This window comes from Arthrospiribacter ruber (assembly GCF_019343195.1).
GTDB classification, from domain to species: domain Bacteria; phylum Bacteroidota; class Bacteroidia; order Cytophagales; family Cyclobacteriaceae; genus Arthrospiribacter; species Arthrospiribacter ruber.
In genome coordinates this window covers 403698-788135 of sequence record NZ_RPHB01000001.1, presented here as the reverse complement: position 1 = coordinate 788135, position 384438 = coordinate 403698, and the positions used below count along the sequence as shown (strand labels likewise).

The window sequence follows — 384438 nt, the reverse complement described above, 5'->3', positions numbered from 1 at the left end:
TCATCAGAAGCATCGGCAGTGATGCTGATGGTCTGACCGGCTTCAATTTCAGTACCGGCTGCCGGAGCAGTGATGCTTACCAATGGAAGTATATTTTCAGGAGTTTCAAAAACGGTTACAGATACCGTTTCAGAATTTGCAGAAGCGCCTTCATTGTCCGTGGCAACTGCTCTGATGTAAAAGGTTCCTGCTTCGTCTGCTGTCCAGCTGATGCTGTAAGGTGCTTGGGTTACAGAACCTATTGAAGTTCCGTTAACAAAGAACTCCACTTTTACCACTTCTCCGTCCTCATCAGAAGCATCGGCAGTGATGCTGATGGTCTGACCGGCTTCAATTTCAGTACCGGCTGCCGGAGCAGTGATGCTTACCAATGGAAGTATATTTTCAGGAGTTTCAAAAACGGTTACAGATACCGTTTCAGAATTTGCAGAAGCGCCTTCATTGTCCGTGGCAACTGCTCTGATGTCAAAGGTTCCTGCTTCGTCTGCTGTCCAGCTGATGCTGTAAGGTGCTTGGGTTGCAGAACCTATTGAAGTTCCGTTAACAAAGAACTCGACTTTTACCACTTCCCCATCTTCATCAGAAGCATCGGCAGTGATGCTGATGGTCTGACCGGCTTCGATCTCAGTTCCTGTTGAAGGAGCTGTGATGGATACTGTAGGAAGGATATTTTCAGGAGTTTCAAAAACAGTTACGGTAACGGTTTGAGAGCTGGCAGATGCACCATCATTGTCCGTTGCAACCGCTCTGATCTCAAAGGTTCCTGCCTCATCAGCAGTCCAGTTGATGCTGTACGGTGCTTCGTTTGAAATACCTATGGAGCTTCCGTTAACAAAGAACTCCACTTTTACCACTTCCCCGTCTTCGTCAGAAGCATCGGCAGTTATGGTAAGGGTGTAACCTGCTTCTATCTCAGTTCCCTGAGCCGGAGCTGTGATGGATACTGTCGGAAGGATGTTTTCAGGAGTTTCAAAAACAGTAACAGTAACAGTTTCAGAGTTGGCAGATGCACCCTCATTGTCTGTGGCAACCGCTCTGATCTCAAAGGTTCCTGCCTCATCAGCAGCCCAGTTGATGCTGTATGGTGCTTCGTTTGAAATACCTATGGAGCTGCCGGTAACAAAGAACTCCACTTTTACCACTTCTCCATCTTCATCAGAAGCATCGGCAGTGATGCTGATGGTCTGACCGGCTTCGATCTCAGTTCCCTGAGCCGGAGCTGTGATGGATACTGTAGGAAGGATATTTTCAGGAGTTTCAAAAACAGTTACGGTAACGGTTTGAGAGTTGGCAGATGCACCATCATTATCCGTTGCAACCGCTCTGATCTCAAAGGTTCCTGTCTTGTCAGCAGTCCAGTTGATGCTGTATGGTGCTTCGTTTGAAGTACCTATGGAGCTGCCGTTAACAAAGAACTCCACTTTTACCACTTCCCCGTCTTCGTCAGAAGCATCGGCAGTGATGCTGATGGTCTCTCCGGCTTCAATTTCAGTACCGGCTGCCGGAGCAGTGATGCTTACCAATGGAAGTATATTTTCAGGAGTTTCAAAAACGGTTACAGATACCGTTTCAGAATTTGCAGAAGCGCCTTCATTGTCCGTGGCAACTGCTCTGATGTCAAAGGTTCCTGCTTCGTCTGCTGTCCAGCTGATGCTGTAAGGTGCTTGGGTTGCAGAACCTATTGAAGTTCCGTTAACAAAGAACTCGACTTTTACCACTTCCCCATCTTCATCAGAAGCATCGGCAGTGATGCTGATGGTCTGACCGGCTTCGATCTCAGTTCCCTGAGCCGGAGCTGTGATGGATACTGTAGGAAGGATATTTTCAGGAGTTTCAAAAACAGTTACGGTAACGGTTTGAGAGTTGGCAGATGCACCATCATTGTCCGTTGCAACCGCTCTGATCTCAAAGGCTCCTGCCTCATCAGCAGTCCAGTTGATGCTGTACGGAGCTTCTGTTTTGATGCCAATTGAGTTACCGTTAACAAAGAACTCCACTTTAACCACTTCCCCGTCTTCGTCAGAAGCATCGGCAATGATGGTAAGGGTGTTACCAGCTTCTATCTCAGTTCCTAAAACAGGAGCGGTGATGGATACTGTCGGAAGGATGTTTTCAGGAGTTTCAAAAACAGTTACGGTAAGAGTTTCTGATTTGGCAGATGCACCCTCATTGTCTGTGGCAACCGCTCTGATCTCAAAGGTCCCTGCCTCATCAGCAGTCCAGTTGATGCTGTACGGAGCTTCTGTTTTGATGCCAATTGAGTTACCGTTAACAAAGAACTCCACTTTTACCACTTCCCCGTCTTCGTCAGAAGCATCGGCAGTGATGGAAAGGGTGTTACCTACTTCTATCTCAGTTCCTGAAACAGGAACTGTGATGGATACTGTAGGAAGGATGTTGTCCGGAATGACAGTAATGCTTACAGGAGTTGAAGTGCTAACTCCGCCTCTGTTGTCCCTGGCAACTGCAGTAAGTTCAAATGTACCGGAAGCCGTAGTGTTCCAGTTGGCACTGTAAGGAGCTGACGTGGATGTTCCCAAAAGACTTCCGTTTACATAGAAATCAACTTTGGTGATGCTTCCGTCTGAATCCGTAGCTTCAGCTGTAATGCTCACTGATTCACCTATTCCATATTCGGATCCTGCTGAAGGAGCAGTGATGCTAACTGTTGGAAGAATATTGTCCGCTATTACGGTCACGCTTACAGGGGCCGAAGTACTGGCTCCGCCTCTGTTGTCCGTGGCAACTGCAGTAAGTTCAAATGTACCGGAAGCCGTAGTGTTCCAGTTGGCACTGTAAGGAGCTGACGTGGATGTTCCCAAAAGACTTCCGTTTACATAGAAATCAACTTTGGTGATGCTTCCGTCTGAATCCGTAGCTTCAGCTGTAATGCTCACTGATTCACCTATTTCATATTCGGATCCTGCTGAAGGAGCAGTGATGCTAACTGTTGGAAGGATGTTTTCTGAAAGAATTTCCAGATGCAATCTTTCTGTTTCAACAATTGCTCCACTTGCCGTATTTCCAACTAATTTAAGATCATAAATACCTCCTTTTTCAAAATCCCAATTGAACTTATTATTTTTTGCATCCAGACTTTTTACGACAATACCATTTATTAAGAAATCTAAATATAATATTTCAGTTCCATTATTATTTATAAGAAACTCAATTTCAAGTATAAATTTATTATTGAAAACTTGATTATTCTGAGGTTGGACAAATTCAATTGTTGGCTTTTCTTCTGCCAAAAAAACACCTATAATATTTAGATTATTGGATGGCATTGTGAATTCATAGGTCGATTTTTGACTAACATTCTGCCCATTTATTTCCCAATGGCTAAAAATATATCCAGGAAATGCGTCTGCTACTAACTGAACAGTACTATTTTTTTCAACTTCAATCTCCGTGGGGCTTGAGAGTAAAATACTTTCTGATAAAAATGAAACTTCAAGATTTCTATTTAATTCTTCCCCACCTATCACATAATTGATGTCATTTTGATAGTTATTAGTAAAAGCATCCCAAGCGGTTGACTCCTCTGCTTCCTCAGAAAGATTTATAATCCTAGGATCGGACAAAACGAAATTAACTTCCAATCCTAAGGCTAGAAAGATCATGGCAACGCTTATAATTATGTTGCTTTTAATAAAACCTATCATACTCTTGATCTTTTACCTTTCGACACTTGAATTATGAACTTCAAATGCATTTTTTCATTTTTCATAAATTGAAATATAATTTTATGCAATTGATTATTATTATTGTGTTATTCTGAAAAAACATCTATTTAATGAAACAAACAGAATTTTTTTTTAAAAAGCAAAACCAAAAAAACTAATATTATCTGTAAATTTTGAATTAAAAACAATGAATGATATTTTGAAATAAACCATTTGTATTTCAGATCTAACTATCCGTTTTTCAACACATTTCCGGAATCCAAAACCAATAAATAAAAATTTAAATTTTTCTTCTCTGTTCGGAAATTAAATAGTTGCCAAAACATTTCGATTAAAATTTTATAAGAGTTTCCGGATTCTTACACCTTAAACTTTAAGAGCCAAAACCCTCAAATTTACATTTAACAGTAAATTGGGATTTTAGAGGATGGGATGAATTTTCTTGTAAAGGGAAGCCAGCGCAGGCCTTGAGCGTGGTTAGAGCCCCCCTCAAAACCCCTCCCCAAAAGTCAAATAAAACAACAGTCCCTCTCCGGGTGAATGGGCCACATCAAACCTCAGGTTCAGCTTTTCTTTTTTTGAAAGCTGATAGCGAAGACCTGTACCGTAGGTCAGCTTGGTGTTTCCAATATCGAATGGATTGGAAGGAGAAAAAATATTGCCCAGACCACTGAATCCTACCAAGCCCCAACGGGGTTTGAATTTCCATCGGTACTCTCCTTGCACCAGCGCCATATTTCTGTCGCGAAACTTTCCCTCAAACAAACCCCTCATCAATCTATTCCCTCCCAGTAGGGGCATCCCAAAAAATGGAACTTCACCACTCAGAAGCTCTGCATAGGCTTGGTAAACAAACACAGAGTTTTCCTTTATTGGCAAAACCTGCCTAAAATCTCCTATCCAACGCATATAACTATAATCTGACCCGGCCCAGGGCCTGAATATTTGCAAACTGCTTTCTGCAAACATACCACTTGTAGGGTACAGTTGACTGTCCCTGGAATCATAATAGAGCATCGGACCTATCCCTCCTATCCTACCTCCCATACTTCCAGGTATATTGTTTCCATCCAACAGTCCTCCTTCCTCTACTTCTTGGATTTGAAAATTATCATACCAATACCTTACGCCGACATAAAAATCCCCCTTTATCAGCCTCAGGTAGTCAAAACGCAATCTGGGAAGTCTAGAATTGAACACTTCACGGTCTGACTCCGAAACACCTGGCCCAATACCATAAAAGAAAAACACATAGTCATACCAGCCCAACTCTCCTGCAAATAGGTGCTTATTCTGCTCTGTGAAGATCCGCCAGCTCGTGTAACTTAAAAACTGATTGAATAAAGTATATGCACCTCCCAAAGCAACCTGGCTCTCAAATGTCTCTTCCTCTGCCCCCAGCCTAAAATTAGCAACCGCACCTGCTCCAAATGCCCAAGAAGTTTCCGGGGTGTAGTATATCAATGGCAAGACCGCTATAGTCGTTTGCTTTTCCTCTTTGCCAGGTTTATCCAAGGGTTCATTTTGGGCAAAAGAGGAACCTGAAAAAATAAGGATCAAAGTAAATACTGAATAAAATTTCTTCACATTTGAATTACGCATTAAAATATAATCTGGATCAAGACCTATACCTTGGCTCTATCCATACCAATGAAGCTGCAACTAAAATCAAAATAAACCATAACCAAGCTGGGACTTCATTTTTACTTAAAAGCTTATCTTCTCCCTGCCTGTAGGCCTCTCGTCTTTCTTTGAGAAATTCCCATAAAACCATGCGATCGTTTATTGAACTGAAATCCTCTGGCTCCTCCACATAAATGGTCAAACTTTCTGATAGATCTATCCAACCACTTTCCAAAGGAAGAAAATTGGAAAAATAGCTTTCACCTTCCAGAGGATCATTCTCCCAACTCAAAATAATCCTTTCATTTTCAATATTTTGTGGGACCTCTGAAACATTGGAATGGATAAGTTTTGACTTAATCCCCTTAAAAATAGGGGATTTTAGCCTAAATGAATGCTTTGTTTTATTTGCTAATTTCTCTATAACCGGCTCCCAGGCTTTGGCATAAGCCAGACTATCTCCTGATAGGACAAGTGAAAAAGTATCTCCCAACAAACTGACACCAAGGGTATAATCACCCATCCGCTCAAAAGCAGCCACTGAATACCCCAAAGTGTCCTGATTGTTTTTTACTTGGAAATTATAAGGATGGGCTGTTGTACCGTCTTCCCTTTCCAAATATTGCGCTGCGACTTTATTGATAGCAAACTCACTTCCAAACCTCCTATTAAACTCCAAAATATCCCTTTCTGGATTTTCAACATTAACAAGGAGCAAAGCTTCATAATCTGTACCTAATTCACTAAAGTTGGTATTTTTAATTTGAGATGGATCAATGATCAAAATCCCCTTTTCACCTGACTCCTCTCCTATCACAATACTGGAACCAACTGATACCTGAGTGCTCAAACTTACCTGTTCACCTCTTTTCATGAGGTATTCAGATAAAAATCTGCTCTCTGGATTTGGGAAGCCAACCTTCAATTCAAAACTCTTCTGTCTGGGCGCTGTTACAAAATACCGGATTGTACCGAGTTTGATTTCATCCAAATAAAGATCCATCTCATTTTTCCCTAAAATCAAAGCCGGAAAACCCAACTCAAAATCCCTGCCTTCAAAAGACATATCTGCCCAAACTTCTCCCGCAAACTTAACCTGTAATTTACCCTCAGCTTCAGACCTCAGTTTACCTTTCATCTTTTGACGCTGCCCATAACTCAAGATTCCTTCCCAATTCAAATCTTCTAAAATTTGTCCTTCAACAGATGAGGGAGTCCATTCCAGATTTACCATTGGCAAAGACAGTAAGGTTTCCTTTTCATAGTCCTCTCCGAAAATGTGGATTTTGGAAAATCCTTCTGCACTTTCTCCTTCCTGGAGGATTTTGTCCACCTGCAACTCTTTTGAAAAATCTGTAAAGTCTGCTTTATTTTGGTTTGCAGAGATCAATAAAGCTGATCGCTTTGGAAGTTCCCTTTCCCATGTGGGATTCAAAATGTATAAGGTAACCAAGCTGCAGAAAATCAAAAAAAGAAAGACTTTAAGGTAGCTTCGCGCTACTTTCTTGTAAAAAACCGATATAACCTGGAAAACAGCAATAAAGAATATGGCTCCCAAAACCGCTATCAACCAGTAACCTGAAAGAATTGGTTCAAATTGTATCATCTGTAATTCTCCCAAAATGATTTTGCTAAACGCTCATTTCCTCCACGGGTCGAAGCACTTCTCCTTTCCAAATTTACCAGTGATTGGAGTTTTTTCCTCAGTTCTGATTTATCAGCATCCGTAAGATTCTCCTGTCTGAGCTTTTGCAAAAGTAGCAAAGTACTCCAGTCCTCCATCTTAGTGTGGGCCAGTCTCAAGGTCCAAAGCTGTCCAAATTGATCCAAAAGCTGCTTATCAATCTCTGTTAGTGCTTCCTGATTAAACATTCCAAGAATTCTACCGGCCATGACCGCCATTTCGTTTGGAGTTATAGCGATCGCTTTACTTAAAATGACATCAACTCCATCTGTATTTCCGGTCATTCTTTTTTCTGCCTCCTTGATGGGGACAGGTTCGAATCCTGATTTTTTGACATAGGTTCTGGACTTTTGCTGAACAGACTTCAAATATTCCAATGCTTTATGTTGGTAAGGCAAGGCTTTTTCAGGCTCAAATAAGCGCAAATGAAGTTCTGACTGCCACATCTGTTCCAAAGCCATTTTCAAAATACTCCTTGTGGACTGTTCGTACAATGTATTCATTTCCTCAGAATCATGGTTGTGCAGGTATTCTTCCAAAAGACCGGCAAGCTCATCATCTTCATCGTGATCATGGTCGTGATGATCATGATCATGCCCCCCAAGTTCATCCAATTGCTGCTTGAGTATTTCCTGGTTTTTATCATGATTTTCACGGTAATTCTCTAAAGCTGCATACCTAAATTTGCTCAGAGATGGAGCACCCTCATTTTCTCCTTCGTGATCATGATTATGGATAAAACTCTCCAAAATACTCTTACCCTCTGCTGAGTTGAGGCTTCCTCCAGGAGCATTGGATTCAAATTCTTCTCCCAAATATTGGCCATATCGCATACGAAGCAACTTTTGCTCGTAGCCCAGCTCATTGGATTGTCCATCAAATTCTCTTTGAGTCAAATTCCTTTTTTCCTCCAACAGCTTCTCCGTGTCAATGATAATTTGCCTCTGACTTCTGAAATAATCCGGAAGTACATGAATGGCCATGGCTTCCAATTGAGAATCGTTGAGCCCTGTAGAATCTACAAATTGGATAAAATAAGTGTCGGATTTGCTGATATTAGGTTCCGGTCTTTTGTTGTCTATGGCCAGCCAATAATAGTAAAGCTCATCACCGGGCTGAAAATCCATAGATTCCAGATCCAGGGTATGTTGCAATGTCTCTTCCTTAAAATCACGCTTTGGCAGCTCTATCCTGTTTTCCCTGAACTTTACATTTTCTCCTGTCCCCCTGGCTAAGGTCGCTACGATGTAAACCTGCCTTACTTTAAAATCATCGGAGATTGAGGCAGATAAATTTCTTGTCTGAGGGTCCTTATGAAAATGATATACATAGAGGTCCTTCTCCTCAGGAATAATCAATGGAGCCCTGTCACGGATCATTTCCAATCTGTAATAATCCGACTCAAAAAGTAATGTGTCTTTCCCAAATGCCTGAACCGCATAGATACCAGAAGCTTCTAGTCTATCTTTTAGATAAAATTCTTCTTCGTTTTTTTCAAAAGGTACCTGCAACCCTGATGCTTCTACCAATTGTACTTTCTCCACTGATTCGGAATTGAAGCCTAAACTCCACTCCAATAAAGATCCTTCAATGGCTTTGATATCCAACTCTTCTTGGGAGGAGGTGGCCAATCCTGTGTAAGCAGGCGGTGTGATCTTTATGGTATTTTGAGAAAAACGGACTTCCATTCCTTCAATGGTTTTGTAAGATGCTTGACCTGATTTTTTTATTTCTTTGCTTGGCGCAGAAGAATCTATTACAATGAGGTTACTCATTCCGAAAATACCGGAGCTTACTACCAAAAACAAAAGTGCCGGAAGCAGATTCCTCCCTAGTAAAAGTGGCGTTGAGGTGTACCTGAATTGGGATTTCAATCGCTCTAGCTGCAATTTTTCCGCTAAATTCAATTCCTCCTTTTCCAAAATATCCAAACTGAATTCCAGCTCAGGAAACCGGCGGTGAAGGTAATTTTTAGCTTTATTCCTGTCTCTTTGAAACATCCCTGAATACCAGGCAAAAACAATTAAAGTCAAACCTGAAATTGCGACACACAAAAGGACATTGACCTTAAATGAAAGCAAAAAGAAAAACACACCACCGCTTACCAGCCAGGCTTTCAAGAAAGCATTTGCCTGCTGCTGCAAAACGGTTAGTGATATTAATTTTTCCAATTTTTTCATAATCCAGACCTATTGGCGAGAATTCTCTCACTTACCAGTACCAACAGAAATAGTATCCACAAAATTTCTTCGGTATTGGCTTTTATCGATTTATCCTCTTTTTCATTTTTTGGCTTCAGAATGAATTTTCTCTCAATTTCAGTTTTCCCCAACCGAATGGACTCCCCTTTTACATCAAAAAAATCCAACATGCATCTTAATATTTCTGTAGGCAACTCTTCCAGGGAATTCAGACTTCTGGAATGAATGGGCATTAAGCCATACACATTGGGGTATTGACTATTTTTTCTTTCATCGGAAAAATCAAGAACCATAAAGTTAAAGTCTTCTGGGATTTGACCATCTGTAATCAGAATGTCTCCTTCTGACTCCCTATCAAATTCAAAATTCAATTCATAAACATTCTCGATTGCTTGAAATGCCGCTTCAATTTTTCTTTTTCCCTTAATATCTTCTACCTGATTGTGCACAACAAAACTACCTTTTACCCTTTTCCCGAAATCTCCGGATCCCCGATATTCATTTATCTCAAGCAATTGGCTGGTTCTGTCAACCGTTAGAACCTGATTATTTCGGATCTGAAATGAGTTCTTAAAAGGAAAATCACTGGAAAATTCTGAAAGAAATATCTCGGGAGAAGAGGAAATCAGGTAATTTTTAAAATCAAAGCTGCTCTCAAAGCCTGAAAGATAAATTTTAAAGTTGTATTTATCTTGATCTAATCGGTTGAGTGCGGTCTGCAAATGCATGATTTCAGAAGGTCTTGGGGTCTGTAGATCCTTTTCTTCTAAAGCTTCCAATTGCTGATTCAACCAAAAAACCGGCTCCTGATTTTCTATAGCTTGAGCCAGCTCAAACTTAAATTCCGAAAGCAAATCAGCATTGGGTTCTACCAAGTGCACAACTTTTTTTTCTTCCTCCTTATCCAAAAATCTTAAAAAAAGCTGCGCCATCAAAAGGGTCAGCAACAGCAGCATGAACATTCTAAGCGCCATCAAAAGCCAATGCTCAAGCCTGATATGTCGTATAGGCTTGTTATCATTCTCCTCCAAAAAACGAAATGCTGCCCAATAAACTTTATCCCCCTTCCTTCCATTCCACAGATGTATCAGCAGAGGCACAGATAGTGCCAGCAAACCCCACAACATATATGGTGAAAGAAACTGCATCAGTTCAATGTATTTTGGCTAAGTACTCGGTTCAACAGTTCTGCTATTGGCTCCTCCTGCATATTGACCCGAATGAGATCCACTTTAGGCAGGCTTAGTGCCTGATCCAGGTTATCTAAATAAACCGCCATCTTTTGATTGTAGGTCTTCACCAGTTCCCCGGCATCTGCATGGATGGACTCCCCTGATTCAAGATCTACAAACCTTCTATTTCCTTTCATGTCCATTCTCATTTCCTGAGACCCCAATATTTGAAAAAGCCAGATGTGTTTTTTGGGGTGCACCATGGAATTCACAATATCCGTCCATTCTGAACCTGACTGCAAAAAATCCGATGCCATGATCACCAATTCACGTTCTCTTGATTTCAGCGCAGGAAAAGCCTCTTTTCTTAATGGCCATGCCCCATGAGCTTTGGCAGATTCAAGGTGGTAGAGAATCAGCTGAAACCCCTTATTTCCTGCCGAAGTTATCTGCTCAACCTTTCCGTCCTTCAAAAAGTAAAGTGAAAGCGTATCTCCCTGCTTAAAAGCCAGATGCGCAATAGATGCCAACAAAATTTTTGCATAGGAAATTCTACTGATTTGATCCTCCTCATAATTCATTGAACCTGAAAGGTCCAGGATCAATTTGACATGGAGGTTACTCTCTACGGGTGATTCTTTGATCAGGTATTTACCGGAACGTGCAAAAAGCTTCCAATCAAGACGCTTGAGGTCATCCCCTAATTCATAATGTCTGTATTGTTCAAATACTGCCCCATAACCTACCCTTTTCCCAAAGTGGGTTCCCTGAATCAGTTTCTCGCTGATAACTTTAGCTGCCAGATGCAAATCTTTTAGCTTGACGATTTCGAGATGTTCTTCCTTACTTCCCAATTTGAGCAGCACTTAGAATTTCTGCAATCACTTTATCGGAATCTATGCCTTCTGCCTCGGCCCTGAAATGCAAAGCCAACCTATGTCTAAGCACTGGATAAACCAAGCTTTCCACATCTTCAGGCAAAACAGAAAACCTCCCATGAAGAAGCGCCCTAGCTTTGGCGCACAATATCAAGGACTGTCCAGCTCTGGGGCCGGCACCCCAGTCAATGTATTTCTTGACTGCTTCTACCTGGGATTCATCAGGCCTGCTCTGCCGGACCAGCTTATTGATCCCGGAAAGTAGATTCCGATCAATGTGAACTTGCCTTGTAAGTTCTTGTAGCTTCAATATCTCCCCTGAATCAAAAACAGTTTCAACCTTTTCTTCTATTACCCCTGTTGTTTTCTCCAATACTTGAAGTTCTTCCTGCTCCGAAGGATAACCAAGCTTGATATACAGTAAAAACCTGTCCATCTGAGCTTCCGGTAAAGGATAAGTACCTGATTGTTCTATTGGATTTTGAGTAGCAATGATCAAAAAGGGTTTTGGCAAGGGATAGTTTTTACCGGCATAAGTGACCATTTTCTCCTGCATAGCCTCCAAAAGTGCCGCCTGAGTCTTGGGTGGTGTTCTGTTGATTTCATCAGCAAGCACCATATTCGAAAATAGCGGTCCCTTGTTGAATTGGAAAAAACGCTTTCCTGTACTGTGGTCTTCTTCCAGAACTTCCGTACCTAAAATATCCCCTGGCATCAAGTCGGGGGTAAATTGAATGCGCTTAAACTGAAGGTCCATAGCCTGTGACAATGTTTTGACCAAGAGGGTTTTTGCCAAACCCGGAACACCCTCCAAAAGACAATGCCCAGCTGCCAATAAAGTGATCAAAACTTCCTCCACAGTTCCCTCCTGCCCCACTATCACTTTGGCTATTTCCTTTTTGAGCAAAGGAAGACGGTTTAGCAATTTTTCGTAAGCTTTAGTATCTGTATTTTCCAAAATAAAATCATGTTAATGCATAAACGATAATGTTTACCCCAAACTTGGTATTGTCTTCCCTCAAAAACCTTTTGTTTCTGAAGTCATAATCCCATTCACAACCATAGTCCTTATTGCTATATAACACTCCGATCCTTCCATTGACTATTATGGCTTTAAGGTAATCGTGTACAAGGTCATCCCCCCACCCGTTGAGTTCAAATGATGTCGTGGGCGGACCTTCTTCGAATTTGAAGAAACAATTGTAGATTTCATGGTCATTGGGTATTTTTTGCAGTGCATCCTCTCCGAATATCTTTCCTATTTCCTCTTCAAATGATTTGGCAAACAATCCATCAATGTCATGATTGCAATCATCTGCAAAAAGAAACCCTCCGTTTTGGATATAGGTTTTGAGATTCTTACGCTCAGCTTCGGAAAATGCCACCAACCTATGACCGCTAATGTAGCAGAACGGTGACTTGAATATTTCTTTGCTACCTACTTCTACTATCCTTTCCTTTTCATCTATGGGGATGGTAGTGTACTCTACCAAGGAGTTGAGGAGATTGGTCGGCATACGGTGATCCGTATCCCAATTTCCTGAGTTGTACTTGAGTCTGGTAAAGAAAAAAGGCTGCATGCAAACATAAACAAGCCCCAGAAAGGGATAATTCCGGGGTTTGGTAGTCAATGGAAATAATTTATACTGCGTCTGATAGACTGGTAAAGGTAAAATCTCTGATTTTCATAGGCGGGATAAGGTTACCTCCTGCCCGCTGTGGTGTTCCCATGGCTTCGATGTTGTTCAGCATAATGACTGGACTTTCATTGAACCTGAAGTTTTTGACAGGAAACTTGATCTGTCCATCTTCAATATAGAAAGTACCGTCTCTGGTAAGTCCTGTGTAAAGAAGTGTCTGAGGATCTACAGCCCTGATGTACCAAAATCTCGTCACAAGCACCCCACGCTGGGTTTTCCGGATCATATCTGCCAGAGATTCATTTCCCCCTTCGAAAATTATTCCTGTAGGCCTTCCAACTGGATCTACCCCTTTTTGATCTGCCCAATACCTGGAGTAATACATATTTTTGACTGCTCCATTTTCTACCCAAGTGGTTTTTGTGCTTGGCAGCCCTTCATTGTTCCACGGTCGTCCCGGCAAGTCTGGGTGCATTGGATCTGAGTAGATGTTCACCCTTTCATCAAAGAGCTTCTCACCTAAGCGGGTACCACCACCTCTTTTGCTGAGAAAACTTCTACCCTCATCTGCACTTCTTGCATCCATATTGAAGGCCAAAAGTCTCAGGAGATCGTTGGCGGCAGTTGGCTCCAGAATTACGGTATACTTTCCAGGTTCAATTGCCTGTGCATTGACAGAAGCCTGGGCTTTTTGGGCAGAGATTTCTGTAACGGTCTTTGCATTAAGCAATCCAATATCATTGTAATCACGAATGGCATATCCTGAACCTGTACCATCTGCTGTCCTTACAGTGACTGAAAAATCCACTGAAGAGCTCTGGTTATAACCAAACATCCCTTTACTGTTTCCCATTGCAGAAAATCCTGCAAAATCTTCCAGGTAACCAGCTGCTGTGAGGTTTCCGGAATTCGATACCTCAATGCTGTCCATGGCTGCTTTGGCCCTGTAGCTTGGATCTATGTCAGCTGTTTTTTGAGAAAAATTCTTGGTTTCCGGGTAATCTTGCGGTCCGAGCATAGGCATATATTCGGGGTTTTCCGGGGCCAACCTGGCTATTTCTTCAGATTTTTCTACTATTCTCTTCAGTGCTGCCTCATCCAGTTCATTCCCTGTTGCTACACCTGACTTTTTCCCATAGACAGAATTTACCGCTACCGTTATGGTATTGGATTCCCCACTGGTATTGACGGTATTTCTTGCATACCGGATATTACCTGTGCGCCCTCCGCTGATGCTTACTTCAGTCTCATCTGCTTTTGCATAGGACAGTACTTTATCTATTATTTGTTTTGCTTCTTCTTTTGATAACATTGCCATTTCTTTTGCTTTTAAATGGTTAAATCTGTCTTCCGGTGTTGATTACATTGACCCCATTGAATCTGGTGGTAGAGCTGCCGTGGGATACGGCCGATACCTGCGAAGGCTGACCTTTACCGTCAAAGAAAGTCCCAAACAATTTGTAGTCGTCTTTGTCACAGATCTGAACACAGGAATTCCAAAACTCTTGGGTATTGGACTGGTAAGCTACATCTTCCAACATTCCTACAATCTCACCATCCTTGATCTCATAAAAGAGCTGACCTCCAAATTGGAAATTATACCTCTGTTGATCTATGGAGTATGATCCTCTTCCAACGATGTAAATACCCTTATCTACTCCCTTTATCATTTCCTGCACACTCAGCTTATCTTTTCCAGGCTTGAGCGAAACATTAGGCATTCTCTGGAACTGAACTGAATCCCAGGAATCTGCATAGCAACAACCATGAGATTCTGCCTCATTTATGATATTGGCCTGATCTCTTATCGCCTGATAATTGACCAATACGCCATCTCTAATCAAATCCCACTCCTTACATTTCACACCTTCATCATCATAAGCTGTCAATCCAAGAGAATTGGCCTGGGTCTTATCTGCTACAATATTGACCAAATCACTGCCATACTTAAAATCGCCAGCTTTCCATTTGTCCAACGTTGCAAAACTTGTCCCTGCATAATTGGCCTCGTATCCGAGTACCCTGTCCAGCTCCAAAGGATGGCCCACTGACTCATGAATGGTCAGGCCAAGATGGTCGGGATCCAAAACCAAGTCATACTTGCCCGGAGTGACGGACTTTGCGGTAAGTTTTTCTTTGGCATGCTTGGCTGCCGCAACTGCGTCCTCTACCATGTCATAAGAATTTCTATAGCTGATCAGTCCTGCAGGTCCTTCAATTTTTTCGGAGGCCAGGCCATCAAGATATTCATAGCCCATTCCCATCGGTGCGCTCAGAGCCTGCCTACTTCTGAACTTACCTTCAGACTGATTGACGGCTGTTACATTAAAGGTCGGCCAGATTCTGTGGATATTCTGATCTATGTAAGAACCATCAGAAGACGCAAAATACTTCTGCTCGTTGACCATAAATAGATTAGAGTTGACAAAAGTGGCCCCATTTTCCATTGCCGCTGCATTGACACTCAACAAAAGATCAATTTTTTCTGCTACGGGGATTTCAAATGGATTTTTCGATATTGGGGTCTCCCAACTGACTTCCCCTGCTCCTTGGACCGGAGCCAAGACCACAGGTTCCTTTTGCATGATGGAGTTTGCCTTGGCTATGGCTACTGCTGTCTCAGCACATTTTTTGATCCCGTCAGGACTAACATCATTGGTAGCTGAAAAGCCCCAGGTACCCTCTTCAATTACGCGGATTCCCACCCCAAAACTCTCGGTGTTGGCGATATTCTGCACGTTCTTTTCCCTGGTAAATAAAAATTGATTCAGATACCTACCGATCCTCACATCTGTGTAAGTGGCACCTTGGGATTTAGCCGCATTCAAAGCAATGTCGGCAAGTGCTTTTTTCTCAGCATTTTCCAATCCGGGATTCAAAAGCTGCGCAGCTGATACCGGATTTCCTGTGAGTAGAAATCCCGGTGTCATGAGTGCTCCCATTCCCAAACCGGACAAATGGATAAAGTCTCTTCTTTTCAATGTTCCTCCTTTGTTAAGGTTCTCAGAAATATATAATCAGGGAAAGTATTTTATTCTGATCAACATTCCAATTTCCTTTACAAGGTTGGTAATATTTTGTGATTCCCGAAAATGGAAAGCTTACAATCAGCTTTTGACTCTTTCCGGATCATTCCGCTTCAAGCAAACAATCATTTCTGTTCCCTGTCCGGGAAAACTTCGGATCAATAGATATCCGCCATTGTATACCAAAAGTTGTTTGACCAATAGCAATCCAAGACCTGTACCTTTTTCATCTTCTGTCCCTGTACTGGACTTAGCCATTGAAAATTCATTCTCCAATTTTTTCCTTTTTTCATCATCAAGCCCTTCTCCATTATCTCTAATATGGATTTTCGCCATCCCGGACTCCTCACTATAAAACAAAACAATTTCTCCGCTTTTGGGGGAGAATTTGATCGCATTGCCCAGAATATTTTGTAAAATTATCTTCAGGTTATTCTTATCTACAAATGCAAGGAAACGTGAACCCGTAGGTAAAACATGATTTACTGATAAGCCTTTCTTTTTTAGCTGCAGATCAAACTGCCCCAGGATTTCTTCAAAAATTACCGGAATTTCCACCATCTCAGGCTTGGGATCAAAGCCTTCCAATTGGGTCCTTGCCCATTGTAAGAGATTTTCCAATAAGTAGTCAGTTTTGTCCAGCTGACTTTCCAACAGGTTCAAAGCTTCCTGCCTCTCACTTTCCTCAAATGCTCCTCTTTTATCTAAAATCACAAAACTTTTTAGATTGCCCAGTGGTGAGCGGAGATCATGGGAAAGAATAGAAAACAGTTTGTTTTTGGCCTCATTGATCTGATTAAGAGATTCGTTCTGAGCTGCAATCATCTCCCGCTTTTCCTCCAGTTCCACATTTAGCATTTTAAGCTTGACATTGAATCTTTCTCTCAATTTCAAGTTTCTTCTATATATCAGGACCAGAACCAACAACAAGCCTATCATGGCTACCAAACCGAGAATAAACCTTTGCTTAAGCTGTGATCTTTGCCTGATCAGTTCATTTGTCTGGGTAAGTTCTTTGTTTTGGGCCTCCACTACCTGCAATTGGAGAAAATTGATTTCCCTTTCCTTTTCTTTATTGAAGAGACTATCAGCTATCAGTTTGTTGAATCTGGCTATCTCCAAAGCTTTTGGGAAATTACCCAATTTTTCCAAAGCTTCTGACCAAATCGCTAAAGCCCTTTCCTGGTCCCAAAGTGCCTTCATTGTCTCAGCTATATGATATGCCTTTTCCGCAAAATCAACTGATCTGGAAGCTGAGCCTGTTTTCAACTCCAACTCTGCCAAACCCGAATACAAAAACGTCCTTTCCCAATTGCTAATATCACCTTCTCGTTCCAGAAGGATTTGGTATTGATCTTTGGCGGTTTCATAATCCCCCTTGTCAAAATAAACTTTTGCCCTTCTGTTCTTGGCCATGTCTTCAATGGCCTGATTTCCTACCTTTTCTGCCAATTCAATGGATTGATCCAACCAAGCCAATGATGTATCAAACTGACTGAGTTGTGAATATGCCAAACCTATATTGAACATGAGGGTGGGCTGAAATTCTATACTACTGTGCTTTTTGAAAATTTGAAGTGATTGCTTCCAAGTCTCAATGGCCTGATTGTATTTATGCTGGCCTAAAAACACCAATCCCCGACCGTTGAGAATTCTTGCCTTTTCCAAAGATAGATCCAGCTTTTCCGCCAATTCAAAGGCTTCATCATATGAAAATTGTGCATTTACATAATCTCCATTGACATAATACACCCCTCCTTTCAAATACAGCACTTCTATTTTCGCCTCCATATTCCCCTCCTGCTCCACTATACTGTCCATATAAGTCAAATAGTAAAATGCTGAGTCCAGGTCGTCGTATCTGTATTTTTGTACTTTTGACTTGAAATTTTCAAAGGAAGATTGATCAAAAGTGCTTTCGGAACCTTGATATAAAAGGAATAAGAGGACTATGAATGAAAACATCGGTGCTTTAATGGGTAATTAGACGCTAATGATAAATATTAAACTCCTTCGAAAAAACTACCAATCAACCTTTCGGTTCTTTTTCTTTTCAGACTGGATTTTTTTTGATTTCAAACGCTTTTCTTTGACCGCTTTGCTGGGTCTTGTGGCTTTTCGGATTTTCTTCTGGCGAAAAGCTTCCTTCAAAAAATCGTAAAATCTTCTCTTGGCAATCTCTTTATTTTTCAATTGAGACCTTTTTTCATCTACTTGGATCACCAACTCCCCCTCATTGGTGATTTTATGGGCAAGTTTATTGGCAATTATTTCCTTTTCTTCTTGAGTAAGAAGCGTAGAATCGTTTACTGAAAACCTCAATGTAACTTTGGAATTGACTTTGTTTACATTTTGACCACCTGGACCGGAACTTCGGCTTGCCTGAAAATCCAATTCTGTATCCAAAAATGCGGATTTTATTTTTTCTCTAATATGCATTGTGCCCATTCATGACCATTGTAAAAACGAAGCTATACAAATGAGACGTCATTCCCAATTGTGAATTCATTTTTGGATTTGATTTATGGATTTTGACTAAATTCGCTAAACGGATTGAAAATGAAAATTAGAAGCATAGGTTTGGATGAACTTCATCTGGTAAGAGATGTAGCGCTGGACGTTTGGCCCAAAACTTTTGCAGACGTGCTGACCCCTTCACAGATAGATTTTATGATGGACTGGATGTACAGTATGGAGGCCTTACAATCGCAGATCCAGGCAAGAAATCACAAATTTCTATTGGCAGAGGAAAATCAAAAAGCCATAGGATACTGCTCTTATGAGGTCAACTGCAAAGACAACAAAACAAAGATCCACAAAATCTACTTTTTGCAGGAAACTCAAGGAAAAGGATATGGCAAAAAAATGATAGAAGAGGTCAAAGAAATGGCACTCAAAAATCAGCAATCACATATTTACCTGAATGTGAACCGGTTCAACAGCAAAGCAATAGCTTTTTACCTTAGGTTAGGCTTCTACCAGGCACGGGCAGAGCTTATTGACATTGGAAATGGGTTTGTGATGGATGATTATGTAATGGAAATGCCTATTTCAAACCTTCAGGGAGGTAATTCCTCAGAGGCTGTTCTCCCATCAGGTGCTCAATAAAATAATCCCATCGCTTTTTGGTAAAATAATCTCCATAGGGTCTCCCGAAATTGTGATCACGGCTGGGCCATATGAAAAAATCGAAATCCTTGCCTGCCTTGATCAGCTCCTCGGCAAATTTGTAGGATGCAGAAGGGTTTACATTCTCATCCATGGCACCATGTGCAATCAAAAGTCTGCCCTCTAGCTTAGCGGCGTTGCTCACATTGGACTGATCATGGTAAAAGTCACCTACTGGATAGCCCATAAACATTTCCGGCCACCAGGCTTTTTCCATCCTATGGTCATGATCTGCTGCTGAGCTTACCCCTACTTTATAAAAATCAGGGTGAAGCAGCATAGCTCTAGCTGCATCGTATCCTCCGGCAGAATGTCCATAAATCCCGACTTTTTCCAAATCAATAAACGTGGTATTCTCTGCAAGTTGCTTAATGGCCAATACATGATCCGAGGTGCCGTCTCCGAGATTTTTATAGGAATGGTTCTGAAATGCCTTTCCCCTTCCGGCAGTTCCCAGACCGTCTACCATCACTACCACAAACCCCAACTCCGCCATTTGCTGGGGATGGTTAAATAGAGCAGATTTGAAAGTTTTTGGAGTTACTGCGGTATGGGGTCCAGTGTAGGTGTAGTCTATGACCGGGTATTTTTTGCCAGGGTCAATATCACTTGGGACAAAATAAAGCCCGTATATCTCTGTCTTCCCATCTTTGGCTGTGGCGGAGAAGGAGTCCGGAAACTTATATCCCCTGTTAAGCAAATTGGAAACGTCTGCTCTTGATACTTCCTTAATGAGATCCCCATCATTTGTAGAGCGTAAGGCAGATACTGTTGGAGCGTCAGGCCTTGAGTAGTTGTCCAAAAAGCTTTTGAAATCAGGTGCCAGATCAATTTCATGAAAGGCATTTTCCGGAGTAAGTAACTTCACTCCGGTTCCGTCCAACTTTACAGCATAGAGATGATTGTAATAAGGATTTCGGCCCTGTTCTTTTCCAGAAGCTTCGAAAAAGACCAATTGTTTTTTTTCATCCACACCAGAGATTTTATTGACCACAAATTCTCCATTGGTGAGCTGTCTGATCAATCTTCCTGTACTGTTATAATGGTACAGGTGGTTCCACCCTGATTTTTCGGAAGAAATGATAAAATCACCATTTTGAAACTGATGAAACAAAACATCTCTATTCACAAAAGTCTCCTCCTCATCTGTAAACAAATCTCTCAATGAGCCATCCAAACTGACTTCCAGAAAATGTAACTTCTTAAAACCCCTTTCCAAATAAATCCCACGGAGCTGCTGACTGTCCTTTTGCCACCTTAGGTTCACCGACATAAAATTAGGTCTCTTAAGGGAATTCAGAAGTTGCTCACTTTTTTCTTCTACATCAAAAATCACCGGAATCAGCTGCACCACTGTGGAATCCCCAGGCGAAGCCCTATAATAACCGTACAAATCAGGCCTGAATTTATCCTCTTGGCTGAAATCCAGCAGGAACATTTTTTCTGCCAGACGGAGGTCCACCACATGTGTAAAGATCTTTTTGGAATCCGGAGACCATGATACAAAAAACCTTTCCGGTCTGGGACCATTTTCTCCTTTGATCAAATCACTCCACCCATAACCCGAAGCATATTCAAAACCTTGCTTTCCCGCAAAGCTCAACTGCCTTTGTTCGCCAGTGATGAGGTCCTCCACATAGACGTTATGATTTTTTTGGTAGGCCCGCCATTGCCCATCCGGAGATAAGCCCTGAACGTTCTGCTTCCTATCACTTTGCTCAAATGAAAGATTCCCCTCTTCTAAATCATATATCCAATCCCTGTTCCTCCACGTAAATCCAATCTTTTTCCCTTCATGCCACCTTATTCGATCAAATGGCAAATCAGCAGGATCAACATCCTCTCCTGATTGCTCTGAAAGTAAATCTGCCATCCTCCTGTGGTCAAACAAAGGTGTGGTCTTTGCATCTTGGACATCAGTCAGATAAAATCTCTTTCCTTCAGCTGTCTGGGCCACATGCCAAAACTTGCTTCCCTTTTCGACCCAATTGGGTTTGACTTCCAAGTGAAAAACTTCCTTTTCCAGGTTATTGGTCAGGTAATAAGCCGCCTTCTCATACTTTTCCTTAGGAAACTGGGCATAAGTTTCCTGGACAAAAAACATACAAATCAATATGGCAGATAGGTATTTCATAATAGGTAGAGGGTAAGTTTTGCCAATAAATATCACAAAAATCTGATTCAATTTCTCCCACACTTTTATAAGCGGAATGATACAATATATCAATCTTAAAAATATTAGCCAATCCTCACCTACTTTCAGAGTACATAACAATCTTGTAAAAATTCTGGCTACAAAAAAAGAGCGAAACCGCCCCTTTACTATACTTTAAATCTAAATTTCAAGTACTTGATTTTCTCTCCTTTATCACTGAATATTTTTTCATAGCGGGTCTTGATCCCATGATGCTCATCTTTTAGCTCAGAAGTATAAAAATCATGGGTGGAAAAAATTAAATCCACGTCTTCACGTTGACCTAATACCTCAAGCGTAAAATCAAAAAGACCGGTATTATCAGTTTTAAAATGAACCGTTCCTCCTTCACTTATCATCGGCTTATACATATCCAGAAATCTGGACGAGGTAAGTCTTCTTTTCTCATCTCCATCCCTTGGGAATGGATCCGGAAATGTGATCCAAAGCTCAGAGATTTCCCCCTGATCAAAAAACTTATCTAACATTTGTATCTGTGTGCGCAAAAAAGCCACATTTTCCAGACCTTCCTCTGTAGCAATGCTGCTTCCTTTCCAGATACGTGAACCTTTGATGTCCACACCGATAAAATTCCTTTCTGGATATTGTCTTGCCAATCCAACAGTGAATTCTCCCCTTCCACAAGCCAGTTCTACTGTAAGGGGTCTGTCATTATCAAATTGCAGGCTGTTCCACTGGCCTTTGACCTTTTCAAAAATCTCTTTTCCTTCCTGGACTACGTTTCGGTTTTCTTCGTTTTCCTTAAACCTTTGCAGCTTCTTTCTGCCCATAATCAGAGTTCCTTTATTTCAGCGACCACAAAGGTACTCCCTCCGATGAAAATCAAATCATTTGGCCCTGCATTTTTCTTGGCCATTTCAATGGCAGCATTCACATCTTTGACCACTGCTCCGCTTAAGCCATGTTGGGTTGCCAGACTGCATAATTTATCTGCTTCCATGGCTCTAGGAATTTTGGCTTCGCAAAAAAAGTACGTTGCTTCCTTTGGTAGGAGGTTCAAGACTTGGTTGACGTCCTTGTCATTTACCATCCCTAGCACTACAAAAAGCCGGTCATGTGGAGTTTGCTGAATTTGCTCTATCAGCATTTTGATCCCGTCCTTGTTATGACCTGTATCGCAGATGATTTTGGGATTTTCGGATAGTATTTGCCAACGGCCCTTTAGACCTGTCAGTTTGCTGATCTGAAATAAACCCTTTGTCACATGGGACTGAGATATGCCAAATCCGGAGTCATTTAAAACATCAAGAGTTTTAAGAATACCCGGTAGGTTAAGCCTCTGGTAATTGCCCAACAAATCTATTTGTAAGGAATAAGACAATGCTCCTTTCCTGATCGTAAAAGTAGAGGAGTCTTCACTTTTGACCGGAACGACTTCATATTCATCTTCCGCAAAATAGAGGGGAGCTTCAAGCTCCTGGGCCTTTTGCAAAAAAACATGCTGTACTTCTGCCTGCTTTTGGCTGATGACTACAGGCGTATTTCTTTTGATAATTCCCGCCTTTTCACCTGCAATCTCCGGCAATGTATTGCCCAAATATTGCATGTGATCCCAGCCTATATTGGTAATGACAGTAACTTTGGGACTTAACACATTGGTACTGTCCAGCCTACCTCCCATTCCTACTTCTACCACTGCAATATCTACTTTGCAATCAGCAAAATACCAAAAAGCCATCCCAACCGTCATTTCAAAAAAACTAGGGAGAAGCTCATCCAATAAAGATTTATTCTCTGCGACGAAACTTACTACAGCATCTTCAGGAATATCTTCACCATTGACTTTTATTCTTTCGGTGAATGATTTCAGATGTGGTGAGGTATAAAGCCCAACCTTATAGCCGGCCTCCATCAAAACCGCTGCAATAGCGTGGGAAGTACTTCCTTTTCCATTAGTACCCGCCACATGTACAGAAGGAAAAGCATTTTCGGGATTACCTAAATGTGCACAAAGCTTCAGGGTATTGCTGAGGTCTTTTTTGAAAGCAGAAGCTCCCACCCTCTGAAACATAGGCAAAGCATTGAACAGGTAGTCCAACGTTTCTTTGTAGGTCATTTAATCTACTTTGATAATAAAGGTGATTTTTCCCTGAGAATAATCCGCAGTGGCCGCTCCAGCCTGTCTCTTAAAATTGATCTGGTTCACAACTGTCCTGTAATATGCCAAAACTTCATTTGACACATTATATTCCAAAGGAACTGCCTGCACTATTCTTCCATTGTCATCTACCGTAATTCTAAAAACTATTCTCCCGTTTCTGGTTGACACCCTGTCACTGATATTGGGTCTGGAAGCAAAGTCCCAACCTGCCAGTTCAAGGTTGTATCCTGATGCAGGACCGGGATTTCCCTCTCCTGAACCAGAGCCCATAATTGCCCTGCCATCAACGGTACCCTGAGGTTTGCCTTCATCTCCCCTTTGATCGGAAGATCCTTGGGCAGAACCCTGCGCAGGCTGATTGCCTGAGCCTGATGTTCCTCCAGCACCAAAAATAGCCCTTTGATCAATTTTAGGCTTTTCCTCTGCCTTTGTAGTAGTTTTCTCTGCTTCAGAAGTAGCAGGTTGCGTCACAGGTGTCGTCTCTCTCTTAGCTGGACTGGGTTCCTTGGGAGCAGGTTTTGGTTGCTCAGCACCCTTTACCGGACTTGGGGTTTTGGAAAGTGCTTCGACTGAAGGCTTTGCCGGAGCAGTTTGAGGCTTTGCAGCTTCGGTTTTTGGTTGGGTGACGGGCACAGAAGATTCTGTCGGCCGTGGAGCTTGCTCTCCGGGAGCCGGTGCTTCTGTATTTTGTGTCTGGGTTTCCGAAGGGGGGGCGGTGGTCTGCACGTTTCCACTTCCCAGATCAGAAAATCCCAAATTGAGCTCCATACCATATTTGGGGAGCGGAGGAATCTGCTCTTTCCATACTACAATAAAAAAAACCGCCAACAACACCAAGACATTGACTATCAAGGTGATGATTGCTGCTTTTCTTTTATTGGCTGCTTCTTGGCTGTCTGTTTCCCAGATATGCATTATTTGTATGGTTTTGTCGCTATAGTGACATTGGCCTCAAGACCTGCTGCTATTCCTCCGATTTCCACAAGATGTTCTACTGGAACTTCCTTATCGATATGGAGGACTACCTGACCTTTTTTGTTCTGAAGTAAGGAGGTCAATTCAGTTTTGACCTGCTCTCTTGGAATTATCTTATCATTGACAGAAAACTTAAGGTCCTTAGTTACTGTAACGGTAATTTCCTGCATAACGATATCAGATGATTCACTTGAAGGAAGATTGACAGGCAAACCTGAAGGAGTGATAAATGAAGATGTCAACATGAAAAATATCAACAACAGAAAGATAATATCTGTCATAGAAGACATGCTGAATGCTGCATCTACCTTATGTTTTGATTGTAAACCCATGTTTATTTTTCCTGAAGTAAATCTATGAATTCGATGGAAGAATATTCCATACTATGAACAAGCTTGGATACTTGTGTAACGAGGTAATTGTAACCTAAGTATGCGATGATCCCTACGACAAGGCCTGTAGCAGTGGTAATCATGGCTTCATAGATACCTGTTGAAAGCAGCTTGGGGCTGACCATTCCTTCTTCTTGAGCCACCCCGATAAAAGCCCTGATCATACCGGCTACTGTTCCTAAGAAACCGATCATTGGAGCAGCTCCGGCCACAGTTGCGAGGATACCCAGGTTTTTTTCCAGTTTGTAGATTTCTATTTTACCTACATTCTCGATAGACACTTCAATATTTTTCAAAGGGCTTCCGATCCTTTCCAGTCCTTTTCCGATCATATTTACCACAGGTGTATCTTCCTGTTGGCACAACATCTTGGCCTGCTCAATTTTTCCGGCCTGCACAAGGATCTTTACCTGATCCATCAGGTTTTTGGGAGATTTTGAAGCCTTTCGCAGTGTGATTACTTTTTCTACAAAAATGAAAATCGCCAGTACAAACAAAATGTACAAGGGGATCATCATGTAGCCACCTTTGATCATAAGGTCCATCAAACCTATGCTCTCAGGAGCTTTGTCCATTACAGAAAGGGTGTCGGCCATCATTTGGCCGTCAGTGCTGATTTGTGTGATTATCATATTAGTATTTCAAAATCCAGATTGAGTCGTCAAATTCTTTTTTCGCTTCATCCAAAGCTTGTGATGCGCTGCTGAAAGTGCCAAAACTTCCAATGGACAAGCGGTAATTTCTAGTGTCGCCATGTGGCATAAGTAGGTACAGGTTTTTTCCTTTCTGTAATAGTTTTTCAGCTTCTTCCCTCGCCAAACTCTCGTTGGGCATGCTTCCCACAATAATATGGTATACGGGCCTTTCCGCTGGAGCTTGGACTGTTTCAATGGTACCGGTAGCGTTACTTCTTTCGGGGCTAATATTTGGATTAGGGATGTCTTCCTGGGGCTCAGCTTCTACTTCAATTTCATCTTGGTCTGATTCCATTTCCATAGCCTGAGGTTCCTCCGTATTTTCTTCTTCTACAGCAACAGGCAGATCACTTACTGCCACTGTATTCGATTGGCTGACCTTTTGTTCAGCTGTAGGTTGATAATACAAGAAATATGCCATGACTCCCAAAATCACCACTATCAACAGCACCAAAGAAAATAATACTGGAGATTGTCTTTTTGCTTTCCTGCTGGTGTTGATGGTTGGCTTTATAAGTCCTTTATCTACAGATATATGGCTTGATTTTTCATCCTCTTTGGTAACTGGCGCTACAGTCTCCTTTTCTTGGGAAGATGCTTGGGGTTCAACTAAGGGAGTGACTTCCACAAATGGGAAGCCATAGTCCTTGTCCTCAGGACCTTGATTTTTATCTTTTTCGTGAGACGACATAGTTCCGGATTTTCATTCAACCTACGAAGCTAAAAGAAATGAAGCAAAAGGCAAACCATAGAAAATACAGGGCGGTCAAATTCTTTATCAATAGCCAAATTTATAGGTAAGTCCAACTATTCCCTGAATCCCCCTTACCGGATAATTCAAAAACCTTTGATTGGTTCTGTTCAGAAGATTGTTCCCGATTGCAAAAACAGAGAACTGATCATTGATCTTATAGTCAGCTTTAAGCTGTAAATCTATGATGGCAGGTAAGGTTTCTGTCCTAAACTCCCCTGATTCCAGCTCTGGCAATGGCCTCACCGGATCATGTATGCCTGCTACTATTCCGCCCATCAAGTTGGCATTAAACTGAAGCAACCATCTCTCGTCGAGTATAAAATTATTGTTGATACTCAATTCCCATTCAGGCCTTTGGAAGGCAGCTTCCAGTGTGGAAGTGTTGTAAAAATAGTAATTGGCCTTACCAATAAGTCTGTACCAGCCTTCATAATTCCAGCTGACTTTGGCACTGTAATTCAGCAGGCGGGTATCATCATCATAGAACAAATTGAAACGGGTAGTGTCAAGCTGGGAATTGGCAAAGAAGTGCATATTAGTGAACCTACCATAAGAAATCCCCGCTTCATAAGTAAGCTCATCATTCAAGGTTCCTTTTACACCTGCCTTGGCATTGAAATTCTGAATGGTATTAAATAGGTCGGTGCTCGGTCCCAAGAAAGGGTTTTCCATCACAAAGTCCTGGTAAGTTTGCCTGTGAATGTCTCCTTCGAAACCTGCATAAATCCCAAATTCGTCCTGAATAAAATATTCTCCCAAAATCTGAGGAAACACCTTGAAATCGGATTCTTTGTTGGGTGTGACATCATTTTCAAAAATAATATTGGCCCCAGCCCTGACTTTTAGGTTCTCATTCTGATATCCCACAAAAGGATTTACTTTGAAATAATTCCGGTTGATATTGGAATAGAATACATCTTTGGGCTGCGTGAGTGAGAGGTCAAGATCAATTCCGGTCTGAATGGCATTATCAAACCAGTAACCTGACTTTATTTTCAACATAAAATCTGTTTCAGCAGCTTCATAATTGTCATTAAATGCCCTTAATCCAAGATTGACATCGTAGTTGAATCCTTCCATTTTCTCAATATCCTGAATCCCGGCATTAATTTTAAAAGTGTTCAGGACATTTTGATTGGGAATAAAATTTTCCAAAAGAGGGTTTTCAGGATCATACCCATAAAAGTTAAATTTATGGCGGTAATAATCCACTCCTCCATATACCTGAAAGAAATCCCTGAAAAGGGTACCGTTCACACCTACATCAGTAAAGTTCTCACCGGAATTCCTACCTTCTACAGGACCGGTATAGAAGCCTTCATGCTTTAATTTGACTCCAAAGTTGTAATCTCCCTCTTCCCAATTGTTGTACCTTCCCTCAAACAATGGTGAGATGTAGTTCCCAAAACCCAGTCTTGCAAAACCAGGATAAAGGTCTTCCCTTTTTCTTGGCCATTGCTTTTGAGCTGCCTCAGGTTCAATGACCTCAGGAGCCAATGACAGAAAGTATGGGTTGACCAGGTAATTGAAATTCCCATCGCTTTGAGGCACGGGCAATACTGGAGTTCTTTCAAATCTCCTCGTTTGCTGTGGCAAAGTCAGTACCCTGTCTTTTCTGATGACAAACTCCTGATCTCTGACCTCACCTGCTTGTTGGGCCATAGATGGCATAGCAATGGTGCAAAGCATCACCCCTGCCCAAAGTTTCACTGTCTTGTATTTTCCGGCAAAATTCATGAGAGGAATGATTATTTGATTTTATCTGATTTTTCTTTGGCAAGCTTAACTACTTCTTCATTATTGGAATTGGCAATAATGGACTCCAAGGTAGCCTTGGCCTGAAAGTCTTCTCCAAGCTGAATGTAGTTTTCAGCCAGGAGTACGAATACCCTCCCGTACCAGTACCCGTATCCTGAAAATGGTCCTGAAAGGTCAAAGATGGTTTCGTTCGACTTTTCGTACTGCCCCGCTTTGTTTTGCAATTCAGCCATAAGGAACAAAGCCTCAGCTCCATGTACAGTAGTGTACTGATTCACCAAATCTTTGAAAATCTGCTCAGCCTCGCTGGTATTTCCTTTTCTCAGCCTAGACTTTCCTTTTACTAGCAATGCCGCTGGAACTGCATCCACCGTCACATTGCCTAAGCTAACTACCCTGTCCGCATAATGAGCAGCCGAATCATAAGTTTCGGTTTCGAAATGCGCGGTCATAAGCCCCCTCAATGCTTCATACTCCTCTATTTGATTTCTGGCATTTTTGGAAGCTTCCCTGAGGAATGGCAATGCCCTTCCATAATTTTTGTTTTCCATCTCAATGGCAGCAATTCTCTGCACTGCCCTTATTCTTTGATTGGAATCACGCTCTCTTTCTATTCGGTAGAAATTTTCCAAAGCCTGATCTTTTCTACCTGCCCTGTAGTGGGATTCTGCTACAAAGAAAATAGCTTCAGACCTGTTGGATGCCTGAGGGTAGTTTCTCATGTAATTTTCAAATGCCTGGATCGCCTGCTGCCAGTTGTTATCAAAATACAGTGCCTTGGCTGCTTCAAACTCCAGATTTTGGAGACTTTTATTGTCAGGGTTGGCCCCTCTGTACCTAGTGAGGTATTGGGAAAATTCCGCAGACCTGCCTTCGATTGCCAAAGCCTCCTGAAGACCCACAAGTGCTGCTTCAGCATTGGTGGAGTTGGGATGATTTTCCAGGATCTTTTTGTAATCATCAATAGTCGCCCCGTAATTCTGCATAGAAAAGTTAGCTACGGCCCTGCCTTCCAGAGCAAAAGGTACAAATGGGCTATTAGGTCTGGAGCTGATCAGCCTGCCGAATCCATCTCTGGCATCGGCATACCTCATTTCTTCCATATTGATCTGCGATTTTTGGAAAATGGCATCCTCCAAATGCAGGCTGTTAGGGTAATTATTGATGAGCATATTCATCTGCTGAATCGCCTCATCATTTCTATTCTGAAAATTGAATACTACCCCACTCCTATAATAAGCATAATCAATGTAATCGTTATTCTCCCTGATGGCTCTTTGAAAAGTGTTTTGGGATTCAGAGAATTTCTTCTGCACATAGTATACATCCCCTAATCGGATCAAGGCTTCATCATAATTTTCAGGATCTGTGCTGCCCTGCTTTCTATCCACATAGTTTCTGAACTGTGTTTCAGCTTTGGCATATTGCTCTGTATTGAAATAAGCATAGCCGAGCCCATAGTAAGACTTGATCAGGAAAGGGTCATTGGCATTGGGTCTTTGTGCCTGAAGTGCTTCATAGGCCCTTATGGCTGCAGGAAGGTCTCCTTTTGCAGAAAGTGACTCCCCTTTCCAGAAATAGGCCTGAACGACAAGACTTTTGTCCACAGGAGTGGCAATCGACCTATCAAAATAAGAGGCAGCCATATCGTGCCTGTTGTCCCGGTAATATACAATACCTTGATAAAAAGTGATTTTCTGGTATGCTTCACGGATCCGCTGGGATTTGTTGGGCATTTTTTCAATATGCTCAATGGCCCTAAGGTAATTATTCGTATTGATCAGCGCATCGGTCAAGAGTGTTTCCGCTTCACGGGCATGCTTTCCGTTTGGATAAGTATCAAGGTAATTGTCCAATGCGGCTACTGCATCCTGAAAGCTTCCTTTTTCCAAATTGACCTTGGCAAAATTGATCAGGGCATCTTCACTGATGGAAGGATTGGCTGTGCTCTTATAGGCTGCAGAAAAGCTATTGGAAGCAAACTGTGGATTATTGAGCTTGACATAAGCATGGCCCAGATAATAAGAGGAAACCTGCCCGATTTCATCATTTTGACCGGCGGACACCTTGAAGTAATCTGTTGCCCTTTGGAAATTGTTTATTTCGAATTGGGAAATTCCTGCCTTGTAAATCTGAGACCTGTTTAGGTCTCCTTTTCTGGCATTGACGAAAGCATCGTAGTTTTCTGCTGCCTTCTGAAAGTTCCTTTTTTCAAAATAGGCTTCAGCCAGGTAGAGGTGAATTTCTTCCCTTCTGTCCAGGTTTTTCCTGTTTTGAAGTACATTTTCGGCATAAGCGATCAATTCATCGTACTTCGCTTGCCTGTAATAAATGCCTGCCAGCATGTAAGGTACTCGCGTGGAATAAAACTGTGATTTGTCTGCCGCAGAGAAATCCCTAGAGGCCTGTTCATAATTGGCCTGGGTCATGGCAATAAAACCGGCATAGTAAAAGCCATCTGCAGAATACTCTCCACTTTGTCCCTTTACCTGATTGAAATATTGCAAAGCTCTCGGGTAATCCCCCAACTGAAAAAAAGCATAGCCGGTCTTAAAAATTACTTCAGACCTTTGGACATCAGACACCTTTTCTGTTTTCACTTTCTGGAAAGCGGTGATGGCTTCCCGGTAGTTTCTGTTATCAAAAAAGAAATTCCCCAGCAAATGTGCGGCTTCATTGGTTTTGGGATGGTTTTGATGGTCTCTGATAAATGCATAAACCAGATCCGTACTTCCGGGATTGTCTATCCTGATGGATGAAATGGCGTGGTAATACTGCGAAAGGAGAGCTACTTCAGACTCTTCCACAGTATATTTCATTTCCTCAAATTCGTATTTGGAGGCACTGAAAAGGTGTTTATCAAAAAGTTCGAAATGATCATCCAGTTTCCTGAATTCACTGGTTTGATATAAGCTAGATTGGGCATAGATCTGCTGTCCCATGCCCAGCATCAATAGCAGAACAAGACTTTTCTTCATAGTGAGGCACAATTATCAGTGCATGATTTTAAATATCATTTCCCGCAAAATTTCAGCATTTTCCATATCTCCGGAATCTACTCCTTTGGATCTCAAATCTGCTTCACGGATATGGGAAAAGCAATCAATAACCTTGCCTAATTGATAATTTTTGGCAGCCACCCGGTATTCTTTTAGGAAGAAGGGATGCACACCTGCTTTTTTCGCCAGTTCCGATTCGGGCAACTTCCCATTGTAATGGATAAGGGCCAATTTATGAAAGTAACTAAACAATAAAGCTATGATCGGAATCAGGGGGTGATTTTTTGGGTTTTGGGAAAAATAATGAATGATTTTATTGGCCTTCACCACATCCTTAAAGCCTATGGCTTTGGTCAGTTCAAAAGTGTTGTATTCCTTATTTATCCCAATAAATCGCTGGATATGCTCTTTTGTGATCTTTGTTTTTTCATTGAAATTGATAAACATTTTACCAAGTTCATTGCTGATCACTTCCAGGTTGTTGCCAATACTATCAGCCAAAAAAGTAGCCGTCTGCGCATCAATCATGTGACCTTGATCCTGCACATACACTTCAACCCATTTACTCAGATCCCAGTCTTTTACCTTTTCACTGGTGACCAACACAGCCTTTTTGTCCAATTCCTTTACCAAAGGTTTTCTTCCGTCCAGCTTCTTGTACTTATGGGCTATTACGAGAATGGTACTTGGAAGGGGGTTTTGCAGGTATTGAATAAACATGTTATCAATATCCTCCTTTCCCAAACCATAGATGTTTTGGGCCTCTTTGACAATGACCACTTGCCTGTCGGCCATCATGGGAAATCTCCTCGCATTGCTGAGAATATCCGTCATGCTGACATCTTTTCCGTACATGACTACCTGATTAAAACCCTTTTCATGTTCGGGGATGGCATTTTTTTCAATAAAATCACTGATCTGATCTATAAAAAAGGGCTCCTCACCCTGCAAAAAATAAACAGGTGCGTATTTTCCCGCTTTCAAATCCTTTAATACTACTTCCGGCTTACTTGGCATAACTCAGTTTTCAGGTCAAAGATATAAAGAAAAGCATTTTTCAAAAGCCCTCTTGAATACCTTTGGGATTTAATTTTAAACTTTCTGCTGCTTAACTTTGTATTTTATTACAACCAACAAATTCTACCGTGAGCAATTTTGAAAAGTCCGTTCAGCAGTTCAAAGAAGGAAAATTCCAAGAAGCCCTGGACTCCATCAATAAGAGTATCGAAGAAAACCCCTCTAATTTCGAGTTTTATTTCTTCAGAGCCAGGGTGCAGACCCGTCTGGGTAAGCTTGCTGCTTCCCTGAGCGACTTTGACTACCTGATCGAGCAAGATCCCTTCAACCCAACCTATATCAGTGACCGCGCTGTAGTCCTCCATTTACTCAAAAGAGATGATGAAGCCATGGGAGAATTTGATCGAGCCATCAATCTGGAGCCCTCTAACCCTTACAGGTATTCCAGCAGGGCCTATTTCAAAGACAGGATCGGTGACCTTCAAGGTGCCATAGAAGATTATGAAAAGGCAATAGAACTGGATCCCGAAGATGCTGTGGCTTACAACAATAAGGGCTTGGTAGAAGAGAAATTGGGGTATCAATCAAAGTCCAAAAAAAGCTTCGAAAAAGCAGATGATCTGGTAGGATACAAACCTAAGGACACAAATGGCCTTCCTCCCATTGGGAAAATGCCCCCTTCAAACAATCCCAATAAGTCAAATGAACCTGAAATCAGCATGGAGCCTATGTCGCCTGATGAAGTCCCCAGAAAAATGACTTTGAGTGGCTACCTGAAAACACTTAAAAAAGTATTTACAGATAAAACCACTCAAAGAGAATTTTTAGATTTCATTTCTAATGGATTCAAAAAGAATAATGGATGATTCCATTGGGTGTTAAGCTCTTTTTAAAACCAATAAGGGTTTATTGATGAAGTAAGACATCTTTTTAGACAGGTTGTTGGTAAAAACATTCTCAAACCAGGATTTCTTTTTACTCAATGTGACCAGAATATCCCCTTTCGCAGTAATCAGGTAATTCTCAAGCCCAAGGCCTGGTTCGTCCCTATATGATTTAAGTACATAATTCACCTTTTCGTACTTGATAAAGGGACTAAGTTCCTCCACCATGGTTTTATGAAGTGATTTGTCTATGGAAGTCTCTTTTGAAGACACATGCACTACGTCTATTTCACTATCGAAAAACCCTGCCAATTCCACAATTTTTTGTACAGCTACTTTATCTTCCTCTAGGTAATCGGTAGCATAGACAAACTTTCTTGGTGGTTTAAAATAAACTTTCCGTGGAATTACAAACACATCAACACTTGATCTGGTAACGATTTTACTCGCTTTAGTGCCTATATAGTTGTTTTTAAACTCATTGACACCCTCGGTTCCCATCACTATCAGGTCGGCATTGTTGTCATTGGCAAAATCTACCACTGTACTTACAATTTTTCCCTCTTTGATGTGGGATTGGCAGGAAATAAGTCCTTTGGACAGGCTTTCCTCTATTACGGTCTGCACCAGACTCTCAAGTTTTTTCTGGATAAAGGCATACTGATCGCCCCCATGACCGTCTGCTGCAGCTAGCTTCTGATAATCATCCTTGTCCGGAACATGAATAAGTATCAGGTCTGCCCTATATTTTTCACCCAACCTTGCTGCGTATTCCACAGCATTCAATGAGCATTCTGAAAAATCTACCGGGCAGACGATTTTAAAATTTTCTTTCATCGTCTTTAGTATCCTCTCTTTCTGTTTATTTGATTAATGAATGGTTGACATTTTTTAATTCGGTGGTAATTCTCAATAATCTGTGGGGCCGCGGCCGCCGGGTTGGTGACACTGGCGATGTGAGGCGTAATCGTGATTTCCTCTCTTTCCCAAAAAGGGTGTTCTACCGGTAAAGGCTCTTTTTGGAAAACATCTAACAGTGCACCTGAAATATAGCCCTCATCCAGCGCTTTTAATAGGTCCTCTTCTACTAAATGCCTTCCTCGGGCCACATTGATCAGGTAAGTTCCCTTTTGACATTTTTTGAAAAAATCAAGGTTCAAAACCCCCTCAGTTTTTTCTGTCAAAGGCAACATACATACCAATATATTTATTTTAGATAGAAATTTATGTATTTCATCTCCAAAAAAATATTCAAAGCTCAAATTTTCTTTTGGGGAGTTGCCAAAACCCACAACCTCAAACCTCAATTGCATCAATTTTTCAGCAATATCTCCTCCTAACTCTCCTACTCCGAGTATACCTACTCTTACAGGGATTTCGGGATTTGACATATCCCAAACTTTCCTTTGCTGATCATTTTGGTAGCGTTTGATTTGCCTGTGAAAATTAAGCACACCCATCACTACATAATTGGTCATTGACTGGGTGAGTTTGTCATCTATGATTCTGGTAATGGGCAAGTCTTCGGGAATACTTTCATCAGCCAAAATGTGATCTACACCAGCGCCCATTGAGCAGACGAGTTTCAAGTTTGGAAAATCATCCAGGATCCCCTTGGGATGGTTCCATAAAGTCACTGCCTGCACTTCTTCTGGATGGGTAATATCAGGATACACCTGCACCTTAAGACTTGGATCTAACTTTTTAAAGTTTTCAATCCAAACGGTCACATTTTTTCCCGGTGAAATTATGGCCAAACTCATCTGTAATTCTAATATTTCAAATAAAAATGCCTGCTGCGCGTCCTTTAGGAACAACAATTGTTATTTTCGCAAAAAGCACTTTCAAATGTCAGTTTATAATGGGTATAATTACTTAGCAATTATAGCAAAGTTAGCATATGAACTAAGAATCGCAAGAAATTAACTATCAGCCTAATCAAATTTTATATAAACTATTCCAATATATGAACATCAAAACAAGAATTCTGACCCTTTTATTGACTGTGCTTTGCCTGACAGTAGCAGAAGCCCAGCAAATCCAAATGCCACAAGCAAGTCCATCCGCTCAAATCAGCCAAAAAGTAGGACTCACTGATGTTACTGTAGAATATAGCAGGCCCAGTATGCGGGGAAGAAAAATTTTCGGTGAGTTGGTTCCATTCGGAGATGTATGGAGAACAGGTGCCAATGCCGCCACCACCATTACATTTTCCACAGATGTGAAGCTAGAAGGCAATGACCTTCCGGCAGGTACTTATGCGCTCTACTCTATTCCGCGCAAAGATGATTGGACCATCATTGTATCTTCCAATACCAAGCTCTGGGGAGCTGTAGGATATACTGACGAAGATGATGTCATGAGATTTAGGGTAAAGCCAGGTAAAACCGGACAAAGGTATGAAACCATGGAAATCAACTTCGTAGACATCACTGACACTGGTGCTTCTCTGGCCATCAAATGGGAAAACACAAGAGTGAAATTCAGAATTGAAACGGAAGTAGATGGAATTGTAATGGATCAGATAAAAGACCTGGTCATAGATCAGCAACCCACCAATCCCGGCCTCTACTATCAGGCTGCCAATTATTACTTTACCAACAAAAAAGACATGGATCAGGCATACGAATGGATAGTCAAATCCGAAGAAGATGATCCAAAATATTGGACCATGCACCTGAAGGCAAAAATTGAACTTGAATTGGGCAAGAAAAAAGAAGCTATAGAATCTGCAAAAAAATCCATGGACATGGCAAAAGAAGCCAAGAATCCTGATTATGTAGGTTTGAACGAGCGCTTGATCAAATCAATTAGGTAATTTCCGCTCACTAAAAGACAATAAAAAGTGGCCACCAACTGGTCACTTTTTTTGTTTTGGAGAAAAAGCTGGGTAAAATTTTAAATTTTGAAATATTGCTATTTGTATGCACAATCGATTGCAGATTGAGAACCTATTTATTTGAAAAGTATTTTATTCAATAAACAGAATATTTTTTTAATAATATTATAATTTTGAACAGCCATTAACAAAAACTTTACAACAGTAATGCCCAGTAACAAAAAATTCATCATTGATTTTGACAGTACTTTTACCCAAGTAGAAGCACTTGATGTCCTAGGAGAAATAAGCTTGGAAAAAGATCCGAAAAAAACAGAGAAGCTCAAAGCCATCAAAGACATCACAGATCAGGGAATGGAAGGAAGTTTGAACTTTAGGGAAAGTCTGGAAAAAAGGCTGGAAATTCTCGAAGCCACACAACCCCAGATCTCCACCTTAGTTGAAGCTTTGAAAACGAAGGTATCCAAGTCCTTTCAGCGTAATAAAAAGTTTTTTGAAGAAAATGCGGAGGACATCATCATCATTTCCAATGGTTTCAAGGATTTTATCACCCCCATAGTAGGTGAATATGGAATCAAGGCGGAAAATGTTTTTGCCAACGAGTTTGTCTACGATGAAAATGGAAAAATTGTGGATTTCAATAGAGAAAATATCCTTTCCAAGAATGGAGGCAAGCCGGAAACCATCAAAAATCTTAACTTAGAAGGCGATATTTATGTGATCGGTGACGGATATACTGATTATGAAATCAAAGCATCCGGTTTGGCCAATAAGTTTTATGCCTTTACTGAAAACGTGGAGCGACCAAAAGTCACCTCAAAAGCAGACCATATCGCACCGAGTCTTGATGAAATTCTTTATGTCAACAAAATGAACAAAAAATTCTCCTACCCAAAAAGCCGCATCAATGTACTTCTGCTAGAAAATGTCCATCCTATAGGGATCGAATTGATGAAGCAGGAAGGTTACAATGTAGAAATTATCGCCTCTGCTCTATCTGAAGAGGAATTGGCTGAAAAAATCAAAAAAGTCTCCATTCTAGGAATAAGATCCAAAACCAATGTAACCAAGAAAGTACTTGAAAACGCGAATCGTCTGATTTCAATTGGAGCTTTTTGCATAGGAACCAATCAGATTGATCTGGATACTTGTACAGAAAAAGGTATTGCAGTATTCAATGCCCCTTTCAGCAATACCAGATCTGTAGTGGAAATGGCCATTGCAGAGATCATATTTCTGATGAGGAATTTCCATGACAAAAGTCTTGGCATGCACAAGGGCATTTGGGACAAATCTGCAAGCGGAAGTTTTGAGATCCGTGGTAAAAAACTGGGCATCATCGGGTATGGAAACATAGGTGCTCAACTTTCAGTCTTGGCTGAAAGCATGGGACTGGATGTCTATTACTATGATGTCATTGAAAAACTGGCCTTAGGCAATGCGACTAAAGTAGAATCTTTGGAGGAATTGCTACAGAACGTAGATGTGCTTACCCTTCACGTGGATGGGAGAAAAGAAAATCATAACCTCATTGACGCAGATAAAATCAAGTTGATGAAAAAGGGTAGCTACCTGCTCAACCTGAGCCGTGGACATGTGGTCGACATTCCTGCTTTAAAGGCAGCTTTGGACAGCGGGCATTTAGCCGGTGCTGCCATAGATGTTTTCCCTGAAGAACCCAAGAACAATGAAGAACCATTTGTATCTGAACTGATCGGCTGTAAAAATGTAGTGCTGACCCCACATATAGGAGGCTCCACTTCTGAAGCTCAGGTCAACATTGCCAGATTTGTTCCTGGCAAGATCATGGAATACATCAATACCGGAAACACTTACAACTCTGTCAACTTCCCTAACATCCAACTTCCATTCCTTCAGGATGCGCACAGGTTGATACATATTCACCAAAATGAACCGGGAATTCTGGCCAAAATCAATAAAGTATTGGCAGATTTTGAAATCAACATTGTAGGTCAATACCTCAAAACAAATGAAAAAATCGGTTATGTGATTACTGACATAGACAAAGCCTATTCCCCTGAAGTCATAGATGCCATGAAGCAAATCCCTGGCACAATCAGGTTTAGGGTTCTATATTGATTACTAAATTAGATATCATTTTTTTTAATCAACTACTCCAAAAACAAAGGTTCAAGTCATATGGCTTGAACCTTTCGTTTTTATAAGTTTCCGGATCCATGCACTTTGAACCTTTAAAGCCAAACCCTCTTATTGACTATTAACAGTAAATTGGAATTTTGGAGGGTGGGACGAATTTCGACCGGGCCAGCGCGGGCCTTGAGCGCGGATAGAGCCTGTCCCGATTTTTTTCGGGAATTCGAAATTCTTGATTTTTTGGCTACTTTTTCATCAAAGCCTGTCCCGAAAATCGGGAGAAAAAGTAGCTTCATAATCAAATTTCGATTAAAATTTAGCAAAAAGAACTGGTTCAAACAATCAATGGCTTCGTGCAATGAGGCAGATACTCATATTGGAATAATACATTTAAACCCTTTCCAACACCACGGCATAGCCCTGCCCTACCCCAATACACATGGTTGCCAAGGCATATTTCTTATTCAATCTCTGCAATGATTTGGCAGCAGTCAATGTAATCCTGGTTCCGGACATACCCAATGGATGGCCTAGCGCAATCGCTCCCCCATTAATATTCACCCTTGGATCATTATCGGATAATCCCAATGCTCTTGTACAAGCCAAACTTTGAGCGGCAAAAGCTTCATTCAACTCTATCACATCCATATCTTCTAGGGTCAAGCCGGCTTTCTCCAAGGCTTTCTTAGTAGCAGGAACTGGTCCAATGCCCATGATTCTAGGCTCCACTCCCACTACTGCAGAACTCACAATTTTAGCCAAAGGCTTTAGACCATATTCCTTGACAATCTTCTCAGACACAATCAAGGTAGCTGCGGCTCCATCATTTAAGCCCGAAGCATTGCCGGCAGTCACGGTTCCGTCTTTTTTAAAAACAGCCCTGAGCTTGTTCAATGCCTCCAGAGTAGTCTGAGGCTTGATGAATTCATCCTGATCAAAAACTATAGGTTCGGATTTTCTCTGGGGAATAGTAACTGGCATAATTTCCTCCGCCAAGATTCCTTTTAGTTGTGCTTCAGCAGCTTTCATTTGAGAATGGTAGGCAAACAAATCCTGATCTGCTCTATTGATCTGATACTGATCCACGAGGTTTTCAGCTGTGATTCCCATGGGATCTGTGCCATACATTTCCTCCATCTTGGGATTGACAAAGCGCCAGCCGAAGCTGGAGTCTTCCATTTTAGCATCATTGCCAAAAGCCCTGCTTGCTTTGGAGATCACCAAAGGTCCACGGGTCATCTGCTCTACTCCACCCGCAATGAAAATATTCCCATCTCCTGCTGCAATAGCCCTAGCGGCATGAATGATGGAAGACATACCCGAGGCACAAAGTCTATTGATCGTTTCTCCCGGCACAGTCACTGGAAGTCCAGCCAGAAGTGCGGACATTCTAGCTACATTTCTATTGTCCTCTCCTGCCTGATTGTGGCAGCCCAAAATCACATCATCAATTTGATAAGTAGGAATAACAGGGTTTCTTTTGACCAATTCGCTGATAACCATGGCTGCAAGATCATCAGCCCTTACAGCAGATAATCCCCCACCAAAATTCCCGATTGGCGTCCTAATGCCATCTATAATATATGCATTGTAGTTCATAAGGTATATAATTCTATGGTTATAATGGTATTAATAGAAAATGGATTTAACGTGTAATATTTTGATATGAACCTCTGGAAAGAAACTGGCAATCTATTTATACCTGGTTTTTTTATGATTCAGACATTAATGGATATTCAATCCGCCACAAGCGGATAAGATACTTTTGGATATTGATCCAGTATTAATGTTGAATATATTTTCAATCCATTATCAAAATTGAAAGTGTGGTATCATTTTTTTCATATTAGAGAGCTATAATAAAATCTTCGAGGTCAAAAAAAGACCTTAAAGGTTGTGTCTCGCTTTTCGCCCCTCTTTTCCAGTTTCTTATGTCTTGAATCTTAAATCTTATATCTACAATCTTAAATCTACAATCTACAATCTACAATCCAACTTCAAACTCAGCCTCAGTATTTTCCTTCACCTCTTCTAGGCTCACTCCCGGCATCAATTCCCTTAGGGTCAATTTCCCTTCGATAAATTCAAACACAGCCAACTCTGTAATCACCATATCCACCGAAGCCTTAGCTGTCAAAGGCAAGTTACAGGATTTCACGATTTTAGACCCTTTGGGTGAGGTATGGTTCATCGTCACGATCAACTTCCTTGCACCAGAAGCCAAGTCCATGGCCCCACCAACTCCTAATAGCGGTCTACCGGGTACAGCCCAGTTGGCCAAGTTTCCTGCTTCATCCACTTCCAAGCCTCCCATCACGGCTACGTCCACATGCTTACCTCTGATCATGCCAAAAGAAGCAGCAGAATCAAAGTATGATGAACCGGGCAAAGCCGTTACCGGGATCTTTCCAGCATTGACAGGGTAATCCATGGCTCCCCCTTCCTTAGGAGATGGACCAATTCCCAACATGCCATTTTCTGAATGCATGATGATACCATCCTCAGGACTGATCAAATTGGCAATTAAGGTAGGTATTCCTATCCCTAGATTGACCACATCACCTTTATGTAATTCTTGCAAGGCTCTTTTGGCAATCAGCATCCGGTCAGCAGGAATATCTTCCGAACTGCCCACTTTTGCTGAAGAACCTAAATCCTCTTCTGTTAATTTCACTTCTACCAAATAATCCACAAAGCAGCTTGGGGTATGGATAAAATTGGGATCAAGCGCTCCAACAGGTACAATTTCTTCCACTTCTGCAATGACTATCTTAGCTGCTGTGGCCATGGCAGGATTGAAGTTCTGCTCAGTCAGGCGGTATTGTAGGTTCCCGGCAGTGTCTGCTTTCCAAGCACGGATAAAGGCTACATCTCCTTTGATTCCCTTTACAAAAACCTGCTTCACCCCATCAATTTCTTTCATCTCTTTTCCTTCTGCAATCACAGTTCCTTCGGAAGTCGGAGTATAAAAACCACCAATTCCAGCCCCACCGGCCCTGATGGCCTCAGCCAATGAACCTTGAGGAATCAATTCAAATTCTACTCTGCCCTCTTGCGCAGCTTTGACTGCCTCTGGGTTGGAAGTAAAGAACGAACCGATCATCTTTTTGATCTGCCCATTTCTCAACAGCCTTCCCCCTCCTATTCCAGGTTCACCGACATTATTTCCAATAAAGGTCAGGTCTTTGGTTGCCGTCTCTGCCAATGCATGCATCAAGTGAACCGGATTTCCGGTCATCCCAAATCCACCTTGCAGTAAAATATCTCCATCCTTGACCAGTTCAGCGGCTTCTTGGAGAGAAATGATAGGAACTTGTTTCATTATTTCGGGTATTAAAATTCAAATTGATGTAATAATATTAAATGTATATACACGTAAACAACTCATTAAATCTATATGTTCAGTTTCTAATGGATTTTTATTAAATTATATGAGTATCCGGATCCTTGCACGTTAAACCTTAAGAGCCAAACTGCCAACTTTACTTTTAACCGTAAATTTGGGTATTGGAGGGTGGGATGAATTTCGACCGGGCCAGCGCAGGCCTTGAGCGTGGATAGGATTCGAAATTCTTGATTTTTTGGCTACTTTTTCATCAAGGAAAAAGTAGCTTCATAATCAAATTTTGATTAAAATTTAGCAGAAAGAAATGGTTCAAAACAATCTATGGCTATGTGCAATGAAGCGTATACTCACATTAAATTATATGTATAACCGCAATTTGACCAGTAACCAATTTATTATGGGTATTGAATCAACCAGATACTTATAGATACCTGCCTGCCGCAGGCAAGTTGGATCCGCCTTGGCGGACAACTTACTTATTGATAACTTGTACCGGTTTATCGGGATTGGCTTGAAATCATACGTTTATTCTATTTTGAAGATTTTATTGGTAAGAAAGCAGATAATCATATTAAATTATGCCTAAAGCAGGTGTTTCAAATATTTATCTCTTTGTTCATTACTAGACGGAGAGATATTTTCAAAGCTTAAAATAGAAATCGAACAAATGACACTTAAAAAATTCAAAGCCAGAAAAGGTAAACTTTTCATCTCCCTTTCAGGAATTTTATTGGGCTTGTTGATCTATTCATTTTTCTCAGACAAATTTTCAATTGTCTTTGCTTTTTCAATGCTCATTGTATTAGCCCACCTTGTTCACCTTTACTTGACAACTTCCTATGCTCTTGACTCCACAAAGTTTTACTACAGATCAGGATTTATCAATGGGGAAATTCCTTTTAGGGAAATTAAATCACTTGAACCGAACATAAATAAATGGACCGGATTGAAACCCGCATTGGCTTCTAAAGGCATTCTTATCCGATACAATAAATTTGATGAAATTTATATTGCACCTAAAAACAATCAGGAATTTATAAATTCAATCCTTAGTCTAAATCCTTCAATAAAAGTATTGAAAGCCGAGTAAACATCTTATTGTAAGGCTTTATAAAAAACTGCATGAAGGACTGGGAAAAAATCCTTTATTTTGTTTCCCAACACTGAATATCTCATCCATGAAAGTCATTGCCATAGGCAGGAATTACGCTGAACACATAGAGGAACTCAAAAATGAAAGACCTACAGAACCTGTGGTTTTCCTCAAACCGGACACCGCTGTTTTAAAGAACAATGCTCCTTTTTTCCATCCTGATTTTTCACAAAATATCCATTATGAGGTGGAGTTGGTTTTAAAAGTCTCCAAGGAAGGTAAGTATATTCAAAAGGAATTTGCACACAGGTATTTTGAAGAAATCGGAATAGGAATAGATTTTACTGCGCGCGACCTTCAGGAAAAGTGCAAATCCAAAGGTTTGCCTTGGGAAATCGCCAAAGCCTTCAATGGCTCTGCGCCTATCGGTGGTTTTTTGCCCCTTGCACAATTTTCCCAACTAGATGACATCAATTTTCACCTGAATATCAACGGTGAATCCAGGCAAAAAGGAAATACTTCCATGATGCTATTTGACTTTGCGGATATCATCGCATACGTATCCCGATTTTTCACGTTAAAAAAAGGAGATCTCATCTTTACTGGAACGCCTGCCGGAGTCAGTAAAATCAATGTAGGCGACCGCCTGGAAGCATTTATAGAAGACCAAAAGTTGCTCGATTTTGAAGTTAAATAAATTCCCCCTTCTTTTCTTCTTTTTGCTCTCCTTTAGTGTCTTGGGCCAAGACTATCTTTTTCCTGTAAAACCCGGCCAAAGGGCCTTGCTCGCCGGAAATTTCTCTGAAATCCGCCCCAATCATTTTCACTCAGGAATCGATGTGAAAATCGGCGGTGTAGATGGAGAGCCCATTCTGTCCATCACAGACGGGTACGTTTACCGCATGAAGGTTTCTTCCTATGGTTATGGAAACGTACTTTATATCCGTCACAATGATGGGCAATCTTCTGTTTATGCCCATTTAAGAAACTTCTCCCCGAAGATCATGAACTTCATGAGAGAAAAAATGTATGCCGAAAAGAAAAATGACCTTGAAGTTTTTTTGGAACCACAGGAACTGCCCGTGAAAAAGGGAGAAATCATCGGTAACGGCGGAAACACGGGGAGTTCGGGTGGACCGCACCTGCACTTTGAAATCAGAGATACACTGGACCATGCTATTGATCCTTTTCGGTATCATTTCAAAGAAATCGTAGACAACACCCCTCCTATTGTCTATAGAATAGCTCTGACTCCATTGGATTACCTTTCTCGAGTAGATGGCGAATTTTCCAGAAAAGAATTTACACCTCTGATAGAAGGGGGCAGGTACATTATTCCACAAACTGTCAAAATCAGCGGAAGAGTCGGACTGGAAGTCTATGCAATTGATAAAATGGATGGTGTGGGAAATACTTTTGGAATACCCATTTTCGAACTCACCGAAAATGACAGCCCTCTTTTTAGAATCAACGTAGACCACATTGACTTTTATAAAAGCAGATTTCTCCTGAGTCATACCCATCAGAATCGCTTTACCAGAGTTTACCACCATCCGAACAATCAGATGCAGCTCTATTCTCCTGAGGAAAGAGGCTCAGGAGCATTGACAGCCGACCCAGGAGTGCAGAAGAAAGTTGAATTGGCACTGAAAGACTATTTTGGAAATACGCGCTTTGTGGGATTGGATATTGAAGGGGCAGATGGTGCTTTTGATCAAATAGAAAACAGAAAGATCAGTGCCAGTCCAACTGTGGTCAGCTATCACAGGGAGGTCATGAAAATCGAGGTCGGACAGTCCGAATGGGGGGAAATGGCTGAGGTAAAAGTAAATGGGCATATCATGGAATTAATGCCCTCTTATATATCAAATGGAAAGCGGGTTTATTTGTGGGATATGAATTATGGTGTTCCTGAAGAGATCAATCTTTGTACAGAAACCATTTTTCCAGAGGTTCAATATAAAATTCCTTTCAAAGAAGAGCTGGCTTATTACCATGAACAGGCCGATTTAATTTTTGAAGAAAACACTTTATTGGATGATCTTTTCCTGCGCATAAATAAAAGCGGTCAAGGAAAAAACACCACTCTCAAAATCAATTCGCCCCAGGAATATCTGCAAAGTAACATGGAAGTCCTTTTTAAGGATACTGGGTTTGAAGGGGACAAAAGCCGCGCACATGTGTACCATCAGTCTCCGAATGGATGGAAAAGCTTTGTTGGTGGCACATGGGAATCAGAGGATATCCGTTTCAAAACCAGAAATTTTGGTACTTTTGTCATAGATGAGGATAAAGTAGCCCCGGTAATACGGCCGGTAAAAGTCAATGCCGATGAACTTCGCTTTATCATCAGGGATGACAAATCAGGAATCAGGGATTTTGAGGCTTTGGTGAACGGAAATTGGATCCTGATGCGCTATGAGCACAAGCAAAATGTCATTTGGTCCGAAAAGTTGGACAAACAACCTTTCAAAGGAGAGGTTTTATTAAAAGTACGGGATATGGCCGGCAATGAAGCCAGCTACTCCACGACTTTAAATTAATCATAACCTTAAAACGAAAACATTATGTCAGTAGAAGTAGGAAAAGCAGCACCGAATTTTGAAGCAAAAGATCAAGATGGAAATACCATCAAACTGTCTGACTTCAAAGGAAAAAAAGTAGTGCTTTATTTTTATCCAAAAGACAATACGCCTGGATGTACAGCCCAAGCTTGTAACCTGAGAGACAATTATGAAGCTTTGCAAAAAGCAGGATATGTGGTCTTGGGTGTAAGTTCTGATTCAGAAAAATCCCACAAAAAATTTATAGAAAAGCAAGAATTGCCTTTCACCTTGATCGCTGATGAAGACAAAACAGTCCATGAAGCTTATGGTACCTGGGTAGAAAAATCCATGTATGGAAGGAAATATATGGGAACAGCCCGTACTACTTTTATCATAGACGAAGAGGGCAAGGTTGAAGAAATCATAGACAAAGTCAAAACAAAAGAACACACCAATCAAATACTCAAATAATTCCAATACAATGGAAAAACACTCAATCGATCATCTCGAAGGAATCTGTTCCCAGGTCAGAAGGGACTGTCTTCGCATGGTACATGCCGTGCAGTCAGGCCACCCGGGGGCTGCCCTTGGCATGTGCGAATATGTTGTCGCACTCTTTTTCAATGAAATGGAGCATGACTCCGACTTCAAAATGGACGGAAAAGGCGAAGACCTTTTCTTTCTTTCCAACGGACACGTGTCTGCACTCTGGTACAGTGTGTTGGCCAGATCAGGCTACTTCGGTGTTCCCGAGCTGGGCACCTTCCGTAAAATCAATTCCAGGCTTCAGGGCCATCCGGCCACAGAAGAAGGACTTCCCGGAATCAGGATTGCCTCGGGTTCTCTTGGACAGGGACTTTCTGTAGGAATCGGTGCGGCACAGACCAAAAAACTCAACCAGGATGACAAGCTTGTCTATGTGATGATGGGTGACGGTGAGCAGCAGGAAGGGCAGGTATGGGAAGCTGCCATGTATGCGGCCCACCACAAGGTGGACAACCTGATCGCTGCCATTGACCTGAACAGACAGCAGATCGACGGCCCTACCGAAAAGGTCATGGACCTGATAGACCTCGGAGCCAAGTGGGAAGCCTTTGGCTGGCAGATCGTCAATATCGAAAAAGGAAACGACATGGCTTCCGTACTGGAAGGCCTGGCCAAGGCGAAGTCCCTGACCGGACAGGGCAAGCCCGTGATGATCCTGCTCCACACAGAAATGGGCTACGGGGTGGACTTTATGGTCGGCACGCACAAATGGCACGGCGTGGCACCGAATGACGAACAGCTTGAAAATGCCCTGGGACAATTGGAAGAAACATTAGGAGACTACTGAAATGGAAAAGACACTTGACTTAAAATACACCTATACCGAAAAGAAGGACACACGCTCCGGCTTCGGTGACGGACTGCTGGAAGCAGGAAGAAACAACCCCAATGTGGTAGGCCTCTGTGCCGACCTGATAGGTTCACTGAAAATGGGGGCCTTTCAGAAGGAATTTCCCGAGAGGTTTTTCCAGGTAGGTATCGCGGAAGCCAACATGATAGGACTTGCCGCCGGTATGACCATAGGGGGCAAAATCCCTTTCACGGGCACCTTTGCCAATTTCTCCACAGGCAGGGTCTATGACCAGATCAGACAGTCTGTGGCCTATTCGGACAAGAATGTGAAAATCTGCGCCTCCCATGCCGGCCTCACGCTGGGTGAGGACGGTGCTACGCACCAGATCCTGGAAGACCTGGGCATGATGAGAATGCTGCCGCACATGACAGTGATCAATCCCTGTGACTACAATCAGACCAAGGCCGCGACACTGGCATTGGTGGACCATGTAGGTCCTGCCTACCTCAGGTTTGGCAGACCAAGCTGGCCTATATTCACCCCTGCAGACCAGAAGTTTGAGATCGGCAAGGCATGGAAAATGATAGAGGGCAAGGACGTGACCATCTTCGCCACAGGCCACCTGGTATGGGAAGCAGTGGTAGCGGAAGCCATGTTGAGAGAGGAAGGTATCTCTGCCGAGGTAATCAACATCCACACCATCAAGCCTCTGGATACGGAAGCTATATTGGATTCTGTAGCCAAGACAGGCTGCGCGGTATCTGCCGAAGAGCATCAGCTCAACGGAGGTTTGGGGGACAGCATCGCCCAGACACTGATCAGGAACCATCCTGCTCCGCTGGAGTATGTGGGGGTCAACGATTCCTTTGGAGAATCAGGTACGCCGACACAGCTCCTGGAAAAATATGGACTGAATGCCGAGAATATTGTGAAGGCCGCCAAAAAAGCATTGGCCAGAAAATAATATTGAGATTAATAACTTAAAAAAACCGTGTTGAATTGAATTTCAGCACGGTTTTTTTTATTTGGAAATTTTATAACCTTCTCTTTCGGAAAATAAATTTCCAGGATTTAACTCCCTCTCTGATGACTATCAAAAGGATAAACCCCAATATTATTACGAGTCCAACCATCAATATAAGGTATAAGAAAGTCGCTATCATAAAATATTTGTTGAAAATAAGTAGGGCTTGCTGAAAAAGTCTCAGGTATGCCAGATTCAAAGCGGGCGAATGAAGATGTATGCTTATACTTCGAGTGAGCCCAATGAAGAAGATGGTATGCCTGAGACTAGCCTTAAAATTTTGAAATTTTAAGGAGCACGGAAATCAAGCTATAACATTAAATAAACATGCACCTGCTTAAAAAAAAATACCTGACAAACGGGGTATTCATCAAAATTTAAAGAATTTATTCTTCAGTTGGCGTTTTTCAGCACGCCCTAAGTAAAAGTTAAAATGTCTTTACCAATATCTGAATTCAAACATTTTATAACAACTAAAAAGAGATTAATCGTAAAGTATTTCTAACTCCAAGATGTAATTCCGTTATGCATTTCCTATTTTAGAAAAGTAAACCATTTGATTACCTAACACTTTTGAAAATGAAAATATTTTGGCCTTTTCTACTGATTCTAGGTATTGTCGTCATTGATCCAGAAGGTTGTGAGCATGCTGATTCCCAAACATCAGATGAATCTTCCGAACAGCTTGCTGAAGCAGAGACAAGTCCTAAAAGCTTAACAAATGAGGAGGAATTAGGAGAGAGCTCCCTCTTAAGAACGATGGACACGCAAAACAGTCCCCAGCAAATGGTAGGAGTGTACTATATGCCATCTTGGAACACTTCTTCTGATCCTAATTTTGACCGGGACAGCTTTTGGTCCTGTATCACAGGAAGAGAAGATTGTGCCAGCTTGCAGAATACGGCCATTTGGGGTCCAAGGGGCAGAATCTACAACAGGCAATATCCTTACGAAGGTCCTTATCTGGACAGGAAGCCTATCTCTGCCCTCAAGGGTTTTTATAAAAGAGACGATCCGGCAGTCATCAAAAAGCAACTGGAATATATGAAAAGCTATGGCATTGATTTTTTTGCCTATGATTGGTTTTTTGGCAGACACTATTACTATCACCTGTATTTTGGGCCACAGGCAAAGATTTACTATCCAGAAGGGTGGAAAATTGATCCCAATAGAGATGGAAGGGTGGCTGTTCCCGGATTGGAAGAATGGAATGATCAGTTGGAAGTACTTTTGAGAGAAAATGCCAAGCTTCCTGCTGATAAGCAAATGAAATGGGCCATCAATTGGTGCGATGATTCTGATGAACGCTGGAGAGCCTGGCTGGACATTGGCTCGCCTGAAAGTATGGCTGCAGGGCGAAACTACAGAGGAGAAAAGCCTGATAAGGCACTTTATCTACAAGTGCATGACAAAATCACCCAGCTTTGGATTGACAAGTATTTCAAAAGAAAAGATTATCTGAGGTCAGAGGATGGAAGGCCGATTGTCTACTTCTATTTTCCTCAGGACACGGAATCTAGGGCTTCATTTTATGGAATCACCATGAAGGAACTATTGGACAGGTCTAAGGATTTGGCCAGAAAAAATGGGTTGTCCGGCATAAAATTCATAGCCGTAGCCTCAGGAGCCATGATGCCAAATGAAAGACAATATGGTATGCCTACCAAATGGGTTCCCAACAATAGACAGGAACCATGGCGGGGAGGCAGGTATACCGATAGGCTTTTGTTTCAGGATTATGTCCCAAGATTGAAAGGAATGGGCTTTGAAGGCCTGACGGGATACGTTTACCACAACCATTACCGTCAGGACAACAAAAGTTATGCGGATATGAGAAAAACTTACAAAGGCCATTGGCAAGAATGGAGTGAATTGTTTAAAAACGACCCAGCCTTTGAATATCAGGTTCCTGTAGCTATGGGTTGGGATATGAGACCGGCAGGTGGTACATGGCCGCAACAAACTGGCTTTCCCAGCGAGCCTATCAAAGACAGGGTTCACAGCACCAAATCAACTTTCAAAGCTAAACTGGAAGATGCCAAAAAACAGTCTGAAAAATATAAATCCAGCAACGGGAACACCATCATGATCTGTTGCTGGAATGAATATTTGGAAGGAAACTACATCGAACCTACAGAAGGACATGGGTTTGATTATTTGGAAGCCATCAAAGAGGTCTTCACAGACAGAAGAACAGGATTTATACCTTCTCCCCCAGCTTCAACTGCCAATTCCACGAGTCCCTGAGCGAATCCTCCAGGCTGTATTGGGCTTTCCAGCCCAGTACAGTGTTGATTTTGGAAGTATCTGCCCAAACCTTTACAACATCACCTGGCCTTCTAGGTCCTATAATGTAGTTTAGCGATTTACCGGATACCTTTTCAAAAGTATGGACCACTTCAAGAACTGTATTGCCATTTCCAGTTCCTACATTGAAGATATCGTAGAAATCATCCTTTTGCCTAGAAAGGTATTCCAAAGATTTGACATGAGCATCTGCAAGATCCATCACATGGATATAATCCCTTACACAGCTTCCGTCTGCTGTATCATAATCATCCCCAAATACAGTTAACTTCTCTCTGATACCTGCTGCAGTTTGGGTAATAAAAGGAACCAAATTATTAGGAGTTCCCAAAGGCAATTCTCCCAAAGCTGAACTTGGATGTGCTCCAACAGGGTTGAAATACCTCAGGGAGATAATCCGTACCCCCGCCTTACTTTTTACATAATCATGAAGTATGTCTTCACAGATTTTTTTGGTATTTCCATAAGGGCTTTCAGCCTCTTTACGGGGCGTAGATTCTGTAACAGGCAAAACATCAGGTTGACCATAAACCGTACAGGAAGAAGAAAAGACAAGATCTTTGACCCCATATTTTGCCATACATTCTAATATCACCAAAAGTGAGTCAATATTATTTTTATAATAGTTCAATGGAACCTGTGTGCTCTCTCCTACTGCTTTGTATGCAGCAAAATGAATAACACCTTCAAGCTGGTTTTCCTTGAAAATTTGCTCTACAGCTGATTTATCATTACAATCTTCTTCGTAGCATTTAATCTTTTTAGCCAGTATCTGTTCAAGGCCTGAAAGAGTTGATTTTTCTGAATTCGAAAAATTATCTATGATGATAGGTTCAAAACCTGCATTCACCAATTCTACTGCTGTGTGAGAGCCTATGTAGCCTGCTCCTCCTGTAATTAAAATTTTCTTCATGACTTAGTTTAAATAATCCCCAAAACACAATATTAATAGGATAATCTGAAGAAGGGAAGTCTGCTCCATAAATTATCTATTCAATAGTTTTTTTTCTATTTTAAAAAAAACACCGGTTTTTAGAATATTTTAATTTATTTCGTAGCAGAATAAAAATAAGCCTTTTTATGAAAAGAATTTTAGTAACAGGAGGTGGCGGATTTTTGGGTAGCCATCTTGCTGATAGATTAATCGCTGAAGGAAATGAAGTACTCTGTATGGACAACTTTTTTACCGGAAGTAGAATGAATATCCACCATTTGCTGGACAACAAAAACTTTGAATTAATCAGGCATGATGTTACTTTTCCAACTTATGTCGAAGTGGATGAAATCTATAATTTAGCTTGTCCTGCCAGTCCCGTCCATTATCAATTTGATCCGGTACAGACTACCAAGACTTCGGTAATCGGGGCGATCAATATGCTCGGCTTGGCAAAAAGACTAAAGATCAAAATACTTCAAGCATCTACTTCTGAAGTTTATGGGGATCCGGAAATCCATCCACAACCAGAAAGCTACAGGGGAAACGTAAACCCTATAGGACCAAGAGCATGCTATGACGAGGGAAAGCGCTGTGCCGAAACTTTGTTCTTTGATTACCATAGACAACACAATGTCAAAATCAAGGTGATGAGGATTTTCAACACTTATGGCCCAAGAATGAATCAAAATGACGGAAGGGTGGTCAGTAATTTCATAGTGCAAGCTCTTAAGGGGCAAGACATCACCATTTATGGAGATGGAAAGCAAACCCGAAGTTTTTGCTATGTTGATGACTTGATCGATGGGATGTATAGGTTGATGAATAGCCGTGATGGCTTTACAGGACCAGTCAATATCGGCAACCCTGGAGAGTTCACTATGCTTGAGCTTGCAGAAAAAATCATAGACCTCACTGGCAGTAAAAGTAAATTGGTATTCAGACCACTTCCACAGGATGACCCCTTGCAGCGGAAACCGATCATTGACATGGCACAAAAAGAATTGGGATGGGAACCTAAAGTTCCTTTGAGCGAGGGCTTGAAAAAAACTATTGCTTACTTCGAGAAAGTGATTTGATTGAGGTCCTGAATTAGCCGTCGTAAATCGTAATTCGTAACCGGATTGAAGAACTAAAAGTTGTTGAGGGTTAAAGGTTAAGCTGTTAGGACGAATTTTAACAATTAACCTTTAACACTTAACTTACTGATTCTTTTACTAATCGATGAACTTGAAAAAGCGTCGTAAATCTTATTTGGTAATTCAAAAATCAATACCAAATTCACCTTATCAGTGTAAAGACTCCTGCTTTTTTCTCTGTTCTTGCTGTTCCATCGATAGTATAGCTGTATTCAATCATATAGGAATATACACCCATCGGGGCCTCCTGCCCTTTGATTGTACCATCCCAGCCTTCATTCCCTACGTAGACCAATTCTCCCCATTTGCTGTAAATCATTAAGGTGAAAGCCACCTCACAATTGCTCACACCTTCAAATATGCTTTCCTTTTGGGTATCAAAGCCCGTCGGCATTCTCAGTTGCGGAGCATCTTCGGTTACACTGCCAGTAAAGCTTTGCTCGCAATCATTAGAATCTGTCACCCTAAGTGTGTACTCTCCTGGGCCCAATTGACTCAACCTTGGGCCCACACTTCCATCAAATTCCCAGAAATAGGCATAAGGCCCAACTCCTCCTTTACTGATAGCCAAAATCGACCCACTGATACTGCCCGGGCAGGCTACATTTTCAAGAATAAACTCTGTCTCCATTGTTTCAGGAGCCCCAACTTCAAATTCCAGCGGAAGCACACAGCCTCCTGCATCAATTACCTCGATGGCGTAATTCCCTTTAGCCAAATTAAAAACCTGTATGCTGCTACCTACTACCAATACACTCTCACCTAAAACAGTGTAGGGAGCTACTCCTCCTAGAACCTCAAAACTCAGCGAGCCATCCTCTGAATCAAAACATCTTGCAGGCTCAATATTCATCTCCCCTGATAATTGAAGGGCAGGAGCTTCACTGATCTCTATGTTCTCAAAAAACAATTCACATCCCCCGGCATCCTTCACAATAACTGAATATACGCCAGGCTGCAAATTTTCAGCTTTGGGCCCTTTTAGGTTATTATCGTGTGTCCAAATGAATTCATAATTCCCAGAACCGCCAGATGTGCGCATTTCTATACTTCCGGCATTGGCTCCGGCACAAACCAATTCAGTAAAATCAGCCACTTCTGCCTGAAGCGGTGTATTTACATTGACCACCAATCTTTCTGACTCGCCTCCGCAAGAGGCATTGGCTCCACTGTATTCTTCGTACCAAATTTGACCGGTACTTCCGGGACCAGGCCAAAGCACTTCAATTTCATAAGCATCTGATTGAGAAAGAATTTCACCTCCTTCAATAAACCATTGATAAACCCTTCCAGGAATAAGATCTGCTACTGAATAGAATTGAGAAACACCTTCATCATAACAAATCTCAGCTATTCCTTTAGGCTTTCTTGGTATTATGGAATCATTGATAAAAACCGCTATTTCCTGTGCTATTCCCTGACAGCCTTCTTCTGTAAGTGGAGTGGCAATCACCTTGGCTTCAGGATCAAAATCTCCCCATAAAACTTTAACGGAATAAGCATCTTCTTCCAGAATCTGTCCTCCCACAACCTCCCACAATACTGAAGATGAATTTTCCGGATTCTCAAAGAAGTAGGTGACTTCATCAATATTTGGACATACATTTTCAGGACCTTCCAGGCTACCTTTAGATTCAACCACGGTTACTTCAAATTCCGCTTCTTCCATTTCATCACAGGACCTGTCACCGGTCATTGCAGAAATCTTGATTTTATAGACCCCTGGCTCATCAAAAAGATGCTCTACTGTTTTTCCTTCCTTGATATCCTCTTCATTTTCAAACTTCCATTCAAAAATCACGAACTTTGAATCCCGTGGATTTACTGTCCATGAGGCCTGTTCACCCAAACAGGCAACTTTATCGCCCACCACATCAAAGTCATAGGCCACCTCGGTCTCAAAGTTGAGGTTATTGATGCTGGCTCCGGCCGAGTAACCGTAAGATTCTATGAATCCCGATCCATAAACATAGCCTATCAGACCGTCTTCATTGCTGAGTGAATGGCTTCCTTCACTCACTTCTACCCTTGCATAAGAATAGGCAGCATTTCCTGGAACAGGTTGAAAAGAAGCTCCAATGTTCTGTCCGTCTAAAATGGTTTTGTCTTTGCTCTCTGTCTTTGTAAGGATATTGACAAAATGATTCACAATCCCGACCACCTGTACTGCAGAAAATACCGTACTTTTGATCAATTGGTTGTTAGGACTTAAAGTGATCATAGTAGGATCACCGTTGCTTGCATTTTGTCCGGATTGAATATTGCAAAAATAGCTTTTGGCAAAAGTAGTGACCGCGATAGGCTTATCTGCTGTGATATTGGCCAGCTCCTCCCGTCCAAAAGAAAAGGATACATGCCTACCCGCATTGATGACTGCCCTTTGTTGTCCATTGACAAATACCCGGGTATTATTTTCGGCAGCAAGTACTTTAACCATTTCTCCCGAAGTCCTTCCAGCAAAAGGGATATGTACATATTCCTTCCCCCATGAAAATATTGGATAGGTCTGTTGGAACAAATGATCTCCAGTAGACCCATCACATTCCTGGGCTACTGAAGTCATCTTGTTCCCACCAAAAACAGCCACATTTTTGCAATCATCACCTGTACTGTTAACTACCCTTACCCTTGAGCCTGTCAGGTCCCCTACTGCTTTCACCTGATAGCTTTCACCTTTGCTTAATTCAACCGAAATTGTAGAACCGGGAGGAATTGGAATAGGATCATTGGATTGGGCAGAGAGGCTAATTTCAACCTGCGTATTGTCCTCCACCGCGACTACCAAAAGCGTGCTCTCATAATTTACATTTGACCCAGGGTCAACTCCGGGATTGAAATTCTCATGATGGGCAGTCACATAATAATCTTTTCCCAATGAAGGAAGCGGTAAGATTACCGTACCATCCGCACTTCTAGCTCTGAAATTGAAGGCATGTACAGAAATATTACCGCTGGACATGATATAGATCCCTTTATTCTCAATCCTGCGGGAAGTCCTATGGATCATATCGAGTCCATCTTCAGGAAATGCATATACAAATTGATCACCTGCTTTGACAGAAAAAGGTATGGAATTGCTTTCATACTGAATCACTCCGGTGGCATCTTCTTCTGCGGATATGATAATGGAAGCTTGGTCCAACCTCAACACTGGAGTAGTGGTGCGGTTGTTTTCCATAAAACCTAAAAAAAATTCCCTGCCAATAGTCGTTGACTGACCGAAAGTCAAATTTTTACTCGCCAGCAATATTGCCAGAAATACCAAAAACCCTTTTACCCTTCCTAAATTAAACCACATCTTATTCAGCTACTGTCATTTAGCAGAGCATAATTTATCAAATATTATTAAATCACTGATAAATAAAATCATCAATAGTTCAATTACTTGTTTAAAAGAATTGTTTTTGATAACCAAAAGCTTTTCGAAATAAACAAATGCTGTGCTTTGTTAAAAAAATACCCCAACTTTTCAAGAGGAGAAGTCCTTTCTCCAAGATCACCTTATCAGAGTAAAAACCCCTCTGTGTTCATCAGTCTTTTGGACACCTTCCAAAAAATAAGTGTATTGAACAACATAGGAATATGAACCGGGTCCTGCATCTGAATTTCCTATTTTCCCATTCCATCCTTCTTCTCCTGAATATACCAACTGTCCCCACCTATTGAATATAGAAAGCCGAAATGAAGTGTCACAGTTAGAAACTCCGGCGTAAAGCCCTTGGTCAGGTCTATAACCAGTTGGCATCCTTACCTGCGGTCCTTCTTCGGGCATGATGCCTGTACCTAGGCTGATGCACCCCCTACTATCTGTCACTTTCACTTCGAATTCGCCAGAAGGAACTCCTTCCAAGACTGCATCGGTCGAGTTGTCAAACTCCCAAAAATAACTTACTGGTCCAAACCTTACATCAGGTAGGGCAATCAGCTCTCCATTGGCTTCTCCTGGACAGGTAGGTTTTTGAATCCTAACATCAAATGTCTCCGGTTGGGTAACCTCTACACCGAAGTTTACTTCTAGCTGACAATCATTGGCATCTAATACCAGAATTGAATGATCCCCTGGAGCAAGATCGAAGACCCTTATGTGATCATCCTCTACCAGCACATTTGACAGTTGATCCACCCTATACGGTAAAACTCCTCCTATCAAATGGACAATAGCCTCCCCATCTTCTAACCCAAAGCAACTGGGAGCAAACATATCAATCCTATCCACTTCCAACATTTCCGGTTGACTGACAGAAATGTCATCCAATACCCTTTCGCAACCAAATGAATCCAATATTGTGACTGAATAAATTCCAGCCGGTAAATCTTCTGCAACACTGGAATTGAGTGAGGGATCATGAGACCACCTGTATTCAAACGGAGCTTCGCCTCCTGATATGGTGAGGGAAACTTTCCCGGATTGGTCATCAAAACAGTCTACATTTATAATTTCCTCAATTTCAACAATAAAGGAACCTGCTACCTCAACTACCAATGTTTCGGAAACCCCAAAACAATCAGGATTTAGGTTGGATGTCGCTGTATAGCTCAATTCACCTTGGGTATTTTCTTGGTTCCACCTGACCCGAACGGTAGCTTCATTATCAGACCCAACTATTTCTCCATTTACTACTTCCCAAGAATAAGCTCTTGAATCACTGGGATTTGGAACTGAATAAGTAAAAATTGAATCTTGGTCAAAGCAGATTTTCTGCTCTCCTTCAATATCATCTGCAATTATTACTTCCGAAATAGTCACTGGAAACCGGATTTCTTCTCCCGGACAACCTTCTTCTGTATAAGGTATAGCTATCAAAACAGCATTGGGATTGGTAACACCCCATGCCACTTTTGCCCTATTTCCGTTTGTGCTAACTTCCAAGACTTCCCCTCCTTCTGCGATCCATTCCACTTTGCTATATGGCAAATCAGAGAAGAAACCATAGTTTAACTCTTCCACATCCGGGCATACAGAGCTCAATCCTGCTATTTCGCCCTCTGTCTCCAATACTGTTACTTCAAATATAATTTCTTCCTGCAAATCACATCTAAATTCACTGATAGAGGCAACTACCTTGACTTCATAGATCCCCGCTTCTTTGTAAATATGCTCTACGGACTTACCTACTTGAGCGTCTGAGCCATCGCCAAACTCCCAGACGAAGTAAGTAAAAACATCATTTTCAGGATATATCTCCCATAAACCGGATTGATTGAGACAGGCAACACGCTCACCTTCAACTTCAAAATCATATTCAGGCTCAATTTCAAAATTAAGATTATCCAGACTGGCCCCTGTCACGTATCCATAGGATTCTATTTCTCCAAATCCGTAGACGTATGCAATAAATCCACCTGGGTTGGATAAACTATGTACACCTTGATTGATCGGTAATCTGGTAAATGAGAATTGAGGGTTTTCCGGAACCGGCTGAAAACTATTTCCGATCAACTGCCCATCAAGCAAGGTCTGATCGGAATCATCTGATTTTACAATAATATTAACATAATGCCTGTTGATAGAGGGCAGTTGGATGGCATTAAAAGTTATGGAACTGAGCAATTGTTCATTGGGGCTGTAAGTGACCATAAAGGGATCTCCATCAAGATAAAAAGCCTCTGCAGGATTGTTGCACTCCTGACTTTTGGAAAAGGAGGTCACGCCTGAAGGTTTGCTCGTCTGAATACTGGCTGTAAAATCAGAAGGAAAATCAAAAGTCAAAAACTGTCCTGCATTTATGGAACCTGAATTTTCTCCATTGATAAATACAGTGGTATTATTTTCAGAAGCCAATACTTTGACCAGTTCACCGGATGACCTTCCTTCAAAAGAGACATGAATGTATTCACTTCCCCAGGTGGTAGTTGGGTACATTTGTTGGTACAAATGATCATTAGCCGCTCCACAATTCCCAACGCTGGTCCACTTGTTACCTCCAAAAACTGCTAGATTCTTGCAATCGTCTACCGTATCACCCACTACCCTTACCCTTGATCCAGTCAAATCCGCTTTTGCTTTCAACTGATAAGATTGACCGGCATTCAACTGTATTGTAAAGGGGACTCCTGCAGCATTTCCGGTCAAGGTATTAACACTTGGTGTGATTTCTATCCGAGTATCTTCCTCTACAGCTACCACCAACAAGGTGCTTTCATCATTGAAATTGGCATTGTAGCTTACGTTGGCAGTCATCTGTTCATAGTGAGAAGTAACATAATAATCTTTACCAAGTGCCGAAATCGGCAGAATTACCGTTCCATCAGCAGACCTTCTTCTCTCATTGAAAGCGTGTACAGCCACATTGCCATCGGACTTGATGTATACTCCTTTGTTCTCTATTACTCCGGCCAAGCGATGAAGGATATCAAAGTCTTCGATCCGGTATACAAACTGTTGACCAGGATTAAGGTTGAAATCAATGGTATTGGTCCCGTATTGTAAAAATCCTGAAGCTTGTTCACTTGCAGTAATAATGACAATCCCATAGTCTAGAGCAGTATTTTCAGGGGTGTTTCCTTCTACCCTGAAATTGTCCATATACCCAAACCAAAACTCCTTTCCTACAGTACTCATCTGCGCTTCAACATGCCCTGATTTGTACATCAGAACAGAAACCAATAAAATAAACTTAAGGATAAGCTGTGTGCGCATTATATTTTTGTAAAGAGCAATCAATATATCAATCTAAATTTTAAAATGTTTGATTAAAAGGGATTTAATTGCCTTTTTAGTCCTATTAATTATTTACCGTTATTTTAGATCATAAATTGGATTTAGATACTGGCAAAAATCAACACAAGAAAATGGGAAAAAGGTATTGTCTCACATTGGATTTGAAAAATGATCCGGAACTGATTGAGGCCTATGAAAAACATCACCAATCGGTCTGGCCGGAAATTCTTAAAAGTCTAGAGGAAAGTGGAATTGAAAGCATGGAAATCTACAGATGGGAAAATAGGCTTTTTATGATTATGGAAACTGTGGACGGATTTTCTTTTGAGCTGAAAAATGAAATGGACCTTAAAAACGCCAAAGTTCAGGAATGGGAAGAACTGATGTGGAAGTACCAAAATGCCCTACCGGGAGCTTTGCCAGGAGAAAAATGGAAGTTGATGGATTCAATTTTCGAATTTAGAAAATAAATTTATATGACTGATTTTCAATACTTTATTACATTTTAAATAAAAATCAATTTATTTTAAAAAGGAAAGAATTAACTTTAGGTTAATTGAGTTTGCATTATAATTGTTAAAATCCGATAGACCAAAATATCTTAGCCGTGCCTTACAAAGAAAAAGAAATAGAAAAGAAATATTACTCTATAGGAGAAGTTGCCAGCATTTTTAAAGTTGCCCCGTCACTCATCAGGTACTGGGAAGGTGAGTTTGATATCATCAAGCCCAAAAAAGACAAGAAGGGCAACAGGAGATTTACCAAAGATGACATTGAAAAAATCAGGTACATCTATCAGCTGGTAAAAATTAAAGGGTATACCCTCCAGGGTGCTCAAGAGGTTTTGAAAGGCAATCAGGAAAAGGTCTTTGACAAAGCAGCCATGGTGGACAGATTGCATCAAATCAAACGTTTTTTAATAGAAATCAGAGATACCATGCATGTCAACAGTGATCAATGAGGACATACAGTATGAGCTTGCCCTGAATTTTATTCCCAAAATAGGGCCTTTGGTTTTCAGGAACATACTGGCCTATACCGGGTCAGCACGGGCTTTTTTTGAAATGCCCGTAGGAAAGGCTCTTAAAATACCCCGCGTCAACAAAGGCCTTTTGGAATTGCGCAAAAGCAAAGATGTCTTTTTGAAAAATGCCGAAGAGATTATCAACAATTGCCAAAAAAAGGGAATTACCATATTGAGTTTTTCCCACCCTTCTTTTCCTTCCAGGCTAAAACTGACAGACGATTGCCCCATGGTACTTTTCACCAAAGGAAACCTGAATCTCAATACCGAAAGGACCATAGGCATAGTAGGCACCCGCAATGCTACAGAATATGGCCGGAATGTCACAAAAAAGATAGTAGAAGACCTTGCTCCTTACAGCCCTACCATTTTAAGTGGTTTGGCTTATGGAGTAGATATAGAGGCCCATAGGTCCGCTCTTATGTCCAAGCTGCCTACAGTAGCTGTATTGGGTTCATCGGTAGATCAGATCTATCCCTCTGTGCACAAAAACACTTCAATAGAAATGCTGGAATCGGGAGGGCTGATCAGTGAGTACCCACCGGGGACTGTCATGCATCCTTCTAATTTTCCTAAAAGAAACAGGATAATTGCAGGCTTGTCTGATGCGCTGATAGTAGTAGAAGCAGCGCAAAAAGGCGGGGCCTTGATCACTGCTGAAATAGCCTACAGTTATAATAAAGAAGTGTTCGCTGTACCGGGAAACTTACAGGCTACATACAGCGAAGGCTGCAACCTTCTGATCAAGCAAATGAAGGCTTCGATTTACACCGGGCCAAAAGATCTGGAAGAGGTTTTGTCCTGGAGCAAAGAAGGTGGGGTTACAAACAGTAACATGGCCAAAAAACTAGACCTGAATTCTTTTGAAGGAGATGACAGAAAAGTGTTGGAAATCTTGCAGGAGAAGAAAGAGCTGGAGATTGACAGCTTGGCATTACTGTCAGAAATCCCAATTTCTACTTTAGCTTCAAAGCTTTTAAACTTTGAATTTGAAGGACTTATCAAATCACTCCCTGGAAAAAAATACAAACTTTTAGGGTAATTTAGAAAGGAGTTTCCGAAGGATCAGAATTGTTTGGGTATGATGCCTTTTCCGGAATAGTCTATTACCTCATCAAGTTCATAGTCTTTGCCTTTTCCCCATTCGAGAAGCTCCTCGATAGTATAGACTTCTGTAGTATCAAGATCTTTGACCTTGAAATTGGTTCCTGAAAGTCTAGCTAAAATTTCAAGCCTCCTTCTTTCTCCATTATTCTGAAAATCATACACCCTACCAACTCTCAGGTTATCCAATGCAATGGCCATTACTTCATTAATTTTTCTATTCTTTTAATCGGACCGGGACAAAATTGTTTGTGACAGGCGAGACAATTTTCTACCAAAGCTTTGTATCCTTTTATCACTTCCTCTTCACTCTCACTCTTTTCTAGCTCTTCCAACTGGTATAGATAGGACTCACCCATGAGCGCAAATGTCTCATTCTGGACTTCGGGTTTTGTTGGAGTAGCTGTAAGAAGGTTTCTGTGCTTTTCTACGTAACCTATTATATCCTCATGATTAGAGGTAGCTAAAAGGATTTCCTCCATGTCATCATACATCTCCCTCATCAAGAGTGCCAAAGGCGCATCTTCATTGGGATGTAAAATTGCCTGCTGTTCTTGATCGGTAGAAGATTTCTTGCATGAAAATAACAATAGACCGACGATTAAGGAGGCCAAGTTAAAAGAAAACAGTCTAAGCATCTTCTTTGATAATCACCCCAACTGCCTCAAAGGCATATTCATTTTTAGGTTCTGTGATGGCTTCTATTTCCTCTTTGGATTTCCCGGCATCTTCTGCGTAGTGTCTCAGGGTTTCTACATCCGTCACCTTTTTACTGGCCACACCTTCAATTATCACCGGGTAGCCATGTGAGTTTTTAGGAACAAAAAAACCATAATCTTTGAAAGTCACCCTCATGGTTTCCCCATTGGGAAGGTCCATGGTCATCCAGCATCCCTTATGTACACAGACTTCCTTGATTTCACCTCTTACTTTACCATGAAACTCCTCTCCTTCTTCTAGAGATGCTACCAAATTACTTAAGGGAGTTACTTCATCTTCAGTAATTACTGCGCCAAATACACCAATGGGCGTATCTGTCACCAATTCTTCATGTTGACCACTTTCTTCAGAGGAATTATTGGAATTACAGGAAGTGCCTAAAATGGCCAGTGAAGCGATAACAAAAAAGGTCTTTTTCATAGTGATTTTTTTTTCAAAGCTATACCAAGTTCAGTAAAGATACAACTTCATTCCGTTTTGGATCAACGGAGTTTTTCTGCAAATACCTCTCTGAATTTTTCCAATTTAGGCCTGATCACCACCTGACAGTAGGGCTGCATGCCATTGTCTTTATAGTAATTTTGGTGATAATCTTCTGCGACATAAAAATTGGTGAAAGGCGTAATTTCGGTAACTATCGGCTTGTTGAAAGCTTTTGAATCATCAAGTTTCTTCTTGAAATAAGTTGCCTCTTCCTTTTGTTTATCAGAGTGATAAAATACGGCAGAACGGTATTGAGGACCTACATCCGCACCTTGCCTATTGAGGGTAGTCGGATCATGGGTGGACCAAAAAATCTCTAATATATCCTGAAAACTGATCACATTGGGATCGTAAAAAAACTGTATCACCTCTGCATGACCGGTAGTTCCTGAAGTGACCTGTCTATAACTAGGCTTGGAGATATGTCCTCCGCTGTATCCTGACTTTACTTCTGTGACACCCTTTAGGTCCTGGTATATGGCTTCTATACACCAAAAACAACCTGAACCTAAGGTAGCAACTTCTTTTCCTTCCGGTACTTTGACTTGGGTTTTGGGTAATTCCTGCATACTGCTCAGATTTTTATTTGATGACTGCCCACATGCTATTGTGGACAATACGGTTAGACTTAGAAATAAAGCAACTATTTTCATTCTGTTTTTCTTTAGTCAACAATCCAATGAAGAAAGGGTTTATCGAACTTCAGAAATTCTTACAGGTCCTTTTGGATCATTTTCGGGATCAATTTTTTCTTCCTTTTGGGTAACTGTAATCAACCCTTCCCTGTACATCTGCATCATTTCTTCTCTGATATCAGACATGAAGTGCCTCCATGCCATAGGGTACAACCACCTTACCACTTCTGAAGGACAAAAAGACTTCCCTTTCCTCATCCTTATCATTTCCAGAATAGAAAGTCGGAGTATATTGGGTTCAATATAATTTTTAGGAGCAATCAATTGCAAACCATCACAAATGCAGGAGGAAAATTTTTCAAGGTGAAATGGGTTTGAATGTCTTTAAAATAGTTCTTGAACTGATATTTTAACAGGTAGGAATAGCAGATCTGTATAAATTTACCATCAAGGGCAAGGTTATCCCTGCTTTTTTCACAAATCTCCTTTCTGGTTGGTTTGTCAATAAGACTGAACGGCAAGGAAGAAAGTATAAGCTCTGCTTTTTCCCCATTCAAATATTTATCAATGTTGGCCGCAGAATCGTTGATTATCTGAATATTTGTCTGTGGATACATTTTCTCCATTTCCTTGCAGAAATATTCGTTTACTTCAAAAACAAGCAGAATGGCATCTTTCTCCATCTTATCTACTATCCCCGCTGTAATGCTACCATCCCCACCCCCAAGTTCAACAATGGTTTTTACCCCTTTAAAATCTGCATAAGAAAGCATTTTGTCCACCAATGGTTTTGAACTGAAAGTAATCGCCCCGGTGGTGGATATATTGGTATACAACTCCTTTAATAAAGTACCTTTATTTCGCATATTGATTGTTTAATTGTGCAATATAAGTATTTTCGAAAAAGATTTACCTGTCGAAAAAATAAAGGAAATCAAATATAGAACGCATGAAAAAATGCTCACAAATCTTTTGTGTTTCAATTCATGAAAAACGATTTTCATATCCAAATGAAGTTTAATCCAAGGATCAATCAATAACTTGACACAGTTCAAGTTGACCATCCCACTTCATTTTCACCCCAATCTTAGCCTACATTCTGAATAGCTTATGTCCCAACACAGTCCCTTAGGTTCTAATTTATTGGAAACAATCAGAACCGGTTTTGTGAAATTCTGGAAACTCGGTTTATCATTTATCATTCTGATTGTATTATTGAGATTGGTAGAGGTATTTATTGTATTCAATATCCATGACCTGAACCGGAATCAGACCTACATCTTTTTTCAGGGACTTGTGTATGACTTAGGTTGGGCTTTTTACATTCTGGGATTACTGTTCATTTTTCATTTACTCATTCATCTTTATTTACCACGCTTTGCAAATGTTTTTGTGCAATGCTGCCTGACGCTGTTAATTTTGCTTCAGGCAGGTCTCTTTTTCTATTTCACGAAAATGTTGCTTCCCTTGGGACAAGATTTGTATGCCTATTCTTTTGATGACATTGTGTCTACTGTAAAAGCTTCGGGAGAATTGAATCTTTTTAATATTGGACTGATTATCATTGGATTACCCCTTGCTTATGTGATCACAGGATTTGGAAAATGGTTGCCTGTTACTTATAAATTGTCCAAAATTTTTGCTGTCACCTGCTACGCATATATTCTGTTGTACTTTGTAATAGGCTATGACCAAAGAAAGTATCCTAGTGAATTGGACAATTTCCTCTTGGTAAACAAATCTTACTATTTCTACACGCAATCTTACGACTATTTTACCACCCAAAATTATCTCTATTTTGATTTCTTTTTGGCCGAAAAAGGAAGTGAACAATTATTGGTTCAAAAAGAATTTATAGACTCCAATTATCCATTTCTACATACCAATGATTACCCTGATGTGTTGGGACCGTTTTTTGAAGACTTCGATGAGCAGCCTGACATTGTTTTTGTGATCATTGAAGGTATGGGTAAAGCCTATTCAGGAGAAGATGCTTATCTGGGCAGCTTTACACCCTTTTTGGATAGCTTAAGTGAACACAGCTTATATTGGAAAAACGGCATGTCTACTACAGGTCGGACATTTGGGGTTTTGACTGGGATTTTCGGATCATTGCCTTACGGTAGAAATGGATTTATGGAATTGGCCCCTAACCTGCCCAGCCATTTCACATTCTTGTCACTGATGAAACAGAACGGGTATTTTACCAATTATCATATCGGTGCAGATAAAAACTTTGACAATGTGGGCACTTTCCTCAGCTATCAAAAAGTAGACAGAATTTTGGACTTAAGTTCATTCGATGAGGACTTTGAAGAAACCCCTTCAAGATCCGGTTTTTCTTGGGGATATCCTGACAAGGCTATGTTTGAAAATGGCATGAGGAAACTACCCCGTAATTTGAGCCAGCCTCAAGTAAGCATCTTTCAGACCCAGACTTCTCATGATCCTTTTATCATACCCAATGAACAGAAATATTTTGACATGCTTGGGAAGCATCTTTCCCAAAATCTTAAAATCCCTGTCAATCAGGTTGAAAACTACATGAAATACAGGAGCATGTATGCCAGCTTGTTATATGTCGATGAAGCAGTAAAGGAGTTTTTTGAGGAATACAAATCTATGCCTAATTACGAAAACACCATTTTTATCCTGACCGGCGATCATAGACTACCTGAAGTCCCTATGTCCTCCACCATCGACAGATTTCACGTCCCTATTATAATCTATTCCCCTAAGCTCAAAGAACCCAGAAGGTTTCATGGTGTAAGCACACACTTTGAAATCACTCCAACACTTCTTTCCTTCCTATCCAATCGGTATGAAATGGAACTTCCCACACTTGTTCATTGGAAAGGCTATGTCATGGATACTTCGGCTACTTTCCAATCCAAAGTTTCCAATCCACTGATGCGAAACAAAAACCAACTCATAGACTATATTTCAGAAGAATATGTGCTTTCGGATGATCAATTGTATAAGCTTTCGGACAACATGAACCTGGACCCTATCTATGACAATGCTATAAAGGATAAAATCAAAGCCGAATTTGAAAACTACAAAAACTCCAACCGCTTTGCTACTGAAAACGACCAGATAATCACAGATAGCCTAAAAGTATACCTGCCTTAAGTATTGGAATTTGGTTATTAGGGAATGGATACTAGGGGGAGTGAGTGGGGAAGTGAAAAATAAATTTTCAACTGTCCACGGTCCTCTGTGATTAACGGTCACTCCAATTTCTTATGGGCTTCGTAAGTTAATGGTACCTTTTCTTACCTCTTGTGTCTTGAGTCTTTTAATAGACCACATTGGCTTTCCATTACATCAGTTTCATACGCCCCTACTTTGTACTTTAATCCCATTTCTAGAATTCCCCGAATAAGAAAATAGCTTCACCACTTACCCCAAGCAACATCATTCTCCTGTCTTCTTCACCTGTTTATTGGCATCAGAAAGTATGGTTTTGAACAGGGGGTAATAATAATTCCAAAAAAAGCTACTTGGCTGAGAGTAATCCTCTGCATGTAAAAACAACCTGTATAGCCTGGCTAAAGCATAAAATCTATGAGAGGTACTGGATAATTTCATGTCTGCGAAATCACCGCTGAAGTAATAAAACCTGCCATTATCACCGATATTCTTGCTGACTGCTGCAGGAAAAAACCTTGGTAAGCCCATGTCTCTAAGCTTGTTGATACCGGATTCAGTGGGCGCTATATCGTAATAAGAAATTACCTCAAATTCTCTACTGACCAAGACCACATCTATCCAATAGGGGTATTTCACAATTTCTGGAATTCCGTACCTTTTTTGGTTTTTTATATCAGACATGATACTTGGTACCCCCTTTCCTATATCTAATCCGTCTTCAAGAATCTCTATTCTTCCCCGTTCATGCAAAAACACCATTCCGGAACCTGTAAACTCCCATTGTCCTGCGTGCTGCTTGACGTAACTATCAATCATCCATCTGGGTAATTCATCATTGATGAGTGTATCCAGTTCATCAAAATACCTGGTAATCCAGCCTGTCCACTTGACCCCGACCAATTCCTCCATCTGTAACCTTATGTCCAAAGGAGTGGGGCTTGCCATAGTATTAAATTCTGCTATCACATACTTTTCACTTTCCAAAGCAGCCTTCATCACCTCCAAATCACCCTCATCCATCCCTCCATAGATTTTTTGAGACCTGAAGTCACTCAACTCTTTATCTTCAAAATCATTTTCGTAAACTCCATAGGTATCTGCAAAATATACGATACTGCTTTTTTTGATCAGATCATTTCTTTCTCCTTCGTTAAGGGTAGAAAAATCCCTTACCCTGCTTTCTTCTTTGGTTGGCCCGGGAAAAAATCCAAAATAATCTTTCTCCACATCATAAGCAGAACCATCATGCTTGACGTATTTGAGGTGGTTCAATGTCCAGTGAATCCCCTGATGTTCTTGGGCTGAAGAATGTGGCACTGTTTTATCCAAAACAGTGACCTGAAGAGGTGCACTGGGCATAAAGTACCAAATCAAAAAGCTGGTAAGTGGTACAATTCCAAATATCAAAACAAAAACAGTGACTGACTTGATCAGCAACAATGTTTCCTGTGGAATACCTTTTTTATTTTCCTTCGACATCAAAATCTAAATTCTGTACCTATAGAAATATTAAGGTTGTTTCGGAAGTTGGTAGAGGAAATTTCATCCCTGGAATAGCCAACAAAGCCAAAGCCCATCCACCTATCCGTCCAAAGGTGCTGGTATCCCAACCTGAATCTGTATGAATTCAGCAATTGACTCTGAAAATCACGGTTTTCTTCATCCGGGGAAACGCCTGTTGAAAATTGTGCACTGAAAAAATCCTCAGGACCTTTGAAGTAATATCTGGTTTGAAGGTTTCCAGATGTAGAAGACCCATCCTGTCCAGGGATGTAGTTCAACCTGAGATTGAACCACCAATTGCTGACATATTTCCCCAAAGAACCTGTGTAAATGTGAGTGTTTTCACTAAACATCAATAGCCTATACCCTCCTTCCACTTCCCATGCATTTTTAAGGTTCCAGAATACAGAAGCACCAAATCTGAAACTTGGGAAAAAGAAAGCATTTGAAGCACCTACATTGAGGTAACCGTAAGAATTTTTACCAAGTGACGGGAATGCATCTATCTCATACTGGGTTCCGGTACCATCAAACCTTTCCGAATGGGTAATCCTGCCGATGATAGACCCAGTAAGGTTAGTTCTGGTTCTTCCATACACAGAATAAGTATGCCAAGGTGACAAAGCTCCCTGAAAATCATCGTAGTCATAAGTAGCTCCTATGGCATTGATTCTGGTAAAACGCTGCACTTGCCTGATGTAATTGAGCAGTCCATCAATTTTTGCTCCTTTATTAAAAAGCTCATTGGCCAAGGCCAAAGCTTCCTTGTATTGCTCAGTATAATATAGTTGCCTGGATTTGCGGTATTTCAAATTATTGGAAGTCGGCCCTACATTCTCTAAGCCCAAGTCAATGATTTCCTTGGCTTTTTCATAATCTTCAGCATAAAAGAGATTATCTATATAAGCCAAGTATGCATCTTCATATTGAGGAGAGATTTTAATGGCCTGGTCCAGATAGTACGATGCGGAATCGTACTTCCCATCCCAAGAGAAAGACCTACCGATCAAAATATGGAAGTCACTGTAATTGGGATACCTTTCCAATACCTGTTTTGCCAATTTCCTCCCTTCCCCTCTTTTCCCATCCAGAATCAATTTACGCGCTTCCTGAAACTTAGCGTCAGGGTCATAATTATCTTGAGCCATTGACACATTGGCAAAGCCTGCCATCAAAAAGATAATAATTAGAATAAGTCTGATCATTACATGCTAATTTTGAGAAACACTAACATCCTGTTTTTCCACCGCTTTTTTGAAACCCGTCCGGATCATAACTCCCCAGCCACCTTTTCCTTTTAAAAAATCCCAGTGTCCCTTCAGTCCCCACCATACTACCTTGGGATGGATCAAAAAAGGTTCAATCAATATTACTTTTAGTAAACTTCTCAGGTCTTTTTTATTTTTATAATTGTTGTATGCCAACTGCTCATATAGGATGCTGAACGATGAGATAAGCACCGAAAAAAAGTATATCAGGACAAACAAGGCCACCAAATAAATCGCAGAAAAATCCCCTGTTATAATCATGGCTAGGGTATAAAGTACGCCTATGGTTTCCATAATGGGAGCCGATTTTTCGTATATGCTCCAGAATGGATAAGAAATCATACCCAAAACACCATATTTTGGGTTATAGCCAATTTTTTTATGCAACTGAAGGGTCTCAATGGTCCCACGCATCCACCTGTTTCTTTGCCGTGAGAGGATTTCTTCGGATTCTGGAACCTCTGTCCAACAAAGTGGGTCTGGCACAAAACCAACCTTATATGGTTTTTTCTCTTCCTCCATGTACCTTCTCATTCTCACAATCAGCTCCATGTCCTCTCCTACTGTCTGGGGAAAATACCCTCCCACCTTAAGAACGACTTCTCTGTTAAAGAATCCGAATGCTCCCGAAATCAGCATCAATCCATTGAGCCTGGTCCAGGCCATCCGGCCCATCAAAAATGACCTGAAATATTCGATTACCTGAAACTTGCCCAATAAGGTATCTGGCACCCGATAATCAGTCACAGTACCGTCTTTTACTTCACAATTATTGGCTACTCCGATTACTCCGCCCACTGCGATCACTTTTCTATTAGTCTCTTCCATAAATGGTCTGGCCATTCTTGTAAGAGAGTCTGAAGAAAGAATACAATCTACGTCAATGCATGCAATGATTTCCATTGTAGAGACATTGATACCCGCATTGAGGGCATCCGCTTTACCGCCATTTTCCTTATCCACAAAAGTGAGTTTTGCAAAGGACCTGTTCCTTGACTTATAAATGGCCCTTACCGCCTTGGTGTCGATACTGGGATTATAAGCAAAATCCGTTTTAACCAAGTCAAAACTTTCAATCATCTTTTCCACAGAATCGTCCTTAGAGCCGTCATTGACAATGATTACTTCAAATTTGGAGTAATGAAGGGTCATCAAACTTTTGGCATTTTGAACAATATTCAAGCCTTCATTGTAGGCCGGAGCAATAATGGAAATACTGGGAGAAACAGGACTTGTCACCACATCTAGATAATCGGCAAATTTATTTTTCCTCAAGTGATCGCGCATTTCCAAGGCGGAAAGCACCGTAATAATAAGGTATGAGAGGATTATGAAAAAACTGTAAAGCAAAAACAGTATCCCCAAAACCTCAATGATAATATCGAACAGCAAACTATACATTGGCTAATACGGGATCTTTGAGGTGCAAATTGATTTTATTTTCTACTTCATCCTCTGATTCTGAAAAATAAGCTTCGAATATAGAAGGGTCAAGTTTATATATAGCCCTCATTGCTGCCTTTTTGGCCTCAAAATCAGAGGTTAATTTACAAAATTCAAATAAAGCAGTGGTAGAAATCTTTTCTCCAAGATTTTCTATAAGCTTGATAGACTCCAATACCAAAGTTTGATTGTCAGATTTGAGCACAGCATATACCCTTTCCAGACTATCAATAAATCCAAACAAATTGAAGCAACGGATCATTTCAATTTTTTCAGCCTCAGAAGCTATTTCAAACATCCCTAAAAGTTTTTCAAGTTGATCTATCAATCCTAAGTAACGGATCAGCTTGATCCCAAAAACCCGCACGCTCTGGTTTTTTGATTCGAGCAGATGCCCTATATTTCTTTTATCTTTTGTATAGCGGATGATCCGATAATAAATCATCTGCTGCCACCTGGAAAGCGGGTACTCCTGATCGGCAAGTACATTCAGGTCAGTATCATTGGAAATATTCAACAGGGTAGCCACAGCATTGGACCTGATGTAAAAGTTCTGATGATTGACAAATTTCATCACTTTCCCCTCTGCCTCCACTACATCCATCTCATTGATTTCCACTATTCCTGTCGTGATAATGTCCCATCTTTTTGCTTCCAATTTTTGAAGTGTATGCTTATCCAGTTCCAGTTTTCTATATATCAGTTTAAGCTTTTGTTTGAATTCACCTTTCATGTTTTTATTCAAACTGATGATTTCCTGAATCATTACATCTTTAAAAAGTGGTTTGTGCATCAGATTCTTAGGAAGCTTTTCAACTATCCCGTATTTATCCATCTGCTGAATTTCCTCCAATGAATGCTCAAAAAGAAAGTTTGAAAGCGGTTCATAGCACAAATCTTTAAACCTCCTTACCAAAACATCTCTGTTCCTTTTTTTGGTTTTGATTACAAAAATCACAACCACCAGGATTATCGCAGCCAGCACAAAAAAGGAAAGAAAGGTGATCAAAATGATCATCCTGATATCTGTCAGCACCTGTATCTTCAGCTTATAATAAGGCTTAAATGGTATTTTATTACCCAAGACTACCAACTCCCCTATTCTTTCCTCCGCTTCTTCTTCAGCTTCAAGAATGTAAAGCTCATTTCTCACTAAGTTGTCAAAATATGCCTGTAACCCATCTCTATCGATTTTTTCATCAAAAAGCAGTGATTGAATCTCACCTTCCAGCTCAAAAGTATTTTGTACAGTATCTTTTATTGCCAATGCATCCAAATAAAAATTCAGGGTATCAGAAGTCCATATATTTCCTCTTCCAGATTTGGAAAGTGCATATCCTGAAAGATCTGACTGAGAAGGAATAGTAACCGTATATAAGAATCGAACACCAGGTAATTCCCTACCTTTAAGCATCACTTCTTCAATAGGAATAGAATTAAATTCAACAATTTCGTCTTCCTGCGCAGACAAACTTGTCATAAAAAATAAAAGCAAAGACTTGACCAATACCCATTTGGCACAATACTTTGCTTTAAAATACAATGTGAAATTTAAATTCAATTATTTATCAATCTTTGAACTCTTATGGCCAGCTCATTTGGATTGAAAGGCTTGGGTACAAAATCTGACGCTCCTAAATTAAATGCTTCCATTACTGTACTCTCCTCTTCTCCCAAAGAGCTAAGAACAATAATAGGAACATTTGGATTAACTTTCTTGGAATAGTTGATAATTTCTATTCCATTTTTAAAAGGAATCATGACGTCTGTGATGATCAGATCCGGATTTGAATTGTCAATAGCATCCATTCCTTTTAATCCATCCTCTACAGTAGTGACATTGTAACCGTCCTTATTCAACCTAAATCGGACTAAGCTTGAGATCAACTTATCGTCCTCAATAATAAGCACATTTTTCATGATAGATCGATTTATGGGTGATAACCGAACGAAAGATAATTATTAAAAAATCAAAAAAAAATGCGTTTATCCGCTTAAATTATTTTAATAATCGCTCAAAAAAATACAAAATACTTAAAATGCATTACGAATATTTTAATTTGCCGTTCTTAACCTTTTTAGGTAAACTAAAAAAAATAACTTTTTTGAAAAAAAAATCTTTCGCTAGTTTACAAATCTTAAAATACATTAAAACCACCGCTAAGTATGAATTTATTGTCAAAGTTCAGGATGCAGTTGGGTGTTACTGTTTTATTGGTTTCACTTCATTTTTCTACCACGATTGCTCAAAGTGATCCTACCGGAGAAAGAAGGGTGACCGGTACATACGCCATCAAAAACGCAACGATTACCACCTCACCGGGAACAACAGTCACAAATGCTACCATTCTTATTAAAGATGGACTTATCCAGGCTGTAGGTAGCAATGTTCCTATTCCTAAGGAAGCTCAGGTAATCAATGCCGACTCCTTGTATATCTATCCAGGGTTTATTGACGGAGCTTCTACGGCCGGAGTAAGCAAGCCTGCCGAAGTAGACCGCCCATCGGACTTCAACCCCTCAAATCCTCCTGATGAAGTTGCAGGAATCACTCCATGGAGGACTGTTTTGGATTATTATGACGGTAAAAACTCACAGGTCGCCGATTGGAGAAAAGTCGGATTTACCATAGCTCAAGTAGTACCGGAAGGCGGAATGCTGCCTGGAAAGGCTGCTGTGGTCGTTTTGGGAAGTGCTTCCTCCACCAATGTCATTGCCCAAAACACTGCTTTGATGGCCAAATTCAGAGGAATGGGCCGCGGAATGTACCCTGGCACACAGCTGGGAGTGATGGCCAAATTCCGCGATTTATATAAAAATGCCTCTTATTCGGCCGAGCACGGAAGGTTGTTTGCTTCTACTGCAGGACTGCAACGTCCTGAGATCAACAAAACCTACGAAGCATTTTATGCTGTGCTGGACAAAAATATCCCTGTACTTTTTGAAGTATCGAATGATTTGGAGATAAGAAGAGCTCTGAAATTACAAAAAGAAAATGGTTTCAATATCGTCCTTGCAGGTGTAAATGAAGTAGATGCAGTCATTGAAGACATCAAAGCAGCCAATGCTAAAGTATTGCTCAGCTTCAAGCTTCCTGATGACAAAGTCACCAAATCCAAAGTAGAAGACAAATCAGAGGAAATCCAGAACAGGACCAAAAGAGTCATAGAGGCTTATGAGCTTGCTCTAAAGCAGGCGGCATTATTGGAAGAAGCCAACATTCCTTTTGCCTTTGGGAGTATGGGGGCCCGAAGTGCAGACCTTCATAAAAATCTTAAAATCATGGTGGAAAATGGCCTAAGTGAAAAAACAGCCTTGGCAGCATTGACCACCAATGCCGCCAATATTTTAGGTATCCAAAAATTTGCCGGTACATTGGAAAAAGGAAAACTGGCCAATATGGTGATTATGACTGATCCGATTTTCAGCGAAAGCGCCCAGATCAAGCACGTGGTGGCAGATGGGTACATCTTCGATTATGATGTCAGCAAAAAGAAAAGCAATGGAAATGAAGAAGCGTCTGTGGAAATTGAAGGATCTTGGGAATATGTATCCGATACTCCCGCAGGCAGCTCTGGTGGTACCATGGATATTAAAAAGGAAGGAGATGGCTATAAGGGCACCATTACCTATGACAACCCAGCTGGAGGAGGAAAGGCAAGCTCCGAAATGAAAGACATTAATATTTCAGGAAACTACATGACCTTTTCTTTTGGTGTTTCCGCTGGTGGAATGTCCTTAGATGTAACCGTGAGTGGAGACATTCAGGGAGATGAATTTTCAGGAAACATGAGTTTGGCAGACTTTGGTAGCTTCCCGCTCAATGCCACTAAAACTCCCAAGCAAAGATAAACTTGAATAAGCTTATGAAAAAGACAACAATATTCTTCACAGGACTTTTGACTTTGCTTTGCTTTATGGCAGAAGCACAGGAAAAAGGTTCAGTATTGATAAAAAATGCCACGGTACTTACTGTGACCAATGGCACTTTGGAGAACACCGACATATTGGTGGAAAACGGAATCATCAAAAGAATTGGGACCGGTCTGAGTGCCGGAAATATCCCTACCATAGATGCTAATGGCAAATTTGTCATGCCGGGGATCATTGACGCCCATTCACATGTAGCCTTGGATGCAGTCAATGAAGCTACTGCTCCGATTACTTCAGAAGTAAAAATGGCTGACGTGGTAAATCCCTATGATATTGGACTCTACAGGGCTCTGGCCGGAGGGGTGACCATTTCCCACGCCATGCATGGATCTGCAAATGCCATTGGCGGAGAAAACATCACGTTAAAACATCGATACGGTTCTGGTAATCCAGAAGACCTGTACATGAAAGAAGCTCCAAGAACTATAAAATTTGCTCTAGGGGAAAATCCAACTCGGGTACATGGACGAGGAAATGGCATTCAGCCTAGGAGCAGGATGGGCGTGGAAGCAGTCATCAGAAACGGTTTCAATGAAGCCATCCAATATAAAAAAGCCTGGAAAGAATATGAAGACGCCAAAAAAGTAAAAGGTGCCACACCTATTCCTCCAAAGTACGACACACGGCTTCAAACACTCGCTGATATCCTGGATGGTAAGGTAATCATACACTGCCACTCTTATAGAGCAGATGAAATCTACGCCCTGATCAATACCTGCAGGGATTTCGGAATTACCAACATTGTTTTTTCACACGTAAATGAAGGCTTCAAAGTAGCCCCTGAACTTGCAGAATACACCATGGGAGCTTCGGTTTTTGCAGACTGGTGGGCTTACAAATTCGAAGTATATTACTCCACTGCTTATAATGCCGCTATCCTAACTGAAAATGGTGTAATCACATCAATTAACTCTGACTCTGGAGAATTGATCCGTCACCTTTATCATGAAGCTGGCAAAGCACAACGCTACGGCGAACTGGATGATGATCAGACTTTGGCTTTGATTACAATCAACCCTGCCAAGCAGTTGGGGATCGCAGACAAAGTAGGTTCAATAGAGGAAGGCAAGCAGGCTGACTTGGTCATATTTAATGAACACCCACTTTCAGTTTATGCCATTCCTCAGATGACCTTTGTAGATGGAGTCAAGTATTTTGACATCAACGAAGACAATGACGATATGAGATTAAAAGTAAGTGCGGCCGAAACCGTGGAGCCCATTTTCCTGAAGGAACATGACCACAGGTGCATGCATGGCGTTGACTTTTTCTTCACCAATTTTGGAAGAAACTTGTTTGACCATTCCCATTAATCACTGAAAAAGAAGGTAAAAAATGAAAAAAATATATAATCTGGCTCTACTCCTGACAACCCTGATGCTCTCCGTTTCGGTTGAGGCACAGTTTGATGGGGAATTCATAAAGCCAAGAAACGGCAGATTTTTATTACAGAATGCAACCATTGTCACCGTAACCAACGGAACAATAGAAAATGGCAGTGTTTTGATAGAAAATGGCAAAATTACATCGGTGGGGACCAATGTACCCGCAGGAGATGCAGAAGTAATTGATTGCAGTGGACACTATATTTATCCAGGCATGTTTGATGGAGGTAGCAGGCTGGGCCTTGTGGAGGTAAATTCACTTCCAGAAACCCAGGATTTTGCAGAAATCGGACAGGTCACTCCCAACATGCAGGCATTGGTAGCGGTCAATCCAAACTCGATAGCCATACCTGTGACCCGTGTATCAGGTGTGACTACCACCTTGGCTGTTCCTTCAGGAGGGCTTTTCCCCGGTACAGCAGCCCTAATCAACCTCAACGGCTATACTCCCGATCAGATGTATGCTGGCTTTAAAGGTGTGGTGCTCAATTTCCCATCTTCTGCAAGAAGAAGTACCTGGGACAGGAGAAGTGATGAGGACATCAAAAAGGAAGCGGAAACCGCCCAAAAGACCCTAAATGAAATCTGGGGAAGGGCAGAAAATTACCAAAAGCTGAAATCAGATGGAGCCGAGCTTCAGTTTTATCCTGAAATGGATCAGCTGGCAAAAGTTATAGCTGGAGAATTACCCCTTCTGGTAGAAGTCAATGCTGCTTCCGATATAGAAAATGCCATAGAATGGATAAAATCCAAAAATGTAAAAGCCATCCTCACTGGTGTGGCAGAAGGTTGGAGAGTAGCTGAAAAAATTGCTGCTGCTGAATTTCCCGTGATTGTAGGACCTATGCTTTCCATTCCTACAAGACAGTCTGACAGGTTTGATGCTGCTTACACCAATCCGGGAAAAATGGCCAAAGCAGGTGTAAAAGTAGTCATCAGATCCAATGATGCGGAAAACACCCGAAATCTCCCTTTCAATGCAGGGTTTGCGGCAGCTTATGGCATGGGAAAAGAAGAAGCACTGAAAGCTGTTACGATCTACGCTGCAGAAGTATTTGGAGTAGCTGACCGTATGGGCAGCATAGAAGAAGGAAAAGATGCTACCTTGTTGGTATCTACAGGTGATCCCTTTGAAACCAAAACCCAAATCCGACATGTCTTCATTGATGGATACAGGGTCCCGATGAGTAATAGACACATCAAGCTGTATCAGGAATTTTTGGAAAGGTCACCAGGCTTGGAAAAAAATTGATGATAAGCATAAAACCACAGTTCTAAGAGCTGTGGTTTTTTTATCTCTTCTGCCTTTTCAATCAAAGTGATTTTTCAATAGAGCATTTTTTATTTGCTTTGATTTTCGCCTAGGACTTTTACCAAAACAAGCCTTACTTTGTAATAAATGGATGTTACAATATAAAGATAAACCCATTATTCAAAGACTGTTCATATGATTAGAAGTAAAAAGAAGCACTATCAGTATTCAAGTTTATTTTATTCATTTTCGGCAATTTGCTTTTTCCTTTTGTTCCTCGGTGCCTGTACTGAAAACAAAACAGAAGATGAGGTATCTTCCATCATTCAGGAAATAAAAGAGGCTTACGCTCCAGATAAAAGAGTTGCTATCTGGGATATTCAGGCAGAAGGGAATCAGATTACCGGAGAGACCGATCAGCCGGAGGCATTGGAGGAACTGAAAAATAGTTTGAATGAAATAAAATACTCTGGAAAGATTTCTGTCAAAATGCTTCCTGAATCTGATCTTGGTGAAGAAACCCAAGCTGTAGTCACGATTTCGGTAGCAAATATCAGAAGTGCTCCGAAGCATTCAGCAGAACTGGCTACTCAGGCATTGATGGGTACTCCTGTCAAGGTTCTGAAAAAAGAGGGAGGCTGGTATCTCATCCAGACACCTGATGGCTACATCAGCTGGGTAGATGCAGCAGGAATAGCCATTAAGAACAAAACTGCTTTTGCAGATTGGCAGCAAAGCAAAAAAATCATTTTTACGGAACTGAATGGTTTTGTATTCGCAGCACAGGAAAAACAATCCTGGATCAGCGATTTAGTGGCGGGTAATATCCTTGAAGTGTTGGAAGAAAGTAAAGGCATGTACCGAGTAATGACTCCCGATGGCAGGGAAGGCTGGATTCCGAGTACCCAAGCAATGGATTTTGAAGATTGGAAAAACAGCAGGGATTTGAATGCGGACAACCTGATCAATACTGCTAAATCAATGATGGGCAGCCCATACCTTTGGGGTGGTACTTCCATCAAAGGAATAGATTGCAGTGGATTTACCAAAACGGTATTTTTTCTCAATGGCCAAGTGATTCCACGAGATGCCTCGCAGCAGATTCATGAAGGTGATCTGGTGGACGACAATCAAGACTGGTCCAAGCTGGAGGTTGGTGACCTATTGTTCTTTGGTGAAAAAGCCACTGCTGACAGGAAAGAAAGGATTATCCATGTAGGGATGTGGATTGGTAACAATTCTTTTATACATTCACGGGGGTTGGTAAGGATCAGCAGTTTTGACCCTGAAAGCCCGGACTACGATGAATATGAACTGAACCGCTACCTAAGAACAAAAAGGGTAATCGGTAAAGATAATCCCAATATCACCAGTGTAGAAAATACCTTGAAGTTTCCAACATTATAAATCACAACCATGATCGTATCAACCACACCACAACTGGAAGGCTACAAAATCACCTCTTATCTCGGAGTGGTTTCCGGAGAAACCATAATAGGCGCCAATGTATTTAAGGACTTTTTTGCCAGCATTACCGACATTGTCGGAGGCAGAGCCGGTGCTTATGAAAGGGTTTTGAGAGAAGCCAAAGCCACAGCTATGGCTGAAATGGAAATGCAGGCCAGGAGCTTCGGCGCAAATGCCGTAGTGGGCATAGACTTAGATTATGAAACCATTCGTGACGGGATGCTCATGGTCACTGCTGCAGGCACGGCTGTAAAAATCGAAAAGATTTAAATTTCAAAAACCCATTGCTTTCAATGGACAATATCCTAGCAAACATCTATTCATGTAAAGATTAAAAAAAGGTGTAAAGGTTGCCAAATGAGGCTTCCAATACACCTTTTATTTTTGATTGAAATCTTAATTCAATGTCGTTTAGATAAGACTACAAGTTGAATTTAAACTTTTCCAAAGTTGGGTTAAAAGTAAAAACGAACATTGTTTACAAATCTGAACTTTGGAAAAGTTACCCTAAACTAAGCGACATTAAATCTTAATTTACAATTTCAATTTTTCCGGAATTCACTTCACCTCTAATGGTGAAAGAAGAACCATTATTGATATTGAGGGTTCCTGAGGAAACACTTTCCCCTACCCTTGCAGACCCACTTCCTGTAGTAATATTGAAGTTGAATAGAGAAAGATTGCTTGGAGTCTGAATGTACATAGTACCTGAGGAAGCTTTTAAAGATGTTTCTGCACTCAGGCCCGTAGAAGTAGCAAACAATTTCCCGGAGGATAATTCTACTCTTCCCAAAGATCTGATTTCAGACATTTCTATGTTTCCTGAAGAAATACCCGCTTTCACTGTTCCGTTTACGGCCGTAATTTTCATTTGACCGCTCGCTCCCTGCGCAGTTACATTACCATCAACCCTATTGATTTCCATTTTTCCAGAAGCCACTTCTACAGAAACCTTCCCCGTCAAATCTTCCGCAAGGATACTTCCTGAAGCCACTTCCAGCTCGATTTCAGAGGAGTTGATATTTTTTGCGATGATTTTACCTGATCCCGCTTCCAGGTCGGTCTTCTGCCCTGTCACATTGCTCACCTCAATAGTCCCTGAGCCTGACTCCAGATCAAGGCTAATGTTTCTTGGCCCGGTAAGAATGATGCTGCCTTCTGACTTTAGGCTTCTGATTCCTCCTTTTGAATTCACCTCAATTTTCAGTTTATTTCCTTCCACCAAGTATTTTACTTCATTTCTCCTTTTGGAATTGGACCTTACATTAGCGCTTAGGCTTACTTGCGATTGTCCGGAAGTACCTACATAACTTACATCAAGAAATTCAGCATCCACTTCTATACTAGTGATATCTGAAAACTCTTCCTGGATTTCCACAACGGTATCCAGATCAGAATCAGTGCAGGAAAATTGCAGTGCTGAAAAAAGCGTCAAGACTACCCATAAACTTTTTGTCGACTTCATTGCAAGAAATGACCTTCCTGAGGTCATTTGCTTTTGTGTTGGTTGTATTTTCATGTGTTGGTTTAAATATGAAATCGCCATAGCGAAAGGAATGCCAAATTCTTTCAAAAATCAGGCTTGATGAAAAATATTTTAAGACCTATTTTTCAGGATATCAAATTCATAGATAATTTCATGACTGTAGATATCTCCGGGATCAAGTCTTGGAGAAGGAAAGTCGGGGACATTGGGAGAATTTGGAAAAAACTGAGGTTCCAGGCAAAATCCAAAGTGCTTGGTGTAGGTCACCCCATCTGTAGTTTGCTTACCATCCAGAAAATTCCCAGTGTAAAATTGCACACCGGGTTTATTGGAGTATACTGTCATCAACCTGCCTGTGCCTTTATGAAATACTTCCGCCATCTTACGAAGCTGACTATCATGAGTTTTTGAAACCACAAAATTTTGGTCGTAACCTGCTCCTGTATCAGCTATATCTTTTCCTATCTTTTTGTAGTCGGTAAAGTCATATGGAGTGCCTTTTACGGATTTGATCTCTCCAGTTGGAATCAAGCCCTCACCTACTGGTGTATAGTGTTCTGCAAACATCTTGACTTCGTGATCCAAAACATCCTCAGTCATATTACTTAGGTTAAAATAACCATGATGAGTCAGGTTGACTATAGTACTCTGATCCGTTTCGGCTTTCATAGAGATTCTTAACCTGTTGTCTTTTTCCAGAATAAAATCTACGGTTGTTACCAGATTACCTGGATATCCCTCTTCCCCATCCTCACTTACGTACCGCATTCTAACCCCGATCTCATTTTCCAATCCATCGATCACTTCACTGCTCCAAAATTGCCTGTTAAATCCCTTCGCACCTCCATGAAGATGGTTTTCTCCATTATTGGTTGTCAATTGATATTCTTTCCCGCCAAGCTTAAATCTGCCCTTGGCAATCCTATTGGCATATCTACCCGCCAAAGCCCCAAAAAAATACCTGTCCTCATAAAAATCTTCTACAGCATTATAAGTCAGCATAACGTTCCCAATATTCCCTTCTGCATCTGGCACGGAAATTTTGGTCAGCGTTGCTCCAAAATCTGTGAGCTCTACCTCCATTCCTTTGCTGTTTTTCAATACATAAGTCATCGCTTCATTTTCACCCATTTGTACCTTTTTGACATGGATATCGAAAGAGATATTTTCCATATCCTTATTCTCATGCTTTGATTGACAGGCTATTATGAATAGGAGAAGGAAAAAGGGTAAAAATGGGGTTGGCTTCTTCATTTTGGGTGTAATTTTTTAGGTAAAATACAACTAAATTATCGGAAAGGCTCCCATTTTTAGGAACAAACACACATTCAGATTTCCAGTGGCTTCATTTTTGGCCTAGCGGTTTCAAAAATTAACCAACTTATGAAAAAAATACTCTTATTTTCTATCGCAGCAGCCACTTTGACTGTATCCTGTGTTTCTAAAAAGAAATACACTGAGCTGCAAAATGATTTGTTTAAAACGGAGGCTACTTTGGCTGAGACAAGGAGTGAAAAAGAAGCAGTAGAAGCTGAGAAAAAAATCCTTGAGGACAAGGTAGGGAGAATTGAGGCTAGGGTAGCTGAATACAATGCCAGAATTAATTCCCTAAAAGATGAGAACGATTCTAAGTTTGACCTTTCAGGTAAGGCTCCAATGTCCAACAACACAAGGGAAAAACTTAAGGCAACTTTGGCTAACGTAGACCCTGAAAAACTTGCCAATGCAAGAACCATGGAAGACTCTGTAAACCTGGCTGTTTCTCACAATCTCAAAAAGTCGATCTCAGATGGCTCTTTGGAGCAGGAAGACGACATTCAGATTGACATTGACAAAACTGTGGTAATGATTACGGTTTCTGATAGGTTGCTTTTTAATACCGGAAGCTACAGGGTCAACCAAAATGCGGATGGTCTTCTTGGAAGACTTGCAGAACTCATCAACGCAGAGCCATCTGTAGAAGTAATGATAGAAGGACACACAGACCCAAGAAGCATCAATACAGGTGTACTTCAGGACAACTGGGACCTGAGTGTCAAAAGAGCAACATCCATTGTGAGGATGCTTCAAAACAAATATGACGTAGCACCTGAAAAATTGATTGCTGCGGGAAGATCCAGCTATATTCCGGTAGTAGACAATGACAGCCCTGAAAACATGGCCAAAAACAGAAGAACCAGAATTGTTATTATACCGGATTTGGATAAGTTTTTTGCCATGATCGAATAAATATTCGGTTTTGCTGATTGATTTTTTAATACTTAAATGCCTCTCCCTACTCTCAGGAGAGGCATTTTTTTTACCTGCTTCCCCTAGGACTTTCCGAAACGTAATCTTCAAAGGGATAAGACCTTGGCAATACATCCACACCGGTAGTAACTTTCACCGGTGCTTCCCCAGGGTAAGTGATTTCTACAAAAAAAGCTGTATAGCCATTTTCAGGTGCTATCATTTCCACCTCATATTTCCCACTTTCATTCAGGATAATTTCCGAAGAAGTCCATTTAGGGCCAAACCTGTCGATCATAAAATTCCTTTCATTGGGATTAGTTGCCTGCCAAAGCTTAATTGAGGCAGGCTTTTGGTTAGGATCAGTATTGACAATTATCTTATCTCCCTCTATTTTCCAGTCGTATTTGGGTCTTGGAGTTTCATGGAGAATGGAAGCATAAAAAGATATCAGGTTAGGTAAAGCATCGGACTTTGATAAGTCATGGCCATGGTTGGGCACATATTGAATATGCTTTTCACCTTTGAGGTCGTCCCAGTAAAATTTCCAGCTATCAGGCTGAAAAAACTCATCTCCCGCGGCATTGATAATAAGCTTGGGAATATCTTTATACTCCTCCAAAAAAGAATACGGTTCCACAATCTCGTTGAGTCTTTTGTATTCCTCGCTTCCCTGCCATTCCATAATTTCTTCACGGACATAATCGCCCACAGCTGGTGCCCAATAGCCGTAATTTTTCCAATGATGTTTAAATGATTCCTCCACATTTAGTAAGTCAATTACTACAGGTGCCATAGCCACTACCCTATCATCTACCGCAGCAATGGTCCAAGTTGTCCAGCCTCTTTTTGAAGCACCTGCAACCATATAATTTTCAACATCCTTATCATATTCAGAAGAGGCCACACCAGTGACTACATCCATGGCAAGCTTAACAGCTCTGGTCATGGGCAATCTGGCAAGCCAAATGGCATCTTCATCCTTTGCCCCACCTTCCAAAAATTTTCTCCATCCGTAAGCAATGATAGCATCTTCGTACCTTTCTCCAAAAGTATCGTTGGCAAAGACCAAAGGCTGAAAGGGAACATTATGCACTGTCGCCACTACGGAGTTGGTTTTCATTGCCGCTTCCAGAATCAACTGATCCGGTTTTTCAGGCATTTTGGTGTTTTGACTGCCACCACCTATCCACATCATTCCAGTAGTATGTGGCGTATCTTTTGGGATCACCATGGAAACCCAATGCCACCATTCAGTCTTATCTACTATATCCGGGCTCAACCAATTTTGGGACACCATTTTCACTACCGCAAAATCATATTCCCCTTCATCAGAAGTATGGACAAGTTCATAGCTGAAATCGGGATCATCCGCCAAAACATATTCCCAAAGTGGATGTGTAGATGCCTCAATATTGTCCTCTACTTCAATTTCAACCTGTGGCCCACAAGACCACAATAAGGTCAAAAGCAACAAGTATCCAAAAGCTTGGTAATCCTTGAATCTCTTTATCATAGCAAATTGGTTAATTTAAGATTTTAAAATAATCATTATTAAGGAATTAGATTCGTTTTTGATCACAATTCGTGGAATTTTTCTAAAAGAAAAAGGGCGGTAAAAAACCGCCCCATTTACTGTAGAATTAAACCAAACTTATTTATATAACTGATTGAACAACAACTTAAAAGTGTTGTGGGCCTGAGCCCTGAATGTAATTTCAGGTCCAAAGGCATATAATTTACCTTTCCCTATTGGTGCTTCAAAGGCGACAACTCCATTTCTGAGATAAGACTCACCCCAAGCCCAACCGGACACCAAAGGTGATTCTGTACCAAACCAAGCCAAAGGCTTTACTCCGTTCATCATGGCATCAGGGGCCAGGTTAAAAACAGGAGAATTGTTAAAGACCATGTTTGCGCTTTCTCCCATACCCCAATTTGCTGAATGCTCTGCCGCTAAAGTGGCTTTAAGGATACTGCCCGGAATATAATATTTATCTCCTCCAAGTGGCCTTTCTCTACCATCTGGCATTTTTTCTACCAAGGCATTGCTTACCGGAAGCCCCAAATCAAATGCAAGGGATGTACTCGCTCCAACAGCGACTACATTGCCACCGGCTTCCATAAACATTTTAAGCGCTGGAACTGATTTTTCTTTGGTTAAGCTGCCAAGCAATTTATGGTACTCTTGAGGAATATCTTCTTCTTTAGGCATTCCACCCCAGCTCCTTACGGTACCTGGTGCTCCAGGCCCAATAAATAATATCACATCATACTTCGCATTGAGGTTTCCTGCATCTATATCTTTGGGATAAATCACCTGGAATGGAAACTTATATTGCTCCAGCATCCATCTCACCCATCCTGAAGGCATAGATCCACCATAATGATCAAAAAGAGCTACTCGAGCCGGCTTAATGCTTACTGTTGATGAGGGTTTTGAAGAAGCTTTCATCTTTACACCAAAGTCTTTTGCAACTTTTTCCAGGGTCGATTTATTTCCTGAAACGAAAAAGCTTCCTGCTGGAAAACCGGCTGTTTCGGATGTGGTTCTTGACACACTCGCTCCGGCTTTCAGTAACTCATTCACCGCAATAAAGGAGTTGTTGCCACGTACATCTATCAATACCCCTGATCCGCTAGGAACAGTTTCAGGGGTGAAATCAAGCACTTGTCCGTAAGGCAAAGCTTCGAATGGTCCGTCAAAATCATCCAATATCCTGTCAAACTCTACCCCCATCTGGAAAGCTAAAGTCCAACCTGCAGCATCATAAGGCCTTTTTGGAGGGCCACCCGGAAATTCAAAGTCGTTGGGGTGGTCCTGAGGCTCAAACATATCCAAAAGATGAGGCCTGAAAGCCTGGGCTGATTTGAATACCAAAGAACCTTTAGGATAATTTTTTCCATTTACCGTAAAGTTTTCAGACGCTCTATGCACTTGAATACCTGATTTTATCAGGGCATTGGCAAACCTTATGGCAGTCTGAAAATCTGCCTGATCAGCAGATACAATAAAGCCTCTTGGATCTCTGAGTTCAGGATCTTCAAATACCTTTTCGAAATATTCAACTGGTAAACCACTTCTAAAACCATAAAATGCCATTTCGGGATCATCTGATCCTTTGTTTTCCTTTGCCTCGTCAAAAGCCCTTTGAACAGCAGCAGACCTTTTGGGGTACTTAGTCCAATGATCTTTGTTTCCCCGATCAATACTGTTTTTGCCCATTTGGTAGATATTAAGCAAAAGTGCATCGGAATTTCTACTGGCAAAATCCAAAACGGCCCAGTTCATCGAAACCGAATAATCTATGGATTGCTTGAAATGCCATTTTTGCGGTTCTATGGGATAAGGGGTAGCATGTGTAGGAATCAACCTTTCCGGCACCAAAGGAATCTCAGAAGGTGTAGGTCCTCCAGTAGTCTCTGTAAGGATACCTATCATATTGTGGAAATAAGGAGTGGTCCTTAGCCCGCCGTTCCACCAAGAGGAAAAAACAGAACCACCAAGCCTTGTATAGCCTGGCTTTCCTTCGAGGTTCAACCTATTGATCATGGCAGCTCCTACCCCATCCAGACTGGTCATGATCAAAGGATCAAAAACATGGTTGAAGGGATCTCTGTAAGGAGGTCCGGCCACCACTGTCCCTGCCGGTGAAGTCTGGTGATGGTTGAAAATGATCTGAGGCAACCATTCTACATATTGCTGAAGGGAAATGTTGGTTGATTCATCCATGTTGTTCATGAAAAAATCCCTGTTATTGTCATGTCCCACATACTTATGATACATGTAAGGAGTTCTCATGTCTCTTTTGGTCACGTCCTCCCGGCTCATGTACCAATCTGTGACAATCTCTTGTCCGTCCGGATTGGTCTGCACCATAAGGATAATAAGGTCATCCAAAAATCTGAGGATTTCCGGATCTTCACTGCTTGCAAGTGCATACAAAGTAGGGATCAATTGATGAGAGGCTACCGTTTCGGTAGAGTGCAGACCACCATCTATCCATACAACTGCTTTTCCTTCGGCAGCCAAAGACTTTGCCTCTTCGGGAGAAACTTCTGCCCTCCCCAGTTTTTGGGAAATTTCTTTGTATTTGTCTAGGTTCTTATGATTTTCGGGAGATGTAATGATCATCATAGGCATTTTTCTGCCCTCAGCAGTAGGACCTATTTCTACAAATTTGACCCTTTCAGAACTTTCGGCAACTTTTCGGAAGTAATCATCCGTGGCAGTATACGTAGCCAATTGGTAATCATCTCCTATATCAAATCCAAAATGCTCTTTGGGAGTAGGGATTTTTTGGGCCTTTGCATTTGCTGATAAGAAAAAGCATACAAGTACCCATAAGAAGTAAAGTTTTCTCATGTGAATTAAATTTATGTTTTCTAAAATACACCCATGACAGTTACCAAACAAAATTCTCCTTGCAATCGGAAAGAATTCAGTTTGATTGGTAAGAATCTTCAATACACCCAAATCCCCTTCCACCAGAAAAATAAATAAGGTATATTTCAATAGGCGTTGAACACCTATGCCTACTTTCTGTTTTAATTCAGTATTTTAATCTTCAATCCTATGCACAAATTATTTATCTCCATGAGCCTGATAATTACAGGCATATTGACCTTGTGGCTAAGCAGGTCAGAAAAAGCTGAAAAAAGTGATGATATTACCATTTGCCATACTGGGCCCTCAGAGATGATGGCATTTTTGGATGATCCGGAATTTGTGGCATTTCATCCGTCACCTATCTCTTTTGATTTTGAAGGATTAGGTGAAATGGTCAGTTTTCCGGCTAAAGACGGAAAAGATGCTCAAGGCTACCTGATCAGGGCTAAGGAGCCAAGTGATCAATGGCTCTTTGTCTATCAAGAATGGTGGGGGCTCAATGACAATATCAAAGAAGAATCGGACCGTTTCTACAATGATCTTGCGGGCAGGGTCAATGTCCTGGCACTGGACATGTATGACGGAAAAGTCACCTCCAATCCCCAGGAGGCCGGTGGATTTATGAGGTCAACTGAAGAAAGCAGGTTGGAAAATATAGTGATGGCAGGAAGGGACTTTGCAGGATCTGATGCAAAAATTGCGAATGTAGGATGGTGCTTTGGGGGAGCATGGTCCTTGAAATCCGCTCTTTTATTGGGAGAACAAAACATAGGTTCAATCATTTACTATGGCATGCCGGTAAGAGAAGTAGAAAGACTAAAAAAACTGAATTCTGATGTCTTGGGGCTTTTTGCTACAGAGCAAAACATCTCCAAGGAAGTAATCGAGGAGTTCGCATCAGCCATGGAGGAAGCAGGAAAGGATTTGGAATATAAGATCTTCGATGCTGTTCATGGATTTGCCAACCCTTCTAACCCCAGACATGATGAGGAAGCTACCAAAGAAGCATATCTTATGGCGCTGTCTTATCTTCAGGGAAAATTTCAGTAGGAAGCTATAATCATAAGATACCGAGTTGGTGTTGACGGTTTAAAACTTCACCTTATTGCCTAAAACCAAAAAGAGTTGGGAAAATGTGACAAAGCCGCATTTCCCAACTCCTTTATATATCTGATAGGAAGCTCTTATTTGAACTTACCTATTTAAACTGAGCTTATTGTCTAAAGTATTAAACCTTGATCAAAAACCGAACACAACTATATTATTAATCCTCCATATTGGTTTCACCCAAAGCCATATTTTCAACTCTGATGTTTTCCCCTACCTCAATTAAAGGAGCAGCACCCCAAGTGGCATAAGCATATCCATCACCGTCAGCAAATAATATGTTGTCAATGGATAGGTTCCCATTTCTCACAAATACTGCGGCCCTGGATGCGCCTGAAGTGAGAGCTGAAGAACCAGTCTCCCTGAGTTCAGCGTGACTGATAGCGTTGTTTCCTGAGGAGGTAATATAGATGCCCCTCCATTTTCTTGCTCCTTCGTCAATGGCACGGATTATCACAGGATCATCCTCACTACCTTCTACACGTAGCGTTCCATTGGCAACCCTAATGTCGCTATTGTTATTCATATGAATTTCTGCTCCTGCCTCTATAACCAAAACTCCATCTACTGCTATACTTCCCGCCTGATAAGGCACATTTAATTTTTGCCAAGCTTGATCTCCAGATGGAACAGTTCCTTGCTTAAGCTGGGAATCTATGTAATTCAATTCATTTCCGGAATAATCAGAGCCTCCATCTAAGAAATGGAAATTTGCAGCAGTAGCAAAAACAGCTCTCTCATTGTCCTTATAATCATTGTTAAGATGGGTGATATCCAAACCTGATCTACTTGTCACGATTCCAATTTCCAACGCTGCATTTCTCGAATTGCTAAGTCTGCAATCTTCCATATGAAGGCTACCATTATTTGCAAAAGTGATCATACCCCTGTCATTATTTCTGTTTCTTCCACCGTCACTTAAATGGACATGGATCATTTTATTGTTGGAACTTCCCGAAGCCCATCGGATCGAAGACCAGAAGCCTTTCGTATTTTCTGCCCCATATACCAAGATCGGTTCTTCTTCAGTCCCTTCCATATTCAAAAAGCTGTTGGCTTCGACATTGAATCCTGAACCTTCTGTCATTTCTATCTCTACTCCAGGCAAAACGGTGATTTGGGATTCACGGAAGGACACCACGTTCATCACCCTGTAATCTGGCATTCCCTCTGGCGTGGTACGACCTAGAGTAAGGTTCTCTCCGTTAATTACTCCTCTTAGTTCAACAATCTCTGCATCCACCAAAACCCTGATGGTAGCCGATTGACTTTCAAATTCAGTAGTAGCAGTAAGCCTAAACACAAATTCACCCACTTCCATAGGGGTAAATTTTGCAATTGGACTGTTGGATTCATCCAGTACACTTGGGGCAAACTGTGATCCTGGAAAACTGACCGGTTCCCAGCTATAACTGATTGGGGCACCTGTGGCATCCGAGGTCATCGAGCCATCCAGATCCACCTCTGTACCAAAAGAGGTTTCGAAGTCATTGGCGACTACAACCGAAAGGCTGTCAGGCCTGCTTTCTTCCTCATCTTGACAAGATAGAAACATGAATGATACCAAGAAAACAAGCAAAAAACTTAAGCAATTTTTAAAAGATTTCATCTTTTTGAGATTTGGTTGTACAATTAAATTATCTTCTAATGTCACTAAATCATTAAAAGAAAAAAACAGCAAACGAGTTTAAAACCTTATTGAATGAGTAATTGTCCCTTGCCGGTTAGGGAGGGATTAGGAATTACGATTGAAGATTGACGATTGACGATTTTTGTCCGACTGGTCATCCTGGCGGGAAGAAAAAAGTGAATAGTTATCAGTGAAAATAGTTAAGGGTTAAAGGTAAAACGTTAACCGATTTTTTACGGGCAAGAGAGAGCTGTTAGTGAAGACACTAACAGGGCCGCGGAAATCCTATTACACTCTTGCCTGAAAACCTTATTGAATGAGTAATTGTCCCTTGCCGATTAGGGAGGGATTAGGAATTACGATTGAAGATTGAAGATTGACGATTCCCGTCCGACCGAGTCATCCGGGCGGGGTCGGGCAGAATATGGTGTGTTGAGCAGATTTTTGATATTAGACGTTTTTGAATTTCGAATTTCGAACATAGAAAATTGAATAATGAAGTAAGGTTAGCCTTTAAGAAAATACACATTTTAATTGTTTGCATTCTTTCCTATTTTCCGGGATTAAAAGGAAAACCTCAACACACAACACATGTCCTACCTTGATAAAATCACTTCCCCTACCCTTTTGCTAAACGAGCAGATATGCAGAAAAAACATTGAATCCATGGCTGCAAAGGCCCAAAATCAAGGAAAAGAACTGGTTCCCCATTTCAAAACAGCACAATCACAGCTGATCGGTGACTGGTGCAAAGAATATGGAATACGTCAGCTTACCGTTTCTTCCATCAAAATGGCAGCTTACTTCTGCAACAAAGGTTGGAACAACATACATATCGCCTTTCCATTCAATCCGCTCGAAAGCAGCCAACTCAACACCTTGGCCAAGTCTCAGCGCATCTCCGTACAGCTGATCAATGAAAATGTCACTCAAAAGCTTGCCGACACCCTCGAACATGAAGTTGGTTTTTTTATCGAAATAGATGCCGGCTATGGAAGAACAGGTGTTGAGGTTTCAGATTTTGGTTTGATAGAAGCGATTTTACTTACTGCCAAGAAAACTGATAATCTGAAATTTCAAGGATTTTATCTTCATCCAGGCCACACCTATTATACAGCTGACAAACAGCAGATCTATAAGGAAAGTATAGCTGCCCTGAGCATGCTTAAAAATAAATACAGCACAGAATACCCTGAATTAAAAACCCGGGTAGGTGATACGCCTGGATGTGCAGTAGTAGAGGATTTTGGAGATGTAGACCAGATTGGACCCGGTAATTTTGTATTCTATGACATGATGCAAGTACAGCTGGGCTCATGTCAAAAAGAGGACGTAGCAGTAGCTTTGGCAGTACCAGTGGTAGATATCAAAAAAGAACGTAAGGAAATCCTGGTGCACGGTGGAGGGGTTCACTTGGCCAAAGATGTACTGATGGAACCAAATGGAGAGAAAAATTTCGGAGAAGTGGTACTGTTAAACGATCAGGGTTGGACCATTCCATCATCCCGTTCATTTCTGAAAAGCATATCTCAGGAACACGGGATTGTCAAGGCCTCAGATGAACTGCTGAATACCATCAAAGTCGGTGACTTAATTGGCATACTTCCCATCCACAGCTGTATGACAGCTGACTGCATGAAGAGCTATCTCAAACTGGACGGAGAATGGGCCGACCATGTGGAAGGGGCATGAGCAGCTATAGTTTGGATAAATCTATAATGGAGCTTTTCAGCACCTTTAACATTTCATCTCTAAGTTGCCCGAATATCTTCCTGATCCTACATGTTTCTTCATCTTTACATTCGTTGCAGGATTCGTAAAAATTCTCCGATACGCATGGAATTAAGGCTATAGGGCCATCAATCACTCTCATGAGTTCTGCCACGGAAATATTGGCAGGATCTTTACCTAAAGAATATCCTCCCTCAGCTCCACGAAGGCTTTTGACTATCTGATGTGACTTCAGGTCTCTTAGGATATTTTCGAGAAATTTGTACGGAATATTTTCAGCTTGGGAAATAGCCTTGGCTGAAATCGGAACTTGATTTTGGTTTTCGTATAGAAAAAGAATTGTCTTGATGGCGTATTTGGCTCTTTTGGAAAGCATATCTGTATTTTAGAATGTCCAAAATACAAAATATGTATTCATCGATATGGATTTTTATTCCAAATATTGATTTTTTTAAAGCTAAGAAAAAGCTTTGATGGCAGGTCAACCTGTAAACTAGTTTTTATTATTACTTTCCAAAACAAATTTCATGGTAATTCCAAACGTCCTTGGATCTCCAAGCACGCCAGCATAATGTCCGGCATTGCCCGCACCTGGCAGGAGCAATTCAAAGTAATCCGTATCAGTCAAGTTTCTGGACCATAAAAAGAATGAGAAACCCTTTGGCGCCCTGAATCCTGTTCTCGCATTCAATAAGGCATAAGCGTCAATATTTAGATATTGGGATGGAGATGGGCTGCTCGAAAATTCAGATCTAAAGAAAAGTTCTGATCCAACAAAGAACTTGCCTTCAATTCCAAATAACTTGGCATCTGTAGACCATTCACCTCCAAAAGAACCCGCCCACTTGGACACCCCCGGGAGTCTTCCTCCGGAAATATCCTTAAAACTTTCCCCTCCTACCTCCTCCAAAGGCACAGGAGCATTGGTGAATTTTATGTATTTCGCGTCGGTCAATGCTATGGACCCAAAAGTATTGAAGTTCTTATTGTTTCGGTATGTCCAATCCAACTCCATTCCTCTTACCCTTACCTGCTCTGCATTTGCCAAATATCCCCGATTGACCGAAAGATCCGGAGTCTGCACCAAAGCCTGGAAATTGGTAATGTCAGAATTGTGTATCACCATGTTCAATGTGGACCTATTGGTAGGGTTGGTTTTTACCCCCGCTTCATAATGAAGAACAAATTCCGGTTCTATCCTTGCCAGTTCCAACATGGTTCTTCCATTTTCCCTTGGCAATCCTCCCAAATTGATTCCTACTGGCTTGAAGCTGGATGAAAATGTAGCAAAGCTATTGATCTTACGGCTTGGCCTGTAAGCTAAAGTAATTTGTCCCGAAAAATTGGATTCATCTACAAATGCCTCAAACTCTTGGTCATTGTAAACAGAACTTTGTAAAGCTAAAAGATCAGGATCAGAAGTTTGGAGACCTCCATACGTCTTTCTATTAAAATATACCTGCTTCTCATCATAATTCCACCTGAATCCTTGTAATAAGTTAAATTGATCGTTGATTTTCCAATCTAACTGTCCGAAAATGGCTCCACTAAAGGAAACCATGCTATTGGTAGTCCTAATGCCATATCCCTCCAATAAGCCCGGAGTTTGCCACAAGGGGCTTTGATTGTTTTGAACAAATCTCCATTGGTGGATACCTGACTCCTCTGTATGAAAAGGAGTGGAACTCAAATCTTGCCATAGGCCAAAACCTCCGACAAGAACTGATAAGTGATTTGAAATCTCACCTGCGTATCGCACTTCTTGAGACCATTGATCGTGTCTAGAAGGTGCCTGAGAAAGGCTTAAAGCCTGTAGTCCTGTAAAATCCCGGTCATTGGACGGATCCCAGTTCCAATACCTCCAAGCCGAGGTCGAAGTCAATGTACCACCCAAGATATCTGCTTCCACATTGACCGATACGCCACCCAAATCATTTCCTGATCTCCAAGGCGTATCATGGTCGATGATTCGATCAAAAGGATTGGTACTTGGTAGGGAATAATTGAGGTCACTGATGATTTGACTGAATTGCCTGAATGGTGCTCTTCTGGTCTCTACCACACCGGCTATTACCTGGGCATAACCATCCGGCCTTTGCCTGGTAAAATCACCTGCCACTAAAACCTCCACCTTTTCGGATGGCACATAGAGCAATTGTCCCCTTAAGCCAAGGTTATTTAAATCATTGGTGTGCTTCTGAGTAGTAACGTTATAGAGCAATCCGTCTCTTTTGGTTCCTGAAAAAGACAATCTTGCTGCCAGCTTTTGAGAAATTGGACCTGTAACCGAGCCTCGGGTCTGTACAAAGCCAAAATTGCCAAAACTTGATTCAACAGTAGCATCAGGTTGAAATCTAGGTCTTCGTGTGGTAATGTTAAAGGCCCCAGCTGTAGTGTTTTTCCCAAATAGGGTTCCTTGTGGACCGCGCAATACTTCAATTTGATCTACATCTATAAAGTCAAGTGCTGTCACAGCTGGTCTGGCATAGTAAACACCATCTACATAAAACCCTACACCCGGATCAATCCCATCATTGGTCAGTCCGAAGGTGGAACCTAATCCCCTGATGTTTAAAGTTGTATTTCTTGGGTTGGAAGAATAGAGTTGTACGGTAGGTACCAACTCCTTTAATCTATTGACATTAAAGGCCTGTGTTTCCTCCAATAAATCTCCACTGACTACCGAAACTGGAATAGGCACCTGTTGGATTTCTTCTTGCCTCCTTCTTGAAGTGACAATTACTTCCCCCAACATGTTATCTTCTTCCAAAATAATTTTCAAGTCCAAAGAGGGAGCATCCAAAAAGAAAGATTGTGGTTGGAATCCCACATAACTGACCTCCAATTTCAAAGGAAAACCATCAAGGGACTTCATAACAAATTTTCCTTCCTTATCAGAAAGAACAAACTGATTTTGCTTCCGAGCAATAATAGTTGCTCCTTCTAGGGCTAAGCCATTTGAATCCACTACATTTCCGGCAACATCTTGCTGACCGTAAGTAAAACCTGACCACATAAAAAAGACCATCACTGCAACCAATCTGTAACTATATATCATATATATCCTATTGTTAAAGTATGAATTTTTTTTCTCAAAATTAAATCAAAATTTTTATATTCCTATATACCCTATCTTTTTTATAGGATTTAAAAATTTTAAAAAATCAAAACGTCCAATTATTCATCTTTGAAGTGAATTAAAAGTGTAGAAATATTCCATCATGTGTAGAAACATTCTACATATAAAATCATATCAAACCATATTTTACACCTTATAATCACACTGATACCATATTATTTATTAAGGGCATAGACTTGGTTAAAATAAAATTTCATAACCAAAAGTTGTCTCCATGAAAATCCTACAAATCCTTAAGTATATCCTTATATCCTTTTTTATGGTGGTAATTATGTCACTTCCATCCTATGGTCAAGGCACCACCACTTCAGGCCTCACCGGGCTTATCACAGATGATTTAGGAGATCCCCTACCAGGCGCAACTATCCAAGCTGTACATACGCCCTCGGGTACAAATTATACGACTGTTTCCCAAGCAAATGGTAGGTACACCATTCCTAATATGCGTACAGGAGGCCCTTACAGGGTGGAGGTTTCTTTCATTGGATTTGAAACCAAAATCATCAACAACATCAATCTAAGGTTGGGCCAAAGGTTTGTTTTGGACCTTGAACTCAACGATGATGATTTCGATCTGGAAACTGTAGAAGTTTCAGCATTTAGGGACAATTTGCTGAATGATGAAAGAACAGGTGCTGCTACTACCATCAATAGAGAAGCATTGATGACAATGCCTACTTTAAGCAGAAGCGTACAGGACTTCACCCGACTTACTCCGCAATCAAATGGTGAGTCCTTTGCTGGGCAAGACCCAAAATCCATTAACTTTTCCTTGGATGGGAGTATTTTCAACAATGCCTTTGGACTGACAGGATCTATTCCAGGTGCACCTACCAACTCCACCCCCATTTCACTGGATGCTATTGAAGAGATACAAGTAAATATTGCCCCCTATGATGTCACCCAAGGTGGATTTACAGGAGCAGGAATAAATGCCATTACCCGATCAGGAGACAATGAATTCCGCGGATCAGCTTTTATCAATAACAGGAACGACCGAATGGTAGGAACAAATGCCAGAGGAACTGAGGTAGTTACCGAAAATTTCAATGTTCAGCAATACGGGTTTAGACTGGGAGGACCAATCATCAAAGACAAGTTGTTCTTTTTTGTCTCAGGCGAGTCCGAAAGAAGGTCTGATCCCAACTCACCTTTTATCGCAGATGCACCGGGAAGATCAGGAGCCAATGTAACACGGGTATTGCAATCAGACATGGAGGATGTGAGAAACCTCCTGATCAACAATTACGGCTATGATCCCGGCCTTTACGAAGATTACAACCTTCCTACAGTATCAGATAAATTCCTGATCAAACTTGATTACAACATAAATGAACACCATCATTTAAGTGCCAGGTTCAATACACTGATTTCTTCAAGAGAAAGGCCTGTGGCAAGAACTTCCCTTGGATTTGGTGGAAGAAACCAAAACTTATTTTCCCTTAATTTCCAAAATTCAAACTACCTCCTTAATGACAACATCTACTCCGGCATAATTGAATTGAACTCATCCTTCGGCAATAGATTTTCCAATGAACTCAGGTTTGGCCTGACTTCTAACAGGAATTTCAGATCATGGGAAGGCGGAGATTTCCCTATGGTGGATATTTTGGAAGGTGGCAGAAACTATATCTCTTTCGGGACAGACTTACTTTCACCCAACAGAGCGCTGGATTCGGATGTCTGGCAATTTCAAAACAATTTTTCTGCTTATCTGAACAACCATACCCTGACAGCAGGAGTCAACTTCGAATATTTCAATTTCAACTATACTTTTACCCCAACATTTTTCGGACATTATGTCTATAATTCATTGGATGATTTTTACCGTGATGTAGCAGGTGAAGAGGTCGAGTTAAGAAGGTTCCAAAGACAGTTTTCCGCCTTACCTGACGGCAGTGTTCCTACAGCAAATACACAGGCTTACATTGCCAGTGCATACATCCAAGATGAAATCAATGTCACCAACAGACTTAAAGTAACCTTAGGTGTCAGACTTGATGTTCCATTCTATGGGCAAACGGCAAGGTTCAATCCCGAAGCAGCTGAGCTGGACTTTAGGCGACCGGACGGGGAGCAGATAAGCATCAGAACCGATCGTTTGCCGTCTCCACAATACATGTGGAGCCCAAGAATGGGCTTCAATTGGGATGTGAAAGGAGATAGGACTTTTCAGGTAAGAGGCGGTACAGGTCTATTTTCCGGTAGGCCTATTTACATCAATATTTCCAATATGGTCAACACCAACGGAGTGCTTCAGGGACAGATCAGAGAAGACAATACAAGTAATTTCCCCTTCAGCCCTGACCCTAATGCTTACATTCCACAAAATGGCGGCACTCCGGACACCTACGACCTGGCCTATATTGACCAAAACTTTAGAAATCCACAAGTTTGGAGAAGCAATATAGGTATAGACAAAGAGCTTTTTGGCGGTATTGTAGGTACATTTGAAGGTATCTACACGGCCCAGGTTTCTGACTTATTGTTTTATGATTCCAATCTAATGCCCGCTACAAGAAATCTTGCAGGACCCGACAACAGGCCGCTTTATGGGTTTTCGGATGAGGCCAATAGAAGGAATCCTAATATTACTAATGCGGTAGTCCTTGACAATACCTCACAAGGATATGCTTACAGCTTGACTTTTCAGCTTCAGAAAAACTTCGACAACGGGCTCCATGCCATGGCTGCATACAACTATGGGGTTTCCAAAAACATGGTGGACGGCAATACACAACATTACTTATCCTATGAAAACATTCATGCTGTAAGAGGAAGTAATTTCCCGGAATTGGGCTTTTCTTTGGATGACCAAAGGCATAGAATCATCAGTTCGATAGGGTACCGTAAAGAGTACGCTAAAAATATGGCGACCTCAGTTTCTCTTTTTTATGAACTGAGAAATCAAGGTGTAGAATCCTATGTATACAATACCGACATTAACGGAGACCTAATTGTCGGTAACGACCTTCTTTTTGTGCCTACAGAAGCCCAGCTTCAGGAGATGGCCTTTGCTCCATTGACTGTCAATGGAACTACATTTTCGGCAAGTCAGCAAAGGGAAATATTCAATGACTTCATCAATCAGGATCCCCATTTGAGTACCCGAAGAGGTAATTACGCCATTAGGAACGGAGTTCAATTTCCAGTAGTGGGAAGGCTTGATTTTTCAGTGGTACAGGATTTCTTTATCCAAGTAGGTGGAAAGAGAAACAGTCTACAACTACGTGCTGATATCTTTAATTTCACCAATATGCTCAACAACAACTGGGGGGTGGGCCAGATCATCACCAATGAATCCCCAATTGGTATAGTGGATATAGATCCGGTATCCAATGTGCCTACTTATCAACTCAATCCAGCCCGTGGTGAATTGCCGACAAGAAGTTTTGTAAGAACCGCTAATATCGGAGATGTCTGGCAAATGCAGTTGGGTGTGAGGTATACGTTTAATTGAAAATTGGAGGTTGATTTAGTTAAAAGTTAGTAGTTAAAAAATTAAAAGTAGGTTTGGGGTGAGTGGAGACATTGCCCCCCCTTGCACCGCGGGAATTTTGAGTTTGAGTTTTTAACTCAAAATATCTCGTTGCTCACATTTCTTTGTATCTACTAAAGATTTTTGAGCCGTCCCTAGAGACAGGAACGGCGGCGAAACACATTGTCCTGCGCTTGCACCGCGGGGATATCTCTTCTCGTCTTCGCCGTTGTGAGCGGGGTTGAAACCCGAGGCTTTTAACATTTGACCCCTTTGGGGTCTCAGACATTCCTAATTAAACCCAAAAAACAACCACTGATAAACACAAATAAAAAAGTGCATGGTAAACTTACCTCCCGGAGGGAAAGGTTAAAAGTTGGGTGGATTGTGGGTTTGGGGGATTCTCTCCACATTTTTTGCTCGGTAAATCGTAAATAATTCTTCATCACCTTTTTCTATTGTATTTCTACTTCATATCTAAAAACTATAATTGTACCTTCTTTTATTTCTGCTCAGGATATCCATAAACAGGTAAAACATAGGCCCTTGGGAAAGGTCAACCTGCCTGTTATTTCCTCTAGTATTGAACTGCACGATATAGCCCAATTCCAGTCTGGTCCATTCCCAAAACCTGTAGCCCACACCAATATAATTTCTGTTTTGGGAAAAAAAGTTAGTTCCGTAGTCCCTTCCAAACTCGACGTGCATTTCAGAATATTGGGAGATATACCAGGTATTGTTGGTATAAAAGTAATCTGTGTTCAGGGGGATTCTGGTTCTCAACCTATACCTGACCCTCCAATTATGGTTTGGCCTTCCTTCTCCATCAATGTCTCTCCACCTGGACTCAAACCTCAACCTGTGGGTAAAGTTGTACCTGCCATAATACACATAATTATTGATCTGAAGGGTAGTCCTCATTTCCCTTTCAAAGGGCCTGTCCAAATCAGATTCCTGTGGATATCTAGGAGCGGAGTAGAAAATACCCATGGGGTTTAAACTTACTCTGGTCAGTTTAGTAAACTGATAGGCGATCCAAGGCCTGATACTCAGCCTCAATGGTGCATCCCAAATGTCCCCTGCTCCCAGTTGACTCTGTCTTCTATATACTACATCTGCCTCCCATGCCCACTTGGTGGTGTCATTGAAAAAATCGGAAATGTAGTACTTGGTATACATGATCCTATTGTCCAAAAACTCAAGATCATCCTCCTGTGCAAATGTATGCGCAACACCTATAAAGAAGGATAAAAAGGTCAAAATTAAAATTTTCTTCATATAGGTTTGAAATCTACAGGTTCAATAATCTTTCAATTCGGTTTGGAATATTTTCCCTTCGCAGGGCACGGTCAAGCCTGACCACTTCTTCGCTATCGCTTCGTTTTGCCAACTCTTTGAGTCTGTCTTCCAATTTCCTGAATTTCTCCAAATTGGACTGAAGGCTCTTGCAGCTAGAGGACTCGAAAAGGTTTTCAGCATAACTTTGAAATAGAGGTCCGGTTCCTTTGCCGTAAATATTCGGTAATATTTTGGTTTCTATATCTCTCTCGAAAAATGGATTAGGAGAGAATCTGGTAAATGTTTTATCAAGTCGCTCAGGCATTTCTTCAATGTACAATATCTCATCATGCTGATCGATAAGATATTGTAGCATACAGGTCAGTTCCTCACCTTTGGCTACTTTTTCTTCATAATCTTCTGCATCTAAATATTCATCCTGCAACCTCACAAGGGTATTGTTGTGGATTACCCGATAAACCCTGTAGTCCAGCGGCATTTCTTCAAATGTTCTGTCGGCTGGAATTTCCTGAAGAAAGGAATACAGCGCATCTGCCCTTGTTTTCAATTGTACAATATCACTATCAAGGCTATCTATGGTAGCCTGCTCATCAAATATTCTGATTTCCATAAATGAAAAATCAAGTAACTCATTTGTCCGCTCCCTAAGGACTTCTGTAACTTCTGCAATCTGACTGATAAGGTCAAAACCTGAATCAACATAAACGCCTAGGTCATATTCCGCCTCTTCTTCTTTTCCATTCTCTTCATAGGTAAAAGTGCTTGGCTGATTCAGTCCTGTCAGACCATTGGGATAAAAATTAGGTCTATATAAAAAATCAAAGAAACCGTCTTCCATTTGTTCAATGACCTCAAGCATATCCTGCACCCTTTTTCTGGAATGGTCTATAAACCCAAAAACGTAAGGAAGGCTATCAATTCTATCTCTGTTGAGTATAAACTGAGGATTGGAAAGGAAGTCATTAAACTCCTCCAACATGATATTCAGTCGTGGCTGCACATCCCTAATGATATCTTCTTCTTCCTCAGGATAGACAAATTTGAACCTTCTAGTTAGGTTAAATTGGGGTTCATCTCTTTCGTTCACTAAGCCTGTAGCAAATCTCTTGTATCTATTCAATATGATATTAATCTTTTCATTCCCTTCCTCTTGCTCAGTGAGTTTTTCATCCCCTAGATTGTAACCATTTTGAAAACCTATTCCAAAACCTTCTTCACTAATTGTGAAATTGATATCTTCAATTCTACCATCAGCATCTTCAAGTTGGCTTTGAACATCCTTATAAAAAATTTCGGCTTCCAACTTTCCTTCTGTTTCATTGAATTTAGAAAGCTTTAATAAAAACCCATCTTTAAAAGTCCTAACTTCTTTTATTTCATCACCATCTCTGACAAATCTAATCGTCAACTCTCCTTCTAAAAATCCTTCTTCATTTAGAGTCCCTCTTACAAAATTCCGGTCTTTTGGATCATCAAACGAAAAATTACCTATAGCTGTCCCCTCTTTAAAGTTTATGGTCCCACCAGTTGTTTCCTGACTTTTTCTATTACTGGTAATAATAATATTTTCAATTTTCCATGCTCCTTCTGGCTTTCCTTGCTTATAATTCAATCTTGCTGTTCTTTCTATTCCATCCAAGTTGTTTTCTAAAACTACTGTCCTGCCGTCTCGGATTTTTAGGAGCTCTACCTCTAGTTCAAAAAGCTTGTATTCCCAAACACCCTCAAACCTGTTGTTTGAATATTTACCATCAATTTCAAGCTGTGTGAGTTCATTACTTAGTAATTGGTTGTAAAGTTCAGATGTAAAAGCATACGATCCACTCTTCACCAAGCTACTATCTTCATCAATGAAATATTGGAACTTCTCCCTACCTAAAAACTCTTCAAAATATACTGTATCTCTTTCCATTGTGTGCACTTTCTGCGCTATACTATTGGTACAGACGACACACAGAAAAAGAAATATCCAAATCTTTCTATTCATACTATTGTCTATAATTTCGGAACAGGAAATAACCAAGTTCCAAATTGAACGAACTCATTGCACCTTGATCAAGTCTATCTATTTTGCTTATCCCAACAAAGGATCTTAACCGGAAATATATATTATTCCGTTCACCACTCAATCCAAATGTCATTCCTGTATCAAATCTATTGAACCTTTGCGGATCATATTCGAATCTATCTTGATTAAATAGCAGATAATCTTCACTTTGGGTAGTAGAGAGTCTATAGCTAAATTGGGTTCCAAGGAAAAAACGCCAATCTATTGTAATAAACTCAGGAAGACTAAAGGAGGCATAAAGTGGAAAATCCAAATAATTATTTTTAAAGAGGATACTTTGACTACCATGCCTGAAATTTCTTTGCGCAAACTGAACACCATAGTCAATGAATGAAACCTGGCCCAGAGGAAAATACCCTTCCAAGCCAATCTGAAACCCACCTGCAGGATTTAATTCTCTGTAATGATTTGACCAATAAACATTACTTGTATTTAGCCCGCCGGTAATCATCACGTCATATAAGAAAAAAGGAATATTGCTGAGGAAAAAATCAGAATCAATTGGTTCCTCTGTTTCATCTTCTTCTTCAGATTCTTCCTCTATTTCCTGAGCAAGACCAGAATGTGAGATTAGAAATACAAAAAGACATAAAAACAATAAAACCCGTTGTATATTTTTTGGCATATAATTATTTGAACTTATTATGAAGAGCTAAAAAGTAAATTCAGGGAATCTACCATGAGCAACGGCTTGAAACCTAAACAATGATTATGCCTAAAATAGGTAGATTTTAATTAAAATTAAAAAAATTAAGTCCAATGGCACTTTGTCAATTCACAAAATACAAAATTGAAATTTTGAATATTAAATCATTTCTTTGAATTGGCTGGTACCTGATCTCAGGATTGATGCCAATTTCGTCACTAAGCTTGAAAACACCTCCTCCACCAAGATTGACAGAATTAGTTCTTAAGACACCTATAGGATTGAACTCAAATACTCTGGTATAATGCCCATAGCCTAAAGTAGCATACCATTGAGATTCTTTTTCAGTAAGGTAATACCTGGCATTAAGGTCAAAGCCTCTTGCGGCACCTGTTGCAGGGGTATAGAAAGTAACTGATGGAACAATCGAAATGTAGTTTATTGGAAAGTACTCCCCTGTAAAATTCATCCCAAAAAAACCCTTATCCACTGCCATTTCATATCCATGTTTGACTCTTATTTGTTCCTTATATTGCCCATAAGAAACAGAAGAGATAAGAAAAAAGACAAAAACGAGTATTACTTTATTCATATTCAAATTCAAAAGGATTGATTAAAAGGCAAAATCCCTAGTTAATGGCACTCTTCTTTCTCTAAAGTCAATGGTATACATGACATTTAGCCTGATGATATGCCTGTTTCTATAGGTTCCTGGTGTAATTGTCGGCCCGTAAGTCCACATGTGACCTCCGAAAAACATGTAGTTGTTATAGGTATAACCGATAGCTGTATAAACCCTGTTTTCTTCAAAGGGATTCCAAGTTTCTCTATTGGATTGAAAGAAAAACTCATTGGAAGGGGCAATAAAAAATGTTTTATTTTCCATCCTGGGCTTATTGATAGGTATATAACCAGTGATCTTATACCTCCACCTGTCTCTGTATTGGTACTCTGAACCTATATTATTTCCTCTCTGAAACCTGTGCTCAAATCTAAACTGATGCAAAACTTTGACCGGGCCAATACTCTGGGTCATCAGCCACTGATGCCAAAAACGGCTATCGAATACAGAATCAAAAAACTCCGGATTTCCTCTGTCTGGTGAAAACTGCCAAACCAGTGTCGGTCCAAAAGTCACCTCAAAATTATCTGTAAACAGGTAAGTAAATCCAAACCTATTATACAACTGACTCATTCTGCCTACGAAATCCCAATTATTGTTGACACTGTTTCTTCTTCTATAATGGTTTTCCTGATACCAAAACCACTTATCCGACATTCTCAACTTAAGGTAAAGCCCATTCCAGTTTTCAGTTGTTGCGGGCAAATTGATTTTTTCAGTCGGAACTACTACGGGAGCGGGAGTCTGCCCTTGTGCTTTGGAAGTCACAGTATAACAAGTGGTTAACAAGAATACTATAAGCCAAATATTAATTCTTTTAAAATCCATTTTTATCCTATACTTATAACTCCAACAAAGACTCTATTCTACTGACATCCATTCTCCTATTGATTCTGTTTTCCAATCTTCTCGTTTCAGCGTCTCTTAGCTCTCTCATCCTAGATATCAATACCTCCAATTTGTCAATCCAAATCTTTATTTCAGTGTAATCAGTTTCCGCCTTTAAGGATTTGAAATAATGATCAAACAAAATTTCAGCAGCCTCATAAAGCCTAGGCTTTGCCCTTTGATCATATCGAGAATAGGTAAATGGGTTGAATATTTCTTCTTGATACAATTTATCCAATCCTTCTACTTTACTATAAAGTTCTACAAGTCTAGGGTGTTGGGCTTCCAAATCTTCCAATAGATCCAATAGAGTTCTTGCCTTTTCCTTTTTGTCTGCAAATCTGTTAAGCTTACTGTATTCTTCAAGTCTGGCCTCATAGTCTTTGACCAGTATATTTTGATGAACGGCCAATACCAGGGATGCCTCTTTACTATTGAGACCCTCTGTATTTAGATAAACTTCATCCAAAATGATTTTCCTGTCCTGAATCTGATTTTCTATAGACCTGAGGTCTTCATCTCTTTCAATTTGTGATAACGAAGCATCAACATAGTTTTTCACATATAAAAGTGACGCTGCCAATTGCTCTAAATAATCCACCAAGCCAGTATAAAAACCCGTTTCAAAAGCTGAAAGATCGAATTCCAATTCTCTGACAATTGTTTCATCGCCATATTCATATTCGATTTGTTCTGTTTCTTTGATAAAACTTAAGCCCTCATTTTTTAGATATTCAACATCCAAATATTGGATTTGCTTGGTTTTAAACAATTCGATCAACTCTTCAAATTCTTCCAATCTTTGAGCTTTGTGATCAAAATATGCATTTGCGTAAGCCAAACTATCAGACCTTTGCCTATTGATCCTTAAGCTATTTCTATTGGAATAATCTCTTACTACCCTCTTGATTCTATCAAATTCAGCAGGGATCGCTTCTATCATTCTTTGCTGGGCCCTGCTCAATTCAAATACGAATCTTTGGGTATGTATTGGGTACTCAATAAGTTCTCCATCTGAAGACACGAATGATTCGTCATACCTCATTACATTAGTTAAAAATTCTGATATAAAAGCATTGGCAGCAGCTTGCTTTTGATATTGAGGTGAATCTGTTAAAAAACCGTCAATAAAATCTATCCCTGACTTTTCATCTGCAATCCTGAAGTCAACCTTTTCACCACTATTCAGCCTATTGAGTTTATTGATTGTTTGAAAAAACACCAACTCTTCGATAATCTCCCCAGATTCTAAGTTACTTCTTACCAAACCCAGCAAAAACCCCTTTTCGTAATTCCTTACTTCACTGATCAGTTTACCCTCATGTTCATAAACAAAAGTCCACTCTCCGTTCATAATTCCTCCGGGCAACAGTTCCCCTCTGATGAAATTTGAACGGTTATTCACAAAGGTCCTATATTGGAACCGGCCTTTTAGATCGCCTCCCTCAAAAATCAAGTCGTCTACTATTGATTTTTTCCGCAATTCTTCTTCCACAAATTCATTCTCTTCAAAGACCCATTTACCTTCAGGTAAACCATTTAAGTAATTAGCCTTTAATAAAATCTGCTGGCTGTTGATGTCATAATCAAGTTTGAAATCCTTGACATCTTCTAAAAGTACATTATGCTTTTCTTCCAGATAATTCCAGGTTCCGGTTTTCTGGTCCATTTCATAGGAACCAAATATTTCCGTCCTGTAAAAAATCGTCTTGTCTTCGACATCCCGCTCCTTACGGTTGAATTGAAACTCTCCTTGTTTGATTACCTGATCACCCTCACCTCGGATGAATTCAAAATCACCTTTACCTTCAATCCCATTAAACACATATTCACCTGAATATCTCTCTTGCCCCAGTATTGAATTTGAAATCAATATTGCAGCAATAAGCAACAAGTTATTTCTCATAAAAATTAAATAGGTTTCATTTTCCCAAGAGATTTTTCACTACTCCTAGTTTAATTGTTTGTGATTTAAATAAACCACAGCTTCAAATTTGGCACAAAAAAAATAAACGCCCAATAACATTAAGAGTTTTTAACGCAAAATTGAAATTTACCAATACCAAAAAACAATATGATTCAAAAAAATATCCAAATAGAAACAAAAACAATTTAATTTTTATCAAATTGAACCCAAAGCTTTACGAACCCATTGTTTCCCAGTTCAGATTCGGTACTGATGGCACCATTTTTTACTTCAATTATATACACTTTTATTTTTTCCAGGTTGTTCTCTTTAGCGTATGACTTTAATTTATTTTCCGCCTCTAGCAAGATTAATTCCCAATTATCTATCTGATTTTTACCGTTTTCACAAAAAAAATGAAAATCCTCAATATTTTCCGGATGCTTATCCAAATAAATGACCTGAACCTCGCTGATCATAAAGTAAAGAGGCAATAGCAGAGAGAAAAAAATGAACAATATATCAGGAAATTGAATCTTCATTCTGTTAAGTTATAAAAAAAGGAAGTCACATAGTTGTAACTTCCTCCATTATTTTCAGTACCCCAAAGTCTTCAGCATGCTGTCTGAGCTTTGTTCAGGAGCAAAAAGCCAATGCTTGATGCTGCCATCCGTGTCCCTGTCGATGATGACATGTTTGGGTGCGGGTATCAGGCAATGCTGAATACCTCCGTATCCTCCCAAAGATTCCTGATATGCTCCTGTATGGAAAAACCCAAGGTATTGCTTTTTCCCCTCCCCTTTTGGCAGGTAAATATTGAACTGATGCGCTTCAGAATTGTAGTAATCCATGCTGTCACAGGTCAGTCCACCAAGGTTGATGTTATGGTATTCCTCATCCCAATTGTTGACCGCCAGCATGATATATTTTTGATTAAGGCCCCAGCTGTCAGGCAATTGGGTGATAAAGCTGCCGTCTATCATGTACCACAGTTCTTTGTCATTCTGCAATTTTTCCTCAAGTACAGAGTACATCACAGCACCGCTTTCCCCTACTGTGTAGCTGCCAAATTCCGTGAAAATATTGGGTTCATCCGTATGGTTTTTGGCACACATCCACTTGATGTTTTTGACGATCTGCTCCGCCATATACTGGTAGTCGTAATCAAAAAACACATTGGTTTTGATCGGCCAGCCACCACCAATATCCATGGTATCAAGTGAAGGTGCGATTTTTTTCAAGTCCACATATTTTTGGATAAAACGGGTCAGCTCAGACCAGTAATAGGCAGTATCTCTAATGCCTGAATTGATGAAAAAATGCAGCATTTTAAGGCTCACATTCGGATTGTCTTTGATTTTCTCCTCATACAGCTTGATGATGTCATTGTACCTGACACCTAGTCTTGAGGTATAAAATCCGAATTTTGGTTCTTCATCTGCGGCAATCCTGATTCCAACCTGAAAAGGAACCTTCACGTGCTCTAGGTAATAATCGATCTCACTAAGATTGTCCAGGACAGGGATACAATTTACAAAACCATCATTGAGCAGCTCTGTAATATACTGCTTGTACAGTTGCCTTTTGAACCCATTACAGACAATATAGGTCTCTTTGGTAATTTTGCCTTTTTCAAAAAGGCTCCTGACCAAAGGTATATCAAAGGTAGAAGATGTCTCTATGTGAATGTCGTTTTTCAGCGCTTCATCCAGCACAAAGCTGAAATGGGAAGACTTGGTACAATAGCAGTAAGTATAGTTGCCTTTGTAATTGTGCTGTTGGATCGCATTGCCAAAATAGGTCTTGGCGTTTTGTATATTTTCCGAAATCTTCGGCAGATAAGTGAGCTTTAGCGGGGTACCGTAGGTTTCAATGATTTCCATGAGGTTGACCCCATTGAAATGCAACTGATTGTGTTCTACATGAAACTCTTTGGTGGGGAAATCAAAAGTCTGCTGAATGAGATCTATGTATTTATTCATTGTTGGTTAAGGTTAAAAGCGTAAAACCAACTACAAAATTTGCCCATAATATTGGGAATTCAAATGAAAAAGGGGAAAAACCTGAAAATCAAGTTGGGCTTTTTGTTTGTTTTTTTCAATTATTTTATTTCTCGCAAAGCTTGTTTCGATCGGGAGAAGGATCTCCTTCCCTTAATAGTGGGAGATTCTTCACTGCGTTACCATTGACATCAATCGGGGCGACTCGTCACTCTGAGTTATTAAAATTTAGCATTTACAGAAAGGGAATGACATCTGCAGACCCGTCATTCTGAGATTTTAACATTTAGGGAATGTTCAGAAAGGGTAATGACAAAATTACGCGTCATGCTGAGCGGAGCTTGCGGAGTCGAAGCATCTCCCACATGGTAGGAGATTCTTCACTGCGTTCAGAATGACGATCACTCCATATCTGTCAATGGTAGTGAGGAACAAGCGAAGAATCTCCTGCACTCAAGTCAAAGAGACCCTTCGTTTCACTCAGGGTGACGTGCCGCCCCCAATGTATGTCAATGGTAATCGGAGCTTGCGGAGATGAAAGCCTGTCCCGCAGCATTGCGGGAGATCTCTTCTCTTTAAAAGTTGGAGATTCTTCACTGCGTTCAGAATGACGATCCCTCCATATCTGTCATTGGTAGTTATTAACATTTGAAAAAATATCCTGGAAAAAACTGTGGAGCATGTGGATTTTTTCCACCATTTGATAATTGCCAATAACAAAGCTTTTTAGGCGACATCCCAATAGAAATTCCACACAGTGTGGAAAAATACCCCAAACATATTCGAATACATGGACATTGTACTTCAGAGGAAGGATGATTTTAGGCATGAATTTTTCTTAAAGTCGGATATCAATGTCACATATACATTCATTTTAGACATCGGAAGAAGATGGAGAGACATCTGCAACCATTCCGAAGTTTGAGGGTTGAGTAATAGAATATGAATTGATAAAAACTGATACAGAGAGATTTCCTTTTTTAAATTATGATACAATTGATTTTAGTGCTCCTGGGTGCATTTGTGGTATTTATACTGAGTACGCTGACAGGAGGCGGAGCAAGTTTGCTCCTGATGCCCTTAGTGGCAGTAGTGGTGGGTGTAAAAGCAGTAGCACCTGTAATGGCCATCAGTATAGGCATGAGCAGCACCTCCAAAGTCTTCTTTTTTTGGAGGTTTATAGATTGGAAATTGTTTGTTTGGCTGTTTCCTTCCACTATCGTAGGCTCTATTATAGGTGCAAGGATGTTTGCCGCACTGTCCTCTGATTTTCTTCAGATCCTGATCGGACTGTTGCTTCTTTCTACAATATTTCAGTGGAATAAGAAAGAAACAAAAACGGGATTTAAAGTCAAGGCCTGGCATTTTGCCCCTATGGGCCTTGTGGTTTCGTTCCTGTCCGGTCTGATCGGAGGCGTGGGACCATTGATGAATTCTGCCTATCTCAACTATGGCATCAGCAAGGAATCCCTACTCGGCACAAGGTCAGCAAATGCCATTATTCTACATATCACCAAAATCATCAGCTATGCCTACTATGGCTATGTCACAGGGGAAGTGCTGAAGTTTGGTATATTGATTGGTATATCCTCCATGATTGCGGTCTACTTCGGTAAGCTCATCCTTGCCAAAATTTCAGAACTTTTTTTCAGAAAAATTGTAGTGGCCAGTATGGTAGCATCGGGAGTCTTGATGCTATGGAAAAACAAAGATTACATTGAAGAAATGATTGCAGCTATATAAAATAAAGACAATGAAATTATCTATTTCACAAAACGTACACCTGGTAGAACCCGGGGATTTTGAACCTACTGACCATTGGTATCCCAGGGTGCTCAATTCCAACATTCATCCCTTGGTGGCCTACTTTCTGAACCTTTCGCATGATCAGATGACAGAAAGGTATCAAAGGCTCAATCCTATGGCCGATAAGGAAGCTCTGATGAAAATCTTAAAATATCAGCCCACTTACTTCAGATGGGCAGGCACTGACCTCATGCATGTCACCAATCATGAAGGAAATAGGAAGCTGACCGTCATAGAAACCAACTCCTGCCCTTCCGGCCAGAAATCCATGCCTTTATTGGATCTCAACGTGGAGCAGGGAGGTTATAAAAGATTGATCGAAAAGACTTTTAAGCCAATGGTAGAGCAGCATCCCGAAAAAGGAGCTTTGGCTGTAATCTACGATAAAAATCCTATGGAAAATATAGGTTATGCAGCAACCATTGCAGATGTATTTGGAGAAAATGTATTCTTGGCAAAGTTTGACAAAACGGACCAAAACCCTCCTGTGAAATTTGAAGAGGGAAAAATGTTTGTCAAAAACGAAAAGGAAAAGTGGGAAGAGGTCCGCGCCGCATTCAGGTATGTGACCCAAGAGCCTTGGAACAGACTACCGAAAAATTCCAGAACACTCCTTCTCAATCCCATTGAAGCCTGTCTTTCAGGTGGGAGAAACAAAGAGGTGGCAAGCGGTGCCTATGATGTGTTCAATGAAGAGTTTAAGGACAAGGGCATAAGTATTTTTACCCCCAAAACTTTCACTAAAGTGCCTTTCGAGGAGTTAAGGAAATACTACGATATTTTGGGCGGTAGTATGGTCATCAAAGTTCCTGATTCCAATGCCGGACAGGGAGTTTACACCATTGTCAATGAGGAAGAATTGGATTTTGCCTTATCCCAGATATCCAAAGACGACCTGTACCTGGTACAGCAGTTGATTCACAGCAATTACTTAGAAGGACTGGACACCAGCAAAGCTTGGTATCATGTTGGGACTATTCCTGATTCCAAAGGAAGAAGTTATGCATTTGACCTAAGGCTGATGATGCATGCCACTGATGAAGGGATCAGGCCATTGGCTGTGTATTCGAGAAGGTCAGGATTTCCCTTGAACGAACCATTGCCTGAAGGAAAAAACTCTTGGGAGGTTTATGGCACCAACCTGTCCATCAAAGGTGAAGATGGCTGGACCTATGCAGATGAAAGGTTGATGTTGTTTGACATCAGGAATTTCGGTTTACTTGGATTAGGAGTAGACGAACTTATCAAAGGTTTTGTACAGAGCGCAATGGCTGTATATGCCATTGATCAAAATGCCATTCGAACTTTTGGCGAGAAGAAAGCGAATGTTTAATTTCCCAAATCTAGAAAAGTTATGGACACTAATAAAATATTGATAGTAGAAGACGATGTGGTTTTTTGCAAGCTTCTGACCAGGTTTTTGACAAAAAACAACTTTGAAGTCTTGGATGCCCAAGCTGGAAAATCAGCCTTAAACCTGATAGAAAACAACAGTTTCGGAATAGCTATTCTGGACTATCGCTTACCGGATATGAACGGAATAGATATCCTGAAAAAAATCAAATCTCAAGGAAGTACTACAAAAGTGGTATTGATGACCCGATACGGTGACGAAGGAATTGCCAACAAGGCTGTAGAGGAAGGTGCAGATGCTTTTGTATCCAAGCCTATCAATCCCACCGAATTGCTGGAAGTGATCAGAGGGCTTTAAAAAAGACAGGTCAATACTTGTCTGTTTTTTTGTTTCCTTTTTCCACAACTGTGGAATTTTTCTACAACCCGTAGAGTTGAAGAGGGCTTAAAAATGGTATTCTACGCCTATTTTCATTTGGCACAAGAGATGTTTATGTATAGCTGAATGAAAAGGGTACTTATCATATCATTTCTTTTGATTAATATTCTTCTGATAGGATATCAGGTGTACTATAGTGCTGCGGTAAAACCGCACTGCCACCAAGAGGAAAAGGTTGAAAAATCCCTTGCCCAAGACTTGGAGAAAACCTTTTACACACCTTAAAGGAATGGAAGATGCTTAGTTTACCTGCACATTCTTCCCAAAATCGAAAAAAATAAATAGGTTTCATTATAGATAAGGTACCGGAGACGTCTTCGGTACTTTATTTTTTTGTTATTTGGTAAAAAAATATCCACATGTCCAAAATACTTTTAATAGAAGATGACCTTTCATACGCGAGAATTATCCAGAGATTTTTGGAAAAAAATGGCTTTGAGGTCAAAACATGTGAAAAAGTAAAATCCGCCATTACCTTGCTAAAAACATCCTGGCCAAAACTGGTCATAACAGATTACAGACTACCGGATGGAAATGGAATGGAAATCTTGGAATTTGTCAAAAAATATCAGCCGGAGACTGCCGTAATCCTGATCACCAATTATTCCGATATCCGCATTGCTGTAAAAGCCATGAAAATGGGGGCAAGCGAATATATCACCAAACCCATTGATCCTGATGAACTGCTTGAGACGGTGAAAGAGGCGTTCGAAAGTCCTGTTCAACCTTCCCAAGTGATGGTCAGTACACCGTCCCTGCCTTTGGAGTACATACAAGGAAGCAGTAATATGGCGCAGCAGCTCGAGGAACACATAGAACTTGTAGCCCCGACTGACCTTTCTGTCATGATATTGGGGGAAACAGGCACAGGAAAGGAGTTTGTAGCAAAAAGAATCCATCAGAAATCAAAAAGAAATGAGCAGCCCTTCGTCGCCATAGATTGTGGTGCACTGAGCAATGAATTGGCAGCAAGCGAACTTTTCGGCCACATAAAAGGCTCATTTACCGGAGCCCTTGAAGACAAAGTAGGACACTTTGAGTATGCAAATGGTGGGACCTTGTTTTTGGATGAAGTTGGCAACTTGGACTATGAGGTGCAGCTCAAACTGCTGAGGGCCATTCAGGAGCGGTCAATAAGAAAAATCGGTAGCAACCAGGAAATCCCTGTAGACATAAGGATCATAGCCGCGACAAACGAACAACTTAAAGCAGGTGAATTGGGCAGCACATTCAGAGAAGACTTGTTCCATAGACTGAACGAGTTTTCACTTCAGATACTGCCTCTAAGAGATAGAAAAGAAGACTTGGAAGCATTTGTAAAGCATTTCATACAGAGCAGCAATACCAGACTTGGTAGGGAAATTACCGATTTGGATGAAGAAGTCATGGATGTTTTCCGTTCCTACTCTTGGCCGGGCAATCTCAGAGAACTCAAGAATATAGTCCGAAGGGCTGTTCTTCTTGCCAAAGGAAGCGTCATCACAACAGACTTGCTTCCCAAGGAACTGACATCAAATGCTGGCTCATCGGAGATGAATATAACTGGTACTTTTAAAGAAAGTATGGTAATGAGGGAAAAAGAGAATATTCTGAAAGCTTTGGAATTTTGTAAAAATAACAAGAGTCAAGCTGCCAAAATGCTTGGCATGGACAGAAAAACACTTTATAACAAATTGGATAAATATGGACTGACCTAGGCTTTCTGAGACAGGTCAAAATCCTTTTCCAACACCTCTAGACTGACTTTGATTTCTTTGGCCAGCATACCCAGATTTTCTTTTACCCCTTCTGTTTTACCATCTTTGATACTTACTTCTATCTCTTTGGCCAGTTCTCCAGCTTTCATTTTGATCTGACGAAGGCGGCTGGAAAGCTGATGGGTGATTTCTCTGATGGAAGAGAAGTCTTCTTCCTTTTTGGCTATCTCTAATTTTTGCAGGTCTGTTTTGGTGGTATCCACGATATCACCCAAGACCTCAATAAGCATTTCCTCATCCCCCATGCAGAATTTTTCGAGGTCTGTGAGGTCATAAGAGGTCTTATTTTCCTGATGAAAATCGTGCTGATCTGCCGTTTCCAATGCCATTTTCACAGGTTCCAAGTCCAATTGCTCTGCTACCCTTTTGATAAAATGATCCTCTTTGAAAGGCTTGAGAATGATCCCGTTAAACCCTACATTGGTAAGCTTGCTCTTTTCGTCCGCAAAGACATTGGCCGTGATGGCAAGAATAGGTAAATTTTGATACCTGGGATTTTCTCTCAGCATAGATAGTACTTCTATTCCGGATACTTCCGGCATCTGAATATCCAGGATGGCAAGGTCAAAGTCATGGTCATACATGAAATCTTTACTGAAATATAAGCCACCCGGATAGCTTTCTACCTGTGCCCCTTTGGTTTCCAATAGCAACCTGATCAGCTTTATCCCTATCTGATCATCGTCGACCACAAGGATTTTTATGCCGCTCAGGTCATAATCATGCAGTTCATTTTCCATATTTTCCACTTCCCGGGGGCTTGTGGTCTCCAGAGGAAGCACAACTTCTATGCATGTACCCTTCTTTTCTTCACTTTCCACTTTAATTTCACCAGCCTGCAAATCGACCAGCCTTTTGATAATGGTCAATCCAAGACCAGTGCCTCCAAACTGACGTGTAATCGAAGTATCTCCTTGGTCAAATTCACGGAAAATGTTCTTTTTCACATTATCTGTCATTCCCATACCTGTATCCTCTACTTTTAATAGGAGCATTTGGTCTTCTGTATAGTGTACGGTCACGGTAATCCCACCTTCTTTAGTGAATTTGATCGCGTTGGAAAGAAGGTTATTCAATATCTGATTGATTCTCAGTGCATCTCCCAAAAGCCATTTGTTTTCCGGCAGCTTGATGTCCCAATTGAAATACAGCTCCTTTTCCTCAGCTTTGAAGGAAAAGAAACTTTTTATGGATAAGAACAGACTCATTGGGTCAAAGGGATTTTTTTCTATGGTCAGTTTTCCTGCTTCCAGTTTTGAAAAATCCAGAATATCATTCACGATACCTATTAATGTTTCTGAAGCAAACCCTATCATTTGCACAAACTCCTTTTGCTGTTCATTGAGTGGCGATTTTTGAATGGCCTGTTGATATCCTTGTATGGCATGAAGGGGATTACGGATTTCGTGGCTCATGTTGGCCAAAAAGTCCTGCTTGGCCTTAGCAAGGTTTTCTGAGTGGATTTTGGCTTCTTCCAGCTGTCTCCTGTATTTATTGGCTTTATTCACCTCATTCAATATACTGTATATAAAACCTACAGAACCCAAAATACCGATAAAAACCAATACGGAAAGGATGATGGAGACCGTATAGGTAAGGCCATAGGCGGATTGGTTCTTATCTCTATACGCAATCAGCAACTCTCTCTGCATATTGGAAATCAAGCCTTGTACCTCCGAAAAAACTTCCTTGTTTTTTTCGATCAGTTTATTTTCCAAAAAGACAAATTCCTGCTGTAACCTCTGCTCATCAGCGAACATTTCCGTCATAAACGAGCGAAGGGCCTCCAGGGCATTTTCAGCATTTTGAATTGCTTCAGGGTCGCTTGATTCCTCTTCCTGCACTTCATCAAGGTCTTTGACGATACCTAGGAGTTCTTCTTCGTAACTTTTTGCCGTTTCTTCCTTTTCCTTCAGCGTACGGGCAGGAGGATCTATGCGCGAAAGTTCAGACAAAAAATCCCTTTTCCTTACCCTACCTAAAAACCTCATCTCAGTCTGCTCCTGTTGACGCTTGATACTTCTTTCAATGTTTTTGAGGGCCTCTTCACTGAATGTCCTGCTGGTAAGGTTATACCTAACTTCTTCCAAACCGGCATGTACTACCATCAGTTCTGAGATATTCATACTGATTTTGTCAAAACTTTCCAGCTCCACGCTATCCGTTGAGTTGGCCCTGAACCATTCCAGCCTTTGTTTGATTCTTTCTGTGGTCTCCTCCAAGACCGAATCCTTGTCAGCTGTTCTTTCGGTTTTGGAAACATCCAGGAGATAGATGTCTGCTAAAAGTCCATTTAATTGACGGAGCTTTTCATTTGGTTCTGAAAGGTTTTCTACTGTATTGAGTAAGTTTCTAATGCTGAAAAAAGTAATAGCTGATACTGACACCACTAGAAAAGAGGCGAGCACAAAACCCAAAACAACTTTACTACGGAGCTTGATTTTATTTCCTGACTTCATGGATTCATTAGATTTGCTGAAAAATACCTATCCATATCTTTTTCAGAATGGCTTTCAGCAAATTACAAAACAATTATCGTTCCTGTAATTGTTTAAGTAAGGAGAATAAAATTAGACATGTATGTCCGAAATTAGACCAGTAGCCAATTTAAAGCTGGTTTAAATAAACCCGACACTAATTGACGCCAGTTATTCTTTGAAATTAGATCCGCCACGACAAGTTACTAGTCTTACTTTGTCAGGTAAGAACAAGAAAAAACCTGCCAGGTTTCTTTCTGAAATGATAAAAAATAAATCTGTTTTGGCCTCTAAACCTGGCAGGTTTGACCTAATCTGCTACTTTGACAAAGCAGAACTAATATTTAAAAAACTGAATTAAATCAAGCCATCAACTCCTTATACAAAAATTTCTCTTCAGCTTTTTTCAGCTTTTCTACTTCAATCACACGCTTGAGAACCTTTTTAAACCTCTTTTCATTGGCCAACACTTCAAAAATACCTTTCAAATATGCCAGAACTTTTGGCTCATGGTGTTGGTAAAATTTCAGGTTGAACCTGTCCAACTCTTTTTCATAATCCAAAACAAGCACTTCCGGTTGACCCAATGCAAGAAGTCCCTGAAGTATGCTTTTCACTTCTCTAAAGTCATCTGTCAAATTAAGGTAATAGACCTGAAAATTTTTATTTGCTTCAGGAAAATTGGGGAAATTAAAGTTTGTTTTTTCCAATACTCCTAAAACTCCCTTCTCTTCCAGCAGCATCTCCACACTTAAATATGTTGTGCCAATTGGGGAATTTTTACTCACTTCCTTGAAAGTGAAATCAGATTGGTAAGAAGCAGAAGATTGAAGACCGGAAACTGACATGAGCATTTGATTTAATAGTAATAACGTTTCAAATGTAAAAGGGATAAATCAATTTTCCTAATTACCCTATAATTTTTATAGGGTAATAATAAAAAATAATTGCCCCCACCTTGAAAACGGCCTTAGCGGAAATTTGTAGTGACCTTGGGCTGTGGTATAAATTTTACCGATATTTGCCACCTGATTAAATCAAGCTATTGGAAAAGATGGAGGAGCAAAGACATTACATATTGATGGATTACATAGAAAAGTGGGTAGAAACCATGCTGTTGGAATCAGGGGTAAGTCATGAAACTGAGATCTATCTCAGGCTTTTGATACTTTTATTTGGCACCTTGTTTCTGGCAGGTCTTGTTTACCTGATTACCAAAAAAATCGTTATCCATTACATATATAAAGCATTCCGAAAATCACCTATTTCCTGGGATGATGTATTGGCAGACCAACAGGTATTCAACCACGTGGCCCATTTGTTACCTGCAATATTGATCAGGGAATTGACCCAAAGTATTTTCAGGGATTTTGACTACTGGAGCCCAATAGTTATCAAAATCACAGATGCCTACCTTGCCATAGTTACCTTACTTTTGGTGTTGGCCTTTTTGAAGGTGATTGAGTTTGGTTTTTCCAAAAAGGAAGCCTTTCAGGACAAACCACTCACCAGTTATTTCCAGCTTATAAGGATCATCCTGTATATTGCCACAGCCATTATGGTGCTTTCCATCCTTATGGGACGCTCCCCTATTTATTTCCTGAGCGCATTTGGTGCCATGACAGCCATTCTTATGTTAGTATTCAAGGACACCATATTGGGTCTGGTAGCGAGTGTGCAAATGTCCGCCAATGACATGGTAAGGGTCGGCGATTGGGTCGAGATGCCCAATTTCAATGCAGACGGAGATGTGGTTGCCATGAACCTCAATACAGTCAAAGTCCAAAACTGGGACAAGACCATCACTACCATTCCTACTTATTATTTCATTACCAACAGTTTCAAAAACTGGAGAGGCATGGTAGAAAGTGGTGGACGCAGGATTAAAAGATCCATTTTCATCAATAGTCAGACGGTAAAATTTGTAGATCCTGAAAAAAGAGAGTTTTTCAAAAGATTCCATCTATTATCTGAATTTATAGAAAAAAGACAGAAAGAAATAGAGGAATACAACCTGTCCAAAAAACTGGATCAGGACATCCTGATCAATGGCCGTAGAATGACCAATATTGGGGTTTTTAGATACTATTTGGAAGCTTACCTTCGCCATCACCCCCATATCCGGCAGGACATGACCATTATGGTGCGTCAGATGCCTGTAGGTGATGATGGCATTCCTATGGAAATTTATTGCTTTACCGACACTACAAAATGGGGCGAATATGAAGCCATACAGTCTGATATTTTTGACCACATTTTGGCTTCTGTTAAATTCTTCGACCTTGAAGTTTTCCAAGAACCTACCGGAAATGATTTTATCAGGGCTGCGGAAAAGTTCAGAGAAATGCCCCAATCTAAAAAAAGCTTGGAGATTAAAAATCATGATAATTGAATCAATACCGTTTAGCTAAGACTACAAGCTATTTCAACAAATGGAGCATCCAAAAACTTTGAGATTCAAAGCAACACCTGGTCAGAGTTTTCCGATAGGTCCTACACTCAGCAGCACAGGGGTAAATTTTTGTATTTTCTCAAAAAATGCCACTCTGGTAGAGCTGTTGATCTTTGAACATACCAATGACGTATTTCCTTCGGAGGTTTTTCCTCTGGATCCACAAAAAAACAAGACCTACCACTATTGGCATATCTTCCTGGAAGGGGCCCATGAAGGACTTATCTACGGATACCGCATCCATGGACCTTATGAACCGCACCTTGGACACAGGTTTGATGCTTCCAAAGTCATTTTGGATCCTTACGCAAAGGCAGTTGTTTTTCCCAAAAAATTCTTTCGAAAACCCCTGTCCAAGCTGGGCGAAGGTGGATTGCCCTTCTTAAAAAATGTGGTTACAGATCTTTCCAATTATGATTGGGAGGATGACAAGCATCCAAGAACTCCATTTTCAAGGACAGTCATCTATGAACTTCATGTGGGCGGATTTACCAAAGACCCATCCTCGGGGGTTTCAGAGAACAAAAGAGGCACTTTTCTGGGATTGATTGAAAAAATACCTTATCTCAAAGAACTTGGCATTACCGCCGTAGAACTTTTACCTGTTTTTCAGTTTGACAAACAAGATGCTCCTGAAGGACTAACTAACCACTGGGGCTACAGTCCAATTTCTTTTTTTGCTCCACACCAGAGCTACAGTACCCAGCCCAATTCCCTTGCCGTACTGGATGAGTTTCGGGACATGGTCAAGGCCCTACACCGGGCCAATATTGAAGTCATCTTAGATGTAGTCTACAACCATACCGGTGAAAACAAGGAAGATGGTCCTACTTACAGCTTTAGAGGTATAGACAACAGCATTTATTATCTTTTGGAGAAAGAGGATAAATCGAAGTATAAGAACTATTCAGGAACAGGAAATACACTAAACGCCAACCAGTCAATTGTCAGAAGGCTGATCCTTTCCAGTCTTCATTTTTGGGTTAGGGACATGCATGTAGACGGGTTCAGGTTTGATCTGGCCTCCATCCTTTCAAGAGATGAGAACGGCAAACCACTGGAAAACCCTCCCATTCTTTGGGATATTGAGTCAGACCCCATCTTGGCAGGCACCAAGCTGATCGCTGAGGCTTGGGATGCTGCAGGTCTTTATCAGGTGGGTAATTTCACAGGGGATTCCTGGAAGGAATGGAATGGAAAATTCAGGGACGATGTCCGGAGTTTCCTTAGGGGTGACGAAGGAAAAGTAAGCAGTTTTGTGACCAGAATCATTGGAAGTCCTGACCTCTATGCTGCCAAAAATAGGGAAGCTGAGCAAAGTATCAACTTCATTACCTGTCATGATGGATTTACCATGCAGGATTTGGTGTCCTACAACAAAAAACACAATTTAGCCAACAAAGAGGGCAACAGAGACGGGCACAATGACAACCTGAGCTGGAACTTTGGTACAGAGGGTCCCTCGGAGGATCCTTTTATCCTGAATTTACGGAAAAGGCAGGTGAAAAATTTCCATGCTATAAACATCCTCTCATTGGGAGCACCCATGCTCCTGATGGGTGACGAATTGGGACATAGTCAAAATGGCAACAACAATGCTTATTGTCAGGACAATGAACTTACCTGGATCAATTGGAACCTGCTGGAAAAAAACAAGGAACTTTTTCGATTCGTAAAAATCCTGATCCAGAAAAAACTCAAAAGAGAGAATGCACAACCAGGTTTCAATCTGAATTTACCGGAATTTCTGACACAAGCTATGATCACTTGGCATGGAGTAAGACTTGATCAGCCAGATTGGTCCAAAAAATCCCATAGCATTGCAATGACCATTACCTCCATAAGCCGTAAGGTTGCCATGCACTATATGATCAATGCGTATACACATGCCTTGGATTTTGAACTGCCCAAGCATATTGATGGAAAGGAAATCACGTGGAAAAGATGGCTTGACACTTCTTTACCTAGCCCGGAAGACATCTGTCTTTGGGCAGATGCGCCACCTATTTCTGAAGATTCGTATCATTTGCACGAGCACAGCATCGCCATTTTGATCTGTGCTATTCGCTAAGTCTCAAAACAAACCCGACTGAAGCAGTTTAAGTGCCTTTTCCAATTCATTATCCTCCTTGGCAAAGCAAAACCTGAGTATTTTGTGGTCCCTTTTGTCATGGTAAAATACAGACGTCGGGATACAGGCCACTCCTACTTCCTTGGCCATCCTGACTGCAAGATCATAATCTGATTCATCAGAAAGGTGCCCATAGGATGCACATTGGAAAAAACTTCCTTCAGCTGGTGTAAATTTCAATCCTGTACTTTCCAGTCCTTTACAGAAAAGGTCTCTTTTTTCCTCGTAAAAAAACCTGAGATAAAGGTATCTCGAAGGATCTTCCATGTAATCTGCCAAGGCATACTGAATGGGTGTCACTGTACTGAAAGTCAAAAACTGGTGGATTTTTCGGAACTCTGCACTCAACTTTTTCGGGGCCAGACAGAACCCGATCTTCCATCCTGTTATGTGGAAGGTTTTCCCGAATGATCCGCAGGCAAATGTTATTTTCCTCAATTCAGGATGGGTAAAAAGGGGGATGTGTGCTTTCCCTTCAAAAACTATATGTTCGTATACATCATCCGATACGATATAAATCTCTCTGCCCCTAACCAGATCTGCAAGCGTATCAATATCATTTTGGGTCCATACATAGCCTCCGGGATTATGTGGGGTATTGACCATGATCAGGCGCGTTTTGGGAGTAATGGCTTTTTCGACTTTTTCCCAATCCACAGAAAAATCAGGGATATTCAAGGCCACATACACCGGAACACCGCCATTGAGCCTGACAGCAGGTTCATAGCTGTCATATGCAGGTTCCAGCAAAATCACCTCATCTCCTGGTCGTACTACAGCTGTGATGGCCGCGTATAAAGCTTCAGTGGCACCCGACACAATGGTCACTTCTTCTTCCTGATCATAATCCACATCATATACAGAGAGGGTTTTCTTGGCCAATCTATTTCTCAGAGCGGGCACACCACTCATAGGGGCATACTGATTGTAGCCTTCATTCATATACTTGGTAACGAGATCCTGCAAGTATGGATAGCAATCAAACCCCGGATACCCCTGTGAGAGGTTGATGGCTTTATGATCAGCAGCCAACTTAGACATCACTGTAAAAATAGTCGTACCGACCTGAGGTAATTTGGACTTTATCATTTTGGTAATTGTGGATGATTTTTTTCTCAAACTAACCAATTTCTTCAAAATGAAAAATAAAATATAATCATTTATTCTTCCTTCATTATTCTACTATCAAAAAGATAAAGAATGGCACCAAATGCAACTACACCTAGACCAAATAGGCTTTCCATTGGTCTTTCATACAGCACAAAACCCATGACCCACAGGCTAAATACAATGTATATGTATTGAAGGATGGGTTTAAAGGGAGTTTGAAATCCAACAATAGACCTAACTTTAAGGGAAGCTGCTATGGTAAGGGTACCCATAAGTTGCAAAACCAAGCCTGTATAGACCAATACTGATTCAAATGACCCTGTCAGCACTAAGAGTAAGCTGATGGAAGCATTGAACCAAATTGCACGGACAGGAATCCCTTTTTTATTTTCCTTGGCCAAAGGTTGCCATAGTCTGTAGTCCTGGGCCATGGCCTGGGTAATACGTGGACCTACCCAAGTATATCCACTGATGGTAGCCAACAACTGTATACCGATAAACAAACTTACCCAAAATACGCCGCTTTGTCCAAAGAGATTTCCAAAAGCTACGGTAGCCACATCTACCTGACCTTGGAGATCTTCCAGCCTGGCATGCTTCAGGAAAACCAGCTGCAACAATACATACAAGACCATTACCAAAAGACTGGCACTCACCAATGCCTTGGGAAGGCTTTTGGAAGGTTCTTTGATTTCTCCGATAATATAAGCGGCAGAGTTCCAACCGGTATATGCAAAAAACACATAAACCAGTGAAACGGCAAATCCCGGTTTCAATAAATCCCCCGACCATCCGGATGTAAAATCCAATGCATTGGCATCCAATGTTGGTTGATGTACAAAACCAAGAACGATCAGAGCACCTACAAAAAGCAACTTGATGGCAGTGAGGACATTCTGTACCCTACCGGACTGTTTGAGGGTATAGGAATGAAAAAAGCTGATCAGTAAAATCACGGCAATTCCCATCCCAAAGCTTGCATTTGGTCCTATTATAGGTTGCCAATAAGCTGCCATGGCCATAGCTGCTATTGCGATTGGGGCAGAAAAGCCTACTCCCAGAGATATCCAGGCATAAATGTATCCTACGCTTGGGTGGATGATTTGGGATAAAAACACATAATCCCCACCTGATCTCTTGAAGTGGGTACCCAGTTCGGCATACACAAAAGCACCGATCAGTGCCATACCCCCGCCGAGAATCCACAAGGATAAAATTGTCCATGTATTGGTATTGGAAAACAATTGAAACCCCAAACTGGTAAAAACCCCAGTTCCAACCATATTGGCTACAACAAGGGCAGCGGCTGTTTTCCAGCCGATCCGATCTTTATCAAGGACAGACATCCATGAAAAATAAGTGATCTTTTTGAAATTTTTAAAAACTGCCTCTGATATTGTTTCTAAGTACACATATTTATTTTATGTATATCCGCAATTAGACGACCTGGCAAAGAAGATAATGTTTTAGGGATTTATTATTTACCAGCCTTGAATTTCATTCCCTTGGTTCTTCTTTGGCTTATGGCTACTTTTGCGCGGATTATTTTATTTTACAGAGAGCGCATATAAACCCAATAATACTACAATGAGAAACATCAAACTGGTCGAAGTGAGGTCTGAAATAGCTGCCGGCACACGTGGAGCCAGCCTGGGCATAGATGCCTTAAAAATTGCCAGTCTGGACAAAACCTCAGACTTTTTCACAAAATTTGACCCTATCAATGTGCCCGATGCCAATAATTTTCTTTGGAGAGGAAACAAACATCCTCATGCCAAGTACATTGATGGAGTGTACCAAGTGCTAAAAAATGTCTACAACACCATAGAGTCCCTGAGAATGGAGAAAATTTTCCCGATAGTCCTGGCAGGAGATCATTCCACTGCAGCTGGGACGATTATGGGAATCAAGGCTGCCCATCCCGAAAAAAGACTTGGCGTCATTTGGATAGATGCCCATGCGGATCTCCACACTCCCTTCACCACTCCATCTGGAAATATGCACGGAATGCCATTGGCCATGTGCATTCAGACCGACAACCTCGATTGCCAGGTCAATGAACCTATGGAGGAAACCCTGCAATATTGGGAAAAAATCAAGAAAATAGGTGGAGATGCCCCAAAGATAAATGCAGAGGACATCGTCTTTATAACAGTAAGAGATACTGAGGAACCGGAAGATTACCTCATTCAAAAATACGGCATCAAAAACTTCCCTACTTCTGAGGTAAGACAAAAAGGTGTGGCCCAAATTGCCAGAGAGGCTTTGGAAAGGTTGAAAAGCTGCGATCAGATCTATATTTCTTTTGATGTGGACAGCCTGGATTCTTCCATTTCTGTGGGCACGGGAACTCCCGTTCCGGATGGATTGTCAGTAGAAGAGGCTTTACAGCTCAATGCCGAATTGATCAAGGACAAAAGGGTCTGCTGTTGGGAAATCGTAGAAGTCAACCCAACCTTGGACTCTGAAAACCTAATGGCAGAAAATGCCTTTGACATATTGGAAGCAACCACACAATCTCTCGTCGAAAATTTCTAAGAAAAACATATTAAACCAAACATGGAACTTCAGGAAAAGATCATCATTACCCTAAAAGAAGCATTCAAATCACTTTTTGATCATGACCTCACTGTCGAAGACCTGTCCCTCCAGCCTACTAGAAAAGAGTTTGAGGGCACTTTCACCTTTGTGGTTTTTCCATTTCTGCGGGTGACCAAACTCAACCCGGAAGCATCCGGTAACAAGCTTGGGGAATACCTGGTAGAGCATTGTGATGAAGTCATCGCTTTCAATGTGGTCAAGGGATTTTTGAACATCTCTGTAAGTGAATCTTCATGGATGTCCGTTTTCCAAAACATCTACGCCAATCCCAACCCTGCTTTACTTCCCTCCAATGGCAAGAAAGTGATGGTGGAGTACAGCAGCCCCAACACCAACAAGCCGCTGCATTTAGGACATTTGAGGAATAATTTTCTGGGATTTGCTGTGTCCCAAATCCTTGAAGCCAACGGCTATGAGGTGATCAAAGCCAATTTGGTCAATGACCGCGGAATTCACATCTGCAAGTCTATGGTGGCCTATAAGCACTTTGGCAATGAAGAAACTCCGGAATCCAGTGGCTTGAAAGGAGATCACTTGGCAGGGAAATATTATGTCATTTTTGACAAAGAATACAAGAAGCAAATCAACGAACTGAAGTCTCAGGGACAAACAGAGGAAGAAGCAAAGAAGAATGCTCCACTGATGATGGAAGCTCAGGAAATGCTCAGGCTATGGGAAGCGGGAGAACCCAAGACGGTTGGACTCTGGAAAAAAATGAACAACTGGGTGTACGAGGGATTTGAGCAGACCTACAAGAAAATGGGGGTCAGCTTTGATAAATTCTACTATGAATCAGACACCTACCTTTTGGGCAAAGACATCGTAGAAGAAGGCCTGAAAAAAGGTGTGTTTTTCAAAAAGGAAAACGGATCGGTATGGGTAGACCTTACAGATGAAGGCTTGGACGAGAAACTTGTTCTGAGAGCAGATGGCACTTCTGTTTACATCACCCAGGACCTTGGAACGGCGGATTTGAAATACAATGATTTCAGTATTGATAAATCCGTGTATGTGGTCGGGAATGAGCAGGATTATCATTTTGATGTGCTTTTCAAAATCATGCGAAAGCTGGGCAGACCCTATGGAGATGGTCTGCACCATCTTTCTTATGGGATGGTGGACCTCCCTACCGGAAAAATGAAATCCAGGGAAGGAACCGTGGTGGATGCCGATGACCTGATTCAGGAAATGATAGATACTGCCGAAAGCCACACCAAGGAACTTGGAAAAATAGACGGCTTCAGCGAAGATGAGGCCAATTCCCTTTATGAAACCCTAGGTTTGGGTGCCCTGAAGTATTTCTTGCTTAAAGTAGACCCTAAGAAAAGAATGCTTTTCAATCCCCAGGAATCAATAGAATTCCAAGGTAACACCGGGCCTTTTATCCAATACTCCCATGCAAGAATCGCCTCTATTTTGAGAAAAGCCAATCAGGTGGGCATTGATTACAGAACGGATGGATTTGATGGATTGACCAAGCTAGAGCCTACAGAAAGAGACCTGATTGTATTGCTGAATGACTTTGGAAAAAAACTCAGGCTGGCTGCTGAGGACTATTCTCCGGCTATCATCGCCCAGTACCTGTTTGATTTGGCCAAAGAATACAACAGGTTTTATGCAGAACTTTCTATCTTCAACGAAGCTGATACCAAAGTCCAGTCATTTAGAATTGCACTTTCTGCCCAGACAGCAAAAACAATCAAGGCAGGCATGAAGTTACTTGGAATAAATGTCCCAGACAGAATGTAATTTACTATGAAAAACATCTATTCAATCCTTATCCTTCTTGTATTGGCCTGCACATCCAGTGCCATCAAAGAAAATCCCCTATCCCCAAATGAAGAAATTATGGAAAAATCTATCTATGACTTCAAGATCAATGATATTGATGGAAAAGAAGTTGACTTCTCCCAGTTCAAGGGCAAGAAGCTACTTTTGGTCAATGTGGCTTCCAAATGCGGCTACACCCCTCAATACGCCGACCTTCAAAAACTTCATGAATTACATGGGGACAAAGTGACCATCATAGGTTTTCCTGCCAATAATTTTGGCGGTCAGGAACCCGGAAGCAATGATGAAATCAAGCAGTTCTGTTCAGAAAATTATGGTGTCACCTTCAAAATGATGGACAAGGTTTCTGTCAAAGGAGTGGATAAGCACCCTCTTTACAGGTGGCTTTCCGACAAAGACCTCAATGGCTGGAATGACAAAGAACCAAGTTGGAATTTCTGTAAGTACCTGATTGATGAAGAGGGTAAACTGGTGAAGTTTTTCCCATCTTCCGTAAATCCGGTTTCTGAAGAAATCACCTCTTTGATTGCAGCTTAAGTTACATTCATTTCCCATTTATGACCTGTTTTCTTTATTGGAAACAGGTCTTTTTATTAGTTTTACAGAAAAAACAGTGGACATTTCCCTTACCAGCAAAAAACAAGCTTGGCTTCATGCCATCAGACTGCGAACTTTACCTTTGGCCTTATCCAGTATTTTGATGGGGTCATTTTTAGCAGCATATCATGGCCAGTTTATCTGGGAAGTATTCCTATTGGCATCCCTCACAACGATCTTCCTGCAAGTACTTTCCAATCTGGCCAATGACTATGGGGACAGCGTACACGGTGCAGACAGTCTGGACAGAAAAGGACCAATCAGGGCTGTGCAGTCTGGGGTGATTTCCCTGAATGAAATGAAACAGGCCATGATTATTTTGGGTGTTTTGTCCTTTCTTTCCGGGCTGAGCTTGTTGTATATTTCACTTGGGGACTGGAAATTGTTCTTTTTGTTTCTTGGTCTGGGTTTGCTGGCCATATATGCTGCTGTCACGTATACCTCAGGCAGCAAGCCTTATGGCTATATCGGTCTTGGGGATATCTCGGTCTTTATTTTTTTTGGTCTCTTGGGAGTAGCCGGCACTTATTTCCTTCATACGCTCAGTTTCGATCTGATCATATTGCTGCCAGCTATTGCGCTGGGTTGCTTTAGCACAGCTGTTTTGAATATCAATAATATCAGGGACATTGACTCTGATATTTTGGCCGGCAAGAGGTCTATTCCTGTTCGTATCGGGAGAAAAGCTGCTGTTTCTTACAACTGGGCTTTGATACTGTTGGGCAATCTTTTACTTCCAGTATTTACTTTCTATACCAGTCAATGGACGGTGATGCTTGCATGGCTGGTATTGCCTTTTATGCTTTATATTGGAATGGGTATTCAGCGGAAAAAAGAAGCTGCGGAGCTGGATCCTTTTTTGAAAAAAATGGCCATTTCCACCTTAATATGGGTTCTTCTGTTTGGTTTGGGTTTGGTAATCGCTTAAAGCACAATGGAAAGCGCCGAGGCCTTCTCGATGGTTTCTTATTTCCCCTAAGTTTTGCTGATATCGCAGGAATTACCCTAACCCTTGAGGTATTTCAATCCTCGAGGGTTTTTTCATGTGCCAGCAAATAGCCTCAGTATTGTTTCATGCCACGAGCGCAACGACTCCGCAACGGACGGCAACGAAAACTGATTTGGTTCAAGACTTAATCTTGGACCCTTTTAGTGTCTTTCCGGCCCCTGTTAGTGTCTTCACTAACAGCTTTCTCTTTCCCATCAATTTCGCTTAACGCTTAACACTTAACCCTTAACTCCTTTTCACTAATAACTATTCACTCTTCACTTTTACCTCCCGCAGATCACGCTGATATCGCAGATTTTTGGATAATATCTAGGAATAATATCTATGAATATCTACCAGTATCCATCAATATCCCAATCCCTTGACTTAGAAACCAAGCATTCAACTTAGTCAAACCAATATTTCAATTTATCCCGAATCGTTTCACTCTCGGGATCTCCGCTTCACTTCGATTTCAATTAAACATCACCCCAAATCAATTAAACAGTTAATCAATTCCACAATTAACCAATTCCAAATTTAAACAATCCCCTCCGTATTCGCCTCTTCTCATCCACGGCCCACCATCCTCTTTCCCGTATCCACTTATCCCTCGGCCGTGCAATGGCCTTTGATTTACGATGACTATGGGTTGCGGCGCAAAACGGTTTGAGAAAATTAATGGTTGATTACGCGCCTTACCCATGGCTACCAACAGGCAGCCCCCTTGGGGCTATTAATTCATCCTTCCTCCATCATCCTTCATCCTTTTCATTTTACCCTCAACAACCTACCCTCATCAGTTAATCAATTACACAATTAAACCTTTTCCCTTTCCCGGGTTCCCCGTTTCTTTACGATTTCGCATACCTCTTTTTTCCTAAAAAAATCAAAGCTGACGCAGCTAAAAAAACAATGATGTAGATGTAATAAACCAATTCGCTCTGCATCAGACCAAAATGCTGAAAATACCTTTGGGCTATCCAACTATCAGTATTTTGAAGAATATATTGATCTAAATCCTCGACATTGATTTTAAACCAAAATTTCGAAAGCAACAAACTCAATAAAGAGAGAACCCATATATCCTTATTGACCAAAGAATACCTTCGTAGTCCTTTTAGCACCAGTAAGACCATAAAGGGTATTGCTTGAACCCACCAATAAGCATCTGCATAAAAAACCAATATCATTATCAGAATAAAAACCACCATAAAGCCCAAACCTAGTTTCCCCGCTTCTCTGCAAATCCTGGAAAAAAATACAAGAATAATAGGTATCAATATTCCATAAAAAGCAAATTGACTGATCAAAAACATTAGTGGTCTTTCAGCCCCTTGTACCGCAATCCCTTTGAGGAAGTCCACTATTCCAAATTCCGACTTCCCTACAGATAGCAGGGAAATAATCAGAAAATAAACAGCTACACTTGTCGCAAGGTAAGCAAGTCTCTCTGGCTTCATCCGCTTTTGCAATAGCTGGAATGATTTAATCCATGAAACCCCTGATGCATTAAGGCCGAAATAAACCATAGATGCCAAAGTTAAAAGCCCCAAACCAAACCAAATTACGCCATGCTCCGTCCCTGTAAAATAAACACCTATCAAAGTCAGTACACAGCACAGGACTGTGGGAATAAGGTAAATGCCCAACAAGGAATTTTCATTTTCCCTGAATACGATTTTGTCACTGGGTAAGAATATCAAAACCATTCCTATTGGGAACAAGGTAGGCCAGACAAAGCCTCCGATCAGAGATACCAAAAACAATTTGGTTTTTTCGTAACGAATGAAATAATTGGCTTGCCCGATTCCCAGGACCAATGCAAAAAGACCTGGATGAAATGCTTCATACCAAGATATTTTTAGGACAAGGAAATTCCCAAACAACAAAACAAAACCCAGAATCTCCATGCTGACAGAAGACCTGAGCTTTTTGGTGAGCTTGAAATACCAATAACAACCTAGCAGCAAAATGAGAAAATTAAAAATCAATATCCCATGTAAGAGACTTTCAGGGTCCATGTCAAAATCAAAAATGACAAAAATGGAATTGACCAAAGCATAGGGCAGAATCCGGTGTATGACAAAAGCATCGTATCCTTCATCATCAAACTGATCGGTAAAACCCTCTGCAACAATCCGTAGAGGAACTCCTTCCAAGCCTGCACCTTCATTGATGGGGACTTTTTCACCTTGAATCTGAAACACAACTACTGCCAATAGAATGGCAATGAGTAAAAACCTGATCATGGACAAAAAACACTTAAAAGGGTGATTGATTTGCAGGGCTCAATTTAGGACAAAGTAGTTTAAAAAAAAGCAGCTTCTGTTTTTTCACCTCAAAAGTTTCGTAATTCACACGAATAATTCACCATTTGTAAGTTATCCTGTACATTTCATTCTAATACTCTATTACTTCAAAACAAAAAACAATGACCAAAACCTATTTTAACCTATTCTTCCTTTTGGTGCTCTGCTTCAGTGCAAAAGCCCAGACCGACACCATCGAGGTATACTCCAAGGCCATGGATAAAACTCTTAAAGCAGCTGTGGTGCGCCCTGCGGGTTATAATGCAAAGGGAAAGGCCTTGCCCAGCATTTATGTGCTTCACGGAGGTTCGGGAGCTTTTTCAGATTGGCATGACAAAGTGACCAAGCCTGGACTCCTTCAAAACTTGGCCGACCAATATGAGGTTCTTATAGTCACTCCCGGTGTAGGGCCCTCTTCCTACTATTGGGACAGCCCCAATCAGGATTCTGTAAGGTATGAGACATATATTTCACAGGAACTTATCCCCTATGTAGACCAGACTTACAATACCATCAAAAACCGGGAAGGCCGGGCCATAACAGGATTATCCATGGGAGGACACGGCTCCATGCTTATTTCTTCCAAGCATCCTGAGCTTTTTATTGCTGCAGGAAGCATGAGCGGCGTGATGAATATAGATGTGAGTCTTTGGAAGGTTGATGAAAATTTTGCCAATACTATCCTTCAAAGAACTTTAGCGTCTATTGGAGACTTCAGGAGAGAGGCACCTTTTTCTGAATTCACCGCTGTAGGACTTACTGACAGAATGAAGGACAATGGCATCGCTATTCTTATAGATTGTGGAGTGGATGATTTTCTGATTGCTACCAATAGGCAGATCCATCAGATTTTACTTGACAAAAACGTCGATCACGAATACACCGAAAGACCCGGGGCCCACACCTGGGAATATTGGACAGAAGCATTGCCTGCACATTTTCTTTTTATAAACAGAGAGTTTGATAAGAGACTGGGAAGAAACCAAAATTGATTTTAACTCTAGGAAGCTAAGTATATATTTGTCTGCTAATAAGCTAAATGTCAAATGAAGTTTCCACTTGCTGAACATAAATATTTCATGCTCTTTATGGTACAAGTCTTACTGAGCATGAAATTATATGGGCAAAATCCCCCGATCATAATCCATTCTGATATTGACAGGTTTTGGGTAGCCTATGACCAGCTGAAGGATTCCAACAACTACCAAGATTCTGTTTTCAGCATACAAACCCATTACATTGACAAAGCTTCGCCTGGTTTGCGTGAGTTTATCAAAGCCCGTGACATTTCAGCAGAATCCTTGATCAATAGGATCAAAACAGCCCCAAATTACTGGGAAACTGTACGGCCAAATACATATTTGGTAAAAAACTATCAAAAGGAAATTGCATCACAGCTGGACCTTTTTCGTTCGGAACTCAAATCCTTCAGAGACCCCATGATTTGCTTTGCCATAGGGCAACTTTCAACTGGTGGTACTGTTAAAGGCAGATGGCTTTTGATAGGTACGGAAATGGTGACTTCGGACAGCTTGACTGACAAGTCTCAACTAACTGACTGGCATAAAAATGTATTGCCCAAAGAGCCAAAAATACTGGAATTTACGGCCCACGAGCTGGTCCATACCCAGCAGAGATTTGGCTTGGGGTATATCATTGGATATTTTAGAAACAGGCTTTTGACCATGACCATCACCGAAGGCGCTGCTGATTTCGTGTCATATACCATTACCGGACTCAATATCAATGAAGATATCTATCCCTATGGATATGAAAATGAGGAAGCCCTATGGAAGGAATTTTCAGAAGAAATGTATGGAAATGCATATTTAAAATGGCTTTATGGAGGGGATTCCAATAAAGATAGGCCTGCGGACTTAGGTTACTTTATAGGTTTTAGAATCTGCGAGGCATACTACAATCAGGCGAAAAACAAGAAGAGAGCGCTCAATAAAATTGTCAAAACCAATAATTATCGCAGGTTATTGAGAAAAAGTGGTTATGCAGAGAAATTTGATTGAAGTACAAAATAAGCTTCAAGCCCTGCTCTTTAAAGCAGGGCTATATTCAATATTTATTTCACTTAAATTCCAGCTTTACTGAACCTCCGGCACTGGCCATAGCCACTGGAATTCCTCCACCATTAAGTTTACCCCTTACCGTATTAGATGAGATTTCCCCCTCGAAATTTTCCAATTTTATTCTTGAAGAAGTCCCGCTCAGGTTAAGGTCCATTCCTTCGCCTTTGGGCAATACAGCTGTTATTCCTCCACCGCTTGTCTTTAAGTTAACTTCTCCTTCTAAGCTCACCAGATTGGCGCGGATACTTCCTCCTGATGTATTGGCCGTCAAGCTACCTGCTATATCCTCCAGTGTAAGGCTTCCACCTGACGAACTGACTTTAAGGCTCCCTACCAAATCAGAGACTTTTATCGAACCTCCACTAGAGGCAATGTCCAAATTCCCTACAAAGCTGGACACAGAAAAACTCCCACCAGAACTCTTGGCATCAAAACCTCCGGCACAATCTATCACCTGAATGCTTCCCCCGCTACTGGCCAAAGAATGATTCCCATCCAATCCCACAAGGGAAATGCTTCCTCCAGCAGATTTTAATTTTGCAGATGTCCTTTCAGGCACGAAGAGTTCAAATCTGAAATTCAGATTGTTCCGTCCTGAACTCCAGCCTATCCTGCTTCTTGTTTTCATCTCTACGAAAATCAGATCACCATTTTGACCAATGTTAAAATCTATGTCTTCCAGTAAAGCCGCAATATCAGATTGGAATGGATCTACTGGCTTTCCATTTCTCGTCACAAATACATCGACCTGAACCTGATCATACTCCCATGATTCTACCTGAATACTTGCCCCTGCAGTGGTCATGTCTATTTGAGCATCACCAGAGACATCAAACAATTCAGAAATGTAAGGATCATTATTGATGGGACTTTTGGCCATGACTACCATTGGCAAGGCCATAAAATAAGCGAGAAAGATATAAACAGCGTGTTTCATAGTTTTTGAATTGATGTGTGTCTACAAAGTATACGAGTTTTATGCCAGTTGAAAAAAAGGCCTCACAATGCTCAAAATGCGCGATAACTCAATAGCAACTGCTACATACTGTACGTTTTTTGTTCGTATTCGAACAAATCAGATAAAAAACAATCCTCCGTCTTCCAATACCTCCTTATATCTCTTTTGATCAAATTTATACAAATAGGGTGATTTATGCGCTACACCTTTTTTGACTTCTTTGAGGCGGATCACAATTCCGGTTTTTAGGATCTTTTTCTGAAAATTCCTTGGGTCAATTTTTTTATCCAAAATTGCCTCGTACATGCGCTGCATATCCGGCATGGTAAATTTTTCCGGCAAGAGATTAAGTCCTATTGGCTGAAAACTCAATTCTAGCCGAAGTGCCTTTAAGCCTTTGTTCAGAATGTCATTATGATCAAAAAGTAATTCAGGAACATCTATGAGGTCATACCACTCGCATTTATCTGTAAACTTGTCAGGATTGGGGAACACCTTTTCATAATCTACCAAGGCATAATAGCCTATAGACACTACTCTTTCCTGAAAAACCTCCTCATCCAACATGTGGGACAATTTCTTCTGTAAAGCCAGATTATCGTACCTTTTGACCTTTCCGAAAGTATGAAACTGTCTCAAAAATATCTTATCCAGTCCAGTACGCTCTTTAAGAACCCTTACTGCGGCATCATCTACGGATTCATCTTGTTTGACAAAGCCGCCTGGCAAGCTATACTCTTCCAACCCTTTCCATTTCAGAAGCAGCACTTTCAATGTACTGTCGTGAAATCCAAAAATAACACAATCCAAACTTAACTGGGGGATGACATCTAAACTATCATCTGCTCCGCTTTTTTTATTTTTTTCCGACATTTCCTGAAATTGAGGCTCTAATTAAAAGCAGAATATTTAAAATTACTAATCAAAACAAAAATACACCATTCAAAAATTAAGATCATTGCCACTTTGGTGAATGGATATATTTGTAATACAACATGACCAACCTTTAAGAATATATGATCAAACATCTATTATCCTCATGTACACTTGGTATTTTGCTCAGTACCACTTCTTTTGCTCAAAGTATAGATGGTTTTGCAAAGTCAAGTGAAGACAAGCAAAAATCAGTAGAAACCAAATTCAAGGAATCTGTAGACTTTGGCAGGTTCAAAACCCACCTAGAAGCCATCACTTCTGATCCACACCCGGCAGGAAGTACTGCAAATGATAAGGTAAAAGATTACATGGCTGAATCCATGAAGAAAGCAGGTTGGGATGTGAAAATCTACCCTTATGACGTGTATCTTACCATTGGCCAGGGTGAATCTGCCGTAGAATTAGTGACACCTATAAGACAGCCCCTCAACCAACAAGAATACGTATTGCCTGACAACCCCTACTCTTTGCATCCGGATCTGAAAAAAGGCTGGAATGCATTTTCCGGAAGTGGTGATGTGACCGCAGAAGTTGTTTATGTCAACTATGGCACCAAAGCAGATTTTGAGAAACTCAAAAAAGAGGGGATTGATGTAAAAGGTAAAATCGCCATTGCCAGGTATGGCGCCAACTTCCGTGGATATAAAGCCAAGTTTGCTGAAGAGTATGGAGCTGCCGGCTTGATAATCTATACAGACCCCGGAGATGCCGGATACATGAAAGGCCTGGTTTATCCTGATGGCCTCTATTACAATGAAAGTTCAATACAAAGAGGGTCCTTGCTCACCGCTCCATGGACCGGAGATGCGCTGACACCTTTTGAACCGGCATTACCCTTAGATGGTAAAACAAAAGTAAAAAGAATCACTCCAGAAGAAGCTGGACTCCACACCATTCCTGTAACGCCAATACCTTATGGATCTGCAAAAGAGATTTTTTCCAGGATGAAAGGAAAACCTGTATCAGGAGACTGGCAGGGTGGTCTGCCTTATACCTACAGGTATGATGGTGGAGAAGAACTTCTGGTCAGGTTGATGGTCGATCAAGAAAGGGGTTATGTCAGGGCAAACAATGTGATAGGCACGTTAAAAGGCGAAACCAATCCAGACGAATGGGTGATCTTAGGTTGTCATTTTGATGCTTGGTCATTTGGTTCCACAGATCCTAATTCAGGAACTGCCATGCTTTTGAGTATGGCAGAGACTTTGGGCAAAATGGCAGAGCAGGGCAATAAACCTGGAAGATCAATTATGATCGCACATTGGGATGCCGAGGAACATGGGGTAATAGGATCCACAGAATGGGTAGAGCAGTTAAGAGAGGAACTCGGAGCAAAAGCTGTGGCATATATCAACCTTGATGCAGCTGTGGCAGGACGGCACTTTGGAGGATCTGCCTCACCATCAATGAAAAAAATCATGATGGACGCAGCAAAAGAAGTAGCCTATCCGGACTCTTCCAAAACCGTTTATGAGGTTTGGGCTAGGGGCAATGAGGAGCCAAATATCGGAAATTTAGGAGGGGGATCAGACCACATTGCCTTCTATATGCATGTAGGTATACCTTCTATCAATGCTGGTGCGGGTGGACCTACCCTATACCATACCAACTATGACGATCTCTATTTCTATGAAAACTTCGCTGACCCAACATGGAAAATGGGCGGTACTGTAGAGCAGGTAATTGGAATCATGGCTTTGAGATTGGCAAATGCAGATCTAATCCCTTATCAGTTGAGCAGGTATGCCAAGGATTTGCAAACCCATTTTGAAAGTGCAGAAAAGCAGGTAAAAGGATTTGAAAAAGAATTTGCAGGTTTCACCAAATCAGTAAAAGCCATTGAAGAGCTAAAATCAGCATCTGAAAACCTCGAATCAAAAATTGAATCAGCTCTGGCATCCGGTGCACTTGATGCCAAAAAAGCCAGATCCATCAACAAGGATCTGATGACCTTGGAAAAAAGCTTTATCGATCCTAAAGGCATGTATTTTGGAGATTGGTACAGGTCTCTTTATGCCTCTACAGATCCTTTTAGCGGATATGCTTCTTGGGTACTTCCAGGGATACAATATGAAATCGAACTCAAATCAAGCGAAAAATTAGAAGAATGGGATGAGCGCTACTCAGCGGCCATTCAGGACCTTAAAAAGAAAATGGAAGCCCTTGCTTCAAAAATCTAAAAAAAAAAATGCCGGATTTTCATCCGGCTTTTTTTATTTGGCTAATGAGGATTAGATAATAGTGATTAGTGGATAGTGAATTGTAAATAGTAAGAAGTTAATAGTTAAAAATTAATGCCGTGTAGTGGATAGAGAGCTTTGCTGAATGTAGGCGGCAATCGACAGACCACCTAAGTATATGATTACTAAAGTTACTTATAACCCTTCTTTGTACATTGTACTTGGTACTTCGTACTTCAACAAGTCCACAGACCACCGAAGCCAATCGTTACTATAGTTCCTTACGCTATCTCAATTCTCACATCTCAAGCCTCATCTCTCTTTTCTCACATCTCCAGTCTCACTTATCTCTTTCCCCGAAACAGCTCATACTTCAACAGCCTGCAATCTATCGTACCATTATAAAATTCTATCCTTTGGGATGTTCTCAAGCCTATTTTTTTGGCCAATGGGAGATTGCCTGTAAACACAAAGCCCGTATAACCAGGGCATTTTTGTTTCATAAAATCACCCATTCTTTGATATGTCTCCGGCAACTCGTTTTCCTCCCCTAATCTTTCTCCATACTCAGGATTAAAAAACACAACACCTTCTTTTCCCTCAGGAATAGGAGTATCTGCAAAATCACATTGTTCAAATTCAATGATATCTGCTACTCCTGCTGTCTCAGCATTTTCCTTAGAATACAACACGGCCTGCATGCTGATATCAGAAGCGATGATTTTAAGGGAAGGATTTACAAAAACTTTTCTCTCCATTTTCGCTCGGATCTTCTGGTAAATCTCCTCATCATATCCAAGGATATGCATAAAGGCATAATGGTCCCTAAACCAACCCGGAAACCTATCTGTGGCAATCAGAGCCGCTTCAATGGCCAAAGTTCCTGAGCCACACATTGGGTTTATAAATGGACTACTCTTGTCCCATCCGCTGGCATAGATGGTAGCTGCCGCCAAAGCTTCCAGCATAGGCGCATCTCCGGGGATCTTTCTATAGCCATGTTTGGCCAATGTCTCACCAGAGGTATTGATATACAAGGTGGCCTGGGTATCCTTCCAAAACATCTGGAAAACTGCCCCTTGTAATTCAGATCCGGAATCCGGCCTAACACCTGAGGCTTCTCTAAAACGATCCACAATGGCATCCTTTATCCTAACATTCACAAATAAGGGATTGTCCACAGAAGGATTGTCAACCGTGGAAATCACAGAAAAGTAAGCGCTTTCATTGATATAGTCTTCCCATGGGATCGTCTTGACCCTTCTGTAAATATCATCCGCCTTATGTAAGTAAAATGATTTGATTTCATAAAGTACATGGCTGGCTATACGTAAATGAAGGTTGAGCGAGATACAATCATTGAGTGAAGCTTCCAGCTCAACAAATGTTCTTTCCACTGCCACAGGCATGAATCCAAGGTCCAAAATCTCCTTTTCCAAATAGGGAGCAAACCTGTCTTTACAGGTCACCACCACTTTTCCTTTTTTATCGAAATCAATCATAGGGCAAAACTACGCAATTGCCCCATAACCCCTTGCATCTATTTGAAAAATCACTCGGGTTCTATAAACACCGAAGTAGATAGAAAAGGACTTACCATAAAATAACCCAATGCTTCAGTATCTCCTCTGACTAACCTGATGTTTGAAGCCGGATTTTGAGGTGGTGGACTAAATAGTCCCCCATCATTAAATAATAATCCCACCAGTTGGTTGAGATAATTATAAGCATCCCGATTGAGCCTAAACAATTCCAACCTTACCCTATCATTGGCTCTGAAGGGAAAGCCACCTAACTCAAACCCTCTGTTTAGAATCGATGTTCCAAAAGTATCATCAAAAAGCAGGTAATCATTTCTATTGTTGAGTAAGGTATCGTTTCTTACCAGCCTGATCCTGTAGAAGTTATTATCTCTAAATGGAATATCTCCATATACTGTAATGTAATAGCCTTCTTCCCTGAATACCCTTGCATCTTTGAACTCGTACTTCACACTATCCAAAGTGGGCGGTGCCAACATCGTTCCCGTTGATTTGTATTCACTATCACCTACGATGACATTGAGTTCGTAGCTCTCCCCCACTCTTCCACCAAAATTGTTGATTGGTAGATAACGGCCAGATTGTGCAGAAAACCTAAAATCTATGGAAATCCCAGTATTGACATTGGTCACAGAAACTTGGGCGTCTTCCACGATCTCATTGGGCTCCTCATCATAATAGTCTTTTGAATAAGAGACTTTCACGAAATTGACTGCTCCATTATCCGTCCAAAATGCCTCTATTACCGGTTTCCTGTCAGTGGTCCTAAGGTCAATAAATACTTCTTCCTGACAGGAAAACAAGACTGTCGATATAATCAAAGCTATGTACAATCGGTATTTCATGATCAAAACTGAAAGTTATATGTCAAAGCAGGTAAAAAGGTGAAAAGGTATGTCATTACCACTCCAGGTCTGCGGCTGGATATTTCTTCTCCCATTCCCGGGTCAAAGTTGATCTGCTCATTGATGATATCAGTAAACTGATAGGCAAATGGATTTTTTCTGCCATACAGGTTATAAATACTGAAATTCCAGCTTCCTCTCCATTTTCTTCCTTTGTCTGCGTTTTTCCAGGTGACGCTGGCATCCATACGGTGATAATCCGGAAAGCGGTCTGCATTTCTTTGACTGCCATATAAGGGCAGTCTTTGATTGTCAATTTCATAAGAACCTATTGGGAAGGTTACTGCTTGTCCAGTAGTGTAAATAAATGTGAGACCGGCAGACCATCGTTTATCAAATTCATGATTGACCACCAAAGTAAGGTCATGAGGTCTGTCAAAGCGTGGATTGTACCATCTGTCATCACTGATACCTTCAATTCTTCGCCAGGTTCTCGAATAAGTATAACTCAACCATCCTGTAGTTTTACCTATGTTTTTCCTTGCCAAAAATTCAATTCCATAGGCATATCCATTGCCTGTGAGGAGCTCTGTTTCCACATTGTCGGTCAAAATCACACTTGCCCCTTGTCTTAGGTCGACCAGATTTTGAAAGTCTTTGTAATATCCTTCTAGGGAAATCTCCCAAGTGTCCCTATTCAGGTTTTTGAAAACCCCTATGGAAACTTGATCTGCTCTAATGGGAGGGATAAAAGCATCAGCAGGCACCCACCTGTCCAAAGGAAGTCCGGCTGAATTATTGGTCGCAACCTGAATGTACTGAAAGGTTCTATTGTACGCAGCTTTTATGGAAAGATTTTCTTGCATCAAATACCTAAAAGACACCCTGGGCTCCAATCCTTGATAAAACTTCATATTTTCCAATCCCGAAAAACTCAGTGTATCACTGATATTGGATTCCGGATTGGGAAAGGGATCTTCATAAATATATTGTACGCCCCTGCCTACTCTATTGTAAACACCCCACCTCAATCCCGCCTCTGCACGCAAACGGGAAGTAATGTCTGTGGTCGCTGAGAAAAACACATTGTTCTGCCAACCATTTCTTGGATTGGTCAAAATCGGCTCTATGGCCGAACCAGGGGCCGGTTCAAGGTTTATGGGAGCAAAATGATACAATTGGGAATGAAATCCCCAGTTGATCTGGGTTTTTTCATTGGGAAGGAAAGACCACTCAGCCCTTGCTCCGGTCTCTGATAGTACATTGTCCCAGTCAAACCCATTGTCTTCATCTACAAAATTCAACATGTACTTGTACCTGCTGTGGTATACATTGAGATCAAAAAAAGTATTGTCGTTGATGTTTCGGTTCCAGGTTGCCGAGCTGACCCAATTGTCCCATCCAAAACCAAATTGAGCAGAAAGTCCCAAAAAATCCGACCCATAATAGGAAGAAAAAGAAAGCTTGTCTCTGTCTCCGATCTTGAAAGTAAATTTCCCGCTAAGATCATAAAAGTATAGGCTGTTGCTGTTGAGATTTTCGTCAGGAGAAAGTCTGAGAAATACATCTGCATAGGTACGCCTTCCTGATATTACAAAAGATGATTTATCTGAAAACAAAGGGCCATCAACAGTCAAGCGTGAACTGATGGTACCGATACCTCCCTCCCCTTTGATTTTTTGATAATTTCCTTCTTTCAGTGATACGTCAATCACCGAAGATAGCCGGCCTCCCAAAGTCGCTGGAATAGCGCCTTTGTAGAACTCCACCCCTTCCAAGGCATCAGGATTGAACACAGAAAAGAAACCAAAAAAATGTGAAGGGTTGTAAATTGGAGCACCGTCCAATTGAACAAGGTTTTGATCGGCAGAGCCTCCCCTTACGAAAAGTCCAGTAGTGCCTTCACCTGCTGTCTGTACGCCGGGCAATAGCTGTAAACTTCTCAGCAAGTCCACTTCTCCGAATAATGCCGGAATATTCTTTATAGTCTGTATGGGCACTACTGATTTGCCCATGTCCAAACTTTGGACATTTTGATCAGGCCTTCTTTCTTGAATAATCACTTCTTCCAGGGAAAGCTCTTCCGGTCTAAGGAAAAATTTAACATCTTTTGCGATATCCTTTTCATTAATCTGGCGTATCGTCTCTGTGAACCCTACAAAGCTGATCACAAGCTTGGAGGGCAAGCCGATGGCTTTGATGGAGAAATTCCCATCAATATCCGTCACGACTCCCTGCTGCGGAGCTGATTCCCAATAAACATTCGCTCCTGGTAGGGGCTCATTGCTTTCAAATTCGTAAACTGTACCTTTAAGAAAAATGTCCTGTTGAGCCAATGTCGAAAAACTCTGTACAAAACACCCTATTAAAATTACCAACTGGTATAAAAAACGCATTACTTTCACTGTATTTTGATTACCTAACGGATTTATACCGTTGGCTGTTGAAAATTAGTCCAATAAATTCTTAATCCTTTTCTTTTCATCTTTATTTTATAATTTCAGGCCATGATTTGGGCATTTCCGGACTTCTCACTCCTTATTTGGTTGGCAATAATCTTCACATTGCTTTATGCCGGCTATTTATACAGGTTTTACAGAATTAACAAAAAATTACAGGTTAGTAAACACAGGTTGTTTTTCAAACTCCTGTTAAGGTCTACCTATTTCCTACTTTTCCTGATTGCTTTGGCAGGACCTTCTATTGGTACTTCCATGAAAGAAATCAAAGAAGAAGGACGCGATATTTTTATCGCTATAGACCTCTCCCACTCCATGAATGCGACGGATATTGGGCCGAGCAGATTGCAGCGGGTAAAATTTGAACTTAAAAACTTGGTAAAAAGGTTTGCAGGGGACAGAATCGGTTTGATCATTTTCAGCTCCGAAGCATTTATCCAATGCCCTTTGACCTTTGATCAAAATGTACTTCAATTGCATCTCGATGGGCTCAACACCTATCTTGTACCGGCACAGGGCACCGATATCAGCGCCCCTTTGGCCATGGCCCTGAGCAAATTCCAAGCAGAAGAAAACAATGAAAATAAGTCCCGTTCTGTTATTCTGATTTCAGATGGAGAGGATTTTGCAGACAATTTCAGAGGACTGACTTCAGATTTAAATGATGCTGGTATCCGTGTCTTTACCTTGGGTGTAGGAACGGATGAAGGCAGTACCATACCAAGAGGAAATGGTCTGATCATTGATCCAAAAACAAATCAACCTGCCATTACCCGGCTTGTACCCGATAACATGAAACTGATAGCTTCTCAGACGGAAGGCCAATATTTTGAACTTTCGGATGAAGTGCAGGAAATTCCTGAACTCATTCAGGCAATAGAACGTGTAGAAGGTACCGTCACCGGTTCTCGGATGGTCGAAGCATCAGCCAATAAATATTTCTACTTTCTATTGGCAGCCATGTGCCTGGCCATTTTGGATATGGTATTGCCATTTAGAACCATTAAATTGTGATCTCGTCCAGTATGATATCCATGACAAAATATATTTTATTCATATTACTCTTTATTCCTTCCTCCCTTACGGATATTGGGAAAAAAAACAAAGCCATAAAAGAAGCTTCAAGAAGTTATGCAGAAGCGGACTACGAAAAATCTGTAGAAAAACACCTTGAACTTAAGTCCACACACAAGGTAGATGGTCCTAATGCTACTTTTAACCTTGCCCTAAGCTACCACTACAATGGTGATCTTGAAGATGCCCAGCGCACCTATTCGGCTTTGGTCAGCAGTTCGGATAAAATGATAGCCTCCTTTGCCTCCAACCAAAGAGGGATCATACTTGCCAATGAAAACCAGTTTGAAGATGCTTTAGCAGCTTTTAAATATTCCTTGATCAAAGACCCTGGAAATGAAGCCGCTAGGTACAACTATGAGCTTCTGGCAAGATGGTTGGAAGAAAATCCCGACCAAAAAGACCAACAGGATCAACAGGACGAAGGTGAAGATGCTGACAACCAAGACCAGCAGGATCAACAAGATCAAGATAAGGATGGCGAATCCCAAGAAAACCGGGATGGTGAAGGTGATGAGCAAACCCAAGATGATGAAGCCTCTGAATCCCAGCAAAAAGAGGATAAAGAAGGCGAAAAATCCCAGGATGAAAGCGATTCTCAAGATCCATCAGAATTGGAATCCGATCTAAGTGAAAGAGAAAAACAAATGGAAAGAATGAGAGAACAACTTCAGGAGATGAACCTTACTCCGGAACAAGCTGCTCAAATTCTGGATGCCATGAATGCAGCTGAGTTGAGATATATCCAACAAAACAGGAAAAAACCTACCAAAAGACCCGAAAGAGGCTTGCCGGAGTGGTAAGAGAGAGTTAGTTGGTAGTGAGTAGTGAATAGTGAATAGTGAATAGTGAATAGTGAATAGTGAATAGTGAATAGTTATTGACGTATAGTGGATAAGGAGGCTAGTCGTATTTAGGTGGCAGTCGAAAAATCACCGAAGCTAGTGGTTACTATAGTTCCTAATGCTGTCTCACATCTCATATCTCTGGTCTCATGTCTCGCATCTCGCATCTCAAGTTAATTGTCTAATAAAAACCAAATATAAACCCAATGAAAGAAGTGTATATAGTATCCGCAGTAAGGACCCCTCTGGGGAGTTTTGGCGGAAGCCTTTCGGCTTTGACAGCAGTAGAACTTGGCAGTATTGCCATCAAGGGTGCCTTGGAAAAGGCAAATGTCAACCCCGACCAGGTGGATGAAGTATTGATGGGCAATGTGATTTCGGCCAACTTAGGACAAGCTCCTGCCAGGCAAGCAGCCGTGGGTGCCGGAATAGGCTACAATGTACCTTGCACTACTATCAATAAAGTATGTTCTTCAGGCATGAAAGCTGTAATGTTTGCAGCTCAGTCCATCATGACCGGTCAAAACGACCTCGTCGTAGCAGGAGGTATGGAAAGCATGTCTAATGTCCCCTATTATGTCCCAAAGGCCAGATTTGGCTATAAATATGGAAATGCTGAAATGGTAGATGGGCTTGTGAAGGATGGTCTTTTTGAAGTGTACTACAAATTCCCAATGGGAAATTGTGCTGAAAATACCGCAAAGGAAATGAACATCAGCCGGGAAGATCAGGACAAATACGCCATCCAATCTTATACAAGATCTGCCGAAGCTTGGAAAGCAGGTGCATTCAAAGATGAGGTCGTTCCTGTAGAAATCAAAGGAAGAAAAGGCGAAACCATCCTGATAGAAGAAGATGAGGAATTTAAAAATGTCAATTTTGAAAAGATTCCTAATCTTAGACCGGTATTTGACAAAGAGGGAACAGTAACAGCTGCCAATGCTTCCACCATGAATGATGGAGCCTCAGCCCTGATCCTTGCCAGCAAAGAAAAAGTACAGGAGCTGGGTCTTAAGCCCATTGCCAAAATCAAAGGTTTTGCAGATGCTGCACAAGACCCGATATGGTTTACCACAGCCCCGGCATTGGCCATACCAAAAGCCATCAAGAATGCTGGAATTACCGAGAATGACGTAGACTTCTATGAAATCAACGAAGCATTTTCTGCTGTTGCGATCGCCAATCAAAAGCAGCTCAATCTGGACAATGACAAATTGAATGTGTTTGGTGGTGCCGTTTCATTAGGACATCCCCTAGGTGCATCAGGAGCTAGAATTATCGCTACTTTGAGTTCTGTGCTACATCATAAAAAGGGGAAATATGGAGTGGCAGGCATATGCAATGGTGGCGGTGGTGCTTCGGCCATTGTTATTGAAAAAGTATAAAAAAGCCATTCTACTGAAATAGCAGAGAAAACTTACAGGTCAGGTTTGCAGCATCATGGCTGCAAACGTTCCTTAAGTCTCTTTAAAAGATATAGATCCCCGAACATTAAAATTATAAATGCACAATTTAAGCTATCCCAAATTCTTTAATTAATAAGCCAGCTATTAGATTAGACTTCATTCCCTACTACCTTTGATGAAAACGAGATTAAGCATTTTCTTATTTCTATCTTCTTACCTGACTGCCCAAAGTCAGGAATTGGTCAGGACTTTCTATGATGAAGAAAAGAGAATTCTCAGGGAAGTTTACTACAAAGTCAATGGTGTGGGTGAGGGAGAATACAAGCTTTACTATGAGGAAGGCGGACTTGCAGTGGCCGGTCAATTAAAAAACGACAAAAAAGAAGGCTTGTTCGTGGACTTTTTCCCCAATTCCAAAGATACCCTGAGGCTTATTCAATATGAAAACAACCTCAAGCAAGGGCCCTCAAAAAACTTCTACCAATCTGGAGCCATTTCACAGGAACTTAACTATGTCGATGACCAACTCGATGGAGAGGTCATCAGCTATTTTGAATCCGGAATAGTCCGGCAAAAGGCCAACTTCAAAAACAACAGGCCTGAGGGATGGACTTACGATTACAATCCTGAAGGAAATCTTTTGGAAAAAGGGTTCTATAAAGATGGGCTTCTGGAGGGTGTCAGGGAACAATTTTTCGAAGACGGGGAGCTAAGGGCCACCACAACCTACAAAAACGGGGAAATCCATGGAGAGCAGCTGAATTACTATCCTTCTGGGCAACTTAGATCCAAATTCAGCTACAAAAAAGGTTACCAGCATGGTCCTACCATCAGTTATTTTGAAGATGGTTCCATTGCCAGAAAAGGCAAATACAAAAAAGGAGATCCAGATGGCGAATTTGTAAGCTACCACGAAAACGGACAAGTAGCCGAAAAATCCAAATATAAGAAAGGGTATCCTGTGGGAGACATCATTTCCTATTTTCCTGATGGCAATATTCAGGAAATTGCTACTTATGACAGCTTTGGGGACATACAAAAGTTAAAAGCCTTTTATCAAAATGGTGAAGTGGAGCGTGAGGTTTATTATCGCAACGGACAGGAAGAGGGAACTGCTGTAAAGTACTTTGAAAATGGGCAGATCAGGGAAACCATGTCTTTTGTAAAAGGTAAACCACATGGCGTACAAAAAGTATATGATGAAAATGGAGACTTGATTTTGGAAAGGTATTTTAAGGAAGGAAGAAAAACCGGAGAAAACTTAAACAGTTCCACAAACAATTGATCCACCATTAAAGACATAAAAAACGGGAGCTTTTTATATTTTTGTTCAACCAATAGAAAAATGAGCACAGCAATCAAAGAAACCCAATTTCAATTTCCCGGACAGCAGGGATTTTACAAAGGCAAAGTAAGAGATGTCTATATTTTTGAACAAAAACTTGCTGTTGTAGCAAGTGACAGGATTTCGGCATTTGACGTGGTGTTGCCCAGGCCTATCCCACACAAGGGGCAAGTGCTGAATCAGATTGCAGCCAAGTTTCTGAAGGACACCTCAGATATCGTTCCTAATTGGGTGGAGTCAATACCTCATCCACAAGTGACTATAGGCAAAAGGTGCGAACCTTTCAAAGTAGAAATGGTCATCAGAGGATACTTGGCAGGCCATGCTGCCAGAGAATACAAAGCAGGTAAAAGGCAGCTTTGTGGTGTACACTTGCCGGAGGGATTGAAGGAAAACGACAAGCTCCCCTCTCCTATCATCACACCGACTACCAAAGCTTCTGAGGGGCATGATGAGGACATTTCCAAAGAGGAAATCCTTGCTCAGGGAATTGTAAGCGCTGAAGACTATGCCATTTTGGAAAAATATACCTATGCGCTTTTTGAAAGAGGTACCCAAATCGCCAAACAAATGGGCTTATTATTGGTAGATACCAAGTACGAGTTTGGCAAATACGGGGATGACATCCTTTTGATAGATGAAATCCATACGCCAGATTCTTCAAGATATTTCTATGCAGATGGCTATGAGGGACTCCAGGAGGCAGGACTTCCGCAAAAGCAGCTTTCAAAAGAATTTGTACGTCAGTGGCTTATCAAAAACGGATTTCAGGGAAAAGAAGGCCAACAAGTACCTGAAATGCCACAGGATTTTGTGGATGAGGTTTCTGAAAGATACATAGAACTCTTCGAGAAAATTACTGGGGAGAAATTTCAAAAAGCAGCGACCCAAAATCTGGAAAAGGACATTGAAACAGCTATATTGGCAAATATTTAATTCAGAAAAATAAATCAATATGAAATATACCGTAGATAAGAAAGAACAATATGTAGTGTTTACCCCGATGGAAGAAAAGCTGGACTCCGGTCTTTCGCCGGTGTTGAAATCTGAACTTTTGACTGTACAGGCGGAAGGGTACAACAATCTTGTGTTGGATATGAGTCAGGTAAAATATGCCGATTCAAGTGGTTTGAGTGCTCTTTTGGTAGGCAATAGAGAATTTAACAGAGCTGGAGGCATTTTTATCATAGCATCTCCTCAAGACCATGTGATGAAGCTGATCAAAATATCCATGTTGGACAAAGTTTTTAATATCGTAGACTCATTGGAGGCAGCAGCAGAAGCTATTTTCATCCATGAGATTGAAGGTAGAGAGGAAGAGGAGGAAGATTAATCTTGGAATTTGAAGTCACCATTTTAGGAAGTAATTCAGCGATTCCTGCCCACGGCAGGAATCAGACTTCCCAATTGCTGAAAGTGGGTGGCACCCATATTCTCCTAGATTGTGGCGAGGGGACACAAATTCAGCTTAGAAAATTCAAACTCAGATTCTCCAAGATTGACTTTATTTTCATATCCCATCTGCACGGCGACCACTATCTGGGTTTGATGGGGCTTATTTTCAGCTTCCAGCTTCACAACAGAAGCAAGCTTCTGACCATTTTCGGTCCTGCAGGACTGGATGAGATCCTTACCCTGCAACTGAAACATAGCAATACAAGGCTAAATTTTCCTTTAAGGTTTGTATGCACTGATCCCAACAACAGTCAGCTGATCCTCGAGGAAAACAACTTTAAGGTATATTCATTCCCTCTTAAACACAGACTTCCCTGTACAGGATTTGCGATTGAAGAAAAAGTAAGGTTCAGAAACCTGAAACGCGAAAAATTACAAGACAAGAAAATACCTGTAGAAGCCATCAACCATCTCCGAAATGGAATGGACTATAAAGATGAAAGCGGTAAGGTCATCTACGCTTTGGATGAGTACACCCATCCTCCAAGAAAAGCCAGAAAATATGCCTATTGCTCTGATACCTGCTTTGACTTAGGTCTGGTTCCCTACATTAAAGGAGCCAACATACTTTACCACGAAGCGACCTTTGCCAATGATCAGGAAGAACGCGCGAAGGAGACCTTTCATACTACTGCCGCTCAGGCTGGAATTGTCGCCCGTGAAGCGGAAGTGGACAGGCTTTTGATCGGGCATTATTCTACAAGATATCTTGATCTCAATCCTCTCCTCAATGAAGCAAGGGCAAATTTTCCCAAAACATTTTTGAGCGAAGAAGGTATTACCTACTCTGTTGATTAAATAAACAACTGCCTATCCACCCAAACTTATGGAGCCAACCCTTGACCGGCGGGAATTTCAATCAAAAAAAACCAACCTGTTCATCATACTGAGCGGGATTTTTCTGACCAATGCCATACTTGCTGAAATCATCGGAGTGAAGATTTTTTCAGGTGAAAAAACAATAGGATTAGACCCCGCGGGCTGGACCATATTTGGAGAATATGTACTTGACTTCAACCTTACTGCAGGAGCAGTGATCTGGCCAATAGTATTTGTCACTACCGACATCATTAATGAATACTACGGCAAAAAGGGTGTCAGGAAAATCAGTTTTGTAACTGCCTTCTTTATTGCCTATATCTTTTTTGTCATAGCCGGAGTGACCAAACTTCCTCCTGCACCTTTCTGGCTGGATGTCAATACTCCTGATATCGAAGGCAATGACTTCAACATAGACTATGCCTTTAATGTAATATTCAGGCAAGGATTAGGGATTATCATAGGTTCTTTGGTAGCCTTCCTATTGGGGCAATTGATAGACGTTTTTGTCTTTCAGAAGCTCAGAAAAATCACAGGACCAAAAATGATCTGGCTAAGAGCCACAGGTTCTACACTTGTCTCACAATTTATCGATTCCTTCGTGGTGCTGGGAATAGCTTTTTACATTTTTGGAAATTGGTCCTGGGCACAAGTAGTGTCGGTAGGTATCATCAATTACATTTATAAGTTTGGAGTGGCCATTCTCCTGACTCCAGTGCTCTATTTGGGACATTACCTTATAGACAACTACCTGGGAAAAGAGATTGCAGAGGAAATGACCAAGGAAGCTTCTGAGGATACTTCCTTCCTTTAATTTGTCATTTTGAAAGGTACTTTTCACCTTACTTCACTAAGCTACTCACCTATGATAGACCAATTGGATCAAAGCCGCCTGAATTTCGATCAGGACTCTCTCCTTTTGCTGAATATTTCCTTGGCCATCATCATGTTTGGAGTAGCACTTGATCTCAAAGTCAAGGATTTTAAATACATAGGCCAAAACCCAAAGGCCTTCTTCTTGGGTATACTTTCCCAGTTTTTATTCTTGCCATTCTTGACCTTTCTCCTTGTTGTGGCCATTGAGCCTCCCCCCTCAGTAGCATTGGGAATGTTTCTGGTAGCAGCATGCCCTGGAGGGAATGTTTCCAATTTCATGACACATCTTGCCAAAGGAAATACTGCTCTATCGGTATCCCTGACAGCATTTTCCACTGCCTTCTCCATTTTCCTTACCCCTTTCAATTTTGCCTTATGGTCGGGGTTTTATGCCCCCTCATCGGTTTTATTGAGGGAGATAGCCCTAAACTATTCCGATGTATTCCAGACCGTAGCTTTGATTTTGGGAATCCCATTGATTGTAGGCATGTACCTGAATTACAAATTTCCTGATTGGGCCATCAAAACCAGTCGTCTTCTCAAACCTGTAAGCATACTGATTTTTGCTGCATTTGTGGTCATCGCATTTATAGGCAACTATGACTTGTTCCTTACCTTTATAGGACTGATTTTTATTTGGGTTTTTGGACATAACCTCATCGCTTTGTTTTCGGGCTTTATTTTGGCCAAAATCGGAAGGCTTCCACTGGAAGACACCAAAACATTGACCATTGAGACAGGTATACAGAACTCAGGATTGGCATTGGTTCTTATTTTCACTTATTTTGATGGCTTGGGGGGAATGGCTATCATTGCCGCTTGGTGGGGAATATGGCATATCCTTTCCGGCATGAGCATTGCGTTAATCTGGAAAAACTTTACCAGCAGAATCATGTCTCCAGCTTTTGAGAATCAATAACAACCAACATGAAAGACCTTTTCAATGCTTTTTTGAGGATTACCGTAAAATTTTCCTTACACCTTTACTTTCAAAAGATCCGGGTAATGGGTGAAGAAAACCTGCCAAAAGGAAAACCTGTACTGATCGTGTGCAACCACCAAAACGCATTGATAGATCCCTTACTCATTGCCACCCATACCCAGCTCAAACCTCATTTTCTCACCAGGGCCTCTGCTTTCAAAAATCCAATCGCATCCAAGATACTTCACTATATCAGAATGATTCCTGTCTACAGACTAAGAGATGGAGTGGACAATATGGAAAAAAACAAAGAGACGTTTCAAAAAAGTGTGGACATACTTCATGGAAAAGGAAGCATACTTATTTTTGGTGAAGGGGGCCACAGCATGAAGCGGACCCTGAGGCCTCTTAAAAAAGGCTTTGCAAGAATTGCTTTTCAAGCACTGGAGCAAAATCCGGATTTGGACCTGCTTATCCTACCTGCAGGGATCAATTATTCTTCCCACATGCGCTCAGGTACAGAGGTCAGTATCCATTTTGGAAAGCCATTTAAAGCAAGTGAATTTTACCCCAAATACGATCAGCTGATGAAGCGCTGTCTTGAAAAAATGGACCCTTTGGTTGTACAAATTCCAGAAGAAAATTATAAGCAACACTTGGCCAATCTTATCCAAGAAAACGTCCCTATCACAGACCCTGCTGCTGTAAGACTGGCACTAAATAGAAATTTAGAAAAAACAGAGTCAAGCCAAATTCTCACTGAAACAAATGGGATTTCAGGAAGTCTGATGAAAATACTCATCGCCCCTTTTTACCTCTTCTGGATCAAGGTAAAAAAAGGAATAAAAGACCCTACATTTTATGCCACATTTAAGTTCGTAATTTGCTATGGTGGCATGCCGATTTTGATACTTTTATCTATCGTTTTGGCCTTAATAAATTATAACTATTCCATTATTTTATTGACTTACTGGTTATTGGTATTTGTTACCATTTTAGCCAATAAAAACAAAGCTTCATAAACAATAAATTGTGCAACAGTAAATTCCATTTTATAAACTAAACACAGTATTTTAACTTTTTAATATTAATATTTTAAGTAAAATATTTTTAAAAATAAATCTACACTTTCATTTTATTTCAATATAATTCTCTCTAATTTAATGCTTTAAACCTTATCGGATTTTTAGATAAGCGGTTTCTGTAACTTTTAAATTTATAATTATGCCTAGTAATAATTTTAAATTTCCCATTGAGCATTTACTTAGCTCAAGCGGTCTTCAGCAGCTTCTTGACCAGATAGAAAGCAACATATCTACAGGGCAGCAAACCTATCACCTGGTCATTGACAAATTCAGACATGCCACGGACAATATGCCTTTTGAAATCCCTGTTCAATTGGAACAGATTCAAGAAGCTGGCGTCGAAAAAATCAGGTTTGTCCTTCAACAAAATCAAGAGGAAATTCAGTTCAGGATTGCTGAATTCATGGCACAATTGGGGGAAGTAGAAATCCAGATCCGAAAAGCCGAGCAGACCATAGAAAACCTACGATTGGAAGCCGAGGCATTTTTGACCAATCTTAGAAACACTGTCGCTGAAGAAGCCAAAAAAATTCCTTTCCGAATAGAAAGAACTTCCGAAGGCCAATTCAACATATTTCAGACCTCAACCATTGAAGAAACCCTCTACGGGATTCAGTTTATTTTTCAAAACAGCAGCCTGACCTTTGACAGCAATTCTGTAAGTGCATTTAATATAGACATCACGGCTCAGATACCTCAATTGAGCCATACCATTCAAGGTACTCTCCAAAAATCCGGCAATACCTATACGATCAGCAGCAGTTCATTGCCTACTGCTAACCTTCAGGTTTTCGAGTTGAGCATCCAAAATTTCCACCTTGTTCTTCAAAATGGACAAATTCAGTCTGGAACTGCTTTCAACGGTGAGTTGGCATTTTCATTTTTGCCTGACACGGGAAATAAGCTGGACTGGGAAGTAGAGTTCAATGAAGAGGACAATTTTCTCATCAAAGCCAACAACCAAGAAGACAAACCATTCCGCACCGGGCCGGTGAGCTTATTTTTTGACAAATTCGAACTTCTGATCGGTGACAACATCTCCGAAGGTGAAAATATACTGGACAGTCAGGCTTGGCTGGAACTGGAAGGAATGAACACTTCCTCAGATTCAGCCCATCGTGTAGAGGTTTCCTTTACTTATAATGGATCTGAGTATACCTTCACTCAAAGCGGCAATAGCCCAGACATTCCAAGTCCTATAGGAGAACTAACCATCAGCCGGGTATTTCTGGAAATCCAAAATGACGGAACCTTAAGTCAGACAGAGATTGAAGGAAAGGTAATGCTGAGAGGAAACACCGGAGGAAATGGGATTTTTTGGGAGTTCAAAAAAGTCGGAAATGACTATGACCTGGAAATCCCTGCAGATACTGAACTACCTTCCAATCAGCATTTCGATGAACTTTTCCTTGCCATCTCTGTCTTCAAAATGGAAGTCAGAAGCGGAAGCCTTTCAGGAATCGGAGGCATTGGTCAATTGACCATTCCAGGAATTGACACTGAGTTGGAGGTTGGCTTCCTTTATCAGAATAGCGGTGAACGGTACATGAGTTTTGGCTTACAGGGCACTATTGACCAAAAAGCATTTTTTGACTTTGAATTGCTCTTGGAGGAGCTGTCTGTCAAAATATTTGAGGACAAGCCATTTGAAGGGGAAATAAAAGGGAAATTATGGCTTCCTATTTTCAGTGAAGGCAATGGGGTAGACTTCGAGGGAGAAATTGAAAACAACAACTTCGCAATGCAAATGACCTCAGGAGGGAAATGGGTCTTGGGAGACTTTGAACTACAGCCACAATCCATGAATCTGGTCATTGCTTCGCAAAAAATCCAGAACCTTGCAGGTACGGTACTTTTCAAGCTTCCCGACTCCATGCAGACCTCCACCTTGCAGGTCAGCTATTTGCTCCACCCAGACGGACCCTATGAAGGGAAGTACCAGATCAAAGCCTTGGGAACAGACCTGACACCCATAGAAAATGAAGGTTTCAGCCTAAATTTCAGCAAAATTGAAATCGAGATCAACGAAACTGATGATACTCCGGAATTGGATCTGGACATCCGGGGCAGTATCCAAATCACTGCTTTGGATATGCAGGGAAGCATTCAGTTCATTTTCACTTTGGAAGAAAACGGTAAGGCTTATAAGCTGGAAAAAACCCCGGAAGTCGCAAGCTTACAATATGGCCCTTTTGCTTTGGAAATAGGCAGTTTTCTTTATGAAGTAAAGGACGGAGAGTTTCATCAAAGTAATGGAAACGGAACTTTGAGTTTCCCGGGTTTGGAAAATCCACTTGCTTTTACCTTTGATGTCGATCACACCGGACCTGAAAGGACCTTTACTTTGGCTGCTGCCAACCTCAACCCACAAGACTTCCAAGGATTCAGGATCAGTTTTAGTGAACTTAGATTTTTTAGAAATCTGGGAAATTCAGACACAGAGTTTAGCGCTCAAGGAAAAATTGCCCTACCTGTTTTTGAAAATGACCTCAATTTTGACTTAAAAGTAGAATCTGCAGCGAGCAACTCCTTCAAGATTGAAGTGGACAGTGGGGAGAGCGAGCTCCTAAAATTCGGCAGTTTCGAGCTTTCTCACTTTTCCTTTGACCTGGACTATGAAGCAGGTGAAGTTCAGAACACCAGCGGAAGTGCGCACCTAAAATGGCCCGAGCTTGGCGATGGCAACGACACCATCAAAACAGTTTTTTCATACACCTCTGAGACAGAAGGAAAGAAATTCACTTTCAACCTCAACAATGAGCCTCCACATGCTCCAATGGATTTTACTGTTTTTGAGCTGACCTTGAAAAAACTCTCCCTGGAGATTCTGGATGGAGATTTTCAAAAAGGAGAGCTGGAAGCGGAAACCAAGTTGCCAGTTTTTGAGGGAGTGAACGTGGATTTTACTGCTCTGATAGATCCTGCCGGAGATAAATACAGCGCCAGCATCAGGTCAAAGGCCGATGACCTCCTCTCTTTTGAGCCATTGGTACTAAAGGACATTAACTTGTCCTGCGAAGTAGAAAAAGGCAGTTCAGGTGATTTTGAGGTCAGTGCCTCTGGCAGTTCCAAGTTCAGGATTTCAGGGGCAGGATCAGAGGAATTTTCGGAAATCTCCATCAGCTATGAAAGTGCAGATGAAAAGTTCAAATTCGAATACACAGGTGATACTACCATAGACTTTAGTTTCCTTAAGCTCAAGCTAGAAGAGGTCAAATTTGGGTTGAAAAAGAGCACTTTGGAAGAACTCAAAATAAAGGGTGCTTTGAAATTTGAGCAAATGGATACCCCTCACAATGAGCTGAAAGTGGATTTTCAATTCTCAGATACTTTGGAAGCTGGAAGCAGCTATTCCCTTCAGCTTAACAATGGTGCTGAAGCGGAAACAGCATTGAGACTGGATGATTTGACCCTTTATTTCCAAACCTTTACTTTGGCAGTACAGGACGGCACCGTGCAAAACGCCTCCGGGCAAGTAGCTTTTTCCCATCCTGCCATCAAAAATCACGACAATGATAATCCGGCCAAGATATCCCTTGGCCTTGCTTACGAAAGTAGCAATGAAAGGTATACATTTTCTCTTGCCACAGGAGAAGAATCCAGCGGCTTCAAAATAGGTGACTTCAGTCTCACATTCAAAAAGCTTGAATTCAGCATAGAAAACGGTGATTTTCAATTCCCTTTTGAATTTGAAGGAGAGCTTGGCTTGCCAGGATTCGAATCTTCATCAGGTGATCAGGCTCCCATAGAAGTCAAGATAAAAATCGAAGACGAGGGAAAATTTGAAATCAGCCTTAAAAACCCCGGCAATGGTGGGGAAATCAACCTGGGCAATATCAAAATTGTCATCAAAGAACTTACCGTCAAGAACCAGTCAACTTTTGAAATCGAGCTTAAAGGTGACCTTACCATTGAAGGTCTGGATGGCATCCAAGGTACTCCTCCTAAAATTGGAGTTACGCTTGGAGTAAGCGATTCCGGAGACTTTTTGGTCAAAGCGGAAGCTACCAATGCGGTCAAACTCTTGGATATCCCTTCTGTGGTGGGCATTTACCTCAGGATGATCAAACTCGAAAGGAAAAACGAAAATTGGGATTTCGCTTTGGGTGGTATCATCAAAAACCACATTGTCATTCCCGGTCTGGATAATGTTATTCCGAATGAACTCGACATCAAAAACCTGCAAATCGGCAGTCAATTTGACCTCAACATGGACGTAAGGTGGCCTTCAGGCCTCAGTGTCACCATAGGAGGCGATCAAACGGAATTAAGAATACCTATCAACGGCATGCTTGGCGAGGCAGTTTCCATAGATGCGATCAACCTTTCATTGGTAAGCTCTGGAAATACCACGATGGCCCTGAGTTTTTCCGGTGCCACGGTGATGCTCGGACCGCTTTCAGCTACAGTAGAAGGCCTCGGACTTGAAGTAGAGTTTCATCCCAAATCCCCAGACCTGACCCCCTATGAGGTCAAAGGGATTGATTTTGGGGTGGTAGATATAGAAATCCGCTTCAAACCTCCTACAGGCCTAGGAGTTTCTTTGGATACGCCTGTTTTCACCGGTGGTGGATACTTGTTCTTTGACCGGCCAAAAGGGCAGTATGCCGGAGCTTTAGAACTTTCCTTTAAGGGGATGTTTACCCTTACCGCCATAGGTGTCATAGACAGTAAGATGCCGGATGGAAAACCCGGCACATCGGTCATCGTCATCATTTCGGTACAATTCTCTCCTGGTATTGCTCTTGGATTTGGCTTTTTCCTCAGTGGCTTAGGAGGAATCTTGGGCATACACCGCACCATGCAGGAAACCAAGCTCCGCGACGGGGTCCGGGACGGAAGCATTGACAATATCCTTTTCCCGACCAATATCATTCCCAACATTGCCAAGATCATCAATGACATTACAGGTTTCTTCCCTATCAAAAGAGACCAATTCCTTATTGGACCGATGGCAAGAATCTCGTGGGGAGTTCCGACTTTGTTGAAAATAGACCTTGGTCTCATCGTAGAATTTGCCAATCCGGTGCGATTTGCCATACTCGGAGCTATCCGTTTGGTACTCCCTGATGAAAAAGTACCATTGGTCAAAATACAAGTGCTTTTCTTGGGAATCATAGATTTCGAAAAGAAAATGCTCTCTTTTGACGCCAGTCTTTTTGATAGTAAAATCCTGACTTTTGGATTGGAAGGAGATATGGCACTGAGGCTCAGCTGGGGAGCTCAAAAGGACTTTGTATTGTCAGTTGGTGGCTTCCACCCTAGCTATCAGGTACCGGCCTACCTCAACATACCTACGATGAAGAGGCTGACGCTCAACATCCTGACAGGCAACCCAAGGTTGACTTTGATGGCCTATATGGCCGTCACGACAAACACAGTACAGTTCGGGGCGCAAATAGACTTCTTATTCAAAGTGTCCAAATTCAAAGTAGTCGGGGAATTGGGCGTAGATGCCTTATTCCAATTTTCACCGTTCCGGTTTATTGCTTCGGCCAGGGCCAGACTAGCTGTAATGGCAGGAAACACTACACTTCTGGGAATCAGCCTCTGCTTTGAACTGGAGGGACCAAGCCCTTGGAAAGCAAAAGGAACAGCAAGCTTCAAAATTCTCTTCATCACCATCAAGGTCAAATTCAATGTGGAGTGGGGCGAGAAGAAAAACACCCTGCTACCGGATATCGAAGTGTTGCCAGAGCTACGCGAGGCCTTGTTGGAAAACCAAAACTGGAGAGCCTTGCCTATGGCTGTCAAAGGTGGTGGAGTCAGACTCAAGGATCCCAATGATTTTGATAACCTTATCCTTACTCCTGACGGAGTCATTGAGGTCAATCAAAAAATAGTACCTCTCGATGTGGTCATAGAAAAATTCGGACAGTTCAATCCTGCTGATTTTGACAACTTCAAAATCGTCAATGTCAGAATCGGAAACAACCCTTCAGGCACCAAATCAATTCCGGTAAAAGACGACTTTGCGCCTTCAAACTTCATCAAGGCTTCTGATGAAGACAAGCTCTTGATGCCTTCATTCGAACAGCAGCAGTCCGGGGTATTGATTTCTCCAAAACAGAGTAGCGACGCAGGGGTTCACCGCAACAAGAAAGTGGAATATGAAGAAATAGTAGATGAAATCTATACCGGTAGACAGCTAAGCTTTGGACAATCAGAGTCCAAGTTCCACGCCATGCATGGTGCTGTGGCACAAACTGTCCAATCTATCAAAACGACCGGTATTTTCAATCCTGCCAAGGTGACCCTGGAAAAACCGCTTTTCTCAGTGGTCAAGGCTTCCGACCTGACTGAAGTATCAGGTAATGTGGGCTACATGCAGGCTGTGCAGTTGAGCAAAACCACAGGACAAAAACTACAGATCATCAATAAGGACCTTTTAAATGTATAAGCTATGCCAATCAATAACAATCCGGCAGAATTTTCTTTTTTACCTTGGCTGAGGTATGGGTTAGGTAACCAAATTACTGAAGAAGACAGCCTGGGAGGAAATCTTCCTGCCAGTCCTGTCTTGGACAGACCAGAAGTCCAGGTGGCTTTTGACATTGAAGCTTCCAAAAAAGGGGCTACCGCCCCTTCCAATCCTTCCAACACAATATCTAAAACTGTCAAAATCCAAGGGCCGGGCGATGTGCTGGGAATTGACCCTAAAATGGTCATCAGAACCAATCCCAAAAAAGGTGTGGAAAATTTTGAAATTGAAAATCTGGCCTATGTCGAATTTTTTGAAGAAGATCTTCCATGGAGGTTTACTCCTGCCAAACCTAAAAATAACAAGCTAAGACCTTGGATGTCCCTGATTGTGTTGAAAGAAGATGAATTTGAGGTCATCGCTCATGGAAATCAACAGCTCCCTTACCTGAAAATCAACCTTGAAGTAGATCTGAGTCAGGTTTTTGGCAGTGAAAGAGATACTTGGGCATTTGCCCATGTCCATGTGTTTGAAAAACTACAAAGCAGCAATCCTTCTTCAGCGCAATTACAGGCAGAGCTCCAAAAAAGTCCAAATGCTGCAATTGCCAGAATCATTTGCCCTAGAAGACTTGAAGAAAATATCCGGTATCAGGCTTTCTTGATTCCAACATTCGAAACGGGCCGCTTGGCAGGGCTTAAACAGGATACCCAGTCCACACCAGCACAGCTCAGCAGCTGGAATACGGCTTCCTTTTCTTCCAACCATCACAGAGATTTCCCTTTTTATTATAACTGGACTTTCAAAACAGGTGCGGAAGGCACTTTTGAATCTTTGGCGAGAAAATTAAAAGTTGTGGGCAGTGAAGACATTGCTCCGGTGAGACTGGCTGATATTCAAGATATAGGGTATGATATAGAGGTGGATGACAAATTTTCCACTATACAGATCGAAGGAGCTCTGAAAACTCCAGGCTTCCAGATCGATCCCTGGCCGCAGGGCGGAAACACCACTGAAAGAAATGCACTAAAGGACAAAGTGCAAAAAATCATCAACCTCAATGAAGACTTACAAGCTTCTAATAATGAAGGGCTCTTGGGTGAAAGTAACAAGTCTATATTTTACACCCAGGATTTTGTAGAAGACCCCATTATTACTCCTCCCCTTTATGGAAAATGGCATGCCCTGAAAAACAAGGCGGACAAGAACATGAGCGACTGGGTAGACGAGGTCAATTTACACCCAAGTTACCGGGCAGCAGCAGGATTAGGCACCAGAACGGTAATGAAGCATCAGGAATACTTTATGGAACTGGCTTGGGAACAGATCGGGCAGATCAATGAAGCCAACCAAAAAATCATAGAGAACGAACTGATGAGGACCACGGCGAAATGCATTTTCGAAAAAAACCTCAACAAAATGTCGGAAATGTCCTTATTGTCCACTTCCGCCAATAGCTTAAAGCAGATCAAAGTAGAAAAATCAGCAGCACTTTCGGCAGCTCAAAGCATCAAGAATTCAAAAATCCCCAATAGTCTGAGCAGCGGTAACTTTATCAAGGTAGCCAACAACTTCACCCCTACTGCTGTCATGTCAGGAGATGGAACCGACGGTGCGCATGAAATCCTGACAAACGTAACTTTGAAGAGAGCCAATTCATCTGAAACAGTAGCAGGCTTAAGCCCAATCACCCCTGCTCCGGCCAAGAAAGAACCATTGATTGCTGTTTCCGCAGAAAAAGTCGTCCACTCCCTCAATTTCCTTTTGAACAGTATCCCAAAAACCGAAATTGAATTGGTGGCCGAAGTAATAGAAGAAATGACAGGGAATGCTTCATTCTTCAATTTGGAAAATGTTAAAAACAAGTTGTTTGAAAAATTTCCAGAAGACACTCACCCAAGAATTGCCAACATCGTAAATGGCATCAGAAAAGTCGAGTTACTTCAGGCCGAGAAGCAACAATCCCTCGTTTTCACTTACGCTACCCAATTTCTAACAGGAACAAATCCTCCACCTAATATTCTTGCAGAGATCACAGTGGAGTCTTCGGTGTTTAAAAACCACATTTCCAACTCCTTTAACGAAGCAGAGTTTTCCAGTATCCGATTCAAATCCCAGCAGGTAACCGAGGAACCATCTTCAGTAATGTTTTTCAGCAAGTTTTTGGTGGTACAGCAACAATTTTCCTTTGTAGAAACATTTCAGAATACTTTACTGAACAATGTGAGTTTTAAACAGGCCCACTTTACTCCAAAAATCCTACCGGCTTTGCAACTGGAGGATTTTTCAAGTAAACTTAAAAACAGACTTTTCCCGATAAACAACTTTCAGCGCAAACTGAATTCAGAAATAAAAGGAAATCATCAGAACCTTGAAAAGCCGATAATGGCTTACCCAAGATTTCCTTTTCCAGTGTACAATTTCCTCGAAGAAATCTCCCAGGAATACATTGTCCCAAACATCAGTCAGGTTCCTGTAGATTCCATCTTGCTGATGGAAGTCAACCAAAAATTCATTGAATCTTACATCTTGGGAATGAACCATGAGATGTCCCGTGAACTGCTGTGGAGAGAGTTCCCTACTGACCTAAGGGGCAGCTACTTCAGACATTTTTGGGAATATGACAACAATCCATTTGCAATTGTGGATGAAAATCTACCCCCGGTGGAGTTTATGGAAGCCTTAAAAACCTTCCAGGACTCCAATGCGGATGTAAAGGAACTGCATCTTTGGAAAAACCCCGGTGCAGGAGGTAAACTGAAAAAGCTGGGAGAAAACGGCAGAAGTGGCCTGGGCATAGTCTTGCTCGTCAAGGGCGATTTGTTCAGAAAGTATCCCAATACCTTGGTCTATGCGCAAAAAGGCACAAAAAGCGGCAATAGTATAGTTTTGAGCGAATACAATGCTTCGAGTGCTTCCTGGCCTGTGATCAAAGGGCACATGGAGCCGGACATTTACTTTTTCGGATTTGATCTGAGTGTCGCCCAAGTAAAATCCGGAGATGGATATTTCTTTGTGTTCAGGGAAATCCCCGGACAGGTCAGCTTCGGTTTGGATGCCTTCTCTTCGCCAGCTCCAAGCCTTTCTTCCTGGAATAATTTCAACTGGGCACATATGGGTGCAGATCCCAAGCAGGTCAAAATCTATCAGAATCCTAAGACACTGACCGGTTCTCCTCCTGCGGGAGAGCCTATATGGAACCTGGATTCCAATGCTGCTGATATCGCTTCTATCCTGTATCAGTCCCCAATCCTTTTTGCCAAACATGCCAACAACCTTTTAATCTGACGCACTATGAGTACTCAAAAACACATACTTTCCAATAGAGTGGACATAGGCTATAATGACCTTAAATCATCCCTTTCTCAAAGGAGTGATGCCTTTCCAGTCATGCTGCTTCCTATAAGGCTGGAAACACGTTTTGTAAAAAACACCAAATCCACAGCCGAAAGGGTCAATCCCGATCATGAGATCCTGCTTGAATACCTGCATCAGGTCCGAAACATCATTCATCAGATACATCTCTTTGAGCATAGACAAACCCAGCTTTCACAAAGCCAGGCCGATAGCCAGATCAATGCTATCATTCGGGGCTTGGAGCAATTACCCAAATTGCTTGGCAGGATCAATCAGGTGGAGAAAGCTGACAAAATACTCTTGACCAAAGCAAGTAAAGAACTTCAAAAGGCTTTTTCCAATCTTAAACTGTCTGCATCGGCACAAAGTCAAATTAAAAAATCATTTACCGAACTGGACAAAGCTCTTAGCCAGATCTCCAAAATAAAAGCTCAGTCCACTCCAACATCTGAATTGGGTAATCAGGTCCATAGGTTGCTCGAACTTATGCAGGCCATATATGTCGACCAAAGTGTAAAAAGCCTTGAACTCGACGAGGTTTTGAGAGAAATAGAGGGAATTTTGGATGCCATACCCAAAATGGTCAACAAAGGGGACATCGAAACCAATCCAGAGCTGATCAAAAAAATCAGCTCTGAAATCAGCCTGATCAAGCGCATCCATAAAAATAGTCCCATCACGCTCCAATCTTACAGGGACGGATACCCCGGAAGGCTGAACTTGGCAATTAAAGAAGAAGAACTTCGCAAATCCATTCAAAACCTCAAATCCAACGTTGACGAAGAGTTTGTTCCTTACATGAACCTGATGAATTCTCTGAGGATCCAAAGGGCGTTAGAAATCATCTATAGCATGGACGAAGGTTACTTTACCCTTAAAACTGAAAACAACAAAGGATACAAGGATGTAAAGGACTGGAACAAAATACAAACGAAAGTCAATACCCATGTAAAATCTATTCTCGAAGACCTCAATCATCCATTGGAAGGGGCCAGCCAGGAAATGGCACGCCTGAAACAAGTCTATCAGCGATACACATCTGAAATAAATAATTTCAACCAATTAGGTGCAGAGCTGATCAGGAAAGCCAATACTCCTGCCCCTGCACCACCTTCAGAAAAGCCCAAAGAACCGGAAATACCGGTGATCAACATTCCTGAAGGAAGGATTCCTCCTGTACAACCGCTTCCCAACCCAGTCCCACTTCCAAGACCTACAGTTCCCACTCCTTTACCTGGACCTACTGTACCTCAGCCTGCACCCAGAGCAGTGCCCAACATCGGACCGGAACTTCTGAAGGTTACCAATCCCAACCTTTTGATGACTTCGGCTGCAACAGATATAAGTTCCGCTAAAGTTGAAACGGTAGCCAAAGCCATACCAGCCAATCTTACCGTAAATCCAAGGGTAATGGTACCGGAAAGTCTAGTACTAAAAGAAAAAGTGACATTAGGCGACAATTCCCAATTCATAGAGGAATTTATCGCTTTGAGGAGTCAGTTTGATATCCTGAACAGCTTGGGGATTAGCAGCAAGTCGATTAGGGATGGAGCCAAAAACACCTACTTGAACGAACATGACCTAAGGCAATTGGCCTCCCAGTTGAAAAGCAGATTGAATCAGGGCCAAGAGGTGGAGAAATGGATGCTAGGAAAGCTGAAAAACCTTGAAAAAAGTATCCGTATCCGCTCTGCAAATACAGGAATATTACCCCAAGGAACACTAGACCGACTGAGAGGGGCATTCAACACCTTACAGAAAAGATATGAAGATCAAGTAGCTGGGAACGCAGAAGAAAATCCAGTTGTCGAAGAATCCTTGACCTTATTGCATTCTATTGACCTGAACATCCAGAACCAATACACAGACCAAAGAAACAACAGAACTACTTTTTCAAAAGACTACATCAATCAGGTTCGGTACATTGTGGAATCAGAAGCCAAATATGAGCTTTGGGTCCGGTTTTTCCCCGATGACATCGCTGTGGATGACCATGATGAGAGACTTACTGAAGCAGAAATAGAGCAGGGAAAAGAGTATTTCAGAAATGCCTATCTGGATAGCGAAGACATGGACAAATCCAGACTAGCAGCATGGCGTGGCCTTGCTGCCAGTGTAGGGGTAAGAAGGGCTGCTTATATCATCCAAGCTTTGCAGCCTTCCAACTTCAATGTGGCTGCCAATATCAATAATCCTCTCATAGAACTGCTAAAAATATTCCATTCACAATTCGGGCTCTTTTTGAAAGATTCCCGCTACCTGACTCATGTCAGCAGCACTGAACTTTCGGAGCTTGGCGCTTGGGTCAACAAAATAGGCTCATCCCTTGGAGGCTTCACCCCCTGTCTGGAAACCAAACCATACCTACTTGAAAGCATTGAGATTTTCAACAAACTTTTGACCAGGCTTTTGGAAAGCAGGAATGAATGGATGAACACGGACCCCTCTGCTGTAGCAAGAATCCGTGTTTTGCTCAGCACTTTACAAAACAGGCTGGACACCTTCACCCAATATAAAAACACCCATGCCAAGACACTGGAAAAACCTTTTTCCAGAGATTTTACCTATAAAAATGTAGAAAAAAAGGACCAGGCTTGGGATAAAGCAGGGGTATGTACAGTGATGCCTGACAGAATGGTCGTAGGACTAAAAAAGGGTGAAGTGTACGAGTACATCCGGGTCGGCAATCCCATCCCAAAGACCCTTCAACTCAGTATTGACCCCAAAGATGAAAGTGAAAGCAATTTTTCCCACGACCATCAAGGCAACTTGAGAGTGCCAAAAGCACTTAAGTGGATGTTTGATTTTGATGAGGCCATAAAGGTCGGAATGGGCATGAAAATAGAAATAGAGGAAAACTTCTACAATGAAGGGTTTGATAGGGTAATCGTCACAGGTATAAAAAATGAATCTGCAAACGAAGGCCAGAAAAGAGTCCAGGAGCTATTTGAAAATCACCACTACACAGATGGAGGATTGGAACTCTTGGAAGTGGACACGCCTACCAATAATGCGGAAGATGCCAAATCGCCCTATTCTGAATTAGATGATGATATAGACTTTGCTTATGAGGAGCTTATAAAGGAGAAAAACAGTTCCGAAATCCAGAAACCCTACACTTTCCAAAATGAACTGCATATTGCAGATGGGCAATATTTCAGAGAAGCCTTTGGGTTGCACAGGGATTTTGCCATCAGAATTCCACGCATTCTCAAGCAGGACATTTCACAGGGAAGGGCCATGAATAGGGCTTTGTACAATGCCACCATAAAGTATTTCATGAAAACCATGGCTGCCGGCTGGTTCAATAACAATGATGAAATTCGCACTTTGGAATTTTTACAAAATTACCTGTCAGCCATAGGGAGCATACCCAGCTTCCGGATAGGTCCCCAACCGTATGGTGTTTTACCTATTACTGTCTATGGCAATTTCATTACCGGTACAGCGGCCTCTACAAAAGGAAGCCTGCCCAGCTTTATCAGATCGCTTTCCAAATTGTCAAACATCATTCGCCAAGATTTTGAGGATGTCTTATCAAGCTCCAATAAAACACGGGACATCAACAACCCCAAATACAATGAAGATCCCCAAAAATACTTTTTGGAAATACTGGGACTGGAACCCAATACCAAAGCCTACCTCTACAGGCATGGCACCAATATCATGGGAAGACTTAAGGAGCCGGATGAATTGGACGATTCAGTCATCAGTGTAAACTGGGACAGAAATCCTCAAAAGTTCTCTCCACTTTCTCTCAACAACCTTATCGGCGATTTTCTGGATGCAATGGGATTCAAAAATCACATTGCCAAAATCGCCAGCATCAACAGAACGAGAGTTTATAAGGCAAGGTACAACTATGCCAACCATGTCTTAGGACCTACCGTGCAGGAGGAAGATCTGGGTATGGAATCTCTAGCCACTGTGGACGGGCTTCAGGAGGGTGAAAATTATATCACCTGGCTAAAAAACAACCGCAATGCTATCATCAATATCAAGATTGAAGACCTTCCTAAAGTCAGCACTGGTGGTACACCAAAAATCCAGACAACTTTGCTGTTGGCCATGATACGGGGAGCTCTGGTTTATGACCGAAGCCCAAAAGTAGTGCAGGCCCTTGAAATCCTGGAAAAACTGCCCATCCCAAAACTGGAAAGAATGTTGGCCAACCACTTGGACCTTTGTAGCCATAGAGTTGATGCGTGGATGGAAGGACTATCAGCTTGGAGACTGAGAGAAATGAGAAACTCCAACGGCACAGGAACCTACGTAGGAGCTTACGGAATTCTTGAAAACCTGCGACCTCAGCATCAAACCCATAAGTCAGAAAATGTACCGGATGGCTTAAGACCAGCGGAAGGGTACCCAGTTTATAAAGTAGACGACAACCAGGGCTTTATCCATGCCCCTAGCATGCAGCACGCCACCACGGCAGCTGTTCTTCGGGCCGGATTCAATGCCATGAAAGAGCGGGAAGGAAACGACAAAAACATTTTGTCCATCAACCTTAGCAGCTCAAGGGTCAGAAAAGCCCTCTTCCTACTTCAGGGTGTGAGTCAGGGCCAATCTCCGGGAGCTCTTTTAGGCTTTCAATTTGAAAGAGCCCTTCATGAAAAATATAAATTCCACGACAACCAAGGTAAACCCCAGGACCATCTTGAAATGGATGTATTTATCTATAGGCTAAGAAGGAAATTCCCGACTTATGGCGATGCCCCTGTTGACGCAGCTACCGATACCTCCAGCAATGAAAGCATAAGGGCAAATAATGTGGTAGACGGATTGGCCCTGCTCAAGCATTTTGAAAATCACCTGGAAACCGTGGGGCAGTGGAATCCTGACAAAACCTTTGCCCAGATGATGGCAAGCGGGGAATGGAGCAACTTACAGATCAACCATATTCCTACTGAGCTTGCCCCTATCCTACCCAATATCAACGTTTCCAATGCTGTACAGCGCAATAGAAACCGGCAAAAAATGCTGGCCATTATCCAGGAACTGGATGAAATGGCAGATGCTTTTGACGCATTGGGAGATTTGATCACTTCAGAAAGTGTCTACCAACTGGTCCGTGGCAATCATCAAAGGGCTGCAGGACTGATGAATTCATTTGCAGAAGGAAAAATCCCACGGGATCCGGAAATCATCAAAAACCTCAGAAATGGAAACTTGATCATCAACCGCGGGATTTTCATCCTTCCAGACCAAGGAAATGCAGCCTTATGGGGCATTCCGGCAAGTCCGAAATCTTTGGCAGAACCAAGGTTCAACCTTTATGTCCACCAACAAATCGGTGATCCCACAGGTATACAGTTTTCTGTTATTAATCAAGGGTCCAAGCATTACCTCAACCTTCTGGATATTGGTCTACAACCTATTGATCTACTTTTTCTTCTTGGCAGGGATGCAGACTCCAAATGGGAAGAGATTGAGCTCAGGGTTGTCCGTACCTTACAACAGGAAGGCTTTGCTTCAGAAGGTGATTACCAGTTTATCTTCTCTGAGCACATGGAAAGCGAGTCCACTGATCTTCTTTCCACCATCCCATATTTTGAAGCCATTTTTGATTTGTTCAATTCTTGCCGGGTGGCAGACGCAAGGGATTTCAGAAGGGCCGAGGACCCCGACAACTTTGAAGTAGACAATGCAGGAATGGACCTAACACAATACCTGGATCGTATTCAATCCGCAATTGCTGAATTCGATTCAGTTTACACAGCCCTGGGAAATTTGGATTTAAATGTTGAATCTTTGAGTGCCTCAGATTCTGAAAGTGCCTATGCTTTGTTTGGAAGACTTTCCCAGCTGGGATTTGCAGGATACTTCCCTAACCCTTTGCTGTCTCCCAGCACTTTTGTGCACGAACAGATGGGAAAACTTCAGGAAGCCCAGAGTAGGATGAGCATAAAAGCCAGGGAAATCCAACAGTGGAGAGAGCAACTACTTCTGGAAACTGATCAGGCAAAAATCATCAATATCGGCAATGAAATCATCAACGCCATTTTTGGCAATGGAATGAAAATCCTGCCTAAAATCCACTTGCCCAACCCGTCATTTTGGCAGGATGCCATGCAGGAAGATTTGGAAAGCCATCTTTTACAGCATTCCGGAATGGAAGGATTGGAAAAATGGCAGCATGACTCCTCTCTGGTACGCAAGAATATTGCAAAAGTGGAGAATCTCAGAATATTGCAGGAGGTATTGGAAAAGCCTGAAATCAGCCTTAAGCCTTCACAAATGGCCCTGTCTGCTCAGGAACATCCTTCGGAATACTGGATGGCTTTGGACTATCCTGACACTTATCAACCTGAAGGGGATTATTTATGCCACCTTTTGTACAATGGAGATGCATTGATAGGTCAAACCCACATCGCAGCGCTGGTAGTAGATGAGTGGGCAGAAATCATTCCTCAAAAGGTACAGACCACCGGTGTGGCCCTGCATTACAATCAGCCAGATGCAAGAGCTCCGCAAAGTATTTTGATGGCGGTACCTCCTGAAATCAAAGGCCAATTGGACCTGGATCAGATTCTCCTTACAGTCGAAGAAGCTCTGGACTTGGCGAAACTGAGGACTTTTGAGCCGGATGATCTGGATGAATCCACCTTCTCCCAATTATTGCCTGCAAGCAGTGCTTTGGCTTACGGGCACTATGAATTCCTGAGATCACTGGAAGAAGATCAGGACCCCGACCAGCAATCCTTAGGCTGGTATATCGATTATGCAATCAGCAACCACAATGTCAACAACAATGAGTAAAAGCCACCTCCATAATCCCTGCGAGCCCTTTCAGGCATACAATAGACTGGAAGGCCGAACCCGAGAAGAATCACTTACCTCGGCTTTGTCTGCCAAAATCCATGACCCCTTGTGGATGCTTGCCCGGCAGTGGCAGTTTGGTGAATTCAAAGGTGAAGATACAGGAAGTGCCATTGAAGCGAAAATCGCCTACAGAACCCAAAAGCTCAATTATTTCAAACCCCATCATGGTCCTTGGCAAAAACATGATGATGCCCTGCCCATGGAAATCACAGTTGAGAAACTGCACCAAAAAATAGGTATCAGGTCAGCTTACTATCTGGGCAAAAAGCTGTTGAGAGCCATTGATGCGGCTTTGGAAGGAGTTCCCGGCTTCGCTCAAGGTTTTTATATGTCCAAACTTATAGCGCATTTTGCATTTCAGGCTCCTACGCTGAATACAGATGATCCTGTACAGGCCATGTCAAGGCAGGCACAGGTAATGGCCAGAACCAAGACTTACCAATTTTTGCTAACAATACAGGGCAAAGCTTTGGATGCAGGAAGAGTACTTAAGAGTTTTTCCGAAAACCCGGATTTTCTAAACAGTTTTTCCAATACTCATCCTGGAGGTTTTATTCTTCCAAACCACCTGATTCCTTTAAGGAATGTTTTACAACAATGGAAAGAGCAGGTGATAACTGAATTCAATTTACCTGAACTGGAACAGCACAAGTCCTGGGTACCGGAAAAAATGGAATACGCCTTTGAGGCGGCTTCGGTCAAGATACAAGAGGCAGATCAGCGAAACCTTCAGGCTAATGCCTATTTTCAGGGTCACTTGGATTGGTTTTCATTTGATCAAAAGGTATCTGATGAGCCTATGGTTTTGCCGGACATTCCATCCGACAGTTCCGAAAGAAAAGTACTTACCTTGATTCCTTCCGAAGCCAGTATTGCCGGCATGCCTGTTTCCCGATGGTGGGAAATGGAAGATGGAAAAGTGGACCTGGGCAATATGAATGCCTCAGATACAGATATTGCCAAAATTGCGATTACCCAATACGCCATGAACTACAGCAATGACTGGCTGGCCATTCCTCTGGATATTCCAAGCGGCTCTCTCTGTGAGGTGGAAGGGATAGTGGTGAAAGATGTCTTTGGATTCCGTACCCACGTGGAGGCGGCACATTTGCAGAACAATTCTTCCTACTTGGGCTGGGGAATGTTTGGGCAATCCGTACTCAATGAAAATGAACAATTCATCGGCATGGATCCAAAAGTCTTTGTACCTGATTCTTTGGCCAAAACCCTGGAAAGCGAACCTGTAGAAAAGGTCAAAATGATCCGGGATGAAATGGCCAATATGGTCTGGGGAATAGAAGCCGTAGTTCCTGACTTAATGGGTTCAGGAATCAGCGGAGTGGATGTATCCAATACACTGGAACAGATACTGGAAAATTTCCTTGCTAAAGAAGAAGAGGTGGATGAAATCGCTGCCAATGATCCTGCATACCTTCCTCTGGAAAGCAGAAATGGACAGGTAAGGACTTACAAAGCCCCTTTGAAATACATTCTTTCCAATAAAATCGCCGAAAACTGGATCCCTTTTATCCCTATTCATAAGCCAGGCCAGGCCATCAATAGAGAGATAACCCTGCAGAGGGCATCCATGCCGAGAACCGTCGGAGGTATAGAACCACATGCGGTAAGGCCTCAATCTTCCTTTTTGAGGAGAGGTATTTTGGAAAATAACGAACAAGATAAACCTTACTTTATTCATGAGGAGGAAGTTCCGAGAGCTGGAGTCACCTTGATAGGTCAATATCAGTTGACACGATGGTATTCAGGTAAAAGAGTAATCTGGTATGGAGCCAGAAAAATTTCCGGAAAAGGTGAAGGAAGTTCTGGGCTTAGATTTGATTTACTCACTGATAATGTATAAATTAGAGCAGGTTTTAGAACCAAAAATATTAAAGATGCTAAACGTGACAGACGTTAGTGAAACTGTGAGATGAAGAAGAACTTTCAACAGGAGTTTGGAACCGTAGGTAACTAGGAGAGTCCTAGGTAGAAAGAAGTTCAATCAGACAGTAGGCGGAACGAAGGGACGTACCGCCTTAATTTTTTCCCGGTTTTTCATTTCTGAAATTTCCTCTAACGAAACATAGACACGCATTAAATCCACCCGAAAAAAGCCTGTTTCCCAATTCTGATTTCCCCTCAGAATAATCCTGACTGGAATCATAGTAATCCAAGAGCATTTCAATAAATGATGAATAATCCTTCCTAAAAAGGGCCATTTTTGCACCTTCTAAGACCTCTCCTTCTATTCTGCTTTTCAGGTTTTCCAGTCCATTTAAAAGATAAGTGTCATTCTTATTGCAATACACCTCTACCAACCTTTCCACTCTTTTGATTTTTGGGGTATCCAAAAAAATCCTCGGTGCATCCATTACCTGACGGTACAAGTGTATGGGAAGGTAAAGTTGCCCAAGATACCTTCCTTTGATTTCCACAAATACAGGATTGCTATTCCTCCCAAGTCGGTGATACAGTTCATTTTCAAATTGCTCTTGAGAAACACAGGATTCCCCATCGATCTGCCCAAAAGCTGAGCCCTTATGACCTGAAATTTGCTCCAGATCAAGAACCTGGAAACCCTCACTTTTTATAATCTGCAGGAATTCTGTTTTCCCCGAACCGGTAAGACCTGCCAGAGAAATCAGTGGATATTTTGTGTTCCAACTGTCATTTATCGCCTTTCTGTAATTGCTGTAACCTCCTTTTAGAACAATTCCATCGGGAAATTCCGGTCTAAACCAATTCTTGAAAAGCTTGCTTTCTTTGGTTCCTTTTTGGCAATAAAAAACGAAGGGATCGCTTCCTACCATGGAGATGAGTTTTTCCTCCACAAAGGTATATTTTGATTGTAAAAATTCCGTTTTCTCCTCCCCTGACAATTGATCCCAAGAATCAAATTCCACCCATTCATAGAGCGGAAAATGCAAGGCACCTGGAATATGCCCATTGGAAAAAGCTTTCTGTGGCCTGAGGTCAATAATTTTACCCGAAAATTTTTTCAAGTCTGCTTCCTTCATCCAAATACCTTGTTTCAGTCTAAAATTTAGAGATAAATTTTATCTTTGCCCAAAGAGCTAATAAAGAATACTAAACCCAAAAATAATTTTGCCATGGAAAATGACTTTCTCCCTATCAACGGGACAGATTATGTAGAACTTTACGTAGGCAACGCCAAGCAATCTGCCCTATATTACCAATATGCCTTTGGATATGAGCTGATTGCTTATGCAGGGCCTGAGACAGGTATCAAAGACAGGGCCTCCTATGTGCTGAAACAGGATAAAATCAGGCTGGTATTGACGACGCCTCTTTTTGAGGACCACCCTATTGCTGATCATATCAAAAAACATGGAGATGGCGTAAAAGTCCTCGCTTTGTGGGTAGATGATGCCGAAAAATCATGGAAGGAGACCACCTCAAGAGGAGCTGTATCCTACAAGGAGCCAGAAGTACACACAGATGAATTCGGCGAAGTAAAAACTGCCTCCATCAGAACTTACGGGGAAACGATTCATACTTTCGTAGAAAGAAAAAACTATTCAGGAGTATTTATGCCCGGATACAAGCCTAGAAAGAGCGAGTACAACTCCACTCCGATCGGACTGAAGTACATAGACCATTGTGTAGGCAATGTAGGCTGGGGTGAGATGAACAAATGGGTGGAGTTTTATGAAAAAGTAATGGGTTTCAACCTCTTGATCACCTTTGATGACAAAGACATATCTACGGATTACACGGCTTTGATGTCCAAGGTGGTTTCCAATGGCAATGGCTACATCAAATTTCCCATCAATGAGCCTGCGGAAGGAAAGAAAAAATCCCAGATAGAAGAATACATAGACTTCTACAATGGAGCTGGTGTGCAGCACATGGCGATAGCTACGGATGATATCATACATACCGTTTCGGAATTGAGAAAAAGAGGAGTGGAATTTCTGAATGTGCCAAACACCTATTATGATGACCTTCTTGACCGGGTAGGCCATATTGATGAAGACCTTCAGCCACTGAAAGACCTTAATATTCTGGTTGACAGGGATGATGAAGGATACCTGCTTCAGATTTTCACCAAGCCTGTTCAGGACAGGCCGACCCTCTTCTTTGAGATCATCCAAAGAAAGGGAGCCAAATCATTCGGGAAAGGTAATTTCAAGGCCCTTTTTGAAGCCATAGAAAGGGAGCAGGAATTGAGAGGAAATCTATAAACAAGCCATTTCCAAAACAAAAAAGCGTAGGATACAGTGAGAATCCTGCGCTTTTTTTGTGCCTCTGAGATAATCTTAGCTATATTTCATGACTTTATTTATCGAAATCTTTAAATTAGAAATTCATTCAAAATTTTTAAAACATGACAACAGTAGATCCAATCATTCTGGCCAAAGCTGAAAACTGGCTAAATAGCAACATTGATTTGAAAAGTAAAGAAGAAATCCGGGCGCTTCTCCTTGCTGAGGACAAGACCGAGCTGATAGATTCATTTTATAGGGATTTGGAGTTTGGTACGGGAGGGCTTCGTGGAATAATGGGTGTAGGATCCAACAGGATGAACGTCTACACCATAGGCATGGCCACTCAAGGCCTGGCCAATTACTTATTGAAGTGTTTTCCGGGAGAAGACATCTCCGTGGCCATCACCCATGACTGCCGGATCAACAATACACTTTTCGCGGATACTACGGCCAATGTTTTTTCTGCCAATGGCATACGAGTGAAGTATTTCAGAGAATTGAGGCCCACACCCATGCTTTCATTTGCGATCAGGCATTTTGGCTGCAAAAGCGGGGTAATGGTAACAGCTTCCCATAATCCAAAAGAATACAATGGCTATAAGGCCTATTGGGAAGACGGAGGTCAGGTAGTGGCGCCTCATGACACCAATATCATCAATGAAGTTCAAAAAATAACCTCCGTGGATGATGTCAAATGGGAAAGAAATGAGGCCTTAATAGAGTTTATTGAAGAGGATTTTGATTTGATCTATCTCAATCTGGTCAAGAAACTTAGTCTATCTCCAAATGAAATTATGGTTCAAAAGGACATGCCTGTAGTGTTTTCGCCTATTCATGGAGCTTCTGGAAAGATGGTTCCTGCTGCACTGAAGGTTTTTGGCTTTGAAAACATACATATTGTCAAAGAACAGGAACATCCTGATGGCAATTTCCCAACAGTGATTTACCCTAATCCGGAAGAAGCTGAAGCCCTCGATATGTCTTTGGAACTGGGTAAAAAAGTGAATGCAGAATTGGTACTTGCCTGTGATCCTGACGGAGACAGGTATGCTGCCTGCGTTCCCGACGGAAAAGGTGGCTTTGAGTTGCTCAACGGCAACCAAACCGGAGCTTTGCTCACTTATTACTTGTTGAGCAAATGGAGGGAATATGGCAGATTGACCGGAGAAGAATTTATGGTCAATACCATCGTTACCACCGAATTGATCGATGAGATCTGTAAGGGCTTTGGAGTCACCTGCTATTCTGTGCTGACCGGATTTAAAAATATTGCCAACGTAATTTTGGGTCTTGAGGGCAAGAAACAGTTTATCGGTGGCGGTGAAGAAAGTTACGGTTATCTCGTGGGTGATTTTGTCAGAGACAAAGACGGGGTATCGGCCTGTGCTATGGTAGCGGAGCTGGTTGCTTATTACAAAACCAAAGGCAAAAGCGTACAGGATGTCCTTGCTGAAATATACATGCAGTACGGTTTTTACAAAGAGTCATTGATCTCTGTCACTAAGAAAGGAAAAGATGGTGCTGAGCAGATCCAGGCTTTGATGGCTGGATTCCGGGCCAACAAGCCTTCTGAAATGAACGGCATCAAGGTCGTGAAGATCGTGGATGTGAAAGAAAGTAAAGTCTATGATATACTAAATGGTACAGAAACACCTTTGGAACTTGAGAAGTCAAATGTAATTCAGTTCTACCTCGAAGATGGTAGTAAAATTTCTGCCAGACCATCGGGAACCGAACCAAAGATCAAGTATTATTTCTCAGTCAATGAACCTTTGCCGAATGCAGAGGCCTACGGGAAGGTATCTGAAAACTTAGATAGAAAAATTTTGGGACTTAAAGCTTATTTTGCTTAAGTGTTAGGATAGTCGTGAAAATTAGCTTTTAAAAAGGCTGTAAGCACAGATTTGGCTTACAGCCTTTTTTTTATATGCTGCAATGCGCTTTAAATTCCAATATTCCTTTATTTTTGAGCCAGAAAGTGAAACAAAGTATCTCCCGAAAAGCGTCTAATTGACGGCAACAAATCAACTGAACTATGAAAGTGCTATTCAAAATAATGCTCCTGACAGCATGTATTGCAGTATTCTCTTCCTGCGACCGGGAACCACCCAGACCGGATTACTATTACAGGTTCAAAGTCAACGGAGTACAGAAAGAGTTCAAAGCCAACACGGATTCAGGAATCCTTTTTTTGGAAGACCCAAATGAGGTCAATAGGTACATGCTTTTCAATATGACTACCGGGAGAGACAATGAAAAAAACTCCTTGTTTATCAGCTTGAGGACATTGGAATCCATCACTGTTGGTACAAGATATGAGATGCAGTTGGGAATCAATGTCAACAACAATATTGTCCCAAGGATTACGGTATTGTATTTTGATGAAAATGGAGACCAGTTTATTGCTGACCTTTTGCAAAGAGATAATCCAGGCGCAAAAGACGATGCTTGGGTAATATTTGACGAATTGGTGCAGGAAGGCAGTTATGGGAGGTTTGAAGCCACTATATTTTCCGTAGATGATGACGGGGATTTGGCTGCCAGACAAGAAATAAAAATAACAGATGGTGAATTTTTTATACCAAACTTCATCTCCTTAAGATAAAAGAGGCTGTATCATAAATTGATCTTCAGATTTATTAACCAAACAAAATTCTGTTTAAGAATCAATTTCTTTGTGACTTAGTGGCTTTGTGGTTTAAAATGCCACGAAGGCTCTAAGACACAAAGTTTCACTGATTACAAACCAAATAAAATTTTGGTAATTTTTTAAAGCATTGACGTATGAGACAGCCTCTTTTTTATTCAGTGCCTCCCAATATGCACCAATGCATCGCCTGCATTGACTACGGGATTGTTGTTCAGTCCGATCACATGACCATTGTAAGTGGCCTTCACGGGTACTTTGACCTGCCCATAAGGATCAGAAATTTTGGCCAGCATTTGTCCCTTTTTCACTTCATCTCCCAACTTGATGGAGGAATTGAAAATTCCTGAAACTTTTGCCCTGGACCATGAACTTTCAGTCAACATTACTGTATTTTTCCGGACGGAAGCTTCCTCTATCATTCCAAGATATTGCAACATCCTTCTGGTGCCTGCTATGGCTTCTTCCACTGCATAATCATCCAGGCGCATGGACTCTCCCCCTTCGTAGACAAGGATGTGCTTTTTCCTTTTATAGGCTTCCTTTCTGAAGGATTTGTCAATATGGGGCGAATTTAAAAGAAAGTGCGTACCAAAGGCTTTGGCGAGTTCCACTCCCTTTTTATCTCTGTAATCCACCCTTATCTGGGGATAATTGGAAAGCATCCGCCCGCCTGTATGAAAATCAATGCCATAATCAATTAAAGGAATGATTTCATTGCTGAGAATAAATGCAATTTGGGAAGCCAAAGAGCCCTTTTTACTGCCGGGAAAGCTTCTATTAAGGTCTCTTCCATCGGGAAATGTCCTGCTGTTGCTCAAAAAACCATACACATTGACCAAAGGCATAAAAATCAGGGTACCTTTTGTAGGCTGCAATTCTTCTTCGTCGAGCATTTTACGCACAGCTATAATGCCATTGATTTCATCCCCATGGACTCCACCTGATATCAGGACTACCGGACCATCTTCCTTAGCTCTTTTAATAAATACAGGCAGATCAATCAAAGTATGGGTGGGCAGCCTGGCAATGGCAATGTCAATATTTAAGGTCTGACCAGGACGGACTTTGATTCCGTTGATTACAATTTCTCTCATAGGGTTCTATTTCACTTTTGCGGGAAAATCGGGTATGGTTCCGGTAAAAGATTCAGATACAACAGATTTGATCTCCGCTTGACTTTTGGGCAATTGTTTTCAAATATAATAAAGCTGGTGGAATGCACTCCCACTCCTGAAAGGAGATCTGCTTTCTGCACTTAAATTTTCTTTTTGCCTCCCCTTATCCAAGGCCAATTTACTTTCAATTTGGTTGAATTCTTGCTTAATTCGCAATACATTTTAGCCTTATGGAATTCCAAAGAAACGTTTCTTTATTGCCTTTCAATACTTTTGGCATTGACAGATCAGCCAAATTTTTCACGACGGTCCAAAGTGAATCGGATGTAGTAGCGGCACTAAAAAAAGCCCAGTCCGAAGATGTTCCGGTAATTGTACTGGGTGGAGGCAGCAACATTCTTCTTACCCGAGACCTGGATGCCCTGATACTCAAAATTGAAATTGAGGGCATAGAGAAAATCAAAGAAGACGAAAACCATGTATGGATAGAAGTAGGCGCAGGAGTCAACTGGCATCATTTTGTGATTGTTTGTATTGAAAAGAATTGGGCGGGAGTGGAGAATTTGTCACTCATTCCCGGAACTGTAGGGGCTTCACCTATGCAGAATATCGGAGCCTATGGTATAGAGATCAAGGAAGTCTTTGATCACCTTACGGCTGTAAACAGGGATACTTTGGATATCGAAAAATTTAATTGGACACAATGTGAATTTGGCTACAGGGAAAGTGTTTTTAAAAATAAACTCAAAGATAAGTACATCATCACCAAGGTCTGTTTCAAGCTCAATAAAAACCCGGTATACCATACCGAATATGGAGCAATAAAAGACACCCTTCAGGAAATGGGGATAGAAGAACTGAACATCAAAGCCATCTCCGATGCGGTCATCCAAATCCGTCAGTCCAAGCTTCCGGATCCAAAAGAAATAGGGAATGCCGGCAGCTTTTTCAAAAACCCCAGCATAAGCAAATCAGAATTTGAAAGATTGCAGAAAGAATTCCCAAATATTCCCGGCTATCCCTTACCGGAAGGAGTCAAGGTACCTGCTGCCTGGCTTATCGAGCAATCAGGATGGAAAGGGAAAAGGCTTGGACAGATTGGTGTACATCAGAAGCAACCACTTGTACTGGTCAATTACGGGGGAGGCGACGGGGCAGAGATCGTAGACCTGAGCAAGCAGATACAGGTATCCGTACTGGAAAAATTCGGAATCCATCTCTCACCGGAAGTGAATTTCCTTTAGATCAAGGGATCTTCAAACTGTATTTCCTTCTGGTATTGGGTCACGGACACGCCGAATTTTTTTAAAAATTCCAAACCTTCATCAAAAGGCAAACCTTTATATTCTGCGTAAGAGTACATGTATACCACCTTTTGGATTCCCATGGAGAATATAATCCGGGCACAGGCAAGACAAGGAGCTAAAGTCACATAAAGTGTGGATCCTTCTACCGAGGTATTGTTTTTGACTGCATAAAGAATAGCATTTTGCTCGGCGTGCAGGGCAAGCGTACAGCTTCCCTTACTGTCCCTGGCACAACCATGCTCGGGAAATTCTTCATCACAATTGTGTGTACCGGCAGGAGGTCCGTTATAGCCAATGGAAATGATCCTGGTTTCTTTGGTCAGTACTGCCCCTACATGCTTTTTGATGCAATGGGATCTTTTGGCAAGATTCACTGCCAATTCCATAAAAATATCGTCAAAATTAGGTCTATTCATTTCTTTGAGAGTTCTTTAGCAGAAAAAGCCTACATCTCTGCGGCTTCAAAAGTAAGGAAACCATGAAACTAATGGCAGCATTATAAAAAATTTATCTTTTCCATTTTGCCACGCATATTCCTAAATTGCGTGGGATTGATGGAACCTAAGTAAATGAAAAATGGAAAAAGAAAATCTATCGGACAGTGATTTGATCGTCAGGGATTATCTGGCCAGGCAAAGAACCAACCTTGCCAATGACAGGACACTGCTATCCTACATCCGAACATCTCTTTACTTTCTGGTCAGTGGTACAGCTTTGATGGAAGTGAATGCCTTGGAACACATCAGTGATCTGGGATACCTGGCATTTGCCCTTTCCCTAGGAATGCTTTTATTGGGTTTTATCAATTACTTTAGGGTAAAGCGCAAACTTAAAAAACACTACTACCAAAAAATGTAGGCTTTCTCAGAAGAAAAATCTTTTAATCAGACTTACTTTCGCAATCTTTGCAAAAAAATAACCCCAAGTCTCTGTGCTGCTTGAACCTTATGTCATTGTCATATTTGCCGTTCTGATAATTGGCTTGCTGTGTTTGGATTTGTTTGTATTCAATAAGACAGACCATAAAGTAAGCAATAAAGAAGCTTTAAACTGGTCCATTCTTTGGATTGGAGTCGGTCTATTATTTGGGGCTTATATTTATCTTGATTTTGGTACTGAATTGGCCTCGCAATACTACTCGGCATTTCTGATTGAAAAAGCCCTCAGTGTGGACAATCTTTTCGTCTTTATCCTGATTTTTAGGTACTTCAAAGTTCCAGACAAATACCAACACAAAGTTTTATTTTACGGAATACTAGGTGCAATTATTTTGCGCGCAATATTTATTTTCTCAGGTGTTGCCATCATCAACCGCACTTATCTTCCTGAGTTTGAATTATTGGGAAGGATTTTTCACGTCAACATTGTCCTGACGCTTTTTGGTATTTTCCTGATTATTGCCGGTTTCAAATCTTTTCAGAACAGAGGAGAGGAAGAGGAAAACAAGGACTTTTCAAAGTCTTTGGGTACGCAATTGATCCATAAGCTATTCAGGGTAGACCCAAAATACCACGAGGGAAAGTTTTTTGTCAACATCAAGGGAAAGAGATTTGCGACGCAACTCCTTGTAGTTGTAGCTGTGGTAGAATTCACGGATCTGCTTTTTGCTGTGGACTCCATTCCTGCGATTTTTGCCATTTCCCAAGATCCCCTTATCCTGTACACTTCCAACATTTTCGCCATTTTAGGATTAAGGGCACTTTATTTTCTCCTTGCCAATAGCTTTGAGATGTTTCATTATTTACAGCACGGACTGTCATTTATCCTCGCATTTATTGGGTTAAAAATGATCCTCTCAGCCACTTACCACCTGCCCTCTCAGGTCTCTCTGGGGGTGGTATTTTTCATTTTGACCATAAGTGTATTGGTCTCTATAAGAAGGTACAGGCAGGATCAGACTGTTGGTTGATTTTTTTGGTCAAATAATTGATATTGAAAGTTTTTATGTATTTCCAGCAATTAGACCAGTAAGCAATTTAAAGTGGCTCTTGATTCAAACAGATATTTGTAGATATTTGATCCGCCATAGCGGACAAGTTATTTATTGATAATGGCTTGAAATCTTTGGCTTATTCAATGATTAGGATTTTACTGGTAAGAAAGCGAACAAACATATTATTTTCTTCCTCCAACACAATTATGAAAACAATTGGAATTATTTTGCTGCTCTGCGGCCTGGTCATGATTTTTATTCCTGGCATCAGTTTCAAGACTTCCGAAAGCCTTATAGATGCAGGCCCTATTCAGGTAAACAAAAAGAAGAACCACCAAATTGAGTGGCCTGATTATGCCGGTGTTCTTGCCATCACTTCCGGAATAATACTGATTCTTGTTTCCAAGAAAAAGTAACAAATCCATTTTTTTGCGAAGCCTAAGCCTTATTTTAGCATATCACTAAATACTATTTTGATTTGAGACTTGCGGCAGTAGATATAGGTTCCAACGCCATCCGGCTACAGATAACCCAAATCAGCACTTACGAAGGAGAGACCAATTTCAAAAAGCTGGAATACCTTCGGTTCCCCCTTCGATTGGGAATGGATGTATTTCATGAACAAAAAATCTCTGATAAAAACCGTAGAAAATTCGTCAAACTGATGAGGGCCTTCAAGTTGTTGATTGACCTATATGAGGTTGATGATTACATGGTCTGCGCCACTTCCGCAATGAGGGAATCCATCAATGGAAAAGAGATAGTTGAAGAAGTGAAAGAGGATGTAGGATTGAAAATCAATATCATTGATGGCAATCATGAGGCTGAACTGATCAATATGGCATTAGGAGCACATATAGACCATAAGGCATATCTTCACATCGATGTTGGCGGGGGAAGTACTGAACTGAACATCTATAAAAACCAGCAAAAAATTGCTTCAAAATCTTTTAAAATCGGTTCAGTAAGAGCTTTGGAAGACAAAGTCCCTCTTTCGGTATGGAAAAGTATGGGGAATTTTATTGGAGATAATGTCAGCATAAAAGATAAAATCACCTGTATAGGCACAGGAGGTAACATCAATAAGATCTTTGAACTGGCCACTCCCAGAAAAGGAAAAACTTTTATCAGCATTGACAAAATCAGAGAAATACAGGCCTATCTGGAATCCATGTCTTTTGAGGAGAGGGTGTATAAGGTAAACCTCAACCATGACCGGGCAGATGTCATTATTCCTGCCGCCAAAATTTACCTGGCAGCGATGGATGCAGCCTCCTCCAAGAAAATGCTGATTCCTGATGTAGGCCTCAAAGACGGATTGATGCAGGTGCTTTACAAAAAGAATAAAAACAAGAAAGCACATAAACAGCAAGGTCTTGATTTGAAGTAAAAATCAAGATGATTATATGTCTTCCATCATACCAGCTTGACTTTCAGCACATCTTCAATCTTTACATTGAAAAACTCCTTGTGAACGTTGAACTCGTCCTCATCTGCCTGAGGCATTTTACGCACATAGGAACCATCTTCCAGCATCCTGTAGGCATTGACATTGTCTTTCAGGTTGAAGTACAAGATGTTCATCAATTGCTTTTCCAGTAAATTGTCCTGAACACGGAAGAGAGATTCCAGCCTCTTGTCAAAACTCCTCACCATCATGTCAGCAGACCCTGCATAAGTCCTGGTATCTCCATTATTGTGGAAATGGTAAATCCTGGAATGCTCCAAAAAGTCCCCCACTATGGAAATGACTTCAATATTCTCACTCAAGCCTATTCTTCCAGGTCTGAGACAGCAGATACCTCTGACGATCAGCTTGACCGGCACGCCGGATTGGGAGGCACGGTAAAGCGCATAAATGATCTCTGAATCCTCTAAAGAATTGACCTTGATCACGATCCCTGATGGGAGTCCATTTCTTGCATTTTCCGCCTCTTGTTCTATAAAAGAAATCAATTGATTTCTCATGTCTCTTGGTGCTGTAATCAGGTTTTGGTAGGTACTCGGCATGGAATGCCCAGTGATTACATTGAAAAACTCAGACACGTCATTGGCCAAGGTTTCGTCTGTAGTCAGCAAACCAATGTCAGTATAGAGCCTAGCAGTATCCTCATTGTAGTTACCGGAACCTAAATGTACAAAGCGGGTTACTTTGTTGTCATCCTTTTTGACAATAAGCATCAGCTTGGTGTGTGTCTTGAGGTTACTGATCCCGTAGATCACAAAACATCCCGCTTTTTGAAGCTTCTTCGCTTCACGGATATTGTTTTCTTCATCGAATCTGGCCTTTACTTCGAACAATACCGACACGTGCTTTCCATTTTCGGCTGCCCTTAGCAAAGTCTTGGTGATCCTGGAATCCTTGGCCAGTCGGTAAATGGTCATTTTGATCGCCATGACATTGGGATCATCTGCAGCCTTATCCAGGAGATCCAGAATAGGATCAATATTGTTATATGGATGATGGAGTAAAATATCACGTCCTTTTAGCACCTGAAATACATCATCAGTACCTTCTTGGGGATAAGAAATCGGTGGTACCGGATTGGGAACCTGTGGCATCTTATCCTTGAATCTCCTATTGCCCACCACCTGCCAAAGTCCAGTAAAATCCAGCATACTGGATCTCTCCACTTTGAAAATACTGTCATCCTGAATGTTCCAGCGCTCTTTCAGCAAGCTGATCATCCATTTGCTATAGCCTTCTTCAACTTCTATTCTGACAACCCGCCCTGTTTTCCTTTCATTGAGCTTTCTTTTTACCTCTTCAAGAAAATTCGCATCCATATCCTCACTTTCTTCCAGCGTAAAATCGCCGTTTCTTGTGATCCTGAAAAGGTTGACAGATTCAATGTTGACATTTCTGAAAAGGGAAACCAAATGTTCCCTGATGACTTCTTCAATAGGAATGTAGACCACGAGATCTTCTCTCTCTATTTCAAAAAATCGCGGGATATTGGCAGGAATCTGTACGAAAGACAACTTCCTGTTTTCCTTTTTATCTCCAGGTGCCAAAGTGACCACCCCAAAAATCAGCAGCTTATTCATCAAAATAGGGAAAGTCCTATACCCATCAAATACCATTGGGGTGAGCATAGGATAAACCGCCTTGTTGAAGTAGGACTTAATATAATCTTGTTCTTCCGGTTCCAGATTTTTGACATTGCTGAGAATAAAACCGCTTTCGTGCATCTCCGGCAACAGATTTTTGACAAAATGCTCCTGTTGTCTTTTGTGAAATGCCTGGCATTCCAAAAGCAGTTTCATTTTGAAAGGATCTTCTCGCAAGCCGGAGTAGTCTACCCGCTCTTTGTCATAGTCCAGGTAATTGTAGAGAGACCCTACACGGATCATAAAAAATTCATCCAAATTGGAGGCGGTGATTGCCAAAAACTTCAGCCTTTCCAGAATGGATCGGCTTTCTTTTTTGGACTGATCAAAAACCCTGTCATTGAATTTGACCCAGCTAAGGTCACGGCTGACCAAGTCAGAACTTTCAATTATACTTTCAAATTTATCTTTGGCTGCTACTTTCATTTTGCAAATCGGTCTAATACAAAGCTAACATTCTATAAATACGTTTTGAACGGGGGGAGTTTAAAAATTTATTAAAAAATAAAAAAAGGGGCCTCAGCCCCTTTAAAATTATGTTGATTTGCCTATCATGTATCAATTTTTGCATATTTGGCATTCCTCTCGATGAAATCCCTTCTTGGTGGAACTTCATCACCCATCAACATGGAGAAAAGGTGATCCGCCTCTGCGGCAGACTCAATGGTAACCTGCTTCAAGGTCCTGGTATTCGGATCCATCGTAGTGGTCCAAAGTTGCTCGGGGTTCATTTCTCCAAGACCTTTGTACCTTTGCAAGTTGATGCTGTCTTCTTTCCCCTCTCCTACCATCTCTCTGGTGAGTCTTTTTCTTTCATCCTCATCATAAGCATAGCGCTCATCCTTACCTTTTTTGAGCAAGTAAAGTGGTGGCTGCGCGATGTAAACATAACCGTTTTCGATGAGGGACCTCAAATACCTGAAAAACAAAGTCAGGATCAAAGTTCTGATGTGGGAGCCATCAATATCAGCATCCGTCATGATAATGATTTTGTGGTATCTCAGGGAGCTCAGGTCAAGTTCACGGTCTCCATTGACCGTACCGAATTTCACGCCAAGAGCGGTAAGGATATTTTTGATCTCATCATTATCATATATTTTATGCTCATGTGCCTTTTCTACATTCAGGATCTTTCCTTTAAGAGGTAGAATGGCCTGAAAATCCCTGTCCCTACCTTGCTTGGCAGAACCACCCGCAGAGTCACCCTCCACCAGATAAAGTTCACAAACAGTAGGATCAGAATTGGCACAATCGGCAAGCTTACCTGGAAGTCCTCCCCCTCCAAGTACATTTTTACGCTGCACCATTTCCCTTGCTTTTCGCGCGGCATGACGTGCTTGGGCTGCCAAAATCACCTTTCCGACGATTATCTTGGACTCTTTTGGATGCTCTTCCAACCAGCTTTGTAAAGTTTCTGAAACAGCCGCATTTACAGCGCCGGACACTTCAGAGTTACCCAATTTTGTTTTGGTCTGTCCTTCAAATTGAGGCTCAGCCACTTTCACTGAAATAACTGCGGTCAAACCTTCTCTAAAGTCATCCCCGGAGATGTCAAACTTAATTTTGTCCAACATTCCGGACTTGTCTGCATAGCTTTTCAGTGTCCTGGTCAAGGCCATTCTGAATCCGGACACGTGTGTACCGCCTTCATAAGTATTGATGGTATTGACATAAGAAACCACATTTTCCGAATAGGAAGAGTTGTAGCTCATGGCTACCTGTACAGGAACGTTGTTTTTCTCTCCCTCAATGTATATGGGCTGCTCAATGATTCTTTCTCTGGTTTCATCAAGATATTGGACAAACTCAGTAAGCCCCCCCTCTGAGTAAAACTCATCAGATCTGGGCTGTCCATCTTCCACTTCCCTGAGGTCGGTCAAGGTAATTCTGATACCCGCATTCAAGAAAGCCATTTCCCTTAATCTATTGGCAATGGTTTCGTATTTATACTCTGTGGCCTGAAAAATACTTGCATCAGGAGTGAAGTGGATAATTGTACCTCTTTTATCCGTCGTACCGATTTCCCTCACAGGATATTGAGGCACTCCTATTTTATATTCTTGTTCATAGATTTTTCCCTGTCTATGGACAGTAGCTTTAAGGTCGGTAGAAAGTGCATTCACACAGGAAACACCCACACCATGCAGACCACCGGATACCTTGTAGGTATCTTTATCAAACTTTCCTCCGGCGTGAAGTACAGTCATTACTACCTCAAGTGCGGATTTTTTCTCTTTGGGGTGCATATCGGTAGGAATTCCCCTACCATTATCTTCTACTGATACTGAGTTATCTTCATGCACCGTGACATGAATGGTATCGCAATGTCCGGCCAAGGCCTCATCAATCGAATTATCCACCACTTCCCAAATCAGGTGATGCAGACCTTTGATGCCTATATCTCCAATATACATGGCAGGCCTTTTTCTTACTGCCTCAAGACCTTCCAGAATCTGAATATTACCTGCTGAATAATCCTTTTGATTTTCTCCTTTGTTTTCGCTCATATTGTTTTCTAAAACGCTTTTTTTTTCTTCAAAAAAGAGGTGATATTTTGTTTCAATCAACCCGTAATATTACACAAAAAAAACGAGAGTACCCACCCGTTTTAAGGTCTTCGGAACGAATCTGTGAAGCTTTTGAATATTTCATATCCAGGGCGTGCTGAAAAACGCCAACTGGAGAATAAATGCTTTAAATTTTGATGAATACCCCGTTTGTCAAGTATTTTCTTTTTAAGCAGGTGCATGCTTATTCCATGATATAACTTGATTTCCGTGCACCTTAAAATTTCAAAATTCGAAATTTTAAGGCTAGTCTCAGGAATACCATCTTCTTCATTGGGCTCACTCGAAGTATAAGCATACATCTTCATTCGCCCGCTTTGAATCTGGCATACCTGAGACTTTTTCAGCAAGCCCTATCTACCGACGTACATTTAAGGAATACCAGGGAAGATTGGCTTTTTTAATCCATGTTTTGGTATTCATTGGATGTGTCATCCAAATAAATAGAAAAGCCACTGGCTTAAGTATATTTTTTCAAAATATTCATTTCTAACCAAATAATAATTTGAGTCAAGCATCCATCAGAAGCCCTGGAAAGTTTAAAAAATAATTGTGGCTAATAGAAAAGGGTAAATTCTATAAGAGTATATGCTTCATTGCACTTAGTCATTGATTATTTTGAATGAGTACTTTCTGCTAAATCTTTATCAAAATTTGATTATGAAGCTACTTTTTCTCCCGATTTTCGGGACAGGCTTTGATGAAAAAGTAGCCAAAAAATCAAGAATTTCGAATTCCCGAAAAAAATCGGGACAGGCTCTATCCACGCTCAAGGCCTGCGCTGGCCCGGTCGAAATTCATCCCACCCTCCAAAATCCTCATTTACTGATAATAGTAAAGTTGACGGCTTGGCACTTAAAGTTTAATATGCAAGGATCCGGACACTTATGTTCTCTATATACCAATTAATTACTGTTCAAATCTGTTTTTTTGTTGCATACATCTTTTTGTTTATTCTTTTGAATATTTCATTAAACAAAATTATTTCAATTTTCTTTTTACTCTGGAAATGCCCAAAATATTATTTCAAAAAATCACTCACATCTAAAATAAATTAACAATGAAAAGTATTTTAACAGCAGAATTAGTCGGCGTAGAAAGGATCGTCAACGGCGATCCTATTGCCATTACCTTCTTTCTTGGGTACATGGCCATGTTTGCTTCAGCGGTTTTCTTCTTTGCAGAAAGAAGTTCCGTAGACAGAAAATGGAAAGCTTCCTTACTGGTATCCGGACTGATTACCGGTATTGCGGCCGTACACTACTATTACATGCGGGACTTTTACATGATCACAGGAAGTTCTCCTACTTCCTTCAGGTTCGTCCTCTTGTTTTTTGTAATGGTCTCATTGATTTCCGCCCCACATATTTTTGTGATGCATCATTTCTTTGAGGCAGGGAGATCTCAAAATTGACCGGTACTCAACAGGACAAGGTTGCAGGCTACTGCGACTTCCACTCCCTGCTTTTTGGCGAGTTCAAAAAATTCGGGGTTTTCAGTCCCTGGATTAAAAACGATTCTTTGGGGATTTAGAGAAAGGATGTATTCGTACCATTCGGGCTGATTGTGGGGCCCAAGATACATGGTCACGGTGTGCACATCCGGAATATCAGGCTTTTGGCGCAGGTCAAGAATCTCCTCTCCATACAACTGTCCCTTTTTGATACCTACGGGCACAAATGGGATTTTTCTTTCTGAAAGCATTCCTGCCACTACATAGGCATATCGGGAAGGGTTTGGAGAAGCTCCAATGATCACGGTCTTTTTCATTGCAAAAATCTTATCTAGTTCCAAACCCCTTATCTCTTTCAAAGGTTTCGATGTGCCTGTGCTTTTTGCTGTCGTAGATGTCATCAATGGTGATCAGAATACCTGTTTCTTCCACTGCCCCAAACTCATCATTGAGCGCTGTGCCAAAAGTCTTCATGGTGGGTGAAAGGTTCATATAGGTATTGATCAAAGGCGGGATATTTTCACCATAAGCCCTGATTTTTGAATTCAGTATTTTATAACCCTCCTTATATGCTACGCCTGCAAACAGTTTTTCCAGATCACTCGTGTCATAATGGTAAGTCAACAAAAGTTGATCATGTGGCCTCACCAGGTTTTCTCTATCCGGAAAATAATGATGCATGAAGTACAGCAAGAGGTCCCTACCCTCCTTGTGAAAATGAGGATACATGGTCACTTTTCCGAAAAGATATTTGACGTCCGGATTGAGCATGACCACAGCGCCAAGCCCATCCCAGAGGTTATCCAGGGAAAAGAGCCCCTTCCTGTTGTCTATGCTGGGCTGGTATTTTGGCTGGACGAAAGACCTGCCCAATTCAATGGTATATGGGAGGTACTCGTTTTTGAAAGTTTCCGAAAATTTAAAAAGGTGGGCCGTAGATAGGTTATAATTGCCATGACTGTCTTTACCTGCATCTTTGCAATGGATCAGCCTGTACCCTGCCACGATCTCTTCATCTTCAGGATTCCAGGTGATCAGCTGCTGATAGCAATTTTCATCCGTATCATTGGCATCCAAATCCAGTGAAAGCCCTGTACCCCCACCTGCTGATCTGAAAGTCAGCTCCCTCAACCTTCCGATTTCTCTTACAGTGTTGGGAGCCTGATAGTAATCTACCAGATAGATGTGGTTATTGCCATTATTGGTATAGCGCAAAAACCTATCTGCCGTAAGCTCTTTTTTCAACAGGTCCTTGTCAATCGCAGGTATAATTGCTTGCATAAGATTATATTTAGGCCATTTGGTAAACCAGCTCTTTTACCTCTTCAGCCCATTCATTTTCCGTTTTCGATTTATCAAAATACTGGTAAGAAATTGGTTTTCCTATATGAATCACTACTTTTTTGCCTCTTTGGGAAAACATTTCATCAGCCAGGTACAACATTTCAATATTGGCTTTGATCCCCAACTGTTTACGAAACCTGGCCAGGTTGTAGAAAAAATCAGAGTTTTTTCCTTCGATGTATACCGGCACAATATCCTTCTTGTATCGCTTTGCTTTGGAAATAAAACTTTTCTTCCATTCCAGGTCTTTTACCCCTCCTGTCTGCTTCCTCGACACCAACCCAGCCGGGAAAACCAATACCGCATGCTCACCCGCATAAGTTTCCTCTATCAGTTTGCTTACTTCCCTGCTGTTGGCACCATGCTTATTGACAGGTACAAACATAGGTTCAAAATTCTTGATATTGGTAAGAATGTCATTGACCAGAAAACGAATGTCCTGCCTGTATTTTCCAAGGGCGTACATAAAAGCAATCCCGTCCATACCACCCAAAGGATGATTGGAGGCAAATATCACAGACCTATCCAATGGAATGTTTTCTTCACCCGTCAAGGTTACCTCCACTCCAAATTCGTCCACCAGCGCATTGACAAAATCCATTCCCTGGAGGTGGCCTATATTGGCCATCACCTGATTGATGTCCTTTTCGTGGACAATTCTTTTCAAATAAGATAGGACAAAGCCCGGCATCCATTTGTGAAGTCCCGGATTTTTGTCCTTAAGGACATTTTCTATATCAATAAATGGCTTCTCAGGCAATCGTGATTTTCCCACTTACTTGTTTTTGAGTTTCGTACAATACTTTGATTTTCAATACCCAAACAAAAGAATAGCACTATCTGAGTTTCTATTTTTTTGCAATTTTTGAAATATTATAGCTTCGAAAATACAAAAAAATACCCAAATGAGGCCAGTAAATATATTTTGCGAAATAAAACCTATCACAAGAAATAGAGTTGCTATGGTAAGACAAACCAAGCAATCATGAATTTAGCCATCACAGGTCCAACCTCCGGAATTGGGGAAATTACACTTCAAAAACTTATCCCTCACTTTGATAAAGTGTTTCTCCTGGCCAGAAACGCTGATAAAGCAGCAAAAACCATCCAATCACTTCCTGAGGACCAGCAAAGCAAAGCCGAATTTATCCATCTGGACTTGGCGTCAATGGATTCCGTAGTAAAGGCCGTCAAGGAAATACAGGAAAAGTCCAGCCAAATCGATGTGCTGATCAATAATGCAGGTGGTATATTCCACGAAAAAACTGTCACTGATGACGGTTTTGAACTGACATTTTCTGCCAATCACCTCGGACATTTTTTGTTGACCAACAAACTGATGCCCTGGATTTTAAAAGCCGAAAATCCCAAAATCATCAATGTAAGTTCAGAGGCGCACAATGCTGCCAATGTGAATTTCGAGGACCTCAATTATGAGAAAAAAAGCTACAGTGCCTTTACTTCCTATGCCAATGTCAAACTGTTCAATATCCTCTTCACTAAATCCCTTTATGAAAAATATGCTGAGCAGGGACTTCAGGCTTTTTCCCTCCATCCAGGAGTAGTCAAAACCAACTTTGCCAGTGAGGCGGGCGGGATATTCAAGGTCTTTTGGGTCTTGGCGAGACCATTTATGATTACCGCGGAACAGGGTGCTGAAACCAGCATTTTTCTGGCCAAAAACAATATCCCTTCCTCCCAAAACGGTTCTTATTTTAAAAAATCCAAGCCTGCCAAAGCTTCCAAAGCGGCAAACAGCAAAAGCATGCGGGAAAAATTATGGTACAACAGTGAAAAATTGCTTGCGAAGTGGCTATGAGGCTTAAGCTCCTTCAAAAATAAAGGCCAACACCTTTTTCATTCCTGCTGACTGCTCCGTTTTGATTTTGTTTTGTTTGATGTAATTGCGCACTGAACTGAATTTATTGCCTGAAATCTCCTTAATTCCGCTGTTGTTGCCTTTAAATTCTTTTGAAGAAAGACCATTTACTTTGTAAAAACGGGTATCTCCCCTGTAGTTTTCATATTGTGGTCCGGTATAGCCATCTTTGATTTGGGTGGGTTGCACCAGTACCTTTTTATGCAGGGCGATGTATTTGTCCCTACCATCTTCATAGAGGATCTCCACTACCCTTTCCTTGCCTTCCAAATAAACCAGCTTGAACAGTCTCGGATTTTCTTCCAATGTTTCCAACCATTCCCAATTTTTCAGCAAGAGAGGTTCATCTTCCATGTCCCCCGTCTGAATATAGATCTCATCCTTTTCAGGAAGGATATTGACAGGGATTTCCTCATAAATTTTGCCTGATTTCAGGGCGATTTTCGCTTTGGGAGCTTCCTCATACAGAAAAGGGGTTCCCTTGACGCCATCACTTTTTGGATTGAAACGGAAAGCCCTTCCCATATCCACGTCACTTTGTCTTATGGTATAAACGGATTGTCCAAAGGTTGGGAAATATAAAATTGCGAATAATCCCAACAGCATCACTTTCATCGATTCGCTCATTTTCTTATTTTTTTTATGAGTATCCGCATAATTGGACTTAGCCAATTATCGTTTTGAACTAGTTCTTACTGCTAAATTCTGATCAAAATTTGATTATGAAGCTACTTTTTCTCCCGATTTTCGGGACAGGCTTTGAAGAAAAAGTAGCCAAAAAATCAAGAATTTCGAATTCCCGAGAAAATCGGGACAGGCTCTATCCACGCTCAAGGCCTGCGCTGGCCCGGTCGAAATTCGTCCCACCCCCAAAGGTCTCAATATACAGTTAATAGTAGAGTTGAAGGTTTGGTTCTTAAGGTTCGACATGCAAAGATTCGGATAATCATGTTATTTTAAATCCGAATATAAGTTGCAAATAATTCCTTTAAAAATAAACCAAAAGGGACTCCAATAATAATTTTTACTTTTGTAGCATGAAGGAAACGATTTTGTCACTAAGCCCACAGCATTGGGAAGATTACGAACTGATAGATACCGGAGGTTTCGAAAAACTGGAGCGCTTTGGTCCATACATCCTCAGCCGCCCCGAACCCCAAGCCATCTGGGACAAAAGCATGTCTGAAAGTGAATGGAGAAAAATGGCCCATGCACACTTTGCCAAGGAGAAAAACAATCCTGAAAAAGGCCTATGGAAGGAACTGAAGAGGATTCCACACAACTGGCAGATCCAATATCAGGGATCGGACAAGCTCAAACTTAAGCTCAATCTGGCCATGACCTCATTCAAGCATATAGGCTTGTTTCCTGAGCAGGCTGTAAATTGGGACTATATAGGCGATACACTTGAAAAGTTGCCGGTCAAAAACCCGAAAGTCCTGAATCTTTTTGCCTATACCGGAGCCGCTTCTGTAGCCGCCAAAGCCTGTGGAGCGGATGTCACACACCTGGACTCGGTAAAGCAGGTAGTCACTTGGTCCAAGCACAATATGGAATCCTCAGGACAGGATGGAATCCGATGGATTGTAGATGACGCCATGAAGTTTATCAAAAGAGAAGTCAGGAGAGGAAACAAATACCATGGAATCATCCTGGATCCTCCAGCGTACGGTAGAGGTCCGGATGGGGAAAAGTGGATTTTGGAAGAGCAGATCAATGAAATGCTAAAGCTATGCGCGGAACTTTTGGAGCCTGATCATCATTTCCTGATCCTGAATATGTATTCCCTGAGCTTCAGCTCCATTATTGCTGCCAACTTGGTCAATTCCAACTTTAAGGAAGTGCATAATGCCGAACATGGTGAGCTGTATTTGGTAGACAGGTTCGACAAAAAACTGCCCCTGGGTATTTTCTTTAGGTTCAGGAAAATATAAAGCTTCGCTCCTGTTCAAAGAAGGCGGATGAGTGGGGAGTGAATAGTGATCAGTGAATAGTGAGGAGTGAATAGTGATTGGGTTTCGGTTCCTTTTGAAGGAATTACTAAATATCGAATATCGAACATTGAATATCGAATAATGAAGTAGGTCAGAATTTCGAACATTGAATATCGAACACTGAATAATGAAGTAAGGTCAGCCTTGGTTGACTGCGTGTTAAAGCCTGAAAGGCTGTCCTGTGATAGCCCAGACTAGAGTTCACGGAAGTCTGGGATTTAAAGACATACCCACCAACCATGAGGCCTGAAGGGCCGATCTTTATTTTTATACAAAGGCGCAGCCTTGTCTGCGAAATCAGCGAAATCTGCGGGGAAGAAGTTTAATTGTGTAATTGTTGAATTGATTAACTGATGAGGGTAGGTGGGTAAGGGTAAAATGAAAAGGATGAAGGATGATGGAGGAAGGATGAGGCCTGTTAGTTGTACTTCCCTAAATAGCGTTGACCGTTTGGTTCAACATTCATTAAGTAATTTCATCGGGCAATCATGAGCCAGAGGTTCTTCTCTTGGGCAAACTTCGTAGGGGCTCGACGCCCCTTCGAAGTTTTTCTTTCCTTCGGTATAAACAATCACCGTCGGTCTTTCTTGGGCAGATAAATGTACTAATTTTTGATAAAATCCCATAGGAGTAAATCTCATTTTGAAAGCTCTGTGTAGTCTTTTTGTGTTGTAGTGTTCAACTGCTTTTCCCACTTTTTTCTTCAGGTCTTTTAAGTCCTTAATCTGCCATCTTTTGAGGTATTCATTTTTAATAATTCCGTTGATTCGTTCAGCATAAGGATTTTCCCATGCAACTGTTCCCATACTGATGTGAATATGGTTTTCTTTTAGTAAACAAGTATATTCCTTACTACTATACTGGGATCCTCTGTCTGAATGATGGATCAAGCCCCAAGACCGGTAATTCATTATCTTGAGAGCCATTTTCATAGCCGCTGTATTTCCTTCTGTCCTCAGATGATCGTTGACTGCATATCCTACTACCAATCTGGTATAAACGTCAATGATAAACACCAAATAATAATGCTCACCGTTTAAGTGAAAATAGGTTATGTCGCTTTGGATTACCTGAAATGGTCTTTTTATTTCCATCCCCTCTATCAGGTTGGGATAAATATAAGCCCCGATATAAGTAGTTCTATGATAATTACTTACACGTTTGACTCCATAACCTAATTCCATGAAAATCTCACAGAACTGATCCCTTCCCATAAAGGATGGGCGCAATGTATAATACATCTTTTCAACCCCACAACCAGGGTGTTCTTCCTTGAGCTGATCAGCTAATACAACTAACTCTGAAAGCTCCTTATCAAAAGACTCCTGTCTTTTCTTAGCCTGATGAACGGCTTGCTTGCTCACCCCAACAGTCCGATAAAGTTCGCTAAGTGAATAGCTCATCATTTTTTGGTTGGATTGGAACCACCAGAGAGTGGGGTGTTGGAGTTTTTTTTAATATCAATCGAATAGTTCTCCTTGGCCAGATCAATCATCTTCTCTAGGTAATCAATCATGATCTGCTTCTGTCCAACTGCCCTTTCTAGCTCTTTAACTTTTTCTTCAAGTTCTTTAAGCTTATTAGTTTGACTATCCTTCATCTCAACTATCCTGATATTTTTTTCATTGTAGGTCGAATACTTGTAAATCCATCTGTAAATAAGAGCATTCCTAATACCATAAAAACGTTCTATCTGAACAACAGACATCACTCCTTTCTCATAATCATCAACCAATTTACGCTTAAATTCCTCAGAAAATCTTCTGTGGGAATTAATCCTTTTTCCTGTTTTTAACATCTAGTTTATGGGTTAAAAACGGTCAACCTATTTCAGGGAATGACAAGTGGAGACACTAACAGGGGCGTGAGATATAGAAAGGATGAGGGATGAGGGATGAATCCGACCGAGTCATCTGGGCGGAGTCGGGCAGAATATGGTGTGTTGGGCGGATTTTTGATTTTGGACGTTTTTTAATTTCGAATATCGAACATTGAATATCGAATGATGAAGTAGGTCAGAATTATTTGAAGGCAAATTTAAGCCTGAGTGGCTGTCCTGTGATAGCCCAGACTGGAGTTCACGGAAGTCTGGGATTTAAAGGCATACCCACCAACCATGAGGCCTGAAGGGCCGATCTTTATTGTTATACAAAGGCGCAGCCTTGTCTGCGGAATCAGCGAAATCTGCGGGGAAGAAGTTTAATTGTGGAATTGTTGAATTGATTAACTGATGAGGGTAGGTGGGTAAGGGTAAAATGAAAAGGATGAAGGATGAGGGAGGAAGGGTGAAGTGGGGAGTGAATAGTGATCAGTGAATAGTGAGGAGTGAATAGTGAGGAGTGAATAGTGATTGGGTTTCGGTTCCTTTTGAAGGAATTACTAAATATCGAATATCGAACATTGAATATCGAATAATGAAGTAGGTCAGAATTTCGAACATTGAATTTCGAACACTGAATAATGAAGTAAGGTCAGCCTTGGTTGACTGCGTGTTAAAGCCTGAAAGGCTGTCCTGTGATAGCCCAGACTGGAGTTCACGGAAGTCTGGGATTTAAAGACATACCCACCAACCACGAGGCCTGAAGGGCCGATCTTTAATTTTATACAAAGGCGCAGCCTTGTCTGCGGAATCAGCGAAATCTGCGGGAGGAAAAAATTGAATAGTTATCAGTTAATAGTAATTGTGAGTAATTTTAAATCCAAGAATAAAAATTTCATTTGAACTGCATGGAAGGATAAGGTATCAGAGACCTTTTGAAACCAGGGAATTCTTCCTTCATCAGAGTAATACCGGATACAAATCTGCCATCAGTATAAATACGCATATTGACAAAAATTAAAAATGAACAACCGACAACTTTTCCTTCAACACCTGGCCCAGACCACAGATTTTCCTCTTTTGATAGAAATAGAAAAAGCTGAGGGCGTATACATGTACGGTCCTGAAGGTAAAAAATATTTGGACCTGATCTCCGGCATCGGGGTCAGCAATGTGGGCCATAGACATCCAAAAGTGATCGCAGCCATACAAAATCAGTTGGATAAGTACCTCCACCTGATGGTATATGGTGAATATGTACAAAGTCCACAGACATTACTGGCCAAGGCATTGTGCGAAACCCTACCTGATCAGCTGGACAATGTGTACCTGGTCAATTCAGGAAGTGAAGCAGTGGAAGGTGCCCTGAAGCTTGCCAAAAGGTATACCAACAGAAGGGAAATCATCAGTTGCGTCAACGCTTACCACGGATCTTCCCAAGGCGCCCTCTCAGTGGGAGGAAATGAGATATTCAAAAGGGCCTACAGACCATTGCTTCCGGGTGTGAAAAATATTGTCTATGGAAGCTTTTATCAACTGGATGAAATCACCGAAGATACTGCTGCTGTCATCATAGAAACCATTCAGGGCGAGGCAGGAATCAAGGTAGCATGCAAGGAATACTTTCAGGCTTTGCGAAAAAAATGCAATGAAACCGGCACTTTGTTGATACTGGATGAGATACAGGCAGGATTCGGAAGGACCGGTAAATTTTGGGCTTTCGAACATTTCGACATCCAACCGGATATTCTGGTCTGTGCCAAAGGAATGGGGGGCGGCATGCCCATTGGTGCCTTTATCGCCAACCAAAAGCTTATGGCGGTATTTAAAAACAACCCCCTTCTAGGCCATATCACCACATTTGGAGGACACCCTGTTTCCTCTGCTGCTTCCTTGGCCACTATAGAGGTGATCAAAGAAGAAAACCTGCTGGATCAGGTTGAAAAAAAGGCCCATCTTTTTAGGGACTTGCTCGTCCATCCTATGATCAAAAGCATCCGAAACAAAGGATTGATGATGGCAGTGGAGTTTGAGTCCTTCGAGGTGCTGAAGCCTATCATTGACAGCGCCATAGAAAAAGGCGTGATCACTGACTGGTTTTTGTTCTGTGATGATGCCATGCGCATAGCCCCTCCACTGATCATCAGCGAAGAACAGATCCGGGAAGCCTGCCAAATCATCCTTCAGGCCATTGAAGAAAATCAATCATAAATGGGACTTTGGTGAAAATTGATATCACCAAAGCCTCCCAGTTTGGCGGCAGTCTCAGCCATTTGGTCCTCAATAAATCTTGGACCTGAGGTGTTGGCTACCTGTTCGAATTGGCCCAAATAACTCCTATCTGCTGAAAGGTACTGCTCGGTAAGTTGATCGGAGGTATTGGCCAGTGAGCCTACCAGTTTCTCTCCCAAAATCAATACGAGCACATTTACCACAGTGAAAATCACGGTAGAATTGTGTGGGAAGTCCTTGAAGCTGATTTTATTGGAAACATTCAGCTTCATCAGCTGCGCATGGACAATGTATGCCCTATCGGTCTGGCTCAGGATTCCTCCAAATGTTCTGGGAATCAGTGATTTTTCCTTTTTGAGGTAATTGGTAATGGCGATCAGGGTATTTCTGATGTCTTCGTCTGCACCGGGAAGGAAGGCGAGCTCTTCCAGTTTTTTGAGGTTTTCCGCTGCAGCGGAGTAAAATTTCACCAGTTGGTTGTAAGCAGGCCTTGCAATAAAATCCATGAATCCCAGATATTTTTTTACGGATTCATAAGAGCTTGCAATATGGGTATTGACGGTGAGGTGAAACTTCTCAATTTCATAGACCACATCAGTTAAGGTGGATACCTGAGCTGAGGTTTGGATTTCTGGAGCAGATGAAGCTACGGGACTGCTTTGTTCTGTCGATAAAGGTTTAATTCTTCGGATAGCCATAACAATTTGATTTTTAGTGGATTAAAAGTAATTCAATGTAAGTTTAAATTTTTGAAAATCAAAAATTCAATTGTATTAGTAGAAAATTGTATGGCAAATATCTTTCAGTCCATTAAAAACTTTAAATTGGAAGCAGCTTACCCAATTGACCTCCAATTATGAAAAAACTCGTTTTTATCCTTATCATTTTATTCTTTGTGGTAGTGGCAGGGTTTCAGGTGGTAAAATACCGCTTTAGCCCAAAATACTCAGGAACCATTGAGTTGGAAGGCATGACTTCAGATACTGAGGTGTATTTTGACGACTATGGAGTGCCCCATATTTTTGCCTCCAATCCTGAAGATGCCTACAGGGCTATGGGCTATGTTCATGCCCAGGACAGGCTTTTCCAAATGGAAATGATGCGCAGGGTCGGCACAGGCACCTTGGCTGAACTTCTTGGTGAAGACCTGCTTGATGTAGACAAGTTTTTCAGAACCTTGGGCATTCCCAAACATGCCAAATGGAGTGCTGAAGAATGGGAAAAGTCAGGTCCTTCAGACATACAGTCAGCGGTGAACGCCTATATTCAGGGAGTCAATGATTTTATAGAAAAAGGAAATCTTCCTTTGGAATACACCCTTTTGGGACATCAGCCCCGGCCTTATAGCATAGAAGACATGCATGGCATAGTTGGCTACATGTCCTTTACTTTTGCCATGGCCATGAAAACAGACCCTTTGGTCACCAAAATCGCAAGGGACCTTGGACAGGAATATCTGGAAGTACTCTCTGTTCATACCCTTCCTGAGCATCATGTAATCCCAAATCAGTATCCGGAGAGAGGGGAAGACCAGAAGATTTCACTGGATCAATCTTCCTTGCAGGCCATGTTGGCCAAGCTTCCCGTACCACTTCTGGAAGGCAGTAATGCTTGGGTAATAGGCCCGGACAGGACTGCCTCGGGAGAAGTACTTTTCCTGAATGATACACATATTGGTTTTTCCCAACCCTCTGTCTGGTACGAAGCACATATAGAGTACCCTGATTTCAGCTATTATGGCAATCACCTGGCCGGATTGCCTTTTGGTCTGGTAGGACATACCAGGCATCACAGCATGGGTTTGACCATGTTTGAAAATGACGATCAGGACTTTTTTGAAGAAAGGCTGGCCTCGGACAACCCTCTACAGACCATCTATGGAGATGAATTAAGGCCCATAGAAGTGAGGGAGGAAAAGATCCCTGTCAAAGGAATGGATCCGGTGAGTTTTGAGGTCAAAACCTCTATACATGGTCCGATCATGAATGAGGTCTTGCCTGAAATAGGGGAAATTACGACCAAGCCTGTAGCTTCCTGGTGGGTGTATGTCCTGGAACCTACCAAAGCACTGGAAGCCACCTGGAAAATGGCCCGAAGCAAAAACATACAGGAATTTGAAGATGCGATACGTCTGATCCATGCACCTGGCCTCAATGTGATGTATGGCGACAAATCCGGTAACATTGCCTGGTGGGCAACAGCCAAGCTTCCTATCCGTCCGGAACATGTAAATTCCAAGTTGTTTTTGGATGGCAGCAATCCGGAGGATGAACCATTAGGTTGGATGCCCTTTGAAGAAAACCCCATGAGCATCAATCCTCCGAGCGGATTTGTTGCCTCGGCCAACAATCAGCCCGACACTTTGAGCAATGGCACTTTCTTCCCGGGGTATTATTATCCGGGGGAAAGATGGAACAGGATAGCCAAAACGATCAGCAGCCGCAAAGACTGGAACCAGAACAACATCAAGGACCTGCAATTGGAAGCCATCAATGAAAGCCATCCACAGGTTGTGAGAAGCATGATTGAGGCCAGCGATCTTGATGTAATCGATCAGCACAGGGAAGCCATGAGCCAGTTGGCGGCCTGGGACGGAAACCATGAACTTGAGAGCATCTCCCCCACCATTTATTACAAGTGGCTGTACCATACCCTCCATGGCATGATGGCCGATGAGTTGGGTGAGGAATGGTTTGATAAATTTCTGGAAACTTTCCTTTACATCAGAAGTGTACCCAACTTGATTCAGACAGAGAATTCACCCTGGTGGGACAATGTAAGCACAAGTGAAAAAGAAGGCAGAAGGGAGATCATCAGTCGGGCTTTGGAAAAAACCCTTGAAGAACTTACATCCCAGCTAGGCGATGACAGTAACAAATGGCATTGGGAAAAAGTGGTGGTGCTGGAGCATCCGCATCCCTTGGGTGCACAAAAACCATTGGACAGGCTGTTCAATGTCAAGGCTCCTGCCGTGAAGGCCAATGAAGAATCTGTCAATAAGCTGGCTTTCAAGCTGAATCCCGCAGGAGTCTACCATGTCAAATCCGGTCCGGCTATGCGTATTATTTTGGATTTTGCCAATGTAGAAGCTTCGGAATCCGTGTTGCCAACCGGTCAAAGCGGCAATCTTTTTTCCCCTTGGTATTCAGATCAGGCGGAAATGTTTGCCAATGGAGAGTACAGGCTGCAGTTGATGAATGAATCTTTGATCAAGTCAGGGGCTAAGAAGAAGTTGGTTTTTGAAGGGAGATAGAAAGGATGAAGGAGGAAGGATGAGGGATGAGGGAGGAAAAAGTGAAGAGTGAGTAGTTATTAGTGAAAAGTGAAGAGTGAATAGTGAAGAGTGAATAGTGAAAAGGAGTTAAGGGTTAAATGTTAAGCGTTAAGCGAAATTGATGGGCAAGAGAGAAGAAGGCTTTGCCTTGTCATGTTGAACAACGTGAAACATCCAGCTTTATCTGTGTAGATCTGTGCCATCTGTGGTTATATTGTAGGGATTAAAAGGCCAAAGCCATGTTACGAGTTCTCGCAGAACATTATACTATCAAAACAGGTAATATTCCGGCCTGTGGAGACACAGACCGGGGCGGTGCAAAACCCAAACTGGTATTGTTTCGATCTATGAGGACACAGACAGAGGAGATCGGCTATGGTGTATTATTAGCCCCAAGGGGGCTGCCTATTGGTAGCCATGGGTAAGGCGCGTAATCAACCATTAATTTTCACAAACCGTTTTGCGCCGCAACCCATGGTAATAGTAATTTACGAACCATAAGAGGCTAAATGGGTTTATTCAATAAAACAGCAGAACAACATGAGCGAAAAAAAATACCCACTGGAAAAAGAGGAAAAAGAATGGAGGGACAAGCTGGACCCAGACAGTTACCATGTACTGAGGGAGAAAGGCACCGAGCGGCCTTTTACAGGCAAATATTACCTCAATAAAGATACCGGCATCTATGAGTGCAAGGCCTGTGGCAACGAGATATTTCATTCCTCTGCCAAATATGACAGTGGTTGTGGTTGGCCTTCCTTCACCGAACCTGTGCGGAAGGAAGCCATTGAAGTTCAGATGGATTATTCCCATTTTATGATCCGGGAAGAAATCCTTTGCGCCAAATGCGGAAGCCATCTTGGGCATAGATTTCCCGACGGTCCCAAAGACCAGGGCGGCATCCGATACTGTATCAATTCAGTGAGTATGGACTTTAGGAAGGGAAAGTGAGTGTATAGTTATTAGTGAAGAGTGAAAAGTTATTAGTGAAAAGTGAAAAGTGAAGAGTGAATAGTGAATAGTGAATAGTGAAGAGTGAAGAGTGATTAGTGATTAGTGAAGAGTGAAGAGTGAAGAGTGAAGAGTGAATAGTGGATAGTGAGTAGTGAAGAGTGAAAAGGTGTTTTTGCCTAAATTTGGTTGTCACTTTTCCTTCATGGATAATTCCGAATTTCGAACATTGAATATCGAACACTGAATAATGAAGTGAGGTTAGCCTTGGTTGGCTGCGTGTTAAAGCCTGAAAGGCTGTCCTGTGATAGCCCAGACTGGAATTTATGGAAGTCTGGGATTTCTAAAGGAATACCCACCGAGCCGGAGGCCTGAAGGGCCGATCTTTTTTAGGACGGCCTTCAGACCTTACAATACCCACCACTATACCATAATCCCAGGGCTACACCTTGGTCTGTCGGTTTTGGTAGGACAGGATTGGCGTTTGTGCTGCGTTTATATAATTCATCAAAATGTATTGTAAATCCGGATTATATCAAAAGAGCCCCTTTTCACTTTTAGTCCAACAAATGGGGAGTATTATACTAACAAGGGCTGGAAAAAATAATAAAACCTCCTCTCATCAAGAGAGGAGCTTGGGTTAGTTCGGTCTTCGCACTTTAAATGTACCCTCCGAAATGGTCAACACCTCGTCATTGCCACGCAAAGATATTTTTCCCGAAAAGGTCCCGGCCACAAAAGTTTGGTTGTATTCGGGGATATTGACTACGGCACCATGATTGGGGAAACCTGTGCCAAAATAGTTCGCGTAAACATTTGTAAAACCACCTTCCTCGTTGACCATCAAACCAGCCATAGGTGTATCAGCTGCTGGATTTAGGTTTTCAGAATTAAAAACACCAGCTGCTATTGGCTTTGCGTCATTGACCGTTACATCTATTCTGCCAAAGGTATCATCAAGTCCAATGATATTCAGTTGGTAATAGGTGGTACCTCCGTCCCGCACGTTGGTAAGTTGCATGGTACCGGTCTCGTAAGCTCTTTCTACGCCATTTATTTTCATTTTTAAGTGATAGTCCATATCACTGAACGCTGAATCTTCAGAACAGGAAAGCAAAAGGAGAAAGCATGAAATTAAGAAATAATGAAGATAGGTTTTCATATCAAATTGATTGGAATTGAAGTTGAAGGTTTATTTTGAAATTTTGTGACAAAAAAAGAAGGTTTATCCCATGCCTAAAGCATTGAACAACCGAAATCTTCCATCGGTGATGGTGACCATTTGATCAAATTCGTCATTGTAGAACTTACCTGAAAAAATCCCTTCCACTGAAGTGGTATTGATGGAAGTAAACCGCACCGTATATTCGGTAGATTTGCCATAGGAATCGTAATCTGAGATCGGCGTAGCGGTATATTGTACCCCATTGTCATCTACATAGTAGGTTACAAAGCCGACGTTGGCCAGTGCCCAGCCATCTGGATCCACGTCAGGGTCTACATAGAGGGATTCATAATTGAAGCTGTAGGTATGGTTTAACCGAAGATCTGGAGATTCATCGGCAAAAGACAAAAAAAAGAAGTTGTTATCATCTGTTGAATTCAGCGATTTCAAGGCCGAAAGGGCAAACGAATGGGCATTTGTTCCTTCAATTTCTCCACTTCCTATCATACCAATACCCAACCCCTTAAATTCTACATCCCTATTGTCGATTTTGAAGGTAAAATAATTGTTTAAATTGTTCAGCGGATTGTCATCTTCATTGACACATCCCGACATAATAAATAATAGCAATAGTGTTATTAAATAATTCTGTATTTTTTTCATCATGCGATTTTTTTACTGATTTTAGACGTTTTGATCTGTATTTTCCTGTTGAGCAAAACTCAATCCGTTTGAAAAAAGAAGTATAAACAGTATGCAAACCAGGTATTTCATCCTTTAGCTTTTTAGTTAGTGTTGGTATTCTCTTTAAATTCTTATTAATTTTCCACTTAGTAGATGCAAAACCATTGGCTTTGCATCTACTTGGACAGCACTCGGCATTTATTTTTATCCAGACCGATGATACGAGTGGCGTTTCTTCCCTTTACATCCAGGAATCCATTGCCATGAAAATCAGCCCAACCAAAGCAAGTCCAATTCCACCTACTATCATCATCATCTTAAAATATCCGCTACAACCGGCATTTTGGACTTCATTCATTGACATTTGACCCACAGGCTTTTGTCCAAAAGCACTTTTCTTTTTAAAACCAAAATAGGCAAGTGCGATGCCTCCGATTACTAAGAAAACTCCCATAAATTTTATTTTGTAGTTTGAAGTTATTTATGATTTTTTATCAAAAGATGCCTTGGATGACTTTGACAGTGATGTAAAAGGCTGCAAATATGGCAAGGGGGGAAATGTACCATGCAATGGCATCTTTGGTACCCGAAGCTTTCAGGGACTGTTGGAAGACATTGATAAACATCAAAATCAGATAAAGAAGGAAGATAAAGCCAAAAATCCCCATCTCAGTGGGAAACCGTGTCAAAGCAAAGATATTTTCTATTGAATTTGTGGTTTTTATAATGAAAAGTACTGGAACCAATAAAGCCACAGGAATACCTGAAATCGCTCCGGTTTGAAGTTCATTTTTAAAATCCGGTTTTCCTGAAATTGATTTTATACCAAAAGCCAAAAGGCTAATGGTAAACATGAAGATTATGGGAATGAGGCTAAGTTTCATAAAGTCCATAAACTCCAAACTTTTCCTTCCTTCACCTACAAGAATATAAATTCCAACCAAAAAGAACACAAAAACAGAACTATACAAAATCAAAGAGTTCTTATAAGCAGCAGAACCGGGGTTTTTGAAAATTTTGTAAATCCCGTCTATGGGATTGGTTAGAACGGTGATAAATAGATTTTTGAAATCATTTTTGTAGAAATTCTTTACCTCGTCGGCAATGGTAGCTGTTGAAGCTGTGCTGGCAGCTGCAATAGGTTTAGGTATGTTTTGATTTTCCATGATAAAGTATTTAGAGATGGTTTGATGATAGGATATTTGAAGTCAGAGGAACATTATTCCCAAGGTTTCTTTTTGACAGTTGCTTTTTTTTCCTTATTGGGAATATCCCATATAGCACTGCGGGAGGATTTCATCGGGGAATTTCCGGCAATTTTATTGGCTTCATTGATTATCTCTCCTGGTGTTTTGTTATGAAACCTCCTTAGGAACCTACTTTCTGATTCATTATACATATAAGTCTGTTGCATAAATTGGAGCGCATTCTCAAAATCATTCCGTTCGCTCCAGGATAATTTTTTAGAAGATGCTTCTATCGAACCGATCAGTGTATGCATGTCTGTAGCATCCAATCTTTGACTTGAAGCGAATAATTCAACTTCATCTTCTTCTTCGATTTTTTTGGCGTATTGAATGATCTGTTTTGCGGTTTTTTTATGAAGCGCTTTAAACATGGCATCTTCACCTTCAAACAAGTAATGGAACCCTACAGTCTGAAGAGCATCCATAAACTCTTCCTGTTGATCTTCATTCATAGAAGCTGACATTTTTTGCACAGAAAGGTGGAGCGTTCGCTCGTTAGTTGCATCAATTTTTTTGCTGCATGAAGTGAGGAGAAGCATGCAAATCAATGAGTAAACCAAATAGTTTTTCATAATAGAATTTTTTTAGGTTATAAATTTCAGTTGAAGCGTCATTTTTAAGTCTTCGGTCAAAAAAACTATCCATTAATATATAAGCTAATTGTGCTGATTTTAAATCTATTAAGAAATTAGATCAGATTAAACCTAGAATTATTAACTGTGGAAAAACATTATTGTACGTTGGGTTTAAATTATTTTTTGTACTTTAAAAAATGATACTTATATTCATAAAAAAGTAGTTTGATTTTAGCTAAATCAATTTTATCAACCTATTTTAGTTTTTATGACTTCCCTTTATCCAGTTTATTTCAGTAGAAATTCAATTTCATTTTCTTTTTTCCTGTTGTTGTCTTTTGCTGGAATTAATTTGATGGCCAATTGTCAAGTCTTTGCCCAAACTTCCACCTTGGATTCTCTCCAAAATATACTTGAAAGCAGGGACTTACACGACACCACAAAGGTGAGGGTGTTGGTGCAGATTGGCCAAACCTACATTTATTCCGATGTACGCAAAGCAGAGTTTTATGCCAAAGAAGCACTTGATATAGCCCAATCTACGGACGTGAACAAGACCAAAGCCGATGCCTTTAAAAACATGGGGAATGTGAACTACTACCTTTCCAATTATAATTTGGCAGTGCAATATTGGCTTGAATCATTGAAATATGCTGAAAAAATGGGTAATCAGCTGTACATGGCTGCCCTATATGGCAACATTGCTGCCGCACACAATGAATTGAAAGAATTCAGGCAGGGAGTTTTCTTCTTGAAAAAGAAACTGGTAATGTTACAATCCACTCCCCAAATCCAAGAGGAAATATTTACCTACATCAACCTGTCAAGTTCCTATATGGGTCTGGACCATTATGACTCTTCTTTTTATTTTATTGATTTGGGATTGGAGAAATCACTGGAATCAAAAAATGAATTTTCCGAACACCACCTGTATTCACTTAAATGTACAGGGTATACCAAGCTGGAAGAATATGAAAAAGCCTTGAAATATGGCCTTAAGGTAAATACCTGGTCAGAAGCCTCAAACAATAAGGATCTTCTAACCTTGTCTTCCAACCAACTTTCATTGATTTATGCCAAGTTAGGTGATTTTGAACAGGCTTATAGACATAATGATAAATCACTTTTCTTGGCTAATGAGTTCGGTTCTAAGAAATGGGAAATGGAAGCCTATGATTACCGCGCAAGAATTGACAGAGAAAAAGGTGATTTTCAACAGGCCCTGACAAATTACACCAATTACATCTCACTGAGGGACTCCATAATCGGGGAAGAAAAGAGGGTAGAAAATGCCCGGTTAGAAGAACGCTATGAAGCTGAAAAAAATTATGAGTTGATCAGGAATGAATTGGAATTCCAACGTCAAATAAAAAACATTGCCATAGCCAATTCAGGGTTCATTCTGTTGGCAGCCTTTGGTTTTATTATGGTTATCCAGAAGAAAAGGAAGGCCCAATTGGCGCATAAGCATGAAATATTCAAAGCATATGTTGCGGAGACCAACCTGAAATTCCATCGCTTACAAATGAATCCTCATTTTATTTTTAATTCATTAAATGCCATTCGTGATTATATCAAGAAAGAGCGCTTGAATGACGCTGATTTTTATTTAGGGAAATTTGCTTCATTGATGCGGGGTACACTTGAAAATTCCCAAGAAAATTACATCACATTGAATGAAGATTTGAAGGCATTGCGCGCGTATTTGGATCTGGAACGGGGCAGACTCAATAACAGCTTTACCTATGAAATCCACTTGTCAGCTGAAATCAATCCCGACCAAGTGCTGATTCCGCCGATGATTTTACAGCCTTTGATAGAAAATGCCATTTGGCATGGCTTCGGAAACGATGCTGAGAACGGAAAAATTAGAGTCCAGATTGAAAAGCAGGAAGCAAACCTGATCTGTACCATATTGGATAACGGTAAAGGGTTTTCTGAATCCAAACAACCAAAAGATGGAAAGTCTTATGGAACCAGGTTGATCAAAGAGCGGCTTGACATCATCAGCAAATTGACCCATACCAAAACTGGATTGGATTTTATAAATTGTCAACCGGGCACTCAAGTGAACATGGTATTGCCCTATATCCTCGAAGAACCGTGAAAATCAAGACATTTTTAGTAGATGACGAATCACACTGTTTGGATTTGTTGACTGATACCATCAACAAGTCGTTTTCAGAGTTGGCAGAAGTTGTGGGAACTGCTACATCAAAATCAACAGCAATTGAAAAGATTGTCGCGTTGAGGCCGGATTTGGTTTTTTTGGATATCAAACTAGGTGATGAATCAGGGTTTGATATTTTGTCAGAATGTCCATTTAAAGATTTCAAAACTATTTTTGTCACCGGTTTTGACCAGTTTGCTTTGAAAGCTTTGAAATTCAGTGCTGTGGATTACATCTTAAAACCCATCGATCCCAATGAATTGCAGGTAGCAATGGACAAAGTAAAATCTACGGTGCCATCCCAATATGATCTGCTGCTGCATAACCTTTCCAGTTCAGGCCAGAAAAATCCCAAACTTGCCATTCCATCTCTCAATGGCTTTGAGTTCATATCCATCAAGGACATCATCCGCTGTGAAAGTGACATCAACTATACAAAGGTTTTTTTCAAAAATTCCCCACCACTTCTTGTACCCAAAACGCTCAAAGAATTTGAGAAAATTTTAGTCCATTATGATTTTTGTAGAGTTCACAATTCACATTTAATCAACTTGGATTACATCAAAAGTTACAGTCGTGGCAAGGGAGGGATATTGGTGATGAAAGATTCCACAGAGATCGAGGTTTCAATCAGAAAAAAAACTGCATTCCTTCAAAAACTGCTTTTTTTGGACTGAGGCCGTAAAAGGAGGAAAGAATGAATAGTTATGAGTGAATAGTGATTAGTGAAAAGGAGTTAAGGGTTAATTGTGGAATTGTTTAATTGATTAACTGATGAGGGTAGGTTGTTAAGGGTAAAATGAAAAGGATGAAGGGTGAGGGATGAGGGAGGAAAAAGTGAATAGTGAAGAGTTATTAGTGAAGAGTGAAAAATTAAGAGTTAAATGTTAAGCGTTAAGCGTTAAGCGTTAAGCGTTAAGCGAATTTGACGGGCAAGAGAGAAGAAGGCTTTGCCTTGTCATCCCGTGGGAAACGAGGGAGCTTTTTTCACGCAAAGAAAAATAAAGATTAAAGGAAGGGTTCTTATGCTTCACTATTTATTCTATAGCCGAAATTCTATTATTGCCCTTTTAAGATCGCAGAGGTGTGCCTACGGCACTCCTACCGGATTGCGGTTCCTAATGGGCCCTCCCTACAGGACGGTTGGGAATCTTTGGCGTTATTTGGTTACCAATGGGATGTGCCTACGGCACAATTAGATTTCAGATTGTTGATTAAAGATTTTAGATTAAAAAGCACTTATCAACTAATTTTCCATCATGTACAAATAGTGCGGTGGCAACCGAACCAATTCATCAAACCCCTTCCCTGCTTCTCCGTGACTCCGTGGCAAAAATTGGCCCCATTCTAAGATTATTTATCCTCTGACCATCCATCCAAAGCGAAGCTTTTTCTGCGGGGAAAAAGTTTAATTGTGTAATTGATTAACTGATGAATTGATGAGGGTAGGTTGTTAAGGGTAAAATGAAAAGGATGATGGAGGAAGGTTGAATTAGAAGCCCCAAGGGGGCTGCCTGTTGGTAGCCATGGGTAAGGCGCGTAATCAACCATTAATTTTCTCAAACCATCATGCGCCGCAACCCATGGTCATCGTAAATCAAAGGCCATTGCACGGCTGAGGGGTAAGTGGATACGGGAAAGAGGATGGTGGGCCGTGGATGAGAAGAGGCGTATACGGGAGGAAAATAGTGAATAGTTTTTAGTGAATAGTGAGTAGTTAAAAGTTAATAGTAAAAAGGAGTTAAAGGTTAAAAGGTCTGACCAATTTTCAAACTTGCTCATTCATTTTTATCATAAAACTATGAAGGGTGCTTTTGATCACGAAGTGATCGAACTTTGAATAGCCCTGGGTGTAACCCAGGGATTTATGGATGATGGCGGTGGTATTTTTTGGCCGCAGGAAGGTCAATGGTGAATTAAGGTTTTCGCCAAAAACAGGGAAGGGATATAGAAAGGATGAAGGAGGAAGGATGAAAAAGTGAATAGTGAGTAGTTATTAGTTATTAGTTATTAGTGAAGTTGGGAAAACATTAATTGAAGGCATATTTAAGCCTGAAAGGCTGCCCTGTGATAGCCCAGACTGGAGTTCACGGAAGTCTGGGATTTAAAGGCATACCCACCAACCACGAGGCCTGAAAGGCCGATCTTTATTTTTATCCAAAAGCGAAGCTTTATTTGCGCGGAAAAGGTTTAATTGTGGAATTGATTAATTGATGAGTTGGGGACTGAAGGGAAATGCTTCGAACATGGCTGACTAATTTCCACCGTGCTTTAGCCGGTGGTCGGAGGCGGAAAGGGAATGCTTAGCGACTTTAGTCGAAATATTTTCGGCTGAAGCCCCTACCCTCTTATACAAGGCAAAAAACCACCGCATAAATGCGATGGGAATTTTAGGCTCAATCTTCTACTCGAATAAATTTTATCCCAAACTCCTTTTCCATCAAAGTTCCAATGAAGGATTTTCCGCTACCTTTTTGTCCAATCAGAAGATAGATAATTTTGCTTTTCATTTCCTTATTCAATTGGCAATTTATGTAGTTTCAAAAATGAGAGTTTATCCCAATAACCGCGTTGAAATACAATCTTATTGTTTTTAATCTGGAAAAAACCACAACCTCGCAGTCCATTTGGGTCCCTCCATTCTAAAATTGCCCATTCCCCGTCTTCAAAAATGTTTTCAGGGATACAGGTCATTTCGGCTGTTTCAAATTCTCCTTTAAACATTTCCTTGATTGCAGGTTTGCCAACAACAGGGTAGTTTGCAACTTGGTGGTTGACAGCATTATCAGCATATAAATCTGAAATTGTTTCTAAGTCTGCCTTGTTAAATGCGTCAATCCATTTCTGTAAAATATCTTTTGGTGTCATTTGATTTGCATTGTGCCGTTTTTAGCCTGACCACCAACAATTACTTTCCACAATAGCGGAAAGCATTTCAAGTTGGCATGCTATCAACAATATTGTTGATATTTACTAATTACCAAACCTACCCATTTCCTCCCTCCCATAAAATACCCCGTACAGGGTAATTTCACCTATAGAAATCCAAAAAAGCCCTAGAATCCGGAACTTTTGTCAATTAAAGTCTAAGACTTTAGAAGAATTAGCAGTCCAAGACTGTGAGGGTAAGGGTCCAAGACTAAGTCTTGAACCAAGGGGGACGGCGGGCATTCGGAGCCGTTCCCTTCCAGCCTACTCCTAACTTCTTAAAAATACTAAGCTTTTAATTTACTCGGGGCCGCCCGCTGTATCCAAGGTGATGTGTGTGCTTCGCTTTTATTCTATTGTGAATGAGATTTTTTTACCTAATCCTAATTCTAATATTCGATAAAGTGTTGAAAGTTGAATATCACTTTTCCCATTCTCAATCCTGGAGATAAAGCTTTTCTTAGTCCCTGTTTTTGTGGCAAGTTGTTCTTGTGTCATATTTGAAAGTCTTCGCTCTTCTTTTATGAGTTCGCCAATTGCAAAAGCCTTAGCCTTTGCTTCAAAAGCCATTCTTTTTTCTTCGCCTTCTTGCCCATACCTTTTTTCAAGGTGTTCTTCGAATGTTGTAATTGAGCTACTTTTTTCCATTTTTATTTTGTTTATTCTTTTCTTCAAAATACTCGGCTTTGATTTTTAGGGCTTTGTCTATTTCTTTTTGAGGGGTCTTTTGTGACTTTTTTTGAAATCCATTGAACAGCACTATCAAACTGCCTTCATCAAAACAGCAAAATATCCTGTAAATATTGCTGCTATACTCTATCCGTATTTCATAGAGTCCATCATAAGCAGTCATATGGGAGAAAAACTTTGCTGGAATTCTTTCAAGAACCATAATCATATAAAGTACTTCATCGATCTTGCCTTTCACCTTTTCAGGAAGCTTGTCAAAAAAGTCATTGAAATAGTCCTTATAGAAAATCAGTCTTCTTTTTTTCTCCATATCGTAAAGTTAACGAATAATGGAACAAAAGAGTTGTTTAGATGGGAAAAAATATAAATAGGTTTTATATTCCAAAGTGTAGCAGAACGTGATTCAGCTTGGAGACGGCGGGCATTCGGAGCCGTTCTCTTCCAGCCTACTCCTAGCTTCTTAAAGAAACTAAACTTTCAATTTACTCGGAACCGCCCGCTGTATCCAAAGTGATGTTATAGCACGTTTATTTTTCATTTATCAATAACTTCAAACGAGTTGAAGAATTGATCTCCCATTCTTTTATAAACTTCTTCATTTTCTATTACTATTGGATATCTAAATCTTAGCCAAAAGGAAGTGTTTTTTCCTAGTAGTAATTTGTCTAAAACTATTTCATTTCCTATGGTATCTTGGCTATAGGACTCAAAAATTGCTTTAAGGTGAGGTAAATTTCCATTTACAATTATGTCTGATAGCCCTCCTGCATGAAGGATATTAACAAAATAATTTTCAATGGTTAGAGTATCATTACTGTAAAATGCCATATCAACTATCCAAAACTTAACATCATATTTATCAAGTAGATAACCATTATATTTTTCATCGTCAATAGAAACTACTAGGATCTTAGGTTTTTCTGGGAAATATACTTCAATATTTTCTGTCTCTTGAAAGATTGGAAAGTCAATGGATTTGTTCAACATTGAATCAATCTTGTATTCCCAATAATTCTGCTTAGGCTTTATGAGGCTATGATTTGTTTCTCGATCATATATTTTTTGATATTGCTTGTCTCTTTGGATTCTGTCTTGCAAATATTGATAGGCTTCGGAATAGGTAAGGCTTTTTCCTTTGATAGATTGGTTGATCTCTTTTGCAAAAAAATGAGCAAGTTTTAAATGATATGCTTCGTGTCTGATCAAGTAATCGCTTACATGATGTTTATGAATAAATGAATTAAATCGATCAACAATTACAGTCACCTTTACCTCTGGTTTTTCATATATTCTATACTTGCAAGAAATTCTTGCAGCCGCTTTTCCTTCATAAAATGGAGGTCTGCATAAAAAATCGCTTTCATCAAGAGTTGACTCTTCATTCCAAACTTTGTACTGTTCAGGGTTAGATTCTTTCTTGGAAACTTCCAAAAAGTAACAGACTATCAGAATTGCCGAAAAAATAATAATGCCAATTAACCTATAAACCTTTACCATAAAGACAATTTAAAAACCTTTGATAAAATCAGATTTATAAGAGATAAGGCAAATTCTGCCAAGAAAACTATAAATACAGATAAAATAAATAAGTTTGAATAGCTCCCTATCTGATAAAATTTGTTAACCAAATTCAAACTGATTCCAATCAAAAGAAAAATAAATAAGACTGTGATTAGATTGTGAATCATCCTTCCCAATATTCGATTTCTCCTTTTGTGCTCCAAAAGATAAAACCTATGTTTAAGAAGAATCGGACCTAAAATAACCAAACTGAGAACAATATATTTTGAATCAAACAAACTTAGGCTCCTGAATAAAAAAGCAAGCGACAATAACATCAAGGCAGCAAACAAAGAAGAAAGAATTTCTCTATATGAAAATGACCTTAAAAACTCTTTCATTTGAATTTAACCTTTATATGGTTCATTGATCTAATGTGCTATAACGGTCAGGTTAACCCCGTACACGGTCAGAGACCTCATTGTATGTGGTTAACCGGGTGTTGAATGATGTTGTCCTTTGTATGGGAGGCTCCCAAGTTCCCGGTCTTTTCTTTATGCCTGGATAAAGGAAGGATCCGGGGCCCATGGACAAAGGAATTGCTCAGGTTTTGATTCATTTCAATTTTTTCTTTTTTACAAAACCTGAAAAGGAAACGCAGCCCCGCACAATAAATGTCCGCCGGGATTCGTTTGCAATGGAAATGATTTTCTGTTTCCTGAAAATCCCAGCCAATAAAATGGCTTTTCAACAAATCCTTTAGCCTTTTTTCAATCCATTATTTTTGGCTTTTTGCCTTCTGCAAAATTTCCATTGCTTCCCTTTCCCCGGCGCCGCTTGGCGCGTTTTCCTACAATATCATTCAACGGTTTTCAGCTATACGCAGGCAGGGATTTTCACCACTGAACTACCTACGAAGAACTGAACTTTAAATATAGCACTTTACTGTCCTACGAAGCACGAATCCCCTGCTTGTGTATAGGTGATGTTAGCAGAAGTTTTTATTTGTACAGTTCCAAAACCGTTGTCAGCACCCCAATGATCAAGCATAATGGCGAAAAATACTTTGTGTCATTCCGTCCAAATTTTGTTTGATTTATTTTCTTGAAAAATCCAACATAGTTAAAATCTCCAATTGCTCTCAGGAGAAAAATCCCTGAAATAACCCAAAGACCATAATTGTTGAGCCAATGCGGTATGTCTAAAGAAATAATACCTGAAATAATCAAAACTAAAAGTCCAATGCCCAAAAGCCCAAGTGCAACAATTAAGCTTGGTAAAATGGAAGGAGTAAGGACTTTTGTGCTATCATCATCCTTAGTGGGCAGGACAGCATCACCGCCCCATTTTCCTCCAAATACCCAATAAAAGTGAATAGAGGAAAGAATTAGAAAGATTGCAAATAAAATGCTTGCGATTATCGTTGTCATATTAATTAAGTTTGAAAATCATATCCATTTGTTTCTTGTTGGCTGATTTTGGCATGTATTTCATAGCCTTATTCCGCATCCATACGCCATAACGGCTATCTATATGTGCCATTTTTCCGACTGTCCAGCTCATATTTACAATGCTATGGGCTTTCTTTTGTCTCAACCGCTCATATTCCTCAAATGAATTTTCCATTGTAAATCCGTCATCAATCAGTTTGCCCAAAACATAAGCGTCTTCAACAGCCTGACAAGCCCCTTGCCCTAGGTTGGGCGTAGTGGCGTGTGCTGCATCTCCAATCAGGCATACATTTTCACGATGCCATTTGTAGATGGGCTTTAGGTCGAAGATATCGTTTATAATAATCTGATCCTTAGCTGTCGAAGAAATAATGGCGGGAATATCCTTATGAAATTCATCAAAAAGATTTACCAAATTAATTTCATCCGTCTTTATATTTTTCGAATTTGCCAAAGCATACCAATACACTTTTTTGCCACTGAGTTTTACAAACCCAAAGCGTTTGCCTCTTCCCCAGGCTTCATTGAGCTCATTGTGGTATTTTTCAGGCAAATCAATCTCACATATCCCTCGCCAACAGGATTGGCTTGCATCTCGCAACGTGTTTTCGGAAAATAATTGGTTTCTTACGACTGATTTTATTCCGTCCGCACCTATCACAATTTTGCTCGTAATAGTGGAGTCATCTTCAAAGGTCAATTTGAAAAGCTCCTTCTTTTCAATGCTTACCAATCGTTTCGACAGTCTTATATGCTCATAGCCAACTTCTTCTGCAAGTATTTTTTGCAATTCACCCCTATGGATTGCAAAGCTTGAAACGCCATACTTTTGTTCATATTCCGAAAGGTCAACTACGGAAAGTGGTTTTAGCTGACTGTCGGTAATTTTCATTTTGGACATCCTATTCCCCGCACTTTCAATTTTGCCTTGTATCCCCAACTTTTGAAAGACCTGCATGGCGTTGTTCGCAATATTTATACCTGCTCCAACTGGTTTGATGGCTGCAGAACCTTCAAAGACTTCCACGTCCAATCCTTTTCGTTTGAGCGTCAATGCGGTGGTTAGCCCGCCTATTCCCGCTCCGATTATGGTTACTTTTGCTTTCATTTTGTACTAAATTTATAATGCAAAACTATAGCGTACAGCACAAAAAAACGTTCACTAAAGTTAATTAATGCAGATACGTTTTCTAATCCTGCTCAACGATTGAGGGGTAATACCTAAATAACTAGCGATAAGTTTTTGTGGAATTTTCTGAAACAGCAGCGGATTGTCCTTCAATAATTTCAGGTATCTGTTTTCCGGCGAATAATAGAGTAAATCCTCGATTCTTCTTTTTGCAGCCAGAAATACTTTCTCGGTCATTTTCTTGGAAAAATGCATCCAATAATCACTTTCATTGCAGAGTCTTTGCCAATCATCATAATTGATAAAACAAACGGTAGAATCCTCTAATGCTTGTATATTCAATTTTGATGGTGTCTCCAACAAGAAACTTTCATAATCAGTAAAAACAATGTCTTCAATTTGCTGATTGAAATGAAACAGAAAACTCACTTCTTCTCCTTTTTCATTGACATAGAAAGTGCGTAATGTCCCTTTTTGTACCAACCCAATAAACTTACACGTATCACCTTCCTTTAGAACGAAATCTTTTTTCTTTACATCTGTAAACCGTAGGAGTGAATAGAGTCTATCAAATGCCGTAACTTCCATATCAAGAAGGTTTTGTAATTTGTTGTAGTACGGTTTGCTCATAAAATTTCTGCTAACGGTCAGGTTAACCCCGTACACGGTCAGAGACCTCATTGTATGTGGTTAACCGGGTGTTGAATGATGTTGTCCTTTGGATGGGAGGCTCCCAAGTTCCCGGTCTTTTCTTTATGCCTGGATAAAGGAAGGATCAGGGGCCCACGGACAAAGGAATTGTTCAGGTTTTGATTCATTTCAATTTTTTCTTTTTTTCAAAACCTGAAAAGGAAACGCAGCCCCGCACAATAAATGTCCGCCGGGATTCGTTTGCAATGGAAATAATTTTCTGTTTCCTGAAAATCCCAGCCAATAAAATGGCTTTTCAACAAATCCTTTAGCCTTTTTTCAATCCATTATTTTTGGCTTTTTGCCTTCTGCAAAATTTCCATTGCTTCCCTTTCCCCGGCGCCGCTTGGCGCGTTTTCCTACAATATCATTCAACGTTTCGCAGCTGGGCTTCTTTTGTCAGTTTGGTCTGAACCTTTCAAATGATTGCCAATATTTGTCTTTGTAAAGGTCATAACTCAAATCTAATTTGTCTGAATGTTTCTTTGTCAAATTGTAAAGAAGTTTTGAAGGTTTCCTAAAGTCTTTGCAGGCGAAGTAAACAATTCTTTCACTGTCTGCTGTTTGTCTGCCTATGTTCAAATATCCTTCAAAGTCTTTAAGTTCAGTCATTATTTCTTCTTCAAAGTTGTTAAGTTGCTCATAAGTATCATTGTCAGGCATACCATTATTTTTACTGCCGTCAAATTTTATTTCAACTTTTAATATCCAAGGATGAGATGCTTTACTGTCCCAATCAAGTAAAGTTGAATTGATAATTGCAACTAGGGGAAGTCCGTTATTAAGTGTCGCTTCTAAACTTGAATAGCTATCATTCTCTGTGTTATAACGAACTCCATCATACTTTTCTAAAAACTCTTTCTCTCGCCAAATCAAATAGTCTTTCAGCTTTTCAATTGGTATCAACTCTTTTTCAGCTTGGTCTTTTGAAATTATAGTTAAGTTGTCAATTGTTGTAACAGAATTGAGTTCACCGAGATAATTGTCAAGGAATATGTATGTTCCATTTATTATGGTTGATTTGTCGTCTTCTTTATAGTCGTTGTGGGCTACAACTATGTCAACTTCATCAGGATAATTGTTATGTTCAATTGCGTAAAATGAAAGATTATCACTCTCAAAAGTATAATCTGCCATTTTAATTCCAACATTCTCTATTTCAAGTGCAGGTTTTAAAGCAGTAAATCTCCAATTTGGTATTTTAGGTGCTGAACTCACAAGTTCTTCAACAAAAACAATGTTCTTCAAAACTCCATCAGGTGTAAATACCAATTCTGCTGTATTGTCGTCATACATACCTGTCAGGTAAAAGTAACCATCCTTTAATTCTTCAAGTTTTGGTGAAAGTTTATTGAAAAAGTCCACTTCAATATTTTTACCTGTCTTTACTACTTTGTAGAATGTCTGTTCGTTTGCAGAAAACCAATTCCAAAAGTCATCATATGACTGAATTTTATCTTCTTTCTTGCCGAATATTTTATCAAAAAGCCCCATTGTCTAATGTTGTTGTTTTATGTTTATGTGTCGTGTTAGCCTTGCTGCCAACGGTCAGGTTAACCCCGTACACGGTCAGAGACCTCATTGTATGTGGTTAACCGGGTGTTGAATGATGTTGTCCTTTGGATGGGAGGCTCCCAAGTTCCCGGTCTTTTCTTTATGCCTGGATAAAGGAAGGATCCGGGGCCCACGGACAAAGGAATTGTTCAGGTTTTGATTCATTTCAATTTTTTCTTTTTTTCAAAACCTGAAAAGGAAACGCAGCCCCGCACAATAAATGTCCGCCGGGATTCGTTTGCAATGGAAATGATTTTCTGTTTCCTTAAAATCCCAGCCAATAAAATGGCTTTTCAACAAATCCTTTAGCCTTTTTTCAATCCATTATTTTTGGCTTTTTGCCTTCTGCAAAATTTCCATTGCTTCCCTTTCCCCGGCGCCGCTTGGCGCGTTTTCCTACAATATCATTCAACGTTTGGCAGCTACACGCAGGTGGGGATTTTTAGCACTGAACATTATTAAAAGTACAGAACTTTGATTTAGCACTTCACTTTCATAGAAGCACTGAACCCCCACTTGCGTGTAGGTGCTGTTATGCGGTCGCTTTTTGGTATTCAATTATTTGTCGTTTAAGTTCGTCTGAAATATTTGTCCATTTTGTTTCGTCTGTCAAAATAAGTTTACAGTTACATTCAGTTTCTGTTACTCCTGTAATTTGTTTGAACCAATCAAAATAAGTCCATTCTCTTGGTTTTGGCGAATAAAGAAGTAGTCCTTTGTTGTCCCAATGAACCTCTGTTGCAGTTCTATAAATCAAAGTAAAGCGTTCTTTCTCCGGCTTAATAAAAAGTCGCTCTTTGTCGTCAATACCAATTTCTAAAATCTTGTCTATCGTCATTCGCTTTCTTTGAATTGGTCGTTATATTCTTTTACGTGATGAGGAAATTCATCTTCAAAAAATGGATAAGCCACTCCTTCTATTGTGATTTCAAATTCGTCCCCATCCATTCCACTTATTTGATTTCCTAAACCTTTAATTTCAACTCCGTTTTCGTTTATAACTTTTAAGTTGTCAATTGTTCGAGTTGATATTAACTTGTCTTCTGGATAGTCGTCAGCTAATTCAATGTTGTTTTCAAGGCAATATTTTTTAAAAAAGTCGTACCCTGAAATAATATTGTTAAACTGTATTTGTCCAAATACAACTCCCATTGGTGCGTCTGCTTTTTCAAACTCTGTTGTTCCAATTATTTTGTCGTCCAGAAGTATGTTGTATCGTTTTATTGTCATTGTTTTCGGGTTTCTTAAAGTGCCGCATAACGGTCAGGTTAACCCCGTACACGGTCAGAGACCTCATTGTATGTGGTTAACCGGGTGTTGAATGATGTTGTCCTTTGGATGGGAGGCTCCCAAGTTCCCGGTCTTTTCTTTATGCCTGGATAAAGGAAGGATCCGGGGCCCACGGACAAAGGAATTGCTCAGGTTTTGATTCATTTCAATTTTTTCTTTTTTACAAAACCTGAAAAGGAAACGCAGCCCCGCACAATAAATGTCTGCCGGGATTCGATTGCAATGGAAATGATTTTCTGTTTCCTGAAAATCCCAGCCAATAAAATGGCTTTTCAACAAATCCTTTAGCCTTTTTTCAATCCATTATTTTTGGCTTTTTGCCTTCTGCAAAATTTCCATTGCTTCCCTTTCCCCGGCGCCGCTTGGCGCGTTTTCCTACAATATCATTCAACGAGTTTCTTCACGCCATTATGGCGTGTAGCGTTCCAATTCGGAGTGATAGATGCCATAATGGCGTCTATTTCCCAATTACCAAACCTACCCATTTCCCCTCTCCCAAAAAATACCCTGTACAGGGTAATTTCACTTTTAAAACTAAAAAAGCACCGGATTCCAGAGCTTTTGGCAATTAAAGTCTAAGACTTTAAAAGAATAAGCAGTCTAAGACTGCGAGGGTAAGGGTCCAAGACTAAGTCCTGAACCAAAAGAGGTCTGTTTTCAGGATTACAAATCCTATTTATCTGGACTTCGAAATTGCAAATTTCGAAGAGCTGAGACTTTGGAGGGCGGGAGCGAATTCCGACCGGGCCGGCGGTTGGATTGTGGGTTGATAGGATTCGGAATTCTTGATCTTTTTGTTACTTTTTGCATCAAGGCAAAAAGTATAAGACCAACCTTCTACCCATTTCCCGAACTCCCATAAAATACCCTGTACAGGGTAATTTCACCTATATAATTCAAAAAAAGTCCCAGAATCTGGAGCTTTTGGAAATAAAAGTCTAAGACTTTTAAAGAATAAGCAGTCTAAGACTGCAAGGGTAATGGCCCAAGACTAAGTCTTGAACCAAGGGAGAATAAACTTTCCTGTTACCACCGGCCGCCCCATGTTTTCTTAGGTGCTGTTATAGTGCGTATTTCCCTTTTCAGAGTTCAATGGAGATTTTTACCTTCCCACCCAATCCCTTTTCAACTATTTCATAAAGGGTTTTCAGTGTCAGATTACTTCCATTGTTTTCAACTCTTGAAATATAAGTTCTCTTTTTATCAACTAATTCCGCTAATTGCTCCTGAGTTAGATTCTTATCCTCTCTTGCCTTTTTTAATAGCAAACCAATTTTGAAAGACTCAAAATCCCTTTCTAATTCATCCCTGCGTTCGGTTCCTTTGACTCCATACACATCATCTTTGATATCTTTCCAGCTTTTCATATTCATTTCCTTTTCTTTTTTCCTTTTTGAACATCCTTTTCAGAAAGTTCTCAAAGTGGTCTTGATAGGCTATGACTTCCCTGATTTTATCCATAACGCTAATGTAACTTTAAAGTTACTATTTTCAAAATGTAAAACTTTGATTGTATTCAGAATGGGGCTTCTTAATATGCGCTATAACGGGATTCAGCTTGGAGAGGCCGGTCAGGCATTCGGAGACGTTTGGTTCCAGCCTACTCCTAACTTTTTAAAGATACTAAACTTTCAATTTACTTGGAACCGCCCGCTGTCTTCCAAGGTGATGTTGTGGGCATACCTTTTTATTCTTTTTTTCTCCAATCAAGCGGTAATGTCCTTGTCTGCATACTTCCTGGCTGTTGATAAACATATTTTATCTGTCCAACAAAAGTTTCTTCTGGAAATTTAGTCAAAAGTAGTGGTACAGTCGCTGACTTAATCTGTTCATAATCAATGTCATTTTCCAAATAGTTTTGGTTAAGGCGAAGAATGACTGACACATATTTTAAATCGGTATTTTCTTCTATTTGGTCATAAACACGCACATCTGGATTCAATGTTGTTCCTAAGCTATCAGTGAAAAGTTGCACAGTTTCATTTGCTGCATTTTCATTCAGTGAACTTTCAACATATGACACTTGATTGCTCGTCATTTTAGAATTTAGACTTTCAAATGGAAGCATTACGAGAACCATGATTCCGTAGGCAAGAATGATTGAAAGTCCTATTTGTCCATAGTTAATTTTCTGTTCTTCAAGTTCTGGGTTGAATAGAACTACTCTTGTCCCTGCAACCATATCTCCGATTCTTCTACTTGGACTCGTTAAAGTCACAATAACTTCTATTGGCCAGAGAATGCAGAAAATGTTTCTGACAATGCATTTAACTGGAGAAGCAACCCTACCACTTGAATTTTCAATGACTTGAAGTTTCAGAGCTCTTTTTGCTATACTTCGTCCATTTATGCTGTCTTTACAAAAATAGAGAGCAAAGCCTATAAGTCCGAAGTAACTTAAACCGCCAAAAATATCTGGACTTGTTTGTTCGTGACTTACTTCAAAAGCTGTTGAAAATCCCGAAATCATTCCGGGTATGAAAAAAATCATTGCGATAAACGTCATTGCAATGTGGTCAAGGAGCATTGAGCCAATTCTTGTCCCTGCATTAGTTTTCTGTTCAGTCATTACTTAATGGTTTGTTCATTTTTTAAGGTTGCCCATAACAATTACTTTCCACAATAGCAGATAGCATTCCAAGTTGGCATGCTATCAATAATAATGTCGAAATTCCCTATTCCCCAAACCTACCAATTCCCCTACTCCCATAAAATACCCTGTACAGGGTAATTTCATCTTTAAAACTAAAAAACGCCCCGAATCCCAGAGCTTTTGGAAATAAAAGCCTAAGACTTTAAAAGAATAAGCAGTCTAAGACTGCGAGGGTAAGGGTCCAAGACTAAGTCCTGAACCAAAAGAGGTCTGTTTTCAGGATTACAAATCCTATTTATCTGAACTTCGAAATTACAAATTTCGAAGAGCGGAGTACGGTGAAGCCGTTTGCTTTTTTTACAAATGTGGTTGCAAGTAGTTCAGCTATCACAGCTAATAAAAGAAAAATGTAATGTTTCATAATTTGATATTTGGTTTAAGCAACTACATAATAAAAATCAAGGTCAAAAGTTTCCGTATCAGCTAGATTAAGAAGTGCCTTGCCAAATGGTGTATTGTAATATCCATAGCATATCTCCTTTGTTTTGGCATAAGTTTTTCCAAATGCAATTTCTGAGACTACTTTATTTTTTACTTTTCCTACAAAATGCTCTAGGCTGTTATCAAACGTATTCAAGTAGTTAGTTTCAAGTTCATTTGATGCTTTTTTTAATGCTTCAAAAGTAGAATCTGGTTTTAGTGAAAATGTTCCGTGTTCTACACAGGAAAATCCTTGCGGGACTTGAAAGTTATCCTTAAGGATTTCGTGAAAAATCATTTTGACGGTTTGCATTTCTATCAAATCAAAAAAATCTTTTGCTTCAGGAATAGAACCCATTTGTTCACTTAAAAGATGTAGATGGTTGATTTCTTCTACAAATAGAAGATTAGCATATTCATTTTTGAAGTTACGAACCAAACAATGAAATATAATTCCGTTTTGTTTGTTCAATACTGTTTCAAACTTTTGAACGGCAGCCATCAGTTCGTCATCGGTTACAGTTTCTTTTTTTTTGAAACTTGTAAATTCCATTGCTTTTGCGGGATTGTTGCTTACTCTTATCATTTTTTTGAGTTTTAAATTATTACTTCTGCAAAAGTAGAATGGTGTTACGACAGCCCTATGTCAAGGGTCAGAACTATTTTTTGCACATTTCAAAATATTCTTGAAGTGTGATTTTGTGGGGTTTAAATTGTATGTTGAGTATCTTTAAATTTTTGATGCTGTCAAGTCTAAATGCCCTGAAATCTTTTCTTAAATGACAGAATGCAACAAGCACCCAATTTTCTTGTGTGTTGTAGAGAGCGAAGGGTTCAATAATCCGTTTAGTAATTTCGCTTTTTTCTTTTGAGAGATATTCTATTTCACAACAATTGAAATTAGTTAATGCTAATTGCAATGTTGATAAAAAATTGCTTGTTTGATTGTTGTCTGTATTGTACCTAAATAGTATGCGTCTGGAAAGTAAATTAGCCTTTTCCTTTGTGTTATTGCGTAAAACTGATTTTATTTTGTTGATGGCTTCCGAGTATTCTTTAACAAATGAAACATCTTTGTTTTTTATAATAAGTTGTTCTGCCGTTATTAGAGCATTGGCTTCGCTTTCGGTAAACATTACTGGTGGAATTCTATAACCTTCCATTAAACTATAGCCTTTACCTTCTTCTGTCAAAATAGGAACTCCTGCTTGTTCCAATGCCTTGATGTCTCTGTAAATAGTTCTGATACTTACCGAAAATTTGTCAGCAAGTTCAGAAGCTGTCAAAATGCGTTTAGTCTGCAATTGTGTCAAAATTGTCGTCAGTCGTGAAAGTCGTTTTATATTGTCATTCATTTTGATTTCATCTTGAAATGTTTTATTTAGCTTATTCTCTTACGCTTGCAGGTAACGGGATTCAGCTTGGAGACGGCGGGCATTCGGAACCGTTCCCTTCCAGCCTACTTCTCACTCCTTGAAGGCACTAAACTTTCTTTTTACTCAGAACCGCCCGCTGTCTTCCAAGGTGATGTTGTAGGACGTTTTTTATTTTAATCTTTTCTTCGTCAGGGATATTCTTCCATTCTACATTTTCATCAATTGTCAATTCTACATTCAAACCTAATTTCACAATATCCTTTATTTGAATGAACCATTCAGACACAGTCCATTCATTAATTGTTGTGGACTTAAAAGCTTTATGATTTTCATCCCAATATACTCCTGCAGCTTCACGATAAACATATTGATACCCAGAATTTCCTTCTCCTGTTACTTTTAATAGAAGCTCATTTTGGTCGTTAAGGACTATTTCCTTAATGGTTTCATTTTTCATTGTCATTCAGTCGTATTCTCCTAATTCCTTGTCATTGAGCATCCTTATATTTCTGTTTTCAATTGCTATACCTGCATGGTATTTCCTGTATAGCTTGGGAAACGGGAATACAGTTCTTTGAGCTAGAATATGAATGTGTAAAACATCATCATCTCTCTTCCATTTTGAGTAGCCAAGTTCAATATTTTCACCGTTTTCAATACTTCCCCAATCTGGCATTGAAATCAATTCATTTATTGTCTTCATTGAAAGCTCCTTAGCCACCTTATCAACTGCATTCTGATATTTTTTGTCATTCATGTTCATAATGTCCTACAACAGTTCTCTTCCCGCACTTTATTGCGCTATTTATACCACCTATACCAAATAGCGAAAGAAGTTGCGGATATTTCCTAATTAATTATCCCTAAACATACCCATTCCCCCACTCCCATAAAATACCCCGTACAGGGTAATTTCATCTTTAAAACTAAAAAACGCCACGGAATCCGGAGCTAATTGTATTAGATGGGGGAATTTTCAAAACCAGAAAATGTAAAAGTTCGAGATGTCCTAAAAAGCCAAAGTCAAATCTTCTAAGCTAATAGACCGGAGAAAACCAGTCCTACAGTAGATGAACTTCCGTGCAACGAATCGCCTGAAGCCCTCTTTTCGCTATTGTAATTTTAATAAAAACCTTTGAAAATTACTTAGAATTTAAGACAGTACCTCGATTGGCAACTGGCTTTTCCTTTATGTCTAAATTTCAATTACGTATGATGTAATTGATTTTAAAATATTTGATTTAGTATTCTTAAATATATAAAAATCAGAGAATGCGTATTGTTTTCCGTTTTGCATTTTCATAATCCCGTTTGATGCTCCTTCTTTTCCGTGTGATAAAATTTGGTCAATTATTAATTCAATAGCCTTTTCAGATTTCATTTTTTCCAATTCCTTAGTAAATCGTTCTTTTCCTTCTATCTTTTTGTCGCCAATGATATCCCATACAATGTCATCTGTTACGCTTTCGATTATAAATTCCACTTTTCCCTCTGCAAAGGCAATATTGAATTCTTTTAGAAATTCCATTTTTGGTGAGTTTCCACAATTTGTACTTGAAATAATTTTTGTCATTTTACCAGAATTTGTTTTCAGTACGATTTTTTTTAAGCTTGTTGCCAACGGTCAGGTTAACCCCGTACACGGTCAGAGACCTCATTGTATGTGGTTAACCGGGTGTTGAATGATGTTGTCCTTTGGATGGGAGGCTCCCAAGTTCCCGGTCTTTTCTTTATGCCTGGATAAAGGAAGGATCCGGGGCCCACGGACAAAGGAATTGTTCAGGTTTTGATTCATTTCAATTTTTTCTTTTTTTCAAAACCTGAAAGGAAAACGCAGCCCCGCACAATAAATGTCCGCCGGGATTCGTTTGCAATGGAAATGATTTTCTGTTTCCTGAAAATCCCAGCCAATAAAATGGCTTTTCAACAAATCCTTTAGCCTTTTTTCAATCCATTATTTTTGGCTTTTTGCCTTCTGCAAAATTTCCATTGCTTCCCTTTCCCCGGCGCCGCTTGGCGCGTTTTCCTACAATATCATTCAACGAGTTTCTTCACGCCATTATGGCGTGTAGCGTTCCAATTCGGAGTGATAGATGCCATAATGGCGTCTATTTCCCAATTACCAAACCTACCCATTTCCTCACTCCCAAAAAATACCCTGTACAGGGTAATTTCACCTATATAAATCAAAAAAAAGCCCCGGACTCCGGAGCTTTTGGCAATTAAAGTCTAAGACTTTTAAGGAATAAGCAGTCCAAGACTGCGAGGGAAAGAGGCCAAGACTAAGTCTTGAACCAAGGGAGGTCTGTTTTCAGGATTGCAAATCCTATTTATCTGGACTTCGAAATTGCAAATTTCGAAGAGCTGAGACTTTGGAGGGCGGGAGCGAATTCCGACCGGGCCGGCGGTTGGATTGTGGGTTGATAGGATTCGGAACTCTTGATCTTTTTGTTACTTTTTGCATCAAGGCAAAAAGTATAAGACCAATCTCCTACCCATTCCCCCACTCCCATAAAATACCCTGCACAGGGTAATTTCACCTGTATAAACCAAAAAAGCACCGGATTCCAGAGCTTTTGTCAATTAAAGTCTAAGACTTTAGAAGAATTAGCAGTCCAAGACTGCAAGGGTAAGGTTCCAAGACTAAGCCTTGAACCAAAGGGGTGATTAAAATCTGAAAATGAGTCACATACAATGCTGCTCATTTTTAGGAATAGTCAAATAAATTATATATGACAAAAAATTATATAGTATATTTGTATTGTTGAAAAGCATCAATCCTAACTTGATTGATTGAAACAGTCGTAAAAATTAGATTTTCTGGCTGTAAATTCATTAAATAAGTTGTAAAGTAAAATGGAAAAAGTAATCGTAAAAACCGAAAAGAACGCTAAAATTTTCGATTACATTCAAAAAAGGGTCGAAGATAAAAAAGCAATCATTTCTTATATTCGTGAGGGAAAAGATTTAAATGAACTCGAGGAAAATAGGAAAGTTAAGTTTGTCAAACCAATATAAAATACATAAAACTGAAATAGGGTACTCATTTGAAACAGACAAGGGTGTACCCTATATTATTTATTTAGAAAAATCTTCATTTGCACCACCTTACGGTGATTTTTTATATGATTTTTCATTTTCCCCCCACTTCCCAAAGAAAGAAAGAGAAAGAGAACAAAATGGATTTGATCCTAAGATCTGCCAAACTATAATATGTTTTCTCGAGGATCTTTTTGATCAAGACAGTAGAAATTCTGTTGTTTTTACATGTGACAGCAGTGACGGCCGAGAAGTTTGCAGGAAACGATTGTTCGATAAGTGGTATGAAGGTTCATCTTTTAAAAGGTTTGAAAAATTGGATTTCAAACTTGTGAATACCGGAGATGATTATTCAATCCCTATATATATTACAATACTGACCTTGCTAGATAATCCTCATCTGGAAGAGTTGAATAATTTTGCAAATTCAAATATGGAAGATTTCGAATCTAATAAGGTTGATTAGCCCATTCAATAATATGGTGTCACGGAAGAGCTCTGGAATAAATATGGAGTTGAGGACCGAACGTTAAAAAATGGTCCGATTGGACCATTTTAGTGAGGAGCCAGCCTGTAGGGCAGGGCTATGCCTAGGCTGTTTTAAAAAAAGACTTTGGAGAGAGTTCACAAGAGAATATTTTGTCCCTTGTGTTTTAAACTACTTTGTGAACCCCATTGTACGAGATATTATTAACCCTACAGAAGAAGAACGTATTCAGTTATGGAAAAAGAATAAATAATGGTCCATTATCGTTTGGCAGCTAACACTCTCCTTTTTAAATTGTTAGATGCTTTTATTCATTTATTATTAACTCTAGAACATTTGTATAATAGCTAGGGTATTTTTCCAACACTTTCATAAATATGCGCTTATTCCTAATTATTTCGTCCACTAATAATTTGCGTTTTGTTGGAAAGTCTGAGAATTTTATGGAAAGGTCTAAAGCTATAACCCTATCTGAAAATCCAATTTCGTAAAATGCTATAGCTTCCTCTGTTGGTAGACCGTACTTAATTCTTTTTTGCAATGAATTAATATTATTAGTTAATAATTCGATTGTTCCCTCACTAGAATTTTCGACTAAAGAAATCATTTCTGCCACAGCCGCTAAAACTAATGTCGTGTCATATGATAAAGAACCTTCACATATATCAATAAGAATTTCTTGACTCAAATTTCTCGTTTGAGAGCCTGCTATAACTTTGGTGTTTGATGAATTTAGTTGTTCATGTATGAGGTTGTAGCTAACACCTTCTATCCAAGTTTCTAATAGTAATAAACTTGAACTTTCAGGAGTTAATTGTTTTAACTTGGAGTGATTTTTTTCTAAAATGATTGGCCAAATGACAGAAAGAATCTCCTCGTGTGTTTCTGCCGAAAGTAAAGCATCTAAGTTTTCATCAAGCCATTTTTCTATGTCTATTATATCTTGTACTCCAAATAAGGTCTTGCTATATGCCTGTCTCTTTGCAGGGGTCTCAATTTTCAACTTCACATTGTTTCCAAGGAGTTTGAATAATTCAATTAACTGTTTTTGTTCTTCAGAAGTTGAAATTGAATAGGCTAATGTTTCGGTTGCCATGCTAGTCAAAGCATCGTCATTAGTACCCAAACTATAATTCTCCCATGAGGCCATTAGATAGCTTTCAAGTGCAGATATTATTTGAATTTTGTATTCTATTTGTAATGATAGACCATTTTTAGTGAAATTCTTATCTGCATGTTCTTTAGAAAAATCTTCGGCTAATTTGGCAATTGTAATCGGGCTATCAAGATAGGCTTCCACGAATTCCAATGGACTCACTTTTATACTATAGTTTTTATCATCACTATATAACGGAGAGAATATTGAAAGCAATGTGCTACTACAAGGTTCAGAATTCAATGGGTCAAGAAGGTCTTTAGCTAATTTCCATTTCCAGTTTTGGGATTGATTATTTTTACTATCAAATAATTCAGGGTCTGTAAATATGATACTCCCTTCTGTATGAATACCTGACCTTCCAGCTCTTCCAATAAGATTGTGAAAATCTCTTGTTTTAATTTTTTGCCCAGCCTGATAAAAACTTGTTATAAGCAAATATTTAATTGGCAGGTTAACTCCTTGCGCCAGTGTTGATGTACATATAATTAATTTGATTTTACCCTCTTGCATAGCATATTCTGTTGCAAGTCTTAACCCTTGTGGGGTATGCCCACTATGCGTGAAAATTCCAATTTGAGCAGCTTGAACAATACTGCTATTAGATCCGAAATGCATAGAAAGTAAATAAGTTAACTTCTCAATTTCCACAGCATCAGAAACTTCTGCAGGCAAGGTTAAGTTATAGTTTCTAGAAACAATTTCAACTGCCGTTTCATAAATAGACTTAACAGTTGTTTTGGAACCGCAAAATATAGCTACAGCCCCTTTTTCAACTAATCTATTTGCAAGGAATAATGCGATGCTTTTACCATCATTTTTTTCTGGGAATTTTCTTTCCTTTCTTTCGCGTTTTTTTAATTCTAATTTTTGTTGCTCTAAAACTCTTGGAACGAAATAGTCGTTCTCTTCTGGGTTCGAAGAGCTGACAAATTGCAACATCCCAAGTTGAGTTTGCCAACTTGTAAAAGCCGTAGTCCTATATGTAGGAGTGAGTTTGTGACCTTCAATGATTTCTTTATCATTTGAAATTAGCCAATCACCTATTGAAGAAGCATTACTTATTACAGCGGAAATCAAAATGATTTGAGATTCACTAGAAACCATTTTCTTTAACGAAGAAAGAAGCAGTTCATAGGTAACTCCACGAATTCCGTTGTCAAACTGATGACCTTCATCATATATCAGTAAACCAATTTCCGTTGCTATTTCAGGTACACTTCTCAGCATGTACATTAGCTTTTCTGGAGTGACAATTAGAATTAGATTATTTGTATCTAAGTCAAAATCATCCACAGAATTAAAATCATTCTGCAAAGCATCTGAGGGTTCATCGATGCTAATGTTCTCCCCTTGAAATGCTTGTTGTAAATCATTTTTTATTTCTGAACAAAGAGCTCTAAATGGGGCAACGATTACTGCCATTTTAGATCTGCCTGAGATAAAACTACTTCGAATAATTATTTCAGTAGATTTAGTTTTCCCAGCACTTGTTGGCATCTGGATAATTGCAGACTTTCCTTTAAATACATCATGTTTCCCCAACAATTGTTGAGATGGCCAAAATTCTTTGATAAAATTAGCTTTAGAAATTACATCTTTCCATAAATTAATATCTAGACTAGTATATCTTTTCAGGCTGTTCCATGAAGAATTAAAGAGTTGATTTTTTACTACCGAAATGATGATGTCTGATAATAGAAGCTCACGATCACTTGCGTTGAAATAGACATCTTTTTTGAGAGTTTCTAGACTATCGAGTACTTCGTCATAATTATCTTCTAAGTTGTAAAAATTTATTAATCCCTTAGATATTGATTCAATCTGTTTTTCATATTCGCCTACTGGAATATTTATGGGAGATGAAATGTCATTTTGCAAAACCCATACAAGCAGAACCTCTAAACCTCCTCCAGATAGATTTGAAATTGGATTTGAAATTCTTTTGGCTAATACTTGTGCACTACCAGGAAAATCTGACAAATAATATGCTGCTGAACCTATTAAAAGAAAATAGTCTGTTAGCTCAGGAACTAATTTTGAGTCAGTGTAAGCATCAAAAAATTGCGCGGAAAACAAAATTTTTTCTTTGTGTTTTTCGATAAAATCATGACTTTCTTCAATAGATGTTATTTGCCCATAATCGCCAATAATACCGATAGTAAGAGATAAAAGCCTTGCTGGGTCACTCGAAATAGAAATATGATACTCAGAGGGAACATTGTATTCATACATTTTTGCTTTAGATCTTGTAACACCTAAAAGTGATATAGATTTACTTTCAGGCTTCATCTGCGGCTAGATTATATAGATTATGCACAATAGACATCATATCCGATCCCTTAACGACTATTAAAAATAACTTATCATCTTTTGGATGAGCATGTATTGAACTTTGAGTAATAACTTTGTCGTCATAGATGCTTTCGCAAAACAAAGCCGCGGCTCCATAGCTTTCCGTATAAGGCTTATCAATGGGGTTTTGAAATCTCGCTATTTTTTTAGCCTCTGTCAATTTACCCTTGTCAAATAGCCTTTGTTTAATAGCGTTTAATGACTCAGCCTTTCTCAATTCATCTTTAATAGAATCGTCAATTGCATCTTGAAGTCTTGGATTTGCTTTTTTTCCTGAAAATTGTGTTTTTACTTCGAGCATGGTTAACACATCTTGAATTGATTCAGAATCATCAATTATTTTAAATCCAATTAAATCAGATCCTTTAGTGGATTCATCTCTAATAGTTTTGTTACCATATCGAGTTCTTGGCACCCAATGGTTCAATACGAATTCAAGGTAATCTGCAATCAAAATTTCTCCAAAATCTCCAGCCCTGATTCCCGGACCAAATCCTCGTGAGTCAGTAGGGAATTTGGTACCTAGTAAGTAATCTCTACGAGAAAGACCTGTTCCTTCCCTAAAAAAATCAATCTCGTTATCGAAACAATAATGATTCCTGATGTGCTTAGCCCATTTTGACATAATTATTTTGTCATCAATGTCTGGGCTAAATTCAAGCAATGTGACAGGTTTTCCATCATTTGTTGTTAGATGATTTCCTACTTCAGTCAGCCAAATATTATGTTCTGATGTCCAAGGCATTTATTTTCTTTTAATACACCTACCGATTTTTCTACGCCATTTTGGCTTATAGCATTCCAATGCGTAGTGATAGATACCAAACCGGAGTCTATATCAGAATTATCAAACCTACCCATTTCCCCAGTCCAATAAAATACCCTATACAGGGTAACTTTCACCAGACCTTTTAATGAAAAGAACTCCCCGGAAGGAGTTCTTTATAGGTGATTCTAACTAAAGCAACTCGAAATTTAGGCGGGGTACTCAACTTTCTTATTTCAAAATTATCCTCACAATTTTCAAGGGACCAATCATTAAGTACTAAAAATAAATTTTATTCACCAAAAATCAAGGTTATTAATGGATTTTATATTTCAAATCCTGATTAATGGTCTTGATGGTTCTAAAAACACTATTGATTTTAATAATCATTCCAAATTGACTATTTAACACAATTCTTACCCTAAAATTTGCTCCACTCCCACCCTTTTAAAATTTATGGTTAAAGCAAAAGGTGAAAGGTTGGGTAATTAAACTCTAAGACTTTAGAAGGATCAGCAGTCTGAGACTGCAAGGGTAGTGGGCCAAGACTAAGTCTTGAACCAAGGGGGGCACCGTTATATCCCTTCAAACATTTTTTCAATGCTTCGATCTTTAAAAGCTTTAAGTGTAGTAGTGTTTGATTCTAACATCAAAACATCACCCTTAATAGTTATTTCAAATGGATTTGAATATACTTTCATTACATCCCTAAATTCATTTGATAGTAAAGGGTTTTTCTTTTGCCAATTAATTAAATTAATTGAATCCACCTTCTCTAGTGAATCTAAATACCTCTTTTGTTGAATATTGTTTTCAATCAATGATGACAAAGATTGTGGCTTTTCATGTGTTTTATAAATGAAATCATATTTGGCTGTATCAATAGATAGATACAATTTTTTATCAATCACATTCCATCTTCCTCTAATATCCGCGCTATTGATCCCTGGCAAAGTTATTCTGCCACCTTTAAAAAATTTCAAATTTGCATTAATATTACCCTCTGCATCTCTGAATTGTATCAATCCAGTACTTAAAAAGTGGATTTTCTGCCCTTTATAAGTGCCTTCAGTTATTATCCAGTTCCCTTGAGATAATTCACCTTTTTGATCACAACCAATAAGGATTACTATTAAAATCATTGTAAAGGCGTACTGCTTCATCTTAATGGTGCTCAACAATTCCCTTCATGTAATCACTTGCGCTAATTATGCCACCTATAACAAATAGCGTAATAAGTTGCTGATATTTACTAATTACCAAACTTACCCATTCACTCTCTCTTATAAAATACCCTGTACATGGTAATTTCACCGAAATAAACCAAAAAAAAGCCGCGGAATCCGGAGCTTTTGGCAATTAAAATCTAAGACTTTAGAAGAATTAGTAGTCTAAGAATGCGAGGATAAGGATTCAAGACTAAGTCTTGAACCAAGGGGGGGCTGATGGCTATCGGCATAGCCCTATCTTAAAAGTAGCAGAAAGGGATAGTCGGTGAAAAGAGCGGCTATTCTATGCTTGATGAACCGCTCCCGCACGTGCGGTGGTGTGAGAGCCTCAACCTGAGCCAAATGGCTCAGGTCGAGCTCGATTGGCTGCTGGTTTTATTATTTGTTGAATATTATATTTTAATCTTTCTTTTGATTTTTCTGGATAAAAATTCAGACTATCAATAATGCTTATAGCTCTTTTTTCCTGGCCATTATGTGCTGCAAGTTTTGCTTCCATTATTAATAGTATGTTTTTATCTGAGCTTTTTGATGATGAAAATCTTTGTTTAAATTTTGAAATTATATCTTGCATATCCACATTATTCGCTGATTTTTCAGCGATATTGAATTTTCGATTTAAACTATAAAGAGATATGCCAAATTCATCAAGAGCGCCATCTATAATTCTTTTGGCTTGATCCGGCTTGCCTCTAACAAGTAAGTAGTAATCTGCTTCAGCTAGACAAGCCATTTCATTTGCCTTTCTAGTATTAATTTTCTTCAATTCATCAAGTAAGCGCAATAATTGCCGATCACTATCTTTGGGGTTATTAGTCCTAATTAAACAATCAAAATAGGCCTGAATATGAAATGGGTTAGATTTTTCATTTTCATAATTTTCTTTGGCATGGCCTAAAGCCTCATCAAATAGCTCAAGTGTAGACAAAACTTGAACCAATTCGCGTTGGGCTCTGGCAAAATTATGTCTCTGAGTAATCGCTTGTTCGTACTTTTCTAACGCATAATCAGGCTTACCAATCATCCTATAATAAAAACCAAATAAGAAATTGTAGTCAGAATCCTTAAAGAACTGAACTTCGTTTTTAAATCGCTCATCTTTTTCTCTGGCAAGAGCCAAACACAACCAATATCGAATTTCACGCCGGATACTTAAATCAATTTTTACCTCCTTTTCTAAGACCTTATCGGCTAAAACTATTACATTTTTAAAGTCCCTATCAATTTCATACAACGCAATCATAGTTTTTAAATAATGAGAAGGCAATAACAATCTACTTTGAAACTTATAATCACTTAAGAGAGCTCCTTTCATAGAATAGAAAAAGTCCGAAATATCTTCATTAACTGAAGAATCAGTTTTAATAAATAACTCAATATGTTTTTTTAATCTTTCCTTTACATTAGAAGAAATTCTATATCCTGCTCGTAATAGAAAATCTCTAATGCCATCATTTAATCTTATATATTCTTTATTTGCACCAATATATTCAACCAACGCCTTTCCATTGAGGTCAACAATTTGTTTTTCAATTACATCTAACTCAATTTCTGGATGTAGTTCACAAAGGAACTCTGTACTTATAAAATCAAATTCAACAAGAGTTGAAATAATAAACTTTGCCTCAGAACTCAATTCAATGTCTTTTACAATTGAACTAAACAATTCTTTTTGATAGTTTTTAATTATTTCAATATTTTCTTTTGCTTCTTTAACGCTAGTCTTTCGGATAAAATCCATACAGAAATAAATCTGCTCTGGAAATCCCGATGTATTCTCGATAAAATAGTTTAAATCATCATTTGAAATGTCAAGATTAAATATAGATGTACTTCTCTTAAACAAGCCTGTCCTCTCTTTTTTTGTCAATTCTTGAATATCAAATGCTACAATTGAATCATAATGAACAATAGATTGTTGCAAAACTCTAAAATCTGAGGCTATACATATTGTAGTTTTATCTTCAAGACCATATTTTCTATAATGCTCCAATATTTTCATGAACCAAATACTTATAGTTCTATCCGGTAAAACAATACCTCCAGTATCTTCAACTAAGACTAATTCTTTTACTTTTTGACAATCTTTTAAAAGGCTAATTGCTAAATCTATTTTTTCGTTTAAATCAATTTCCATAAAATCAGGAAACTCCCGTTCAGAAGAGAATCCCAAATCATATATCTTTAGAATAAAATCTTCAATACTTTCACGGCTACTTATTGTAATTACAGGAAAATCGTAGGATTCTTTAAATATCACATTACCTTTCAATAAGGCTTTTTTTATAAAAGTTCTTCTTCCAATTCTTTTTAATCCAGAAGAAACAATTACAAATGGTTCTTCCAAATTAATATCATCAATTCTTTCTTCAAACTTTTTAAGTATCTCATTTCTACCAACAAATAATTGATCTCTCTGCTTTAAAATAGGATGTCTATCCCATACTATTTCCCGAAGGCGTCTTTTTATCAATCGCAATATTTTCCCGTAACGCAAAACAGGCTTCAAATTATAATTATCCTTGATCCATTGTGGTATCCTGGCATCTTGATGATTAATGTTTTCATCTATAATTATTGGAAAAAATCTTTTAATAAGATTAATATCATTTCTTTCTTTTGCAAGTACGATTTCTTCTTGCACCCACTTTGATTTTAATGCCTTGTCCGAAATAAATAGAACAAAAAGATCAGTCTTATCAAGAGAAAAAATAATCTCTTCCAAATTGCCCATTCCTTCTTCAAAAGTTTTTGAGTCAATAATTGATAGTGTACCTAATCCAGATGAAATTTTCTCAACTAAAGGTTTATCGATACTACTATGTGATAAAAATGCTTTTGCCATATTATTGCTGTATTTTAGATTACTGTTTTCTTGTACGGTTGTCAAACTTGCAGCCAACGTTCCGGGTATATATTTAGGTGCTGATTGCGGGGCACTTTCCTGTCGAAAAGCACTGAAGTTAAAGCGGGTGATAATGTTGATTATCACCGAAACCACACTTAATTATATACGCTGTTATCTGCTGTTATTTTATAATACTCTTGTTTTATTAACAATTTCAATAAGCTCACTTTTGTAATGGTTCTTATTTTCAGTATAACATAAATCTAATAATTTTAAAATTCTATTTTTATCAGAACCATGAAACCATTCTTGTTCCTTTAATTCCAATGCTAATCCCTGCATGCCGTTATCTATTTTATAGTTGTCTTTATTATCAATTCCTTCTTCCAACATATTGATGAAAGACTCAACTCCATCATTGATATACTGCTCATACCAAGGGTGATTTTTCAGCCTTCTAAAGTCATATACATCTTTAAATCTTTTAAAATCATGCACATCAACTTTCTTCTCAAGCTTTTTATTCAACTCATCCCTACTTACCGTTGAACTCCTAATTTCTTTTAATGCCTTCGAGTAAAATCTACGAACTATTATCGCGACAACGAAAATCAACAATAAAAAACTCCAGAGACTAATCTTTGAACTCAAAAGATTTAATGTCCATTGGATAGAAGCAGCATAATTCAACCCTTTAAATAATCCAATAAGAACAGCAATCAACCATATTAATCCAGTTGCGAGAATTGTTCCAACTATTTGCTTCCAAAGGGTATCACTTTTAAAGAAATTAATAATTATTTTCATTGTCTTTATTTACAGTTGTTTTCTCGTCTTAAAAGCCCTCTATCCTCCTTGATTTTGGTAGATTGTGATTTTTTGTCTTCATGAATCTTAATGTATATTTCCAAGCTTAATAATTTAGTGTTAGCTACTTATTACATAAAGAATCTAAATTCATAGGGTTTATTTGTAAGGTTATTCATTTTTTTAATAGTTTTAGCTAAAACTGAAGCATATCCAAGAGTTACAGGTAATCGGTCATAAATACCATCATGGTTCCAATTCATTTTAGTAAGACCTAAAATAGCTTGACAGTTCTTGTCCCAGCCCCCTTTCCCAGCGAATCTTCTGATTAACAATGGGGATGGGATACCTCTACCTTCTTTATAGAAATTGTTTCTATCTCCTAATTTAACCTGTCCTTGTGTCCACAATAGAACTTCTTGCTGATCAATCTGAACATAAACACCTCTTTTTACAGGATAACCAGGAACAGACCAACCATCTGCATATTTTACATGTTGTATTGCCCTCCATGGATGGTCTTGAACAATTTGAAGTAATTCAAGATCTATATTAGTATTGACTGCATCAAATGCTCCATCAATCTCTTGTGATTTGAAGTGACTTGTTTTGTGAACTATCAGTCTTTTAGGCTGTCTGCCAGCATGTCTCCTTTGGTACAATTGGAGGCTTTTTGAAATTAGCTTGCGCATTTCAGCTCTAGTCAAAAAAGGATTATCTCCTATTCGCGACTCAATTTCTGTGGCATCATAAGCTATAAACTCCATTCCAGTTCCATCCGAATCGAAAACTTGACTACAGCAAGTGATAAAATCAAACTGTCCTGTATCTTTATTCAATCTTGAAGAATAGCTTAATCCAATAAATGCAGTTTCTTGGTCAATTGATGAAAGTTTCCAAGGTACTCCTCCTCCTTTTACATAAAAAGCAATTGACAACCTCCACATTACACTGCATCTACAATTATAACTGATAACGCTATTCTCCCTTAATATTTGGGTAGGAATACTCATCATAGCTGTCGTTCCTTTTATATAATCATGTAAATCAAAGCCCGAATCTGAATCTTCAAATGCGCTAGACCATGATTCAGGAAAATAAATGGCAAGAACATCAAAATCTTGTTTTCTTTGAGATATCGTCCTCAAAGCATTACTAATTTCTTCGCTTAAAATAATATATGGACTTTTGCTCTCTGAAAAATTGATACCTTCTAATTCAACACACGTTGAAGATGGAGAGAGATGAATCTTAGACTTGAATACGGCTTCAAATCCCGAATAATCCGGTAAATATTTTTTCCTTTCTTTCGGATCATGTGTAAGAGAAAATTCTTTAAATAGTCCTTCTAGAATGAATCGCGTACCTTTTGGGTATATAGCGGCAACTCTTATTTCATTGACTGGCATCAATTGACAACTGTATGGACCATAATCTTTTAAGCCTTTAAGGGGATTAATATGATTAGCCCTTAGTGCCATTGCATCGAATGAGAGTTGGGGTTCTGGTATAATATGATATCCTGGGAACTCCATTAGCTGAACTTGGTATAATTTGTTTGTTTATAAATTCGAAAATGAGCATTTATGCCTTCTTCATTGTTAAACAGAGAAATATTGAGATGCTGTTCTTTTCCAAATAGGATACTCAACCAAGCATCCAGAATCAAGTTATACTTATTGTTGTACCATATTGCCATTTTCTCTTTGACAAATGGAGCAATAAGTTTTGCCTCTTCCCTCTCCATAGGTTTAGTAACAATTATAGTTGGTGAAAGCATCAAGTGAGCTTTATTCAGTTTATACTGAATAGAAAAGATAACACCTGCAGCCCACTTTAGTTTCGAGTTGGGCACACTTCCAAAAACTCCTCCGATGACATTGCTAAGGTTCATGTAATCGTCAGAGTCTTTCCTTTTAGGGTTAATTAATACGATATGCTGACTTCTTCTGTAGGTATATTTTAATTCTAGCTTATTACAAATCGCCTTGGAAAGAGCTTCAACTAAAAGGTTTTTTAATAATGAATCATCATATCTCAAGTGTATATCAGGAATATTGAAAACATCCATTTCCTTGTTATCTCCAAAAACTCGTTTGAACTCTGAATCCGACCCAAATCCAATTACTCCCGTACGCTTCCTAATTGCAACTATATTTGCTTCTTTCTCTTTGATTTTTGATTTAACTTCTTTTAAACCTCCTATATCACATTTGAAGATCCTTGCAGTTGCGGGAAACTTTTTAATCTCCAAAGCATTGAGTCTTAGCAAAGGAAGCTTAGTCCCTGTACTGGGCAAAGGTCTATTTTCAAAACGATAATAATTTTCGTTTAATTTATCTCTAATATCATCAGGTATAGAACTGATTCCTTTGATGAAATCGCCCCAAGCAGTATCGAAAGTTTCAATTTCGATTAGATTTGTTTCAACGCCTTTCTTCTTAGCATCATCCAAAAATTCTACTACGTTTTGTAGCGGTTTTTCTCCCGTCCGAATGAACCAAAAAATTCCGTGGGGATATGGATTCATTTTATTTAGTCCTTCTTTTAGTGCTTCCATTATAGAGTTATCACGTCCACTGTATCCCATTACAGCTAACCCCTTGTTGAGACTAGAGCCTGAAAGAATACTTCTTAACTTACTATCCTGACTTTGTAACTCCTCATCTGTGTTTTTTAGCCTTTCAGAATAAAAATCACCATGAAGCTTAACAATCAAGGGAGAATTGTTTGATTGGAAATATTTTAACCCCGATTCAGCATTGTCTAAGTCTGCACAAAACCATCCTTCTGATTTTTTAAAGAATTCGATAGCCGCATTCTCAAATGCTTTGTCAAAATTGGTTGTAAAAATTAGAGGTGCATAACCAAGCTTCATTAATGCTCCAATTATCTTATGTCCATAGGATAATTTTACTCCTGACAGAAGGCTTTCTATATATTCTCTTCTTGAAGATGGTGAAACAAATGCTTTTTTAAAGTAAAAAGAATATTCATCGGTGCTATCTTTTTCAGGATAATCTTGTTTGCCATCAAAGTAATTTTGAATTTGATTTCTCAATCCTGAATCGGAAAGGTTATCAAATAAACGCAATTCATAACCTTGTTCAGCGGAGTAAATACGCCTCTTGAAGTCCCAAACTAAATCATAGGCTGTAGGTAATCCAGCAGAAACAGAAGACCCTGCCCCAAATAGCCAAGCTAGGTTTGAAGCCCTGAATGGGAATATTTGTATGAATTCGTTTATTCTCATTTTATGTTGAGAAACTAATACTTACTCAAATCTTTTAACATATCAGAAGGTAGCGAAGAAACATGGGGTATTCGAAGCTTTTTTCTGTCCACCTTTGAAAAAGATAGCTGCGAAGAATTAATTTTAATTAAATCACAGCTCGCCTCATATTTTCTCATGTACTTTAGGATGTAGTTCATTTTTCATCTTTTTTTATCTGATTCAATAGAGGCAATCTTCTATAAGTCTCCTTAATCAGTGAAGCAAAAGATTTGTCACTAATTCTATCATCATTTCTTAGTTGTAATACTCCAACAAGTCCGACTATGAGAATTCCTGCTATTAGCACTATTGGGAACAAGTACCAAACCACGACATTTGATAATGCTCCTAGGGCAATTAGAACACTGATTACTGCTGTCAAATAGAATGAGCCGGCTAACCATGGATTATTTTTCTTCATTTCGGATTTCTTTTTACCTATAAAATCTTCAAGCCGTTCAGCAATATTATCAATGTCAAGTAGATTTACGGCCATATCTCTAGTATCGCAATAGACACTTTCAACTTTACGGAAATCATCATTTTCATAATCTTTATTTTCATACTGCTGATGCCATATTTTTCCTATATCAACATTAATTTCTTGAGCAACTGTTGAAATTTTTCTCAATCGCCTTAAATGGTTTGGTTGAACTTCATTCTCCAAGTCTTTTTCAATATCTGTTAACTCGGAAATTACAGTATTGAAATGTCTCAATGAGTAGGCTACAATATTTTTGAAGTCAAAGGGTACGGAAATTGTCCAATATCCATTATCGGTAAGAATTTCAATGTTCTGCTGTATTTGATTTTTGAAAGCAATAGTGTTCTTTCGCTCTTTTTCTAAGTCTTCTAAAATATCTTCAAACGACTGGTGATTATAGTCAGTCATTCCAGCTAATAGTCCTTTTGCCATAGTTCTTATTTTAATTACCGCCAACAATCACTTTCCGCAATTAGCGGACAGCATTCCAGTTTGGCATGCTATCAACAATATTGCTGATATTTACTAATTCCCAAACCTACCCATTTCACCACTCCCATAAAATACCCTGTACAGGGTAATTTTACCATAAACTGACTCAAAATCGTTATAATATTTGTCTTTTTAGGATAAAAGTCAAATAATCGAGAGTTTCTTATTAGATAGACAATCAAAAAAAATCCGGATCCGAGTACAAATTTTGTATTTGAAAAGAATGAAATTATTATTTTAGTAATCAAAAATAATTCAATTATGAAAAGGGATTATATATGTAGAGATTGTGGTATCGATACCAATAAAGGTAAAGATAACTTCTATGGGGTCACAGAAGAGCTCTGGAATAAATATGGTGTGGGCAAAGGCATGTTATGCCTAGGCTGTTTTAAAAAAAGACTTGGGAGAGAGTTCACAAGAGAAGATTTTGTCCCTTGTGTTTTAAACTACTTTGTAAATCCCATTGTACGAGATATTATTAACCCTACAGAAGAGGAGTGTAATGATTTAAGGAAGAAGAATAGATAGCAGGGGATTTATTTAAAATATCTAAAAATCTTACTTTCCAATCTTTATTTTTTTATCTATATTATTGACATATGAATGACAATAATATTAACAATACAGAAGCCTTAAGAATTGAATTGGAGAAAACAAAGGTGAGGATTTCGACAAAAATAAACCATATTGTCATGACCCATAGAAAACTTCCATTCGAAAGACTTTCCAAAGGTCGTCAGCTGAAGGAATTGGTGACCATGGCTATCAATGCCATCGATCAAGGAAATGAGAAGCAATTAAATGAGTATTTGAATGAACTAATGAATCACGGATTAAAATTTTCTAAGTTTAATTAAAGCTTAATGGCAGTTTGTTAGAGGATTTTAGTTTTCAATTATTAATTTTGAGTTATGTCAGAAAACCCACTTCAGCACCTTCCTCAAACCAAGCAGGATGAAATTAATACCGTATTGAACATTATTATCAAAGAAGCTGACCCAGCAAAAGTCATACTTTTTGGTAGCCATGCTACTGGTAAATGGGTCGATTCTTCTATCCAACATGACGGAATAACATTAACCTATGAGAGCGATTATGATTTTTTAGTAGTAACCAAAAAGAAAAGTGACAAGGAACAAGCCATTATCAGTCATATTGAGAACAAATGTAATGAGGATTTAAAAGGCATTACAAGTATCCTTGTCCATAGTATAGACTACATCAATACAGGTTTAAGTTATGGGCAATATTTTTTTATCAGAATACTTTCAGAAGGCATTACTTTATTCGATGATGGTAAACATGAATTTTTGACCCCAAAAAAACTTAAAAGCACAGAGCTCAAAGAAAGATCTCAAAACTACTTTAATATTTGGTTTCCTATGGGGAATGAATTTTTGATTGATGCCGAAAATGCATTTAACCGTAAAAGCTACAGGAAAGCAAACTTCGAATTACATCAAGCTGCCGAAAATTTCTATGCTACTGTCATGTTGGTTTTTTCAGGATACAAACCTACTGTACACAACTTGAATAAACTTCGTAAATATGCCAAACACCTGAGCTACGATTTATACTCCTTATTTTTAACACCTTCTGATGATGAAGAAGAGTATAGACTTTTTGAACTCCTTAGAAAAGGTTATGTAGAAGCAAGGTACAGTATAGACTATGACATATCTAAAGAAGATTGTCAAACCATTTTAGAAAAAGTAAAAAGAATGAAACGACTAGTTGAGGAAATTTGCAAGGATAAAATAAATAGCATCATTTCTCAAAATTGAAAAATTCTTCAATAGGAATTTCCAAAGCTTTGGATACTTGCCAAATATAATATGCAGATGGAATCACCTTCCCATTTTCAACTCGACTCACATCTTGGTAATCTTTGTTAATTAAAGCTCCAAGCTGGGGTTGGGTCAATCCTTTCTTTTTTCTAAATTTTTTGATTTTTCCACCAAGATGAATTTTAAAATTTTCAATTTCCTCCTCCATGAAATAAAATTGATAAGAATATAAAAAAATAAACTAAACATATTTGTTTTGTTTTTAGAATATTCTATATTTGAAGCACATCCTCAAAGTTAGGTCTGAGAAGCCAAACAATTAAAGGATGAAAAAGCAATTTAATCTGTACCAAAAGAAAGGCACAGCCTCTTTACATATAGGCTTGGGTGACTTCTCAGACCTCAGCAATGAGTGTAAGAGGCTGTTGTCCAGTATTTTTGGTTACAGAAACTTCCTCCAAACCTTAAAGTGCTTATTATTTCTTTTTACGTTTGGTTATCAGTACCTAACACGGGGATTAACTGCTTTCGATATTATTTTCGAACGCAAACCTAAGAACCCTATTTAACCTATTTTCCTTCCAGGTGGGCATACGAAACCTCCACAAGCTAAAGATACTCTTTTAGGCCCACTAGTGAGATACAAGAATCAAGAGACAAGAAACAAGACAGGTCTGTGAGTCTATATACTAGTTGATAGGCGATAGACAAAAGACGGATTAACCTGTTGTATTGGTTTGATCCAGTCGGAAGGTACCGGAAGCAGCCTGATCAGCCGCTTGGTGGGAGAACTATGCCTGAAATTAAGAGACAAGAATTAAGAGACAAGAATCAAGAAGCAAAGCCTGTCCCGAGCATCGGGAAAACAAGACAGGTCTGTGAGTCTATTGTACTAGTTGATAGGCGATGGAAATAAGTCTTGGAGTAAGACGTGAAGCCTGTCCCGAATATCGGGAACATGAGACAAAAGATAGGTTTGAGATGCTGTAGTCTATATTCTAGATCATATACAATGGCGCTTAGACCATCAAGAATTGGCCTGTTGTAGGGGCACTCCAACGTCTACTCTCCTACCGGAACCTTCTCTGCTCTCGCATCTTGTCTCCCCGATAATCGGGGCAGGCTTTGTCTCTCAATCTAAAATCTACAATCAAAATGTATTTGTAAAGACCTTCGATACCGTACCTACGGTATCAAAGGTCCAATCTTAAATCTTCAATCTACAATCTTAAATCTACCATGGCACTTTACCTCAAAATCCATATTCATGGTATTCCTCCTTAAAGATTCTATCTAATGATAAAGGCTCCCGGTTTTCACTCCTCATAAGGTGATTTGATCAATGAACCCAAATGTAGCTAGCGGATTCACATAAGGTGACGGTACTACCCCGGGAGGGAAGCCCCGCTTCCGGGCCGGATTGGGTGTAGTTGATATCTTCCGGCCTCCCTCTTCTTTCATCTTCTTAATCAGAAATTCCATTTCAGTTTTCCACTGACCCAAGCGCTGTGAACTGTCCCAGGGCCATTTAAGCTATCAGACACCACTCACCGCCACGGTCCTAAACCTGACAGCATGAAAAAATTTATATACTCATGCTTCCTGGCATTCCTATGCCTTTACCGAAGCAAATATCAAAATATCAGAAATGAAGTTGTGGATCACCCTCAGTGGAGACGGGCAGGAAATACTCCTCCCGCTCCATATCTGGGCTTGCGTAACCTGTGTTCCAACATACTTCATAGATACCTCTACCCCAAAGGCAGCTGCCATGCATTTATACGATTACAGGGATTAAGCTATCTGGGGGCCAATTATCCCAAAACACTGAATAATTTACTGTGGCTGGCCACTCTGGCAATTACCACTAAAGTTGCCTTGGGGAAGATTCAAGAGCGGTTCTCTTTAGCTTCTCTTCGTTCTGCCGATATTCAGGTCCATGGTCTTGTTTACAAGAAGCTTTCCCTAAAAGATGGAAGCCGACATGTTTGTGTACCCTCATACATAAAGCCAAAAAAGTTGATCACAGCAGTCTTTCTGTGCAGCATTCATTTGGCATTCGGGCAGGGGCTTCCCCTGAATGACTCCCTTGATGAAACAGCTACGGGAATTACTCCCCTTAAACAGGGAGATGTAATACCCGGACTCAGCTTTGAAAACTCCCTGTTCAATGCCGGAAATGAAATATCATTATCCAAGTATGAGGGCCAGTTGCTTATCCTGGACTTTTGGGCTACCTGGTGTTCTCCCTGTATAGCCGCCTTTCCCAAAAACAACCGGCTCAGCAAAGAACTGGAAAACCTCACCATACTCCCGGTCACCTATCAGTCTAAAGAAGAAGTCGAAAAACTCTTTGGAAGACTGCCAAGGCTGAAGGACATAGAAATGCCCATGCTGTACAAGGACAATACCCTTAGGCATTTGTTCCCCCACCAACAACTTCCACATTATGTCTGGATCAGCCCTGAAGGCGAATTCCTTACAGTAACAGGCAGCGAGGAAATCTCTGAAGAGAAGATTTTGGATTTCCTTAATAAAGGCAGCTTACCCAATCAGAGGGAAGTCGATTTGGTGACTATTCCAGTGGAAACACCTCTGGACCCTGATCAGGCTTTCTACAAATCCCTGATGACAGATTATCAGCCGGGAAGAAAAGGGATCTATAATTTTTTCCCTGAAACAGAAAATGGGGGATCAAGAATATTGGCCTCAAATACTTCCCCTTATATGTACTTCAGGATCGCATTCAAAGATCCTGATACAAAGAATATTTTACCCAATTCGAGGATAAGAGTAGAATTGTCCGACCCTGAAAAATTTGTGACGGATGTCAAAGGGAAGGAAGCCGTAAAATGGCTGATGGAGCATGGGAAGTGTATTCAAATTGACTTCCCATCAAATCTCAAAGGACAGGAGGAGGAAATATTTCAAGATGAAGTCAGAAAGCTTTTTCCTTTTGCCAGGCCCGTCTTTGAAAAGGAAGTAGGCAAAGTATATAACCTATACTTTACCGGAGATTCCCCTGATTTTTTGGGAGATGGTGGGGAATCATTTTCTGAGTTTGACTTTACCGGTTTTTCAGTCAAAAATGCCTCTATCGGCCACATTATAGCCCACCTAAGCATTAAATACCTTCAGCACCTGGATGGACCCATCCAAAATAAAACCGGCATCTCCGATTTTGTGACACTTTCAATCATTGCAGATTTGACCAGTCTAGATGCAATCAACGAGGCATTGGCTCCATATGACCTTGAACTCAGGGAAGAAATGGAGGAAATAAATGTACTGAGAATCATAGACGCTATTGACACCAACCATTAAAACAAAAAAATATGAAAAGATTATTTACACTGACCTTGGTTCTGGTATGCCTGATGGGAAAACAGGCCATATCCCAACAGACTTTCCCGCTCAGAGGAAAGGTAATTGATGCAGTTTCGGGAGAGGAACTTCCCGGAGCTCTGGTAAAGGTTTCAGATTCCCAAAGGGCAACAGTTGCTGATGCTTCCGGTGAATTTTCAATAAGACTGGAAGAAGGAGAATATGAAATTATACTCTCTTTTATAGGATACACCCCTCAGAAGTATTTAGTAAAACTTCCCCAAAGTGAACCTTTGAAAGTTACTCTAAAGCCGGAAGGGTTGTCAATGGCAGCCGTCGAGATTGTTTCCACGGGCTATCAGGAACTTCCACGGGAGCGGGCAACAGGCTCTTTTGTTTTTCTTGATAAGGAGACGGTTTCCAGAAGGATAACTCCGAACTTTCTGGATCGGCTGGAAGATGTCACCCCGGGTCTAACCTTCAACCGGGGAGGGACAGACCCGATTTCAATAAGGGGAAGAAGCACCATCTTTGCCAACAACAGGCCTTTGGTTGTGATAGACAACTTCCCTTATGACGGTCCTTTGGAAAACATCAACCCCAATGATATTGAATCAATTTCTGTTCTGAGGGATGCGGCTGCAGCTTCCATATGGGGAGCCCAGGCAGGAAATGGTGTAATTGTCATCACCACCAAGAGTGGTTCTTTTAGTAGTCCTGTACGAGTGGATATCACTTCCAATTACAGCATTACAGATAGACCTGATGCATTTTATCCACAGTTGATGGGGCCTGAAACCTATATTGATATCGAAAAGCAGCTTTTTGGGAGAGGGTTCTATACCGGTACTGAAAATTCTATTGCAAGAGCACCCCTGAGCCCAGTAGTGGAAACCCTGATAGATCTTAGAGAAGGACGCATCAATCAGGGGCAGGCAGACGCCCGCATTTCTGGATTGGCTGCTCATGATGTCCGGCATGATTTCAATGCCTATATGTACCGTCCAAGAATCCACAACCAACAGGCGATAACGGTTTCCGGAGGGGGACAGAATTCCAGATACAGTATATCGGGGGGATATGACAAACTGGTTTCGGAGTTATTGGGCAATGATAACGGCCGTTATACTTTTTCAGTCAAAAATGACAGCCGATTGCTCAAAGAAAAATTGAACATCACATCTGGGCTATATGTGGTCAAATCCAGTTCAAATAACAATTCCATCAATCCGGCCACATTGACAATGCAGGCTTCCGGGGCTGAGAGACTTTATCCATATGCCAGACTTCGGGATGAAAACGGGAATAAGCTTCCCATAACCTATGAATATAGAAGGGATTTTATTCTTGAATCCGAAAGAAATGGCCTTCTTGACTGGCAGTTTAGTCCTTTACAGGATATTGATGCAAGAAACAATTCCATCGAAGCACTCGATTTGCGGATGAATCTTGGTGCAGAATATAGCCTTCACAAAAATCTGGTGGTATCTGCAAACTATCAGTATTGGCAAAACGAAAGTACCGGAAGTAACCTGAACTCAACAGAAACCTATTTTACCAGAAATTTGATCAATAGGTTGACCCAGGTTACTGAACAGGGACTTGTCTACCCGGTTCCGGTTGGAGCTATTCTGGACAGAAGTCAAGGCCGGTCGTTTTCCCAACAATTAAGGGGACTGGTAAGATACAATAACAAATGGAAGGGGAAACATGATCTCAGCCTGATAGGCGGTGCTGAGCTGAGGGATCTCAGCAGTTCTTCCTTTTCCAACCGCTTTTTTGGGTTTGACACCGAAACGGGAAGCACCTCTGTGGTGGATCTTGTAAACTTCTTCAACCTGTATCATATGCCCAATTCGGTTACAAGAATCCCAAACCTGCAGGGAATATCCGGGAATGTTGAAAGGTTTACTTCTGTTTTCGCCAATGCCGGATATACCTATGCTGACAGATACCTCCTGTCCCTGAGTGCAAGAAAGGATGCCTCCAACATATTTGGGGTGGATACCAATCTCCGGGGAGTACCACTTTGGTCATTTGGAGCGGGTTGGATTCTGTCTGAGGAAGGCTTTTATGGCCTGGACTGGTTGCCTTTTCTAAAGCTCAGATTTACCCAAGGCTACAATGGAAATGTGGACAGAACCCTCTCTGCACAGACCACCGCTCAGATTTTCGGGGATAGCTTCCTGACAGGACGGCCGTTTGCAAGAATCCAGAACCCACCCAACCCTTTACTTAGATGGGAAAGAATCTCCATTTCCAACTTTGCACTTGATTTTGAGTCCAGAAATGGAAGACTATCCGGAACCTTTGAGTATTATATCAAAAACGGGATCGACCTTATAGGAGAAGCCCCTTTTGCCCCATCTTCAGGAGTTTCACAATTCAGGGGCAATATCGCTTCCACCAATACCAAAGGCATGGACATCAATATCCAATCCTTCAACTTAACGGGAATGTTCAAATGGTCCACCAATTATATCCTGAGCACTGTCAATGAGAAAATCACAGATTATGAAATCATGGCTTCTCCCGGTCAGTACCTTACTTTCGGAGCTATGGGAGCTGTCCCATTACCATTTGAAGGAAGGCCATTATATTCTGTTTACGCCATGCCATGGGCGGGACTTAACCCTGATAATGGTAACCCCAGAGGTTTTTTAGATGGAGAACCCAGTGAAAATTATGCTGCCATATTTGCCAATACCACAGCGGATGATCTGTTGTACATGGGACCGGCCAGGCCGACGCTGTTCGGGGCAGTTAGAAACAGTTTTGAATATAAGAACATAAGTTTATCATTCACACTGGCATACAGGGCTGGATATTATTACAGAAGAGAATCAATCATTTACGGAAGCAATTTTGGATTGGGAGGACACTCGGATTATGACCTTAGGTGGAAGCAACCGGGAGATGAAAACCTCACCCAGGTACCATCTGTACCCCAGACAGGGAATTTCAATAGGGACGATCTATATAGATTTGCTGATATCCTTGTTGAAAGAGGTGACCATATCAGACTAAGGGACATCCGACTGGCCTATAGACTAAATAACAGTGATTCAGGAAGGCTTCCTTTTAGAAATGCCGAAGTTTTCTTCTATGCAGATAACCTGGGGGTAATTTGGAAAAAATCGTCCGATCCACTTGATCCGGATTTCAGAAATCTGAACCAGTTGAAAAATTTCTCTATGGGCCTGAATGTTTCCTTTTAATATGTAATCCTAAAAGATTTTGTGGCCCTTTCCCCAAGCTAATAATACAGTATGAAAATAATATTCCAGTTGATACCGGAACGTGAAAATTTTGGTAAAAAATCCAAATGCTTCAACGGGAAACCATGCCGCATCTATATCAATCGGATGAAGCCGGGCACCAAATACAATTTATTTTATTAATAACCATAACTATAAAAACAATGAAATATATAATGAAATCGTGCGCAGCATTGCTGTTACTGTTTTCAAGCTGCGATGGTTTTCTGGATGAAAAGCCGTCTTTAAGCCTTGTAGTCCCAAGTAAACTCGCAGACTTTGAAGCTTTATTGAATAATGACAATCAGGTATTCAACATCAGTCCCGCAATAGGGGAAATAGGATCTGCTGATTACTTCACTACCGTAGAAAGGTGGGAGACCTACTCAACCCAACTGGAAAGGGAAGCATATATCTGGGGTGATGAAGTACATGCAAACGGTAACATGCCTGACTGGGCCACTCCATTTCAGCAAATCTTTTATGCCAATGTGGTACTTGACGGAATTGCAGCACTCAATATTTCATCCGAAGAGCAGGCTCAAGCGGAAAGACTTAAAGGTACAGCCCTTTTTTTCAGGGCCAATGCATACCATAACCTTATGGTGCTTTTCTGCCCCTTTGCCAGGTTTGATGATACTTCCGACAAGTTGGGATTACCTATCCGTGCATCTTCAAATATCCAGGACCCGATAACCAGAGCATCTTTACAGGAGGTGAAAGATTTTATTAAAAAAGACCTCGAAGAGGCATTGGACTTGGTTCCTGAAACGGAGCCTATGAAAACATTGCCTTCCAAACTGACAGTCCTATCACTATTGATGAGAGTTCATTTTATGGAGGCAGATTATTCAAAAGCTTTGGATTATGGGTTATTGGCCATGGAGTATTCGCCTGAGCTGATCGATTTGACAGCATTGCCACAGTCAGCTGCTAACCCCTTCGGGATTTTCAATAAAGAGGTGGTATTCTACAGCCATCTGAATCCTTACAATTACTTTAATTCACCATTGACCTTTGTGGATGAAAACTTATTGGAGTTGTATGGTGATGACGATTCAAGGGTTGGACATTTCTTTATAGACAGAGGGACCGGAGGATTGAATGTAAAGGCATTTCATACGGGAAGAAATTTGTGGTTCGGTGGAATAGGAACCAATGAAATATACCTCACAGTCTCTGAATGTCTGGCAAGAGATGGACGGTTGGAAGAAGCAGCTCAGATACTGGAGTCCTTGCTTGAAAACAGGATTTTTGATTTGGAACCTGTGACATTTGAGAATTCTACTGAGGCTTTAGATTTTATTTTAAAGGAAAGAAGGAAAGAGCTTTTATTCAGGGGGATTAGATGGATGGATCTTAGAAGATTGAATGAAGAGGGGGCTGGAATTATCCTGACAAGACAACTGGGAGAAAACACAATTACTCTTTCACCAAATAGTCCAAGATATGTTTTTCCCCTTCCCCCTTCAGAAGTTGAAAGAAGTGGGATTGAGCAAAACCCAAGATAAAAAAAGCGGCCCTTTCACCACAGGGCCGCCTTTAAAGGTTTACATTGGAGGAAGATATTCACCGTTTTCTATACTGCTGGTAATAAGATTCTCCTGTTTCGGATCATTATTGAGAAACTCAGCTGTACAGATATCACTGGTTACATCATTACATGTGTAACCACTCTGTACCGGAGTACCGTCTACAATTTGACCAGCCCCATTATAGATGGGAACAAACCTTTGAAGATTTGAGTCCGTAGGCTCAGTAAATGCAAAAGCAAATACCACAGCTAACGAGAATACACCTGCACGTAGCAGATTTTTTACTAAATTTGACATTGTAAATAAAATTTATGTTTACTGATAGCTGGCTGTTTCGATCAATTGTCTTGCCCGACGATCTTTTGAGAGGAACAGCCAATTTTTTGTTGGCCCCTCTTGAAAGCCTGTCACCTGGTGAGCTTACTTTCTCGAATTACTTTTTCTTTTGATGCTTACCTCCTTTCTTTTAATTCATATTTTGATCGATTCAATGATATACACTAATCACTATTCACTTTTTTCTTTCATGTCTACCTCCTCGGTCTGTGTCCTCACAGATCGAAACAAACCGGTTTGGTGTGTATAATGTTCTGTGGGGACACAGAACATGGGTTTTGGATATACACTTTATCAGTATTCACTAATAACTATTCACTGTTTCCTCCCTTATTAGACCATGGGCTGCGGCGCAAAGCGGTAAAAATGTTGGGGAGAGTTTTGCACCTCACCCATGGCTAACAACCAGCCTCCTTATTATCTTATCAGGCTATGTGGGGCTACTAATTCCCCAGGCTTTAATTTAGCACTGCTGTTAACGGTGCTTGTGCGCTGGGAATGAATTTCGACCGGGCCAGCGTTGGCCAATAGCGTGGATAGAGCCTGTCCCGATTTTTTTCGGGAATTCGAAATTCTTGATCTTTTTGGTTACTTTTTGTATCAAGACAAAAAGTGACTGTAAAAGAATAGTCAATGATTTCTTATAATGTCAAAGAGCCATTTACTCTACCATATTTCTATCCATTCTCCCGCAGATTTCGCTGATTCCGCAGATAAAGCTTCGCTTTTTACTGAAAACAGATATTTCACTTTGTTCAATATGACAAGGCAAAGCCATTCCTTCTCTTGCCCATCAATAATCACTAACCCAATTACTTGATTTAGAAGACCAAGTCTTCAACTTAGTCAAACCCATATTTCAATTTTATCCCGAATCGTTTCACTCTCGGGATCTCCGTTGCACTTCGATTTCAATTTTATATCACTTAATCATTAATCACTTTTTCCTTCCTCTTCTTATGAAAGCGAAGAGATTCTTCTCTGCGATCAGAATGACGTCGTAGTATTTAAGCATCAACCTTCTACTTCCTACCTGTTTTTCACTATTCACTATTCACTATTAACTTTTCACTCCTCACTCCCCAATTCCTCCCTCTTCCCTCATCCTTTCAAATACCCAATTACCGCCATGCCAAGAAAAGCCAGGTTAAAAACCAAATGCTCTCCCCAACCCAGGCTATTGATCACTCCCCCACAGCTACAGGGGATCCGGCCAAAGATGCCCGTCATCACTATCCCTATATAGATGCTGAAGGCAGAAAGTAGAATAATCGAAACACTTAAGCCTGTTTTCCTGAAAGGATTACTGATCAGCATTACAGCAGTGATCAGTTCTACAGGTGGTAATCCATAAAGAAGTGCCGTAGCCATCCAGTCCGGAAAGACCTGATTGTTCAATCCCATTTTGGTCCCATGCCAGTCATACACCTTGCTGATCCCCGTGTAGGCAAAGAGCAGGCCCAAAGCCAAGCAGATAATTTCGTATCTCCATTCAGTATGATGTACCCTTGCTTCCATCGTGTAACTGTTTGATTGAGTCAAATTTAAAACATCTGCAAACAATATGTAAGTGGCTGTTTTCTCGAATGTTACCTAAAAGAAAAGTGTGACATTTAGTTACGTTTTTTCCAAAAACAATAGTGTTCTTAATAGAAATTGTCACTAATTCCAGAGTAGATGTAAAATGGTATGGATTTCGTTTTTTTTTGTACTTAATTTTAAGTTTTTATGAATTGAAAAACCACAACAACATGACACTCTATAAAAGAAGACTTCAGCTCAAACACTATTTCGAGGTGCACAAGCTACCTCTTGACACTTTGTGCAGACAGGCCATGCAATTGGGGATAGCCATGGATTTCAATAAGGAAGAAGAGATCAGGTTTCCTGATAACAATGAAACGGTTTTTTTTATCAATAAGGGCATAGCAGCTGCCATCTCAGATCAAGGCTCAGATTCATGGAGCAGGCTGGCAGGCGAAAACACCTTGATCACAATGCTCTCCCATACGGATAAAGGCTTGTTTCAAAAACTTGAATGGTACTCATTGACCAAGTTGAAGGTACTGGCCATTCCATATTTGGCCTTTAAGGAATCCCAGAAAAAATTCATGCTTCATTGGGAAGAATTCTGCATCCATCTTCACAAAATGGAAGTAATGAATATGAACCATATGGCCATCATCAATTCATTGAAGTCAAAGGAAAAAATCCAATATCTGGAAGAAAATTTTACCGACCTGGTACTACAGGCCAACTACGGGATCCTGGCAAAATTCATAGGCTTGAAAAGAGAATCTTTCTCCAGATTAATCAGCCAAAAAAATCAAATGCCCAGTATCTACAATTGATTTTTGCCTAAATTATGTCACTAATTTCACCTATTTTTAATTTTTTTCACCTAATACCATTGACATAGTAGGTTTTTCTTTTATAGATTTAGTCCCTACATCCCGGTTTATCTTCTTTACATACCTTCGATTATCCGGAATGCTATGCTGAATACCGTCCCTTTTTAGGGCTATTGATCTTTGTTTCATTTCATTCTTTTTTTCAGTACCTAAAACTCTTATACCTATGAAAAAACGTATTGAAACTTTGCTGTTACTAAAGGAATTGATGGATCCGATTTTCCCCCTTCCAATGGAACTTTATTACAAATTGGAGGATCACATTTCTGAAAAAACTTTTAAAAAGAAACAGGTAGTCAGGCAAGAAAACGATCCCGAATCAGAAGTCCACCTGATCCTGAAAGGCTCCATGGCCTTATTCAAAGGGGATACCATCATAAGACCATTTTTCAAAGGGGAGCTGGCCTTTGATGATGTCGCCTTTTACAATAATGAAAAAAGCCCCTATACCCTTAAGTCCATTCAGGAATCCTTAACCATCACCGTAACCATAAACCAGGAATATGAGATACTGAACAAGCTCCCCGATTTTACCATCCTTTCAAATAGCCTCAAGGAAAGGGCCAAAAAAGAAAAGGAGGAATGGGCCAAGATTGTCCAAATGCACTATACAAAGTCCCTGCCTATACTTCGGGATAAATTCGGTAAAAAGATGGACTTACTTTCCAGACAGGAAATCAGTGATCTCGTGGGGATAAGCAAAAGAACCCTGCAAAGGTATTATAAAGAAATGCACAACAAGAGGTCAAGCATTGCTTACAAAATCCTGAACCGGGAAATTCTCGATTACCCCTTTAAAGCTGAGCTGCACCCCGAATCGGATTTTATCCTTCACCTCAACTGGGAATGGGTAAGCATACAGAAGCTGTTCAGATCCAATGCTGACAGGGAAAAATTCCAGAAAATGAAGCTGCCCCTACTGGCCTGTAGGCTCTTTCCTGAGGGAAGCCTCGAAATGGTGAACTGGATTTCAAAACTCTTTGTGCTATTTTTTATGCTGGATGACTATACCGACAAACTCCCCAAAGGAAAAAAAACGGCATTCTGGTCAGGTGCCATCAGTTCATTCAATAAGCATACAAGTGGCATACAATCCTTCCATAAGATTGATTTCCCACCCAAATTCTGTAATGCCATAAAATACCTTTGGAACAACCTGTCCAAGCTGGGTTCTCCCCAGTCCATCTCCCGGATAAAGCTTTCCTGGAGCCAATATTTTATAGCATGTAAATGGGAAGCCGCCAATATGGACCACAATATCATTCCCGGCGTGGAGGAATACCTTAGTAAAAGGCCTGACTTTTCGGGGGGCAATTTTGCCGTAGACCTGATTCCCCTTACCATGGAAGAAAACTTCCCGGACATCCATACGGCCTGGTATTCCCTTTCCAAATACAGAAGCCTGGCAGCAAGGCTGATTTTTATTTCCAATGACCTGCTCTCCTATGAAAAAGAGAAAAAACAGGCAGACCCACACAACTGGGTCAATCTGATCTGCCATCAGAACGGAATTAGTGAAATGGAAGCCAAAGAAGAGATTCTTGCCATCCATGACCATGACCTAGAGGAATTCTTGTCTATGGAAAAGGAGTTTATGGATCATGTGTTCCCCAGGGATCAGGTAGTCTTCTCTACCATCAAAAACCTCAAATACCAAATTTCAGGCGCTGTGGCCTGGTCTGTCAAGGACACCTTACGGTATCTGGAGTTTTAAGCCTTCGGAATTCCTACTTGTTTTTTCTTCCGGCAGCAGGCATGGTCCTGCTGCATGCATCACATGTGATTGTAAAGACTGAATGTAAGATCTACCTATCCCTAGCTGGTCATGCAAAAGAAAAGATGTGTCATTTATCCCAAGGATATACAGCGGATGACGGATAGGTCTGAGCGCTATGCACAGAGCCTTCTGCAAAAAACAAGGATTTTTTTCAAGAAAAAGTCCCATCAGTTTATTACGGTAAGGGAATTCTCCGAATTCTCAGGGATTCCCATAGATGAAATCGAACCCTATCTTTAACCTACCCCATGTTCTGTGTCCAGAGAACATTAAATTGTTCCGGGCGGTGGAGCTGTTAGTGATTAGTGATTGGATCTCAGATCCATTTGAAGCAATTTTTTAATGATGAATTTCGAATACCGAATATCGAATAATGAAGTTGGGAAAACCTTAATTGAAGGCGTATTTAAGCCTGAAAGGCTGTCATGTGATAGCCCAGACTGGAGGTGACGGAAGTCTGGGGTAAAAAAGATCACGACGTACACAGGAGGCCTGAAGGGCCGATCTTTATTTTCATCCAAAAGCGAAGTCATATCTGCGGGGAAAAGGTTTAATTGTGAAATTGATTAACTGAAGAATTGGATTTGTTAAATTTTAATTGTTAAAGGTTAAAAGGTCTGACCAATTTTCAAACTTGCTCATTCATTTTTAATAACATAAAACTATAAAGGGTGCTTCTGATCACGAAGTGATCGAACTTTGAATAGCCCTGGGTGTAACCCAGGGATTTATGGATGATGGCGGTGGTATTTTTTGGCCGCAGGAAGGTCAATGGTGAATTAAGGTTTTCGCCAAAAACAGGGAAGGGAAAGGAATTACGATTGACGATTTACGATTTACGATTGTCGGGCAGAATATGGTGTGTTGGGCGGATTTTTGGTATTTGACATTATAGGAGTTAAAAACTCCTTTACCAAGAGTCTGAAGGCGCAACCTTCGGACAACTGGGAAATTGTAGGCTCAATCTTGATTTTTTTGGGAGATGGATTACAAATCCTATTTATCGGGCTTCGAAATTACAAATTTCGAAGAGCGGAGTTGTTAAAGGTTTAATGAAAAGGATGAAGGGTGAGGGATGAGGGAGGAAAAAGTGAATAGTGAGTAGTTATTAGTGAAGAGTGAAAAATTAAGAGTTAAGTGTTAAGCGTTAAGCGAATTTGATGGGCAAGAGAGAGGCAGGCTTTGCCTTGTCATGCCAAACGAGGGAGCTTTTTTACGCAGAGAAAAATAAAGATTAAAGGAAGGGTTCTTATGCTTCACTATTATTCTATATCCGGAATTCTATTATCGCCCTAATGAGATCGCAAAGGTATGCCTACGGCACTCCTTCCGGATTGGGGTTCCCAACCCCATGTTCTGTGTCCCCACAGAACATTGTACTACGATCAAAACAAGTATTATCTCGGTCTGTGGGGACACAGACCGGGGCCAGGGGAGGACACAGACCGAGGGTGCAGAAAATATGTGTGAAAACCTCGTTTTGATTCATTAATGTGTTAAAATCGCGTTTTATCACATTGGCCTAAAAAAGTCCCATATGGACTATTACTTTAAATGATTGTTTCATAGTTTAAAGGGCATTTCAAACCGAATGATAAAAGCCAATGGCCAGCGACTTTAAATATAAATTGGATATTTTCAGGTATGCGAGCAAGCATGGCTTGTTTTTCCGTGATGCCTTCAGTGGGATGTTTAAGCTGGCAAAAAAAGCGGTCATCAAAAAAGGTGAGGAAGTGAAGTTCCCGATCAACAATGAACCACATTTGGTATTCCTACATGAGGGTGCTGTTTTGGGAACATTGACTTTTGATGATGGGGCTTCCTTTAGGTCCTTCAAGGTTCCCCAATCCATATTCCTGACCGGTCCGGAAAATTTTTTAGACCCAAACATTAGCAATCAGAAATGGGAAGCTGCCAACAGATCGGAGTTTACAGCAATCCCCATCAATATTTTGATGGATTCTCTGTCTACTGTTGAAAAGGCTCCTGAAAAATTAACCGATCACATACGCTCGGTAATGGATTTTGATGCCAGGCTTTACGGGGAGCTGCTGGGTATACATGCACTTTATGATAAAGTGGATTATCTGGTATACAATCACCCCAAATGGTTCAGTAAGACACCAATTTATTTGGCCAGCTATCTCAACATCTCCCAAGACGATCTTTCCGATGCCATCCATAATTGGGATCAATTGAATTTTGGCTCATAATCATTGTTGGTGAATAGAATTTTGTATAAAGTTTTTTTTATGTCAATAGAGAATTGGATGTCAATTCCCAAAATCCGTTGACTTGTACAAATTGGATAGTGAGAAGTGAATATTAAATAGGAGTTAAGGTTTAATTGTAGAATTGTTTAATTGATTTACTGATTTGGGGTGATATTAAATTGAAATATAGTGGAAATCGGAGTGAAACGGAGATCCCGAGAGTGAAACGATTCGGGATATGGTGGAGATAAGGTTGAAATATGGGTTTGACTAGGTTGAAGGTTTGGATTTCTAAGTTAGGGGATTGGGTATAGTGATTATTGTCGGGCAAGAGAGAGGAAGGCTTTGCCTTGTCATGCCGACGAAAGGAGGCATCCGGTTGCACACATAACTTGTCCCTTAATGGGGAGACGAAAAGAAATGGAGTTGGAAACTCCTTTACCAAGAGTCCGAAGGAACAGGGAAAAGTGATCAGTGAATAGTGATTAGTGAAAAGTTATTGGATGTCAATTCCTGAATCAGGGCACCTGAGCAATTCCCACCGTGCTTTAGCCGGTGGTCGGAGGCGGAAAGGGAATGCTTAGCGACTTTAGTCGAAATATTTTCGGCTGAAGCCCCTACCCTCCCATTCAGTGCAAAAAAATCACCGCATAAATGCGATGGAAATTGTATGCTCAATCTTGATTTTTTTGGGAGATGGATTACAAATCCCAGGCATCTGGTTCGACACAGCGGATTGCAAATCCTCTTTATCTGGCTTCGGAATTGCAAATTCCGAAGAGCGGGCAAAAGCTTAGGCCGCGGATTCTTTTTTCTTAGCGATGATTTCTTCACGCCGCTTGTAGTAGCGGATCTTTTCTTTTAGCTTCTCGAAGCGGAGCTTTTTGTTGTAGGCTATCAGGAAAAAACAAAAAAGCAGGAAATAAATAATAGTCATATTCTTCATCCTCATGACCACTCCAAGATTGGAGAGGGAATTCATAAAGGCCAAACTTACAGGAATAAAGGTGATCATTCCCGCCTTGATAAATAAGGGCATATCCCGGATAGCCTCAGGGGTCCAGTTCCGATAAATAAACAAGCTTAACCAGAGATAAAGTAAGTTTTCAAAAGAACTGAACAAAGCCACAAAATTGTGGGCATCAAAGAATAGCGGCCTGAACATATAAGTAAACAGCTTCATAGGCCAGGAATAGGAGGAAATATCCACTGCCGAACCAACCCTTCCCCTACTCAAGTTCCTGGCAGTCATTTCTGATTTAGCTGTCATACTTTCAATGCTCAATTCCTCCAATTCGAGAAATTCAGCTGTACTTCCCAATAAAAAGTAAGTACCCACCAAGGCAGCCAAGCCCATAGCTATCTTAAAATGGATTTTGATTTCGGATCCCAGCATAATGGCCAAGGCAGCCCCTCCTATCAATGCCTGTCCCATGTGAGGTCTTGCCATATAGACAAAGAAAAGTGCTATTAAACCCTGCCACCATCTTTTTTGGTAATTCTGTAAGGCGAATAAAAACCAGGCTATGCCCCAAAAACATATGGCATCTTTCCCTACACCTGCGGACCAAAAGTGCAGGTTCAGGAAATAAAATACTGTTGGAAAAAGAGGAATGTTTAGTACCTTATGGTTAGCAGGAAATAGATCAGCTACCATAACAAAAATATACCTAATCCCAATAAATCCCAGAAAGCCAAATAGGATGTTTCCTGTGACATAAGACAGCCCCATCAATTTGGCCGGTACATAACAAAGCCATAGGATAAAAGTAGTACTGGTCCCCCAATAGGAACCCCAAGTGATGTCCCCTTTTACCAGTACCTGCTGCATTCCAAACCTCCAATAACCCTGCGAATCCCCACCAAAATTCAGAATATACCAGGTAAAGAAAAGGCTGAAGAAAACGTGGTAGAAAAGCAGGTAATGCAGGTGCAGTTCGTATTTGTAGGGAATACCGAACTTCTTGGCCATGGTAGAGTTGGTGTTGACCAAGGCAAGGATACCTAATATAACGACTATTAAGTCAAGCAATTTGTTTTAATTGAAATATGATGGAAATATAAGGAAAAGATATTAATGGATATTATTGATATTGGTGGATATTGGTCGAAATTGGAGCTTTAGCGGAGATCCCGAGATTTGAAAAGATATTAATAGATATAAATAGATATTGGATATTCATAGATATATAGTAGAAATATATGGAAATATGGGTTAGATTAAGTTGAGGGCTTTGGTCTTCTAAATCAATCGATTGGAAGGGATTGAATTAGTAGCCCCAAGGGGGCTAACAATTGGTAGCCATGGGTAAGGTGCGTAATCAACCATTAATTTTCTCAAACCGGTATGCGCCGCAACCCATGGTCATCGTAAATCAAAAGCCATTGCACGGCCGTGCTGTAAGTGTCTACGGGAAAGAGGCTTTTGGGCCGTGAGTGGGATGAGGCTGAAACGGGAAAAATTTTTCGAATCAGACATAATGAAGTGGTGATTAAAAAACCCCAATTGATGATTTCTTATGTGCCAGGAGGAATAATTCCCTTTTGCTTGAGAAGACTGGTATAGAGTTGATCTATTTCCTGACAATAACGTTCGGCAGTATAATTTTCTATGGCTCTTTGGTAGCCAGCCTCTCCCATTTTTATCCTTAAAGCTTCATCCTCCATTAACAACTGGATTTTTTCGGCTATGGATTGGGGAGAAAATGGAGGTACTAGAAAGCCTGTTTCCAGATCTACCACCACATCTGCCAGCCCCCCTACCCTTGTTGCCACTACAGGCAAACGATGTAACATGGCTTCTGCTGCTACCAAGCCAAAACCTTCATGGGCTGAGGCTATACAAAAAACATTCATTAGGCTGAAGAAGGGAGCTGTATCCTGCTGAAATCCTGTTAATATCAATTGGTGACGAATTCCAAGATCAATGGCCTTTTTTTCAATCAATTCTTGGTCCTGCCCCTGACCTAAGAGGAGGAATTTAACTTTCTTTTTCTTGACTATTTTTATGGCTTCCAGAATATCTGTAAAGCGCTTTACCTCATTGTAAAACCTACCAGCTGAGCCAATGACAAAGTCCGCTTCCTGAATACCAAGTTGTTCTTTTAAAAGTTTTTGATCATCTTCTGCCACTTTTCTGGGCAGGCTCACTCCATTATTTATCAGCAATATTTTTGACTTGGGCAACTTCACAATTTCTTCCAGGTATCTGACTACTGATGGGGCTATGCCTATAACCTTATCGGCTGTTTTGGCAAAAAGCCTTTGTAAAAAGATGGCTTTTTTGGACCTGCCTACAGGATGGGAAGTTTCTTCCAGAATGACGACAGGAACCTTACCTAACTTTCCTCCTATTGCCGCCATAGACATCCCTTCGAATATAGCTCCATGGATAATATGGGGCTTGAATTCCTGAATCACTTTCAAAACAGCTTTGTGTTTGCTCCATTGGAGAGGATGCTTGAACCCACCTATGGGAATCAGTTCTACCCCTTCTGCTTTTAGCGCATCTGCTATGGGACCACCTTCCCAAGTACAGATGATTTTGTGTTCATATTTGCTTTTATCCACCCCCCTGATCACCGTCAGCCTGACCTGCTCTACCCCACCGGTGGCGATGGTTTCTATACAATGGAGGATGCGGATCATAGTCGTTGTACGAAGTACCAAATGTGATGTACAAAATAAAAAGTACAATATACCAAGAACAATATCCTAAAATTTAGAAGGTTACCAATTAAAAAAAAGTCGATTCCAGAATCTAAATTCATATTTTGAGTATCCTCTAAATTGCAGGTAGCCAATTATCGTTTTGAACCAGTTCTTTCTGCTAAATTCTAATCAAAAGTTGTTTATGTAGCTACTTTTTCCTTGATGAAAAAGTAGCCAAAAAATCAAGAATTTCGAATTCCCGAAAAAATCGGGACAGGCTCTATCGACGCTCAAGGCCTGCGCTGGCCCGGTCGAAATTCGTCCCACCCTCCAAGGTCTCAGTTTACAGTTAATAGTAAAGCTGAGGGTTTGGTTATTCAGGTTTAATGTGCAAGGATCCTGATATTCATAATTTATATACATTTAAAAGTGATTCTAGATAGTGATCGACTGAAAAGCTTTTGGCCTGTTCTTTAGCTCTCTGCCCCATGGCTTTTCTTTCATCAGGGCTAAGGGAGATCATTTTTAACATGGAATTTTTAAGGTCTTGAGTATCTAGGGGATCAATAAGAAAACCGGAATTAGAATTTCCTAGGATCTCACTTGCGCCACCGACTTTGGTAACTATTGAAGGGAGTCCAAATGCCATGGCTTCTGCTAAGGACACGGAGGAGCCTTCAGACAAAGATGGTAGGACAAAAACATCAGCTTCTTTTAAAAATGGAAGTACATTCTCCTGAAAACCTAAAAAATTGACATAGCCTGTTAACTCTTTAGAATAGCACAAGGTCTCCAGTTTTTCCCTATCGGGACCATCTCCAATGATATGCAGTCGAGGATTGGAATCATTGGTATGAAGAACCAATTGTGAAAATGCTTCTATCAATCTTTCCAGATTTTTGATGGCAACCAGTCGGCAGGTGGTGACAAATACAAAATCTGTTTTTTTATTTGACTGAGCTTTTGAATATGAGGCAACCTCCAAATTTTCAACCTGCTGAATAGGGTTGTATAATACTTGCACTTTATCAGCTTTCACCTCCCCAAGACTTACTATTTTATCTTTTACTGCTTCGGAAATGGCAATGACTTGATGGGCTTTGGCATAAACGTATTTGAAAATATACTTCCAGTAAGAATGGTGGTTGGGTAGCCCGATTTCCTCCCCAATGATCTTGCTTACACCGGCCCATTTGCCTGCCAAGATTCCATGAAAATTGGCTTCTGCACCTTGGGTATGGATGACAACCGGCTTCAGTTCTTTAAAAAAAGCTTTAAGTTGAAAAAGCAAGGAGATATTAGGAATACATGGATTTTTTTCCCAGACCAATACCTGAATTCCTTTTGATTTTAGTTCTTCGGCAACCCTCCCCCCTTTGCCTAAGACCAAAACCATGATTTCTATTTCCTTAATATTATCAAATTGGGGAACAGAATTTGCCAAGACTTTTTCTACTCCTCCAAAATCCAGTTCAGCTACTATTCTAAGCACTCTCATTTGTAGATATACCTAAAAAAGAATTTCATATAGTTCCTAAAAAATTTCACTGCCAGAGGAGCATTAAAAACCATACTTAGCATTTCAAAAGGAAGCTTATAAAAGGCTGTAATAGGGAAATACTTATTTGGAATTTGGGAAATGATATAGCCCATTTGCTCCTTATTTTCAGTTTTTTGAAAAAAAGGAAATAGTGTCAATAACACCCATTGATTTCTAAATCTCAGAAATTCTGATTCGGTGCATTCAGAATCTTTAATGGCAGCGCCGTAATATTCCGCTTGCATCAATTTGGGGATTAGAGAATTATTAATGTGGTGATTTTTTTGAGTGGCACGGTAATCATCCTCCTGTCCATAATACACCAAGGTGTTTTGGATATAAACGCCATCACCAAAAAATAAAGATGCCCTTAACCAGACATCTATATCTTCTCCCAAACTTAAACCCGGGTCAAAACCTGCATGGTTATCAAAAAAGTTTTTCCTTAAAACCGTAGCTGAAGTAAAGAACCTGGTATTTCTAATGGCCTGCCTGAAATAGTTGTCTAAATGAAAATATTGAAGTTTGGGATCAACTTCCAATTCCCGGGCATCGTAATGCGTACCAATGATTCCTATATTGGGATTTTCACTGACAACTTTAGATACAAACTCCAGGTATTTGGGATGCCAATAATCATCCGCATCCAAGAAGGCTATCCATGGGTTTTTAGCTTCAGCTATTCCAACATTTCTGGCAACTGAAACACCTTGGTTTGTTTGTTGGATCAGCTTGACTTTATTGCCATAAAACTTTTCAACCAACTCTTCCCCACCATCTGTGGAACCATCATTGACTACGATGATTTCATAATCCTTAAAGCTTTGATTTAACACCGAATCTATAGCTCTACGGATGAAGGTGGCTTTGTCGTAGAGGGGGATAATTATGCTGAACATGGTTATTTACCCCCACCTAACCTCCCTCCCGAAAGAATCGGGACAGGCTCTCCGGAGGAGGGATGGGTCTGTTATCATTTTACGGTTGTAGTTTTATTGGGGGGGACTTGGAAGTACTTTCAAACAATGTCTGACTTCTCAAATTAGAATGAGCCTACTTCCCCCTAAAGGGGGATTGAGGGGGTGAAAGCTTAGATCAAATAGCCTCTAGAATTTCTTTAATAACTTTTTCAGTTGATTGGATAACTTCTTCGTTTGTAAACCTTAGAACTCTTAAGCCAAACTCTTGAAGTTCATACTGCCTTCCTGAGTCATATTCTTTTTGGTCTGGTAGGTCATGAATACTTCCATCGAGTTCAATTACTAGCTTTGAAGAATGGCAATAAAAATCTACAATAAAATTACATATTGGGTGTTGCCTTCGAAACTTGTACCCCTCTAAAGCTTTACCTTTCAACTTTTCCCACAATTTCATTTCAGCCGGAGTCATTGACTTTCTCAAATCTCGGGCTCGAGCATGAATTAAAGGAGAAGCACCATAGAATAGGTTTTCTTTGTAATTGCTCATTTGAAATTATTTACCCTTCCTAGAATCTTTACCCCCTTCTAGTTTCTTATACCCCCTCCTAACCTCCACCCCGAAAGAACCGGGACAGGCTCTACTGGGGAGGAATGGATTTGTCATGATATTACGGTTGTTACTAGTGGAAGGGAAATTTGGACAACTTTAAATTGAACTCTGACCTTCTAATTTGGGACAACCTACTTCCCCCTTAAGGGGGATCGAGGGGGTAACCACCTCTTAATCCTCAATGCATTCTTAAACCCAAAAATTCTGGAAAGCTTCTGGAATTTGGGGCCCATAATGTAAGTTTTTTGGGAAATGCCTAATTTTTTTATACAGGCTTCTGCCTCCTTGATCAAATGTGGGTAATGGGGGAATACGTCGTAAATAAATTTCTGATATACTTTCTTTAAAGCTATTCTTACCCGCTCCGAATCCTCAAACTTCAATAACTCCCTTTCATAGCATCGATATGAATCAAGTAAAGACTTTGTTGCCTTTTCAGATTTTTGTTGACTGACATTGGTTTCACCCGGGGTTCTATAAAAGACTTTCCCAATTGGTTCGTAGCATACTTTATCAGCATTCCCCAAAACCCTTGCAAAAAATTCTCCATCTTGATTGATGGTCAAAGTCTCATCCCAAGGACCTGCTTTATCTATTAACTTTCGATGTGTAAGATAGACTGCAGGCTGCATCATCTCTTGATTATTCCAAAATCTTAACAGTAAATCCAATCCGGATCCAAAATCCTGAAATACACCATACGGTATTGAATAGGATTGTTTAGGGTCATTTTTAAACATTCGCCATTCACAAGTGGCCAATACTGATTCAGGCTGACCTTCCAATAACTTAATTTGATTGGCTATTTTATACGGAGACAAGAGGTCATCAGCATCCAAAAATTGAATATATTCTCCCTTAGCAGCCTGAATTCCATTGTTTGTAGCCGCTGAAACGCCTTGATTTTCTTGATCAATTAAAAGAATTTTTTCAGGATACTTTTCAAAATATTCCTGGAGGATTTCAAATGAGCCATCCGAAGAACCATCATCCACCAAAATGATTTCAGTATTGGGATAAGCCTGCCCCAATGCGGATTGTAAAGTTTCCCGGATATAGGAGGCTTTATTGTAAACAGGAATGATGATAGAAACTATGGGAACCAAGTTATTCAATTAACTTTCCTTTGGAATCTCTCTGATTGCAAAACTTGGTGAAATACCTCTTTCCATAGTCAAATAAATAATTTCCCATCCATGTTTTTTACAAAACTCATAGACTGCCTCAATCACGCCATATTTCCAGGGTACATCTATTTCACCGACTATAAAATCATGCCCTGCAATAATCCCACCTTTTTTGATTTTAGATCGGTACAATTCCAATTCCTCTTTGGTAACTTGATAGGAATGAGAGGTATCGATATAAATCCAATCAAAATATCCGTCTTCGAATTGCTTGCCTACTGTGGTGGAAAAGCCTCGATTAATAATTACATGACCGGAATCCAATTCCTTAGAAAACTTTTGACGTACTTCATGAAAAAGTTTTTCAGGATAGCGGGTACTCTGCCATACATCAATCAAATGGAGTTTTGAAGGTCGATTGATTTGAAGAATCTTTTCGCTGAATCCCCCAAAATCAACCCCCAATTCTGCCACAACTCCGCCCATTGGTAATATCCTCAATAATTCCTCTCGATTGGCCAATGCCCTAAGGTTTTGGATGTGGATAACTTCAATCTCCGGTACAGGCATGACCTCAAACTTTGGTTTTGTTACCAAATTGTATTTATTGGTAAAATACCTGAACACCTTACTTTTCAATTCTGTCAACATATTTCTTTTATTCAAAGAATTTTAATTTTTTCTCTATGGCTATAAAATTACCTCCTAGTCTCGCCACCATTCACCAAGCCCCAATATTCCTTAACTGCACCTAAATTAATAGCATTGCAAACCATAAATATGGCAACCGATTCATGTAAAGGAACAGTAAAGAATTTTTTCAGGGCAAAGCGGTATCTTCTCCAAACAAAACCCAAAACATGCTTAAAAAATCCAAACTTGTCACCTTGAAACCTTCTGGTATATACCCCACCCAAAATCCTCCTATACCTAAAAACCAGCTCTGCTGTTGTATATCGGGCAGGATGTCTGTTGACCAATTCCGGAACATAGACCACTTTATGTTTTTTTGAAATTCTCAACGACAGTTCAGTATCTCCATTAGATTTCAGGTCTTCCCTAAAGCCTCCGAATTCCTCCATGACAGACTTGTACGAAAACCAATTCCCTGCCCCACAAGCGCCTTCCTTGGCATAAGACTCAAAGTCAAACCCGGTGTATTTTTCATAAACTTCTGCAGCGGTCAGCTTATTGGGATTTTTGAAAAAAAGTGGAACCGGCCCTGTCAATATCCCTAATTCCCGGTTTTTATCCTCTTGGAATCTGGTATAGGCTATTTCCAACCAATTGGCATCAGGCAGCATATCTGAATCTGTAAAAGCCATCACTTCTCCTTTGGCTGTTTTCAATCCTTTGTTACGAGCCGCGTATGACCCTGCTTTTGTTTCCGTTTCCATTGTAATTGGAAATCCATAGCTCTGGTTTAATACAATAGAGTTTTCGGGGTCATTATTCACAATAATTACTTCCCAGAATTTAAAGTCAAGGGTTTGCTTTCCCAAAGCATCAAGCAATAAGCAAAGTTTTGAATCTTGATAAGTCGGAACAACAACTGAAAAATACATTAGCCTTCTTGCAAATTGTAACGTTTCATTCCCCATTTATAAAACATATATATAAATAAGTCCCTAAAAACTACTGCTGCAAGTTGAAATCCATGTAAAATAGCCTTTCTCAAAAAATGATTCCGTATAGGATTGGATATTACTCTTGACAGGTGATAGATAACCGCCTTTTTTTCGAATCCTTGTAATTCGTCTACACCAATATTATCCATCCATACCAGTAAATGTTTTATTTGTGATTTTTTAGATCTGTGGGTAATCCTATTATTTGAATGCCTTCTAGCGACAGAAATAGGTTTTTGCAAGTTTCCTGGATAAAAAGTGAAATTCTTTGCTATTCTATTCCAAAGCTCTGTATCCTGATGTAACACCAATCTTTCATCAAAACCTTTTATTTTGTCAAAAACTGTTTTTCTAAAAGTATTGCAATTGGTATGACCAAGAATCAAATCATTTTCAAGAATATATTGATAAATGAAATCTCGACCTTTATTTGGGAATTTGGCAAATAAATCTATTTGAGTCCCAAACAACTCTTCCTTTCCGTTGAGATATTGAATTGAAGATAGTGAATAGGATGCAAATACATTTGGGTCTTGAAAAATAAGTTTATCCTTTTCAAACCTATTCGCCAAATACCAATCATCTGCATCCAAAAATGATATGAAATCATAGTTTGCTTTTGAAATTCCCAAATTCCTACTTGCCCCTGCTCCTCTATTTGTTCCATTTGGGTGTTGAAATAAATTAACCTTAACCAGTTTTTCCGACAATCCTTGGCATACCTTCAGTGAGTTGTCATTAGAACCATCCTCGACTAATATCACTTCCCCAACTTCTCTTAACCGAAGGGCAGATTCAACTGCATTTTCTAAAAACTCTTCTGCATTGTAAACAGGGATGATTACAGAAACCTTAAACTCCATTAATCTAACCGATAAAAATCAAGCATGGATTTTGAAAAAGCTTCCCTACCGCATTGGTTAATGGCTACCTCTCTTATTTTTTGAGGATCATATATCAATTCCTTATTTTTCACTTTCAAAAGGGCTGCTGCAATGGCTTTGGGATTTTTGACATGGACAAGAATACCTGTCTCAGGTGTGATACTGTCTTCGACCCCGCCATTAGCTGTACTTACAACCGGCAAACCACACATCATGGCCTCTCTTACTGCAATACCATGAGGTTCCTGAATTGAGGAGGAAACAAAAACATGGGCAGTATTCAATATATCCGGAATCTGATTTCTTTTTACAAAAGGTTTAAAATCACCAAAATCATAAATTCCCAATTCCTTGCTTTTTCTGAAAAAAGCATTGGATGCTGGGTCTTTTGACTTTTCATCTGCGCCTTTACCAATCATAATAAATTTGAATTCCTTTGTCTTCTTGGAAAATTCTAGCATCGCCTCCAAAAAAGTATCAAACCCTTTGATGGGCAAAGAATTCAGAATGGTAATGATGGTAAAAACTTTATTCCTCTTCTCCAACTGGATTTTATATTTTGTTTCATCTACCAAATTCCAGATAATTTCAGGGTTACAATTTGTTTGATTCATCAAAACCTGCCGTCGTTCATCAAAGCTGACTGCTGCTGTTTTATTTGCTTCCTCAAACGCCTCAAGTACTAATTTGGCCCTTAATCTAGAATAATAGTGAAAGACAAAAACCTGATGTTCAATAATAACAAAAGGAATTTTTGCTTTATTGTTAATATGGTGAGCATATATTCCTGCATCCATTCCACTTTGTGCATGTATCAAGTCTGGAACCCAATCTGAACGCGTTAGCATTTTATATGCCTTAAAGTAAAGACGCTTTTCTAATATGACTTGTATTTTATCGGGAATCCTCCGGTTAACAGGCAAATCAAAGCCAAAGGCTAATGGACTTTGTTTAACATTCTCGGAAGAAATAACCCAAAAAGGGGCTAACCAAGAATGGATATAAACCCTAAACCACTGCAAAAACCCAGTAGACTTTTTGTCCCCATACAAAATTCTAATATCAATACGGTTTCTCCCATGAAGGGACATGGCCTGCTCTTGAAAAAACGAACCTTTTATGGGTTGCTTGGGAGTAGGGTACCAAGACGGAAGAATTAAAATTCTCATTATTTTAAGAGGGAATACAGTTTTCTCCTGTAGTTTGATTTTTGCTCTTTTAAAAGAATATTGGTTGTAAGTATGAAAAATTTGAAATTATTTCGAAAGGTGGGAAAAATTTGGTTTTTAAAATGAAATTTTTTCACTAATTCTATTTTCTTAAAGTTTACCCAACCTTTCAATGTGGTACTTACATTCAGCCCATGGACACCAAAACACCACATCGGTTCATCGTTCCAAATTTCTATTTTTCTACTGTCATGATAGAAATTAGTATGCTTTTCCGAATAAACACCCCTAAAGCCTTCATCACGTCTTTTCTCAATAAAAGACATAAATGGATTTGACCTATGAACATTATTACAGATAACACCTGTTTGGACATGATACATGAGGCCTCGATTAAAATTTACAATTGCGAATGTTTGTTGATTAAAAAGTTTTTGGATGTTTTCTATGAAACACTCATGAATCAAGTCATCGGTATCAACTCTTGTGGTAATTAAATAAAGTCTTTTTATGTCCACTAAGGTATTAAGATCAATGACAAAGTATTTTGAAAAATTAGCTACAGTTTCTTGCTTAAAAATTATTTGGTAATCTACTTTTCCCTTAATCTCTTCTTCAAAAGTAAATATAAGCTCCTTTGGTGTTTGAATATCAAAATACAAGATCCATCTAAAATTCATATTGGTTTGGTGCAAAACAGATGGCAAACAAAACTTGAAAAACAGATCCATTCTTTCTTTCAACCACTTTTCAGGATCATGGCCTTTTGACCAAATGCCTTCTTTGTATCCAATATTTACCCTAGTAATTAAGAGATGTTCAAACATTATGACTTATTTTCAAAAGATACTTTTTTTGACACAAACTTTGCATTAACCCTTCTCAAATAGGGGAGATTTTCAGGAAACCCATTCACCTGATTATATATTCCAAATTTATAATATCCATTGGACTCAAGGAATTTCTTCATTAGGTCAAAAGGTGAATGAGAGCTATTATTAGGATTTATTCGGAATAGTTCATGATCACTTTAAAAAAAATTCCACCATATTCAACTTTTCAGTTGCGATCAATAAATAGTTTCGGTTCTTACTTTCTAACTTCAGCCCTAAATTTTGTACTTGCTCAATTCCATTTTCTTCATCTATTAAAAAATACCGAAAACCAGTGCCTTCCAACAATTCCAAAATTCTTCCCCCCACTATTTCATTTTGAATTTCCAATAAAATGGTTGGCATATGTGCTTGCAAACATCTCATATATCCTTCCAATACTTCAGCTTCGAGGGTTTCAACATCAATTTTGACCAAATCAACTTTGGGTATTTTTAAAGAATCAATGACATTATCCAATTTATCCACCTGAACCATAATTGATTTTTGTTTTTCCGGTCGCCATTCTTTATTCAAGCTACCATGGTTCGTGTTTTCAGAGGTGAATGTGTTGGCTCCTGTATTATAAAATGGAAATTCTCCTTTTTGGTTTGACAGGGCCAGTTGATGGCAATGGATATCAAAAGAATTAATCTCAGAATTCTTTTTTAAAACCTTGAATATATTGGGCTGTGGCTCAAAAGCATGAACTGTTGCCGCAGGGTTATAAGCTTTGGCCATAACAGAAAACCAACCGGAATTTGCCCCTATATCCAAAATTATATTTGATTTCTTTGACAATTCACACCATAATTCCCTGGTCTTTCCTTCATAGTTGAAATTCTCAAACCCCACCCAAAACATTTCCGTTTCCCAAAAAAAAGCATTGTTGTACAACCAAAATTCCACACCATCTTTGGTCCTGACTTTAAACTTATCAAAAAAAGTTCTTTTTTTCAGATTGAAGATGGGCTGCAAGGGCCGGATGAGGGAATATAGTGGCCGTGCTAGGTGATGGTGAAAGTAATTTTTCACTTTATGGACCATTATTAATTTTGATTGGGTTTAATAATTTGAAAATGGATTTTTTAATTTCAAGGGTTGAAAGATATACTTTGAAGTAGAAATGATTGACCTCAGAATTGAGTGGTTGATCGTTATTGGACAAATAAGAACCAATACCAGCCGAATAATAGAATTTGTAGGAAAACTTGTTAAATCTATCCTGCGATTCAAGGTATTCCTTAATTCTTTTCCTTAAGCCTATCCAATTTTTGATTCTCAACTGTTGCTTGGAATCATCCCTACAAATCGAGTTTGGAGTCATATGGATGTATATCAAATAGGAATCATCAAAAGCGGGTTTTTCACTGATCTGCAGCATTCTAAACATTAGGTCATATTCTACACTGGTCATCAGCTTAGAATCAAACCCACCTACTTTGTCAAGATAAGTTTTGTTCCACAGGTTCGCAGAAGTTATTCCTGCTTTACTCAGAAATAACCCTTCCCAAATGTCTTTTACATGCTTTCTTTTGTGCTCCCTTCCATCCAAGAATTTATCAATTGCATTTCCAACCACGAATGGAGTATCTTCTTCGACTTTAGATAATTGCGAGGCTATTTTTCCAGGAAATAGTTCATCATCCGCATCTAAAAACTGTATCCACTGGCCAGATGTGTGCTTAAGAGCGAAATTTCTACTGGCAGATTGTCCTTTGTTTGACCTTTCTTCATGGGTATAAAGGCGGACTATTGAATATTTCTGTTGAAGCTCTTGGCAAAGCTCATAAGACCCATCCATAGAACCATCTTCCACCAAAATAATTTCCTCGACATTTTCTTGGATCAAAGCTGATTTTACTGCTCTTTCCAAAAAGCTGACTGCTTGATATACCGGAATAATCACAGAAACTTTGAGTTTGGAAATATTATTATCCATTTAAGACCGATTTGTAGATTTCCTCCATTTTTATTTGAAACGTCTTTGATCCAAATTTTTGCAAGGCATATGATGATATTTCTTCATGATTGAACATACCTGGATTCTCCATTACCCTTCTGATTTGCATTGACATTTCCTTACAATCCCTCAATTCGACAATTCTTCCATTTTGCTGATGGATGATTTCATCTGCCCCTCCCCAACGGGTTGTGACTACTGGCAAGCCGCAGGCCAAAGCCTCCATCACTGCCAAGGGCATACCTTCAGCTAGGCTGGAAAATACGAAAAGATCAGATTCTTGATAGGCATTGGCCATTTGAGATCTGTTCAATGTCCCTGATAATTTGATTTGGACATTTTTCAATTGGAGCTTGTTGAATTGCTCCTGCACTTCATCATCTTTCCCCTTAACCCAGCCATTATACCCAGCCCAATGAAACTCTATGGGTTTGAAAGCTTGAATTCTATCCAATAATCGCAAGGCCTTTAATAATGTGCCTTGGTCCTTAATGGGAGAATATGCCCCAACTGTAATGATCTTGAAAATAGATGCTTCACTATTTTTATTTTCTTTATAATAAAAAAGGCTTTCATTCACCATATTACCAACAACCTCAAAATCACCATATAATCTATTGGATGCATATTGGGCCATTTTATGATGGGATACCAATAATCTTTTATGGGCCTGATTCAAAATGGATTGCAAAAACTTATGTCTCCAAACTGAAATTCCCGTCATATTGATCTGTGCATGTTCGGTAATGATATAGGGAATTCCAAGTTGTTGTTTAAGGTAATAGGCAAACACCCCGGAATCCATCAAACATTGGGCATGAATCAAATCAAACCTCAAACTATTTGCAGCAAAATAGTTTTTGGCTTTTTGGACAGCCCTTTTTTCAATCCAATTGTTCCAAAAATCCCCCAAATAGGAACTGTTCAGGTAATGGATGTATATATATTGCTCTTTCAATTCAGAATCAAAATGGTCTGTTAAATAAGAAAGCCTAAACAGACTAAAAAACTCCTTGAGACCGATTTTTTGAAAAGAGATAAAGGTGAAAGAATAACTTTTGATTAAAACTCTTGCTTGTTCCCGGAAGACCATACCTTTAGAGGAACTCTTATGGTCAAACCAAGGACAGATCATTAGGATTTTTGGTTTATCCATTGGGAACACAAATACAAACAATCATTTTATCTCTTTCGGAAAGGTGAAGTTCAACTACAGATAAATTGGTATATTTTTCAATACAATTTTTAAGCGTATAAGGACTGAACCAACAATTGTGATCGGGATGAACATTCTCAATAAAAATTTCACCCTTATCTTTAAATCCATTTTTAAAATCGCTGTGAAAACAGTTTGGACCTGTAATGATATAGGTGTTTGCTTTTATTTTGTTGATTTCACTCAAGAAAATTTGAATGTTTTCAACATGTTCGATAGTCTCTGGAACTAGTATTGTATCATAAATTGAATCAGCTTTGTCTAAACTATTGAAATATTTTCCAGGTACATGTTTTTCAAGAATATCCAGCCCTGCTTGGTCAATATCCATTCCGTGCAATTCTTTGCAAATACTCTCAATCTTAATGTGTAGATTTCTCTCAGGTTTAAATATGGGATAATCTGTACAGCCTACATGTAAAACTTTTTTACCTTTTAAAAAAGGTGTGAATAGTTTAAGTCTGTCATTTGTCCTTTTAACACTAAGCTCTTGAATAAAAAAAGGATCCTTTTTTAATCCAAAAAATTTGCGTTTTGCACTTTTTAGGTTTTCAATAAACACTTTCATACTTCAAGTTTTCTGTCTCCCAAATGTGTGATTCCAAATAAAAAGCTGCACTCCTGTTCCAGCCATAATCAGAATGTAAATGATCCATCGCAACTTCAAAAGAACAAGCATTTTCCAAGGTTTGTATATGTTGCTTCCCTGCTTTATCACCCATATGGACAGTCATAGAATATTTTCCTAGAATAAATCTAGGGTATGGAATTATCAATTTTATTTCTCCAATCCCATTATTTACCCAATTTATTTTATCCTGCGTAACCAATGGGTTGATTACTGAATGACCAAACTCATCTATAAATTGAAAAGCCAGTGCTACATTCTTAAAATCACTGGTGAACTTTGCTTTTAAGTTTATTTTTAAGGGTTTACCGAATTCATGGATACCAGTTCCAGTTGAAGTAATCACCTCAATAAAAGTTACACCATTTGATTGATCGGGATTAAAATACTGATTTTGAATCTGGGTAACTTCTGTTCTATATTTTCTGATAATATCCTCTGTTGTTCCAATTGCTGAAATTTTCCCTTGATCCAATAACATGGATTTTGAAGTCAATTTATAAACTGCATTCATATCATGACTGACAAAAAGTATTGTCCTTCCTTCATTTTGACTGACATCTTTCATTTTACCAAGGCATTTTTTCTGAAATTCTGCATCCCCCACAGCCAAAACCTCATCAATAATCAAAATCTCCGGTTCTAAATGTGCAGCAACTGAAAATCCTAATCTTACCCGCATTCCGGAAGAATAAAACTTCACGGGAGTATCAATATATTTCTCTACTCCTGAGAAGTCAATTATTTCATCCAGTTTATGGTCTATTTCTTTCTTGGTCATTCCAAGAATGGTCCCGTTCATATAGATATTTTCCCTACCTGTCAGCTCAGGATGGAATCCGGTACCTACTTCTAGCAGGGCTGCTACCCTACCATTCATCTCTATGCGACCTGAGGTAGGTTCTGTGATTTTGGATAGGATTTTAAGGAGAGTTGACTTTCCTGCTCCGTTCTTTCCGATAATACCGAGAACTTCTCCCTGCTTGACTTCAAAGCTGACATCTCTCAGTGCCCAGTGTACAGATTCATTTTCCTCTTGGAATTTGCCGAGGCTTTTGATCCGCTTAAAGTTTTCTACAGGCGCTTTAAAGTTGTTCCAAAGCTGCTGGGCAAAGGTATCTGCTTTCTTTTCCTGTAGACCGATACGGTAGCGTTTGGAAAGATTTTCAACCTTTATAATGGTTTTAGACATGAATAAATTTTTGTTGACCGACTAGGGCTCGAACCTTGATATTTTGAACCAAAAAAATCTCAATAAAAGACTTGGGAGGAAAAGATTATAGGAATTCAATTTAATAATTATCCTGATAATTAATGTACTCTTTTATTATTTTGATATCATCAAATCTTATGTCTTACGTCTATTGTCTTAAGTCTTTATTACGCCACATCTGCAAATACCTTTTCCATTTTCCGAAAATAGAAAAGACCAAAAACAAATAAAATCACTCCGATAAAAGCACCGGGCCAAATCCAATCCCAAGGCATCGGACGACTGAGGAACATGGCGCGAATGCCTTCTATCACTCCTACCATAGGATTGAGAGAATAGAGGAATTGCCATTGTTCTGGAACAGCTGTCGTACTATAAACTACAGGAGCTCCATAAAGTAACAGTTGTACGATAAAGGTTAGCGCATATTTGACATCTCTATACTGCACGGCCATGGCCGAGAGGATCATTCCTATGCCTAGGGAAGTCATGAGGAGTTGTATCAGCAGTAAGGGTAAAAAGATAATCCCCAATCCTGGTACTACTTTGAAATAAATCAAAAGTACCAACAAGACCACGAAGGAGATGATAAAGTCTAAGAGCTTGGAAAATATAGCTGCTAAAGGAAGAATCAACCTCGGAAAATAAACTTTGGTGATCATTCCGGCATTTGCGACTAGACTATTGGCTGATTCATTTAAAGTCCCAGAAAAGTAATTCCAGGGCCAGAGCGCCAAATAAGAAAACAAAATATAGGGCATACCATCCGAATCTACTTTAGCCAATCCACCGAATACGACTGTAAATACCAAAGTGGTGAACAGCGGTTGAATAATCGCCCATCCTATACCTAAGATAGATTGTGCATATCTGGCCTTAATACCTCTTACAGTAAGAAAATAAAGTAAATCTTTATATCTCCATAGCTCCTCAAAGTCTATGACTTTCCAGCCTTTGGATGGCTCAATGATGGTTTTATTCATTCAAAAATACTTTTGCAGGCACCCCAATTACTTTCACCCCATCTAGAACATCCCTAGTCACTACCGCTCCTACTACCACATAATCTCCAATTTTTACTTTAGGTGCTTTATTATTTAGGGTTACAACCATAAAAACACGTTGCAGCTGGCGACTTTTTGTGGTTATAAGCTCAAAAACTTTTAAGTGGGAGAAGTGAATAATGGATAGTTTAATTGTGGAATTGATTAACTGTTTAACTGATGAACTGGCAGTGGTTAGGGGTTAAATTGTGTAAATGATTAATTGTTTAACTGATGAACTGAGGGTTCAGTGGGGAGTGAATAGTGCATAGTAATCAGTTGGGTTTGGTTTTGGTTTGGAAGGTCTTCCTATTATTTAATTTAAAATTTAAAATGGATGAATTGAAAATGAGGCTTGGTCATGGGTTCAAGGTTTACCTGATTTTAAATTTCTAATTTTCAATTTTTCATTTCAAACCGACACCTGTTTTCTTTACTATCCGTATTTAGCGTGTTTTCAATTTGATCATAGATCTCAATGAGTCTAATTTGGTTTGGATTTTCCTTATGAAAAATCAATGAGGTATATAGCTGTTGAACTTCGATATTTGATGTTCTTATCGATATAATTTTATCAATTTTCGATATAAAATCTTTATGTTTATAGTTTTTGTACCACCTATCAAAAATCATATTTCTCTTTTCCGCTTTATCTTTCTCCTCCGAGCAGACATAAATTAAGGCATTTTCTACATTCTGAAAAAAATTTTCAATGATGCTTGCTACTGTCTTCGAAACTTTTGAGTCATAAACTTCGAACTCATCATTTCCTTTTTCTAATATTATTTGAAAAACATTAGGGATTTCTTCCCCAGAAATAGTTGAAAAAGTCTGGTCTACAACAAAAGCAACTCTGTATAAAATTTTGTTTTTTGTTACAAAATTGTAGGTGCTCGTTAAATTATCAAAAACGTAATTATAATGGTTTTGCAAACTTGATACCTTTTTCAGTCACCTTTTCAATAGGTATTTCTCCTTTGATATATGCCCTTACAGTCTCTTTATCCTTGATCATCTTGGATACAGATTGTACTATTTTTTCTCTATTTATATTATCCTTCGCCATTCAATACAAATTTATATTTTTTTTCCAAAAGGTTTTTAATCAGCACATTGAAAACCATAAAAACAATAAAATGATTCATTGAGAATTGGGGTTAGTAGTGTAAAGTTAATAGTAAGTAGTGGATAGTGGATAGTTTAATTGTGTAATTGATTAACTGTTTAACTGATGAACTGAGGGTTCAGTGGGGAGTGAATAGTGAGTAGTGGATAGTGAGTAGTGAATAGTGAATAGTGATCAGTTGGGTTTGGTTTTGTCTTGTCTTGTGTCTTGTCTTCCCGATGCTCGGGACAGGCTTTGTGTCTCGTCTCCCGCATCTATCTTCTTAGATCTCTCCTTCGTCGAGATGACAAGGTGAAGCCGAAATTTCTCTTAATGTTGAAATTATAAAGTCCCTTTACTATTAAGCTATTTCAGGACATGACATTATTTAATTTAAAATTTAAAATGAAGGAATTGAAATGAATAGTGAGTAGTGAATAGTGATCAGTTGGGTTTGGTTTTGTCTTGTCTTGTGTCTTGTCTTCCCGATGCTCGGGACAGGCTTTGTGTCTTGTCTCCCGCATCCAGCTTCTTAGATCTCTCCTGCGTCGAGATGACAAGGTGAAGCCGAAATTTCTCTTAATGTTGAAATTATAAAGTCTCTTTACTATTAAGCTATATCAGGACATGACATTATTTAAATTACGATTTACGATTTACGATTTACGAGGCTATCACATACTCTAAAACATCTTGATTCTCCCTTAACGCACTCGTTTCTCGCTTCTCATTTCCCAAAAATCATAATCCCCATCAGCCCTTCCGGTTCGGATTCGTGGATGGAGACGGCAACTTTGCGGTTGATCTTTTCGAAGGTTTTGTTTTTGAGAAACTCCAGGTAATCCAGGTCCAGGTTGCGGCCGATCAGGACCATTTCCACGGTTCCGGAGTCTACTCCCTTGGCATAGTCCCCGATGATATAAGCTTTTTCTACCTCTCCCATTCTTTTGACCACCTGTTCGACGAGGGTATCCAGTCCCAGGAATTTGGCGACCATGTTGCTGATTTCGTCGAAGAAAGGATGGGTTTTGTTGGCCCGGTAGACCTTGGTCTTCCCCTCCTCCCCTGCTGTGAGCAGACCGGCTTCTGTAAGGCGGTTGAGTTCCACGCGGACTGAGTTGGTCGATTCATCAAATTCCTTGGCCAGCGAACGCAGGTAACCTGTATTGTGGTGGCTGAAGAACTTCAGTAGGAGTTTGATGCGGGTTTTGGAAGTAACGAGGGAGTCGAGCAATTTTTTAGTGAAAAGTGGATAGTGGATAGTGGATAGTGAATAGTGGATAGTGTATAGTGTATAGTGATTAGTGATTAGTGATTAGTGATTAGTGAATAGTGGGGGTTTGGTGTATGTTTAGGGTTATCCTTAACTATTAACTGATCACTGTTAACTGATTTTAGTGTATAGTGAATAGTGAGTAGTGAATAGTGGGGGTTTGGTGTATGTTTAGGGTATCCTTAACTATTAACTGATCACTGTTAACTGATTTTAGTGTATAGTGAATAGTGATTAGTGTATAGTGGGGGTTTGGTGTAAGTTTACGGTTGCCCTAACTATTCACTGTTAACTGTTCACTATTAACTCTTAACTATTTATCCGGTTATTTTTAAGCTAAAAACCTGATTTTTAATATGTTTATGAAAACTAAATTTGACAAATTTTATGAAAGCAGTTATTGTTGAAAAAACTCTTCTATTTGCTGAGAAAATATTGAATGTATATTTTTTCCTCCGGGAGCATAAACATTACAGATTGGCAGAACAGATTGTTGGATCAGGGACTTCCATCGGTGCCAATGTAATCGAGGCCCAAGCGGCCCAGTCAAAGAAAGACTTTATTTCAAAAATGAGTATTGCATCAAAAGAGGCAAGGGAGACTGAATTTTGGCTTAAACTTTTCAATCGGAAAGATCTCCTAATGGACCACCCTGATTATAAATATCTAAGTTCCGAGATCGTTGAAATTATCAAAATTCTTAATGCTATTCTTGTAACATCGAAAAGGAGGGAATAGTGAGTAGTGAACAGTGAGAAGTGATTAGTGTATAGTGGGGGTTTGGTGTATGTTTAGGGTTATCCTTAACTATTAACTGATCACTATTAACTGTTAACTGATTTTAGTGGATAGTGGATAGTGTGTAGTGAGTAGTGGATAGTGTATAGTGAGTAGTGTATAGTGAGTAGTGGGGGTTTTGAGTAAGTTCAGGGTTAACCCTAACTATTCACTTTTAACTATTAACTCATCACTATTAACTTCTGTAATCCGGCAGGTGTGGCGTAGGGACAAAACTTTGAGACCTTCAAAGCGGCCATAAAGTTTTGCTATCCAATAATACCAAAACGCTAAGGATTATTTTGGTTATACACTAAACTGAATACGACAATCCGGTTATTTTCCCGGTCAATTTTATAAAGTATAATATGGTTTTTGAAAAGTAAATCTCTAATATCCTCCGACTCAAAAAATATTGATTTTCTGTGCCTATGTGGTTCCTTTACTATAGAACCTATGGCTTTCATTAGTTCATTTTTAAATTTTCTCGCAACTCCTGGCCTGTATTGGGCTATATACTCGAGCTGAACATTTAATTTTATAATAAATCTTTGTGAAAATTTAAGCTCCATACTTTTTTAAAGTACCCTCAAGCATCACATCTAATTCTTCTAAGGAAACAAATTTTTCAGGAAATTTAAATGACTCCTCCAAATCAATCGCAACATCTTGCTTTAATAAATCAAGATTTTGAACCTCAACTATTTCCAATTCATCCTTAGAAAATCTATTAAAAAACCACATCAGATGATTATAAATTTTGTCGTTGACTTTAATTTTTATCGTATTCATAGTTTAATTATTTCCTTGCCAATTAGGGTAGTATAAAAGTAATTATTTACAAGTTAAATTACGAATGATTTTAGAATTGGGTTATCAGTGGATAGTGAGTAGTGAATAGTGGGGGTTGGGTGTAAGTTGAGGGTCGTACTTAACTGATCACTGATCACTGATAACTATTCACTGTTAACTGATTTTAGTGTATAGTGAATAGTGAGTAGTGAGTAGTGAATAGTGGGGGTTTTGAGTAAGTTCAGGGTTAACCCTAACTATTCACTGATAACTATTCACTGTTAACTATTAACTATTCACTCATTACTTCCAACGCTTCGCCCTTTCAGTCCCAGGGGAAACCTAGCGGGATGAGTAAAAAACTTACTCTTGAGTAACAAATTTACTCGGAGATTTGAATAATGCAAATTGGAGGGGGGGAATGTTTAATTGATGAAATGTGGAATTGTGGAATTGATTAACTGTTTAATTGATTAACTGATTTGGGGTGATGTTTAATTGATGAATTGTGGAATTGGTTAATTGATTAACTGATTAACTGATATTTGGTGATGTATAATTGAAATATGGTGGAAATATAGTAGAGATAAGGTTGAAATATGGGTTTGACTAAGTTGAAGGCTAGGTTTCTAAGTTAAGGGATTGGGATATTGATGGATATTGGAAGATATTCATGGATATTGGTTCTAGATATTATCCAAAAATCTGCGGGATCAGCGTGATCTGCGGGAGGAAAAAGTGAAAAGTGATTAAGGGTTAAAAGGTTAAGCGTTAAGCGTTAAGCGAATTTGACGGGCAAGAGAAAGCTGTTAGTGGAGACACTAACAGGGGCCGGAAGTTGTTGGGATATTGATGGATATTATAAGATATTCATGGATATTGTTCTAGATATTATCCAAAAATCTGCGGGATCAGCGTGATCTGCGGGAGGAAAAAGTGAAAAGTGATTAAGGGTTAAAAGGTTAAGCGTTAAGCGTTAAGCGAATTTGACGGGCAAGAGAAAGCTGTTAGTGGAGACACTAACAGGGGCCGGAAGTTATTGGGATATTGATGGATATTGGAAGATATTCATGGATATTGGTTCTAGATATTATCCAAAAATCTGCGGGATCAGCGTGATCTGCGGGAGGAAAGAGTGATTAAAAGGTTAAGCGTTAAGCGTTAAGCGTTAAGCGAATTTGACGGGCTAGAGAGAAGAAGGCTTCAACTTGTCATCCCGAGGGGACCGAGGGATCTTTTTTTCACGCAAAGAAAAATAAAGATTAAAGGAAGGGTTCTTATGCTTCACTATTTTTTCTATAGGCTGAACTCTATTATTGCCCTTTTAAGATCGCAGAGGTGTGCCTACGGCACTCCTTCCGGATTGGGGTTCCGAATGGGCCGTCCCTACAGGACGGTTGGGGATCCTGGACATTTTTTGGTTATCAATGGGATGTGCTTATGGCACAATGAGATTTTAGATTGTTGATTAAAGATTTTAGATTGAAAAGCACTTATCAACCAATTTTCCATAATGTACAAATAGAGCGGTGGCAACCGAACCAATTCATCAAACCCCTTCCCTGCTTCTCCGTGACTCCGTGGCAAAAATTGGCCCCATTCTAAGATTATTTATCCTCTGACCATCCATCCAAAGCGAAGCTTTATCTGCGGGGAAAAAGTTTAATTGTGTAATTGATGAATTGATTAACTGATTGGGGGAAGGTTGTTAAAAGTTAAATGTTAAACGTTAAACGAATATGATCGGTAAGGGAGGCCTGTTAGTGGAGACACTAACAGGGGCGGGAGATATAGAAAGGATGAAGGATGAGGGATGAGGGAGGAATCCGACCGAGTCATCTGGGCGGAGTCGGGCAGAATATGGTGTGTTGGGTGGTTTTTTGGTATTAGACGTTTTTGAATTTCGAATATCGAACATTGGATATCGAATAATGAAGTAGGTCAGCCTTGGTTGACTGCGTGTTAAAGCCTGAAAGGCTGTTCTGTGGTAGCCCGGACTGGGAAAAAGTTTAATTGTGTAATTGATGAATTGATTAACTGATTGGGGGAAGGTTGTTAAAAGTTAATTGTTAAAGGTTAACAGAATGTGATCGGTAAGGGAGAGCTGTTAGTGGAGACACTAAAAGGGCCTGTGGAGACACAGACCGGGGCGGTGGCTTCCGTCATTCTGACGAAGGAAGAATCTCCTACCTTTTTTATCAAGAGACTCCCCGAAAGAATCCGGGCAGGCTTTCGCTTCACTACCATTGACAGAAACGTACGTCACTCTGACGAAGGAAGAGTCTCCCAAAGTAGAAGAGATCCTTCATCTCCGCAAGCTCCGATACCATTGACATAAGTCTATTTCTGATTTAGTTCAACCCCTTTAGGGTTGGGCTTCAACTCTATTTCATGAATTCCCCGGGTTGCTACCCGGGGCTATTCATAGTTTAACCCCTGCGGGGTTTTATTCAATAGTCATAAGCTTTCTGTAAATGCAAAATTTTAAAATCTCAGGATGACGTACACCAACTGTCATTCCCTTTCTGTAAATGTCAATTTTAATGACTCAGGATGACGTACACCAACTATCATTGCCTTTCTGTAAATGCAAAATTTTAAAATCTTAGAGTGACGTGTCCCTCCGATTTATGTCAATGATAATGAAGGGAGGCATCCGGTTTCATCCTAAAGCGAAGCTTTATCTGCGGGGAAAAAGTTTAATTGTGTAATTGATGAATTGATTAACTGATGAGGGTAGGTTGTTAAGGGTAAAATGAAAAGGATGAAGGATGATGGAGGAAGGATGAGGCCTGTTAGTGAAGACACTAACAGGGGCCGTGAAATCATAAGTCTCCCCACTCTTTCATTTAATTCTTCAATGCGCCACTTCTAAAACTTCCTTCTATATCAATGGTTTTGGTTTCTGCTTTATCAGTAATCACGCGCAAAATTGCTTTGCCTTTAAATGTTCCTTCCACTGTAAATTTGATAGGATCATGATTCCGTAAGGTTACTTCAAAAGGCAAGGGCTCTTCATTGTAATAGGAATAGTTTCTTTCAAACAGTTTCACATGATTTCCAGGAATAGATCCTCCAAAATAAGGGTCTCCATTTCTTCCTATACTTGAAAGCCCACGGAAAACCATAAATACACAGGCTCCTTTTCCGGATGTTTTGTCGCATCCCTGCTGAATGTCAATATCAATTGCTTCATCGTGAAAAAGAATAATATTTCTTCCTTTTCCCGGAATAAATTCTTCCAGCACCGGACTGCTTTCTGATGTTCTATAATCTTCTTTAAGATTGTAACCATATTCATAATCAACACCATCGATTTTAACTTTGACAAAGAGGTCATAATCTTTAATGATAACAGGTTCTTCAGCTTCTTTTTCCGTGCAGGAAACAAGGTAAACTAAACATAGCAATGCGAAAACTAGAGTTCTTTTCATATAGGATAAATTTTCGAAAAGTATGTTTAATTCTAATCTAAAACAATACCCTATACTGGGTATTTTTCAATGTATGTCAGTGGCAGAAATAGGGTCTAAATATTTGTTTTTTAGGTAGTTTTTTGATTGAAATTTAAGTGCTCGAGTAACTGTTTAATTGAAGACTTACCTGCCGGTAAGTGGATTTGGGTAAAATGAAAAGGATGAAGGATGATGGAGGAAGGATGAGGACTGTTAGTGGAGACAGTAACAGGGGCGGGAGAGGAATTACGATTGACGATTTACGATTGTCGGGCAGAATATGGTGTGTTGGGTGGTTTTTTGGTATTAGATGTTTTTGAATATCGAATTTCGAACTTTTAATATCGAACACTGAATAATGAAGTAGGTCAGAATTATTTGGTGGCATATTTAAGCCTGAAAGGCTGTTCTGTGATAGCCCGGACTGGGAAAAAGTTTAATTGATGAACTGTTGAATTGTAGAATTGTAGCATTGATTAACTGTTTGACTGATGTGGATGGCGTTGTTAAAGGTTAAAGCTTAACCGAATTTGGTAGGCAAGAGATATCTGTTCGTGGAGACAGGAACAGGGGCCGGGGAAATTCAATACCACTTGCACAAAAAAAACACCATAAAAATTAGAAAAGATTATTTTTTTTTATGACTTTTCGAATGCAGTAATCACCAAAATTTATAATACAATGCCAATTTGGCAATATCTGCAATAGAAGTGGGGTAAATTGAATCGAAGATTAGGAGTCCAGTGAAGATACTTTTTCTATCTAAATATCCACGGTTGGGGGCCAGCAGTAGGTTGCGAACTTTTCAGTTTCAATCTCACTGGGAATCGATTGGCTGCCAGACCAAAATCCAGCATTTTTTCAATGAAAAGTACTTAAGCGAAATTTATGCCCACCGGAAACCATCATTACTTAATGTACTCTTTTGTTATTTCAAAAGGTTCGCCCAATTGCTGACTGTTTGGCGATATGATGTGATATGGATAGAAAAGGAAGTTTTCCCCTATCTCCCTTCGTATGCAGAATGGACTTTCAATAAACTCGGAGTCGGTTATGTAGTTGATTACGATGATGCGGTTTTTCACAATTACGACAAGCATAAATGGCCTTTTGTAAGGAGATGGATGGGGGACAAAATTGACTGGGTGATGCGCAATTCAAAACTCACCATTGCCGGAAATGCTTATTTAGAAGACAGAGCAAAATCCGCAGGAGCCAAAAACATCCTGCGTCTTCCCACTGTAGTGGAAAGCAAAAAGTATACTCAAAAGCCTTTTAACAGGGACAAAAACAAAATTACAATTGGCTGGATGGGAAGCCCGACAACAGTCAAGTACCTAAGGGAATTATTGCCTGTTTTAGAGGAACTACAGAAAGAAGTTCCCTTTAAGTTGCTGGTGGCCAATGGACAAAAAAGCATTGAATTTGAAGGCGAATATGAATGCCTAAGGTGGTCAGAGGAAATGGAAGTGGACATTATCCATCAAATGGATATTGGCATCATGCCTCTTCCTGATGATGACTGGGAAAGGGGAAAATGCTCTTATAAACTTGTTCAATACATGGCCTGTGGTCTTCCGGTAGTGGCTTCTCCTGTGGGCATGAATAAGGAAGTTGTGGATCATGGGATCAACGGTTATCTGGCCAAGTCTAAGGAGGAGTGGAAAATATTTCTTTCCAAACTTATATTGGATACGGAATTGAGAAAGCAGCTAGGCGACAATGGTTATGATAAAGTTCATACTTTTTTTACAGTTGATAGAAATTTTGGCCTTATGAAAGAATTACTTTTTGAAAAAAATCTGGTCGCAGCACATTTGAGTTTACCCAATGGGATTAGGAAGGAAGAAGAGTGAGTAGTGGGTAGTGAATAGTGAAGAGTTAATAGTGAATAGTTAATAGTGAAGAGTGATTAAGGGTTAATTGTGGAAAAGTTTAATTGTTTAATTGATTAACTGTTTAACTGATTTGGGGTGATATTAAATTGAAATCGGAGTGAAACGGAGATCCCGAGAGTGAAACGATTCGGGATAGGTAGAAATATGCTTCGCGAAATATTTTGAAATATAGGTTTGACTAGGTTGAAGGATTGGTCTCTAAGTCAGGCTGATGGGATATTGATGGATATTGGAAGATATTCATGGATATTGTTTCTAGATATTATCCAAAAATCTGCGGGATCAGCGTGATCTGCGGGAGGAAAAAGTGAAAAGTGATTAAGGGTTAAAAGGTTAAGCGTTAAGCGTTAAGCGAATTTGACGGGCAAGAGAGAGCTGTTAGTGAAGACACTAACAGGGGCCGGAAGTTGTTGGGATATTGATGGATATTATAAGATATTCATGGATATTGTTTCTAGATATTATCCAAAAATCTGCGGGATCAGCGTGATCTGCGGGAGGAAAAAGTGAAAAGTGATTAAGGGTTAAAAGGTTAAGCGTTAAGCGTTAAGCGAATTTGATGGGCAAGAGAGAGCTGTTAGTGGAGACACTAACAGGGGCCGGAAGTTGTTGGGATATTGATGGATACAGGTAGATATTCATGGATATTGTTCTAGATATTATCCAAAAATCTGCGGGATCAGCGTGATCTGCGGGAGGAAAAAGTGAAAAGTGATTAAGGGTTAAAAGGTTAAGCGTTAAGCGTTAAGCGAATTTGACGGGCAAGAGAGAGCTGTTAGTGGAGACACTAACAGGGGCCGGAAGTTGTTGGGATATTGATGGATATTATAAGATATTCATGGATATTGTTCTAGATATTATCCAAAAATCTGCGGGATCAGCGGGAGAAAAAAGTGAATAGTTTTTAGTGAAGAGTGATATATGGTAGAAATATGCTTCGCGAAATCGAAGTGCAACGGAGATCCCGAGAGTGAAACGATTCGGGATATATTGAAATATAGGATTGGACTTAGTTGAAGGCTTGGATTTCTAAGTTAGGGGATTGGGTATAGTGATTATTGACGGGCAAGAGAGAGCTGTTAGTGGAGACACTAACAGGGGCCGGAAGTTGTTGGGATATTGATGGATATTATAAGATATTCATGGATATTGTTCTAGATATTATCCAAAAATCTGCGGGATCAGCGTGATCTGCGGGAGGAAAAAGTGAAAAGTGATTAAGGGTTAAAAGGTTAAGCGTTAAGCGTTAAGCGAATTTGACGGGCAAGAGAGAGCTGTTAGTGGAGACACTAACAGGGGCTGGAGAGGAATTACGATTGACGATTTACGATTATCGGGCAGAATATTGTGTGTTGGGCGGTTTTTTGGTATTAGGCGTTTTTGAATATCGAATATCGAACATTGAATATCGAATAATGAAGTAGGTCAGAATTGTTTGGAGGCATATTTAAGTCTGAAAGGCTGTTCTGTGATAGCCCAGACTGGAATTTATGGAAGTCTGGGGTAAAAGAGATCATGCCGTACATAGGAGGCCTGAAATAGTTTAATTGTTTAACTGATGAATTGATTAACTGGTGAAGGGAAGGTTGTTATCGGTTAAACGTTGAGCGTTAAGCGTTGAGCGAATTTGATGGGCAAGGGAGGCCTGTTAGTGGAGACACTAACAGGGGCTGAGGAAAAGTTAATAGTGAAAAGGAGTTTAAGGTTAAAGGTTAAGCGTTAAGCGTTAAAAGGAGTTTAAGGTTAAAGGCCTTCTAAAGCAACCGAATAATCCTCCACGCTTTTTTCAAGGGAAAAGTAGTTCATAGCAAACTCCCGGATCTCAGCGGAATTATGGGATTTGAGGTTTTGAAGCCACAGCATCAAGCCTTCCTCTCCCCCTTTTTCCCAGAAATATGCGAAGTCCTTCCCCCTCAATATCTCATCTGTATCCCCTACCCCCGGTGAAAGGACTACGGGCAAACCCATTATCAGGTATTCCCCGGTTTTGATAGGTGACAAACCTGCTATACTTGGAGCTTCTTTCCGTAAACTCAAGCCTAAATCTGCTGCATTAAGAAAGGCAGGAATTTCATCATATTCCACAGCTTGGATGCTTATACAGTTTTTGATTTCCGAAGGAAGAAAAGAAAGATCAACATGCTGCTGAGGGGTCAGAATCAGAAATCTTGCCTGGCGATCCTTGTTCCAATACATCTTAAAAAGGGCGAGCATTTCTTCTAACCTATATTGTGGCCCTAAAGATCCTGTATATACCCATAAAACATGCTCCTCTTCAAGCCCCAGACTTTCCCTAGCAGCCTGTCTCTTTTCTTTATCAATAAAAAAATGCTTGGCGTCCCTTCCATTCGCTACGGATACTATTTTTGGCAATATTGATTCTCCAATAGCTTGGCCATGCTTTTCTTTCGCCTTCTTTGACCGCACCAGTATCCTGTCAGCATGAAGTAGCATTTTCTGCTCTTCCTGACTCAAAAGTCTGTGATAAAGGCTGTCTTTGTTCATCCCTGCAAAATCAACCCTTTCCTGAATCGGGAATCCATCTGCATCAAAAATCACTTTGACCCTGTTTTTCCTTAGCCAGTCCCATAACCTGTTGACCATTGTAGCGGGCATGGTACTTCTTGGCATCACTATCTCCACACCATGGTTTTCTATGTATCTTTTGAGTAAAAAGACTCCTTTGTACACTGCTTGCAATGCTCCCAAACCTGCAAAAGGCTTCTTGCTGACTTTGTGATGGGTGAAGTTTATTCCTAAATCCTCTGCTGCTTTTCGGATATGGCTGACCTTGGCTTTTGGAGCCCAGGAAAACTGTATCACATGTGCTTGTATCAGCCCTTTTTTTTGGAGTCCATGTAGGATCGGGAAAAAAAGGGTTTCCAGATAGTTGGATTGATCAGAATCCCAGGATACAAAAAGGAGATTTTTCATCTTGACAGTGGCCCAAGTAAGTAAATTAAGTAGAAAACGGAATTTGATTATTGCTGCTTTGTCAGAATAACGGTTTTCAACCCTTTTGTGGTTGGATTTTTTTTTCAAAGGCCTCCCACATGGTCAGGGACTTCATGTCATGATCCAGGGCCAATTTCCTATAACAGTCCAGTATATCCTCCAAAACTCTCAGGTTTTCCTCCAGGTGCTGCCCAAAATTATGGGGATGCCACCAAAGGTGGTAGGCCATATCTTCCTTAGCAGCCTCTTTCATTTCATCTTTGACCCTATTTACCCTGAGTTGATTGAAAATAGAATAAGGCTTAAAGGGTCTTAGTAATCTTGAGGCAGGCAATTGCAAAAAATCCCTTTTGAACTTTATATCCAGGTCATAATAAGATTTCCTGCCCAAAGGAACAAGTGTATCCCCCGTTCTGAAGATCTTTTTAAATATATTGGCCCTTTCAGGGCTACTCCAAAACCAGTCAGGAGGGTTTGTCCTAAAAACTTTGAAGCCCAAATGATTTGCCGTGTTCAAGGAATTTGGATTATATTGGTTCCGGGGAAATACCAAGCTTTTGAGATCCACCTTGAACTTTTCAAAAGCTATACTTTTTGCTGCTTCCAAGTCAGATTTGAAGGCTGCCTGATTGGCGCCCTTTTCACCTGTATAGTAATGGGCGAAGGTATGTGAGCCTATTTCCTGATCTGGGCATTCCATAATTTGCTTAACCAGTTCCGGGGCAAACAGTGCTGAAGGATCATGCTCTTTTTGTTGCGCATACCAATGGTAGGCTGAGTACAGGGGATTCGCAAAACCAGGAAGGACTTTTGGCTGATAGAGTTTCCATTCTTCATCATTTTCTGCCATCAAGCTTCCTACTGTAGCCCAGGTAGCATGGATTTGGTATTTTTGAAAAAGAGCAAGCATTCTTGGAATGGCCTTCCGGGTATTTTTATAGTAGTTTCCTACATCATTTAAAGGGTATTTGTCATACCTTCCCCAGTGAAGTTCAAAATCCAGAGAAATAATCAGATACCCCACGGAATTTACTTTTTGGTGATTTGCTCTGCAAGTATAAGTTTTAGTCCCGACAAAACTGTAAGTCCTGACCATAAATATACAAATATCATGGCCGGGGCTTTGTAACGCATGATGATTCCGAAATTATTGAGACTGATTGAAGCTATTAAAATAAGCATAAAGAGAAAAACCATCCCCTGAAATAGGAGCCTGTTATTTCTCCAGGAATTTTTCCAAATCCCAATAGACAGTGCTCCTGACAGCAATAGCAAAGCGAAGATATTTTCAAGTCCGGCTACAAAGTAAAGCCAAGCTTCTCCATCCCAAGGAAATGGTCTAAATAAAGCAGTGAAATAAGCATAAGGAAAAGAATAGTCCTGTAAAGGTACATAAGAGGAAGGCTTAAAGTCTTCCAGAAAACCCATCTGATAGTCTATGTAAGATTGTACATTTTGAAAATCCAGCCTTTGGATGTGAGTGGCTTTCAGAATTTGATCCAAAACAAGATAGGATACTGATAATAAAACCAATACGCCGATCCAGATATATAGTTTGGAAAAAGGACTGGTTTTGATCCAATAAAACAATAGGAGGAGCAGAAGGATCAATGCATATACCGGTCTGATCAAAAACATCAGCCCAAGACTCAAAAAAGAAAATACTACCTGAGGTTTTTTGAAATCAAGGTGGATCAAAAAGACTACTAGGAATATCCATATCAGACTTTCCTTTCCTACCCCAGAGGTCCAAAAATGCATATTTGGCATCAACCAAATAATTAAAAAATATGGAGGAGTCCGGCTGCCTATACTACTTTTTACTTTTTGATACAATACCACCCAAGCCCATGAGGAAGCCAGGCCGTACAAAAGACTGCCTGCCCAGAAAGGCAGACCCATTATGCGTGAAGGGACATAGTTTAACCATTGAACAAAAAAAGTTCCTATACCCCAATGCTGCCACCAGGAAACCGCGCCTTGTGAGGTATCCGCCTCCAACACCCAGTAAGCATAAGCATCTCCACCCCTATCCACTATAAATAGATAGAAAATCAAGGAGAAAACCAGGTGATAACAGAAGAGGATGTATCGGAATGGCAAGAATGAGGTGCTTAGTTGCTAGTGAATAGTCCTACTTTTTCAGTTTAGAAACGGGGAAAATCAAAGACAAAGAACCGCAAATGATGGCAGTCTTCTGCGTAGTTTAGTCTTATAGTTTTTCATGTTCTCAAATATAGTAAAAAGGCCGCTATCGAATATAGAGGTCAATAAATTGACTCCAACCCCATGTTCTATGTCCCCACAGAACATTATACAAACCGAACTGGTGTTTCGGTAAGTGGGGATAAAAGGTGTAATTGTGTAATTGTAGAATTGATTAACTGATTGGGGGAAGGTTGTTAAAAGTTAAATGTTAAACGTTAACCGAATGTGATCGGCAAGGGAGGCCTGTTAGTGGAGACACTAACAGGGGCTGTGAATTAGTGAAAAGTGGATAGTGAATAGTGAGTAGTTAATAGTGAAGAGTGAATAGTGAATAGTGAGTAGTGAAGAGTGAAAAGGTGTTCTTGCCTAAATTTGGTTGTCACTTTTCCTTCATGGATAATTCCGAATTTCGAACATTGAATATCGAACACTGAATAATGAAGTGAGGTTAGCCTTGGTTGTCTGCGTGTTAAAGCCTGAAAGGCTGTCCTGTGATAGCCCAGACTGGAATTTATGGAAGTCTGGGATTTCTAAAGGCATCCACACAATACACGAGGCCTAAAATTGTTTAATTGTTTAACTGATGAATTGATTAACTGATTGGGGGAAGGTTGTTAAAAGTTAAATGTTAAACGTTAACCGAATGTGATCGGCAAGGGAGGCCTGTTAGTGGAGACACTAACAGAGGCTGTGAATTAGTGAAAAGTGGATAGTGAGTAGTGAAGAGTGAATAGTGAGGAGTGAGTAGTGAAGAGTGAAAAGGTGTTCTTGCCTAAATTTGGTTGTCACTTTTCCTTCATGGATAATTCCGAATTTCGAACATTGAATATCGAACACTGAATAATGAAGTGAGGTTAGCCTTGGTTGTCTGCGTGTTAAAGCCTGAAAGGCTGTTCTGTGATAGCCCAGACTGGAATTTATGGAAGTCTGGGATTTCTAAAGGCATCCACATAAAACACGAGGCCTAAAATTGTTTAATTGTTTAACTGATGAATTGATTAACTGGTGAAGGGAAGGTTGTTATCGGTTAAAGGTTAACCGAATTTGATAGACAAGAGAGAGCTGTTAGTGAAGACACTAACAGGGGCTGTGAATTAGTGAAAAGTGGATAGTGAATAGTGAGTAGTTAATAGTGAAGAGTGAATAGTGAGGAGTGAGGAGTGAAGAGTGAAAAGGTGTTCTTGCCTAAATTTGGTTGTCACTTTTCCTTCATGGATAATTTCGAACATTGAATATCGAACACTGAATAATGAAGTGAGGTTAGCCTTGGTTGTCTGCGTGTTAAAGCCTGAAAGGCTGTCCTGTGATAGCCCAGACTGGAATTTATGGAAGTCTGGGATTTCTAAAGGCATCCACACAATACACGAGGCCTAAAATTGTTTAATTGTTTAACTGATGAATTGATTAACTGGTGAAGGGAAGGTTGTTATCGGTTAAAGGTTAACCGAATTTGATAGACAAGAGAGAGCTGTTAGTGAAGACACTAACAGGGGCTAAAAAACTTCGAGGATTGAAAAAAACCTAAAAGGTTGGCAAGAATAGATACCTCCTTCGTCGGTATGACAAGGTTATGCTGGAAATAGATCTTTGGCTGCAGAGCTGATTTTTTGTTATTCTAAGTATGGTTTCCTTAGAAGGGTGAATGTTTGGATGGGAGTTGAAAACTCCAATATCAGAAGTCCGAAGGCATAGCCTCCGGACAACTGGAATTGCAAATTCCTAAGAGCGGGATTCGGCCTGAAGAAAATATTACCTGGCTTCTTCAGCTACCATTTCCTCCAAAACAGACTCTATTTCCGGAAGGGACTCGTACAATTGTTCATAACTTTCGATGACAAAGTACTTGTCCTGAAATTTATCCTTCCAATAAGGGGTGTTCAGTATTTTCCTGACATCATATTCATAATGCTTGGGCTCATCAGAGAGACTGAACTTGGTCTCTCCTGCTGAACTTAATATTCCAGCGCCATAAATTCTTAACTCCCCATTTTCCCTTATGAGGCCAAATTCAATGGTAAACCAATAAATCCTGGAAAGCAGCTCTATGGCCCATTTGTTTTCTATGTGCTTTAAGGCAATGCCACTTAATTTTTCCAAAAAGTCCACATAAGGCTGATTGGTCAACATAGGCATGTGGGCAAAAGCATCATGAAACATATCCGGTTCTTCCAGATAGTCCAACTGTTCCATTTTCCTCAGCCAGGTGGATGAACAGAATCTTTTGTTGTTCATCAAACCGAAGAACAGGTCATCGTCAATCAACCCTGGGACCACTTGAATGGCCCATCCGGTGGATTTTGACAGCCTCGCATTGACGTCAGCAAAATCCGCTATTTTATCAGCCGTAAATCCTATTTCCTTGATTCCATCAAGATACGCTTTTGAAGCTGCCTTCGGAAGATTTACTATCTGCCTGTCAAAAAGGATCTTCCACACTTTAAAATCTTCTTCTGTGTAGGCATCGTAATCCTGCTGAAGATCCTGAAGTCTAGGGTCTGTAAAGACCCAGTCTTTGGGTTTATTCGTCATTTTATATTTGGGTTAATATTTCTCTTTTTCTGGTCTATTTCATTTTGATGGACAATAATATTTACTGAAAATCCACCTGTATGTTACCTCCTTTCGGTAGAAAATAGACTTTATCACCAAAACTAATAAATCGCACGGTGAATTTCCATGATTTTCTTTGAGCGGAAATCAAATCAGGTCAAATGTTTTTCTCATCTCGAAAGTTTTCCTGATCCAATCGGTCAAGAGAGCACTTTGGGCAAAATCCAGGGTCTGTTGTCCATCTGAATAAGCCTTTTCGGGAATTTCGTGGGTTTCATAGATGATCCCATCTGCTCCTGCCATCACTCCGGCCAAAGCCATTTGGGACACATATTCCCTCAGGCCTATGCCATGAGAAGGATCCACGATCACGGGAAGATGGGATTTGGCTTTTAAAATAGGCACCGCATTGAGGTCCAAGGTATTTCTACTTGCCCTTTCATAGGTTCTTATTCCCCTTTCACAGAGGATAAGTTTTTCATTTCCTCCCGAAAAAACATACTCTGCTGACTGAAGCAGTTCCTCTATGGTACCGGAGATGCCTCTTTTTATCATGACCGCTTTATCGACCTTACCCAGTTCGTCCAAAAGGTTAAAGTTTTGGGTATTTCTGGCACCAACCTGATAAATATCCACATAAGGGTACATTTCTTCGATCTGGGAAACCTGCATGACCTCGGTTACGATTTTGATCCCGGCCTCTTGGGCCAGTTCATACCAAAGTTTCAGTCCATCCAGGCCCAATCCGCGGAAGGCATATGGACTGGAACGAGGCTTAAAAACACCTCCACGCATCATTTTGATGTTGTTTTCTTTGAGGTGCCCGATCACTTTCCGGATTTGGTCTTCTGACTCTATGGAGCAGGGCCCCGCGATGACTGCCATGTCCCCGTCCTTGATCGAAATTCCATCTCCCAGGTCTATGGCTGTAGGAGCTACTTTCCATTTTTTGGAAACCAACTTGTATTCATCCGAAACGATGTGGATGTCCTGAATGCCTTCTTTTTGACCTATTCTTCTGATGTCAAACTCCTTTTTGCCTATTCCTACCAGGTAATCTCCCAATTGGGTCTTGACTTCTGTAATCTTGTAACCTGTCTGACTTACTTCGTCTATCAACGCCTCTTTTTGGCTTTCGCTGATGTCATTTTTTAACTGGATGATCATATTGTTATTGGATAACTGACTGGATATATTTCTTGATATCTGTCTTTAGATTTTTGCTTTCTTTTAAGATTTTGATAAATGCACTTCCGATGATCGCACCATTGGAATATTCTGAAGCAGTCTGAAAGGAATCTGCATCAGAGATACCAAAGCCGATAAGCCTTGGATTTTTGAGCTTCATTTCTTTCACCCTTTGAAAATAGGCTATTTGCTCTTCGGAAATACCACTTTTAGCTCCGGTGATACTGTGGGAAGATACCATATAGATAAATCCATCACTGTGTTGATCTATTTCCCTGATCCTGCTTTCGCTGGTCTGGGGGGAAATCAGAAAGGTATTGCTCAAACCATGCTTTTCGAAGATGCCTTTAAACTCATCCAGGTATTGTTGCATTGGGAGATCCGGCAATATCAATCCGTCTATCCCTAAAGATTCACATTTGGCACAAAAATCCTCCATGCCATATTGAATGATAGGATTGAGATAGCCCATAAGGACAACAGGCAGTTGGACCTTATCCCTGAACCCTTCAAGTTGGGAAAACAATTTTTTCAGACTCATGCCATTTTCTAAGGCAATTTGATTGCTATCCTGAATAGTGGGCCCATCGGCTATAGGGTCGGAGTATGGCACTCCTATTTCAATGATGTCCGCGCCAGCTGACTCTATGGCTTCCATGATAGATAGGGTATCTTCCAAGCGTGGAAAGCCAGCCGTAAAATAAATGGACAAAACCCTGTCCTTTTTCTTATTAAATAATGTATGTATTCGGTTCATATAATTTGAGATGTGAGATTTAAGATTTGAGGTTTAAGATTTAAGATTTAAGATTTAAGATTTGAGATGTGAGATGTGAGATTTGAGATATTGTACCAAGTACCATGATAGGCCTAAGAGACAATTTCTTTCCTCGGGTTGAAACCCGAGGCTATTATTCCTGCGTCTTTACCGGGCTGTATATGACTCGCAGGCCTATAGGACCTAACTGTGCCAGCCCAGGATGTAGCCCTGGCATTCAGGTATGGTGTTTGGTTTTATAAGGTCTAAAGTACCGCCCTAAAAAAGATCGGCCCTTCAGGCCTCGTGGTCGGTGTGTATTCCTTTGAACCCCAGACTTTCGGGAACTCCAGTCTGGGCTGTCACAGGACAGCCTTTCAGGCTTAAATACACCTTCAATTAAGGCTTTCCCAACTTCATTATTCATAATTCGATATTCTTTGTTCGACATTTGATATTAAATAATTGCTTTAAATGGAAAGGACACCTAATCACTATCCACTTATCACCAATTCACGGACCCTGTTAGTGTCACTAACAGCTTTCTCTTGCCCATAAGATACTGCAAACCTTAAACCATTAACCCTTAACTCCATTTCACTATTAACTGATAACTATTCACTTTTTCCACAATTCACTTTTCCTCCCCACCGGGATGACTCGGTCGGACGGGCTTCCTCCTTCAATACCCTCTACCTTCATCCTTCAATACCCTCCCCACTTGATATAAGTATCGAGGTCTTTGTCTCCTCTTCCGGATAGGTTGATCACAATAACATCATCCTTCTTGAAAGAAATCATATTCAGGGCATGAAAAGCATGTGCTGACTCAATAGCCGGAATAATGCCTTCCAGACGGCTCAGCTCAATTCCTGCTTTCATGGCATCTTCATCCTCCACAGCGACAAATTCTCCCCTACCTGAATCAAACAAATGTGCATGCACCGGACCAATTCCTGGATAATCCAGTCCTGCGGAAATGGAGTGGGGCTCAACAACCTGTCCATCATCGGTCTGCATCAGAAGGGTTTTACTTCCATGGAGAATCCCCATGGTGCCAAGGGCTGTAGTGGCAGCGGATTTACCTGAACTGACACCCAGACCGGCTGCTTCAGCGGCAATCAACCTTACTTCAGGCGTGTTATAGTAGTGGTAAAAAGCACCTGCGGCATTACTTCCACCACCGACACAAGCGATTACCAAGTCAGGATTTTCCCTACCTTCCTTTTCCAAAAGTTGTGATTTGATCTCTTCTGAAATCACGGATTGAAAGCGGGCTACCATTTCAGGATACGGATGGGGGCCCACCACTGATCCAATGATATAATGGGTATCCACAGGATTGTTGATCCATTGTCTCATGGCCTCATTGGTGGCATCTTTGAGTGTTTTGCTTCCTGAAGTTGCGGGGACCACGGTCGCTCCCAGAATTTTCATTCTTTCTACATTTGGCCTTTGTCTTTGTATATCCAATTCCCCCATATAGACCGTACAGTCCATTCCCATCAAGGCACATACCGTAGCTGTGGCTACACCATGTTGGCCTGCTCCGGTTTCTGCAATGATCCTCTTTTTACCAAGCTTTTTGGCCAAAATGATCTGACCAATGGTATTGTTTACCTTATGCGCTCCGGTGTGACAGAGGTCTTCTCTTTTGAGGTATATTTTGGCAGCATACTTTTCGGAGAGTCTTGATGCAAAATACAAGGGGGTTGGCCTACCTACATAATCCTTTAGCAAAGACCTGAACTGATCCTGAAATTCTTCAGTAGCTATGATCTGTTCGTAATTGTCTTTGAGTTCCTCAATATTGGGATGTAGCATTTCGGGGATATATGCTCCCCCAAACTTTCCATAAAATCCTTTTTCGTCTACTCTGATCATAATTTCTGTATTTTTCTTTGGTCAATGACCTTGTTTATTTTCTCAAACTCTTCGGGCAGGCCTTACAGAATTCCCGGGTTGCTACCCGGGGCTATTCATAGTTTTACCCCTTCGGGGTTTTATTCACAGCCCCTGTTAGTGTCTTCTCTAACAGCTCTCCCTTGCCCGTCAAATTCGCTTAACATTTAACCTTTTACCCATAATCACTTTTCACTACCCACCACTCATTGTTTTCCTCCCGCAGATTTCGCTGATAAAGCTTCGCTTTTGGAGGATAACAGATGTTTCACTTTGTTCAACATGACAAGGTGAAGCCTTCTTCTCTCTTGCCCGTCAAAATCGCTTAACGTTTAACCTTTTAACCCTTAATCACTTTTTCCTCCCGCAGATTTCGCTGATCTCGCAGATTTTTGGATAATATCTAGAAACAATATCCATGAATATCTTCCAATATCCATCAATATCCCAATCCCTTAACTTAGAAACCAAGCCTTCAACTTAGTCAAACCTATATTTCAATATATCCCGAATCGTTTCACTCTCGGGATCTCCGTTTCACTCCGATTTCAATTTAATATCACCCCAAATCAGTTAAACAGTTAATCAATTCCACAATTCATCAATAAAACTTTTTCCCCGCAGATAAGGCTTCGCTTTTGGATGAAGCTTGATGTTTCAGGTTGTTCAACATGACACAACCTTCCTTTTAAACCCCTTAATTTTTTCAATCTCCTTCAGTCCAGGAGAAATTTCAAAACCAGAATTGATATCTACTCCGGCCATCTTTGGTAACTTGGGTTTGACTTGCTTCAATGTGTTTGCATCATCAGGCCCGATTCCCCCACTCAATAGAAAGGGGGGTTCAAATGGATAATCTTCCAGCAAATTCCAATTGAACTGCTTCCCGGAACCACCATGCTGCTTGGTGTAGGTATCAAAAAGAAAGTAATCTGTCCATGGAAGGTATTTCTCCAACAAAGTCCAGTTGATTTTGTCCTTTACAGAAATCACCTTCAAAACTTCCAGCATTGTTTCATTTTTGACATTTTCCACAAACTCCGGGGCTTCGGTACCATGGAGCTGAAGGGCCGAAAGCCCAAAATCTACTATATTCTTTTTAATATTTTCGAGGCTTTCATTGACAAAAACCCCTACTTTCTCCACCTGCAATCCTTGTATGTGAGCTGCCAAATGCTGCGGCACATACCTTGGAGAAGGAGGATAGAGTATTATCCCCATCCAATCAGGCTGGACTTCAGCTATCAAGCGCTGACAATTATCCAAATCCCTCATGCCGCAGACTTTCAATTTCATGGTTGAAGGGTATTTTGGGTTTTATTGGATTCTTTCCTATAAGCATTCATAAAGTTGAGCGCGGCCTGATGTGGCCTGCTGGTTTTCATGAAACTCTCTCCTATCAAAAACCCATTATAACCTGCTTCTTTCAGTTCTACCAGCGTTTTAGGCTGAGACAGTCCACTTTCGGAAATTTTCACAAAATCATCAGGAATCCTATCCACAAGGTCAAAAGAAGTTTGCACTGACACCTCAAAGGTCTTCAGGCTTCGGTTGTTAACACCCACAAGATCAAGTTCAGGATTGAGGTGTTGTTCCAATTCTTCAGCATCATGGACTTCCATCAAAACCTCAAGCCCAAGAGAATGGGCAAAAGCGGCCAATTGTTGCAATTGATTCGGCTCTAATGCTGCTGCAATGAGCAGGATACAATCTGCTCCAATAGATTTTGCTTCGACGATCTGATACTCGGAAACGATGAAATCCTTCCTGAGTATGGGGCAAAAATTGTATTTTCTTGCCAGGGTCAGGTCTTCATTTCTCCCTCCAAAGAATTCCTTATCTGTAAGAATAGATAAAGCCGAAGCGCCGGCCTGCATGTACCCTATGCTTACGGTCTCCACAGAGGCACTGAGGTTGATGGCGCCTTTGGAAGGAGATTGCCTTTTGTACTCTGCAATAATACCTGTCTTGTCAGATCGGGTAATATACTTGCGCATAGAAACGGCCTTAGATTCAAAGTAAATGCTTTTTTCCAGGAGCTTGATAGGCACCAAACTGCTCTTTTCAGCTACTTCTTTATGCTTATGGGCGATGATTTTTTCTAAAATATTCATAATCAGTTGTACATTGACATTGTTGTTTTTGGATTGACGAGGTTTTGAAAAACCTCCAGGGCCTTGCCGCTCTGTAGAGATTCCTGTGCTTTGGCATAGGCATCTGTAAAACTCAATTCAGGAGAAGCTGTTTTGAGCGCAGCTGCTGCATTGGCCTGCACCACTGCGTTCTGTTCAGCACTGCCTTTGCCTTTTAGTATGGATTCAAAGATCAGCGCAGAGGCTTCAATGGTTTCTCCGCCTTTGATTTTATCTGCTTGTATGGCATTCAGACCAAGGCTTTCGGGAGAAAATAATTTTTCACCAGCATTGGAGATCATCTTAAAATCACCCGTCAGGGAAATTTCATCATAGCCATCCAAGGCATGGAGGATACTGAAATTACCCTCATGCTCCTGATAGAGGTAGGCATATAGCCTGGCCAGTTCAAGACTGAAAACGCCGACTAGCTGTTTCTTGGGAAAACTAGGATTGACCATCGGCCCAAGCATATTAAAAAAGGTCTTTACGCCCAATTCTTTTCTAATGGGCGCTACATTTTTCATGGCAGGATGGAAAAGCGGTGCGTGCAGGAAGCAGATTCCGGCCTCGTCCAGGCTTTTCCTGATTTTGTCCATATCATTGGTGAATTCGTAGCCAAAGTGAGCCAGAAGGTTGGAGGACCCGCAAATGGATGAAACACCTGTATTTCCGTGTTTGGCTACAGCCTGTCCTGCACCGGCAACAATAAAAGATGCCAAGGTAGAAATATTGAAAGTATCTTTTCCGTCCCCTCCTGTTCCGCAAAGGTCTATGGCGTCATATTCAGCAATTTCTACAGGTACACAAAGCTCCAGCATGGCTTCACGAAAACCACCAAGTTCTTCCACCGTTATGCTTCTCATCAGATAAACTGTGAGAAAAGCTGCGATCTGACTTTGGTTGTAGCTCCCTGTAGCAATATTGATCAGTACTTCTTTAGCCTGTTCTTTGCTGAGTTTTTTATGCTCAATCAATTGGTTTAAAATATCTTTCATCTCAATGGTTTTAATGGTTGCATAGAAAATAGGTAATTACCCCTTATCGAACATTTTTCTGTTATGAAAACTGTCGTTTTTTAATTTATCCCTCTAGCCAATTTTGCATCATTTTGCTGCCATGTTCGGTCAAAACTGATTCAGGATGAAACTGAAGTCCTTTAACTTTTAATTCCTTATGTCTCACGCCCATGATTTGTCCATCGGGAGTTCTCGCTATGACTTCCAGGTCAGGCGACAAGGTTTTTTCATTGATAACCCAGGAATGGTACCTGCCAATTTTGAACTTTTCAGGAATCCCTACAAACAAGAGATCCTGCTCTACACTGACTTCCGAAGCCAGACCGTGGACTACTTCGGAAAGATTGATCAGACTGCCCCCAAAAGCTTCCCCGATGGCCTGATGTCCGAGGCAGATGCCCAGAATATCTTTATTCGGCGAATACATTTTCAGAAGTTCAGGCATAATACCGGCCTGTTCTGGGATACCTGGTCCGGGAGAGAGGAGGATTTTATCATAGCCTGATACAGCTTCAAGGCTTATTTTATCATTTCTGATTATATCCATTTGGGAACCAAATCCCAATTGTCTGATGATGTACACCAGGTTGTAAGTAAAGGAATCGTAATTATCTAAAACGAGTATGCGCATGTCTAATGGAAAATGATGATTGGACTGTAAAGAGTAAAAGGCTTGAAATGGATCACAATTTGATTTATCAGATTTTTATGCAATTAAATTTCTTCGGCTTCTTTCAAGGCTACTCTTAGGGCTGCGAGTTTATTGGCCACTTCCTGTAATTCTGATTGGATGGAAGATTTAGCCACCACCCCTGCTCCTGCCTGAAAGCGAAGCTCATTACTTTGGGAAACAAATGAACGGATCAAAATGGCATGGTTGAAGTCTCCATTAAAACCCAAATACCCAATGGCACCTCCATAGAATTTCCTGGAAGTATTCTCGAGTTGGTCAATCAGTTGCATTGCTTTGTACTTAGGGGCTCCCGAAAGGGTACCTGCAGGAAATGTATCTGCTACCAACTGTAGAGGATTGGCTTCCTTGGGCAATATCCCCGTGACTTTGGATACCAAATGGATCACGTGAGAGTAATACTGTATCTCTTTAAACACTTCTACTTCTACCTTTTCAGAAGACCTGCTCAGGTCATTTCTGGCCAAGTCTACTAACATGACATGTTCGGAGTTTTCTTTTGGGTCATCATAAAGTTTTCTTGCAAGATTGGCATCTGCCTGGTCGTTTCCTGTTCTTTTGAATGTTCCCGCAATGGGATAAATGGTGGCTTTGTTGTTTTTGACCACAATCTGGGCTTCGGGAGAGCTCCCAAAGACTTTAAAAGAACCATAATCGAAGTAAAACAAGTAAGGAGAGGGATTGACCGACCTCAAAGCCCGGTATACGTTGAATTCATCTCCTTTAAATCTGGTGGTAAATCTTCTGGAAAGAACAATCTGAAACACATCTCCCTTGAAACAATGCTCCTGTCCGCTTTTTAAAATATCCAAAAACTCCTCATCGGTATAATTGGAGTATTCCTCCCCTTCCAGTCTGAACTTATATGCCGGGATATTCTTGTTGTTAAGTAGCATTTGAAGCTGTCCAAGCTCGGACTTATACTCCTGACCTTCAATGGCATGCTCTAGCAAGTAAAGTTCGTTTTTGAAATGATCTATGACGATCACGTTTTGGTACACTGCATAATGCAAGATCGGTATATCCTCTTGCTGGGTCTTTTCAAGTGAAATATCTTCAAAAAATCCAACCGAATCATATTGCATATAGCCAAAAAGCCCGTTCGTTATGAATTTAAAAGAATTGGATTCTTCCTGGAATTTTGATGAAAAAGCCCTTAAATTGTCTATCAGTGATATTTCATCAAGTCCATAGGTGATTTTTTGATCAAAAGGCAGTTTCTCGGTCACTTCCTTCCCATCAAAGCTAAAAGAAGCCAGTGGATTGAAACAGATGTAGGAAAAGCTGTTTTCCTGACCATGATAATCAGAACTTTCCAAAAGTATGGGATTGGAAAAGCGATCACGTACCTGAAGGTAAATACTTACAGGGGTGATGGTATCTGCCAGGAGTTTTTTAAACTGTGATTTTATGTTAAATTTTTCCATGGTTATGGGTTAAAAATTAAAAAAGGCTTGCCGGGAAAACCAGCAAGCCTTATATGATATGTTTTGGACAAATTATAGGCAATAGCTAATGGTTCTCCCCGATTTGAGAAGTCATGTGCCACCACCAATATGTTGCCTTTATTGATTTCATTTTTTGCAATGGGACAAAGTTATAAATGCATTTTGTTTAACAAAACATTTTTTTTTAAAAATTATCGACAAACATTCCCTTTTAGGTTTTGTATTCCAAAATTCAGTATTTTAGCTTCAAACTGATCCAAACTATGAGCGACGTTGCAAGATATTTTAAGCAAACCTTTGAGGATTACCAAGTTTTGGTAAAAGTCAATGCCGATGGACTTACAGGAACCGAACTGATTATCCATCCTGATGGTAAGGTTGAAAAAACTGAAATGGAATTTGATGAGGAGATTTTCGAAGATTTGGAAGTAGACGGGTTTAAAGCAAGCAGTCCCTTGGAGTTCAACCTCCACTTGTCCAAAGCAGGAAAGTGAATCAACAGGCAAAAAACGATGAAGAGTGTTTTCAATTTAATCATAAACTGATATTTCTTGTCCAAAGAAAATTTGGGACAGTGGTTTTGAATATTTGGAATTCACTATTTTTTGGGAATTCTATCAATTTTAGAGACAAAAAATCAAAAATTTGGGATAACATGTCCATTCCATCATAAAAAACCCCACCTTTTTGGAAAGTTTTTGATAGTTTAGCCCTCAAAGTGATTTTCTTAAAATATAATTTCTCAAACCTATTTCCAAATCATGATTATTGGAATTCTAAAAGAACCGAAGGAAGAGTCACGGGTTGCCATGCTTCCAGAGGCCGTCAAAACATTGCTTTCATGGGGGGCAGAGGTACAGGTAGAACAAGCTGCCGGAAACACTGCTTTTGCCACTGACCCAAGCTACCAAGAGGTCGGAGCTTCCATCAAAAGCAGAGAGGAGCTGCTCAGCCAGGCAGACATCCTTATTGGCATACAGCCATTAAGTCCTTTAGAGATTGCAAAGACAAAAAGCGGCGCAGTCTTGATGGGGCAAATGAATGCTTTGTATGACAGTCAACTCAGGGATTACCTGATTGCAGAGAAGAAGACAGCATTCAGTATGGAGCTGGTTCCCAGAACTACCCGTGCTCAATCCATGGATGTACTGTCTTCCATGGCCACAGTGACAGGTTACAAGGCAGTGTTGATGGCTGCTGACCTGCTCCCCCGTTTTTTCCCGATGTTTATGACCGCAGCAGGGAGCATTACCCCTTCCCGGGTTCTCATCTTGGGGGCAGGAGTAGCAGGGCTTCAGGCCATTGCTACGGCAAGAAGACTTGGAGCGAGCGTGTTTGCTTTTGATGTAAGGCAAGCTGCCAAAGAAGAAGTGTTGTCTTTGGGGGCAAAATTTGTTGACGTGGAAGGTGCCACAGAAGATAAGGATGCCGGTGGGTATGCTGTCGAGCAATCCGAGGAGTTTCTCCAAAGGCAAAAAGACACCATCCATGAACATGCCCTGAAAGCGGATGTGATCATTACCACTGCGCAGATTCCAGGAAGAAAAGCCCCATTATTGGTAGAAGAAAGAACAGTCAGGGCCATGAAACCCGGGGCTGTAGTCATTGACCTGGCCGCATCATCGGGGGGCAATTGCGCACTATCGCAACCTGATCAGACCGTAGAAGTCAACGGAGTCAGAATAGTAGGTGTAGGTAACCTTGCCGCATCCATGCCACAGGACGCCAGCAAGATGTACGGCAAAAACTACCTGAATTTTCTCAAATTGATCATTAAAGACGGGAACCTTCACCTGAATTTTGAGGACGACATCGTCACAGGTACCTGTGTCTGCCATGAAGGTAAGGCCATTAGCCCGCGTATCATCCAAATCCAAAACACTTAACCATGGAACAATTACTCAATTATATAGGCCAAAATATGGAAATGGTTTATTTCCTGATTTTGGCTATACTACTTGGCGTGGAGGTCATTTCCAATGTACCGGCCATTCTTCATACCCCATTGATGTCGGGAGCAAATGCCATTCACGGCGTAGTTGTGGTAGGCGCTATTATAGTCATGCTTCAGGCTTCTCCTGACAATTATGCGGCCCTTACGGTTGGCTTTTTGGCAGTAGTAGTGGGGACTCTCAATGTAATAGGAGGATTTGTGGTCACCGACCGCATGCTCGAAATGTTCAAGAAAAAACCTAAGAAATCATGATCAGTCTCAATATTCTGGAAATAAGCTACCTGATAGCTTCTTTGACCTTTATCTTGGGTCTGAAAATGCTTTCCCATCCCGATTCCGCCAGAAAGGGAAATCTGCTTGCAGCAGCAGGAATGGGGATAGCTGTGGTGGCCACTTTGGTCCTTTATCAGGATTTTGATGCCACTAAAGGGCTTAACTACGGGCTCATCTTTCTCGGTCTGGTAGTGGGTACGGTCATAGGAACCATCATGGCCAAAAAAGTACAAATGACAGCAATGCCACAGATGGTTTCCTTTTTCAACGGTATGGGAGGTGCCTGTGCTGCCCTAATTGCCATTATAGAATTTCAACACCACCAACACCTACAAATAACCGGATTTGACGGGGAATTGCTCGTGATGCTATTGGGCTTACTTATAGGTTCTGTTTCATTTTCAGGCTCCCTGATTGCTTATGGAAAATTGGAAGGTAAAATAAAAGACCGCGTATTACCCATGAATCAGGCTGTGAATATGCTGCTACTTTTAGGAATTGTAATTCTGATTGCTTTCCAGATGTATGCAGGATCAGACCCATTGATGTTTTACATTCTCTTGGGAGTAGCCTTGATATATGGAGTCTTGTTTGTGATGCCGATTGGAGGTGCGGATATGCCTGTCGTCATTTCCCTGCTCAACTCTTTCACAGGGATGGCAGCTGCCTTTGGAGGTTTTCTATATGACAATAAAGCCATGTTGACAGGAGGAATTCTCGTGGGTTCAGCAGGTACCATTTTGACCATTTTGATGTGCAAAGCCATGAACCGCTCCTTGACCAATGTACTATTGGGAGCTTTTGGCGCCACTGCTGCCGGTGCAGGAAAGTCAGCTGAAGGTGACCAGACTGTCAGGGAAATCAGTTTATCAGATACAGCTGTTCTTTTGTCCTATTCTCAATCTGTAGTAATTGTCCCAGGATATGGATTGGCAGTTGCACAAGCGCAGCACATTTGCCACGAGCTTGAAAAGCTTCTGGAAGAAAAAGGAGTAGAGGTTAATTATGCCATTCACCCTGTAGCAGGAAGAATGCCGGGGCACATGAATGTGCTGTTGGCGGAAGCTGATGTACCCTACGAACGACTTCAGGAGATGGAAGAGATCAATCCAAGACTGGCCAATACCGATGTGGTAGTCGTCATCGGTGCCAATGATGTGGTCAATCCTGCTGCCAAAAATGATCCCGCCTCCCCTATTTATGGCATGCCAATCCTGGAAGTGGATCAGGCCAAAAATGTCATCATCATGAAAAGAGGAATGAGCTCAGGGTATGCAGGAATTGAGAATGAACTGTTCTTTTATCCTAAAACAAGGATGCTTTTTGGAGATGCCAAAAACAGTCTCCAAAAACTTGCTGCAGAGGTCAAAGAGGTCTGAAAAGAGAGTGAAGTTTTGTTGTTAAAGCTTCGTTCTTCTTATAAAACCATATAATTCCTGAGCAAAGACTAAAGGTCTTTCAGGTCATCAATCTTATTAAACTATCAAAAAGACCAGTCAATGTCAGACTGGTCTTTTTTTAAAAAATTGAATTATAATAATGTAGATGGAACCTGTTTTTCAAATAATCAGGTCCATAAAAGTTTGTCAGCCAGTTCAAATCATCCCCATTGATAAAGTTTTGCAAAATCTTTTGCCATTGCGCTTGCAATTTCCATGTCCTCCTTTTTTCTTTGTGGCATCCTTTCACTTTTTATGTGTTGGGATTTATAAAGAAGAGGCGAGAGACAGGCTCATTGACCCTCTGGCAACCTGGAAAATCCAAGGTGCCAATTCCTGCCGGTTGAAAACATTGTCTACCGGAAATATAAATTCTTCTAACAATGAATTTACTTAAAAGGAAAACTCCACAACATTTAGCAAAGCAGATTTATCAGTTCAATCACATGTGCTCTGGCATTTGTATGTGCTGTAAGTGATTTTCACATCAGCATATTGCTTCTCTTGAACCGAATTTATCAAACCATTTCTCATAAATCCAAAACCATAATCCCATGTCAAACTACAGATTTGAAACCCTGCAACTTCATGCTGGACAAACACCGGACAGCACCACCAATTCCCGCGCTGTACCCATCTATCAGACCACTTCATACGTATTCAATTCCGCCGAACACGGTGCCAATCTTTTTGCGCTGAAAGAATTCGGAAACATATACACCAGGATCATGAATCCAACTACTGATGTGTTTGAGCAAAGAATCGCAGCCCTGGAAGGCGGGGTGGCAGCATTGGCAACTGCATCAGGTCAGGCTGCCCAGTTTTTGGCCCTCAACAACATCCTTCAAGCGGGTGAGAATTTCGTTTCTACCTCATTCCTGTATGGGGGTACTTACAATCAGTTTAAGGTGGCTTTCAAAAGAATTGGCATAGAGGCCCGCTTTGCAAAGGGAGACAGTCCTGCTGATTTTGAAAAGCTCATTGACGAAAAGACCAAAGCCCTATATCTCGAAACCATAGGGAATCCTGAGTTCAATATACCGGACTTTGAGGCAATTGCTGCTTTGGCCAAAAAACATGATATCCCATTGATAGTGGACAATACTTTTGGCGCCGGAGGCTATTTGTTCCAGCCTTTAAAACATGGAGCCAATATTGTGACTGCATCTGCCACAAAGTGGATAGGTGGTCACGGCACATCTATAGGAGGTGTGATTGTAGATGGAGGAAATTACAACTGGGGCAATGGGAAATTCCCTCAGTTTACCGAGCCATCAGAGGGTTACCACGGGATGAAATTCTGGGAAATATTCGGAGATAACAATCCACTAGGTTTACCTAACATTGCGTTTGCCATACGCGCAAGGGTTGAGGGTCTTAGAGACTTCGGTCCTGCCCTCTCCCCTTTTAATTCCTTTTTATTGCTTCAAGGATTGGAAACCTTATCTCTGCGTGTTCAGAAAACAGTGGACAACGCCTTGGCCTTGGCAGAATGGCTGGAATCGCATCCAAAAGTCCAGAAGGTCAACTACCCCGGACTTAAAAGCTCACCATACCATGAATTGGGCAAAAAATACCTGCGCAATGGATTTGGCGGAGTCCTCAGTTTTGAGCTAAAAGGTGACAAAGAAGGTGCTTCTGCCGTCATCAATAAGCTCGGGCTCATTTCCCACCTGGCCAATGTAGGGGATGCCAAGACGCTTATTATTCAACCTTCAGCAACCACCCATCAGCAATTGAGCGATGAGGAGCAATTGGCTGCCGGAGTCACCCATACCCTGCTCAGGATTTCCTTGGGAATAGAGCACATAGAGGACATCAAAGCTGATTTACAGCAGGCATTTGATTCTTTGTCCTGAAAATAAATACCTGTGGATTCCTTCTGACCAAAACCAGAAGGAATCCACACTCTGATTGAAAAAGGCTTATGAATTTAGAAAGCAATTACTTGATAATAGATATGGCAGAAGAATGCTACAGACATGAAGGCATCCTGGAATTGGAGTCAGGGGAAACCTTGGAAAATTTTGAAATTGCCTATACCACAAGAGGTCATCTGACTACTGCAAAGGACAATGTCATCTGGGTCATTCATGCCCTGACAGGAGATGCCAATGTAGAAGAATGGTGGTCGGGCCTCATAGGAGAGGATAAATTTTTCGACCCTACCAAGCATTTTATTGTCTGTGCCAATCTATTGGGGAGTTGCTATGGATCGACCAACCCACTATCCGAAAACCCGAAAAACCAAAAGCCTTATTATTATGATTTCCCCAGTCTGACTACCAGAGACATGGCCCGAAGTCTGGAAATACTCCGGAAACATTTGGGAATATCTTCCATTCACACACTCATAGGCGGTTCCCTGGGTGGACAGGTAGGCTTGGAATGGGCATATATGCTTCAGGAAAAAGTAAAGCACAGCATAATCCTGGCTTCTAATGCCAAGACTTCTCCCTGGACAATAGGCTTCAATGAGACCCAAAGAATGGCTATTGAATCGGACAGTTCTTGGGGAGAAAACAAAGCTGAAGCAGGTAAGAAAGGGCTGGAAGCTGCCCGTGCCATAGCTATGCTTTCCTATAGGCATCCGGAGGATTTTCAAAATAAGCAATCCGAAAAAGAAGACAAACTGGACAATTTCAGAATATCCTCCTACCTCCGTTATCAGGGTCAAAAGCTGGCCAACAGGTTCAATGCTTTTTCCTATTGGCTCTTGACCAAAGCCATGGACAGCCATGATGTGGGAAGAGGAAGAGGAGGCACTGCCTCGGCACTATCTGGCATTCCTTCCAAAGTGCTTGCTATAGGGGTGGACAAAGATGTTCTTTTCTTAAAAGAAGAATCCCAATACATTGCCAATCATGTACAAAAGGGGAGTTATCGGGAGATCCATTCCTCTGCCGGTCATGATGCCTTTTTGATAGAATATGAGCAATTACAATATATTTTAAGGAGCTTTTATCTGGAAGAAAACGGAAATTAAAGAATTTGTATCTCCTTCCGTTTACTTCCAAATTGACTTATTCACTTCTCAAGCCACTTACAGTATTGCCAAAGGCTGCTTTGAGGGCTTGCAATCCAACGACTGCGAATGTGATGAGGATGGATCCGGTAATTACCACAAAGAAGTTGACAAAATTGATATTGGATCTGTAGGCAAAATTCTGCAGCCATTCTTTACCAAAAAACCAAGCAACTGGCAGTGCTAAAACCGAGGCTATTATCACCAGAAGAATAAATTCTTTTGACAAGGTATAGACTATTTGCGGAACTCCGGCTCCCAAAACTTTGCGGATACTCATTTCCTTGGATCTGGATTGAATCATAAAGGAAACCAGCCCCAGCAGACCTATCAATGAAACCAACAATGTCAGTCCTGCGAACAGCCTGAACATTTTAGCCATTCTGAGTTCAGCTTGGTAAAGCCGCTCAAAGTCTTCATTTAAGAAAAAGTATTTGAAATCAGCCCCAGCAAAGTCAGAAGCCCATTTCCCTTGTAGATTGGCAATGATGTTAGCTGTTTGAGCAGGATCAAACCGTAAAGAAAGCCAATACGAATAGTCTGGAGCCCAATCCAAGGCAATTCCATGAATAGAATTTTGAAGGCCCAGTTGGTGGTAATCTTTCACCACTCCAATAACAGTCCCTTGTGGAGTGGTAGAAGGAGACACTATCTTTTGGCCCAAGGCCTCTTCAGGAGTATCCCAACCAAACAGTTTTACTGCCCTCTCGTTCAACACCAGGCCTTCAAGTCTATCTGTTTCTCTCTCAGGGTCAAAAAACCTCCCCGAAACTATTTGCAAGTCCATGGTATTCATGTAGTCTTCATCCACCGAAAGGTACTCCACTGACACTGGATTTTCGGTTTCCCTTCCCTCAGGGTATGCAATTTGACCTATCCATCCAGGTCTTCCTGGAATTCCATTACTATAGGTAACACCTTGAATTCCGGCAATATTGACCATTTCATTTTTGAGACTTTCAATCCGGTTTTTGGGTATTTTGGAGGCATTGACCACCAGTATTTCATCTTTAGCAAAACCTAACTCCTTCTCCTGCATATAATCCAGTTGGTTGAGTACTACAAGTGTGCCTAAAGCCAGTGAAACAGAAATGAAAAACTGGAAAACCACCAATGACTTCCTCAAACTTACTCCTGTACTTCCTGGTGAAAATTTCCCTTTAAGTATTTTGACCGGCTGCAATCCCGACAGGTATACAGATGGATAGTATCCTGCCAGCAAGCTGATCATTAAAATCAATACAAAAAGTCCCAAGGCGATTTCTACGGTCAAAAGATTTTCCAAGCTGTAGGTTTTGTTGACCAACTCATTGAAAACAGGCATTACAAGAGATGCCAACAATAGGGCGATAAATAAACCTAAGGCTGTAAGTAAAAATGCTTCTGTCATAAATTGAATGATCAGCGCTGACCTGGATGAACCCACGACCTTTCTCAAACCTACTTCTTTAAACCTATCTACAGACCTTGCCGTGGACAGGTTGATGAAATTGATACAGGCCAACAGAATTGTAAATAGACATATCCCCAAGACCATGTAAACTCTTTCAATACTTCCTAAGGAACCAAGTGAATTGCCTGCCTGTGACCTGAGATAGATATCCTTCATTGGTTCAAATTTCAAAAATGCCTCTGAACCCCAAGAGCGCATCATGTCCCCTACATGATCCATATAGACAGACCTGGCTTTCTCCTTGAAAGATTCCGCATCAGTTCCTTCACGAAGCATCAGGTAGTTGGTCATGTTGATGTTTCCCCAACCAGTCATGTAATCCTCTAATCCTACAAGTCTTTCGAAGGTGGATTGTGATAGCAATACTTCAAATTGAATGTGTGAATTTTCAGGAGCATCTTTGACCACCGCACCTACCTTAACTGCTATGGAATCGGCGAGGAAAAATTCCTGGCCCAATCCATCCTTCCCTTTGAACATCCGGCTTTCCATGGTTTCAGTGATGACGGCCTGATAAGGTTGGGATAAAGCAGAAGATGGTGACCCCTTGAGTTGTTCGAAAGAAAAAACGTCAAAAAAAGATTCCGTAACATAGGCCATTCTTGGGCTGAGTGTTTCCTCATCTGCCTTTACATCCAGCTTAGGCCAAGTAATGGTATAAACCACATTTTCGACTTCCGGAAAGTCTGATTCCAGAATTTTGCCTACAGGCCAAGCATTGGTGCTGTTATAGCTTTCATTCCCTGTTTTTGAATCTACAAATACGGTATTGACACGGTAAATCCTCTCACCATAATGATGGAAGTTGTCAAAAGAAAATTCATCCAAAGTATAGATCAGCATAAAAATCCCACCTGTCAGCCCCAAGGCAAGGCTGACCATATTTATTAAGGTGAAACCTTTCCGCTTAACGAGGTTTCGTATAGCGATTTTAAAATAGTTTTTGAACATGATGAGATCCTAATTTACCGATGTTATGCCCTATCTTCTCTTTTTAACTTAATCTACTTTGAATGCCTTGACAGGGTTGATCATCGCAGCCTTGATAGATTGAGAACTAACTGTAAGTGTTGCAATGAATGCTGCTATCACTCCAGCAATCAAAAAAACAGCCCAGGAAACCCCTATACTATAGGCAAAGCCATCCAACCAAGAATTCATGCCATACCATGCAATTGGAATGGCAAAGAGAAAGCCTAAAAGGACGAGCTTCAAGAAGTCTTTTCCTAGCAGGAGGACAATACTTCCTATACTTGCCCCCATTACTTTTCTTACACCGATTTCTTTGGTCCGCTGCTCTGTAGCATAGGCAGATAGCCCAAACAGTCCCAAAACGGATATAAGTATGGCCAGGCCCGCAAAAAAACCAAAAACAGTACCCACTCTCTCTTCCGCCTCATACTGTTGATCAAACCTATCTGCCACAGCATAATAATTAAAAGGAAAATCCGGCTTCAAGGCAGTCCATTCTTCCCTCAGGTAGGCTATGGTCTCTTCAGACCTGTCTTTATTGATTCTGAAAGCTACGCTGTTGAACCTATCAGTAGGAACCATAAAAACCATTGGACTTATGGGCTGATGAAGGGATTCAAAATGAAAATCTTTGACCACTCCTACTATATAGCCCCTTCTGTTGCCGTAGTGTAGAGCCTTTCCAACTGCATCCTCATCACTTCTCCAGCCTATGGCCCTTACTGCAGACTGATTGATCAAAAAAGCCTCAGTGCTGTCCGAAGCAAGCTGGTAGTTGAAATCCCTTCCTGAAGCCATTTGAATCCCGAAAGTTTCCATAAATGAATGGCTGACATGGATATCTGCCAGTCTGATATCCATGGTAGTCAGCTCTCCATTGACTTCTGCCTTGGCACCCTGTGAATCCAGGAGCCGGCCAGATGGCACCCTTGAGGCAAGCGCTAAATTCTCTATGCCCTCATGTTGGAGGTACCTGTCTTTTAAAGTTTCGAAATTTTCCACAAAGTCTTCGAATGCAGGCAGAACAATCACCTGATCCTTCTGGAATCCAAGATCTTTGTTTTTCATATAATCCAGCTGATTGACAACAACCAATACCGCTACAATCAGAACAATAGAAATGGCAAATTGTCCTACAACAAGTCCAGAACGGAATTTTTCATGAATAGAGCCTATTTTATATGTGCCTTTTAAAACTTTTACAGGCTGAAACCCTGAGAGGAAAAGTGAAGGGTAGCTGCCTGCCAAAACCCCTACAATGATCACTAATCCCATCATTCCCAAGAGGTATTCGGGATTTTTCAGTAAGTTGATAGAGAGTGCCTTACCTGTGAAATCGGAGAAAAAAGGAAGTGTCAATACTGCAAGAAGAAAAGCCATCACAAGTGCCAAAAATGTCATAATAATGGTTTCACTCATAAATTGTCCCACTAACAATTTTCTGTCCGCACCCATCACTTTCCTCAATCCTACTTCCAAAGCTCTTTTGGCAGACCTTGCAGTAGCCAGATTCATAAAGTTGACACAGGCTATCAGTAGGATAAAAATGGCAATAGCAGCATAGATATACACATATTCAATGCTACTGTTCGGTTCCAGTTCAGAGTCAAGATTGGAATGAAGGTGAATATCGGTGATAGGCCAAAGGTGGAGATTGGTCCAAGAAGCTGGAGGTGTGCCACCATCACCTACATTGATATGCCTGTTGAGAAAGGCCGGAATCTGAGCACTGATGTTGTCGGGGTCCACTCCCTCACTAAGCAAGATGTAGGTTCCAAAGTTATTTGAACCGAAATTTTGCATCATGGCTTCATAACCGCCATAAAAATCAGTAACCAACTCCATAGAGACCAGAAAATCCGGCTTGAAGTGTGAGTTATCCGGAATATCCTGCATCAAGCCTCTCACTTGCATATTGGAAGAAACCTGTCCGATTTTCAATTCAAGGCTTTTACCAATTGGGTCAGCATTTCCAAAATATTTTTTGGCCATACTTTCCGAAATCACCATACCATCTGGAAAGCTCAAAGCTTCCAAGGGATCCCCTTCCAACATCTTCCATGAAAAAACTTTGAAAACCTCTGGATCAGAAAAATACAGCTTCTTTTCTTCAAAAACCTTGTCCTCATCCTTAAGAACGACTTCAGTATTGATCACCCTTACCACCTCATCGATTTCCTGGCTAAAGTCAGATTTTATCAAAGGTCCAAATGGAGGGGCTAAATGCCCGAGATGAAGGTTGACTTCTCCATTCTGGGAAAAAAAAGATCTGGAGACCCTATAAATTCTATCTGAATTTTCATGATACTTGTCATAACTCAATTCATGCTGAATAAAAAGAAAAATCAATATACTTGCAGCCATACCCACAGATAGGCCAAGTATATTGATCATCATGTAAGCGGGGTTTTTCTTAAGATTCCTAACGAATATTTTTAAATAGTTTTTAAGCATATCATTGATGGAGTTAATTCTTTAATTTTTCAAAAATCCATATTGGATAGATTGACCTGTCATTCATTTCCATTTTTATGCCATCCCAAAAAATCATCATTGAGGCCATGGATTGCATTCTATTGAATCTTTTGTATAAATAAGCGGACATTTTTGTTCGCTGGTGGTCAAAAATTTCAATCTTAATCCTCAAGATTTCTTGCAAAAATTTCAAATTACAGGACATTAGGGCCAAGCTTTACGTCATCGCTTAAACAGAAGAGTATCGTCATGATCTGTTCAGCTGGATTTAAAGTTCTCCAGAGGATTTTATTTCTAATTCCGTCATAGGTAGATAAAGCGATCAACAATTTATATGAAAGTGATTACTTCTGAAAATGGCTTTACATACTCTGTAAACAGGATCTTGAAAAAATATTTAAAATAATCACTAAAATTTAAATTATACAAAATAAGAATCCCTATATTTAAATTATATTAATTCCATAGATACTTACAAATGTACATTTTATACACATTTACCAGTATATTATTTGCAGGAGTTTTAGGAGGCTCTTTGTACTTGGGATACCTTTTGATTTTCAATAAAGACAAGGAGATCAAGAAGTAGGTTGGTGGATCAAAGAATCTGATCTCAAGACATTTTTCCCCTTGGCTCTATCAATTTTTATCATACCCTGAACCGGCGTAAAAATTTATCAAACCATTCGGATGGTTTCTTATTCTCATCAATCTCGTAGTAATTTCCAGTATACTTATTTTTTCTCATGTATGAATAATTGTATCCATAGCCGTAATTATATCCTCCAAAATCATATATATCTCCTCCAGATCTAAGTCCATTGAAAACAGCATAGAAGTCCCTGATCTGATCATTGGCATAAAGGTCATTTACCATGAGGAGGTATTTTTTGTGTGTGTAATCCTGTCTAACAATGTAAAGGTTCACATCAGAGAAGCGTAAAAGGTCCATAGTCTCCGACACCAACCCTATCGGTGGAGTATCCATCAATACCACTTCAAAGTCGTTTTCTAGGTATTTCAAAAACTCCTCCATTTTGTCTTTGAGCAATAATTCTGCAGGATTAGGCGGTATAGGACCAGATGGGACTATGTAAAGATTTTCATATTGAGTAGGCATGATGATTTCCTCTTTATCTGATTTACCTACCAGGTAACTTGATAAACCCACCTTATTGGAAATACCTACATAGTCTGAAATTTTTGGTTTTCTTAAGTCCATCCCCAACAGACATGTCTTTTTTCCGCTTAGGGCAATTGCCGCAGCAAGATTGAGGCTGACGAATGTTTTTCCTTCACCCGAGACAGAAGAAGTCACTAATATTCGTTTACATTTTTTTTCTGAAGCAATATAAAACAATGCAGACCGAAGAGATCTAAAAGATTCCGAAACCATGGATTTTGGATGTTCTGCCACGATCATATTGGTATCTTTGGTACTGTAACCTATTGTACCTAACAGAGGAATCCTCAATGAATTTCTCAGCTGGATTTGGTCCATTATCCTGTTGTTGAGGTAATGGTACAACAATAAGAATCCAAGCGGAATAAAAAAACCAAGACCTACGGCCATACCATAGTTTTGTGGTTTTTGAGGAAAAACCAGGCTTCCTCTTCTTGCATAGTCCAAAACGGAATTGTCCGATACATTGGAGGCTTTTGCAATTCCTGCCTCTGCCCTTTTCTCCAAAAGATAATTATATAAGTTTTCCCTCAATCTATATTGCCTGAAGATGTTGGCATAGGAGGATTCTGTCTGAGGCAATCTGGAAAACTCCTTGTCCAATTCAGCTAACTTCTTATTTACTTCAGATTTTCTCTTTTCGGTATTGGACACCAGATTTTCAATATTTTCAAAAATATTCTCCCGCAACTTATCAATCTGCTCATCCAATTGACGAATGTTAGGGTGGTTATCATTGACAATGGCCAGCAATTTCCTTCTTTCTAACGAGGTAGAGACAAGCGCAGAAATCATTCCGTTCAAAGCTCCATCGCTAAGACCCACAATGGAAGGTGCGAGAATATCTCCGTAATCTGCACCTTTATCTACAAGGTAATTTTGAAGAGACTTATAATAACTCAATTCAAAATCAATTTCCTGAACAAGATCGTCCAATCTCTGGATGTTACCCAGAACACCTCCAAACTCTGAACTCACATCCATAAGTTTGTTTTCAACCTTAAAATTGAGCATTCTATTTTCGACAACCCTCAATGAATCTTCCAAAATAGACATCTGCAAATCCAAGAATGCCAAAGTATTTTCAGTAATCCTGTTTTTTTCTTTCAGGTCGTAATCAAGGTAGGAATCCATTAATGCATTCACATAATCTCTACCTTTCTCTACCACCCTTGAAATGGTGGAAACTTGCAAAACCGTACCATAACTGTTGATGGGCCTGACGGCAATGGATTTCTGGTAACTTTCAAGTACGTCACTTGGATGGTGGATGATGAAAAACAGTTTTTCTCCATCCCTCATGTATTTCATTTTATGAACAGTAAATTTCGATTTTTCAGTAGTAATTTCTTCTCCAAACCTGTAAGTCTTGTTGAGCAATTGATCGTCAAAAGGACCTGAGGCTTTGGCAGAAAGAAAATCAAAAAAACCTCTCTCTTCATTGGTCAGTACAAATTCATTTTCCGATACCAAGGTAAAATGAATGACTCCTGAACCACCTTGAGGGAAATTCCAATCCACATCTACTTTTATTGGGGATTTGTCATAAAGTTCAATTTCCTTGATATTGGTCGAGGCAAAGTAGCTGACATCAAAGTGAAGCTTATTTAATGCCTCCTGTGCCAGGCTTTTTGAAGTAAGCAGTAAGATATCATTTTCGAGATTATTGCCACCTGAAAAGATATTGGATCTATCAAGAATCCTTACTTCAGGCGTGTTTTTCTGTTTGATCAAAATGCTCCCCCTTACTTCATATTCTTCCACTGAATAGCGGTGAAACAGAAATACAGAAACTAGTGCTATAAAAATACAGGTAACATAGAGAGGCCAGTACCTTGAGTATTTGATCAGGTAATACTTGATATCAATCGGCTTGACATCCTGTTCAAATTTGGATATGTCTACGTTACCATCAATCATATATTATTCCTAAATATCGCAAAAATCAACAAAATAGAACTGGTTATTCCTATAAAAAGTCCCAGTGAGGAGGATAGATTTTCCGCATTTCCAAACTGTCGGATATTCATTGGCTCCAGATATAGAATATCATTATTTCTGATAAAAAAGAAGGGAGAAGCCAGCAATGCTCTGTCATTGAGGTTGATTTGATGGATTCTTGACCCGCCATCATATTGCCGTATCAAAAAAAGCTGGTTTTTTTTGGCGAGTATATTTGATTCCCCTGCCATAGCGAGAGCATCAAAAATGGTAGCTCTATTTTTTAATATTACTTTGGTTCCCGAACTCGTAAACTCGCCCAGCGCCGTAAATCTAATTCCCCCAATTCTTAGCCTTACGAAAATTTCGTCTTTGAAATAATCCTTTATTTTTTCCTGAACCACAATTCTTGCCTCATCTTCTGTCAGCCCACCTATTTTTATTTTACCCAACCTCGGTAGTTCAACGTATCCATCTACATCTATGGTATAGCCAGTAAAATAAAACATGTCTCCACCCATCATTCCTCCCATTCCTCCGCGCATCATTCTGGAACCTTGAAATTCGAAAGCCTGAGTAAGCTCCTCATTGGCTGAAGCAAAGTCTATATCTACCACATCAAAAGGTTGAAGGATGTACCTGTTTTCATATTCTGCAAAGGGAATAAACTCATCCAAACCAATGGGCTCATTTCCAGGTAGATTTTGGAGATAGGTGATTCTTCTATTGCTTATACAAGAACTTGCAAAAAGTATGATGCAAAAGAAAATCAGAAAACGGTTCATATCACTGGGTGCTAAGCGGTACTCTGCGTCAAATATAAATAAATATTGGAAAAGCAGTGAAAAATGATTTTAATAGTTCAGCACTTCCCCGAATCAACCCTCCTCTTCCCAAGCCTGCAGTTCTTCATATACCAGGTGTACCGGTAAACCCATGACCGAAAAGAAGGAGCCTTCTATGCTTTTCACGCCTATATATCCGATCCACTCCTGGATACCATATGAACCGGCCTTATCCATTGGCGTGTAATGTTGAACATAATGAATTATTTCTTCTTCTCTGAGATCTTTGAAATGAACCGTTACCACATCAGAGCGGGTGATTTCCTTATTTCTTGACTTGAGGGTGATGGCCGAAATCACATGGTGGGTTTTTCCGGACAGAGATTTCAGCATTAGCCTGGCTTCCTCTTGGTCATTCGGCTTTCCCAAGACCTTACCTTCGGACAACACTACTGTGTCAGAAGTCAGTAGGATCTCATTTTCTCCAATTTCCTCATGGAATGCCATTGCCTTTTTTCTGGAAAGATAGGCCGCCACATCTATCGCCTCTAAGTCCTCCGGAAAATCCTCTTCTACTTCTTTGGTACGGATTTCAAAATCCAGCTCCAGGCCTTTGAGCAATTCTGACCTCCTTGGAGACTTGGAGGCCAGGATCAGTTTTTTATCTTTAAGGTCTATCATAAGTGAAATGCATCATACGGAAACGAAAAATCCTCTTCAGCTATGGATCCAAAAAGCAAGCCCGAAAGGGTTTTTGGATAGAAATAGGTGGACTTCTGAGGCATGGTATAACCACTCTTACACACATCCAAAACTTGTTTCATGGCTATATCTTTGGTCAAAATGGCAAAGGAAGCACTTCCTCCTTCTACTTTACTTACACATCTTACCAAATTACGTTCGTATGCCAACTTCTCAGAATAGCGCTGCTCTTCCATAGGAATTCCCAGGACCTTGTCTATGAAAAAATAGTGCAAGACCATCATGTCCACTTCTTTGACCAAATCAGGAATAGGCAGATCCATCTCTTTTATTTTTTCGGGAATCAGGCGTATTTTATAAGCGCTGTTTTTGAAGATAAGACCAAAAGCCCACTTTTTTTGCAAAATCAGGTCCGAGACTTCCTCCACATCATTCAGTTGTCGGATTATAAACCATGGCTCAAGCTTTTCCAAAATTTCTCCTTCACTTAGGGAAATGTCTGTGAAAAGTCTATGGGTGGGAAGGATCCTAAGATTTTTTGTTAGGGCATTGGTAAAATACATCAAATGGTAATTGTAACCCTCCTTTCCTGAATGTCCAGGATTGGATTCTGACATTTCCTTCCTAAATGCCACCGCTCCTTGATACCTGTGATGACCATCAGCAAGGATCACCTGCTTTTTTTTCAGGACATCCAAAAACTTTGCTATAATCCCAGCATCATGGATGACTGCCAAAACTTCCCTTACTCCTTGATAGTCTTCCAGATCATAAAGGGGGTCCATAATGGCCTCATCCATGTAAGGTTCCAGTTCATATAAAGGATCTTCATACAGACCATGTGTGGGACTGCTCTGAATTTGCGTGGCTCTCAATAGGTCAATCCTGTCATCGACTGCTTTTGCTATGGTATTTTCATGTCTCAGCACTACCTTTTCATCCCAGTCATAGGACCTGATCTGTGCAATAAAGCCTTTTCTGCAAGACTCTTCCTCCAGGCCAGGGAATTTGAAATACTGGTAATAGACATATATCCCTGGCAAATCATCCTGAACGATCACCTTGTCTCTTTTCCATGAATCCAAGGTTTCCCTCGCTCTTTTTGCAGGATCAGGCCCCAAAGGCACCGAAAGATGAATGCTGTTCAGTGGATTGGCATATAAGGCTTCCCTTTGTTTTTCTGATACCACATCAAAAAGAGGAGATGTCAATTCCTCTATTTTATCTGATAAGCCATGGTGGTAACGGTAAGCTTTTAAAGGTAAAATTTCTGCCATCAGATAAGCCTGTTTTTCCAATTTGTTCTTCTTATGCCATCAGTTCCTCCCAATGGCACCAGTTGATTTTTGCTTCTATCAAACATTTCCACTGCCAGTCCAGCCAACAGCTGCATCTCCTCCTCGGTCCACTTTATTTCCAACTTTTCAGGACTGAAATACTTTTCTACGAATTTGGTGTCAAATTCTCCCGAAACAAAAGCCTCATGCTCCAGAACAAACCTACAGAAGGCCAAGGTAGTTTCAATTCCTGTGATCTGATAATCGTCTATGGCCAAGATCATTTTCTGAATGGCCTTATCCCTATTTTCATCATGAACAATCAGCTTGGAAATCATTGGGTCGTAATAAATAGGGATATCCATTCCCTGTTCAAAGCCGTCATCCACCCTGATCCCTGCGCCTTTAGGACGGATGTAAGTTCTGAGCTTACCGATATCCGGTAAAAAGTTGTTTTTCGGATCTTCTGCATACACCCGTACCTCAATTGAATGTCCATTGATGCCCAACTCCTCTTGTTTAAATGCTAGTGGATTCCCTTCTGCAATGTGAATTTGTTCCTGAACCAAGTCCTTTCCTGTAATCATTTCTGTCACAGGATGCTCCACCTGTAGACGGGTATTCATTTCCAGGAAGTAAAAATTCAGTTTTTCGTCCACAATGAACTCCACGGTGCCTGCTCCATAATAGTCACATGCTTTGGCTACTTTCACAGCCGCTTCCCCCATGGCCTTCCTCATTTCTGGAGACACTACCGCTGAGGGAGCCTCCTCTATCACTTTCTGGTGTCTCCGCTGTACCGAACATTCTCTTTCAAACAGATACACAATATTACCATGTTGGTCTCCGAGCACTTGGATTTCGATATGTCGTGGTGAGGTAATGAATTTCTCAATAAATACCGCCCCGTCACCGAAAGCTGATTCTGCTTCGGATATTGCCCTTTGCATCTGCTCTTCAAACTCCTCCTCGGAGTTGACTATTCTCATCCCCTTTCCTCCACCACCGGCGCTGGCTTTGATCAGGATTGGATAACCAATTTCTGCGGCCTTTACTTTGGCGGCGGGAATATCTGAAATTGCTTCATCCGTGCCTGGCACCATGGGAATACCATATTTTGCCACAGCCTGCTTAGCCGCAAGCTTGCTCCCCATCACCTCTATGGCTTCTGGGGAAGGCCCTACAAAAATTATCCCTGCATCCGTTACTTTCTTTGCAAAACCTGCATTCTCGGAAAGGAAGCCGTACCCTGGGTGTATGGCATCTACTTCCAAATCCTTGCATGCTGCGATGATTTTGTCAGCAAGAAGGTAAGACTGGTTGGAAGGGGGTGGGCCTAGGAGAACTGCTTCATCGGCAAACTTCACATGGGGAGAATTGCGGTCAGCCTCACTGTATACCGCTACAGTACTGATTCCCATCTGCTTGGCAGTTTTCATGATCCTCAATGCGATCTCTCCTCTATTGGCAATCAGTAGTTTTTTAATCTTACTCATATATGGGTTTATTCGTCCTAAAAAGCTTAACCCACGAAGTAAACAAAATAAAATGAGGATTAGAAAGATTATTTGAATTGGAAAAGGAATTTTGCAAGGACGGTTTAATTGTGTTAGTTTTGCCCGGTTTAAAGGGTTGGAAACCCTGTTTTGAATTTGAACAACATAAACATCTATTGTCTTGGATTTATTTGCAAAATTACACACAAACCTAGGTCCACTGGGTAAGCATTCAGAACTCGCTGAAGGATATTTCGCATTCCCTAAACTTGAAGGAGAGATTGCTCCAAGAATGAAGTTCAAAGGGAAAGAAGTTTTGACCTGGAGTCTCAATAACTACCTGGGCCTTGCTAACCATCCTGAAATCAGAAAAGCAGATGCAGATGCAGCAGCTAAATGGGGTGCTGCTTACCCCATGGGAGCCAGAATGATGTCCGGTCAGACGGATCTTCATGAGCAGCTGGAAAGGGAGTTGGCGGAGTTTGTAGGAAAAGATAGTGCTTACCTGCTCAACTACGGTTACCAAGGTATCATGTCGGTAATAGATTCCTTGCTGGACAGAAAAGATGTCGTAGTATATGACAGTGAATGTCATGCCTGCATCATTGATGCCCTCAGAATGCACATGGGAAAAAGATACGTTTTCCCACATAATGACATTGAAAGTTGTGAAAAACAACTTCAAAGAGCCACCAAACTTGCAGATGAAACAGGAGGTGGTGTTTTATTGATTACTGAAGGTGTATTCGGAATGACGGGTGACCAAGGCAAATTGGCCGAAATTGTAAAACTTAAAGAAAAATACGAGTTCAAAATCCTAGTGGACGATGCCCATGGTTTTGGAACTTTGGGAAAAACAGGTGCCGGAGCAGGAGAAGAGCAGGGAGTACAGGATCAAATCGACCTTTACTTCTCCACTTTTGCCAAGTCTATGGCTTCAATCGGGGCTTTTATTGCAGGTAATACACAAGTGATCAGGTATTTGAAATACAACATGCGATCTCAGATTTTTGCCAAATCACTGCCAATGATTTTTGTAGAAGGTGCACTGAAAAGGCTGGATATGATCAGAACCCGACCAGAACTAAAAGACAACCTTTGGAAAATAGTGGATGCTTTACGTAATGGACTTAAAGAAAAAGGATTCAGTACTGGGAATTCCAATTCACCGGTAACTCCTGTGGTATTGAACGGTACTGTAGGAGAAGCAGCGACCCTGAGCAAGGACTTGAGAGAAAATTACAGCATTTTCTGCTCTGTAGTCATCTACCCGGTTGTACCTAAAGGAATGATTATCTTAAGGCTGATTCCAACTGCTGTACATACGCTTGAAGATGTCAAGGAAACCATTGCGGCTTTTGAAGCCATCAAAGAAAAGTTGACCAGCGGATATTATAAAACAACCGAACTTGCCATTTCTTTTGGGGAATAAATAACTCAAAAAAGGGCTTAATTCTGTTGTTTTTTAAACAATTTGCCTATATTGAACGAAAAAATAAACTTATCATCAACCTAAAAATCAACTTTTATTATGAGCAGATTCGAAGAAATAAAAGACCTTGTAATGGGACTGGAAGGGGACTTTGACAAATTTTACAACAAAGGAAACCAAGCAGCGGGTACAAGAGTAAGAAAGGGAATGCAAGACCTGAAGACCATAGCGCAGGACATTCGTAAAGAGGTGCAGGAGAAGAAAAATGCCGGATGATTGGTGTAAAGAAATTATATTGAAAAGGGCGGATCAGCTGATCCGCCCTTTTTTTAGTTCATCACAAATTCAACACCCTCTCTAAACGCCTGATCCTGAACATCATCTACCTCAGGAAGGGAATCCCAAAAACTTTCCAGACTTTTAGAAAACAGCCCCTGTGAAGTTGCTGCAAATACTTTCCCGTTAAAAACCTCCAATTCATTTAGCCCTGAGTGTTCAATCCCCCCATTGTTCAACTTTCTGATATTAAACAAATCAGGATCTCTTGAATCAAAATTTTCAATCTCATAAATTGCCGCACCACTGTTGTTCCAGACCACCATCCTATCCTCAATAATGCGCATATTGAATAAAACATTCATAGAAATATGTGCTTTTAAATCTTCTACTTTCCCACTTTCCGAGATATAAATATACCTTTCAATGTTCATAAATAGCCTTCCATCGGAAGTGAATTCGTGGCCCATATAAATGCCTCTGGGCATTTCTTCCAAGGTAAAATTCTGAACTGAACCATCTTTTGAAATAAGGAAATTTGGAGAAGAATTACCATCACCTGTGGAAACCGAAGCAATCCAACCATCCTGAAAAGCATTAACTACAAATATCCAGTCCCCATTGCTCCTATGGGTATTTTCAGGGAACTCAACTTTAACAACATCCTTACTGTTTATCACTCCGTAAAAATTTGCATTTTCTTCTATATCAAAGATGTAAGCGATGTTTTTACCATCAAGCTGAATGTTAGCCAACATTTTTGTTCCATTGATATCAAAATTATTTTGTTGTGACCCTATCCCAATAGTTGACACAACTTTATTCCCTTCCAAATCCTCCAATAGCCTACTTAAGCTTATAAAAGCCATACTTCCATGTCCTCTATTCTCTACATTGTAAATATTGAATCCTGTCAGACTTCTATCAACAGTTACAATATAATTTCTTGAAAGGGCCTGTCTAAACTCCATTTGATTGTTTCTAGAACAACACAATTGGTTTACCTCCATATTATCAGTTATGTAACCGGGGTTGGTCCTATGGGAATAATACAAGCGATCACCTATAGTTTTGATACTTGTCACATTTGAGGCTTGCCCATTAAAGTTATAATTATCAAACCTTTCGAATTTTTCCGCTGGCAAGTCTACTTCTTTGGGCAATTCATCTTCCTGACAGGATATAAAAAAAGAAACAATAAAGAATATAATACCTATGATTTTTACATTTTTCATACCTTATTAATTAACATTTTGCAAAGTAAAAAACTAATTCTTTAAAAACCATTTTTTCTATGTTAAGAAATCAATAAAAAAACCGCCGGAGAAAACTTCTCCAGGCGGTTTTTTACCTACCCTGATTATCGGGTTATTTTTTGTCCATTTGAATGGTTACTTCATATTTGTTATTAGATCTGTTGATATCGGCCAATCTCTGGCTTGGATCAATTTCTACTGATTTTATATCGGATATAGGCCTGTCAATTTTTACTTCGGTACTCAGGTTGGTCCAAGGCCATTTTTGGGTTTTCACCCTCTTTGGGTGACCTTCCTCTTCCGGCTTTTCCCCTCTCATAATGACCAAGGGCATATAAATCGTCTCCTGACTTCCGTCTTGGTAAGTCACCACCACATCCAGAGGCATAGGCATCAAACCAATTCTCTCCAGCATGATCTTGCTGGAATTTTCACCATCGGCCTCCACCCCTTTGACACCATAATCAATGGTTTTGGTAGAAGCGATAAAATAGTCATAGTACCAATCCAGTTCCAATCCGCTGGTCTTTTCCATTACCCTGATTACATCATTGCCATTTGGATGCTTGAATTTATATTCATCCCAAAGTCTTTTCATGGCCCTGTCAAAATTTTTCCTGCCCATGATGTAGGAAAGCTGCTCGACAAATACTGCTCCTTTGGAATAAGTACCGGGACCATAGGCAGAATTCAGGTTGTAGTGATCTCCATGTGTAGTAAGCGGCTCCTCGTAGCCTGCCGATGCCAACCTGAAGTAAGACCTGTAATTCCCATCCTGAATAAAGTTCTCACTTTTTTCGAAAACAGCATCCATGACCACATTGGTACCCCAGGTAGTAAACCCTTCATCCAACCAAGGTTCAGAGGATTCATTGAAACCCAACACCCCGTAATACCAGCTGTGTATCAGTTCATGTACGGTGACCCCTACAAGACTTCTAATGTTCCTATGTCCGGTAATCAAGGTAGACATGGGATACTCCATTCCTCCATCACCACCCTGGATCACCGAAAACTGATCATAAGGATATTCTCCGAAATTTTCACTCATAAAACGGATGGCATCTACGGTATAGCTCATGAGTTTCCCCCAATTTTCCTCGGTTTTTTCATTTTTCACGTACAGCAGGTGTACCATGGGACCATCTTCCATCTGATACTTATCATGGGTGAATTTGGGATCAGCAGCCCACATGAAATCGTGCACATCCGGGGCATAAAAATGCCAGGTAAGTGTATTTCCTGTGGGTTGTGGAACAGTCACTCCTTCATCCTGATATCCATGGCCAATCTCATTGGCATTTTTGAGATAACCGGTACCGCCCAATATGTAATTCTTATCAATGGTAATCTTCACATCAAAATCCCCAAAATTGCCATAGAATTCCCTACCGATATAAGGATTGGCATGCCAACCTCTCATGTCGTAAGCGGCCATTTTGGGGTACCACTGCGCCATGGAATAACGAATACCTTCTGCATTGTCCCGGCCTGATCTTCTGATTTGCAACGGCACTTGCCCTTCAAATTCCATATCAAACACCACCGTCTCACCCGGCATAATTGGTCTGGGTAAATCCACCTCCAATATGGTCTCTTCATGTTCAATAGAAGCAGCTTTTCCTTCCATAGTCAGAGAGTTCACTTTAAGAATACCATACTCTTCAGGCTTGAGGTTGTATATCCTGTCTCCCACTCTCCTATCAGGATCAGCGATGGTTCTGGACCTTACATCCATCATGGTATTGGGCTGAAAAGCATTGAAGTACAGGTGATAAAATGCCCTGAAAAGCGTATCAGGAGAATTGTTGGTATAGTGTAACTTCTGGGTACCTTTAAAAGTGTTGGACTCCACATCCATATTGACATCCATCTCATATTTTACTTTTTGCTGCCAACGGTCTTTCTGAGCCATAGCTATGGTAAAAGCACCAGCTACTATCCACAAAAAGACACTTGAGCCTAATCTCTTTATCATATTACATTTGGTTTTTGCGTGTAAAATAATCCAAAAAGCCATCCTACCCAAACCTGTTGTCAAAATCAATACAAAAGTCCTGATAGGTGGCAACTTTTGTTGAACAAATGAATAAAGCCATTCAAAACAGAAATTCCCCTTTGGAATCAAAAACATATTTTCAATGGTGTTTATGTAACTTATTGAAATAAAATATCAACCCAATGAGCTTTAAATATGAATACAAAACATTACTCTAAAAAGGCTGGACTCTTGGCATTGAGTTTCTTCTTGTTATGGGTCTTGCAGGGCATTGAACCCTTGCATGCTCAGCAAGTCGATATGTCCCAATTTGCAGCCATGAAAACAAGGTCTGTGGGTCCTGCTGGAATGAGCGGAAGAATTACTGCCATCGACGCTGTAGATGACAATCCCAATATCATCTATGCAGGATCGGCTTCAGGTGGTCTATGGAAATCCACCTCTGGTGGCATCACTTGGCAGCCTATTTTTGATGAAGAAAAGGTACATTCCATTGGAGCCATTTCCATATACCAAAAGAACCCCAACATCATATGGGTAGGAACTGGAGAAGGTAATCCAAGAAACTCCCTGAATATGGGTTATGGAGTGTATAGGTCATTGGATGCAGGAAAGACATGGGAACTTATGGGCTTAGAAAAAACAAGAGCCGTGCACCGCATCATAGTGCATCCCGATGATCCTAATACTGTATTTGTGGGTGCCATCGGTTCTCCTTGGGGTGAACAGGAAGAAAGGGGCCTTTACAAAACTACTGATGGAGGCAAGACCTGGAAAAAAATCCTTTACATCGATCAAAAAACAGGTGTGGGAGAAATGATCATGGATCCCAATAATCCCAACAAGCTTTTTGTCAATATGTGGCAGCACAGAAGATATCCTTGGTTTTTTGAATCAGGAGGACCTTCTTCAGGACTTTATGTGAGCCATGATGGAGGGGAAAACTGGAAAAAACTGGATGAAAAGAACGGTCTTCCAAAAGGAGAGCTCGGCAGATTGGGGCTTGCTATTTCCAAAGCAAACAGTGACAAAGTATATGCTTTGGTAGAATCATCTAAAAATGCACTTTACGTTTCCAATGACGGAGGCGATACCTTCAAGATGATCAATGACAAGCCTGAGATCGGTGATAGACCATTTTACTATTTTGAAATACATGCTGACCCTAAAAATGCGGACAGGCTTTACACCCTCTACTCCCGTGTAGGAATGACAGAAGATGGAGGACGTACTTTTGAGCAACTTCTGACCTACGAAGGGGTACATCCGGATCACCATGCATGGTATATCAATCCAAACGACCCAAACTTCATTGTGGACGGCAACGACGGCGGATTGAATATCAGTAGAGACGGAGGTAAGACCTGGTATTTTGCAGAAAACCTACCTGTAGGGCAATGGTACCACATCAACGTAGACAATGAGCTTCCCTATAATATTTATGGAGGGCTTCAGGATAACGGAAGCTGGGTAGGTCCTTCTTACGTATGGAGAAGAGATGGCATACGGAATACTTATTGGCAGGAAATCATGTTCGGTGATGGTTTCGACGTGGTATCTGATCCTGAAGACAGCAGGTATGGCTATGCCATGTCCCAAGGCGGAAATGTGGCCCGTTTTGATAAGGAAACAGGCCATAAGAGGACCATCAGACCCACACATCCTGATAAGGACGTGTTTTTGAGGTTCAACTGGAATGCTGCACTGGCACAAAGCCCACATGATGCTGCGACCATTTATTACGGCAGTCAGTTTTTGCACAAAAGCACGGACCGAGGGGAAACTTGGGAAATCATTTCCCCTGATCTGACTACTAATGACCCCGAGAAACAAAAGCAGCAGGAAACAGGTGGATTGACGTTTGATATTACCGGAGCCGAAAACCATACTACCATATTATCCATAGCGCCAAGCCCTATTGATCCAAATGTAATATGGGTAGGTACGGATGATGGAAATGTACAGGTAACCCGTGATGGTGGCAAGACTTGGACAAATACTTCAGAAAAGCTATCAGGATTACCAAAAGGTAGCTGGATTCCTCAAATTCATGCCTCAAAATATGATGCTGGTGAAGCTTGGATAGTGGCCAATAATTACAGAAACAATGACTTTGCGGCCTATGCTTACCGAACCAAGAATTTTGGTGGCTCTTATGAAAGGATAGCTGACGACAATAAGGTATGGGGATATACTTTATCTCTCGTACAGGATACTGAAGAGCCTAATCTGGTTTTTCTGGGTACTGAATTTGGCTTGTATGTGAGCTTTGACAATGCCAAAACTTGGAACCAATGGAGACATGGATATCCCAAAGCCGTATCGACTTACGACATGGTCATTCAGGAAAGAGAAGCGGACCTGGTCATAGGTACTTTTGGAAGGTCCATTTATGTATTGGACGACATAAGACCATTAAGGGTCTTTGCAAAAAACCAAGGAAAAACACCTGATTCCAAAATCACCGCAGTATTTCCTTCGGATGCTTATCAGGCTGAAATCCACCAACCACATGGAGAGAGATTTTCAGCTGATGGAAAGTATGCAGCCGAAAACAGGGAATTTGGAGGAAGGCTTCATTTCATTGTCAATGACCCTGGAAAAGAAAAGTATGACTCAGTGACGGTTCAGATTTTCAATGAATCCGGGGAACAGATCAGGACCCTCAAGACCCTTCCCAAACATGGTGTCAATAAGGTCATCTGGAACTTGGACAGAAAATCTTCTGCTGATATACCCATGGGCAGAGGAGGAAACAGAGGAGGCTCCAGAGGCTTCAACGAACCAAGTGGTGGTCCAGCATTGCCTGGAACCTATAAAGTAGTATTTCTTTATGGAGATGCCTCAGATGAGACTTCAATCCAAGTTCATAGCGATCCAAGGATCCAGACCAACATGGCCGATTTGAAAGCACGAGAGGAATTCGTCAAGTCTGTAGAACAACTTGCTGCTGAAGTAATGAAAGCTACACGCCAGTTGGACGAAGCCAAAGAAACTGCAGACAAAATCATCGCTTATACCAAAGATTTGGAAAGTGAAGAAGCCAAAACACTGAATAATGCAGCACAGGAGATCAAAAAGCAAATTGACACCACTAGAGAAGCTTTCTATGGACCAACCAGAGAAGGTCAGGGGATAGTAAGGAATCTCTATCCAACTGTGATGACCAGGCTCTTTGCACCAAGGTCCTATGCAAGCTCTTCCTTCTCTGCTCCGGGTGATACAGAAAAGCGTCTCATGGATCACGCAAAAGCAAGTGCTCAAGAGGCTTTGGACGTATGGAATACATTTATGGACAATGATTGGAAAGCTTTTCAGGAAAAAGCAAAATCAACCCCAATAGACATTTTCAAAGAAATAGAGAAAGTTGCCATTAACTAAGTTAAAAAGAGGCTGTATCATAAATTGATCTTCAGATTTATTTACCAAACAAAATTCTGTTTTAAGAGTCAATTTCTTTGTGACTTAGTGGCTTTGTGGCTAATAATGCCACGAAGACTCTAAGACACAAAGTTTCACTTATTACAAACCAAATAAAATTTTAGCAATTTTTTAAAGCATTGACTTATGATACAGCCTCTTTTTTTATTCATTTCAAAATTTCTCTTCTATCCCTAGCCCAAACAGGGCAAAATCATATTTGACCGGATCAGCTGGATCAAAATCACGAAGTGCTTCGGTGAGCTCCATTGCCGTCCACCAATCGGTTTGTTTCCGGGTGATCAGTCCCAGCTTCCGCCCTACCCTATCCACATGGAGATCACAAGGGCAAATGAGCTGGTAAGGCTTTATTGTATTCCAAATTCCAAAATCCACACCTTTGTTGTCCTTCCTCACCATCCACCTCAAAAACATATTGATTCGTTTACATGCTGCTTTTCTTTTTGGTGTTGCCACATGCTTTCTAGTTCTTTGCGGAGAATCGGGCAATTGAAAAAAGAAGTTATGAAAATTTGACAACAGGGTATCCATGATGTTTTGATTCTCTGTCCAACCGATCACAAAGGCCTCTTCCAAGCTGCTATGTTCTCTATAAAAATTTGAAAAAAAGTCGATGAAATAAAGGGTGTCTATATCATTGAATGTCCTGTGTTTGAAGTTCAAAAACGGCCTGAGGTCCTTTTCCTGGTGGTTCAGCATAAAATCATGCGGGGCATTGTCCATCATCTTAAAAAGCTCCAAGCATTTATTGATGATCGTTTTCCTTTGGCCCCAAGCCAATGTCGCTGCAAAAAAAGCAGTGATTTCAATATCTTCCTTTTTGGAATATTGGTGTGGTATAGAAACTGGATCCAATTCAATAAATCCGGGCTGATTGTATTTTTCAACCTTAGAATCCAAAAAATCTTTTAACTCCATTAAAGCACTACTTTTACTTCTCCACCTTGGGTGCCGTCAAACCACTTGAACATCAGGTTATTTTCCACCCGCTCTGACAGGTGCCAATCAAAACACTTGATGGTGGTCAAAGAAACAAGTTTGTCTGAATCTGGGTCATAGAGGCAAATATCGAAGTCGGGAAGATCTTTTGATTCAGTGGCATTCCACTTCTCAAGCAAGATGCCTTCGTCTATAAAGCGCACTTTGCCCCCAAAAATCGAATCTTCCAAAACAGAAGGAACTCCGTCCTTTCTTCTTAGCTGAAAACAACTTGGCCCAAACATGATCTGCTTATACACTTTTGCTTCCAAAAGTCCATTCGTATTTGGCAACACTTCCCAACTGCTTTTATACACTGTTACCTCTTCGTCTGACTGGGGCCTTAACTTGGTAAGTAATTTGGACAAAGCCGAAAAAACATAGGTAATCCCAACAAACAACAGTCCAAAAGTAGCCAATACCGGATATGAAATTATGAAAATTCCATTCCAGATGTAGCGGAATAGGTGATGAAGAAAAACTGAAACTTTATTCATAAGGAGGGAAATACTTCCGTAAAGGTACAGCCTTCAAGCCGGATATACAAAAAACTGAAACAAGGCAGTTAAATCAAAAAGCCTGAACCGACAGCAGGTCAGTACAGGCTTTGATTTATTTTAAACATACCTTAAGGATACTTTTATATTTCCTCTTTATTCAAATTAGTATGAAATCTCCACAGGGAAGCGCGTATTTACCGCCCTCAATTGATCGAATGCTGCTTTGGAGAGTTTGATCACCAGACGGCTATTGTCTCCAGTATCAGGAAGTTTGCCCACTACCCTGGCAAAAATAGTCTGGTCATTTTCCTCATTTCTCACCCTCATGATAGTACCCACAGGAGCATCTCTGTGCAGAACCAGGTATTTCTTGTGGTTTCCGGTACCTTCAATGACTTCTGCAAGCCCGGTTTCCTTTACATTTTTATAGGCAGTGCTTTCTTCATTATCTTCCTTCCCTACTAGTTGGCCTTCCCTTTTTTCATTGTTGACCACTATCGGGACTGAAGAAGGAACAACGGGAACGTTGGCTGCTGTTGCCTTTTCCCTGCCCACTTTTAGCTTTTGACCAGCGGAGAGATTATTGGATGATAAGGCATTCCAAGAGATTACATCATCAATACGTGCATCGTATTTTTTTGCAATTGAAAAAAGGGTCTCTCCTTGCTCTACCGTATGGGTGATCCAGTCGCCTGGAAGGGCTTTTGAGGTACTTGGACTAGCTGTTGTGGCAGCCGGAGTACCAGTGGAAGCAGGTGTCTTTGGAAGGTTTTCTTCCTTTATTTCAGGTTTTGCAGTTTCCTTAGGCTTTTCTTCAACAGCTTTTTCGGCATTACTTGTTTGAGGTGTTGGCGTGGCAGCGGGCCTGGTAGTAGTAGCAGTTTGGGTGCTTGCCCCAGGACTTGGTTCAGGCTTAGTTTCAGCCACTGGCTGATTTTTGATGATCAATGCCTGTCCCACACTCAAGTCATTGCCTTGAAGTTTGTTCCATTCCATGACTTCACCTACAGAGGCATTGTATCTTTTGGAGATGGAAAAAAGTGTCTCACCAGGAGCTACCTTATGAAGTGTAGCACCGGCAGGCAAGGCCTCTTTGGCTACGTAAGGAATCCTGATCCTTTGGCCTATCTTCAATCCTTCCTGTAGTTTTTCATTGTTTTGAAGGATATCATTTACTGCTACTTCGTATCTTCTGGAAATTCCGAAAAGCGTTTCTCCCTGGCTTACTTCGTGAACAATAAACGTTTTGTCACCTACTTTTTCCACACCTACAGAATCCATGGGAGTCAAATCCATGGCCTTAAGCTGCTGAAAGGATAGAAATACTAAACAGAGAACCAATAAATTTTTCATCATTTTTAATGGGGAATTAATTGAGCGCAAATTTCAGATTAATTTTATCAATTGCAAGGAAATGAACAAGCATTACGGGGATTGGTTTTGCTTATAAGTCTGTAACGGCTTTATCGAAATTTGGATATCCATGATTATTACTATATTTCAATTGTCAAACAAAAAACTCATGAATAATACCCTTTTCAACCTGTTTTTTCTCTTTATCACCCTTTCTGCTCCACTTCTGGCCCAGGAAAGTGACAGCCTTGAGCAGGGAAAAAAGACGGTATATACTTTTAAAATTGATGACAACATCGATCCGCGCATGAACAGAAAAGTCCGTCTGGCGCTGGAAGATGCCAAAAATAAAGGTGCCGATCTCATCATCATTGAAATGGACACTTACGGAGGAGCGGTCAATGATGCCGATGATATCCGGACCATGATCTTGGAGGAAACCAAACCTATCCATGTTTGGATCAATAAAGATGCAGCTTCTGCCGGTGCATTGATTTCCATTGCCTGCGACAGCATATATATGGCCCCAGGTGCAAGTATCGGTGCAGCAACAGTTGTCATGGGAGGAGGAGGAGAAGCCGCCCCGGACAAATATCAATCTTATATGCGATCCATGATGAGGAGTACTGCCGAAGCCAAAGGTCGAAACCCCAAGATAGCGGAAGCCATGGTGGATGAAAACCTTGAAGTCGAAGGAGTCAGTCAAAAAGGATCAGTGATCACCTTTTCCGTATCTGAAGCCATTGCCAATGGTTTTGCAGAAGGTCAGGCGAATTCCCTTGAGGAAGTGATCGCCAAACAGAATCTCGAAGACTATGAACTCATTTCCTATCAGACTTCTAATGTGGAAAACATCATTGCCTTCTTCCTCAATCCAGCAGTTAGTGGCTTTTTGATCCTGATCATCTTTGCCGGAATTTATTTCGAAATTCAAACGCCAGGGGTAGGTTTTCCTCTTGCAGCCTCTGTAATAGCCATCATTCTTTATTTTATACCTTATTACCTAATCGGCCTCGCGCAAAATTGGGAAATAGCCGTATTTATAGTCGGTTGTATCCTGCTTTTGGTCGAAATCTTCGTGATTCCCGGGTTTGGCATTTTTGGGATACTGGGAATTATCGGCATATTAACCGGGCTCACCTTGGGGATGGTACCCAATGATGCCTTTGACTTTACCTTTGTCCCATCGGGAGACCTGTTTGCAGCCTTGTTGACCGTGATCCTGGCAGCAGTCACTGCCATAGGATTGATTTTCTTCTTTGCACCCAAAGTCAATCAGTGGAGGGCTTTTTCCACGATTGCACTGGCCTCAACTCAAAGAAGAGAAGAGGGTTACACCTCTACCTCATATCAGGATGACCTTTTGGGCAAAGAAGGAATTGCCCACACCAGACTAATGCCCAGCGGGAAAGTGGAAATCGAAGACGAAATCTATGATGCATACTCTAGAGGTGAGTTTATCGATAAAGGAGAAAAAATAAAAGTCATCAGCACAGAGGGAACTTCTCTCAAAGTTAAAAAAGGGTAGTATGGATATTAGTATTAATCTGCAGGTTATTTCTCTAAATTAATGTCAGGGTCTGATTAAAGAAAAAAGAGGATATCCTGCCCCTTTTTGTGGCAGGATATCCTCTTGGTTTGAAAATGAAAAAACCTATTTTTGGTTTTTGTCTTTCTTCTCATTGTCTACTTCCTGCCCGGTATTCTCTTCTCCTCCATCTTCTTTTTCCTCCTGGATTTTGCGGTATTCTTCTTTGGTAGGAGGCTTTGCTCCATCAGATTTCGAAGGATCTTTTCTTTTTGTTCCCTTATCGACATCATCTCCAGATTTCTTCATGGTCATGGTAATAGGGAAGAATACGTGGGTTGTGGTTTTTAATAGTGTCATTATCTTTTATTTAAAGGTTGGAAAATCAAAATGTGAATCCTCATTCATTGGCATTACCTAAGGTCAATCCATGATGACTTATAAGACAGTTCACTGTCCATCAGAAGCCTTCTCCTTTGGATTTAATTTTATTCATCAAATAATTGAACCTTCAAGCAAAACACATTGAAACGGATACACATGTACGAAAAGAGCCAAATATCATTCCAGCCCTATTAGACCAACCTTTTCAGGACAAAATCTCTCCCATTTTCAAAAAAGATCCTATTTGCTACTTTTTCGATAGATAAATTCTTGGGGAGCTCTACCTTGTTGTCCTTCAAAATTCCTGGAAAATCCTGCACAAACTTTCTTCTTAGCAAGTGGATCTGAGTGGAATCTTTAGAGGTCAGGATACTCTCAATCATCCCGTCGTAATCCGAACCAATACAAAGCATGTGACAGAGCACCTTTTCCACCCCATTTTGACTGTCCCACTGCCTTCCCAAAATCATACAATGCAGAATATGAAAAGCGAAATGTAAAAAATGAATCTCTCTGACATTGTTGATATTTTTATTGACCATCTTGTCCAATGCATCGGCATCCACACAATTTCTCCAGGCATATCCATGGGGCCTATTGCTTTGAAATCCACTGTCCTTACACTCGGCTAAAGAAACAAAGTCAGTATCAGTGACCCAATTGATGCCATTCCATATCCCTGCAGAGCCTGTCAGCACATTGTTGGTCACATGACCAGTTCCGGTTTTGAAAACACCCGAATAGCCTAAGACCCTTTGATCCAGCGAGATCCCCAAAAGCCCATCTGAGTCAAAAATCTCCTTAATGTCTTCATTGAAAAGGTTGATGGTACTGGCATTGAAACCTATCTGATCGTAGACCTTACCTTTTTTATATTTGATCGGCTTCCCAAGCCTGAAGCGCTGATGTTCACCGATTTTTCTTGACTCTAGTATATAATCTGTGAACCTCTCATCACTTTGGTCAAACCAAATACCTGTCAGCCCTCCATGAGAGCAAACTATCGGTGATGTTATACCTTCTGTTTTTCTCCATTTATAAAATTCCTTCCGGGCCACCACGCTCATATGTTTGGTATCGGTCAGAATTCCCCTTTCTTCAAGTGCCTTGATGATTTTCTTCCCTTCATTGGTAAGTCCATCACCGATTGGTCTCAATTCAACTTCCCTAAATCCGCTTGCCCGCATCCCATCCATGGCGTAGGCCTGATTACAAAAAATCTGGTTGCTATTGTCTATGTGGGTGATATTGATAGATACGATTTTGATCGGGTAATCTTCCAATAGCGCATCAAGATTACGGATGGTTTTATCAGCCCCATTGGCCAGCTGATCTCCTTTGAGGTCCGAGGCCAGACAATGCAGGCCTTCTACGGTAAAAGCCAGGTTGAGTGTATTATTTTTGTCAGGATCAAAATCCACCTTCTTTTTCAATAACTGATACTTCCTGCCTTTGGGATCCTCCATTTTCAAAAGCTCGAGGTCATTTCTGACTACATCGATCGGATTTTTCTCGTTGATCAGTTCGTGAAATCTCCTGAAGCTCAAAATCTTTCCAAAACCTGTCCCCTGTTTTTTTTCCAGAAGATTCATAAAAACGGTTTTTTGCTCAATGGCTTTTAGGAGACCTTTGTCCGGATAAAATAAGGCCACCATGGCCAATTGGTAATTGGAATTTAGAAGTTGATCAGGAGAGGATTGGGACACAAATGTTTTTTCAAACATGGCCTTGCCCAGACAACGGTGCAAAAAACTTAGCCCTTCGGAGATATCCGAGAAAGTAATGGTGGACCATGGATTGGTCGGGTCGTCCTGAAGAGAGAATTGGCTCTTCATGGTAATATGAAGGTGAGAATCAAAATATTTTTCCATGACAACAAAATTTAAAACTAAACAACTAACTGAAAATGAAATACTTACTTCTATCAAAAATACAAATTTTAAAAATTGGGTGATAGGCTAAATGAACAAAGTTTTGGTTTGGATTAGAATTATAACCCATACACTTTCCATTTAGCGGAAAACATACCCGACTAAGTTTTCAAAAAAAGCAATCATTGGCTACTTTCGTCGGATGAATTCGGGAGAAAGTATTTATGAGTCTTTGGGAGAGGAAAAGATCAAGTCCTTGGTTCACGAGTTTTATATTCAGGTAAGACAGACTCCTGATTTAAGAAAACTCTATCCGGATGAAGACCTCACCGACGCCGAAGAAAGGCTGTTTTTATTTTTGCTGCATGTCTTTGGAGGTCCTCACACTTATCTGGAGAAAAGAGGTCATCCCATGCTCAGAAGAAGACATTTTCAATGGGCTATTGATGGAAAAATGCGAAATCTTTGGCTCAATTGCATGTTTAAGGCAATGGACAAAACAGAAATGGACATTCCTGTCAGAGAACAAATGATGTCCTACTTCATTAAGGTAGCCAACCATATGATCAACAAAGAATGACGCTACTCAGAAGGATATATACCTTATATGCAGGACTCCTGTTCTTGATCAGCTTTCTGATCCTTTTCCCGGTGTTTCTCACCTGTATCTGGATCCCTCATTGGGAAGCTTATGGCAGAAAGGTCAATCAATTCTGGGCAAAGGTTTATTTCACATTAATCTTTTTGCCCATAAAAATTGAAGGCAGGGAGCACATCCGAAAAGGGCAATCTTATGTATTTGCGGCCAATCATTTTTCCTACATTGACATTGCCATGAGTGGTTTTTTCCCTGGAGATGTGGTCTACATCGGCAAAAGCTCCATCAGAAAGATCCCACTGTTTGGATATTATTTCAGTCGCTTACATATAGCTGTAGACCGTAGCAGTCTCAAGAGCCGTGGAGAGGTATTGTTAAGGGCAAAAAAACACATCAACAAGGGAAGCAGCATTGTCATTTATCCAGAAGGAGGAATTACAAGTACCAATCCACCATTGATGAGCAAATTCAAAGATGGGGCATTCAGCCTTGCCATTGACAAACAAATCCCCCTGATTCCTGTCACCTTATCATATAATCATTTAATTTTGCCTGATGACGGGAAGCTTCTTTTGAATTTTAAAAGAGGGAAAATTGTCATTCACCCTCCTATTCCAACGGTGGGAATGACTGCCCGGCAGGTACCGGAACTAAAACAAATGTGTTTTGATACCATCCAAAGCCAATTGTGGAAAGACAATCCTGAAACAATAAAATCTATATAAACACGTAGTTGTTAATGTCGTATATCTCCCTTTCAAGTGAAATCTCGGGAAAGAGAGAACAGTTCGACCAAAAGTATAAACCAAATGAAAGTAGACCTAAACACAGTGAAAAAAATGGCCCATCTGGCCAGACTGGAATTTGATGAAACAGGAGCTGAGAAAATCAAAAATGACATGAGTCAGATTCTGGATTGGGTGGACCAGCTCAATGAAGTAGATACCGAAGGGATTGAACCACTTACCACCATGTCTTCTGAGGTAAATGTACTTCGTGCAGATGAAGTAGGAGAACATCTAGCTCATGACAAGGCTCTTTCCAATGCTCCACAAAAAGATTCTGACTACTTCAGAGTTCCCAAAGTTCTTGAATAAAAAAGTATTAAAATTTCCCATAGATGGATAAAACCTTATTCAAAGGCCTCCCGATAGTCCTGGCGACTATAGGAGGCCTTTTCACAATTTTCAGCTTTTTCATATGGGACCATGGCATCCTTCCGGTAGTGCCGGGAATCTTTACAGAAGCCACTGAAGTCCCTTTGGATTTCATTCAGCTTGGATATGAGTTGTTTCCCTTGGAATTGGACAATTTCCTGATTTTTCAAAACTATGAATCCCTACCTCCGGCAACTTATCCTTTGGTCAGCCTGGCCTTTGGTCTGCTAGTCTGGATTTTGCTCAATTTGTCATTTGCGCTGATATCTGGTTTGAGGGGCTTATACTTCATCGGTGCCACAGCCTTGCTCATTTTTATGTTGACATTCAGTGGTATCAACGGGCTGAACATTGGAGGATTATCCAGCAATTACGCCCTTATTGCCATGATCTGTGGTACTATAATACCCGTGGTGCTGATTTCGTTTTTTGCTGAAAAATGGTCCTTACCATTACGGTTTGCGGTTATTTTCCTGATCAGCACGAGTACCCTCTTAACTTTGGTTTTCCTTTCTGACATTTCCCAACCTTTGCATTGGGTCGCAGAAAACCTGAGTATTCCTGCGGCCATAGTATCGGCACTTTTTCTCTTGCATATCGGAAATGCGTTTTTGACAGGCACAACTGTGTTTTTGATAAAACTCAACAAAGGAACCTCACTAAAAATCACCTGGCATATTCTGGCTGTTTTTGCCCTGTATTTCCTATTGGTTTTGTTTACACTACTGGACATTATGGGCGAGGTAAATCTCCCCTTCCCCACCGTTCCGCCCATCATACTGATGTTGATCAGTGGAAGCATGGGCTATGCTGTGCTAAAGCTTAAACTTTCCCAGTCGGTGAACCAGTTTGGAAGTCCCTTTCTGGCACTTTCTTTATATCTGGTTTCTTTTGCCATAGCCTTGCTTACCTGGGGGAAAGCGGGCTTTTCAGAAAACCAACCGCTTTACGAATTCTTCAACCACTTTTTTCTTTATGGTCAGATTGCCCTTATACTCTTGTTTTTCATTTACCTGATGTCAAATTTTTCTCAGGTGCTGAATTCAGGAACAGATGTAGAAAAGATCCTTTTCAAGCCCCAGTTTTTTGCTTATTTCCACATGAAAATCGGTTCCATCATGGCCCTGGTCATTTTGGTCATTTTTGCAGATGCGATCATAGCTATACAGCTTTCATCGGCAAGTACCAATATACATGCGGATTATTATTATCAATCCGGCAGACCTTTGGAAGCGGCCATTTTATATGAAAACAGCTGGGAGCAATTCAGAAGAAACCAAAAAGCCAAAAATGCCGCCGCCCACCTGCGTTTTCAACTGAGAGAACCAAGCAGGGCAATGGAAAATCTCTATGAAGCCTTTGATGCCGCGCCAACGGTCCCCAATACCCTTTTGCTGAGTTCCAGACTTCATCAGATGGATAGGGTTTTTGATGCTGTGTTTTATTTGGAAAAAGGATTGGAAATCTACCCTGACAATGCTTACCTGAAAAATAACCTCGGCCTGCTTTATTCCAAACTCAACAGACCCGTGGATGCCATCAGTACACTTCAGACCATCCCGGGAAATCTAGATGTAAGTCTCTCCAATGCTTTGGCACTGGAAGTCAAACATGGCCTGTATTATGAGGAAATTGAGGCATCATCCAAGGAACAGATATACAGGCTGAATTATCTGGTTTATGCCAATAAAAGAGGTGATTTTGCACCTTTTGAAATGAAGGTTACCGATCTTCCAGATAACTTCCACCTCAAGACCGCTACCCTTCGAAATCAGTGGAGTAATAAAGTTACTACTCCTATCCAGGAGGACCTTGCCCTATTGGACAGCTTGATTGCCCAGCAGGAAATGAGTTTTGAGGAAAGGAATTTTAAAGAATCCCGTCTTTTGAGAACCTTTCAGGAAGGGATGCTTAACGAAACATTAAAAAATCTTAACGGAATGGCCCTATCCTACCCCAATTCTGCCGGCTATTATCATAGCTTAGCCGCTCAGATCCTGATAGGACAGTGGGATTTGGAAAAAGCTGCAAGAGACATTATGGTAGCTGTGGACAAGGGTTATGAGAGCATTCAACCTTATCATTTGGCTACATTATATTACGGCGGAAAACCCATTGAGGCAATTCAGGTTCAAAGCAGGTTTGAAAAAGCTTTTCCTGAATGGATGAGATGGGATGATAATGGGGTTTTGGGAGAAAACGAAATTACAGGGTTTTATGAAATGGCAGCCAGGTTCCATGGAGCATTACCGGAAGTTTTTTTGAGTGATTTTGAAAAAATCTCAGATGCCAAATTAAAAGCCCAATATGCCAATGCCATAATGAAGCATAAAATCCATTGGCTGGACAAGGCAACATTCCAGAGGTTATTACCAAAACTTGCCGAAGCTTTGGCAGGCTTGTATGAGGAAAAGGAGCTTTCGGAGTGGTATTCCTTTGTTTATGGGGAAAAAACCCTGCCTTCAGAAATTTCTGAGGCTTTGAAAATAAAAAATGAAATATGGACCAACGCTTACTACGGCCCTTTGATCTGGAAAAAATATCAGGAAACCGAAGAAGCCATGATCCGTTATGAATTACTTCAGGAGGCTACTCAATTCAACAAAGACCCAAAGCTTTGGATTCTTTTTGTGAAAGAGAGCAGGAAATTGGGACTGGACAATTATGCCAGTACTGCCCTGCAGACCATGCAGGAATGGCTGAGTACCGATCAGATCGAAAAACTCCAGATGGAGCATTTATAAAACCTCTTATAGTAAAAAAGACAAATCCTTTTACCTTTAGTTACTTTTGAATTAACTTGTTTCCAAAATCATCAGCATGAAAAAAATCATAGAAACCAAAGATATACAAAAGACATACAGAATGGGCAGCGAAGAAGTCCGTGCCCTTAAATCTGTGTCCATTGTAATCAATAAAGGAGAGTATGTGGCTTTTATGGGACCATCTGGCTCAGGAAAGTCTACCTTGATGAATATCATCGGATGTCTGGATACCCCAACCGCAGGAACCTACATTCTCAATGAGAAGGATGTGAGTGACATGAGCGAAAATGAGTTGGCTGAGATCAGGAACAAAGAAATCGGTTTTGTATTTCAGACTTTCAACCTTTTGCCAAGGGCCAGTTGCCTTGAAAATGTGGCTTTACCGCTGATCTATGCCGGCTTTGGAAAAACTGAGAGAGAAGAGAAGGCATTCAAGGCTTTGGATAGTGTAGGATTGGGCGACAGGGTACATCACAAGCCCAATGAGTTATCTGGGGGTCAGAGACAGCGTGTAGCCATCGCTAGGGCACTGGTAAATGATCCTAGTATTATTTTGGCAGATGAGCCTACAGGTAACTTGGACACCAAGACTTCCTACGACATTATGGAACTCTTCCATGAACTGCACCAAAAAGGAAATACCATCATCATGGTAACCCATGAGGACGATATTGCACATTATGCCCATAGAGTAGTCCGCTTGCGGGATGGTCTGGTAGAGACTGACACCCTCAACCCTAACCCTACACGCGGCAAAGCAGTAATGGCAACAGAATAGACACTGATTACGGTTTTTGTAAATAGATTGCTATTTTTGCGCCTGATAGATCATTTGAATTTTTCCAGATTGGAAATCCTTTATGAAAATATATACCAAAACAGGCGATACCGGCAAAACTTCCCTATTGGGTGGCAAGAGGGTTTCAAAAGCTGACTTGAGAATAGATGCTTATGGAACTGTGGACGAACTCAACAGCTTCATAGGCTTGCTACGGGATCAGGAAATCAACCAGAAGAGGGAGGACCTTCTCAAAGAAGTACAGGACAGACTATTTACTATTGGGGCGACTTTGGCCACAGAGCCTGGAAAAACCAATGTAAAAAGACCTGACCTGCACAATGAAGATCTGGAAGTTTTGGAAAAGGAGATTGATGCCATGGAGTCCCAACTTCCCCCACTAAAGCACTTCATACTTCCTGGTGGTCATCAGGTAGTTTCCTATTGTCACATTGCCAGAACCGTATGCAGAAGAACAGAGCGCTGCGTAATAGATCTGATGGAGGTGGAAGAAGTGGATGAAATCATTGTAAAATATTTAAACAGACTTTCTGATTACCTTTTTGTTCTGGGAAGAATGGTTTCCCAAGAGCTGGGAGTGGAAGAGGTCACTTGGAAGCCGAGAATTTAATAGCTTATGAAAACGACTTTACAAATAGACATCAAAAAAACGGAGGAATCGAGACTTCCTGAGACCGATTTTGACAACTTGGTATTTGGCCAATCCATCAGTGACCACATGTTTGTGGCAGATTATGAAGGTGGCGAATGGAAAAATCTGAGGATAGAGCCTTATGCACCTCTTCATTTAAACCCTGCAAATGCCACGCTGCACTACGGTCAGTCAATATTTGAAGGAATGAAGGCTTACAAAAATGTGGAAGGGGAAATTCTTCTTTTTAGACCTGATGCCAACCAAAAACGTCTGAATGAATCAGCGCAGAGAATGTGTATCCCGGAAGTTCCTGAGGAAATCTTCATGGAAGGACTTTTTCAGCTCTTGGATTTGGATAGAGATTGGGTTCCTGCCAAAGCAGGTGCTTCTCTTTATATCAGACCATTTGTGTTTGCTACAGATGATTACCTGGGAGTAAGACCATCTGAAAAATATAAATTCATGATCTTTACCTGCCCTGTAGGCCACTATTACTCCAAGCCAGTAAGTGTCAAAGTAGAAACCAAGTACACCCGTGCTATTGAGGGTGGAACTGGCTATGCCAAAGCAGCCGGAAACTATGCTGGATCGCTTTACCCGGCTTTGCTGGCTCAAAAAGAAGGATTTGACCAATTGCTCTGGACTGATGGAAAAAACCATCAGCACATTGAGGAAAGTGGTACCATGAATGTGATGTTCATGATAGATCAGACCTTGGTCACTGCACCTACCAACACAGGAACCATTCTTAAAGGAATTACAAGAGATTCCGTCCTCACCCTCGCCCGTGAAGCAGGTGTAAATGTGGAAGAGAGATTTTTGAAAGTAGATGAACTTGAAAATGCCTTGAAAGAAGGCAGGCTAAAAGAGGCTTTTGGTACCGGTACCGCTGCGACTATTGCCCATATTGCCAAGATCAATGTCAATGGCAAAGATTACATCCTTCCGGAGAAAAACGACAATGCTTTTTCCAATCAGGTATTAAGGAAGCTGGACGCCATCAAATATGGATTGGAGCCCGACACTCATGAATGGATCCAAAAAGTTTGAGCGAATACTGAAATTTTATAATCTAAAGACCGTTCTTTTCCAGCACGGTCTTTATTTTTATCAACATTTTGACAAGAATTCACTTTGCTTAAAAGCATGTCTATAAAACAAAAACTCAACACTTTGCTAATAGTTGCCTTGTGCTGCATCTGTGGGCTATTGTCATTTCCGGCCCAAGCTCAGGAAGTTTCAGAGAAATTCGTTCTTTTAAAAAGAGGCAACAATCAAAAGAACCAGATCAAATTCCGAGTTGGAGAAGTCTTTGAATACAAAGTAGCCGATTTTGATTTTTTTATTCAGGATGTGATTGTGGACATCCAAAGCGATATCATTGTGCTAAGAGAAAACATCCTCAAGCCGGAGGATGTATTGGAAGTCAATATTTATGACAAAGACGAAAGAAATCAAACCCTGAAAAACATTTCCCAACTGGGAATGGGAGGAGGAGTTCTGTTTTTGACAGGATTTGCCCTGACCAGTTTGATACAGGATGGAAACCTCAATCAGCTGGAAGGCTCTTGGCCAATTCCTGTAGCTCTTTTCAGCGCCGGATTGGCGATGAATTATGTACGGTACAGAACCTTTAAGCAAAAAAGAAGGAACAAAATCCAGTTGATTATCCTTTATGAGGATTGAAAAGAAATAGGTTAAGAGCAATATTTTACCGACTTTTGCAGGGCAAAAAAATTAAAACCAATTATGACATCAGACCAGTTGAAAGACTTGAAAGCCCGTGTTTCGGCTTTGAGGAGGTATCTTTGACTACGACAAGAAGAAAGCTGAAATAGAAGATTTAGAGGCTGTATCAGCTCAGCCCGATTTTTGGAACAACCCAGACGAAGCAGAAAAAACAATGAAGCAGATCCAGATTAGAAAAGGCTGGACAAATTCATTTGAATCTGTGGAAACCTTACTCCAAGACCTGGAAGTCCTGTATGACTTCTACAGCATGGATGAGGTTTCGGAAGAAGAAATCAAAACTGAGTACAAAAAGGCACTCAATGCCGTGGAAGAGCTTGAGCTCAAAAAGATGCTCGGGGGGGAAGAGGATCAACTCAATGCCCTTTTGGAAATCAATCCCGGTGCCGGAGGAACAGAAAGCAATGACTGGGCTTCAATCCTTATGAGAATGTACATCATGTGGGGCGAAAAAAACGGTTACAAAGTCCGTGAAGTAGACCTTCAGGAAGGTGAAGTAGCCGGAATCAAATCCGTCACGCTTGAATTTGAAGGTCCTTTGGCCTATGGGTTTCTGAAATCAGAATCCGGAGTACACCGACTGGTAAGGGTTTCTCCATTTGATTCCAATGGCAGAAGACATACTTCATTTGCCTCGGTATATGCTTATCCTGTGGTAGACGACTCTATCGAAATCGAAATCAATCCTGCAGATGTGGAGCTACATACTTCACGTTCAGGAGGTGCAGGTGGTCAGAATGTAAACAAGGTGGAGACCAAGGTACAGTTGACCCATAAGCCTACAGGTATCGTGGTAGTCTGTCAGATCGAGAGGTCGCAGCTTGCCAACCGGGAAAAAGCCATGCAGATGCTAAAATCCCGTCTCTATCAAATGGAGATGGAAAAGAGAAATGCAGAGCGGGCAAAAATCGAATCCGGTAAAATGAAGATTGATTTTGGATCGCAGATCCGGAATTATGTCCTGCATCCCTACAAGTTGGTCAAAGATGCACGTACAGGGCATGAAACCTCAGATGTACAGGCAGTACTTGATGGCGGCTTAGGCGAGTTTATCAAAGCTTATCTCTTGGCTCAAAGCGAAGAAGAGGCCAATAAAGAGTAAAAACCAAACTATTTCCAGGGCCGCAGGCTCTGGAAATTCTTTTTGGTATCAAAAATTTCCAAGCAGCATTTGGGTAATTGATTCATGAAATTTCTTCCTCCCTTTTTCAATCTCAATTTTTTTGTGCTCTGCCTGAGCTCATTTTTGTTTTTTGCCAGCTTCAATATGATCATTCCCGAGCTTCCTGCCTATCTTACTTCATTGGGCGGAGAGGATTACAAAGGCTTGATCATTTCCCTGTTTACTCTGACAGCTGGCTTATCACGTCCCTTTAGCGGAAAGTTGGCAGACAAAATCGGCAGGATCCCTGTCATGGTAGTTGGTGCTGCTATCTGCTTCTTAGTAAGCCTCCTCTACCCTATCATCACATCAGTTGCTGGATTTTTGTTTTTGCGTTTTGTGCATGGTTTCTCTACCGGTTTCACTCCTACGGGCACCTCGGCTTATGTTGCTGATATTGTTCCTTTCAACAGGCGTGGAGAAGCCATGGGAATACAATCCTTATTTGGCTCTCTAGGAATGGCAGCAGGTCCGGCACTTGGAGGCTACATTGCCAGCATTTGGGGGATTGAACCCTTGTTTTATACTTCAGCTGGATTTTCCATACTTTCCATTTTGGTCATCTTCAGACTTAAAGAAACTGTAAGCCAAAAAGAACCCATGAGGATGGGGCTTTTTAAACTGAACAGACATGAAATTATAGAAAAGCGGGTATTGGTTCCTTCTCTGGTACTGCTGCTTACAGTATTTTCCTTTGGTACAGTACTTACAATAATTCCGGACTATTCCGATTATCTGGGCATCAAAAACAAGGGACTCTTTTTTGCAGTTTTCACCCTTTCTTCTCTGGGCATTAGGATCATAGCGGGAAAAACATCAGATCGGTACGGAAGGATACCTGTGATGAAAGTAGCCACGCTGTCCATGGCCATTTCAATGGTGTTGATTGCTTTTGCCCAAACCAAGATGATGCTCTTGTTTGGTGGCGTAATATTCGGGGCATCTGTTGGAATGAATTCACCGACCATATCCGCATGGACCATTGATCTTTCGTTGGACGCATTTAGGGGGCGCGCTTTGGCTACCATGTACATTGCTCTGGAGGCAGGTATAGGCATAGGGGCGCTTGTTTCAGGCTATGTATTTGCCAACAAGGCTGAAAATTTCCCTCTTGTTTTTTCCATTGCGGCATGCACTTCAGTTTTAGCTTTTATTTACCTTTTTACATTGCCAAAAAAACAACAGTATTTGGTTCCTGCGGATAATGAAAGTGTGGCTAAAGATTAAGCACTACGGTAAAGCTGAAGTTTTAAACGTCAGAACTATTGAAAACGAAAACTTAAAGACAATTTCACATTGATTTCTTGTCTGAAAAAGGCAAAAAGCTTACCTTAAAGAAAAAACCAAATTGAAGAGTTTCCTGATTTTTATTAGTTTGATTCTCCTGAGTCATTGGGGAAAATGTCAAGAGTACAAGAGTAGCTTTGAAGTGGAAGTGGACAGGTATTCGGAGAACTACTCCGTGTATCAGACAGGTTCAAAAATCACTGGAATCTGGAGTATCAGAAAAAGAACCATAGGCAATAACAGAGAAGCAGAGTTTTTTATCCTTAACCAAAATCTGGAACCTGAATTTCAAGGTGAGTTTTCTCTACCAGACCATCAGGATTTACAATGGGCGGATGTATCAGGTGAAAAGTTGGTCCTTCTTACCCACTACACTTTGAAAACCATACAGTCTTTTATTGATCAGCTTTCACTGGTATCCATTGACGCCAATTCTTCACAGCTATCAATCATACCATTTCAAAGCGCTGACCTTTCTGAAATAGTGGATTTCCACACTTTTACCAACCATAGTCTGATCTTGGCCCGAAATTCGGCTGGTTTGGTCCTACAAGCAGTTGATCACCATTTACCTGAAAATACAAGGCGGAAAATGATTTTTGACAACAGTTATGAAATCCTTTCAGCCAATAAATCGGAAAAGGATAAAAGCTTGACCATTCTGGCCCGAAAAAAGGATTACAATCAAAAAGACATTCTTTACTCTGTTTCGGTATCTGAGGAAGGTGAACTTTTGGAAAAAGCTGACTTTGACCTTTTACAGGATAAACGAGTCAATTATAGAAATGCACTTTTTATCAGACAGGGTGATGACCGGATTTATAGTGGCGTATTCGGCCCAAGAAATAATGAACATAGCTCGGGCATCATGAATGCCTCGATCAATGAATTCGAAGAGTATTCGCTAAATGAATATTTTTTCAATGAATTACCTGACTTTTATAAAGGTGTCGATACCAGCAGCCCCATGCACCGAAAAAAAAGAATGGACAGAAGAGTTAAAATCGGCAGGGTTCCGGTTTTAAATGAAACCTTTCAGCTTTGGGATTTACGGTCATCCGCATCAGGGACCTGGCATCATTTTGAACAGTTCACTTCCCGATTCAAATACGAAACAGACTATCAAAGGACCTATATTAAGAGCTTTTCCCAAAGAAACAGGTTTTTCGGAAACAACCGTTTTGCAAGAGAATTGCCACAAATAGCGGGAGGATATAAAACCGGAAATAGGCCATTTCGACCAATGAGTGAATTCACACCTTATGCAGCACACCTTATAGAATTGGATGAAAACCAGCAAGTAAAACATCATTATAGGGTTCCTTTAGCTGCTGAATTACAGTTTCTCCCTATGCCTTCAGGAACATTCTTCCAAAATGAAGATAAAGTACTCTATGCTTTTTACGATGGTAAAACAATAAGATCTTCGTATTTTGAAAAAGGAATTACCCGCTTTCTCAACAGTACCATTCCTTTTGACCATGATCAAAAAAATGTGGAGTCCAGCAGTATTAAAACTTTCTTTACCGAAGAAGGTGCCTTATTGGTGACCGGCAAAGGGCGACTGACAAATAATGATGGAAACCGAAGGACAGTTTTCTTTGTGGAAAAATATGTTTTTTGATTTTTTTTTGATAAGTGGCAATCATAATTCCTATTGGAAAAATTCAATTTTAAGTACAACAGAAAAGTAACCAACTAATTAATAAAGAAATTTTTTTGTTTAAAGAATTACGACTTTACCCCTCTTTTTTTAACGTTTTACATTGTAGTAGAAAATTATAACTTAGATGGCCGTTTATGTCATCTGTATGCTGAGTTGGAAAAAAAATATTGTCAAATTTTATTTACTATCTGTAGCACTTAGCATCATTTTACTTTTGGTAGGACAATACCAGTTTTTCATCTTTTCCAAGATATTCATCCTACCCTCCTTGATGTTTTTGATTTTCCAATGCTATCAACAATCCAACCATAAGCTCATCCCCATTTTATTGGTTTCCACTTTTTTCTCCTTTATGGGAGACGTTCTCATAGCGATCAAAGTCTATGAAGATTTATTTAAGATGATAAGCCTAAGTAGTTTTTTGGTGGCACAGGCGGGATATGCATATATGTTTTTCACTTCATACCAGTTCAATAATGACAGACAAAAGATCTCCCTAAAAAAGCGCTGGCCTGAGTTTCTTTCACTGATTCTTATAGTGTTTTTCACGATTTCAGTTACCCAGGAAATGGGCGAGTTTTATGTCTTGGGAATCATTTACGGAATGATTGCCTGCGTGAGTATGGTATTGGCATTGGACAGAAGGTTTTATGTAAGTTTTAAAAGCTATTTGCTTGTACTTTTGGGCTTGATTTTATTTTATCTAAGTGACATACTTGCAGGTCTTGATTTAGAATTGACAGACACTTTTACACATGTAGGAATAATATTATCATTTGCCTTTGGGCATTATTTAATAGTCAGTGGGATTTTTCTCCAGGTGAAAGAAGATACCAAAAAAACAAAAGCATCCGATTCGGATGCTTCGGATGCTTTTCTTTGATTGTCTATCGTAGGGCGTGCTGAAAAACGCCAACTGGAGAATAAATGCTTTAAATTTTGATGAATATCCCGTTTGTCAAGTATTTTCTTTTTAAGCAGGTGCACGCTTATTCAATGATATAGCTTGATTTCCGTGCTCCTTAAAATTTCAAAATTCGAAATTTTAAGGCTAGTCTCAGGCATACCATCTTCTTCATTGGGCTCACTCGAAGTATAAGCATACATCTTCATTCGCCCGCTTTGAATCTGGCATACCTGAGACTTTTTCAGCAAGCCCTATCGTAAGATTACCAATTTTTAAGGTAAAATTGTGGCCTTGGAATTGGCAAGATTTCTTTTTGTCTTCCATTGAAGTAAGTTACGTTCTCTCCATCAAAAAACGCTCCTTCTTCCAGCATTACCCTTACTTCTTTGTTCCATTCTTTGACAAAGACCACGGCATTTAATTCAATGGCATAGGCTGTATTTGGATAAAGAGGATAATCCCCAGCACCCGGGGTATCTCCTTGATTGTCCCACATGCCTATAGTAGGCCCTGAAGCATGACCATGTGTGCCAAGGGGATGGGAATAAATGCTGCCATTTATTCCTTCCCTTTCCATGATTTTGCGGGTTTCCCTAAGAATCTCATTGCCAGTTCTACCTGTTTTGAACTGAGAGGTTAGGATATCCTGCAGCCTGTTCCCTACCTTAAAGGCGTCCACAAGATACTTGGGCACTTCATTTTCTCCGGGCTTAAGCACATAAGCGAGCTGTTGTGTATCTGTGTTTAATCTGAGGTAAGTAATACCGAAATCTATATGTAAAAGGTCTCCAGGCATGATCACTTGAGTATCGGGATTGACTGCAAATGACCTCAAATGCTCCTGTGAGCCCTCGTCAGATCGCTGAATGTCTACTGTTGGGTGAAACCAAGTGTCCAGTTTCAATTCTTTGATCCGTTCCCTATACCACCATTGCACATCTTCGGTAGTGGTCACTCCTGGAGTGATTACTGCCTCTGATAGGCCTTCTTGAATGATACTGTTCGCAATAGATTGTATATGGCGATAGGTGGCCATTTCCGAAGGAGTTCTTGTTTCTAACCAGCCAACAGCCAGCTTTTCAGCAGAAGTAATCCTGTCATGAAAATCACCTGGTAGCTGCTTCAAGAATGCATTGTATTCTGTAAGGTTTAGCCCATCTGCATGTCCATAACTATCGGAAATGTTCATGCCTATTTTTTGGGGATTTTTCTCCACGATCAAATCGACGAGTGCTTTCCATTGGTCTGGCTGACTTTCGGGATTCCATGCTTTTTTGAAGGCTTTTCCCACATCATATCTGGCTACGGCAAGGGTTTCTACTTTTTTAGAATCAGGAGCTTTGTACATGACCAGCATGGTCCGTCGTCTGGCAGCATGCCAAGTTCCAGGTAGGAATGTCCTGATGACCGGGTCTTCATTGTATTCTCTTGATATCAAAACCCACATATCCAAATCTGCACGGTCCATAAGCTCCGGCAAAAGATTGTCAATTCTTTCGTTAAGCCATTGATCTACTACAGTGGCCTGTTGTCTTTGGGTAAGCACATGGTGCTTTTGGGCTTCAGCTAACTGAAATATTCCCAAAAAGCAAAGTGCCAAGAGTACAGTTTTTCTCATAAAGTTTATAGTTTAGGATTGTATGATGCATCTTTCATTTTCGAGAAGCTTGGACATTTCTTCTTTCCCCCAGCCTTTCTTCATGGCTTCCATTTTTTCTACATGATCTTTCTTGAGCTTTTTTCTAAAAATAGCTTCTACAAATCTCCTCACATCGGTCTTGTTTTCTAAAATCAACTTAGGAACCTTCATTGGCTTATCATCTTCCCCTTTGGCCACCATCGTAAAGTAACAGGTATTGGTATGCGTGACACTTCCGGATTTCACATCCTCAGCGATCACTTTTATACCGATGACCATAGAACTGTTCCCCACATAATTTACCGATGCTTTCATGGAGACAAGATCACCCACGGCTACAGGTTGAAGAAAATCAACCGTATCTACTGAGACAGTCACACAGTATGCACCACTGTGTTTGCTTGCAGCAGCAAAGGCTACTTTATCCATCAATGAAAGCAGTATGCCTCCATGTATTTTCCCTCCAAAGTTTGCATAAGAAGGAATCATCAATTCTGTAAGGGTAGTCCTAGAAAAGTCTACTGTTTTGGCTTTCTCTTTTTCCATAATTCATTCGGAAAATAGGAAAGAATACCAGAATTAAAAAGTCAAGTTACAGGACTGAACCTGTTTTGTTGGCTTTGATGAAGTTTTTTACTTAGAAAATGGAACCTATACAGCAACAACGCTCCTGTCACGGTGAGTCCGGTCAGGAGACCTATCCAAATACCTACTTCATCCATGCCCATGGAAAACGCAAATACGTATCCCAATGGCAAACCAATCACCCAATAGGCAATCAGGGTCACAATAGTCGGTATCTTGACATCAGACATCCCCCTCAGTGCTCCCAGTCCCACCACCTGAATACCATCAGACAGTTGGAACAGTCCGGCAATGATCAACAAAGTAGCACTCATTTTGATCACTTCCATATCGTCAATGTATAGGGAAGGAAGAAATTCCCTGAATGCAATAAATATGACTGCAGAGACCGACATAAACATTGCCACCATTGCAAAAACAGTGAACCCTGCCTCTCTCAGACTTTGAATGTCTTTTCTGCCCAACTGATTCCCAACCCTGACCATTGCAGCAGATGATAGCCCCGAGGCCATCATGTAGCTGATCGAAGCAAGGTTGATGGCAATTTGATGGGCAGCAAGTGCATTGACTCCTATCCAGCCCATCATGATAGCTGCCGAACTGAACGCCCCTACCTCAAAAATAAACTGAAAGCCGGTAGGTACTCCTATTCTCAGCATTTTGGAAATCATAGGAAAACTTAAATGTTTGAAACCAAAGCTCAACTCAAAAGGCTTGTACCTTTTGGATTTCCAGACATAATAAGCGATAGCAAGGCCCATCAAAACCCTCGAAATCAAAGTAGCCCAACCCGCCCCATTTAACCCCATTGCAGGAAAACCCAGATTTCCATAAATCAAAACCCAGTTTAAAAACACGTTGAACCCGTTGCAGACCAATGTGATGTACATAGCCTGCTTGGTCTGGGAAAGGCCTTCGGCAAATTGCTTGAATGTCTGAAAAAACATAAACGGCAACAAGGAAAGTGTAATGATGGCAAGATATGGAACTGCCAATACCACTACTTCTTCGGGCTGATTGAGGTAATGGAGCATTGGAGAGAAAAATACGATAATCAGAAACAAAACAACACCCGTAAGCATATTGATAATGAATCCATGATTGAAGACCCTTGAAATCCTTTTGGGCTTTTTGTTTCCATCCGCCATTGCCACTAGAGGCGTAATGGCCATCGATACCCCAATACCAAACATGAGAACTACAAAGAAGATACTATTGGCCAAAGATGCTGCTGCCAGCGGTTCTGCACCAAGCCTGCCTACCATCATACTATCGGCAACCCCCACCAGTACCTGACCTAGCTGGCTCAACATTACCGGATAAGCCAGGTAAAAGGTTTTGGAAAAATTATCTTTAAAATTGAGCATTATGGAATCCGAATATCAAAATCAGTACAAAGATATCAGAGATTTTTGAGCCGGGCGACTTTCAATAGTCCTGCTATGGAAATTGAGTCGGTAATCTCTCCGTTCATTACTTTTTCTACAGCCTCTGATAATGGCAAGCGCAATATCTGCAGCTGCTCTGTTTCCTCAAACTCGGTTTCCCCTTGGGTCAACCCCTCTGCCAAAAACACAAAGCCTTCTTCATCGGTTACGGAATTTGAGGTGTGGATTTTCATGATATTGGTCCATTTCTCAGCAGACAGTCCGGTTTCTTCTTTCAATTCCCTCTGGGCAGATTCCAACACATCGGTACCCAAAGGCCCGCCTCCCATGGGAATTTCCCAAGAATACTCGTTGAGGGTGTACCTAAACTGACCTACGAGCCATGTATAACCTTCATCATCCAATGGAACAATGCCCAAAGCTTTATTTTTAAAGAATACTTTTCCATATATCCCGTCTTTTCCACTTGGGATAACAACTTGGTGTTCTTCAAGCCTGATCCAAGGATTGTCGTAGATTTCCTTTTTTGATTTGGTTTTCCAAGGGTTTTCCATAATGACAAACATAAAAAAAGGGTGACTTCAAAGCCACCCTAATGATTTTGAATATTTTTTTTGCTTATGCAGGGATAGGCAACACTTTGCTATCCTTGAAAGTGGAAAGAATTACCATTGACTGCATAGAGTCTACTTCCTTGATTTCAGAGACTTTCTCCAACATCAATTTTTGGTATGCGGTAATGTCCTTAGCTATTATTTTCAGGATAAAGTCTCCTGTACCTGTGATGTGGTGACATTCTATCACTTCAGGAATCTGATTGATTTCTTTCATGAAAGCGTCAATATTTCCTTTGTTGTGACCAATAAGGCTCACCAAAACGTATGTGCTTACCCCAAGACCGATTCTTTCAGGATCCAATTTGGCGTGGTAGCTCTTGATAATACCGGATTGCTCCAGCTTTTTAACTCGTTCCAAGGTAGGTGCAGGTGACAATCCTATATCTTTGGAAAGCTGAGCATTGGTGATTTTGGCGTTTGCCTGTAAGATTTCAAGAATCTTTCGGTCTATTTTATCGAATTTCACTCTTACGCTATTATCCATGTTTAAATGATTTTCAAAATTTTATGTTGTGCAAAGTTAATATTTTTTAAAATTGTTTTAAAACAATTACCCACAAAAAACGAGCGCCTTTACGAAATATTGTTATTTGAATGCTTGATTTTTGTCTCTGATACAGTGCAAAATTTCCAAGTAATTGAAAATTTTCAAATTATCTCCTGTATTTATATGACCACCTACGGAATATTTAGATTAAAGTTTATTCTTTTTGATATATTCTCTGGCTTCTTTATGTGCAGGATGCTTTCTTTTGGCGTATTTCTTCACCTGATTAAAATATTGCTTGGCAGCTTTTTTGTCTTTATCCTCATTGGCCATTTTGCCGAGCGCGATAAGGGAGTACAGGTAGTACCCACTTTCCTGACTTTCCGATTCCTCTCCATAAGAGAGCGTCTTTAGGTAATATTTTTTTGCCTCACTCCTATTGTTGGTCCTTTCGTGGAACTGGGCGATATAAAATGCTGCGTACCTGCCACTGTTGGACTCATAGCCTGTCCATTTGGCGTCTATCCTTCTGAGGATTTCTTCGGAAATCTCTTTTGCTTCAAGCATTCTCCCTACTGTGTACAGCTGCCTGGCATAAGATCTGTGGAAATAAGGATTATTTGGAAACTTTTCATTAAGATACTCAGTAATTGCCAAAGCTTTGTAGGGCTGTTTTTCTTCAGCTCCATAAAGCCTGAAAAGAAAATACTGTGCTTCCACTCTGGCATAGAAGGCATTTTGCGCCACATCCTCCAGCTGCTTTAGTCCCAGGTTTTTATCTCCTTTAGGAAAAAGAGCCACCACAGGCTTTAAAATCGGGTAATTTTCAGGAATCCAAACTGAGAAGTAGTTGAAAAGTGCATCACCCAAAAGCAGTTCCGGATTGAGTTCCTCTTCACCTTTGGATAGATTAAGGTATTTCAGTGCATTCTTTCCTGCAAATGTGGCTTTGGTCCAGCTCTTCCTTTCACTCAAAAGCCTACCCTGAAAACCATAAGCACCTGCCAGAAAAAAAGCAGCTTCTTTATTGTCCGGATCCTGATCCAATTGCTTTTTGGCTTTATCGATCACCACATCCATCTGCTTCAAAAAGCGTCCGTCGTATTTTTTATTTTCTATATCCGGTGCAATTTTCCACCAAGTACTCAATCCCAAGAGAAAATCCGGTAATGGGTGCTCCGGGTATTGATATTGCATTACTTTAAAACCTCTCTCCGCCTTTTCGAAGTCAAAATTGTAGAGTGCGTTTACGTTTTCCGTGATCCTGAATTGTAACCCTTTGTCCAAAAGCAAATAGGGAGAACTCTCAGCCAACATGGTATCGATTGGCGGCTCCTGTGCCTCAGTAGCAGAATTTAGACCTACCCAGAAAACAAATAAATAAAGAGGGAATTTCAACATAATAATTTCAATAGTGCCGTAAAATTATGTGGTAATCCAAACAATAGTTTAGATTTGGCAAGAATTATTTAAGATTATGCCAAAACTTCACAGCCCAATCTCACAACGTATAGATTCGATTTTAGATTTCGACAAAAGGGTATTTTTTTTGATTTTGGTGATTTTGTTTTTGATAACAAGGATAATTATCAATGATATCATTCTCCAATCCATTCCAGGATATGAGAAATTGGAGTCAGAAGGCTCTTTATCCTACTTCCATATTTTCAATACACTGAATTATATTTGGACTCCCTTCTCCCTTCTTTGGAAGTTCACTTTGACTGCCTTTGTCATTTGGACAGGTTCATTCACATTTGGGTTTAAAGTATCTTTCAAAAAAATATGGGTAATTGTCATGGTCGGAGAAATTATTTTCCTTATCCCGGAGCTTATTAAAATCCTGATGTTTATGAACCCACCAACTAATGTCAACTACCTTGAGGTTCAAAATTTTTACCCCCTATCCTTATTTCAAATTATAGACCCTGCTGAAATCGATCCGAAATTCTATTATCCACTTAAAGCAATCAACATTTTTGAGTTGATTTATATCGTCTTTCTCGTTTTAGGCTTCCACACAGTCAGCTTTAGAAGTGTAAAAGAATCAACCATTGTAATTATTTTTAGCTATGTTTTATTTTTCGTGCTTTGGCTAGTCTTTTACATCCTGGTGTATAAAGGATAAAAAAACCTCTCCTGAAGGAAAGGTTTTAATAATTAAATTACAATCTATGGCTCCTCATGGGCACCCCGTAGTATTTAAAAGCTGCGGCTATCACACCTGATTGAGGTGTCAAAGGCCAATCATCTTTGTCGAATCCCGGAGACTCTTCAAGCTTTTTCTTGTCCACATCTAAAGTAATTACTTCCTCGCCTGAACTATGAGCCCTGACGAAAGACAAAGCCTCCCAAGGCACTGCAAAGTACTTGCTTCCCATATTTAAAAAGCCTGTATTGACAGAAAGTACCGCATAAGCTACTTCACCAGTATCGGTATAAAGCATCACCTCTTTGATAGTCCCTACATTTTCATCCCTTAGATTTTTCACATCTGTCCCCACGACTGATGAAGATGACAACAAAATTGTTTCTTCTGGATTATTCATTTGTTTAGTGGTTTTGGTTTAGAATTTCATTTACTAGGAATATTTCAATCTTGGTGCCAATGCTCCTCTCAAAAAGACAAAACCATTACCTTTGCTTATAATAATATTTTAAAATTTCAAAAAACCGACTCTATATGAACCCACTCTTAGAACCATTTAACACCCCTTTTGACACACCTCCCTTTCATAGGATTAAAACAGAACATTTTCTGCCGGCAATCCATAAAGCCATAGAAATAGCCAAACAAGACATTGAAGCGATCAAAAACAATGCTTTGCCGACATTTGAAAACACCATTGTAGCTTTGGACAATGCCGGTGAAAAACTCAATGTCATTTCCTCGGCTTTCTTCAATCTCAACAGTGCCGAAACCAATGATGAAATCCAAAAATTAGCTCAGGAGATTTCTCCTTTGCTCACTGCCCATAGCAATGATGTGCTATTGGACGAGCAACTTTTTTCATTGATTGGGCAAGTTTATGCTCAAAAGGAAAATCTTTCCCTAAACGCAGAAGAAGCTACCTTGCTGGACAAAACTTACAAGGCATTTGTAAGAAACGGAGCAAAGTTGGACAGTGGGGAAAAAGGGCGATTGAGGGAAATAGATAAAACACTTTCAAAGCTCAGCCTTACATTCGGAGAGAATGTTTTGGCCGAAACCAATAAATACGAGCTTTTGGTAGAGGATGAAGGTAAGTTGGAAGGTCTTCCTGATGCTATAAAAGAGGCTGCTGCCCAAACAGCTGAAGAAAAGGGACATCCCGGCAAATATATATTCACTTTGGCTTTCCCCAGCTATATCCCATTTATGACTTACGCTAAAGACCGGGATCTCAGAAAGGAGTTGTTTATGGCCTACAACACCAGAGCATCCAAAGGCGATGAACTTGACAATAAGGAAAATATCAGAAAAATACTTGAACTAAAGCATGAAAGGGCAAACCTATTGGGCTATAAAAGCCATGCAGATTTTGTATTGGAAGAAAGGATGGCAAAAAGTGCCGGTACTGTAAAGGAATTTCTGGAAGACCTGCTTGTAAAAGCAAAGCCTAAAGCGGAACAGGAAATAGAAGAACTTACCCAGTTTGCGAGAAAAACAGATGGCTTAAAAAAGCTGGAAAAATGGGACTTTGCCTATTATGCTGAAAAACTAAAAAAAGAAAAATTTTCCATCGACGATGAACTTCTTCGTCCCTATTTCAAACTTGAAAATGTGGTGAAAGGGGTTTTCGATACAGCAGAGAGGCTTTTTGGCATCAAGTTCAAAGAGAACAATGATATCCCAAAATACCACTCCGATGTGACTGCATACGAGGTTTTGGATGAAAATGGAGAGCATTTGGCAGTATTCTATGCAGACTTTTTCCCAAGGGCAGGCAAGAGAAATGGCGCCTGGATGACCAGCTACAGAGGTCAAAAATCAGTAAATGGAAATGAGATACGCCCCCATGTTTCCATTGTCTGCAATTTCACAAAGCCTACAAAAACGAAACCTTCTCTTTTGACCTTCAATGAGGTGACAACCCTATTCCATGAATTTGGACATGCGCTACATGGAATGCTTGCCAAAGGTCATTATGAATCCCTTACAGGAACCAGCGTTTTTTGGGATTTTGTCGAGTTGCCATCACAGATATTTGAAAACTGGTGCTATGAAAAAGAATGTTTGGATCTTTTTGCAAGGCATTATGAAACCGGAGAAAAAATCCCTGCTTCACTGGTAGAGAAAATCAAAGAAGCCTCCAATTTTCATCAAGGTTATCAGACCGTACGGCAAATCAGCTTTGGCCTACTGGACATGGCCTATCATGGAAGCGATCCAAAGGAAATCAAAGACATTCCTCAATTTGAGAAAGAAGTCATGAAAAAAACTGACTTGCTTCCACCGGTGTCGGAAACGCTGATGAGCACTTCCTTTTCACATATTTTCCAAGGTGGATATGCAGCTGGATATTATAGCTACAAATGGGCAGAAGTGTTGGATGCAGATGCTTTTGAATTGTTTTTGGAAAAAGGAGTATTTGATAAAGAGACGGCTGCATCTTTTCAAAAAAATGTTTTGTCAGCAGGAGGTACAGAGCATCCATCTGTCCTCTACAAAAGATTCCGCGGAAGAGAACCAAAGCCTGACGCCTTGCTCAAAAGAGCTGGTCTTCTGGCATAAAACAAAAACGCCTCTGAGATTTTCAGAGGCGTTTTTCATTATTTCACTTTGTTCTGTGCCTTCCTAAAGTCCAATGGAGGAGCGATGTCCCCTATCAAAGACTCGTAGACATATCCGTCAAGCCTTTCATCAAACTCCTTTTTAGCTTCCTTGATCAAAAGAGGATTCAAAATCAGGTCTTTTCCCGTAAGTGCCATGGTTTTGGCCGCTACCATCATGCCTTTATATCCTATACTCATGCCATCGGCAGCTGTAGCCTGCCATGAATGCGCAGCAGTACCAGGCACCCAGGTAGCAGTTCCCAATCCTACTGTTGGAGTCACATAACTCACATCGCCTACATCTGTAGAAGCCGGAAAATGAGTCAATTTATATGGCTGCACTTCTTTGGCCATTGTCAAGGGCGGAACCCGGGGCATGTTAAGCGTTTCTTGAATCTTTTTAGCAAAATCCAATTCCTCTTCATCATACTCCACTCCCCCTACGGCAGTAAGGTTTTTATGCATAGTTTTGGCTAAAGTTTCATTGGGCAATAATCCGTAGATCCCAGATACCAGCTCCACTTCCACATCAGTCCCGGTGCCCATAGCGGCACCTTCAGCTGCTTTGATCACCCTCTGCCAGATTTCCTTTACCTCTTTGACATCAGGATGCCTCACCATGTACTCTACCACAGCATAGTCAGGAACCACATTGGCAGCCATACCTCCATTTACTATCACATAATGGATCCTGCTCTCCTGATCTACATGCTCACGCATCATATTGACCATCATATTCATGGCCTCCACTCCATCCAAAGCAGATCTGCCGCGCTCGGGAGAACCTGCTGCATGGGCTGACTGACCTCTGAATTTAAAATAGCCCTGCATCACAGCGGTACAGGTGGAAGCATTGGCAGCATTCCTGTCGGATGGATGCCAGTTGATAACAGCGTCCACCCCTTCAAAAAGACCGTCTCTCACCATAAATGCTTTCCCTGCTCCCCCTTCTTCTGCCGGGGTACCAAAGATTTTTATAGTAGCCTGAATGTTGTTTTGATCAATCCAATCTTTCAAAGCTACACCAGAAGCCACTGCTGCGGTTCCAAACAGATTGTGTCCACATCCATGGCCATTACCTCCTTCTACTAATTCCATTCTGAAAGGAACAGCATCTTGCGACAATCCAGGTAAGGCATCATATTCAGCGAGAAAGCCAATCACAGGACCACCTTTATCATAAGTAGCAACAAAAGACGTAGGCAGACCTGCCACAGCTGTTTCTACATTAAAACCAGCGGATTTCAGCTCATCGATAAGAATCTGGGAAGAAGTAAATTCCAGATATCCCAACTCGGGGTTTTCCCAAATTTCGCGGGCTATTTTGGAATACTTTTCAGTATTGGAATCCAACTGCCGGACAATGAAGGATTCATGATTGGGCTCCTGGGCAAAAGCCGTCAGGCAAATCCCAAAAGACATTAATAGTAAGAAGAAATTTTTCATATTGAATAAGCGGATAGTTTGTCAGTTAATGATTTCTAAAAATAAGTGAAGGAAAATTCAAAATGAAATAGAATAATCAATTGTAAAGACCGTTAAAAGAAAAAAGGATATGTTTTTACATATCCCTTTTTAATTCTTTAATCCATTTGAAAAGCATTAGCTGTTATAAACAACTTTGCACTCGCTTGGGATCCATGTCAGATCACAATGAGAAACCCAACAAGGATCAACCACACTACTGACGAAACCGCCAGTAAAATCCGGAAATTTTTGTCCTCGTTCATAGCTGTTTTTTTGTTGAATATACAAACTATTCTGTTTGGATTCAATTTATTGGGAGAAAATTTTGTATATCACCTGCATACCAAAGATGCAGTCAGCTAATCAAGTCATGGTAATGCTTTTGATTTTTGGACATGTTCACGGCAGTCCATTCAATTTTTGTTTTCATAGGGTACTTTCTTACCCCACAGTCTTTAATCTGACAATAGTGACAGCATTTTTCAGGAATACATGGATCAGAATGGACAAAAACCTCCATCACACCTGGCCAGTTATTCTCGAGTACAGATTCCAGTTTTTCGACTTCATCGTGCACCTCCTGAAGGTTGAGGTAATAAGGAAGGGTCAAATGAAGGTCTATGTGCCTGTCTCCCCCATACTGTTGCACACGCATATTGTGAATATCAATCCAGTTGGACCTCCGGTTTTCATTGATCAAAGTGACAGTAGAGGTCACAGCAATAGGGTCAGCTTCATCCATCAGTCCTGCCACAGATCGTCGTACCAGTCCATAGCCAGCATAAATGATATAAAAAGAAAACAAGATGGCAATTACTGAATCCAAAAACTCATAATCTGTCAGGTAAATCACTCCAACACCTAATACCAGCAGCAAGCTGGTCATAGTATCTGTCAAAAGGTGCTTTCCGCTGGCTTCCAAAGTGAGGCTGTTCAGTTGTTTTCCCTTTTTCTGCAACATCATGCCAAGCACTCCATTTCCAAGTCCTGATAGGGTTACAAGCAGAATTCCTTCGAAGAGATTTTCTAGGTCATGCGGGAAAAAGAAATTGTAAACTGACTGATAAATGATGAATAGACCTGCCAAAATGATCAAGGTTCCCTCTACTCCTGCACTGAAAAACTCGATTTTCCCATGTCCATAAGGGTGGTTATCATCTCTAGGTCTCGAACTCAGGTAGATACTGAAAGAAGCAAAAGCAGCCGCGACTACATTGACTATACTTTCCAAAGCATCTGTCAAAATTGCCGTAGAGTTGGTGATATAAAATGAGTAAAACTTAATAATCAGCAATAGGATACTGAATATGAAGGAAAACCTGATCCAATTCGCTTTTTCTCTTTCCACTTCTTTGATTTAAAGACCCAAAAATAGAATTAATTTAATAGAAAGTTTTTGATTCCTGATATTTTCGGGATTTAACCAATATCTTACCTTTGAATCGAAGCTTTCTGCTTATTCAAATACTTAATTTTTATCAGAATGGAACAAAAGAAAATTATCCTCCCAAATGTTGTCAAAATACTAGTAGTGCTTCTCATTATCATTTCAATTGTATTTATTATGATAATTGGGAGAAACCTGTTGATCCCCCTTTTACTGGCAGGTTATATTGCAGCACTGCTTACTCCCCTGAGTGATTGGCTGGAGCGGTTTAAGTTTTCCAGGACTTTAAGTTCTGTAGTGGCATTATTGACTGGCCTGATTGGAATCTTGGGTTTATTGGCCTTTATCGGTTTTCAGGTGGCCAGCTTTACCAGAGATTTGGACAATGTAGGAGATAAGTTAAACACATACCTTCAGGACATCGAAGATTTTTTGTCAGATAAACTTCAGATCGAGACTGGAATTGGAGAAGGAATCGATAAAGACTCCATAATTGAATTGTTGGAAACAAATTCGGGGAGTGTGGCAGATGTCATTTTTAGCACTTTGGGTTCTGTGACATCTTTTTTGCTTATGACTGTATTCATTTTCTTTTTTCTACTTTTTAGGTCCCATCTCACTAAGTTCGTAGCCATGCTTTTCAAAAAACATGATCCTGAAAATGTAAAAGAAAAAATCCGGGGCCTAAAGAGGGTAGTTCAAAAATACATCATCGGAGTCTTCAAAGTTATGGCTATTCTAGCAGTGGTCAACACCGCCATTTTATTTGGACTGGGTATCAAGCATGCCGTATTTTTTGGGGTTCTTGCAGGAATTCTTAATATCATTCCTTTTCTTGGCCCTTTTTTAGGTGCCATTTTACCCACTATATTTGCATTTCTCACCAAAGACAGCCTGTGGTACCCTTTTGGCGTAGTCATCTCTTTCCAAATTGTACAGATCATTGAGAGTAATTTTCTTACACCAAAAATTGTTGGCTCTAATGTCAACCTCAATGCCTTCATTACATTTCTGGGATTGATGGTAGGTTCGGCCATCTGGGGCATAGCTGGAATGGTGGTGATCATTCCTACATTGGCCTTACTGAGGGAAATTTTCTCTTTGGATGAATCAACAAAGCCATTTGCGTTGTTGTTTGGTGAAGAAGAATCTGAAAAAACGAAAACATGAAGCACCCTACTCATTTAGTCTCATTAATATTGATTTCCGCAGCTTTGTCCTTTTCTGCATGCGATACTAATGAGGATAAAAAAGGAAGGTTTTTACTAAAAGGTAATGAAAAGCTCAAAGACAATGATACGCGGTCTGCTCTTGACTTTTATTCAGAAGCGCTTAAAATAGATCCGGATTATAAAGATGCCCTCATCAACAGAGGAATCGTCTATCAACGACTTTCCAGATTGGATGAAGCCATCAAGGATTATTCTCATGTGCTCAACCAATCCCCTGAAGACAGTCTTGCTTTGTTTCAAAGAGGTTTGGCTTATCTGGACAATGGGGAGAATTACAAATCCCTTGCTGATTCCGAAAAACTGTTGCAGGTTTCTACTTCCAATTGGCAGGGGCATTTTTTGCATGGGCTTGCACTAGAACAGCTCAGAAGGCACAATGAGGCCCTTGAAGCATTTGAGAATGGCCTAGCACTAGCTCCAAACAACCCGGATCTCTTGGTCAATAAGGCTACGCTTCATTTCTACCAAAAAGAATTTGACCAAGCAATACAGGTATTGGAAAAAGCAGAGGAAATCAATCCCTCTGAATCCAATATTTTCAATTTGAGATCGATGATAGCCTTTGAAAAACAGAATTACCAAGAAGCCTTGGATTGGGTAGAGAAAGCAATTCAGATCAACCCAAGGCAGGCTTACTTCCACAATAACCGTGGACTTTACAAGCTTTACTTAGGCAATCTGGATGAAGGGCTCGAAGATATCAATTACAGTATTAGACAAAACCCCAAAAACCTTTATGCCCTGCGCAACAAAGGCTATTATTATATCCTCAAATCTGAGAAAGATCTCGCTCTCAGGTATCTGGGAGAGGTGTACCAAAAAGACCCGGACATGGAATTGTTGAACGATTACCTCAGAGAAGCTCAGGCACTCTGACTTAATATGTGAAGGACTTCCTTGATCCTTTTCAAAAGTTCAGCAGCATCAATAGGTTTGGCGACAAATCCGGCAAACCCGGTCTGATCTATTTTCTCCATGACTTCGACTTTATCAGCAGCAGAAAGTGCTAAAATAGGAACATTTGAAAATTCTTTTATCTTTTCAGTTGCTTCAAAACCATTCATAACCGGCATTTGTATATCCATGAGAATGCAGTCAAATTCTCCCTGCTGCATCGCTTCTACTGCCAATTTCCCGTTACTTACCCTTTCGAATTGGATTCCCCATTTTTTGATGATTTTCCCCAAGACCAAGGCATTGACATCGTTGTCTTCTACCATCAAAAGCTTCACTTCATTCAACGTACTCGGTCCTTTAGCCTGTACTTTTGACTCGTGAATGGGAACCTGGAGTTTTGGCAAGTTTGGTAAGGTCCCATTCAAATCCTCCTTTTGTTCTGACTTGGGCAGATCCTTTTCAAGCTGCTGAATGTAGACTTTTTCAAATTCTATCTCAAAAAAGAAAGTGGAACCTACATTCAATTCGGAATGTAGGTCAATCTTACTGTTCATTAGATCCAAGAGCTTTTTGGTAATAGAAAGGCCTAAACCAGTGCCTCCGTATTTTTTGCTGAAAGAATGCTGAATCTGATCAAATTCATTGAAGATTCTGGCCTTATGTTCGTCCGCAATCCCTATCCCGTTGTCCCTCACTTCAAAGTAAACCCTTACTTTGGAATCCGTCTGGGATTTAAGCTCAAGCATAACATCCACATTTCCGTTTTTGGTAAACTTAAGCGCATTCGAAATCAAATTATTCAATACTTGGGCAATCCTGACTTTATCACCTTTGATTTCAAAATCCAGGTTATTATTGAATTTAAGCTGAAGCTGATTACCACTATCTTTAGCATGAAATTGCAATCCTTCCACCACTCTCTTCACTACAGATTCCAAATTGATCGGACTGTTTTCTAAGGTGAGTTTACCAGCTTCAATCTTTTGGAAGTCAAGCAGGTCATTGATCATAGTGATCAGGTTCTCTACAGCAAAATTAATTGTATTGAAAGCAGATTTCTGTACAGGGGTATGATCATCCTGAAGCAAGGAATAGATTGAACCCGATATGGCATTGAGAGGAGTTCTAAGTTCATGGCTGATAATGGACAGGAACTCGGATTTGACCTGACTGGCCTTCATGGCATCTTCACGTGCACTCCTGAGCTTGTCTTCAAACATCTTCTGATCAGTGATATCAGTAAGGTAACCATACCAGACCACGTCTCCATTCTCGAGGGCTTCAGGTTTTGCAGCCCCTTGAACCCATTTGAAATCATCTGTACTGGGATCTTTTATCCTGAATTTGCAAATCCAAGTACTGAGTTTTCTGGCAGATGAGACAGTGGAGGTAAGTACCTGTGCAATATCTTCCGGATGAACTTTGGAAATAGCTTTTCCTACATCATTGAAATCCGCCATTTCGTCTTCATTCAGGTCCAGTAGATTTTTAATCCCCGGACTCAAATATGAAAATTTCATTTCGCCATCCTTATCCAATATAAATTGGTACAAAGCGCCAGGTATATGTTCTGTCAGGTGATGTAAGAAATCAGCGGGTCCAGATGATGATGGCAAAGCCGGCAACTCCCTTTCACTGATTGCCCTGTAAATCGAAACAATAAAAGTATTTCCCTGAACCTGTATAAATTTAGCATTTACTTCTACATCAAACTCTTTAGCAGCAGAATTGAGAACAGTACTTTGATATAGCTTGTTACCAGAGGAGGTCAACTGCTCCACATGGGTATCCCATACTTCTTTTGCATTTAGAATCGGTTCAAACCTGCCGATTTTATTGGGAAATGCTATCTGATCATCGGGGGCAAACTGTGTCCTGGATGCCTGATTGGAATAAATGATATTGCCAGAAAGGTCTGAAATGATCATCGGGTCCGGACTGAGGTAAAAAAGTTCCCTGTAGACATCTAGCTTGTTTTGTTCCTCAAAACTCTTGGTAATGTCTTGCATTGTACCAAAAAGTCTAGTTTGATTAGTAGCGGTCTTTTGACATTGCCCTACCAACTTCACCCATTTTGAGTTTTCTTCCCTTGCAGGCACTTCCAAAACAAGATTGACCTGTTTACCTGTCGCCATCATTTCAGAAAGTGCTTCTTTGAGAATTGGCCTGTCTGAATCCTGAAAAATATTGATTGTTTCTTCAAGGGTAAGATCACCGGTTTGATTTACACCCAACAATTTTTTGAGTGGTTCGGTGAAAAAAACTGTATTAGCTTGAGGAGATATTTCAAAAAAACCTATCTCGGCAATTTCCTCACCCAAAGCATAGAGCTCATTTAGATTTTCCCTTTCCAAGATCTCAGATTTCATTTCAGTAATATCCCTGCCCATGGCATAAAACTTACCTACAATAAAATGTACCTGAAATTCAAACCATCGATACTCCCCTCCTTTGGTCAATAACCTGGCAACAAATTGACTGTTTTTTCTTTCTTGCCTGATATCAAAAGTAAGGGAACGCACATGTTCAAGGTCATCAGGATGAAAATAACTACATAGCTCAATATTAACCACTTCCTCCGGTGAATATCCAAGCATAGGTTTTACAGAATTACTTACCCAAGTAAGGTATGTTTCCTGCCCTATTCCTATCAGGTCTACTGTGTTCCTGAAAAAATATTGGGAATCCTTTTTAGTCGGCAATCCCTGCCCCCTCATCTCCTTGCCTTTGTAAAAAAGAAAATAATTGGAGGCATTTTCTTGGGGAAGTTCTAAGAAAAAAGTGTATTCTACTCCCATAAAATTCAAAATCAACTCTTCATTAAAAATATAAGAGTTGATATCAAGCCCTAATCCAACCAAGCTCTTCTCTTCCAAAAACTGACCGATTAGATTTTCAAATGCCTGATTGCTGTAGAAAATATTGTAGGGATAAGTATCATCCGCCAAAAAAACCATTTCACTGGACTCGTAAATGATCTTTTTAAAAGTACTGTTAATACCTCTCTCTTTCATGGAAGGCAGTTTATAATTTTACAATTGATGAAATTGGTAAAGGGTGACTCAAAATCAATGATGCGTAAACATACAGTAATTTGTTTTTTATAGCAAATTTTTTGCTGTTAAAATTATCATTTTTGTTTTTGGTCATATTTAGATTCCGAATTCAACCTGAAACATACCTGTCCATGAATTACCGGTATTTTCAAATTTTGCCAAACCTTCAAGCCATTTGTAGCCTACATTTCCTTGTATTTTGATTCTATGCCCATTGATATAATGGGTAAATCCTACCAAAGCTTCATCTACTCTTTGCTGAAATAATGTAATGCTCTCCTCAGGAGTTACTTTAGCATACCTGAATGCAAGTTCGTTTTTCCTATCCAACATCTTACTGATTTGGGTATTCAGTCCCCAGCCCACCAAAACATACCTGACATCTCCCTGTTCGTTGGAGGTGATAGGATCTGGTGAATTGCGGTGAAGGTATTCACCCATAACTGACCAGCCCAGATGCTTGTACACTCCGTCTACTATAAAGCTATTCATATTTCTGGCAGCAAACAACTCTTGGCCTAATTGACCTCCTGTACGGGTTGCCTTTTGATTTTCTGAATAGGTTATCCCGATTGCCAACTTAGGTCTGGGCTCAAACTCCAAGTCCCCTTCGGTATAATCCCCATTGTTTGCAAATCTTCCAAAAGGCAAAAACTCGATTCTACCTGTGTATGCCAGCCCATCGTTGATCGCAGACGCATTTCTTCCATCTCCGGTGGACACCACTCCTTTGAGTTGCAGAATGGATTGATTTTTCATCGGAATCGTTTTATAGAGAAAAATTCCAAAATCCCTGTCCAGAGTGAAAATCGCATTGGCCGTAGACCTATCTGCAAATTGAAGGTTACCTGAACTGATAACCCGCTGTCTGTTTCCCGGGAGTTTGGATTGACCAAAGCCAACATAAAAGTTTTCATTGACAAAATAATACAAGATCGCATCCCTGATCGGCTGTGCAATCACAGATGTTTCCAGATCCAGGTCTGCTTTAGAAAATGCCAATTGGATATAATATTGGAGTTTTGGATTCCCCACAAAGCCATCAAACCGTAAACGCAGCCTCCTAACCCTCATTTCGTACTCACTGACCTCAAAGGCGTCCCCTTCGAGGGTATTAAACCCAGCCCTGTTCTGCATCCTGAATCTCAGGTTCATCAAAAACAGTGAGTCTTTAGAAAAACTTATCCCTTCGCTTTCCCCCACATTCAACAAGGCCCTTTCATCTGATTCTACAGTCTGACCATTGCTGAAATTCCATAAAATTGTCAAAAAAAAGAAAAACCCTGTTCTAAAGAAAATTACCAATCCTTTGGACCTCATAAAGCCTGTTATGTCTAGACGTGTTGATGAAATGCGGATAAAGTTAAACTAATTTTCAAAAAAAAAGTCAGGTGAAATGCTCCACCTGACTATAGTTTTCAATTTTATCCTATACTTAGGAATTTCCCTTTATCAAATTCAGTGCAGATCCGGCTTTGAACCATTCGATCTGACCTGCATTGTAAGTATGGTTTACCTGAATTTCATCCTTGCTGCCATCTGAATGGTTGAGTACCACAGTCAAAGGCACGCCAGGTTTAAACGAAGTCAAACCTACTATATCAATGGTATCATCCTCCTGTACCTTGTCATAATCAGCAGGATTGGCGAAAGTCAATGCCAACATACCTTGCTTTTTAAGGTTGGTTTCATGGATCCTGGCAAATGATTTTACAAGAATTGCCCTTACACCCAAAAACCTTGGTTCCATGGCGGCATGCTCTCTTGATGATCCTTCACCGTAATTTTCATCACCTACTACCACTGACCCAACTCCATGAAGCTTATATTGCCTCTGCACAGCAGGTACTTCACCGTACTCACCTGAAAGTTGGTTTTTCACTTTATTGGTTGCCTCGTTGTAGAAATTGACTGCACCGATCAGCATATTGTTGGATATATTGTCCAAATGCCCTCTGAACCTCAGCCAAGGACCTGCCATGGAAATATGATCAGTAGTACACTTGCCTTTGGCCTTGATCAGAAGTTTAAGACCTGTAAGATCTGATCCTTCCCAAGGAGCAAAAGGCTCAAGTAATTGCAACCTTTCTGACTTAGGGTCTACTATCACTTCGACAGAGGATCCGTCCTCAGCAGGAGCTTGGTATCCTGCATCTTCTACTGCAAAACCTTTGCTTGGCATTTCCAATCCTGCTGGCTCATCCAATTTCACCTGATCCCCATCCTGATTGGTAAGGGTATCGGTCATTGGGTTGAAAGTAAGATCACCCGCAATAGCCATAGCTGTCACTACTTCAGGGGAAGCTACAAAAGAGTGGGTATTTGGATTACCATCAGCTCTTTTTGCGAAGTTTCTGTTAAATGAAGTAATGATGGAATTTTTCTCCTGCTTTTCTGCTCCATGTCTGGCCCATTGTCCTATACATGGTCCACAGGCATTGGCAAGAACTACCCCGCCCATTTTGTCAAATACATTCAAAAATCCATCTCTTTCCACAGTAAACCTTACAAGTTCGGATCCTGGTGTGATGGTATATTCTGATTTGGCAGTGAGCTTTTTGTCTACTGCCTGCTGGGCAAGAGATGCTGCCCTTGAAATGTCTTCATAAGATGAATTGGTACATGAACCGATGAGACCAACTTCAAGTTTGGCAGGCCATCCATTTTCTTTGACGGCAGATGCAAACTTGGAAAGAGGCCAAGCAAGATCCGGAGTAAATGGACCATTGATATGTGGCTCCAATTCAGAAAGGTTGATTTCGATTACCTGATCAAAATATTTCTCAGGGTTGTCATATACTTCTTTGTCACCATTAAGGTGTTCTTTGATGCCATTGGCCATGTCTGCTATATCAGCTCTTTCAGTACCTCTCAGGTAGGCTTCGGATTTTTCATCATAACCAAAAATAGAAGTAGTAGCCCCGATTTCAGCTCCCATGTTACAGATGGTACCTTTACCTGTAGCTGAAAGGGAGTTGGCACCTTCTCCGAAGTATTCCACTACGGCACCGGTTCCTCCTTTTACAGTCAGTATACCTGCTACTTTTAGAATCACATCTTTTGCAGCAGTCCAGCCTGATAATTTCCCGGTCAATTTGACCCCGATGAGTTTTGGAAACTTCAGCTCCCATGGCAATCCCGCCATCACGTCGCAGGCATCAGCACCACCTACTCCGATAGCGATCATCCCCAAACCTCCGGCGTTAGGAGTATGGGAATCTGTTCCTATCATCATTCCACCTGGGAAAGCGTAATTTTCAAGCACCACTTGGTGAATGATTCCTGCCCCAGGTTTCCAGAATCCTATTCCGTATTTGTTAGATACAGAAGAAAGGAAATCGTATACTTCTCTGTTCTTATCTTTGGCTTTGCTAAGATCTTGCTCAGCTCCGACTTCCGCCTGAATGAGGTGATCGCAATGTACCGTCGAAGGAACAGCTACCTGATTTCTTCCTGCCTGCATAAACTGCAAAAGAGCCATCTGAGCGGTAGCATCTTGCATGGCTACCCTATCAGGGTTGAAATCCACGTAAGACACACCTCTTTCAAAAGCCTGGGTAGCATCTCCTTGGGCCAGATGCGCATAAAGTATTTTTTCTGTCAGTGTAAGCGGTCTTCCAACTGCCTCTCTGGCAGCTGCAATCCTTTCAGGATATTTGGCATACACTGCCTTGATCATTTCTATATCAAATGCCATTGGGAATTGATTTTTATTAAATGTTGAAAAGAATTTCTAAATCGACCGCAAAGATAAAAATATAGGGCAATTTTGGAAGCAATCCTCTCTCCGTCCGTGGAATTTATAAGCATTCCAAAGGGTTTAAGATACTGCAAACCAAATAAAGACAGCAAAAATCAAAGAAGCCACTAAAAACAGCAGTCCTGTATACCTCAATATTTCTTTTGCCGGCAATCCTGTGATTGAAAGTAAAGGCAAAGCCCAAAAAGGTTGTAAGAGGTTACTTACCTGGTCCCCATAAGCAAAGACAAGGATCATTTTTGGAACATCTATTCCCATCTGTACCGCTGCTTCCATGACCACTGGACCCTGTACTGCCCACTGTCCCCCACCGGATGGCACAAAGAAATTGATGATCGCCGCACTAAAAAAAGTAAGTAATGGAAATGTATCAGGACCAGAGCGACTGACCATATCATCTGCCAACATCACCAAAAGTCCACTATATTTCATGATTCCCAGGATTCCGGCATAAAACGGAAACTGAATCAGGATATCTGTAGCACCCTTTACCGCTTTGCTCAAATGACTTACATATTGATCTAAACTTCCAAATGCAAGCAGCCCCAATCCAAGTAGTACAAAGTTGACAAAATTCAGGTCCAAAAAGCCCCAGCCTTGATCTGAAATATTCCAGAATTCAGAAAGCCCCAAAAAAACAATCAATCCACCTATAACATATCCCAACTTATCTTTATTGTTCTCCAGCTTGCTTTCTTCCCGCTGGGTTGGCTGGGGATAGAGCTGTTTGGCAAAACCACGCTTGGACAAAAAATAAAGCACTAGTAGAAAGGTGACAAAAAGAATTGTATTGATACCCAAATTGAAACCTGAAAAAATAGTCCGGTCCACGGTAATTACTCCAATCTGATCAAGAAGAAAGTGGGAAGGTTCTGCTGCTTTTAAAGTGGCCGACCCGGACAGTCCTCCATGCCATACTGCCATCCCAAGATAGCCTGATGCTGCCACCAAAGGGTAATTGATCTGCATCCTGCCTTTAGATGCTTCTTCTCCGATTTTTCTGGCCAGAATTGCCCCAATGATCAGTCCGAAGCCCCAATTTAGATAACCAGCCAACATGGACAGGGATGCCGTCACCAATACTGCATAAGTATTGGAGGTAATGCTTCCGGTTATTTTATCCAAAAAACCATTGACAGGCTTGGACATAGCCAAAGTATGGCCGAACACAAGAATCAACACCATTTGCATGGTGAATTCCAATAGTTCCCAAAACCCATCTTTCCAAAAATGCAAAACCTCAAAGGAATACACTGCAATATTTGCATGTGAAGGCTTGGTCATTACGATAGCCAACAAAAACACCAGCAAACTCAAAAAAATGGCTATCTGAAAAGTAGACGGGAATCTTAAGTTTATTGTCATCTTTCTCAAATAGCTGGTTTTAGTATCAAATTTCACTGTTTACGACTGGTTTACAAGCCTTTCAGAAATGACACAGTATCTACTCCATCAGCATAATCTGACAGGGCAGGACACTGCGCCTGACCGAATGGAAAGCTGCCTGGATACCATGCACCTTTACTTACAATGCATTGCGTTTTTGCTTCAATTTTGGACAGCTCCTCCGTCAAAGTATCAGTATCGGAATATTTTTGATAATACAGGACTGATATAGGAGAAACAAGTTCTTCACTTTCTCTTAAAAGCAGAAAACCATTATCCAGATGATCTTCATTATTTACAAGATAGATGGACTTGTTGTAGTCATAGTTGTTTCTATACTTATGGTGATTGGCAATAGGATTAAACGACTCTATGGCAGGTAAAAAATCCTGAAGTACCGCTTTATCAGGGATGAAAAGCTTGGACACATTTCTACACCCAAGGCCAAAATACTGAAACACATCTTTAGCAAGTTCTTTAAAATCCTCCTCGGACTCATCGCCGTTCAACACAGCTACCGAGGTCCTGTTTTTCCTGATTACATGAGGATACTTTCCAAAATAATAATCAAAGTACCGGGAAGAATTGTCGCTGCCTGTGGCAATGTAGGCGTCTTTATTTTTCAGCATTTCCTCAAAACTCACTTGATCTGAGAATCGCGGCTCGATGTATAGTAACTCATTTACCAGCCATTTTATGGATTCTGTATCTGTGGAACTCAATTTCACCGAGGCTTTATGCCCTGAAATCAAAACAGAGAGCAAATCGTGAAACCCGACCGCAGGAATATTTCCGGCAAGCATTAATCCTACATCTTTCCTCTCGCTAACTTCCTCCAACCCATAAGGCTTCACCCATTCTTGAAGGGCTTGCTGATCCAAAATTGTCTTAAGGGCTGAAAATGCCTCTTTGACATTGTCATAGGTAAACCAGCTGTTGTTATTTTCTATTCGTCGGTAAAGCTTATCAAATTCTTCATCGGACAAAGCCCCTATCCTATCCCCTAATTTGGCCAATGCACTTATTCTTTCTTCCAGATACATGTCATAAATGATGTTGAACCACAAAGATATTGATTAAAAAAAGACCAGTCTTTGCTAGAATCAATATAAATTAGTTAGCATGACAACTTTTTTTTTGCTTCGATGGTTATTTGCTTATTAATTTTACGGCAAGTACAAAAAATGATACTGAGATGGCTATAATGATAACTGACGAATGCATCAACTGCGGTGCATGCGAACCTGAATGTCCCAATACAGCGATTTATGAAGGCGGAATAGAATGGACCTGGGCCGGAGGTACTTCTCTAAAGGAGGTTACTTTGGAAGACGGTACAGTGGTCGATGCCCTCGAAAAGCAGGAGCCGCTATCAGAAGAATTCTATTACATTGTCACCGACAAATGTACAGAGTGCACAGGATTTCATGAGGAACCCCAATGTGCTGCTGTATGCCCGGTAGATTGCTGCGTAGATGATCCGGACCATAGGGAGACTGAGGACGAACTTCTCGCCAAAAAGATTAAAATGCACGGAGAATAAAAGGGCCATCAAGCCCTTTTATTTTTGAGTACACTGCAATAACAGCACTGATTTTAAGCTGTTTACTCCTCAAATTGACCGTTTTATGTAAAAAAACATCAAAATACCTTGAATATATTTTGTGAATTGGTTTAACTTGTTGCTCGATTTATACCAAACACAAACAACAAAATTCTTTGGAAAGTGGAAGACAACAGAGGAAATGATAGAGAAGAAATCTTCTCTAAACGAGTGAAAGCCGGTAAGAGGACTTATTTTTTTGATGTGAAATCAACCCGGTCAAATGATTACTATTTGACAATTACCGAAAGCAAAAGAAGATTGAAGGATGATGGTTTTGTATTTGAAAAGCATAAGATTTTCCTTTACAAAGAAGACTTCGGGAAGTTTATTGAAGCACTTCAGGATGCTGTGGATCACGTCAAAAATGACCTGATGGCTGATTTTGATTTCTCCCAGTTTGATAGAGAAGAAGAGGAAACAGAATTTGATGATGAATTAAAGTGGGATTAATTCCTACAATTGTTCATCTTTAGAGAAAGAAATCTACCCGGTCAAAGCCAGACTTTGACCAGATAGGCTTAATGAAAATTTAAGTCAGGTTGGATTTCTTTCTCTTTTTCTTTTTGAAAAAAAACCGAATTGAGTGTCATAGTGTTTTCCTTCCCCGGAAAACATCCACTCAGATTAATTGGGAATGAGGTGATTAATGTTAAAATAAAGTATTACTGATGAAGAAGCCCGTTTTATATGTATTGCTTGCAATAGCCTTATTGTTAGTAGTAGGCTGGTATTTTTCGAACATCACCCTATACTTTATTTTTTCACTTGTCATTGCAGCGATACTAAGGCCACTTACCAACAAAATCAACGGCTTTCATGTACTTGGCCAAAACGTCCCTCGCTGGATCGCTATAGTGATCTCATTTCTTTTTATTGCCTTGTTTTTATTTTTTATAGGATTGCTTTTTATTCCTTTGATAAGCGCTCAGGTACAGATCATTGCTACCTATGACATGGATTATATCTATGAGCAGATCCAAAACCCTGTAGGAAAAGTAGAGGACCTTCTGATACGTTACGAAATCGTCAACAATGAACCGGGATTTTTGATTACCCAAGTAAGAGAGTCTATGATCAAAAGCTTCTCCGCCATTAATATTCAGGGGATTTTGAATACCGTGGTGAATACTACAAGTTCTTTTTTCATTGGTTTCATGGCCATTCTGTTTATCACCTTCTTCCTTTTGCTTGAAAATGGACTTCTCAGAAGAAATATCATGAACCTCATTCCCAATTCCTATTTTGAATTGGCGGTATCTACTTTCAATAAAGTAGAAAGATTGTTATCCAATTATCTGGTCGGCTTACTGATACAGCTCAGCTGCATTTTTTCTTTGGCTTCAATAGGCCTTACCATAGTAGGAATAGAATATGCCCTGACCATAGCTATGTTTGCAGCAGTGGCCAACCTTATTCCTTATGCAGGCCCAATCTTAGGTGCTACATTTGGTGTCATAGTAGGACTGTCCACTGGTGATTTTGCCAGTTCCAATGACATTATTTTCATGATTGTAAAAATTCTTGCTGTATTTTCTGTGGTTCAAGTGACCGACAATGTGGTTTTACAACCCCTTATTTTCTCTAAATCGGTAAAAGCCCATCCACTTGAAATATTTGTTGTTATCTTTGCGGGTGCAAAAATCGCCGGTATTCTGGGGATGATTTTTGCCATCCCGGTTTACACAATTTTCAGGGTATCATTTCTTGAATTTTACAGAGGTTACCGGGAATACAGAATATTCAAAATTTAAAAAAACAAACCATCTTCAATGGCATTACAATGCGGAATCGTTGGCTTACCCAACGTAGGAAAATCAACTTTATTCAATGCTCTTTCCAGTGCTAAAGCTGAAGCAGCAAATTTCCCTTTTTGTACTATAGAACCAAATGTCGGTGTAGTGACTGTCCCAGATAGCAGACTGAGGGCACTGGAAAGCTTGGTAAATCCCCAAAAAGTAATCCCAACGGTAATCGAATTTGTCGACATTGCAGGCTTGGTCAAAGGCGCTAGCAAAGGGGAAGGTTTGGGAAACAAGTTCCTGGCCAATATCCGTGAGGTTGATGCCATTGTCCATGTCATCCGCTGCTTCCAAGACGATAATGTAGTCCATGTAGCAGGTGGTGTTGATCCAGTTTTTGACAAAGAAGTTATTGATACTGAACTACAGCTTAAAGACATTGAATCGGTGGACAAAAAGATTGCCCGCCTGGAAAAAATAGCAAAATCGGGAGACGCCAAGGCGAGAAAAGAGCTCGAAATCCTTCTCAGATTCAAAGAAGGATTACAGTCAGGTAAAAACGCCAGAGCCATTGAGGTGGAAAAAGAAGACCTGGAGGCTGTAAGGGACTTACACCTGCTGACCATTAAGCCCGTCCTTTATGTAGCCAATGTAGACGAAGGAAGCATCCTTACCGGAAATGAGTATGTAGAAAAGCTCAAGGAAGAAATAAAAGATGAAAATGCGGAAGTAATTGTTCTTTGTGCGGCCATTGAATCCCAAATAGCTGAATTCGATGACCAAGAAGAAAAGGAAATGTTTTTGTCTGAATATGGACTAGAGGAAAGCGGGCTTAACAAACTGATCTCAGGAGCGTATAAACTACTCAACCTGATCACGTACTTTACCGCCGGACCTCAGGAGGTACGTGCTTGGACCATCAAGCGGGGGTGGAAGGCTCCTCAAGCAGCGGGTGTCATCCACAGTGATTTTGAAAGAGGGTTTATCAAAGCTGAGGTGATCAAATTACCCGAATATGAAAAATTCAAAACTGAAGCAGCTTGCCGGGAAAACGGAAAAATTGCCATAGAAGGCAAGGAATATGTAGTACAAGATGGGGATATTATGCATTTTAGGTTCAATGTTTAATAAACTTTAAAAAATATTTGTACTTTTGCTGGAAACCGAATATATAGTAAACCGTTAGTTAAGTAAGTTTAATAATTGTTTCAAATTTTATTTTTAACACCGTGAGAGTAAGATTAATATTTTCCTTAAAAAACAAAGGTGCTTATTTACCATTTCACCACCAGTACATCTTGGCTCAATTTCTCAAGGGATTGATCGTAAAAGGTGGACGAGAAGAGTTTTTTAACTACAATTACTTCAACTTCTCTGGTCTTAAAGGCCAGACTAAAGTAAGTAGAAGCGGATTGCATTACTATTCCAGTTTAGTCACATTAGTGCTTTCATCACCCAATGAAGATTTCATGGACTACCTACTGGAGCAAGTATTTGCTACTTCCAAAATTGAGTTAGGAAATCTGATCATTTCTCCAGAGTACACAGAACAGGAGTTTGAACCGGAGTTGGAGTCCTCAAACAAGTTTGTTTGTATCTCTCCTTTGGTACTGCTCACCCCTTCTTTCAATGACGAATCAGGCAAAAGATTCATCAATCCGGACACAGACGAATTTTCGGATTTGTTGTATGAATCTACCCTGACCAGAATGGAAAGATCAGGCTGGTACTCTCAGGAGCAAATGGAGTCCTTTTACAAATTCCAGGTAGTACCTGACATGAATTATGTGAATAAGCTGAGAGAGCAGCAAAAGAAATTTGCAAGAATCTATTCTGTATACGATATGGATGTGAAATACGAGGTGAGAGGGTATACCCTTCCCTTCACATTGTATGCCGCTCCGGAGGTACAGGATTTTGTTTTCAAATGTGGATTGGGAGCCTTTACCCATAAGGGTTTTGGAATGCTGGATCTGGCAAACCACGCTCCTAGTCAAAGAACAGAGCCATATAAATTCAAGAGAGAAGGCTTTATTCCTTACAAATCCCAACAAGAGAGACAAAGACCCCAAAATCCAGATGAAAATCAGGAAGTAGAAAATTAAAAAAAGCCGATCCAAATGGATCGGCTTTTTTTATAACCTTCTTTTATTCGGATTGAGATTAAAATAGCTGATCAGTTCATCATATCTCGAACCCATATCCCGGTAATAAATAAATACTTCGTATTCGTTTTCGGTTTCAAAATGACTGCCCTCTAAAGGAGCCATGTCCCATCCGTCTGAACCCTTATAGGCATATTGGTAATCGTACCAACCTTGTTTTAAAATCAAAGTAGTCTCGTACATATTGGTATTCGGATTGAGTTCCATTTTGGCATCAGGGGTCAATCCCCATAAAGTCAAAGCTCCGACCAGATAAGGCTGTTCTTTAACACCTTCCGGATCTAAGTAAAATGTAGTGACAATATACTCGCTTTCCCTTTCGTGATTTTGCCTCTCCAGATTCATAATGGCATATTGTCCATTCATATCCAGATACTCTGAGTAAACTCCATCCGGTCTTATTTTGTCTATTCCTGCCTCCGCATATACCACATCCTCTTCCATTTTCACAGACTTCACATTCATCCCTCTTGCTCTCACAAACCTCAAATCCAAAAACCTGAACTCGTTTCCGCCTTTGAAAGTATTGCTGCCGTCAAAAAGATTGTATTCTATCATTTTGGTATCTTCCCTAAGCATGGTGGGCTTGTCCAAAACCTTCACATTGTCCCATCTTTGGTTTTGCCTGATCATGACCCGAAGGTTATTTCTAGGGTCAAACAACTCTCTGCCCTTGTAATTTACTGTTACATTGACCTGCTGCACTTTCCTCCTGTCTTCTGTAGTGCTTGGAGGTACTACCCTAGCCGCCAGGTTGACTGCTTTTTGATAAACCATAAACCTCTTGGTCAGGATTGTCTGACTTTCATCTCTTCCCCGATACACTTTGATCACATAGTTTCCTGATTTGCTTACCGGAGGCAGGACAAAATTGTAGTGAATGTAAGGAATTCGGGTATCTATTGAATATTCGTAGTCCAAGACATTAAATTCATTGTACTGGTTGAGGTATTCATTTTCTTTCAGGTCAGATGGTGTCCAATCAAAGTCACAATGAATGATCTTGGCCGAGTACATATCCGGATCATACGCAAAATCATCAAAAGTAAGATTGAGGGCAACACCGCTATTGAGCTCCAAAATGGGAGAGTTCATCTGGGCAGCAAAATCTCCTGAATTCGGAAACAACCTTACAGACTGAATATTTTCTTCAAATATTCTGTCAAACAAAGCTTCCTGCGCGAGGACAAGCTGACCCGCAATCAACAAAAAAAATAAAACTACTGATCTTTTCATGACAATTATTTAAGCTATGATTTGTTCCAACTCCCCTATTTCCTCCACCAAGGACTCCCATGAGGCATTGGCCTCTTTCAAAGATATTTTTATCTTCTCATACTCTTCTGTAAGCTCTTGGAGCCTGTCCACTTCAGAATAAACGGAGGGGTCAGCCATTTCTTTTTCCAAGTCAGCCTTTCTTTTTTCCAAACCGAGTATTTTATCTTCCCATTCAGCCAAATATTGTTCCTTTTTTTTCAGAACCTTTCTAGCTTCATCCAATTCGGTATTTGACCTTCTTTGACGGGGTTCCTTTTTTTCCTTGATATTAGACTTTTCAATTGATTCATCTGCTTTCCTGCTTTCATTCCAGTACACAAACTCCTCATAGGTTCCCGGATATTCTTTTATCTGATGGTTTTCTATATACCAGATTTTATTAGCTACCCCCCTGATAAAATGTCTGTCATGAGAAACGGTGATAAATGTCCCTTCGTATTGCTGCATCGCTTGGATCAAAATATTCACCGATTGCATATCAAGGTGGTTAGTAGGCTCATCCAACAACAAGAAATTGGCTTCCGAGATAAGTGTTTTGGCTAAAGCAACCCTGGATTTTTCACCTCCGGAAAGCACTTTGATCTTTTTAAAGACGTCCTCATTGGAGAAGAGGAAGCAACCCAAGACCCCTCGTAATTCGGTTTCTGTTTTACCGGATCCGGCCTGCACCATTTCCTGAAGGATTTCATTGTCAATATTCAGTGCTTCCAGCTGATGCTGGGCATAAAAAGACTTGATTACATTGTGACCATGGGAAACTTTCCCTTTTACCTGCTCCGTTCCACTGATGATCCTCAACAAGGTAGATTTACCTTTACCGTTGGCACCGATGAGTGCAATTTTATCCCCCCGCTCAATCCTGGCAGAAGTATCCTCAAGAATTTTCAGGTCACCGTAAGATTTGGAAACATGATCTAAAGTGACCACGTCTCTCCCGGATTTTTGTGAAAACTTAAATTTGAAGTTTACAGCTATATTGTCATCAATGACTTCGTTGACTTTGTCCATCCTTTCCAAGGCTTTGACCCTGGACTGAACCTGATTGGATTTTGAAGCTTTTGCCCTAAACCTTTCGATAAACCTTTCAGTCTGCTTGATCATTTGCTGCTGGTTTTCGTAGGCATTTTGCTGTATCTCCATTCTTTCCTTTTTTTCCTCTTTATAAAAAGAGTAGTTTCCGGAATAAGAGGTAAGCGTCCCGTGTGATACCTCCACTGTAATGTCAATGCAGTTGTCCAAAAATTCCTGATCGTGAGACACCACAATAACTGCCCCTTCGTAGGACTTCAGGTAATTTTCCACCCATTGAATGGAAGGTAGATCAAGGTGGTTGGTAGGCTCATCCAGCATCAGCAGAGAGGGCTTTTCCAAAAGAAGCTTAGCCAACATTACCCTCATTCTCCATCCACCGGAAAAGGTCTTCAAAGGCCTCATCAGATCTTCAGTCCTAAAACCTATCCCCTCCAATATTTCCTCTGCTTTGGCTTTGATCGTGTATCCTTCATTGGCCTCAAATCTCTCCTGAAGCTTTGCCAGCCTGTCGATCACGGCATCAGAATAGTCTGTTTCCATCTTTTTCAAGACTTCATCAATCTCATGCTGCAGCTCCAAAGTCTCTTTAAATGCCGCCAATGCCACTTCCAAAATAGGTTCTTCTGACTGATAAGAAAGCATGTCTTGGTTCAGAAAGCCAATCGTGCAGTCTTTGGCTTTCTGGACCTCACCAGAAGTCGGCTGGTAATCACCACTGATAATTTTCAAAAGTGTAGACTTGCCGGTGCCGTTCAGACCCACCAGTCCGATTTTATCTTTAGGCTTGATGTGAAGGGCGGCATTTTCATAAAGTGCTCTGCCCCCAATGAAATAAGATAGGTTGTTGATCGATAACATGCTGCAAAAATAAGTATTCTACCATAGATTGAGGCTTAAAAATGGATTATTACTCCAAGACCTGACAATCAACAAAAATTTAGGTATATTCATTTTCAAAATCATAAGTTAAGTTCCGATGAAAACCTACCATTTGCTTAAACCCTTATTTCTACTGTTGATGACTTTCGCCTATTTTTCCTGCTCTGGCCAAAACAATTCTTCCTACATACAACTGGAAACGATCAAACTCCCGCCGGGATTTCAGATTGAAGTCTGGGCAGAAGATGTTCCGGATGCAAGGTCACTGGCCATGAGCGATGATGGCAAAGTCATTTTTGTAGGAAATAGGCAAGGAAAAAATGTCTATGCTTTGGTGGACAGCAATGGAGACGGAAAGGCTGACAAAAAACATACCTTGGCCTCCGGCCTGCGAATGCCAAATGGCGTGGCTTACAAAAATGGCGACCTCTATGTCGCCGAAGTCAGCAGAATCCTCAGGTTTAAGGATATAGTCAACAATCTGGAAAACCCAAGCTATGAGGTGGTATATGATAAATATCCCGATAAAGCACATCATGGCTGGAAATTTATTGCTTTTGGACCGGATGGCATGTTGTATGTACCAGTAGGTGCACCATGCAACATCTGTAAATCTGATGAGGAGATATTTGCGAGCATCACCAGAATCGATGTGAATGCTACCAATATTCAACCGGAGATTTTTGCCCATGGAGTGCGGAATACCGTTGGCTTCTCCTGGCATCCCCAAACCAAAGAGCTTTGGTTTACCGACAACGGCAGGGACATGATGGGCGATGACATTCCTGATTGTGAGCTCAACCACGCCCCTCAAAAAGGACTTCACTTTGGTTATCCATTTTGGCATGCAGGAGATGTGAAGGATCCGGAATTCGGAGACAAAGGAAAGGACAAGTCGGCCTATGTTGCTCCTGCCAAAAAACTAGGGCCACACGTGGCTCCTCTCGGCATGAGGTTTTACACAGCTGATCAATTTCCGAATGAATACAGAAACAATATTTTCATCGCCAAGCATGGCTCCTGGAACCGAAGTAAAAAAATAGGCTATCAGGTAACCCGAGTAATACTCGATGACAACCAAACCCCAGGCAAAGAAGAAGTTTTTGCAGAAGGCTGGCTGAACCATGACAGTCAGGAGGTATGGGGCAGACCGGTAGATGTCATGCAGCTGCCGGATGGAAACCTTTTGGTGTCCGATGACATGGCTAATTGTATTTATAGAATCTCCTACAAAGGGGCTTAAAACATTGACCAACTACCTAAAAAAACACAAGTTTTATCACCTTTCACACAAAAACATCCAAATTTCCGGATGAATAAAGTTCCACTTTTGTATGTCAACTAAAACTAAACGATACAGCGCTGGCAAGGGGCTGATTTGGCTTTTTATTTTTCTTGCTTTGAGTCTGCTCCCACTTTTGGCAGCCTACTCTGGAGATATCCCACCAAAACGAACCCTCCTTGAGGAGTTGGGTGTGGTCTTGGGCTTTATAGGCTTGGGTTTATTCGGAATACAGTTTTTATTTTCCGGAAGGATCAAGCAAGTGGCTCCATCCTTTGGAGTGGATAACATTGTGCAGTTTCATAAAGAAATAGGGATTGTCGCCATAATTTTCGTTTTAAGTCATCCAATCCTCTTATTGGTAGCTGACTGGGAATACATTTCATTTTATGACCCTAGGGAAAATCTTCCACGAGCTGCTGCCTTGGTCTTTGCTACTTTTGGCATGATTACCCTGCTCTACACCAGCCTTTGGAGGGTCAGCACTGGACTTAATTACGAATGGTGGAGACTTATCCACGGTGTTTTGGGATTCTCTTTGGTATTCATAGGCATTGTCCACAGCATTCAGGTAGGCCATTACCTCAATGAGTTCTATAAGATTGCTTTCTTTATTATTTTCTTTGGTTCATTGATTTACTTATTGGTTCACACCCGTTTGGTAAGACCATACATGGCCAAAAAAGATCCCTTTATCATCAAGGAGATACTTCCTCAAAAGGATGACTGCTATACCTTAAGACTGGAAAAGAAAAGTACTGAACCTTTCCGTTTCCTGCCCGGTCAATTCACTTGGATTACCATTTCCCATACTCCCTTTTCACTTCAGCAGCATCCCTTCTCTTTTTCTTCAAGTGCAGAAAAAGGCGTTTTGGAAATTACCGCAAAAAGAATCGGGGACTTTACCAACACCTGGAAATACCTGCAACCTGGACAGACTGCCTATTTGGAAGGCCCTTTTGGTTCCTTTACGCTCAAAGAGAAACCATGCTTTTTGGTCATGGGAGGAATTGGGGTTACTCCAGGCATCTCCTTTCTCAAAACGCTGGCAGATAGGAAAGACCAGAGAAAATGCATACTCATTTATGGAAATGAAAGGTGGAAAAAAATCCCTTTTAGAGAAGAATTGGAGAGACTGAAAAACCAAATCAACCTTGAGCTGATCCATGTCTTGGAAAAGCCTGACAAGGATTGGGATGGAGAAAAAGGTCTCATAGATGAAAAGTTGGTCACAAAATACCTTCCGGAAGATCTCAATGAATTTGACTATTACATCTGTGGTCCAGGGCAGATGATGGACAATGCCGAACTCACTTTCAGAAAAAAAGGTGTGGATTGGAGAAACATTTATGCAGAAAGGTTTGACTTCGTATAAGACATGGAAAAACATCTAAAAATACTCTACAGAACCATTAAGCGGATAGCCGACCTATCAGGCTTGATACTTTTGATAATTGCAATCATTTTTGCTTTAAGGTTGGTATAAAAAAAACCTCCTGTTCGGAGGTTTTTCCAGTGCTTTCAAACAGCCTGAGCATTGGACTCCAGCCATTCCGGCTTGGTCGTTTTGACATTGGCCTGAAGCTGGTTGAGCAAGTTATAAAGACCAAAATAAGTTCTGTTGATATACAATCCATGTCTGGAACCTCTGGCCTGTCTTGATTTTTTGAACATCTTATCGTTGGAAATCCTATCTCCCAACATGAAAATCTGCTCAAAATAACTGTCATTTGCAAAATCAAAGGAATCCACATGAAAGGGTTTTCCCAGCAGTGAAATCATCTCTTTGAAAATATTTTTGAAGTACTCTTTCTCTACATCCGTATCCTTATCACTGATAAATTCCAGGTTATAGAAAATCTCATTCAATTCATCTTCATTGATCAACAGGTCCTTTTTGATCAATGAGAAGTAACCCTTGTAGAAGTCCTCAGGAAGAATTTTCACACAACCAAAGTCAATGATACCCAATTTGCCATCATTTTGAATGATAAAATTACCAGGGTGAGGATCGGCATGTACCTGCTGTAGGTTATGGACCTGATGATGGTAAAAATCCCAAAGGGACTGCCCTACCCTGTTTTTATCTTCTTGACTAGGATTGGTTTCCAGCCATTCCCTGATGTGCTTGCCATCTATCCAGTCCATGGTGATGATCCTCGCCGAACTCATTTCCTTGTAATATCCAGGAAAGGTCAATCCGCCAATATGGCTACAAGCTTGCGAAATTTCGAGAGAACGTTGCACCTCAAGTTCATAATCTGTTTCTTCTATCAGCTTGCCTTCCACTTCTTCCATGTAATGATCCAGCTCTTTTTCATTCATATTGAGCAGTCTCAAGGCAAAAGGACGGACGAGCTTAAGGTCCGAACTTACTGAATCGGCAACACCTGGGTATTGAATTTTAACGGCTAACTTTTTACCCTCTTTGGTTGCTTGGTGAACCTGACCTATGGAAGCAGCATTGACTGCAGACTTTGTGAAGCTGTCATACATCTGATCCGGCGTTTTACCGAAATACTTCATAAAGGTTTTTACCACCAAAGGGTACGACAATGGCGGTGCACTGTACTGCGCCATGGTAAACTTATCCTGATAGGCCCTAGGTAGGATATTTTTATCCATGGACATCATTTGGGCCACTTTTAGGGCCGAACCTTTGAGCTGGCTAAGAGAATTGTAAATGTCCTCCGCATTGCTGTTGTGTAATTCCTCTTTGGAAAGATTGGGATTGACTACTTTTTTGGCGTAGTGCTTCACATAGTTTCCTCCGACTTTTGCACCGGTACTGATAAATTTGGCAGCCCGTTGCACTTTGGAAACGGGAATACTCTGCTGCTCTTTGATATTTTTCTCCTTCACTGTTCCTACTTATTTTGGTACAAAAACTTGGCAAAATCTATAAATGTATCTAATGCGCTCTTACCCATAAGGTCAAAGGCAAGGTTAACGGACTTTTCAATGGCAGCATCGGTTTTTTCAAAACCTGGAGAAGTATCTTTCAGCCAAAACTGAAAAACAAACCAAACCTGTAGCCACAAAGCTTCATCATATCGATCTGAGATGATAGGCCTGCTAGCAATTTCTTCCGTCTCCTTTCCTTCCAAAATAATTTCATTGGCAAAGTCTTTAAACTTTTCACGGAATGGCTTCACTTCTTGTGGCAACAATTTTTTCAAGTCCTTGTGATGCTGATATTGGACGAGGAGGTAGGACCTGTTTTTTTTCAGTTCTTCTATCCAGGTAAAAAAGAAGCCCAATAGCTTTTCTCTGGCACTGTATTGTCTAAACACTTCCTGAGACTCCAAATTCTCTAAGGTTTCATCAAAAATCTTCACCCACACAGCGGTTTTGATAGATTCAAAAGAAGTATAATAGGAGTAAAACTCCTCTTCTTTCATTTTCAGTTCTTTGGCAAATTTGAATATTGAGGCAGGCTCATGCCCATGTTCCAAAACATAAAGAATATATCCTTCTGTAATCTTTTTCTTCGGATCTACTTTCGTACTTTTCTTAGCAGTTGTTTTTTCCATGATGCTATTTTTTACTAGCTGTATAACCTAGAAAAGGGCAATGAAGTTTAGAAAAGCTCTATAAAACGGATTAGATTTCAAAAAAATGCTTTAGACCCATAGGTGATCTCGTTTTAAAATTATTAAATATGTATATCCGCAATTATACCAATAACCAATTTAAATAAGGGCCTAGATCAATCCGATACTTATAGATATTGGATATTCATTGATATTGGCTAGAAATCATAGGTTTGTTACATTATTTTGATTCTACTTGTAAGTAAGCGGATAATCATATTATTAAATAAGAGGTCTAAGGTCATAGAAAAAATATTCAAACCATTCTTCATCCAAAAAAAAGCGATTCTTCATGCTTGAAAAATCGCTTTCTTTAAATATTGAAGATCAGGTATTAGCCATTAACTTTCTCGACCACTAGGTTATGGTTCGTATAGATGCAGACATCAGCAGCTATGCCAAGGCTTTCTCTTACCATTTCTTCAGCAGACAAGTGGGTGGCAAATTTTTTCAGCGCTCTGGCAGCAGATTGGGCATACATGCTTCCCGAACCGATAGTAGCAATTCCTAGATCAGGTTCAATCACATCTCCTGTTCCGGAAATGATCAGTATATCATCCTGATCCGCCACAATCATCATGGCTTCAAGCTTACTCAGCATCCTGTCCATTCGCCATTCTTTTGCCAGTTCTACCGCTGCACGCTTCATGTTGTTACCAAAAGCACCAAGCTTCTCCTCAAATTTCTCAAGCAGGGTAAATGCATCTGCCGTGGATCCTGCAAATCCGGTGACGATTTTCCCACCTTGCAATTTTCTGACTTTGTTTACTGTACTTTTAGCGACTGTGTTCCCCATGGTGGCCTGACCATCAGCCCCTATGACTACTTCTCCGTTGTGCTTGATAGCCACGACGGTAGTTGATTTTATTTTTTCCATTTCTTTTTTAGACTTAAGATGTGAGATATGAGACGAAAGACAAATAGCTCATTTGAAGATTTTGAGATTTGAGATGAAATAAAGAAATACACCAGTAGTGAATAAAATTATTGTGAATTGAAATATTTAACCGGCCATTTTTACAGAAATCTAATAACGAGGTTTGTCGCTACTTCTTGAATCATATAAATGATCCTTACCTATCAGACGACCGAAATATTTCAACAATATTTACTTCATGATTATATGCTTCTTTACCAATAGCATCAATTTCTGATACAAATGGGTTTTCCAAATTAATATCTATTAATATCTAATATCAATTAGTATCGAAGTTAATAAAGGAGCAGTTGTAAATAATTTTCCTGGTATCATTCCGTATATCTATCTTATATTGATGATATTCAACAACTATACAAAAACAAAAAGTCCTGACAAATCAGGACTTTTTGGCATATTTCAAATTACAGTTTAGATCAGAATACGTACAGGATCTTCCAAGAGACCTTTCAAAGTCAGTAGGAACGCAGAACCTACAGCTCCATCCACTACCCTATGGTCACAGGAAAGTGTCACTTTCATCACATTGCCTACCTGCATTTGTCCATTCTTGACGATAACAGTTTCCTTGATTCCTCCCACTGCCAAGATACAGGCATCCGGTGGATTGATGATAGCTGTGAATTCTTCTATACCAAACATCCCCAGATTAGATATGGTGAAAGTATTACCTTCCCAATCCTTGGGCTGAAGTTCTTTATTCTTGGCTTTTCCTCCTAGCGATTTAGCCTCATTGGAAATTTGAGACAGAGACTTTGAGTCAGCAAATCGGATCACAGGCACAAGAAGGCCTTCTTCTACAGCCACAGCCATTCCTATGTGAATATGGTCATTGTATCTGATCTTATCTCCTAGCCAAGAGGAATTTACTTTGGGATGCTGACGAAGGGCTGCAGCTGCAGCTTTGATCACCATGTCATTAAATGAAATCTTGACAGGAGACACTTCGTTCATACTTTTTCTGGCTTCAATAGCCTTATCCATATTGATCTCCATGGTGAGGTAGAAGTGAGGTGCAGTAAACTTGCTTTCGGCAAGTCTCTTGGCAATCACTTTCCTCATTTGGGAAACCTTCTCTTCCTTATAAGACTCCTGCCCTACTGCCGGGGCAGCTGCACCTTCAGCAGATTGAGAAGCAGCTTGGCTGGCAGGAGGAGTGAAGTTTTCAATATCCCTTTTTACTATTCTTCCATTTTCTCCGGAACCTTTTACCAAAGTAATGTCTATCCCTTTATCAGATGCCATTTTCTTGGCAAGAGGTGAAGCTTTTATTCTTTCTCCGTCAGATGATGACGAAGAAGAACCTGAAGATGAAGGTTTGCTATCTTCAGCTTTTGGTGCTTCAGATTTTTTCTCTTCTTTCTTTTCTTCTGTTTTTTTCTCCTCTGCAGGTGCTTCGGAAGAATCAGACTTGGCCTTGTGGGCTTTTAATAGTGTCTCATAGTCTGCTCCTTTTTCTCCGATGATAGCTATGACACCGTCAATCTCCACCGAATCACCAGCTTCCACACCGATATACAGTAGGTTGCCATCTTCATAAGATTCCAGTTCCATAGTAGCCTTGTCCGTTTCCACTTCGGCTATGATATCACCTGACTTTACATCATCTCCGACCTTTTTCAGCCAAGAGGCAATGGCACCTTCTGTCATGGTATCACTCATTTTAGGCATGGTGATGACAGTAGCATTGATATTTGAAGTATCTATTTCTTCTTTTGGTGAAGACTCTTTCTTGCCTTCTTCCTTTTCAGGCTTACTTTCTTCTTTCTCTTCGGATTTTTCTTCCTTTTTGTCAGATGCAGAATTTGAAGAATCCCCGCTCTCAATATCCTTAAGAAGCGCTTCGATATCTTCACCCTTTTCACCAATGATGGCAATGACACCATTGACAGGGACCGCATCTTTTTCTTCCACACCTATATAAAGAAGTATGCCTTCCTCATATGATTCTAGCTCCATGGTAGCTTTATCAGTCTCCACTTCAGCTAAAATATCTCCTGGTTTAACGGAATCTCCTACTTTTTTCAACCACGCTGCAATGACACCTTCTTCCATGGTATCACTCATTTTGGGCATTCGTATTATTTCGGCCATATGTTATTTATATCCTATTCTAAAATTAAAAGCAGTCCAAAAATAGTTCTTAAAAAGTCTACATTCAAATTTAATAGTAGTATTTTCAGGATTGAAAACAGCGCAATTCCCCAATTTGTTTGAAGATGCCCCTCATAAAAAAGATTGAATATGATCATCCCAAATGGCAATTTAACGGTCATTTACAGACGATAATACCAAGTGTTTTTAGGCAGGCATTTCCCTTACCATTTGAAAGAGAAAGAGTTAATACCCCTGACGGAGACTTTCTGGACCTCGACTGGCTAAGGAAGGGATCCGAAAAACTGGTCATCATCAGCCATGGATTGGAGGGCAATAGTAGAAGGCCTTATATGACAGGAATGGCAAGACATTTTTTTACCAACGGCTTTGATGTGCTTACCTGGAATTACCGTGGATGCAGTGAAGAATTGAATAAAAAACCGATTTTCTATCATTCCGGTGCCACGTATGACCTGGACTCAGTGGTACAGCACGCTCAAAAACCCTACAGTGAAATCTTTCTCATCGGTTTTAGCCTGGGTGGCAATCTAACTTTAAAATACGCAGGTGAAATAGGAGAACGATCTGGAAAGCTCAAAAAAGCGGTAGCAATCAGTGTCCCCTTGCATTTGGAGTCTTCCTCTATCAAAATATCTACAGGAGAAAACATCATCTATGCCAACCGATTTTTGAAAACTTTAAAAGAAAAAGTCATCCAAAAAGCCAATGCTTTTCCTGATGAAATTCCTGTAGGCATCCTCAGAAAAATAAAAACCCTCAAAGATTTCGATGATCACTTTACAGGGCCTTTGCATGGATTTAAAGATGCTCACGACTATTACGAGAAAAATTCTTCCTTGTATTTTCTGGAAAAAATCCAGTTACCAAGTCTCATTCTCAATGCGCAAAACGATCCCTTTCTGAGTGAAAAATGTTTCCCTATCACTCTGGGAAGAGAACTGTCTAATGTGTGGATGGAATTCCCTAAATATGGAGGACATGTCGGCTTCAGCCCAAGAAAAAAGGAAGATATCTATTGGTCGGAGCGCAGGGCATTTGAATTTATCACCAGAGATCTGTAATTTTCAAAAAATCAATGCGTTCATGTGCGGAAGATATTCACTCAGCAAAAGTAAAATAGAATTAGAAGAAAGATTTCAGGCAGAAATGCTCGGGGAATTCAAGCCGAGATACAACATTGCCCCCACCCAACTTGTGCCTGTCATTACTTCTGACAGCCCAAAAGGCTTTTCATTTTTCTATTGGGGCATCACACCGGATTTTGCCAAAAACAAGCCCGTTTCCCAGAAATTCATTAATGCGAAGGCAGAAACGGTTAATCAAAAAGCCTCCTTCAAAAACTCCTTTGTCTCAAGACGATGCCTTATACCTGCCGATGGATTCTATGAATGGAAAAAAGTGGGAAAAAAGACCAAAAT

General features: G+C 40.4%; 300 protein-coding genes, 1 pseudogene and 1 riboswitch (1 of these 302 cut by a window edge). Of the genes and pseudogenes, 121 read left to right on the top strand and 180 right to left on the bottom strand.

Annotated elements, in window-relative coordinates; genetic code table 11:
- The 12 genes from EGN73_RS03035 to arfB all read right to left on the bottom strand — a co-directional run.
- On the bottom strand, positions 1–3665 hold a 3665-nt coding region (locus tag EGN73_RS03035), incomplete at its 3' end, for an Ig-like domain-containing protein (RefSeq protein ID WP_219286942.1).
- Positions 3666–4175: 510 nt separating this feature from the next.
- Entirely contained in the window at positions 4176–5288 is a 1113-nt protein-coding gene (locus EGN73_RS03030) for a BamA/TamA family outer membrane protein (protein ID WP_219286941.1), read from the bottom strand.
- 16 nt (positions 5289–5304) lie between these two features.
- Positions 5305–6930, bottom strand: coding sequence for a hypothetical protein (locus EGN73_RS03025; RefSeq protein WP_219286939.1), 1626 nt, complete (start codon positions 6928–6930; stop codon positions 5305–5307).
- The gene (locus EGN73_RS03020; protein ID WP_219286938.1) at positions 6912–9173 is read right to left on the bottom strand and encodes a hypothetical protein; all 2262 of its coding nucleotides are present in this window, start codon (positions 9171–9173) and stop codon (positions 6912–6914) included. Before EGN73_RS03020 ends, EGN73_RS03025 begins: the two co-directional genes overlap by 19 nt.
- Positions 9170–10342, bottom strand: a complete 1173-nt coding sequence (locus EGN73_RS03015; protein ID WP_219286937.1) for a BatA domain-containing protein — start codon at positions 10340–10342, stop codon at positions 9170–9172. Before EGN73_RS03015 ends, EGN73_RS03020 begins: the two co-directional genes overlap by 4 nt.
- A complete protein-coding gene (locus tag EGN73_RS03010) occupies positions 10342–11232 on the bottom strand; it encodes a DUF58 domain-containing protein (RefSeq protein ID WP_343207073.1) in 891 nt (296 codons plus the stop codon). Before EGN73_RS03010 ends, EGN73_RS03015 begins: the two co-directional genes overlap by 1 nt.
- Positions 11210–12202, bottom strand: coding sequence for an AAA family ATPase (locus tag EGN73_RS03005; RefSeq protein ID WP_219286936.1), 993 nt, complete (start codon positions 12200–12202; stop codon positions 11210–11212). The genes EGN73_RS03010 and EGN73_RS03005 overlap by 23 nt, the downstream gene beginning before the upstream one ends.
- A gap of 7 nt (positions 12203–12209) precedes the next feature.
- The gene (locus EGN73_RS03000; protein WP_219287010.1) at positions 12210–12824 is read right to left on the bottom strand and encodes a DUF4159 domain-containing protein; all 615 of its coding nucleotides are present in this window, start codon (positions 12822–12824) and stop codon (positions 12210–12212) included.
- Positions 12825–12885: 61 nt separating this feature from the next.
- On the bottom strand, positions 12886–14202 hold the full coding sequence (locus EGN73_RS02995) for a TldD/PmbA family protein (protein ID WP_219286935.1): 1317 nt from the start codon (positions 14200–14202) through the stop codon (positions 12886–12888).
- Positions 14203–14221: 19 nt separating this feature from the next.
- Complete coding sequence (locus tag EGN73_RS02990) at positions 14222–15865, bottom strand: TldD/PmbA family protein (protein ID WP_219286934.1); 1644 nt, start codon at positions 15863–15865, stop codon at positions 14222–14224.
- A 126-nt stretch (positions 15866–15991) separates the two neighbouring features.
- Positions 15992–17875: a tetratricopeptide repeat-containing sensor histidine kinase gene (locus tag EGN73_RS02985; protein WP_219286933.1), complete on the bottom strand. Its 1884-nt coding sequence runs from the start codon at positions 17873–17875 to the stop codon at positions 15992–15994.
- Positions 17876–17932: 57 nt separating this feature from the next.
- The gene (arfB, locus tag EGN73_RS02980; protein ID WP_219286931.1) at positions 17933–18349 is read right to left on the bottom strand and encodes an alternative ribosome rescue aminoacyl-tRNA hydrolase ArfB; all 417 of its coding nucleotides are present in this window, start codon (positions 18347–18349) and stop codon (positions 17933–17935) included.
- Between the two features lie 120 nt (positions 18350–18469).
- Between arfB and EGN73_RS02975 the strand changes: the two genes are divergently transcribed.
- The gene (locus EGN73_RS02975; protein ID WP_219286930.1) at positions 18470–19018 is read left to right on the top strand and encodes a GNAT family N-acetyltransferase; all 549 of its coding nucleotides are present in this window, start codon (positions 18470–18472) and stop codon (positions 19016–19018) included.
- On the opposite strand, the gene EGN73_RS02970 is transcribed toward EGN73_RS02975, so the two are convergent.
- The 10 genes from EGN73_RS02970 to holA form a co-directional block, all read right to left on the bottom strand.
- Positions 18957–21212 carry a S9 family peptidase gene (locus EGN73_RS02970; protein ID WP_219286929.1) on the bottom strand — a complete coding sequence of 752 codons (2256 nt, stop codon included), beginning with the start codon at positions 21210–21212 and terminating at the stop codon, positions 18957–18959. The two genes, EGN73_RS02975 and EGN73_RS02970, sit on opposite strands and share 62 nt — an antisense overlap.
- Before the next feature lie 188 nt (positions 21213–21400).
- A complete protein-coding gene (gene trmB / locus EGN73_RS02965) occupies positions 21401–22063 on the bottom strand; it encodes a tRNA (guanosine(46)-N7)-methyltransferase TrmB (protein WP_219286928.1) in 663 nt (220 codons plus the stop codon).
- Between the two features lie 2 nt (positions 22064–22065).
- Positions 22066–23349: a bifunctional folylpolyglutamate synthase/dihydrofolate synthase gene (locus tag EGN73_RS02960; protein WP_219286927.1), complete on the bottom strand. Its 1284-nt coding sequence runs from the start codon at positions 23347–23349 to the stop codon at positions 22066–22068.
- The gene (locus EGN73_RS02955) at positions 23350–24309 is read right to left on the bottom strand and encodes an energy transducer TonB (protein WP_219286925.1); all 960 of its coding nucleotides are present in this window, start codon (positions 24307–24309) and stop codon (positions 23350–23352) included.
- A complete protein-coding gene (locus EGN73_RS02950) occupies positions 24309–24701 on the bottom strand; it encodes an ExbD/TolR family protein (protein ID WP_219286924.1) in 393 nt (130 codons plus the stop codon). Before EGN73_RS02950 ends, EGN73_RS02955 begins: the two co-directional genes overlap by 1 nt.
- A gap of 2 nt (positions 24702–24703) precedes the next feature.
- Positions 24704–25336 carry a MotA/TolQ/ExbB proton channel family protein gene (locus tag EGN73_RS02945; protein WP_425515017.1) on the bottom strand — a complete coding sequence of 211 codons (633 nt, stop codon included), beginning with the start codon at positions 25334–25336 and terminating at the stop codon, positions 24704–24706.
- 58 nt (positions 25337–25394) lie between these two features.
- Positions 25395–26147 (bottom strand): SPOR domain-containing protein, encoded by a 753-nt coding sequence (locus EGN73_RS02940; RefSeq protein ID WP_219286922.1) that lies wholly within the window; start codon positions 26145–26147, stop codon positions 25395–25397.
- Between the two features lie 87 nt (positions 26148–26234).
- Positions 26235–27947, bottom strand: a complete 1713-nt coding sequence (locus EGN73_RS02935) for a TonB-dependent receptor (RefSeq protein ID WP_219286921.1) — start codon at positions 27945–27947, stop codon at positions 26235–26237.
- Between the two features lie 11 nt (positions 27948–27958).
- The gene (locus EGN73_RS02930) at positions 27959–30946 is read right to left on the bottom strand and encodes a tetratricopeptide repeat protein (RefSeq protein WP_219286919.1); all 2988 of its coding nucleotides are present in this window, start codon (positions 30944–30946) and stop codon (positions 27959–27961) included.
- A gap of 15 nt (positions 30947–30961) precedes the next feature.
- The gene (gene holA, locus EGN73_RS02925; protein WP_219286917.1) at positions 30962–31984 is read right to left on the bottom strand and encodes a DNA polymerase III subunit delta; all 1023 of its coding nucleotides are present in this window, start codon (positions 31982–31984) and stop codon (positions 30962–30964) included.
- 128 nt (positions 31985–32112) lie between these two features.
- Between holA and EGN73_RS02920 the strand changes: the two genes are divergently transcribed.
- Positions 32113–32850 (top strand): tetratricopeptide repeat protein, encoded by a 738-nt coding sequence (locus tag EGN73_RS02920; RefSeq protein WP_219286916.1) that lies wholly within the window; start codon positions 32113–32115, stop codon positions 32848–32850.
- Positions 32851–32862: 12 nt separating this feature from the next.
- Here the strand turns inward: EGN73_RS02920 and EGN73_RS02915 are convergent, their stop codons facing one another.
- Both EGN73_RS02915 and EGN73_RS02910 read right to left on the bottom strand, forming a co-directional pair.
- Positions 32863–33705, bottom strand: coding sequence for a universal stress protein (locus EGN73_RS02915; protein WP_219286915.1), 843 nt, complete (start codon positions 33703–33705; stop codon positions 32863–32865).
- 5 nt (positions 33706–33710) lie between these two features.
- A complete protein-coding gene (locus EGN73_RS02910) occupies positions 33711–34631 on the bottom strand; it encodes a 2-hydroxyacid dehydrogenase (RefSeq protein ID WP_219286914.1) in 921 nt (306 codons plus the stop codon).
- A 203-nt stretch (positions 34632–34834) separates the two neighbouring features.
- Here EGN73_RS02910 and EGN73_RS02905 point away from each other — a divergent pair, with 203 nt between their 5' ends.
- On the top strand, positions 34835–35686 hold the full coding sequence (locus tag EGN73_RS02905) for a DUF2911 domain-containing protein (protein ID WP_219286912.1): 852 nt from the start codon (positions 34835–34837) through the stop codon (positions 35684–35686).
- A 228-nt stretch (positions 35687–35914) separates the two neighbouring features.
- On the top strand, positions 35915–37807 hold the full coding sequence (gene serA, locus EGN73_RS02900) for a phosphoglycerate dehydrogenase (RefSeq protein WP_219286911.1): 1893 nt from the start codon (positions 35915–35917) through the stop codon (positions 37805–37807).
- Positions 37808–38212: 405 nt separating this feature from the next.
- On the opposite strand, the gene pcaF is transcribed toward serA, so the two are convergent.
- Both pcaF and EGN73_RS02890 read right to left on the bottom strand, forming a co-directional pair.
- On the bottom strand, positions 38213–39421 hold the full coding sequence (gene pcaF, locus EGN73_RS02895) for a 3-oxoadipyl-CoA thiolase (RefSeq protein WP_219286910.1): 1209 nt from the start codon (positions 39419–39421) through the stop codon (positions 38213–38215).
- Between the two features lie 385 nt (positions 39422–39806).
- A complete protein-coding gene (locus tag EGN73_RS02890; RefSeq protein ID WP_219286909.1) occupies positions 39807–41144 on the bottom strand; it encodes a 3-oxoacid CoA-transferase in 1338 nt (445 codons plus the stop codon).
- A 691-nt stretch (positions 41145–41835) separates the two neighbouring features.
- Between EGN73_RS02890 and EGN73_RS02885 the strand changes: the two genes are divergently transcribed.
- From EGN73_RS02885 to EGN73_RS02855, 7 genes are all read left to right on the top strand, one after another.
- A complete protein-coding gene (locus tag EGN73_RS02885; RefSeq protein WP_219286908.1) occupies positions 41836–42258 on the top strand; it encodes a PH domain-containing protein in 423 nt (140 codons plus the stop codon).
- An 88-nt stretch (positions 42259–42346) separates the two neighbouring features.
- The gene (locus tag EGN73_RS02880; protein ID WP_219286907.1) at positions 42347–42958 is read left to right on the top strand and encodes a fumarylacetoacetate hydrolase family protein; all 612 of its coding nucleotides are present in this window, start codon (positions 42347–42349) and stop codon (positions 42956–42958) included.
- Positions 42945–44804, top strand: a complete 1860-nt coding sequence (locus tag EGN73_RS02875; RefSeq protein WP_219286906.1) for a M23 family metallopeptidase — start codon at positions 42945–42947, stop codon at positions 44802–44804. Before EGN73_RS02880 ends, EGN73_RS02875 begins: the two co-directional genes overlap by 14 nt.
- 24 nt (positions 44805–44828) lie before the next feature.
- Positions 44829–45278, top strand: coding sequence for a thioredoxin-dependent thiol peroxidase (gene bcp / locus EGN73_RS02870; RefSeq protein WP_009036360.1), 450 nt, complete (start codon positions 44829–44831; stop codon positions 45276–45278).
- 10 nt (positions 45279–45288) lie between these two features.
- Positions 45289–46140: a transketolase gene (locus tag EGN73_RS02865; protein ID WP_219286905.1), complete on the top strand. Its 852-nt coding sequence runs from the start codon at positions 45289–45291 to the stop codon at positions 46138–46140.
- A gap of 1 nt (position 46141) precedes the next feature.
- Positions 46142–47110: a transketolase family protein gene (locus EGN73_RS02860; RefSeq protein WP_219286903.1), complete on the top strand. Its 969-nt coding sequence runs from the start codon at positions 46142–46144 to the stop codon at positions 47108–47110.
- Between the two features lie 639 nt (positions 47111–47749).
- Positions 47750–49417 carry a glycoside hydrolase family 99-like domain-containing protein gene (locus tag EGN73_RS02855; protein ID WP_219286902.1) on the top strand — a complete coding sequence of 556 codons (1668 nt, stop codon included), beginning with the start codon at positions 47750–47752 and terminating at the stop codon, positions 49415–49417.
- Here EGN73_RS02855 and galE read toward each other — a convergent pair.
- Positions 49371–50390 carry a UDP-glucose 4-epimerase GalE gene (galE, locus tag EGN73_RS02850; protein ID WP_219286901.1) on the bottom strand — a complete coding sequence of 340 codons (1020 nt, stop codon included), beginning with the start codon at positions 50388–50390 and terminating at the stop codon, positions 49371–49373. The genes EGN73_RS02855 and galE overlap by 47 nt on opposite strands.
- 167 nt (positions 50391–50557) lie before the next feature.
- On the opposite strand from galE, the gene EGN73_RS02845 reads away from it, so the two are divergent.
- Positions 50558–51490: a UDP-glucuronic acid decarboxylase family protein gene (locus tag EGN73_RS02845; protein WP_219286899.1), complete on the top strand. Its 933-nt coding sequence runs from the start codon at positions 50558–50560 to the stop codon at positions 51488–51490.
- A gap of 202 nt (positions 51491–51692) precedes the next feature.
- On the opposite strand, the gene EGN73_RS02840 is transcribed toward EGN73_RS02845, so the two are convergent.
- Together EGN73_RS02840 and EGN73_RS02835 are read right to left on the bottom strand one after the other, a co-directional pair.
- Positions 51693–54848, bottom strand: a complete 3156-nt coding sequence (locus EGN73_RS02840; protein WP_219286897.1) for a gliding motility-associated C-terminal domain-containing protein — start codon at positions 54846–54848, stop codon at positions 51693–51695.
- 198 nt (positions 54849–55046) lie between these two features.
- Entirely contained in the window at positions 55047–58190 is a 3144-nt protein-coding gene (locus EGN73_RS02835; RefSeq protein ID WP_219286894.1) for a PKD domain-containing protein, read from the bottom strand.
- A 152-nt stretch (positions 58191–58342) separates the two neighbouring features.
- Here EGN73_RS02835 and EGN73_RS02830 point away from each other — a divergent pair, with 152 nt between their 5' ends.
- The 3 genes from EGN73_RS02830 (at position 58343) to dprA (ending at position 60277) form a co-directional block, all read left to right on the top strand.
- The gene (locus tag EGN73_RS02830) at positions 58343–58681 is read left to right on the top strand and encodes an L-rhamnose mutarotase (RefSeq protein WP_219286892.1); all 339 of its coding nucleotides are present in this window, start codon (positions 58343–58345) and stop codon (positions 58679–58681) included.
- Positions 58682–58818: 137 nt separating this feature from the next.
- Positions 58819–59172, top strand: coding sequence for a MerR family transcriptional regulator (locus tag EGN73_RS02825; RefSeq protein ID WP_219286890.1), 354 nt, complete (start codon positions 58819–58821; stop codon positions 59170–59172).
- Positions 59153–60277 (top strand): DNA-processing protein DprA, encoded by a 1125-nt coding sequence (gene dprA, locus EGN73_RS02820; protein WP_219286888.1) that lies wholly within the window; start codon positions 59153–59155, stop codon positions 60275–60277. Before EGN73_RS02825 ends, dprA begins: the two co-directional genes overlap by 20 nt.
- Before the next feature lie 23 nt (positions 60278–60300).
- On the opposite strand, the gene EGN73_RS02815 is transcribed toward dprA, so the two are convergent.
- The 6 genes from EGN73_RS02815 to EGN73_RS02790 all read right to left on the bottom strand — a co-directional run bounded on the left by EGN73_RS02815 (position 60301) and on the right by EGN73_RS02790 (position 63043).
- On the bottom strand, positions 60301–60540 hold the full coding sequence (locus EGN73_RS02815; protein WP_219286886.1) for a hypothetical protein: 240 nt from the start codon (positions 60538–60540) through the stop codon (positions 60301–60303).
- On the bottom strand, positions 60540–60977 hold the full coding sequence (locus EGN73_RS02810) for a hypothetical protein (protein WP_219286885.1): 438 nt from the start codon (positions 60975–60977) through the stop codon (positions 60540–60542). The genes EGN73_RS02815 and EGN73_RS02810 overlap by 1 nt, the downstream gene beginning before the upstream one ends.
- On the bottom strand, positions 60970–61479 hold the full coding sequence (locus EGN73_RS02805; protein ID WP_219286883.1) for a DUF4920 domain-containing protein: 510 nt from the start codon (positions 61477–61479) through the stop codon (positions 60970–60972). Before EGN73_RS02805 ends, EGN73_RS02810 begins: the two co-directional genes overlap by 8 nt.
- A gap of 62 nt (positions 61480–61541) precedes the next feature.
- The gene (msrA, locus tag EGN73_RS02800; protein WP_219286880.1) at positions 61542–62195 is read right to left on the bottom strand and encodes a peptide-methionine (S)-S-oxide reductase MsrA; all 654 of its coding nucleotides are present in this window, start codon (positions 62193–62195) and stop codon (positions 61542–61544) included.
- 39 nt (positions 62196–62234) lie between these two features.
- Entirely contained in the window at positions 62235–62501 is a 267-nt protein-coding gene (locus EGN73_RS02795; RefSeq protein WP_281422219.1) for a DUF3253 domain-containing protein, read from the bottom strand.
- On the bottom strand, positions 62498–63043 hold the full coding sequence (locus EGN73_RS02790) for a class I SAM-dependent methyltransferase (RefSeq protein ID WP_219286877.1): 546 nt from the start codon (positions 63041–63043) through the stop codon (positions 62498–62500). Before EGN73_RS02790 ends, EGN73_RS02795 begins: the two co-directional genes overlap by 4 nt.
- Before the next feature lie 244 nt (positions 63044–63287).
- Here EGN73_RS02790 and EGN73_RS02785 point away from each other — a divergent pair, with 244 nt between their 5' ends.
- Positions 63288–65309, top strand: coding sequence for an LTA synthase family protein (locus EGN73_RS02785; RefSeq protein ID WP_219286875.1), 2022 nt, complete (start codon positions 63288–63290; stop codon positions 65307–65309).
- 285 nt (positions 65310–65594) lie between these two features.
- On the opposite strand, the gene EGN73_RS02780 is transcribed toward EGN73_RS02785, so the two are convergent.
- The 5 genes from EGN73_RS02780 to EGN73_RS02760 all read right to left on the bottom strand — a co-directional run bounded on the left by EGN73_RS02780 (position 65595) and on the right by EGN73_RS02760 (position 71464).
- A complete protein-coding gene (locus EGN73_RS02780) occupies positions 65595–66809 on the bottom strand; it encodes a hypothetical protein (protein ID WP_219286872.1) in 1215 nt (404 codons plus the stop codon).
- Positions 66809–68038, bottom strand: coding sequence for a YaiO family outer membrane beta-barrel protein (locus tag EGN73_RS02775; RefSeq protein ID WP_219286869.1), 1230 nt, complete (start codon positions 68036–68038; stop codon positions 66809–66811). The genes EGN73_RS02780 and EGN73_RS02775 overlap by 1 nt, the downstream gene beginning before the upstream one ends.
- A 6-nt stretch (positions 68039–68044) precedes the next feature.
- On the bottom strand, positions 68045–69376 hold the full coding sequence (locus tag EGN73_RS02770) for a glycosyltransferase family 2 protein (RefSeq protein WP_246611430.1): 1332 nt from the start codon (positions 69374–69376) through the stop codon (positions 68045–68047).
- A 118-nt stretch (positions 69377–69494) separates the two neighbouring features.
- The gene (locus EGN73_RS02765; protein WP_219286866.1) at positions 69495–71105 is read right to left on the bottom strand and encodes a ligand-binding sensor domain-containing protein; all 1611 of its coding nucleotides are present in this window, start codon (positions 71103–71105) and stop codon (positions 69495–69497) included.
- Positions 71102–71464, bottom strand: a complete 363-nt coding sequence (locus tag EGN73_RS02760) for a response regulator transcription factor (protein ID WP_219286865.1) — start codon at positions 71462–71464, stop codon at positions 71102–71104. Before EGN73_RS02760 ends, EGN73_RS02765 begins: the two co-directional genes overlap by 4 nt.
- Before the next feature lie 246 nt (positions 71465–71710).
- Between EGN73_RS02760 and EGN73_RS02755 the strand changes: the two genes are divergently transcribed.
- The 5 genes from EGN73_RS02755 to EGN73_RS02735 all read left to right on the top strand — a co-directional run bounded on the left by EGN73_RS02755 (position 71711) and on the right by EGN73_RS02735 (position 77851).
- Complete coding sequence (locus tag EGN73_RS02755) at positions 71711–73396, top strand: amidohydrolase family protein (protein ID WP_219286863.1); 1686 nt, start codon at positions 71711–71713, stop codon at positions 73394–73396.
- A gap of 65 nt (positions 73397–73461) precedes the next feature.
- Positions 73462–74790: an amidohydrolase family protein gene (locus tag EGN73_RS02750; protein WP_246611449.1), complete on the top strand. Its 1329-nt coding sequence runs from the start codon at positions 73462–73464 to the stop codon at positions 74788–74790.
- A 22-nt stretch (positions 74791–74812) separates the two neighbouring features.
- Positions 74813–76114, top strand: a complete 1302-nt coding sequence (locus EGN73_RS02745; protein ID WP_219286861.1) for an amidohydrolase family protein — start codon at positions 74813–74815, stop codon at positions 76112–76114.
- A 195-nt stretch (positions 76115–76309) separates the two neighbouring features.
- Entirely contained in the window at positions 76310–77521 is a 1212-nt protein-coding gene (locus tag EGN73_RS02740) for a C40 family peptidase (protein ID WP_219286860.1), read from the top strand.
- 9 nt (positions 77522–77530) lie between these two features.
- Complete coding sequence (locus tag EGN73_RS02735; RefSeq protein WP_219286859.1) at positions 77531–77851, top strand: YbjQ family protein; 321 nt, start codon at positions 77531–77533, stop codon at positions 77849–77851.
- 259 nt (positions 77852–78110) lie between these two features.
- On the opposite strand, the gene EGN73_RS02730 is transcribed toward EGN73_RS02735, so the two are convergent.
- Positions 78111–79100: a DUF4097 family beta strand repeat-containing protein gene (locus EGN73_RS02730; RefSeq protein WP_219286858.1), complete on the bottom strand. Its 990-nt coding sequence runs from the start codon at positions 79098–79100 to the stop codon at positions 78111–78113.
- Positions 79101–79178: 78 nt separating this feature from the next.
- A complete protein-coding gene (locus tag EGN73_RS02725) occupies positions 79179–80321 on the bottom strand; it encodes an aldose epimerase family protein (protein WP_219286857.1) in 1143 nt (380 codons plus the stop codon).
- A 129-nt stretch (positions 80322–80450) separates the two neighbouring features.
- On the opposite strand from EGN73_RS02725, the gene EGN73_RS02720 reads away from it, so the two are divergent.
- Positions 80451–81296: an OmpA/MotB family protein gene (locus EGN73_RS02720; protein ID WP_219286855.1), complete on the top strand. Its 846-nt coding sequence runs from the start codon at positions 80451–80453 to the stop codon at positions 81294–81296.
- Positions 81297–81366: 70 nt separating this feature from the next.
- Here EGN73_RS02720 and EGN73_RS02715 read toward each other — a convergent pair whose 3' ends face one another.
- Positions 81367–82812 (bottom strand): PhoPQ-activated pathogenicity-related family protein, encoded by a 1446-nt coding sequence (locus tag EGN73_RS02715; RefSeq protein ID WP_219286853.1) that lies wholly within the window; start codon positions 82810–82812, stop codon positions 81367–81369.
- A 138-nt stretch (positions 82813–82950) separates the two neighbouring features.
- Positions 82951–85662, bottom strand: a complete 2712-nt coding sequence (locus tag EGN73_RS02710; RefSeq protein WP_219286851.1) for a M14 family metallopeptidase — start codon at positions 85660–85662, stop codon at positions 82951–82953.
- Between the two features lie 210 nt (positions 85663–85872).
- Here EGN73_RS02710 and EGN73_RS02705 point away from each other — a divergent pair, with 210 nt between their 5' ends.
- Positions 85873–86736, top strand: coding sequence for a dienelactone hydrolase family protein (locus EGN73_RS02705; protein ID WP_219286849.1), 864 nt, complete (start codon positions 85873–85875; stop codon positions 86734–86736).
- Between the two features lie 214 nt (positions 86737–86950).
- On the opposite strand, the gene EGN73_RS02700 is transcribed toward EGN73_RS02705, so the two are convergent.
- Positions 86951–88402 (bottom strand): PKD domain-containing protein, encoded by a 1452-nt coding sequence (locus EGN73_RS02700; protein ID WP_219286847.1) that lies wholly within the window; start codon positions 88400–88402, stop codon positions 86951–86953.
- Positions 88403–89014: 612 nt separating this feature from the next.
- Between EGN73_RS02700 and EGN73_RS02695 the strand changes: the two genes are divergently transcribed.
- On the top strand, positions 89015–90115 hold the full coding sequence (locus EGN73_RS02695) for an alanine racemase (protein WP_219286845.1): 1101 nt from the start codon (positions 89015–89017) through the stop codon (positions 90113–90115).
- Between the two features lie 4 nt (positions 90116–90119).
- Here EGN73_RS02695 and EGN73_RS02690 read toward each other — a convergent pair whose 3' ends face one another.
- Positions 90120–90530, bottom strand: a complete 411-nt coding sequence (locus EGN73_RS02690) for an RrF2 family transcriptional regulator (protein WP_219286844.1) — start codon at positions 90528–90530, stop codon at positions 90120–90122.
- 117 nt (positions 90531–90647) lie between these two features.
- A complete protein-coding gene (locus EGN73_RS02685; protein WP_219286842.1) occupies positions 90648–93212 on the bottom strand; it encodes a TonB-dependent receptor in 2565 nt (854 codons plus the stop codon).
- 295 nt (positions 93213–93507) lie between these two features.
- On the opposite strand from EGN73_RS02685, the gene EGN73_RS02680 reads away from it, so the two are divergent.
- Positions 93508–96753, top strand: a complete 3246-nt coding sequence (locus EGN73_RS02680; RefSeq protein ID WP_246611429.1) for a TonB-dependent receptor — start codon at positions 93508–93510, stop codon at positions 96751–96753.
- Positions 96754–97248: 495 nt separating this feature from the next.
- Here EGN73_RS02680 and EGN73_RS02675 read toward each other — a convergent pair whose 3' ends face one another.
- From EGN73_RS02675 to EGN73_RS02640, 8 genes are all read right to left on the bottom strand, one after another.
- Entirely contained in the window at positions 97249–98049 is an 801-nt protein-coding gene (locus EGN73_RS02675) for a DUF2490 domain-containing protein (RefSeq protein ID WP_219286840.1), read from the bottom strand.
- A 13-nt stretch (positions 98050–98062) separates the two neighbouring features.
- A complete protein-coding gene (locus tag EGN73_RS02670; RefSeq protein ID WP_246611428.1) occupies positions 98063–99982 on the bottom strand; it encodes a hypothetical protein in 1920 nt (639 codons plus the stop codon).
- 76 nt (positions 99983–100058) lie between these two features.
- On the bottom strand, positions 100059–100763 hold the full coding sequence (locus tag EGN73_RS02665) for an outer membrane beta-barrel protein (RefSeq protein WP_219286837.1): 705 nt from the start codon (positions 100761–100763) through the stop codon (positions 100059–100061).
- A gap of 145 nt (positions 100764–100908) precedes the next feature.
- On the bottom strand, positions 100909–101376 hold the full coding sequence (locus tag EGN73_RS02660) for a hypothetical protein (protein ID WP_219286836.1): 468 nt from the start codon (positions 101374–101376) through the stop codon (positions 100909–100911).
- 21 nt (positions 101377–101397) lie between these two features.
- The gene (locus EGN73_RS02655; protein WP_343207072.1) at positions 101398–102174 is read right to left on the bottom strand and encodes a DUF2490 domain-containing protein; all 777 of its coding nucleotides are present in this window, start codon (positions 102172–102174) and stop codon (positions 101398–101400) included.
- Positions 102175–102247: 73 nt separating this feature from the next.
- Complete coding sequence (locus EGN73_RS02650) at positions 102248–104200, bottom strand: hypothetical protein (RefSeq protein WP_219286832.1); 1953 nt, start codon at positions 104198–104200, stop codon at positions 102248–102250.
- Between the two features lie 206 nt (positions 104201–104406).
- Entirely contained in the window at positions 104407–104742 is a 336-nt protein-coding gene (locus tag EGN73_RS02645) for a hypothetical protein (protein ID WP_219286830.1), read from the bottom strand.
- Between the two features lie 54 nt (positions 104743–104796).
- Positions 104797–106182, bottom strand: coding sequence for an arginine decarboxylase (locus EGN73_RS02640; RefSeq protein WP_219286829.1), 1386 nt, complete (start codon positions 106180–106182; stop codon positions 104797–104799).
- A gap of 1005 nt (positions 106183–107187) precedes the next feature.
- On the opposite strand from EGN73_RS02640, the gene EGN73_RS02635 reads away from it, so the two are divergent.
- From EGN73_RS02635 to EGN73_RS02620, 4 genes are all read left to right on the top strand, one after another.
- Complete coding sequence (locus EGN73_RS02635) at positions 107188–107943, top strand: sulfite exporter TauE/SafE family protein (RefSeq protein ID WP_246611427.1); 756 nt, start codon at positions 107188–107190, stop codon at positions 107941–107943.
- 10 nt (positions 107944–107953) lie between these two features.
- Entirely contained in the window at positions 107954–109339 is a 1386-nt protein-coding gene (locus EGN73_RS02630; RefSeq protein WP_219286827.1) for an ATP-grasp domain-containing protein, read from the top strand.
- A gap of 21 nt (positions 109340–109360) precedes the next feature.
- On the top strand, positions 109361–109717 hold the full coding sequence (locus EGN73_RS02625) for a response regulator (RefSeq protein ID WP_219286825.1): 357 nt from the start codon (positions 109361–109363) through the stop codon (positions 109715–109717).
- 440 nt (positions 109718–110157) lie between these two features.
- Positions 110158–111495 (top strand): sigma-54-dependent transcriptional regulator, encoded by a 1338-nt coding sequence (locus tag EGN73_RS02620; RefSeq protein WP_219286823.1) that lies wholly within the window; start codon positions 110158–110160, stop codon positions 111493–111495.
- Here EGN73_RS02620 and EGN73_RS02615 read toward each other — a convergent pair.
- Together EGN73_RS02615 and EGN73_RS02610 are read right to left on the bottom strand one after the other, a co-directional pair.
- On the bottom strand, positions 111492–114014 hold the full coding sequence (locus EGN73_RS02615) for a hybrid sensor histidine kinase/response regulator (RefSeq protein ID WP_219286821.1): 2523 nt from the start codon (positions 114012–114014) through the stop codon (positions 111492–111494). The genes EGN73_RS02620 and EGN73_RS02615 overlap by 4 nt on opposite strands.
- A 380-nt stretch (positions 114015–114394) precedes the next feature.
- Positions 114395–114880: a hypothetical protein gene (locus tag EGN73_RS02610; protein WP_219286819.1), complete on the bottom strand. Its 486-nt coding sequence runs from the start codon at positions 114878–114880 to the stop codon at positions 114395–114397.
- 206 nt (positions 114881–115086) lie between these two features.
- On the opposite strand from EGN73_RS02610, the gene EGN73_RS02605 reads away from it, so the two are divergent.
- Together EGN73_RS02605 and glgX are read left to right on the top strand one after the other, a co-directional pair.
- A complete protein-coding gene (locus EGN73_RS02605) occupies positions 115087–116424 on the top strand; it encodes a mechanosensitive ion channel family protein (protein ID WP_219286817.1) in 1338 nt (445 codons plus the stop codon).
- Between the two features lie 40 nt (positions 116425–116464).
- Positions 116465–118555: a glycogen debranching protein GlgX gene (gene glgX / locus EGN73_RS02600; protein WP_219286815.1), complete on the top strand. Its 2091-nt coding sequence runs from the start codon at positions 116465–116467 to the stop codon at positions 118553–118555.
- 3 nt (positions 118556–118558) lie between these two features.
- On the opposite strand, the gene EGN73_RS02595 is transcribed toward glgX, so the two are convergent.
- Both EGN73_RS02595 and EGN73_RS02590 read right to left on the bottom strand, forming a co-directional pair.
- On the bottom strand, positions 118559–119704 hold the full coding sequence (locus EGN73_RS02595) for a methionine aminotransferase (RefSeq protein ID WP_219286813.1): 1146 nt from the start codon (positions 119702–119704) through the stop codon (positions 118559–118561).
- A 71-nt stretch (positions 119705–119775) separates the two neighbouring features.
- On the bottom strand, positions 119776–121137 hold the full coding sequence (locus EGN73_RS02590) for an APC family permease (RefSeq protein WP_343207071.1): 1362 nt from the start codon (positions 121135–121137) through the stop codon (positions 119776–119778).
- Positions 121138–121312: 175 nt separating this feature from the next.
- On the opposite strand from EGN73_RS02590, the gene EGN73_RS02585 reads away from it, so the two are divergent.
- From EGN73_RS02585 to EGN73_RS02570, 4 genes are all read left to right on the top strand, one after another.
- Positions 121313–122263 (top strand): arginase, encoded by a 951-nt coding sequence (locus tag EGN73_RS02585; RefSeq protein ID WP_219286811.1) that lies wholly within the window; start codon positions 121313–121315, stop codon positions 122261–122263.
- 21 nt (positions 122264–122284) lie between these two features.
- Entirely contained in the window at positions 122285–124075 is a 1791-nt protein-coding gene (gene argS, locus EGN73_RS02580; protein ID WP_219286809.1) for an arginine--tRNA ligase, read from the top strand.
- A 6-nt stretch (positions 124076–124081) separates the two neighbouring features.
- Positions 124082–124654, top strand: a complete 573-nt coding sequence (locus EGN73_RS02575) for a glutathione peroxidase (protein ID WP_219286807.1) — start codon at positions 124082–124084, stop codon at positions 124652–124654.
- 76 nt (positions 124655–124730) lie between these two features.
- Positions 124731–125642: a 1,4-dihydroxy-2-naphthoate polyprenyltransferase gene (locus tag EGN73_RS02570; protein ID WP_219287001.1), complete on the top strand. Its 912-nt coding sequence runs from the start codon at positions 124731–124733 to the stop codon at positions 125640–125642.
- A 914-nt stretch (positions 125643–126556) separates the two neighbouring features.
- Here the strand turns inward: EGN73_RS02570 and EGN73_RS02565 are convergent.
- Positions 126557–127954, bottom strand: coding sequence for a hypothetical protein (locus EGN73_RS02565; protein ID WP_219286805.1), 1398 nt, complete (start codon positions 127952–127954; stop codon positions 126557–126559).
- Between the two features lie 182 nt (positions 127955–128136).
- Between EGN73_RS02565 and EGN73_RS02560 the strand changes: the two genes are divergently transcribed.
- Together EGN73_RS02560 and EGN73_RS02555 are read left to right on the top strand one after the other, a co-directional pair.
- Positions 128137–129006 carry an alpha/beta hydrolase gene (locus EGN73_RS02560; protein WP_219286803.1) on the top strand — a complete coding sequence of 290 codons (870 nt, stop codon included), beginning with the start codon at positions 128137–128139 and terminating at the stop codon, positions 129004–129006.
- A gap of 54 nt (positions 129007–129060) precedes the next feature.
- Positions 129061–130035, top strand: coding sequence for a gliding motility protein GldB-related protein (locus tag EGN73_RS02555; protein WP_219286801.1), 975 nt, complete (start codon positions 129061–129063; stop codon positions 130033–130035).
- 58 nt (positions 130036–130093) lie between these two features.
- Here the strand turns inward: EGN73_RS02555 and EGN73_RS02550 are convergent, their stop codons facing one another.
- Together EGN73_RS02550 and EGN73_RS02545 are read right to left on the bottom strand one after the other, a co-directional pair.
- Complete coding sequence (locus tag EGN73_RS02550) at positions 130094–131032, bottom strand: DUF4097 family beta strand repeat-containing protein (RefSeq protein WP_219286799.1); 939 nt, start codon at positions 131030–131032, stop codon at positions 130094–130096.
- A 138-nt stretch (positions 131033–131170) separates the two neighbouring features.
- Positions 131171–131926, bottom strand: coding sequence for an NUDIX hydrolase (locus tag EGN73_RS02545; RefSeq protein WP_219286797.1), 756 nt, complete (start codon positions 131924–131926; stop codon positions 131171–131173).
- 143 nt (positions 131927–132069) lie between these two features.
- Here EGN73_RS02545 and EGN73_RS02540 point away from each other — a divergent pair, with 143 nt between their 5' ends.
- Complete coding sequence (locus EGN73_RS02540) at positions 132070–134169, top strand: M28 family peptidase (RefSeq protein ID WP_219286795.1); 2100 nt, start codon at positions 132070–132072, stop codon at positions 134167–134169.
- 344 nt (positions 134170–134513) lie between these two features.
- Here the strand turns inward: EGN73_RS02540 and EGN73_RS02535 are convergent, their stop codons facing one another.
- Genes EGN73_RS02535 through EGN73_RS02525 form a run of 3 tightly spaced genes read right to left on the bottom strand, consistent with a single transcriptional unit; the run spans position 134514 to position 138951 of the window.
- Positions 134514–135671: a THUMP domain-containing class I SAM-dependent RNA methyltransferase gene (locus EGN73_RS02535; protein WP_219286793.1), complete on the bottom strand. Its 1158-nt coding sequence runs from the start codon at positions 135669–135671 to the stop codon at positions 134514–134516.
- A 50-nt stretch (positions 135672–135721) separates the two neighbouring features.
- A complete protein-coding gene (locus EGN73_RS02530) occupies positions 135722–136555 on the bottom strand; it encodes a DUF4249 domain-containing protein (RefSeq protein WP_219286792.1) in 834 nt (277 codons plus the stop codon).
- Positions 136556–136557: 2 nt separating this feature from the next.
- Complete coding sequence (locus EGN73_RS02525) at positions 136558–138951, bottom strand: TonB-dependent receptor (RefSeq protein WP_219286789.1); 2394 nt, start codon at positions 138949–138951, stop codon at positions 136558–136560.
- A 111-nt stretch (positions 138952–139062) separates the two neighbouring features.
- On the opposite strand from EGN73_RS02525, the gene EGN73_RS02520 reads away from it, so the two are divergent.
- The 14 genes from EGN73_RS02520 (at position 139063) to EGN73_RS02455 (ending at position 167305) form a co-directional block, all read left to right on the top strand.
- Entirely contained in the window at positions 139063–140028 is a 966-nt protein-coding gene (locus tag EGN73_RS02520; protein WP_219286787.1) for a vWA domain-containing protein, read from the top strand.
- A 20-nt stretch (positions 140029–140048) separates the two neighbouring features.
- Positions 140049–140891, top strand: a complete 843-nt coding sequence (locus tag EGN73_RS02515) for a hypothetical protein (protein WP_246611426.1) — start codon at positions 140049–140051, stop codon at positions 140889–140891.
- A 248-nt stretch (positions 140892–141139) separates the two neighbouring features.
- Positions 141140–142318, top strand: coding sequence for an acetyl-CoA C-acyltransferase (locus tag EGN73_RS02510; RefSeq protein WP_219286782.1), 1179 nt, complete (start codon positions 141140–141142; stop codon positions 142316–142318).
- 196 nt (positions 142319–142514) lie between these two features.
- Entirely contained in the window at positions 142515–143624 is a 1110-nt protein-coding gene (locus tag EGN73_RS02505) for a toxin-antitoxin system YwqK family antitoxin (protein WP_219286780.1), read from the top strand.
- A 60-nt stretch (positions 143625–143684) separates the two neighbouring features.
- The gene (locus EGN73_RS02500; RefSeq protein WP_219286778.1) at positions 143685–144620 is read left to right on the top strand and encodes a phosphoribosylaminoimidazolesuccinocarboxamide synthase; all 936 of its coding nucleotides are present in this window, start codon (positions 143685–143687) and stop codon (positions 144618–144620) included.
- Positions 144621–144639: 19 nt separating this feature from the next.
- Positions 144640–145017, top strand: coding sequence for an STAS domain-containing protein (locus tag EGN73_RS02495; RefSeq protein ID WP_219286776.1), 378 nt, complete (start codon positions 144640–144642; stop codon positions 145015–145017).
- 2 nt (positions 145018–145019) lie between these two features.
- A complete protein-coding gene (locus EGN73_RS02490; RefSeq protein ID WP_219286774.1) occupies positions 145020–145937 on the top strand; it encodes a ribonuclease Z in 918 nt (305 codons plus the stop codon).
- A 28-nt stretch (positions 145938–145965) separates the two neighbouring features.
- Complete coding sequence (locus EGN73_RS02485) at positions 145966–146772, top strand: queuosine precursor transporter (protein ID WP_219286772.1); 807 nt, start codon at positions 145966–145968, stop codon at positions 146770–146772.
- Between the two features lie 51 nt (positions 146773–146823).
- Positions 146824–147753, top strand: a complete 930-nt coding sequence (locus EGN73_RS02480) for a bile acid:sodium symporter family protein (protein WP_219286770.1) — start codon at positions 146824–146826, stop codon at positions 147751–147753.
- Between the two features lie 8 nt (positions 147754–147761).
- The gene (locus tag EGN73_RS02475; protein WP_246611425.1) at positions 147762–148778 is read left to right on the top strand and encodes a lysophospholipid acyltransferase family protein; all 1017 of its coding nucleotides are present in this window, start codon (positions 147762–147764) and stop codon (positions 148776–148778) included.
- A 202-nt stretch (positions 148779–148980) separates the two neighbouring features.
- The gene (locus EGN73_RS02470; RefSeq protein WP_219286768.1) at positions 148981–155241 is read left to right on the top strand and encodes a DUF6603 domain-containing protein; all 6261 of its coding nucleotides are present in this window, start codon (positions 148981–148983) and stop codon (positions 155239–155241) included.
- Between the two features lie 3 nt (positions 155242–155244).
- Positions 155245–158550: a hypothetical protein gene (locus EGN73_RS02465; RefSeq protein ID WP_219286766.1), complete on the top strand. Its 3306-nt coding sequence runs from the start codon at positions 155245–155247 to the stop codon at positions 158548–158550.
- 6 nt (positions 158551–158556) lie between these two features.
- Complete coding sequence (locus tag EGN73_RS02460) at positions 158557–165381, top strand: transcription initiation factor IIE subunit beta family protein (protein ID WP_219286764.1); 6825 nt, start codon at positions 158557–158559, stop codon at positions 165379–165381.
- The gene (locus tag EGN73_RS02455; protein WP_219286762.1) at positions 165374–167305 is read left to right on the top strand and encodes a hypothetical protein; all 1932 of its coding nucleotides are present in this window, start codon (positions 165374–165376) and stop codon (positions 167303–167305) included. The genes EGN73_RS02460 and EGN73_RS02455 overlap by 8 nt, the downstream gene beginning before the upstream one ends.
- 175 nt (positions 167306–167480) lie before the next feature.
- Here the strand turns inward: EGN73_RS02455 and EGN73_RS02450 are convergent, their stop codons facing one another.
- A complete protein-coding gene (locus EGN73_RS02450; RefSeq protein ID WP_219286760.1) occupies positions 167481–168461 on the bottom strand; it encodes a rhodanese-like domain-containing protein in 981 nt (326 codons plus the stop codon).
- A gap of 93 nt (positions 168462–168554) precedes the next feature.
- On the opposite strand from EGN73_RS02450, the gene hppD reads away from it, so the two are divergent.
- The 3 genes from hppD (at position 168555) to EGN73_RS02435 (ending at position 172278) form a co-directional block, all read left to right on the top strand.
- Entirely contained in the window at positions 168555–169649 is a 1095-nt protein-coding gene (gene hppD / locus EGN73_RS02445; protein ID WP_219286758.1) for a 4-hydroxyphenylpyruvate dioxygenase, read from the top strand.
- A 143-nt stretch (positions 169650–169792) separates the two neighbouring features.
- On the top strand, positions 169793–171526 hold the full coding sequence (locus tag EGN73_RS02440; RefSeq protein WP_219286756.1) for a phospho-sugar mutase: 1734 nt from the start codon (positions 169793–169795) through the stop codon (positions 171524–171526).
- Between the two features lie 182 nt (positions 171527–171708).
- Positions 171709–172278 (top strand): hypothetical protein, encoded by a 570-nt coding sequence (locus EGN73_RS02435; RefSeq protein ID WP_219286755.1) that lies wholly within the window; start codon positions 171709–171711, stop codon positions 172276–172278.
- 200 nt (positions 172279–172478) lie between these two features.
- Here EGN73_RS02435 and EGN73_RS02430 read toward each other — a convergent pair whose 3' ends face one another.
- On the bottom strand, positions 172479–173417 hold the full coding sequence (locus tag EGN73_RS02430) for a succinylglutamate desuccinylase/aspartoacylase family protein (protein WP_219286754.1): 939 nt from the start codon (positions 173415–173417) through the stop codon (positions 172479–172481).
- A gap of 251 nt (positions 173418–173668) precedes the next feature.
- Here EGN73_RS02430 and murB point away from each other — a divergent pair, with 251 nt between their 5' ends.
- A complete protein-coding gene (murB, locus tag EGN73_RS02425) occupies positions 173669–174682 on the top strand; it encodes a UDP-N-acetylmuramate dehydrogenase (RefSeq protein ID WP_219286753.1) in 1014 nt (337 codons plus the stop codon).
- Here the strand turns inward: murB and EGN73_RS02420 are convergent.
- Positions 174679–175161 carry a deoxycytidylate deaminase gene (locus tag EGN73_RS02420; protein WP_219286752.1) on the bottom strand — a complete coding sequence of 161 codons (483 nt, stop codon included), beginning with the start codon at positions 175159–175161 and terminating at the stop codon, positions 174679–174681. The genes murB and EGN73_RS02420 overlap by 4 nt on opposite strands.
- A gap of 160 nt (positions 175162–175321) precedes the next feature.
- Here EGN73_RS02420 and EGN73_RS02415 point away from each other — a divergent pair, with 160 nt between their 5' ends.
- From EGN73_RS02415 to EGN73_RS02400, 4 genes are all read left to right on the top strand, one after another.
- Complete coding sequence (locus tag EGN73_RS02415) at positions 175322–175603, top strand: DUF202 domain-containing protein (RefSeq protein WP_219286750.1); 282 nt, start codon at positions 175322–175324, stop codon at positions 175601–175603.
- Between the two features lie 73 nt (positions 175604–175676).
- Positions 175677–176654, top strand: a complete 978-nt coding sequence (locus EGN73_RS02410; RefSeq protein WP_219286749.1) for a TerC family protein — start codon at positions 175677–175679, stop codon at positions 176652–176654.
- Positions 176655–176884: 230 nt separating this feature from the next.
- Positions 176885–177094, top strand: coding sequence for a hypothetical protein (locus tag EGN73_RS02405; RefSeq protein WP_219286748.1), 210 nt, complete (start codon positions 176885–176887; stop codon positions 177092–177094).
- A 62-nt stretch (positions 177095–177156) separates the two neighbouring features.
- Positions 177157–178068, top strand: a complete 912-nt coding sequence (locus tag EGN73_RS02400; RefSeq protein ID WP_219286746.1) for a Ppx/GppA phosphatase family protein — start codon at positions 177157–177159, stop codon at positions 178066–178068.
- 26 nt (positions 178069–178094) lie between these two features.
- Here EGN73_RS02400 and ppk1 read toward each other — a convergent pair whose 3' ends face one another.
- Both ppk1 and gyrB read right to left on the bottom strand, forming a co-directional pair.
- A complete protein-coding gene (gene ppk1 / locus EGN73_RS02395; RefSeq protein WP_219286744.1) occupies positions 178095–180215 on the bottom strand; it encodes a polyphosphate kinase 1 in 2121 nt (706 codons plus the stop codon).
- Positions 180216–180340: 125 nt separating this feature from the next.
- Entirely contained in the window at positions 180341–182296 is a 1956-nt protein-coding gene (gyrB, locus tag EGN73_RS02390) for a DNA topoisomerase (ATP-hydrolyzing) subunit B (protein ID WP_219286742.1), read from the bottom strand.
- Between the two features lie 1120 nt (positions 182297–183416).
- Between gyrB and EGN73_RS02385 the strand changes: the two are divergent.
- Positions 183417–183680 (top strand): annotated as a pseudogene (locus EGN73_RS02385) (bacteriorhodopsin); the annotation flags it as partial.
- A gap of 80 nt (positions 183681–183760) precedes the next feature.
- Here EGN73_RS02385 and EGN73_RS02380 read toward each other — a convergent pair.
- From EGN73_RS02380 to glsA, 3 genes are read right to left on the bottom strand one after another with little or no spacing between them, the layout of a single operon-like run.
- Positions 183761–184126 (bottom strand): CoA-binding protein, encoded by a 366-nt coding sequence (locus tag EGN73_RS02380; protein ID WP_219286740.1) that lies wholly within the window; start codon positions 184124–184126, stop codon positions 183761–183763.
- A gap of 10 nt (positions 184127–184136) precedes the next feature.
- The gene (glsB, locus tag EGN73_RS02375; protein ID WP_219286738.1) at positions 184137–185090 is read right to left on the bottom strand and encodes a glycine N(alpha)-acyltransferase GlsB; all 954 of its coding nucleotides are present in this window, start codon (positions 185088–185090) and stop codon (positions 184137–184139) included.
- A gap of 10 nt (positions 185091–185100) precedes the next feature.
- Complete coding sequence (gene glsA, locus EGN73_RS02370; RefSeq protein ID WP_343207070.1) at positions 185101–185928, bottom strand: lyso-glycine lipid O-acyltransferase GlsA; 828 nt, start codon at positions 185926–185928, stop codon at positions 185101–185103.
- A 210-nt stretch (positions 185929–186138) separates the two neighbouring features.
- On the opposite strand from glsA, the gene EGN73_RS02365 reads away from it, so the two are divergent.
- The gene (locus EGN73_RS02365) at positions 186139–186972 is read left to right on the top strand and encodes an SDR family NAD(P)-dependent oxidoreductase (RefSeq protein ID WP_219286736.1); all 834 of its coding nucleotides are present in this window, start codon (positions 186139–186141) and stop codon (positions 186970–186972) included.
- A 3-nt stretch (positions 186973–186975) separates the two neighbouring features.
- Here the strand turns inward: EGN73_RS02365 and EGN73_RS02360 are convergent, their stop codons facing one another.
- A complete protein-coding gene (locus tag EGN73_RS02360) occupies positions 186976–187659 on the bottom strand; it encodes a hypothetical protein (RefSeq protein ID WP_219286735.1) in 684 nt (227 codons plus the stop codon).
- A gap of 410 nt (positions 187660–188069) precedes the next feature.
- On the opposite strand from EGN73_RS02360, the gene EGN73_RS02355 reads away from it, so the two are divergent.
- Positions 188070–188966, top strand: a complete 897-nt coding sequence (locus EGN73_RS02355; protein ID WP_219286734.1) for a class I SAM-dependent methyltransferase — start codon at positions 188070–188072, stop codon at positions 188964–188966.
- A 515-nt stretch (positions 188967–189481) separates the two neighbouring features.
- Here EGN73_RS02355 and EGN73_RS02350 read toward each other — a convergent pair.
- The gene (locus EGN73_RS02350) at positions 189482–190429 is read right to left on the bottom strand and encodes an IS3 family transposase (protein WP_219286733.1); all 948 of its coding nucleotides are present in this window, start codon (positions 190427–190429) and stop codon (positions 189482–189484) included.
- The gene (locus tag EGN73_RS02345; protein WP_219286731.1) at positions 190429–190824 is read right to left on the bottom strand and encodes a transposase; all 396 of its coding nucleotides are present in this window, start codon (positions 190822–190824) and stop codon (positions 190429–190431) included. Before EGN73_RS02345 ends, EGN73_RS02350 begins: the two co-directional genes overlap by 1 nt.
- A gap of 1044 nt (positions 190825–191868) precedes the next feature.
- Between EGN73_RS02345 and EGN73_RS02340 the strand changes: the two genes are divergently transcribed.
- Positions 191869–193056 (top strand): aspartate aminotransferase family protein, encoded by a 1188-nt coding sequence (locus EGN73_RS02340; protein WP_219286729.1) that lies wholly within the window; start codon positions 191869–191871, stop codon positions 193054–193056.
- On the opposite strand, the gene EGN73_RS02335 is transcribed toward EGN73_RS02340, so the two are convergent.
- Complete coding sequence (locus EGN73_RS02335) at positions 193047–193775, bottom strand: hypothetical protein (protein ID WP_219286728.1); 729 nt, start codon at positions 193773–193775, stop codon at positions 193047–193049. The genes EGN73_RS02340 and EGN73_RS02335 overlap by 10 nt on opposite strands.
- Positions 193776–193933: 158 nt before the next feature.
- On the opposite strand from EGN73_RS02335, the gene EGN73_RS02330 reads away from it, so the two are divergent.
- The 3 genes from EGN73_RS02330 (at position 193934) to msrB (ending at position 197302) form a co-directional block, all read left to right on the top strand.
- The gene (locus EGN73_RS02330; protein ID WP_219286727.1) at positions 193934–196330 is read left to right on the top strand and encodes a penicillin acylase family protein; all 2397 of its coding nucleotides are present in this window, start codon (positions 193934–193936) and stop codon (positions 196328–196330) included.
- A gap of 260 nt (positions 196331–196590) precedes the next feature.
- Positions 196591–196776: a hypothetical protein gene (locus EGN73_RS02325; protein WP_219286726.1), complete on the top strand. Its 186-nt coding sequence runs from the start codon at positions 196591–196593 to the stop codon at positions 196774–196776.
- 115 nt (positions 196777–196891) lie between these two features.
- Positions 196892–197302 (top strand): peptide-methionine (R)-S-oxide reductase MsrB, encoded by a 411-nt coding sequence (msrB, locus tag EGN73_RS02320; protein ID WP_219286725.1) that lies wholly within the window; start codon positions 196892–196894, stop codon positions 197300–197302.
- 640 nt (positions 197303–197942) lie between these two features.
- Here the strand turns inward: msrB and EGN73_RS02315 are convergent.
- The 5 genes from EGN73_RS02315 to EGN73_RS02295 form a co-directional block, all read right to left on the bottom strand.
- Positions 197943–198464 (bottom strand): hypothetical protein, encoded by a 522-nt coding sequence (locus EGN73_RS02315; RefSeq protein ID WP_219286723.1) that lies wholly within the window; start codon positions 198462–198464, stop codon positions 197943–197945.
- Between the two features lie 63 nt (positions 198465–198527).
- A complete protein-coding gene (locus EGN73_RS02310; protein ID WP_219286720.1) occupies positions 198528–199130 on the bottom strand; it encodes a hypothetical protein in 603 nt (200 codons plus the stop codon).
- A gap of 262 nt (positions 199131–199392) precedes the next feature.
- Positions 199393–199605, bottom strand: a complete 213-nt coding sequence (locus tag EGN73_RS02305) for a hypothetical protein (protein ID WP_219286718.1) — start codon at positions 199603–199605, stop codon at positions 199393–199395.
- 40 nt (positions 199606–199645) lie between these two features.
- A complete protein-coding gene (locus EGN73_RS02300) occupies positions 199646–200317 on the bottom strand; it encodes a hypothetical protein (RefSeq protein ID WP_219286716.1) in 672 nt (223 codons plus the stop codon).
- A 53-nt stretch (positions 200318–200370) separates the two neighbouring features.
- Positions 200371–200970: a DUF6694 family lipoprotein gene (locus EGN73_RS02295; protein ID WP_219286715.1), complete on the bottom strand. Its 600-nt coding sequence runs from the start codon at positions 200968–200970 to the stop codon at positions 200371–200373.
- Positions 200971–201328: 358 nt separating this feature from the next.
- Here EGN73_RS02295 and EGN73_RS02290 point away from each other — a divergent pair, with 358 nt between their 5' ends.
- Entirely contained in the window at positions 201329–203080 is a 1752-nt protein-coding gene (locus tag EGN73_RS02290) for a histidine kinase (RefSeq protein WP_219286713.1), read from the top strand.
- Entirely contained in the window at positions 203077–203820 is a 744-nt protein-coding gene (locus EGN73_RS02285; protein WP_219286711.1) for a LytR/AlgR family response regulator transcription factor, read from the top strand. The genes EGN73_RS02290 and EGN73_RS02285 overlap by 4 nt, the downstream gene beginning before the upstream one ends.
- A gap of 1837 nt (positions 203821–205657) precedes the next feature.
- Here the strand turns inward: EGN73_RS02285 and EGN73_RS02280 are convergent.
- The 17 genes from EGN73_RS02280 to EGN73_RS02200 all read right to left on the bottom strand — a co-directional run bounded on the left by EGN73_RS02280 (position 205658) and on the right by EGN73_RS02200 (position 220397).
- A complete protein-coding gene (locus EGN73_RS02280; RefSeq protein ID WP_219286709.1) occupies positions 205658–206011 on the bottom strand; it encodes a nuclear transport factor 2 family protein in 354 nt (117 codons plus the stop codon).
- A 408-nt stretch (positions 206012–206419) separates the two neighbouring features.
- Complete coding sequence (locus tag EGN73_RS02275; protein ID WP_009186765.1) at positions 206420–206719, bottom strand: helix-turn-helix domain-containing protein; 300 nt, start codon at positions 206717–206719, stop codon at positions 206420–206422.
- Positions 206706–207071, bottom strand: a complete 366-nt coding sequence (locus EGN73_RS02270) for a type II toxin-antitoxin system RelE/ParE family toxin (protein ID WP_219286707.1) — start codon at positions 207069–207071, stop codon at positions 206706–206708. The genes EGN73_RS02275 and EGN73_RS02270 overlap by 14 nt, the downstream gene beginning before the upstream one ends.
- A gap of 224 nt (positions 207072–207295) precedes the next feature.
- On the bottom strand, positions 207296–208258 hold the full coding sequence (locus EGN73_RS02265; RefSeq protein WP_219286705.1) for a hypothetical protein: 963 nt from the start codon (positions 208256–208258) through the stop codon (positions 207296–207298).
- 1004 nt (positions 208259–209262) lie between these two features.
- A complete protein-coding gene (locus EGN73_RS02260; protein ID WP_219286703.1) occupies positions 209263–209691 on the bottom strand; it encodes a DUF3995 domain-containing protein in 429 nt (142 codons plus the stop codon).
- 1 nt (position 209692) lies between these two features.
- A complete protein-coding gene (locus EGN73_RS02255) occupies positions 209693–210820 on the bottom strand; it encodes an FAD-dependent monooxygenase (protein WP_219286701.1) in 1128 nt (375 codons plus the stop codon).
- A 60-nt stretch (positions 210821–210880) separates the two neighbouring features.
- The gene (locus EGN73_RS02250) at positions 210881–211522 is read right to left on the bottom strand and encodes a Crp/Fnr family transcriptional regulator (protein ID WP_219286699.1); all 642 of its coding nucleotides are present in this window, start codon (positions 211520–211522) and stop codon (positions 210881–210883) included.
- Between the two features lie 408 nt (positions 211523–211930).
- Positions 211931–213025 carry a DUF695 domain-containing protein gene (locus tag EGN73_RS02245; protein WP_219286697.1) on the bottom strand — a complete coding sequence of 365 codons (1095 nt, stop codon included), beginning with the start codon at positions 213023–213025 and terminating at the stop codon, positions 211931–211933.
- Between the two features lie 592 nt (positions 213026–213617).
- Positions 213618–213923 (bottom strand): hypothetical protein, encoded by a 306-nt coding sequence (locus tag EGN73_RS02240; protein WP_219286695.1) that lies wholly within the window; start codon positions 213921–213923, stop codon positions 213618–213620.
- Positions 213920–214315 (bottom strand): hypothetical protein, encoded by a 396-nt coding sequence (locus EGN73_RS02235; protein ID WP_219286693.1) that lies wholly within the window; start codon positions 214313–214315, stop codon positions 213920–213922. Before EGN73_RS02235 ends, EGN73_RS02240 begins: the two co-directional genes overlap by 4 nt.
- Positions 214316–215457: 1142 nt before the next feature.
- On the bottom strand, positions 215458–215742 hold the full coding sequence (locus EGN73_RS02230; RefSeq protein WP_246611423.1) for a helix-turn-helix domain-containing protein: 285 nt from the start codon (positions 215740–215742) through the stop codon (positions 215458–215460).
- A 320-nt stretch (positions 215743–216062) separates the two neighbouring features.
- Complete coding sequence (locus EGN73_RS02225) at positions 216063–216944, bottom strand: RDD family protein (RefSeq protein WP_219286689.1); 882 nt, start codon at positions 216942–216944, stop codon at positions 216063–216065.
- A gap of 460 nt (positions 216945–217404) precedes the next feature.
- Positions 217405–218034, bottom strand: a complete 630-nt coding sequence (locus EGN73_RS02220; RefSeq protein WP_219286687.1) for a hypothetical protein — start codon at positions 218032–218034, stop codon at positions 217405–217407.
- Positions 218035–218107: 73 nt separating this feature from the next.
- On the bottom strand, positions 218108–218803 hold the full coding sequence (locus EGN73_RS02215; protein WP_219286685.1) for a helix-turn-helix transcriptional regulator: 696 nt from the start codon (positions 218801–218803) through the stop codon (positions 218108–218110).
- 127 nt (positions 218804–218930) lie between these two features.
- Positions 218931–219281, bottom strand: coding sequence for a hypothetical protein (locus EGN73_RS02210; RefSeq protein WP_219286683.1), 351 nt, complete (start codon positions 219279–219281; stop codon positions 218931–218933).
- A 6-nt stretch (positions 219282–219287) separates the two neighbouring features.
- Positions 219288–219581, bottom strand: a complete 294-nt coding sequence (locus tag EGN73_RS02205) for a hypothetical protein (protein ID WP_219286679.1) — start codon at positions 219579–219581, stop codon at positions 219288–219290.
- Between the two features lie 438 nt (positions 219582–220019).
- Positions 220020–220397, bottom strand: a complete 378-nt coding sequence (locus EGN73_RS02200; RefSeq protein ID WP_219286677.1) for a nuclear transport factor 2-like protein — start codon at positions 220395–220397, stop codon at positions 220020–220022.
- A 1283-nt stretch (positions 220398–221680) separates the two neighbouring features.
- Between EGN73_RS02200 and EGN73_RS02195 the strand changes: the two genes are divergently transcribed.
- Together EGN73_RS02195 and EGN73_RS02190 are read left to right on the top strand one after the other, a co-directional pair.
- Positions 221681–221842 carry a hypothetical protein gene (locus EGN73_RS02195; protein ID WP_016254811.1) on the top strand — a complete coding sequence of 54 codons (162 nt, stop codon included), beginning with the start codon at positions 221681–221683 and terminating at the stop codon, positions 221840–221842.
- On the top strand, positions 221826–222329 hold the full coding sequence (locus tag EGN73_RS02190) for a DUF6169 family protein (protein WP_219286669.1): 504 nt from the start codon (positions 221826–221828) through the stop codon (positions 222327–222329). Before EGN73_RS02195 ends, EGN73_RS02190 begins: the two co-directional genes overlap by 17 nt.
- A 328-nt stretch (positions 222330–222657) precedes the next feature.
- Here EGN73_RS02190 and EGN73_RS02185 read toward each other — a convergent pair whose 3' ends face one another.
- From EGN73_RS02185 to EGN73_RS02150, 8 genes are all read right to left on the bottom strand, one after another.
- Positions 222658–225798 carry a DEAD/DEAH box helicase gene (locus EGN73_RS02185; protein ID WP_219286667.1) on the bottom strand — a complete coding sequence of 1047 codons (3141 nt, stop codon included), beginning with the start codon at positions 225796–225798 and terminating at the stop codon, positions 222658–222660.
- Positions 225788–226606, bottom strand: a complete 819-nt coding sequence (locus EGN73_RS02180) for a Hachiman antiphage defense system protein HamA (protein ID WP_219286665.1) — start codon at positions 226604–226606, stop codon at positions 225788–225790. The genes EGN73_RS02185 and EGN73_RS02180 overlap by 11 nt, the downstream gene beginning before the upstream one ends.
- A gap of 596 nt (positions 226607–227202) precedes the next feature.
- A complete protein-coding gene (locus EGN73_RS02175; RefSeq protein WP_219286662.1) occupies positions 227203–227790 on the bottom strand; it encodes a calponin homology domain-containing protein in 588 nt (195 codons plus the stop codon).
- A 394-nt stretch (positions 227791–228184) separates the two neighbouring features.
- Positions 228185–230848 carry a TIR domain-containing protein gene (locus EGN73_RS02170; RefSeq protein ID WP_219286660.1) on the bottom strand — a complete coding sequence of 888 codons (2664 nt, stop codon included), beginning with the start codon at positions 230846–230848 and terminating at the stop codon, positions 228185–228187.
- 42 nt (positions 230849–230890) lie between these two features.
- Positions 230891–231511: a hypothetical protein gene (locus EGN73_RS02165; protein ID WP_219286658.1), complete on the bottom strand. Its 621-nt coding sequence runs from the start codon at positions 231509–231511 to the stop codon at positions 230891–230893.
- A gap of 131 nt (positions 231512–231642) precedes the next feature.
- Positions 231643–232992 carry an argonaute/piwi family protein gene (locus EGN73_RS02160; protein ID WP_219286656.1) on the bottom strand — a complete coding sequence of 450 codons (1350 nt, stop codon included), beginning with the start codon at positions 232990–232992 and terminating at the stop codon, positions 231643–231645.
- A 53-nt stretch (positions 232993–233045) separates the two neighbouring features.
- On the bottom strand, positions 233046–234764 hold the full coding sequence (locus EGN73_RS02155) for an SIR2 family protein (RefSeq protein ID WP_219286654.1): 1719 nt from the start codon (positions 234762–234764) through the stop codon (positions 233046–233048).
- Between the two features lie 175 nt (positions 234765–234939).
- Entirely contained in the window at positions 234940–235701 is a 762-nt protein-coding gene (locus tag EGN73_RS02150) for a hypothetical protein (protein WP_219286652.1), read from the bottom strand.
- A gap of 321 nt (positions 235702–236022) precedes the next feature.
- Here EGN73_RS02150 and EGN73_RS02145 point away from each other — a divergent pair, with 321 nt between their 5' ends.
- The 3 genes from EGN73_RS02145 (at position 236023) to EGN73_RS02135 (ending at position 237548) form a co-directional block, all read left to right on the top strand.
- Positions 236023–236292, top strand: coding sequence for a hypothetical protein (locus EGN73_RS02145; RefSeq protein ID WP_219286650.1), 270 nt, complete (start codon positions 236023–236025; stop codon positions 236290–236292).
- Between the two features lie 164 nt (positions 236293–236456).
- Positions 236457–236621 carry a hypothetical protein gene (locus tag EGN73_RS02140; RefSeq protein ID WP_219286646.1) on the top strand — a complete coding sequence of 55 codons (165 nt, stop codon included), beginning with the start codon at positions 236457–236459 and terminating at the stop codon, positions 236619–236621.
- 54 nt (positions 236622–236675) lie between these two features.
- Complete coding sequence (locus EGN73_RS02135) at positions 236676–237548, top strand: HEPN domain-containing protein (RefSeq protein WP_219286644.1); 873 nt, start codon at positions 236676–236678, stop codon at positions 237546–237548.
- Here the strand turns inward: EGN73_RS02135 and EGN73_RS02130 are convergent.
- A complete protein-coding gene (locus EGN73_RS02130) occupies positions 237532–237759 on the bottom strand; it encodes a helix-turn-helix transcriptional regulator (protein ID WP_219286642.1) in 228 nt (75 codons plus the stop codon). The genes EGN73_RS02135 and EGN73_RS02130 overlap by 17 nt on opposite strands.
- Before the next feature lie 118 nt (positions 237760–237877).
- Between EGN73_RS02130 and EGN73_RS02125 the strand changes: the two genes are divergently transcribed.
- The 4 genes from EGN73_RS02125 (at position 237878) to EGN73_RS02110 (ending at position 245643) form a co-directional block, all read left to right on the top strand.
- On the top strand, positions 237878–238120 hold the full coding sequence (locus EGN73_RS02125) for a hypothetical protein (RefSeq protein WP_219286640.1): 243 nt from the start codon (positions 237878–237880) through the stop codon (positions 238118–238120).
- A gap of 1006 nt (positions 238121–239126) precedes the next feature.
- Positions 239127–240875 (top strand): TlpA family protein disulfide reductase, encoded by a 1749-nt coding sequence (locus tag EGN73_RS02120; RefSeq protein WP_219286638.1) that lies wholly within the window; start codon positions 239127–239129, stop codon positions 240873–240875.
- Between the two features lie 11 nt (positions 240876–240886).
- The gene (locus EGN73_RS02115) at positions 240887–244093 is read left to right on the top strand and encodes a SusC/RagA family TonB-linked outer membrane protein (protein WP_219286636.1); all 3207 of its coding nucleotides are present in this window, start codon (positions 240887–240889) and stop codon (positions 244091–244093) included.
- 203 nt (positions 244094–244296) lie between these two features.
- Positions 244297–245643, top strand: a complete 1347-nt coding sequence (locus EGN73_RS02110; RefSeq protein WP_219286631.1) for a RagB/SusD family nutrient uptake outer membrane protein — start codon at positions 244297–244299, stop codon at positions 245641–245643.
- Between the two features lie 39 nt (positions 245644–245682).
- Here the strand turns inward: EGN73_RS02110 and EGN73_RS02105 are convergent, their stop codons facing one another.
- The gene (locus EGN73_RS02105; protein WP_219286629.1) at positions 245683–245964 is read right to left on the bottom strand and encodes a DUF6520 family protein; all 282 of its coding nucleotides are present in this window, start codon (positions 245962–245964) and stop codon (positions 245683–245685) included.
- 1140 nt (positions 245965–247104) lie between these two features.
- Positions 247105–247521 carry a MauE/DoxX family redox-associated membrane protein gene (locus tag EGN73_RS02100; protein ID WP_219286627.1) on the bottom strand — a complete coding sequence of 139 codons (417 nt, stop codon included), beginning with the start codon at positions 247519–247521 and terminating at the stop codon, positions 247105–247107.
- A gap of 233 nt (positions 247522–247754) precedes the next feature.
- Between EGN73_RS02100 and EGN73_RS02095 the strand changes: the two genes are divergently transcribed.
- The 4 genes from EGN73_RS02095 to EGN73_RS02080 all read left to right on the top strand — a co-directional run bounded on the left by EGN73_RS02095 (position 247755) and on the right by EGN73_RS02080 (position 252404).
- The gene (locus tag EGN73_RS02095; protein WP_219286625.1) at positions 247755–248354 is read left to right on the top strand and encodes a cyclic nucleotide-binding domain-containing protein; all 600 of its coding nucleotides are present in this window, start codon (positions 247755–247757) and stop codon (positions 248352–248354) included.
- A 226-nt stretch (positions 248355–248580) separates the two neighbouring features.
- Complete coding sequence (locus EGN73_RS02090; RefSeq protein WP_219286623.1) at positions 248581–250128, top strand: terpene synthase family protein; 1548 nt, start codon at positions 248581–248583, stop codon at positions 250126–250128.
- 111 nt (positions 250129–250239) lie between these two features.
- Positions 250240–250431 carry a hypothetical protein gene (locus EGN73_RS02085; RefSeq protein ID WP_219286621.1) on the top strand — a complete coding sequence of 64 codons (192 nt, stop codon included), beginning with the start codon at positions 250240–250242 and terminating at the stop codon, positions 250429–250431.
- A 1364-nt stretch (positions 250432–251795) separates the two neighbouring features.
- Positions 251796–252404, top strand: a complete 609-nt coding sequence (locus EGN73_RS02080; protein ID WP_219286619.1) for a hypothetical protein — start codon at positions 251796–251798, stop codon at positions 252402–252404.
- A gap of 793 nt (positions 252405–253197) precedes the next feature.
- Here the strand turns inward: EGN73_RS02080 and EGN73_RS02075 are convergent.
- The 21 genes from EGN73_RS02075 to EGN73_RS01975 all read right to left on the bottom strand — a co-directional run bounded on the left by EGN73_RS02075 (position 253198) and on the right by EGN73_RS01975 (position 273207).
- Positions 253198–254436, bottom strand: coding sequence for a hypothetical protein (locus EGN73_RS02075; protein WP_246611422.1), 1239 nt, complete (start codon positions 254434–254436; stop codon positions 253198–253200).
- A gap of 485 nt (positions 254437–254921) precedes the next feature.
- Positions 254922–256052 carry a glycosyltransferase gene (locus EGN73_RS02070; RefSeq protein WP_219286618.1) on the bottom strand — a complete coding sequence of 377 codons (1131 nt, stop codon included), beginning with the start codon at positions 256050–256052 and terminating at the stop codon, positions 254922–254924.
- Positions 256053–256461: 409 nt separating this feature from the next.
- Positions 256462–257553, bottom strand: coding sequence for a glycosyltransferase (locus EGN73_RS02065; protein WP_219286616.1), 1092 nt, complete (start codon positions 257551–257553; stop codon positions 256462–256464).
- Positions 257550–258494: a glycosyltransferase family 2 protein gene (locus EGN73_RS02060; RefSeq protein ID WP_219286614.1), complete on the bottom strand. Its 945-nt coding sequence runs from the start codon at positions 258492–258494 to the stop codon at positions 257550–257552. Before EGN73_RS02060 ends, EGN73_RS02065 begins: the two co-directional genes overlap by 4 nt.
- A gap of 196 nt (positions 258495–258690) precedes the next feature.
- A complete protein-coding gene (locus tag EGN73_RS02055; protein WP_219286612.1) occupies positions 258691–259062 on the bottom strand; it encodes an endonuclease domain-containing protein in 372 nt (123 codons plus the stop codon).
- Between the two features lie 194 nt (positions 259063–259256).
- A complete protein-coding gene (locus EGN73_RS02050; protein WP_246611421.1) occupies positions 259257–260240 on the bottom strand; it encodes a glycosyltransferase family 2 protein in 984 nt (327 codons plus the stop codon).
- Positions 260241–260918, bottom strand: coding sequence for a class I SAM-dependent methyltransferase (locus EGN73_RS02045; protein ID WP_219286610.1), 678 nt, complete (start codon positions 260916–260918; stop codon positions 260241–260243).
- Positions 260919–260950: 32 nt separating this feature from the next.
- Positions 260951–261817, bottom strand: coding sequence for a glycosyltransferase family 2 protein (locus tag EGN73_RS02040; protein WP_219286608.1), 867 nt, complete (start codon positions 261815–261817; stop codon positions 260951–260953).
- Positions 261817–262743: a glycosyltransferase family 2 protein gene (locus tag EGN73_RS02035; RefSeq protein WP_219286607.1), complete on the bottom strand. Its 927-nt coding sequence runs from the start codon at positions 262741–262743 to the stop codon at positions 261817–261819. Before EGN73_RS02035 ends, EGN73_RS02040 begins: the two co-directional genes overlap by 1 nt.
- Entirely contained in the window at positions 262743–263933 is a 1191-nt protein-coding gene (locus EGN73_RS02030) for a glycosyltransferase (RefSeq protein WP_219286605.1), read from the bottom strand. The genes EGN73_RS02035 and EGN73_RS02030 overlap by 1 nt, the downstream gene beginning before the upstream one ends.
- Positions 263933–264760: a glycosyltransferase gene (locus EGN73_RS02025; protein WP_219286603.1), complete on the bottom strand. Its 828-nt coding sequence runs from the start codon at positions 264758–264760 to the stop codon at positions 263933–263935. Before EGN73_RS02025 ends, EGN73_RS02030 begins: the two co-directional genes overlap by 1 nt.
- Before the next feature lie 198 nt (positions 264761–264958).
- Entirely contained in the window at positions 264959–265582 is a 624-nt protein-coding gene (locus EGN73_RS02020) for an FkbM family methyltransferase (RefSeq protein ID WP_219286601.1), read from the bottom strand.
- Positions 265583–265841: 259 nt separating this feature from the next.
- Positions 265842–266747: a glycosyltransferase family 2 protein gene (locus EGN73_RS02015; protein WP_219286599.1), complete on the bottom strand. Its 906-nt coding sequence runs from the start codon at positions 266745–266747 to the stop codon at positions 265842–265844.
- Positions 266740–267924: a glycosyltransferase family 4 protein gene (locus EGN73_RS02010; RefSeq protein WP_219286597.1), complete on the bottom strand. Its 1185-nt coding sequence runs from the start codon at positions 267922–267924 to the stop codon at positions 266740–266742. The genes EGN73_RS02015 and EGN73_RS02010 overlap by 8 nt, the downstream gene beginning before the upstream one ends.
- Entirely contained in the window at positions 267917–268552 is a 636-nt protein-coding gene (locus EGN73_RS02005; protein ID WP_219286595.1) for a class I SAM-dependent methyltransferase, read from the bottom strand. Before EGN73_RS02005 ends, EGN73_RS02010 begins: the two co-directional genes overlap by 8 nt.
- The gene (locus tag EGN73_RS02000; protein ID WP_219286593.1) at positions 268536–269804 is read right to left on the bottom strand and encodes an ABC transporter ATP-binding protein; all 1269 of its coding nucleotides are present in this window, start codon (positions 269802–269804) and stop codon (positions 268536–268538) included. The genes EGN73_RS02005 and EGN73_RS02000 overlap by 17 nt, the downstream gene beginning before the upstream one ends.
- A gap of 188 nt (positions 269805–269992) precedes the next feature.
- Positions 269993–270808 carry an ABC transporter permease gene (locus EGN73_RS01995; protein ID WP_219286591.1) on the bottom strand — a complete coding sequence of 272 codons (816 nt, stop codon included), beginning with the start codon at positions 270806–270808 and terminating at the stop codon, positions 269993–269995.
- Positions 270801–270938: a hypothetical protein gene (locus EGN73_RS01990; RefSeq protein ID WP_219286589.1), complete on the bottom strand. Its 138-nt coding sequence runs from the start codon at positions 270936–270938 to the stop codon at positions 270801–270803. The genes EGN73_RS01995 and EGN73_RS01990 overlap by 8 nt, the downstream gene beginning before the upstream one ends.
- A 329-nt stretch (positions 270939–271267) precedes the next feature.
- Positions 271268–271801: a DUF6169 family protein gene (locus tag EGN73_RS01985; RefSeq protein ID WP_219286587.1), complete on the bottom strand. Its 534-nt coding sequence runs from the start codon at positions 271799–271801 to the stop codon at positions 271268–271270.
- On the bottom strand, positions 271785–271934 hold the full coding sequence (locus tag EGN73_RS01980; RefSeq protein ID WP_219286585.1) for a hypothetical protein: 150 nt from the start codon (positions 271932–271934) through the stop codon (positions 271785–271787). Before EGN73_RS01980 ends, EGN73_RS01985 begins: the two co-directional genes overlap by 17 nt.
- Before the next feature lie 766 nt (positions 271935–272700).
- Entirely contained in the window at positions 272701–273207 is a 507-nt protein-coding gene (locus EGN73_RS01975; RefSeq protein WP_219286583.1) for a winged helix-turn-helix domain-containing protein, read from the bottom strand.
- A gap of 426 nt (positions 273208–273633) precedes the next feature.
- On the opposite strand from EGN73_RS01975, the gene EGN73_RS01970 reads away from it, so the two are divergent.
- On the top strand, positions 273634–273984 hold the full coding sequence (locus EGN73_RS01970) for a four helix bundle protein (protein WP_219286582.1): 351 nt from the start codon (positions 273634–273636) through the stop codon (positions 273982–273984).
- A gap of 329 nt (positions 273985–274313) precedes the next feature.
- On the opposite strand, the gene EGN73_RS22795 is transcribed toward EGN73_RS01970, so the two are convergent.
- Positions 274314–274595: a type II toxin-antitoxin system RelE/ParE family toxin gene (locus EGN73_RS22795; RefSeq protein WP_219286581.1), complete on the bottom strand. Its 282-nt coding sequence runs from the start codon at positions 274593–274595 to the stop codon at positions 274314–274316.
- Positions 274585–274815, bottom strand: coding sequence for a tRNA pseudouridine synthase A (locus EGN73_RS01960; protein WP_219286579.1), 231 nt, complete (start codon positions 274813–274815; stop codon positions 274585–274587). The genes EGN73_RS22795 and EGN73_RS01960 overlap by 11 nt, the downstream gene beginning before the upstream one ends.
- Before the next feature lie 2086 nt (positions 274816–276901).
- On the opposite strand from EGN73_RS01960, the gene EGN73_RS01955 reads away from it, so the two are divergent.
- Positions 276902–277153 carry a hypothetical protein gene (locus EGN73_RS01955; RefSeq protein WP_219286577.1) on the top strand — a complete coding sequence of 84 codons (252 nt, stop codon included), beginning with the start codon at positions 276902–276904 and terminating at the stop codon, positions 277151–277153.
- A 511-nt stretch (positions 277154–277664) separates the two neighbouring features.
- On the opposite strand, the gene EGN73_RS01950 is transcribed toward EGN73_RS01955, so the two are convergent.
- On the bottom strand, positions 277665–278249 hold the full coding sequence (locus tag EGN73_RS01950; protein ID WP_219286573.1) for a hypothetical protein: 585 nt from the start codon (positions 278247–278249) through the stop codon (positions 277665–277667).
- Between the two features lie 971 nt (positions 278250–279220).
- On the opposite strand from EGN73_RS01950, the gene EGN73_RS01945 reads away from it, so the two are divergent.
- Complete coding sequence (locus EGN73_RS01945) at positions 279221–280126, top strand: glycosyltransferase family 4 protein (RefSeq protein WP_246611420.1); 906 nt, start codon at positions 279221–279223, stop codon at positions 280124–280126.
- 1785 nt (positions 280127–281911) lie between these two features.
- Here the strand turns inward: EGN73_RS01945 and EGN73_RS01940 are convergent.
- From EGN73_RS01940 to EGN73_RS01885, 12 genes are all read right to left on the bottom strand, one after another.
- Positions 281912–283102, bottom strand: a complete 1191-nt coding sequence (locus tag EGN73_RS01940) for a glycosyltransferase family protein (RefSeq protein WP_219286571.1) — start codon at positions 283100–283102, stop codon at positions 281912–281914.
- Positions 283103–283178: 76 nt separating this feature from the next.
- Positions 283179–284147, bottom strand: coding sequence for a polysaccharide deacetylase family protein (locus tag EGN73_RS01935; RefSeq protein ID WP_343207068.1), 969 nt, complete (start codon positions 284145–284147; stop codon positions 283179–283181).
- Between the two features lie 5 nt (positions 284148–284152).
- The gene (locus EGN73_RS01930) at positions 284153–285226 is read right to left on the bottom strand and encodes a hypothetical protein (protein WP_219286567.1); all 1074 of its coding nucleotides are present in this window, start codon (positions 285224–285226) and stop codon (positions 284153–284155) included.
- Positions 285227–287080: 1854 nt separating this feature from the next.
- The gene (locus tag EGN73_RS01925) at positions 287081–287860 is read right to left on the bottom strand and encodes a phenylalanine 4-monooxygenase (protein WP_219286565.1); all 780 of its coding nucleotides are present in this window, start codon (positions 287858–287860) and stop codon (positions 287081–287083) included.
- 168 nt (positions 287861–288028) lie between these two features.
- Positions 288029–289048 (bottom strand): 3-deoxy-7-phosphoheptulonate synthase, encoded by a 1020-nt coding sequence (gene aroF, locus EGN73_RS01920; RefSeq protein WP_219286563.1) that lies wholly within the window; start codon positions 289046–289048, stop codon positions 288029–288031.
- 4 nt (positions 289049–289052) lie between these two features.
- The gene (gene trpA, locus EGN73_RS01915; protein ID WP_219286561.1) at positions 289053–289826 is read right to left on the bottom strand and encodes a tryptophan synthase subunit alpha; all 774 of its coding nucleotides are present in this window, start codon (positions 289824–289826) and stop codon (positions 289053–289055) included.
- A 705-nt stretch (positions 289827–290531) separates the two neighbouring features.
- Positions 290532–291710, bottom strand: coding sequence for a tryptophan synthase subunit beta (gene trpB / locus EGN73_RS01910; RefSeq protein WP_219286560.1), 1179 nt, complete (start codon positions 291708–291710; stop codon positions 290532–290534).
- Between the two features lie 684 nt (positions 291711–292394).
- Positions 292395–293024 (bottom strand): phosphoribosylanthranilate isomerase, encoded by a 630-nt coding sequence (locus EGN73_RS01905; RefSeq protein ID WP_219286558.1) that lies wholly within the window; start codon positions 293022–293024, stop codon positions 292395–292397.
- The gene (gene trpC, locus EGN73_RS01900; RefSeq protein ID WP_219286557.1) at positions 293021–293842 is read right to left on the bottom strand and encodes an indole-3-glycerol phosphate synthase TrpC; all 822 of its coding nucleotides are present in this window, start codon (positions 293840–293842) and stop codon (positions 293021–293023) included. Before trpC ends, EGN73_RS01905 begins: the two co-directional genes overlap by 4 nt.
- A 2-nt stretch (positions 293843–293844) precedes the next feature.
- Entirely contained in the window at positions 293845–294858 is a 1014-nt protein-coding gene (trpD, locus tag EGN73_RS01895) for an anthranilate phosphoribosyltransferase (RefSeq protein ID WP_219286556.1), read from the bottom strand.
- An 85-nt stretch (positions 294859–294943) separates the two neighbouring features.
- Positions 294944–295510 (bottom strand): anthranilate synthase component II, encoded by a 567-nt coding sequence (locus EGN73_RS01890; RefSeq protein ID WP_219286555.1) that lies wholly within the window; start codon positions 295508–295510, stop codon positions 294944–294946.
- A gap of 83 nt (positions 295511–295593) precedes the next feature.
- Positions 295594–296997: an anthranilate synthase component I family protein gene (locus EGN73_RS01885; protein WP_219286553.1), complete on the bottom strand. Its 1404-nt coding sequence runs from the start codon at positions 296995–296997 to the stop codon at positions 295594–295596.
- A gap of 284 nt (positions 296998–297281) precedes the next feature.
- On the opposite strand from EGN73_RS01885, the gene EGN73_RS01880 reads away from it, so the two are divergent.
- The 6 genes from EGN73_RS01880 (at position 297282) to EGN73_RS01855 (ending at position 303670) form a co-directional block, all read left to right on the top strand.
- On the top strand, positions 297282–297512 hold the full coding sequence (locus EGN73_RS01880) for a hypothetical protein (protein ID WP_219286551.1): 231 nt from the start codon (positions 297282–297284) through the stop codon (positions 297510–297512).
- A gap of 267 nt (positions 297513–297779) precedes the next feature.
- Entirely contained in the window at positions 297780–298904 is a 1125-nt protein-coding gene (locus tag EGN73_RS01875; protein WP_219286549.1) for an NAD(P) transhydrogenase subunit alpha, read from the top strand.
- A 2-nt stretch (positions 298905–298906) separates the two neighbouring features.
- Positions 298907–299224, top strand: coding sequence for an NAD(P) transhydrogenase subunit alpha part 2 (locus tag EGN73_RS01870; RefSeq protein WP_219286547.1), 318 nt, complete (start codon positions 298907–298909; stop codon positions 299222–299224).
- The gene (locus tag EGN73_RS01865; protein ID WP_219286989.1) at positions 299224–300624 is read left to right on the top strand and encodes an NAD(P)(+) transhydrogenase (Re/Si-specific) subunit beta; all 1401 of its coding nucleotides are present in this window, start codon (positions 299224–299226) and stop codon (positions 300622–300624) included. Before EGN73_RS01870 ends, EGN73_RS01865 begins: the two co-directional genes overlap by 1 nt.
- Before the next feature lie 324 nt (positions 300625–300948).
- Positions 300949–301058, top strand: a riboswitch (SAM riboswitch).
- A gap of 180 nt (positions 301059–301238) precedes the next feature.
- A complete protein-coding gene (locus EGN73_RS01860) occupies positions 301239–302543 on the top strand; it encodes an O-acetylhomoserine aminocarboxypropyltransferase/cysteine synthase family protein (RefSeq protein WP_219286545.1) in 1305 nt (434 codons plus the stop codon).
- Positions 302544–302611: 68 nt separating this feature from the next.
- On the top strand, positions 302612–303670 hold the full coding sequence (locus tag EGN73_RS01855; RefSeq protein ID WP_219286543.1) for a homoserine O-acetyltransferase family protein: 1059 nt from the start codon (positions 302612–302614) through the stop codon (positions 303668–303670).
- A gap of 37 nt (positions 303671–303707) precedes the next feature.
- Here EGN73_RS01855 and EGN73_RS01850 read toward each other — a convergent pair whose 3' ends face one another.
- From EGN73_RS01850 to EGN73_RS01820, 7 genes are all read right to left on the bottom strand, one after another.
- Positions 303708–306113, bottom strand: a complete 2406-nt coding sequence (locus EGN73_RS01850) for an ABC transporter permease (protein ID WP_219286541.1) — start codon at positions 306111–306113, stop codon at positions 303708–303710.
- Positions 306114–306161: 48 nt separating this feature from the next.
- On the bottom strand, positions 306162–308531 hold the full coding sequence (locus tag EGN73_RS01845; protein ID WP_246611418.1) for an ABC transporter permease: 2370 nt from the start codon (positions 308529–308531) through the stop codon (positions 306162–306164).
- 727 nt (positions 308532–309258) lie between these two features.
- Positions 309259–311712 (bottom strand): GumC family protein, encoded by a 2454-nt coding sequence (locus EGN73_RS01840; RefSeq protein WP_219286537.1) that lies wholly within the window; start codon positions 311710–311712, stop codon positions 309259–309261.
- A complete protein-coding gene (locus EGN73_RS01835; RefSeq protein WP_219286534.1) occupies positions 311709–312518 on the bottom strand; it encodes a polysaccharide biosynthesis/export family protein in 810 nt (269 codons plus the stop codon). The genes EGN73_RS01840 and EGN73_RS01835 overlap by 4 nt, the downstream gene beginning before the upstream one ends.
- Before the next feature lie 93 nt (positions 312519–312611).
- Positions 312612–313199 carry a Maf family nucleotide pyrophosphatase gene (locus EGN73_RS01830; RefSeq protein WP_219286532.1) on the bottom strand — a complete coding sequence of 196 codons (588 nt, stop codon included), beginning with the start codon at positions 313197–313199 and terminating at the stop codon, positions 312612–312614.
- Positions 313196–314497: a DUF1015 domain-containing protein gene (locus EGN73_RS01825; RefSeq protein ID WP_219286530.1), complete on the bottom strand. Its 1302-nt coding sequence runs from the start codon at positions 314495–314497 to the stop codon at positions 313196–313198. Before EGN73_RS01825 ends, EGN73_RS01830 begins: the two co-directional genes overlap by 4 nt.
- Positions 314497–315993 carry an acetyl-CoA carboxylase biotin carboxylase subunit gene (locus EGN73_RS01820; protein WP_219286528.1) on the bottom strand — a complete coding sequence of 499 codons (1497 nt, stop codon included), beginning with the start codon at positions 315991–315993 and terminating at the stop codon, positions 314497–314499. Before EGN73_RS01820 ends, EGN73_RS01825 begins: the two co-directional genes overlap by 1 nt.
- A gap of 181 nt (positions 315994–316174) precedes the next feature.
- Here EGN73_RS01820 and EGN73_RS01815 point away from each other — a divergent pair, with 181 nt between their 5' ends.
- Together EGN73_RS01815 and EGN73_RS01810 are read left to right on the top strand one after the other, a co-directional pair.
- Positions 316175–317425 carry an aminotransferase class I/II-fold pyridoxal phosphate-dependent enzyme gene (locus EGN73_RS01815; RefSeq protein ID WP_219286526.1) on the top strand — a complete coding sequence of 417 codons (1251 nt, stop codon included), beginning with the start codon at positions 316175–316177 and terminating at the stop codon, positions 317423–317425.
- A 99-nt stretch (positions 317426–317524) separates the two neighbouring features.
- Positions 317525–317701: a histone H1 gene (locus tag EGN73_RS01810; protein WP_219286524.1), complete on the top strand. Its 177-nt coding sequence runs from the start codon at positions 317525–317527 to the stop codon at positions 317699–317701.
- 53 nt (positions 317702–317754) lie between these two features.
- Here EGN73_RS01810 and EGN73_RS01805 read toward each other — a convergent pair whose 3' ends face one another.
- Both EGN73_RS01805 and EGN73_RS01800 read right to left on the bottom strand, forming a co-directional pair.
- Complete coding sequence (locus EGN73_RS01805; protein ID WP_219286523.1) at positions 317755–318936, bottom strand: hypothetical protein; 1182 nt, start codon at positions 318934–318936, stop codon at positions 317755–317757.
- A 133-nt stretch (positions 318937–319069) separates the two neighbouring features.
- A complete protein-coding gene (locus tag EGN73_RS01800; RefSeq protein ID WP_219286522.1) occupies positions 319070–320935 on the bottom strand; it encodes a M1 family metallopeptidase in 1866 nt (621 codons plus the stop codon).
- Positions 320936–321151: 216 nt separating this feature from the next.
- On the opposite strand from EGN73_RS01800, the gene EGN73_RS01795 reads away from it, so the two are divergent.
- Positions 321152–324337: a WD40/YVTN/BNR-like repeat-containing protein gene (locus tag EGN73_RS01795; protein ID WP_219286521.1), complete on the top strand. Its 3186-nt coding sequence runs from the start codon at positions 321152–321154 to the stop codon at positions 324335–324337.
- A 213-nt stretch (positions 324338–324550) separates the two neighbouring features.
- Here the strand turns inward: EGN73_RS01795 and EGN73_RS01790 are convergent, their stop codons facing one another.
- From EGN73_RS01790 to EGN73_RS01780, 3 genes are all read right to left on the bottom strand, one after another.
- The gene (locus EGN73_RS01790; protein WP_219286520.1) at positions 324551–325315 is read right to left on the bottom strand and encodes a TIGR02757 family protein; all 765 of its coding nucleotides are present in this window, start codon (positions 325313–325315) and stop codon (positions 324551–324553) included.
- A complete protein-coding gene (locus EGN73_RS01785; RefSeq protein WP_219286518.1) occupies positions 325315–325872 on the bottom strand; it encodes a hypothetical protein in 558 nt (185 codons plus the stop codon). Before EGN73_RS01785 ends, EGN73_RS01790 begins: the two co-directional genes overlap by 1 nt.
- Before the next feature lie 165 nt (positions 325873–326037).
- The gene (locus EGN73_RS01780; protein ID WP_219286516.1) at positions 326038–327228 is read right to left on the bottom strand and encodes a LysM peptidoglycan-binding domain-containing protein; all 1191 of its coding nucleotides are present in this window, start codon (positions 327226–327228) and stop codon (positions 326038–326040) included.
- A gap of 169 nt (positions 327229–327397) precedes the next feature.
- Here EGN73_RS01780 and EGN73_RS01775 point away from each other — a divergent pair, with 169 nt between their 5' ends.
- Positions 327398–328756 carry an NfeD family protein gene (locus tag EGN73_RS01775; protein WP_219286514.1) on the top strand — a complete coding sequence of 453 codons (1359 nt, stop codon included), beginning with the start codon at positions 327398–327400 and terminating at the stop codon, positions 328754–328756.
- Positions 328757–328882: 126 nt separating this feature from the next.
- On the opposite strand, the gene EGN73_RS01770 is transcribed toward EGN73_RS01775, so the two are convergent.
- Positions 328883–329116 carry a hypothetical protein gene (locus tag EGN73_RS01770; RefSeq protein ID WP_219286512.1) on the bottom strand — a complete coding sequence of 78 codons (234 nt, stop codon included), beginning with the start codon at positions 329114–329116 and terminating at the stop codon, positions 328883–328885.
- 215 nt (positions 329117–329331) lie between these two features.
- The gene (locus tag EGN73_RS01765) at positions 329332–331011 is read right to left on the bottom strand and encodes an amidohydrolase family protein (protein WP_219286510.1); all 1680 of its coding nucleotides are present in this window, start codon (positions 331009–331011) and stop codon (positions 329332–329334) included.
- A 202-nt stretch (positions 331012–331213) separates the two neighbouring features.
- Here EGN73_RS01765 and EGN73_RS01760 point away from each other — a divergent pair, with 202 nt between their 5' ends.
- The 12 genes from EGN73_RS01760 (at position 331214) to EGN73_RS01705 (ending at position 343711) form a co-directional block, all read left to right on the top strand.
- A complete protein-coding gene (locus tag EGN73_RS01760) occupies positions 331214–331591 on the top strand; it encodes a globin domain-containing protein (RefSeq protein WP_219286508.1) in 378 nt (125 codons plus the stop codon).
- Complete coding sequence (locus EGN73_RS01755) at positions 331588–332334, top strand: lysophospholipid acyltransferase family protein (RefSeq protein WP_219286506.1); 747 nt, start codon at positions 331588–331590, stop codon at positions 332332–332334. Before EGN73_RS01760 ends, EGN73_RS01755 begins: the two co-directional genes overlap by 4 nt.
- A gap of 84 nt (positions 332335–332418) precedes the next feature.
- Positions 332419–332706: an Asp-tRNA(Asn)/Glu-tRNA(Gln) amidotransferase subunit GatC gene (gatC, locus tag EGN73_RS01750; RefSeq protein WP_219286503.1), complete on the top strand. Its 288-nt coding sequence runs from the start codon at positions 332419–332421 to the stop codon at positions 332704–332706.
- 23 nt (positions 332707–332729) lie between these two features.
- Positions 332730–335510, top strand: coding sequence for a tetratricopeptide repeat protein (locus tag EGN73_RS01745; RefSeq protein WP_219286501.1), 2781 nt, complete (start codon positions 332730–332732; stop codon positions 335508–335510).
- Between the two features lie 76 nt (positions 335511–335586).
- Positions 335587–336309 carry an ABC transporter ATP-binding protein gene (locus EGN73_RS01740; RefSeq protein ID WP_219286500.1) on the top strand — a complete coding sequence of 241 codons (723 nt, stop codon included), beginning with the start codon at positions 335587–335589 and terminating at the stop codon, positions 336307–336309.
- 82 nt (positions 336310–336391) lie between these two features.
- The gene (locus tag EGN73_RS01735; protein ID WP_219286498.1) at positions 336392–336940 is read left to right on the top strand and encodes a cob(I)yrinic acid a,c-diamide adenosyltransferase; all 549 of its coding nucleotides are present in this window, start codon (positions 336392–336394) and stop codon (positions 336938–336940) included.
- Positions 336941–336946: 6 nt separating this feature from the next.
- The gene (locus EGN73_RS01730) at positions 336947–338014 is read left to right on the top strand and encodes a branched-chain amino acid aminotransferase (protein ID WP_219286496.1); all 1068 of its coding nucleotides are present in this window, start codon (positions 336947–336949) and stop codon (positions 338012–338014) included.
- 96 nt (positions 338015–338110) lie between these two features.
- Positions 338111–338650: a hypothetical protein gene (locus EGN73_RS01725; RefSeq protein ID WP_219286494.1), complete on the top strand. Its 540-nt coding sequence runs from the start codon at positions 338111–338113 to the stop codon at positions 338648–338650.
- Positions 338651–338713: 63 nt separating this feature from the next.
- Positions 338714–339815 (top strand): peptide chain release factor 2 gene (gene prfB / locus EGN73_RS01720; RefSeq protein WP_219286487.1). Its coding sequence is split into 2 segments (ribosomal slippage): positions 338714–338773 and positions 338775–339815, totalling 1101 coding nucleotides; the frame shifts between segments, so codons are not numbered across the junction.
- A gap of 84 nt (positions 339816–339899) precedes the next feature.
- The gene (locus EGN73_RS01715) at positions 339900–341102 is read left to right on the top strand and encodes an MFS transporter (protein WP_219286485.1); all 1203 of its coding nucleotides are present in this window, start codon (positions 339900–339902) and stop codon (positions 341100–341102) included.
- A gap of 121 nt (positions 341103–341223) precedes the next feature.
- Positions 341224–342786, top strand: a complete 1563-nt coding sequence (locus tag EGN73_RS01710) for a hypothetical protein (protein ID WP_219286483.1) — start codon at positions 341224–341226, stop codon at positions 342784–342786.
- A 166-nt stretch (positions 342787–342952) separates the two neighbouring features.
- A complete protein-coding gene (locus EGN73_RS01705) occupies positions 342953–343711 on the top strand; it encodes a lysoplasmalogenase family protein (RefSeq protein ID WP_219286481.1) in 759 nt (252 codons plus the stop codon).
- Positions 343712–343997: 286 nt separating this feature from the next.
- Here the strand turns inward: EGN73_RS01705 and EGN73_RS01700 are convergent, their stop codons facing one another.
- The 6 genes from EGN73_RS01700 to EGN73_RS01675 all read right to left on the bottom strand — a co-directional run bounded on the left by EGN73_RS01700 (position 343998) and on the right by EGN73_RS01675 (position 349852).
- The gene (locus EGN73_RS01700; RefSeq protein WP_219286479.1) at positions 343998–345353 is read right to left on the bottom strand and encodes a M24 family metallopeptidase; all 1356 of its coding nucleotides are present in this window, start codon (positions 345351–345353) and stop codon (positions 343998–344000) included.
- Positions 345354–345365: 12 nt separating this feature from the next.
- A complete protein-coding gene (locus EGN73_RS01695) occupies positions 345366–345920 on the bottom strand; it encodes an acyl-CoA thioesterase (protein WP_246611417.1) in 555 nt (184 codons plus the stop codon).
- 41 nt (positions 345921–345961) lie between these two features.
- Entirely contained in the window at positions 345962–347326 is a 1365-nt protein-coding gene (locus EGN73_RS01690) for an MATE family efflux transporter (RefSeq protein WP_219286477.1), read from the bottom strand.
- 35 nt (positions 347327–347361) lie between these two features.
- Positions 347362–347901: an NUDIX domain-containing protein gene (locus EGN73_RS01685; protein ID WP_219286985.1), complete on the bottom strand. Its 540-nt coding sequence runs from the start codon at positions 347899–347901 to the stop codon at positions 347362–347364.
- 64 nt (positions 347902–347965) lie between these two features.
- Positions 347966–348448 carry an Lrp/AsnC family transcriptional regulator gene (locus EGN73_RS01680; protein WP_219286475.1) on the bottom strand — a complete coding sequence of 161 codons (483 nt, stop codon included), beginning with the start codon at positions 348446–348448 and terminating at the stop codon, positions 347966–347968.
- A gap of 210 nt (positions 348449–348658) precedes the next feature.
- Entirely contained in the window at positions 348659–349852 is a 1194-nt protein-coding gene (locus tag EGN73_RS01675) for a tol-pal system protein YbgF (protein ID WP_219286473.1), read from the bottom strand.
- A gap of 76 nt (positions 349853–349928) precedes the next feature.
- Between EGN73_RS01675 and EGN73_RS01670 the strand changes: the two genes are divergently transcribed.
- The gene (locus tag EGN73_RS01670; RefSeq protein ID WP_219286471.1) at positions 349929–350579 is read left to right on the top strand and encodes a sulfate ABC transporter permease; all 651 of its coding nucleotides are present in this window, start codon (positions 349929–349931) and stop codon (positions 350577–350579) included.
- A 37-nt stretch (positions 350580–350616) separates the two neighbouring features.
- Here the strand turns inward: EGN73_RS01670 and EGN73_RS01665 are convergent, their stop codons facing one another.
- A complete protein-coding gene (locus EGN73_RS01665; RefSeq protein WP_219286469.1) occupies positions 350617–351000 on the bottom strand; it encodes a PRC-barrel domain-containing protein in 384 nt (127 codons plus the stop codon).
- 134 nt (positions 351001–351134) lie between these two features.
- Here EGN73_RS01665 and EGN73_RS01660 point away from each other — a divergent pair, with 134 nt between their 5' ends.
- Positions 351135–353165: a M3 family metallopeptidase gene (locus EGN73_RS01660; protein WP_219286467.1), complete on the top strand. Its 2031-nt coding sequence runs from the start codon at positions 351135–351137 to the stop codon at positions 353163–353165.
- Between the two features lie 38 nt (positions 353166–353203).
- Here the strand turns inward: EGN73_RS01660 and EGN73_RS01655 are convergent, their stop codons facing one another.
- A complete protein-coding gene (locus EGN73_RS01655; protein WP_219286465.1) occupies positions 353204–354652 on the bottom strand; it encodes an amidohydrolase in 1449 nt (482 codons plus the stop codon).
- Positions 354653–354859: 207 nt separating this feature from the next.
- On the opposite strand from EGN73_RS01655, the gene EGN73_RS01650 reads away from it, so the two are divergent.
- Positions 354860–355036, top strand: coding sequence for a hypothetical protein (locus EGN73_RS01650; RefSeq protein WP_219286463.1), 177 nt, complete (start codon positions 354860–354862; stop codon positions 355034–355036).
- On the opposite strand, the gene EGN73_RS01645 is transcribed toward EGN73_RS01650, so the two are convergent.
- Positions 355029–356021 carry a cation diffusion facilitator family transporter gene (locus tag EGN73_RS01645; protein ID WP_219286461.1) on the bottom strand — a complete coding sequence of 331 codons (993 nt, stop codon included), beginning with the start codon at positions 356019–356021 and terminating at the stop codon, positions 355029–355031. The two genes, EGN73_RS01650 and EGN73_RS01645, sit on opposite strands and share 8 nt — an antisense overlap.
- Positions 356022–356156: 135 nt before the next feature.
- Here EGN73_RS01645 and EGN73_RS01640 point away from each other — a divergent pair, with 135 nt between their 5' ends.
- Together EGN73_RS01640 and EGN73_RS01635 are read left to right on the top strand one after the other, a co-directional pair.
- The gene (locus tag EGN73_RS01640; RefSeq protein WP_219286459.1) at positions 356157–357230 is read left to right on the top strand and encodes an AI-2E family transporter; all 1074 of its coding nucleotides are present in this window, start codon (positions 356157–356159) and stop codon (positions 357228–357230) included.
- The gene (locus EGN73_RS01635) at positions 357227–358168 is read left to right on the top strand and encodes a tetratricopeptide repeat protein (protein WP_219286457.1); all 942 of its coding nucleotides are present in this window, start codon (positions 357227–357229) and stop codon (positions 358166–358168) included. Before EGN73_RS01640 ends, EGN73_RS01635 begins: the two co-directional genes overlap by 4 nt.
- Here EGN73_RS01635 and EGN73_RS01630 read toward each other — a convergent pair.
- The 5 genes from EGN73_RS01630 to EGN73_RS01610 all read right to left on the bottom strand — a co-directional run bounded on the left by EGN73_RS01630 (position 358156) and on the right by EGN73_RS01610 (position 367458).
- Positions 358156–361203: a PAS domain-containing hybrid sensor histidine kinase/response regulator gene (locus EGN73_RS01630; RefSeq protein ID WP_219286455.1), complete on the bottom strand. Its 3048-nt coding sequence runs from the start codon at positions 361201–361203 to the stop codon at positions 358156–358158. The two genes, EGN73_RS01635 and EGN73_RS01630, sit on opposite strands and share 13 nt — an antisense overlap.
- Positions 361204–361341: 138 nt before the next feature.
- Positions 361342–362565 carry a porin gene (locus EGN73_RS01625; RefSeq protein WP_219286453.1) on the bottom strand — a complete coding sequence of 408 codons (1224 nt, stop codon included), beginning with the start codon at positions 362563–362565 and terminating at the stop codon, positions 361342–361344.
- A gap of 115 nt (positions 362566–362680) precedes the next feature.
- Positions 362681–364942, bottom strand: coding sequence for an aconitate hydratase (locus EGN73_RS01620; protein ID WP_219286451.1), 2262 nt, complete (start codon positions 364940–364942; stop codon positions 362681–362683).
- 123 nt (positions 364943–365065) lie between these two features.
- Positions 365066–366370, bottom strand: coding sequence for a short-chain fatty acid transporter (locus tag EGN73_RS01615; protein ID WP_246611416.1), 1305 nt, complete (start codon positions 366368–366370; stop codon positions 365066–365068).
- A 50-nt stretch (positions 366371–366420) separates the two neighbouring features.
- Complete coding sequence (locus EGN73_RS01610) at positions 366421–367458, bottom strand: acyl-CoA reductase (protein ID WP_343207067.1); 1038 nt, start codon at positions 367456–367458, stop codon at positions 366421–366423.
- 128 nt (positions 367459–367586) lie between these two features.
- Between EGN73_RS01610 and EGN73_RS01605 the strand changes: the two genes are divergently transcribed.
- From EGN73_RS01605 to cas6, 5 genes are all read left to right on the top strand, one after another.
- A complete protein-coding gene (locus tag EGN73_RS01605) occupies positions 367587–367934 on the top strand; it encodes a 4Fe-4S binding protein (protein ID WP_219286447.1) in 348 nt (115 codons plus the stop codon).
- A gap of 183 nt (positions 367935–368117) precedes the next feature.
- Positions 368118–368447, top strand: a complete 330-nt coding sequence (locus EGN73_RS01600; RefSeq protein WP_219286445.1) for a DUF3276 family protein — start codon at positions 368118–368120, stop codon at positions 368445–368447.
- A gap of 218 nt (positions 368448–368665) precedes the next feature.
- On the top strand, positions 368666–369748 hold the full coding sequence (locus tag EGN73_RS01595; RefSeq protein ID WP_219286443.1) for an AI-2E family transporter: 1083 nt from the start codon (positions 368666–368668) through the stop codon (positions 369746–369748).
- An 18-nt stretch (positions 369749–369766) separates the two neighbouring features.
- The gene (gene ychF / locus EGN73_RS01590) at positions 369767–370864 is read left to right on the top strand and encodes a redox-regulated ATPase YchF (protein WP_219286441.1); all 1098 of its coding nucleotides are present in this window, start codon (positions 369767–369769) and stop codon (positions 370862–370864) included.
- 101 nt (positions 370865–370965) lie between these two features.
- Entirely contained in the window at positions 370966–371841 is an 876-nt protein-coding gene (cas6, locus tag EGN73_RS01585; protein WP_219286439.1) for a CRISPR-associated endoribonuclease Cas6, read from the top strand.
- 30 nt (positions 371842–371871) lie between these two features.
- Here the strand turns inward: cas6 and EGN73_RS01580 are convergent, their stop codons facing one another.
- Positions 371872–373137 carry a type IX secretion system plug protein gene (locus tag EGN73_RS01580; protein WP_219286438.1) on the bottom strand — a complete coding sequence of 422 codons (1266 nt, stop codon included), beginning with the start codon at positions 373135–373137 and terminating at the stop codon, positions 371872–371874.
- A 9-nt stretch (positions 373138–373146) separates the two neighbouring features.
- Positions 373147–375069: an ABC-F family ATP-binding cassette domain-containing protein gene (locus tag EGN73_RS01575; protein ID WP_219286436.1), complete on the bottom strand. Its 1923-nt coding sequence runs from the start codon at positions 375067–375069 to the stop codon at positions 373147–373149.
- A gap of 160 nt (positions 375070–375229) precedes the next feature.
- Between EGN73_RS01575 and EGN73_RS01570 the strand changes: the two genes are divergently transcribed.
- The gene (locus EGN73_RS01570; RefSeq protein ID WP_246611438.1) at positions 375230–376333 is read left to right on the top strand and encodes a PQQ-dependent sugar dehydrogenase; all 1104 of its coding nucleotides are present in this window, start codon (positions 375230–375232) and stop codon (positions 376331–376333) included.
- 91 nt (positions 376334–376424) lie between these two features.
- Entirely contained in the window at positions 376425–377747 is a 1323-nt protein-coding gene (locus EGN73_RS01565; protein WP_219286432.1) for a ferredoxin reductase family protein, read from the top strand.
- A 146-nt stretch (positions 377748–377893) separates the two neighbouring features.
- On the opposite strand, the gene EGN73_RS01560 is transcribed toward EGN73_RS01565, so the two are convergent.
- The 4 genes from EGN73_RS01560 to EGN73_RS01545 form a co-directional block, all read right to left on the bottom strand.
- Complete coding sequence (locus EGN73_RS01560; RefSeq protein WP_219286430.1) at positions 377894–379234, bottom strand: ABC1 kinase family protein; 1341 nt, start codon at positions 379232–379234, stop codon at positions 377894–377896.
- Positions 379235–379239: 5 nt separating this feature from the next.
- Entirely contained in the window at positions 379240–379905 is a 666-nt protein-coding gene (locus tag EGN73_RS01555) for a TetR family transcriptional regulator C-terminal domain-containing protein (protein WP_219286428.1), read from the bottom strand.
- A 394-nt stretch (positions 379906–380299) separates the two neighbouring features.
- Entirely contained in the window at positions 380300–380842 is a 543-nt protein-coding gene (hslV, locus tag EGN73_RS01550) for an ATP-dependent protease subunit HslV (protein WP_219286427.1), read from the bottom strand.
- Positions 380843–381313: 471 nt separating this feature from the next.
- The gene (locus tag EGN73_RS01545; protein ID WP_219286425.1) at positions 381314–382996 is read right to left on the bottom strand and encodes a pyruvate dehydrogenase complex dihydrolipoamide acetyltransferase; all 1683 of its coding nucleotides are present in this window, start codon (positions 382994–382996) and stop codon (positions 381314–381316) included.
- A gap of 125 nt (positions 382997–383121) precedes the next feature.
- On the opposite strand from EGN73_RS01545, the gene EGN73_RS01540 reads away from it, so the two are divergent.
- Positions 383122–384081 (top strand): YheT family hydrolase, encoded by a 960-nt coding sequence (locus EGN73_RS01540; RefSeq protein WP_219286423.1) that lies wholly within the window; start codon positions 383122–383124, stop codon positions 384079–384081.
- Positions 384082–384103: 22 nt separating this feature from the next.
- Positions 384104–384438, top strand: the beginning of a protein-coding gene (locus EGN73_RS01535) for an SOS response-associated peptidase (protein WP_219286421.1). It continues 364 nt past the right edge of the window; only the first 335 of its 699 coding nucleotides appear in the window; the start codon lies at positions 384104–384106; its stop codon lies off the right edge, out of view.

Bases quoted from the DNA above. Each gene is read 5' to 3' on its own strand.
- EGN73_RS02660 (WP_219286836.1), bottom strand. From the start codon at position 101,376: ATGAATAAAGTAATACTCGTTTTTGTCTTTTTTCTTATCTCTTCTGTT.
- EGN73_RS02135 (WP_219286644.1), top strand. From the start codon at position 236,676: ATGTCAGAAAACCCACTTCAGCACCTTCCTCAAACCAAGCAGGATGAA.
- EGN73_RS01870 (WP_219286547.1), top strand. From the start codon at position 298,907: ATGGAACAATTACTCAATTATATAGGCCAAAATATGGAAATGGTTTAT.
- EGN73_RS02000 (WP_219286593.1), bottom strand. From the start codon at position 269,804: ATGTCTAAAACCATTATAAAGGTTGAAAATCTTTCCAAACGCTACCGT.
- EGN73_RS02520 (WP_219286787.1), top strand. From the start codon at position 139,063: ATGATTTGGGCATTTCCGGACTTCTCACTCCTTATTTGGTTGGCAATA.
- EGN73_RS01805 (WP_219286523.1), bottom strand. From the start codon at position 318,936: ATGAAAAATGTAAAAATCATAGGTATTATATTCTTTATTGTTTCTTTT.
- EGN73_RS02985 (WP_219286933.1), bottom strand. From the start codon at position 17,875: ATGTTTTCATTCATAGTCCTCTTATTCCTTTTATATCAAGGTTCCGAA.
- EGN73_RS02120 (WP_219286638.1), top strand. From the start codon at position 239,127: ATGAAAAAATTTATATACTCATGCTTCCTGGCATTCCTATGCCTTTAC.
- EGN73_RS02510 (WP_219286782.1), top strand. From the start codon at position 141,140: ATGAAAGAAGTGTATATAGTATCCGCAGTAAGGACCCCTCTGGGGAGT.
- EGN73_RS01800 (WP_219286522.1), bottom strand. From the start codon at position 320,935: ATGATAAAGAGATTAGGCTCAAGTGTCTTTTTGTGGATAGTAGCTGGT.
- EGN73_RS02455 (WP_219286762.1), top strand. From the start codon at position 165,374: ATGAGTAAAAGCCACCTCCATAATCCCTGCGAGCCCTTTCAGGCATAC.
- EGN73_RS02230 (WP_246611423.1), bottom strand. From the start codon at position 215,742: ATGAAAAGCTGGAAAGATATCAAAGATGATGTGTATGGAGTCAAAGGA.
- EGN73_RS02105 (WP_219286629.1), bottom strand. From the start codon at position 245,964: ATGTCAAATTTAGTAAAAAATCTGCTACGTGCAGGTGTATTCTCGTTA.
- EGN73_RS02735 (WP_219286859.1), top strand. From the start codon at position 77,531: ATGATCGTATCAACCACACCACAACTGGAAGGCTACAAAATCACCTCT.
- msrB (WP_219286725.1), top strand. From the start codon at position 196,892: ATGAGCGAAAAAAAATACCCACTGGAAAAAGAGGAAAAAGAATGGAGG.
- EGN73_RS02380 (WP_219286740.1), bottom strand. From the start codon at position 184,126: ATGAAAAAGACCGTGATCATTGGAGCTTCTCCAAACCCTTCCCGATAT.
- EGN73_RS02220 (WP_219286687.1), bottom strand. From the start codon at position 218,034: ATGATAAGAGTAAGCAACAATCCCGCAAAAGCAATGGAATTTACAAGT.
- EGN73_RS02745 (WP_219286861.1), top strand. From the start codon at position 74,813: ATGAAAAAAATATATAATCTGGCTCTACTCCTGACAACCCTGATGCTC.
- EGN73_RS02435 (WP_219286755.1), top strand. From the start codon at position 171,709: ATGAAAGTGCTATTCAAAATAATGCTCCTGACAGCATGTATTGCAGTA.
- EGN73_RS02470 (WP_219286768.1), top strand. From the start codon at position 148,981: ATGCCTAGTAATAATTTTAAATTTCCCATTGAGCATTTACTTAGCTCA.
- EGN73_RS02210 (WP_219286683.1), bottom strand. From the start codon at position 219,281: ATGAAAAATGAAACCATTAAGGAAATAGTCCTTAACGACCAAAATGAG.
- EGN73_RS01680 (WP_219286475.1), bottom strand. From the start codon at position 348,448: ATGGATAATAGCGTAAGAGTGAAATTCGATAAAATAGACCGAAAGATT.
- EGN73_RS02430 (WP_219286754.1), bottom strand. From the start codon at position 173,417: ATGAGAGAAATTGTAATCAACGGAATCAAAGTCCGTCCTGGTCAGACC.
- EGN73_RS02265 (WP_219286705.1), bottom strand. From the start codon at position 208,258: ATGGTAAAGGTTTATAGGTTAATTGGCATTATTATTTTTTCGGCAATT.
- EGN73_RS22795 (WP_219286581.1), bottom strand. From the start codon at position 274,595: ATGGAGCTTAAATTTTCACAAAGATTTATTATAAAATTAAATGTTCAG.
- EGN73_RS02575 (WP_219286807.1), top strand. From the start codon at position 124,082: ATGAAAAACATCTATTCAATCCTTATCCTTCTTGTATTGGCCTGCACA.
- EGN73_RS02280 (WP_219286709.1), bottom strand. From the start codon at position 206,011: ATGACACCAAAAGATATTTTACAGAAATGGATTGACGCATTTAACAAG.
- EGN73_RS02310 (WP_219286720.1), bottom strand. From the start codon at position 199,130: ATGAAAAAAATACAGAATTATTTAATAACACTATTGCTATTATTTATT.
- EGN73_RS02260 (WP_219286703.1), bottom strand. From the start codon at position 209,691: ATGACAACGATAATCGCAAGCATTTTATTTGCAATCTTTCTAATTCTT.
- glsB (WP_219286738.1), bottom strand. From the start codon at position 185,090: ATGCAAGCAATTATACCTGCGATTGACAAGGACCTGTTGAAAAAAGAG.
- EGN73_RS01640 (WP_219286459.1), top strand. From the start codon at position 356,157: ATGGAACAAAAGAAAATTATCCTCCCAAATGTTGTCAAAATACTAGTA.
- EGN73_RS01825 (WP_219286530.1), bottom strand. From the start codon at position 314,497: ATGGCAGAAATTTTACCTTTAAAAGCTTACCGTTACCACCATGGCTTA.
- EGN73_RS02130 (WP_219286642.1), bottom strand. From the start codon at position 237,759: ATGGAGGAGGAAATTGAAAATTTTAAAATTCATCTTGGTGGAAAAATC.
- EGN73_RS02160 (WP_219286656.1), bottom strand. From the start codon at position 232,992: ATGGCACTAAGGGCTAATCATATTAATCCCCTTAAAGGCTTAAAAGAT.
- EGN73_RS02740 (WP_219286860.1), top strand. From the start codon at position 76,310: ATGATTAGAAGTAAAAAGAAGCACTATCAGTATTCAAGTTTATTTTAT.
- EGN73_RS02565 (WP_219286805.1), bottom strand. From the start codon at position 127,954: ATGATCAGGTTTTTACTCATTGCCATTCTATTGGCAGTAGTTGTGTTT.
- EGN73_RS02010 (WP_219286597.1), bottom strand. From the start codon at position 267,924: ATGGATAAACCAAAAATCCTAATGATCTGTCCTTGGTTTGACCATAAG.
- EGN73_RS02295 (WP_219286715.1), bottom strand. From the start codon at position 200,970: ATGAAAAACTATTTGGTTTACTCATTGATTTGCATGCTTCTCCTCACT.
- EGN73_RS02995 (WP_219286935.1), bottom strand. From the start codon at position 14,202: ATGGCAATGTTATCAAAAGAAGAAGCAAAACAAATAATAGATAAAGTA.
- EGN73_RS01740 (WP_219286500.1), top strand. From the start codon at position 335,587: ATGAAAAAAATCATAGAAACCAAAGATATACAAAAGACATACAGAATG.
- EGN73_RS02880 (WP_219286907.1), top strand. From the start codon at position 42,347: ATGAAAGTCATTGCCATAGGCAGGAATTACGCTGAACACATAGAGGAA.
- EGN73_RS02970 (WP_219286929.1), bottom strand. From the start codon at position 21,212: ATGAAATACCTATCTGCCATATTGATTTGTATGTTTTTTGTCCAGGAA.
- EGN73_RS01770 (WP_219286512.1), bottom strand. From the start codon at position 329,116: ATGACACTATTAAAAACCACAACCCACGTATTCTTCCCTATTACCATG.
- EGN73_RS02475 (WP_246611425.1), top strand. From the start codon at position 147,762: ATGAAAGACCTTTTCAATGCTTTTTTGAGGATTACCGTAAAATTTTCC.
- holA (WP_219286917.1), bottom strand. From the start codon at position 31,984: ATGCCAAGTAAGCCGGAAGTAGTATTAAAGGATTTGAAAGCGGGAAAA.
- EGN73_RS01675 (WP_219286473.1), bottom strand. From the start codon at position 349,852: ATGTTGAAATTCCCTCTTTATTTATTTGTTTTCTGGGTAGGTCTAAAT.
- EGN73_RS01980 (WP_219286585.1), bottom strand. From the start codon at position 271,934: ATGGCGAAGGATAATATAAATAGAGAAAAAATAGTACAATCTGTATCC.
- EGN73_RS02405 (WP_219286748.1), top strand. From the start codon at position 176,885: ATGAAAACAATTGGAATTATTTTGCTGCTCTGCGGCCTGGTCATGATT.
- EGN73_RS02605 (WP_219286817.1), top strand. From the start codon at position 115,087: ATGGAGGAGCAAAGACATTACATATTGATGGATTACATAGAAAAGTGG.
- EGN73_RS02710 (WP_219286851.1), bottom strand. From the start codon at position 85,662: ATGAGAAAACTTTACTTCTTATGGGTACTTGTATGCTTTTTCTTATCA.
- EGN73_RS02500 (WP_219286778.1), top strand. From the start codon at position 143,685: ATGAGCACAGCAATCAAAGAAACCCAATTTCAATTTCCCGGACAGCAG.
- EGN73_RS02270 (WP_219286707.1), bottom strand. From the start codon at position 207,071: ATGGAGAAAAAAAGAAGACTGATTTTCTATAAGGACTATTTCAATGAC.
- EGN73_RS02805 (WP_219286883.1), bottom strand. From the start codon at position 61,479: ATGAAAAAGACCTTTTTTGTTATCGCTTCACTGGCCATTTTAGGCACT.
- EGN73_RS02585 (WP_219286811.1), top strand. From the start codon at position 121,313: ATGAGAAACATCAAACTGGTCGAAGTGAGGTCTGAAATAGCTGCCGGC.
- EGN73_RS02355 (WP_219286734.1), top strand. From the start codon at position 188,070: ATGAAGGAAACGATTTTGTCACTAAGCCCACAGCATTGGGAAGATTAC.
- EGN73_RS02460 (WP_219286764.1), top strand. From the start codon at position 158,557: ATGAGTACTCAAAAACACATACTTTCCAATAGAGTGGACATAGGCTAT.
- EGN73_RS03000 (WP_219287010.1), bottom strand. From the start codon at position 12,824: ATGCAGCCTTTTTTCTTTACCAGACTCAAGTACAACTCAGGAAATTGG.
- EGN73_RS02975 (WP_219286930.1), top strand. From the start codon at position 18,470: ATGAAAATTAGAAGCATAGGTTTGGATGAACTTCATCTGGTAAGAGAT.
- EGN73_RS02100 (WP_219286627.1), bottom strand. From the start codon at position 247,521: ATGGAAGCAAGGGTACATCATACTGAATGGAGATACGAAATTATCTGC.
- EGN73_RS02630 (WP_219286827.1), top strand. From the start codon at position 107,954: ATGAAATTATCTATTTCACAAAACGTACACCTGGTAGAACCCGGGGAT.
- EGN73_RS02015 (WP_219286599.1), bottom strand. From the start codon at position 266,747: ATGGATAATAATATTTCCAAACTCAAAGTTTCTGTGATTATTCCGGTA.
- hppD (WP_219286758.1), top strand. From the start codon at position 168,555: ATGGAAAATGACTTTCTCCCTATCAACGGGACAGATTATGTAGAACTT.
- EGN73_RS02350 (WP_219286733.1), bottom strand. From the start codon at position 190,429: ATGAGCTATTCACTTAGCGAACTTTATCGGACTGTTGGGGTGAGCAAG.
- EGN73_RS01690 (WP_219286477.1), bottom strand. From the start codon at position 347,326: ATGCTCAATTTTAAAGATAATTTTTCCAAAACCTTTTACCTGGCTTAT.
- EGN73_RS02200 (WP_219286677.1), bottom strand. From the start codon at position 220,397: ATGACAAAAATTATTTCAAGTACAAATTGTGGAAACTCACCAAAAATG.
- EGN73_RS01695 (WP_246611417.1), bottom strand. From the start codon at position 345,920: ATGGAAAAAGAGAAAGCCAAAACAGTAGACTTTTCTAGGACTACCCTT.
- EGN73_RS02175 (WP_219286662.1), bottom strand. From the start codon at position 227,790: ATGAAGCAGTACGCCTTTACAATGATTTTAATAGTAATCCTTATTGGT.
- EGN73_RS02250 (WP_219286699.1), bottom strand. From the start codon at position 211,522: ATGAGGTCTCTGACCGTGTACGGGGTTAACCTGACCGTTAGCAGAAAT.
- EGN73_RS03020 (WP_219286938.1), bottom strand. From the start codon at position 9,173: ATGAAAAAATTGGAAAAATTAATATCACTAACCGTTTTGCAGCAGCAG.
- EGN73_RS01785 (WP_219286518.1), bottom strand. From the start codon at position 325,872: ATGAATAAAGTTTCAGTTTTTCTTCATCACCTATTCCGCTACATCTGG.
- EGN73_RS01790 (WP_219286520.1), bottom strand. From the start codon at position 325,315: ATGGAGTTAAAAGATTTTTTGGATTCTAAGGTTGAAAAATACAATCAG.
- EGN73_RS02615 (WP_219286821.1), bottom strand. From the start codon at position 114,014: ATGAAGTCAGGAAATAAAATCAAGCTCCGTAGTAAAGTTGTTTTGGGT.
- EGN73_RS02690 (WP_219286844.1), bottom strand. From the start codon at position 90,530: ATGCTTTCCAAAAGAGCCAAATACGCCATCAAGACAATTCTTTTTCTA.
- EGN73_RS01630 (WP_219286455.1), bottom strand. From the start codon at position 361,203: ATGAAAGAGAGAGGTATTAACAGTACTTTTAAAAAGATCATTTACGAG.
- EGN73_RS01810 (WP_219286524.1), top strand. From the start codon at position 317,525: ATGAGCAGATTCGAAGAAATAAAAGACCTTGTAATGGGACTGGAAGGG.
- EGN73_RS02095 (WP_219286625.1), top strand. From the start codon at position 247,755: ATGACACTCTATAAAAGAAGACTTCAGCTCAAACACTATTTCGAGGTG.
- EGN73_RS02365 (WP_219286736.1), top strand. From the start codon at position 186,139: ATGAATTTAGCCATCACAGGTCCAACCTCCGGAATTGGGGAAATTACA.
- EGN73_RS01715 (WP_219286485.1), top strand. From the start codon at position 339,900: ATGAAATTTCTTCCTCCCTTTTTCAATCTCAATTTTTTTGTGCTCTGC.
- EGN73_RS02750 (WP_246611449.1), top strand. From the start codon at position 73,462: ATGGCAGAAGCACAGGAAAAAGGTTCAGTATTGATAAAAAATGCCACG.
- EGN73_RS02685 (WP_219286842.1), bottom strand. From the start codon at position 93,212: ATGATATATAGTTACAGATTGGTTGCAGTGATGGTCTTTTTTATGTGG.
- EGN73_RS02505 (WP_219286780.1), top strand. From the start codon at position 142,515: ATGAAAACGAGATTAAGCATTTTCTTATTTCTATCTTCTTACCTGACT.
- EGN73_RS02150 (WP_219286652.1), bottom strand. From the start codon at position 235,701: ATGGCAAAAGGACTATTAGCTGGAATGACTGACTATAATCACCAGTCG.
- EGN73_RS01685 (WP_219286985.1), bottom strand. From the start codon at position 347,901: ATGGAAAACCCTTGGAAAACCAAATCAAAAAAGGAAATCTACGACAAT.
- murB (WP_219286753.1), top strand. From the start codon at position 173,669: ATGGAATTCCAAAGAAACGTTTCTTTATTGCCTTTCAATACTTTTGGC.
- gyrB (WP_219286742.1), bottom strand. From the start codon at position 182,296: ATGAGCGAAAACAAAGGAGAAAATCAAAAGGATTATTCAGCAGGTAAT.
- EGN73_RS01595 (WP_219286443.1), top strand. From the start codon at position 368,666: ATGAAGAAGCCCGTTTTATATGTATTGCTTGCAATAGCCTTATTGTTA.
- hslV (WP_219286427.1), bottom strand. From the start codon at position 380,842: ATGGAAAAAATAAAATCAACTACCGTCGTGGCTATCAAGCACAACGGA.
- EGN73_RS02065 (WP_219286616.1), bottom strand. From the start codon at position 257,553: ATGAGAGTGCTTAGAATAGTAGCTGAACTGGATTTTGGAGGAGTAGAA.
- EGN73_RS01670 (WP_219286471.1), top strand. From the start codon at position 349,929: ATGCCAAAACTTCACAGCCCAATCTCACAACGTATAGATTCGATTTTA.
- serA (WP_219286911.1), top strand. From the start codon at position 35,915: ATGCCCAGTAACAAAAAATTCATCATTGATTTTGACAGTACTTTTACC.
- EGN73_RS02725 (WP_219286857.1), bottom strand. From the start codon at position 80,321: ATGAAGAAGCCAACCCCATTTTTACCCTTTTTCCTTCTCCTATTCATA.
- EGN73_RS02810 (WP_219286885.1), bottom strand. From the start codon at position 60,977: ATGCTTAGACTGTTTTCTTTTAACTTGGCCTCCTTAATCGTCGGTCTA.
- EGN73_RS02330 (WP_219286727.1), top strand. From the start codon at position 193,934: ATGAAAAAACTCGTTTTTATCCTTATCATTTTATTCTTTGTGGTAGTG.
- EGN73_RS02760 (WP_219286865.1), bottom strand. From the start codon at position 71,464: ATGAAAAATGTGCTTATTATTGAGGACGATAAGTTGATCTCAAGCTTA.
- EGN73_RS01890 (WP_219286555.1), bottom strand. From the start codon at position 295,510: ATGCGCATACTCGTTTTAGATAATTACGATTCCTTTACTTACAACCTG.
- EGN73_RS02070 (WP_219286618.1), bottom strand. From the start codon at position 256,052: ATGATCCGCATCCTCCATTGTATAGAAACCATCGCCACCGGTGGGGTA.
- EGN73_RS01650 (WP_219286463.1), top strand. From the start codon at position 354,860: ATGAGAAACCCAACAAGGATCAACCACACTACTGACGAAACCGCCAGT.
- EGN73_RS02650 (WP_219286832.1), bottom strand. From the start codon at position 104,200: ATGAGAAATAACTTGTTGCTTATTGCTGCAATATTGATTTCAAATTCA.
- EGN73_RS02785 (WP_219286875.1), top strand. From the start codon at position 63,288: ATGTCCCAACACAGTCCCTTAGGTTCTAATTTATTGGAAACAATCAGA.
- EGN73_RS02360 (WP_219286735.1), bottom strand. From the start codon at position 187,659: ATGAGCGAATCGATGAAAGTGATGCTGTTGGGATTATTCGCAATTTTA.
- EGN73_RS02955 (WP_219286925.1), bottom strand. From the start codon at position 24,309: ATGCATATCTGGGAAACAGACAGCCAAGAAGCAGCCAATAAAAGAAAA.
- EGN73_RS02060 (WP_219286614.1), bottom strand. From the start codon at position 258,494: ATGTTCAGCATAATTATCCCCCTCTACGACAAAGCCACCTTCATCCGT.
- EGN73_RS01625 (WP_219286453.1), bottom strand. From the start codon at position 362,565: ATGAGGTCCAAAGGATTGGTAATTTTCTTTAGAACAGGGTTTTTCTTT.
- EGN73_RS01795 (WP_219286521.1), top strand. From the start codon at position 321,152: ATGAATACAAAACATTACTCTAAAAAGGCTGGACTCTTGGCATTGAGT.
- EGN73_RS02420 (WP_219286752.1), bottom strand. From the start codon at position 175,161: ATGAATAGACCTAATTTTGACGATATTTTTATGGAATTGGCAGTGAAT.
- EGN73_RS01755 (WP_219286506.1), top strand. From the start codon at position 331,588: ATGACGCTACTCAGAAGGATATATACCTTATATGCAGGACTCCTGTTC.
- EGN73_RS01545 (WP_219286425.1), bottom strand. From the start codon at position 382,996: ATGGCCGAAATAATACGAATGCCCAAAATGAGTGATACCATGGAAGAA.
- EGN73_RS01605 (WP_219286447.1), top strand. From the start codon at position 367,587: ATGGCTATAATGATAACTGACGAATGCATCAACTGCGGTGCATGCGAA.
- EGN73_RS02550 (WP_219286799.1), bottom strand. From the start codon at position 131,032: ATGAAACACGCTGTTTATATCTTTCTCGCTTATTTTATGGCCTTGCCA.
- EGN73_RS02680 (WP_246611429.1), top strand. From the start codon at position 93,508: ATGAAAATCCTACAAATCCTTAAGTATATCCTTATATCCTTTTTTATG.
- EGN73_RS02845 (WP_219286899.1), top strand. From the start codon at position 50,558: ATGAAAAGAATTTTAGTAACAGGAGGTGGCGGATTTTTGGGTAGCCAT.
- EGN73_RS02305 (WP_219286718.1), bottom strand. From the start codon at position 199,605: ATGGGAGTTTTCTTAGTAATCGGAGGCATCGCACTTGCCTATTTTGGT.
- EGN73_RS02155 (WP_219286654.1), bottom strand. From the start codon at position 234,764: ATGAGAATAAACGAATTCATACAAATATTCCCATTCAGGGCTTCAAAC.
- EGN73_RS02225 (WP_219286689.1), bottom strand. From the start codon at position 216,944: ATGACTGAACAGAAAACTAATGCAGGGACAAGAATTGGCTCAATGCTC.
- EGN73_RS01855 (WP_219286543.1), top strand. From the start codon at position 302,612: ATGAATTTAGAAAGCAATTACTTGATAATAGATATGGCAGAAGAATGC.
- aroF (WP_219286563.1), bottom strand. From the start codon at position 289,048: ATGATCATCCAGTTAAAAAATGACATCAGCGAAAGCCAAAAAGAGGCG.
- EGN73_RS02670 (WP_246611428.1), bottom strand. From the start codon at position 99,982: ATGGAAAGAGATACAGTATATTTTGAAGAGTTTTTAGGTAGGGAGAAG.
- EGN73_RS02640 (WP_219286829.1), bottom strand. From the start codon at position 106,182: ATGAATAAATACATAGATCTCATTCAGCAGACTTTTGATTTCCCCACC.
- EGN73_RS02930 (WP_219286919.1), bottom strand. From the start codon at position 30,946: ATGAAGAAAAGTCTTGTTCTGCTATTGATGCTGGGCATGGGACAGCAG.
- EGN73_RS02275 (WP_009186765.1), bottom strand. From the start codon at position 206,719: ATGGAAAAAAGTAGCTCAATTACAACATTCGAAGAACACCTTGAAAAA.
- EGN73_RS02215 (WP_219286685.1), bottom strand. From the start codon at position 218,803: ATGAATGACAATATAAAACGACTTTCACGACTGACGACAATTTTGACA.
- EGN73_RS02840 (WP_219286897.1), bottom strand. From the start codon at position 54,848: ATGTGGTTTAATTTAGGAAGGGTAAAAGGGTTTTTGGTATTTCTGGCA.
- EGN73_RS02890 (WP_219286909.1), bottom strand. From the start codon at position 41,144: ATGAAACAAGTTCCTATCATTTCTCTCCAAGAAGCCGCTGAACTGGTC.
- EGN73_RS02755 (WP_219286863.1), top strand. From the start codon at position 71,711: ATGAATTTATTGTCAAAGTTCAGGATGCAGTTGGGTGTTACTGTTTTA.
- EGN73_RS01830 (WP_219286532.1), bottom strand. From the start codon at position 313,199: ATGATAGACCTTAAAGATAAAAAACTGATCCTGGCCTCCAAGTCTCCA.
- EGN73_RS02555 (WP_219286801.1), top strand. From the start codon at position 129,061: ATGAAGTTTCCACTTGCTGAACATAAATATTTCATGCTCTTTATGGTA.
- EGN73_RS02005 (WP_219286595.1), bottom strand. From the start codon at position 268,552: ATGAAAGTGTTTATTGAAAACCTAAAAAGTGCAAAACGCAAATTTTTT.
- EGN73_RS01780 (WP_219286516.1), bottom strand. From the start codon at position 327,228: ATGAAAAATTTATTGGTTCTCTGTTTAGTATTTCTATCCTTTCAGCAG.
- EGN73_RS03015 (WP_219286937.1), bottom strand. From the start codon at position 10,342: ATGCAGTTTCTTTCACCATATATGTTGTGGGGTTTGCTGGCACTATCT.
- EGN73_RS02440 (WP_219286756.1), top strand. From the start codon at position 169,793: ATGACAACAGTAGATCCAATCATTCTGGCCAAAGCTGAAAACTGGCTA.
- EGN73_RS01730 (WP_219286496.1), top strand. From the start codon at position 336,947: ATGAAAACGACTTTACAAATAGACATCAAAAAAACGGAGGAATCGAGA.
- glgX (WP_219286815.1), top strand. From the start codon at position 116,465: ATGGAGCATCCAAAAACTTTGAGATTCAAAGCAACACCTGGTCAGAGT.
- EGN73_RS02290 (WP_219286713.1), top strand. From the start codon at position 201,329: ATGGCCAATTGTCAAGTCTTTGCCCAAACTTCCACCTTGGATTCTCTC.
- EGN73_RS01760 (WP_219286508.1), top strand. From the start codon at position 331,214: ATGAATTCGGGAGAAAGTATTTATGAGTCTTTGGGAGAGGAAAAGATC.
- pcaF (WP_219286910.1), bottom strand. From the start codon at position 39,421: ATGAACTACAATGCATATATTATAGATGGCATTAGGACGCCAATCGGG.
- EGN73_RS02610 (WP_219286819.1), bottom strand. From the start codon at position 114,880: ATGTCAGTTTCCGGTCTTCAATCTTCTGCTTCTTACCAATCTGATTTC.
- EGN73_RS02085 (WP_219286621.1), top strand. From the start codon at position 250,240: ATGCAAAAGAAAAGATGTGTCATTTATCCCAAGGATATACAGCGGATG.
- EGN73_RS02125 (WP_219286640.1), top strand. From the start codon at position 237,878: ATGAAAAAGCAATTTAATCTGTACCAAAAGAAAGGCACAGCCTCTTTA.
- EGN73_RS02560 (WP_219286803.1), top strand. From the start codon at position 128,137: ATGACCAAAACCTATTTTAACCTATTCTTCCTTTTGGTGCTCTGCTTC.
- trpD (WP_219286556.1), bottom strand. From the start codon at position 294,858: ATGAAAGATATTTTAAACCAATTGATTGAGCATAAAAAACTCAGCAAA.
- EGN73_RS01655 (WP_219286465.1), bottom strand. From the start codon at position 354,652: ATGAAAAATTTCTTCTTACTATTAATGTCTTTTGGGATTTGCCTGACG.
- EGN73_RS02865 (WP_219286905.1), top strand. From the start codon at position 45,289: ATGGAAAAACACTCAATCGATCATCTCGAAGGAATCTGTTCCCAGGTC.
- EGN73_RS02515 (WP_246611426.1), top strand. From the start codon at position 140,049: ATGACAAAATATATTTTATTCATATTACTCTTTATTCCTTCCTCCCTT.
- EGN73_RS02835 (WP_219286894.1), bottom strand. From the start codon at position 58,190: ATGCGCACACAGCTTATCCTTAAGTTTATTTTATTGGTTTCTGTTCTG.
- EGN73_RS02620 (WP_219286823.1), top strand. From the start codon at position 110,158: ATGTCCAAAATACTTTTAATAGAAGATGACCTTTCATACGCGAGAATT.
- EGN73_RS01575 (WP_219286436.1), bottom strand. From the start codon at position 375,069: ATGTTATCGATCAACAACCTATCTTATTTCATTGGGGGCAGAGCACTT.
- EGN73_RS02545 (WP_219286797.1), bottom strand. From the start codon at position 131,926: ATGTCGGAAAAAAATAAAAAAAGCGGAGCAGATGATAGTTTAGATGTC.
- EGN73_RS02635 (WP_246611427.1), top strand. From the start codon at position 107,188: ATGATACAATTGATTTTAGTGCTCCTGGGTGCATTTGTGGTATTTATA.
- EGN73_RS02240 (WP_219286695.1), bottom strand. From the start codon at position 213,923: ATGACGATAGACAAGATTTTAGAAATTGGTATTGACGACAAAGAGCGA.
- EGN73_RS01570 (WP_246611438.1), top strand. From the start codon at position 375,230: ATGACTTTCGCCTATTTTTCCTGCTCTGGCCAAAACAATTCTTCCTAC.
- EGN73_RS02205 (WP_219286679.1), bottom strand. From the start codon at position 219,581: ATGAATGACAAAAAATATCAGAATGCAGTTGATAAGGTGGCTAAGGAG.
- EGN73_RS01960 (WP_219286579.1), bottom strand. From the start codon at position 274,815: ATGAATACGATAAAAATTAAAGTCAACGACAAAATTTATAATCATCTG.
- EGN73_RS02830 (WP_219286892.1), top strand. From the start codon at position 58,343: ATGGGAAAAAGGTATTGTCTCACATTGGATTTGAAAAATGATCCGGAA.
- EGN73_RS02040 (WP_219286608.1), bottom strand. From the start codon at position 261,817: ATGTATTTTTCAGTTGTTGTTCCGACTTATCAAGATTCAAAACTTTGC.
- msrA (WP_219286880.1), bottom strand. From the start codon at position 62,195: ATGAAAATAGTTGCTTTATTTCTAAGTCTAACCGTATTGTCCACAATA.
- EGN73_RS02860 (WP_219286903.1), top strand. From the start codon at position 46,142: ATGGAAAAGACACTTGACTTAAAATACACCTATACCGAAAAGAAGGAC.
- EGN73_RS02055 (WP_219286612.1), bottom strand. From the start codon at position 259,062: ATGAGCAATTACAAAGAAAACCTATTCTATGGTGCTTCTCCTTTAATT.
- EGN73_RS02815 (WP_219286886.1), bottom strand. From the start codon at position 60,540: ATGGCCATTGCATTGGATAACCTGAGAGTTGGTAGGGTGTATGATTTT.
- EGN73_RS02950 (WP_219286924.1), bottom strand. From the start codon at position 24,701: ATGGGTTTACAATCAAAACATAAGGTAGATGCAGCATTCAGCATGTCT.
- EGN73_RS02315 (WP_219286723.1), bottom strand. From the start codon at position 198,464: ATGAAAACCTATCTTCATTATTTCTTAATTTCATGCTTTCTCCTTTTG.
- EGN73_RS01970 (WP_219286582.1), top strand. From the start codon at position 273,634: ATGAAAGCAGTTATTGTTGAAAAAACTCTTCTATTTGCTGAGAAAATA.
- EGN73_RS02245 (WP_219286697.1), bottom strand. From the start codon at position 213,025: ATGGGGCTTTTTGATAAAATATTCGGCAAGAAAGAAGATAAAATTCAG.
- EGN73_RS02540 (WP_219286795.1), top strand. From the start codon at position 132,070: ATGATCAAACATCTATTATCCTCATGTACACTTGGTATTTTGCTCAGT.
- EGN73_RS02720 (WP_219286855.1), top strand. From the start codon at position 80,451: ATGAAAAAAATACTCTTATTTTCTATCGCAGCAGCCACTTTGACTGTA.
- arfB (WP_219286931.1), bottom strand. From the start codon at position 18,349: ATGCATATTAGAGAAAAAATAAAATCCGCATTTTTGGATACAGAATTG.
- EGN73_RS01850 (WP_219286541.1), bottom strand. From the start codon at position 306,113: ATGTTCAAAAACTATTTTAAAATCGCTATACGAAACCTCGTTAAGCGG.
- EGN73_RS02705 (WP_219286849.1), top strand. From the start codon at position 85,873: ATGCACAAATTATTTATCTCCATGAGCCTGATAATTACAGGCATATTG.
- EGN73_RS02140 (WP_219286646.1), top strand. From the start codon at position 236,457: ATGACCCATAGAAAACTTCCATTCGAAAGACTTTCCAAAGGTCGTCAG.
- EGN73_RS02935 (WP_219286921.1), bottom strand. From the start codon at position 27,947: ATGAATTTTGCCGGAAAATACAAGACAGTGAAACTTTGGGCAGGGGTG.
- EGN73_RS01995 (WP_219286591.1), bottom strand. From the start codon at position 270,808: ATGAATAAAACCATCATTGAGCCATCCAAAGGCTGGAAAGTCATAGAC.
- EGN73_RS02165 (WP_219286658.1), bottom strand. From the start codon at position 231,511: ATGAAAATAATTATTAATTTCTTTAAAAGTGATACCCTTTGGAAGCAA.
- EGN73_RS02535 (WP_219286793.1), bottom strand. From the start codon at position 135,671: ATGATTGATTTCGATAAAAAAGGAAAAGTGGTGGTGACCTGTAAAGAC.
- EGN73_RS02780 (WP_219286872.1), bottom strand. From the start codon at position 66,809: ATGTCGAAGGAAAATAAAAAAGGTATTCCACAGGAAACATTGTTGCTG.
- EGN73_RS01905 (WP_219286558.1), bottom strand. From the start codon at position 293,024: ATGAAATTGAAAGTCTGCGGCATGAGGGATTTGGATAATTGTCAGCGC.
- dprA (WP_219286888.1), top strand. From the start codon at position 59,153: ATGTCAACAGTGATCAATGAGGACATACAGTATGAGCTTGCCCTGAAT.
- EGN73_RS02030 (WP_219286605.1), bottom strand. From the start codon at position 263,933: ATGAGAATTTTAATTCTTCCGTCTTGGTACCCTACTCCCAAGCAACCC.
- EGN73_RS01775 (WP_219286514.1), top strand. From the start codon at position 327,398: ATGAATAATACCCTTTTCAACCTGTTTTTTCTCTTTATCACCCTTTCT.
- EGN73_RS01885 (WP_219286553.1), bottom strand. From the start codon at position 296,997: ATGGAAAAATTTAACATAAAATCACAGTTTAAAAAACTCCTGGCAGAT.
- bcp (WP_009036360.1), top strand. From the start codon at position 44,829: ATGTCAGTAGAAGTAGGAAAAGCAGCACCGAATTTTGAAGCAAAAGAT.
- EGN73_RS02915 (WP_219286915.1), bottom strand. From the start codon at position 33,705: ATGAAAGAAAATTTTAAAATCGTCTGCCCGGTAGATTTTTCAGAATGC.
- EGN73_RS02790 (WP_219286877.1), bottom strand. From the start codon at position 63,043: ATGCGAAATAAAGGTACTTTATTAAAGGAGTTGTATACCAATATATCC.
- EGN73_RS02035 (WP_219286607.1), bottom strand. From the start codon at position 262,743: ATGGAGTTTAAGGTTTCTGTAATCATCCCTGTTTACAATGCAGAAGAG.
- EGN73_RS02465 (WP_219286766.1), top strand. From the start codon at position 155,245: ATGCCAATCAATAACAATCCGGCAGAATTTTCTTTTTTACCTTGGCTG.
- EGN73_RS02485 (WP_219286772.1), top strand. From the start codon at position 145,966: ATGGAGCCAACCCTTGACCGGCGGGAATTTCAATCAAAAAAAACCAAC.
- EGN73_RS02945 (WP_425515017.1), bottom strand. From the start codon at position 25,336: ATGGACAAAGCTCCTGAGAGCATAGGTTTGATGGACCTTATGATCAAA.
- EGN73_RS02595 (WP_219286813.1), bottom strand. From the start codon at position 119,704: ATGATAAAGTCCAAATTACCTCAGGTCGGTACGACTATTTTTACAGTG.
- EGN73_RS02730 (WP_219286858.1), bottom strand. From the start codon at position 79,100: ATGAAAATACAACCAACACAAAAGCAAATGACCTCAGGAAGGTCATTT.
- argS (WP_219286809.1), top strand. From the start codon at position 122,285: ATGGAACTTCAGGAAAAGATCATCATTACCCTAAAAGAAGCATTCAAA.
- EGN73_RS01660 (WP_219286467.1), top strand. From the start codon at position 351,135: ATGAACCCACTCTTAGAACCATTTAACACCCCTTTTGACACACCTCCC.
- EGN73_RS02325 (WP_219286726.1), top strand. From the start codon at position 196,591: ATGTTACGAGTTCTCGCAGAACATTATACTATCAAAACAGGTAATATT.
- EGN73_RS01725 (WP_219286494.1), top strand. From the start codon at position 338,111: ATGTCTATAAAACAAAAACTCAACACTTTGCTAATAGTTGCCTTGTGC.
- EGN73_RS02885 (WP_219286908.1), top strand. From the start codon at position 41,836: ATGACACTTAAAAAATTCAAAGCCAGAAAAGGTAAACTTTTCATCTCC.
- EGN73_RS02695 (WP_219286845.1), top strand. From the start codon at position 89,015: ATGTCCTACCTTGATAAAATCACTTCCCCTACCCTTTTGCTAAACGAG.
- ppk1 (WP_219286744.1), bottom strand. From the start codon at position 180,215: ATGAAAGTAGCAGCCAAAGATAAATTTGAAAGTATAATTGAAAGTTCT.
- EGN73_RS02910 (WP_219286914.1), bottom strand. From the start codon at position 34,631: ATGAGTTTGGCCATAATTTCACCGGGAAAAAATGTGACCGTTTGGATT.
- EGN73_RS01735 (WP_219286498.1), top strand. From the start codon at position 336,392: ATGAAAATATATACCAAAACAGGCGATACCGGCAAAACTTCCCTATTG.
- EGN73_RS02345 (WP_219286731.1), bottom strand. From the start codon at position 190,824: ATGTTAAAAACAGGAAAAAGGATTAATTCCCACAGAAGATTTTCTGAG.
- EGN73_RS02940 (WP_219286922.1), bottom strand. From the start codon at position 26,147: ATGTCGTCTCACGAAAAAGATAAAAATCAAGGTCCTGAGGACAAGGAC.
- EGN73_RS01940 (WP_219286571.1), bottom strand. From the start codon at position 283,102: ATGAAAAATCTCCTTTTTGTATCCTGGGATTCTGATCAATCCAACTAT.
- trpC (WP_219286557.1), bottom strand. From the start codon at position 293,842: ATGAATATTTTAGAAAAAATCATCGCCCATAAGCATAAAGAAGTAGCT.
- EGN73_RS01990 (WP_219286589.1), bottom strand. From the start codon at position 270,938: ATGGTTGTAACCCTAAATAATAAAGCACCTAAAGTAAAAATTGGAGAT.
- EGN73_RS02625 (WP_219286825.1), top strand. From the start codon at position 109,361: ATGGACACTAATAAAATATTGATAGTAGAAGACGATGTGGTTTTTTGC.
- EGN73_RS02195 (WP_016254811.1), top strand. From the start codon at position 221,681: ATGGAAAAAGTAATCGTAAAAACCGAAAAGAACGCTAAAATTTTCGAT.
- EGN73_RS01615 (WP_246611416.1), bottom strand. From the start codon at position 366,370: ATGACAATAAACTTAAGATTCCCGTCTACTTTTCAGATAGCCATTTTT.
- EGN73_RS01705 (WP_219286481.1), top strand. From the start codon at position 342,953: ATGGCCGTTTATGTCATCTGTATGCTGAGTTGGAAAAAAAATATTGTC.
- EGN73_RS02115 (WP_219286636.1), top strand. From the start codon at position 240,887: ATGAAAAGATTATTTACACTGACCTTGGTTCTGGTATGCCTGATGGGA.
- EGN73_RS02450 (WP_219286760.1), bottom strand. From the start codon at position 168,461: ATGAAGGAAGCAGACTTGAAAAAATTTTCGGGTAAAATTATTGACCTC.
- EGN73_RS01745 (WP_219286501.1), top strand. From the start codon at position 332,730: ATGGATAAAACCTTATTCAAAGGCCTCCCGATAGTCCTGGCGACTATA.
- EGN73_RS01840 (WP_219286537.1), bottom strand. From the start codon at position 311,712: ATGATTGATGGTAACGTAGACATATCCAAATTTGAACAGGATGTCAAG.
- EGN73_RS01555 (WP_219286428.1), bottom strand. From the start codon at position 379,905: ATGGAAAAAACAACTGCTAAGAAAAGTACGAAAGTAGATCCGAAGAAA.
- EGN73_RS02145 (WP_219286650.1), top strand. From the start codon at position 236,023: ATGAAAAGGGATTATATATGTAGAGATTGTGGTATCGATACCAATAAA.
- EGN73_RS02525 (WP_219286789.1), bottom strand. From the start codon at position 138,951: ATGCGTTTTTTATACCAGTTGGTAATTTTAATAGGGTGTTTTGTACAG.
- EGN73_RS02025 (WP_219286603.1), bottom strand. From the start codon at position 264,760: ATGTTTGAACATCTCTTAATTACTAGGGTAAATATTGGATACAAAGAA.
- EGN73_RS02300 (WP_219286716.1), bottom strand. From the start codon at position 200,317: ATGGAAAATCAAAACATACCTAAACCTATTGCAGCTGCCAGCACAGCT.
- EGN73_RS02715 (WP_219286853.1), bottom strand. From the start codon at position 82,812: ATGATAAAGAGATTCAAGGATTACCAAGCTTTTGGATACTTGTTGCTT.
- trpB (WP_219286560.1), bottom strand. From the start codon at position 291,710: ATGATCAGAGTAGACGAAAAAGGATTTTATGGAAAGTTTGGGGGAGCA.
- EGN73_RS02665 (WP_219286837.1), bottom strand. From the start codon at position 100,763: ATGCCAAAAAATATACAACGGGTTTTATTGTTTTTATGTCTTTTTGTA.
- EGN73_RS02855 (WP_219286902.1), top strand. From the start codon at position 47,750: ATGAAAATATTTTGGCCTTTTCTACTGATTCTAGGTATTGTCGTCATT.
- EGN73_RS02700 (WP_219286847.1), bottom strand. From the start codon at position 88,402: ATGAAATCTTTTAAAAATTGCTTAAGTTTTTTGCTTGTTTTCTTGGTA.
- EGN73_RS02080 (WP_219286619.1), top strand. From the start codon at position 251,796: ATGGCCAGCGACTTTAAATATAAATTGGATATTTTCAGGTATGCGAGC.
- EGN73_RS01860 (WP_219286545.1), top strand. From the start codon at position 301,239: ATGTCAAACTACAGATTTGAAACCCTGCAACTTCATGCTGGACAAACA.
- EGN73_RS02480 (WP_219286770.1), top strand. From the start codon at position 146,824: ATGATAGACCAATTGGATCAAAGCCGCCTGAATTTCGATCAGGACTCT.
- galE (WP_219286901.1), bottom strand. From the start codon at position 50,390: ATGAAGAAAATTTTAATTACAGGAGGAGCAGGCTACATAGGCTCTCAC.
- EGN73_RS01635 (WP_219286457.1), top strand. From the start codon at position 357,227: ATGAAGCACCCTACTCATTTAGTCTCATTAATATTGATTTCCGCAGCT.
- EGN73_RS02675 (WP_219286840.1), bottom strand. From the start codon at position 98,049: ATGAAGAAAATTTTAATTTTGACCTTTTTATCCTTCTTTATAGGTGTT.
- EGN73_RS02775 (WP_219286869.1), bottom strand. From the start codon at position 68,038: ATGATCAGACTTATTCTAATTATTATCTTTTTGATGGCAGGCTTTGCC.
- trmB (WP_219286928.1), bottom strand. From the start codon at position 22,063: ATGGGCAGAAAGAAGCTGCAAAGGTTTAAGGAAAACGAAGAAAACCGA.
- EGN73_RS02495 (WP_219286776.1), top strand. From the start codon at position 144,640: ATGAAATATACCGTAGATAAGAAAGAACAATATGTAGTGTTTACCCCG.
- EGN73_RS02415 (WP_219286750.1), top strand. From the start codon at position 175,322: ATGGAAAAAGAAAATCTATCGGACAGTGATTTGATCGTCAGGGATTAT.
- ychF (WP_219286441.1), top strand. From the start codon at position 369,767: ATGGCATTACAATGCGGAATCGTTGGCTTACCCAACGTAGGAAAATCA.
- EGN73_RS01700 (WP_219286479.1), bottom strand. From the start codon at position 345,353: ATGAGAAAAACTGTACTCTTGGCACTTTGCTTTTTGGGAATATTTCAG.
- EGN73_RS01820 (WP_219286528.1), bottom strand. From the start codon at position 315,993: ATGAGTAAGATTAAAAAACTACTGATTGCCAATAGAGGAGAGATCGCA.
- gatC (WP_219286503.1), top strand. From the start codon at position 332,419: ATGAAAGTAGACCTAAACACAGTGAAAAAAATGGCCCATCTGGCCAGA.
- EGN73_RS03030 (WP_219286941.1), bottom strand. From the start codon at position 5,288: ATGCGTAATTCAAATGTGAAGAAATTTTATTCAGTATTTACTTTGATC.
- EGN73_RS02235 (WP_219286693.1), bottom strand. From the start codon at position 214,315: ATGACAATAAAACGATACAACATACTTCTGGACGACAAAATAATTGGA.
- EGN73_RS02110 (WP_219286631.1), top strand. From the start codon at position 244,297: ATGAAATATATAATGAAATCGTGCGCAGCATTGCTGTTACTGTTTTCA.
- EGN73_RS01580 (WP_219286438.1), bottom strand. From the start codon at position 373,137: ATGAAAAGATCAGTAGTTTTATTTTTTTTGTTGATTGCGGGTCAGCTT.
- EGN73_RS01925 (WP_219286565.1), bottom strand. From the start codon at position 287,860: ATGACGAATAAACCCAAAGACTGGGTCTTTACAGACCCTAGACTTCAG.
- trpA (WP_219286561.1), bottom strand. From the start codon at position 289,826: ATGAACCGAATACATACATTATTTAATAAGAAAAAGGACAGGGTTTTG.
- EGN73_RS01565 (WP_219286432.1), top strand. From the start codon at position 376,425: ATGTCAACTAAAACTAAACGATACAGCGCTGGCAAGGGGCTGATTTGG.
- EGN73_RS01875 (WP_219286549.1), top strand. From the start codon at position 297,780: ATGATTATTGGAATTCTAAAAGAACCGAAGGAAGAGTCACGGGTTGCC.
- EGN73_RS02335 (WP_219286728.1), bottom strand. From the start codon at position 193,775: ATGGCTATCCGAAGAATTAAACCTTTATCGACAGAACAAAGCAGTCCC.
- EGN73_RS01540 (WP_219286423.1), top strand. From the start codon at position 383,122: ATGCCCCTCATAAAAAAGATTGAATATGATCATCCCAAATGGCAATTT.
- EGN73_RS01880 (WP_219286551.1), top strand. From the start codon at position 297,282: ATGAGCGACGTTGCAAGATATTTTAAGCAAACCTTTGAGGATTACCAA.
- EGN73_RS02340 (WP_219286729.1), top strand. From the start codon at position 191,869: ATGAACAACCGACAACTTTTCCTTCAACACCTGGCCCAGACCACAGAT.
- EGN73_RS02530 (WP_219286792.1), bottom strand. From the start codon at position 136,555: ATGAAATACCGATTGTACATAGCTTTGATTATATCGACAGTCTTGTTT.
- EGN73_RS02090 (WP_219286623.1), top strand. From the start codon at position 248,581: ATGAAAAAACGTATTGAAACTTTGCTGTTACTAAAGGAATTGATGGAT.
- EGN73_RS01835 (WP_219286534.1), bottom strand. From the start codon at position 312,518: ATGAACCGTTTTCTGATTTTCTTTTGCATCATACTTTTTGCAAGTTCT.
- EGN73_RS01620 (WP_219286451.1), bottom strand. From the start codon at position 364,942: ATGGCATTTGATATAGAAATGATCAAGGCAGTGTATGCCAAATATCCT.
- EGN73_RS01665 (WP_219286469.1), bottom strand. From the start codon at position 351,000: ATGAATAATCCAGAAGAAACAATTTTGTTGTCATCTTCATCAGTCGTG.
- EGN73_RS02255 (WP_219286701.1), bottom strand. From the start codon at position 210,820: ATGAAAGCAAAAGTAACCATAATCGGAGCGGGAATAGGCGGGCTAACC.
- EGN73_RS02905 (WP_219286912.1), top strand. From the start codon at position 34,835: ATGAACATCAAAACAAGAATTCTGACCCTTTTATTGACTGTGCTTTGC.
- EGN73_RS02645 (WP_219286830.1), bottom strand. From the start codon at position 104,742: ATGAAGATTCAATTTCCTGATATATTGTTCATTTTTTTCTCTCTGCTA.
- EGN73_RS02180 (WP_219286665.1), bottom strand. From the start codon at position 226,606: ATGCCTTGGACATCAGAACATAATATTTGGCTGACTGAAGTAGGAAAT.
- EGN73_RS01950 (WP_219286573.1), bottom strand. From the start codon at position 278,249: ATGAAAAGAACTCTAGTTTTCGCATTGCTATGTTTAGTTTACCTTGTT.
- EGN73_RS01845 (WP_246611418.1), bottom strand. From the start codon at position 308,531: ATGATGATCAATATACTTGGCCTATCTGTGGGTATGGCTGCAAGTATA.
- EGN73_RS01765 (WP_219286510.1), bottom strand. From the start codon at position 331,011: ATGGAAAAATATTTTGATTCTCACCTTCATATTACCATGAAGAGCCAA.
- EGN73_RS02960 (WP_219286927.1), bottom strand. From the start codon at position 23,349: ATGACCTACAAAGAAACGTTGGACTACCTGTTCAATGCTTTGCCTATG.
- EGN73_RS02185 (WP_219286667.1), bottom strand. From the start codon at position 225,798: ATGAAGCCTGAAAGTAAATCTATATCACTTTTAGGTGTTACAAGATCT.